The 461,373-nt window shown below is 35.7% G+C and carries 387 protein-coding genes, 1 tRNA gene, 1 other RNA gene and 4 pseudogenes (1 of these 393 only partly in view); 207 read left to right on the forward strand and 186 right to left on the reverse strand.

All coding sequences use genetic code 11. The features are described 5' to 3' along the window. The 8 genes from STA7437_RS05755 to STA7437_RS05790 form a co-directional block, all read left to right on the forward strand. Positions 1 to 1,048, forward strand: the 3' portion of a protein-coding gene (locus STA7437_RS05755; protein ID WP_015192430.1) for a CHAT domain-containing protein. The gene continues 1,634 nt to the left of window position 1, outside the view; the window shows 1,048 of its 2,682 coding nt (coding positions 1,635-2,682); the start codon falls outside the window, past its left edge; it ends in the stop codon at positions 1,046 to 1,048. Positions 1,049 to 1,325: 277 nt separating this feature from the next. Then, entirely contained in the window at positions 1,326 to 1,661 is a 336-nt protein-coding gene (locus STA7437_RS05760) for a cation:proton antiporter subunit C (protein WP_015192431.1), read from the forward strand. Beyond that, positions 1,658 to 3,094: a cation:proton antiporter gene (locus STA7437_RS05765; protein ID WP_015192432.1), complete on the forward strand. Its 1,437-nt coding sequence runs from the start codon at positions 1,658 to 1,660 to the stop codon at positions 3,092 to 3,094. The genes STA7437_RS05760 and STA7437_RS05765 overlap by 4 nt, the downstream gene beginning before the upstream one ends. Beyond that, on the forward strand, positions 3,091 to 3,492 hold the full coding sequence (locus STA7437_RS05770; RefSeq protein WP_015192433.1) for a Na+/H+ antiporter subunit E: 402 nt from the start codon (positions 3,091 to 3,093) through the stop codon (positions 3,490 to 3,492). The genes STA7437_RS05765 and STA7437_RS05770 overlap by 4 nt, the downstream gene beginning before the upstream one ends. Positions 3,493 to 3,641: 149 nt before the next feature. After that, positions 3,642 to 3,893 carry a hypothetical protein gene (locus STA7437_RS05775; protein WP_041619794.1) on the forward strand — a complete coding sequence of 84 codons (252 nt, stop codon included), beginning with the start codon at positions 3,642 to 3,644 and terminating at the stop codon, positions 3,891 to 3,893. After that, on the forward strand, positions 3,890 to 4,168 hold the full coding sequence (locus tag STA7437_RS05780) for a monovalent cation/H(+) antiporter subunit G (protein ID WP_015192435.1): 279 nt from the start codon (positions 3,890 to 3,892) through the stop codon (positions 4,166 to 4,168). Before STA7437_RS05775 ends, STA7437_RS05780 begins: the two co-directional genes overlap by 4 nt. After that, on the forward strand, positions 4,161 to 4,775 hold the full coding sequence (locus STA7437_RS05785; protein ID WP_015192436.1) for a DUF4040 domain-containing protein: 615 nt from the start codon (positions 4,161 to 4,163) through the stop codon (positions 4,773 to 4,775). Before STA7437_RS05780 ends, STA7437_RS05785 begins: the two co-directional genes overlap by 8 nt. Then, a complete protein-coding gene (locus STA7437_RS05790) occupies positions 4,775 to 5,437 on the forward strand; it encodes a Na(+)/H(+) antiporter subunit B (RefSeq protein ID WP_015192437.1) in 663 nt (220 codons plus the stop codon). Before STA7437_RS05785 ends, STA7437_RS05790 begins: the two co-directional genes overlap by 1 nt. Positions 5,438 to 5,463: 26 nt before the next feature. On the opposite strand, the gene STA7437_RS05795 is transcribed toward STA7437_RS05790, so the two are convergent. Further along, positions 5,464 to 6,672: a chloride channel protein gene (locus STA7437_RS05795; RefSeq protein WP_015192438.1), complete on the reverse strand. Its 1,209-nt coding sequence runs from the start codon at positions 6,670 to 6,672 to the stop codon at positions 5,464 to 5,466. A 105-nt stretch (positions 6,673 to 6,777) separates the two neighbouring features. Here STA7437_RS05795 and STA7437_RS27365 point away from each other — a divergent pair, with 105 nt between their 5' ends. Beyond that, positions 6,778 to 6,912 carry a helix-turn-helix domain-containing protein gene (locus tag STA7437_RS27365; protein WP_281169254.1) on the forward strand — a complete coding sequence of 45 codons (135 nt, stop codon included), beginning with the start codon at positions 6,778 to 6,780 and terminating at the stop codon, positions 6,910 to 6,912. 783 nt (positions 6,913 to 7,695) lie between these two features. Continuing rightward, positions 7,696 to 8,397, forward strand: a complete 702-nt coding sequence (locus STA7437_RS27370) for a calcium-binding protein (RefSeq protein ID WP_015192439.1) — start codon at positions 7,696 to 7,698, stop codon at positions 8,395 to 8,397. A gap of 81 nt (positions 8,398 to 8,478) precedes the next feature. Here STA7437_RS27370 and STA7437_RS05805 read toward each other — a convergent pair whose 3' ends face one another. Further along, a complete protein-coding gene (locus STA7437_RS05805; RefSeq protein ID WP_015192440.1) occupies positions 8,479 to 10,152 on the reverse strand; it encodes a histidine decarboxylase in 1,674 nt (557 codons plus the stop codon). Positions 10,153 to 10,449: 297 nt separating this feature from the next. On the opposite strand from STA7437_RS05805, the gene STA7437_RS05810 reads away from it, so the two are divergent. From STA7437_RS05810 to STA7437_RS05830, 5 genes are all read left to right on the forward strand, one after another. Then, entirely contained in the window at positions 10,450 to 11,403 is a 954-nt protein-coding gene (locus STA7437_RS05810; RefSeq protein ID WP_015192441.1) for a glycosyltransferase family 10 domain-containing protein, read from the forward strand. A gap of 18 nt (positions 11,404 to 11,421) precedes the next feature. Further along, positions 11,422 to 12,417 carry an Npun_R2821/Npun_R2822 family protein gene (locus STA7437_RS05815; RefSeq protein WP_015192442.1) on the forward strand — a complete coding sequence of 332 codons (996 nt, stop codon included), beginning with the start codon at positions 11,422 to 11,424 and terminating at the stop codon, positions 12,415 to 12,417. An 11-nt stretch (positions 12,418 to 12,428) separates the two neighbouring features. Beyond that, positions 12,429 to 13,349 (forward strand): Npun_R2821/Npun_R2822 family protein, encoded by a 921-nt coding sequence (locus STA7437_RS05820; RefSeq protein ID WP_015192443.1) that lies wholly within the window; start codon positions 12,429 to 12,431, stop codon positions 13,347 to 13,349. 26 nt (positions 13,350 to 13,375) lie between these two features. Next, positions 13,376 to 14,149, forward strand: coding sequence for a hypothetical protein (locus tag STA7437_RS05825; RefSeq protein WP_015192444.1), 774 nt, complete (start codon positions 13,376 to 13,378; stop codon positions 14,147 to 14,149). Positions 14,150 to 14,295: 146 nt separating this feature from the next. Continuing rightward, on the forward strand, positions 14,296 to 15,189 hold the full coding sequence (locus tag STA7437_RS05830) for a hypothetical protein (RefSeq protein ID WP_015192445.1): 894 nt from the start codon (positions 14,296 to 14,298) through the stop codon (positions 15,187 to 15,189). Positions 15,190 to 15,322: 133 nt separating this feature from the next. Here the strand turns inward: STA7437_RS05830 and STA7437_RS05835 are convergent, their stop codons facing one another. Genes STA7437_RS05835 through lipB form a run of 3 tightly spaced genes read right to left on the reverse strand, consistent with a single transcriptional unit; the run spans position 15,323 to position 17,951 of the window. Next, entirely contained in the window at positions 15,323 to 16,408 is a 1,086-nt protein-coding gene (locus STA7437_RS05835; RefSeq protein WP_015192446.1) for a saccharopine dehydrogenase family protein, read from the reverse strand. Between the two features lie 21 nt (positions 16,409 to 16,429). Then, a complete protein-coding gene (locus tag STA7437_RS05840; RefSeq protein WP_015192447.1) occupies positions 16,430 to 17,269 on the reverse strand; it encodes an HAD family hydrolase in 840 nt (279 codons plus the stop codon). A 7-nt stretch (positions 17,270 to 17,276) separates the two neighbouring features. After that, a complete protein-coding gene (lipB, locus tag STA7437_RS05845) occupies positions 17,277 to 17,951 on the reverse strand; it encodes a lipoyl(octanoyl) transferase LipB (protein ID WP_015192448.1) in 675 nt (224 codons plus the stop codon). Between the two features lie 435 nt (positions 17,952 to 18,386). Here lipB and hpf point away from each other — a divergent pair, with 435 nt between their 5' ends. Next, positions 18,387 to 18,986 (forward strand): ribosome hibernation-promoting factor, HPF/YfiA family, encoded by a 600-nt coding sequence (hpf, locus tag STA7437_RS05850; protein WP_015192449.1) that lies wholly within the window; start codon positions 18,387 to 18,389, stop codon positions 18,984 to 18,986. 74 nt (positions 18,987 to 19,060) lie between these two features. On the opposite strand, the gene STA7437_RS27375 is transcribed toward hpf, so the two are convergent. Then, positions 19,061 to 19,195, reverse strand: a complete 135-nt coding sequence (locus tag STA7437_RS27375) for a hypothetical protein (protein WP_281169255.1) — start codon at positions 19,193 to 19,195, stop codon at positions 19,061 to 19,063. Between the two features lie 92 nt (positions 19,196 to 19,287). Here STA7437_RS27375 and STA7437_RS05855 point away from each other — a divergent pair, with 92 nt between their 5' ends. The 3 genes from STA7437_RS05855 to rnc all read left to right on the forward strand — a co-directional run bounded on the left by STA7437_RS05855 (position 19,288) and on the right by rnc (position 20,761). Continuing rightward, on the forward strand, positions 19,288 to 19,581 hold the full coding sequence (locus tag STA7437_RS05855) for a hypothetical protein (protein WP_015192450.1): 294 nt from the start codon (positions 19,288 to 19,290) through the stop codon (positions 19,579 to 19,581). Positions 19,582 to 19,615: 34 nt separating this feature from the next. Further along, positions 19,616 to 20,030, forward strand: an RNA gene (gene rnpB / locus STA7437_RS25140) — RNase P RNA component class A. Positions 20,031 to 20,050: 20 nt separating this feature from the next. Next, a complete protein-coding gene (rnc, locus tag STA7437_RS05860) occupies positions 20,051 to 20,761 on the forward strand; it encodes a ribonuclease III (protein WP_041619209.1) in 711 nt (236 codons plus the stop codon). A 94-nt stretch (positions 20,762 to 20,855) separates the two neighbouring features. Here the strand turns inward: rnc and bchI are convergent, their stop codons facing one another. Together bchI and STA7437_RS05870 are read right to left on the reverse strand one after the other, a co-directional pair. Then, positions 20,856 to 21,929, reverse strand: coding sequence for a magnesium chelatase ATPase subunit I (bchI, locus tag STA7437_RS05865; RefSeq protein WP_015192452.1), 1,074 nt, complete (start codon positions 21,927 to 21,929; stop codon positions 20,856 to 20,858). A gap of 93 nt (positions 21,930 to 22,022) precedes the next feature. Next, positions 22,023 to 22,784: a DUF429 domain-containing protein gene (locus STA7437_RS05870; protein ID WP_015192453.1), complete on the reverse strand. Its 762-nt coding sequence runs from the start codon at positions 22,782 to 22,784 to the stop codon at positions 22,023 to 22,025. A 660-nt stretch (positions 22,785 to 23,444) separates the two neighbouring features. Between STA7437_RS05870 and STA7437_RS05875 the strand changes: the two genes are divergently transcribed. The 3 genes from STA7437_RS05875 (at position 23,445) to STA7437_RS05885 (ending at position 25,604) form a co-directional block, all read left to right on the forward strand. Next, entirely contained in the window at positions 23,445 to 24,026 is a 582-nt protein-coding gene (locus STA7437_RS05875; protein ID WP_015192454.1) for a DUF3611 family protein, read from the forward strand. 176 nt (positions 24,027 to 24,202) lie between these two features. Next, a complete protein-coding gene (locus tag STA7437_RS05880) occupies positions 24,203 to 24,553 on the forward strand; it encodes a DUF565 domain-containing protein (protein WP_015192455.1) in 351 nt (116 codons plus the stop codon). Positions 24,554 to 24,560: 7 nt separating this feature from the next. After that, positions 24,561 to 25,604 (forward strand): hypothetical protein, encoded by a 1,044-nt coding sequence (locus STA7437_RS05885; RefSeq protein WP_015192456.1) that lies wholly within the window; start codon positions 24,561 to 24,563, stop codon positions 25,602 to 25,604. Positions 25,605 to 25,719: 115 nt separating this feature from the next. Here the strand turns inward: STA7437_RS05885 and STA7437_RS05890 are convergent, their stop codons facing one another. Beyond that, positions 25,720 to 27,096 (reverse strand): NB-ARC domain-containing protein, encoded by a 1,377-nt coding sequence (locus STA7437_RS05890; RefSeq protein WP_015192457.1) that lies wholly within the window; start codon positions 27,094 to 27,096, stop codon positions 25,720 to 25,722. A gap of 465 nt (positions 27,097 to 27,561) precedes the next feature. Between STA7437_RS05890 and STA7437_RS24725 the strand changes: the two genes are divergently transcribed. The 7 genes from STA7437_RS24725 to STA7437_RS25820 all read left to right on the forward strand — a co-directional run bounded on the left by STA7437_RS24725 (position 27,562) and on the right by STA7437_RS25820 (position 38,050). Continuing rightward, complete coding sequence (locus STA7437_RS24725; RefSeq protein ID WP_015192458.1) at positions 27,562 to 27,798, forward strand: mersacidin/lichenicidin family type 2 lantibiotic; 237 nt, start codon at positions 27,562 to 27,564, stop codon at positions 27,796 to 27,798. A 311-nt stretch (positions 27,799 to 28,109) separates the two neighbouring features. After that, complete coding sequence (locus tag STA7437_RS24730; protein WP_015192459.1) at positions 28,110 to 28,385, forward strand: mersacidin/lichenicidin family type 2 lantibiotic; 276 nt, start codon at positions 28,110 to 28,112, stop codon at positions 28,383 to 28,385. A gap of 21 nt (positions 28,386 to 28,406) precedes the next feature. After that, complete coding sequence (locus STA7437_RS05905) at positions 28,407 to 31,730, forward strand: type 2 lanthipeptide synthetase LanM family protein (protein ID WP_015192460.1); 3,324 nt, start codon at positions 28,407 to 28,409, stop codon at positions 31,728 to 31,730. A gap of 129 nt (positions 31,731 to 31,859) precedes the next feature. Next, positions 31,860 to 32,135: a mersacidin/lichenicidin family type 2 lantibiotic gene (locus STA7437_RS05910; protein ID WP_015192461.1), complete on the forward strand. Its 276-nt coding sequence runs from the start codon at positions 31,860 to 31,862 to the stop codon at positions 32,133 to 32,135. Between the two features lie 177 nt (positions 32,136 to 32,312). Beyond that, the gene (locus STA7437_RS25815) at positions 32,313 to 32,549 is read left to right on the forward strand and encodes a mersacidin/lichenicidin family type 2 lantibiotic (protein WP_015192462.1); all 237 of its coding nucleotides are present in this window, start codon (positions 32,313 to 32,315) and stop codon (positions 32,547 to 32,549) included. A 550-nt stretch (positions 32,550 to 33,099) separates the two neighbouring features. Continuing rightward, positions 33,100 to 35,247 carry a peptidase domain-containing ABC transporter gene (locus STA7437_RS05920; protein WP_015192463.1) on the forward strand — a complete coding sequence of 716 codons (2,148 nt, stop codon included), beginning with the start codon at positions 33,100 to 33,102 and terminating at the stop codon, positions 35,245 to 35,247. Positions 35,248 to 35,266: 19 nt separating this feature from the next. Beyond that, positions 35,267 to 38,050: an HlyD family efflux transporter periplasmic adaptor subunit gene (locus STA7437_RS25820; RefSeq protein ID WP_015192464.1), complete on the forward strand. Its 2,784-nt coding sequence runs from the start codon at positions 35,267 to 35,269 to the stop codon at positions 38,048 to 38,050. A 446-nt stretch (positions 38,051 to 38,496) separates the two neighbouring features. On the opposite strand, the gene STA7437_RS05930 is transcribed toward STA7437_RS25820, so the two are convergent. The 3 genes from STA7437_RS05930 to STA7437_RS05940 form a co-directional block, all read right to left on the reverse strand. Further along, positions 38,497 to 38,850 (reverse strand): phenylpyruvate tautomerase MIF-related protein, encoded by a 354-nt coding sequence (locus STA7437_RS05930; protein ID WP_015192465.1) that lies wholly within the window; start codon positions 38,848 to 38,850, stop codon positions 38,497 to 38,499. Between the two features lie 290 nt (positions 38,851 to 39,140). Further along, positions 39,141 to 39,623 (reverse strand): flavin reductase family protein, encoded by a 483-nt coding sequence (locus STA7437_RS05935; protein ID WP_015192466.1) that lies wholly within the window; start codon positions 39,621 to 39,623, stop codon positions 39,141 to 39,143. Positions 39,624 to 39,705: 82 nt separating this feature from the next. Next, positions 39,706 to 40,095, reverse strand: a complete 390-nt coding sequence (locus STA7437_RS05940; RefSeq protein ID WP_015192467.1) for a TFIIB-type zinc ribbon-containing protein — start codon at positions 40,093 to 40,095, stop codon at positions 39,706 to 39,708. A gap of 38 nt (positions 40,096 to 40,133) precedes the next feature. Between STA7437_RS05940 and coaE the strand changes: the two genes are divergently transcribed. Then, positions 40,134 to 40,742, forward strand: coding sequence for a dephospho-CoA kinase (coaE, locus tag STA7437_RS05945; RefSeq protein ID WP_015192468.1), 609 nt, complete (start codon positions 40,134 to 40,136; stop codon positions 40,740 to 40,742). A gap of 209 nt (positions 40,743 to 40,951) precedes the next feature. Here coaE and STA7437_RS05950 read toward each other — a convergent pair whose 3' ends face one another. Further along, positions 40,952 to 41,509: a DUF2267 domain-containing protein gene (locus tag STA7437_RS05950; protein WP_015192469.1), complete on the reverse strand. Its 558-nt coding sequence runs from the start codon at positions 41,507 to 41,509 to the stop codon at positions 40,952 to 40,954. A 262-nt stretch (positions 41,510 to 41,771) separates the two neighbouring features. Continuing rightward, the gene (locus STA7437_RS05955; protein ID WP_015192470.1) at positions 41,772 to 42,614 is read right to left on the reverse strand and encodes a hypothetical protein; all 843 of its coding nucleotides are present in this window, start codon (positions 42,612 to 42,614) and stop codon (positions 41,772 to 41,774) included. Positions 42,615 to 42,941: 327 nt separating this feature from the next. Here STA7437_RS05955 and STA7437_RS05960 point away from each other — a divergent pair, with 327 nt between their 5' ends. Continuing rightward, positions 42,942 to 43,496: a DUF3172 domain-containing protein gene (locus STA7437_RS05960; protein ID WP_015192471.1), complete on the forward strand. Its 555-nt coding sequence runs from the start codon at positions 42,942 to 42,944 to the stop codon at positions 43,494 to 43,496. A 111-nt stretch (positions 43,497 to 43,607) separates the two neighbouring features. Here STA7437_RS05960 and STA7437_RS05965 read toward each other — a convergent pair whose 3' ends face one another. Next, positions 43,608 to 44,108 carry a pentapeptide repeat-containing protein gene (locus STA7437_RS05965; protein ID WP_015192472.1) on the reverse strand — a complete coding sequence of 167 codons (501 nt, stop codon included), beginning with the start codon at positions 44,106 to 44,108 and terminating at the stop codon, positions 43,608 to 43,610. 104 nt (positions 44,109 to 44,212) lie between these two features. Between STA7437_RS05965 and trpD the strand changes: the two genes are divergently transcribed. The 3 genes from trpD to STA7437_RS05980 all read left to right on the forward strand — a co-directional run bounded on the left by trpD (position 44,213) and on the right by STA7437_RS05980 (position 49,258). Continuing rightward, positions 44,213 to 45,268, forward strand: a complete 1,056-nt coding sequence (gene trpD, locus STA7437_RS05970) for an anthranilate phosphoribosyltransferase (protein WP_015192473.1) — start codon at positions 44,213 to 44,215, stop codon at positions 45,266 to 45,268. 210 nt (positions 45,269 to 45,478) lie between these two features. Continuing rightward, positions 45,479 to 47,512 carry an NAD(P)H-quinone oxidoreductase subunit 5 gene (locus STA7437_RS05975; RefSeq protein ID WP_015192474.1) on the forward strand — a complete coding sequence of 678 codons (2,034 nt, stop codon included), beginning with the start codon at positions 45,479 to 45,481 and terminating at the stop codon, positions 47,510 to 47,512. A 123-nt stretch (positions 47,513 to 47,635) separates the two neighbouring features. Further along, a complete protein-coding gene (locus STA7437_RS05980; RefSeq protein WP_015192475.1) occupies positions 47,636 to 49,258 on the forward strand; it encodes a cation:proton antiporter in 1,623 nt (540 codons plus the stop codon). Here the strand turns inward: STA7437_RS05980 and STA7437_RS05985 are convergent. Next, complete coding sequence (locus STA7437_RS05985) at positions 49,255 to 49,932, reverse strand: potassium channel family protein (protein ID WP_015192476.1); 678 nt, start codon at positions 49,930 to 49,932, stop codon at positions 49,255 to 49,257. The two genes, STA7437_RS05980 and STA7437_RS05985, sit on opposite strands and share 4 nt — an antisense overlap. A 153-nt stretch (positions 49,933 to 50,085) precedes the next feature. Here STA7437_RS05985 and STA7437_RS05990 point away from each other — a divergent pair, with 153 nt between their 5' ends. Then, entirely contained in the window at positions 50,086 to 50,817 is a 732-nt protein-coding gene (locus tag STA7437_RS05990) for an SPOR domain-containing protein (protein ID WP_015192477.1), read from the forward strand. Between the two features lie 203 nt (positions 50,818 to 51,020). On the opposite strand, the gene STA7437_RS05995 is transcribed toward STA7437_RS05990, so the two are convergent. Both STA7437_RS05995 and dxr read right to left on the reverse strand, forming a co-directional pair. Then, positions 51,021 to 51,239 carry a hypothetical protein gene (locus tag STA7437_RS05995; RefSeq protein ID WP_015192478.1) on the reverse strand — a complete coding sequence of 73 codons (219 nt, stop codon included), beginning with the start codon at positions 51,237 to 51,239 and terminating at the stop codon, positions 51,021 to 51,023. 20 nt (positions 51,240 to 51,259) lie between these two features. Continuing rightward, positions 51,260 to 52,456, reverse strand: a complete 1,197-nt coding sequence (gene dxr / locus STA7437_RS06000; protein WP_015192479.1) for a 1-deoxy-D-xylulose-5-phosphate reductoisomerase — start codon at positions 52,454 to 52,456, stop codon at positions 51,260 to 51,262. A 174-nt stretch (positions 52,457 to 52,630) separates the two neighbouring features. On the opposite strand from dxr, the gene STA7437_RS06005 reads away from it, so the two are divergent. Further along, positions 52,631 to 53,515 (forward strand): YihY/virulence factor BrkB family protein, encoded by an 885-nt coding sequence (locus tag STA7437_RS06005; protein WP_015192480.1) that lies wholly within the window; start codon positions 52,631 to 52,633, stop codon positions 53,513 to 53,515. A 158-nt stretch (positions 53,516 to 53,673) separates the two neighbouring features. On the opposite strand, the gene STA7437_RS06010 is transcribed toward STA7437_RS06005, so the two are convergent. From STA7437_RS06010 to mazG, 8 genes are all read right to left on the reverse strand, one after another. Continuing rightward, the gene (locus STA7437_RS06010; RefSeq protein ID WP_015192481.1) at positions 53,674 to 55,566 is read right to left on the reverse strand and encodes a chloride channel protein; all 1,893 of its coding nucleotides are present in this window, start codon (positions 55,564 to 55,566) and stop codon (positions 53,674 to 53,676) included. Positions 55,567 to 55,883: 317 nt separating this feature from the next. Continuing rightward, entirely contained in the window at positions 55,884 to 56,171 is a 288-nt protein-coding gene (locus STA7437_RS06015) for a hypothetical protein (RefSeq protein ID WP_015192482.1), read from the reverse strand. 731 nt (positions 56,172 to 56,902) lie between these two features. Then, complete coding sequence (locus STA7437_RS26490; RefSeq protein ID WP_015192483.1) at positions 56,903 to 57,064, reverse strand: hypothetical protein; 162 nt, start codon at positions 57,062 to 57,064, stop codon at positions 56,903 to 56,905. Positions 57,065 to 57,120: 56 nt separating this feature from the next. Beyond that, positions 57,121 to 57,276 (reverse strand): DUF4278 domain-containing protein, encoded by a 156-nt coding sequence (locus tag STA7437_RS25420; protein ID WP_015192484.1) that lies wholly within the window; start codon positions 57,274 to 57,276, stop codon positions 57,121 to 57,123. Positions 57,277 to 57,744: 468 nt separating this feature from the next. Further along, a complete protein-coding gene (locus STA7437_RS06020) occupies positions 57,745 to 58,395 on the reverse strand; it encodes an MAE_28990/MAE_18760 family HEPN-like nuclease (RefSeq protein ID WP_015192485.1) in 651 nt (216 codons plus the stop codon). Next, positions 58,395 to 59,501, reverse strand: a complete 1,107-nt coding sequence (locus STA7437_RS06025) for a GmrSD restriction endonuclease domain-containing protein (RefSeq protein WP_015192486.1) — start codon at positions 59,499 to 59,501, stop codon at positions 58,395 to 58,397. Before STA7437_RS06025 ends, STA7437_RS06020 begins: the two co-directional genes overlap by 1 nt. Before the next feature lie 231 nt (positions 59,502 to 59,732). After that, positions 59,733 to 60,155 carry a DUF29 family protein gene (locus STA7437_RS06030; RefSeq protein WP_015192487.1) on the reverse strand — a complete coding sequence of 141 codons (423 nt, stop codon included), beginning with the start codon at positions 60,153 to 60,155 and terminating at the stop codon, positions 59,733 to 59,735. A gap of 123 nt (positions 60,156 to 60,278) precedes the next feature. Then, the gene (gene mazG, locus STA7437_RS06035; RefSeq protein WP_015192488.1) at positions 60,279 to 61,112 is read right to left on the reverse strand and encodes a nucleoside triphosphate pyrophosphohydrolase; all 834 of its coding nucleotides are present in this window, start codon (positions 61,110 to 61,112) and stop codon (positions 60,279 to 60,281) included. Between the two features lie 319 nt (positions 61,113 to 61,431). Between mazG and STA7437_RS06040 the strand changes: the two genes are divergently transcribed. The 3 genes from STA7437_RS06040 to STA7437_RS06050 are packed head-to-tail and all read left to right on the forward strand — an operon-like array spanning position 61,432 to position 63,345. After that, positions 61,432 to 61,974, forward strand: a complete 543-nt coding sequence (locus STA7437_RS06040) for a hypothetical protein (RefSeq protein WP_150109042.1) — start codon at positions 61,432 to 61,434, stop codon at positions 61,972 to 61,974. Between the two features lie 34 nt (positions 61,975 to 62,008). After that, positions 62,009 to 62,641: a precorrin-8X methylmutase gene (locus tag STA7437_RS06045; RefSeq protein WP_015192490.1), complete on the forward strand. Its 633-nt coding sequence runs from the start codon at positions 62,009 to 62,011 to the stop codon at positions 62,639 to 62,641. Beyond that, positions 62,638 to 63,345, forward strand: a complete 708-nt coding sequence (locus tag STA7437_RS06050) for a precorrin-2 C(20)-methyltransferase (protein WP_015192491.1) — start codon at positions 62,638 to 62,640, stop codon at positions 63,343 to 63,345. Before STA7437_RS06045 ends, STA7437_RS06050 begins: the two co-directional genes overlap by 4 nt. Before the next feature lie 165 nt (positions 63,346 to 63,510). On the opposite strand, the gene STA7437_RS06055 is transcribed toward STA7437_RS06050, so the two are convergent. From STA7437_RS06055 to STA7437_RS06065, 3 genes are all read right to left on the reverse strand, one after another. Next, positions 63,511 to 64,920 (reverse strand): DUF4335 domain-containing protein, encoded by a 1,410-nt coding sequence (locus tag STA7437_RS06055; RefSeq protein ID WP_015192492.1) that lies wholly within the window; start codon positions 64,918 to 64,920, stop codon positions 63,511 to 63,513. Positions 64,921 to 65,037: 117 nt separating this feature from the next. Continuing rightward, the gene (locus STA7437_RS06060) at positions 65,038 to 65,625 is read right to left on the reverse strand and encodes a DUF3038 domain-containing protein (RefSeq protein WP_015192493.1); all 588 of its coding nucleotides are present in this window, start codon (positions 65,623 to 65,625) and stop codon (positions 65,038 to 65,040) included. A gap of 61 nt (positions 65,626 to 65,686) precedes the next feature. Further along, positions 65,687 to 66,463 carry an SAM hydrolase/SAM-dependent halogenase family protein gene (locus STA7437_RS06065; protein ID WP_015192494.1) on the reverse strand — a complete coding sequence of 259 codons (777 nt, stop codon included), beginning with the start codon at positions 66,461 to 66,463 and terminating at the stop codon, positions 65,687 to 65,689. A gap of 105 nt (positions 66,464 to 66,568) precedes the next feature. On the opposite strand from STA7437_RS06065, the gene pirA reads away from it, so the two are divergent. Continuing rightward, a complete protein-coding gene (gene pirA / locus STA7437_RS26495) occupies positions 66,569 to 66,730 on the forward strand; it encodes an arginine synthesis PII-interacting regulator PirA (protein ID WP_015192495.1) in 162 nt (53 codons plus the stop codon). Positions 66,731 to 66,822: 92 nt separating this feature from the next. On the opposite strand, the gene STA7437_RS06070 is transcribed toward pirA, so the two are convergent. After that, entirely contained in the window at positions 66,823 to 67,599 is a 777-nt protein-coding gene (locus STA7437_RS06070; RefSeq protein WP_015192496.1) for a DUF928 domain-containing protein, read from the reverse strand. Between the two features lie 999 nt (positions 67,600 to 68,598). Here STA7437_RS06070 and STA7437_RS06075 point away from each other — a divergent pair. The 3 genes from STA7437_RS06075 (at position 68,599) to STA7437_RS06085 (ending at position 73,119) form a co-directional block, all read left to right on the forward strand. Further along, on the forward strand, positions 68,599 to 69,549 hold the full coding sequence (locus STA7437_RS06075; RefSeq protein ID WP_015192497.1) for a glycosyltransferase family 2 protein: 951 nt from the start codon (positions 68,599 to 68,601) through the stop codon (positions 69,547 to 69,549). 186 nt (positions 69,550 to 69,735) lie between these two features. Continuing rightward, positions 69,736 to 71,259: a VanZ family protein gene (locus tag STA7437_RS06080; protein WP_041619213.1), complete on the forward strand. Its 1,524-nt coding sequence runs from the start codon at positions 69,736 to 69,738 to the stop codon at positions 71,257 to 71,259. Positions 71,260 to 71,838: 579 nt separating this feature from the next. Further along, positions 71,839 to 73,119, forward strand: coding sequence for a glycosyltransferase family 4 protein (locus tag STA7437_RS06085; protein WP_015192499.1), 1,281 nt, complete (start codon positions 71,839 to 71,841; stop codon positions 73,117 to 73,119). 293 nt (positions 73,120 to 73,412) lie between these two features. Here STA7437_RS06085 and STA7437_RS06090 read toward each other — a convergent pair whose 3' ends face one another. After that, on the reverse strand, positions 73,413 to 73,754 hold the full coding sequence (locus tag STA7437_RS06090; RefSeq protein WP_041619215.1) for a type II toxin-antitoxin system HicB family antitoxin: 342 nt from the start codon (positions 73,752 to 73,754) through the stop codon (positions 73,413 to 73,415). A gap of 318 nt (positions 73,755 to 74,072) precedes the next feature. Here STA7437_RS06090 and STA7437_RS06095 point away from each other — a divergent pair, with 318 nt between their 5' ends. Beyond that, positions 74,073 to 76,157 carry a hypothetical protein gene (locus STA7437_RS06095; RefSeq protein ID WP_015192501.1) on the forward strand — a complete coding sequence of 695 codons (2,085 nt, stop codon included), beginning with the start codon at positions 74,073 to 74,075 and terminating at the stop codon, positions 76,155 to 76,157. A gap of 231 nt (positions 76,158 to 76,388) precedes the next feature. Beyond that, the gene (locus tag STA7437_RS06100; RefSeq protein WP_015192502.1) at positions 76,389 to 77,510 is read left to right on the forward strand and encodes a 5-(carboxyamino)imidazole ribonucleotide synthase; all 1,122 of its coding nucleotides are present in this window, start codon (positions 76,389 to 76,391) and stop codon (positions 77,508 to 77,510) included. A gap of 67 nt (positions 77,511 to 77,577) precedes the next feature. Here the strand turns inward: STA7437_RS06100 and STA7437_RS06105 are convergent, their stop codons facing one another. Continuing rightward, the gene (locus STA7437_RS06105; protein WP_015192503.1) at positions 77,578 to 80,217 is read right to left on the reverse strand and encodes an EAL domain-containing protein; all 2,640 of its coding nucleotides are present in this window, start codon (positions 80,215 to 80,217) and stop codon (positions 77,578 to 77,580) included. 201 nt (positions 80,218 to 80,418) lie between these two features. On the opposite strand from STA7437_RS06105, the gene STA7437_RS06110 reads away from it, so the two are divergent. The 6 genes from STA7437_RS06110 to STA7437_RS06135 all read left to right on the forward strand — a co-directional run bounded on the left by STA7437_RS06110 (position 80,419) and on the right by STA7437_RS06135 (position 90,821). Beyond that, a complete protein-coding gene (locus STA7437_RS06110) occupies positions 80,419 to 82,767 on the forward strand; it encodes a tetratricopeptide repeat protein (RefSeq protein WP_015192504.1) in 2,349 nt (782 codons plus the stop codon). Between the two features lie 58 nt (positions 82,768 to 82,825). Continuing rightward, positions 82,826 to 84,430, forward strand: a complete 1,605-nt coding sequence (locus tag STA7437_RS06115) for a VanZ family protein (RefSeq protein ID WP_015192505.1) — start codon at positions 82,826 to 82,828, stop codon at positions 84,428 to 84,430. Positions 84,431 to 84,570: 140 nt separating this feature from the next. Then, positions 84,571 to 87,132 carry a DNA topoisomerase (ATP-hydrolyzing) subunit A gene (gene gyrA / locus STA7437_RS06120; protein WP_015192506.1) on the forward strand — a complete coding sequence of 854 codons (2,562 nt, stop codon included), beginning with the start codon at positions 84,571 to 84,573 and terminating at the stop codon, positions 87,130 to 87,132. Between the two features lie 49 nt (positions 87,133 to 87,181). Further along, positions 87,182 to 87,718, forward strand: a complete 537-nt coding sequence (locus tag STA7437_RS06125; protein ID WP_015192507.1) for a GrpB family protein — start codon at positions 87,182 to 87,184, stop codon at positions 87,716 to 87,718. Between the two features lie 607 nt (positions 87,719 to 88,325). Next, entirely contained in the window at positions 88,326 to 88,532 is a 207-nt protein-coding gene (locus STA7437_RS06130) for a hypothetical protein (protein WP_015192508.1), read from the forward strand. 102 nt (positions 88,533 to 88,634) lie between these two features. Further along, positions 88,635 to 90,821 carry a two-partner secretion domain-containing protein gene (locus STA7437_RS06135; RefSeq protein WP_015192509.1) on the forward strand — a complete coding sequence of 729 codons (2,187 nt, stop codon included), beginning with the start codon at positions 88,635 to 88,637 and terminating at the stop codon, positions 90,819 to 90,821. Here the strand turns inward: STA7437_RS06135 and bioF are convergent. Next, complete coding sequence (bioF, locus tag STA7437_RS06140; protein ID WP_015192510.1) at positions 90,809 to 91,972, reverse strand: 8-amino-7-oxononanoate synthase; 1,164 nt, start codon at positions 91,970 to 91,972, stop codon at positions 90,809 to 90,811. The two genes, STA7437_RS06135 and bioF, sit on opposite strands and share 13 nt — an antisense overlap. 136 nt (positions 91,973 to 92,108) lie before the next feature. Between bioF and STA7437_RS06145 the strand changes: the two genes are divergently transcribed. Further along, on the forward strand, positions 92,109 to 93,275 hold the full coding sequence (locus STA7437_RS06145) for a RuBisCO large subunit C-terminal-like domain-containing protein (RefSeq protein ID WP_015192511.1): 1,167 nt from the start codon (positions 92,109 to 92,111) through the stop codon (positions 93,273 to 93,275). An 89-nt stretch (positions 93,276 to 93,364) separates the two neighbouring features. On the opposite strand, the gene STA7437_RS06150 is transcribed toward STA7437_RS06145, so the two are convergent. Next, the gene (locus STA7437_RS06150) at positions 93,365 to 94,390 is read right to left on the reverse strand and encodes a hypothetical protein (protein ID WP_015192512.1); all 1,026 of its coding nucleotides are present in this window, start codon (positions 94,388 to 94,390) and stop codon (positions 93,365 to 93,367) included. A 26-nt stretch (positions 94,391 to 94,416) separates the two neighbouring features. Next, positions 94,417 to 94,905 (reverse strand): DUF29 family protein, encoded by a 489-nt coding sequence (locus STA7437_RS06155; RefSeq protein WP_015192513.1) that lies wholly within the window; start codon positions 94,903 to 94,905, stop codon positions 94,417 to 94,419. A gap of 314 nt (positions 94,906 to 95,219) precedes the next feature. Here STA7437_RS06155 and trmB point away from each other — a divergent pair, with 314 nt between their 5' ends. Together trmB and STA7437_RS06165 are read left to right on the forward strand one after the other, a co-directional pair. Continuing rightward, on the forward strand, positions 95,220 to 95,861 hold the full coding sequence (trmB, locus tag STA7437_RS06160; protein ID WP_015192514.1) for a tRNA (guanosine(46)-N7)-methyltransferase TrmB: 642 nt from the start codon (positions 95,220 to 95,222) through the stop codon (positions 95,859 to 95,861). Between the two features lie 114 nt (positions 95,862 to 95,975). Continuing rightward, entirely contained in the window at positions 95,976 to 96,839 is an 864-nt protein-coding gene (locus tag STA7437_RS06165) for a DUF6492 family protein (protein ID WP_015192515.1), read from the forward strand. A gap of 45 nt (positions 96,840 to 96,884) precedes the next feature. Here STA7437_RS06165 and STA7437_RS06170 read toward each other — a convergent pair whose 3' ends face one another. After that, complete coding sequence (locus tag STA7437_RS06170; RefSeq protein ID WP_015192516.1) at positions 96,885 to 97,379, reverse strand: GNAT family N-acetyltransferase; 495 nt, start codon at positions 97,377 to 97,379, stop codon at positions 96,885 to 96,887. Continuing rightward, positions 97,366 to 97,653: a type II toxin-antitoxin system TacA family antitoxin gene (locus STA7437_RS06175; RefSeq protein WP_015192517.1), complete on the reverse strand. Its 288-nt coding sequence runs from the start codon at positions 97,651 to 97,653 to the stop codon at positions 97,366 to 97,368. The genes STA7437_RS06170 and STA7437_RS06175 overlap by 14 nt, the downstream gene beginning before the upstream one ends. Before the next feature lie 208 nt (positions 97,654 to 97,861). Here STA7437_RS06175 and STA7437_RS06180 point away from each other — a divergent pair, with 208 nt between their 5' ends. Next, positions 97,862 to 100,582, forward strand: a complete 2,721-nt coding sequence (locus STA7437_RS06180; RefSeq protein ID WP_015192518.1) for a CBS domain-containing protein — start codon at positions 97,862 to 97,864, stop codon at positions 100,580 to 100,582. Between the two features lie 64 nt (positions 100,583 to 100,646). On the opposite strand, the gene STA7437_RS06185 is transcribed toward STA7437_RS06180, so the two are convergent. The 9 genes from STA7437_RS06185 to STA7437_RS06230 all read right to left on the reverse strand — a co-directional run bounded on the left by STA7437_RS06185 (position 100,647) and on the right by STA7437_RS06230 (position 117,459). Beyond that, positions 100,647 to 101,792 (reverse strand): citrate synthase, encoded by a 1,146-nt coding sequence (locus tag STA7437_RS06185; RefSeq protein ID WP_015192519.1) that lies wholly within the window; start codon positions 101,790 to 101,792, stop codon positions 100,647 to 100,649. A gap of 424 nt (positions 101,793 to 102,216) precedes the next feature. Further along, on the reverse strand, positions 102,217 to 103,512 hold the full coding sequence (locus STA7437_RS06190) for a dihydrolipoamide acetyltransferase family protein (RefSeq protein WP_015192520.1): 1,296 nt from the start codon (positions 103,510 to 103,512) through the stop codon (positions 102,217 to 102,219). A gap of 188 nt (positions 103,513 to 103,700) precedes the next feature. Beyond that, the gene (locus STA7437_RS06195) at positions 103,701 to 104,945 is read right to left on the reverse strand and encodes an FAD-dependent hydroxylase (RefSeq protein ID WP_015192521.1); all 1,245 of its coding nucleotides are present in this window, start codon (positions 104,943 to 104,945) and stop codon (positions 103,701 to 103,703) included. A 282-nt stretch (positions 104,946 to 105,227) separates the two neighbouring features. Continuing rightward, positions 105,228 to 105,602 carry a response regulator gene (locus STA7437_RS06200; RefSeq protein WP_015192522.1) on the reverse strand — a complete coding sequence of 125 codons (375 nt, stop codon included), beginning with the start codon at positions 105,600 to 105,602 and terminating at the stop codon, positions 105,228 to 105,230. A 2-nt stretch (positions 105,603 to 105,604) separates the two neighbouring features. After that, positions 105,605 to 108,685, reverse strand: coding sequence for a PAS domain S-box protein (locus tag STA7437_RS24735; protein WP_015192523.1), 3,081 nt, complete (start codon positions 108,683 to 108,685; stop codon positions 105,605 to 105,607). 125 nt (positions 108,686 to 108,810) lie between these two features. Then, positions 108,811 to 111,150, reverse strand: coding sequence for a response regulator (locus STA7437_RS06210; RefSeq protein ID WP_015192524.1), 2,340 nt, complete (start codon positions 111,148 to 111,150; stop codon positions 108,811 to 108,813). A 489-nt stretch (positions 111,151 to 111,639) separates the two neighbouring features. Further along, a complete protein-coding gene (gene dnaB / locus STA7437_RS06220; RefSeq protein WP_015192525.1) occupies positions 111,640 to 112,965 on the reverse strand; it encodes a replicative DNA helicase in 1,326 nt (441 codons plus the stop codon). A 579-nt stretch (positions 112,966 to 113,544) separates the two neighbouring features. Further along, the gene (locus STA7437_RS06225) at positions 113,545 to 115,365 is read right to left on the reverse strand and encodes a response regulator (protein ID WP_015192526.1); all 1,821 of its coding nucleotides are present in this window, start codon (positions 115,363 to 115,365) and stop codon (positions 113,545 to 113,547) included. A gap of 750 nt (positions 115,366 to 116,115) precedes the next feature. Next, positions 116,116 to 117,459: an NAD(P)/FAD-dependent oxidoreductase gene (locus tag STA7437_RS06230; RefSeq protein ID WP_015192527.1), complete on the reverse strand. Its 1,344-nt coding sequence runs from the start codon at positions 117,457 to 117,459 to the stop codon at positions 116,116 to 116,118. Between the two features lie 733 nt (positions 117,460 to 118,192). On the opposite strand from STA7437_RS06230, the gene STA7437_RS06235 reads away from it, so the two are divergent. From STA7437_RS06235 to STA7437_RS06250, 4 genes are all read left to right on the forward strand, one after another. Continuing rightward, complete coding sequence (locus STA7437_RS06235; RefSeq protein ID WP_015192528.1) at positions 118,193 to 118,993, forward strand: RMD1 family protein; 801 nt, start codon at positions 118,193 to 118,195, stop codon at positions 118,991 to 118,993. Positions 118,994 to 119,023: 30 nt separating this feature from the next. Continuing rightward, complete coding sequence (locus STA7437_RS06240; protein WP_041619220.1) at positions 119,024 to 119,869, forward strand: alpha/beta hydrolase; 846 nt, start codon at positions 119,024 to 119,026, stop codon at positions 119,867 to 119,869. A gap of 99 nt (positions 119,870 to 119,968) precedes the next feature. Further along, positions 119,969 to 120,736 carry an RNA methyltransferase gene (locus STA7437_RS06245; RefSeq protein WP_015192530.1) on the forward strand — a complete coding sequence of 256 codons (768 nt, stop codon included), beginning with the start codon at positions 119,969 to 119,971 and terminating at the stop codon, positions 120,734 to 120,736. A gap of 88 nt (positions 120,737 to 120,824) precedes the next feature. Further along, positions 120,825 to 122,087: a serine hydrolase gene (locus tag STA7437_RS06250; RefSeq protein ID WP_015192531.1), complete on the forward strand. Its 1,263-nt coding sequence runs from the start codon at positions 120,825 to 120,827 to the stop codon at positions 122,085 to 122,087. Positions 122,088 to 122,134: 47 nt separating this feature from the next. On the opposite strand, the gene STA7437_RS06255 is transcribed toward STA7437_RS06250, so the two are convergent. Together STA7437_RS06255 and STA7437_RS06260 are read right to left on the reverse strand one after the other, a co-directional pair. Next, positions 122,135 to 123,418, reverse strand: coding sequence for an RNA-guided endonuclease InsQ/TnpB family protein (locus STA7437_RS06255; RefSeq protein WP_015192532.1), 1,284 nt, complete (start codon positions 123,416 to 123,418; stop codon positions 122,135 to 122,137). 220 nt (positions 123,419 to 123,638) lie between these two features. Beyond that, positions 123,639 to 126,827, reverse strand: a complete 3,189-nt coding sequence (locus STA7437_RS06260; RefSeq protein WP_015192533.1) for a serine/threonine-protein kinase — start codon at positions 126,825 to 126,827, stop codon at positions 123,639 to 123,641. 266 nt (positions 126,828 to 127,093) lie between these two features. On the opposite strand from STA7437_RS06260, the gene STA7437_RS06265 reads away from it, so the two are divergent. Beyond that, positions 127,094 to 127,660, forward strand: a complete 567-nt coding sequence (locus tag STA7437_RS06265) for a fasciclin domain-containing protein (RefSeq protein ID WP_015192534.1) — start codon at positions 127,094 to 127,096, stop codon at positions 127,658 to 127,660. Here the strand turns inward: STA7437_RS06265 and STA7437_RS06270 are convergent. From STA7437_RS06270 to sufC, 8 genes are all read right to left on the reverse strand, one after another. Then, the gene (locus tag STA7437_RS06270) at positions 127,640 to 128,818 is read right to left on the reverse strand and encodes an FtsW/RodA/SpoVE family cell cycle protein (protein WP_015192535.1); all 1,179 of its coding nucleotides are present in this window, start codon (positions 128,816 to 128,818) and stop codon (positions 127,640 to 127,642) included. The genes STA7437_RS06265 and STA7437_RS06270 overlap by 21 nt on opposite strands. Positions 128,819 to 128,907: 89 nt before the next feature. Beyond that, on the reverse strand, positions 128,908 to 129,111 hold the full coding sequence (locus tag STA7437_RS06275; protein WP_015192536.1) for a phycobilisome linker polypeptide: 204 nt from the start codon (positions 129,109 to 129,111) through the stop codon (positions 128,908 to 128,910). 283 nt (positions 129,112 to 129,394) lie between these two features. Beyond that, complete coding sequence (apcB, locus tag STA7437_RS06280) at positions 129,395 to 129,880, reverse strand: allophycocyanin subunit beta (protein WP_015192537.1); 486 nt, start codon at positions 129,878 to 129,880, stop codon at positions 129,395 to 129,397. Positions 129,881 to 129,988: 108 nt separating this feature from the next. Next, entirely contained in the window at positions 129,989 to 130,474 is a 486-nt protein-coding gene (locus tag STA7437_RS06285) for a globin family protein (protein WP_015192538.1), read from the reverse strand. A 736-nt stretch (positions 130,475 to 131,210) separates the two neighbouring features. Continuing rightward, entirely contained in the window at positions 131,211 to 133,901 is a 2,691-nt protein-coding gene (locus STA7437_RS06290; protein WP_015192539.1) for a phycobilisome rod-core linker polypeptide, read from the reverse strand. 272 nt (positions 133,902 to 134,173) lie between these two features. Then, positions 134,174 to 135,436: a SufS family cysteine desulfurase gene (locus STA7437_RS06295; RefSeq protein WP_015192540.1), complete on the reverse strand. Its 1,263-nt coding sequence runs from the start codon at positions 135,434 to 135,436 to the stop codon at positions 134,174 to 134,176. Positions 135,437 to 135,541: 105 nt separating this feature from the next. Continuing rightward, positions 135,542 to 136,876 carry a Fe-S cluster assembly protein SufD gene (gene sufD / locus STA7437_RS06300; RefSeq protein ID WP_015192541.1) on the reverse strand — a complete coding sequence of 445 codons (1,335 nt, stop codon included), beginning with the start codon at positions 136,874 to 136,876 and terminating at the stop codon, positions 135,542 to 135,544. Further along, positions 136,876 to 137,652 carry a Fe-S cluster assembly ATPase SufC gene (gene sufC / locus STA7437_RS06305; protein WP_015192542.1) on the reverse strand — a complete coding sequence of 259 codons (777 nt, stop codon included), beginning with the start codon at positions 137,650 to 137,652 and terminating at the stop codon, positions 136,876 to 136,878. Before sufC ends, sufD begins: the two co-directional genes overlap by 1 nt. A 1,088-nt stretch (positions 137,653 to 138,740) precedes the next feature. On the opposite strand from sufC, the gene STA7437_RS06310 reads away from it, so the two are divergent. The 4 genes and pseudogenes from STA7437_RS06310 to STA7437_RS06325 all read left to right on the forward strand — a co-directional run bounded on the left by STA7437_RS06310 (position 138,741) and on the right by STA7437_RS06325 (position 142,100). Further along, entirely contained in the window at positions 138,741 to 139,250 is a 510-nt protein-coding gene (locus STA7437_RS06310; RefSeq protein WP_015192543.1) for a type IV pilin protein, read from the forward strand. A gap of 295 nt (positions 139,251 to 139,545) precedes the next feature. After that, entirely contained in the window at positions 139,546 to 140,049 is a 504-nt protein-coding gene (locus tag STA7437_RS06315) for a type IV pilin-like G/H family protein (RefSeq protein WP_015192544.1), read from the forward strand. A gap of 31 nt (positions 140,050 to 140,080) precedes the next feature. Continuing rightward, positions 140,081 to 140,881, forward strand: a complete 801-nt coding sequence (locus STA7437_RS06320; RefSeq protein WP_015192545.1) for a hypothetical protein — start codon at positions 140,081 to 140,083, stop codon at positions 140,879 to 140,881. A gap of 159 nt (positions 140,882 to 141,040) precedes the next feature. After that, positions 141,041 to 142,100, forward strand: a pseudogene (locus tag STA7437_RS06325) (IS701 family transposase). 24 nt (positions 142,101 to 142,124) lie between these two features. On the opposite strand, the gene STA7437_RS06330 reads toward STA7437_RS06325, so the two are convergent. The 3 genes from STA7437_RS06330 to STA7437_RS06340 all read right to left on the reverse strand — a co-directional run bounded on the left by STA7437_RS06330 (position 142,125) and on the right by STA7437_RS06340 (position 143,231). Next, complete coding sequence (locus STA7437_RS06330) at positions 142,125 to 142,376, reverse strand: hypothetical protein (RefSeq protein ID WP_015192546.1); 252 nt, start codon at positions 142,374 to 142,376, stop codon at positions 142,125 to 142,127. Positions 142,377 to 142,567: 191 nt separating this feature from the next. Further along, positions 142,568 to 142,999, reverse strand: a complete 432-nt coding sequence (locus tag STA7437_RS06335) for a PIN domain-containing protein (RefSeq protein WP_015192547.1) — start codon at positions 142,997 to 142,999, stop codon at positions 142,568 to 142,570. Beyond that, a complete protein-coding gene (locus STA7437_RS06340) occupies positions 142,986 to 143,231 on the reverse strand; it encodes a hypothetical protein (RefSeq protein ID WP_015192548.1) in 246 nt (81 codons plus the stop codon). Before STA7437_RS06340 ends, STA7437_RS06335 begins: the two co-directional genes overlap by 14 nt. 312 nt (positions 143,232 to 143,543) lie before the next feature. On the opposite strand from STA7437_RS06340, the gene STA7437_RS06345 reads away from it, so the two are divergent. Next, positions 143,544 to 144,378 (forward strand): IS5 family transposase gene (locus STA7437_RS06345; RefSeq protein WP_216087096.1). Its coding sequence is split into 2 segments (ribosomal slippage): positions 143,544 to 143,935 and positions 143,934 to 144,378, totalling 837 coding nucleotides; the frame shifts between segments, so codons are not numbered across the junction. 49 nt (positions 144,379 to 144,427) lie between these two features. Here STA7437_RS06345 and STA7437_RS06350 read toward each other — a convergent pair. Then, positions 144,428 to 145,309, reverse strand: a complete 882-nt coding sequence (locus tag STA7437_RS06350) for a 4-hydroxybenzoate solanesyltransferase (RefSeq protein ID WP_015192549.1) — start codon at positions 145,307 to 145,309, stop codon at positions 144,428 to 144,430. 56 nt (positions 145,310 to 145,365) lie between these two features. Between STA7437_RS06350 and rppA the strand changes: the two genes are divergently transcribed. The 4 genes from rppA (at position 145,366) to folK (ending at position 147,913) form a co-directional block, all read left to right on the forward strand. Then, positions 145,366 to 146,052, forward strand: coding sequence for a two-component system response regulator RppA (gene rppA / locus STA7437_RS06355; protein ID WP_015192550.1), 687 nt, complete (start codon positions 145,366 to 145,368; stop codon positions 146,050 to 146,052). A gap of 102 nt (positions 146,053 to 146,154) precedes the next feature. Next, complete coding sequence (locus STA7437_RS06360; protein ID WP_015192551.1) at positions 146,155 to 146,502, forward strand: hypothetical protein; 348 nt, start codon at positions 146,155 to 146,157, stop codon at positions 146,500 to 146,502. A 308-nt stretch (positions 146,503 to 146,810) separates the two neighbouring features. After that, complete coding sequence (locus STA7437_RS06365) at positions 146,811 to 147,398, forward strand: thioredoxin family protein (RefSeq protein ID WP_015192552.1); 588 nt, start codon at positions 146,811 to 146,813, stop codon at positions 147,396 to 147,398. Positions 147,399 to 147,427: 29 nt separating this feature from the next. Continuing rightward, positions 147,428 to 147,913, forward strand: coding sequence for a 2-amino-4-hydroxy-6-hydroxymethyldihydropteridine diphosphokinase (gene folK / locus STA7437_RS06370; RefSeq protein WP_015192553.1), 486 nt, complete (start codon positions 147,428 to 147,430; stop codon positions 147,911 to 147,913). On the opposite strand, the gene STA7437_RS06375 is transcribed toward folK, so the two are convergent. Continuing rightward, entirely contained in the window at positions 147,906 to 148,670 is a 765-nt protein-coding gene (locus STA7437_RS06375) for a WecB/TagA/CpsF family glycosyltransferase (RefSeq protein ID WP_015192554.1), read from the reverse strand. The genes folK and STA7437_RS06375 overlap by 8 nt on opposite strands. A gap of 711 nt (positions 148,671 to 149,381) precedes the next feature. Then, a complete protein-coding gene (locus STA7437_RS06380; RefSeq protein ID WP_015192555.1) occupies positions 149,382 to 150,671 on the reverse strand; it encodes a D-alanyl-D-alanine carboxypeptidase in 1,290 nt (429 codons plus the stop codon). Positions 150,672 to 150,828: 157 nt separating this feature from the next. Between STA7437_RS06380 and plsX the strand changes: the two genes are divergently transcribed. The 4 genes from plsX (at position 150,829) to STA7437_RS06400 (ending at position 154,733) form a co-directional block, all read left to right on the forward strand. After that, positions 150,829 to 151,887 carry a phosphate acyltransferase PlsX gene (gene plsX / locus STA7437_RS06385; RefSeq protein ID WP_015192556.1) on the forward strand — a complete coding sequence of 353 codons (1,059 nt, stop codon included), beginning with the start codon at positions 150,829 to 150,831 and terminating at the stop codon, positions 151,885 to 151,887. Positions 151,888 to 151,941: 54 nt separating this feature from the next. After that, a complete protein-coding gene (locus tag STA7437_RS06390) occupies positions 151,942 to 152,940 on the forward strand; it encodes a beta-ketoacyl-ACP synthase III (protein WP_015192557.1) in 999 nt (332 codons plus the stop codon). Positions 152,941 to 153,046: 106 nt separating this feature from the next. After that, positions 153,047 to 153,961: an ACP S-malonyltransferase gene (fabD, locus tag STA7437_RS06395; RefSeq protein WP_015192558.1), complete on the forward strand. Its 915-nt coding sequence runs from the start codon at positions 153,047 to 153,049 to the stop codon at positions 153,959 to 153,961. A gap of 193 nt (positions 153,962 to 154,154) precedes the next feature. Beyond that, positions 154,155 to 154,733, forward strand: coding sequence for a DUF1802 family protein (locus tag STA7437_RS06400; RefSeq protein WP_015192559.1), 579 nt, complete (start codon positions 154,155 to 154,157; stop codon positions 154,731 to 154,733). A 75-nt stretch (positions 154,734 to 154,808) separates the two neighbouring features. On the opposite strand, the gene STA7437_RS06405 is transcribed toward STA7437_RS06400, so the two are convergent. Next, positions 154,809 to 155,630 carry an EI24 domain-containing protein gene (locus STA7437_RS06405; RefSeq protein ID WP_015192560.1) on the reverse strand — a complete coding sequence of 274 codons (822 nt, stop codon included), beginning with the start codon at positions 155,628 to 155,630 and terminating at the stop codon, positions 154,809 to 154,811. A 1,051-nt stretch (positions 155,631 to 156,681) separates the two neighbouring features. On the opposite strand from STA7437_RS06405, the gene STA7437_RS06410 reads away from it, so the two are divergent. After that, entirely contained in the window at positions 156,682 to 157,467 is a 786-nt protein-coding gene (locus STA7437_RS06410) for an SDR family NAD(P)-dependent oxidoreductase (RefSeq protein WP_015192562.1), read from the forward strand. Between the two features lie 12 nt (positions 157,468 to 157,479). Here STA7437_RS06410 and STA7437_RS06415 read toward each other — a convergent pair whose 3' ends face one another. Beyond that, complete coding sequence (locus STA7437_RS06415) at positions 157,480 to 158,649, reverse strand: esterase-like activity of phytase family protein (RefSeq protein WP_015192563.1); 1,170 nt, start codon at positions 158,647 to 158,649, stop codon at positions 157,480 to 157,482. Positions 158,650 to 158,781: 132 nt separating this feature from the next. Between STA7437_RS06415 and STA7437_RS06420 the strand changes: the two genes are divergently transcribed. Further along, positions 158,782 to 160,035 carry a tetratricopeptide repeat protein gene (locus tag STA7437_RS06420; RefSeq protein WP_083856851.1) on the forward strand — a complete coding sequence of 418 codons (1,254 nt, stop codon included), beginning with the start codon at positions 158,782 to 158,784 and terminating at the stop codon, positions 160,033 to 160,035. 425 nt (positions 160,036 to 160,460) lie between these two features. Here the strand turns inward: STA7437_RS06420 and aspS are convergent, their stop codons facing one another. From aspS to hemC, 4 genes are all read right to left on the reverse strand, one after another. Then, positions 160,461 to 162,257 carry an aspartate--tRNA ligase gene (aspS, locus tag STA7437_RS06425; RefSeq protein ID WP_015192565.1) on the reverse strand — a complete coding sequence of 599 codons (1,797 nt, stop codon included), beginning with the start codon at positions 162,255 to 162,257 and terminating at the stop codon, positions 160,461 to 160,463. Between the two features lie 261 nt (positions 162,258 to 162,518). Continuing rightward, positions 162,519 to 163,055, reverse strand: a complete 537-nt coding sequence (locus STA7437_RS06430; RefSeq protein ID WP_015192566.1) for a Ycf51 family protein — start codon at positions 163,053 to 163,055, stop codon at positions 162,519 to 162,521. 174 nt (positions 163,056 to 163,229) lie between these two features. After that, positions 163,230 to 163,487 (reverse strand): hypothetical protein, encoded by a 258-nt coding sequence (locus STA7437_RS06435; RefSeq protein ID WP_015192567.1) that lies wholly within the window; start codon positions 163,485 to 163,487, stop codon positions 163,230 to 163,232. 69 nt (positions 163,488 to 163,556) lie between these two features. Next, the gene (hemC, locus tag STA7437_RS06440) at positions 163,557 to 164,522 is read right to left on the reverse strand and encodes a hydroxymethylbilane synthase (RefSeq protein WP_015192568.1); all 966 of its coding nucleotides are present in this window, start codon (positions 164,520 to 164,522) and stop codon (positions 163,557 to 163,559) included. A 199-nt stretch (positions 164,523 to 164,721) separates the two neighbouring features. On the opposite strand from hemC, the gene STA7437_RS06445 reads away from it, so the two are divergent. The 3 genes and pseudogenes from STA7437_RS06445 to recJ all read left to right on the forward strand — a co-directional run bounded on the left by STA7437_RS06445 (position 164,722) and on the right by recJ (position 167,916). Next, complete coding sequence (locus STA7437_RS06445) at positions 164,722 to 165,105, forward strand: hypothetical protein (protein ID WP_015192569.1); 384 nt, start codon at positions 164,722 to 164,724, stop codon at positions 165,103 to 165,105. Between the two features lie 8 nt (positions 165,106 to 165,113). Continuing rightward, positions 165,114 to 165,493, forward strand: a pseudogene (locus tag STA7437_RS06450) (hypothetical protein). Next, positions 165,481 to 167,916, forward strand: coding sequence for a single-stranded-DNA-specific exonuclease RecJ (gene recJ, locus STA7437_RS06455; protein WP_015192571.1), 2,436 nt, complete (start codon positions 165,481 to 165,483; stop codon positions 167,914 to 167,916). The pseudogene STA7437_RS06450 and the gene recJ overlap by 13 nt, the downstream one beginning before the upstream one ends. A gap of 76 nt (positions 167,917 to 167,992) precedes the next feature. Here recJ and STA7437_RS06460 read toward each other — a convergent pair whose 3' ends face one another. Both STA7437_RS06460 and STA7437_RS06465 read right to left on the reverse strand, forming a co-directional pair. Further along, positions 167,993 to 168,955, reverse strand: coding sequence for an arsenic resistance protein (locus STA7437_RS06460; RefSeq protein ID WP_015192572.1), 963 nt, complete (start codon positions 168,953 to 168,955; stop codon positions 167,993 to 167,995). Continuing rightward, positions 168,945 to 170,147: an RNA-guided endonuclease InsQ/TnpB family protein gene (locus STA7437_RS06465; RefSeq protein ID WP_015192573.1), complete on the reverse strand. Its 1,203-nt coding sequence runs from the start codon at positions 170,145 to 170,147 to the stop codon at positions 168,945 to 168,947. Before STA7437_RS06465 ends, STA7437_RS06460 begins: the two co-directional genes overlap by 11 nt. A 34-nt stretch (positions 170,148 to 170,181) precedes the next feature. Between STA7437_RS06465 and tnpA (STA7437_RS06470) the strand changes: the two genes are divergently transcribed. Then, a complete protein-coding gene (gene tnpA / locus STA7437_RS06470) occupies positions 170,182 to 170,583 on the forward strand; it encodes an IS200/IS605 family transposase (RefSeq protein ID WP_015192574.1) in 402 nt (133 codons plus the stop codon). Positions 170,584 to 170,815: 232 nt separating this feature from the next. Here the strand turns inward: tnpA (STA7437_RS06470) and STA7437_RS06475 are convergent, their stop codons facing one another. After that, complete coding sequence (locus tag STA7437_RS06475; protein WP_015192575.1) at positions 170,816 to 171,277, reverse strand: SRPBCC family protein; 462 nt, start codon at positions 171,275 to 171,277, stop codon at positions 170,816 to 170,818. Between the two features lie 396 nt (positions 171,278 to 171,673). Here STA7437_RS06475 and STA7437_RS06480 point away from each other — a divergent pair, with 396 nt between their 5' ends. From STA7437_RS06480 to STA7437_RS06500, 5 genes are all read left to right on the forward strand, one after another. Next, positions 171,674 to 173,302: a mechanosensitive ion channel gene (locus tag STA7437_RS06480; RefSeq protein WP_015192576.1), complete on the forward strand. Its 1,629-nt coding sequence runs from the start codon at positions 171,674 to 171,676 to the stop codon at positions 173,300 to 173,302. A gap of 307 nt (positions 173,303 to 173,609) precedes the next feature. Beyond that, positions 173,610 to 174,380: a hypothetical protein gene (locus STA7437_RS06485; RefSeq protein ID WP_015192577.1), complete on the forward strand. Its 771-nt coding sequence runs from the start codon at positions 173,610 to 173,612 to the stop codon at positions 174,378 to 174,380. Positions 174,381 to 174,457: 77 nt separating this feature from the next. Next, a complete protein-coding gene (locus tag STA7437_RS06490) occupies positions 174,458 to 174,904 on the forward strand; it encodes a universal stress protein (protein ID WP_015192578.1) in 447 nt (148 codons plus the stop codon). An 86-nt stretch (positions 174,905 to 174,990) separates the two neighbouring features. Beyond that, positions 174,991 to 176,244, forward strand: coding sequence for a bifunctional folylpolyglutamate synthase/dihydrofolate synthase (locus STA7437_RS06495; RefSeq protein WP_015192579.1), 1,254 nt, complete (start codon positions 174,991 to 174,993; stop codon positions 176,242 to 176,244). A gap of 100 nt (positions 176,245 to 176,344) precedes the next feature. Continuing rightward, positions 176,345 to 177,136, forward strand: coding sequence for a YdcF family protein (locus tag STA7437_RS06500; protein ID WP_015192580.1), 792 nt, complete (start codon positions 176,345 to 176,347; stop codon positions 177,134 to 177,136). A gap of 5 nt (positions 177,137 to 177,141) precedes the next feature. On the opposite strand, the gene STA7437_RS06505 is transcribed toward STA7437_RS06500, so the two are convergent. Next, positions 177,142 to 177,996: a cyanophycinase gene (locus tag STA7437_RS06505; protein WP_015192581.1), complete on the reverse strand. Its 855-nt coding sequence runs from the start codon at positions 177,994 to 177,996 to the stop codon at positions 177,142 to 177,144. Between the two features lie 420 nt (positions 177,997 to 178,416). Between STA7437_RS06505 and STA7437_RS06510 the strand changes: the two genes are divergently transcribed. Continuing rightward, positions 178,417 to 178,629 (forward strand): hypothetical protein, encoded by a 213-nt coding sequence (locus tag STA7437_RS06510; RefSeq protein WP_041619815.1) that lies wholly within the window; start codon positions 178,417 to 178,419, stop codon positions 178,627 to 178,629. A 39-nt stretch (positions 178,630 to 178,668) separates the two neighbouring features. Here STA7437_RS06510 and STA7437_RS06515 read toward each other — a convergent pair whose 3' ends face one another. After that, entirely contained in the window at positions 178,669 to 179,040 is a 372-nt protein-coding gene (locus STA7437_RS06515; protein ID WP_015192583.1) for a VOC family protein, read from the reverse strand. Positions 179,041 to 179,274: 234 nt separating this feature from the next. Here STA7437_RS06515 and STA7437_RS06520 point away from each other — a divergent pair, with 234 nt between their 5' ends. After that, entirely contained in the window at positions 179,275 to 180,456 is a 1,182-nt protein-coding gene (locus STA7437_RS06520; RefSeq protein ID WP_015192584.1) for a class I SAM-dependent methyltransferase, read from the forward strand. Between the two features lie 21 nt (positions 180,457 to 180,477). Here the strand turns inward: STA7437_RS06520 and STA7437_RS06525 are convergent, their stop codons facing one another. Continuing rightward, positions 180,478 to 182,238: a GAF domain-containing protein gene (locus STA7437_RS06525; RefSeq protein ID WP_015192585.1), complete on the reverse strand. Its 1,761-nt coding sequence runs from the start codon at positions 182,236 to 182,238 to the stop codon at positions 180,478 to 180,480. A gap of 322 nt (positions 182,239 to 182,560) precedes the next feature. Between STA7437_RS06525 and STA7437_RS06530 the strand changes: the two genes are divergently transcribed. Then, positions 182,561 to 183,196 carry a GNAT family N-acetyltransferase gene (locus STA7437_RS06530; protein WP_015192586.1) on the forward strand — a complete coding sequence of 212 codons (636 nt, stop codon included), beginning with the start codon at positions 182,561 to 182,563 and terminating at the stop codon, positions 183,194 to 183,196. A gap of 77 nt (positions 183,197 to 183,273) precedes the next feature. Continuing rightward, positions 183,274 to 183,699, forward strand: coding sequence for a hypothetical protein (locus STA7437_RS06535; protein WP_015192587.1), 426 nt, complete (start codon positions 183,274 to 183,276; stop codon positions 183,697 to 183,699). Between the two features lie 71 nt (positions 183,700 to 183,770). On the opposite strand, the gene STA7437_RS06540 is transcribed toward STA7437_RS06535, so the two are convergent. Genes STA7437_RS06540 through pstC form a run of 3 tightly spaced genes read right to left on the reverse strand, consistent with a single transcriptional unit; the run spans position 183,771 to position 186,099 of the window. Continuing rightward, entirely contained in the window at positions 183,771 to 184,262 is a 492-nt protein-coding gene (locus STA7437_RS06540; protein ID WP_015192588.1) for a TIGR00725 family protein, read from the reverse strand. A gap of 5 nt (positions 184,263 to 184,267) precedes the next feature. Further along, entirely contained in the window at positions 184,268 to 185,173 is a 906-nt protein-coding gene (pstA, locus tag STA7437_RS06545; RefSeq protein WP_015192589.1) for a phosphate ABC transporter permease PstA, read from the reverse strand. 29 nt (positions 185,174 to 185,202) lie between these two features. Next, complete coding sequence (pstC, locus tag STA7437_RS06550) at positions 185,203 to 186,099, reverse strand: phosphate ABC transporter permease subunit PstC (protein WP_015192590.1); 897 nt, start codon at positions 186,097 to 186,099, stop codon at positions 185,203 to 185,205. A gap of 485 nt (positions 186,100 to 186,584) precedes the next feature. On the opposite strand from pstC, the gene STA7437_RS06555 reads away from it, so the two are divergent. The 5 genes from STA7437_RS06555 (at position 186,585) to hpnH (ending at position 191,817) form a co-directional block, all read left to right on the forward strand. After that, on the forward strand, positions 186,585 to 187,607 hold the full coding sequence (locus STA7437_RS06555) for a permease (protein WP_015192591.1): 1,023 nt from the start codon (positions 186,585 to 186,587) through the stop codon (positions 187,605 to 187,607). Positions 187,608 to 187,617: 10 nt separating this feature from the next. Further along, positions 187,618 to 188,409: a TIGR03943 family putative permease subunit gene (locus tag STA7437_RS06560; protein WP_015192592.1), complete on the forward strand. Its 792-nt coding sequence runs from the start codon at positions 187,618 to 187,620 to the stop codon at positions 188,407 to 188,409. A 3-nt stretch (positions 188,410 to 188,412) separates the two neighbouring features. Next, complete coding sequence (locus STA7437_RS06565; protein WP_015192593.1) at positions 188,413 to 189,894, forward strand: Ig-like domain-containing protein; 1,482 nt, start codon at positions 188,413 to 188,415, stop codon at positions 189,892 to 189,894. Between the two features lie 302 nt (positions 189,895 to 190,196). Next, positions 190,197 to 190,712 (forward strand): GNAT family N-acetyltransferase, encoded by a 516-nt coding sequence (locus STA7437_RS06570; RefSeq protein ID WP_015192594.1) that lies wholly within the window; start codon positions 190,197 to 190,199, stop codon positions 190,710 to 190,712. 88 nt (positions 190,713 to 190,800) lie between these two features. Beyond that, positions 190,801 to 191,817 carry an adenosyl-hopene transferase HpnH gene (gene hpnH, locus STA7437_RS06575; RefSeq protein WP_015192595.1) on the forward strand — a complete coding sequence of 339 codons (1,017 nt, stop codon included), beginning with the start codon at positions 190,801 to 190,803 and terminating at the stop codon, positions 191,815 to 191,817. 254 nt (positions 191,818 to 192,071) lie between these two features. On the opposite strand, the gene STA7437_RS06580 is transcribed toward hpnH, so the two are convergent. Both STA7437_RS06580 and STA7437_RS06585 read right to left on the reverse strand, forming a co-directional pair. After that, complete coding sequence (locus STA7437_RS06580; RefSeq protein WP_015192596.1) at positions 192,072 to 194,420, reverse strand: amylo-alpha-1,6-glucosidase; 2,349 nt, start codon at positions 194,418 to 194,420, stop codon at positions 192,072 to 192,074. A 155-nt stretch (positions 194,421 to 194,575) separates the two neighbouring features. Beyond that, a complete protein-coding gene (locus STA7437_RS06585) occupies positions 194,576 to 195,667 on the reverse strand; it encodes a glycosyltransferase family 4 protein (protein WP_015192597.1) in 1,092 nt (363 codons plus the stop codon). Between the two features lie 318 nt (positions 195,668 to 195,985). Between STA7437_RS06585 and STA7437_RS06590 the strand changes: the two genes are divergently transcribed. After that, positions 195,986 to 197,713 carry an ABC transporter ATP-binding protein gene (locus tag STA7437_RS06590; RefSeq protein ID WP_015192598.1) on the forward strand — a complete coding sequence of 576 codons (1,728 nt, stop codon included), beginning with the start codon at positions 195,986 to 195,988 and terminating at the stop codon, positions 197,711 to 197,713. Here STA7437_RS06590 and STA7437_RS06595 read toward each other — a convergent pair whose 3' ends face one another. Beyond that, a complete protein-coding gene (locus STA7437_RS06595) occupies positions 197,714 to 198,409 on the reverse strand; it encodes a succinate dehydrogenase cytochrome b subunit (RefSeq protein ID WP_015192599.1) in 696 nt (231 codons plus the stop codon). 315 nt (positions 198,410 to 198,724) lie between these two features. On the opposite strand from STA7437_RS06595, the gene STA7437_RS24740 reads away from it, so the two are divergent. Further along, positions 198,725 to 199,432, forward strand: a complete 708-nt coding sequence (locus STA7437_RS24740) for a response regulator (protein WP_015192600.1) — start codon at positions 198,725 to 198,727, stop codon at positions 199,430 to 199,432. A gap of 177 nt (positions 199,433 to 199,609) precedes the next feature. After that, the gene (locus tag STA7437_RS06605; RefSeq protein ID WP_041619819.1) at positions 199,610 to 200,104 is read left to right on the forward strand and encodes a glutathione peroxidase; all 495 of its coding nucleotides are present in this window, start codon (positions 199,610 to 199,612) and stop codon (positions 200,102 to 200,104) included. A gap of 171 nt (positions 200,105 to 200,275) precedes the next feature. Here the strand turns inward: STA7437_RS06605 and psbD are convergent, their stop codons facing one another. Next, complete coding sequence (gene psbD, locus STA7437_RS06610) at positions 200,276 to 201,334, reverse strand: photosystem II D2 protein (photosystem q(a) protein) (RefSeq protein WP_015192422.1); 1,059 nt, start codon at positions 201,332 to 201,334, stop codon at positions 200,276 to 200,278. 322 nt (positions 201,335 to 201,656) lie between these two features. Between psbD and STA7437_RS06615 the strand changes: the two genes are divergently transcribed. The 4 genes from STA7437_RS06615 to argF all read left to right on the forward strand — a co-directional run bounded on the left by STA7437_RS06615 (position 201,657) and on the right by argF (position 204,347). Then, entirely contained in the window at positions 201,657 to 201,920 is a 264-nt protein-coding gene (locus STA7437_RS06615) for a hypothetical protein (protein ID WP_015192602.1), read from the forward strand. 5 nt (positions 201,921 to 201,925) lie between these two features. Next, the gene (locus STA7437_RS06620; protein WP_015192603.1) at positions 201,926 to 202,627 is read left to right on the forward strand and encodes an energy-coupling factor ABC transporter ATP-binding protein; all 702 of its coding nucleotides are present in this window, start codon (positions 201,926 to 201,928) and stop codon (positions 202,625 to 202,627) included. Between the two features lie 64 nt (positions 202,628 to 202,691). Beyond that, positions 202,692 to 203,240, forward strand: a complete 549-nt coding sequence (locus tag STA7437_RS06625) for an NYN domain-containing protein (protein ID WP_015192604.1) — start codon at positions 202,692 to 202,694, stop codon at positions 203,238 to 203,240. Positions 203,241 to 203,426: 186 nt separating this feature from the next. Continuing rightward, positions 203,427 to 204,347: an ornithine carbamoyltransferase gene (gene argF, locus STA7437_RS06630; RefSeq protein WP_015192605.1), complete on the forward strand. Its 921-nt coding sequence runs from the start codon at positions 203,427 to 203,429 to the stop codon at positions 204,345 to 204,347. Between the two features lie 162 nt (positions 204,348 to 204,509). Here the strand turns inward: argF and galE are convergent, their stop codons facing one another. Then, positions 204,510 to 205,499 (reverse strand): UDP-glucose 4-epimerase GalE, encoded by a 990-nt coding sequence (gene galE / locus STA7437_RS06635; protein WP_015192606.1) that lies wholly within the window; start codon positions 205,497 to 205,499, stop codon positions 204,510 to 204,512. A 245-nt stretch (positions 205,500 to 205,744) separates the two neighbouring features. On the opposite strand from galE, the gene STA7437_RS06640 reads away from it, so the two are divergent. After that, a complete protein-coding gene (locus STA7437_RS06640; protein WP_015192607.1) occupies positions 205,745 to 206,845 on the forward strand; it encodes a WD40 repeat domain-containing protein in 1,101 nt (366 codons plus the stop codon). A gap of 200 nt (positions 206,846 to 207,045) precedes the next feature. On the opposite strand, the gene STA7437_RS06645 is transcribed toward STA7437_RS06640, so the two are convergent. Next, a complete protein-coding gene (locus STA7437_RS06645; RefSeq protein ID WP_015192608.1) occupies positions 207,046 to 208,212 on the reverse strand; it encodes a DarT ssDNA thymidine ADP-ribosyltransferase family protein in 1,167 nt (388 codons plus the stop codon). A 193-nt stretch (positions 208,213 to 208,405) separates the two neighbouring features. Here STA7437_RS06645 and STA7437_RS06650 point away from each other — a divergent pair, with 193 nt between their 5' ends. The 4 genes from STA7437_RS06650 (at position 208,406) to STA7437_RS06665 (ending at position 212,540) form a co-directional block, all read left to right on the forward strand. After that, on the forward strand, positions 208,406 to 208,693 hold the full coding sequence (locus STA7437_RS06650) for a DUF3288 family protein (protein ID WP_015192609.1): 288 nt from the start codon (positions 208,406 to 208,408) through the stop codon (positions 208,691 to 208,693). Between the two features lie 144 nt (positions 208,694 to 208,837). Beyond that, positions 208,838 to 211,570 (forward strand): valine--tRNA ligase, encoded by a 2,733-nt coding sequence (locus STA7437_RS06655; RefSeq protein WP_015192610.1) that lies wholly within the window; start codon positions 208,838 to 208,840, stop codon positions 211,568 to 211,570. A 70-nt stretch (positions 211,571 to 211,640) separates the two neighbouring features. Further along, a complete protein-coding gene (locus STA7437_RS06660) occupies positions 211,641 to 212,093 on the forward strand; it encodes a hypothetical protein (protein WP_245562080.1) in 453 nt (150 codons plus the stop codon). Positions 212,094 to 212,324: 231 nt separating this feature from the next. After that, positions 212,325 to 212,540 (forward strand): hypothetical protein, encoded by a 216-nt coding sequence (locus STA7437_RS06665; protein ID WP_015192612.1) that lies wholly within the window; start codon positions 212,325 to 212,327, stop codon positions 212,538 to 212,540. A 151-nt stretch (positions 212,541 to 212,691) separates the two neighbouring features. Here the strand turns inward: STA7437_RS06665 and STA7437_RS06670 are convergent, their stop codons facing one another. Then, positions 212,692 to 213,528, reverse strand: a complete 837-nt coding sequence (locus STA7437_RS06670; RefSeq protein WP_015192613.1) for a DUF6940 family protein — start codon at positions 213,526 to 213,528, stop codon at positions 212,692 to 212,694. A gap of 57 nt (positions 213,529 to 213,585) precedes the next feature. Between STA7437_RS06670 and STA7437_RS24745 the strand changes: the two genes are divergently transcribed. Then, the gene (locus STA7437_RS24745) at positions 213,586 to 213,924 is read left to right on the forward strand and encodes a hypothetical protein (protein ID WP_015192614.1); all 339 of its coding nucleotides are present in this window, start codon (positions 213,586 to 213,588) and stop codon (positions 213,922 to 213,924) included. Between the two features lie 185 nt (positions 213,925 to 214,109). After that, positions 214,110 to 214,442: a hypothetical protein gene (locus STA7437_RS06680; protein ID WP_015192615.1), complete on the forward strand. Its 333-nt coding sequence runs from the start codon at positions 214,110 to 214,112 to the stop codon at positions 214,440 to 214,442. A 173-nt stretch (positions 214,443 to 214,615) separates the two neighbouring features. Here STA7437_RS06680 and STA7437_RS06685 read toward each other — a convergent pair whose 3' ends face one another. Beyond that, a complete protein-coding gene (locus tag STA7437_RS06685; RefSeq protein ID WP_015192616.1) occupies positions 214,616 to 215,059 on the reverse strand; it encodes an Hsp20/alpha crystallin family protein in 444 nt (147 codons plus the stop codon). Positions 215,060 to 215,389: 330 nt separating this feature from the next. On the opposite strand from STA7437_RS06685, the gene STA7437_RS06690 reads away from it, so the two are divergent. From STA7437_RS06690 to STA7437_RS06710, 5 genes are all read left to right on the forward strand, one after another. Then, a complete protein-coding gene (locus tag STA7437_RS06690; protein WP_015192617.1) occupies positions 215,390 to 215,626 on the forward strand; it encodes a hypothetical protein in 237 nt (78 codons plus the stop codon). A 102-nt stretch (positions 215,627 to 215,728) separates the two neighbouring features. Next, entirely contained in the window at positions 215,729 to 216,862 is a 1,134-nt protein-coding gene (locus STA7437_RS06695) for a quinone-dependent dihydroorotate dehydrogenase (protein WP_015192618.1), read from the forward strand. Positions 216,863 to 216,956: 94 nt separating this feature from the next. Then, positions 216,957 to 218,141, forward strand: a complete 1,185-nt coding sequence (locus STA7437_RS06700; RefSeq protein WP_015192619.1) for an anhydro-N-acetylmuramic acid kinase — start codon at positions 216,957 to 216,959, stop codon at positions 218,139 to 218,141. Positions 218,142 to 218,206: 65 nt separating this feature from the next. Then, complete coding sequence (locus STA7437_RS06705; protein WP_015192620.1) at positions 218,207 to 218,650, forward strand: hypothetical protein; 444 nt, start codon at positions 218,207 to 218,209, stop codon at positions 218,648 to 218,650. Positions 218,651 to 218,673: 23 nt separating this feature from the next. Next, positions 218,674 to 220,233 (forward strand): serine/threonine-protein kinase, encoded by a 1,560-nt coding sequence (locus STA7437_RS06710; RefSeq protein ID WP_015192621.1) that lies wholly within the window; start codon positions 218,674 to 218,676, stop codon positions 220,231 to 220,233. 96 nt (positions 220,234 to 220,329) lie between these two features. On the opposite strand, the gene STA7437_RS06715 is transcribed toward STA7437_RS06710, so the two are convergent. The 6 genes from STA7437_RS06715 to STA7437_RS06740 form a co-directional block, all read right to left on the reverse strand. Further along, on the reverse strand, positions 220,330 to 221,052 hold the full coding sequence (locus tag STA7437_RS06715) for a DevA family ABC transporter ATP-binding protein (RefSeq protein WP_015192622.1): 723 nt from the start codon (positions 221,050 to 221,052) through the stop codon (positions 220,330 to 220,332). 26 nt (positions 221,053 to 221,078) lie between these two features. Next, positions 221,079 to 221,480, reverse strand: a complete 402-nt coding sequence (locus STA7437_RS06720; protein ID WP_015192623.1) for a type II toxin-antitoxin system VapC family toxin — start codon at positions 221,478 to 221,480, stop codon at positions 221,079 to 221,081. A gap of 7 nt (positions 221,481 to 221,487) precedes the next feature. After that, on the reverse strand, positions 221,488 to 221,742 hold the full coding sequence (locus STA7437_RS06725; RefSeq protein WP_015192624.1) for a hypothetical protein: 255 nt from the start codon (positions 221,740 to 221,742) through the stop codon (positions 221,488 to 221,490). 98 nt (positions 221,743 to 221,840) lie between these two features. Beyond that, the gene (devC, locus tag STA7437_RS06730) at positions 221,841 to 222,992 is read right to left on the reverse strand and encodes an ABC transporter permease DevC (RefSeq protein WP_015192625.1); all 1,152 of its coding nucleotides are present in this window, start codon (positions 222,990 to 222,992) and stop codon (positions 221,841 to 221,843) included. Positions 222,993 to 223,065: 73 nt separating this feature from the next. Continuing rightward, positions 223,066 to 224,388: an ABC exporter membrane fusion protein gene (locus STA7437_RS06735; protein WP_015192626.1), complete on the reverse strand. Its 1,323-nt coding sequence runs from the start codon at positions 224,386 to 224,388 to the stop codon at positions 223,066 to 223,068. A 22-nt stretch (positions 224,389 to 224,410) separates the two neighbouring features. Then, complete coding sequence (locus tag STA7437_RS06740; RefSeq protein WP_015192627.1) at positions 224,411 to 224,983, reverse strand: TetR/AcrR family transcriptional regulator; 573 nt, start codon at positions 224,981 to 224,983, stop codon at positions 224,411 to 224,413. A gap of 211 nt (positions 224,984 to 225,194) precedes the next feature. On the opposite strand from STA7437_RS06740, the gene STA7437_RS06745 reads away from it, so the two are divergent. The 5 genes from STA7437_RS06745 (at position 225,195) to STA7437_RS06765 (ending at position 232,321) form a co-directional block, all read left to right on the forward strand. Continuing rightward, positions 225,195 to 225,800: a TetR/AcrR family transcriptional regulator gene (locus tag STA7437_RS06745; RefSeq protein WP_015192628.1), complete on the forward strand. Its 606-nt coding sequence runs from the start codon at positions 225,195 to 225,197 to the stop codon at positions 225,798 to 225,800. Between the two features lie 14 nt (positions 225,801 to 225,814). Further along, positions 225,815 to 226,270, forward strand: coding sequence for an SRPBCC family protein (locus STA7437_RS06750; RefSeq protein ID WP_015192629.1), 456 nt, complete (start codon positions 225,815 to 225,817; stop codon positions 226,268 to 226,270). 268 nt (positions 226,271 to 226,538) lie between these two features. Continuing rightward, positions 226,539 to 229,712 (forward strand): peptide cleavage/export ABC transporter, encoded by a 3,174-nt coding sequence (locus tag STA7437_RS06755; RefSeq protein ID WP_015192630.1) that lies wholly within the window; start codon positions 226,539 to 226,541, stop codon positions 229,710 to 229,712. Positions 229,713 to 230,294: 582 nt separating this feature from the next. After that, entirely contained in the window at positions 230,295 to 231,878 is a 1,584-nt protein-coding gene (locus STA7437_RS06760) for an HlyD family efflux transporter periplasmic adaptor subunit (RefSeq protein WP_015192631.1), read from the forward strand. Between the two features lie 107 nt (positions 231,879 to 231,985). Then, complete coding sequence (locus STA7437_RS06765) at positions 231,986 to 232,321, forward strand: HetP family heterocyst commitment protein (RefSeq protein WP_015192632.1); 336 nt, start codon at positions 231,986 to 231,988, stop codon at positions 232,319 to 232,321. A gap of 159 nt (positions 232,322 to 232,480) precedes the next feature. Here STA7437_RS06765 and STA7437_RS26500 read toward each other — a convergent pair whose 3' ends face one another. Continuing rightward, on the reverse strand, positions 232,481 to 232,618 hold the full coding sequence (locus tag STA7437_RS26500) for a hypothetical protein (RefSeq protein ID WP_171815441.1): 138 nt from the start codon (positions 232,616 to 232,618) through the stop codon (positions 232,481 to 232,483). A gap of 200 nt (positions 232,619 to 232,818) precedes the next feature. Here STA7437_RS26500 and STA7437_RS06770 point away from each other — a divergent pair, with 200 nt between their 5' ends. From STA7437_RS06770 to STA7437_RS06825, 11 genes are all read left to right on the forward strand, one after another. Next, positions 232,819 to 233,358, forward strand: coding sequence for a Dps family protein (locus STA7437_RS06770; RefSeq protein ID WP_015192633.1), 540 nt, complete (start codon positions 232,819 to 232,821; stop codon positions 233,356 to 233,358). A gap of 123 nt (positions 233,359 to 233,481) precedes the next feature. Further along, a complete protein-coding gene (locus tag STA7437_RS06775; RefSeq protein ID WP_015192634.1) occupies positions 233,482 to 234,249 on the forward strand; it encodes a ChaB family protein in 768 nt (255 codons plus the stop codon). Between the two features lie 46 nt (positions 234,250 to 234,295). Next, entirely contained in the window at positions 234,296 to 234,457 is a 162-nt protein-coding gene (rd, locus tag STA7437_RS06780; RefSeq protein ID WP_015192635.1) for a rubredoxin, read from the forward strand. A gap of 421 nt (positions 234,458 to 234,878) precedes the next feature. Beyond that, entirely contained in the window at positions 234,879 to 235,061 is a 183-nt protein-coding gene (locus STA7437_RS06785) for a CsbD family protein (RefSeq protein WP_015192636.1), read from the forward strand. A gap of 50 nt (positions 235,062 to 235,111) precedes the next feature. Beyond that, complete coding sequence (locus tag STA7437_RS06790; protein ID WP_015192637.1) at positions 235,112 to 235,294, forward strand: CsbD family protein; 183 nt, start codon at positions 235,112 to 235,114, stop codon at positions 235,292 to 235,294. Between the two features lie 73 nt (positions 235,295 to 235,367). Continuing rightward, positions 235,368 to 235,550, forward strand: coding sequence for a CsbD family protein (locus tag STA7437_RS06795; RefSeq protein WP_015192638.1), 183 nt, complete (start codon positions 235,368 to 235,370; stop codon positions 235,548 to 235,550). A 245-nt stretch (positions 235,551 to 235,795) separates the two neighbouring features. Then, positions 235,796 to 237,019, forward strand: a complete 1,224-nt coding sequence (gene chlP / locus STA7437_RS06800; RefSeq protein ID WP_015192639.1) for a geranylgeranyl reductase — start codon at positions 235,796 to 235,798, stop codon at positions 237,017 to 237,019. Positions 237,020 to 237,625: 606 nt separating this feature from the next. After that, the gene (locus STA7437_RS06805; RefSeq protein WP_015192640.1) at positions 237,626 to 238,654 is read left to right on the forward strand and encodes a chemotaxis protein CheB; all 1,029 of its coding nucleotides are present in this window, start codon (positions 237,626 to 237,628) and stop codon (positions 238,652 to 238,654) included. A 180-nt stretch (positions 238,655 to 238,834) separates the two neighbouring features. Continuing rightward, positions 238,835 to 241,186 (forward strand): ATP-dependent helicase, encoded by a 2,352-nt coding sequence (locus STA7437_RS06810; protein WP_015192641.1) that lies wholly within the window; start codon positions 238,835 to 238,837, stop codon positions 241,184 to 241,186. Positions 241,187 to 241,290: 104 nt separating this feature from the next. Beyond that, positions 241,291 to 241,581: a type II toxin-antitoxin system Phd/YefM family antitoxin gene (locus STA7437_RS06815; RefSeq protein WP_015192642.1), complete on the forward strand. Its 291-nt coding sequence runs from the start codon at positions 241,291 to 241,293 to the stop codon at positions 241,579 to 241,581. A 457-nt stretch (positions 241,582 to 242,038) separates the two neighbouring features. Then, positions 242,039 to 243,877 (forward strand): N-acetylmuramoyl-L-alanine amidase, encoded by a 1,839-nt coding sequence (locus tag STA7437_RS06825; protein ID WP_015192643.1) that lies wholly within the window; start codon positions 242,039 to 242,041, stop codon positions 243,875 to 243,877. On the opposite strand, the gene STA7437_RS24750 is transcribed toward STA7437_RS06825, so the two are convergent. The 8 genes from STA7437_RS24750 to STA7437_RS06865 form a co-directional block, all read right to left on the reverse strand. Then, entirely contained in the window at positions 243,817 to 245,808 is a 1,992-nt protein-coding gene (locus STA7437_RS24750) for a carbohydrate-binding protein (protein ID WP_015192644.1), read from the reverse strand. The two genes, STA7437_RS06825 and STA7437_RS24750, sit on opposite strands and share 61 nt — an antisense overlap. Positions 245,809 to 246,413: 605 nt before the next feature. Further along, entirely contained in the window at positions 246,414 to 247,349 is a 936-nt protein-coding gene (locus STA7437_RS06835; RefSeq protein WP_015192645.1) for an NAD-dependent epimerase/dehydratase family protein, read from the reverse strand. Between the two features lie 140 nt (positions 247,350 to 247,489). Further along, on the reverse strand, positions 247,490 to 248,023 hold the full coding sequence (locus STA7437_RS06840; RefSeq protein ID WP_015192646.1) for an NAD(P)H-quinone oxidoreductase subunit J: 534 nt from the start codon (positions 248,021 to 248,023) through the stop codon (positions 247,490 to 247,492). Beyond that, positions 248,016 to 248,750: a photosynthetic/respiratory NAD(P)H-quinone oxidoreductase subunit K gene (gene ndhK, locus STA7437_RS06845; RefSeq protein WP_015192647.1), complete on the reverse strand. Its 735-nt coding sequence runs from the start codon at positions 248,748 to 248,750 to the stop codon at positions 248,016 to 248,018. Before ndhK ends, STA7437_RS06840 begins: the two co-directional genes overlap by 8 nt. Continuing rightward, on the reverse strand, positions 248,741 to 249,103 hold the full coding sequence (ndhC, locus tag STA7437_RS06850) for a photosynthetic/respiratory NAD(P)H-quinone oxidoreductase subunit C (RefSeq protein WP_015192648.1): 363 nt from the start codon (positions 249,101 to 249,103) through the stop codon (positions 248,741 to 248,743). The genes ndhK and ndhC overlap by 10 nt, the downstream gene beginning before the upstream one ends. Positions 249,104 to 249,203: 100 nt before the next feature. Beyond that, positions 249,204 to 250,109, reverse strand: a complete 906-nt coding sequence (locus tag STA7437_RS24755; protein WP_015192649.1) for a hypothetical protein — start codon at positions 250,107 to 250,109, stop codon at positions 249,204 to 249,206. Between the two features lie 230 nt (positions 250,110 to 250,339). Beyond that, positions 250,340 to 251,386 (reverse strand): polysaccharide pyruvyl transferase CsaB, encoded by a 1,047-nt coding sequence (gene csaB, locus STA7437_RS06860; RefSeq protein ID WP_015192650.1) that lies wholly within the window; start codon positions 251,384 to 251,386, stop codon positions 250,340 to 250,342. Positions 251,387 to 251,486: 100 nt separating this feature from the next. After that, positions 251,487 to 252,587, reverse strand: coding sequence for a metallophosphoesterase family protein (locus tag STA7437_RS06865; RefSeq protein WP_015192651.1), 1,101 nt, complete (start codon positions 252,585 to 252,587; stop codon positions 251,487 to 251,489). A 431-nt stretch (positions 252,588 to 253,018) separates the two neighbouring features. Here STA7437_RS06865 and STA7437_RS24760 point away from each other — a divergent pair, with 431 nt between their 5' ends. Next, the gene (locus STA7437_RS24760; protein WP_015192652.1) at positions 253,019 to 254,866 is read left to right on the forward strand and encodes a pre-peptidase C-terminal domain-containing protein; all 1,848 of its coding nucleotides are present in this window, start codon (positions 253,019 to 253,021) and stop codon (positions 254,864 to 254,866) included. Positions 254,867 to 254,912: 46 nt separating this feature from the next. Here STA7437_RS24760 and STA7437_RS06875 read toward each other — a convergent pair whose 3' ends face one another. Both STA7437_RS06875 and STA7437_RS06880 read right to left on the reverse strand, forming a co-directional pair. Continuing rightward, entirely contained in the window at positions 254,913 to 255,299 is a 387-nt protein-coding gene (locus tag STA7437_RS06875; protein WP_015192653.1) for a YybH family protein, read from the reverse strand. 303 nt (positions 255,300 to 255,602) lie between these two features. Further along, positions 255,603 to 256,337: a succinate dehydrogenase/fumarate reductase iron-sulfur subunit gene (locus STA7437_RS06880; RefSeq protein ID WP_015192654.1), complete on the reverse strand. Its 735-nt coding sequence runs from the start codon at positions 256,335 to 256,337 to the stop codon at positions 255,603 to 255,605. A 116-nt stretch (positions 256,338 to 256,453) separates the two neighbouring features. Here STA7437_RS06880 and sipA point away from each other — a divergent pair, with 116 nt between their 5' ends. Then, positions 256,454 to 256,672, forward strand: a complete 219-nt coding sequence (gene sipA / locus STA7437_RS06885; protein WP_015192655.1) for a regulatory protein SipA — start codon at positions 256,454 to 256,456, stop codon at positions 256,670 to 256,672. 328 nt (positions 256,673 to 257,000) lie between these two features. Here sipA and STA7437_RS06890 read toward each other — a convergent pair whose 3' ends face one another. From STA7437_RS06890 to STA7437_RS06930, 9 genes are all read right to left on the reverse strand, one after another. Then, positions 257,001 to 258,446: a hypothetical protein gene (locus STA7437_RS06890; protein WP_245562081.1), complete on the reverse strand. Its 1,446-nt coding sequence runs from the start codon at positions 258,444 to 258,446 to the stop codon at positions 257,001 to 257,003. 192 nt (positions 258,447 to 258,638) lie between these two features. Further along, positions 258,639 to 260,156 (reverse strand): hypothetical protein, encoded by a 1,518-nt coding sequence (locus STA7437_RS06895; protein ID WP_015192657.1) that lies wholly within the window; start codon positions 260,154 to 260,156, stop codon positions 258,639 to 258,641. Next, positions 260,125 to 261,138, reverse strand: a complete 1,014-nt coding sequence (locus STA7437_RS06900) for a lysylphosphatidylglycerol synthase transmembrane domain-containing protein (RefSeq protein ID WP_015192658.1) — start codon at positions 261,136 to 261,138, stop codon at positions 260,125 to 260,127. The genes STA7437_RS06895 and STA7437_RS06900 overlap by 32 nt, the downstream gene beginning before the upstream one ends. 21 nt (positions 261,139 to 261,159) lie before the next feature. Then, a complete protein-coding gene (locus STA7437_RS06905) occupies positions 261,160 to 262,092 on the reverse strand; it encodes a sulfotransferase family protein (protein ID WP_015192659.1) in 933 nt (310 codons plus the stop codon). Positions 262,093 to 262,489: 397 nt separating this feature from the next. Further along, a complete protein-coding gene (locus STA7437_RS06910) occupies positions 262,490 to 263,110 on the reverse strand; it encodes a class I SAM-dependent methyltransferase (RefSeq protein WP_015192660.1) in 621 nt (206 codons plus the stop codon). Positions 263,111 to 263,177: 67 nt separating this feature from the next. Beyond that, a complete protein-coding gene (locus STA7437_RS06915; protein ID WP_015192661.1) occupies positions 263,178 to 264,137 on the reverse strand; it encodes a glycosyltransferase in 960 nt (319 codons plus the stop codon). Positions 264,138 to 264,182: 45 nt separating this feature from the next. Beyond that, positions 264,183 to 265,361 (reverse strand): glycosyltransferase family 2 protein, encoded by a 1,179-nt coding sequence (locus STA7437_RS06920; protein WP_015192662.1) that lies wholly within the window; start codon positions 265,359 to 265,361, stop codon positions 264,183 to 264,185. A gap of 463 nt (positions 265,362 to 265,824) precedes the next feature. Continuing rightward, on the reverse strand, positions 265,825 to 266,616 hold the full coding sequence (locus STA7437_RS06925; RefSeq protein WP_015192663.1) for a PD-(D/E)XK nuclease family protein: 792 nt from the start codon (positions 266,614 to 266,616) through the stop codon (positions 265,825 to 265,827). A gap of 11 nt (positions 266,617 to 266,627) precedes the next feature. Next, positions 266,628 to 267,218 carry a DUF2808 domain-containing protein gene (locus tag STA7437_RS06930; protein WP_015192664.1) on the reverse strand — a complete coding sequence of 197 codons (591 nt, stop codon included), beginning with the start codon at positions 267,216 to 267,218 and terminating at the stop codon, positions 266,628 to 266,630. Between the two features lie 308 nt (positions 267,219 to 267,526). Between STA7437_RS06930 and STA7437_RS06935 the strand changes: the two genes are divergently transcribed. Further along, a complete protein-coding gene (locus STA7437_RS06935; RefSeq protein ID WP_015192665.1) occupies positions 267,527 to 268,771 on the forward strand; it encodes a glycosyltransferase in 1,245 nt (414 codons plus the stop codon). On the opposite strand, the gene STA7437_RS06940 is transcribed toward STA7437_RS06935, so the two are convergent. Beyond that, positions 268,768 to 269,766 carry an ABC transporter ATP-binding protein gene (locus STA7437_RS06940; RefSeq protein WP_015192666.1) on the reverse strand — a complete coding sequence of 333 codons (999 nt, stop codon included), beginning with the start codon at positions 269,764 to 269,766 and terminating at the stop codon, positions 268,768 to 268,770. The two genes, STA7437_RS06935 and STA7437_RS06940, sit on opposite strands and share 4 nt — an antisense overlap. A gap of 76 nt (positions 269,767 to 269,842) precedes the next feature. Then, positions 269,843 to 270,529, reverse strand: a complete 687-nt coding sequence (locus tag STA7437_RS06945; RefSeq protein WP_015192667.1) for an SH3 domain-containing protein — start codon at positions 270,527 to 270,529, stop codon at positions 269,843 to 269,845. Between the two features lie 396 nt (positions 270,530 to 270,925). Here STA7437_RS06945 and STA7437_RS06950 point away from each other — a divergent pair, with 396 nt between their 5' ends. The 3 genes from STA7437_RS06950 (at position 270,926) to STA7437_RS06960 (ending at position 274,158) form a co-directional block, all read left to right on the forward strand. Further along, positions 270,926 to 271,366: an Hsp20/alpha crystallin family protein gene (locus tag STA7437_RS06950; protein WP_015192668.1), complete on the forward strand. Its 441-nt coding sequence runs from the start codon at positions 270,926 to 270,928 to the stop codon at positions 271,364 to 271,366. A 156-nt stretch (positions 271,367 to 271,522) separates the two neighbouring features. Beyond that, positions 271,523 to 272,821 carry an FAD-binding oxidoreductase gene (locus STA7437_RS06955; RefSeq protein ID WP_015192669.1) on the forward strand — a complete coding sequence of 433 codons (1,299 nt, stop codon included), beginning with the start codon at positions 271,523 to 271,525 and terminating at the stop codon, positions 272,819 to 272,821. 26 nt (positions 272,822 to 272,847) lie between these two features. Further along, positions 272,848 to 274,158 carry a (Fe-S)-binding protein gene (locus tag STA7437_RS06960; RefSeq protein WP_015192670.1) on the forward strand — a complete coding sequence of 437 codons (1,311 nt, stop codon included), beginning with the start codon at positions 272,848 to 272,850 and terminating at the stop codon, positions 274,156 to 274,158. 90 nt (positions 274,159 to 274,248) lie between these two features. Here the strand turns inward: STA7437_RS06960 and STA7437_RS24765 are convergent, their stop codons facing one another. From STA7437_RS24765 to STA7437_RS06975, 3 genes are all read right to left on the reverse strand, one after another. Then, entirely contained in the window at positions 274,249 to 275,394 is a 1,146-nt protein-coding gene (locus STA7437_RS24765; protein WP_015192671.1) for a calcium-binding protein, read from the reverse strand. A gap of 241 nt (positions 275,395 to 275,635) precedes the next feature. Next, entirely contained in the window at positions 275,636 to 276,640 is a 1,005-nt protein-coding gene (gene pheS, locus STA7437_RS06970) for a phenylalanine--tRNA ligase subunit alpha (RefSeq protein ID WP_015192672.1), read from the reverse strand. A gap of 142 nt (positions 276,641 to 276,782) precedes the next feature. Beyond that, entirely contained in the window at positions 276,783 to 277,208 is a 426-nt protein-coding gene (locus tag STA7437_RS06975; RefSeq protein ID WP_041619837.1) for a DUF4332 domain-containing protein, read from the reverse strand. Positions 277,209 to 277,462: 254 nt separating this feature from the next. Between STA7437_RS06975 and STA7437_RS06980 the strand changes: the two genes are divergently transcribed. Continuing rightward, on the forward strand, positions 277,463 to 278,851 hold the full coding sequence (locus STA7437_RS06980; protein ID WP_015192674.1) for an aminopeptidase P family protein: 1,389 nt from the start codon (positions 277,463 to 277,465) through the stop codon (positions 278,849 to 278,851). A 332-nt stretch (positions 278,852 to 279,183) separates the two neighbouring features. On the opposite strand, the gene sufR is transcribed toward STA7437_RS06980, so the two are convergent. Further along, a complete protein-coding gene (sufR, locus tag STA7437_RS06985; protein ID WP_015192675.1) occupies positions 279,184 to 279,822 on the reverse strand; it encodes an iron-sulfur cluster biosynthesis transcriptional regulator SufR in 639 nt (212 codons plus the stop codon). Between the two features lie 236 nt (positions 279,823 to 280,058). Between sufR and sufB the strand changes: the two genes are divergently transcribed. Further along, positions 280,059 to 281,498 (forward strand): Fe-S cluster assembly protein SufB, encoded by a 1,440-nt coding sequence (sufB, locus tag STA7437_RS06990; protein ID WP_015192676.1) that lies wholly within the window; start codon positions 280,059 to 280,061, stop codon positions 281,496 to 281,498. Positions 281,499 to 281,945: 447 nt separating this feature from the next. Here sufB and STA7437_RS06995 read toward each other — a convergent pair whose 3' ends face one another. The 5 genes from STA7437_RS06995 to STA7437_RS07015 all read right to left on the reverse strand — a co-directional run bounded on the left by STA7437_RS06995 (position 281,946) and on the right by STA7437_RS07015 (position 286,656). Next, positions 281,946 to 283,112 carry a serine/threonine-protein kinase gene (locus tag STA7437_RS06995; RefSeq protein ID WP_015192677.1) on the reverse strand — a complete coding sequence of 389 codons (1,167 nt, stop codon included), beginning with the start codon at positions 283,110 to 283,112 and terminating at the stop codon, positions 281,946 to 281,948. 115 nt (positions 283,113 to 283,227) lie between these two features. Next, positions 283,228 to 284,325 (reverse strand): PstS family phosphate ABC transporter substrate-binding protein, encoded by a 1,098-nt coding sequence (locus tag STA7437_RS07000; RefSeq protein ID WP_015192678.1) that lies wholly within the window; start codon positions 284,323 to 284,325, stop codon positions 283,228 to 283,230. Positions 284,326 to 284,875: 550 nt separating this feature from the next. Then, complete coding sequence (locus tag STA7437_RS07005) at positions 284,876 to 285,706, reverse strand: inositol monophosphatase family protein (RefSeq protein WP_015192679.1); 831 nt, start codon at positions 285,704 to 285,706, stop codon at positions 284,876 to 284,878. Next, positions 285,703 to 286,131 carry a thermonuclease family protein gene (locus tag STA7437_RS07010; RefSeq protein WP_216087098.1) on the reverse strand — a complete coding sequence of 143 codons (429 nt, stop codon included), beginning with the start codon at positions 286,129 to 286,131 and terminating at the stop codon, positions 285,703 to 285,705. Before STA7437_RS07010 ends, STA7437_RS07005 begins: the two co-directional genes overlap by 4 nt. 159 nt (positions 286,132 to 286,290) lie before the next feature. Continuing rightward, the gene (locus STA7437_RS07015) at positions 286,291 to 286,656 is read right to left on the reverse strand and encodes a 2Fe-2S iron-sulfur cluster-binding protein (RefSeq protein WP_015192681.1); all 366 of its coding nucleotides are present in this window, start codon (positions 286,654 to 286,656) and stop codon (positions 286,291 to 286,293) included. A 214-nt stretch (positions 286,657 to 286,870) separates the two neighbouring features. Between STA7437_RS07015 and STA7437_RS07020 the strand changes: the two genes are divergently transcribed. Then, a tRNA-Ser gene (locus tag STA7437_RS07020) sits at positions 286,871 to 286,957 on the forward strand. A gap of 409 nt (positions 286,958 to 287,366) precedes the next feature. On the opposite strand, the pseudogene tnpA (STA7437_RS07025) reads toward STA7437_RS07020, so the two are convergent. After that, a pseudogene (gene tnpA / locus STA7437_RS07025) lies at positions 287,367 to 287,770 on the reverse strand (IS200/IS605 family transposase). A 51-nt stretch (positions 287,771 to 287,821) separates the two neighbouring features. Here tnpA (STA7437_RS07025) and STA7437_RS07030 point away from each other — a divergent pair. Beyond that, the gene (locus STA7437_RS07030) at positions 287,822 to 289,006 is read left to right on the forward strand and encodes an RNA-guided endonuclease InsQ/TnpB family protein (protein ID WP_015192683.1); all 1,185 of its coding nucleotides are present in this window, start codon (positions 287,822 to 287,824) and stop codon (positions 289,004 to 289,006) included. A gap of 5 nt (positions 289,007 to 289,011) precedes the next feature. Here the strand turns inward: STA7437_RS07030 and STA7437_RS07035 are convergent, their stop codons facing one another. Next, positions 289,012 to 289,923 carry an alpha/beta fold hydrolase gene (locus STA7437_RS07035; protein ID WP_015192684.1) on the reverse strand — a complete coding sequence of 304 codons (912 nt, stop codon included), beginning with the start codon at positions 289,921 to 289,923 and terminating at the stop codon, positions 289,012 to 289,014. Between the two features lie 440 nt (positions 289,924 to 290,363). Here STA7437_RS07035 and STA7437_RS07040 point away from each other — a divergent pair, with 440 nt between their 5' ends. After that, positions 290,364 to 291,224: a phosphodiester glycosidase family protein gene (locus tag STA7437_RS07040; RefSeq protein ID WP_150109044.1), complete on the forward strand. Its 861-nt coding sequence runs from the start codon at positions 290,364 to 290,366 to the stop codon at positions 291,222 to 291,224. A 239-nt stretch (positions 291,225 to 291,463) separates the two neighbouring features. On the opposite strand, the gene STA7437_RS27655 is transcribed toward STA7437_RS07040, so the two are convergent. Then, entirely contained in the window at positions 291,464 to 292,264 is an 801-nt protein-coding gene (locus STA7437_RS27655) for a carbon dioxide-concentrating mechanism protein (protein WP_015192686.1), read from the reverse strand. Between the two features lie 180 nt (positions 292,265 to 292,444). On the opposite strand from STA7437_RS27655, the gene STA7437_RS07050 reads away from it, so the two are divergent. Together STA7437_RS07050 and STA7437_RS07055 are read left to right on the forward strand one after the other, a co-directional pair. After that, the gene (locus STA7437_RS07050; RefSeq protein WP_015192687.1) at positions 292,445 to 293,524 is read left to right on the forward strand and encodes a RuBisCO accumulation factor 1; all 1,080 of its coding nucleotides are present in this window, start codon (positions 292,445 to 292,447) and stop codon (positions 293,522 to 293,524) included. A gap of 72 nt (positions 293,525 to 293,596) precedes the next feature. Continuing rightward, a complete protein-coding gene (locus tag STA7437_RS07055; protein ID WP_015192688.1) occupies positions 293,597 to 294,544 on the forward strand; it encodes a phosphate ABC transporter substrate-binding protein in 948 nt (315 codons plus the stop codon). Here STA7437_RS07055 and STA7437_RS07060 read toward each other — a convergent pair. After that, positions 294,541 to 295,881: a hemolysin family protein gene (locus STA7437_RS07060; protein WP_015192689.1), complete on the reverse strand. Its 1,341-nt coding sequence runs from the start codon at positions 295,879 to 295,881 to the stop codon at positions 294,541 to 294,543. The two genes, STA7437_RS07055 and STA7437_RS07060, sit on opposite strands and share 4 nt — an antisense overlap. 352 nt (positions 295,882 to 296,233) lie before the next feature. Between STA7437_RS07060 and pgeF the strand changes: the two genes are divergently transcribed. Continuing rightward, on the forward strand, positions 296,234 to 297,067 hold the full coding sequence (gene pgeF, locus STA7437_RS07065) for a peptidoglycan editing factor PgeF (protein WP_015192690.1): 834 nt from the start codon (positions 296,234 to 296,236) through the stop codon (positions 297,065 to 297,067). Here pgeF and STA7437_RS24770 read toward each other — a convergent pair. Further along, the gene (locus tag STA7437_RS24770) at positions 297,044 to 298,927 is read right to left on the reverse strand and encodes an ATP-binding protein (protein ID WP_015192691.1); all 1,884 of its coding nucleotides are present in this window, start codon (positions 298,925 to 298,927) and stop codon (positions 297,044 to 297,046) included. The genes pgeF and STA7437_RS24770 overlap by 24 nt on opposite strands. Before the next feature lie 1,012 nt (positions 298,928 to 299,939). Here STA7437_RS24770 and STA7437_RS07075 point away from each other — a divergent pair. Further along, positions 299,940 to 300,866 carry an FTR1 family iron permease gene (locus STA7437_RS07075; protein WP_041619844.1) on the forward strand — a complete coding sequence of 309 codons (927 nt, stop codon included), beginning with the start codon at positions 299,940 to 299,942 and terminating at the stop codon, positions 300,864 to 300,866. A 64-nt stretch (positions 300,867 to 300,930) separates the two neighbouring features. Here the strand turns inward: STA7437_RS07075 and STA7437_RS07080 are convergent, their stop codons facing one another. Continuing rightward, on the reverse strand, positions 300,931 to 303,324 hold the full coding sequence (locus STA7437_RS07080) for an EAL domain-containing protein (protein WP_245562082.1): 2,394 nt from the start codon (positions 303,322 to 303,324) through the stop codon (positions 300,931 to 300,933). Positions 303,325 to 303,675: 351 nt separating this feature from the next. On the opposite strand from STA7437_RS07080, the gene STA7437_RS07085 reads away from it, so the two are divergent. The 10 genes from STA7437_RS07085 to STA7437_RS07130 all read left to right on the forward strand — a co-directional run bounded on the left by STA7437_RS07085 (position 303,676) and on the right by STA7437_RS07130 (position 317,383). Then, positions 303,676 to 304,452 (forward strand): DUF928 domain-containing protein, encoded by a 777-nt coding sequence (locus STA7437_RS07085; protein WP_015192694.1) that lies wholly within the window; start codon positions 303,676 to 303,678, stop codon positions 304,450 to 304,452. Positions 304,453 to 304,928: 476 nt separating this feature from the next. Then, positions 304,929 to 306,497, forward strand: coding sequence for a sugar transferase (locus tag STA7437_RS07090; protein WP_015192695.1), 1,569 nt, complete (start codon positions 304,929 to 304,931; stop codon positions 306,495 to 306,497). A 39-nt stretch (positions 306,498 to 306,536) separates the two neighbouring features. Further along, positions 306,537 to 308,756 (forward strand): GumC family protein, encoded by a 2,220-nt coding sequence (locus STA7437_RS07095; protein ID WP_015192696.1) that lies wholly within the window; start codon positions 306,537 to 306,539, stop codon positions 308,754 to 308,756. Between the two features lie 4 nt (positions 308,757 to 308,760). Further along, positions 308,761 to 310,116, forward strand: coding sequence for a flippase (locus tag STA7437_RS07100; protein ID WP_015192697.1), 1,356 nt, complete (start codon positions 308,761 to 308,763; stop codon positions 310,114 to 310,116). Positions 310,117 to 310,133: 17 nt separating this feature from the next. Continuing rightward, on the forward strand, positions 310,134 to 311,402 hold the full coding sequence (locus tag STA7437_RS07105; RefSeq protein ID WP_015192698.1) for a glycosyltransferase family 4 protein: 1,269 nt from the start codon (positions 310,134 to 310,136) through the stop codon (positions 311,400 to 311,402). 38 nt (positions 311,403 to 311,440) lie between these two features. After that, a complete protein-coding gene (locus STA7437_RS07110; protein ID WP_015192699.1) occupies positions 311,441 to 312,745 on the forward strand; it encodes an O-antigen ligase family protein in 1,305 nt (434 codons plus the stop codon). A gap of 241 nt (positions 312,746 to 312,986) precedes the next feature. Then, positions 312,987 to 314,045 carry an NAD-dependent epimerase/dehydratase family protein gene (locus STA7437_RS07115; RefSeq protein WP_015192700.1) on the forward strand — a complete coding sequence of 353 codons (1,059 nt, stop codon included), beginning with the start codon at positions 312,987 to 312,989 and terminating at the stop codon, positions 314,043 to 314,045. A 16-nt stretch (positions 314,046 to 314,061) separates the two neighbouring features. After that, a complete protein-coding gene (locus tag STA7437_RS07120) occupies positions 314,062 to 315,360 on the forward strand; it encodes a glycosyltransferase (RefSeq protein WP_015192701.1) in 1,299 nt (432 codons plus the stop codon). Between the two features lie 42 nt (positions 315,361 to 315,402). Next, the gene (locus STA7437_RS07125) at positions 315,403 to 316,605 is read left to right on the forward strand and encodes a glycosyltransferase (RefSeq protein ID WP_015192702.1); all 1,203 of its coding nucleotides are present in this window, start codon (positions 315,403 to 315,405) and stop codon (positions 316,603 to 316,605) included. After that, positions 316,586 to 317,383 carry a WecB/TagA/CpsF family glycosyltransferase gene (locus STA7437_RS07130; protein ID WP_015192703.1) on the forward strand — a complete coding sequence of 266 codons (798 nt, stop codon included), beginning with the start codon at positions 316,586 to 316,588 and terminating at the stop codon, positions 317,381 to 317,383. The genes STA7437_RS07125 and STA7437_RS07130 overlap by 20 nt, the downstream gene beginning before the upstream one ends. Before the next feature lie 71 nt (positions 317,384 to 317,454). Here the strand turns inward: STA7437_RS07130 and STA7437_RS07135 are convergent, their stop codons facing one another. The 4 genes from STA7437_RS07135 to hisD all read right to left on the reverse strand — a co-directional run bounded on the left by STA7437_RS07135 (position 317,455) and on the right by hisD (position 323,127). After that, positions 317,455 to 318,996 (reverse strand): haloacid dehalogenase-like hydrolase, encoded by a 1,542-nt coding sequence (locus STA7437_RS07135; protein ID WP_015192704.1) that lies wholly within the window; start codon positions 318,994 to 318,996, stop codon positions 317,455 to 317,457. A 444-nt stretch (positions 318,997 to 319,440) separates the two neighbouring features. After that, positions 319,441 to 320,259: an HAD-IIB family hydrolase gene (locus tag STA7437_RS07140; RefSeq protein WP_015192705.1), complete on the reverse strand. Its 819-nt coding sequence runs from the start codon at positions 320,257 to 320,259 to the stop codon at positions 319,441 to 319,443. A 226-nt stretch (positions 320,260 to 320,485) separates the two neighbouring features. Further along, positions 320,486 to 321,727, reverse strand: coding sequence for an RNA-guided endonuclease InsQ/TnpB family protein (locus STA7437_RS07145; RefSeq protein WP_015192706.1), 1,242 nt, complete (start codon positions 321,725 to 321,727; stop codon positions 320,486 to 320,488). A 107-nt stretch (positions 321,728 to 321,834) separates the two neighbouring features. After that, positions 321,835 to 323,127, reverse strand: coding sequence for a histidinol dehydrogenase (gene hisD, locus STA7437_RS07150; protein ID WP_015192707.1), 1,293 nt, complete (start codon positions 323,125 to 323,127; stop codon positions 321,835 to 321,837). A gap of 308 nt (positions 323,128 to 323,435) precedes the next feature. Between hisD and rpsT the strand changes: the two genes are divergently transcribed. The 6 genes and pseudogenes from rpsT (at position 323,436) to STA7437_RS24775 (ending at position 335,824) form a co-directional block, all read left to right on the forward strand. Continuing rightward, positions 323,436 to 323,732, forward strand: coding sequence for a 30S ribosomal protein S20 (gene rpsT, locus STA7437_RS07155; protein WP_015192708.1), 297 nt, complete (start codon positions 323,436 to 323,438; stop codon positions 323,730 to 323,732). 106 nt (positions 323,733 to 323,838) lie between these two features. Continuing rightward, complete coding sequence (locus STA7437_RS07160; RefSeq protein WP_015192709.1) at positions 323,839 to 324,627, forward strand: TatD family hydrolase; 789 nt, start codon at positions 323,839 to 323,841, stop codon at positions 324,625 to 324,627. 188 nt (positions 324,628 to 324,815) lie between these two features. After that, positions 324,816 to 328,130, forward strand: a complete 3,315-nt coding sequence (rpoB, locus tag STA7437_RS07165) for a DNA-directed RNA polymerase subunit beta (RefSeq protein WP_015192710.1) — start codon at positions 324,816 to 324,818, stop codon at positions 328,128 to 328,130. 121 nt (positions 328,131 to 328,251) lie between these two features. Further along, positions 328,252 to 334,176 (forward strand): annotated as a pseudogene (locus tag STA7437_RS07175) (DNA-directed RNA polymerase subunit beta'). A 239-nt stretch (positions 334,177 to 334,415) separates the two neighbouring features. Then, positions 334,416 to 334,742: a metal-sensing transcriptional repressor gene (locus STA7437_RS07180; RefSeq protein ID WP_015192713.1), complete on the forward strand. Its 327-nt coding sequence runs from the start codon at positions 334,416 to 334,418 to the stop codon at positions 334,740 to 334,742. Positions 334,743 to 334,774: 32 nt separating this feature from the next. After that, positions 334,775 to 335,824: a pre-peptidase C-terminal domain-containing protein gene (locus STA7437_RS24775; protein WP_015192714.1), complete on the forward strand. Its 1,050-nt coding sequence runs from the start codon at positions 334,775 to 334,777 to the stop codon at positions 335,822 to 335,824. Positions 335,825 to 336,340: 516 nt separating this feature from the next. On the opposite strand, the gene STA7437_RS07190 is transcribed toward STA7437_RS24775, so the two are convergent. The 6 genes from STA7437_RS07190 to rfbF all read right to left on the reverse strand — a co-directional run bounded on the left by STA7437_RS07190 (position 336,341) and on the right by rfbF (position 343,067). Continuing rightward, positions 336,341 to 337,297, reverse strand: coding sequence for an ABC transporter permease (locus STA7437_RS07190; protein ID WP_015192715.1), 957 nt, complete (start codon positions 337,295 to 337,297; stop codon positions 336,341 to 336,343). Positions 337,298 to 337,375: 78 nt separating this feature from the next. Beyond that, on the reverse strand, positions 337,376 to 338,560 hold the full coding sequence (lhgO, locus tag STA7437_RS07195) for an L-2-hydroxyglutarate oxidase (protein WP_015192716.1): 1,185 nt from the start codon (positions 338,558 to 338,560) through the stop codon (positions 337,376 to 337,378). A gap of 90 nt (positions 338,561 to 338,650) precedes the next feature. Continuing rightward, positions 338,651 to 339,868, reverse strand: coding sequence for a class I SAM-dependent methyltransferase (locus STA7437_RS07200; RefSeq protein ID WP_015192717.1), 1,218 nt, complete (start codon positions 339,866 to 339,868; stop codon positions 338,651 to 338,653). Positions 339,869 to 339,908: 40 nt separating this feature from the next. Next, positions 339,909 to 341,138, reverse strand: coding sequence for a class I SAM-dependent methyltransferase (locus tag STA7437_RS07205; protein ID WP_015192718.1), 1,230 nt, complete (start codon positions 341,136 to 341,138; stop codon positions 339,909 to 339,911). A 107-nt stretch (positions 341,139 to 341,245) separates the two neighbouring features. Then, on the reverse strand, positions 341,246 to 342,238 hold the full coding sequence (locus tag STA7437_RS07210) for an NAD-dependent epimerase/dehydratase family protein (RefSeq protein WP_015192719.1): 993 nt from the start codon (positions 342,236 to 342,238) through the stop codon (positions 341,246 to 341,248). Further along, positions 342,216 to 343,067, reverse strand: a complete 852-nt coding sequence (gene rfbF, locus STA7437_RS07215) for a glucose-1-phosphate cytidylyltransferase (RefSeq protein WP_015192720.1) — start codon at positions 343,065 to 343,067, stop codon at positions 342,216 to 342,218. The genes STA7437_RS07210 and rfbF overlap by 23 nt, the downstream gene beginning before the upstream one ends. Before the next feature lie 580 nt (positions 343,068 to 343,647). On the opposite strand from rfbF, the gene STA7437_RS07220 reads away from it, so the two are divergent. Then, on the forward strand, positions 343,648 to 345,084 hold the full coding sequence (locus STA7437_RS07220; protein WP_015192721.1) for a carotenoid oxygenase family protein: 1,437 nt from the start codon (positions 343,648 to 343,650) through the stop codon (positions 345,082 to 345,084). On the opposite strand, the gene STA7437_RS07225 is transcribed toward STA7437_RS07220, so the two are convergent. From STA7437_RS07225 to STA7437_RS07240, 4 genes are all read right to left on the reverse strand, one after another. Then, positions 345,047 to 350,272 carry a diguanylate cyclase domain-containing protein gene (locus STA7437_RS07225; protein ID WP_015192722.1) on the reverse strand — a complete coding sequence of 1,742 codons (5,226 nt, stop codon included), beginning with the start codon at positions 350,270 to 350,272 and terminating at the stop codon, positions 345,047 to 345,049. The two genes, STA7437_RS07220 and STA7437_RS07225, sit on opposite strands and share 38 nt — an antisense overlap. 86 nt (positions 350,273 to 350,358) lie before the next feature. Further along, positions 350,359 to 351,420 carry a glycosyltransferase family 4 protein gene (locus STA7437_RS07230; protein WP_015192723.1) on the reverse strand — a complete coding sequence of 354 codons (1,062 nt, stop codon included), beginning with the start codon at positions 351,418 to 351,420 and terminating at the stop codon, positions 350,359 to 350,361. Positions 351,421 to 351,426: 6 nt separating this feature from the next. Continuing rightward, the gene (locus tag STA7437_RS07235) at positions 351,427 to 352,677 is read right to left on the reverse strand and encodes a HEAT repeat domain-containing protein (RefSeq protein WP_015192724.1); all 1,251 of its coding nucleotides are present in this window, start codon (positions 352,675 to 352,677) and stop codon (positions 351,427 to 351,429) included. Between the two features lie 151 nt (positions 352,678 to 352,828). Beyond that, entirely contained in the window at positions 352,829 to 353,902 is a 1,074-nt protein-coding gene (locus tag STA7437_RS07240) for a DMT family transporter (RefSeq protein WP_015192725.1), read from the reverse strand. 236 nt (positions 353,903 to 354,138) lie between these two features. Between STA7437_RS07240 and sppA the strand changes: the two genes are divergently transcribed. The 4 genes from sppA (at position 354,139) to STA7437_RS07260 (ending at position 357,908) form a co-directional block, all read left to right on the forward strand. Further along, positions 354,139 to 354,966: a signal peptide peptidase SppA gene (sppA, locus tag STA7437_RS07245; RefSeq protein WP_015192726.1), complete on the forward strand. Its 828-nt coding sequence runs from the start codon at positions 354,139 to 354,141 to the stop codon at positions 354,964 to 354,966. A gap of 37 nt (positions 354,967 to 355,003) precedes the next feature. Beyond that, positions 355,004 to 355,420 carry a chorismate mutase gene (gene aroH / locus STA7437_RS07250; protein ID WP_015192727.1) on the forward strand — a complete coding sequence of 139 codons (417 nt, stop codon included), beginning with the start codon at positions 355,004 to 355,006 and terminating at the stop codon, positions 355,418 to 355,420. Between the two features lie 177 nt (positions 355,421 to 355,597). Then, positions 355,598 to 356,455 carry an SMP-30/gluconolactonase/LRE family protein gene (locus STA7437_RS07255; protein ID WP_015192728.1) on the forward strand — a complete coding sequence of 286 codons (858 nt, stop codon included), beginning with the start codon at positions 355,598 to 355,600 and terminating at the stop codon, positions 356,453 to 356,455. A 235-nt stretch (positions 356,456 to 356,690) separates the two neighbouring features. After that, positions 356,691 to 357,908 (forward strand): RNA-guided endonuclease InsQ/TnpB family protein, encoded by a 1,218-nt coding sequence (locus STA7437_RS07260; RefSeq protein ID WP_015192729.1) that lies wholly within the window; start codon positions 356,691 to 356,693, stop codon positions 357,906 to 357,908. Between the two features lie 19 nt (positions 357,909 to 357,927). Here the strand turns inward: STA7437_RS07260 and STA7437_RS07265 are convergent, their stop codons facing one another. The 3 genes from STA7437_RS07265 to STA7437_RS07275 all read right to left on the reverse strand — a co-directional run bounded on the left by STA7437_RS07265 (position 357,928) and on the right by STA7437_RS07275 (position 360,373). Then, a complete protein-coding gene (locus tag STA7437_RS07265) occupies positions 357,928 to 358,386 on the reverse strand; it encodes a DUF2358 domain-containing protein (protein WP_015192730.1) in 459 nt (152 codons plus the stop codon). 37 nt (positions 358,387 to 358,423) lie between these two features. Further along, entirely contained in the window at positions 358,424 to 358,963 is a 540-nt protein-coding gene (locus STA7437_RS07270) for a peroxiredoxin family protein (protein WP_015192731.1), read from the reverse strand. A 300-nt stretch (positions 358,964 to 359,263) separates the two neighbouring features. Continuing rightward, positions 359,264 to 360,373 carry an ABC transporter ATP-binding protein gene (locus STA7437_RS07275; RefSeq protein ID WP_015192732.1) on the reverse strand — a complete coding sequence of 370 codons (1,110 nt, stop codon included), beginning with the start codon at positions 360,371 to 360,373 and terminating at the stop codon, positions 359,264 to 359,266. A gap of 512 nt (positions 360,374 to 360,885) precedes the next feature. On the opposite strand from STA7437_RS07275, the gene STA7437_RS07280 reads away from it, so the two are divergent. Next, a complete protein-coding gene (locus STA7437_RS07280) occupies positions 360,886 to 361,425 on the forward strand; it encodes a hypothetical protein (RefSeq protein WP_015192733.1) in 540 nt (179 codons plus the stop codon). Between the two features lie 218 nt (positions 361,426 to 361,643). On the opposite strand, the gene STA7437_RS07285 is transcribed toward STA7437_RS07280, so the two are convergent. Together STA7437_RS07285 and STA7437_RS07290 are read right to left on the reverse strand one after the other, a co-directional pair. Further along, positions 361,644 to 362,234 (reverse strand): PAP/fibrillin family protein, encoded by a 591-nt coding sequence (locus STA7437_RS07285; protein ID WP_015192734.1) that lies wholly within the window; start codon positions 362,232 to 362,234, stop codon positions 361,644 to 361,646. 130 nt (positions 362,235 to 362,364) lie between these two features. Continuing rightward, entirely contained in the window at positions 362,365 to 363,138 is a 774-nt protein-coding gene (locus tag STA7437_RS07290; protein WP_015192735.1) for a hypothetical protein, read from the reverse strand. A gap of 125 nt (positions 363,139 to 363,263) precedes the next feature. Here STA7437_RS07290 and STA7437_RS07295 point away from each other — a divergent pair, with 125 nt between their 5' ends. From STA7437_RS07295 to STA7437_RS07320, 6 genes are all read left to right on the forward strand, one after another. After that, on the forward strand, positions 363,264 to 363,731 hold the full coding sequence (locus tag STA7437_RS07295) for a cytidine deaminase (RefSeq protein ID WP_245562083.1): 468 nt from the start codon (positions 363,264 to 363,266) through the stop codon (positions 363,729 to 363,731). 87 nt (positions 363,732 to 363,818) lie between these two features. Continuing rightward, a complete protein-coding gene (locus tag STA7437_RS07300; protein WP_015192737.1) occupies positions 363,819 to 364,637 on the forward strand; it encodes a carbon-nitrogen hydrolase family protein in 819 nt (272 codons plus the stop codon). Positions 364,638 to 364,864: 227 nt separating this feature from the next. Next, positions 364,865 to 365,068, forward strand: a complete 204-nt coding sequence (locus STA7437_RS07305) for a hypothetical protein (protein ID WP_015192738.1) — start codon at positions 364,865 to 364,867, stop codon at positions 365,066 to 365,068. Positions 365,069 to 365,188: 120 nt separating this feature from the next. After that, positions 365,189 to 366,007: a DUF3598 family protein gene (locus STA7437_RS07310; protein ID WP_015192739.1), complete on the forward strand. Its 819-nt coding sequence runs from the start codon at positions 365,189 to 365,191 to the stop codon at positions 366,005 to 366,007. A 254-nt stretch (positions 366,008 to 366,261) separates the two neighbouring features. Then, positions 366,262 to 367,617 (forward strand): IS701 family transposase, encoded by a 1,356-nt coding sequence (locus STA7437_RS07315; protein WP_015191746.1) that lies wholly within the window; start codon positions 366,262 to 366,264, stop codon positions 367,615 to 367,617. Between the two features lie 214 nt (positions 367,618 to 367,831). After that, positions 367,832 to 368,626, forward strand: coding sequence for an FkbM family methyltransferase (locus STA7437_RS07320; RefSeq protein ID WP_015192740.1), 795 nt, complete (start codon positions 367,832 to 367,834; stop codon positions 368,624 to 368,626). A gap of 69 nt (positions 368,627 to 368,695) precedes the next feature. On the opposite strand, the gene STA7437_RS07325 is transcribed toward STA7437_RS07320, so the two are convergent. After that, a complete protein-coding gene (locus STA7437_RS07325) occupies positions 368,696 to 368,986 on the reverse strand; it encodes a hypothetical protein (protein WP_015192741.1) in 291 nt (96 codons plus the stop codon). 755 nt (positions 368,987 to 369,741) lie between these two features. Then, positions 369,742 to 370,248 (reverse strand): hypothetical protein, encoded by a 507-nt coding sequence (locus STA7437_RS07330; protein ID WP_015192742.1) that lies wholly within the window; start codon positions 370,246 to 370,248, stop codon positions 369,742 to 369,744. A 798-nt stretch (positions 370,249 to 371,046) separates the two neighbouring features. On the opposite strand from STA7437_RS07330, the gene STA7437_RS07335 reads away from it, so the two are divergent. Further along, a complete protein-coding gene (locus STA7437_RS07335; protein WP_015192743.1) occupies positions 371,047 to 371,904 on the forward strand; it encodes a replication initiation factor domain-containing protein in 858 nt (285 codons plus the stop codon). A 776-nt stretch (positions 371,905 to 372,680) separates the two neighbouring features. Here STA7437_RS07335 and STA7437_RS07340 read toward each other — a convergent pair. The 3 genes from STA7437_RS07340 to STA7437_RS07350 all read right to left on the reverse strand — a co-directional run bounded on the left by STA7437_RS07340 (position 372,681) and on the right by STA7437_RS07350 (position 376,115). Continuing rightward, the gene (locus STA7437_RS07340; RefSeq protein ID WP_015192745.1) at positions 372,681 to 374,159 is read right to left on the reverse strand and encodes a site-specific integrase; all 1,479 of its coding nucleotides are present in this window, start codon (positions 374,157 to 374,159) and stop codon (positions 372,681 to 372,683) included. Positions 374,160 to 374,345: 186 nt separating this feature from the next. After that, the gene (locus tag STA7437_RS07345) at positions 374,346 to 375,398 is read right to left on the reverse strand and encodes an ABC transporter permease (protein WP_015192746.1); all 1,053 of its coding nucleotides are present in this window, start codon (positions 375,396 to 375,398) and stop codon (positions 374,346 to 374,348) included. A gap of 12 nt (positions 375,399 to 375,410) precedes the next feature. Next, positions 375,411 to 376,115, reverse strand: coding sequence for a DUF3120 domain-containing protein (locus STA7437_RS07350; protein WP_015192747.1), 705 nt, complete (start codon positions 376,113 to 376,115; stop codon positions 375,411 to 375,413). Between the two features lie 608 nt (positions 376,116 to 376,723). Here STA7437_RS07350 and STA7437_RS26505 point away from each other — a divergent pair. Both STA7437_RS26505 and aroQ read left to right on the forward strand, forming a co-directional pair. Continuing rightward, positions 376,724 to 376,867 carry a hypothetical protein gene (locus tag STA7437_RS26505; RefSeq protein WP_015192748.1) on the forward strand — a complete coding sequence of 48 codons (144 nt, stop codon included), beginning with the start codon at positions 376,724 to 376,726 and terminating at the stop codon, positions 376,865 to 376,867. 28 nt (positions 376,868 to 376,895) lie between these two features. Then, on the forward strand, positions 376,896 to 377,345 hold the full coding sequence (aroQ, locus tag STA7437_RS07355; protein ID WP_041619231.1) for a type II 3-dehydroquinate dehydratase: 450 nt from the start codon (positions 376,896 to 376,898) through the stop codon (positions 377,343 to 377,345). Positions 377,346 to 377,359: 14 nt separating this feature from the next. Here aroQ and STA7437_RS07360 read toward each other — a convergent pair whose 3' ends face one another. Continuing rightward, positions 377,360 to 378,676: a DUF2330 domain-containing protein gene (locus STA7437_RS07360; RefSeq protein ID WP_015192750.1), complete on the reverse strand. Its 1,317-nt coding sequence runs from the start codon at positions 378,674 to 378,676 to the stop codon at positions 377,360 to 377,362. 62 nt (positions 378,677 to 378,738) lie between these two features. After that, entirely contained in the window at positions 378,739 to 379,605 is an 867-nt protein-coding gene (locus STA7437_RS07365) for an RnfABCDGE type electron transport complex subunit D (RefSeq protein WP_015192751.1), read from the reverse strand. Positions 379,606 to 380,822: 1,217 nt separating this feature from the next. On the opposite strand from STA7437_RS07365, the gene STA7437_RS07370 reads away from it, so the two are divergent. Next, positions 380,823 to 381,224: an AbrB family transcriptional regulator gene (locus tag STA7437_RS07370; RefSeq protein WP_015192752.1), complete on the forward strand. Its 402-nt coding sequence runs from the start codon at positions 380,823 to 380,825 to the stop codon at positions 381,222 to 381,224. 178 nt (positions 381,225 to 381,402) lie between these two features. Here the strand turns inward: STA7437_RS07370 and STA7437_RS07375 are convergent, their stop codons facing one another. After that, positions 381,403 to 382,170: a phycocyanobilin:ferredoxin oxidoreductase gene (locus STA7437_RS07375; RefSeq protein WP_041619858.1), complete on the reverse strand. Its 768-nt coding sequence runs from the start codon at positions 382,168 to 382,170 to the stop codon at positions 381,403 to 381,405. Positions 382,171 to 382,304: 134 nt separating this feature from the next. On the opposite strand from STA7437_RS07375, the gene tatA reads away from it, so the two are divergent. The 4 genes from tatA to STA7437_RS07395 all read left to right on the forward strand — a co-directional run bounded on the left by tatA (position 382,305) and on the right by STA7437_RS07395 (position 385,992). After that, complete coding sequence (gene tatA / locus STA7437_RS07380; protein ID WP_015192754.1) at positions 382,305 to 382,478, forward strand: twin-arginine translocase TatA/TatE family subunit; 174 nt, start codon at positions 382,305 to 382,307, stop codon at positions 382,476 to 382,478. A gap of 206 nt (positions 382,479 to 382,684) precedes the next feature. Continuing rightward, positions 382,685 to 385,141: a bifunctional diguanylate cyclase/phosphodiesterase gene (locus tag STA7437_RS07385; protein WP_015192755.1), complete on the forward strand. Its 2,457-nt coding sequence runs from the start codon at positions 382,685 to 382,687 to the stop codon at positions 385,139 to 385,141. A gap of 180 nt (positions 385,142 to 385,321) precedes the next feature. Continuing rightward, complete coding sequence (locus STA7437_RS07390; RefSeq protein WP_015192756.1) at positions 385,322 to 385,600, forward strand: DUF2281 domain-containing protein; 279 nt, start codon at positions 385,322 to 385,324, stop codon at positions 385,598 to 385,600. Beyond that, positions 385,597 to 385,992: a type II toxin-antitoxin system VapC family toxin gene (locus STA7437_RS07395; protein WP_015192757.1), complete on the forward strand. Its 396-nt coding sequence runs from the start codon at positions 385,597 to 385,599 to the stop codon at positions 385,990 to 385,992. The genes STA7437_RS07390 and STA7437_RS07395 overlap by 4 nt, the downstream gene beginning before the upstream one ends. A gap of 131 nt (positions 385,993 to 386,123) precedes the next feature. Here the strand turns inward: STA7437_RS07395 and lepB are convergent, their stop codons facing one another. Further along, positions 386,124 to 386,726, reverse strand: coding sequence for a signal peptidase I (gene lepB / locus STA7437_RS07400; protein ID WP_015192758.1), 603 nt, complete (start codon positions 386,724 to 386,726; stop codon positions 386,124 to 386,126). 92 nt (positions 386,727 to 386,818) lie between these two features. Between lepB and STA7437_RS07405 the strand changes: the two genes are divergently transcribed. Genes STA7437_RS07405 through STA7437_RS07415 form a run of 3 tightly spaced genes read left to right on the forward strand, consistent with a single transcriptional unit; the run spans position 386,819 to position 388,903 of the window. Continuing rightward, positions 386,819 to 387,343, forward strand: a complete 525-nt coding sequence (locus STA7437_RS07405; RefSeq protein WP_015192759.1) for a hypothetical protein — start codon at positions 386,819 to 386,821, stop codon at positions 387,341 to 387,343. Between the two features lie 14 nt (positions 387,344 to 387,357). Continuing rightward, positions 387,358 to 388,185: a 4-hydroxy-tetrahydrodipicolinate reductase gene (dapB, locus tag STA7437_RS07410; protein WP_041619861.1), complete on the forward strand. Its 828-nt coding sequence runs from the start codon at positions 387,358 to 387,360 to the stop codon at positions 388,183 to 388,185. 22 nt (positions 388,186 to 388,207) lie between these two features. Next, on the forward strand, positions 388,208 to 388,903 hold the full coding sequence (locus STA7437_RS07415) for a hypothetical protein (RefSeq protein ID WP_015192761.1): 696 nt from the start codon (positions 388,208 to 388,210) through the stop codon (positions 388,901 to 388,903). Positions 388,904 to 388,925: 22 nt separating this feature from the next. On the opposite strand, the gene STA7437_RS07420 is transcribed toward STA7437_RS07415, so the two are convergent. The 3 genes from STA7437_RS07420 to STA7437_RS07430 form a co-directional block, all read right to left on the reverse strand. Next, positions 388,926 to 389,795, reverse strand: a complete 870-nt coding sequence (locus tag STA7437_RS07420; protein ID WP_322785861.1) for a sensor histidine kinase — start codon at positions 389,793 to 389,795, stop codon at positions 388,926 to 388,928. 218 nt (positions 389,796 to 390,013) lie between these two features. Next, positions 390,014 to 390,616, reverse strand: coding sequence for a precorrin-8X methylmutase (locus STA7437_RS07425; protein ID WP_015192763.1), 603 nt, complete (start codon positions 390,614 to 390,616; stop codon positions 390,014 to 390,016). A 91-nt stretch (positions 390,617 to 390,707) separates the two neighbouring features. Next, positions 390,708 to 391,697 (reverse strand): homoserine kinase, encoded by a 990-nt coding sequence (locus STA7437_RS07430; protein WP_015192764.1) that lies wholly within the window; start codon positions 391,695 to 391,697, stop codon positions 390,708 to 390,710. Positions 391,698 to 392,115: 418 nt separating this feature from the next. Here STA7437_RS07430 and STA7437_RS07435 point away from each other — a divergent pair, with 418 nt between their 5' ends. The 10 genes from STA7437_RS07435 (at position 392,116) to STA7437_RS07480 (ending at position 406,573) form a co-directional block, all read left to right on the forward strand. Further along, a complete protein-coding gene (locus STA7437_RS07435) occupies positions 392,116 to 393,654 on the forward strand; it encodes a ferredoxin--nitrite reductase (RefSeq protein ID WP_015192765.1) in 1,539 nt (512 codons plus the stop codon). A 394-nt stretch (positions 393,655 to 394,048) separates the two neighbouring features. After that, positions 394,049 to 395,380, forward strand: coding sequence for a CmpA/NrtA family ABC transporter substrate-binding protein (locus STA7437_RS07440; RefSeq protein WP_015192766.1), 1,332 nt, complete (start codon positions 394,049 to 394,051; stop codon positions 395,378 to 395,380). Between the two features lie 176 nt (positions 395,381 to 395,556). Next, the gene (gene ntrB, locus STA7437_RS07445; RefSeq protein WP_015192767.1) at positions 395,557 to 396,390 is read left to right on the forward strand and encodes a nitrate ABC transporter permease; all 834 of its coding nucleotides are present in this window, start codon (positions 395,557 to 395,559) and stop codon (positions 396,388 to 396,390) included. A 64-nt stretch (positions 396,391 to 396,454) separates the two neighbouring features. Next, on the forward strand, positions 396,455 to 398,461 hold the full coding sequence (locus STA7437_RS07450; protein WP_015192768.1) for an ABC transporter ATP-binding/substrate-binding protein: 2,007 nt from the start codon (positions 396,455 to 396,457) through the stop codon (positions 398,459 to 398,461). 74 nt (positions 398,462 to 398,535) lie between these two features. Beyond that, the gene (locus STA7437_RS07455) at positions 398,536 to 399,378 is read left to right on the forward strand and encodes an ABC transporter ATP-binding protein (RefSeq protein ID WP_041619233.1); all 843 of its coding nucleotides are present in this window, start codon (positions 398,536 to 398,538) and stop codon (positions 399,376 to 399,378) included. Between the two features lie 546 nt (positions 399,379 to 399,924). Then, a complete protein-coding gene (locus tag STA7437_RS07460) occupies positions 399,925 to 401,490 on the forward strand; it encodes an MFS transporter (protein ID WP_015192770.1) in 1,566 nt (521 codons plus the stop codon). A gap of 316 nt (positions 401,491 to 401,806) precedes the next feature. Next, complete coding sequence (locus STA7437_RS07465) at positions 401,807 to 404,077, forward strand: molybdopterin oxidoreductase family protein (protein WP_015192771.1); 2,271 nt, start codon at positions 401,807 to 401,809, stop codon at positions 404,075 to 404,077. 289 nt (positions 404,078 to 404,366) lie between these two features. Next, complete coding sequence (gene ffh / locus STA7437_RS07470; protein ID WP_015192772.1) at positions 404,367 to 405,824, forward strand: signal recognition particle protein; 1,458 nt, start codon at positions 404,367 to 404,369, stop codon at positions 405,822 to 405,824. A 97-nt stretch (positions 405,825 to 405,921) separates the two neighbouring features. Then, complete coding sequence (rpsP, locus tag STA7437_RS07475) at positions 405,922 to 406,170, forward strand: 30S ribosomal protein S16 (protein ID WP_015192773.1); 249 nt, start codon at positions 405,922 to 405,924, stop codon at positions 406,168 to 406,170. After that, positions 406,163 to 406,573 carry a KH domain-containing protein gene (locus tag STA7437_RS07480; protein WP_015192774.1) on the forward strand — a complete coding sequence of 137 codons (411 nt, stop codon included), beginning with the start codon at positions 406,163 to 406,165 and terminating at the stop codon, positions 406,571 to 406,573. The genes rpsP and STA7437_RS07480 overlap by 8 nt, the downstream gene beginning before the upstream one ends. Here the strand turns inward: STA7437_RS07480 and pdxA are convergent, their stop codons facing one another. Beyond that, the gene (pdxA, locus tag STA7437_RS07485; protein ID WP_015192775.1) at positions 406,574 to 407,620 is read right to left on the reverse strand and encodes a 4-hydroxythreonine-4-phosphate dehydrogenase PdxA; all 1,047 of its coding nucleotides are present in this window, start codon (positions 407,618 to 407,620) and stop codon (positions 406,574 to 406,576) included. A gap of 156 nt (positions 407,621 to 407,776) precedes the next feature. On the opposite strand from pdxA, the gene petM reads away from it, so the two are divergent. Together petM and STA7437_RS07495 are read left to right on the forward strand one after the other, a co-directional pair. Beyond that, positions 407,777 to 407,890 carry a cytochrome b6-f complex subunit PetM gene (gene petM, locus STA7437_RS07490; protein ID WP_015192776.1) on the forward strand — a complete coding sequence of 38 codons (114 nt, stop codon included), beginning with the start codon at positions 407,777 to 407,779 and terminating at the stop codon, positions 407,888 to 407,890. Positions 407,891 to 408,174: 284 nt separating this feature from the next. Continuing rightward, complete coding sequence (locus tag STA7437_RS07495) at positions 408,175 to 409,047, forward strand: alpha/beta fold hydrolase (RefSeq protein WP_015192777.1); 873 nt, start codon at positions 408,175 to 408,177, stop codon at positions 409,045 to 409,047. A gap of 51 nt (positions 409,048 to 409,098) precedes the next feature. Here STA7437_RS07495 and STA7437_RS26510 read toward each other — a convergent pair whose 3' ends face one another. Then, positions 409,099 to 409,257 (reverse strand): hypothetical protein, encoded by a 159-nt coding sequence (locus STA7437_RS26510; protein ID WP_015192778.1) that lies wholly within the window; start codon positions 409,255 to 409,257, stop codon positions 409,099 to 409,101. A 291-nt stretch (positions 409,258 to 409,548) separates the two neighbouring features. Then, entirely contained in the window at positions 409,549 to 409,863 is a 315-nt protein-coding gene (locus STA7437_RS07500; RefSeq protein WP_015192779.1) for a hypothetical protein, read from the reverse strand. Between the two features lie 192 nt (positions 409,864 to 410,055). Between STA7437_RS07500 and psb29 the strand changes: the two genes are divergently transcribed. Further along, on the forward strand, positions 410,056 to 410,772 hold the full coding sequence (psb29, locus tag STA7437_RS07505; protein ID WP_015192780.1) for a photosystem II biogenesis protein Psp29: 717 nt from the start codon (positions 410,056 to 410,058) through the stop codon (positions 410,770 to 410,772). Between the two features lie 56 nt (positions 410,773 to 410,828). Here psb29 and STA7437_RS07510 read toward each other — a convergent pair whose 3' ends face one another. From STA7437_RS07510 to STA7437_RS07550, 9 genes are all read right to left on the reverse strand, one after another. Continuing rightward, on the reverse strand, positions 410,829 to 413,039 hold the full coding sequence (locus STA7437_RS07510; RefSeq protein WP_015192781.1) for a cation:proton antiporter domain-containing protein: 2,211 nt from the start codon (positions 413,037 to 413,039) through the stop codon (positions 410,829 to 410,831). Positions 413,040 to 413,224: 185 nt separating this feature from the next. Further along, positions 413,225 to 414,100: a DUF6671 family protein gene (locus tag STA7437_RS07515; RefSeq protein ID WP_015192782.1), complete on the reverse strand. Its 876-nt coding sequence runs from the start codon at positions 414,098 to 414,100 to the stop codon at positions 413,225 to 413,227. Between the two features lie 130 nt (positions 414,101 to 414,230). Beyond that, the gene (locus tag STA7437_RS07520) at positions 414,231 to 415,625 is read right to left on the reverse strand and encodes a cation:proton antiporter (RefSeq protein WP_216087148.1); all 1,395 of its coding nucleotides are present in this window, start codon (positions 415,623 to 415,625) and stop codon (positions 414,231 to 414,233) included. A gap of 99 nt (positions 415,626 to 415,724) precedes the next feature. Then, complete coding sequence (bicA, locus tag STA7437_RS07525) at positions 415,725 to 417,434, reverse strand: bicarbonate transporter BicA (RefSeq protein WP_015192784.1); 1,710 nt, start codon at positions 417,432 to 417,434, stop codon at positions 415,725 to 415,727. A gap of 686 nt (positions 417,435 to 418,120) precedes the next feature. Then, positions 418,121 to 418,495, reverse strand: coding sequence for a tetratricopeptide repeat protein (locus tag STA7437_RS07530; RefSeq protein ID WP_015192785.1), 375 nt, complete (start codon positions 418,493 to 418,495; stop codon positions 418,121 to 418,123). Further along, complete coding sequence (locus STA7437_RS07535) at positions 418,492 to 418,989, reverse strand: hypothetical protein (protein WP_015192786.1); 498 nt, start codon at positions 418,987 to 418,989, stop codon at positions 418,492 to 418,494. The genes STA7437_RS07530 and STA7437_RS07535 overlap by 4 nt, the downstream gene beginning before the upstream one ends. A 132-nt stretch (positions 418,990 to 419,121) precedes the next feature. Then, positions 419,122 to 419,607 (reverse strand): allophycocyanin subunit alpha-B, encoded by a 486-nt coding sequence (locus STA7437_RS07540; RefSeq protein WP_015192787.1) that lies wholly within the window; start codon positions 419,605 to 419,607, stop codon positions 419,122 to 419,124. Between the two features lie 34 nt (positions 419,608 to 419,641). Next, positions 419,642 to 420,391 carry a lipoate--protein ligase family protein gene (locus tag STA7437_RS07545; RefSeq protein WP_015192788.1) on the reverse strand — a complete coding sequence of 250 codons (750 nt, stop codon included), beginning with the start codon at positions 420,389 to 420,391 and terminating at the stop codon, positions 419,642 to 419,644. Positions 420,392 to 420,410: 19 nt separating this feature from the next. Beyond that, positions 420,411 to 420,887: a YbjN domain-containing protein gene (locus tag STA7437_RS07550; RefSeq protein WP_015192789.1), complete on the reverse strand. Its 477-nt coding sequence runs from the start codon at positions 420,885 to 420,887 to the stop codon at positions 420,411 to 420,413. 320 nt (positions 420,888 to 421,207) lie between these two features. Here STA7437_RS07550 and STA7437_RS07555 point away from each other — a divergent pair, with 320 nt between their 5' ends. Continuing rightward, positions 421,208 to 422,158: a ferritin-like domain-containing protein gene (locus tag STA7437_RS07555; RefSeq protein ID WP_015192790.1), complete on the forward strand. Its 951-nt coding sequence runs from the start codon at positions 421,208 to 421,210 to the stop codon at positions 422,156 to 422,158. Between the two features lie 250 nt (positions 422,159 to 422,408). On the opposite strand, the gene STA7437_RS07560 is transcribed toward STA7437_RS07555, so the two are convergent. Then, a complete protein-coding gene (locus STA7437_RS07560) occupies positions 422,409 to 422,858 on the reverse strand; it encodes a DUF29 domain-containing protein (RefSeq protein WP_015192791.1) in 450 nt (149 codons plus the stop codon). 214 nt (positions 422,859 to 423,072) lie between these two features. Between STA7437_RS07560 and STA7437_RS07565 the strand changes: the two genes are divergently transcribed. The 4 genes from STA7437_RS07565 (at position 423,073) to STA7437_RS07580 (ending at position 427,752) form a co-directional block, all read left to right on the forward strand. Further along, the gene (locus tag STA7437_RS07565) at positions 423,073 to 424,293 is read left to right on the forward strand and encodes a glycosyltransferase family 4 protein (protein ID WP_015192792.1); all 1,221 of its coding nucleotides are present in this window, start codon (positions 423,073 to 423,075) and stop codon (positions 424,291 to 424,293) included. Positions 424,294 to 424,313: 20 nt separating this feature from the next. Next, a complete protein-coding gene (locus tag STA7437_RS07570) occupies positions 424,314 to 425,246 on the forward strand; it encodes a glycosyltransferase family 2 protein (RefSeq protein WP_015192793.1) in 933 nt (310 codons plus the stop codon). A gap of 121 nt (positions 425,247 to 425,367) precedes the next feature. Then, positions 425,368 to 426,315 (forward strand): GDP-mannose 4,6-dehydratase, encoded by a 948-nt coding sequence (locus tag STA7437_RS07575; RefSeq protein WP_015192794.1) that lies wholly within the window; start codon positions 425,368 to 425,370, stop codon positions 426,313 to 426,315. Positions 426,316 to 426,513: 198 nt separating this feature from the next. Further along, positions 426,514 to 427,752 carry a glycosyltransferase family 4 protein gene (locus STA7437_RS07580; protein ID WP_171815442.1) on the forward strand — a complete coding sequence of 413 codons (1,239 nt, stop codon included), beginning with the start codon at positions 426,514 to 426,516 and terminating at the stop codon, positions 427,750 to 427,752. Here STA7437_RS07580 and STA7437_RS07585 read toward each other — a convergent pair. The 4 genes from STA7437_RS07585 to STA7437_RS07600 all read right to left on the reverse strand — a co-directional run bounded on the left by STA7437_RS07585 (position 427,732) and on the right by STA7437_RS07600 (position 431,966). Next, on the reverse strand, positions 427,732 to 428,094 hold the full coding sequence (locus STA7437_RS07585) for a response regulator transcription factor (RefSeq protein WP_015192796.1): 363 nt from the start codon (positions 428,092 to 428,094) through the stop codon (positions 427,732 to 427,734). The two genes, STA7437_RS07580 and STA7437_RS07585, sit on opposite strands and share 21 nt — an antisense overlap. Positions 428,095 to 428,538: 444 nt before the next feature. Continuing rightward, on the reverse strand, positions 428,539 to 429,207 hold the full coding sequence (locus STA7437_RS07590) for a response regulator transcription factor (protein ID WP_015192797.1): 669 nt from the start codon (positions 429,205 to 429,207) through the stop codon (positions 428,539 to 428,541). Between the two features lie 39 nt (positions 429,208 to 429,246). Then, on the reverse strand, positions 429,247 to 430,773 hold the full coding sequence (locus STA7437_RS07595; protein ID WP_015192798.1) for a sensor histidine kinase: 1,527 nt from the start codon (positions 430,771 to 430,773) through the stop codon (positions 429,247 to 429,249). Positions 430,774 to 430,988: 215 nt separating this feature from the next. After that, entirely contained in the window at positions 430,989 to 431,966 is a 978-nt protein-coding gene (locus STA7437_RS07600; protein ID WP_015192799.1) for an NAD-dependent epimerase, read from the reverse strand. A 402-nt stretch (positions 431,967 to 432,368) separates the two neighbouring features. Here STA7437_RS07600 and STA7437_RS07605 point away from each other — a divergent pair, with 402 nt between their 5' ends. Next, a complete protein-coding gene (locus STA7437_RS07605) occupies positions 432,369 to 434,723 on the forward strand; it encodes a GNAT family N-acetyltransferase (protein ID WP_015192800.1) in 2,355 nt (784 codons plus the stop codon). Positions 434,724 to 434,740: 17 nt separating this feature from the next. Here the strand turns inward: STA7437_RS07605 and smc are convergent, their stop codons facing one another. The 3 genes from smc to STA7437_RS07620 form a co-directional block, all read right to left on the reverse strand. Further along, positions 434,741 to 438,466, reverse strand: a complete 3,726-nt coding sequence (gene smc, locus STA7437_RS07610) for a chromosome segregation protein SMC (RefSeq protein ID WP_015192801.1) — start codon at positions 438,464 to 438,466, stop codon at positions 434,741 to 434,743. A 302-nt stretch (positions 438,467 to 438,768) separates the two neighbouring features. Continuing rightward, positions 438,769 to 439,656 carry a 16S rRNA (cytosine(1402)-N(4))-methyltransferase RsmH gene (gene rsmH / locus STA7437_RS07615; protein ID WP_015192802.1) on the reverse strand — a complete coding sequence of 296 codons (888 nt, stop codon included), beginning with the start codon at positions 439,654 to 439,656 and terminating at the stop codon, positions 438,769 to 438,771. Between the two features lie 1,144 nt (positions 439,657 to 440,800). Beyond that, positions 440,801 to 442,612 carry an ArnT family glycosyltransferase gene (locus tag STA7437_RS07620; protein WP_015192803.1) on the reverse strand — a complete coding sequence of 604 codons (1,812 nt, stop codon included), beginning with the start codon at positions 442,610 to 442,612 and terminating at the stop codon, positions 440,801 to 440,803. Between the two features lie 684 nt (positions 442,613 to 443,296). Here STA7437_RS07620 and STA7437_RS07625 point away from each other — a divergent pair. After that, entirely contained in the window at positions 443,297 to 444,397 is a 1,101-nt protein-coding gene (locus STA7437_RS07625; protein WP_015192804.1) for an ATP-grasp domain-containing protein, read from the forward strand. A gap of 95 nt (positions 444,398 to 444,492) precedes the next feature. On the opposite strand, the gene STA7437_RS07630 is transcribed toward STA7437_RS07625, so the two are convergent. The 4 genes from STA7437_RS07630 to STA7437_RS07645 all read right to left on the reverse strand — a co-directional run bounded on the left by STA7437_RS07630 (position 444,493) and on the right by STA7437_RS07645 (position 450,201). After that, on the reverse strand, positions 444,493 to 446,202 hold the full coding sequence (locus STA7437_RS07630; protein WP_015192805.1) for a hypothetical protein: 1,710 nt from the start codon (positions 446,200 to 446,202) through the stop codon (positions 444,493 to 444,495). A 265-nt stretch (positions 446,203 to 446,467) separates the two neighbouring features. Further along, positions 446,468 to 446,902 (reverse strand): tellurite resistance TerB family protein, encoded by a 435-nt coding sequence (locus STA7437_RS07635; RefSeq protein WP_015192806.1) that lies wholly within the window; start codon positions 446,900 to 446,902, stop codon positions 446,468 to 446,470. A 1-nt stretch (position 446,903) separates the two neighbouring features. Then, on the reverse strand, positions 446,904 to 448,265 hold the full coding sequence (locus tag STA7437_RS07640; protein WP_015192807.1) for a 16S rRNA (cytosine(967)-C(5))-methyltransferase: 1,362 nt from the start codon (positions 448,263 to 448,265) through the stop codon (positions 446,904 to 446,906). A gap of 118 nt (positions 448,266 to 448,383) precedes the next feature. Continuing rightward, the gene (locus STA7437_RS07645; RefSeq protein ID WP_015192808.1) at positions 448,384 to 450,201 is read right to left on the reverse strand and encodes a DUF4114 domain-containing protein; all 1,818 of its coding nucleotides are present in this window, start codon (positions 450,199 to 450,201) and stop codon (positions 448,384 to 448,386) included. Positions 450,202 to 450,463: 262 nt separating this feature from the next. On the opposite strand from STA7437_RS07645, the gene STA7437_RS07650 reads away from it, so the two are divergent. The 3 genes from STA7437_RS07650 to STA7437_RS07660 are packed head-to-tail and all read left to right on the forward strand — an operon-like array spanning position 450,464 to position 454,256. Further along, a complete protein-coding gene (locus STA7437_RS07650; protein WP_015192809.1) occupies positions 450,464 to 451,927 on the forward strand; it encodes a sugar transferase in 1,464 nt (487 codons plus the stop codon). Positions 451,928 to 451,986: 59 nt separating this feature from the next. Next, the gene (locus STA7437_RS07655) at positions 451,987 to 452,865 is read left to right on the forward strand and encodes an energy-coupling factor transporter transmembrane component T family protein (protein WP_015192810.1); all 879 of its coding nucleotides are present in this window, start codon (positions 451,987 to 451,989) and stop codon (positions 452,863 to 452,865) included. Positions 452,866 to 452,870: 5 nt separating this feature from the next. Continuing rightward, positions 452,871 to 454,256 (forward strand): anthranilate synthase component I, encoded by a 1,386-nt coding sequence (locus STA7437_RS07660; RefSeq protein WP_015192811.1) that lies wholly within the window; start codon positions 452,871 to 452,873, stop codon positions 454,254 to 454,256. 47 nt (positions 454,257 to 454,303) lie between these two features. Here STA7437_RS07660 and petE read toward each other — a convergent pair whose 3' ends face one another. Then, positions 454,304 to 454,684, reverse strand: a complete 381-nt coding sequence (gene petE / locus STA7437_RS07665; RefSeq protein ID WP_015192812.1) for a plastocyanin — start codon at positions 454,682 to 454,684, stop codon at positions 454,304 to 454,306. Positions 454,685 to 454,922: 238 nt separating this feature from the next. Here petE and petJ point away from each other — a divergent pair, with 238 nt between their 5' ends. Together petJ and STA7437_RS07675 are read left to right on the forward strand one after the other, a co-directional pair. Continuing rightward, positions 454,923 to 455,255: a cytochrome c6 PetJ gene (petJ, locus tag STA7437_RS07670; protein WP_015192813.1), complete on the forward strand. Its 333-nt coding sequence runs from the start codon at positions 454,923 to 454,925 to the stop codon at positions 455,253 to 455,255. A 414-nt stretch (positions 455,256 to 455,669) separates the two neighbouring features. After that, entirely contained in the window at positions 455,670 to 457,661 is a 1,992-nt protein-coding gene (locus tag STA7437_RS07675) for a tetratricopeptide repeat protein (protein ID WP_171815443.1), read from the forward strand. 99 nt (positions 457,662 to 457,760) lie between these two features. Here the strand turns inward: STA7437_RS07675 and STA7437_RS07680 are convergent, their stop codons facing one another. Next, positions 457,761 to 458,351 carry a transposase gene (locus STA7437_RS07680; protein ID WP_015192815.1) on the reverse strand — a complete coding sequence of 197 codons (591 nt, stop codon included), beginning with the start codon at positions 458,349 to 458,351 and terminating at the stop codon, positions 457,761 to 457,763. Positions 458,352 to 458,418: 67 nt separating this feature from the next. Next, positions 458,419 to 461,034, reverse strand: a complete 2,616-nt coding sequence (gene clpB, locus STA7437_RS07685) for an ATP-dependent chaperone ClpB (protein ID WP_015192816.1) — start codon at positions 461,032 to 461,034, stop codon at positions 458,419 to 458,421. Positions 461,035 to 461,373: the final 339 nt, after the last annotated feature.

The following is a 461,373-nucleotide window of genomic DNA, read 5'->3' on the forward strand; positions in this document are numbered from 1 at the left end:
AGCTGAAATACAAGAAATTAAAACTAAATGGCTAAAAAAAATTGCAACTAAACCAATTAATTCCCAATTCAACTCAGTTTTAAGTCGATATCTGCTTCAACCTTTTGAACAAGCAATTAATCAAGCTCAACATTTAGTAATTGTTCCTAGTGTGGAATTACAGTGGTTTACTTTTGAAACTTTACTGTGGCAAATACAATTTTTAGTTGAGCAAAAATCTATTTCTTATTTATTAACCATCACCCAACTGATTAATCAAACTGCCGAAATTTTGCCAGGAGCATTAATTGTTACTGATTTAAACGATATTCCTAGCCTAACTTCTGGAATAGCTAAAATTATTGCTGATGTGTATCAGGTTGCTTTTTTATCTAGAAAAGAAATTGTTGCTGAAGAATTAAACACAGTTTTAACTTCCTCTTCAAAGCTGATTCATTTGTTTTTGAGTGAACCAATTTTACCTGTAACGAACTTACAAACCGAAGTAATAGTGATTACCTTACGCCAACAAACTTCTAGTCAAGCTTTAACTACTGTGATTAGACAATTGATTGAAACTAGAGTCAAAACCATAGTAATTAATCGTTATCTTCCAAACGAAGTAGCTTTAGGAATGCTATTAGTTTTTTTCCATCTTAATTGGCGTTCTGGTGCTACTATTTCTCAATCTTTATGGCAAGCTCAACAACAATTATGTCAAGTAACAGTTCAAGAAGCATTAGATTTCTGTCAGATGATTCAAAACCAAATTCCTTGGCAGCAAGAAAGCGATCGCTCTAATCGAGCAATGTTAGTCAAATCTATGGGAGATATTTTGACGATTGGTGGTGATTATCAGCGAGCAGTTGAAGCTTATCAAGTTGCGATCGCTATTTTTAATGATTGTGGTTACATTCAAGAAGCCAACTTATTACACAATCAATACATCTTACTTCAGTCCTTAGCTCAAACTCCCACTATTTATCAACCAGAAAGATTAATTTATAATTCTCCTCAATATTGGTCTAGTTATTTGATTGTTGGTGATTGGCAATTATCGATTCAGTAGGGAAACGCGCTACGCAACGCAATAATCAATGAATTTGAGAGCTTATAGACCAAAATCGCTTTAATCTAACCGATTATACTTACTTGTTGGTGAAATTGCTATTCAACTTTTTATATAGTATTCATATGCTAAAATCAATCGTTTTTGAGCAAAATCAAGATTTTTTTGACTGAAGTACAGAAGTTTATTGCATTGTTTACGCGATAACACTTATTCTTAAGGTATATGTGAAGCAATCAATCAAACTAATATCTTTTTTTACCCATAAGTAATTGCTGTGTTAGAAGCATTCATCTTCGCCACAATCTTGTGCGGATTTTTCGGCATCATTCTTAAAAAGAACCTGGTGATGAAGATTATCTCTATGGATGTTATGAGTACAGGGGTGATCGCCTATTATGTGCTGATTGCCTCACGAGATGGTTTATTTACACCAATTCTTTCCGATGTTGAAAATGTCGCTTATTCCGATCCAGTTCCTCAAGCGGTTATTTTAACGGCAATTGTAATCGGCTTCTCGATTCAAGCTCTCATGCTGGTAGGTGTAATGAAGTTAGCACGGGATAATCCCACTTTGGAAACTAACGAAATCGAGAAGAATAATATGCCATGACTACTATTACGATCGCTTGGATTACCTTACCGTTTTTGCTCGGATTTACTCTTTATCTGCTGCCTAGATTTTACCGTTATCAAGCAATCTTTGTAGCTGTAACTTCGGTTGGATATGGCTCGTATCTATGTTTAAAGAATTCTCCTTTCAACCTACAGCTATTAGATAATTTTGGCGTAACTTTAGTCGCGGATCAATTAAGTGGCTTTTTTATCCTCACCAATGCTTTAGTAACCGCAGCGGTAATCCTCTACTGTTGGGGTAGCGAAAAAACAGCTTTTTTTTATATGCAGACGATCATTCTGCATGGCAGTGTTAACGCCACCTTTATCTGTGCAGATTTGATGAGTTTATATGTGGCTTTAGAAGTAATCAGTATTGGTGCATTTCTTTTAATAGCCTATCCGAGAAGCGATCGCTCGATCTGGGTAGCACTACGCTATTTGTTTATTAGTAACACAGCCATGCTGTTTTATCTGGTCGGGGCAGTATTAGTATATCAGGCAAATCATTCCTTTAACTTTGCAGGTTTACGTGGTTCTCCGCCAGAAGCGATCGCACTAATTTTATTAGGATTATTAGTTAAAGGAGGTATTTTTGTTTCAGGATTATGGTTACCGCTAACTCATTCGGAATCAGAATCACCAGTTTCAGCCATGCTGTCAGGAGTGGTAGTTAAAGCAGGAGTATTTCCTCTGGTACGTTGTGCGCTGATGTTAGAAGAAATCGATCCAATTGTGCGGATGTTTGGTGTGGGGACAGCACTTTTAGGAGTCGGTTATGCCGTTTTTGAAAAAGATACTAAAAGGATGTTGGCGTTTCATACAGTTTCCCAGTTGGGTTTTATACTGGCTGCCCCAATTGTAGGTGGTTTTTATGCCCTAACTCACGGATTAGTTAAATCAGCACTATTTTTAATCGCGGGGGTTTTACCAAGTCGAAAGTTTAAAGAACTACACTATCAGCCGATTGATACCCCAATTTGGATCGCTTTAGTTATTGCTAGCTTTTCCATCTCTGGGTTTCCTTTATTATCTGGTTTTGGGGCAAAAATATTGACTAGCGAGAATTTATTACCCTGGCAAGTGGTCGGAATGAATATTGCAGCATTAGGAACGGCTATTTCCTTTGCTAAATTTATTTTTCTACCTCATCAAAAGATTGAGCAACCAGAAAAAGTACAACCTGGTTTTTGGTGGGCAATGATTATCTTACTCGGTGGACTAATTGGAGCTAATCTGGTGTATTACGAAGCGTATACGCTCAAAAATATTATCAAACCTTTAGTAATTATTGCTCTTGGTTGGTTAGCATATCTGGTAATTTTTAAACGCACAGCAGTTAAATTACCTCGTGCAATTGAGGAATTTGATCATCAGATTGGAGTGATGAGTTTGATGTTAATTCTACTTTTCTGGATGGTTTGGGCATGATTGGATATTTAAATTTAATCCTAAGACTGACAATCTGGTTTTTACTTACCTCCGATTTAAGTCTGGCAAATATTATCATCGGTGTCGCCATTGCCCTATTATTACCCCGTAGTTACACTTCACCATCTGCAATTAGAGATTGGTTGAGAGCATTATGGGAGATTATAGTCGCAATTCCCCAGGCATATTTTGAGGCACTGGAAATTATTTTCCGTCCTCATAACTATGAAGATATTACGCTCGAAAGAGTCAAACCTCAACGTACACCAGGACTGATCTTTTTAGATATTTTCTTGATTACCTTTACACCCAAAACTATTGTCTTGAAATACCACGAAGAAGGTTGGTATGAGGTGCATCGAGTTAGACGAAGGCAAAAAAGGGATAGTCAGCAGTGACCAATTATCAGTTACTAATTAGTAATTAGTAATTATGAGAGATTAATAATCAACCATTAACATAAGCGAAGCGCACTACCGTAGGTCTCAACTATCAGCAATCAGCAATCAACCATTAAAAATTAACAATCAACTATCAACAAATGACTATAAATTCCATTTTAATTGCCATGATTTTGGCTCTACTAATACCTATTTATGAAGCTTGGCAGGATGAGGATATTTGGCAGAAAATGCTCGCCTTTGCCAGTATTGCTACCAAAACTTCAATTATGATTCTCGTCATCTCTGTTCTGCGGGATGATTGGATGATTGGGGTGGTTGGAGTCATTATTCTCAGTGTAGGTAATGCAGGACTAATGTTACTGGCACAGTTAATCAAACGGATGAACGAAGTATGATCGATATCTTAGGTTATATCTGTATCGGGGTTGGAATTGCTTTTTGGTTTTGGGGAACTTTGCCCTTAATTGGTAATAGATCGGTATTATTTAAGCTCCATAGTCTTTCCGTTGCTGATACCTTGGGTTCAATGAGTATTGTCTTCGGTTTACTATTAAAAATTCCTAAAGAGTGGCCTTTGCTGATCCTGGCAATTATCACCTTGGCAATTTGGAATACAGTGCTGGGATATGTCTTGGCATACTGTTCTAGTAGTGGAGGTGACCATGATTGATAGCTATATATATGTCATCATCGCTCTATTGCCGTTAACCTCTTGTATGCTGGTATTTCAAGTTAATCCCTATTATGCTCTAGTGCTGAGGGGGATTTTAGGTGCAGTAGCAGCATTAGTATATGCGGTTTTAGGTGCTGCCGATGTAGCTTTGACCGAAGCCTTGGTAGGAACGATGTTAGCGGTTACTCTTTATGCGATCGCAGTACGTTCTTCTTTAGTCATGCGGATTGGTATCCTTAAAGAGGATATGACTCAAGTAGAGCAAGATAGCTCTTTTGCCCAACTAATCGCCCGTTTAAGAAAAATTGTTAATAAGCATCATCTGCGTTTAGAGTTAGTAACTTATCCAGATACAGAAGCCTTACAACAAGGTTTGAGCGAAAAAGAAATCCACGCCACTTGTATTCAATCTGAGTCAAAAGTACTCCACCTTGAAAAGACTGAGACTGCTTCGACTTCGTTAGTGGCAAACCATCTTGAAGAAAAACTCTATCAAACCACAATTAGAGTTCGTCGTCTTTATGAAATCTTGCAAAGCGAACTTTCAGCACCAGAAACAATTTTAACTTATGTCAGTGAAGCAAATGTGGAGGAGAAGCATTAATGAAATGGGTTTACATTGCAGCAGGAATAGCACTATATTTCAAAATGATCATTATGCCCAATCCAACAGCAGAGTGGTCTGATCTATCCATAGTTGAAACTGTAGTTCAAGATAGCGGAGTGCCAAATGCAGTTTCAGGAATTATTTTTAGAAATCGACTGTATGACACTATCTTTGAAGTGATTGTCTTTACAATAGCGATTTTGGGTGTACGTTTTTTATTAGCCAATGAAAAACCTACCGAGATAGTTTATCAATTTAGCGATCAACCTTCAATTATTTTAGCTCGTCTAGGTGCAACTATTTCTACCCTAGTAAGTATAGAACTGGCAATTCGAGGACATCTTAGTCCTGGTGGTGGTTTTGCAGCAGGAGTAGCAGGAGGAACTGCAATTGGTTTGATTGCGATTACTTCATCTTCAGAATGGATGCAGGGAATTTATCAACGGTGGCAAGCTGCTACCTGGGAAAAGATTTCAGTTTTAATTTTTATTATCTTGGCAATGATGACTTTGCTTGGAATGGAATTACCTTATGGAGAATTAGGTACACTCGTGAGCGGAGGTGTTATTCCTTTACTAAATATTTTAGTTGCGATCAAAGTTGCCTTGGGTTCGTGGGCAGCTATTTTACTGTTTATTCGTTATCGTGGATTGTTGTAATTTTAATTGAGCCTAAATTGATTTTTCTATTTTTGATGCTGTGAGTGAATAAAAGGTAGTCGAGGAGATAAAAAGAAACCTACTGTACTAGCAAAAAGAATCGGGGTAAAAGTAGTAAATCCTGCTAACTTGGCAAGTAACAAAGTTGTACTAATAGGAGTTTTAGTAACTGATGAATTTAGAGCAGCCATGACACAAATCATTGCTAGAGAAACTTTAAATTCAGGATAAATCAACCAAATTGCCTTGCCTAGACAAGCTCCGATAAAAAATAAAGGGATGATGATTCCTCCCCGCCAACCACCATTTACAGTTACGCTAATAGCCAGCATTTTAGCTAAAGCTAATCCTAACAAAAATACTAGGGAAAAATTCCCTTCAATGATTGTTTCAAGTTGATGTTCACCAAAGAAACGAGTCAGAGGAAATAAAAAAGCTAAAATACCGAGTCCGAGTCCAGCTAGTGTGGTTTTTACATAGATAGGTTGAGGTAAAGATTCAAACAAACGACTGCAACCACGAAACATAGCAATAAAAAGCCAGCCTGCGATCGCGCCTATGATACCACAAGCGATCGCTTCTGCAAAATCATAGATGCCCTCCACGTTGTATAAAGGGAAATGCCAAATAGGACTAATCCCAAGCTTGGTAATTGCTACAAAAATGGTATAGCCAGCACAACTAGCTACAATTGCTGGTAAAATCGCTTCGTAGTACTGAACAACATATTGATGATGCAAAATTTCTAAAGCAAAAAACGTTCCCCCTAATGGTGCGCCAAACAAAACTGTAAAACCCGAGGCCATTCCCGCTATACTAATAGTTCGTAACGCCTCTCCATGTAGTCGAAAGCGATCGGCTAACCAAGTTCCCATTGAACCTGTGATTTGCACCATTGGTGCTTCTGGGCCAGCACTACCTCCACTTGCAATACTAATCAGTGAAGACAAAATCATTGAAGGATTTTCTCGCATCGGTAATCGTCCACCATTGAGGTGAATATTGTCAATAATCAAGCCAATTTCCCCAGGATTTCCTAGGTAATGAATTACTAAACCAATTAGGAAACCAGCCAATGGCATGACTATTAATAAAGAAAGTCCATTAAATTGCTCAAATCCTGCCATGATGTGAGACAAAATAATCCAATAGGTAGCACCAAGCAAACCACACACTACACCCAGCATAATCCATAGCAATACTGCGCGTGTCAGTGTAATTGGGTTTTGTTTCATAACGAAGTTTTTAGCTAGGTCGGTGTCTGGATGAAAGCCGACAGGGTTTATAAAAATAATTTTAGCATGAGCCAATAGTCGTGCTAAAATTAGCTCATGCTAACCATGAACTACAAGTTCAGAATTTATCCCACAAACCACCAGCAAACACTCATGCTTACTTGGCTAGAGACTTGTCGGCGTTTGTATAATCAATGCCTTCGCGATTTGAAGGACTGGATGAATTCGCGCAAATGTTGATTAATTCAAAAACGAGTGAATCTACATTAATAGTTGGTTGATAAATTTTTTGTTAGTTGAGAAAATTGAGATTTTTTAAATCAAAAATTTAGATTAATAATTGAGTTCAAAAATAGTTTTATACTAAATCCAATTACTAAAGTACACTTATTGGTTAGCCGTATAAATTAGCCTAAAATTATTCTGCCTTCTGCCTTCTGTTTTTTACTTTGATCCTCCGCGATCGCTCCTGGGCGAGATCGCTCTTCTGACGCCGAAGCGCTATGGTTACAGACGTAACATATTGCGGTGAGACCCTGCGCCACGCCAGTCGCTCCACTTGGGGATACCCCAAGACCGCGCTGTCTCACCTGCGGGCGCAAAGGAACGCTCACCAAGACACGTCTCTACTTTTTACCTACTGTCTTGAGTAACTTTTTAAGTATTTTATCTAAACAAGATTTAGTTTTAACCAGTTTTTTATTTTTAGTTTTTAACCTATAACAATAAAGCTTATTATTTTTGAGGAGATAAATATTTATTGTTTTATTTAACCAAAAATGATTGACATTAATCTAGCATCTCTCATCTTAGTTAAAGACATTTAAATTGATTTAAAATTCTGAAAATCAACAAAAGCTACAAAATTAAATGTACTTGTAAAAAGCAAAACTTGCTAGATTTGTTTGTCTAGTTTAATTCGAGCAAAGATGGTTTTAGAGATTTTTTTAAATAAAAAGTTATCTTGATTTTATCAATTGTTTGTTAGCAACAATTTAAATCGCTATTTCTGGAGTAAATAAAATGGCTGAATTTATAGGTACAAGTGGTGACGATACTTTTCCTCTTAGTGCTGAAAATGATCTAATTGATGGTCTTGCGGGAGATGATTTTATCGATGGTTTTATTGGTAATGATACTATTTATGGTTTTGATGGAGAGGACACCCTTAATGGTAGTGAAGGGAATGATATTTTGATAGGTGAAGAAGACGATGACTTGTTGTATGGCTATAACGGTGCAGACAAGTTATTTGGAGATGATGGTGATGATACTCTTTATGGAGAAGCCGATAATGACACTCTCTATGGTTCAAGTGGGGATGATGTTTTAGTTGGTGGACTCGGTAATGATATTGCTTTTGGAGAGTCGGGGAACGATACTTTACTTGGTTTAGAAGGTTCTGACCAACTAGTGGGTGATGATGGTAATGATATTCTTGAAGGTGGAACAGGAAATGATACCCTTTATGGTTCAGATGGAAACGATACTTTTGTTTTTTCCACTATTTTGGGGACAGGAGTAGATACAATTCAGGACTTTGAGATCGATCGCGACAAAATTGAAGTCTTTGCTGAAGGATTTGAGATTGAAACAAATGAATATGACCGCTTTGTTTACAATCCTGGTACAGGAGATTTAACTTTTGATGAGGAAGTATTTGCCAAATTAGATCCTGGCTTAGACTTTGTTCCTGATTTAGATATTACTATCAATCCTGATTAATTAAGCTGTCACGCATTTAATTTACTGGTTGAGAAAAGGCAGAAGGAAAAAAAGTATGCAGGTGGAATAATGCACATCAGCTTAGGAAAGAAGAATTCGCTCTTTGAGTAAAGTTTTTAAAGCCTCAGGTGCGGTTGTCGCGATCGCAACCACGCCTTTTCCATGTCCTCGCCAGAGAAGTCGAATATTGCGGATCTTTACTGCTTCATTGCGACAATCTTTAAGAAGTTCTGCGAGCGAACCAGGACAGTCATCTAATTCTACCAGCAAGGCATCTTCACCTACAGACTGATATTCAAGTTGACTCAAAACTTGGGTTGCTTCTTCGTTACCAAAAGAACGAGCTTGTCCGTAACAGCGACCGATATCAAGATTCTGATTAAGGATTTGTAAGGCACGTTCTCGATTATCGACTCGCAATCTTACTACTTCCACATCTTCCGATTCTACTGCTACTGCTGTCAAATTTTCGATTGAAAGTCCTTCGGCAGCAAGGGCTGTTGATACTTCGCTCAGTAAGTTATGATTAGCTGTTCCAATTAAAGTGATGTCTTGATCTGGTGAAGAGGTAATAAGCTCACAAGCAGGGGTAACAGATAAGCTTGGTAAAGAAGTAATTGGTTCGGAAGCAATTATATCAGCTACTAAGTGATCGATTTGAGTTGAGGTGACATGGGGCATTGTGATTAGATGAGAGAGATTACCCTGACAAGCAAGTTGCCAATATCGAGTTACTTCTGGTGAGGGGCGGTCAAAAACGACGGTATTAGAATAAGGATAACGCCAAGCATTGCGATTAATTTTATTCAATTGTGCGATCGCATAATCAGCCATTTTCAGACAAGCAGGAATAATTCGTTTAAATCCTTCAATCCCAACTGTATGAAAGGCATACCACAGAAATAGTGGAGTTAAGGCATTACGTGAACCGCTTAGAGTTGTATCTAATGTTCCGATATATTCTACACTTTGGGCAATGCGTTCAACATTACTTTTTTTGGCTAAAACCACACCACAGGGTATAGGAGAACCTACCATTTTGTGTCCGCTAATCGCAATGCTGTCGATGCCTGCTTTGAAGTTCCACGCAGGAGGATGATCAATAAAAGGAAGAATCATGCCACCTAAAGCTGCATCAGCATGAATGTAATGGCGATGAATAGCCAAATCTTTGAAAATGCTTTTAATTCCTGCAATGTCGTCTACAGCACCTTTCATCGTCGTGCCAATCGTAGCGCAAACAATAGGCGGTAAATCGCGGTGAATGCGAAGGGTTTCGCGCAAATCCTCTAAATCCATACTTCCGTCGTCATGGCTACGGATCATAATGCTGCGAAGATTGAGACAACGGAGAATTTTATCGATCGAATAATGGGCATCCTGAGAATAATAAACCAATCCTTCGGGAAGTAGTTCTCGGGCTAAAAATAATCCGTAATGATTTCCTTCTGTACCTCCATTGGTAACATAACCCCAAGTCGATCCTTCAGTCGCTTCGGTAAGGGTTCGGAAAATCTCTAAAACTTCGCATTCAAAGTTATGGGTATTGAGATGATAATTGCTGGGAAGATAAGGATCGCCTACGTTATTCAGGGGATATTGAAGAAACCGAAATAAAGGCGAATAGTCAAACAATTCATTACAAGGATAACCGAGAAATCGCTCTGCTTCAATCTGAATTTCCCGATAGAATCGGTCTAGTTTTTGTCGATCCTCGCCTGAAAGTTGGTATTCCGAGAGCAATTGAAACTCCATATTTTTATTGAACCCTATTTGATTGGTTCTAAATGTTATTGTAGATTATTAATAACTTCTCAGAGAGAAATATTGGGCTTTTGAGGTTTTTTGCTCTGAAAAAAATAATTAATTTTATTAAAAATATAAAGATTGTAATAATAGCAAACTGTTTCTATCCTTTTAAATTCTCTTAAGAGCGAAAAAATTTCTGCAAACGCCTAATCTACAAGCATTTACCTTAATCTTATTCACCACAAAAAATTTGAACTCAAGTTTAAATAGAAAATAACTAACTTGACTTTAAGAGGAAATAGTGTGGATAAAAAAGTTATTGGAATGCTTAGTAGCTATAAAAATCTTGATCAAAGTGATTGGTTATGGAAACAGACTCCAAATCATTTCGGGGTTTGGAAAAATATTCAAATGCTAGCTACTGCCAGTAAACCTGACTTTTTATTGCTTTATCAATACAATTTTCCTCAACCGCAACCACCACTCCCTTGGTGGCAAAATTTATTCACACAAAATTCTCAATCTTTACCAACAATTCCTGCTGTCTTCAAGCAAGTCCCTTCAGCAAAAACTATTTATTTACTTCGAGAACCACCTTTAGAAGAAATTGTCGAACATAATCAGTCTAATTATCAAGCAGCTAAACAATATTGTGGTTATATTTCAGGGCCAGATCAATTTGCTCCTATTCCTGATTATATGCCTGCTATTTGGTATGTAAATAACTCATTTCAAGAATTAGCGACAGGAAATGTACCCGAAAAACAAAAAATTTGTAGTTGGATTACTTCAGGAATTTCTCGTACAGAAAATCATCGTCAACGTCTAGCTTTTTTAAAGCTACTTCAAGAAAACGGTGTAGATTTCGATTTATATGGTCGTAATTTACCAGCTTGGTTTCATAGCCTTGGTACAGTCCAAAATAAATGGAATGCTATGGCACCATATTATTACAATCTGGCGATCGAAAACTATGCAGATAACGATTTATATGTTAGTGAAAAACTTTGGGATTCTTTATTAAGTTGGTGTTTACCTATTTATTATGGTGGTTCGGCAGCAGATAAATTATTACCTCCTGGTAGTTTTTTAAGATTACCAAGTTTAGATGAAAAAGGTTTGAATTATATCAAAGAAATTACTTCTACTCTTGACGCTTGGTATGAGGCAAAGGATAAGATTGCGGAAGCAAGACAAATTATTTTACACAAGCTGAATTTATTGGAATGGTTAGCTGATTTTGTTGAGCAATTTTAAATAATTATTAATAATTTTATGGACGGAATTTGTACTCTTGCTAATGATAAAGTTTTAGACCAAGTTATTGCTTTACTTAATAGTATTGAAGTCATTGCAGGTAAAGATACACCTGTATGTATTTATCCTTATGATGAGCATACTGAAAAATTGTCTGCTGAAATTGCTGATCGACCAAATGTTCAGTTATATAGCGATCGCAATTCTATCGCTAAATGGGACAACTTTGCACAAGCTTGTTGGGATACTCATCCTACTGCTAAAGATACTTGGCGTAAGGTAGGTAGTGAAGGTTACCATCGTTTTGGTACTCATCGTCGTTATTGTGCTTTTGATGGGCCATTTGACCGTTTTCTCTACATGGATGCTGACACGTTGTTGATGAGTCCAGTTGAAGATATTTTTGCCCAATTAAAAGATCATGATTGTGTTGTTTATGATTTTCAGTATAAAGACCCTACTCATGTTTATGTAGTAGATTCACCTGTATTAGAAAAAGTTTTTCCTCAACCTAGAGTTGCTACAGAAATTTTTTGTTCTGGATTTTATGCTTCTAAAAAAGATTTATTTTCTGAATCACAAAGAAATTGGTTAATTACTAATCTGCAACAAGGAGAAGCAGAAATTCTTTATCCGATGGCACCAGACCAAACTTTAATCAATTATATGATGATGCGATCGGGGTTTTTTATTTATAATTTTTCACTTAATTTACCCAAACAAGAAATTACAGGTTGTTGTGTTACTTCTAATCATTTTGAAAACATTAATCAGATTTTATACGACCAAGAGAAACGTTTAATTTATCTTCATTATATTGGTTTGTCTTCTAAATTATTTACCAAAATTTGTGCTGGAGAAAATATCGATTTTCCTTACCGAGATTTATTTTTAAACTATCGTTATCTTCATCAACCAGAGCAAAAACCTGAGTTTACGACGAAACCAAAATCTTATAATCAGCCCCCTAGTTTAAGACAAAAAATAATTCGGAAATTAGGTTTAAAAATCTAAGGAGTAATGTCATGAATCGAGGTATTTATATCACAGCTAATGATAAAGTCACTGACCAAGCGATCGCTCTCTTAAATAGCATTAGATTGTACGATTCGGATACTCCAGTTGTTTTGATTCCTTATGATGAAAATTATACTCAAATTGCCGAAATTTTAGGTAAATCTCATGGAGTAACAGTTTATCAAGACCTACAATTAATCGAAGATTTATCTCAACAGCTTTATAATATTTTTGGACAAGGTTTCTTTGACAAACCGAATAAACTCAGAAAGCACGCTTGTTGGTTTGGCGAATTTGATGAATTTCTTTATATCGATACCGATATAGTTGTTTTTGAAAAAATTATTGATAATCTTAAATATTTATCTGATTATGATTTTTTGTGTTGTGATTATCAACATAAATCAGGAATTAAAAATGTTTTTTCCTCTAAAATAATCGAAGCTCAAGTTATTCAACCTAATGAGATACAAGATACTTTTAATAGTGGTTTTTGGGCTACTAAAAAAGGTCTAATTACTCAATCAGAAATTCAAAATATTTTTGCTGAATGTGCTGCCCATCCAGAATACTTCGATTTTTCTCAAAAAGTTTCCGATCAACCGATCTTTAATTACATGGTTTTAACCAGAATCAAAAAAAGATTTAATCTTGTTCGTCGTGAAGGAAAAGCACCAGGAAGTTGGGCAGGAAGTCCTCATTTTAAAATAAAAGATCATGTTCTTTTTGATCCTGCTACTAATCAATCTCTGCAATATTTACATTGGGCAGGAATCAAAATACAACCTGGTTGTCCTTACTGGGATATTTGGAACTATTATCGCTATTTAGGAGAAACTAATCCTCCAGCAGATTTTCCAGTTAACAATTATAATCCAACTCAATTTCAAAAATTTCTTCAAGGCATTAAAACAAAATTTAGTTTTTAATTATCAAATTCAAGCAACTTTAAACTATGAATATTGCAGAAAAAAGTTTTTGTTTTTGTACTTTAGCTTTGGGTGAAAAATATCGGTTGATGGTTAAAGAGTTAGCTAACGATCTGCAACAATATTCTTCAGGAACTAAATTAATTGTAGGTACAGATAAACCTAATGATTTTGACTCAGAACCAAATATTATTGCTTTTAAATTAAATCAGCAAGGAGTTCTTCATTGTTATAATGATAAACGTTTTGTCCTTGAAAAAGCACTATTAAATTTTAAAACGGCTATTTATATAGATGCAGACACTAAAATAGTCGAAACCATACCTAATGATCTTTTATTTCCCGCTGGTTTGATTGGTTGTCATAAAAATATGTTTGAGCATATTACTAGATATCGTCCACAAGATGTAGAAAAGCTCACCAAAATGTCTTTAAAACTCAATATTAAATTTGAAGAAGCTCAATGGATTGGTGAGTCTTTGTTTATTATCACAAAAGATGCAGGCAAAGAACAAGACTTTCTAAAAACATGGTCTAAACTTGCTACCTACTCCGAACTAAGAGGAATGTATAGTGGGGAAGGTAACATTATGGGATTAGCTGCTGCCAAAGTAGGATGGCAGATTAATAAAAGTGAGAGTTGGGATTTTCTTAAACAAATAAGTCAACATTTAGATGCGTCTCGTCAACGAAGTAAGCAAGCTTTTTGGAGTTATTTTAAATCAAAACTTGCTTATCATTATCGACTCAATAAAATCCGATTATTGGCTTTGAAAGATTTTAGTTTTTATTATTTGTAAATAACGTAAAATTTACTAAATTTTTTAAGTTTCTATTATAGTATTTTTCATGAAAATCTTAGTAATAAACCTGAACTGTTATTCTTTTGTAGAATTGATGCCAAAATATTTTTAAGCCAAACTGACGTTAATAATTAAGAAAATTTATGAACATTTTAAAACCCAAACCAAATAACTATTGTTTTTGTACTGCTGCCTTTGGAGAACAGTATAGAAATTTAGCTAAATTATTAGCAACAGATCTCAATAAATTTGCTCAATCTTTTCCTTTAGTGATTTTTACAGATCGACCTCAAGAATTTCAAAATTACTCTAATGTAATTGCTGTCAAGCATTGGTGTAGAGGAGTAAAAACCTATCATGAGAGAAGATTTGCTATTCAGTATGCATTATCTTATTCCGATACAGTAATTTATTTAGACGCAGATGTGCGTATTTGTGATTTTATACCAGATCAGCTTGAGTTTTTATCTGGTTTGACAGCGCGTAGTTGTAGTAGCATGGCAAAACATTTAAAAAAGTATGACAAAAAAGATTTAAATACGAAATTTCAGCGCAAAAAAGAGACAATAGAAAAAATGGCTAATCAAGTTAATGTTAATCTAGACTCTCCTGATTTAAAATTTATTAACGAGTTTCTTTTTGTCATTAAAGCTGATCAAGGAAAAGAATTAGATTTTTTACATTGGTGGGGTAAATTAGCTATTTATGCCGATACATTAGGTTTACACAATAACCCCACCTACGCTATGTCTTTAGCTGCTGTAAAAACTAACTTTTCTGTATTTCATAGTGAAATGATTGGACTAAATTTTTTTGATGATCGGATAGAAAAGGAAAGAATAAAAAGTGGAACGTCAAATCCTAATGCCAAAGCAGAATATTTTCGCGCTCAATATGAAATAGAGCAAAAGAAAAACAAGTTGCTAAAACGTTTAATGGGAAAAATTTATCAACCATTAAATGTATTTTATAATTTTATTCGTGTGCGGATTACTACTATTATCAACCCTTCTAAATTAATAGACTATCAATATTGAGATGCAATTTGTTGAGCTATAGCAATTTTATTTGAGTCATGTATTAAATAGGAAAGGCAGGAGGACGCGGCCAGAAATTATTTTCACAAATGATTTAGGCTCGCTATATTAGTAATTAACTATCAACAAAAATTCAATCAATCCATTGCTGATCGATTTCAATTCCACGACTATCCATAGCAGTTGTAAATAGATTAGTAGGTAAAGCTTGTTCTACAGGATAAATACCTGGTTGATTTAACTTTCCTTCTAATAATAATTGCGCCACACTACCAGTACCAAAACCTGCTGCGATCGCAGTATTATTATGAGTCATGGTTGAGCAATATTTTCTCAGTTTATTATCTTTTATTCCTGTAATTTCTGCTCGCATTGCTACCCCAATTCCACTCCAACGATCTGTTACCGAAGTCATTGAATAACTAACGCGAGAAAAAAATTCAATTCCTTTTTTACTTTCAATCCAAGCTGATGGAAAAATATTTGCTGTAATCCAAGTTAAATGATTATATAAATCAGGAATAGAACCAAATTTAGTAACAACAGTTTTGACAGGAAAAGAGTGAGGAAAGGTATAGGTTTCTGGAACATCAAACCAATAAACTCCAGTTTTACCATAAGGTTTAGGAAATTCAATGATTTCTCTTTCTGTATAAGGTAAAATTTTCTGCCATTTACCATCAATCCAGGCTTCAAATTTTTCTCTCAATCCTAAAAAAGTGGTTCGCATCACAGTAATACCAGCACCACCAGAACCAGCTACAACATAACTTAAATGAATTTTTTCTGGTTGATCAAATTGTTCAACTCCTTGACGCACCATATTATTAGAAATACCTGGAAAAATCCCCGTATTTAAAATAGCAGTTATTCCTGCTTTTACAGCTTCATCTTGATAAGAAATAACTTGTTCATAAAAAGAACGATGATCGCTAACATCAAGATAATTTTTTCCTGTTTCAATGCAAGTTTTTAAAACTCGACCATCTCGATAATGAAAAGGCCCAGCACAATGAATTACTAAATCTACAGGTTCGATTGCCTTTTTTAATTGTTCTAAATTATCTAGATCTAATTGTAAAAATTGCAAAGGAGGTTGTAATATTTTTGGTTGCCGAGAAGTAACAATTATTTCTGCATCAGTATGTTTAAGCAAATCTTGGGCAACACTACTACCAATTCTGCCACCACCAATTACTAAAACTTTTTTATTATTCATTACTATCAAAAAATCCTAATTCTACATTTTAAATTTTGTTTTTTGTTTTAAAATTAATTCTGCTAACTCGGTAAAACCTTCACCTTCCGATTTGCTAGTAATATAAGTTGGTTGATACTGAATCACATCACAATAATCTAAAATATTAGCCACACCTACAGATAAAGGAAACAAAGTTTGATTAAAGAGAGATTCGTCATTGGGACTATCACCAACAGTGATTATTTGTTGATGATTGATCTGAGGAAAATATTGTTTTAAAATTTGTTGTAATCCCAGAGCTTTATCTTGTAGTAAAGGCTTAATATGACACTGGACATTACTATAAGTAAAACTCCAACCGTTTGCTTGACAAATACTTGCCATCTCTTTTAATTCTACAAGAGTTAATTGGTTTAGATCAAAAGTCCAATCAGTTAAGCGAAAACAATTATCTGCTGATTCTTGAATAGAAGTAAATTTATTTTGCAAAACTTGAAAAATTTCAGCTAACTTTTGACGGTGAGAGAGGGTAAAATTTCCCCGCCATCTTTCATCACCGTGTTGACGATCAGCACCAAGATTATGTAAATTAATTAGTAACTCACTGTGTGAAGTTAAAGCATCATAAAATAAGCCACCATTTTCTGCGATTGCGCCTCGAATCGGTAAATAATGAGCAATTCCATTGACCCAACCTGCTGAACGTCCAGTTACAATAACAACATCAATGTTCGCTTGCGCTAATACTTCTATAGCTTTTAAAAAATTAGACGTAAATTTGCCTTGTGAAGTTAGCGTACCATCCATGTCGGTCGCTACCAACCGAACATCACACAGTTGATTGTTTTGAACTGCCTGATTAATAGGAAACAAAGACATATAAAAACTAATTAATGATCTTAACTTGAAAAACTTCAGCAAAAATTTCGATTAGATCTAGCTTAATTTGTTCTACAGTAAGAGAAGGAATAAACTGAGCCAAACTGCCTACAGGTTTATTGTCAATTCCACAAGGAACAATCTGATGGAAACCAGTCAAATCTGGACAAACATTCAGGGAGAAACCATGCATGGTAATCCAACGGCGGACTTTAATTCCAATGGCTGCAACTTTTGCCCCTTTCAACCAAACTCCAGTTAATCCAGGAATACGGTATCCTTTCAGTTGATATCGATTTAAGACCCGAATGACTACCTCTTCTAGTTGTCGAAGATACCAATGCAAATCTGCTTGATAAAAGCGCAAATTTAAGATTGGATAAGCTACTAATTGACCAGGACAATGATAAGTTACTTCTCCGCCTCTTTCAATTCTATATAATTCTTGATTAGTTTGTTTTGGGTCAAATTTTAAAAAATTCAGACTAGCACCTTTCCCCAAAGTATAGACAGGTGGATGTTCTAGTAAAATCAGCACATCTGACAAATGAGGATTATTAATTCTAGCTTCAACTAAAGAATGTTGATACTCCCATGCAACAGTATAAGGAACTAAGCCTTGATTATTAAGTAAACATGTTCTAGTGTTTTGAGTTGTATTTAAATTTAGTTGCTGTGTCAATTTAAAAAATATAAAAATATGTAAAGGAAATTTAAAAGAATTAAAAAAATTGATGTTTTAGAAAATACAAAATGCTAATCTATTGATATAAGATATCAGAAAGAAAGGTATTACTCAACATTGTTTTTCAAGGAGTTAAGAAGCTATTAACCAGTTGAATTTTGTTGGAAAAAAAGTTGATAAAACTAAGAAAATCCAAAAATTATCAAGGCTGATTGAGTTACAGGATCTATTTTTATAAGATTTCTTCGCTAGTCTGAAACTCACAATTTTCGAGGAAAAAATTAATAGTTTTTTACTTAAGCGATCAAGAAAAAAAATCACGCTTAAGGGGGATTTTTATCTTCTCAAAATTTTTGGAAGCAGACATCATCATCAAAAACTGCTCACCAGATCAACTATTTTAATTAAAAACTGTAGCATGGAGTGTCGAGTATGAAGCTTTTGATCCAAGGCAACAACATTACGGTTACCGATGCAATTAATGACTATGTTCACAACAAATTAGAAAAAGCAGTTAAACATTATCAAAACATAACTACCAAAGTCGACGTACATCTTTCTGTCGCCAAAAACGCTCGTGTTAATAATAAACATAAAGCAGAAGTAACTGTATATGCTAATGGAACAGTAATTCGCGCTCAAGAAGGCAGTGAAAATCTGTATGCCAGCATTGATATGGTATCTGATAAAATTGCTCGTCAATTACGCAAATATAAAGAAAAATTACTTGACCAAAAAACCCAAACTGCTACTAAAACTGGTGAGTTAGTTACAGAAGGAACTGTTGCCAACGATTTATTTAGCGATCGCTCTCCTGAACTACCAAATGAAGTAGTCAGAATGAAATATTTTTCCATGCCACCGATGACTATTGAAGAAGCTTTACAACAACTACAATTAGTCGATCACGATTTCTATATGTTTCTCAACAAAGATACTAACGAAATTAATGTTATCTACGTCCGCAATCATGGTGGTTATGGTGTAATTCAACCTCGTTTTAACCACGAACAAAACGGCAAAAGCGGTTAGTTATAGACGGAAGTAGAGTCAAACCAATCTAAATCTTTTGAGGGGTCTTCGCAATGTTTGACCTCTTTTTTCTTTTAGTTTTTCTGCGATCGCATTTTTGGGAATTCTCGCTCTTGGCGATCACATTTATTGCGCGGTTGCATATCGAGAAAAGTATCGAAATTTTCTTGTTGGGATAAGCCTGACGGTAATGGTTTTGCTTCCCGCATTTGTTGGCTATTGCTTAGTATAAACTAAAAAGAAAGTCTCTCCGATTTAACGGAAAAACTTCCAGATTCAAAACTTAATTAAAAGTATAACAATGAGTGAACAAGAAAGAGAACAAAATAGAAAAATTAATCAAAATTCAAGGAAAATCAACAACTTAGAAAGCCGATTAAAAACTTTAGAACTTGATGTTGAACCAAGAGGACGTATTAGTTTAGCATTTGAAGCTGTAGAAGACGATCTTGATGAAATTAAATCTAGTATCAGTAATTTAGATCGAAAAGTAGATCGTTTAGAGCAAACTTCAGAACATCGATTCAATCAATTAAATGCCAAACTAGAAATAATAATTGAATATTTGACAGGTGTAAATGATTTGCCTGAATAATAAATAATCAAAATAAACTAATATAGTTAGAGGTAGAGTAGGTGAGGTAGTTGCAGGCTTGTTTGATTGACAAGTTTGAGGAAAGTCCGGACTCCCGAAAGACCAAACTTGCTGGGTAACGCCCAGTACAGGCGACTGTGAGGATAGTGCCACAGAAACATACCGCCTTTTTTTCAGTCAACAGTAAAAAAAAACTGATAATTGGAAAAGGTAAGGGTGCAAAGGTGGGGTAAGAGCCCACCAGCAGTATCGAGAGGTACTGGCTCGGTAAACCCCGGTTGGGAGCAAGGTCGAAGGAACAATGGTTGGTCTTTTTCCAGTTCCGTTTTAGGTGAACCGCTAGAGATGTTTGGTAACAGCCATCCCAGATAGATAACTACCCCCAATAAGACGTAGTATACTATGTCTTTAACTGGGAACAAAATCCGGCTTATTTTCCTACTCTCCTAATTGCTTTGGTGAAGAAAGAATAGTGCAAGATCCTCGACGACAAAAAGAACTGCGTAAATTAATTGAAAAACTAGGTTTACCAGCTACTTCACCAGTTAACTGGTCATTATTAGATTTAGCTTTAACTCATCCCAGTATTTCTTCAGAAAAAAATTATCAACAATTAGAATTTGTTGGCGATGCAGTAGTTCGTTTAGCAGCAGCAGAAATTTTACTGGAAACCTATCCTGATGAACCTGTAGGCGAATTTGCTGCCATTCGTTCAATTTTAGTAAGCGATCGCATTTTAGCTGAGTTAGCAGATTATTATGGTATTGAACGCTATCTTTTGCTCGGCACAAATGCAACAGGAAACCCCATCGGTAGGCAGTCTTGGTTAGCAGATGCGTTTGAAGCAGTTTTAGGCGCGTTATATCTTAGTACCCAAACAATGGAATTAGTTCGTCCTTGGTTGGATGACATTCTTAAACTTAAAGCAGAAGAAATTCGTTGCGATCCTGCACGCCAAAATTATAAAGATGCTCTGCAAGAATGGAGTCAAAGTAAATACAAAACTTTACCTCAATATCAAGTTCAAGAAAATCAAGTTAGTCAATCTTCTCAAGACAGATTTATCGCCGAAGTTTGGTTAAATAATTCTTGTTTAGGCAAAGGTGAAGGACGCACCAAGAAATTAGCACAACAAGCTGCTGCTAAAGAGGCTTTTTTAGCAGTAATTAAACAAAATTAGTCTTTTAGCTTAACAATTAACTAACTAATTTAAATTTAATCGATAAGTAGTGCCAATTCATGAATTGTCACTACCACGTCTTTTTTAAATATAATTATTCCTCTACTTCTAGACCGAATACCCGAGCAACAGACTTTTGCACTTTATAACCAGAATCAATTGATTCTAAAGGATCTTTTCTAAGTCGATGGCGTAAACAGAGAACAATTACTCTACGAATATCATCAACGGTAACTTCGGTTCGACCTTCAAAAGCTGCGATCGCTTTAGCTGCACGATTAGTTACAATATCTCCTCGTAAACCATCGACATCAAGTTCTGAACAAATCTCAGAAATTTTCACCCGCAAATCGTAATCAATTTTCACTTCAGGTAATAGTTGTTGAGCTTGAACAATTTTATTTTGAAGTTCTTCTTGCTGTTGTTGGTATTTTTCACAAAATGCCACAGGATTACTATCGAATTCTGCTCTTTGTTCCACAATCTGGACTCTTAAACTTGGTTCTTTAACCGTGTGGATCTCTGCGTGCATTCCAAAACGATCTAATAATTGAGGACGTAACTCTCCTTCTTCTGGGTTACCCGAACCAACCATCACAAATCTAGCAGGGTGACGAATCGAAATACCTTCCCGTTCAACTGTATTCCAACCACCAGCAGCCGAATCAAGTAAAACATCTACTAAATGATCGTCAAGGAGATTAACTTCATCAACATAAAGAATGCCTCGATTGGCTTTAGCTAATAATCCTGGTTCAAAAGCTTTTACCCCTTCAGAAAGTGCTTTTTCAATATCAATCGTGCCACAAACTCGGTCTTCAGTTGCACCCAAGGGTAAATCCACCATTTGAACTTTCTTTTTAACAATCTCGATTGGAAGTTGTTTTTCTAACTTTTGTTTGACCTCATCACTCATTAAGTCAGGGTCTTTAGGGTCACTATTAAAAGGATCGCCAGCGACAACTTCGATTTCAGGTAATAAATCGGCTAAAGCTCTAATCGTGGTTGATTTTCCTGTTCCGCGATCGCCCATAATCATCACACCGCCAATTTTAGGATCGATCACATTGAGAATTAAAGCTAATTTCATTTCTTCCTGTCCAACAATGGCAGTGAAGGGAAATACGACGCGAGCAGTTTTGGGAGGAGCTTGAAGTATTGCACTCATATTAATTTTAAATGGAGATTGCTGTTAATTTTTTTTTTAGAAACGTATCTAATTGTGCCATGTTTTAGGTCAGTTACCAGCGAGCGGTATTTTTTAAACGGTTAAATTTTGATGTGGTGCAGGAACAATAATATAACCAGTATCAAGATTACCTAAAACCAAGTTACGTTCTTCTCCCCAGTACCACCAATGAGCAGCAATATAAGCACAAAGAAGGCTATCTAGCTGATCTTCGATCGCTTTGAATTGAGTACCCTTAATTGAGTCAGGAATAAATGGGAATAGGGGAGAATTTGTTTGATTTAAAATTAAGTGAAGTTGAGGAGTTAAAGTTGGTAAGACTGTAGTGATGTAGCGATGCAATTTAATTAGTTCTATTTGTTTTTCAGCTATTTTTCCTTTTTTATATTTCAAAATTTTAGTTAAACCAAATAAATTAATTGTTGCTGGATGAGGAAAAACTTCGATTTGATATCTACCTAATTGTTGAGGTGTAATTGTTGCTGCGTGCAGAAAACCTTTTTGTTCTAAACTTATCCCAAAGCCAACAGTTTTTTGAGCAAACGGACGATTTAAATTAGCGGGATAACAACCTGCATGATAACGACCAAAATATTTATGAGTTAATTTATCTGCTAATCTTGTTCCTGTTTGATTAGGAATAATTGTTGGTGCATCTACTGCTATTAAAGCTGGTTCTTGTGGTGCAACCCAATTATCAATCCAAGCTAATATTTTTTCTGTTTCTAATAAACAAGTTAAGTCTAATATCTGTAATTGATTATTTTGCCAATCTAAACAACATAAACCACTAGCACCAGACGACCAACCTAAATCAACACCAATAAATTTCATAAAAATAAAATTAATTTAGTTAATAGTTAATTGTGAATCGTTGATTGGTAACTGGTGCAGAAATAAACAATAACTTTGTATTTGATCGATTTGATAAATACTATATTTTTTGTCAACAGAGTATTAATACTTAGTCAATAAGCTCAAACTAATTTTTGTAAAGTTAAATTAATTATTGATTTGATGAAATTACTAAAATTTATGATATCACTTGGTTGAAGCTTGTTTAAGAAAAGTAAACTTTTAAAATAGAAAACAATAGCCAAGTTTACAAATCAAAAAGCTGTTTTTTAGCAAACACTAGTATCATACCATGAAAACAACGTAAATAGGTTAAAAAAATTAGCTTATTCTCAATAAAATTTTAACTATATTTTTAGATTTAACAATTTTTAACTAAAGATTTTGCAACTATTGCAATACCGAGAATTCAACAAATAGGATTTCAAAGAGAATGCTTTGCGGTTGCAACGTGGAAATTTTGATTCCTTTCTGTGGGGGCGATGCCTGAGTAGAGTCAGAAATTAGATTGCACTAAGTCAACTACCTACACCGAGATGTAGGCTTCCTACCCAGAAATAGCTTACGATCAAGATAATAACTATTAAGATAAAAACATTCTCATCTTATACTTGATGTCATTTGCGATCGCTAAATTGTATGAACAGAGATTCTGAACTTAGTGCCTATTCTTCTGCTCCATCTAACAAAATTCAAAAAGTTTCCAATAATTTAAAGCAATTGGGCAGAATTGGCTTTTGGTTACAAATAGTATTAGGAGTGGTTTCTACTGTACTACTCTTAGTTGCTGCTGCTAGTGTATTTGGGAATAAAGAAAAAACTCCTGGGATTGAATTAGGAATATTTTGTGCTTTTTGTGGTGTCATTCTTTTGGCTGTAGGTATTTTCTTCTCTTTTCGCTACATCCAAATTGCCAATAAAATGCAAAGTGCCGATCCAGCTAGAAGACCAAAGAAAGCTGATACTCTCACGATTATTCGCTACGGCTTAATTGTAAATTTAGTAGGGATGTTGCTTTCAATTTTAGGTGCAGAAGCTTTATCGGGAATTGTTTTGCTCAAGGTTATTACCGTTCCTCAATCAATTGGGATTAACGTAGATCCTAATCGTTTAGTTAATGCAGCCGATTTGTTGATTGTTCAAGCTAATACTAATACGATCGCTGCACATTTTACTGGAATTGTCACCTCTTTGATTCTCTTAAATCGCATTACCAAATAAAATTTTGCTAAACCTAAAACTGCTTAATTAATTTATTAATCAGGCAGGAGGCAGTCAAGATGAAAAAATTTCACCAGCAGGAATGAAAGTAGTTCTTATGTTCTGGCTCGATTATTTTCCAGTCACAAGAACCAAATCAACTGTGTTTTATTAAACTGAAAATAGCTCTAAATCTCATGCAACGTACTAGACTCAATAGCTTAGTAGATGTAGTCGGAGCAAGAATAGAACTTTTATTTAGTAATCCCTGGCGACGATTTGCATTGTCAATAATTAGTATTTTGTTTGGCTTTTTTATGGGTTCTGCGATCGCAACAACTGCTGGACAAGATGCTTCATGGGATGTAATTGGTGCTGCTCTGATATTATTTTTTACAGAATTACTGAGTAATTTCGTTTATCGTCGTCCTAGTCGTGACCGCACAGAAACTAATTTAAGAAGACCTTTATTGGTTGATGTGGTAAATCTATTCAAGATTGGTTTGACTTATAGTTTGTTTCTGGAAGCTTTCAAGCTTGGTTCTTAAATCTGCTATGAATCATCAATTACTGAGGCAAGCAAAATCACCCAACGAAGAAGTAATCGAACAATTACTGGAAGTTGAATTAGCTGACTCTACTAGGGCTAAAGCGTTTGGTATTACTCAAAAAAATGGCAAAAAGCAACTAGAAAAGCGATCGCAATTATTGATTGAAGTTTCTGACCAAGTATTAGAACTGTGTCGCAGTTTGGGTTTTCAATCTGATGATTATATTTTGAGTTTGTTATGGCAACTATGGCTACCTTTGGCAATGCAATTAGCTAGTTGTCAGCAAGAATTAGGACGTACTCTGATTCAAGGTATTTTAGGAGGACAAGGCACGGGAAAAACCACTTTAGCTGCGGTAATTCGCCTCATTTTACGCCATTTGGATCTTAAAAGCGTAGCCATTTCCATTGACGATCTTTACAAAACCTATGCCGACAGACAAAAATTACAACAACAAGACCCTCGTTTAATTTGGCGTGGTCCTCCTGGTACTCATGACGTAGAATTAGGCATTAAAATTTTAGATGAATTTCGTCAACCAAACCGCACTAAACCAATTTTAGTACCCCGTTTTGATAAATCTGCTTTTGGGGGACAAGGCGATCGCGCAGGGTTTGAATCTTTTAGTCCTGTAGATGTGGTTTTGTTCGAGGGTTGGTTTATTGGTACTCGTCCTGTAGAACAAACTGCATTTGAAAATCCACCTGATCCAATTATTACTTCAGAAGATCGCTTATTTGCTCAAGATATCAACGAAAAATTACAAGAATATCTTCCTTTGTGGGATAGATTAGATCGTTTAATTGTACTTTACCCTGTTGATTATCGTCTCAGTAAACAATGGCGCAAAGAAGCCGAACAAAAAATGATTGCCACAGGAAAATCAGGCATGAGTAATGAAGAAATAGATCGCTTTGTAGAATATTTCTGGCGATCGCTTCATCCAGAGTTATTTATTACTCCATTGATCCATAATGCTGATTGGGTAAATCTAGCAATTGAAATAAATAGCGATCATAGTTGTGGTCGAGTATATCAACCTAGTTAAAGTGGATAATTTTTACTTCTTTTTGGGTGAAGTATTAGCTGCTAAGGATAAGGGCTGAGTTATGAAGCAAGAATCCGCGTCGCGTCTTTTTAAAGCGCGGAGTGTCAACCAGAACTCACATTAGTTGTTGGCTTTCTCTATAAACATACTTCATTACCAAAGGTTGTAAAGTAAAGGCACTTTTGTTAGATAAAGAACTAACTTCAATAAGCGATCGCCTTTTTAAAGAAACTAATGCTTGAGTTAAATCTGATAAATAAACTGGCGGTTTAATATACTCTTGTAATTTTTTTAGAGTAACTGATTGGCGATGAGTTGCTAAACAGTACATAATCTGTTTTTCCAAGATTGATAAACGTTCAAACTGTTTACTCAATAGTTGTTTAAATAGGGTGGGAAGCATCACATCTATTTCTGTTTTCATGCCTAAAAAATCAGAGATATTACCACCAAAAATATCTTTAATAATTGCTGCTATTAACTTTAGTACCAGAGGATTACCAGAATAGCGAATTATTAAGTATTGCCATAATTGCGGTTCAGCAAGACCTTGCTCTCTAAATATTTCTTTTGCTGCTGTTCCTAAACTACCTATTGATAAAGATTTAATCGGATTTTGCTGTAACAAAAACAGATCTGCTGGTTCATCCTGACTCGTAATAACTAAACAACTTTGATGAGATTCTTCTGCTATTCTTTTCAAGAATTGACTATAATTAGTGTAATTTTCTTGATAAAAACCAGCCAATTTATTAGCTTCTAAAATAGCTTCTAAACCATCAAAAATTATTAAACATCTATAACAAGATAAATAACGTATCAATAGAGAAATTTGTTCATTGATTGTTAAAGATAAATGATTTTGATGATTGCCCGTAAAAAATTTTAGTAAATTATTTAGAAGTGAAGATAAAGAAGAATCATGGCGAATAGTTTTCCAAAAAACATAATCAAACTTAGGTTGAATTGTTTTGGCTAACTTAGCTGCTAAAGTAGTTTTACCTATTCCCGTCATACCTGATAATAGAATAAGACGGTGTCGTTGCTCAACAATCCATTCTTCTAGTTGTTGTAATTCCTCTTCTCTGCCATAAAATCTAGAAATATTTAACTCTTCTAATGAATCTTGTTGTGGTTGAGAAGTTTTATATCCTGCTTCTTCTAACCATTTGACTATATCTCTCCAATTTTTCAAGGTATTTAAATCTCGATTGGTTAAAGTTTCAATATATCGATACAATCCCTTAGTTAATTCCACACTGAGAGAACCAGATGTCCAATGAATTTCATTAGCTATTTGTTGAGGAGAATAGCCACACAATAAACCACGAAGAATTGTTTTTTCAACAGCAGTTAATTCTACTTTCTTAGCAGCACCAACTTGCTTTACTTTAGTTAGATTTTTATATAAGTTGTTTACATCCCAACTCTGGTTAGCTTCTGAAAATAAATCATTAACCAATTGGACATTCTTGTGATTTAATTTGTTCATAGTTCAAGCTAGTAATAATAGTCAAAACTTTTTATAAACTGGAATATTGTTGCTCGCTTTCAAATAAAATTGATAACTTATAAAAAATTACCAAGCGACACAAAAACTTTTACGCCAAACATTGTGGCTATTATGCAAAATATTAATTTTTTCTTTACTAATCTTTATATTTTGTAAATTTGTTTAGAAAAATCTTCTCAACCAACAATAAACTTTTCCAGAAAATCAACAAGAGATCGCTTTTTAAAATTTTAGAATAAACAACCTAATCAAAAACCTAATGAAGTGCTAATGAAGATTAGGTGAATTCTTACTGAGTTGCCCGTTATTGTTAATGCAGTTACCAAACAGAGGAACAATCAAGAGTTTAGCTAACTGCAATCGTTCTCTAGTTTGGCAACAAAAATCTGAAACCCAAAATTAGTTTCACATCCTCTTAATTACTTTAACTAAAGGAGAAAAACCATGTCAAATAGCGATATTATCCGTGCATGGAAAGACGAAGACTATTCTAGCAGCCTAAGTGAAGAGCAACGTTCCCAGTTACCTGACAACCCAATCGGTATTGTTGAGTTATCTGATGAAGATATGGAAATTGTTGCAGGTGGTGCTGTGAATATTAATTCATTTGGTGCCTGTAATCTCAATTCCCAAGCTGCTATTGTCTGTCTCAGTGCATCAGGATTTGGTGCAACTTGCTAATTGTTCAATCATGAATAACCACACTTAAAAAAATTAGGTGAGTTAATTACAGTCAATTTCAGTTAAGTAACGTCAGTTCGGGTTAAGAACATTTTGGCATCGATTCTACAAAAGAATTGCACTTTCAGCCAACCAGAACATTAAGATTCTAGCTTATCCCGAACTCAGGTTAGATAATCAACTACCAAGCGAAAAGACTGCTGTAACTCACCTGATCAATAAGTCTGGGTTTAGTAACAATTCAATTGGACTTAGTATTTATTAATTTTAGGTTTTTTAGGTCAATTTAAAAGTATTAAAAAAGATCGTCTATGGATATTATTCGTGCGTGGAAAGATGAAGATTATTACAGCAATCTCAATCAAGAAGAACTAAGACTATTACCTGAAAACCCAGCAGGAATTATTGAACTATCTGATGAACAGATGGAAGGCGTTAGCGGTGGTGGTTTGCAAGATAATAGCTTTGCTGCTTGTAATATAAACGTCAACTTCAACTTTAATATCAGTGTTGGTGAAAAAGCAACTTGCAACATTAATTCTAATAATGCTTCCGTTTGCATCAGTAACATTGGCGGTTCCTGTTAATTAAATAATTATTTTTATTAAATGAATCAACTAAATTTTCAAACTTCTGCTTGGTATCATGCCATGACGTTGAGTGAAAGAGTCACCTCTGTCAAAACAAATCGGAAGCACAAGTCAAACTTAGAAATTAACTCTGAATTGGCTCAACGACGGATGCAGCGTTGGCGTTCTCAAGCTCCATTTAATCAAGATGATTCTCTGTTTTTTCAACGTCTGGAACTAGATGGTATTAGTGAGGAAGAATTTTTTTTCCTTCTCGGTGAACCAATTGAATCTGTACAGAAGGGTTGTCCCGATCCTCCAGATTGGTTAAATCATATTGCTAAAATATTTTCTACTCTTACTGATGATGACCTTAAACCTTTACCTCCTTCAGAACAGATCAAAGGTAAAGAAATAAGTTTATTTTTGTATGCTCTTGAACCTTTGATTGATGAAGGTCGTAAGAAGCTAGAGCGAGTAGTTGAAAAAATAAGCCAAACACACGATGAGCTACCTTTTGAACCTAATACAGTTGTAGAGGTGCTTTATGCTAATTTACCAGGAAAATTGCTTAGTATCTGTAGTCGTACTCTAGTTTTAGAACTCCAAATAGCAGGATTGCAAAAGCTTTTAGTGGGAAATACTCCAGAGGAAAGATTTTACAGTTTTATTAAACAACTGTGTCAACCGAAGAAATTACTTACTCTTCTAGAAGAGTATCCCATTTTGGCTCGTCAATTGGTAACTAGTATCGAGCAGTGGGTGAGATTTAGTCAGGAATTTCTTGAGCATCTTAGTACTGATTGGGAGCAAATTAAAGCCACTTTCAGTCCCGAACAAGAGCCTGGTCAATTGATAGAAGTAAGAGCAGAAGAAGGAGACAGTCATCGAGAAGGTCGTTCTGTTGCGATCGCAAAATTTAGTTCTGGTTTTCAACTAGTTTATAAGCCAAGATCTTTAGGGATAGACGAACATTTTCAGCAACTCTTAACTTGGCTCAATCAACGAGGTAATCATCCACCATTTCGTATATTTAAAGTTCTCAATCGCCATTCCTATGGTTGGGTAGAATTTATTATGCCTGATAGTTGTACCTCGGCAACAGAAATTGATCGTTTTTATCAAAGACAGGGAGGTTATTTAGCTCTCCTCTATGTTTTAGAAGCAAACGATTTTCACAATGAAAACTTGATAGCTGCTGGTGAACATCCTGTTTTAGTAGATTTAGAATCTCTTTTCCGTCCTCGAACTAGCAACATCGATCTGAAACAATCGCATTTACTTGCCAACGAAGTTCTTTATAATGACTCTGTTTTACGCATCGGCTTATTACCACAACGTATTTGGTCAAATGGAGAGAATGATGGTCTTGATATTAGCGGTTTAGGTGGTCAAGAAGGGCAACTATTGCCCAATGAAGTTCCCTATTGGGAGGAAATAGGTACAGACCAAATGCGACTAAAGCGTAAACGAATGGAGCTTCCAGAGGCACATAATCGACCTAAATTAAATGGCAAAGAAGTCGATTTACTCGATTATGCTGAGGCTATAGTTGATGGATTTACTAAGATTTATAATTTACTGCTGCAACATCGAGATGAGTTACTTGCTACTGAAGGAATTTTAGCAAAATTTGCTGAGGATGAAGCGCGTTTTCTTCTACGTCCAACGCGACTTTACGCGATGTTATTGAAAGATGGAAACCATCCCAAAATGTTGCGTAATGCACTGGAAAGAGAACGTTTATTTGATCGCCTTTGGTTTGGAGTTGAGCATCAATCTCACTTAGTTAAAGTAATCTCTGCCGAACGTCAAGATTTATGGAATGGTGACGTTCCGATGTTTACTATACATCCTAGTTCCCGTGATTTATTTACTAGTTCTGGCGATCGCATTGTTGATTTTTGCACAGAATCAGGGATGGAGTTAGTTCAACGTCGCTTACAAAACTTGAACGAGAACGATCTTAAGCAGCAAATCCATTTTATTAAGTCTTCTCTAGCTTCCTTAGCCATGTCTTCCGAACAAGCTAAACTTCCTCATTATCCTTTGAGTGAACCGCAGAGTATAGCTAATCGGGAACAAGTGTTAAAAGCTGCTGTTGCGATCGCAGATCGACTAGAACAACTGGCACTGCATGGTCAAGATGATGCTATTTGGATTGGTTTAACAGCTACAGGCGATCGCTATTGGAGTCTTGTGCCTTTAGGATTGGATTTTTACAATGGTTTACCAGGAATTACTTTATTTTTAGCTTATCTAGGTGCGCTCACTCAAGAGCAACGTTATACTTCATTAGCACAAGCTGCATTGAACACAATTAGAAGCCAACTAGAACCCCATAAATCATTGCTCAAATCAATTGGTGCTTATGATGGTTGGGGAGGCATAATTTATACTCTGACACAGTTAGGAATATTGTGGGACAAACCAGACTTATTGAGCGAAGCAGAAGAATTAGTGAAGCTTCTACCACCTTTAATTGAGCAGGATCGGGGTTTAGATCTTATTGCTGGTGCGGCCGGATGCTTACTTAGTTTACTGGCACTGTATCGTTGTACTGCTTCTGAATCTACCCTAACTAATGCTATTGCTTGTGGCGATCATCTCCTTTTTAAAGCCGAAAAAATGCCTCAAGGTATTGGTTGGACAATACCAGCTTCCGAGTCAAAACCACTGACTGGTTTAGCGCATGGTGCTGCGGGAATAGCATTAGCCTTGCTGGAATTATGGGCAGTAACAGGGCAAAAACGGTTTAAAACAGCAGCAGTTGAAGCGATCGCTTACGAACGTAGTCTTTTTCTACCTGAAATGGGTAATTGGCCAGACCTACGCGATTTTAGCAAGACAGTCTTATCTCGTAATCAGAACCGAGGCAGTTGTATGATTGCATGGTGTCATGGGGCAGTAGGAATTGGATTAGCTAGACTACATTCTTTGACCTATCTTGATGATGCTGAAATACGTTCAGAGATTAATACTGCTCTTGAGACTACTCTTAAAGGTGGATTTGGCAGCAATCATTCTCTGTGTCATGGAGATTTAGGTAATTTGGAATTACTATTGCAAGCTAGTTTAGTTCTCGATGAACCGCAGTGGCAAACTCAGGTTGAGCGTTTTGCTAGCGTTGTTCTTAACAGTATCGATCAATATGGATGGCTTTGCGGTGTACCTTTGGGAGTTGAAACACCAGGATTGATGACAGGACTAGCAGGCATTGGCTATCAATTGCTTCGTTTAGCTGAACCAAAACTTATTCCTTCTGTATTGTTGTTTGAACCACCAAAGAATATCGTTGTTTCGCTTTCAGCAAGGCACTGCGTGAGCGCACTAAGTACCAGAGCAAAATTAAATATAAAATAAAGCTCTCATTGCTCTCCTGTTGTCCCCGAAGCACCTGAAGCTCCCTTTGCATTTTTCCGTTTTATCACTATGAATTAGCCTGATCTAAGCAATATTTTGAGTTGATTCTGTAGTGAAGGAGATAAAACTATGTCTAACCAAGATATTGTTCGCGCTTGGAAAGATGAAGATTATTGGCATAGTCTCAGTGAAGAAATGCGATCGCGTTTACCAGAAAATCCCGCAGGAATAATTGAACTATCTGATGAACAGATGGAACTTATTGTAGGTGGTTTAAAAATTTCTTCCCGTGGCAATTGTACTATTAATTCTAATCATTCTCAGGTGTGTATCACCAAACAAAATTTCAACTGTCTGATCACCAAAGTAATTAAAAATGGAGTTTGCATCAACCGTGTCTTTTGAATCAATTTTTTAGTTAACGAGACAAAACCATGTCCGACGAAAATATCATTCACACTTGGAAAGATGTTTTTCCAAATGGCTAAAAATTCATGCATATTTTTTTTAAAGTTTACGTATTTTAAATTAACAACCGTTGATGTTGGCTAAAAACGTAATCCAAATCAAAGGAGAAAAAGTATGTCTAACCAAGATATTATTCGCGCTTGGAAAGATGAAAACTATTGGAATAGTCTCAGTGAAGAACAACGCTCTCAATTACCAGAAAACCCTGCGGGAATTACTGAATTAATAGATATTGAGATGGAAACTATAGCTGGTGGTAAATATTACCTAATGCCTAAATTTCCTCGGGAATTTTTTGAACAACCATCTACCTATTTTCTAACGGGTTGTGATGTTTTTCCGAACGGCTGATCATTACAGCAGTTTTTAATTATATAGACCACAAGCGACAAGTAAAAAGTAAAAAGTAAAAAGTAATAACTGGTATGTGTTCTATTCAACTGAAAATCGCGGTAAAACTTGTTTTCTTGTGTTTACGTATTCAGAATAACCCAAAAATTTTAAGGGCGAAAGATTTACAGCGAGGCGCTTCAACCTAATAAATGCTAATGGAGATTAGGTGAATTCTTCTTAAATTGCTCGTTATGGTTATTGTAGTTACTTAGCAAAAGAATAATTAAAAGTACCAAATTTTCTTAAAGCAATTTTCATTTCGATTCTATAGATGTAGTATGATACGTCTTTACTAAATTATTTCAAATCTAAATTTATCTAAAACTATTAATCAGTTTTAAAGAAAAAATATTGAGACAGGTTAGTTAATAGTTAAACAGAAACTCAGATTTGATTCAAAAGTGGTCAGGCTTCGCCTGGCTCATACGCGATCGCTATAGTCAATTATTTTTTAGATTTTTTCAAGACCTTTTTTGTAGAAGTTAATTAACTCTAAATTTATCTGCCAATGAAATATCAGTCGGTTAGACAGCACAGTGAAGAAGACTGTGGTGCAGCTTGTCTAGCTTCTATTAGCAAATTTTACGGTAAAACCTTTACTATTAATAGTATTCGAGAAGCAGTAGGAACCGGACAACAAGGCACTACTTTATTGGGATTAAAACAAGGAGCAAACAGACTTGGTTTTAATGCTAGAGGAGTCAAAGCTGCCATCGAAGTTATCAATAAACAAGCTATGCCTCTGCCAGCGATTATTCACTGGAAAGGTTATCACTGGGTAGTTTTATACGGTAAAAAAGGCAAAAAATACGTTATTGCTGACCCTGCTACTGGGATTCGTTATCTAGATACCAAATCTTTAGTAGAAGCTTGGCTAGATGGGGTAATGCTGCTTTTAGAACCCGATCCTATCCGCTTTTTTACTCAAGAAGATGAAAAAGACAAAATAGGTGGTTTTGGACGTTTTTTCAAGCGAGTATTTCCTTATCGAGGGATAGTCGGTCAGGCTTTACTACTTAACTCCATCCTGGGTTTATTATCTCTTGCTTCTCCTTTTTTATTGCAAATCTTAACTGATGATGTTTTAGTTCGTGGGGATACTCAATTATTAACTAGAGTTGCTATTGCGGTAGTAGTAATGCATTTAGTTAGTAGTAGCCTTCAATTGATTCAATCTAACTTAATTGCTCACTTTTCTCAACGATTGCAATTAGGATTGATTTTGGAGTTTGGTAGACAAATTTTACGATTGCCTTTGCAATACTACGAATCGCGTCGTAGTGGCGAAATTGTTAGCCGTTTAGAAGATATTCAAGCGATTAATCAACTGGTTGCTCAAGTAGTGGTTAGTTTACCCAGTCAATTTTTTATTGCTGTGGTTTCCTTGAGTTTCATGGTGTTTTACAGTGCCAAACTTGCATTGGTAGGAATAGCGATCGCTTTGGTAATGACTGTTTCTACTATAGTTTTCTTACCCACTCTCCACCAAAAGACTCGTAGCCTTTTAGTACTATCAGCAGAAAATCAAGGTGTGTTGGTGGAAACGTTTAAAGGTGCGATTACACTCAAAACTACGGCTGCTGAACCTCAATTTTGGGAAGAATTACAAAACCGTTTTAGTCGTTTTGCCAATTTTACTTTCAGCACTATGCAGATTGGTATCATCAACGGCACTTTTTCTACCCTGGTTTCTAATATTGGTAGTATTGCTTTGCTTTGGTTTGGTAGTAGCTTAGTGATTGGTAAAGAGTTGACTATCGGTCAATTGTTGGCATTCAACAGCATGAACACCAATTTCACTACTTTTATTAGTACGGCGATTAGTTTTATCGATGAATTTACCCGAGTCAAAACTGCTACCCAACGTCTTACGGAAGTAATCGATGCTACACCAGAAATTGTCGAAGAACAACCAAAACCTTGGGTGAAAATTTCTGACAATATCAATATTATTTGTAATAATCTCAACTTTCATCATCCTGGCAGAGTCGATCTTTTAGAAGACTTTTCCCTTACCATTCCTGGCGGACAAGTGATCGCTTTGATTGGTAAATCTGGCTGTGGCAAAAGCACTTTAGCCAAAATGATTGCAGGATTATATTCTCCTCAGTCTGGTAATATTCGCTTCGGGATTTATAATCAACAAGATCTTGCTCTTGATTGTTTAAGACAACAAGTGGTTTTAGTTCCTCAAGATGCTCATTTCTGGAGTCGGTCGATTACAGAAAATTTTCGCTTAGGCAATCCCGAAATTCCTTTTGAGTGTATTGTCGCAGCTTGTCAGATTACTGGTGCTGATGAATTTATTAGTAAACTACCCGATAAATATCAAACTGTCTTAGGAGAATTTGGTTCTAATTTATCTGGAGGACAAAGACAAAGATTAGCGATCGCCAGAGCTATTGTCAACAATCCACCAGTTTTAATTTTAGATGAATCTACTGGTGCGCTCGATCCAGTTAGTGAAACTGAAGTTTTAGAAAATCTTTTATTTCATCGACAGGGTAAAACTACAATTATGATTAGCCACCGTCCTCCAGTAATTGGGCGAGCAGATTGGATTGTATTACTAGAGCAAGGACGTTTAAAAGTTCAAGGTTCTTTAGATAAATTACGCTATCAAGCTGGAGAACATTTGAAATTTTTGATGCTTTGATGGTAAGAGAGTAAAACAAATGTTTTCTGAAGCTGAAACTCACTGGGAACTCTTAAGACTGTACGCCGATATTAATCTTGCTAGACAAAATCAGAATAATCAACCGCCTCTTACTCCTCTGGAAAAAACTTGTCTGCGGGGATTGCTTTGCAATTACAGTCCTGAACAAATAGCTAGTCTTCTCAATGGAGAACCTTATGCATTAATCATTAACCTGACTTGGAAATTACATCGATGTATCCAAATCATGACTGGTAGAACACCAAAGGAAGTAGAAAGTTATAGAGATATTCCTGAATGGTTAGAAGCAGCAGGATACAAAATTTGTCAGTCACGCCAAGATTGGGAAAATGCACCAGATGCCTCCATTTTCTATGGACGCTCTCAAGAACAACAAATTCTCAAGCAATGGATTATTCAAGAGCAGTGTCGATTAGTAACTATTGTCGGCACAGTCGGTATTGGTAAGACTTTTTTAACGGCGAAGGTAGCCAAAGAGATCCAACAAGAGTTTGATTTTGTTATCTGGCGTAGTTTGCGTTGTTATCTTTCTTTTGAGCAACTTTTAGCTGAATTAATTCAATTGTTTTCTGCTGAAGAAGTAACTAATTTCCAACCAGATATCTATAGTAATATTTCCCAATTAATTAAATATTTACGAACTGCTCGTTGTTTAATCATTTTGGATGATTGGCAGTTAATCTTGGAAACACCAGAAGAATATCAGCATTATCAAATACTACTCAAAACAATCGCCGAAGTACCCCATCAAAGTTGCTTAGTAATTAATAGTTCTGAAAAACCTACTGACATAGCACTGTTATCAGGAGATTGGGTTCACTGTTTAAATTTACAAGGTTTGGGAAAACCAGCAAGGGAAATTTTAAAAGACAAAGGTTTATTGGATGAACATCTTTGGGACAAAATTATCACTCTTTATCGAGGTAATCCCAGAAAACTTAAATTGGTAGCAAGCACAATTAAAGATGTTTTTGCTGGTAGTGTGATTGAATTTTTCGACCAAGAAACTTACTTAGAGGTGATTGTCGATGATGTTTCTAAAAATCTTTTAGACCGGCAGTTTCAGCGTTTATCTGAACTTGAGCAACAGATTATGAAGATTCTGGCTCGTCACACTCAACCAATGACCCGCGAACAATTGCAACAAGAACTTCAACTAAAAGTATACACTTCAGAAATCACTAAAGCTTTAGAATCTCTGTTAAGGCGATCGCTTGTAGAAATAATCCGTAACAATGGTCAGCAACTTTTCACCCTCGAACCGATAGTGATGAAGTATGTAACTAGAGAGTGTTTAGCTACAGAACAAAAAACCAACTTAGTTAAAGTTATTCCTTCACTACAAACAAAACCCTTACCACAGTTAGACCCCCAATCTTCAGTAGTGATTGTTAATCCTCAACAGCAACAATCAAATTTAGTTTTAGCAAAACCAAATATTTTACCTGTAGTTCAAGAAAATGATTTTTTGCCACCAATTAGTCTTTGGACAAGACTTAGCGGACTATTTCTCGCTGGTACAGTAGGAATTGCGATCGCTCTTGCTGCTGTTACTCCCTACAAAGTTACTGTTCAAGCTCAGGCAAACATTCGTCCTGCTGGAGAATTACGTCTGGTAGAAGCCGAAACTGAAGGCTCAGTGGTAGATATTCGAGCCAAAGAAAATCAAACCGTCAAAAAAGGAGATATTATAGCTATTATCGATAATTCTTCCCTAGAAACCCGCAAAAGTCAGTTAACAAGTAATATTGTACAAGCCAACTTGCAACTCAAACAAATTCAAGCTCAAATCAACTCACAAAATCATCGCATCTCGGCAGAAACTGACCGCCTTAATCGCACAATCTCTTCAGCCGAAGCTCAATTGAGTCGTCGTCTTCGAGAATATCAAGACCGATTAATTACTACTAGTGCTGAAGTTACAGAATCTCAAGCTAATCTAAAATCCGTTCAAGCTGCCTTAAACGCTGCTATCTCCAAACGAAATCGCTATCAAATAGTAGCTCATGCAGGAGCTTTGTCTAAAAATCAATTAGAAGAAGCACAAGTAGCCGTAGAACAACAAGAACAAGCCGTTCAAGCTGCTAAAGCAAGACTACAAAGCGTACAAACAGCACTCAATCCAAGTAACGCCGAAGTTGCGATCGCTCAAGAGAATATTGCTCAAGAAAAAGCGATCGGTCAATCTAATCTAGCTAACCTACAACGAGAAAAAGAAGCTCTAATTCAACAACAAATTGAAATTCAACAACAGCGATCGCGTGACCAACACGAACTTAAACAAATAAACAAAAACCTCGATCAAACTGCTATTAAAGCGATCGCCGACGGTATTCTTTTTCAACTAAATTTACGCAATACAGGTCAGAGAGTAGTATCAGGTGAAGAAATTGCTCAAATTGCTCCTAGTAATACTCCTTTAGTCGTTAAAGCTTCTGTTAACGCCCAAAATATTAGTCAAGTAAAACCTGGTCAACTAGCACAGTTAAGAGTATCTGCTTGTCCCTATCCAGATTACGGAATTATTAAAGGCGTAGTAAGTAAACTTTCTCCAGATACCATAAATACGGCTGTTACTTCAGCTACTGCTCAAACTAAAATTCAGTCAGGCGAAACTGCTTTTTATCAAGTAACCATCGAACCAGAAAGTCTTGTTTTAGGTCATGGGAATAATCAGTGTTCGCTTCAATTGGGAATGGAAGGCAGAGTTGATATCATTGCCAACGAAGAAACTGTGTTGAAATTTTTACTTAGGAAAGCAAGATTGTTAACTGATTTATAAAGAGAGTCTAACGTTTTTCCTATTGGTAAGGTACACCATTATCAATGAGCAGTTAGTAATTAGTAATTAGTAATTAGTAATTATGAGGGATGAATAATCAACAATTAACAATTAACTATCAACAAAAATTAATATTTTAGGATTTACCTCATAGAAATGAGAACTGCTATCTTTTTCATTTAAGCAAAAAAAAGCCCAACATTTGTTGCTGGACTAAAATGGTGTAAGCAAAACTTTAAAGATTAAACTGTTACTAAATTTTGTATTTATATGTTGAATTTAAAATAATTTATTATCTTCTTATTTAATACTATCTTCTATTTTTTAAAATTTTACCTCGTTATAAGTACTAATTTTCATACTAGTCTTTTGTCTAGAAATAATAAAGCCGAAACTTAAATTATGAAGAAATGGTAAATCGGCTTTAGCGAGTAAAGCAAATTATCTTAACCGAAAGTAGAACTATTCCAACCCCAAAGATATCCTTGTGCGTCGGCAAATTCAATGTAAATACGATTAGCAGATACACCCAAAGTCTCTTGAATCTGCTGACAAAAATCTTTGCTCATTGCATTAGTTTGTGCCGAAGTCATTTTACCAATACTTTTTATTTCAACGTAGCAGACAGGATCAAAAGTACCAGCAAATGTCATTGGAATATCTGACTCAAAAGCCGTCATGACATAAGATTCTGGTTTACCTAAATGTTTAGCTAACTTAGTCGACAAATTTTTAAGTAAACTTTCAACAATAGTTCGATCTGGTGCAGATACAGATGATTTGACTTTGATTAAAGGCATAACTATTAATAAAATTCAGTTGGTTATTTCAAAATGATTGGTTAAATAAGATGGCATATTTTCAATCCGTAACCTAAACTTACCGCGATTTTCAGTTAAACAGAACATTTATCAGTGATTAGTTACCAGTGATTAATTACCAGTTATTAGTAACCTTCTACTTTCTACTTTTGTACAGACGTAACATATTACGTCTCTACCTTCTACTTTGATCCTTCGTTTCACGTTTCTGACGCCGAAGCGCTTTTTACTTATCGCCTGTGGTCTACCAAGCACGAAAACTGCTGTAACTAACCACCATACTGCCAACCAGTACTTTCTAGCAGAAGTTGTTTACCTTCGCGATGAATACCAGAACTAATTACTTCTGCAACATAAACGGTATGATCTCCTTGTTCGACTGTACCTACAACTTTGCATTCGATGTAACCAAGAGAATCTTTGATAATAGGACAGCCAGTTTCTGCACCTTGATAAAATTCTACATCTTCAAATTTATTACCAACCCTAGTTTTGGGTTTAAAAAAGTTGGCTGCTAAATCTTGTTGTCCTTCTTCTAGAAAACTAAGCGCAAATACTCCTGTGTTTTGAATCATTTGATGGGAGGTAGTGCCTTGCTTGACACAATTAACAACTAAAGGTGGGTTAAAAGATGATTGCATTACCCAACTGACAGTAAAACCATTCATTTCTTCCCCTTCTTTGACACCACAAATATAAAGACCGTGGGGAATTTTGCGTAACATAGTTTTTTTTGCTTGTTCATCTAACACGGCTTTTCCTCCTAAACTGAATTGGTTCTCGAATTAGTTTATCAAGGTTCGGAACTTTCTAGAGACATTCTTGGGTTAGAGATTAACGTTTAAAGAGTCGTTTAGCGACATTGAAAAAAGTCTTAGTTTGAAAATTTTGTTTAAATTGTTTAAATTCTCCTGCATCAAACCAGACACCACCACAGTTAAGACATTTTTCGTACCAGAGATTGTATCGGTCGATGTCTAACATTCGGATCATTGGTTTTTGACATCGAGGACAGTCAACTTCTTCTTCGGTAAGATTGAATTGATCGCTAATTTCTGTTTGACCAAGATCTACTGTATCTGAACCTTTGATCTGTTTAAGTGTTTCAGCTTCTTGAGAATCAAACCAAATTCCTCCACATTGTTGACAGCGATCAATTTCTATTCCTTGATATACTACTGCTTTTAATCTTCCATTACACTTGGGACATTGGAGCGAACTCATTGTATTTTTTATTATGATTATCTTGTTCTAGATTATCAATGAACAACCACACAAGAATTATTGGTTTAACGGGTGGAATTGGTACGGGAAAAACGACTGTATCCAATTATTTAGCTAGTCAATATCAACTACCTGTGTTGGATGCAGATATCTTTGCTAGAGAGGCTGTGCAAACAGGTTCGCCTATTCTGAGAGAAATTTTTGAGCGTTATGGCGATCGCGTTAAATTACCGAATAATCATCTCAATCGTCAAGCTTTAGGCGAAATTATTTTTAATAATACTGCAGAAAAAAGGTGGTTAGAAAGTAAAATTCATCCTTATGTTCGTTCTCGTTTTAGTGAGGAACTCGCCCAATTAGATATAAATACAATTGTTTTTGTGATTCCTTTATTATTTGAAGCAAACTTAACTCATTTAGTTACAGAAATTTGGGTAGTTAGTTGCGATCGCGCTCAACAAATTCAAAGATTACAACAACGTAATGGTTTAACAACTGCTCAAGCAATTAATCGAATTGATAGTCAAATTCCTTTAGCTGAAAAAATTGCCAAAGCTGATGTTGCTTTAGATAATAACTCTACTTTAGAAAAGCTTTTTATTCAAATTGATGAGGCATTAAAAAGAAAAGATACAGAACTCAACTAACTTTTTGCTTGATAAGTTTAATCAGATTAAGTCTGTTTAATTACTAGGAAAAAATTGACGACTCAAATCAATTTTATTCTATGAAATTCTTTTTACAGTGGGGGGTTGCCGTCGGGAAAGCTAAAAATCAAAGCGTATCCTTAGCTTAGATCAAAGATACGCTTAAATTTGAAGTTTAATTATTGATTTGCTTTACCTAATATTTTTAATTACGCTTCTTGCCAAAGTTCTCTTACTCCACCTTCAGGAAGCCAACTGGCAATCTCTTGAATTCGTTCTTCGGATAATTGCTCTTTGGTAGCAGAAAATACAGCTTTAACTGCTTGCTTTCTCTGCTCATCTTTGTTTTGAGAAGTTCTTTCCAATCCACCTTCATTAGCGACTCGGAAAAAGAAACGGTCAGAATCAATTTTAAAGATACCAGGCCCTTGCCAAGGTGGACGTACCCGACTTAAAAATCCTACAATCGGATTAGTATCTTTCCAAAGCTCGGTTACTTCCATTTGAAGTGCTTTTTCTTCGGTTGGCATAGCTTCTTCGTGTAGTTCATCTGCTACCCGATCCGAAGCTTCTGTGGTCATCAAATCACGCATAACCCGAAAAACAACTTCAGTAAAGTCTCTGGCATCATAAGGATCTGCAAATCCGCCTTCAACCATTACTTTTTCTAAAAATGAGCGATGCTCATCAGCAATAAGAACTCTAGAATCTTCAACTTCTGTAAGATCAATTTCTGGAAGATTTTTGTTTAAAATTTCATCTGGCATTATTATTTCTTCCTAATTTTTGTTTGACTGTCTCATTTATATTTTTGAAGCTTACATAATCCCAAATTGTTTAACATCTTTCATAAGTTAGAGATGCTATAAACGCAAATTTAATTTAAATAATTCCGCAATTAAAACCAATATTTTAAATATATTTGAGTTTTTTTTTGCTTTGATTGGTTATTTTATTTAAACTAAACTAAAGTCAAAACATTTTTTTGCTTAAACAATAGAGCGATCGCTTTATGACAAGTTCTTTGTTTTAGGCATCGACAACAATTAAGAAGTTGCTGTAATCACTCCATGCATTCATAAAATCCCAATAATCTACAGCATCCATTTTTCCCAGTGATGTGCCACTATCATTAAGAATAAAATCAATACTTTTGTCAGCGTATTGTACAATCCCAGTCACCCAGACAGCGTGTCCGGCATTAATTTGTTCGAGAGGTTTTCCAGTAACTGTGCTGTAGATGGGATTCCAAATTTCTTTTCCATCAACTCCAGCAATTATTTTATCTCCATTATTCAAAGCATCAACAATATCGTAAATATCACCTTGATACTTATACTTAGTTTTAATTCCTAGAACATTCAAAATATTATCGCTATCAGTTGGAGAAGTTCCTGTGTTTGGATCGAACCATCCTTTAGCTTGAGCGTATTTAGTAGCATTAGATTCAGCAATATATTTTCCAGTAATTGACTCATAGATACTAATTTGAGCCACAATTGCACACGTAGTTGAACCTTGTTGCTTTCTCCAATAGTAAGCATCTTCTTTGGGAGTTCCCCAAAGACTATATTGACTGCTATAACCCAAATTGTTATTAGTATTATATCCAGTAGTAGTATTGCTACCAGTAAGCTCATCGTTGAAAGTTGCGCTCAATTCTGAGCCTAAAAAATCTTGGTTAATATTAAAATTGCTTTCAATCAGTTCATTAGAGTTAATTTCTAGAGGTTCAAAATCAAATAAAAAATCTTCACTATCAGCATCAACTAACTCAACAAAATTAGAACCAGAAATAGCTTCCAACTCTTTAGCAATTGTGTATTGCTCGACATCTTTACTAACTTCAGTCAAATCAATAAAGTCTGTCATTTTTATTCCTCTTGCCTTTAAATGCTTTATTTAGACAAATTTCATCATAAAAAATAACTTGATATAATTTCAATCCTCAAACAAACAAAAATTTATGAAAAAAGCTATATTTTAATGATTAAACTCAAAAGCGATCGCTATAAGTAATTAAGTCTTTTTGATTGCAGCTATCTAAACTCTACCTTACTGCTTCGGTAGTGAAGAGCAGTTTCAAGTTGAATTATGGTATTTAAAAGCAAACAATCAACTCTCCCAGAAAAATAGTAAAATCCGTCAAAGCAATAATGAGTTTAGTAAACTAGAAAAAAATGCCAATTACAAATTCTTATGAAACGCAAAAATAGATACGATTACGACCGTTACGATCCTCCTACTTCCAAAGGTTATGCTTCAACTGCCGAAAAAAAACTATTTGACCCTACCAAAATCGCAATTATAGCTAGTGTTTTTATTTTGGGAATTGTAGTTGGCATTGCCTTAAATTTTGGCACAAATGCCGACCCTACACGCATTGAATCTCGTTCTCAAATCGATATGCAAGCTCCTAATGCAGAATTATGTCAGCAATTTGGAGCTAGTGCGATCGTTGCTAATATGAGAGTATTTTTAACATTAAATCCTTTTAATGTCTTTGTTACCCAACCAACAATGCAACCAGGATGTGTTTTAAGACAAAATAACTGGTCAATTTTAGAACAACAAAAACTGGTTAGTAACGACCAAGTAAGAGATTGTAAGAGAAGAATGAACACTTTCGCCTTTACAGGTGTTTTAGAAAGTTCTCCTAATATTGATTGCGTTTACCAAAATGATGCAGCAGGAAATCTATTTTTAAATAAACCTGGAACTTCTGGTGCTAGACCAGAATCAGATAGTTTTTAAAATGTAGACATTACTTGTTTTATTCTTATTATTAAATTATTTTTGGTGTTTTTTTAAAGTAGTTTTTTAACGCTGGAGTATGTTTCCAGCGTCACAACTAAATTATTAGTACTACTTACAACCAAGAGACTCACGGGTATCTACCCCAGTTTTAGGGTTAACTCCTGAAGCGTTAGCGCAAAGTTGCTTAACTTGCCATTTTTCTAGTACCGCGAAAGTAAAATCGGCGTTTTTGATTTTAGCCCCTTCAAAAGTAGAAAAAGACAAAATCGTTTCCTGAAAAATTGCATCAGTTAAATCTGCCCCATCAAAATTAGTTAAGTAAGCAAAACCGTAACTAAAATCAACTCCCTGTAGATTAGCATTAGCTAGATTAGAAGCATTAAACACCGCTCCTCTCAAATCTGCATTGCTAAAATTAGCTGATTCCAAATCAACTTTGGCAAAATCAATAGATTGTAAATTTTTACCAGAAAAATCTTTACTTCTAAAATCAACTTCACTAAAAGTCGATGGAGTAACCGCCGATGAACTAGCAGCTTGTACTGGTGAGGGAAACCACAGCAAAATTAACAAGAACAAAAGAGTACTTAGTCGGAGAAAATACTTCATAGATCAACTTTTGAGATAGGATATCTAACTGTCGAAGAATACCTAATAGATTTTAATTCTTCTTTAACCTCCAGAGGAAATAATCCAATTTTTACTCGAAACTGATGGTAGAACAATTTAACCAAAGCACTTTAGATTTACCTCGACTGCTACAACAGTTATTAGAAAAACAATCTCTCTCCCAAACACAAGCAGCCCAATTGATGGAGGGATGGCTGCAAGAAGAAATTCCTCCTGTAATTTCGGGAGCAATTTTGGCTGCAATCCAAGCTAAAGGAGTTTCGGCAGATGAATTAGCTGGAATGGCACAAGTGTTACAAAACCAATCTGTACAGCAACAAAAAATTCAACATGATTCTCCTGTGATTGATACTTGTGGAACAGGAGGGGATGGAGCTTCTACTTTTAATATTTCTACAGCAGTAGCTTTTATAGCAGCAGCAGCAGGAGTAAAAGTTGCTAAACATGGTAATCGTTCTGCTTCGAGTAAAGTAGGTTCGGCTGATGTTTTGGAATATTTGGGAGTCAACTTAACGGCATCTTCAGCCAAAGTAGCAGCAGCTTTAGATGAAGTAGGAATTACTTTTTTGTTTGCGCCTGGTTGGCATCCTGCGATGAAAAGTGTGGCACCTTTAAGAAAAACTCTTCAAATTAGAACTGTATTTAATCTTTTAGGTCCTTTAGTTAATCCTCTGCGTCCTACTGGTCAAGTTATTGGTGTGTATGACTCTTTATTTTTAAATAGTATGGCAGGAGCGTTAAATAAACTAGGAATACCTAAAGCAATTATTTTACATGGTAGAGAAAAGCTTGACGAAGCAGGATTAGGCGATAGTACAGATTTAGCTATGTTAACTGAAAACAAAGTCAGTTTAGCTAGCATCAATCCTCAAGAATTGGGTTTAACTTCTGCACCAGTGAATCAATTAAAGGGCGGTGAAGTTGAAGAAAATGCAACTATTTTACGTAATGTTCTTCAAGGTAGAGGTACACAAGCTCAACAAGATGCCTTAGCTTTAAATGCTGCTTTAGCTTTACAGGTAGGAGAGGTTGTTGGTTTTGGTAATCATGCTCAAGGTATTGAAATGGCAAAAGAAATCATATCTAGTGGTGCAGCTTGGCTGAAGTTAGAAGAGTTAGTTAAATTTTTAGCAAGTTAGTTTGTTTTTAAGTAAAAAGTAGATTAGTTGTGTTCTATGCAACTGAAAATTGCTGTAAGTAAAGTTTTTCACTTGGATACCAAGAATATTTTCAATGATTTCTTCAAAACAAAAGTAAGGCATAGAGGGGATTCTTTATAATTAAAACTGTTTCACTCTTTATTCGTAAAAAGTGAAGCAATGAAGTGATTTTTTATGTAGACATTAGTAATGGAAACGCTATATCAGTACGCTTGGCTGATTCCTGTCCTACCTTTATTAGGAGCAATGTTGGTAGGAATAGGTTTGATCTCCTTTAATAAGGCGACTAACAAACTGAGAAAAATTAATGGTGTTTTGATCGTCTCCATCCTCGGCGCAGCAATGGTGATGTCCTTTGCTATCCTCTGGAGTCAGATTCACGGACACGAAGCTTACACTCGTACAATTGAATGGGCAGCAGCAGGTGATTTTCATCTGACGATGGGTTATACCATTGACCACCTTAATGCGTTGATGTTGGTAATCGTCACTACTGTAGCCTTTTTGGTCATGATTTATACCGATGGCTACATGGCTCATGACCAAGGTTATGTACGTTTTTATGCTTATTTGAGTATTTTTAGTTCTTCGATGTTGGGATTAGTGATTAGTCCTAACTTAGTCCAGATTTACATTTTCTGGGAATTGGTAGGGATGTGTTCCTATCTTCTGATTGGTTTCTGGTTTGACCGCAAAGCTGCTGCTGATGCCTGTCAAAAGGCTTTTGTAACTAACCGCGTTGGTGACTTTGGCTTGTTGTTAGGAATGTTGGGTTTATATTGGGCAACAGGCAGTTTTGAGTTTGATGTGATGGGAGAACGCCTCTCAGAATTAGTGTCTTCTGGAGCGTTAGGGGGTGGATTAGCAGCTTTATTTGCTATTTTGGTCTTTATGGGACCTGTTGCCAAATCTGCCCAATTTCCCCTTCATGTTTGGTTACCAGATGCGATGGAGGGTCCTACCCCAATTTCTGCTTTAATTCATGCTGCAACAATGGTAGCTGCTGGGGTATATTTAATCGCTAAGATGTATCCCGTGTTTGAACACGTTCCTGCTGCAATGACTGTCATTGCTTGGACTGGTGCAGTTACTGCTTTTCTGGGAGCAACGATCGCTTTAACTCAAAATGATATTAAGAAGGGTTTAGCCTATTCCACCATGTCCCAACTCGGTTATATGGTCATGGCGATGGGAATTGGTTCTTATTCGGCGGGGTTATTCCACCTGATGACTCATGCTTATTTTAAAGCGATGTTGTTCCTTTGTTCTGGTTCAGTTATTCATGGTATGGAAGCAGTGGTGGGACATAATCCAGTTTTGGCGCAGGATATGCGTTTGATGGGTGGATTGCGTAAGTATATGCCAATCACCGCCATTACTTTTTTAATTGGTAATTTGGCGATTTCTGGGATTCCTCCCTTTGCTGGTTTTTGGTCAAAGGATGAAATTTTGGGACAAGCTTTTTCTGCTAACCCCTCCCTGTGGTTTATCGGTTGGGCAACAGCAGGTTTAACCGCCTTTTATATGTTCCGAATGTATTTTATGACCTTTGAAGGGGAATTCCGCGGTAATGATACGGGTATTCGTCAGCAACTTTTAACCGCAGCAGGTGTACAATTTGGCCCAGGGGCAATGGATGTAGAAGAAGCTGAACATCATGGACACAGTCATTCTCCTCATGAATCTCCATTAACTATGGCTTTGCCTTTAGTCGTGTTAGCAGTACCTTCGGTAGGCATTGGTTTACTTGGTCGTCCTTGGGAAAACTATTTTGAAGAGTTTATTCACGCGCCTGGAGAAACGGTTACCGAAATTGCAGCCGAAGCGAGTCATTTTGAGTGGAGCGAATTCTTAATTATGGCAGGACTTTCTGTGGCGATCGCTACAGTGGGGATTATTGTCGCTTTCTTGATGTATCGTGCTAAAAAAATCGATCCAGTTGCGATCGCGAAAAAATATCCCGCTCTTTACAAGCTTTCTCTCAACAAATGGTATTTCGATGAGATTTACGACAAAGTTTTTGTGATGGGTTCTCGTCGTTTAGCTAGACAAATTATGGAGGTAGACTATCGCGTAGTCGATGGTGCAGTCAACTTAACTGGTTTGGCAACCTTAGTCAGTGGTGAAGGATTGAAATATTTAGAAAATGGTCGCGCTCAATTCTATGCCTTGATTATCTTTGCTGCTGTGTTGGTTTTTGTGTTGGTGTTTAGTGTTGTTTAATCATCACACTGCAATTGAATAATTCAAAAACGCGGTCGCATTGAACTTATTTTAGTAGAGCGATCGCTTTATTTTTTTTATTAATCTTATTTGAAGAAAGTTTTCGTATCAATAGGAATCATTGTGACAAGCTATCTTATTGCTGAAAATTTAGCCGACTCTAATTTAGAATCTACACTTTCGACAAATCCTAATGCCTTTGCAGGATTAGTTAGTACTCTGATCATTTTGTTACTTGTCGCGACTGCTGTTGCCTTAATCACCCGATGGCTAAAAATTTCTTATGTCATAGGTTTAGTTTTAGCAGGGTTAGTAATCTCTAAACAGGCATTACCAGAATCAATTGGCTTAAACCCAGACGTAATTTTGAATTTGTTTTTGCCAATTTTGATTTTTGAGGCTGCTATTAATACTGAAATCAGTCGTTTACGAAGTACTATCAAGCCAATTACTTTACTCGCAGGACCTGGCGTGGTTTTATCTGCTGCTATTACAGCAGCGTTGCTCAAATATGGTCTTAACTTAGAATGGCTCACCGCTTGTGCTATAGGTGTAATTTTAACAATTACTGATACAGTATCTGTGATTGCAGCTTTTAGAACCGTACCTGTTCCTGGCAGACTTGCCACCATTGTTGAAGGAGAAAGTCTTTTAAATGATGGGGTCGCTTTGGTGTTACTGAGTCTGATCAGCACAATTCATACCCAGGGTTCTTTTAGTGTTGGGCAGGGAATTGAGCAACTTTTGATCGCCTTTGTTGGTGGAGGCATTTTAGGACTAGGACTGGGTTATCTTTGTCTTAGTTTATTCAAGTATTTGGATGACGCTTTAAGTACTATTTTGTTGACGGTTGCCGTATCTTTGGGGACATTTCAAATTGGTCAATTATTGGGAGTTTCTAGTGCGATCGCAGTATTGATTGCTGGGTTGGTGATTGGTAATCTTGGTTTTCGCCAAACTTCTGCCACTACCAAAGTTACTCTCTTAAACTTCTGGGAATACGCTGGATTTGGAGTGAATACTTTTATTTTTTTACTGGTAGGGATTGAAGTAGAGCCACTAATTCTTTTAAGAACCATTCCCGCAGCACTTTTAGCGATTGTAGCTTACCAAATCGGACGAATATGTGTAATTTATCCTTTACTTTATCTACTACATTTCTTTGATCGACCTTTACCGCTTCGTTGGCAACACGTCTTAATTGTAGGAAATGTTAAAGGTTCTTTATCAATGGCACTGGCTCTTAGCTTACCATTGACGTTACCTGGACGCACAGATGTAATTACTTTGGTCTTTAGTACAGTTTTAGTCTCATTCATCGGACAGGGATTAAGCTTATCTTGGTTTGTTAAACGATTAAAGTTATCTAAACATTCTGCCGTTAAACAGAGAATTGAAACTCTACAATTAAACTTGATTGCCTCCAAGGCAGCCCAACAGGAATTGAAAAATCTTTTGCAGTCTGGTAGTCTACCTAAATCCCTTTATGAAGAACTCTTTGCTAGTTATCAGGCAAGAATTGCTACATCAGAAAGGGAACTGCGAGATCTCTACAACCAGCGCATTAGCGAAAAGCAAAAGAAGACTCAAGAGCGGAACTATCTAGATGGACTGCGCCGTCGCCTTTATCTAGCAGAAAAGGGAGCTATTAATGATGCAGTACGTAAAGGACTTCTTTCTGATGACTTAGCTCAATCCCAAATTAAAGAATTAAATGAGAAACTTTTATCTCTTAAAGATGACTAAGAACATAGTCCCATAAAATCAATCAACTGCCTAACCAGATTAGGTTTAGTAACAGCAAGAATCGTTGAACCACTTTCTAAAACTGTGTTGCCATTAGGAATAATTAAATCTTCATGGGGATGAGCTTGATAGCCAATAATCAAAGTGCCAGCAGGAAAACGAGGATTTTGAGCGATTTCAGCGATACTACGACCTACAACATTACATTGCTTTGGAATTGTCAGTTTTAAAACTTCAACTTGTCCTTGTTCAAAGTGAATCATCGCATCCACTTCAGGATAATCAATCGCGTTAATAATTCTAGTAACAGCAAGTTGAGTAGTACTAATAATATGACTTGCCCCAGCTAGTAGATAAGGTTCAGCAAAATCGCGATCGCTCATACGTACTATGATTTGAGTTACACCGTAATGTTTGGATAGGGTTACTAATGCCAAGTTAAGGGCATCATCTTGAAGCGTAGCAATAACCGCATCAGCTTTACGAATTCCCGCCTCTAGTAAGACAGTTGTATTGACTGCACTGCCTTCAAAAGTCATCACACCAATTTTTTCACGGGCATACTGACAAGCAAGGGGATCGGTATCGATAACGGCGATGGTGTGTCCCATTTCGAGTAAGGTTTTGGCTAAATCTGCCCCCATCATCCCTACTCCGCCAATCAGAACGTACATTTTGACTCCTAATTTCTTAACTTAAGTTTCTTTAATATCTTGTCTGATCTTTCATGCCAAATTAAGAATTACAAACTAACAATTCTCAATTTCTAATAGTAAGGAGTAAATTCATACTGTCATCAAAACTTTTTTGTACTACATCTATTGCTCATGAATTCATCACAACCGAATCATCAAAATCACAATAAAGCTTCTGGTTTAGTTCATCAACCTTTTCCTGAACATGAAATTAATATTTTTAATCCTCCTAAAAATAATCCCAACGGCTGTTTAACTAAATCAAATTCTGAATCTGTTTGGCAAGCTTCAACTCAATTATCTTCTCCTTTGCCTAATAATTGGTTAGATCAAAAAGTTAATCCTTGGATAATTAGTTCGCTGCTAATTGTACTTTTGACTAATGTTGTGTCTGGTCTAGTTATTTATTTTTATCAATCAAATACTGAAACTAAATTAGTTCAAGATCAGCAGGTTAATTCTATTAATAGTCCTAATTTAGCAGCCGAAGAGTTTATCGATCTCAATCAAACAAGTTTAAGTAATATTGTTCTGCCTCAAGCTAAAAAAAATAATAATGTTAAGACTAAATCTAAACTTAAAGAAAAGATTATTTCTCCGTTAGCTATTCCTCCTACTAGTATTCCTAACCCACTGGGAATGACCTCTTCAATTGCTCCTAATTATTATTATATTTTGTCAGAATATACAGGTGAAGAATCCTTAGCTTTGGCACAACAAAAAGTTGCTAATGTTTCCTTAGTTAATTTTCCTCAAGGTGTTTTTATTTATTTAGGAGCTTTTGCTGCCAAAGAGCAAGCTAATCAATTTGTGACACAACTTAAACACGAAGGAATGGATGCTTATATTTATCCTTTTGAATAATGTTGTAGCGTTTCTTCTTATCGTGTGGTACATTAACACTCTGGTTTTTGTGGATTGTTAATAGTTGATTATTGATCCTTCATAATTAGTAATTAGTAACTGTTAATGGTAGATTTTATGATTTCGAGAATTGCTATAATTTAGTTTTTGAAATTAGGAGAAAATACCCCAACTAAAAAAAATAGATGGGGAAACAATTTTGTTTAATTTTTGTTTATTAATTGCCAAATGATTTCTGGTAGTTTTATAATTTCTTGCCAAATAGTTTGATATTGAATACCAAATACTAGCTGTAAAATCAGCAGAATTGCAGCAATAGTTATAGCTGTACTCAGACTTGCTTTTAAAACTTTAACTAGCCAAGTAAAAATTAGCCAAGTGATGACAACCGAAGCAATAACTACAATTAGTTCTACTGACATAAACAAAGTAAGAAAAAAATTTATGTTAAAGAAATTAAAGAACCGCTTTGGTTTAATTCCTTACTAGCAGTTATAACAGTTTCTCTTGCCCAATTATCTGCATTCAGAATATCTTCTAAAGTGGGAGTTTGAGTATTTTGATTGTAAGCGCGATCGCAAGTAGTTTCGATTAAACGGGGTATGTCTAAAAATTGAATTTGTTCGGCTAAAAATAAAGCTACTGCTTGTTCATTAGCTGCATTGAGTACCGCAGGCATTAAACCGCCAGCTTGCCCGGCTGCATAAGCTAGTTGCATACAAGGATATTTATCATGATCTGGTTCACGGAAAGTTAAATCACCAGCTTTGACTAAATCTAAGCGTTCCCAATCAGTATAAATCCTTTCAGGAAAAGACAAGGCATAAAGTAAAGGTAAACGCATATCGGGCCATCCTAACTGAGCTAGTACAGATGTATCTTGTAGCTCAATTAAAGAGTGAATGATACTTTGGGGATGAATCACAATTTCGATGCGATCGTAATCTAAGCCAAACAAAAAGTGCGCTTCAATTACTTCTAAACCTTTATTCATTAAGGTTGCTGAATCGATAGTAATTTTTTGACCCATCGACCAGTTAGGATGTTTGAGAGCATCTTTAACCGTAACAGTGCTTAATTTCTCGACAGGAAGATCGCGGAAAGCACCACCAGAAGCAGTTAAAATAATTTTTCTTAAACCGCCTTGGGGAACACCTTGTAAACATTGAAAAATGGCTGAATGTTCCGAGTCCGCAGGAAGAAGTTTAACGCCGTGTTTTTTGACTAAAGGTAAAACAACGGGACCTCCTGCAATTAAAGTTTCTTTGTTAGCGAGGGCAATATCTTTACCTGCTTCTATCGCAGCAATGGTAGGTAATAAACCAGCACAACCAACAATTCCTGTCACTACACTTTCTGCATCACCATAACGCGCTACTTCAACTACTCCTTCTGCTCCTGCTACAATTTGCGGAGGATTAGGTAAAGAAGCGGTCTCATTTTGTAATTCGGGAAGTTTTTCTGGACAAGAAGTAGCGACTATTTCTGGTTCAAATTGACGAATTTGTTGCACTAAAAGCTCAATATTTCGTCCTGCTGCTAAACCAACTACACGAAATTTATCTGGATGATGGGCAACAATATCTAAAGTTTGCGTACCAATAGAACCAGTAGAACCAAGAATTGTAATTGCTTTCACGATATTTGCTGAATTTTGATTGGGGATCGACTTTCCTCCACTATAAATTGTTCGTGTATTCTTAGTTAAGCCCTAAAAGTTGTTTTTCATAAGATAACAAATTATTTGAATAATCAATATACTTTTAAAAGAAGTTCCTTTCTAAATACGGGCAACCTCTGAGTTGTTGAGACAATGACGATTGGGAAAATACTTAAATTATTAAAAGAAACTTTTCAACAATGGCAAAAAGATAAAGTATCACTTTTAGCTGCTGCCTTAGCTTATTACACAGTTTTTTCCATTGCACCCTTATTAGTTCTGGCAGTTGCGATCGCTGGGTCGGTTTTTGGACAAGATGCTGCTAAAGCAGAGACAATTAGTCAATTAGAAAATTTAGTAGGTACGGAAGGAACAAGCGCGATTGTAGTAGCGTTAAATAATGCTAATCAACCAGAACTAGGTAATATAGCTTCATTAATTAGTGTGGGAATTTTGTTAGTTGGTGCTTCGGGAGTTTTTGGTCAACTACAAGATGCACTAAATACGGTTTGGAATGTACAACCCAAACCAGGAAGAGGGATTTGGTTATTTATCAGTAAGCGGTTACTTTCTTTCTTAATGGTAGTCGCGATCGGTTTTTTATTACTTGCTTCTTTAATTATTAGTGCAGTTTTATCTACTGTGAGAAAATTAAATATTGATTTTTTGCCTGGTTCAGAATTTTTATGGGAAAATATTGATTTTTTTGTCTCTTTTGGCTTACTAACTTTTATGTTTGCTTTAATGTTTAAATATGTTCCTGATGTCAAAATTACTTGGAAAGATGTCTCGGTAGGAGCAATTATTACTTCTTTATTATTTATTTTTGGTAAATTTTTATTGGGATGGTATTTTGAAAAAGGTGGTTTAGGTTCTACTTATGGCGCAGCAGGTTCTTTGATTATCTTTTTAGCTTGGGTTTATTATTCGGCTCAAATTATTTTGTTTGGAGCAGAGTTTACTCAAGTTTATGCTCATAAATATGGTTCTAAAATTTTGCCTAGTCGTCGTTCTCAAAGAGTAGAACTTAATAATTAATTTGCCGAGATACAAAGTTGTTGGTTTGAAGACAGGAGGCAGAAGGCAGAAGTAAAATGCATCTGAGTAAATTGAGAAACACTATACTTTTATTGGCTGAAAGTGCAATTCTTTTGGATAATAGTTGCCAAAATGTTCTTAACCCGAATTGATGTTACTTAGGTTTTTACCTCCTCGGAACTAATCAGATCGACTTTCGTGCTAGTCAGACTTTCTGTAAGGTAAGGTAAAAGTGCTGCTTGAGTTTCTACCAAATCGCTTGCTAAAAGAATTTGATTGCGATCAATAATGCCCAAAACTTCTCTAGGGCGATCGCGTGAGACTACAGGTAATAAATATAATCCTCTTGTTCCCATGCGTTCTAAAACTTCTTTCAAAGATTCATCGGCATAAGCGTAAAGAATTTCTAGCGTGCAAATATCGGCAATTTTTTGTTCAAACAAAGAAAAATCAGCAGATTGGTGTTGTAATTTAAAGATTGCTTTTTTAATATCTGCCAAAGTAACTACTCCAATTAACTTTTCTTGACAATCAAATACCAAAGCAGTGTGAGATTGAGTTTGAATCATTTTTTGTCCTGCTGCTAATGTAGTTGTTCCTTCCGCTAAAGCAAGATAGGAAGTTTTCATCACCTCAGCAACAGTGACTTGTTCTAATTTATCTACTTCATCTTGTTTATCTAAATTCATCCCCATTTGTTGAAAATTTAAACCTGCCACTGCACTTTGTGCTTCGATTTGTTCAACCATCCAAACAGCCACACCAACCGTTACCATCGCAGGTAAAATAATGAGATAGTTTCTAGTTAATTCAAACAACAAGATAATTGCAGTTAAAGGTGCTTTCACACTAGCAGCTAAAACAGCAGCCATTCCTACGATCGCATAAGCTTGAGGTGCAATAATTAATTGATCTGCTGGTAAAAAGTTACTCAGGAGATTACCATAAATCGAGCCTAGACAAGCCCCCAAAAACATCGCTGGGGCAAAAACTCCTCCGACTAAACCACTACCCAAACTAATTGCTGTGGTTAGTAATTTCACAACTAATAATAGACATAATAAAGAAAGGGAAAAACTTTCTCCTGTTAAAATTACTTCTAAAGTACCGTAACCAACACCCAAAATTTGCGGTAATTGCAAACCAATACTACCTACTACCAATCCTCCTAAAACTGGTTTAATAACTGTCGGTAACTTCTGTAACCACTTCTCTTGAAAACAAGCTTGAGTCAATCTAATTGCTTGGGTATAAGCGAGGGCAACCAAACTGGCAAGTATTCCCAACCCCAGATAAAATAACCATTCCCAATGACTATTAACCTGATAAGCTGGTAAATTAAAAGCTGGATGAACTCCTAAAAAAATCCGAGATGCGATCGCACTAAAAACCGCCGAGAGTAAAATTAAACCAACTGCTGGCGAAGTAAAAGATGTACCCAATACTACTTCTAGAGCAAAAAACACACCTGCGATCGGAGCATTAAAACCTGCTGCTAATCCTGCTGCTACACCAGCACCTAATAATAAACGATAACGTTCTTTGGATACTTGAAACAACTGCCCTAATAAAATACCAATATTTGAACCTATTTCTACCGAAGGACTTTCTGGCCCTAACGAAGCGCCTGTTCCCAAAGAAATTGCTGCTGCCAACATTTTCACAATTGGTCTGAGGGGAGAAATAACTTGTACTCTAGGATTAGTTAATAAAGCAGAAAATTCTTGTCCTAAAATCTCTGGATAACGCCAGCGCATCAAACCAACGATTAAACCACCTAAAATAGGAATTAAAACCAAAGTCCAACCGCCCCAAACTGAAATTGTACCTAATAAAAGATCGAAACTTAAACTTTCGCACAGGTTAATCAGTTGATGAAACACAACCATCGTCAAACCCGAACCACCACCAATTAACAAAGCTGCAATTAGTACTATTAATTCAGACGAAGGCTGTAAGCGATTGAGTAAACTAGTAAAACGATCTGAGAGGGAAAATTGTTTTGATTTGACAGGTAAAAGTACCTTCGACTCAGGAATAGTAGTTGTCATCAAAGGAACAAAAATAAGCGAACAAGCAGCTTAATTGAGTTGTTAATTATATTTGAGCAGGCTTGAGCTAAATTTAGACAAATACCGACTATTGTAAAATCAGGAAACAGCATAAATACGCCCGCCTTGTGGCTACTGAATCCTGACTACTTCTGTTCGATCTGTATGATGATTTAATTTTTGCTCACCTAACTAAATTATATAAAGATTCTGGGCAGTAGGGACAATTGCTTTTGCCTTCTTAGTAATATTTCATTCAAACAATAATTCTCAGTGTTGTAGTGGTGTGCAAATTTGTTTTGAACTAATTCAATTTTTTATTCAGCTTGTTGTTGAAAATACTTAACGAGATTGATGACTTCTTGTGCGATCATTTGTGCTATGTCACCTTCAAAAGAGCCGTTGCAGTTCATCAAAGCTTCGATCAAAAAAGTACCATCTTTGTTTTCAATTGTTTTTCTGCGTAATCTTTTGTTGGTTCGTCGATAATAGAGAACATCAACAGTTTCTGCGATTACATTTAAGTCATGATCGTCTGGTCTTAGTACTTGAAGCAAATTGATAACTTCCAAAATCTCTTGTTTTGTTGGGGTGACATAATTCATGTTTTAAATCCTTTAAATTACTGATTGTTTAATTGCCTGATAGTCAAACACGAGCAAGCCAAAGTCGGTCGACAGATATACTACCTCTCGTTTGTTTTGACCCAATTTATCATAAAAATTTTTTTTACCAAAGCGAATTTTTAATATTGTAGTTTTATCTAATGTTTTAACCTATAAAAAATTTAGATAACTTTTCTCAATTAATTTTACAAAATTGATATCTCATTAATTTAAAAAATACTAGTTCCTGAAAAAAAAAAGAAAATTATTCTTACTCATGCTCATTAGTTTGAAGTTAAAAACACAATGTTAATCTTATCTTTTATTTGTAAATAGATTTCTAAATTTTCAGACGATCTTGTGATTAATAATTTAATTTGTTAATTAGTTATGCGACAAGCAAACCTGTTTTAGTGAAAGTTGCAAGCTACTAGTTGTGACTGAGGCGGAAACATCAAAAAATAGTAATTAATATGAAATAGAAAAAATAATGGTACACATCACAAAGAGGCAGGAGGTAAATTTTTTTTTATTCCTCATTCTTCTATTTATAGCAAAAATTGAATTATTTTATATTAATAAATTTTTTTTGATTAATTTATTAATGGTTATTTTGATATAGCTATCACTTTAAATAATAGCTACAAGCAATAATAAAATAAATAAAATTAAATTGACAGTGGTTAAACGTTCTGTTTTATTCATTTTTTTAATTTTAATGATATAATCACTCAACTATAAAAGTTATTGTTTATTTGGATCATTGTTTTAGGAGCAAAAACAAATTCGCTATAATCAGCAACATTATCTATTCCGATTAAATTAAGAATAATTTCTGCTACTAACCAAAAAAATATTTTAATTAATAATTTTTGCCAATAAATTTGAATCATGATGCTTTTCCTCATGAAGATTAAGGACAAAAGCGATTCATTAGTTATTTGAATAACTAACTACTGTGAGAATTAGAAGGATTAATTAATAAACATTTACTGTAGCTAACACCACGATAAACAAAGTAATGAACCGAACTTTTATACTGCAAATTGTTACTTTTTTGTCCAGCTACAGACTGATAATTAATTCCGCGATAAGTAAGTTGCATGACGGTTATTTCCCTGAACTCTAACTACACTTTTAAGTTAAAAAGCGATCGGGAATAACTAGAGAGAAAGAAAGTTTTAAATAAAAACAGGCGATTGAAGCTGTTGCCTAGATCAGATAAAGCGATCGCGTGATTGTAGCTATTAAAGAGATAGTCAGATAAAAACAGTAATAAACAATAAAGAGTCACTGACTCAGGAAATCAATCAATTTCCTAATTTGGCTCACCATAAATTTTATAATTTGTTAACTCGCTTTTATAGCAACCAAACCATAGGTTAAGACAAGATATTGAATCGTAGGGGCGTTCTTGCCATTCGCAAGGGGAGGACGCAATGTCTACACCTGCGGGCAACATTATAGCCGTCCGTGCTGTGGCGTGAATTCAATTCACGCCGATGGCAACGCCCCGCCCTTACAAGATTTGTGTGTCCTAATCTTTACTTCGACGGCTATGAAGGAACTTTATTTAAGGTGTATTTCGCATATAGTCTTTATTAATAGCAGCATTTTCTATCTGATTACGAAAAATATCAAGCATAGCAATAACTTCTTTGTGTAACTCTATATACTCCTCTTTATCAAACAGTGAATATTCACCATGTGCAATTTCGTTTCTTGTTTTTAAAAGCTTAGTATCTATTAATACGGATTTTGTAGAGTAGGGTGAAAAATCAATTCCCAGAATATAAATTATTTCTTTAAAAATTTCAGAAGAAAGGTTTGATGCACTAGAAATGGCATCTTCAGGTAACTTACATCTTTGATTTAATTCATCCAAAAAAAAATTACAAACAGGTATATATAACGAAGGTTTATTTGTTTCTTTTGCCTCTTTTAACCTTTCTTTCATAGCTAGAGCCAAAAAGTTAGTAGCAAGCTCTTGATAACAAAGTTTTTGCATTCTTACATATTCCAAATAAGAATTAGCTGCTAATTTAACAAAACCTTCCCAATGAGCATAAAGAAGACATATTGCACTCCTAATTAAAGCTTTATGCTTTGAATCAGAAAATGATTTAGTTTCTACCAAAGATTTAACTTCTGAAAGCTCCTTTTTTCGCCAAGCAAGATCGTTAGATAGCCTATCGCTTAATTGTTCAGCAGTTCTAAGCTTCATTAGAGAGAAAATACCTTTCTACCAAGAGGAATAAGATAAGGTAAACGTCTTGCAGCATTTACTCCTGCCCCTGACCATTTTTGATAAGTTGAATCTGACCAAATACTTTTAATGCGATCAGATATTTGATCTGTTGGAGGTAGATTTTTATAATGATATCCAATTCCTAACGCTATTACTTCATAGGCTGATAATAAAAAGCCTCCAAGAAATCTATTTGTATCAGGTTTGTATCTCCTAAAGCTATCATCAACTAAAGTATTATTAAGTGTATCAAATGTTGTTGTAAATCCTTCTTTTATATGGGTATAATCTAATTCTTTATTAAGAGCTATTTTACGCATTTCATCTGTCAAGAAAACGCTAACATCTCCACCTAACTTTTTAATGCTTTCTTGATCTCGATCAAAGAGAAGAATAAAACGCAATACTAATTCCATATCATATTGTTCTTCATATAATCGATCACTTAAAGCAATACAATTTCTGAATGATTCATAATTTGCAAGCGCTCGCATTAATTCATATAAATCTTTATTCAACATTAAAAGAATGCAATTTCTTACTTCTTGAGGAGTAGCAATTGCTCCTCCTGTATTAAGTCGCTGAAATAATTCGTATTTGACCATTTCATCACTTTCTTTTTCAACAATGTTGACTGCAATTTTTGCTCGCTTAATCAATAAACGTTGCGCTTGGGTAAGAGAATTCTCTTTGTCATTCGGATCGTCCCACTTTTTGCCTTCTAAAGAAGGCAAGTAAGTAGTTTTTTGCAAAGCTACTGGAAATTGATCTTTTTCTCGATTTCCTATGTTTAAAAGACCCACGAATTCATATATCGTTGATAATCGTTGAACACCATCAACAACATCCCAAACTCCATCATCTCTTTGACTTACAAAAATTGGTGGAATTGGTATTCCTAGAAGAATTGACTCAATGAAAGTAGATTTTTGATGGTCAGACCAACGAAAAAACCTTTGAAAATCTGGATGAATATCAATTTCATTTTTTTCATAAAGGCTGATCCACTCACCAATAGACATTAAATAGCCATCTGTACGAATTTCTTGCCTCGTTTTGTCAATCTCTTCTTGCAGGGGCATGATTTAAAATTTTTTCAAATGTTATTGATCTAACTATGTTTTTCTGATAGTTATACTTACTTATTTTATCGCCAATCCTAATATATCTTTTGATTGCTCTAAACTAACCAATATTAACTCTGCTCGATTAGTTTTTTCTTACTACTGTAACTGGTGGCATGACTAATTTTTTGCCAAATCCAACATTTTAATGACACGACGCGATCGCTTTACTAACAAATCCGATAATACTCAGAAATTAATCAAATTCAAAGCAATTTCTTTTACCTTTTCCACGTCAATTATTTGTTTTAACTCATTTACATCATGCCTACCTTCAAACGCCTCTAATGCTGCCCTTTCCATCGCAGCTTCCAATGCTTCATCAATAGTTTCAATTAATTCATCTTCATTGGCATAATAACCACCAGATTTACGCCGTTTATTAGTACGTTTAATCTCTCTTACTGAATTATTAATGGAAACATCCCACGATCGCGTAGTACGCTTTTCAGCTTGTTGTTTGATTAAATGAACCAGAAGGATAACTGCATAGCTATAAATTTTGTTGAGTTTATCCTCTTTAGACATCTCCTCTAATTCACCAACAAGTTCTAAAGCTTTAATGTAGTCTTTTTCTTCGATGTATTTTCTTAAAGCGATTAGTTCTTCCATCGTTGAATTTTTTTTTTACTTAAATCTTGAGATATTGAAGCAATTTAAAGAAGAAATGTTATTAATAATAGCGATCGCGACCAATTGTTAGAATAGTGGGTAAATAACCCACCTGACAATTTTTTATTGTGCTAATTGAGCTTTAGCTCGTTGCCAAAGAGTTTCTAATTCAGTAATATCATAATCTTCTAAAGGCATTTCTGCGACTGACTCCATCATCGCCAATCTCTGAATAAAACGTTGATTAGTTCCTTGTAAAGCTGCGGAAGGATCTAATCCATACCAACGAGCAATATTAATTAAAGTAAATAATAAATCTCCTAATTCTGCTTGTTGATGTTCTTGATTGCCTAAATTAATCGCTTCTTCAAATTCAGCTAACTCTTCCTCAAATTTTTGCCAGACTCCTTCGACATTATCCCACTCAAAGCCAGCAGCAGCAGCCTTTTTGGATATTTTCATTCCTGCCATCAGAGGTGGTAAACTACGAGCATAACGACGCAACTTTCTACTAAGTAATTGTGCTTGTTCTGGAGTTTCTCCTTTTTCGGCTGCTTTGATTTGTTCCCAATTTTGATGAACTTCATCCACACTATTAACTTCTACTTCACCAAACACATGAGGATGACGACGGATTAACTTTTCAGTAATACCTTGAGCAACTTCTTGTAAAGTAAAAGTATGATCTTCTTGAGCAATTTGTGCTTGTAATACTACTTGCAGTAATAGATCTCCTAACTCTTCTGCGATCGCTTTTGGTTGACCCGAAGTAATGGCATCTACTGTTTCATAAGCTTCTTCAATTATATAAGGTGTCAAACTTTCGGGCGTTTGTGCTAAATCCCAAGGACAACCACCATCAGGCGATCGCAATTTAGCTACTACTTCAATCAATTCTTTTAAAGCAATTAATGTAGATGTTTGTACTGATACCATTGTTTCCTGTGATTCAACCATAGCAAAATTTGTTTAAAATCCTTAAATTTTTTTAACTAAAGGCGATTAATCTAACAAAATGCTTGTGATGATAGCCTTGAGAAATTTCAAGCAATTATTTTATAACCTTTTTAATCAAGATTTACCAATCAAATATCTCCGTATTATTACTGAGTTAGACTGTCAAAATAGTCATGATTAAATTAGACTGGTTAATTGCCAGAAAAAATAAATTACACCTCCTCCACCAGTTATGTTTTGTTCAGTATTTAAGCTTAATAAAAATAAGTTTATTGAACTTTGCTGTCTTGGTTTGATAGCTTTAATTGAAGTTAGATTTGTGAACTTACCTTTAAATTATGAACTAATCTATCTTATTTTTTTGTATTTTTTAGCAATTAAATTATTATTTGCTCAACCAGAAAATGATCAGACTCATCAAACAACTTATTTCTTAAATTATTCTTTTGCCATTGCTTATCAAAAACGTCTGCGAGATTGGGATACTCAACAACTAATTAAACGAGTTCATTATTATCTCCTTCCTCAAGAAAATATTCAAGAAATTTTATTATTTTATCAAAATAGCTTTGTTCGGGTGAGTTATGACACACCTTTATCTGTTGGAGTTTTAACTCATAATCGGATTATTGTACTTGATCTGAATTTTCCTGAACCAAACTATCCTCAAATTATTAATTATGATGAACTCTTATCAATAGAAATTAAAGAAGGAAAATATTTTGATACGCTCAAACTATTTGGTCGCTCAAAACATCTAACAATCCGACATATAATTAAAGGAAATACCATTAACTTTGTTCAAGCAACAGCAAAACCTTATCAAGTTCACTTGTTAATTGACGAGAAAACCAGAGAATAGAGCCTAAAAATACCCCTATATCAAATCAAATTAAATGACCCTTGAATATATCCGTAACGGCGACGAGATTTATCGTCAGTCTTTTGCTATCATTCGTGCGGAGGCAAATTTATCAAGTCTTTCCCCAGATCTAGCACAAGTTGCTGTTCGTCTTATTCATGCTTGTGGTATGACTGATATTGTCAATGATTTAGAAGCTTCACCCAACGCTGTAACGATTGCCAGAAAAGCTTTAGCAAAAGGTGCAACTATTTTGTGTGATTCTCAAATGGTAGCTCATGGAATTATTCACAATCGTTTACCAGCAGACAATCAGATAGTTTGTACTCTTAATGAACCTCAAGTACCAGAAATTGCTCGTCAAATTAATAATACGCGATCGGCAGCAGCTTTGGAATTATGGCAAGAATACTTAAAAAGTTCTTTAGTAGTGATTGGTAATGCTCCTACAGCACTATTTCATCTTCTAGAAATGTTAGACGCAGGCGCGCCTAAACCTGCTGTAATTTTAGGTTTTCCTGTTGGTTTTGTTGGTGCATCAGAATCAAAAGCAACTCTAGCAAAAAATAGTCGAGATGTGCCTTTTATTACTTTACACGGTCGTCGTGGTGGTAGCGCGATCGCAGCAGCAGCAGTTAATGCTTTAGCGACGGAGCAAGAGATATGATAAAGTCTGTAGGTCGTCTTTATGGTTTGGGTATTGGCCCAGGCGATCCAGAATTAATTACAGTCAAAGCTTTACGTTTATTGCAATCTGCTTCTGTTGTAGCTTATCCTATCGCCGATCAAAATAAACAGGGATTAGCGCGATCAATTGTGTTGGAATATATTAAACCAAAACAGATCGAAATTCCTCTGTATTTTCCTTTCAAACTCGAATGTTCTGCTCAACCATATTATGACAAAGCTGCGAAAACTTTAGCTGAATATCTTCAGTTGGGACAGGATGTTGTCGTACTGTGTGAGGGCGATCCTTTTTTCTACGGTACTTTTATGTATATCTATAATCGTTTAGCAGATAGATTTCCTACAGAAGTAGTACCTGGAGTGTCTTCTACGATCGCTAGTGCTGCGGTATTGGGAGTTCCTTTAACTTACCGCAATGATGTTTATGTAGTTATTCCTGCTATTTTGCCAGCAGAAATATTAAAAGCAAAATTAGCTGTTGCTGATGCTGCGGTAATCATTAAACTAGGTAGACATTTTGAAAAAGTGGTAGGTGTTTTGAAAGAATTGGGATTATACGAACGAGCAAAGTATGTAGAGAAAGCAACTATGCCTGAGCAAAGAATAGTAGCAATTGACAGGGTTAATCCTTCAGAAGTTCCCTATTTCTCTATAATTGTTATACCAAGTCAATGGCAACCTTAAGTATAAAATAATTAGAATTTAGTTGATGAATTACCTCGATCACTTATCAGTAGAGACGCAATATGTTATGTCTCTACAACAGTTTTCAATTAACCATTAACAAAAACCATGGTCTTGACTGTATCTAATTAATCCGAGAACCGCTATATAACGTCATTGCTATTTTTATTCTAAAAAAGTTTTCACTTCTCCATCAGGACTTAACAACAGACGAATAGTAGCATCTTCTTGTTTTGCTAGTGGTGAAACAAAAGTTTCTCCCATCAAAGGAATATTAGTCCGATCTAAATAAATTTGGGAAGTTTTTCCTAAAGGAATAATTCTTTTAATTGAACCATTAGGACTAAGAATTAAACGATATTCTAAGGTTTGTTTTAAACCTTCTGGGGTTTGCCATTGAGTTTTAAAATATTGTTCAATTTCTTTGACTTGAGGAATTTCTGGAATCGAAGTTTGATTAGTTTGTGCTGCAATTTGATTTTGCTTTTGTTCAGGAGAAAAAGATGGGATAGAAGAAATATCAGATGAGTCAATATTTTCTGATTGATTATTCGTTTGACTAGGTACAGAATCAGATTCTGATAAATTATCTTGTTTTGAATTATCAGGAGATTTTTGATTAGTTGATGATGGTTTTACTGCATTCGGTTGAATAGTTATTTGTTGTTCTAAACTTGGTGATTTTTCTACTGATTCTGGTTTAACTGCTACTGTTGGTGGTGCTGGTTGAGGAATAGTAAAAGTATTTGACTCTGGCAGTGGAAATTTGGCTGGATCTGGAATATTTGGTGGTGGTTTTGGTAAATCTACTGGTGGTGGTGGTGGTAATTTTTCAGCAGAAGATAAAGGTCCTGTTAGGTTAGGTTGAACAATAGGTTTGTTTTCAGTTTCAGGTAATTTTGGAGGCACAATGTCATTAATTTTGGGATTAATTGTCGGTGAAGATTTTTGTACAGAAACTGTATTTGCTTCTTTTTCGGAAAGATAAAAAACCTTTGTTCCTATAATAGTTAAGCCTGCTGCCAAAAGAGTTACGGCTGCTATACTGCCCCAAAGTAAAGGATTTTTTGAGGTCTTATTATTATTTAATGATTGAGGGAAAACAGAGATTTCAGTTTGATACTCTTCTAAAGCAGTAAAAATATCGAATAATTGACTAGAGCTTAATTTGATTTTTTGGTCTAGATGTTGTTGATTTAAATTACCTAGATTTAATTCATGATTGACTAAGTTTAAAGGTTGGAGTTGAGGTTGATTAGTATTGGTAATTGTTTGTGAAGACTGTTTAGTTAATAAAGCCTGGTCAGGAGAGTAATTTTCAACTAAAGATAATTGTAAAAAATTATGTACGTAATTATTGACTACTTCGTAAAGTTGTTCTAATTGATAGAGATCGCCTTGAATAGTAATTTGCTTTTCTGTTGGTAATCTTGGATCATCAAAACTGAGTTTAAATTGTAAGTTTTTTAAAAAATTGTGATTATTCCAACGATAAAAAAGTGAATTTTCTGCCCAAATTTCTAAGGTACAAGTAGGCGGAGTAAAACGGCGAATAATTTTGTGTGAAGAGAACATAAATATTTACCTAAACAAAATTAATTACTCTAAATAATAGTTGGATTGAAAAAATTATCTTTTACCTCACTTGATTCATTAATTTAATCAACAGTTATTTGGGGTTATTTTAAATAATTAAGAAGAACTTTCTAAGATTGCCAACCAAAGTAAACGATGACCATTATTTCCACTATAAAACAACAAATCAATTAAGAGTTTTAATGCGAGTTGATACAAAATTGTGGAAGTCATTGCTTGCTCTTGTGTCATTCTAGTTTGATAAGTATTAATGAATTTATCGAGATAATCTCCTAACAAAGCAGTGTGATGGGGTTCTTGATTTTGTTCTGTAACTTGTTCGAGTAAATTAACTGCTCGACGTAATAATTCTTGATTTTGTTTGGCTAAATAAGCAATAATTAAAACTAACGCTCGCGCTTCTTCGACATCGAGTTTTTTTCGTCCTCCTGAACTTTTTCGCAAAGGATTAGATTGACGTAATCGCCACAATTCTACTCGGTCGGCGATGGTTGATTCTAAATTAAGCTCTTTAGCTGCTTGTAACATTGCTTCAGAACTCAGATTAGCGATCGCTTCTAAAGATAATAAGATTAAGTCTAGATGAGCTTTAATATTATCTAGTTGATTGAGATCGGGACTTTTAAGCAGAGTCAATTCTTGCCAAGAAGATGCTGCCAAAGATGTTTTAGGAGTAAAACCCATAGTTTAGGCTATCAAAATGAATCGAGGACAGATCACTTCCTCTTGTATCCAATTTAACTTTTTACTTAAAAATTGTGATTGGATCGCCCCAATTTAATTGTAAGTTTTTCTGAGCATTTCCTCTATTAACGGCAATTTCCAGCCAATTGTGACTACCAACTAACGCAATAGCTTCACCCTGTTTTACCTGACTATAAGTCGTAGCGATCGCAATGATTGTATCTTTTACTTTTACTAACCAAGATGGGTTAACCATTTCTTCTGGAATATTAGTAATCAAATTCCCAAAGTGGTCTATATATTGAATACAACCAGTAATAGAAGTTTCCGTAATCTGTAATTGTTGAAGAGGTAAACTCACCAAACTAGCTGGTTCAATCGACTGTCCAATTTGACTCAAAGCAACACCACTAGCTAAATGCGCTCCCACCGGGGCAAAAATATCTCGTCCATGAAAAGTTTGACTAGGGTGACTACTCAACCAATAATCAGAATTAGTTAATTCTACTGCTGCTAAAATAGGATACTGACTTAAAATTCCACTAAATAAACCATTATCAGGACCAACCAACCAACCTCCTGCCAACTCAATGGCGACACCTCTGCGATCGCTTCCTACACCAGGATCAACCACTGCAACGTGAACTGTTCCCTCTGGAAAATAACTATACGCATTTAGTAAACAAAATCTTCCAGCAGCAAGATTCTGAGGGGGAATTTCATGAGTAAGATCGACTACCTGTAAGTCTGGATTGATCCGTGCAATCACTCCTTTCATTACTCCGACATACACATCTTGCCAGCCAAAATCGGTTAATAAAGTTAACACACTGGACATACAATAATTTGTTAAATTTTTAGTTACAAAATATACTAAACAAACAAAAAATGTTATTCTCTAATAGCATTGCATACAACAATTATTTATAAAAAAGAGTACACTATGAACAAAAACCGTCAGGAAATCTTAAAACAAGCTGCTTCGATTCATCGCGAAAGCCTTCGTAAAAGTTTAGAACATCGTTTAGAAATCGCTAGAGCTAATGGTGATGACAGACTTGTTAGACAACTTGAGGCAGAAGCTAGCTATTTACACATGAATTAAAATTTTAAATTAATGAATAAACTAAATGGTGGGGTTGAATTGATGTTCTCCCCACTATTGTGGTATTTGAGTAATAGTAATATTTAAAACTGCTAATTTTCTGATTCAGTGGATGAAGTAGATTTAACCAGTGGAACTTGAGCAACTTCTTCTAATCCAACCGATGTGAGCAATTCTTTCCAGGTTTGTGCTAAATTCTTGTCCTCTGGTTGTGCTACTACCGATTGAGCTAGAGTGGTGATCGTTTCGTGCCAAATACCTGCTTTACCATACAGAACAGCACTTTCTAAAGAATTAGCATCTTTTAAACTTTGACCTAGAATCGATTCTAGTTTTACTCTTTTTATTTTCCCTTGTACCATCGGATTATCTGATTGTAGTCGATTATTACACATAATGGCTAATGACCACTTGTAAGTTTTGCCTATTTCTAAAGGTGGTGATTTTTTAGGAAAAGTAAGGCTAATAATTCCAGATTTACCATTAAGTGAAATAACAGTTTGATAATAACTTTCACTATCTTCATCGTGCCAACTAAAAAAAACTTTTTGGGCAGAGGTTTTTGGTAAGTAAAATAACAAGGTAGGATGGGCAGCAATAGTTAATCCTTGATTAGTAATTGGCAATAAAGGTGTAAATGGAACAGCAACATTTTCTGTCTGTTCTAAGCATTGTCCATTGTTACGAGTTGCACCTTTGATAGTTGTTTGAGGTTTATTTTCTGCTGGAGGAGTAAAAATAACTTTTAGTCTGGTTGAAGTTTGAGCCTGAGTTTGGTTACACCAATAAGAAGTAGCAAAAATAGTTAAAGCAAAAAAAGTAAATAAAGATTTTATTTTAAATAAATAATTAAACTGATCAACTCTCATGTTTAGTAGTAAATTAAAATTTATATTTGCTTTAATTCTAAGCTTCAAACCAAAAATTAATCATAAATTGAATGTAATATTATGATAAAATTTTTCTTAATTTTGCTTTAAAAAATATTTCAAGTTATCCGTAAATATATTGAGTAAATTAAAAAGTTTTATTTAATACAATCATGTCTAATATTCACAAACAATTTCCTGCCAAAACAAAAAGAACTGAATCAAAAAGATGCTTAAAATCCTTGGAATAAAGCAAGGTTAATTGAGTTTTTCACAAACAAGGCAATTTGATTCCGCTCTTTAAGTAGCTCCGCTCCATTTAATTAAACATTAAATAATCTTGATTTGGAGACTTACAGATATAGCGTGCGAAACACACAGAGTTTCCTCCGGAAGTGTAATCGCGTAAGACGGGGTTTGGGGAAATTAGTTTAACGTTTAATTAGGTTGACCCCAAAAATAGGTTACAAGCCTCCTCTTATAAGGAGGAAAATCTCAATATAGCGATTGGATATGGCGAGGTTTACGTCGCCGTCCCTCGCTATCAAAAATATTTCTGATTGCAATTCTTGTGACTTTTAGGCATTAGTAACTAATAACTGCACAGACGTAATATGTTACGTCTCTACTGGTAACTGAGATGACTGAAATACTTTCTATTACACATAAAAGTTAAGTAAAATTAGCTTATTATTAAGTTTGTATGAACAAAAATAGATTTGATTGATAGAAATAAAAATTTTAGATAAAGAAGCTTGAAAACGCTGGACAAAAAAAATTAGTATATATATTATTTAAATCACGGTTTTTTATTAATTTAAAAATGTTTTAAATATAATTGATATTTTAATCAGTTGGGGTTTCAATAAAAAAGAATTTTATCAACCCTCAATAAAATATTGTTTCAATATAATTTTTATCTAAAATAACTATTACAAAATTGATTGGAATTAAAGATTAATTTCAAATTTTTATTAATCAAACAAACCAAAGTGAATTATGGTAAATCATCAACCCTCTGTCAGTATCGGTATACCTGTTTATAATGGCGAAAATTACTTAAGTAAAGCCTTAGATTCATTATTAAATCAAACTTTTACAGATTTTGAATTAATTATTTCTGATAATGCTTCAAGCGATCGCACTCAAGAAATTTGCTTAGAATATTCAGCTAAAGATGCTCGGATTCGTTACTATCGTAATGATTCTAATTTAGGTGCAGCAGACAACTACAATCGAGTTTTTGAATTATCATCAGGAAAGTATTTTAAATGGGCTGCCCATGATGATACTTGCGCCCCAGATTATTTAGAAAAGTGTGTTGAAATATTAGAAAAAAGTCCTGATGTAGTGTTAGCTTACCCTAAAGCTTATTTGATTAACGAACAAGACCAAATAACTGGAATTTATACAGAAAACATTCCTATTACAGCAAATAAACCTCATCAACGTTTATATCAATTATTAGAAACCTATGGTTGGTTTCACGGAACTCAAGCTTTTGGATTATTCAGACGCAGTGAATTAGCAAAAACTGTCCTAATCGGTAAATATCCCCAAGCAGATCGAGTTTTACTAGCAGAAGTTGCTCTTTTAGGTAAATTTGCTGAAATTCCTGAATATCTCTTTAATCGTCGTAATCATCCTAAGATTTCACAAAGAGCTAACCCCAATGATGAATCTCTTTCAGTTTGGTATGACCCCAAAAATAAAGGCAAAATTATTCTTCCTCAATGGAAACGCTATAGTGAATATTTTCATATCATTTCCAGAACTAAGTTAAGTTGGGATGAGAAAATACTTGCTTATCTGCAACTATCAAGACGGATGTGTTTATCACCAGGTTTTAGAAAAAGAGTAAATAGTATTAAAGAAGATTTAAGTAAAGCTACCAAGTTATTTGTAATGAATCTGTCTAGAACTAATTTAACTTCATCAAACTCACGTTAATTAAGTTTTGATCTTGAAAACAGAATGGGCTGAAATAATTTCAGCCTATTTAATATGTTGGCTAAAACTTTAAGAAAAAAAATAGTATCGAACTTAAGTAGAATTTGTCTCGGTTACTGTAACACCTTTGTAAACTACTCATTGCTTTTGTTAATAAGTAGACTGAGATATCTTTTGGGAAAACAGATGAAATATTTTAAAACTGTTGCAAGTAATTCAGTAGCTTGGTGGGCAAATTTATTTGCGATCGCGGGATTTTTGTCGGTAATTATTCCTACTTTATTTCCTTATGATTTTTTCTTTCAGGAAGTCGCCCAACAATTGAGTTTTGATTATCTGCGATCGCGGATGACAAGACCAGATGATTTTAATGATTTAATTGCCAATATTTTTTTATTTATTCCTTTCGGTTTTGGCATTACTTGTTTAACCAAAAAATTCAAACTAAAAGTCTTAACAGCTTTTTCTGTAGTTTTGATATCAAGTTTTACTCTTTCTGTTTTAGTTGAAATTTGCCAAATTTTCTTACCAAATCGTAACCCAACTTATGTAGATATCTTGATGAATAGTTTGGGTGGGTTGGTTGGTTTTTTTGTGTTTAAGTTTTTAGGGATTTTAATTATTAATTTTTTAACTTATATCTTTATTAAATTAAAAACTTGGAAATTGATTCCTAGTTTAATTATTATTATTTTTTTGATATATTTTTATTTAGCTTGTTTATTATCTTATCATTGGCAAGGAATGGTGAAACTTTGGGATTTAAGTAATTGGAATTCTAATTATCCTTTAGCTTTGGGCAATGAAATTACAGGAAAAAGACCTTGGAATGGGCAAATTTTTGAATTTTGTGTTTCCGATCAATCTCTTGACAAACAAGAAATAGCTGAAATTTTGCAGCAACCAACTTTTTGTAATTCAAAAATTGATTCTTTAATTGCTTCTTATATTTTAACTAGTCAAAGTAATTATCAAAATCTCAAAGAAAATACTTCCGATTTAGTTTGGCAGGAAAAAGTTGTTAATCAAAATCCTGAAAGATGGCTACAAACAAAAACCAATGCTGCATTCATTAACGAAAAATTACGTAATAGTTCCCAATTCATTATCATGACAACTCTGGCTAGTAGCGATCGCGATCAAACGGGACCAGCTAGAATTATTTCTCTTTCTCAAGACTCTTTTAATCGCAATTTAACTATTGGACAGTGGCATAATCATCTTAGTTTACGATTAAGAACTCCTTTAACTAAAAAAAATGGAACTAGACCAGAACTGATCATTCCAAATGTTTTTAAAGATACACAAACTCATCGTTTAATTATTGATTATAATCAGCAAGCTTTATCAGTATATATAGATGATTTATTTCATAAATATACTTTTAAATTTTCTCCTGAAGCTACACTCTTTTGGTATTTATCTCCTTCTTTTAGTTCGCTGATTCATTTAACTATTACTAATAGTCGATTTTATCAGCTGTTATACTACGGATTAATTTTTATTCCTTTGGGTATTTTAGCGAGATACATTTGCTTCAGTTACCAGCAAAAATGGTTTTTCTTGATTGTGATGATTGGGGGGTTGAATATTATTCCTGCTTTTTTATTTGAAGCAATGATGGCAATCGCTAATGAGGGAAATTTTAACAACGGAAATCTAGTACTTGGCAGTCTATTAAGTCTAGCTTGTCAAAAAGTAAAGCGTTAAATTAAATAAATCAATTGAGAGTAATAAAAGTTGGCTCTGACAGTGATGAATGTTTGAGCCTTAATTAGTTTGCTTTGCGATCGCAAACTTTAAGTTAACAAATAAAGATTTTAAGATTTTGCTAGTTTCTAATTACAACTAAGAGTTAGTAGTAAGCTTTAACTTTATCTTTTTTTTGCAAACATTTAAAGTGATTGTAAATATAGACGAAAACACTAGACGAAAACAAAACAATTATGCGATATTTCATTTAACGTAAGATTTTTTTTTACGCCTAATGAATAAACACAAGGCTATCAAAAATTTTTTTTAAGATTAGCCTTTAATTTATCGACACAAAAAAGTAACAAATAAATGCTTTTTATGATTTAAAAAGTGATTTTAATAGTTTAATCTTAATGCTTGATAAGCATGGTCTAGCTAAATTTTTAATCCATTTAATTCAACTCAACTAAATATACATCAACTTTTTCAAGATTTAAACTGACAATAAAAAAGTCTAAATTCTTGTGAATATCAGAATGAATATTTATAGTTGCGACAAATATTTAAATCAAAAATACTAAATAAAAAAAACTTGTGAAAATAGCCTTAGTAAATCAACCCTGGGATAGTGTTACTCCTCCAGTTCAGTCTGGTTCAATTCCAATCTGGAACTATCAAGTTGCTCGTCAATTAGCTCAATCTTGTCAAGTTGTGGTTTATGCTCGTCAAAATCGTAAGCAAAAAGCAGTGGAATGGAGTGAACAAGTAGAATATAGAAGAGTATCGGTCATTTTCGAGAAAGTTGTTAATCGATTAAGCCGATTAATTAATAAATTTTCTCCAAAATCACATTATTTTGCTTCAAGATTGTATGGTGTTATTTATGCTTTATCCTTGGCATTAGATCTCAGACAACAACAATGCGATGTAGTTCACATCCATAACTTTTCTCAGTTTGTTCCTTTAATTCGTGCATTTAATCCCAATATTAAAATTGTTTTACATATGCATTGTGAATGGTTGAGTCAACTCAACCGAACTAAAATGGCTAAAAGACTAGCTGATGTAGATCTAATTATTGGTTGTAGTCATTACATCACAGACAAAATTAAAGCTTGCTATCCTCAATTCGCAGAGCGTTGTCAAACAGTTTTTAATGGAGTAGATGTTGAGAAATTTCTTAAAAATAGCGATTCTGAGAGTCAATCTGACTGTCTCAAGCTGTTGTTTGTGGGACGTATTTCTCCAGAAAAAGGACTACATACTTTAATTGATGCTTTCAAAATTGTTTTGAAACAATATCCCCAAACTAAATTGCAGATTGTAGGGCCAAATAAACCCACACCAACAGAATTTATTGCAACTTTAAGCGATGAACCAACAGTAGCTAGTTTAGCTAAATTTACTCCCAAACAATATTACTCATATCTACAAAGTCAACTTTCATCTGAGGTTGCTAATCAAGTCTCTTTTGTGGGTGGGATTAAACATTCTCAATTAGTTGAACTTTATCAAGAAGCAGATTTTCTCATCAATCCTTCTTTAAGCGAATCTTTTGGCATGAGTTTAGTAGAGGCGATGGCAATGGGACTTCCTGTAATTGCTAGTCGAGTTGGTGGCATGACGGGAATTGTTGAAGAAGGAAAAACTGGTTTCTTATTTGAACCTGATAACCCTATCGCCTTAGCTGAAGCAATGATGCGATTGATTGAAGACAAACAATTAAGAACTGTCATGGGTGAAGCAGGTCGTCAGCGAGTGTTAAACTACTTTTCTTGGCATAAAGTAGCAGACAGTTTATTAATTCATTATTCTCGTTTGATAGAACCTCCTGCTCAACCTCTGGTTCAAAACTATGCTATGGAAAGTTTTTAATACTCTCATCTTTAATTGCTAGTGCAATTTAATGAACGAGGCTTATAGAACTCATTTGGGAGCTTTCTCAACAGAAGCTAGTCTAATCTGACAAAACAAAAGACCTGTTGTGAAATAAGCGAGAATAGAGACAGGCGATCAAATAACACAATCAGCTTGTAGATTATGGAATTTTTATCTAATGGCTGTATAAAGAAAAAAGTTTTTGTCAAGCTAGATGCTGTTTCTTGATCGCATGAGCGTTTTTATTTTGCAACAAGTCTAATCTCAATTTCTCTTTATCAATTAATAATTCAAACATAATTTTTAAGATATTCTTCAAGAGCTTCGTTGACTAATTTATTAAGATTAATTCCTTTTTGTTTAGCTACAATAACTGCACGTCGATGAAGATTGCTACCAGTTCGGATCTTGAAGCTTCCTTTAAAAGACTGTTCTGGTTCAATATTTTGGTTACGAACAAGCTCTAGATAATCGTCTACCGCTTCTTGAAAACTATTGCGTAAAGACTCGACATCATGACCTTCGTAACTAATAAGACTACGAATATATTCTACTCGACCATAAAAAATTTTATCTTCATCGTTGTAATCTACTGAGCCTAAATAGCCTTTATATTCCATTAAGTTTTTCATATCAATTATTTTAATTATAGAAAGATTACTCGAACAATATGCAACTAATTTTAGTCGCATATTAGCTTATTTTTGAGAAAAAACTTAAAACAAGGTTTGCTTGTGGTCATTGCTCTTGGGCTGTCATAAACCAGCCTTGCGGTTCGGATCTTTTCTGTTCTTTGATGGTTGAATAGGAATGATTCAGGGCTTCTGAAAACGTTAACCTCAGCTATAGCAGGTTAGCGTAGTTTATTCATAGAAACAATAGCCAAATCAGAAGAGTTGATGCCAAGATTAGGGGATGTTTCATCGCTCTTAGGTTGAGGACATCGAGCAATGAGGAAAACAGAACCCAAATTATTGACGGATCTTTATAACGAAAGTCTTTCCAAAGGCAAAGTAATAGGTAGTAACAACTCTGATGGAATTATTCGTCAGGGAATAGATGCAGAAAAGTTAATTACTATCGATCATGGTGCTTTGCGTTTTTCTCCGCTAGTTAAAGCTGGTTGGGGTAGAGAAGGAATTGCTTATGGTCCTTATATTCGTGCTAATGGACTAGCTTGTGCTTTTGTTGTCCTCAATGGTCATAATACTTCTCAATCAGGAGACTATGCCGAGAGTATCTTCCGCAGACTGAAACAATGGGCTGAAGGTTCTCATCACCAAAATCCAATCCAAAGATTTTGGGGTTGGTTGCGTAGTTATAAGCGAGAAAGTCTGAGAGAGCGCATCTATCGCTGGATTCTTAGTAGTAAAAAATATGTTGATATTCCTACTATTAATGAAAATTTAGCTGTAGGTTGGTTTTCCCAAGCAATTCCTAGTAATCCTCTAGCAGAAGGAAACGGATTTATTGTTCATGCTACTGGGACAGAAAATGGAGAATTATGGGCAAGAGTAGCGAATCAGCCATTAAGAGTCTTAAGAGGTTTACAAAATATTCCCATTTACTATGTAGTTATTTTAAGGGAACAAGGAGCAGCTTATTATGCTGCTTCATTACCTAATGCTCATGGTTTAGCTGCTTATCCTAATTTACGTCCTTTAGCGATCGATCCGTTTAATCAAGATCAAACAGTTTATGCTGCTGTTTATCAAAGTGTGTTGGGACAAATAGGCTTTAGCGTCGATACCAGAATTTATGGTGCTAAAGTTCAACAAATTTCAGAACTTAATAATTGGTATGGTACTGCTTGCGTTGCCGATTCTTTGAAGGGTAATGGTTTGCTTGATAATTCTCCTGCTGAAATAGGAGGGGTGTGGCAAGTCAAAACTGGTAGTTATGAACGTACAGCTAATGGTGTTAAGGCAAAGGGTTTTGATAATTGGGCAATTCTGAATTCAGAAAGCGAAATTGGCTTAATTCATGTCATGATCCTTACCTCAGACGATATTGCTGTTGAAGGCATTGTTTGGCGGATTCAGAATCAACAAAACTACTGGCGGTTGTTATTGAGCGATCGCAAATGTCAAGTTTGTTTGGTTGAGGAAGGAACGGAAATAGAAATAGCTACAAGTCTTGATTTGGGTTTAAAAACTAATAGTCTTAATTCGGTTCAAATTTTAGACGATGGCGAAACGATTGGTATTTATATCAACGGTCAATTATGGTTAAATCAATGGTTTACAGATACTAGGTTACAAAATGCTACAGGAGTTGGAATTTATACAGTTCAAAACGATGTAGAACAGTATTGGCAAGCTTTGGAAGCTCATCCTCGTCAAATACCTTTTCCTGCTGCACTCGATTTAGGTTCTCCCTGGCAAGCACAGGGACAAGAAATTGTTGTCACTGAGCAGTTTACAGGAACTGAAGAGGTAGATTTAGCTAAAACAACTACCACTACAGGAGAAAAGATTTGGCGTAAAGATATCGGACGGGGAATATTCTCACTTACTGGGAATAATGCTGCTAAAGTACAAGCTAATCCCCAAAATCCTAATCCTGGACGTACAGCTTATACTATTGCTTGGGATAATCTTGATTTTGCTGATCTTCAGGTAGATATTACTCCGCCAGGAACCCAACGAAAGCAAAGAGAAAAAGGTAGAGGTGGTTTAATTTTTTGGCAAGACCGAGATAATTACATTATTATTAATAACTGGTTAGATGACTGTTACGGTGGTGCAGCTATTTGTTCTTTTTTCTTTCTTAATGGCTTTGAAGATGTTTACGATGCTGTTTGGACTAATGTGGGTAGTCGCGTTTATTGGGGTGTAAAACATACATTTCGGGTTGTCTTTGATGGGATTAATTACACTGTTTTTGTTAACCAAGAACCAGTTTTATATCGAGCTTTAACCGATGTTTATCCTAAGAGCAAGCGTTTGAAAATTAACCGTGTGGGAATTGTTGCTAATTGGGATTGGGGTAATGATACTGGTAGTGTGTTTGAAAATTTTGTTGCCCGAAAGTAAGATCTATATGGCTTTTCTTAGATTGATAACTGTTATACACGATTTGTTTTTCTGAGTTAATAAATAACTTGAAGTACGTCAATTTTGCCTTAAGAAAATTCTCATGAGATTAATATGAAAGTAGAACACGCGATCGCAATTGCTGCTTTGAGTTCAATTCCAGGGAATGGTTGACAAATATCTAAGTTTCGTGATTGTTTATTAATCTTGGGGTTGATTTGGATTTAAACCATGAAATGTAAACGAGTTGGTGTTATTGGTGGCGGACAATTAGCTTGGATGATGGCAGAAGAAGCACAAGCTTTAGGAATTGAATTAATTGTACAAACTCCTAACCAAGATGATCCAGCAGTAAGTAGAGCGACAGAAGTGATTTTCGCTTCTATAGACGATGCTGAAGCTACTGCTAAATTAGCTACTCGTTGCGATGTGATTACTTTTGAAAATGAGTTTATTGACCTTGAAGCATTACAAGTTGTAGCACAACAGGGAGTTTCTTTTTGTCCTAGTTTAACTGCCTTATCTCCTTTATTAGATAAATACGAACAACGCTCTTATTTACAACAAATTGGTTTGCCTGTACCTCAGTTTAGTGCGATCAATGTGAATTCTTTCTATGGTTTTCCTGTGGTTTTAAAAGCGCGTCGTCATGGTTACGATGGACAGGGTACATTTATCCTCAAAGATAACCAAGCTTTAACAGAAATCTGTCAGCGTTTACCAACTTCAGAAATGCTGATGGAAGAATATATTCCTTTTAGCAAGGAATTAGCTGTCATGGCTGCTCGAAATGCATCAGGTGAAGTGGTAACCTATCCTGTAGTGGAAACTTATCAGCAAGATCAAGTTTGTCGTTGGGTAATTGCACCTGGAGATGTTTCTGAAGAAGTTCAACAACAAGTAAAAGCGATCGCAACTACTTTATTAACTAAGTTAGAAGTGGTGGGTATTTTTGGCATTGAATTATTTTTGACTACTGATGGTAAGGTGTTGGTGAATGAAGTCGCACCACGTACTCATAATTCAGGACATTATACTTTGGATGCTTGTGATACTTCTCAGTTTAAAATGCAATTACAAGCTGTTACGGGTTTACCTTTAGGCTCTCCTCAACTTAAATCTGCGGGTGCAGTGATGGTAAATTTACTTGGTTATGAATATTCGGAAAATGATTATTTAAATATTAGAAATGAATTAGCTGCCATTCCTAATAGTTATATTCACTGGTACGGCAAAAACCAATCTCGTCCAGGTAGAAAGTTAGGTCATGTTACTGTTTTACTTCAGAAGGAAGAATTATTTCAAGCCAAACAAATAGCCGAAAAGATTGAATCAATTTGGTACAAAAAGTAGTTACAGCATTAGCTGTACTTGATGTAATATGTTACATCTCTACAGTTATCTGAATATGAGTTAATAATTATTTTTTAACTACATCAAAATAGGTTAATAAAGGTTGAGGTTCGGCAATACCATAACCTTGAGCATAATCAACTCCGAGTAGTTTTAATTTTGCCATAGTTGCGTAATTATCTACAAACTCGGCAATTGTTTTAATCTTCATAGTATGGGAAACCTGATTAATTGCTTCGACAATCGTACAATTAATTGGATTGTCTAATAAATCTTTAATAAAAATTCCATCAATTTTTAAATAATCGACTGGTAAATTTTTTAAATAAGCAAAAGAAGACATTCCACTACCAAAATCATCAAGAGCAAAAGTACAACCTACTTGTTTAAGTCGAGTAATTAAATGCCTAGCTTTATCTAAATTTGCGATCGCAGCAGTTTCGGTAATTTCAAAACAAATTATTTTGGGAGGAATACGATGTAGATAAAATTGTTCTTCAATAAAATCACTTAAACTATCGTCATCTAAACTTTGACCAGAAAGATTAATAGTATATAAGTTTCTAATCTTACCTTTTTGTTGTTGTCGGTAATAAGCTCCTTGTGTGGCAAATAAATTGGAAATTGTCCAGCGATCAATTTTTTTCATTAAGTCATAACGTTCGGCAATAGGAATAAAACTCATTGGAGATAAAATTGTGCCGTTATCATCTTGCAATCTTAATAAGACTTCGTAGTGTTCCCCTGCATCGTTAAAGTCTTGTAGCGGTACAATTGTTTGATAATATAAACGAAATTTGTTGTGTTCTAAAGCTTGCTGAATTAAACTTAACCAACGCATTTCTTGAGATTGTTGCGCTAGTTCTATTTCTTTATTATGTACTAAATAAATTTGATTTCTTCCTTTAGTTTTAGCTGCATAACAAGCAGCATCAGCAGCTTTTAAAACCCCAATAGAGTTATCATACTGCGGGCTACAAGAAACCACACCAATACTAATACCTAAATGAAAAACTTTATCTTGCCAAACAAACCTAAATTTTTGAATACTAGTTAACAAATTATTGGCAATTTCTAAAACTTTTTCGATAGGATAAGGGCTAAGGATAACAGCAAATTCGTCTCCTCCTAATCTTGCCACAGTATCTTTAATTGGAACTTGAGCTTGTAGTAAAATGGCAATTTGTTTAAGTAGTTCATCTCCTGCAAAATGACCGCAACTATCATTAATAATTTTGAACCGATCTAAATCTAGATATAACAAAGTATAGTCATGAGCGGAATAATACTTGTTTTGACAAATTTGTTTAAGTCGGTGTTCAAATTCACGACGATTAATTAATCCTGTTAATTCATCATGAGTAGCTTGCCAAGAAAGTTTTTGAGCAATTTCTCTTTCTTTAGTAATATCGTGGAAGACAATTACTGTCCCGATAATTTGTTGATTTTGAGATTTAATTGGTGCTGCGGAAATTTTAATAATAAATTCTTGTTGTGATTTGCTAACTAAACAAGCAAAGTTAGGTATTTTCTCAAAAATATTTTTTTGATTATTTTTAGCCACAAGCTTTTTAGGAATTAAATCAGTTAAGAATTTTTTCGTGATTTCGTCTTTAATCTGAAAAACTTGTTCTAGTTGATAATTTTGAGCTTCTTGTTTACTCCATCCTGTTAAGGTTTCGGCAATGGGGTTAAGATAAACAATTTTACCTGTAGCATCAGTAGTAATAACAGCATCGCCAATAGATTGTAATGTAACTTGGGCTAATTCTTTTTCTTTATACCAAATTTGTTCAATTTTTTTCCGTTCAAGATTACTACTAACTAAACTATCTAAAATTTGATTTAAGGCTTGATACATTGCCTCCATTTCATTTTCTTCGTCTATTTTTAGTAAATCATTTTGAAACATTTCATGATTGATATTGTCAGCAATTTGATTGGCTTGTTCAACAACTTTAGTAATTGAAGTTTGTAATTGAGATGCGATCGCTTTAGCACTGGCAATCCCAATCGCTAAAATAATTAAATTTAAAATAATACTTAAAATTAAGGCAAAATAAATTTCGCGATGAGTAGCTTTTAAAGAACCATCAATATGTTGGTCAAGACGAGTATATATTTCTTTGGTTAAATCTTCTATTGATTTTTTAACTTTAATTGATTCAGCAATTATGACAGAAGCTTCTTCAATTTTTCCTTGATTCAGAATCGCGATCGCTTGATTAACAGAATTAATAAATGTTTGATTTTCTTGTTCTAGTTGTTTAAATAGTTTCTCTAATAACTGATAGTCTTCTTGATTTTTATTAAGACGAAAACTACCTTCTTTAATTTGTTCTTCTTGTGCAGCTTTAACTGCTTGCTCTTGAGCTTGCTTTAATTCTGTTTGTAAAAGTTGATTGGTTTGTTGTAAAATTTTGATTTTTTGCTCTATTTCTGGTTGAACTTCTTGATTTTTAAGCCTACTTAAGCGAAAAATTTGTTCAATTATATTTTGTTGTTTTTGTTGATATATTTCGAGATTGCGAGTTTTTTGATCTAGAGGATAATCTGAAGTAACTACTTCTTCTAGTTCTCGATATATTTTCTGTAATTCTGAAAATAGATTGAAGGTAACTCCACTAAGAAATAAAGATAGAAAGGTTGCTAATAAAGCAATTTTCCTGGCTAAAGTCCATTGAGAAATAAAATTTTTAGGTGACATTACTGAGATAGATTTACTAATGTTAAAAAATCTATTGATTGAGATTAGATATTTATTGATACAATTCCCCAAAAACAAATAAAAGTAACAATGCTTTTGAGGAAGTTTTGATTCTAATTATTGCTTAAAATCAAATTAGATGTTTTTTTTTTAATAAAAGTAACTTAAACTAGATGTAATTAAAGATTTGTAGATTAAGCAATGAATTTAGACACAGCATTGGCATCAGTAGATCAAATGATTTATGCCAAGACGGGAAAACACTTAAGCAATCTACAAACTATTATTCTCAAAAAAGTTTGGCAAGGAAAAAAATATTTAGCAATAGCAGATGAATATGGTTGTACCGAAGGTCATGTTAAAGATGTTGCTTCATGGCTATGGAAAATTTTATCAGAAGTATTACAAGAAAAAGTAACTAAAACTAATTTTAGGACAGTTATACAAAGAAAATTATCTTCAGTTGCGATCACAAAATCTTCGTTATTATCTTCTGGTTCGGCTTATTTTATTGGTAGAGATCATGAACTTGCCTACTTACAAACTTTAGTTGATCGTGGTAGTAAAGTAATTATGATTCAAGGAGAAGGAGGTGTGGGAAAGACAACTTTGGCTCAACATTTTTTATTGAGTCAAGGTTTTTCTTTGGTATTAGAAGTTTTAATGGCGAAAGAAACTCAAAATATCACTTCAGTAGAAAGTATTGTTGAAGAATGGTTACAACGAGATTTGCATGAAGAGGCAGGTAACGAATTTGGTGTTACTTTGGCTAGGTTGAAGCGATGTTTAGAACAACAAAAAATTGGGATTTTAATTGATAATTTAGAACCTGCTTTAGATCGAGAAGGTAAATTCATTGCTGCTCATCGTAACTATGTGGAATTATTGCGAGTATTAAGCGATCTAAAAATTAAATCAATTACTTTAGTTACCAGTCGCGATCGCATTTGTGAAGCCGATCTAAACTTAGAACATTATCGTTTACCAGGATTAAGTTTATCTGCTTGGCAAGAATTTTTTTTCTACCGTCAAATTCTAACTGATTCGATCATCTTAGCAAAATTACATCAAACCTATGGTGGTAACGCCAAAGCAATGGGAATTGTAGCTGGAGTCATTCAAGAAGATTATGCGGGAAATATAGATAATTATTGGCAAGAAAATGCTAATGATCCTTTAGTAGAAATCAATTTAAAAAACTTAGTTGCTCATCAATTTGATCGATTACAAAAGCTCGATGAGCAAGCTTATTTATTACTTTGTCGTTTAGGATGTTATCGTTATCAAGATATTCCACAAATTTCTCGCTCAGGATTGTTAATTTTATTGTGGGATGTAGAGGAAAAACACAAACGAAAAATCATTGAATCTCTACGGAATCGTTCTTTAGTAGAATTTTCTCAAGCTAAATATTGGTTACATCCTGTGATTAAAGCAGAAGCTATTCTTCGTTTACAACGGCAAAAAGAATGGCAACAAACTCATCTTACAATTGCCCAATTTTATACAGCAAGTGTGACCAAAATTAATAGTATTCAAGATGGTTTAACTGCTTTAGAAGCATATTATCACTATGTAGCTATTGAAGACTTTGACGCAGCAGGACAAGTAATTATTAATAGTTACAATAATCAATGGGGACAATACTTAACTTTAGGAAGTACTCTCTATCGCTTAGGATTAATTCAACCGCTACTTACTGCTATTACACAAATTATAGAAAAAATTTCAACTATTGAAAAACGTAGTGAATTAAATAATATTTTAGGTGATTTATATTGGATTTCTGGTCAAATTTACCAAGCGATCGCTTGTCAAAAAGTAACTATTTCTGCTGCTACTCAATGTTTAAAAAATCTTACTGAATTAGAAATAAATCAATATCGAATCTATTATCTAAAAATGTTACAAGTAGATTCATTACTTAGTCTAGGATTGTATCAAATCGATCTTTTAGAATTAGATCAAGCAGCTAATTTTTTTCAACAAGTTATTAACTTAGCTTATCAAACTAGACATCATTCTTGGGCAGAAAAAGCTTCAATTTGTTTAGACTTAGTTAATTCTGCTCGGCAACAAATGCAAGTTGATTATCAAACTAGTCAAAAATTTTATCAACTAATTATTATTAATAATGATCCAGACTATAATACTGGTCGCTTTGCATTTTTTATTCAAATTTTAGGTCAGACTCATTTAAATTTGGGAGAAACTACTAAAGCCCAACAACTATTTACGAGAGCGATCGCTTTTTCTCAATCAAGTAATTACACTCAAATTAAAGCCAAAGCTTTAAGTGGTTTAGCAGTGAGCTATCGACAAATAAATCAGTTTGAAACTGCCGAACAATATCATCAACAAGCTATTAATCTACTAGATAATCTTGGTGCTAAATGTGACCTAGCAGAAGCTTATTTTCAATGGGGTTTAACTTTACAAATTAGCGGAAAAAGTGAAGTTAGTAAAAATAATTTTGAACGAGCTAGTCAATTGTTTCAACAAATCAACGCACCGAAACAATTAGTAAAAATTAGAAATCAATTAGAATAAACAAGATCAAATCCATCTTAATTTGAATTTAAATACTGTAATGAGATTGTGTTGCAATATGAAAACTAAGCAAAAATATCTCTCCAATTTTTCCAATCCTTTAGTAAAATTTCTCATTCAATGGGCTAATGTCATTGCAGTTGTCGGTAGCACCTGTTTGATCCTATTAGCTACACTTTTTCCTTTTAATTTCACTCCCACCAATTTTTCTTGGCAAACCATTCATAGTAGTTTTGGAGCGCAAAGCGATCTTAACGACCTAGTAGGGAATGTATTGCTGTTTATCCCTTTTGGTGTTAGTTTGCTTAGTTTGCTGATTAAGCATAAAATTAAGTTATTCTGGGCTATCTGTTTAACTACTCTGACTAGTATCGGTTTATCCTTAAGTGTAGAAATTTTACAAATATTTTTGCCATCCAGAAGTAGTGATTATAGCGATCTAATTACTAATAGTACAGGTGGATTATTAGGAGCTATAGGTTATTGTCTTTGGAATTTAGCTAAATTTAACAGTTTACTATCTAGATTGCTTGAAACTCTTAAACCTCTGCTATCTAGGCAAAAATTAGCAGCAGCGTTGATTATTTGGGTACTTTTTACTGGTTTCGTCGCTTTAACCTTACAAAAAGCAACTTATTTCAGTAATTGGGCAACTGACTTTCCTTTAATACTAGGAAATGAAGCTACAGGCGATCGCCCTTGGCAAGGTACAATTTCTCAATTAGCGATCGCTCCTAGAGCTATGGATGAATCAGAAATTACTGAAGTGTTTGCTAAGCAAGGTTTTCTTCCTTCAGAATTATTGATTGCTAACTATGCGTTGACAGGAAAAGATAATTATCAAGATCAAACAAACCAATTACCTGATTTAATTTGGCAAGGTAATCAACCTCAAAATCAAATCACTACAGGAGTTAATGTAACTTCCGACTCTTGGTTATCCACTCCAACCCCAGCAACCAAACTTGCTCAAAAATTACGTCAAACTTCCCAATTTACAATTAGTACAATTGTAACAACAGCTAATCCCCAACAAGTAGGACCAGGAAGAATTATTACTTTCTCTAGCGATCCTTTTCATCGCAACTTCACTTTGGGACAACATTATAGTTACTTAATCTTTCGTTTACGTACTCCAATTACGGGAGAAAACGGAATGTATACAGGATTAAGTGTACGAGGTATTTTTAAAGATAATCAACCAATTCATTTAATTCTTACTTATAAACATTCATTTTTAAGACTATATGTTAATAGTCCAGAAAACTTGCATATTTTAGGATTAACTCCAGAAATAACCTTATTTCGTTATTTATTTCCCTTGGAAGGCGATAATCTTCATTTAACTAAATTTGGTTTATTGCTAAATAAATTATTGTATTATTTGTTATTTTTTGTACCTTTAGGAATTCTAACTGCTTTAATCATTACCCTGTTTCCAACTAGATTAAGTTGGACAATACTATTATTTATGGCAGGAATTGTTGTACCTGCACTTCTTTTAGAATTATTAATTCGAGCAGAATATGGTTTAAGAATAGACAATTTGAGCATCAGTATTGCGATCGCAACAATCACAATGTTGTTAGTTAGAAACAGATTAATTGTCTGGTTAGATTCGGACAATCGTTACAGTAAACAAGGAATACGGAGTAACTGGTAACTGCCAAAGATAGTCAAATTGTGCTAAAATTTTAAAGTAATTTGCTACTATATCACGATTTATTCGCTAAAAAAGCGCAATTATTCTCATTTTTTAGCTTTTAGAGTGAATTATTAGATATTTTCGGAGTTTTTAACCCTATGACCTCTTCCCAGGAACGGATTATTCCTACCGATCTGAGTAATGAAATGTCTCGGTCTTATTTAGAATACGCCATGAGCGTCATTGTAGGACGGGCGTTACCAGATGCTAGAGATGGTCTTAAACCCGTGCATCGTCGCATTCTCTTTGCCATGTATGAGTTGGGCTTAACTCCAGATCGTCCATTTCGTAAATGCGCCCGTGTTGTCGGGGAAGTTTTAGGTAAATATCATCCCCACGGTGACACCGCAGTATATGATGCTCTGGTAAGAATGGCGCAAGACTTTTCGATGCGCAACCCTCTAATCAATGGTCACGGTAACTTTGGTTCAATTGATAATGATCCTCCCGCAGCAATGCGTTACACCGAGTGTCGCTTACAATCTTTGGCAACTAACGCTTTATTGCGAGATATTGAAGCCGATACAGTAGATTTTGCTGATAATTTTGACGGTTCGCAACAAGAACCAGTTGTTTTACCAGCCAGATTACCTCAGTTACTTCTCAATGGTTCATCAGGGATCGCAGTAGGGATGGCAACTAATATCCCTCCTCACAATCTAGGCGAGTTAGTCGATGGTGTAATTGCCTTAATTCACAATCCAGAAATTAGCGATCTGGAGTTAATGAAATATATTCCTGGTCCTGATTTTCCGACAGGTGGACAGATTTTAGGCAGAGGAGGCATCAAAGATGCTTATTTGACTGGCAGAGGTTCAATTACTATGCGTGGAGTAGCAGAGATTGAAACCATTCATCCTAGGGGAAGACCAGAACGAGAAGCGATTATTGTTACCCAATTACCCTATCAAACTAATAAAGCTGCACTGATTGAGAAAATTGCTGAATTAGTTAACGATAAACGTTTAGAAGGAATTTCCGATATTAGAGATGAAAGCGATCGCACTGGAATGCGAATCGTGATTGAGTTAAAAAGAGATGCTTATCCCCGAGTAGTTCTTAATAATCTCTACAAACAAACCCCCATTCAAGCTAATTTCGGGGCAAATATGCTTGCTATAGTGGGTGGAGAACCTCAATTAATAACTATTAAACGATTCTTGGAAGTTTTCCTCGATTTTCGCGTCGAGACAATTACCAGAAGAACTCAATATCAACTCCGCAAAGCCGAAGAAAGAGATCATCTTTTACAAGGATTACTAGTTGCCTTAGAAAGTATCGATCAGGTTATTCAATTAATCCGTCATGCAGCCGATACTGCTACTGCTAAAGGTGAATTAATAGAGAGATTAAATTTATCCGAAACTCAAGCAGATGCCATTCTGCAAATGCAGCTACGAAGACTCACCGCTTTAGAAGCAGAAAAAATCCAAGCTGAACACGAAGATTTACTCAAACAAATCATCGATTTTCGCGATATCTTGGCAAAAAAAGAGCGGATTGAAGCAATTATTGAAGAAGAAGTTACTCAAATCAAAGAAATTCATGCTACTCCACGTCGAACCGAAATTATTCAAGGAGAAGGTGAACTTCTTGATACCGATTTAATTGCTAATGAACAAGCAATCATCATTTTAACTGAACAAGGATACATCAAACGTATGCCAGTCAGTACCTTTGAGGCACAAAATCGGGCAACTAGAGGTAAAGCAGCAGCCAAAATCAAAGAAGATGATGTAATCGAACATTTTCTAACTTGTTGCGACCATGATACCGTGTTATTTTTTAGCGATCGCGGTGTCGTCTATTCGATCAGTGCTTATCAAATTCCTGCTGCATCTCGTACAGCTAGAGGCGTTCCCATCGTCCAGATGTTACCCATCTCTCAGGAAGAGAAAATCACTTCTATTGTTTCCGTCAGCGAGTTTACTGATAACGAATACCTAATCATGCTCACTCAAAAAGGCAACATCAAAAAAACTGCTCTATCTGCGTTTAGTAATATTCGCGCTAACGGTTTAATTGCCATCTCTCTCGAAGAAGGAGACGAACTGAGATGGGTACGTTTAGCGAGAACAGAAGATAGTGTCATTATTGGTACGCGCAAGGGAATGGCAATTCACTTCAAAGCTGACAATCAGCAATTACGACCTTTAGGAAGGGCAACTAAAGGAGTTAAATCGATGAAATTAAAAAGTGAAGATGAATTGATCTCGATGGATATTTTGCCTTCTCAAATAGTTGCAACTATTGCAAGTAATGGTGAGGAAGAAGAAGAAGAAACAGACACAGAAGCAGAAGAAATCATCATCGAAGAAGCTAATCCTACCGGTCCTTGGTTACTCGCAATCACTAATAATGGTTATGGAAAACGAGTCCCTGTAACCAAATTCCGTTTACAAAATCGTGCTGGCATGGGAGTAAGAGCAATCAAATTTAAAAATGCCAATGATAAACTAGCTGCAATTCACGTAGTTAATCCTGAAGATGAATTGATGATCATCACCAACCGAGGAATTATTATTCGTCAGGCAGTCGATGCTATCTCTCTTCAATCCAGAAATGCTACGGGAGTAAGAGTACAAAAACTAGATGGCGATGATGCGATCGCTGCTGTAGCTTTAGTACCTCCTGCTGCTGAAGAAGAAGAACTAGTTTAACTTGATTAGCAGCTTCTGAATAATTGATCTTTTTTGCAAAATCAAAGCTATGGCAATCAAAGTTGAAGTTCTACCTCATAATCCTAAGTGGCGCGATGAATTTGCCAAGGAAGCAAATCAGATCAATTTGGCTTTAGGAGAAAATGTAGTAACAATTCATCACATTGGTAGTACAGCCCTTCCTAATATCTACGCCAAACCTATCATCGATTTACTAGTTGAAGTTGAAAATCTAACTCAAGTAGATCTATGTAATTGTGCAATGCAAGAATTAGGCTACGAAGTGATGGGTGAGTTTGGCATCCCCCGTCGTCGCTACTTTAGAAAGGATAACGAAGTTGGGATCAGGACTCATCACGTCCACGTCTTTGAAAGTGCTTCTTCAGAAGTAGAACGTCATCTAGCCTTTCGAGATTACATGATTGCTCATCAAGATTATGCTCAACAATACAGTCAACTCAAACGAGAGTTGGTTAAAAAGTTGCATTGGAGCGATATAGAAAGTTATATGGATGGAAAAGATAAATTCATCAAAGAGATGGAGAAAAAAGCCTTAGAATGGCAGAGAGTGGTGAAAAAAGCTTAAAAATTCTTTAACTTAACCAAACTTTTGGGGACGTATCATACTACGTTCTTTTTTTTTACAAATAATAATGAGTTAAAGATGAACTACTAATCATCTACACCACTAGACTTCGTAACCATAGTCTTTGACGCAACCGATATAGTGTACGGGAATACTGCACTGCGTAGAGCCGATAGTTTAAGTCGCTTCATGATTAAAAAAATATTAATTAGTATTATTTAACAATTACTTAGTTAAATTTTCTTGCGTATAAACATTTATATGTTAAAACAGATGTTGTTTAAATTATTTCTAGAATTTAGCAACAATTAAGGGCTATTTTTAGATTTTGTTCAGGCAATTTTCTCAGTATTTTTACGGTCAAGTTTTAAAAATCTTTTTTCAATTTCATAACCTAAATTAAAACTAATTAAGCTTTGGATATTAGTTGCTTAAAACTTGTCTTTTATTAAGATCACAATCAACAATCAAAGTGACAAATATCACTAGATGTAACTTTTTGATTACTTTATACTTTATTTATAGAAACAACAACTAATTTTAATAATCAATAGTTATTGGTTTACATTTTTTTAGCAAAATTAATTTAATTAATGAGAATAAAATTATGAAGAAATTATTGTACAGCCTAGTTACTTCTGTTGCTATTTTAGGATTAAATGTTTTTCCTTCTCAGGCTTTAGAATCTAACTTAGACCAAGATATTGCAAATCAAGTTGAATCTAGCCAAAATGAAATTCAATTAGCTACTACTAGTAATAATACGTATAAGTATTGTTTTTGGATTGCAATGGGAATCAAAGTTTGTTTTTAATTACCAATTAAGTAAATTAGAGTTCAATTCATTAACAAAAGTACAATCATAGGTTAGCATGGTCTTCAGCAATAACACTGAGATGATGCTAACCTTTTTAACGTGGATAAAATTTTTTTTACTTTAATTAGTTGTAGTTTTATTTCTTACGCTTTCTCTCTTTCTGTTCAAGCGCAAATTATTAGTGATGACACTTTAGATAGTCAAGTTAATTCTACTCAGACTCAACAGTTAATTATTACTGGAGGAAAGCAAGCAGGAACTAATTTATTTCATAGCTTTACTAAATTTTCAATACCTACTAATTTTACCGCTTACTTTGAGAATAATTTAGCCATCAAAAATATTTTTACTCGTGTGACGGGAGGAATAATATCTAATCTTGATGGTGTAATCAAAGCTAATGGTAATGCTAGTTTATTCTTGATTAATCCCACAGGAATTATATTAGGGCCTAATGCACAGTTAAATTTAGGTGGTTCTTTTATTGCTACTACAGCAGATGCAGTTGTGTTTCAGGATGGGATTGAATTTTCGGCTACTTCTCAACAAGTTAAACCCTTGCTAACAGTTCATATTCCCATCGGTTTACAATATGGTGCTACAGCAGGGGCAATTATTAGTCAAAGTTCTAATATTAATCAATCAACTTATTTAAATGTTACACCTGGTAATACGATCGCTTTATTAGGAGGAGATGTTTTTTTAGAAAATACTTTAATTAATAATCCTCAAGGAAGAATAGAACTTGGTAGTGTAGCAAAAAACCAATTAGTAACAATTAAGCCTGGTAGTCAGGGATGGATAATAGATTACAGTTTAGTACAAAAATTTGAGCAAATAAAATTAACTAAACAAACTCTTGTTCAATCTGCCGATGGTGGAGTAATTCAATTTCGAGGTAAAGATATTACTTTAGATAATGCTGCGGTTTTTAATCTGACTACTCAAGCAATTAATGGTGGTAGCACTAATTTAATTGCTAATAATATAGTTGAGCTATCTAATAGTTTTATTTCTACTTCTGTAGGAGGACAATTTGGCTTACAAATTCCTGGTAAAGGAGGAGATATTTTTATTAAAGCCAATCAAGTACAATTAAGTAATGGTTCTGGTATTTCTGCTGAGACTCTTAGTTTAGGTGAAGGAGGAAATATCAATATTGAAGCCAAAAATTTAATTGAAATAGTGGGCAAAAATGATTTTGTTACTTCTTTTATCTCAACTTCTACAGCAGAAAGAGGAACAGGAGGACAAATTACTCTGAATACAGCAAGGTTATTATTAAAAGATGGTGGACAAATTCAAGCAGCTAGTTTTGGACAAGGACAAGCTGGAACTATTACTGCTAATGCAACAGAATCAATAGAAATATCTGGTACGGAAGTAAATAGTCAGGGAAGATTATTTAGAAGTGGTTTTTTTGCTTCTGCTGGTTTGGAAGATGTCGCTTTTGAGTTACAACCTCTTGGGAAAAGTGGCAATTTAATTATCAAAACTCCAAATCTTAAGATTGAAAACGGAGGACAAATATCTGTTAGTAATTTTGGTCAAGAAAATGCAGGAAATATAGATATTAATGTTGATGATTTATCTTTAGCAACTCAAGGTGAAATTATTGCTGATACCGCTTCTGGAACTGGAGGTTTGATTGAATTAACAGCTAATAATATTATTTTGCAACCAGAAGGACAAATTACTACTACTGCTGCTAGAAATGGTGATGGTGGCAATATTCAAATTACTTCAAATAATCTAGCTTTATTTCCGCAAACTCAAATCAATGCTAATGCTCAAGAAGGAAGTGGTGGTAATATCCTAATTAATACCCAGGGTTTCTTCTATAGTCCTACTAGTTTGATTACAGCAAGTTCAAATTTTGGTACAGATGGAGTAATAGAGATCATTACCCCTGATGTCGATTCTGCGATTAACACCATTTCTAGTGAACAATCACCCTTGAAGGCTGAAGATTTAATTTATACTGGTTGTGGTTTGGGAGGAGATTTTGCTGAGGATCAGTTTCGTTATATTGGTCGAGGAGGATTACCGCCAAATCCGATCGAAGGAACAGTAGTGCAAGATTCTTTGGCGGATCTCGGCAGTGAGGCATCGCCAACAACTGATCAATTACCATCTGATCAGCAATCAAAAATTGATAAAACCTCATCATTTCAATCCATTGTTGAAGCAAATAATTGGATTGTTAATCAAAAAGGGAATATAGAACTTACTTCTGATGGTGATACATCTTTGCATTTATTATCATTCAGTTGTCAACTGAAATAATAGTTGCTGGTTAATTGAGTTATTAATTGCTGTAAATGTTCGGTTTGATGAGTTGCCATTACTGAGAAACGCAGACGACTGGTAGGAACGGTAGGAGGACGAATAGCAGGCGCAAAGATACCAGCTTCAGTTAATTGTTGGGCTAATTTGAGAGCTTGTTCTGGAGTGGTTAAACCCAAACAAATAATAGGTGATGCTGAAGGTAATAAGTTGAATTGAGATAGCTGCTGTTGAAGATAATGTATATTACGCCATAATTGTTTTCGTCGAGAAGGTTCGGTTTGAATAATTGCGATCGCACTTAAGGCTGCTGCGGTGTCTGCTGGTGATAAGGCGGTAGTATAGATCCAACTAGGAGCGCGATTACGAAGGAAATCAATTAAAGTGGCACTGCCTGCAACGTAACCACCTAAGCTACCTAATGCCTTACTAAGAGTTCCGATTTGAATAAGTTGTTTACCTGTACAATTGAAATGTTCGACACAACCAGCACCAGTTTTACCCATTACTCCTGTTGCGTGTGCTTCATCGACGAGTAACATACAATCAAATTGTTCTGCCAGAGAGATTAATTGGGGTAAGGGACACAAATCACCATCCATACTAAAAACACTGTCAGTAATAATAAGACAGCGACGATATAAAGAACGGTTTTGTTGGAGTTTTAAGATTAAATCTGGGATATCGCAGTGATTATATTCAATTATTTTTGCCCCACTTAATTTTGCACCGTTTTTTAAACTGGAATGGTTATATTTGTCTGTGAGAATTAGATCTTTTTGTCCGACTAAAGTAGTAATTGTACCTAAATTTGCCAAATAACCAGAACTAAAGACTAAAGCAGATTCAGTTTGTTTCAAAGATGCGATCGCATTTTCTAGTTCTTGATGTAATTCTCGATGTCCACTGAGTAAACGAGAACCTGTACTACCTGTACCATATTGCTGGGTGGCTTGAATGGCTGCTTCAATTAGTCGCTCATCTCCTGCTAATCCTAAATAATCGTTACTGGCAAAGTTAATTACTTTTTTTCCTTCTAAATTTACTACTGCATCGGGAAGACTATCGATTGTTTTAACGGAACGATACCAGTTAGCGCGATGAATAGTTGCTAAGGATTTTTCTAACCAATCATAGGGGTTGGAGGACATTCGGCGATAGACTTTTGGTGTGAGTAATTGGTTTTAATTTTATCCACAGATAGACACAGATAAGATTGACGATAGGCATCCGTTGTTTTACGGTGCTAAGAAATACTTATTTTGTAAATTTAATTTTTAACAAGATATGGCGATAGAAGTAGATTACCGTTTTCCACCTGGAATTGATGCTACCCGTCAAGCGAAAACCATTGCTGTTGGACAAACTGCGGGAACTTGGAATAATAATTTTGCTCATCGAGAAACTCAACTGCAAAAACATCTCGGACAAGTAATTAACGTTAATCAAGATGAGGCTGGTTATGGTATCGCTACCATTAGTTTTCCAGAAATAAATGTTGAAAATGACATTCCTAGCTTGTTAACCATGATTTTTGGCAAATACTCCTTAGCTGGTGCTGCCAAAATCATCGATTTGAGACTGCCTAAAAGTTATGGTAGATTACCAACACTAGGAATTAAGGGAATTAGAGCTAAATTAAGTGTAAGCGATCGCCCTTTAATTATGGCAATTTTTAAGCCTGCTTTGGGATTATCTGCCGAAGATCATGCAGAGATTTTAAAACAAGTAGCTTTTGCAGGTTTGGATATTATTAAGGATGACGAAATTTTAGGTGATTTACCCACTGCACCGACTTTAGAAAGATTAACTGCCTGTCGTCGAGTTTTAACAGAAGTTCAAGAGAAGACAGGTAAAATTGTTTTGTATGCTATCAATTTAACTGGAAGAGCGGATCGATTATTGCAAAAAGCTCGCTTATTAGTTCAATCAGGAGCAAATGCGCTTTTATTTAACGTTCTTACTTATGGTTTTTCTATTTTAGAAGCTTTAGCTGACGATCCAGCCGTTAATGTCCCCATTTTTGTTCATCCTGCTTTTGCTGGCGCACTTTGTGCAGGTACAGATACAGGTTTAAATTATTCCGTAGTTTTAGGAACTCTGATGGCGCATAGTGGTGCCGATGCAGTTTTGTATCCTGCTCACTATGGTAGTTTACCTTTTGATCCTCAAGAAGAAAGTAAAATTAGAGATATTTTGCGATCGCGTAACTGTTTTCCTGTTCCCTCGGCTGGAATTCATCCTGGTGTTGTCCCCAAAGCATTAACTGATTATGGTAATGATGTCATTCTCAATGCAGGTACAGGAATTATGGATCATCCCGATGGTGCAGCAGCAGGAGTTCAAGCTTTTTTTGAAGCTTTAGCTAGAATAAAAAACAATCAATCTTTTGACCTTAATAGTATCCCTTCAGGTGCATTGTATCAAGCGATCGCGAAATGGGGAACGATTTGAAGCAGTTACCAGTTACTAATTAGTAATTACTAATTACTAATTACTAATTACTAATTACTAATTACTAATTACTAATTAACAATCAACCATTAACTACTTAGAAAAGCTGCTGGTTGAATTAGTAAAGACAATTCTTCTTTTTGTTGTTCTAAAGCTTGCAATTCTTCTAGACGAGGTAAAACTTGTGCTTCAACTTTTTCTTGTCCTGGTAATTGTTCAGCAAGTTGAGAAGTTTCGTATTCTATTTCCCAAATATTAATCAATTGAGAATATCCATTAATTAAGTTTTGACTGATATTTAATTGTTGTTCTAAAGCAGATATTCCTCGGTTAATAGTAGTCAAGCGATCGCAATATAAATGGGCATCGGTTTGATTCATTTTTGCTTGTAAAAGTCTAAATCGATTTAATAAATTTTCTTCAGAAGTTTTATTTTGATTTAATTGCTTCAATCTGGATGTTAAAGTTTTAAGTTTGGCTAGAATATTTTGTTCAGAAGCTAATCTATTTAAATTGTTTGCAGCTAGTTGCTGATATTTTCGGCGATACCTAATTGAACTATAAAAACCAGTAGTTATAGCTAAAGGAATAGTTCCTAGCCAAATAAAATGATTGGCAACTACAGGATAAAATAAATCTATTAAAGCTAAAGTTGAGCATCCCAAAATTGTCAATGAGGAAATTTTAGCTCCTTGAAATAATTGCTGTTTTCGCGGAAACAATACTTGATAATCTAAATTATGTTCGAGGTTTTTTAACCAAATTAAATCTAAATTATTTTTGTTGTCTATAGTATGAAGTAAAACCAATGAATCACCTGCATTAGCAGTAAATTTTTCTTTCAAATCAAAATTAGTAAATTGAAACGTCTTTTGAAGTGTAGATTGATAATTTACTTTAAGTTGATATAATCTTTGTTGTTTAGGTTTATTCAAAAATTTAGTTTTGGTAAGAGTAATTACCTCAGAACTACAAGATTCTGCGATCGCGTAACTAACCGCATATTGATAATGACAACTACGACAAATCACCATTACCCGCTCTTCATTACAAATTGATAAATCAGGTAGATATAAAGGTTGACGACAGGCAGGGCATTTAATTTCTTCAGTCATATTTTTTATACTAATTATTTGAGTTTTTATACCAAACTTTCTAAATAATCAAGCGTCATCTCTGAAAGTTGCTCGGTTGAGTTCTTATAAGTTAAATTGAGTAAAGAATTAGCCCAATTAAAAAGTTGATTTTTATCAATTTCTTGTTTCAACTGTTTGTAGTCAAAAATTCCTTCTTTTACTTCAAGACAAGCTTCATTCAAAGCGGGATTTAACGCTTCTGCTAAATATTCTTGCCATTCTCCCGATTCAAGATAATAAGATTTTTTGTTATCTTTCAAATTAAGTTTTTTAATTTTAACTATTGAGTTAGCAATAGATGAACGCCATGATTTAGTTGTTCTTTTTTCTATTTGTATTTTAATTAAATGAACTAGCAAACGCACTAAACAAGATTCAATATTTCTCAAAATTGCTTGTTTGCTCATTCCTTCTAATTCATCGATAATGTCTAGAGCATCTTGGTAACGTCCATCCAAGATACTTTGCCTTAGATCAATTAATTCTTGTGTCATCTTTCTCAATCCTCGTCTTTGAAAACTATTTGAGGTGCGTTAAATTCAGGAATTGTTTGCCTGCTGCTAATCAAGCTCTTTATTTTTTATAATTATGAATTTTGGAAAACAAGTTTTGCTATCACTATAAGATTTAACAATCTACTAGGTAAACCTAGAGTTTTCACCCAAACATCTGGTATCTTAGCAAGTGGAGAAGTAAATAATAGTGTTGCTAAGAATTTGATTAAGCTTTTTAAGCAACAACTTTATTATCAACAAAAATTACTATAAATATTGAAATAAAATTTTTTTCGTCAATAGAGGAAGTAACATTGCCTAAAGTTCGTATTCGTCAACACGTTAATCCCCTTAGTCGTAAATTTCAACAACCAATCCAACTTCCAGATTGGAATACAATTTATCAAAATCCCAATCTTCCTCTACATCTAGATATTGGTTGTGCTAGAGGAAAGTTTTTGCTACAAATGGCACAACTTCAACCAGAAATCAACTTTTTAGGCATTGAAATTCGTGAATCTTTAGTCAAAGATGCTAATCAAATCAGAGACGAATTAGGTTTAACTAATCTTCATTATCTCTTTGGTAATATTAATACTTCTACTTCGTTAATACTTAATTCTTTCCCAGATAATACTGTTAAATATATTACCATTCAGTTTCCCGATCCTTGGTTTAAGAAAAAACATAATAAACGTCGAGTTGTCCAACCAGAATTAGTCAATATTTTAGTGGATTATTTAGTTGAAGGTGGCATAATCTTTTTACAATCAGATATTGAAGAAGTTGCCAGAGAAATGAAAGTCCGCTTTTCTGCCCATTCTGCTTTAGTTCAACAACATCAAACAACTTGGTTGGATTATAATCCTTTACCAATACCAACAGAACGAGAATTATATGTGCTTGCAGATAATTTACCTGTATACCGAGTTTTATATAAAAAATTGACGAATTAAGAAAAGTAAAGTATTTTTAATTAATAAATTAATTATTAAATTTAATTTAACTACTATTTTGGACTAGTTGTTTGAACAAGTCTTGAAGTTCTTTGATGGGAAAAAATAAAATGTATGAAAAATCAAACTTGTTGTATCATTACCCCTAGCTACGTTAAGGATTTTGATAGATGTCGTCTTTTATCTGAAACTATTACTCAATTTAATCAATCCCCAATCAATCATTATATCATTGTTGATCAAAAAGATGAAAGACTTTTTTCTCAACTAAAAAAAGCTAATACAGAAATTATTACAGTAGAATCAGTTTTACCTTGGTGGATTAAAAAAATTCCTTTTCTAAAAAACGGCTGGTTTAGTTTCAAAACTTTACCATTAAGAAACTGGTTTATTCAACAATTAGTTAAACTTTCTATTGCCAAAGATGTTGCTGAAGAAGTTTTAATTTTTGTAGATTCAGATGTTGCTTTTATTCGTCCTTTTGATACTAAAAATTTTATTGTAGATCATCAAGTTAGACTCTTTCGCGAACCTGATGCGATCGCTGCTGGTTCTGAATTATCTGCCTGGAGTGATGTGGCGTGTGATTTATTGCAGTTACCTCGCTTACCACGTCCAGTACCTAATTATTTAGGAAATGTGATTACTTGGAAAAAGGATAATGTCTTTAAATTACATAATTATATAGAAGAAATTTCTAATCAAGAATGGATTAAAACTATTGCTAAATCTTGGCATCTTTCTGAATATCTTTTGTATGGAACTTTTGTTGATCAAGTATTAAAAGAAAAATCAGGTCATTTTTATGATCCAGTCAAAAATTGCCATGAATACTGGACTCCTCAATCGATGTCTGATCAACAGTTACAGCAGTTTTTTTCCGAAGTTACTAACGATCATATTGCGGTGATGATTTCGGCTAAAGCAGGTATGCCAGTAAGTCGTTATGAGAAATATATTAAAGAACAAAAATTGTAAATAGCCCTCGCACAATTAATTACATCGTTAAAAAGCTATAAGAAATTAGATAATTTCTCGAATTGTAGCTAGAGGAAGAAACATTTTCAAAGGATTATCTTCAAGACTTACAAAATCATACCGATGGTAATATTCTTTAGCTGCTTCATCTTTAGCATCGACAAACAAGCCGATGACTCCTGCATTATCCGCAATAATTAACGCTCTTTTCATCGCTTCTACCATCAAAATCTCGCCAATTCCCTGGCGTTGGTAAGTTTTGGCTACAGCTAACCTGGCTAATTTTACTCCTGCGATGGTAGCAGAATATTTTTTGCTCCACTTATTCGGTAATTGTGTGGCATGAACTTCGCAAAGAGCTAAAGTAAAAAAGCCAATTATTGTCTGGGGTTGTTCTGAATCTATTAAAACGAAAGTACGAGAGATTCCTTTTGTATTGTGTTGTCTGGCTGTTTGCTGAAGATAACGATTGAGAGCTTCGCTACCGCAATCAAAATTATCGCGATTATGGGAAGTATCCAGCAATTTAATCAGTTTCATGGAAAAATGCTCTATGTTTGGCAGCAGCAGTTTTCAATCTTTCATTGGGAGTCGGAGGATTTTCTAAGAGCGAAAACACTTTCTCTGCATCTTGTTGAGATAACTTGATCGCTCTGTCTGCTTCTAGAATTTGTTGGGCTTCTTTAATGGCTGCTGCCACAATAAATTGATTTAAAGTTGCACCAGATAAAATAGCAGCCTGTTCTAAAGTTTCTTTGATTTGCTGAGGAATCCTCGCAGTTACGCGAGCATCATTTTTAGTACTACTAGACATAACAATTAAGTGTGAAATTACAATCTTATTGTAACCAAACTTGGTGACAAAATGTCACCACGAACAAGACTGCATGATTCAATTCTTCTGCCAGGTAGTTTTTTGCCTTAAAACAAAATTTTGTAATCTGATCAATTCAACAACTGCAAGATCACACTTGCTGTCAAATCAGTAGATGATGTAGATAGATGGTTATTGAGTATGAGCGATGGATTTAATTTTGTGTCATCAAACAGCCGATTTTGATGCTTTAGGTGCAGCAGTAGGCTTATCTCGGTTGAAAAAAGGAGCGAAAATAGTTTTAACTGGAGGCGCGCATCCTACAGTAAAAGATTTTTTAGCTTTACATCGGGATGAATTTCCTTTAATTGAATCTCGTAGCGTTAATACTCAAGCAATTCGTTCGATTTTCGTAGTAGATACCCAAAAACGCGATCGCTTGGGAAAAAGTTCAGAATGGTTAGATCTCAAGCATTTAAATTCTATCGAAATTTACGACCATCATCTCAATGCTGAATCGGATATTCCTGCGACAGTTAAACATCTTGATGCAGTGGGTTCGACAACTACCATCATCGCAGAATTATTACAATCAGAAGCAATTGAATTAACTCCTTTTGAAGCGACAGCAATGGCATTAGGAGTTCATGTTGATACTTGTTCTTTTACTTCTGAACAAACTACTGCCCGTGATGCCCAAGCATTAGCATGGTTGTTGTCAGTGGGAGCGAATATCAAAATTATTGCTGAATACGTTGAACCAGGTTTGTCTCCTCAATTACAAACACTATTAAAAGAAGCACTAGAAAAACTGCAAAGATCAATTATTCAAGGCTACACTATTGCTTCAGTCTTACTAAAAACCGATGAATTTATTCCTGGTTTATCTAGCCTTGCCTCACGTTTGATGGATCTTACTGAAAGCGACGCACTTTTACTCGGACATGAATATAATCGAAATCAAAATTCTACTACAGAAAAGTCAAGTCAAAGGTTAACTGTCATCGGGCGATCGCAAATTCCTCAGACTAATCTTAATCTACTGTTTGAATCTCATGGTGGTGGGGGACATCCTCAAGCAGCTTCTTTGACAACTAGTACTAATGAACCAAAAGTTTTTTTTCAACAGTTAGTTGAACAACTACAAACACAAATCCCCCAACCTCCTACAGCTAGAGATTTAATGTCTTCTCCAGTTAGAACTATTCGCCCTGATACTACCATCGAACAGGCACAAAGAATTTTATTTCGCTATGGGCATTCAGGTTTATCGGTAGTAGATGAAAATGACTGTTTGGTAGGAGTGATCTCCCGCAGAGATTTGGATATAGCTTTACATCATGGTTTTAGTCATGCCCCAGTTAAAGGCTACATGACAAGAAATTTAAAAACCATCACTCCTGAGACTTCCTTACCAGAAATAGAATCTTTGATGGTAACTTATGATGTGGGAAGATTACCTGTTTTAGATCGGGGGCAATTAATCGGAATTGTAACTCGTACTGATGTTTTAAGGCAGTTACATCAAGAGCGAGAAGAAAAACCTCAAGGAAATCAACAACCTCTTACTTCCTGTCTCTTACCTACAATTAAAGCTAGACTAGCCCCAGAAATTTGGCGATTATTAGAACAAGCTAGTAATGAAGCGCAAAGTAGAGGTTGGCATCTTTATCTAGTTGGTGGTGGTGTTAGAGATTTATTATTAACCGAAGCAAATCAACCTTTACTTCTACAAGATATCGATCTCGTGGTTGATGGTTTTCACCGTGCTACCGATGATGGTGCAGGATTAGAATTGGCTTCAAAGATACAACAGATGTATCCCCAAGCGCGTTTATCAGTACATGGTGAGTTTCAAACTGCTGCCTTACTGTGGCACAAAGATCCTACTTTAGGTAACCTTTGGATTGATATTGCCACAGCTAGAACCGAATTTTATCCTTATCCCGCAGCTAACCCTGAAGTAGAAGCTAGTTCGATTCGTCAGGACTTGTATCGTCGAGATTTTACGATTAATGCCCTGGCAGTTAGATTAACCTCACCTAAGAAAGGTGAATTTTCCAGGAAAGGAGACTTATTAGACTTTTTTGGTGGTTTGCTAGATCTGCGATCGCGTCAAATTCGCGTGCTTCATCCCAATAGTTTTATCGAAGATCCTACCCGTATTTATCGCGCGGTAAGATTTGCGGTACGTTTAGGTTTTACCATTGAATCACAAACAGAAGAATATATTCGTTATGCGATCGCAAGTGGTGTTTACGAAAGATTGAGATTAGAAAATCAGCAAGCACCAGCCTTAACTACTAGATTAAGAACAGAATTAAAATATATTTTACAAGCGGAATATTGGAAACCAGCTTTACAATTACTAGCAGACTTAGAAGCCTTACGCTGTCTGCATCAAGATTTAATTTTAACTAATCAATTGTGGTGGCAAATTCGTTGTGTTTCTCGTTGGTTAAAAATCATTGATCCAGAAAATAATTTTGACCACTGGTTAATCAGATTAGAAGTATTAATTGCTCACCTAAACCCATCGGAAAGAATCAAAGTAGCCACTAATTTACAATTACCTAAAGATAGTCTTCAAAGACTCAAAAAACTAGAACAAATAGAAACTGAAGTAATAGAAAAACTACCTCATTATCAGCGTAAAAGTGAAATATATTTATTACTGCGTCAATATAAATATGTAAGTTTAATCTTATTATCAGTACGAACTTCTAAATCAATTCGTCGTACTATTTGGCAATATTTGACTCGATTGGCAAAAGTTGAACCACTTTTAAACGGTAACGATCTTAAAAATCTGGGTTATCAACCAGGGCCAATTTACAAACAAATACTCGATAATTTATTAATAGCAACTTTGGATGGCAAAATTCATAGTTATACAGAAGCAGAAGCTTTTATTCAACAAAATTATTAAGAGTAAACAAATAAAAAAACCGAGCAATTATAGAACTACTCGGTATTGGATTGATGAACTGAAATTAACGTTCTTCAATAGGAATATATGGAGCATTGTGAACGCCAGTATAAACTTGAGTGGGACGGAAAATACGGTTAACAGCTAATTGTTCTTTCCAATGTGCCAACCAACCAGCCACACGAGCGATCGCAAAAATGGGAGTAAACAAATCATCAGGAATACCTAGTTTGCGATAAACTAAACCAGAGTAAAAATCTACATTAGGATAAATTCCTTTGTGACCAAAATTCTCTTCAACTACTCTTTCTAATTCTACGGCAATATCATAATAAGGGTCTTGACCAGTTTCCCCAAATAATTGTTTAACTAAATCTTGCAAAATCGTAGCACGAGGATCTTTTACTTTATACACTCTGTGTCCAAAACCCATTATTTTTTGCTTGTTGGCAATACATTTTTCCACATAAGGACGGACATTCTCGATTGAACCAATTTCTTCCAACATTAATAATACTTCTTCGTTAGCTCCTCCATGAAGAGGGCCGGCTAAAGTACCTACTGCTGATGCTATTACTGCATAAGGATCGGTAAGAGTAGACGCTGTTACCATTGCTGAAAAAGTCGAAGCATTAATCGTATGTTCGGCATGAAGAGTCAAACAGACATCAAATATTCTCGCTGCTAGAGGATCGGGTTTTCTCTCTGTCAACATATATAAAAAATTAGCAGCATAATCTAACTCGTCATTAGGTTGAATTGGATCGTTTCCTTTTCGCATTTGATGAAACGCTGCTACCATTGTCGGAATTTTTGCTAGCAAACGAACTACAGCTTTTCTAATATATTCAGGGTCATCCAATGCGCGACGAGAATAAAATAGTCCTAACGCTGCTGCCGAAGTTTGTAGTGCATCCATTGGGTGTCCAGTTTCAGGAAAACATTTCATCATGTCCCGAATACGGTATTTGATGCGTCGATGATAAAGAATATTTGTTTCAAATTGTTTTAGTTCTTCTTTAGTCGGTAGTCGGTCCCAAATTAACAGGTAAGCGGTTTCGAGGAAACTTCCTTTCTTTGTTAATTCTTCAATGTTAATACCGCGATATTCTAAAATCCCTTTTTGCCCATCAACATGACTAATGCTAGACTTGGCAGCAGGTATTCCTTCTAACCCTGGTTTATATTCACAAAAAAATGTAGTTGTCATAGATAGCTTTTCCTATAAATAAACAAGATGAAGATATATTCGTGATGAATAACAGATTCTGAAGCTACCTTATCTTTTAAATTTGTCTTAACCGAAAAAAATAGCTCCAGTGAGATAGTGTGGCTGTTCCTTAGCTTATCTGTTTCTCATTGATTTCTCAATTACTTTTTTAAATCGAATTTAACAAGCGTTTATGACTAGTTATTCTGACACTATAAATTTCATACTAGTTAGATTATTTGTAGTATATTATCAGATGGGCTTAAGACTATATGTAACAAGGTTCTCAATTTCTTTGGTCTGGTTGAGAGCTTGATCCAATTTATAAATTTGCTTAATTACTTATAAAAGATAATCTTCAGGTTGTAGGCAAAAAAGTAGGGACAATTGATCAATCATCCCTACCAGATTCAATTGAAATCAATTAAAGAGTTAAAGATTGTGGTTCTGTTTCAATTAACTTAGCTAGATCTTGTAAGAAAGAAGCAGCTTGTGCGCCATAAATAATACGATGATCGCTGGTCATATTAACTACCATTTGACGTTTAACACCGATTAATCCTTGTTCATTCGCTACGACTTGGGGACGAGCAGCACCAACTGCTAGGATTGAACCTTGTCCAGGAGGTAAGATGGCATCAAAACGATCTACGCCAAACATACCTAAATTAGATAGGGTAAAAGTACCAGTGCTATATTCATCTGGTTGTAGTTGTTTGAGTCTAGAACGGTCGACTAAATCTTTCCAACTGCGAGAGAGAGAATAAAGATCAAGCTTGTCGGCATTGCGTAAAACAGGTGTGATTAAACCTCCGCCTTCCATTGCTACTGCAACAGCAATATTGATTTCTGAATTATATTTAATTGCTCCTTCACTATAGCTAGCATTAACTATCGGGTGTTTTGCCAAAGTAACCGCTACTGCTTTAGCGAGTAAAGCTGTCATTGTTACTCCTTTAGACTTAATTTGTTTGTAGAGTTGATCTAAAGCATCAGTAGTGATGGTGTAGTTGACGTGGAAAGTAGGTACTTGCAAACTCATCATCATATTCTGTACCACAGCTTTTTGGAGAGTATTAAGTGGTACAGTTTCACCAGGAGTAACGCTAACGGGTGCTGGAGAAGGTGTAACGGGACGAGATACTGGGGGCGGTGCTACAGGTGCGGTTACTGGTTGAGATGCTACTGAAGTAGGAGTGGGAGTTTTACCTGCTGCTTGTTCGATATCGTGAGCAACAATTCTACCGTAGGGACCACTGCCTTGAATTGTTTTTAAATCAACACCAAATTCTTTAGCTAGTTTTCTAGCGCGTGGAGAAGCGACAATTCTGCCATTGCTTGTAGTTTGGGTGGTAGAGGTTGCATTGTCAGCAACAGCACCAGGAGTAGCTACAGGAGTAGGTTTTGATTGAGGAGCAGCAGGAGAGCTAGAACCTCCCTGGAGTGAAGCAGCTTTTTGTTTGGCTTCTTCGATTTCTGCTTCAGTTTCTGCTAAAAGAGCGATCGCATTTCCTACAGGTGCTTCTTTTCCTGCTTCAACTAAAATAACCGCTAAATAACCTTCATTAAAGGACTCTACATCCATGTCGGCTTTATCCGACTCTACCACTACCACAGTTTCACCCTTGGCTACTTTGTCTCCTGGAGCTTTTGTCCATTCAACAATTTTTCCTTCAGTCATGGTGGAGCTAAGAGCCGGCATAAATATATCGTGAATCATAGCAGTAGTCTTTTTCTCTTTTAATAAAAAAACAAAACAATTGGTGTGGCTGGAATCAGTTTTTAGTTATTTGCCTTTTGTAAGTCTGGCTAGTATTTTTAAATGATTGAATAACTAACAATCAACGACTAATGACCAATAACTATCTTGATTGCTTAATTAATTACAACAATCTTTGATATTAACATCTAGCGTTGCGCTAGTTGCGGAGTACGACCTTTTAAACCTGTCATTAATTTGAGAGCAAATATTTTTAGTGGTTGACAGTTATTCATTAACCATAAACCAAAACGACGAATTACTACTATGGGAAGGAAACTATTGGAGAAAGTACGGTCTAAAAAGTCAGTAAATCCTAATATAGTTAAATTTTCTCGTTTACGCCAATTTTCATAACGTTTTAAAACTTGAAGTTCCCCAATGTCTTCACTTTGTTGATGAGCTTGTTGTAAAATCTGAGCTAAAGCTGCTGCATCTCTAATACCCAAATTTAATCCTTGTCCTCCAACAGGATGACAACAATGAGCAGCATCTCCTACTAAAGCTATTCTCGATTGCACATAGCGATCGCATTGCATTAATTGTACAGGAAAAACAGCGCGATCGCTGATTAATTCAATTTCACCTAATAAACCGCCTGTATAGTAATTAAGTTTTTCAAGAAATTCTTGTTCGTTCAACTGCTGTATCGCTTTAGCTTCGGCATGGGGATGAGTCCAGACAATTTGACAGCGATTTCCTGGTAGAGGTAATATTCCCATCGGTCCAGTTGACCAAAATTTTTCAAAAGCAATATCGTTTTGTGGTGCAGTGTGTTTAATTGTAAAAGCTACACAAGACTGCCAATATTTCCAACCGCGAGTTTTAATTCCTGCTAAACTACGAATACGCGATCGCGAGCCATCTGCTCCTATGATTAATTTAGTTTTAATGGTTTTAGTTGTACCATTCAGGTTAATTTTTATTTCGCTAAAAGTATTTTGTGACTCAACTTCGATTACTTTGGCTGGACACAACCAAGTGATGTTCGGACACTGAGCAATCAATTCTTGTAAAGCAGTCAAAACAACTTTATGTTCAGCAACATAGCCTAAAAATTCTGTATCTAACTCTGTTCGATTAAATTTAACTATTTGCGGGTATTCACCGTCAGAAAGTCTGATATTACGAAATTTAGCTATTTTGGGTAAAATATTCTGCCAAACTCCAATTCCTTCGTAAATACGTCCAGAAAGAAGTGATAGAGCATAAGCCTGCCTTCTAGAAGCGACTACTTCTAATGGGTTGGCTTCAACAATCAAAATTTTCAACCCAGAGTCTTTTAAGGCAGAAGCTAAGGTTGCACCAACGATACCGCCACCAACAATAACTAGATCGCAATCAAGAGCATTAGATTTTGTGTCTCTACTACTAGTTTGCTGTTTTAATGCCATTTTTTAGTAAATTTTAAGAAAAAGATATATATATTTACTATTATTGTGACGCTATCGGCATCGAAATACAAGGCGTTATCAGTTATCAATTAAAGGCAGTGGGCAGAAGGTTAATTTATTTGAGGTAAGCTGATTGATTTTATCTACATTGTCTTGAAGTTTTTGGTTAAGAGCGATCGCGGTAGCTATTTTTTACGAAATAATTGTTTTTTTAAAGTTATAGACTTTAATCATAATGTAGTTAGTTGATATGGGAAGAATGCCGGTAATTTTTGCTAATATTTACCAATTAAGAATATTTTTAATTTGGTTGATTAAATTTTGTGGTTCAAAAGGTTTAACAATTACACCAGCAACTCCCAAATTTTGTAATTGTTTTTGCTCACTTATTTTAGCTTTAGCCGTTAGTAAGATAGTAGGAATATGCTGAATTTTTTGATTAATTTGGAGTTGTTTAAAAGTAGTAATGCCATCCATACACGGCATCATCACATCAAGTAAAATAGCATCTGGTTGTTGTTGTTCGGCTTGTTTTAATCCTTCTGCACCAGAAGATACAGGAATTACTTCCCACCCAGCGATCGCTTCTAAACATATTTGAATTACTTCTCGAATACCATCATCGTCATCAACAACTAAAATTCGTTTGTTAGACATAATTAATTATTTATCTCATCAGCTTTAACTAAAGGAATAGTGAAAAAGAAATTACTTCCTTTGCCGTAAATACTTTCTGCCCAAATTTTTCCGCCGTGCTGTTCGACAATATTACGACAGATTGCCAATCCTAGACCAGTTCCACCTTTGCGCCGAGAATCAGAAGCATCAACTTGATGAAAACGTTCAAAGATAGTTTCTAGTTTATCTGAAGGTATACCTCTACCTTGGTCTTGAACAACAAAAAGAATTTGGTCTGATTGTTGAACTACATCCAGCCAAACGCGAGAACCTCTTTCAGAAAATTTGATGGCGTTAGTTAAAAGATTAGTCAAAACTTGAACTATGCGATCGCAATCGCCATAAAATTCTAAGTTTTGGTTGGTAACTTCTAAAATAATTCCGGCTCGATTAGCTATTAATTGAACAAGTTCAATTGCTTTCAACATTATTTCTTGAACCTGAACTATTTTTTTGATTAAGTCAATTTTGCCAGATTCGAGTCGCTCTAATTCTAAAATATCGTTAACTAAGCGAACAAGACTTTCGGTACTTTCTGCTGCAATTTTAATAATCCGTTGTCCTTGTTCAGATTGAGGCTGTACAATTCCACTCACAAGTAAACCCAAAGCACCATGAATAGAAGTCAAAGGAGTACGTAATTCATGACTAACCACAGAAATAAATTCATCCTTCATTCGTTCCATAGCATGACGTGCTGTAATATCTTCACCAATGCACATCATTCCGATTGGTTTTCCTTGAAGATCGCACATTTGAGTACTATTCCAACTAATTCTTTTTTCTTCTCCTGATTTAGTTAGCAGAATTTTTTGATGATGATAATAGTAAGGAGAATTCGGTTGAATAATAGATTGAAAAATTTTTACAGCTTCCTGACGATTTTGAGGATGAACTAAATCGATAAAATGTTTACCAATTGCTTCGGTGACTGTGTATCCCATTAGCTCTAAAAAGAATGGATTAGCATAATCAAGGCGACCTTGCAGATCCATGCCAATTACTAACAAACGCACATTTTCCAATAAAGTACGCCAGCGTTTTTCCGATTCTTGTAGAGTAGCTTCAATTTGTTTGCGATCGCTAATATCTAAACAAGAACCAATAAAACCTGCAAAACTACCATCAGGTCTAAATCTGGGCGCACCATAATCAAGCATCCAGCGATATTCACCATCAGCCCGTTTGAGACGATATTCTAATTGAAAAGGTTGACGATTATTAAAGGCAGTTTGATAGGTATTGAAATACTGTGATTGATCGTCAGGATGCACTCCTTCTGACCAACCATGCGCTAATTCTTCTGCCATGGTTCGCCCTGTAAACTCTAACCAAGCTTGGTTAAAAAAGGTAGAGTGACTATCACTTCCTGAAACCCAAACCAACATGGGAAAGCTGTTCACCATCGACCGAAAACGAGCTTCACTTTCTTCTAAAGCAACTTGTGCTTGTTGTCTTTGGTAGAGTTCTTGTTGCAAACGCTGATTGGTTTGACTTAGTTCTTCGGTACGTTGTTTAACTCTGTCTTCTAATTCTTGTTTAGCTTGTTGCAGTTCTACTACTGCTTGCTGACGTTGCAATTCGATTTGATGAGCATTAATAAATTTACCAATACTTTGAGCCATCATTTCAATAATTTCTCGTTCGTGGCTGGTAAAAGGAAGATTTCTAATTTTAGTAGAGGAAAAATTAAGTGTTCCGTAGATTGCTTGTTCTACAAAAATTGGTGTTCCGATATAAGTTTCTAACTTAAAGTTTTGATAGACAGGATGAGAGCGTAGTTCTTCAATAGTACCAACACAATGATAAGCGATCGTTTTTTTTTGCTTCACTACTTCGGCACAATAGGTATTGCCTAACTCAAATTGTTGATTCGGACTTAAACTCGTTAAATCAGAGGTAACGGCGTAAATAGTGTAAATATCACCTTCAATATGACTAACAATTCCTGTAGAACAACCAAAAATTCGACATCCCGTTTGCACATAGTCGTGAAATAATTGGTCAAAAGTGGCGTAGTTAGTGGTATTTAAACGATGTAGTTGTTTGAGGTTAGAGCTAAAAGCTGCTAATTCTTCAGATTTTTGCTGCAATTGAACTTCAGCTTGATGACGACGAGTAATATCTTCAGCAATACAAAGTAAATATTCTGGTTGACCAAGATCATCAAAAATAGGTACTTTGGTAGTACGAAGAATTTTTTTCCCAAGCGTACCAATTGTAATAATTTGCTCGGGAATTTCAATTACGGTTCTGGTTTCAAAGGCTTGTTGGTCTTGTTGATTTAATAAGTTTGCTTCAGAAAAACAAAAATAATCGTAGACAGTTTTTCCCAATGCTTGCTCTGCCCTTAAGCCAAACATTCTTTCGCTAGCTTTATTCCAGAGTAAAAATTTACCAAAGTTAGATTGACTAGCATCTTTGACAAAAACTGCCACAGGAAGGTGATCGATCGTTGTTTGTAAAAAATGTCGAGCTTGTTGAACTTTTTGTTGAGCTAATTGTCGTTGTCTGAGTTCGTATTTAGTCAGAGCTAACAGTTCAGCTTGAGCGATCGCAATACCAATTTGAGTAGTTAATTGTTTGAGAAATTCAATTTCTACTTCTTGCCATTCTCGAGAATGTTGACATTGATGAGCAATCAACAAACCCCATAATTGAATAGTTTGATTAGAAGTTGTTTGTATAATTGGGACGACTAAATTAGCAGTAACGTTAAAGTTTTGTAATAGCTCTTGATAACATGGATCGATTGTGATTTGATTAATATCCGTTCTGGCTGTAACGTTACCTTGTTGATAGTATTCTACCCAAGTGTTTTCAAAACAAGGGTCTTTTATTCTACTGCCCAGAATTGACCATTGGGACTGAGCTACTGATTCTACAATTACAGCACCACTCCAATCAGGATAAAAGCGATAGATAATGACGCGATCGCATTCTAAGAAATCACGAACTTCTGCGACACTTTTGTGTAAAATTTCTTCTAAGTCGAGAGACTGTCTAATTCCTAAAGCAACACTAGCCAGGAGACGATTAATTTCTTGTTTTGGTATTTTCATCGGTTAGTCTCCTGCGATCATACCTTTAATATATATATGAGATATCTATACCATTCAAGGTAATGATAATTTATTAAGTTTTAAGAAATAGCTTGGTATTTTTTAATATTTATTAATACATTATGTTAGACGATTAAATTTTTGCCTTGAGCTTTTGCTTGATAAAGTCGTCGATCTGCGACTTGATAGAGAGTTTCTAAATGTTGTCCATCACGAGGATATTCTGCCAAACCACCGCTAAAACTAACTTGAAATTTGCGGTCGCGAGAATCAGTAAAATTATGTTGACAAAAGGTAGCAAGTAAGTGTTCCAATTTATGATTGCCCGATTCTTGGGAGACATCATATAAACCGAGAACGAATTCTTCGCCTCCCCAACGTGCTACAACATCTTCTTTTCTAAACAGTTGGTTGAGAAGTTTGCCCAAATAACGTAAAACAAGATCGCCAGCATCGTGTCCATAACAGTCATTGATATGTTTAAAATTGTCTAGATCGATCACAATAAAACACAAAGGTTTGTCTTGTCGTTTTGCTAGATTGAGTAATCGATTGATTTGCAGAATAAAAGCTTTGCGATTTAAAACTCCTGTTAAGGTATCTATTTCACTTTGTTGACGACGATATCTTTCTTTATCTAAACGATTAAAGATGCGAGTAATTAATTGTTGAGGATTAAGAGGTAAACAGAGATAATCATCAATACCAGCAGCAAAAGCTTGTTGAATCATCTGTTCATCTTGACTTTGAGAAATTGCCAAAATCGGTAACTGATGCCAATTAGGATCGTTGCGTACTACTTGACATAATTCAATTCCGCTAATTTCAGGTAATTCTAATTGAAGAATAACTAAATCTGGGAGCGATTGTTCGATAATTTGCCAAAACTGGCGAGAATCTGCTAGAAGAATGACTTGAAATCCCCAAGGTGCTAAAAGCTGACGAAGTTCGTCTAAAGTTTTTTGTTGTTCATCCACCACCAAAATTTTGGCAACAGAAGGATAAAACTGTTCTAACACTTGTGCGATCGCTTCTAAAACTTGATAGGAAGAGATTGGTTTTTGTAAAAATAATTTACCACCCAAACGAGCTACTTTGACTCTAGTAGTTAAACTTTCTTTAGCAGTAAAAACAATCGTTGGAATCGGTGGTTGTTTGGTGGTTAATTCTTCTAATAATTCAAAGCCTCCCTCTATAGCTTCAGGAAAAAATAAGTCTAATAAAACGATATCTGGAATATTTTGATTAACAATTTTTCTGGCTTGTTCTAAATTATTAGCGACTGTAGTTTCTAAACCCCAAGTGTTAGCTTCACTCATTAAAACTTGAGTGAGTGCTGAATCATCATCAATAATGAGAAGTTTATGTCGATAGGTAGTTGTCCGAGGACGAGGAGTTAAAAATAAAAGATTATCAGAGGTCTTAAAAGATTGATTTAATTCTCGATTTAATTTTTCAATTAATTGTTCTAAAAGATTAAAATCATCAACAGTTAACTGGGAATAATTTTTTAATTTTTGCTCGATTTGACCAGCATATTTTGAAGCTTTTTTCAACCCAAAAGTTCCTAAAGAACCAGCTAAAGTATGAGCAATTTGTATTGCTTCAGCTAGAGAGTTTTTTGCATTAAGTTCATTTTTTAAAAATTGAATTGCTTGTGTTAAAGTTTCCAGATGAGCAAGATATTTAGCACGATGTTGTAGCCAAATATTATTTAAATCAGGAAGTTTGGTAGCTGATTGTTTAGGCTTGACAATTTTTGATTTGGTTGGCTCGGTAAATGCGGTTGCTGATTGTTTTAAGCGATATCCCATTCCATAAATAGTTTCAATAAAGTCTGCTGAAGCACCTACTTGCTTTAGTTTTTGTCGTAAGCCTTTAATTTGTGTTCTTACAGCATTTTCTGAAGGAAATTCATCAAAAGACCAAATTTGATCTAATAAAGAACTTTGACTAAAAATTCGTTGAGGATGACGTAAAAATAATTCTAATAAAGCATATTCTTTAGCTGTTAATTTAAGCGGTTGATCGCAGTAGTTTACTTGGCAACTATTAGGGTCAAGATTAAGTCCTTGCCAGTGTAAAATTGGTAATAAAGTATCATTTCCTCGCCTCAATAAAGCTCGAATTCGAGCTAATAACTCGTCAAGTTCAAAAGGTTTTACTAAATAATCATCAGCACCAGCATCTAAACCTTTGACTTTTTTAGTTAGAGCATCTTGAGCAGTTAGAAGTAAAATTGGTGTGCGATCGCCTTGGGAACGGAGTTTCTGACATAGTTGAATTCCGTCTAGCTTTGGTAGAACTAAATCCAAAAGAATTAAGTCATATCCAAAGTTTTCAGCTAATTCTAACCCTTCTAACCCATCTGTAGCGCAATCGACTAAATAATGCTGTTGTTTGGTCAAAGTTTCTTGTACTAAATTAGCGAGACTTTCATCATCTTCAATCAGCAAAATTTTCATGGTTTTCTTGTTGCCACGAATATTATTTTCTTTAGGATACCTAACTTATTGCATTCAAATAGCAATTGAGTATCCTACTGTTTGTATCCTACCGCAAATGAAGCAAAAATTGAGATTTACTTAGTTATTCTACCCTTCAAAGCGAGTAGTAAAAACTCAATATTAATTCCAGTTGTCAGTGATTTTTTTTATGCTAACTTTACTAACTTAATTAAATTTTTCTCAACCAAGAAGCTTAGATTAATAGTTATATCATTACATTTAAAAATATTACAAAAAATAAAAAAAAGTTTTTTGAAATTATCCTGACAAAATAGATGTTTTACCAGTCCTACATCATTCATGAAAAAGTGATTAACTGAACTTTTACATCCTTGCTGCCCATCTCTTTGACGATTAGGTTTACAAATCAAATAAGATGGCTTCAATCTTTAACATACTATCAAAAGATTAAAAATGATAGTTTTTATTTTATTTTGAAACATCAATTTAATAATGATTTGGTCTGGCTAAACTCTCAAACTTGGTAAGTTCAGATTTGAATAACAATTTCACTGTACCAACAGGGCCATTCCTATGTTTAGTAATAATTGCTTCAGCAATACCTTGTTCGGGTGTATCGGGATTATAATATTCATCTCGATAAAGCATAATTACTAAATCCGCATCTTGCTCAATTGAACCACTTTCTCTCAAATCTGATAACATTGGACGTTTATTGGTTCTTTGTTCAACACCGCGACTAAGCTGAGATAAGGCAATAACTGGGACATTAATTTCACGTGCCAAACCTTTGAGAGAACGAGTAATTTTAGATAATTCTTGAACTCGGTTATCACTCCCGCCTTCCATCAACTGTAAATAATCTAATAAAACTAAACCCAAATCTTGTTTTAGTTGTCCTTGTAAACGACGAACTTGCGATCGCATTTGGAGAACTGATAAATTAGCTGTATCATCAATATAGATTGGTAACTCTGATAAATTACCAACCGCATTAACTAACGCTTCAATATCTTGTTGGCTAATTCTGCCAGATCTAAGACGATTACTAGCAATTTTTGCTTCACTAGCTAGCAGTCTTTGGGCTAATTGTTCCCGTGACATTTCTAAACTAAAAACAGCCACAGGCATTTTATATTCTTTAGCAATATTGGCTGCAATATTAAGAGAAAAACTAGTCTTTCCCATAGAAGGTCTACCAGCAATAATAATCAAATCGGAACGACCAAAGCCACTGGTAAAGGCATCCAAATCGTAAAAACCAGAAGGAATTCCAGGTAAAGCAATTTGCTGATGTAAATTTTCAATCGTATTAAAAGTTTGAATCAAACTATCAGAAATAGGAACTAAACCTTGTTGGGGTCGTTCTTGAGTTAAACGAAAAATTTTCTGTTCTGATTGATCGAGTACAGTTTCTAATTCTGTAGCTGTTTCATAACCCAAACCGACAATTTCATGACCAGCTTTAATTAATTCGCGACGAATATATTTATCCATCACCAAATTAGTAAAGCGATCAATATTAACCGCGGAAATGGTACGATTGAGTAACTGAGCGAGTTTAGTAATTCCTCCTATTTGTTCTAGAAGCTCGCGATCAGCTAAATAAGTACTAATGCCCATTAAATCTGTTGGTTTTCCTTGACTATGAAGTACTTGGGCAGCGTAATAAATAGTTTGATGAGCTTGGACAAAAAAAGCATCTTTCGGCAAAATATCTGCTATTCTTGCCATTGCTTCGGGATCGAGTAAAATACCACCGAGGATTTCTTCTTCTGCTTCAATATTGGCAGGAAAGTCTTTAATTTCCACTCTTGATTTATTTTTTACTAAATGCCTATCTAGGATAACTAAATTCGGAGTGATCTTTGTTCAGAAAATCTGTAAATAATTAATTAACTCGATTGGGTTAATGATTAATTTAACTATCCAAATTAGTGGTAAAAAAAACTATAATATTAGATACGGTAGTTCTTAGATTATTCCAAGACAAAGTTGTTTATTTTAAATATATGAAGCGCAAGGGTGCAGCAGCAAGATATATTTCACTAAACTAAGAAACCCTATATTATGTTTAATGTAGTTTAAAAATTAACGCGACCGCAACAGACTTGACCTGAAAAAACTAAAATGAAAACATTTATGCCAGTTGAGAAAGTGTCACCTCTTAGTAACTATCTAAACTCAAATAAATTTACTATATGAATTGTGTGAGGAGTAAGTGTAAAAGAGAAAGACTTTGGGGTCGAAACACGGCAAGACTCCCAAGGTCTTTTTCATTCTTAGAATTTTAAGCTATAGTCAAAATCATGATTAGAAGTTCACTTAACTAATTTGCTTTTTAAACAAAAGCTCGGTTTTTTGGTAGTAATTATTTTAAGTAACTTTCATTTAAGAACTTTTAAAACTTTTAACTCTTGCCAAACGATTCAGAATTCGATTAGCTAATTCTGCGGGAACAATCGGCTTATTTAAATAATCATCAGCACCAATCGCAAAAGCTTGATGTTGAGTTTTATCATCATGATGAACAGTTAGAAAGAGAATTGGTAAGCTTTGCCAATGAGGATCGCTACGTAATAACTGACATAATTCCATGCCATTAATTTCAGGCATTTCGATATCAAGAATCAACAAATCTGGATTAAATTTGACCAAAGCAGACCAAAAATGCCCAAGATCGTTAATAGTTAAAAGGTAAAATCCCCAAGCCTCTAGAGCAATTTTTAAAGCTGCTAACAATTGAGCATCATCATCAACAATCATCACTTTAGCACCAGAACCAGTTTTAGCCAAAAGCTGATTAACTGATGCGATCGCTTGCTGAGGAGTAACAGGAGACTGCAATAATAAACTTCCTCCTTGACGAATCACTGCTAATCTTTCGGTCAAATTATCTGCTGCTAAAATTGTCACAATTGGAATCAGGGGATATTGTTGATGTAATTGAGCCATAAACGTTAAGTATTCTGCTTCGGGATGAGCTATTTTGAGCAGAACAACGTTAGGTTGGTAAGTAAGTAGTAATTTTTTCCCTTCGGCTAAATTAGTCGCAACGACAACAGATATGCCCCAAGTTGTAGCTTCCTCAGCTAACTGTTGAACAAAAATGAGATCGTTATCAATGACTAAAAGAGAAATGCCTTGACTAGGAGTGATATTTTTCTGTGTATGAAAAGGTTGATGTTCAATTTCCTGAGTTAAATCGGCTAATAATTGACTCAACTGCTCGATTTTATCGCCATTGCTAGCTAATTCGTCTATCAATAACTGTTCTAAAACTTTAGCAATTTTAGAACCTTCGGGAAAACCAAAACTACCTAAAGAACCTGCTAATTTATGAGCAGAAGCTCTAGCTTGTTGTTGTAATTGGGTAGTTAAACTGTTAGTGATCAGAGCATCTTTAACTGCATTAATTGCAGCCAATCTTTCGAGCATATTTGGCTTAAATTGTTGCCAAGCTTTAGTTAGAGCCTCTAAATGTCGAGTTTTTTGAGCTTGATACTTTTGTTCTTCTGGTTTAACAGTTGAGTAAGTGGGTTCACTGCGGAGACGATAACCCATACCATAAACCGTCTCAATCATGTCTTTGGGAACATTAGCAGCTTTTAATTTGTGTCGTAACCCTTTGATATGAGTTCTAACAGCTTCTTCACCTGGAGGATCTTCAAAAGACCATAATCTTTCGATCACTGCACCAGCACTAAAAACTTGCTGAGGATTGCGTAAAAACAATTCTAAAAGATTATACTCTTTAGGAGTTAAGGTAATTAATTGATCTTGATATTTAACTTCACAAGTTCTAGGATCGAGGGTTAAATTTTCCCATTTTAAAACTGGAGCGAAATAATGACCTTCTCTTCTTAATAAAGCGCGAATTCTTGCCGTCAATTCATCAAAATCAAACGGCTTGACTACATAATCATCTGCACCAGCATCAAAACCTTTAACTTTATCTACACTATTATCTTTAGAAGTTAATAATAGAATTGGCATTTGATAACCTTGCGCACGCGATCGCCGACAGAGACTAATGCCATCTAACTTAGGCAGCATGACATCTAGGACTACCAAGTCATAAGTAAACAGTAAAATAAATTCCCAAGCAGACTCTCCATCAGTAGCGATATCGACGGCATAATGCTGTTCAATCAAACTGTTGGCTAGAGCGGTCATTAAAGGTTCGTCATCATCTACTAACAAAATTCTCATTACAGTTAGCTGGTCGAATTGTCATTTTTAAGCGATCTGGCTCAATATGGCTCTATTTATTTTCTTCTAGCTATTTACTTAAGATCAGATTGTTATAACTCACTGAAATTGGCAATATTTTGTCATAGTGTAACAACCCTAATCATGAATTGAGCTTCTTTTCTTGATTTACTTCAAGTATTCTTAATTTTTTGCTTCTGATAAACTGCGCGGGCAGTCCGCAAAGCTACAGTCGCAGCCCCTTCTTTATCTATGGTATACTTCTCCAAAGCCCAGAAGTAGGCGTGTCAGTGCGTCGAACTGGTATATATCAAAATACTAGAAGACGCTGAAAGAGAGGTTTGCCAAGGTTTTCCTTCAATAAGCCACAATATTGTCCTCACGGACTTCAATACGGCGAGGAAACCTCGAAACCTTGTACGCCCCGTCGCCGTCGAGTCCTCCTCTGCTGTCGGGCAGCCAGTGGAGTTTAAACAAAAATGCTCGCGGAATCGTTCTGGCGGAGGATAAGTCATGAGGCTGTACTAGCTAAGAGGTTGCGAGGCGAGAATCCCACGCGGTTCACCCCTAGGAGTGTCAATAGCATTGAATCATGGCAATTACAAAACTTAAGGACACCTCTACTAATTACTCTCAATAGCTTTTGAATGAAGCTTTTGAAGCTTGTTGGAGATGTCCGATTAGAAACATTAATAACTTAGAATTAGATTACGTATGATTGATCTAGGGGGTTTTTTCCCCCTTTCTTGATTAGACTTGTAGCAAAGCTTGGGTATCTCTTTCTGGTTCTAATTCGATTTTAGGAGAAATACCCGAAGACACAATCAAGCGATCGCATTTGTTACTGGTAAAATAACTCCACACCCACTGAATCGCGACAATAATTTTGTTATCAAATTCCAGCAGATAAAAGACGTGAATAAACATCCAAATTAGCCACGCTAGAATTCCAGAAAGCTTGATCAAACCAAAATCGATCACAGCAGCGTGTTTACCGATGACAGCTAAATTACCCCAATCCCAATAGCGAAACGAAGCTATTTTTTTGCCTTGTAGTTGACTTTGAATTAAATTGGCCACATAGTTACCCGCTTGCATCGCTGCGGGTGCTACTGCTGGTAAAAGATGATTTTGGTTAATGCGATAATGAGCCAAATCACCGATGGCAAAAATATTGTTATATTTACCCACTGTAAATTCTGGCGAGACAATTACTCTACCCATCCGATCTAAACTTGCACCAGTCGCTTCTGATAATCTAAGAGCGATCGCAGAAGCTTTCATGCCAGCAGTCCATAATACAGTACGTGTTCTAATCTGCTCAATTTGTTCCCCTTGGCGTACAGTAACAACTTGTTCATTAAGATCGATTACTTTGGTTTTGGTTTTAACAATCACACCTAAATCTTTGAGCTTGTTAAGAGCTTGCTCGGATAATTGAGCGGGATAAGTGGGTAAAATTCTTTCTGGACTTTGAATTAAAATAATTTTCGCTGTTGCTGGATCGATATTACGAAAATCTTCTTTTAAAGTACTACGAGTTAATTCTGCTAACGCTCCAGCCAATTCAACCCCAGCAGCACCACCACCAACTAAAACAAAAGTTAACCAATCTTGGCGTTTTTCAGGAATAGTTTCTTTTTCAGCAGACTCAAAGGCAAGAAAAATCCGTCGGCGAATTTCTAAAGCATCTTCAACGGTTTTTAATCCTGGAGCTTTTTTTACCCATTCGGGATTGCCAAAATATTGAGGACTAGCACCAGTGGCAATAATTAGAGAATCATAGTGAATCTCGCGATATTTTAATTTAACTATTTGACGCTCAGGCTCGATCTGAGTTACTTCTCCCATCAAGACTTCAGTATTTTTGTTATGCTTTAGTACGGCTCTAAGAGGAGAAGAAATATTGCTCGGAGCTAAACCACCAGTAGCAACTTGATATAGTAGCGGTTGAAAGACATGGAAGTTTTGTTTGTCAATTAAGGTAACTTTGACGGGTGCTTTGGCAAGACTCTTTGCTGCGTAAAGTCCACCAAATCCTCCGCCGACAATTACTACATGATGAAGAGATTGTTTTTTTTCTTCTTGAAACATGATAATTTTTATCTCCTTTAAACTAGATTTATAGTAGGTCTAGTTAAGTTTTTCCCCTCAAGGGTATTGTGCAAAATTAAAAGTGTAAGTATAGAAAAATACCAGTTTTACTATTGTCATGATTTTTTGACTCAATTTAATTGTTGAATTAATTATTGAACCTAAAAATGTATTTAGAAAGACACTTTTTAGCTATTTAGTAATTATCTATTTTTTTACATTTTAGTAAAATATTATTTAATTTTAAAAATCAATCAAGGATTAAATTATTTAGATATTGAAGTTTAATTGATATTTTGAGTATTATTGCTGAGGTTGTTTGGTCTTTTTTGGAATCTTTTCTTTGCTCAAATCAAGCTTGTTGTTATGTATCGTTTTTTAAGCTCGCTCAAATAGAACTTGATATTTTAATTACTTGATGATAGTTAATTAACAAGCGATCGCTTTAGTTTAGAAAAACGAGCATGAATTATTTTTTTTATTAATTATTCACATGAATCAAAATTAAACAATGATCATTTTAATTTTCAAAATAAATTGTAAATTGAATTATTAAGTAAAAAAAACTAAGATATTTTGATTATCATCAAACTTAAATTAAGCTGATCAATCAAAAACATAAAAACATTTTTAGCTAATTTTAAAACCTAATTAAATAATCTTGATTTAATGATTTAGAATAAAAATATATTAGTTCGTTACTTTAAAAAAATATTCATTTTATTGTTAATTTATGGAAAAAACATTGTTTTTAAATAAAGAGAATATCAAAGTTAGAGCTTTGTTCTTAGGTCAAAGGATCGATGTCAAAGCCTTAGAAAATGTCGAATGCTTAACAACTAATCCTCTAATTGTTTCGGCTGGTGAGTTGGGATGCGCCGTGTTATTTCGTTATGGAGTAGTAGTTTTATTTGGTCTTGAACCCATTGAAGAAGCAACGTTTCTTAATAACCTTAAACCTTTAGTTGTAGAACCTTTCGCAGAACCAGAAGGGGAAGACACAGCAATTTATTTAGATAATAATACTACTGGTAAAGTTTTAGAAGGGAATATTTTCTTGCCACAGTTTACCCTGAAAAGTTTGCAAATTGTTGCCGATATTTTAGCCAAAAGTGTGGTTTTAGCTCACTATGAACAGCAAACGACTAGTACTTTTGATCGAATAGAACCCTTTGCTGTCAGTCTACAAAATACTAGCTGGAGTCGCAAACAAGTCAAAGAATTACTTAAACTATTGGGTAGCACCTTATCAATTCAGCACAAAGTCATGGGTCGAGTTGAAGTAATCGATAAACCAGAATTACTATGGGATTATCCAGAATTAGAAAGACTTTATCTGCGTCTAGAAGATGAATATGAGATTCGCGAAAGAGATCAAGTGTTGGAACGTAAATTAGAATCAGTTTCTCGTACTGCTGAAACTGCGCTTGGTTTACTGCAACACAATACCAGCTTGAGAGTAGAGTGGTATATTGTGATTTTAATCGTCATGGAACTAGTTTTATCTCTATATGGAATGTTCGCTGGCGTTTGAGGGAATGGTGAGCCAAAAAAACTTTAGAAAATGCCCAAGCAAATTAAGCCAATGATGTTAATTTTGGGAGGACTAATACTCACTATTTACGTGATGATTTGTGGGGTTTTGCGCTGGAAGCAAACTAAATTAATTTTTTTTCCGTCTCCAGTGGTAGTAGCTACCCCAAAAGACTATCAACTTGCTTATGAAGAAGTTTGGCTTCCTGTTTCGACAGGCAAAATTCATGGTTGGTGGATACCTGCTAGTACTCTTGAAGCTCCAGTTATTTTATACTTGCATGGTAATGGTAGTAATAATGGTGATACCATCGGTCAAGCTACTCGTTTCCATCAATTAAATTTTTCTACTTTGCTAATTGATTATCGAGGCTATGGATATAGCAGTGGGCCGTTTCCTAATGAAACTTTAGTTTATGAAGATGCTGAAGCTGCTTGGCAATATTTAACTGTTGAGAGAAAAATTAACCCTAACAAGATTATCGTATACGGTCATTCTCTGGGAGGAGCGATCGCTCTGGAGTTGGCGACTAGACATCCCGAACTAGCTGGCCTCATTGTGAATGGAACTTTTACTTCAATGCGAGCGATCGCAGCTTACATGAAACAATACCGAATTTTACCTCTCGACTGGATTTTGACTCAAAAGTTTGATTCTATAACTAAAATTAAAACACTCAAAACTCCAATTTTGTTGATGCATGGAATAGAAGATCGAGTTGTTCCTGCTTGGATGAGTCAAGAATTATTTACTGCTACTGCTGCACCCAAGCAATTATGGTTAGTTCCCAAAGCGGGACACAACGATCTTGCTAAAGTGGCAGGAGAAGAATATCTTGAAAAGATTAAACAATTTGTTGAGCAAGTAACAAAATAAGGAAAAGTAGGGAATGGGAAGTACATAACAAGTAATAAGTAGCAAACAACCGATAACTAAAAAAACTACCTACTACCCACTACTTAAAATAACTGAATAATGTCTAAGCCAAAAATTATTTTAGTCGAACCAGCAGGAACGTTAAATGTAGGTTCGGTAGCGCGAGTGATGAAAAATATGGGATTAGATCAATTAGTTTTAGTTAATCCTCAATGCGATCCTCATGCTTCCGAAGCTCGACAAATGGCGGTTCATGGAATTGAAGTATTAGAACGAGCTACTATCGTACCCGACTTACCAACTGCACTAAAAGGATGTCAAAGAGCGATCGCAACTACCTCTCGTTCTCGTACTTTACCGATGAACTTAGAATCACCTCGTTTAGCTCTTCCTTGGTTATTAGAAGCTCAAATTAGTTCTGCTCTTATTTTTGGGCCAGAAGATCGAGGTTTGAGTAATAGTGAACTTAATTATGCCCAAAGATTTGTAGGAATTGCTGCTAACCCCGAATATCCTTCTCTCAACTTGGCTCAAGCTGTGGCTGTTTGTGTTTATGAGTTATATCAAACCTCTTTACAAAAAAATCTTGACACTAGTAATAGCTGTGCTAACTTACAGGGGGAGGAAGTGACAACTTTTTCCTCTGTTTCGGTTGATTCTGCTTCTTTAGATACTATAGAGGGATATTATCAACATCTTGAAACCGTACTTTTAGAGATTGGCTATCTCTATCCTCATACTGCAGCAGCCAGAATGGAAAAGTTTCGACGTTTATACTATCGAGCTAATCTAACTAATGAAGAAGTGGCAATGTTGCGAGGTATACTCAGCCAAATTCAATGGGCAATTAAATCTAATCGCTCTTAGACGTACACAAAACGTGTCGGAGATTAGCCTAATGCCTATGCGACCGCTCTTATTGACAATTTCTTAATCGTTGTTAGAGGAAGCAAGCGTGGACAAAAAACGCAGCCTGGTTTCTAGTAAATCAACTCCAAATCAAAGCAAAAAAAAGAATCTCAAGCCAAAAAAAGGCAATCAGCCTCCTGTTCGTCCCACTTCTGCTTCTAAAACTAAACCTCAACTCAATGGAACTCAAAATAGCTCCCAAAGAACTTCCTCTACACCACAAAAACGTTTAGAAAAAAAAATTAATCGTCCGCAAAGCTTTCTTGATCCTCAGAAGTTAACTTCGTCCTCAAATCTATTTGTCTCTGCTGTTCGTATCGCAGTAATTGTCATTGGTATTAGCACTATTTTAGGAACAGTTATTGCAGTTGCCAGTAATATTAACTCTCCCCTAGTTCAAGCAAATCAATCTACGACCGAAAAACTTCAAGCTGCTAGCGCAGAAAATCAAAAAGAATTAGAAAAATTACTTCCTAACGTGGTTTTGGGTAAAGAAATAACTAGCCTCAAAAGCAAACTACAAACTTTAGCTAGTCAATATCCCAAACTGCAACCAGCGATATTTTTAGTCGATCTTGACGATCATTCTTATGTAAGTATTCAAGGGTCTGGTGCTATTGCTGCTGCTAGTACGATCAAAATACCAATTTTAGTAGCTTTTTTCCAAGATGTAGACCAAGGCAAATTTCGTCTTGATCAAGAGTTAACTATGAATAAAGAGGACATCGGTAGTGGTTCTGGTAGTATGCAGTATGAAAAACCTGGAACACAATTTACTACCTTGGAAGTAGCAACCAAAATGATCACCATTAGTGATAATACTGCTACTAATATGTTGATCAAAATCATGGGCGGTGCTGAAAAACTCAATCAGCGTTTTTTAGAATGGGGTTTGACAGAAACTGTAATTCGCAATCCGTTACCCGATTTAGAAGGAACTAATTCTACTACTCCAGAAGATTTAGGCAATTTATTAATCAATCTCGAACGAGGCAAATTAGTGTCGCTGAAATCTCGCGATCGCATGTTCACAATCATGAGCAATTTGGTGAGAAATACTCTGCTACCTGTAGGTTTAGAAGCAGATGCCACCATTGCCCATAAAACAGGCGATATTCGTTCGGTTTTAGGAGATGTGGGCATTATTGATATGCCTAATGGTAAACGTTATGTAGCTTCGGTGTTAGTCAAACGCCCAGATAACGATCCACAAGCTAAAGAATTCATTCAAAAAATGTCTCAAGTTGCTTATCAACATTTGAAATGGCAACCCTCCAATCTTTTTAGTGAAGAAACATTTACTCATTGACATCCTCCCATCGGCAAGCTGACGCTGTGCCGAGGGATTCCTAAGACTCACGACTTAGGTTTCTGTTTCCTTCCGCTGTGCGCGGTTTTACTCAGTTGCCTACGCGAGTTGCTCATGGGGGAAACCACGGGGCGTACAAGGACTCGAACCAAGTTCGAGTCACAGCCCCTCCCCAAGACCGCACTCGCTCCTTTAGAGCTATGTCTATCAGGTCTTACACTCGATCCACAGACTGTCACTGCGAGTCCCGCAGCCAAAATATTACGACTGGCGTTGACGTCTCGGTCGTGAGTTGTCCTGCATTCTGGACAGTCCCATCCTCTAACATTCAACGGCAGTTTATCGATTACAAAACCGCAGTTTCCACACCTTTTACTGGACGGAAACCATCGGTCAATTTTTACCAGTTCTCGACCATACCACTGGCATTTGTATTCAAGTTGTCGAATCAATTCTCCCCATCCAGCATCGGAGATGCTACGAGCAAGAGAACGATTCTTGACCATGTTCCGCACAGCCAAATCCTCAACCGCAATCACTTGGTTTTCGCGTACCAGTTGAGTTGTCAGCTTGTGCAGAAAATCCTTTCTAGAATCAGCTATTTTAGCTTGAAGTTTCGCTACAGCTATTCTTGCTTTTTCTCTATTTTTAGAGTCTTTTTGTTTCCGAGAAAGTGCTTTTTGTGCTGCTCTAAGTCTTCGGTATTTGTTATTAAAGTGCTTGGGATTGGTTACTTTTTCCCCGTCGCTGGTAGTGACCAAGCTAGTCAAACCAGCATCCAGCCCAATGTTTTTAGTCGTTGGTGGAAGTGGTTTGACTGTTGGGTCTTCAACCAAAAAAGAAACATACCAGCGACCAGATGGAGTAAGTTTGACTGTTACAGTGGACGGGCTGCATTCTTCAGGAAAATATCTACTCCAAACAAGATTCAAAGGCTCTTTGCACTTAGCAAGCCACAGATTACCATTCTTCCACTTAAAAGCAGAACGGGTAAACTCAGCATTTCCGCCATTCCGTTTCTTTTTGAAATTGGGATATTTAGCTCGTTTTGCCCAGAAGTTTTCAAACGCTTTGCTCAAATGGCGAAGTGTTTGCTGAAGAGGTACGCAGCTAACCTCGTTCAAGAAACTAAGTTCTTCTTCTTTTTTCCAAGCAGTAAGCAGAGAAGAGGTTTGATTGTAGCCAATTCTTTCTTGTTGCTGATACCACCCTTCAGTTCTAGCTGCCAAAGCTTTGTTGTAAACCAATCGAACGCAACCCATCGTCCGACGCAAGAGTTCTTCTTGTTCGGATGTCGGGTAAAACCTATATTTGTAGGCGCGTTCGACCATCTACAGCATTTAATTCAACAACTCTCACATTTTAACATATTCAACCTGAAAACTATGGACGAACTAAAATATTTGCAACTTATCGGGGCATCGAACCCCTCAAGTTGCTCCGTTTCCTCAGTGCCTGTCGCCTGGGGTTTCCCCAGGCGTTTATACGGCACGTCCCACCGCCAAGCTCCTACCGTCGCTATGGCGGGGGTCTCCACGGAGGTCTAGATGATCAAGAAACTCGACAACCCAATCTAGTTAAACCTTGAATGGCAGGAGTAAATTCTGGATTAAGCTCTCTTGCCTTTCTATAAGCATCACAAGCCTCACTATATCTTTGCCATCCTTCTAGGGCAGATGCTTTATTGATCCAAACAAAAGGATCGTTGGGTTCAATTTCTTCAGCACGTTCAAACGCAGCTAATGCTTCATCGGTTTTGTTTTGAAAAGCTAAAGCAATTCCACGCCCTACCCAAGATTTATAATCATCAGGATTAATTTTTAAAGCTTTATCAAACGAATCAATTGCCTCTGCTTGATCTCCAGCTTGAGAGAGAGCCAAACCTCGATCGCGCCACGCATGATAAAAACTAGGATTAATTGTTACTGCTTGATCAAAAGATGCGATCGCTTCAGGAAGATTACCCATCCCATCTCGCAACAAAGAGCCACGATTTTGCCAAGTAATATAAGATTCTGGTTGAATTTCTAAGGCACGATCAAAAGCAGCTAATGCTTCTGAATATTTGCCCATCGCAAATAAAGCATTACCTTTTCCTAGCCAAGCCAAGTGAGATTCTGGCTGAATAGCAATTGCTTTTTCATAAGAATCAAGAGCTTTTTGCTGTTGTCGCAATTTACTAAAAACATTACCGCGATCAATCCAAGCTGTCACATTTTTGGAGTTTTCTTGTAAAACTTGGTCGTAAGCAACCACAGCTTCTTGATAAACTCGATCTGCTGATTGATTTTGACCTAAATATTGAAGTGCCAAGGCTTTATTTTGCCAAAATCTGGGGTCTAAAGGTTTAATTACCTGAGCTTTATTAAAATCACTCAATGCTTCTTGATATTTACCCAAGCCAATTAAAGCCAAACCGCGATCGCTTAAAGCTTGTGCATTATTTGACTCTATTTCTAGTGCTTTGTCTTGAGCAGCAATTGCTTCAAGATAATTTTCTAATTTATAAAGTGTTCTACCTTTACGATTCCAGGTTTCAGCTTTGTTTGGCTCTAAATCTAAAGCTTTTTCATAGGAGACTAAAGCAGCAGGAAATCTTTCTAAACGATAAAGAGCATCACCACGACTTTTCCAAGTACTAGCATTTTGAGTATCTAGTTGAATTGCTTCGTCATAAGCTGCTAATGCTTCTTGAAAACGTTCTAAATGATAAAGCGCGTCTCCTCTTCCTTGCCAAGCTTTGACATTGTTGGGTTGCAGATCGATAGCTTGCTGAAATTTGGTTAAGGCTGTTTCTGGCTCTTGAGTTAACAATCTTTGTCCTTGAGACCAATAATACAATGGTCTAAGAGTCGGCGAAAAAAATTCAATACTAGCTAGTAAAGAACCAATTCCAGCTAAAGCAATTAAAAAATAAACCAAGTTTGATTTGTTGCCCATTCCTTCGGGAACAACTGTTGGCAAATTGATATTATTAAAAAAGTCTGATTTACCCGTATTGCTAGCACTAATAGTTTCGCTCGGACTAAAGTTACCAGATACATGATAAATTCGATTAAGATCGCTTAAAACTTTTTCGGCTGATTGATAACGTTTACCTAAATCTAGGCTAGTCATCTTGGCGAGAATTTTCTGTAATTTGCGATTAATTTGTAATCCTTCTTGCCAAATAACTTCTCCTGTTTGTTTTTCGATCGAAAGATGTTGAGCTTCAACTCCTGTCAAAGCACAAATCATCGTAATTCCTAAAGCATAAAGATCGCTGCTTACTGTTGGTCTTCCAGCAATCTGCTCCGGAGGCATATAAGCTTTGGTGCCTACTGGTTCAATAGCACTAGTTTTGAGTTTAGTTAAATTGCCAATGTCTTTTAAAACTCCAAAATCAATCAGCATGACACGCTGATCTGAGTTACGAATTAATAAATTCGATGGTTTAATGTCGCGGTGAATTACTCGATGCTGATGAATAAAAGCCAATACTATTAAAGCATCGGCTAATAACTCTACCACTTGTTCTTCTGTTAGAGTCTTAGTCTGTTCTAGCTTTTTTTGTAAGTTTTCTCCAGGAATATAGGCTTGAACTAAATAAAATTCACCATTATCTTCAAAATGATCCCAGATCTGAGGAATTTGTTCGTGATAACTTAGTCTTTCTAAAACTGCTATTTCATTGGAAAATTGACGTTCGGCTGCTTGAATATTAGTAGGATCGCGGTCTGAAAATTTAATTTCCTTAATTACACATGGAGATTGATAGTGTCGCCAAAGATTATCAGCTAAATAAGTATAAATTCCTGCTTTCCCGCCAAGATAACTGGTAATTCGATAGCGTCCACCAACAACTTGCTCTACTTTTAGTAATGGTTGTAAATCGTACAGAACTTCAATTGCTGAGTTATATCTTTCTATACATTTGGGATCAACCATGCGATTAATAATTTCTCCTAAACGAGAACTAATCGAACAGTAATTCTGCCAGTTTAACTGGTTTGTCTCTTCTAAATTTTCTAATTCTATTGGAGATCGCCCTGTGAGCGCATAGATAGCTGTTTGACCTAAAGCATAAAGATCACTAGCTAAAGTAGGTTGACCCGCAATTTGTTCTGGTGGCATAAATCCTTGAGTGCCTACCATTTGCGTAAAAACAGCTTGTCCTTGAGAATTGAGCGCGATCGTACTAATTTCTTTAACTGCACCAAAATCAATCAGAACAAATCTTCCATCTTGTTTACGTCTGATTAAATTAGCAGGTTTAATGTCACGATGAATAACATTGGTTTTATGAACAAAATCTAAAACTCTCAAAACATCTTGTAGCAATCCAATAACTTGAGTTTCGTTAAAAAGATTACGTTCAATTTCTGCTTGTAGCTCTTCTCCTTCAATGTATTCTTGTACCAGATAAAATTCGTGGTCTTCCTCAAAATAACTAATCAACTGAGGAATTTGATCGTGACTTCCTAATCTTTGCAAAACTGATGCTTCATTAACAAAACGCTGTTTAGCGTTTTCCCAAACCCGAAGATTATTGGTTCGTGGTTGCAGTTGTTTAATCACACATTGTGGATGATTGGGTTGACTTAAATCGTTGGCGAGATAAGTTCGTCCAAATCCACCTCTACCTACTTGCCGCACAATTTGGTAACGTTGATCGAGGATTGTGCCAGGATGATGCATTTTAGCTCCAGAGACGGGAAACATATCTCCAGAATTAGATCTGTTAGGTTCTATATTGGACATGATCTATCCTAGCCAAAAAATTGTAGATAAAATGATTTTTTGAAGTTGCCTTCAATGATTTTGTTTATTTTAGCGAGGAGATTTTATCAATAGCTGGATCATTATTTTTTTTAATTTTCTTTATTTTTACTAAAGAATCTTAACAACAATCTTAATTTTAAGACTGCATATCCAGAGCGACATTATCATACATTATAGAATAAATATATCAGTTAATCGGCTGATTTTAGTTTACTTATCAAGTTTAATTAATTTGGTTAATAACTATGAAAACTAAATATTTACTTAAAAACTTAACAGGAGCAATTGCTTTAACTAGCGGGATTGCTCTAATTGGCATTCCTACGTTAGCACAATCGTTTTATTTTTTTCCTTCTAGTTATTTCTATCGTTCAGCTTTTCCCTATGAATCGGAAGATAATCCAAATGTAGCTGAATTATTAGCTGCCAATCCAGAGTTAAAAACTGTTTCTTCTTTATTAAAAGATGCCAACTTGGCAGAAAGTCTTGACGAAAAAGAAGTAACCTTTTTTGCTCCAACTGATGAAGCTTTTCAAGCTTTACCTGTTGCTACTCAAGAAAAATTATCTAATCCAGACAAATTGGCTCAATTACTCAAATATCATATTGTTGAAGGAAAAATTACCGACGAGAATATTAAAACTCAAAAAATAGCGACTTTATTAGGTAGTCCAGTCAAAATTGTAGGCGTTCCCCTACAAAATAAACAAGTTCAAATTAAACTCAACCAAGCGACAGCAAGTCAACCTCTTCCTGCTACCAATGGTGTTGTGATTCCGATTGATAGTGTGTTACTTCCTCCTAACTTCTAGGGATTTTCTTAACCTCATTGGTTCGGTTTGACAATTTTCTCTAGCTACTCTAATTAATAATGCTGCTAATAACAAACTAGCAATCATCGAGTTAGTACCATAGCTAAAAAAGGGTAAAGGTAAACCTGTGGTAGGCAAAGAACCAGTTGCTACGCCGATATTAATTAAAGATTGTCCTACCATCAAAATCATCACTCCAATTGCTACTAATCTGGAGATTGGATTGTTACATTTAAAAGCTACTCTTAAAGCCAAAGTTCCGTAACCAAGAATAAAAACTAAGAGTAAAACACTACCAATAAAACCAAATTCTTCAGCATAAACTGCAAAAATGAAATCTGTAGTACGAATTGGTAAATAGGACAATTTTTGTTGAGATAAGCCAAAACCAGAACCACCTAAACCACCAGACGCGATCGCAAGTAAACTTTGAATTAATTGATAACCTTTACCCTGATAATCTTGCCAAGGATCGAGAAAAAAGACAATTCGATCGCGTTGATAAGGATTAATATAAATACTCAAAGTAGCTAAACTTAAACCTCCAATTGAAGTCATTAACAACTGACTCCAAGGTAATTGAGCAGCAACCGCTATTAACCACAAACTCATACCACACAAAGCTGTCGTACTCAAATTTGGTTGTTTTAAAATCCCCAGCAAAATTACACTAAAAATAGCTAACCAACCAATTTTTACACCAGAATCTAGTTTTTTCCATTGAGCAAAAAGATAAGCTGCTTGTAACACTAAAAAGGGTTTAATTAATTCTGAAGGCTGTAAAGTAAAAGGACCAATAGCAATCCAACGACTAGCACCATAAGTAGTTTTTCCTAAGCCTGGAATCAAAGTCATAAAAATTGCCAACAAACATACTATTACCATCCAAGGAGAAAGCTTTAAAACCGCTTTTAAAGGGTTATTTACCACTGAAAAAAAACAAACAAAGCCAATCAACACCCCTAATAATTGGCGTTTTAATAAATAAAAACCATCGTTGTATTCAACTACGCCTTCAGGGAAAGAAGCAGATACCAAAGTAACTAAACCAACCAACAGCCAAACCAAAGTTAACCAATACAACAATCTTGCTTCTAACGCCCAATGTTTCGTTTGCAAATTAAAGCGAGAACTTAACAACTTGAGATATTGCTGCACTATTCTAACGAGTCATTATTTATTAACCCATTAAAAATAACAAAAAGAGGTCGTTACCGACCCCAATTAAAAACTTTTGTATCTATTTATCACAATAAGCCTGTATTAGTACCTTGCTTTCCAGTTGCCAATTCTACTTTGAGAATTTTGCCACCCATTTTCATGATTCGCTGTTGCTCACGAAACCAGTTATCATAAGGAACTAATTTAGTAAAGTAAGTATTTTGAAGTTCGCGCTGAGTCCGAATTCTAGTTTGACTAGGAACACAAGCAGTAACTTTAAACATCCGCATAAGTTGACTTCTCCTAATGCTGTTAAATATTCTTTTGTGATTAATATTCGATTTCTTTTGTATCACAGTAAGGCATTAATTTCGGTGATGATGCTCCTTACCGCAAAATCTTAAAAGACTAAAAACATACTAAGGTCGGGAGTCAAGAGTCAATACTAGATCGCTAAAACTCATCTTTTTTTTCGCGCTCGAAAGACTAAGCCTTGTAGGAACTAGCACTCACTCTGGACTTCCCGAACCTCTAAGTTTAAAACTATTTACCAACTTAAGGCCGTATCGGCAATTAGCTCAAGCCAGAGCAAATGTAGTCTAAGTAAACACCCATTTCTTTTCCTGCATCAGCACCTACCAAGCTAGCAGTAACTTCTTTGATTGCTTGGATTGCTTGAACAGTTGAAGAAACAGGAACACCTAAAGAATTATAGGTTTCTTTTAAGCCGTTGAGTACGCGCTCGTCTAAGATGGAAGGATCGCCAGCTAACATAGCGTAAGTAGCATAGCGGAGATAGTAGTCGAGGTCACGAATACAAGCAGCATAACGACGAGTGGTATACATATTACCACCAGGACGAGTTACGTCAGAATATAGCAAAGATTTTGCTACTGCTTCTTTAACGATGGTAGCTGCATTAGCACTAATTACGCTAGCTGCACGTACTCTTAATTGACCAGTTTTAAAATAGTTTTTGAGCTTGTCCATTGAAGCACCATCGAGGTACTTACCTTGAACGTCAGCAGAATTAATAACAGAAGTAATTGCGTCTTGCATAGCTTTGTTTCCTTATCTCACCTAAGTCTTAAATGCCTGAACAATGACAAGTTAGTCTATACTTTAGGGAAGCTTGATGCATTTAGAGAAGTAGCTAAAAGCACTACTCTACTGCATTGCTCCAATGACGTAGTCAAAGTAAGAAGCAGCTTCAGAAGCATCTTCTACAGACATCATAGAAGTAGCAACATCTTTCATTTCGCGAACGCTTTGAGCAACTGCACCAACGTCAGTTCCTAAAGACTTGTACATTTCGCGAACACCAACTAAACCAATTTCTTCGATGGGAGTTACATCGCCTGCTACTACACCATAGGTGACTAGACGGAGATAGTAATCCATATCGCGTAAGCAAGTAGCGGTCATTTCTTCTCCGTAAGCATTACCACCAGGAGAAACAATATCAGGACGTTTTTGGAATAAAGCGTCACCTGCTTGTTTAACAATCCGCTCGCGAGATTCAGTTAAAGTTTGTGCAATCCGCAGACGGCTTTCACCAGAAGTAACAAAAGCTTTGATTCTTTCTAACTCGCCAGGGCTCAAGTAACGAGCTTCGGCATCAGCATTCACGATTGACTTCGTGACAATACTCATGAACGGATTCCTCCCAAAAAAACAAAATTAGATTTTGAGTGACCTTATCTTGAAGATTAATCTTTCTCCAATCGATTTTTCAGCTATTGCTCCTAATTTGATGATTAAGTACCTGTTACTGTCGTAATCAAGACTCAACCAGTTAGAAGTGTGCTAATTAAATATCCTCTCACTTTTTTGTACTAAGGATACTGTTTGCATAGTCTGATTAACCAGATTAGAGTTGAGATTTTTCATTCTTGGTGTTTGTCGCCTAGTTTTTAATTTTCAGCTACAAAATAGTATTGCAGCTAGTTCGACCAATAAATCAAAGATGGTTACTGCCTTAACAAACTTTTACATAAGGTAAATATTTTGATATAAATGGCGAGCATTTGGTCTTGAATTTTGATGAAAATAACCCCAACTGGGGAAAACCATAGCTATCAAACACTCAAAAGAATTTTTTACAGCAACCTGACCCAATTATTTTGCGACATTTCGTTCACTTAAGCTATTTTTTCTTAATACATTGTAATATTAAGTTCAGAAAACTTAGAGCGCTCGCTTTGAGTCAGGATCATTTTCATTTGATAGGTAGTAACCTGCAATTGGACTTAACTCTTTTCTAAACAAGACTATAGTTGATGGTTTCCTACTTTAAATTACCAAAGGTTTGAGTAATTGACTAAGAACCACCAACTAAGAATGGTTGAATTGGTTTGCTAGCTAAAGAGCAACTAAACCTACCATTAGTTTAAATATTTAACTTGGCAGGCTCAAAACTAGGAACCACAATTTCCTTATCTTGTTTAGTGAGCTTATTATATAGCCTCTCTGTATTGGGGAAGTTGGCAGCAGGTAAAGTGGGGAAACGACGATAAGGAACGGTATCTTCGCCAAAGACTTGGATATACTCCATGCTATTGACCATTGCACCGATAAAGGCTCGAATTCCCTGGGTAGCCAAAATTTGATTGTATTTTTGGATCTCTCTTTGATTAAGAGGAGCTCTGCCCAAGAAATGTTTTGTTCCCAATTCAATTACTTTAGTGTTGGGATAGGGTGCATAAAACTCTTTTAAATAAAGCTCAGAACAACCCAAAGCTTCGATAAATTCCTTGACCGTAATTTCTTGATTACCTAATTTACTTTCTAAAGCAGTAAATTGAGTTTGAACGATATAAGGATTGAGGTCGCGTTCAAAAATCTGACGATAAGCAGCAGCGATCGCATTTTTCAAACCAACTTTATCACTAGTATTGGTAAGTTTGAATACTTTACTTTGGCCGCGTTTAACACTGACTCCTTGATTAATCCTTTGTTTAATTTCTGGGGCAGTACGAAGATCGGAAACTGTACCCAATTCAATAAAGCGGGGTGTTTCTTGTTTCTCAACTTTAGTACCAATGCCTTCTCCAAGATTACCAGGACGAGTTTTACGTAACTGATAACCGCCAGCAGTAAGATAACGTTCATAAGGAACAGTATCTTCACCAAAAGCTTCAGAATATTCCACACTATCGATAATGGCATCTACTAAGGCATAAAAACCTTTTTTAGCAGAAATATCGAAATATTTGTTCATTTCTTGACGACCATAGGTAGGACGACCAAGTAAGCGACGATGGATATATTCAATAGCTTTAACGACGTAGAGAGAAGACCAATAAAGCTTACGGAAAGTATCCGATTTAGCTAAAATTCGGACAAATTCTCTTACTGTGATCTCGCCATTCTCTAATTTAATTTCTGGGACAGTTAAACGTTGACCTTCATAAACGTCTCGTCCAAAAACTTGACGATAACAAGCTCGTATTAATGCTTGAGTAGAAGCTTCGGCATATTTAACGCCTATGCCATTACTAGCACCAGGTAACTCGTTGTTGAGACGAAAAACTTTTGCACCTAAAGTACCAGGAAATTCACCTCTAGCTTTGGGATTGCTATTTTGGTTTTGAGTAGCAGGACCACGATGAATTAATAAACGCTTTGTATCCTTGCTAAAAGGTGCAGGGCTAGAACTAGGGCTGCGAGTTTCTTTCGGGAAAATTGCCCCAAATTGAATTTCTAAGGGGTCGTTACCAGAACCATAAACGTGCTGATCCGGTAAAGGACGGTCGTATTTGGCAAAGGTAGTAATAAATTGAGGAACTTTACGGAAAGGTGCGCTGTAGTTAAATAAATCCTGTTGCATACCCCAGTTGCGACATTCCTGGGCTTCTTGTCCTAAACCGCGCAGATAGGGAACTGTTTCTTCTCCGAAATAGTCAGAATATTCTTGAGAATCTACTAAAGCATCTACTAAAGCAGCTAGTCCGCCTTGAGAAACGATGGAGAAGTAGTTTTGAACTTCTTCACGAGAAGAAGGGCCACGACCCAAAATATGACGAAAGGCTAATTCTAAGGCACGACTATTGATAAAAGGTTCAAAAAATTGTTGGCGATAAAGAGGTGATTTACAAACTCGACGAACAAACTCTTTCATAGAGATGTCGCCATTTTTTACCTGAGATTCTAAATAAGAAATAGATTGACTGTAGGCACGAGTAATATCTCGTTCAAAAATTTGACGATAGGCTGCTTTAATTACGGCTTGTTTTTCTGATTGTGATAGTCCAGGCTTCATCACAAATTTTTGTCGCCGTTCTGCTGCATTGTAGTAGCTTTGAGGCAGTTGCAAGCCTTGTAAATCAGAAGAAGGACGTTGACGTATTTTATTTGAAGGGCTAGGAGCTTTGAATTCTGCTAAAAGTACATCAAAGTACTGAGTAACAATTTCTTTAGCGTCTGTTTCCCTGTTAAAATAATCGATCGCTGCTGCACGCATTTCTTGTAAAGCGACAATAGTTGCATCAGCAGAGCAAGCGTTTTCAATTACTTCTCGCAAACCTCTTACATTAACGATCAAAATGCTGGGATCGCCTGCGACAATCGCATAGGTTACATAACGCAAAAACCATGATAAATCCCGCAAAGATTTTTGCATATTGGCAGGACCGTATCTGGTAACGTTAATGGGGCGAAAACCTGGTGGAATTGGTCCCGAAGTGCTAAAAAGTGAACGAAATGCCCCAAAAAAACCTGGGCTACTACTACCACGATTTTCAACGTAGGTCATTGCCTCAGCAGGTACTCTAGTATTGCCGCTAGGACTGGCAACTGCCATTTCTTCAATTTCCTGCGGTTTTTCTAGATAAGCCATTGGTGTTCCGCCCGTAAAAATACGATTGGCAGCACGAGAAACAATTAAATCTGCATTATTAGTTATAGTTTGAGCTATTTCTAGTCGTTTAGCACCAGACTCATAATAAGCTGTTAATTCATTTAGTTCGCCTCTTTCAGGAAAACGGTCTTGTTGTTCTGCTTGTAAAATCGTAGAGACCGCTACAGTTTGATAAAGTTGAGGACGGGCTAATGAACTGCCACCACTTGCCGTTACACTCATTGGATTTTAAGTATCTTTTTACTTATAGTTCAGCTTTTAGATTAAAACTTTTCGGGTTACCTTAGCGTGATTGTTAATTTTTGTGTCAAGTACGAAAACTTGTCAGGGAATTTGGAAATTGCTTAAAATTCAATTAGCTTGACAAGCTGAATTCCTCAAAAACACTCAGAATACTATGGTCGAGTCACGTATTGTTTGATTGAGTTATTGCTATTTTTGTCAAGTTAGCGCGATCGCTTTAACTATTTTTCATAAAGTTTTGTTAAATTAGTTTATGCCATCATGCCACTAAAGAAATCGATTGTATCTTTTAAAGCAATAATAAAGTCATCAATTTCGGCACGAGTGTTGTAAAAATATAAGCTTGCTCTGGCACTACCAGAAGCATCAAAAAGACGATGTAATGGTTGGGTACAATGGTGTCCAGAACGAATTGCTACTCCTTCATGATCGAGTAAGGTTGATAAATCACTGGCGTGAATTCCTTGTACATTAAATGCAGCTAAAGCAGCCCGATTTTTCCCATCAAGTTTTGAGGTTGCACCATAAATTCTTAGTTGGGGAATTTCCACTAATTTTTTAAATAAATAAGTAGTTAATTCTTCTTCGTAGGCATGAATTTTTTCCATACCAATTGCAGTTAAATAATCAACGGCTGCTCCAAGAGCGATCGCTTCTCCAATCGCTGGTGTTCCCGCTTCAAATTTATGAGGTAATTCTCCATAGGTTGAATGGTCAAAATAAACTTCAGAAATCATTTCACCGCCACCTAAAAAAGGAGGCATTGCTGTTAGTATTTCTTTTTTGCCATAGAGAAAACCAATTCCTGTTGGTCCACACATTTTATGTCCAGAAGCTACTAACCAGTCACAATTAATTTGTTGAACATCAATAGCCATGTGAGGGACACTTTGACAAGCATCAACTAATACTTTCGCCCCGAATTGATGGGCTAATTCAATAATGTTTTCAATAGGATTAATACAACCTAAAGTATTAGAAACGTGAACAACTGCGACAAGTTTAGTTTTGTTTGACAATAAAGATTTATATTGTTCTAAATCAAATTCTTCTATCTCAGTTAATTGTACGTATTTAATGACTGCACCCGTCTTCTGAGCAATAATTTGCCAAGGAACGATGTTACTATGATGTTCCATGACAGAAAGAATAATTTCATCACCGCGATTTAAATTACTTAAACCCCAACTATAGGCAACTAAATTAATTGCCTCCGAAGCATTACGAGTATAAATAATTTCTTCTCGATGAGCAGCATTAATAAATTTAGCAACTTTATTTCTTGCTCCTTCATAACCTTCAGTTGCTCTAATACTTAAACTATGTGCGCCACGATGAACATTAGCGTTATCTTTTTCATAGTAATTAAGCAAGGCATTTAAAACTGCTTGAGGTTTTTGAGAAGTAGCAGCATTATCAAAATAAATTAAAGGTTTTTCGTGGATTTCTTGAGCTAAGATTGGGAAATCTGAACGAACTAAATCGGCAATAGTTTTGGCTTGGGTAAAAGTCATAATCAATTATCGATATTTTTTTGTATAAAACAAACTGGTAAGCAAATCAATGCAGATAAACAACTTAAATTATTGTTAGCTGATTCTGCATCATTCTCACACTCATTAACTACTAGTTTTCTTAGCTACGATTGTTGCTATTTTAGTAGACAAAGATTTAAGTGAAATACGCTCAATAATTTCTGCGGTAAAACCATTAATTAATAACTGACGAGCATTATCTTCAGTTAAACCACGACTACGAAGATAGAAAATTTCTTCAGCTTCTAATTGACTAACAGTTGCACCATGAGAACATTTAACATTATCAGCAGTAATTCGTAACTCTGGTTTAGTATCAACACGAGCTTTGGGAGATAATAATAAGTTACGATTCAACTGAGCAGCATTAGTTAGTTGTGCTGCTTTGGGAACAAATACTTTACCATTAAAGATAGTATGAGCGCGATCGCTTACTAAACATTTATGTAACTGATTGGTAGTACCATGAGGTTTGCTTAAAGCAATAATACTATGAGTATCGGCGGTTTGTTCGCCGTTAGCTACAGTTAAACCATTGAGATAGGTTTCTGTTTGTTCTCCTTGTTGAGAAATTTCAGGGTTATGACGAGATATCTTACCACCGAAGTTAAATTCAGTTAAAGTGTAACGACTAGCACGTGCTTGGGAAACGGCTGTTTTTCCAATATGATAGGCAGTTTCTGACTCTGTTTGAAAACGAGTATGATTAATTTGAGCATTTTCTCCTAACCAAATTTCAGTCACAGCATTAGTTAGATAAGAAGATTGCCCAGTATACTCTTCAATTATATTTAAACTACAATTTTTTTCGGCAACAATCCAGCTTCTTGGTTGAGAAAAACTAATGGAATCTTCTGTAACAGAAATAAATAACAAATGAATTGGTTGTTCAACTACAGTATTTGGTGCAGCCCAAATAATTGCCACGTCAGTAATACTAGCAGTGTTTAAAGAAGTAAAAACCTCTTCTGCACCTGCTTGAGTTCCCAAATAGGGACGGAAATATTTACAATAAGCTTCTGGTAAATTAGTTAGATTCCCAACGTAAATACCTTTGGGTAAACCTGAAGTATTCGATAACTCAGGCGCATACAACCCGTTAACAAAAACAATGCGACTTTCAGTAGCTTCGGGAATCAAATCAATTGTATCGCTTTCAACAGTACCAGACTTAGCAGCAGTAAAATCTAAATCAAGTAGAGATGATAAATCTGTAAACCGCCATTCTTCATCTTTTTTACTAGGAAATTTCAACCTAGATACCCAAGATGCAGATTGTTCTCTTAAATTTTCTAGCCAAGTGGACGTTTCTGAATCTAGTTTCTCTTTGGGAACAGAAGAACGTTGTTGTAAGATTTTAAGTAAGAAAGGATCGCTCTTAATTTGTTCTCTAGAAGTTATCATCGATGATTGACTCATTATGCACCTACCTCCACCACAGCTTTGTCATCGAGGAAGTCATAACCACGAGATTCTAATTCTAAGGCTAATTCTTTACCGCCACTAGTTACAATTTGTCCATTTTGCATCACGTGAACAAAATCTGGTTCGATGTAATTGAGTAACCTTTGATAGTGAGTAATGACGAGGTAACCTTTTTCAGGAGTTTTGAGTTGATTGACACCTTCAGCTACAATTTTCAAAGCATCAATATCTAAACCAGAATCAATCTCATCTAAAATAGTCAAGGTAGGATTGAGTAAAGCCATTTGCAAAATTTCGTTACGCTTTTTCTCTCCACCAGAAAAACCTTCGTTGAGACTTCTTTCTAAAAAGCTCGATTTCATTTGAACAATTGCCAACTTTTCTTCGATTAAGTCTTCAAAATCAAAAGTATCGATTTCTTCCAAACCTTCATGTTTCCGTTTGGCATTATAAGCAACTCGCAGAAAATCTAAATTACTAACCCCAGGAATTTCTAAAGGATACTGAAAAGCCAAAAAAATACCATTTAAAGCTCTTTCATTAGGCTCTTGCTCTAAAATATTTTCACCTTTGTAAATAATTTCACCACCAGTTACTTGATAGTCGGGATGTCCAGCAATAATTTTAGATAGGGTGCTTTTTCCCGAACCATTACGCCCCATGATGGCATGAACTTCTCCCGCTTTAATTTCCAAATTGACACCTTTAAGGATCGGCGTGCCGTCTACACTAGCAGCAAGATTGTGAATTGATAAAATAGTTTCGCTCATTGTCAGGTTCGTTTTCTCTCAAGTAATTCTATAGTGTTCGATTGTGCTACCAAATAGCGATGACAAAGAAGCGCAAGTTCTAGATGATGATTAGATGGCGCGCTTTAAGTTTGTAGTTAAACAACACTTTTGTTGTTTAAATCCATTGTAGGATACATTAACAACAAAGATGTTGTCAAAGTCGGTTTTAATTTAGTTTGATTGGGTTATCCCTCTTATGTCACTCTCCGAATTCAAGTAGTAACAAATCGAGAAAATTATTCCGAAAGAAAAAATGGCCGAAATTGATTTATGGTACTAATTAAACGATGAAATCCTAAGAGCAAAGAAGAGTCCCTCTACCTCTACACAACTTTTAAATGGTGTATGCCAACAGGATTTAATATCAAATTGCATTGATCGGTTTTCATTCTCAAGAGATTTTTCCTGCCTCAGAATGAGACACTTACTTTCTGTCATTGCTAAACACCAAAGAATTTTTATTCTCTATTGTCCCACCACTCATTTGGGCCAGGTAATCGAGCTAATTGTTGGTAAACTAAAGTTGGCAACTCTTTGAGCGAATAACTGTAAGTTAAATCTATCAACTTTTAAGCAGTCATTATTAGTGAATCGCGAACTACTAATTCAGAAAGTCTCATTGGATTATAAATACCCGAAGCCACTTCTACACTAGCAGGAGCGAACCTCTCGCGTTTATCTGCATTTATTGCGGTAATATATTAAACGCGATCGCCCGATGATCCATTTTCACCCGTAGGGGCGAACGGCCGTTCGCCCCTACCATCGCCATATCAAACCGATTTACCCATTTTTCGCGATCGTAATCACCTATTCATCCCTACAATAATCACACCGAATTTATCGAATCGATCTATATTTCTTAACCGTAATTACCCGTTCGCATCTACAATATCCACGAAAACCCATTAAATAATAGAATTAATCGCTATTACAAAATCGATTAAAAAAATTTTTTCCGATGATGATATAAAAAATGATCGAAGTGGGTAATTTTTAAATAGGAAAGGAAAATAACAAAAATCACCCACAAAAACACAAATCACAAACATATAAGGAAGGATAACATGAATAACCTATTTGCTGCAAAATTATTACAAAATCTTCGTAACAAAAAAGGTAACAAAGGTTTCACATTAATTGAATTATTAGTAGTTGTAATTATCATCGGTGTACTTGCTGCTGTTGCGCTACCTAACTTGTTAGGACAAGTATCTAAAGGCAGACAAGCAGAAGCCAAAACCAACCTCGGTGCTTTAAACCGCGCCCAACAAACTAATCGTTTAGAAAAAGCTACTTTCGCTAACATTACTAATGCCAACTTTCCAGTAAAAGTTACCGGACAATATTATGATTTTACTGGTGGTCAAGATGATGGTGGCTTTAGTGGTGTTATGACAGGTATAGCTAAAACCCAATACGAAAATGACGTATTAGACTATGCTGCTGGTGTAGCTTACTTCGAGGGTACAATTAATGCTGCCATTTGCGAAGAAACAGCTATTAATGCTGCCGACCAAGATGTTACTGATAATGGTGACGGAACGGTGACATGTGTTGGCAATCCTGTCAACTAATGTTATGACAATTTAAGCTTTGCCCAGCATATTATGGTTTAAGCTGATTCTCTCAATTGTCAAAATCTAAATATACTGGGGAAGAAAACTTAACTTTTTGCTATAAGTTCTTCCCCATTTATATTTTTAATATTAATCAACCTAATTTTATAGCAATTCTCAATTTGGTAAAATACACCCATGCTGAAGTTAGGTAAGAGGAAAGACAAATTTTTTAACTAAGTTTAAATTTGTACTTCATCTATTTGAGAACCGCTATATTTCACAATAAAAATTAAATTTATTATTGAATATCATGACAAATATTTGGATTGAATTAATCCAATTGTTATTTAATTTTAAAAAACAACGAGGATTTACTTTAGTCGAATTATTAGTTGTAGTTTTACTGTTTAGTGCTTTGTCTATAATTGCACTACCTAATTATGTTAACCAAGTCGAAAAAGCAAGAGTAGCTGAAGCAAAAGTAAATCTGGGAGTTCTCAACCGATCACAACAAGCGTATTATTTCGAGAAAGCAACATTTGCTGATGACATGAGCGATTTAGGTACTAACTTATCAATAAGTAATGGCTTATATAACTACAGTATTGTCACTCCAATAACTAACACTGAAGTGCATCATTTAGCAGAGCCAATACTAAAGTATGCTGGCGATCTCAAAATTATGACCTCTGCGGTTTTTAGAGTGGAAAATGCCTTTCTTTATACAGTCTGCGAAAGTAATACGATTGGTGTAACCCCAGCTATAGTCAATGGTACACCAATTACCTGTACTAATGGTCAAATTATTCAATAATCAACAAATTAATTTTGGAGGAATCTTAATTATGATTAGCTTCAATTTCTTCAAAACAAAATTTAATCAAACTATTTTTTACTTAACTACAATTGTATTTTGTGGAGCTTCTATTATTTATTTACAAATGCCCATGGCTAGACAGCTAATGGGTAACAACACTAAAGCAAATTTTGAACAAGACGAAAAAATTGCCAAAATTCAGTTAGATTTACTCAAAAACATGCCATCTTTTGGCTTTAAAAATTTACTATCCGACTGGATAATGCTTCAATTTCTTCAATATTTCGGTGATGGTGAAGCAAGAAAAGTAGTTGGTTTTAGTTTAAGCCCAGATTATTTAGAAGCTATTGTGCAACACGACCCCAAATTTATTCAAGCATATTTAATGATTTCTCCTGCATCTTCTATGTTTGCTGGTCTTCCCAATCGAACCGTAGAAGCAATGGCAAAAGGATTAGAACAACTATCTCCTGATATTTCTGATGCTTATTATGTGTGGCTATATAAAGGTGTAGATGAAATTTTATTTATTGCTGATACTGAAGAAGCAAAAAAATCCTACACAATGGCATCAAAATGGGCAAAGATTGCTGGCAATGAAGCAATAGCAAAATCGGCTAGCGACACAGTACAGTTTTTAGAAACAAATCCTGATAGTACCGATGCCCAAATTGGTGCCTGGTTGATGGTTTTTGTTAACTCAAGAGATACTTATACCCGCCAGTTAGCCAAAAATAGTATTGAAAACCTCGGAGGCGAATTACAAATTAAGCCCGATGGTAGAGTAAGTGTAAGATTGCCGAGAGAAGAAAATGTCGCTAAAGGCTAAAAAGATTACGGTCATCATCGATAATCGATGTGGAACTCTACATGATACAAATCGATTTATTGAGATCGCCATATTGAAAGAATTTCTTCATGCAATCACCAGCAAAAATAGCAATAACTATATTAGTATCTGATGTTACGCAAAAGCTAGAATAAAAAAATGGATAAAAAGCTTTTGGAACTATACGGCGATTACGTTATTAGCTCTTTTGGACAAATCACAGCAACAGGATTGTCAAGAGCATTAGAAGGAAGTATCAGCCACGATCGAATAACCCGCTTTCTTTCGTTACAAAACTTAGAGTCTAAAGAGCTATGGAAACTAGTAAAACCAGTAGTGAGAAAGTATGAACAAGAAGATGGGGTGCTGATTGTGGATGACACTATCGAGAAAAAACCTCATACCCAAGAGAATGAGTTAGTGTGCTGGCATCATGACCATCAAGAAAACCATTCTGTCAAGGGAATTAACATCATCAACTATGTTTATAGTGTCGAAGACATAAGCCTACCAATTGGGTTTGATGTGGTCAAAAAGTCCATAAAATTTTGTGAGGTAAAAACAAAGAAGGAAAAACGAAAAGCAACAGCAACAAAAAATGAATTAACACGAAATCAATTAAAAATTTGCTCCCAGAATCAACTCAAATACAGGTATGTGCTAGCCCAGGGTTGGTTTTCCTCAAAGGAAAATATGGTTTTTATCCGTCAGGATTTAGACAAGCAATTTATCATGGCTTCTTCATAGCAATCGTACGGTAGCCTTGAGCGAAGAAGACAAACAACAGGGTAGTTTTACACGAATTGATGAACTCAAATGGTTAGAACAAGTGTCAGTCAGAGGATGGCTTAAAGGACTGGACTTTCCTGTTCTCATCCATCGTCAAGTCTTGACAAACCAAGATGGAAGTACTGGTATTTTGTATTTAGCTTGTAGTGATTTAAGCTGTAATGTCCCTCAGATAGAAGCAATCTACAAAAAACGGTGGAAAGTGGAAGTCTTTCATAAAACACTCAAGTTTAATACTGGTTTAGCTAAATCCCCAACTAAATGTATTCGTACTCAAGTAAATCATATCTTTATGTCTATCTATGCTGCATTCCAATTGGAGTGTTTAAAATTGAAACACAAGATGAATCATTTTGCTTTGCGTAGTAGTCTTTATGTCAAAGCTTTGCAACAAGCTATGTGTGAATTACATTTACTCAAGAGTGCGTAACCTCAGTTAGTATCTAATAAGTATTTACCACTCATTTAAGTCGATTTGCTCGCAATGTTCTTCAATTGCTTCACTCATCAACTGTAAATCTTCCAATACTATTTCACCTACAAAACGCAACAATTGTTGACCAGAAGTGCCAATAATTTGCTTTGTTTGTTTTTTTGATTTAGGTTCTAAAAAAGTGACAATTACCTGACTTTCTTCAATATTCTCTGGTGTTTCTGCTAGTTTGATCGCACCGTCTTTATAGACTCCTTTGATAGACTGGAGCATTTTTAGTTATTTTTCTTGCAATTAATTTTAGGATAATTATAGCTTGAGTTATGGTAATTAGATTTATGGAGTGAGGGGTTCACTCCCTTCGGTCGCAGTCGCATTTCAATTAGTTAGAGATGCTTCGTAGCCTCAGCATGAGATAGTGAACAATTAGCGATCTCGCCAAAGACGAGTCGACATCAAAACTGCTATAAACAAAAAGGGTTTTGGACTAATAATTGCTCGTATAGCTGTCCTGAGTTTAAATCTTCTGTCCAAATAATTTGGCAATTCATGGTAACTGCACTAACAACGATCATTGAATCCCAAAAAGAAATACCATAACGATTCTGTATTCTAATTGCATCTAGGATATCGTCAGTTTGAGGAGAATGTACTTGCCAGACTGATAAGTTTCTAATAATTTCACTTGCTTCTTGCCATGCCAGAGGTTGAGAAACTTTGCGGGTAACAGTAACATAAAATTCCTGCAAAACTTGAACGCTTAAACAACCTTGGCGAGTTTGCCATAATTTTTTGATTAGATTAGAAGCAAGAAGATGTTTTTTTCCAGCAGAGCGGTCATAGGCATAAACTAAAACATTTGTATCAACAAATTCAAGTTGTTTAATATCGCTCATGCAAACTCTCTCTGGTAGAATTCACTTTACCATTGGTGCCTAGATCGAGTCCTTCTTCTAATCTATGTAGTTCTTGTTTTTGCGATCGCACGTACAGATCTTCTTGACGAACCAGATCTATCAGCATTTGTGTTAACAATCCTGAGACTGATGTTTCTCGCTTTAAAGCAATCAGTTTAATTTCAGATAAGATGTCTTTTGGTATTGATAAAGTGATATTTCGAGTTTCCATTGTTGTTACGAATTATTCACTACAATAAGTGTATCACCTATTTACGTGAGCGAGCAGAAGAAGGAACCTGAACACAGGCAAATAACTCTTAATCCTGATTATATTTTTGCTCAGTAAATATTTGAGATCTGCTTCGCAGGCGCAACTAGCGAGAGGTTCGCTCTCTCTGTTCGCGGTCAGCTACGCTGGCGCAAGAAGCGATCGCACTTCACTCAATTAGAGATGCCTCGTAACGAGCCATGACATTACATTAGACCTCCTGCAAAAGTCTAAGAAAACTAGGTAAAATAGCAAAAATCTAGAATTGGATTAATGACTTATCAACAAGTTAAAAATCTGAAAGCGACGGACTTCAAACGATTATGTGGAGTCTCTCCAGAAGTTTTCAAGAAAATGGTAACAGTTGTAAAAGCAGAAAAAGTATGGCAAAAAAAGACAGGCAGACCTAGCAAATTAAGTACAGAAGACCAAATATTAATAACTCTGGAATATTGGCGAGAATATCGTACTTATTTTCATATTGCAATTAATTGGGGAATTAATGAAACAACTGTCTTAAGAATTATTAGAAAAATAGAAAATATATTAGCTAAATCGGAATTATTTAATTTGCCAGGAAAAAAAGTAGTTCGTGCTAGCAATGGCACAATTGAAACAGTAGTAGTAGATGTGTCAGAACATGAAATAGAAAGACCGAAAAAAACAACAATGCTATTACAGTGGTAAGCAAGGGTATCATACATTAAAGTCTCAAGTTTTGGTAGATATAAAAACAAAGCAAATAATCTGTACAGCCCATAGCAAAGGAAAAGTGCATGATTTCCAAATCTGGAAAACCAGTCAAATTGGCATAGATAAAAACATAGAATGTTTAGCAGATAAAGGATATCAAGGACTGAAAAAAATTCATGTTAAAAGTAGAACACCTTTGAAGAAAAAGAAAAATCAAAAATTAAATAAGCAAGAAAAACAGTTTAATCGTAAGTTAGCTAAACAAAGGATAATTGTAGAACATATTCATCGTTGCTTAAAAATATTTAAAATTTTATCAAGTAGATATCGAAATCGAAGAAAAAGATTTTGTTTGAGATTTAATTTAATTGCTGGAGTTTATAATTATGAGATTTTTTTGAAAAACAATTTGTGAATTGTTTAACACTTTCGCAGGAGGTCTATTGAATGGCTAGAAATTTTCTTTAAACTAAACAACCGAAAATCATTCCTACCAATAAAATAAACCCAAGCCAAACATTCTGACTGAAAATTTCTCCGTAAACGGGGCGTGGTAAATCTGCTTGACGTAATCTGAGATATTGCCAAATCCAGCCAACTACAGCAACAAGCCAACTAATCCAAAAAATTGGCTGTAAATTCATTTCTAAGCCCAAATAAGCAATTAAACCAGCCGTAAGAGCAAAAAATATTCCCACTGCTTCAGCAGCATATTTACCGAAAAAAATGGCACTGGAATTAATACCAACTTTTAAATCATCGGGTTTATCTGACATAGCGTAAACAGTGTCAAAACCTAACGTCCAAAAAATTGTTGCGCCCCAAAGTAACCAAGTAGAAGTTTCTAAATGAGCAGTTACCGCAGTCCAACTAATTAAAACTCCAAAACCCCAAGCGAGGGAAAGAACTAATTGAGGAATGGGAAAAACTCTTTTGGCTAAGGGATAACCAATAATTACAGGTACGGCAGCTAAACAGAATAAAAAACTGAGACGATTGAGATAAAAAGCTAAAATAGCTGCACAAACTAAAGCAACTAAAAAGATTGCAATTCCGACTTTTACTGAAAGGGCGCGAGATGCTAGAGGGCGATTTTTCGTTCTTTCTACTTGCGGATCGATATCACGATCCCAGAGATCGTTAATGGCACAACCAGCCCCACTAGTAGCCAAAGTCCCTAGAATAATTACTCCGACTAGGGGTAAAGGTGGAGTGCCTTTTGCTGCTAAGAAAACAGCCCATAAAGCAGGAATCATTAAAATAAGTCTACCCGCAGGTTTATCCCAACGGAGAAGACGAATAATAGTTAGCCAAGTTGGTTCAAGAGAAGATGTAGATTGATTCATAAAAAGTTTAAAAATATTAACATAGCTTAAATAATTTCATACCATAAAAAATTAGGATGAAAATTCTTTTAGTTGATGATGAAGCAGAATTAACAGATCCCCTCAGTCGCATCTTGTCTAAGGAAGGATATCAAGTGGATATTGCTGACAACGGAGTAACAGGAATTAATTTAGCTCTGCAAAATAACTATGATTTATTAATCCTTGATTGGATGCTACCTCAAAGATCGGGTTTAGAAATTTGCCAAGAATTGCGATCGCGTTCTTTGACTACTCCTGTCTTGTTTCTTACTGCCAAAGATACCATTGATGATCGGGTGATTGGTTTGGATGCAGGGGCAGATGATTATTTAGTCAAACCTTTTGAATTAAGAGAATTATTAGCCAGAGTTAGAGCTTTATTACGAAGAGTTACTCTTGGCGATCCTCAATTGAATGAGAAGCTGAAAGTAGCAGATTTAGAACTAGATAGCGAAAATCAATTAGCCTATCGTCAAGGAAGAGTGATTGACTTATCAGAAAAAGAGGTTAAGCTCTTAGCATATTTTATGAAACATCCAGGTCAACTACTCACTCATGAGGATATTTATAGTTATTTATGGACAGACGAAGAAAAACCTAGTAGTAATGTTTTAGCTGCTTTAATTCGTCTTTTAAGGCGTAAAATAGAAATACCAGGTGAAATTCCTTTAATTCATACTGTCTACGGTAAAGGTTATCGTTTTGGTGACAACGAATTTTAATCTTTCTATTAATTTTTGACCAAGACATTAACATTTTGTAATTCAAATACTAATATATAATCAAAGGTTTATTTAACTTAATAACAAAGGGGGGTGGGGTCTATGTTAAAAACTGTCAAACATGATAACCTCATGGTGGTGAATCTGACTGAAAATGTTTCAGTATCCACCAAAATCTTAAAGGAAAACCATGCTGCTCTTCGGTCTGGTTTTGTTGGTTGTCCTCCAAATCCTCGTTGGAATGCTACTAAATTTTGTGCTTGGAGAACAGGTCGTCAGTGGCGAACAGCTTTAGCTCAAGGCACAATGATGGTAAGAGCGGAGGATTGTATGCTAGTTCAAGCTTCAGAAAAAGAAAGTTGTTCTGATGACGAGTTGCCTGGTAGTAGTAGAACGATTAACTTTTTTCAAGTTTCACAACAGTTACCAAATCTTTTACAAATAGCTTGAATCTTCTGTTTAAGAATTTCTAGGTTAATTCCCCAAGTCTGGGGAAATTTTTTTGTCATCTTAGGTGCAGAGAAAATATAGCAAGATAGAGCCTAATAATTCTGTAGGATAAATTCATGAATTTATCTACAAGAAAAATCTCTTCTAAATCAAATAAAAGCAATAAATTTAACATTAACTGTTAATAAATATTTAAATTTTAAATTTGCCTTTAATTATTTTATTTAGGATGATTATAGACGAATCATAAAATTATAACCAAATTTTTATTTGATTTGTTGTTCAAAAATATATTAATAAATTTAACAATGGTCTTAACTCCATCGACAATGTTATCTCTGGAAACCAAAGCTCCCAACTTTTCTTTAAAAGATGTAGTTTCTGGTCAAACTATTTCTTTAGAAACTTTTGCTGGAAAAAAAGCTTTGTTAGTAATGTTTATTTGTCAACATTGCCCGTTTGTGAAACACGTACAGCAAGAATTAGCGCGAATTGGTCAAGATTATCTTGCTCGCTCTTTAGGAATTGTGGCAATTAGTGCTAATGATGTCGCTAATTATCCTGATGATTCTCCTGAAAATCTGGCAGTTATGGCGCAAAAATTAGGATTTAATTTTCCTGTTTGTTATGACGAAACTCAAGAGATAGCTAAAGCTTATACTGCTGCTTGCACGCCTGATTTCTTCTTATTTGATGGTGATTATAAACTAGTTTATCGTGGACAATTAGATGATAGTCGTCCTAGTAATAATTTACCTATAACTGGTCAAGATTTACGTTCAGCAATTGACACAATTTTAGCAGATCAAACAATTGATTTTGAGCAAAAACCTAGTATTGGCTGCAATATTAAATGGAAGCCAGGTAATGAACCAGAATATTTTGGAGCTAAGTAAAGTTTTAGATTTAAATATTTAATAAAAAAATGGCAAATGCTGTCATCGCTCTAGGAAGTAATCTAGGAGAATCTTTAAGAATATTACAAAATTCTTTGCAATCCCTCACTTTAATTCCAGGAATTGAGATCGAAGCTGTTTCTAGTTGGTATCAAACTAAACCAATTGGACCACCTCAACCAGATTATTTGAATGGCTGTGCTTTGTTATCTGTACAACAACATCCTGAAGAATTATTAGTTTTATTACAAGCAATTGAACTGCAATTTGGCAGAGTTAGAAATGAGAAATGGGGAGCAAGAACTTTAGACTTAGATCTACTTTTATATGATGAGCTAATTTTTAATACTCCCTCTCTTCAAATACCTCATCCAAGAATGACTCAAAGAGCCTTTGTGTTAGTTCCTTTAGCTGAAATTGTACCTGATTGGATTGAACCTAGATCGGGAAAAGCGATCGCAAATTTAGTAACACAAATAGATTGTTCAGGAGTGACCAAATATTGTATTAATTAGCTTTTAACCTCAATTTACCAAATTGCTGTTTAAATAATAACCAAATAAAAGTTGTATTAGTTATTAAAGTACGCCAAAATAAACGGCGAGGTTCTACAAAAAAGCGAAATAGCCATTCTAAACCAGCTTTCTGCATCCACACAGGAGCTCTTTCAACTAAACCAGCTATTAATTCAAAACTAACACCAATACCGAGAGAAACAGGCACTCCTAGTTCTAGATAATTAGCTGACATCCATTTCTCTTGTTTAGGCGCACCCAGTCCCACAAAAAGTAAATCTGGTTGAGCGACTTTGATCATTTGATTAATTTTAGCTAATTCTACTTGGTCTGTCTCAAAACCATAAGGAGGACAATAAAAACCAGCTACTTGTAGTTGAGGGTTTTGTCGAACAAAAATATTGATTGCTTGTTCTGCTGCATTGGGACGACCGCCCAAAAAGAATACTTTTAAACCTTGATTAGCTGCTTCTACACATAATCTTTGTAATAAATCTGTGCCGTTGACTCGACCTTTTAAAGGAGTATTTTGTAATTTAGCTACCCACAATAAAGGAACTCCATCAGGGACAGATAAAAAAGCATGACGATAAACATCACGAAATTCTTTGTCTTGTTGCAGTTTAACTAAATGATGAGCATTAGGGGTGACTACATATTGAGGAGTTTTTTGATTGAGTGCGTGCTGAATAATTAGATTAACAACTTCTTCAAAAGAGTAATTATCAATATCAATACCAAAAATTTTTATTTTCATATCCTGGTTAATTATTATCTCAAATTAATAACAACAAATTGCGACTAGATATTGATATTTTTTGATGTCTGAAAAGCTATAAACTATGATTAATTAAGTTTTATTTGACTATACAAATACTTAGGTGTTTTACAGATGAGATTTTGAACATAAAAATTGCAATTATGTTAATCAGTTAATTAATACATTTAATTTGTGATATTTAATTCAAAAAACACACAAGTATTAGATAAGATTTCCAGTCAGATTATCTTATCATTAATAACATCTTTTTCTTAAATTACAATTTAACTAAACTAATCAAATTGATATCATCAATTGTATATTTATTATCTTTTTGATAAAGATATTGTTAAGTAAGTAAATGAGGACGATTGTTTTAGTTAAGCAGAAGAATAAAACTTCAAAATTTATTTTGAAATATATAATACTTGTAAATTTATTTAAGTCAAGCAATTATAAAAAAAATAAATTCTATTCTAGAAATTGATTAAGTCCTAGTTAAACCTATTGACTAAAATATAAACTTTTGATACGTAAACTATTAATTTTACCGCTTAGATTAGTAATAATTTTAGGAAATTTTTACTAGAGAGGTTCTCAATTTAATAAAATTTTGATCCTTCGCTGTCGCTGGCTGACGCTTCGCGCTTTTTACTTAATCTTTGGTAACTGGTCACTGTTGATATTTGATTGATTATTAATAAACAATTAAAGTTCGGCTTGAAAATTTCGCTTGGGATCGCCAAGGTAAGAAGTAGCCGAATTATTAAAAGTAGTTTTTTGGAGTTGCCAATGTTGAGCTAACTGCTTTATCAATCGGTCTTGTTGCTGACGATAATAATCGGTTTGATTGCCACTATTAATAATGGCAAACCAAATTTGACCTTGAGTTTGAGTAGGAATTGTTCCTGCTAAAGCACTAACTCGATTCAAAGTACCAGTTTTGACTGATATTCCAACAGGAATTGAGCGATTTTGCATAGTTCCGACTCGATCTCTACCAGCAGTGGGTAATAAATCTGCTACTTCTAGAGGATGAGTAGATAGCAAACTATCAATTTTCATTAGCATTCGACAAACAGCGCGGGGAGAAAGACGATTTTCTTCTCCTAAACCAGAACCGTTAATTAACTGAATTTCAGATTGAGAAACTTCTATTGCTTGAGCTACAGTATAAGCAACTTGATTAGCACCGCCTAAAAGATCGGCAAGCATTTGCGCCATTTTGTTATTACTGTAGATATTCATTTGTTTGAGAATTTCTGACAGAGGCAAAGAACTACGAGTAAGTAATAACTGAGTTGACGAAGGTAGACTATTGCTGATTTGAACTTTGCCTAAAATGGCAATTTGGGGTTTGGGTGTATCTGGAGGAAGAGTAGAATATTGTTGCTTTGCTTCGTTAGACCATAAATTAGCATTAAAAGCCTGTTTAAGTAACTCTCCTGCTCTTTGAGCATCTGATTCGTAATTCATATAGAATTTATCAGTAACAATTAAGTTACCTTGTACTTGAGTAATACCTAATTGTTGAAGAGCATTACCCAATGCGATCGCTTCTTCCCAGACAAAAAAAGGATCGCCACTTCCTGTAACGATTAAATCTCCGGTTAAAATCCCATTGACTATTTTGCCATTAGTATAAATTGAGGTTTCAAACTGATAATCTGGACTCCATTCAAGCAAAGCAGCTAAAGTAGTGGCAATTTTGGTTAACGAAGCTGCGGGAATGGCGATTGTTCCTTGATGATTGACTAATTCTGTCCAATCCGATTGCAGCCAAATTCCTTGTTGATTAGAATCTATTCCCGCTTGACTTAAATTTTGCAAGTAATTTTGAACTATTTTTTCAGCGACTAGATCGGGCTGTACTGGTGGTAGAGTGAATATGGCTGCATTTTGCCAAGCTATTAGTTGTAGAGGTTCTAACTTAATTTGCGATCGCCCAAAAATCTCTAGAAATAAATTTATCAAACTAGAGCCAATAAAATCCAGCATTGAGCAACCTCCTCGATTAGAATGGCTATTAATGCCAACATTATTTATAACCCCACTTCAGGGGTAAACAACAGGTTAATTTATTTCAACCTGTAACTTAGTTACTAGGGAAATTCAAACTCTGTTAAAATTTGTAAAGCTTCGATAGATTTACTCAATGGGACTAAAGCGCGCAAGAATTGCAGTAGATGCGATGGGGGGAGACTTCGCCCCTGACGAAATAGTCGCTGGAGCGATCAGAGCTTCTGCGGAATTAGATGTAGACGTACTTTTAGTCGGCGATCCGGAGGCAATTCAAACCTCCATTGATAAGCACGGTGGTGTGGGTACAGCCCAACTGGAAATTATTCCTGCTGAAGGGGTGGTATCAATGGAAGAAGAACCGCTTACAGCGATTCGCCGTAAACCACAAGCATCGATCAATGTGGCGATGAATTTGGTTAAACAAGAGCAAGCTCAAGCCGTTGTTTCTGCGGGACACTCAGGAGCAGCAATGGCAGCAGCTTTATTACGTTTAGGTCGATTAAAAGGTATTGACCGCCCAGCGATTGGGGCTGTCTTCCCCACCATGATTCCTGGTAAATCAGTGATAGTTTTGGATGTGGGTGCAAATGTTGATAGTCGCCCGAAATATTTAGAGCAATTTGCTTTGATGGGGACGATTTATAGTAAGTATGTTCTAGGGATTGATCAACCAAAAGTAGGATTACTCAATATTGGTGAAGAATCCTCGAAAGGAAATGAGCTAGCCATTAAAACGCATCAACTTTTACAAGAAAATCAACAAATTCCTTTTGCTGGTAATGCGGAAGGAAGAGATGTGCTGAAAGGAGAGTTTGATGTAATTGTGTGTGATGGTTTTGTCGGCAATATCCTGCTGAAATTTGCCGAAGCAGTAGGAGAAGTGATGCTGCAAATCATGCGCGAAGAATTACCAAAAGGATGGCGTGGTAAGTTAGGTACTGCCTTACTCAAGCCTAATCTACTTAACATTAAACAAAGAATCGATCATGCTGAACACGGCGGTGCATTATTGTTTGGGGTAGCAGGAGTTTGTATTATCAGTCATGGTAGTTCCCAAGCACCATCAATTTTTAATGCCATTCGTTTAGCAAAAGAAGCGATTGATAACGAAGTTTTAGAAAGAATTAAAGCATATAACGAAAAAAGATTAGAACAACATCAGCACTCAACCGAAAAAGCTTCTGCTAGTTAAAAACGGCTCATAAATAATGATAATTTTATTCCCAATCGGTAAGGGAGAAAAACATTGAATAGAATAGGAACTGGTGTCGCTATCACTGGCTGTGGTTCGGCTGCACCAAAGGCAGTCTTTACTAACCATCATCTCAGTCAGATTGTAGAAACCTCTGATGAATGGATTAGTAGTAGAACAGGAATGAAAACCCGTCGCCTGGCATCAACTCAAGAATCTCTCAGTCAAATGTCAGCCGAAGCTGCCCAAAATGCGATCGCGATGGCAGGACTTTCTGCAACTGAGATTGATTTAATTATTCTAGCTACCTCTACTCCAGACGATTTATTTGGTAGTGCTAGTAAAATTCAAGGTTTACTCGGCGCAACTAGGGCAGTGGCATTCGACTTGACGGCTGCTTGTTCTGGTTTTGTGTTTGCTTTGATTACTGCTGCTCAGTATATTCGCACAGGAGTTTATCAAAATGTAGTGGTGATTGGTGCAGATGTTTTATCTCGTTGGGTAGATTGGTCAGACCGTACCACCTGTGTGTTGTTTGGGGATGGTGCGGGGGCAGTAGTTTGTCAAGGCATTGATACAGGCGATCGCTTGTTAGCCTTTGAAATGTATAGTGATGGTAGTCAAAACAATTCTCTCAATTTAGCTTATCAAGGACAGGCAAAATCTTTAGTTGAGGAACTTGAAGTCAGTTCGGGAACTTATCAACCTATCACCATGAATGGTCGCGAAGTCTACCGTTTTGCGGTGGCAAAAGTTCCAGAAGCGATTGAAAAAGCTATGTTTCGAGCAGGTATCACTTCAGATCAAATTGATTGGTTACTTTTGCATCAAGCTAACCAAAGGATTATGGACGCAGTAGCTAAACGACTTAAACTCCCTTCAGAAAAAGTTTTAAGTAACATCGAAAAATACGGCAATACTTCGGCTGCTTCAATTCCTCTGGCTTTAGACGAGGCAGTGAGAACGGGCAAAGTTCAAGCTGGAGATTTGATTGCTGCTTCTGGATTTGGTGCAGGATTGACTTGGGGGGCTGCTTTGTTTCATTGGGGGTAATTTCAGTTACCAGTTACCAGTTACCAGTCATCAATAGAAAATCGACAAGATCTTACAGGAGTGAGATAATTTTTTTCTGGTCATCAATAACAAAATAATAAAAAAAATGAATAAAACAGCGTGGGTATTTCCTGGACAAGGTTCTCAAGCCGTCGGGATGGGTGTGGATTTACAAGATCTTCCTCAAGCACAGAGCAAATTTGAAATAGCTGAAAAAATTTTAAATTATTGGTCGGTATTAGATGTTTGTCAAGGGGATGAAGAAACTCTGGCTCAAACTCTTTATACTCAACCTTGTCTTTATGTAGTTGAATCTATTCTCGCTGATTTATTGATTGAGCGAGTAGGTTTACCTCAATTAGTTGCAGGACACAGTTTGGGAGAATATGTTGCTCTTTATGCTGCCAGAGTTTTTGATTTTGAGTCGGGTTTGCAGTTGGTTAAAAAACGAGCCGAATTAATGGCAACTGCTGAGGGTGGTAAAATGGCAGCTTTGATGAAATTCGACCGCACCCAGTTAAATGATGCTATTGCTCAAAATCCTGATGTGGTTTTAGCTAATGATAATAGTGCAGAACAAGTAGTTATTTCTGGTACTCCAGAAGCAGTAGAGTCGATTTTGGCTCAGGTTAAGGCTAAACGAGCGGTTACTTTAAATGTTTCAGGTGCGTTTCATTCTCCTCTGATGGAAGAAGCTTCTCAACAGTTTAAAGCTGTTTTAGATTCAATTTCTTTTGCTGATGCCCAAGTTCCAGTTTTGTCTAATGTTGAACCGATTGCTACTACTAATGCAGAAGAATTAAAACAACGCCTCATCGCACAAATGACTGGTTCAGTACGCTGGCGAGAAATTATGTTACAACTACCAGAAAATCAAATTACCAAGGTGATAGAAGTGGGGCCAGGAAAAGTACTAACTGGTTTGATTAAAAGAACTTGTCGCGATATTGAATTACATAATGTTAGTAGTAAAGCAGATTTAGATCAACTACCTCAGCTAGAAATTAGTGGCATTAGTTAATCAATTAAAAAGAGCTAAGGATGAATTATTAAAGCAATTTTCTCTTTCTGATTTTTAATGCTTGATCCTTACTTCTTTTTGGGGAGAAGGCAGGATTTTTCTTTAATGGAAAAAAGAGATTGAATATGATTCTACAATCAAAAAGTTTTATATTGTAATTACCAGATGCTATAGCGATCGCTTTAACCAAATAATGTTATCTACTACTGAATCAACTCTTACCCATGCCCTTAAAGAATGGGCAGTAGCTGTACAAGCATTAGAAGCTGGTCAAACAATTATGTTGCTGCGTAAAGGGGGGATTAAAGAAGAAAATAAGAGTTTTTCTCTGCCTTATCGCCGAGTTTGGCTTTATCCTACTTATGAGCATCAAAAACCCCATTTATTAAAAACTCAATACGCTTCGCAAGTTACACCTGTGGAGTCTGGTTGGCATCCAACTGAGATTCGGATCGGGAGTTGTGCTGAAATTACTGACGTTTTTTCTGTGAGCAATCCAGAGATAGTGACACAATTAGAACCTTATCACATCTGGAATGAACAAATGATTAGCGATCGCTTGAAGTGGAAACCGCGTCAACCTTTATCAGTTTTGTTGTTGCGAGTTTATTGTTTGCCTGAATCGCAATTGATCTCTTATCACCAAGCTTATAGTGGTTGTAAATCTTGGATTGATTTAGTTAAACCCCTATCTTTAGAAAATTTAATTCCTGTGCTGGATCAAGATGTTTATAACCAGCAAGTTAAAGAAATTAGCGAGATAATTGCTTAAGTATCAAGACACAATTAAAATTTTGCTCCTCTGCTTTCCTTCGTTTTATAACGAATTACGTCCACCTACTTAATTTTAAGGTTGAGATGGTTTAATTGATTTAGTTAAAACGCGGTCGCAAATAAACAAAGTTCCTGAAGCTACACAAATAGGAATAGTAAATAAATTGACTAAAGGAATACTGATTAATCCTAAACAAACTAAACCAAAGCTGGCACTAGCGGGTATACTACGTCCCACAATTCCTAGTTTTTGACGAAATTTTAGTCTTCTTCTTTCTAATGGAGAATCAAAAAAATCGAGACAAACTATTAAAGTAGCAAGAGTAAATGAACCAATAGTAGATAATAATGTGCCTACGCCTGGAAAGAAATTTAAGATTAATAAAGGTATCCCTATTAAAGCAATTAGAACTAATTTTTTTAACTCAAATAATAAGGCTCTTCCTAAATCTTGAAAAATATTGACTTCAATAATTTCTAACTTACCAGTACGGAGTTTTTCTAATTTTTCTGAAAGTTGACCATACCAGGGCGCGCCTAAGAACACCCCGAATTGCATCAAAATAAAACCAGTAGCTACTAATAAAATTACAACTAATAAAAATTTAATTAGATAAATTATTCCTACTAATATATATTGAAGAAAGCTCAACCATTGAGGAAGATTGATAATAATTTGTTGCAACCAAGCTGATAAATCGACTCTAACTTGATCAACAACTTGCCAACCAAAGAATAATAATCCTGAATAAATAAAACCTGCCAGAACTAAATTTACAAGAATTGGAATCGCTAGATATTGCCACAGTTGAGGATTGTGGATAAAAGTTTTTAATGCTCTTAGAGGATAAGTTGCGCCTGTAACTAATCCAAAACCGCTCAAAATATGCTTCATTGTTGTCAATTAAATTTCTGCTTGGGAATTTTACCAAGTAACAGTATTAAACAATCAAGAAAAAGCCCCAATCAAATTTGGACTGGGGATTGGGAAATACGAGTGTGAGAAGTATTTATACTATAACGTTTCTCAATTAGTTTTTATACATTCTTGTCTTTTTATTTGTTTATGTGAATTAGTTAACAATCATTGCTCTAATTATTGATTTTCAGAAAAAATATTTAAGTATTAATACTTAATTTGGATTCAGATGTTGATAAGCCATTTAAAAATCAAACTCAGTTCGGGTTAGGATTCTGGCTTTTTGAATTATTCATTCAAACTAGTTTTCGCCTCAATCAGGATCCAAACATCGGTTTACAAATTAAAAAATTAATTTATTAGAAAGTCTTGAGATTGAATATTTTTGATCCCGTGTCATGACTATCGGTTTTTGGAAAGGCTAAAAAAAGTACACCAGAAGTTGATTGAAATGATTAAAAATGCAAATGAACCTCGCTTTTGGCGAGACCGCTTTTTTGGAATTGAATTTTGTTAAACTCAAATTTATAAATCAAGTAGCATATAATACCTTTTTGTTGCCTTTTTATCAAGGATTTACTGGCTTTTATTAAAAAAAATTTACATAACTTTACTAAAAAATGTTGCCGATTCGTTAAAGGAGTTGTTATCTTGTCCCTAGGTCATGTTACTTATCAAGATTTAGCTTGAGGAGACTGTAGTGATGACTTATCTGAATCAGCAATTATTTTTGAATCCTCGTCACATCGTAGATCGTTGAATGTACCCTTCGTCTAAGTTCAGTTGAGCAGGAAAGATGCTTTACGAAAAGGTCTAAACCAACCTAATTTAAACTTTTTAAGTAACTCGTTTCTACTATTTGTCCAATTTGATAACAATTTTTGATCGAATTGGTTGTGGGGTTGGTTTGTCAAAATTGCTTCTTAGTTAATTAATGCTGATAACTTAAGTAAAAATTTGCTTGTTAGCGAATTTGCCTAAAAAATTAATCATCGTCGTAATATATTCAAAAATTTGGAGGTTTATAATGAATTTAACTGGAAAAACCGCCTTGGTTACTGGTGCTTCTCGGGGAATTGGTAAAGCGATCGCTCTAGAATTAGCCGAACAACAGATTAAACGGTTAATTTTGGTAGCCAGAGATCGGCAAAAACTAGCTGAAGTAAGTGCAGAGATTGAAGCAAGAGATGTAGAAGTAGTAACTTTAGCTTTAGACTTGACTCAACCTGTAGCTACTAATATTGCGATCGCTCAAGCTTGGCGTAGTTATGGCCCCATCGATCTGTTGATTAACTGTGCAGGAGTGGCGCATCAAACACCTTTCTTGCAGTCTCAACATCCCAAAGTGGAAGAAGAGGTTTCTTTAAATTTGATTGGAATGTTTACTATTGTGCGTTTAATTGCTAGAAGGATGGCAGCTAGACGAGAAGGAACGATTGTCAATGTTTCTAGTTTAATGGGTAAAGTAGCTGCGCCCACTATGGCGACTTATTCAGCAACTAAATTTGCCATTGTTGGTTTTACGCAAGCATTGAGAACCGAATTAGCTCCTTACAATATTAGAGTCAGTGCTTTGCTTCCATCTTTAACTCAAACGGATATGGTTAGAGATTTAAAATTATTTAGATGGGTAATGCCGATGACTCCCGAAGAGGTAGCGCGATCGCTGATAACAGGATTAAAACGAGATGCTCCAGAAATTCTAGTCGGATGGCAAAGTCATTTAGCTGTCTGGTGTCAGAGAATTTTCCCGAGATTATTGGAACGGATTTTATTAATGGCAGCACCCTTATCTCCATCAAAAACTTTATAAAATGGTTAATAGTTAATGATTGATTGATAAGCGAAATAGTAGAAACTGAGTTACTTGTTCTGGATTAAAGTTATCATCGCTAACCAATAAGAGAGTTTGACTACCATCAGGTAAACGAGGACCAAAAGTCATTCCTTCTAAATTATCTAAATAAATCCCCAGTTGACTCAAATCAAAAACTAATTTCTTGCTAAGGGGTTTAACCGAAGTAATTTCTCCTTGAAAAGCAGCAATACTGGAAGTATCGGTAGCGTTACCATTAACAACTTGAAAGATTTTTGCACCCGCACCAGTAAAACCAAAAGTTCTTTCTAAACTAAGTAAATAACCTTCTTTGTCTAAAGCTAACAATTCTGTCAAACCATTAGAAATCGTTTCAACTGAAGCAGGATCGAGTAGATAAAGATGTTCTGCAACTATCACAGGATTACCGATTGGATTTATGACATAATGAAGCAAACGAATTCTTGCTTGTTGTTCTGGATCAGATAAACTATCCTGTTTCAAAGCTGACTCAGTAGCGGTAAAAAGACGAAAAGGATCTTGAGATGCTAAACCTGTCTGATTTACCGTTAAAGGTTCAAAGGCAAGATTGTCTTGAATTCCTTTTGCTTCTTCACCCGTAGGATCACTCAAGAAACGTTGAGGTAAACGAAGATCAAGAATTTTTTTACCTGTATTTAAATCGAATTCACCAATAAAAGGATTAATTTCGCGATTAAGATTGCCTTCACTGGCAATAAATACTGTACCCCTTGGTGATAATGCCATTCCTTCAGGATCGATACTACCAGCAGGATAAGGATTTCCTTGTTCGTCGCTTAAAAAAGTAACTTTTTCTATTTCTATTTTGTTAATCTTGGTTGCTTCTAAATTGTTTGATTGCAACTTAAGACTTAAAGTATAAAAACGAGCAGGAGCTAAATTGCTGCGATCATCAGATAGAGCGTATAAACGGTTATGTTGACGGTCATAGGTAACAGCAGATAAACCGCCTACCTGAGTATCTTGAAACTTCTGCTTTGGTAGTTGATATTCTCCCAGAAATTCAAGAGCAAGAGGAAGAAACATTCTCTCTTGTGCCGATACACGAGGAATAGTACTACAGGCGGTAACTAAGATTAGTAAAATAAAACTCGTAGCTAATTTAATTACTGGTCGATAAAATTTGCGATCGCTCACTATTACTTTTTTTTCTCGCTGAAACTCTTAATTTAATGTAGCAGTCTTATTCAGTTATCAGTTATCAGTTACCAGTTATCAGCAATAACATCTAAAAAGTTGGGTGGGGTGGGTTTTTGAGAGAGAATAATCATGAAATTTACGACTGCATTGAGAAAATTATCGATTTTTTGGCTTTTTTGCTCAATTATGTTATCGGCAGATTTGGGATATCAATCAATTCGATTATTAGTAATAGCAGCACCAACTACTAATCCTTTAACTACTCCTCAATCTGATCCTCTTGTACCTCAAGCTTCGATTAAACGTCCTTTAAGTCCTTTAGAAATTAAACGAATTCAAACAGAAATTACGCAATTAAATCAACAAGCTCAAGTTCAATTGGAAGAAGGCAAAGAAACAGAAGCTTTTCGTCTTTGGTATCGAGAATTAAAATTACAAAGAGCGATCGGTAAATTAGCAGAAATTGAAGCTTTAGGTAGAATTGGAAACATTGCTTGGTCAAATAATCTTGCTTCTGATTTACAGAATATTTCTGAGCGTTTGGTTATACTTCAACAAGAAATTCTTGAGACAAAAGAAAATAATTTACAACTATTAAATAGCTTAGGTAACGCTTATCAACAAGTAAGAAATCTTGACCTCGCGATCGCGGTTTATCAGCAATTATTAACTCAATACCCAAACGACACAAACAACCAACAAAATATCTTAGAAACTTTAGGTAAATTATATTTAGCTAAATTTGATTATCGGCAAGCAGCAGATAGTTATAATAAATTATTAAATCTATTAACATCTAATAAAATTGAACTATCTCAATCTGAAATAACAACTAAAAAGCAAAATTATTTAGAACAGTTAGCCAAAATTTATGATTTTTACGCTCAACCAAATCAAGCTATTTCTATCAAAGAACAATTAGCTGAATTTTACTTAAAAAATCAAACTCAACTAGAGCAATTAACTGAATTAAAAATTTCCTTGGCACAGGATTATCAAAGTTTAAATAAATTAAAATTAGCTAGTCAAAATTATCAAGAAGCTGCTAGTTTAGCTTTATCTCTACAACAGCTTGCTTTGGCTAGTGAAGCTCTACAAAAACTAGGACAACTATACCAAAATTCTAATCAATCTGAGCAAGCTTTAGCAACTTATCAACAATTAATTAAAATTGAGCAACAAACTTATAATTATTATGGATTAATTAATATTTATGACCGGCTTGGACAAATTCATTGGCAATCTCATAATTATCCGCAAGCTTTAACAGCTTTTCAAAAAGGATTGCAGTTGGCTAAATCTCTCAATTATCAAGTAGATTATTTTAATAATCAAATTAAACAAGTGCAACAGCGAATTAATCAGTCGAAACTGAGAAATTAATTATTTTTTATAACAATCTATTCTATAAATTTTTGTATATTTGTAAATTCCGAAGAAACTTAAAAAACAGATTTTTTGTATGTACTATAATCAGTAATTAATAAAAAAAAATTATTAGTTTTGTGCCAACCTAAGAATCTATTTTAAAAAAATCATATAGAATATTCGTTTTAAATGAAGAATTAAATTCTTTAAAATAAGTATTTGCTGTATACGAATTTAAAGTCATTGGTAATTTATTTAATTCTACTAGAGGTAACTCTTGAGCAATTTTTTGATACTTAATACCTTGAATTAATGATTTTCTTAATTGCTAGTTAGTTTCTGTTAAACCAAAGCGATCGCGCTTTGCCAGGAAACACAATCTAAAAATAAGAGTTTTTTGTTAAAAAATAATGGTGGGTAAAACCCACCACCTTGGAATTTTAAACTTCTTTTTGTTTGGGTTTGTAGGTAGAAGAAATATACAACTCTTGGAGTTGTTTTTTGTCTACAGTTGCTGGTGCATCGGTTAACAAACAACTAGCTTGTTGAGTTTTCGGAAAAGCAATGACATCGCGAATCGATTCTTCTCCTGCTAGTAACATTACCAAACGATCTAAACCATAAGCAATACCACCGTGAGGAGGTGTACCATATTCAAAAGCTTCCAGGAGAAAACCGAATTTGTTGTCAGCTTCTTCAGTGGATAAACCAATCGTGGCAAAAACTTTTTCTTGAATATCTTTTTGATAAATTCTTAGACTACCACCACCAACTTCAATGCCGTTGTAAACTAGATCGTAAGCTTGCGCCCTAGCTGTTTTTAAATTATCAATATCTTCAGGATAGGGTGCGGTAAAGGGATGATGAAGTGCTTCTAGTCTTTTTTCATCAGCATTCCATTCAAACATAGGGAATTGTGTGATCCAAACTAAATTGATTTTGTTTTCATCAATTAAGCCTAATTCTTTACCTACTAATAAACGTAAACGATCTAGAGATTTATTAACGGTAGCAGTATCACCAGCCCCAAATAGTAATAAATGTCCTGGTTTTGCTTTAGTTTTAGTTAGTAATTCTTCTTTTTGTGCTTCAGTGAGATTGTCTTTAATTGCGCCAATGGTATCGATCTGATTGTCTTCTCTTACGCGAATATAAGCAATTCCTTTTGCCCCAGCAGCAGCAGCTTCTTCAAACAAATCGCCTTTGGGTTTAATTCGGACATTAGAAATGGTATCGTTACCATTGGGGATGGGTAAAACCTTAACCATACCGCCACTAGCAACTGCTCCTGAAAAGACTTTAAAACCAGAATCTTGAACAATATCAGAAACATCAACTAATTCTAAGTCAAAACGAGTATCAGGGCGATCGCTTCCGTAACGATCCATCGCTTCAGCATAGGTGAGTCGGGGAAAGGGACGAGGTAAATCGATATTTTTAACTACTTTAAAGATGTGACAGATCAAGGCTTCATTGAGTTCGATAATCTCATCTTGAGACATAAAACTCATTTCCATATCCAACTGAGTAAATTCAGGTTGCCTGTCGGCACGGAGATCTTCATCACGGAAACAACGAGCAATTTGATAATAGCGATCGCATCCTGAAACCATTAATAATTGTTTAAATAGTTGAGGCGATTGAGGTAAGGCGTACCATTCTCCAGGGTTGACACGGGAGGGAACTAGATAATCTCTTGCACCTTCAGGAGTAGAACGAGTTAAGATTGGAGTTTCAATTTCCATGAAGTTTTGTTCGTCTTCAAGGAAATGACGAATAGCTTTGACTACCTGATGCCGTAATTGGAGATTAGCGGACATTCTTTCTTTTCTTAAATCCAAATAACGATATTTCAGGCGCAAATCTTCCCTGACGTTTTCTGCCTCGGTAGTAGAAACTTGAAAAGGTAACTGTTTTTTAACGCTATTGAGAACTTCAATTGCATCAGCGTAAATTTCAATTTCCCCTGTAGGTAATTTAGGATTAAGAGATTCTGGGGGACGTTGACTGACTTTGCCGACAACTTTGACTACATATTCGCTACGCAGAGAGTGGGCATTTTCAGCAGAATCAGGAGTACGTTGCGGATCGCTGACAATCTGTACTGTTCCCGTGCGATCGCGTAAATCGATAAAAATCACACCACCATGATCCCGACGACGATCCACCCACCCATAGAGAGTAACAGTTTGACCAATATGTTGTCCTCGTAAGTCTCCGCAATAATTAGTTCTCATAATTATTTAATTACAATATCAATACACAAGAGAGCGTTTTTTAGATTAGCATTCTCTAGCCATCATTAAGTAAGTCGACACAATCAAAGTTAAATGATTAAGGTTGTCATTGGTTATTTATCATTGGTCATTAGTAAAATTGTATGCTTCTTGATACTTAGGGTTTGCTGATTTAGATTGAATAACTGAGAACTGTTTATTGTTGATAGTTGATTGTTCGTCCACAGATAAATCTTGTTACTAATTACTTCCTGCTTACTATTAACTGCTAACTGATTTAGCTTGTGCTTCTTTTAATTGAGCTATATTTTGAGTAAAAATTTCTATTTGCATATTGTCATCTTCTCGCGACGAGAGCGATCGCTTGATTTGTCCTAAATAAAGAGGTACAGATATTCCTGGTTCAGGATGAAGTAAAGTTCTTAATTTAATCGTGAATTTATTTTCGCCATCTCTACCATTTCTACCGAATGAATAAAGATTATTAGCAGCTTGTCGCAAAGTAGGTTCGATTTGAGACTCTTCAATTTCAGGAGAAACAGCTACTACAGCTTGATTTGCTCCATTGTCATAAACCAAGGAATAACGAATTGCCCCTGGTATTTCTGTATGGACAAACAAACCTAAACTCAACGCAAAAATACTAGCAGTCACTACTGCCATGAAGCTAGTAGCTCCAAAAAGACGAAAACGGAAGCCCAAACCCAAAATAAACGCTAAAATAGTGATTAAAAGCAAAACAAGGGTGAGAATACCCGACCATTGAGTATAAGTAGATAAATCTGTTGGAATTTTCATGATTAATCGAGAGTTTGATAATTTTTGCTCAGTAAGAAAATAGACTTAAGTATTATCTAATCAAGAAATTACCTAAGTCTCTTAAAAGTTAGAAATGTGTCGGCGATCCGTTGGTACAGAATTAGCCTTGCTTGAGAAAAGTAGGGATTAGTGATAATTTTTAACTGAAACTAATTAATTATTTTCAATTTCATCACCTGCATTTTCAATATCTTCGCCGACATCTTCTGCGCCTTGTTCGATATCTTCACCAAGATCTTCAGCACCTTGTTCGACACCTTCACCGACATCTTCGGCACCTTCTTCAATTTGTTCTCCTGCTTCGGGTTCGCCAGTTGTACCTGGAGTTTCCGTTTCGCTACAAGCTACAGCAAAGAGAGATAGAGCAAGAATTAAGGGTAAACCTAGAATTTTAATCGTTTTTAAGCTCATATTGTCCTAGAATATTCAGTTTATTAGATAAATATTCTTATTGTAGTCTCTTAGTTTTGATTGTCTATTCTACTTACGTTCAATTTGAGCAAAAATTTCTGCCAATATTTCCCCCGCACCTTCTTCTCGTAAACGATTGGCTAAATCTATGCCAATTTGTTCGGCTAACGCTCGATCGCCACTGATGGTATCTTTAATTAATCTAAGACCATCTAAACTAGCAACCATTCCTGTTAAAGTTAAAGTGTCGCCTTCGATGCTAGTATTAACACCAATCGGAACTTGACAACCACCTTCCAAATTTCTCAAGAAAGAACGTTCTGCCCAAGCGCGATCGCGACTATCGAGATCTTCTAAAGCTTTTAAAACTTCTAAAACATCAGTATCACCTTCACGACATTCAATGCCTAAAGCACCTTGTCCGACAGCATGAAGAGAAATTTCAGGAGGAATGATTTGATGAATGCGATCGCTCATACCCAATCTTTGTAATCCAGCGACAGCTAAAATAATGGCATCGTATTCCTCTGCATCTAATTTGGCTAGACGAGTATTGACATTGCCTCTAACGTCTTTAAAAGTTAAATGAGGAAAATGATGACGTAATTGAGCGAGTCTACGTAGGGAAGATGTTCCAATCACCGCACCTTCGGGTAAGGTATCTAATTGTTTATCCTTGTTTTTTTCATTGACAACCAAAGCATCAGCAGGATCGACTCTTTTGGTGACGCATCCCAACATTAAACCTTCTGGTAAATTGGTTGGTAAATCTTTGAGAGAATGAACAGCAAAATCAATCTCTCTACTAAGCATTCCTACTTCCAATTCTTTAGTAAATAAACCTTTGTCACCAATTTTTGCCAAAGCTACATCAAGAATTTTATCTCCCTGAGTACTCATGGTTTCCACTTCAAAATCAATTTCAGGAAAATGTTTTTCTAATTCTGCTTTTACCCAATAAGTTTGCACTAAAGCTAATTGACTTTTTCTCGAACCAATGCGAATGGTACGCTCAAGGGTATCAACGGATGTCATAAAAGTTATTTTAAAACAAGCTAATGGGACTCGATCTAGAGTATCGTATGTTTTACCTCTTGTTGATTAATTTTTGTGCAACTCTTAGATAAATTGTGATGGGTGTAATCTCTATAGGGAAAGGATTAAAATCATAAGACTGTGTTGCTAAACTAAAGATTAAGAGTAAGTAGCTAAGTTTAGATAGGCGATTTTTAACATGGATGTTGTCATCGAGTCAACAAAAAGTTTTGAGAAGGATCTTGGTGAGCTAGGTAAAGAAGAAAAAGCTACAGCAATTAAAACAATTAATGATTGTGTTAGCCTCTTCCCAACTCAAAAAACTGCTGTTTATCATAAATTGCGTCGTCTGCCTTTACCATCAGACATTAATGGTTACGAGTCTTCTTTATTCACATTAAGGGTATCAGACAAATTAAGGATAATTTTGACAATTGACGAAGATCCAATTTTTGATCGAGTTATTTTTACTCTTTTCCGACTATTCAAACGCGCTGATCTTGGTAAAGCGTATAAAGGTGTAGCAGAATCTTTGTATCAAGAATTACTTCACCATAATCGAGAAACTGCCCAAATCTCGTAAGTTCGATTATGGCACAAACCCTTACTCTTTATGATCGATATGGCATTATTTACGAAGCAATGAGAATCTTGCCAAATAACGAATTAAAGATTAGCTTTCTGGAAGCCTTGGCAGAGCTTGAAGATAACGAGTGTCACCGAACAAGAAAATTTCCCAAAACGAGACTACACAAAATAAAAGGTATCAAGCAGGCAGTTTATCGTGCTGATATTGATAAAATTTCAGGCTGGCGCATTCACATTCAATATATTGACGGGCAAAAATTCATCTCAAGGATATTATCGAAGGGCAGAGACATGATGATGTCATTGAGGTGATTAAATCTAAAAAATCTCCTATGAGTGATTTTGAATTTTACGAGCTTGGCATGAGGCGATGGAGAATCTAGAAACTCAATGGCAAATCTTGTCTTTTTTAGAACTACCCCAATGGTTTAGTGAAGTAGTCAGACGCTATTGTCATAATTCTGATGGACGTTACGCAGCACAGTTATTGTGGCAAAGAGGAATACAAGACCCCTTACAATTGCCTGGTTATCTCGATCCCGATGCTTATCAACCTAGTAGTCCCTTTGAATTTGGGGTAGAAATGACAAATGCGATCGCTCGTCTGAAACAAGCTAGAGAAAATGGGGAAAAAGTTACAATTTGGGGCGATTTTGATGCAGATGGAGTTACTTCTACCAGTTTACTGTGGGAAGGTTTAGGAGAGTTTTTCCCCCAACATCTGTTGTTAGATTACTACATCCCCAATCGTCTGACGGAATCTCATGGTTTAAATCGAGGGGGAATCGAGCGTTTAGCTACTACAGGTACAAAATTGATTGTTACTTGTGACACGGGTAGCACTAATCTGGAAGAAATTGAGTACGCGCAGCAACTAGGCATCGATCTGATTGTCACCGATCATCACACTTTACCAGAACAACGTCCTTCCGTAACCGCAATTATTAATCCTCGTTACTTATCGAAAGATCATCCTCTTTATCATCTTTCTGGGGTAGCAGTTGCCTATAAATTGATTGAAGCACTGTACCAATCTTTACCTGATGTACCTCAACAACCGTTAGAGAATTTATTAGATTTGGTGGCAATTGGTTTAATTGCTGATTTAGTTCAGTTGCAAGGAGACTGTCGTTATCTTGCTCAACAAGGAATCAAACAATTACAAAAACAAGCTAGAAACCATACCGCAACTCGCCCTGGAATTAGTTGTCTATTAGAATCATGCAAACGTAATGGCGATCGCCCTACGGATATTTCTTTTGGTTTGGGCCCTAGAATTAATGCTGTTAGTCGCATTCACGGCGATGCTAGTTTCTGTGTGGAGTTATTAACCAGTCGCGATGTCACAAGATGTCAGCATTTAGCTTTTGAGGCAGAATTAGCCAATACCAGAAGAAAATCACTTCAAAATGACATTATTAAACAAGTAAAGTATAAATTAGCCAGAATTGATTTATCTACTACTTTTGTCATTGTTTTAGATGATGCTCAATGGCAAGGTGGTGTTTTGGGTTTAGTTGCTGGACAAATTGCCCAAGAATACGGTCGTCCAACGATTTTATTAAGTACAGGTGAAACTGAAGATAATTTAGCAATCGCTAGAGGTTCGGCACGTTCGGTTAATCAGATCGATTTATATCAATTAGTCAAATCCCAAGCAAGTTTATTAGATCGTTTTGGTGGTCATCCTTTTGCAGCAGGTTTGAGTTTACCTGTAGAAAATATTTCTTTGTTTCGAGAAGGAATTAATCAAAAGTTACGACAACAGCTTAATACTCAATTATTGATTCCAAAACTTGAAGTAGATTTAACTGTTACTGTATCTCAATTAGGTAAAAGTTTATTTGAAGAATTAAACTTACTTGAACCTTATGGAATGGGTAATCCAATTCCTAAATTATTGATTAAAAATTGTTGGTTTAAACACGTTAGAAACAAAAATATTCAAGACCAAAAAGGACAAAAAATTCAATATATTAAAACTAGTTTTGAGCTATGGGATAACACAGTAAAACAAGGTTTGGCTGGAGTTTGGTGGGGACATTATCAACACGAAATACCTCAAGAAGTTACTTGTGATGCTGTAGTTGAATTGTATTTTAATATTAATGCTTATCAACAAAAACAACGCTCTCAAGGTTATGAAATTCGTTTAGTAGCAGTCCGTCCCAGTCAAGAAAATATTTTGTTTAATTCATCAGGAGTCGAAGCAGATTTTTTGATAGATCAACGTAATCAATCAGAATTCAGAATCCAACACGGTGATTGGACAATCGGACGGGGCTTACAAGCTGCCGACGCAGGTTCGGCAGACAGCCCCTCAGAAAACCTCCGAGTCCCTCACCGTCACAATTCAGAATTTAAAATTGTAGAACAATGTCCTCAAAGTTGGCAGGAAATTTATCAACCTTATCGTCAAGCGATCGCGCATAATCAAAAATTAGTTTTAGCTTATTCTTTTCCCGAACATCTCGATCCTCAAACAACTTGGCAACAATTAGTTGGCATCGTTAAATATTTGATTCGGACTGGCAAAACTGCTACCAGAGAACAAATTCAAGCAAAATTATCTTTAAGCGATCGCTGTTGGCAATTGGCTTTAAAAGCTTTACAAGCTAGTGGAATTGACTATCAAGTTACTGAAGAAAATTATTCTTTTAATTGGATAACAGATAATTTTTACGCACAAACTGAAGCTGAAATCACCAATTTTATTTTGGCAGTAGAAGAAGAACAATTTCAAAGACAATATTTTGCTCAAGTTCCTTTGTCAGTGATTACTCATCAATTATCAATTATTGGTTAATAAATGTTAAGTTTCAGGTGTTAGAAAGTATTGGTAAAATAAACATTATCAATTGAGGCGATGAGGCTAAAACATATTACTGCAATTGTCTTTTTCGTCGAATTCGTAACAGCAATTGAGAAACTAAAACCATAATTGGTAATTCAATCAAGGGCCCAATGACCAAGGTAAGACTAATCAAAGGTCGATAGGGAAATGCTGTAGCAGCAATTGCCAGAGATAAAGGAGAGTTACGTGCTAAAGTTGTGCAGCTAAAACAGACAAATTCTGGATAGGAAAATTTTAAATATTGTCCAATTCGACGTGCCAAGATAAAATTGGTCACAAAAAACAGCACAACAGGAGGCAAGAGTTTAAGAAATAACTCTGGATGTTGGGTAAGGTTATTCCCTTCGGCAACAAAAATAGCGATGATCGCAAGGTTGAGACACAGGATTTGAAATATAGTAACTTTTGACAATCTTTGTTCAAACCAGTAACTTCCTTTCCGCCACAGAATTAATCGTCGAGAAATCGTTGCCATCAATAAAGGAATTAATAATACCCAAAATACACTCTCAAAAAGCCTGACAGGGTTTAACTCAACCAATGTTCCTGCTAACAATAGTAAATAAACTGGCAATAAAACAACTTGTAATACTAAATTGAGAGGGAGTAAAGCCGTTGCCAAAGCTACATCTCCACCTGCAACCCCAGTAAACACTAAATACCAGTCAGTACAGGGTGTCACCATTAACATAATCAACCCTACCCACAAATCAGGGGAATCTGGCAAAAAGATAGCACCTAAACCCCAAGCAAAAATCGGAGTCCAGAGAAAGTTAGTTACTAGACTGGCTAAGGCTACCTTAGAGTTCTTTAATCCTCGTTCAAAATGTTTCAATGGTAATGGTAAAAAAGTCCCATATAGCATCAAAGCTAACAAAGGCGCGATCGCGCTTGGAGCTAATTTACTCAACCAGACTACTTGCCCTAAGATTAGACCAACGAAAACTGAAACTAAAACTAAAAATGGCTGCGCTTTTTGACTACTCCCCATAGCTAGAAGCTAGGGAATTCCCTAACAGAATTGCTTCGCTTAGGTTACACTGAAGATGCGAATGGTAACGCACTCCAGAGGGAACAGCCATAATTCCAACTACTGGGACTTCCCCCAGGTACTTTGCACGTATATTGTTCGAGCCGACTTGGTCGCGGTGAAACTTTGCATGGCAGCTATTGCATAAGTAGTTACGTTTCTTGGGCTTGTTTCTAGTCCTACAGCATAAGCACTCTTGACTTGTGTATTCTTCCGTTATTAAAGTCGTCTTTATACCTGCTCTCGCGCACTTGTATTCCAGCTTGTGCCTGATAGAACCGAAACTCCATTGATGCAGTTTCTGGTTATTCTTTTTTCCATAGTCCAAATCGTCTTTTATATCTCGCATATCTCCTATTACTAGTGTTTGAATGCCCCTTAATTTCAGCATTGAAACAGCACGACTAGTTAGTTTATGCTCGATATCTTTAATCTGATTGTTGAATTTTGCTAGTTGTTTTTGTTTACTTCTAATCAGTCTTTTCCTGCGTTTGCTACCTCGCTTCTTTTTATCGATTAATTTAGCTAATTTACCTTTAACTTTGTTTTGATAGCGACGAACAGAGCGTAAATACCTCCCATTGAATATGTCGGTGTTAACTCCGTCCGCGATTACCATAGGGTGAATTTCCCCTAAGTCCGCAGCAGCAACCCCTTTAGCTTCGCCAGTATTGGGTATTGTGTCGGAATAACAAGCTCTAAGCTCATAGCACTGCGATGCTTTATTCCAACCCAACTCAACCGTCTTAGGTTTTTTCCAACGCCAATCTACTACCAGAGACTTATTACCCCTACCGTTGGATAAAAACAACTTGCCGTTTTTTAATTTAATAGCTGCCTTCTTCCAAGTAACCTTGAAGTACCAACGCCTTCTCTTTGGGGGTTTGCTATGAGGGTCGGTCTTTCTTCTAGTCCTCCATGACTTGAGCGAACCATAGAAAGATTGAGTTACTGCATCCGAACTATGAGCATGGAGAGAAGAAGATGTGTGCCATCTTTCCATGATGTAACCCGACAACCAGATATCTTTTTTACGTACCGTGCGCCAGAAGGAAACTAAAGTACGAGAATATAATTCACCAGCAGCACGAGCCAAAGAATCTAGTTGTGGAGTTTTTTCTAGTTTTAGTTTGCGAACAAAGTAATTAGGCATGGTATGATTATACAGCAAGCATCTGTATAATACAATGGTTGAGTACAAAACCAATAAAAATATAGTATTTTGCTGTAATTACCACGTAGTTTGGGTTACCAAATATCGCCGTCCAGTACTAACTGAGGAAATACAAATACGACTAAAAGAACTTTTAACTCAAATAGCAAAAGAAATTAAAGTTGAAATACTAGAGATGGAAGTATGCCAGATGAACCATGTCCACTTAGTAGTATCGTTAGACCCGCAGTTTGGGGTACATCGCGCAGTTAAACGGTTTAAAGGGGCAACGTCTAGATATCTCCGACAGGAGTTTCCGCAGCTAACGCAGCGATTGCCTACTTTATGGACAAACAGTTATTTTGTATGTACAACAGGAGGTGCGCCGCTAGAAAAGATAAAAGAGTACGTTAAAAACCAGAAGAGAAGCAGGTAGGCAATAAATTGCTTTTCGTTCTTATGAGGGGCTGTGTGGCGAACTTGGTTCGCCACCTTGAAAGCCCCGTCCCCATCAATGAATTTAGGGGCTTGCGAACTTCAGGTTTTATTGGTCAAACCATTTCATCATTGCGATTTTTCACCCTCACACCCTTGTATCAACTATAAAAAATAGGACTTTGAGCTAACGAAAAAATAATATTTTCCGCTCTCACCCGAATTCAGGTTATTTACTGATCGCTATCGCGATAAACTTGTTCTGCTACTCGTTTAAGTCGTCGTAGTTGAGCCTGCATATCTTTCTTTGTCCAATTTGCAGCAAATTGATTAAAACCCCAACTGACAATAGCATTAGGAATTTCAAACTCAAAACGATTAATTAATAAAGTTCCCTCTGGTAAAGGTTGACATTCCCAGCGATCGCGTCCTTGAAAAAAGCCGTCAAACTGCCAGACAATTAAACCAGGTTCTCTTTCCACGACTACACTTTTAAGAGAAGGTTGTAGCAAAGGAATTTTAATCGTAAATCTACTTAAACTACCAATAGTTGTATTCCATTTACCAATTGGCTCGCATCTTAACACAGGATTGAGCCAACGGTGCATCAAATCCAAATCAGTAAAGCAACTTTCTACTACTGTCGCACTAGCTTTAATCGCGATCGATTGTTCAAAAATTTGAGGTGAGGACATACTATTTTAAGCAAAAAGTACAAGTTAATTTAGCAAAATGTCAATTGTAAAGGTAGTTTTTTGAATTAATTTTAGTGATTTGCTTCAGCAAAAATTGCTAAAAATCGAACCATACAGCTTAATAAGAGCTTAATAGTTAAATCTTAACTAAGCAATTATGCTGAATTTATGATTAAATCTTAACTTTTTAGGTATTATTTGGTTAATTTGGCATAATTAACCCAGAAAATATCTTGACTTAAATTTAAAAATCGATCTTATATTCTCGTAGATAGTACGGAAAGAATGGGGCGCATTAAGTCAAGGAATAATTGACAAAGCTCGCTTGAGTCAACAAGCAAAAACTTTCAATTCCTTAAAAGTAGCCCCTCTCGATCTAAATTCACACGAAAGAAAATGACAAACATGATGATTTCGATCTTGCCTAACCTATCTTTATACATAGCACAGGCGTTAGATCAGCAAGTATATTCTGCCCTAGGAAGTGATCTCGGTTCTTCCTTGCTCAATTTGCTTAAAGCAATTGGGATCTTGATCCTGGGTTTGATTGTTGCCTCAGTTGTCAAAGGGATTATTAAAGGGTTACTCAATAAAACTAGTATTGATAACCGTATTGCTGCCTGGTTAACTGGACAAAGAGGTGGAGAAACGATACCGATAGAAGATTGGATTGCCAATTTAGCTTATTGGTTAATTATTCTCTTTGCTGTAGTAGGTTTTCTCAATGCACTGCAATTAGAAGCAGTTTCCCAACCGCTCAATTCTTTATTAAATCAGGTAACTAGCTTTTTACCGAAAATTCTTGGAGCAGCCTTTTTACTAGGTATTGCTTGGGTACTGGCTACTGTAGTCAAATTAGTAGTGACTAGAGGTTTAGGTGCGTTAAGGATTGATGAGCGATTAGGGCAGTCACCAAGAGATAGTTCCGATTTTGCTTTGAGCGATACGATTGGCAACGCTTTATATTGGTTTATCTTTCTTCTCTTTTTACCTTCTATTTTAAGTACTTTACAACTAGAAGGTACTCTGCGACCAGTTCAAAACCTGCTCGATCAAATTTTGGGAATTCTGCCTAATATTTTGGCAGCCATCCTCATCGGTGCAGTTGGTTGGTTTATCGCTCAGATTGTACGTCGTTTAGTTACTAACCTGTTATCCGCGACAGGAGTAGATCGAGTAGGAGAAAGATTTGGGCTTTCTAATCTTGGTGGAAGACAATCCCTATCTTGGATTATCGGAACAATTGTCTATGTTCTTATTTTAATCCCTACTGCGATCGCAGCTTTAGAAGCTCTCAATATTGCAGCTATTTCTCTACCAGCTATCAATATGCTTAATCAGGTGTTAAACCTAGTGCCTAAGCTATTTGCTGCTGGAGTTGTATTAGTCGGTTTCTATATTGTAGGCAAGTTTGTTTCTGACTTAGTCACTAACATTTTGACTAGCATAGGTTTTAACAACTTCTTTCAATGGTTGGGTATTTCCACTCCACCCCCTCGAACTACTACTCCTTTTTCCACTAGTCCAATGGTAGGAGGAACTGAACAACCAACGGTAATTCAAACCGAACCAACCGTTACTTCTAAAACTCCTTCTGAACTAGCCGGAATCATTGTCCTAGTGGCAATTATGTTAGTGGCAGCTTTGACTGCTGTTGATATTCTGCAAATTCAGGCTCTTCAATCGGTAATTGGGGTAATTCTGGTAATTGCTGGTCAAATATTCTTAGGATTAGTGGTTTTTGCCATTGGTTTGTACTTAGCTAATCTTGCTTATAATTTGATTATCAGTTCTGGAACTCGTCAAGCCAGAATTTTGGCACAAACTGCTCGTATTTCCATTATTACGCTGATTTCTGCTATGGCATTGCAGCAAATGGGTGTTGCACCTGATATTGTCAATCTTGCTTTTGGTTTGTTAGTAGGTGGCATCGCTGTAGCTATTGCCTTAGCTTTTGGTTTGGGTGGTCGAGAAGTTGCTGGAGAACAATTACGTTCTTGGCTTAATTCGTTTAAAAATAGATAAATATTTGTTTTTGTTTTCGAGCAAAGTTCTACTCATTAATTCGTCTTTGACAATTTATTTTTACTCCTAGGTATTTCCTAGGAATTTTTTTTTGTTTAAAATGCTATTATTGATAAAATTACTTAAGTATAATCAACCAAAAAAGTTTTAATAATTCAGCAAATTTCTTTAAACAGTTTTTACATTGATAAAGTTGTTGTGAAGTTCAAAATAAAAAAAAACATTCATTTTTATTTATCAATAAACTGGAATTTAAATCTAATCAAGGCTGAAAAAAATATTAATTACTAACTATTTTTATATACTTATGCTTTTAAATCAAATTAAATCAAATCAGTTTGTTCGTAATTTATTATTTTTATTAATTTGCTTGTCAGGTATAATTTCTTTGCAAATTAACCAAATTAAAACAAATCAAACTCAAACAACTAATTACTTACAAGAAGAACAAAATCGTCAAACATTACTAGCATTTCAAAAATTTTTTCCCTCTCTAGGCTTTGATAATTTAAAAGCAGATTCGATTTTTTTACATTTCGTTCAATATTTTGGTGATGATCCTGCTAGGGACGAAACCGGATACTCTTTAGTTCCAGATTATTTTGAAACTATTGTTCAATACGATCCACATTTTACGCAAGCATATTTAACTTTATCAACTGCTAATACAATGTATGCTGGAAAACCTCAACAAACTATTACTTTAATACAACAGGTATTAGATTCAATTTCTTCTACCACTTCTCCTGATAATTTTTCACTTTGGAACGCTAAAGGTTTAGACGAATTGTTATTTATTGGGGATAATGAAGCAGCTAAAAATTCTTATCAAATGGCAGCCAAGTTGGCTAATTTACAAAATAGTGCATCAGGAAAAAATCTTGCCGATCGCTATCTTCAAACAGCCAATTTTTTAGCGACTAATCCCGATACTACAGAAGCTCAAATTGTGGCTTGGAAAACAATTTTACCTAACCTAAGAGATCAGCAAACTAGACAAGAGGTAATTGCAAAAATTCAGGATTTAGAAACTAAAATTAAATCTCAGCAAACAACTGTTTTAGAAGATAGAAAATAAAAATTGGTAAGATGCGGAGATGGGTAGAAATTTTATTTAATTCTTAGTAAAAAAACATACTATTGTGAAATAGAAATATGGAAAATATTTTAATAGCGATCGACTTTTCTGACATTACGGCCAAAGTCATTGAAACGGGAGCAAAAATAGCAGCTAGTTGCGGTAGTAAACTCTGGTTAATTCACGTTGCTGAACCCGATCCCGATTTTGTAGGATTTGAGACAGGGCCCCAAAGTAAAAGAGATTGGCGAGCTAAAACTTTTCGTGAAGAACATCGTCTAATTCAAACTGAAGCTAATAAACTAAGCGATCGCGGTTTGGATGTTACTCCACTTTTGATTCAAGGTGTAACAGTAGAAACCATTATTCAAGAGGCAAACAAATTACAAGCAGATTTGATTGTACTTGGTTCTCATGGTCATAATGTTATCTATAAAACCTTTATGGGTAGTGTTAGTGAAGGCGTACTTACTCACGCTGCTTGCCCAGTATTACTTGTGCCATCGAAAATGCTTAATCTTTAATCAGACAGAGAAAATAATTGAAGTTAAAGGACTTCTAGTTGTGATAATGAGTTTATCTGGAAAAAATGGGTAAGCTTTCCTGAATTATGACAATTAACAATTCCATTGATTCTCTGCTTGAACCTTTTCAACACTTTGGAGTGAATCTAGGTTTAACCAGAATCAAAAAATTATTAGCTGATTTAGATAATCCTCAGCAACAAGTACCAATTATTCACGTAGCAGGTACAAATGGCAAAGGTTCGGTATGTGCTTACCTTTCTTCAATCTTGACAGCAGCAGGTTACCGAGTAGGACGCTATATTTCTCCTCATTTAGTAGATTGGACAGAAAGAATTTGCCTCAACGAACAACCAATTGCTTCTGAAGCTTTAATCTCTGTATTACAGGAAATTAAGGCAAAAATTGACCCTAATAGTGAAAGTCCGACTCAGTTTGAAGTAATTACGGCTGCTGCTTGGTTATATTTTGCTCAATCTCAAGTAGATCTTGCTGTTATGGAAGTAGGTTTAGGAGGAAGATTAGATGCGACTAATGTTTGCGATCGCCCTTTAGTTAGTGTTATTACTTCTATTAGTAAAGAACATTGGCAACGTTTAGGTCCTACTGTCGCCGATATTGCTGGTGAAAAAGCAGGTATTCTTAAACAAGATTGTCCTGCGGTAATCGGAATTTTACCACCAGAAGCTCAAACTGTAGTTCAACAAAGAATTAAAACTTTAAATTGTCCTGCGGTGTGGATTGAACCTGCTACAGAAACTAAACCAGGATGGGCAAAATATCAAGACATACAATATCCGTTACCTTTACTCGGACAAGTACAACTAATTAATTCAGCAATTGCGGTCGCAACTTGTCAAATTCTACAACAACAAGGCTGGCAAATCCCCCAAACCGCTATAGTCGAAGGAATGAAAAAGACTCGGTGGTTAGGAAGATTGCAATGGACTACTTGGCAAAATCGTTCTTTATTAATTGATGGCGCGCATAACCCTGCTGCTGCGATCGTTTTGAGACAATACGTGGATACTTTAAATCAACCTGTAATCTGGATCATGGGAATTCTGTCTACTAAAGATCATGAGGATATTTTACAGGCATTACTTAGACCCCAAGACGAACTTCATCTAGTACCCGTTCCCGACCATAGTACCGCCGAACCACAAGAATTAGCTACTTTAGCTCAGAAAATTTGCCCCCAATTAAAACAGTGTCAAACCTACTCTGATCTATTTATTGCCTTACAAACTGTTTGGGATAACACTTCCGACTCTAAACGTTTAGTAATTTTATGTGGTTCTTTATATTTACTAGGATATTTTTTACAATATTCTCGATAGCAGTCACTAATTACTAATTACTAATTATGAGGGAGGAATAATCAACCTCACCGAAGGTGCGGGTAGCAACCAACAATTAACCATCAACTATCAACAATTCATGTTTCTTTTCCTCTCCAAATTACTGCCACTGTTTATTTATCCATTAGGATTGACTTCTATCTTGTTGATAGTCGCTTTAGTATCTTGGTTTAAACGTTCTTCTTGGACTCCACTACCAATTTTCTTAGCTTTAGTGATCCTTCTCACTGCCAGTAACGCTAGAGTTGCCACTCACTTAGTCAAATCCCTAGAATGGCAATATCTTCCACCAGCACAATTACCTAGTGCTGAAGCCATTGTGGTTTTAGGAGGAGCAACTAAAAATCCCGCCTCACCTCGACCAATGCCAGACTTAAACGACCAAGGCGATCGCTTGATTTATGCAGCCAAACTCTATCAAGATGGGTTAGCACCTTTGATAATTCTTTCAGGTGGAAGAATTGATTGGACAGGTAATGGTAACTCAGAAGCAGCAGATATGGCAGAAATTTTGAAAATTGCAGGAATTCCACCAGAAGTAATGATTCTTGAGCCAAATTCTCTCAATACGTATCAAAACGCTAGTAATGTCAAAGAAATCTTACTGACTAAAGGTATTAAAAAAGTTCTTTTAGTCACCTCAGCAATGCATATGCCACGATCGCTCGCAATTTTCCAACGTCTTGGGATTGATGCGATCGCAGCACCGACTGATTTTTTAGTTAGTGAACAAGAAGTCAAAAAAGCCAACTATACTTTAGAAGCACAAATCCTCGATTTTCTACCAGATACTCGCTCTCTCGAACAAACTACTAAAGCAATTAAAGAATATCTTGGTATCTGGATCTATGGTTTACGAGGTTGGCTATAATTTTTTTAACACTTACACTCTCGCTTACGAAGATCAAAACGATAGCCGTGAGGAATCACGTGTAACTTCGCACCACAAATTGCGAGAGACTCATCGTGTAAAGTTTCGTCGACATTGGTATGAGTAATGTTAGCAACATCAATGATAGTAATAGCACCTTCGCCAATCACTTCAATCTCATCTTCCTTAACCGCGATCGCTGTATTTTCATCAATGCCAAATCCTAAAACGGCCGGTTGTTGAATTAAAGCTGAGATCAGTCTTCCTAATCTTCCTCGTTGAGCAAAGTGCTGATCGATAGCTACTCCTGGTAGGAAACCCATACCTGGTTCTAAAGTTACAGTCTCTAGGCGAGGATTCGTCTCAGCTTCTCCTTCTACAATCATGATATCTGGCATCATGGCTGCGCCTGCACTTGTTCCTGCAATTACTAATCCTTGAGCAAATCTTTCATGTAAAAGTTTGTCAATTTCTGTATCTTTAAGAACATCGGTAACCCGAGCTTGATCTCCACCAGTAAAAAATACTCCTGTGGCTTCTTTTAATATTTCAAGATACCGAGGATCGCTAGCATCTTCTCGTCTTTCTGTGTCGACAATATCTACTTTTTCTACACCTAATCTTTCAAAAATATCTCTGTAGTCGGAGCCTACTTCTCCTGGTAAACTTGTAGCCACCGTCATCACGGCTATTTTTGCTCCTCTTCCACTAGCGCGACGAACAAACTCTCGCAAAATAGTGCAATCGCCTTCTTTATCTTCTGCACCACCAATAATGATTAGTTGTCCTTGAGATTTTAATACAGGCGATTGTTGTTTAGATTCTTCGTCTGATTGTTCTCTACTTTTAGCTCCTACCATATACCCTTCCGATCTTTTTTATTTTATTAATTTAAATAAAACATAATTACTTAGAAGGTAATATATTTCTTTAGATGTATTTTTGACTAATGAATAAAATTTATTAACAAATAGTAGTTTAGATTAAATTCATATAAATTAATTAACATTCTTTGTCAATTGATCCCTTTATTTGAATTTATTTTTTTACTTCTACAATCTTCTTAAAAAATCATACCTAATATATAATTTTTATTAATAAAACTAGTATTATAACTAGCTCAATCTCTAGAGTATTTTAGATAGTTTAGGTAGAATAATCACTATACACGCGATCGCTCTTGATTGCAGTAAAAAATTAAACGAATTGCCTTTACAAAAGTTAAAGCTGCGTTATGGTTAATTAATATGTATTGAAATAATCCCATCGAGCAAGTGATGATAAATAGTAGAGATTTGGCAAAATATATTGAAGATAATGATGGTTTGTCCAAGCCTTGGTTGTTAGTACAGTTAAGATTAACCAAATTACAAGAACGTAAACATACTCTTGCACCAGAAGAATATCTCCGAGAAATACAGGATATTCACGAAGATATGATGAATTTAGGAGAATGGTGGAAGGGAATTGAAGATCAAGTGTTTTTTCCTTAATTAACTTGAGCTTAAACAGAGCTTCCTAGAAAATAGTTTTTAATTAGACTGATGCAAAATTAAACGATTTCCTGCTGGATCGTAAGCATATATTTCTCTGCCATGAGAAGCAGTAATAATTTCTCCTGGTGGAGGATAACCAATTTGATGCAAATACGCGATCGCTTTTTCTAAGTTTTCTACTTCTAAACAAATACTCATACCACTATAAGTAGAGTTATTAAACTCAGACTGGTGACTTATTTTTGGGTAAAAAATGCCTAAACGCAATCCTGGTAAATGAAATTCTCCATAAATCTCAGCAATATAAGGTTGAGGTTCTTGAGATAACAATTTTCGATAAAAATCGATTACTTTTTGATATTCTAATGCTGCTATGGTAACTAAAGCATCGTGGCAGAAAAAACTCATCTTGTTTATTGCTTAGTGGTTGAAATGGCTGAGTAGGAAAAATTCATGAATTTTCTCTACTATATTTCTTGTGGTCTAGCTAAATTAAATGGATTATTGATCGCGCTAGCTACTGCTACGCAGTCGCATTTTTTTCTGTTACTTTGGGAGATGTAAAAATGATGAAGCTTTAAGGCGATTGAGACAAACTAGTATGTTCCTATCGTTTTATTTCCCTTATCTTCCTGATTGCCAATGAACGATTCTCTGCTCAATAATTCTTTGTTTTCTTCTAATTCAGCAATTTTTTTGGAAATGTTGAACATTCCCATTTATTGCAATTTACTTTGGTCGGAACAAGATGCAGCTAAAAACTGCCCTAAAGGAGATCTTAAACTAACTTATGATTCCAAAACAGGATTAATTAGTAATGTTGCTTATGATCCAAGTAAATTAGATTATGACCAAGATTACGAAAATTCTTTACATTATTCGCCTCGTTTTCAACAATATGCTCAATCTTTAGCGCAAGAATTAGTCGAACGCCATCAACTTTATCAAAAAAATATTATTGAAATTGGTTGCGGTAAAGGAGATTTTTTGATTTCTTTAGCTCAATTGGGTGATAATCACTGTATTGGTTTCGATCCTACCTATGTCCCTAGAGCAGAACATCAATCTTTTTCTTCTCAAGTTCAATTTATTCAAGATTTTTATTCAGAACGTTATCAAAATTATCAAGCGGATTTAATTTGTTGTCGTCATACTCTTGAACACGTCATCGATCCTGCTCAAATACTTCAACCGTTAAGAAAAGCTATTGGCAACCGCACAGACACAATTGTCTTTTTTGAAGTTCCTAATGCACTCTATACTTTTCGTCATTTAGCTATTTGGGATTTGATTTACGAGCATTGTTGCTATTACGCACCTACTGCATTTGTTAATGCCTTTATCAATCATGGTTTTGATGTTAAAGACGTTCGGGAAGTTTTTGATGGTCAATTTATTTGTTTAGAAGCAGTACCAACCACAGAAGCTATTGGTAGTAATTACGCAGAAGTTGAACCTCTTACGGCTTTAGAAGCAGATTTAAACGATTTTACTGATAAATTTGCTCAAAAAATTTCATTTTGGACGAAAAAATTGCAAGAATTAACTGCCAAAAAACAAAAAGTAGTCGCTTGGGGTGCTGGTTCTAAAGGCGTTACTTTTCTTAATTTACTTCAAGACCACAATCGTATTGACTATATTGTTGATCTTAATCCTCGTAAACAAGGGAAATTTGTCGCTGGTAGTGGACAAAAAATTATTGCTCCCGAATTTTTAAGAGAATATCAACCCGATATAATTTTGGTGATGAATTCGATTTACGAAGCAGAAATTAGACAGTTAGTGAGTAATTTGGGTGTAGAACCAGAGTACCTCTGTGTTTAAAAAGAAACCTAATTTTCTTTTTTATTCAGGTGCTTGAGATGTTGGTAGTGCAACGGAAAAAGCAATTACTTTTTCTTCAATTCCTTTTAATTGCAGAGAACTAACCTGTTTGATTTCATGAACTTCTAAACAAACGGCAACAGTAGCGGAAACTAAGATTGTATCTGCTGCTGCTGCTTCTTGTAATCGAGAGGCAATATTCACTGCTGTACCAATGGCTGTGTAATCTTTTCTTTGTTTGCCACCAAACATTCCGACTACCGCTTTACCTTGATGAATACCACAGCGTAATTGTAGTTTGGGAATAGTATTTTTAATCAAAAGCTTTTTTAATTGCCACTGATTATTAAGTTCTTTAAGGTAGTGATGCATCTGTTTGGCTGTTGCGATCGCTTTTTGAGCTTGTTCGCGAGGTGTTAAACTTTCGGGCGCACCAAATAAAGCCATAATACCATCACCGAGAAACTTATCTACTGTACCTCCTTGTTCAAAAACTGCTTTAGCCATTGCTTCGAGATATTGATTGAGAAATTCGGCAAGACGACGACTACCTAATTGACTCGATAAAGGAGTAAAACCGACTAAATCAGCAAATAAAATAGTTACTCGATGAGGTTCGGGGTTTAAATCTAAAGCCAATTCTCCTACCGCAGCTTTATTTACAATAGACTCTGGTAAAAAACGTTTTAAAACTGATTCAGTTAAATAATTATTTAGTTCTTTGACTTTTTTTTCTCGTTCAATCAAAAGTTCAGCCTGTTGTTTAGTGGTTTCATACAGTCGTGCTTGTTGTACAGCGATCGCAGCTTGAGAAGCTACCGCTTCTGCTAGAACTAAATCAGATTTGTGCCACGAACGAGATTGACTCGATTGTCTTAAAGTAATACTGCCAATAATTTCCCCATCAACGATTAAAGGCACAATTAACAAAGCTTTATTACAGAAATGCCAAGGAAGATCGTATCTTGCCATCTCTGGGTGTTTTTGCAAGTCAGCTATGACTACTGGTTTTTGAGTGGCTAAAAGTTTTTGTAAAATGGGATTATCTGCGATCGCGACAGAAGATTTGGGTAAGTCTTGTTTAGCTAAAGGATTTGGTTCGTTAGGATTGTATAAACCAACACACTGAACATATTGATCGTCTTTTGTCCACAAAGACAGAGTGCAACCATCGACTTTTAAAGCTTGACCTAATTCAGTGGTAATAGCAGTAAAAATTGATTGTGGTTCTAGACTAGAACGAATTGCTGCTGTAATTCGATTAATTGTACCTTCTCGTCTTGCCAACGCCTGCATTGCTTCATAGGCAAAAACTTGATAAATCACCAATGCACCTTGACTTGCCATCATCAAGGCTATCTGTACTTCTTCCTCTTGCCAAATATGAACTTGTTGACAATGATGTAATGCCAATACTACTGTTAAATCTGGCTGATTAATCAGTGGTACAGACATAGTAGAATAAATTTTTGCTTTTAAATAAGCTTGCTGTTGTGGAGATAAATCTTCTACTTTTGATAAAGTTTGAGGAATATCTTCTACTAAAATCATCTCTTCGGTGATTTTAACGGTAAATTTTAAAGTTTCTAGCGCAAGATGCCCATTAGCTTTTTTAAATTGTGCTTGCTGATAAAAAAAGTATTGTTCTACAGATTCTTGGGGTTCACAAATTAACAAAATTGCCAGATCTACTTTGAGAACAATTCCAATAGTATTAACCAAGTTTTGCCCTATTTGTTTTAGGTGCAAACGTTGATCTTGAGCGGTTAAAGATTCCAGCATTAATTTCAGTAATAAGTGTGGAAGTAAATTCACAATGACAGTGGAAAATAAGGACTATGACACGGCGTAAATTTATGCCCTTGTAAGTCCCTACCAACTATCGTGGTGATTTTGTTGTGTTTTCGCTCATAAAATCAGAGAATTTAACTCCTTCAAGTCTGAATTTTTAGCCAAATTGGAGTTTTTTTCCTTCCGAACGAAATCACAGACAATATTTCTTATTGTTCCCACTCTCGACTAGAAACAATTACAATAGTTGGGAAACAAATTAAAACTGCTTTTTTGATAAATACCTGTTCAATTGAATCAACTTTTAAATCAAGTGAAAGCTACGTTTCCTTGTTGGCGTTTATTTTGCCATCCTCAGTCCTCTGCCGTTTCACTTTCTCCAGAAACTAGTAACCAAAAGAAACCTAATCTGCAACAATTAACTATTCGTAACGCCGAACCAAAGGATATATCCGATGTGACGGATGTTCTTACTTATGGTTTTTATCAGTTTCCTCAATTTTTTAGTTGGCTTTATTCTCCTCTCAAACTCAGCATTTATGAAGATTTACGCAATCGTTTTCGTACTTGTCCACCTAACTATTGTTGTTTAGTTGCTAGTTTAGTTGAACCTGCTGGGCAATCTATGATTGTTGGTACAGTAGAAATTAGTCTTCGCTATCCTTCTTTTTGGTCAAGCGATACTCAATATCCTTATATTTCTAATTTGGCTGTAGCTCGTTTGTATCGCCGTCGAGGAGTGGCTCAAAAATTATTAGCGAGTTGTGAGCAAATTGCCTTAGAGTGGGGATATCAAGAAACTCGTCTTCATGTATTAGAAGATAATCAACCAGCTAAACAACTATATTTTCAAAGAGGTTATCAAATTTATCAGCAAGAAAGTTCTTGGCGCAAATTATTATTTAAGAGTTCTCAAAGATTATTATTAAGTAAACAATTGTCTAATTGATTTTTTGATTCAAAATAATTGTCAACTCGTTAAAAATAAATAATTACTCCTCGTCTGCTTAATCATTAGTCAAACGAATGGCAAGCGAAATACTAGCTCAATTACAAGCACAAAAATTATTAATAGTTAATCCTCGGCGCAAAAATGGTCTAATTATTTATAAAAAATATTATGCTGAGTTTGCTGGACCTGGAGCAATTGTTGGTGGTCAATTTGACTGTGATGCGATCGCTGTACTTCCTGTTGGTAAAATATCTTTAATTGTTCCTCAAACACCTGAAGAACGAAGACAAGCTTATAAAATGCGACGACAGTGGGTAAAACTAACTAAACAAATTACTGATAATCCTATTCCTGCTGAAAGAGCGCAAGTAATTCTTAATCAATTTGAACATTGGTTTGATGCACAAACAGTAGAAAATTTACCCGATGAAGCTTTTGCCCTCCTGGTAGGAGTTTTGCCTCAAACTATTACCAAAGTACGTAATAATGGGTTGTTTTGAATTCAATTTTCATGGTTGTGGATTGTTAATTGTTAATTATTAATCCCTCATAATTAGTAATTAGTAACTGGTCACTGTTTTAGAATTGCTCTAATTTGTGCGATCGCATTTTGGGGATCATTAGCAATGACAAGATTTTCTGGCGACAAATTGCAGAAAAATTGTTGACTAACAGGATCGGCATTTAAGAGGATTACTTTTTTTGGTTGTTTTAAAGCTAAAGCGATTTCTGAAGCTGTCCCTGCTCCCATACCACAGGCGACAATAACAGTAGCAGAAAGAACATTAATATTATTACGAGCGTTACCCAAATCGGTAAGAATTGCTAAATCTACAAATTCAGACATTCTGGCAGTAGTGCGATCGGGTAAAATACCTACAGTTAAACCACCAGCAGATTTTGCACCTAAACTAGCTGCATTCATTACCCCGACATTTCTACCACCAGTCAACAACACCCAATTATTTTCAGCAATCAACTTGCCCAATTGTTCGGCATAATCTAAATCAATTGGAGTGGCAAGTTCTCCCGGCCCCATCACTCCAATGATAATTTTACTCATAAAAATTAATAAGTTCTTCTAGCAGTAGCAATTCGAGAGATGACACTGGTGAGTAAAACTAATAACACTAAAATAAAAGCAGCACCCCAAGCTAATTCTTGTTGATTTTTAAACGGTACGATCGCAAAATTATAAACTAAAACTGCTAAGGAAGCAGTAGGTTCTACCAACAGATTATTCCAATTCGGCCAATATTGAGTAAAGAGGGCAGTAAACAACAAAGGAGCAGTTTCTCCAGCAGCACGAGCGATGGCTAAGGTTATCCCTGTAATAATGGCAGGAATGGCAGCAGGTAAAACTACTTGCAAAACGGTTTGATAATCATTAGCACCAATTCCTACTGATGCTTGTCTCACTTCTTGAGGAACGAGTTTTAAGGCTTCATCAGTAGTGCGAATAATAATCGGTAGCATCAGAATAGCTAGAGCAAAACCTCCTGCCCACGCAGAATAGGATTTAGTAGTTAATACAATAGCACTATAAGCAAATACCCCAATAATAATCGAAGGAACACCACTGAGAACATTGGTAGCAAAACGAATCCATTCGGCTAATTTCCCTTGACTAAATTCTGAAAGATAAATTGCTGCCATAATTCCAATTGGTACACTAATGGCTGCCCCAATTCCTACCATAATGACTGTACCAAGGATGGCATTACCAAATCCGCCTCCTTCTACTAAGGGAGGGGGTGGTAATTCTGTAAAAACCATTGGACTGAGAGAGCTAATTCCTTTGGTTAATAAATAGCTTAAAATAATTAATAAAGGGATAATTGCCAGAACAGTAAATAAGGTTGCTATTCCTGTCATCACTAGACCAAATAAGGTACGAGGCGACCTAGGATTACGCTTTAGACTGGCAGGATCAAAAGGATAATCTGGTTGTGATTGAATTAATTCCTGATTCATTTTTGCTTAATTTAATTAATAAAATATTTTTAAATCTTTTGTAGTCTAGTTACTAATAATTGAGCCAAAATATTTACAATCAAAGTAATAGCAAATAATATTAAAGCTGCATACATTAAAGCAGCAACTTGTAAGCCACTAGCTTCAGCAAATTGATTGGCAAGCAGAGAAGAAATTGTATTAGAAGGAGCAAAAACGGAAGGATTAATGGTATTAGCATTACCAATTAACATCGTGACTGCCATTGTCTCTCCTAAAGCTCTTCCAAGGGCTAACATAATTCCACCAATAATTCCTGAGGAAGCAGCAGGAACAATGATCTTTAAAATTGCTTCCCAACGAGTTGCTCCTAAACCAACTGCTGCCTGTCTTAAGTCAATCGGAACATTAATAATTGCATCTCTAGCAATTGCAGCAATAGTAGGTAAAATCATTACCGATAAAATTAAAGCAGCAGGTAACATTCCTGGTCCTTTTAACGGCGTAATTTCTTTTAAAAAAGGAATTAAAACAAAAATACCCCACAAACCGTAAACTACACTAGGTACTGCTGCTAATAATTCCACTAAAAAAACGATAATTCTTTGAATTTTAGGAGATAAATAATCTTCGCTCAAAAAGATTGCAACTCCTAATCCAATCGGCACGGCAATTAATAAAGCAATAAAAGAACTGACAACTGTGCCATAAACTGCTGGTAAGACACCATACTGACTATTAACGGGATTCCAACTACTTGAAAATAAAAAGCCTAGTCCAAATTCAGAAATCGCAGGAACTGCTTGGATAGCAACTTGAATTGTAATCCAAATTAAAATGCCCCCAATGGATAAAGCAAATATTCTGGCTGCCCAGTAAAAACCTTTATCTAAGGTTCTTTCTATAGGAGAACGTGATTGAATCTTAGTACTTCGATTACCATTCATAATAAATTAAAAGTCAAAAGTTAAAAGCAGGGGCGATTCATAAATCGCCCGTACAGAAATCAAAAGTTTATCTTGGGGTTTATACCTACCATTAAAATCGCTACAATTTAGCTGTTAGTTTCGATTAATTGTATCTTATGTGACAGTTTTTAACTATCAGCTTCTTAGTTATATTTACAACTTAGTAGTTAAGCTTAGGTAAAGAAAACAAGGGGAACTCAACCAGTTATTTTTTAGTCTTGGTTACAAAATCGCGCTAGCTGCTGCTACGCAATCACATTTTTGTTGTCAAATTCATTTTTTAATCGTTCTTAGTATTATTTCAATCAATTAAAGCTTTAATGAAGAATTAAATAAGTTATTTTTCCTGGGAAAAACATAAGGTATATTAAGCTCAGTTTCTTTACCTTTTTGGGGTATTAATTAATTCTAGTTGCTAATTAATCCAACTTGTCGCTCAATAAAACAGTCGATTACTGCTAAACATGATTCAACTGCACAATGCCTTTACTCTCTTCCTCAGTTTATTAGTCGAGGCAATACCTTTTTTACTTTTGGGGGTTATATTATCAAGTTCTCTGTTATTTTTAACGGATGAACGCAAATTAATTAATAAATTACCAAAAAATCCTTTTCTGGGAGCTTTAGTGGGTAGTTGTGTTGGTTTTTTGTTTCCTGTGTGTGAGTGTGGAAATGTTCCTGTCGCACGAAGACTGTTAATTAAAGGTGTATCCCCTGGAGTAGCGGTGGCTTTTTTGTTGGCAGCCCCAACTATTAATCCTGTGGTAATTTGGTCGACTTGGGTGGCTTTTGGTGAACAACCTCAAATTGTAATTTTCAGAGTTTTGTTTTCTTTAGCGATCGCAACTTTGATTGGTTTTGTGTTTAGTTGGCAAGTTGATAGCAAGTCGATTTTACAACCAGCTTTAGTAAGAGTGTTATGGGCAAAAACTTCCGCACTTAAGTTGAGTCGAGAACCTCAATTAGAGAAAGTACCTGTACTGTTACAATCGGGTACTTTTTTATTGGGTCAGGGTGAAACTTTACCTTTAGATAATTCTTTGCTCGATACTTTACCAAGTTTTACTACTAGCACGACTACTTTATCAAAAAGCCAATTGTTTTTAAATAATGTGGTGCAAGAGTTACGAGAATTGGGAGGGATGTTGATCCTCGGAAGTGCGATCGCAGCTACCATTCAAGTGTTTGTTCCCCGTGAATTTATTCTGCATTTGGGACAAGATACAATTACTTCGATTCTGGCAATGATGTTGCTGGCAGCAGTAGTTTCAATTTGTTCGACGGTTGATTCCTTTTTTGCGCTTTCTTTTGCTGCTACTTTTACTAGTAGTTCGCTACTGGCTTTTTTAATTTTTGGTCCGATGATTGATATCAAGGGAATTGGTTTGATGTTGTCGATTTTTAAACCAAGAATTATTGCTTATATTTTTGCGATCGCAGCCCAACTAACTTTTATTTTTACTTTGATTTATAGTTATTTTTTCTAATTATTTTTAGATGTTCAATTCATTGATTTCTTTGCCAAAGAATAAATCACCCAAGTTTCTGCGTTGGTTAGATATTTTAGTTTTATTGGCTTGGGGTTTGCTACTACTCAAATATTCTGTTACTGGTCAATATAAATTATTAATCCATCCCAACTACTTTGGCTTAATTGTAGTTAGTAGCATCGTTTTATTGGCTTTAGGTTTATTAAAAACTTTTATATATTGGCAATCATCTTTAGATACTACTGATAATAACGAACATATTACGCTGTTACCTACTGGCTGGAGTGGAACTTTATTATTACTTGTTGCGATCGCAGGTTTAATAATTTCTCCTCGGGTGTTAAATAGCGACACGGCTTTGGCTAGGGGAGTTTCCGACACTTTACCTCTCACTCGTAGCCAACCCCAAACCTTTCGTACTTCAACCAAACCAGAAGAACGTACCATTATTGATTGGGTAAGAACTTTAAATGCTTATCCTGAACCCGATGCCTATGCTGGACAACCAGCTAATGTAACAGGGTTTGTGATTCATCTTCCCGAACTTCCTGATAATTATCTGCTTTTATCTCGTTTTATCGTAACTTGTTGTGCAGTAGATGCTTATCCAGTGGGAATTCCAATCAAACTTGAAGGCAACCGTACCGCTTATCCTCCCGATAGTTGGCTTACTGTAACAGGAACAATGGGAACTGAAAATTTAACTAGTGCCGAGAGTAAAACGACCAAAAGACAACTGGTACTAACCGCCAAAACGATTGAATCAATTCCTACACCAGCAGATCCTTACGATTATTAAGCTATGATGACGACAAAATTTCCCTTAATCGATAAAATAGCGGTCGCTTTCATTTTCGCCTTAAGTTTAGTCATCGGCGGATTGTTATGGAGTGAAGCAGCGTGTGAGAATGGTTGTTTGTTTCACACTGGTCCCAAAGTAAGTAATTTTACCTGGGAAAATAAAGCAATTGGTAGAGAAGAACGCGCTTTTTTGTTGACTTTTAACCGTCCGATGGATCGTGCTAGTGTAGAAGACAATCTCAGAATTCAACCGCCTTTATCTGGTAAATTTAGTTGGTCGGGGCTAAGACTAGCTTATACTTTAGACAATCCCGCACCCTATGGAGAAAATTATTTAATTTCTCTCAAAGGAGCGCAAGAAAGATTTCCTGGAAGCGAACAACTAGGGGAATTAATCCAACCTTTCAGAAGTGAATTTTACAGTCGCGATCGCGCTTTTGCCTATTTAGGTTCTCAAGGAGAAGAACGAGGAAGATTAGTTCTTTATAATTGGACACAAAAAACCAAAACTATCTTAACTCCTCCAGAATTAACGGTTTTTGAGTTTGAACCTTATCCTCAAGGAGATTTAATTTTATTCTCGGCTGCTAAAAGCGAGCTTGGTATGGATGCAGTTAATCATTTACAACTCTATACTGTTAACACCGAAGTTATTGCCAATCAAACACCCGAACTTCAATTAATTTTGGATCATCAAGGTTATCAAAACCAAAAATTTGACCTCTCTCAAGACGGAAAAATCATTGTGGTTCAACGCATTAACCGTAAAGATCCTACTGATTTTGGTTTATGGTTAATTGAAGAAAATCAAAAACCTCAACCAATCCAAAATTCTTCAGGCGGAGATTTTTTAATTGCACCTGATAGCCAAACTCTTGCAGTGGCACAAGGAGAAGGAATTGCTCTTTTGCCATTACAACCAGATGCTGAACCTTTAGATTTTCTACCTAAATTTGGTCGAGTCGTGAGTTTTGCACCCGATGGCACAGCAGCAGCAATGGTCAATTACAATACCGATAATCCTAAATTGAAATATACGCGGTCGCTTTTTTATGTCAACAATCAAGGCATCCAAAAAGAACTGCTCAATACCAAAGGCTCAATTTTGGATTGTCAGTTTAATCCCAATGTGACTCATCTCTATTGTTTATTAACCGAACTCAAGCAGGGGGAAGAATATCAGGAACAACCCTATTTAGCAGAAATCAATTTAAAAACTAATCAAATTAATCCTTTACTCGCTTTACCAGAATATCAAGATAGTCAAATTAGTATGGCACCCGATGGTTTAGGAGTTTTATTCGACCAAATTTTAACCACAGAATCTGGGCAGCAAGCGAATTTACCTGCTACTAGTTCAGGAGAAACTATTATTAATAGTCGTTTGTGGTTACTGCTTCCCGCTTCGGAACAAACTAAAGACTTTTCCCATCAGTTAGAGGAGTTGCCTTTAATCGGTTTTCATCCTCAATGGTTACCTTAAGGATATTTTTGTGACGAACTAGGCGACTTACTGATGATTAATGATAGAAAACAAGGGTAGTCCGCAAACCCATCACCTTTAGGCATGGGTTAGGACAACTCGGCAGATGATGACGCGTCATCATCACTTTTATTAAAAAATTGGATTAGGCTAAAAAATAAGTAAGAATTATAACTTAATTAGTTAGTTATGATTGCAGTTTAAGCAATAGCGATCGCATTCAAACTAATACAGTTGATAAACTTACCAGAATTTCTATTAAATAAGAACTAAACTAAAAATTTTAACTGTCTTAGTTCAAGATGATTTTGGAAACTAAACGCCTAATTTTACGAGAGATGAATCTCAATGACTTAGACAATCTATTTAAAGTCCTTTCTGACCCTGAAACTATGAAGTTTTATCCAAAACCATGCGATCTCTTTATGACTCAGGCATGGATCGAACGAAATATCCAAAGGTATACTCAACAAGGTATTGGATTATGGGGTCTTATTCTTAAGGAAAATAATCAACTGATTGGGGATTGTGGATTAGTTAGACAAAAAATCGATCATGTTGCAGAAATAGAAATTGGCTACCATGTTCGTCGTGATTTGTGGGGAAGAGGTTTAGCTACAGAAGCAGTGCAAGCTTGTCGTGATTATGGGTTTAAGCAGTTAGGTTGTAACAAGCTAATTTGCTTAATTCGTCCTGGCAACATAGCTTCTCGTCGGGTAGCAGAGAAAAGTGGAATGCGTCTGATTAAACAGATACAATGGCACAATCAACCAACCAGTGTTTATGAAATTGAACGCAGTAGTTTTTTAGCCCAATGAACCTAATCTTATTTAAAACTTTTTTTTCGGAACAATTTTCTTAATTCTCACTACAATACGAAAGAGATCTTTGGTGTGAGAGATAACAATGGCAATTCAACTACAACAAGCTTTAGCTGTCGGAACTTATTTAGTTACTCAACGTTTACGAGGCAGAAAAAAATTTCCTTTAGTTTTAATGCTAGAACCTTTATTTCGTTGTAATTTGGCTTGTTCTGGTTGTGGTAAAATTCAACATCCTCCAGAAATTCTCAAACAACACCTTTCCCCTGAAGAATGTTTTGCTGCTGTAGAAGAATGTGGTGCGCCAGTAGTTTCTATTCCAGGAGGAGAACCTTTATTACATCCTCAAATTGATGAAATTGTTCGAGGATTGGTAGCAAGGAAAAAGTTTGTTTATCTTTGCACTAATGGTTTGTTGTTAGAAAAAAGCTTAGAGAAATTTGAACCTTCCCCTTATCTTACTTTTAGTGTACATTTAGATGGTTTACAAGCACAACACGATCGCTGCGTAGATCGTTCTGGAGTTTTTGAGAAAGCCGTAACTGCTATTGTTGCTGCCAAGAATCAAGGATTCCGCGTTACTACTAATACTACTGTTTTTGAAGGAACTGACCCTGCTCAAATGCAGGAATTTTTTGATTTTCTCGCTAGTCTGGAAATTGATGGGATGATGATTTCTCCTGGTTATAGTTACGAATTAGCACCAGACCAAGATAGTTTTTTAAAAACAGAACAAACTAAAGCTTTATTCAAACAAATCCTAACTCCTTGGAAATTAGGTCAAAAAAACTGGAATTTTAACCATAATCCTCTCTTTTTAGAATTTTTAATGGGAGAACACAACTTTGAATGTACTCCTTGGGGAAGTCCTAGTTATAGTGTATTGGGTTGGCAAAAACCCTGTTATTTACTCAACGAAGGTCATTATTCTTCGTATCAAGAATTACTCAATCAAACTGATTGGAATAATTATGGCAAAGCTAGCGGTAATCCTCAATGTGCTGATTGTATGGTGCATTGTGGTTATGAACCAACAGCAGCGATCGCAGCTATGCAACCAGAAAATATGGGTAAAGCTTTGAGTAGTTTATTTGGTAGTTAAGAGTACAGACGTGTCGGCGACACGTCTGTACAAAAGTAAAAAGCGCGAAGCGTCGAAGGATCAAAGTATAGCAGTACAAAGAAAGATTAGGACATTATTGTAAATCGTAGGGGCGATTGGCCAATCGCCCTGACAAGATTTGCGTGTCCTAACCTAAATACGTAGTGTTATAGCAATTAACAATCAACTATCAACCATAAACAAAAACCCGTATCGAACGGGTGTACTCGCAGAGCGTGAGAACTGCTATAAGATTAAGCTTCAAAAACAACCCTGAGATTGCCTCGCTTTTTAGCAACGCGACAAGCAGTAGTACCTCCAGAACGATCAAATTCTAGATCGAGTATGGTTGAACCTACTTTAAGATTATGCAAAGAAAGGGAATTAAGAAATTCTGGTAAAACAGGCTCGATTACACGCAGACAGTTATTGGCAGCATCTGGGATCAGGTTAATTGATACTTGTAACAATTGAAACAACGCCCCTGTTGCCCAAGCTTGGGGAGAACAAGCGACAGGATAGCGTACAGGATTATTTTCTTCTGTGCGCTCGTAACCACAAAATAGTTCTGGCGGTCGTAAATAAGGTTGCTGAAGAGTCATATCGACTATACCTTGAGCAACTTCAAGAGCTTGATCGATGATTCCAAGCGATCGCAAACCTACGGCGATGATACTGTTATCATGAGGCCAAACTGAACCGACATGGTAGCCCATTGGATTGTAGGCAGGGGAGGCACTACTAAGAGTCCGAATCCCCCAACCGCTAAATAAATCTGGCGCACGCAGTCTTTCAGCTACGTTCATCGCTTTTTCTGATTGTAAAATACCCATAGCCAAACAATGACCAGGGTTAGAAGTTATACCATCTACAGGTTTTCCTTCTCCATCCAAAGCCAAAGCACAGTAATCGAGTTCAGGAAGCCAAAAGTCCCGATTGAATCGACTTTTAAGTTCTTGCGCCTCTCGATACCACCTCTCGGCTAGATCGATCCTCTTCATCAGTTTGGCAATTTCTCCCATACGGGTTTTTGCTCCGTAGACGTAACCTTGAACTTCACATAACGTAATTGAACCAGTTGCTAATTTTCCTTGACGATTAACAATGCAATCTCCAGAATCTTTCCAACCTTGATTAACTAAACCACCAGAAGAACGACGATGATAACTTAAATAACCTGTTTTTTTACAGTTGCGGTCAATCCAAGCCATAGCTGCCAAAGCAGATTCCCAGAGCTTTTCGAGAGTTTCGCGATCGCCTGTCCAAGCATAATATTCAGCGTAGAGAATTAGCCATAAAGGAGTGGCATCTACTGTTCCATAATAGGGTGTATGAGGAATTTCGCCACAGCGAGCCATTTCCCCTAAGCGGAGTTCGTGAAGAATCTTACCTGGTTCTTCTTCTCTCCATTCATCATCCGCTTTACCTTGATATTGCGCCAAAATAGTTAAGGTGTCTTTAGCTATTTGGGGGTCAAGGACTAAAGTTTGCCAAGCAGCAATGAGCGAATCACGTCCAAATAAAGTAGAAAACCAAGGAATTCCAGCCGATAAAGCTTTTTTATCCTCAAAAGTCTGACGTAGCAAATAGATATCTTGTTCTGCTCGTTCAATGAGACGATTGAAAGTATTGCTATCAGAACGGATCGTAGTAACTTGCTGTTGCCATTCCTGTAACTCCATCGATTCGGCAGCTTTGGCTTGCATCAAAGTCATTGGAGTTCCTACTATGGAGATAGAACGACTATTGGTAAACAGTTGAACGCGATAACTCAAAAGTATGGTTTGATGAGGATCGAGAGTTAGTTGCCAGACTGCCGTATGACCTTTGAAATAGTCAGGTTGACGGGAAGAAAATTGAATGCGTGTTTCCATTACCGCACCATCTAAACCTTGATATGCCAGCGTCAACTCTTCTGAATGATTGGATTTGAGCGAATCAGAAAGATTTCGCCCAAAAAAATCAGGATGGGATTCATAAATAGAAGGATTACGTGCCTGTCCTAATTCGGAGGTAGATGCAGCATCTTCTGCTGATAAAGAAGTATTGTCTTCATCACTAGCTAAATCCATCAAGCGCAGCAATTTACCGCGTTCTTGACGTTCCCAACCACGAACTTCAAACAAGTCAACAAAATCAGCATCAAAACTCAGACTTAATTCAAAGCTAACAGGGGTAGTCCGATAATTAGTTATGGCTAGTTCTTCAAATAATCCTCCATTAATGACAATTTCTCTTTGAATACCAATTGTTTCTGCGCCAATTTGCTGGTCTTCTAAGTAAGGATTAGCACAGAGAGCAGAAAGAGTAAAACCGCGACGAGCATTACTACTAAGCAGAATAGGTAATTTACCTTCTATTTGTAATTCCAGGCGACTTAAAAAACGAGTATCTCGACAAAATAACCCTAAACTGGTCGTTTTAGTTTCACCAGCTAAACAACCAGGAATATTGCCCAACGTATCTGTAACTAAAAAAATATCTTCATCTTTAAGAGTTAGAGTGGGGATTGTCGGTTCGTTTTTGACGCAAGGCCATTGAGGAATCGGTGCGGTTTCTGCATGAACAAATGTTTTGCCATCAAATTGGAGAGACTCTGTCATAGTACGTTAACAACTTATAACGAATTAAAACAAACAGATTTATTTAGTTTTGCTTAGGGGCTGTGTTGCCGAAGTCGAAGCAGGCTCCGTCTTTTTAAGGCAGAGTACCTTCAACTCTACAACAATCAGCCCTGTGATCTATTGGTTGAGTTAGCTTATGCACTCAAACGATTTAGATCTGCAACTAATTTAGGAACTTTATTATTATCAACCACTTGCTTACTAATTAGTTGTTGATATACAGCTTCGTAACCATCAACCATACACTCAACGCTAAAGTTTTTCACAACGCGATCGCGACAAGCACGACGAGATATTTCCCCAATACGCTCCACAGCAGCAACACATTCTGCTACGTTATGACACAAAAACCCTGTTTTACCATGCTCAATTACTTCTGGAGTCGAACCCATTGCGATCGCTATTAAGGGCGTTCCAACTGCCATTGACTCTGCCATTACTAAACCAAAAGGTTCTTTCCAAGTAATAGGAAACAAGGTTGCTACTGCTCCACCCATTAGTTCGCATTTTTGGGCATGATTAGCTTCGCCGAGATATTCAATTTGTTTATTATCAATCAAGGGTTTAATTTGTTGTTCAAAAAATTCTCGGTCAACCGGGTCTATTTTACCCGCCATTTTTAAATGCCAACCAGTTTTTTTAGCGATTTCAATGGCTAAATGGGGTCCTTTTTCTGGAGAAATACGCCCTAAAAAAGCCAAATAAGGAGGATTACTTGGCTCAGGGTAGAAGGGATAAATTTTAGTGTTAATACCGTTATAAACTGTAGCTACATAGTTCAATTCCAAATCTGTGCGTCTTTGTGAATTGGAAATACTGACAAAATTTTGATGTCTAGCCTTACGCCATCTTGGTTCTGTATCAGGGGTGATAATGCCATGAACTGTGTATAAAGTCGGTGTCTTGACTAAATCAGCGTAGGGAAACGTTTCTAAATCTACATGAGAGTGAATCAGATCAAATTCGTTAGCTCTCTCGTAGATCCGATTATGTTGTAGTATCTGATAGGCAGTATTTTCTTCATGACTTACTTCCATCAAACGAAGAGCTTGGGGACAAACTGATTCTAGTTTAGCTAAAGTTTGAGAATCTCCTGTGGCAAACAGCGTAACATCATGACCACGACGAACTAGCTCATCAGTGAGTAAACTAACTACTAATTCTGTACCGCCGTAAGCTGGTGGTGGAACTTTTTCCCACAAAGGTGCAATCTGAGCAATTCGCATTTTCAAACCTCCTGAAAGTTTTGTCAATGTTAGATAGAAGTGCTTACCAAAGTATTTACAGACTGCTAGAAAAAAAATTTCTGTTAGCTTAATATTAAGTAAATATTATCTTTAGTAAAACATTTTTAATTTATTTTGCAAATATTTGACAAAGCTCGATGTATATCTAGCGGAATATATTTTCTTGCAGAGATTAAATATTGGTCAAATCGCATTAGCTTTAGCTGTAGTGTTTGCTTGAGTTAGTTACGGATATTTTTGAATTGCCTAAAAAAATGCTAATCTAAATTTTTACTTGAAGATATTTATCTAATCAACTTGAAAAGTCATTCTAGTTATTGGCAACTTCTAAGCTATATTAAGGCTCAAAGCACTACTATTATTTATGCCTTAATTTGTACTTTAATTTTTACAATTTTTTGGCCTCTACTGGCTTGGTTAGCAGGAAGAATGGCTAATTATATTGGACAAGGAGATGTAATTAGTATTGCTCAACTAGCAGGAGTAGCAGCCGTTATTTTTTTGTTAAGAGGAATAGCTCAATATCAACAAGATACTTTGATGGCTCAATCTGCTTTAGCAATAACTTTAAAATTACGAATAATTATTTATGCTCATTTACAAAAACTGAGTTTGAATTATTTTGAAGTAGCTAAAACAGGAGATTTATCTTATCGTTTAACAGAAGATATTGATCGCATTGGCGAAGTAGTTAATAAATTTTTTCATCAGTTTATCCCCTGTATTTTACAGTTAATTGTAGTTTTGGGATATATGTTTTATCTTAATTGGCAATTAACTTTGGCTAGTTTATTAATTGCTCCGTTAATGGCAGTTTTAATTGGAGGCTTTGGTGAACAATTACTCAAGTTTTCTCGTCGTAGTCAAACTCGTATTTCTAATTTATCTTCTTTATTAACTGAAGTATTTAGTGGTATTCGTTTAGTCCAAGCGTTTGCTGCGGAAGAATATATTATTCAAAAATTTACCGAAGAAGCCGAACAAAATAAACAAGCTAGATATTTAGCGGAAAGAATTAAGGCAATTCAATTTGTGGTGGTCGGTTTTTTGGAGGCGATGAGTGTAGTATTTCTCTTTTTCTTAGGTGGTTGGCAAATCTCTCAAGGCAATTTAACGGGTAGCGAATTTGTTAGTTATGTTGCTGCAGTTGCTTTATTAATCGATCCCATTTCTATTACTACTAGTAATTATAATGAATTCAAACAAGGAGAAGCTTCGGTAGATAGAGTATTTGAATTATTAAAAATCAAACCCGATGTATTAGAAAAAGAGGGAGCAATATCATTATCATCTGTCAATGGAAAAGTAGAATATCGTCAAGTTAGTTTTAGTTACTCTTCAAATAAAACTGTACTGAAAAACATTGATTTAATTGTTAATCCAGGAGAAACAATTGCTTTAGTTGGTGCTTCTGGCGCAGGTAAATCCACCTTAGTTAATTTATTACCTCGCTTTTATAATACCGATGCAGGAAAAATCTTAATTGATGGTATTGATACTAAAGAGCTTAAGCTCAAAAGTTTACGACAACAAATCGGAATTGTACCTCAAGAAACTATATTATTCTCAGGAACAATTGCCGAAAATATTGCCTTTGGACAAACCTTTTTCGATCTTAAAGAAGTAAAAGCAGCAGCTAAGATTGCCAATGCCGATCGCTTTATTGAAGAATTATCTCAAGGTTACTATACTTATGTTGGTGAAAGAGGTGTAAATTTATCAGGAGGACAAAGACAAAGAATCGCGATCGCAAGAGCAATTTTTCTTAATCCTAGTATTCTAATTCTTGATGAAGCAACCTCAGCTTTAGATTCAGAATCGGAAACTTTAGTTCAAGAAGCGATGATGCGAATTATGCAAAATCGTACCGTCTTTGTGATTGCTCATCGACTAGGAACTGTTCGACGTGCTAATCGTATTTTAGTTTTAGAACAAGGTCAAATTATTGAATCGGGAACTCATGAAGAATTATTAGAGAAAAAAGGTCGCTACGCCAGATTTCATGCTCAACAATTTTATAATTAATTAAACTAAATGCCAATAAATTGCCAGTGGTAAAACTATAAAACCAATCACTATCAAAACAGCAATTACTAATGCCAAACTATAAAAAAATGCACTAAAACGACTATGCATTAAGCCAAGAGATTGTAAAGCACTCCAAATTCCGTGGCGCAGATGCAAACCTAACAAAATCATTACCCCAGTATAACCAAATGTATAAGTTGGCTGCTCAAATTTTTCCCTAACTAAACGAGATAAATCTCTCATTGGTACACCATTAATAACAGTAGGATAATAAGTACCAAATTTAAAGTTTAATAAATGAAAAATCAAAAATCCTCCTAACACTAATCCCGTCAGAATCATTGTACGAGAACTAAGAGATTGCTTGCTTGGTTGACCAATACTTTGATATTGATTATATCCTATTGGTCTAGCTTGATATTTATTAATTTGAATAGCAATTCCTAAAACTGTATGAACCACAAAAAATCCCAACAAAATCAACTCAATTATATTAAGTGAAATATTATACCTATTAATAAAATATGCTAGTTGATTGTAAACATCGGGACTGATAAAAAAGCTTAAATTACCGCTTAAATGAATTGCTACAAACAAAATTAAACCGATGCCTGTAACACTGGTAATAATTTTTTTACCAATAGGAGATTGATAAAAATTGAAAATTTGTAGTTTATTGCTATTACTAATCATCTCTTAAATAACGATTACACAACAATCTATATTTATATATAGCGTTTCTAAAATTAGTTAGGTAATTTTGATAATTATTATCAAAAATCAATCATAAGGTATGAACAATCAACCGCATCGAAGGTGCGCGTAGTGACCAGCCATCAACAAAGAACTAGTAATTTAGACTCTATTTTATTAAAATAAGAACCGCTATACAAGTTTACTTTCGCTCAGTATACCTCATGAAAAATTTATGCAAAACTTTTTTTTCTTTAAAGCAGTCATGGTACTGTCATAAATAATAAAATTGCATTCATAGTCTATACTTATCTAATGATTAAAGTTCTGATTGTCGACGATCAAAAAACAGTACAAGAAATTTTAAGAAGTTATATAGAAAAAGTCTCAGATTTGGAGATAGTTGGTTTTGCTGAAGACGGTCAAATGGCTCTCGAAAAGGTAGAATTGTTAAGACCTGATGTAGTATTAATGGATATAGATTTGCCTTCTATAGATGGATTAACAGTTACAAAAATTATTTGTGAGCGATTTGTTGATACAAAAGTGATCATTTTCAGCGTTCATGATGAAGACACTTATCTTAATACTGCTCTTCATGTAGGAGCAAAAGGTTATCTTTTAAAAAGTACTCCACCGCGAGAATTAGTTAATGCAATTTATTCTGCGTATAAAGGTTATTTTCAATTAGGACCAGGCTTACTGGAAAGATATCTTTATAAAGTCGACCAAGCTCAATCTAACACTACAGAAATTGAACAACTTAGACGCACAATTGAGCAACAATCGATGTTATTAGAAAGAATACATACAAGTAATGCTCAACAAGATCGTTATCAAAGTTCTGCTGGTAATTATAACGAACTTAATCAAAACTATCGCAAACTAGAAAAACAGTTTAATATGGTTCAATATCAGTTTCAAAAAATGCATAAACAGTTTGAGACACTGCAAAATTTTATTTTCATTTTCTCCGTTGCGATGGTGATAGCAATATTTATTGTGATTTTGGTTGTTATTTAATTATGTGAACTACACAAGTATTTTTCACTGCAAGGGAAGTAAATCATGATTAAAATTGTTCATTAAAAATAACAAATAAATTCTATAAGTGAAATTTTTTGATTCGAGAGAATTTAGAGAGAACATAGATAGTAAGATCTTTCAGTAATGTTTCTTATTGAAAGAGTGTTTAACCCAATGACAGCAAAGACGCCTGCATCAATTTATGATTTTTCCGCAATAGGCATTGATGGAAAACCAGTGTCATTAAATACCTATAAGGATAAAGTTTTACTGATTGTAAATACTGCCAGCCAGTGTGGCTTTACGCCTCAATATAAAGGACTACAGGAATTATATGATCGATATGCTAATCAAGGATTCGTGGTTTTAGGATTTCCCTGTAACCAATTTGGACAGCAAGAGTCAGGAAACTCAGACCAAATTAAGTCCTTTTGTGAAACTAACTTTGGGGTTTCTTTTCCACTTTTTCAGAAAATCGAGGTAAATGGTAGCAACGCCCATCCGCTTTATGAGTATTTAACTAAAGCCGTACCTGGTATTTTTGGTACTAAGGGGATTAAGTGGAACTTCACCAAATTTCTGGTTGATCGCAGTGGCAAAGTTGTTAAACGCTATCCTCCAACTGCAAAGCCGGAAGATTTGGCGAAAGATATTCAGACATTACTGTGATCGCTAAAAGATTTTAGGTTCAACTATCTTACCAAGGTATTAATCACTTGAATTGACTTTTCTAATTTTCAGGTGTGCTGCAATTTATGTACAAAAAAAACCCCTACCTATGGAAGGGGCAATTGCAAATCTTAGCTTAGAAGCCTTTTAAATTAGCTCCTTAAGAATTACTTAGAGAGCGTTACCACGTGGTAGAACCTCCTCTGGGAATTCAAAGTTTTCGTGGGGTTGGTCTTGAGTTGCCATCCAGGCTCTGAGACCTTCGTTGAGCAGAATATTCTTGGTGTAGAATGTCTCAAACTCTGGGTCTTCTGCTGCTCTCAATTCTTGAGAAACAAAGTCATATGCCCTTAAGTTGAGCGCAATGCCAATAATCCCAATGCTTGCCATCCATAATCCTGTTACGGGTACAAACAGCATGAAGAAGTGTAACCAACGTTTGTTGGAGAAGGCAATCCCAAAGATTTGTGACCAGAAACGATTGGCAGTTACCATACTGTAGGTTTCTTCTGCTTGGGTTGGTTCAAACGCTTTGAAGGTGTTTGCTCCATCTCCGTCTTCAAACAGGGTGTTTTCTACTGTTGCTCCGTGAATGGCGCACAATAATGCTCCTCCTAGTACTCCTGCTACTCCCATCATGTGGAACGGGTTGAGGGTAAAGTTGTGGAATCCTTGGACAAACAGAATGAATCTAAAGATTCCTGCTACTCCAAAACTGGGTGCAAAGAACCACGACGATTGTCCCAAGGGATACATTAAGAATACGCTGACAAATACTGCGATTGGTGCCGAAAACGCGATCGCGTTGTAAGGTCTAATTCCTACTAAGCGAGCGATTTCAAACTGACGCAGCATGAAGCCGATCAAACCAAATGCTCCGTGCAGAGCTACAAATGGCCACAAGCCTCCGATTTGACACCAACGAGTGAAGTCCCAGTTTGCTTCTGGTCCCCACAGGAACAGTAACGAGTGTCCCATGCTGTCTGCTGGGGTTGATACTGCTACGGTGAGGAAGTTACATCCTTCTAAATATGAGCTTGCTAAACCGTGGGTGTACCAAGATGTCACGAAGGTTGTTCCTGTTAACCAGCCTCCTAGGGCTAGGTATGCGCAGGGGAATAGTAATATTCCTGACCAACCTACGAAGACAAAGCGATCGCGCTTGAGCCAGTCATCGAGGACATCAAACCATCCTCTACTTGCTGGAGCGCGTCCTACTGCTATAGTCATGCAATAAATCTCCGAATAATTATGAGTACATTAATTTAATTGGACTCAGACTGTTTACTTGCTTCTACTTAATTTTGAGAAGGTTAAACTAAATCTGAGAAAAATTTACTTTTCTTTACTTAAAATATATTAAAAGAAATTTGTTGAATTTGCCAGGTTAATCTGTGACAAAAGTTAAAATTATATTTTTACTTAAGAATTAAGCTGTGTTGATCATGGGGAACGGCAAACTTGATTTACCCTGCCATCAGCCAACTCTCAGGTTGACAAAATTCAGCAAAAACTAAACACTAAACTATTGGGCTGTTTCAAAGATTGCATCATGTACACAATTGACTTGACTTTAAAAACAACACCTTTACCTCTTTCGATTCAACGTAAAGAAGCCGAAGACGCAGAAGCAGTATATCAAAAACTTTTAACCGCAATGCGTTCTACTACTGGGGAAATTATTGAACTTACTTGTGAAAAAGAAGAAGGTAAAAAACTAGCGGTCTTAAGCGATCAGATTAGTGCTGTCATCATCTCGCAAAGATCTGGTGCAGCAGCAGCAGGAAGAGTGCCTGGGTTTTTTGCTGCTACTTAATCACAATGACATCATCGAGTAACAATACTTTCAGTCACATACCAGCTATAGAAGTGGAAAACTTAAACTTTAGCTGGTCACCTACTGCTCCTGTGATCCAATCTTGTTCCTTACAAGTTCCTCAAAAAGAGTTTTGGATGTTATTGGGTACTAATGGCAGTGGTAAATCAACTCTGCTCCGTTTATTAGTAGGATTGCTCAATCCTGATTCAGGAACGATCAAAGTACGTCAACCTGTAGGTTTTGTGTTTCAAAATCCAGATCATCAGCTAGTCATGCCTACAGTAGCAGCAGATATAGCTTTTGGTTTAGTGGCAGAAAAACTTTCTACAGTACAAGTTCGGGAAAGAGTTAGAGAAGCTTTGGCAGCAGTCAATTTGCTTGAGCTAGAAAGAAGACCAATTTATGCTCTTAGTGGTGGACAAAAACAACGGATTGCGATCGCGGGAGCGATCGCTCGTCATTGTGAGGTCTTACTATTTGATGAACCAACTGCACTTTTAGACCCAGATACCCAATTAGAATTAGTTGTACAAGTACAGCGTTTAGTCAAAAGTCGTGGTTTAACTGCTTTGTGGGTAACTCATCGTTTGGATGAATTAGATTATTGTGATGGAGCATTCTTATTAGAAAATGGTCAAGTAGTTGATCAAGGAAATCCTCAAATCCTCAAACAAAAAATTATGCAGAGTGAAACCAATTGTTAAATTTAAGTAAAATTTTGCTTAGAATAGTAAATTAAAGTAATGAGCTATAACTTAATTAATTAATATGTCCCCCCCTTCCTACCAGGCAAAATTACTGGTTGATGGCTACAATATCATCGGTGCGTGGTCTCAATTAAAAGAAAGTCGCGATCTTTATGGGTTAGAAGCAGCCCGTAGAGAACTAATTGAAGCTTTAATTAATTATGCTGCGCTTCGGACATATCAAACTCAAATCGTGTTTGATGCTCATTATCAAAAAACACCAAGTTATAGCGAAGAATATACTTCTTTTTTATCTGTGTATTACACTGCCTTTGCAGAAACAGCAGATACATACATAGAAAGACTTTGTGCTGCGTTTCGCAGTAATAAATATCAAGATAAATATGCTCGAATTATTGTAGCAACAAGCGATCGCGCTCAACAACTAACAGTCACAGGATACGGTGCCGAATGGCTTTCTGCTCAAAAATTAGCAGGAGAAGTAGAAATAGCTACTACAAAAATGAGGCGAAAAAAAAGGTCTAATAAAAAATCATCAGGAAGACTGTTGTTTAATTCCCTAGATCCAGTTTCTCAACAGATTTTGCAACAATGGCGCCAGGGAAACTAAAATAAGTCAAACTTTTTCATTAAATTGGTAATTGCATAACAAACTTTTTTGAGTTTAACAGTATGATCAACTACAAAAATTGCCAGAAATGAGTTAATTTTTTCTGTTATGACTTTTTAAATTCGATTGAGTTGATTTACTCCCACTTTTAGGTTTAAAATTAATCCTTTCTATACCAGCCTAAAGATGGAACAATTACAAGGAAGAGATTTATTAGGAATAGCAGACTTAAGTTCAGAAGAAATTAAAAATTTATTAGAACTAGCCCAGCAATTAAAAAGTGGTAAGCTTGCACCAAAATGTCAGAAAATCCTAGGATTGTTATTTTACAAAGCTTCAACACGAACACGAGTTTCTTTTACCGTGGCGATGTATCAATTAGGCGGTCAAGTTATAGACCTTAATCCTAGTGTAACTCAGGTAGGAAGAGGAGAACCGATTGAAGATACAGCTAGAGTTTTAGACCGTTATTTAGATATTTTAGCAATTAGAACTTTTGCTCAAAAAGATTTAGAAATTTTTGCTCAATACGCACAAATACCAATTATTAATGCCCTAAGCGATTTAGAACATCCTTGTCAAATTTTGGCAGATTTATTAACAATTAAAGAGTGTTTTGGTTCTGTAGAAGGGATTACTCTTAGTTATGTTGGTGATGGTAATAATGTAGCCCATTCTCTTCTGATTGGAGGAGCTTTGATGGGAATGAATGTACATATTGCAACTCCAGCTAATCATCAACCAGATTCACAAATTTTGCAACAAGCTCAAGAATTAGCGCAGAATAGCTCAAAAATTGTCGTCACGCAAGACCCCATAGCAGCCGTAACAGAAGCACAAGTCATTTATACTGATGTCTGGGCAAGTATGGGACAAGAAAATTTAGCAGATCAAAGAATTCCTTTATTTCAACCCTATCAAGTCAATCAAGAGCTTTTGAGTCATGCTGATTCGGAAGCAATCGTTTTACATTGTTTACCTGCCCATCGAGGAGAAGAAATTACTGAAGAAGTGATTGAAGGCAAACAATCAAAAGTTTGGGATCAAGCGGAAAATAGAATGCACGCTCAAAAGGCTCTATTAGTCAGTTTGCTTGGTTTGAGTTAAATTTTATCTTTGAGTTAAAAAATAATTTAATATACAATTAAGCTGCCATCTATCTAGATATTGCGCAAGAATTGGTGTAAAAAAGTAATTCTACAAATAGTTGCTTTTAATGAAGTAATAATTTTATTTTGTGATTGTTCTTGAATAAATTAATTGGCGTTCTTAATTAAGATTTTCTGCTAATCTTTTTTCCCAAGCTAAAGCTGTACTAACAATTGTATCTAAAGAATTATATTTGGGTTGCCAACCTAAAAGATCGCGAATTTTATCAGCAGCAGCAACGACACAAGCAGGATCTCCAGGTCTTCTTGCTGTTTCAATTACGGTAAAATCTACACCAGAAATATTTTTAATGTTAGTTAAAACTTCTCGAACACTATATCCTTGACCATAACCACAATTAAGAATTTGACTTTCATTATTAGTTGCTAAATAAACTAAAGCATTGACATGAGCCATTGCTAAATCTTCCACATGAATATAATCGCGAATTCCAGTTCCATCAGGAGTAGAATAATCAGTACCAAAAATACTTACTGAATCACGACGACCTAAAGCTGCATCGCAACCAACTTTAATTAAATGAGCAGCTTTTTTGCCTGATTGACCAATCTTACCAGAATGATCTGCTCCTGCTACGTTGAAATAACGCAAAATTACATATTTAAAATTTGAAGCTCTACTATAATCTTGAATAATTCTTTCACTCATTAATTTGGAACATCCATAAGGATTTACAGGCATAGTCGGAGATGTTTCTTTGACCAAATATTCTTTAGTATCACCGTAGACAGCAGCAGTACTAGAAAATACAAATTTATTTACATCAAACTCTTGACAGCACTGTAATAAATTTAGAGTATTACGAGTATTATTAGCATAATAATCAAGCGGATTTACAATTGATTCAGGAACGGAAATACTAGCTGCAAAATGCAAAACTGCATCAAAATTATTGGTCTTAAATACTTGAGATAAACTTTGTGTATCGTTGAGATCTCCGACAACTAATTCTCCATAAAGTATGGCAGACGGTGAACCAGTAGATAAATTATCATAAACAACAAGATCATAACCAGATTCACCCAATTGTTTAACTGTATGAGAACCAATATATCCTGCACCACCAGTCACTAAAATTTTTTTATTCATTATTTGTAATTTGCTCAAATATAGGTAAATTAATCATATTTCTGTTTAAATATGCCTTACCAGCAAGATTGGCAGATTGAACAGTTAATCAATTTTAGCATGATTAAAAAGCGCGATCGCTTTTATTGATCACAAAAAGTCAAAAGATTAGAAATGAAATAATTCAATTGAAATAAATAGTGACTAAGACAAGTTACTACAGTTAAACTGAAGCAGATAACTTTCTCCCGATTGGAGCAACCAATATGCAATGGCTGGGTAGAAATCATTTAAGTTTTAAAATACAGTCGTTAATTACTGTAACTGCTATTTTATTAAGTTTAAGCAACTTTTTAGTACAAGCTAGAGAAGTTCCTTCTATTGAAGAAAAAATACCCGAAAATAAAGTAGAAACTATTCCTGATTCTAATATAATAACTAGTTCTCAATCTTGGCGCGAGGTTAAATTACTACATACTTTACCAGAGCATCAAACCTCAGTTGATTCTTTACTTTTTACTCCTGATAATCAAACACTAATTAGTGGTGGAGGAACAAACGATCCAGAAATGAGATTTTGGTCGGTTGCTACAGGAGAACAACTAACTCAAGTCCGCGCTCAACGTACCGCTATACTTGCAATGGCAATGAGTAGAGATGGTAAAATTTTGATTAGCGGTGGAGAAGATGCGGGAATCAATTTTTGGGATTGGGAAACAGGCAAATATCAAACAACTTTGCTATCTCATCAAAATAGTGTCACTTCTCTAGCGATCGCACCTGATAATCAAGTTTTAGTTAGTGGTGGCTTAGATGGGATTAAAGTTTGGAATTTAGCTTATTCTCCTCAACGTCCCATTTATACTTTAGCTGAGATTGGTAATCCTACTAATGTCCTCTCTATTAGTCCCAATGGTTATCTTTTGGCTAGTGGTAATGGAGATGGCATAGTTAAATTTTGGAATTTACGAACAGGAACTTTAGTCTCTGAATTTACTGCTCATCAACAAACTATTACTGGATTAGTTTTTAGTGAGGATGGTAACAGTTTAATTACCGCTAGTCACGACCGTACCATTAAAATTTGGGATTTGGCTTCAGGACAACTGTTAAAAACATTACAAGGACATACAGGCATGATTAGAGCGATCGCACTTCATCCTGATGAACAAATCTTAGCTAGTGGTGGCAACGATGGTATTTTTCTATGGAATTTGCAAAATGGAGAAGTAATTACTCAGCTTCAAGAGCATCACAATTGGATTCAGTCTCTAGCTTTTAGTCCCAATGGCAAATATCTAGCTAGTGGCGGTTTTGATGCGACGGTCAAAATCTGGACTGGAGTGGCAGGTATTAATGATCAGTAATTTGGTGCTAAAAACTATTTGCGGTCAATAATTATTGTAGAGGCGAACAACGGTTCGCCTTTTAAATTTAAATATATAGCAGTACCAAGAAAGATTAGGACATGATTGTAAATCGTAGGGACGATTGGCGCTCTTGCCCTGACAAGATTTGCGTGTCCTAACCTAAATACGTAGTGCCATAGTTATTTGAAAAATCTTATTTACATAAGTAAGTAATCACTAGTTAAATAGTTTGGATCGATTTGATGTTCACGTGGAAGATAAATAGCAACTGGTATTTCTATTCCATGTAAATAACGACACATTATTCTTCCTACATCAGCCCAATTTAAATTTCCTAAACCACAACCCAAAGCAGGCATTGCTAGTGATTGAATTCCAACCTCCCTATAATTATTTCTCACCCAATTCAAACCTGCTTCAATATCCTCTAGACGAGAATTATCTTGCCATTTTCGTTTAGTTGAAAACAACAAAAACCATTTGATTGCATTAGGAGTAGCAAGTGGAAAACTTAGATCTGCTAATTCTTGATCCAAAGAAGCTTCACGTTTATATAAATAAGGTTTTGTAGCAGTAAGCTGTTTATTTCTACACGCATCTTGATATACAACATATACGTCAGGAAATTGATATTTTGCCCTTGAAGCTAATCCCTTACCCATTATGCCTTGAATATTGACGCTAATTGTCAAAGTCTGCATATGGGAAAAGAACATATCTCCATCGATTAAAGAAAGATTACTTGAAATACGAGTTAGAGATCTAGGTAAGAAGAATATATGAGATTCAGGAACAACAGAAATTTTAGCTGAACCTATAATTTGTTCAACTCGCTCTTTAGCTTTATGATCGGCTACAAAAATTGAATGAATTAAGCTAGGACTAATTTGTTCAGGAATCAAACATTCAGCCATTATTTTTCTTTTTGAACCATCATCCTCTTTCCACCAATCACTTTGAATAATTTTCCATTGTTGATTAAGTATCTTTAATCCTTCTTTGAGAGAGAAAAAATTAGTAGGATCGTTAGCAGCATTACCGTCTGAAATCATACATCCTGAAATGTTTAATACCTCTGGTTTAACTCCAACAACGGCAATATCCCTTTTATCTTTTTCATTAACTACCCGATACATCATCGGATTACGTGGCTGGAAATATAAATTGGCGTATTCCCATAAACTATTTCTTTCAGGAGTAGATTTATCTTTACGTTTACTGACAATCGTGCTGTCATAAATTGGCGTATATGAAACTCCTAGTTCATCAACTTTTTTATGAGATAAAATTCCTTTTTGAAGTATTGATGGTAAATTCTCAATATGTGTAATGTAATAAAGACTTTTAAGTTCGGGTTTATTCATAAATAAATAATATTTATTTTAATTTCTATAATTAAGATAATCTTAAATTAGTATTTTTATACTAAGAATCACTTCTTCAAAATTCTAAGACAAACTTTGTTTCGATATCAATTCTCTTGAGCGAATTTTCCGATTTGCCAAATGACTGGTAGTTGTTGTATTTTTATTCGTCCTGATTCAATTGACTATTAATATGAGTAATCAAGACCAAATTCATCCTAGGGAAAAAAGCGATCGCGTTGTGATCGATAATTTATTAAATGCACAACCCAATGATTATCATTTAGTAGAATTAGCACGTTTAAGAATTCGCTATCATAACTTTCCTGGTGCGCGTGAGATACAGAAAGATTTAGATCGAGTTTTACAGCAATGGCAGTTAACTGAAGCCCAATTATATGCCAAAACTCGCGAAATCCATGAGAATGGTCAAGTCTATCGCCGTAAAATTAAAGATCAAGACCAACAAGATTGGACATAAATTCTGAAAATAGTCATGCAGACTAGCACATAAAACAGCATTGATCGATACAATAAGAAATTGCTTCGACTACTTCAAAATTCGTAACTCTTTAAGGGCATTAACTGATCTTAAATGTCCATACTGTTAACCCCAGGCTAGTTTATGACTGCAACTACACCAATTCTATCTGCTCAATACGACCCTACTGATACCGAAGCTAAATGGCAAAAATACTGGGAAGAACAAGAAGTTTTTAAAGCCGATCCCAATCATCCAGGTGAACCCTATTGTATTGTCATTCCGCCACCGAATGTTACAGGTAGTCTTCATATGGGACACGCTTTTGAACATTCTTTAATTGATACGCTGATCCGCTATCACAGAATGATTGGACGCAATACCCTCTGGTTACCTGGTACTGATCACGCCAGTATTGCAGTGAGTGCCATTTTAGATAATCAGCTAAAGGCAGAAGGAACAACTCGCTACGATATTGGCAGAGAAACTTATTTAGCTAAAGCTTGGCAGTGGAAAGAAGAGTCAGGCAGCACTATTCTCAATCAATTAAGAAGAATTGGGGTTTCGGTTGATTGGTCGCGGTCGCGATTTACAATGGATGAGGGTTTATCTCATGCCGTCAAAACTGCTTTTATTCAACTCCACGAAGAAGGATTAATTTATCGAGGTAATTATTTAGTTAATTGGTGTCCTGCTACTCAATCAGCAGTTTCGGATTTAGAAGTAGAGAATCAAGAAGTAGACGGACATCTCTGGCATTTTCGTTATCCTCTTAGTGATGGAAATGGTTATGTTGAAGTAGCGACTACTCGTCCTGAAACGATGTTGGGTGATACGGGGGTAGCAGTTAATCCTAACGATGAGCGCTATAAAAATTTAATCGGTAACACTTTAACTCTACCAATTATAGGAAGAGAGATTCCGATTTTTGCCGATGAGTTGGTCGATCCTGAGTTTGGTACTGGTTGTGTTAAAGTTACTCCTGCCCACGATCCGAACGATTTTGAAATGGGACAACGGCATAACTTGCCCTTCATCAACATCATGAATAAGGACGGTACTCTCAATGAAAATGCAGGAGAGTTTGAAGGACAGGATCGTTTTGTTGCCCGTAAAAATGTAGTTAAAAAGTTAGAAGAATTAGGAGTATTAGTTAAGGTAGAAGATTATAAACATAGTGTTCCTTATAGCGATCGCGGTAAAGTTCCAGTTGAACCACTTCTTTCTACCCAATGGTTTGTTAAAATTGAACCTCTAGCAACTAAAGCTTTAGCATTTTTAGACCAACAGGATTCTCCTCACTATGTACCCGATCGCTGGAAAAAAGTCTATCGTGATTGGTTAGTTAAACTAAAGGATTGGTGTATCTCACGTCAGTTGTGGTGGGGTCATCAAATTCCTGCTTGGTACGTAGTCTCAGAAACAGATGAAGAGATTACCGATACTACTCCCTACATTGTTGCCTATAACGAAGCAGAAGCCCGACAAAAAGCTATTGCCGAATACGGGGAAAATATTCAATTAGAACAAGATCATGATGTCCTCGATACCTGGTTCTCTTCTGGTTTATGGCCCTTTTCAACAATGGGTTGGCCTCAAGAAACTATTGATTTAAAAACCTATTATCCTACTACTACCCTAGTTACTGGTTTTGATATTATCTTCTTCTGGGTAGCTAGAATGACGATGATGGCAGGACATTTCACCAATCAAATGCCCTTTCGAGATGTTTATATCCACGGGTTGGTATTGGATGAAAAAGGACAAAAAATGTCCAAATCCAAAAACAATGGCATCGATCCGTTGTTAATGATTGATAAATATGGTGCGGATGCGCTGCGCTATACCTTAATTAAAAAAGTAGCAGGTGCAGGACAAAATATCAGCTTTGATTATGACCGCCAAACCGATGAATCCTCTTCTGTAGAAGCATCTCGTAACTTCGCTAACAAACTTTGGAATGCTGCTAGATTTGTAATGATGAATCTAGACGGTAAAACACCACAGCAACTAGGCGAACCAGATCTAGAGAATTTGGAATTATGCGATGCCTGGATTTTATCTCGTTATCATCAAGTAGTTAAACAAACCAGAAATTACATCGAAGCTTATGGTTTAGGCGAAGCAGCTAACGGACTATATGATTTTATTTGGGGTGATTTTTGCGATTGGTATATTGAACTGATTAAAACTCGACTTTGGCAAGATAATAGTTCTGAATCTCGTTGCATTGCCCAACAAACCTTAGCTTATATTTTAGAAGGTATTTTAAAACTACTGCATCCTTTTATGCCTCATATTACTGAAGAAATTTGGCAGACTCTCACCCAAGTAGAGGGGAAAGAAGTACTTGCTTTACAAAACTATCCTGAAATTCAAGCAAATCTAATTAATCCCGAACTAGAGCAAGATTTTGATTTAATCTTCGGTGTAATTCGCACTATTCGCAATTTACGAGCAGAAGCGGGTATTAAACCAGGAACTAAAATCACAGTAATCCTACAAACGGAAAATTCTCAAGAAATTCAGACAATTGAATCAGGGAAAACTTACATCCAAGATTTAGCCAAAGTTGAACAACTCAAACTTACTCAAAGCTTAACCGAAGATTACGGACAAGCAATTGCTGGCGTAATTGGCACCATCCAAACCTTAATTCCTTTAACAGGTATTGTTGATATTGCTGCACTTCGTAGTAAATTAGAGAAAAATTTAGCTAAAGTAGAAGCAGAAGTGAAATCTTTATCTGGTCGTTTGAGCAACCCAGGCTTTGTTAACAAAGCACCAGCCGAAGTAGTCCAAGGTGCAAAAGAAGCTCTGGCAGAAGCAGAAAAACAAGCAGAGATTTTACGAGAACGATTAAACCGTCTGAAGTAATTAGGTAGATGGTCATTTTTTTCAATCTGTCAACTTTAATTCTATTATTTCCCCATAACTCTAATGACCAGTGCTTAAAACAGCTATGTTACATTTAGCTCAAATTCAAAAAAATCCCACTTCAGGCGAGATGGAATTACAGTTTCTTGCCCATCAATATTCAGAGAAAATTTGGGAAGTTGATGAGCCTTATGTTGTGCCATTAACAGAGAAGTTATCTTTGGGTGAAGGAGTATTAGTTTTGGTCGAGTATGGGGAAGAAAAACAAATAATTAGCATCTCCACCGCAACAGATTGGGTTTTAAATCTAGTCAAACAATATCTCCATAAAAACTCAATTAATTCTCAATTTTTGGCAGCAGAACAAGAAAAAATCGAGCAGTGGCGACAAGAAATTACGGCTCAAAGTTTAGAGTTAAACCGTCGTTTTTTAGAAATTGAAACTCGTCGCGAACAATTACAAGAATTAGAGCAAACTCTTAAAGAAAATCGAGAAAGCCAATCTAGTAATTCTGGTACTTAATTAAGTTGCGGTCGCCTTCGGCGTAGGCTTCGCCGAGATCGCTTACTTTGACTCTTATAGCCTAACCGAATCTAGACAATTTCTAGGTCAGTTTCAGCAAAGGTTAAAACATTAACGTTAGATAAAGAAAAGTTTATTTTATTTTTAATTAAAATCTTTTTCTTTCTTTGGAAGGATTAATTTATTTGAAGCTTTTTTGACACTGTAAACAGAAGCATTTGAATAAAAATTATGACAGACCAAAATAATCGACCCGTAGACTTTTCTAAAGCTAAAACACCTTCTAGTTATATCGAGAGAGAAGCTCACAAAGAAGGAACAGCAGATGCAGCACAAAAGGAGCAGGAGTTTACCTACGAACAACAATCAGAAAATACAGTGGCTCACAAACAAAATATTACCGCGCATATTCCTGGTGGTAGCACCATTGTAGATGTAGACAAATAAATTGGTGCGAGTGCAATGGAAAGATGGGACGACAGTAATGGCAATCCCCAAACTAATGCTGCTTTAGTTACTCGTAAGCTGGTATCGTCGTAGTGGTAAATCAGAATCGCACCGTTTGACTGAAGAACGGCAGCAAATAGCTGAAGCTTTACTAATTAAGGTTTAATTTTTGCTTATATGGTTCAAAACAGTAATACTTGGGAATTGAATCCAATCTAACGTGAAGCCAGTAAACTCCTAACCCCGATGTACTGACCCAGATCGGCTGCTCGTTAAGTTTTTGTTTTAGCTCGCGTCCGACGGTTTGCCATAATAAATGCTGTTGAGATTCGGGTGCATTTCGGACAAAAGCAGCTATATGAGTACTCTGTGGTATATCAGTAATGGGACAAGGTACGACAAGTAAAGCATCGTTTCCTAGATTGGGAAAGGTTACAACTTCAGAGCTTGCCGATTCAAAATGTTGTCTGAAGTCACTAGGGTCTGGTTCTAGGTCAGCTAATTTGGGACTATCAATCAGGACAAATTCAAATACTTCTCGCTTTACACTAGATTTAGTAACTGGTGGTGTTTCCCAAAAATAAGCTGTCATGGGCGTGTCGGCTAACAGAGAGATGAAAAACTCTCTAAAGTTATTATCCCGTTGCCACAGTTCGATTACTTCAGAATAAGTTAGCTGTTTATCGTTACAAAAGATAGAAATTTTATGGATACGGTCAGAATCAATTAGTTCGCGCTGGGATTTCCACATATCATTATCTAAACTCAAGTTCTTCTTGGGGTAATATTTCCCCGTACTTTTCAATGATAATTCTGGCAGTTTCGGATCATCTTTCTGCTCTGAAGAATAAACCCCATGAAATAGTTTAGCGATATCATTTCCTTCAGCGATCGCTAGCTTTTTTAGAGTGGGATATTGAATTAAGAAAGCTTTAAGGCGGTGTGATTCTGCTACGGGAAAAGCTTTGTAGAGAGAATTGAAAGTCAATTAATTAGTAATTTAAAAATCACTCTTCAAGCAGGGCAGGGATTTATAATCTAAAAAATGATGGATTATCAAACTAAAATCATTAGAGCGATCGTGATAAAAAAAGTAACTTTACCTTTATTTCTGAGCTTATCTTTTTTATTTGGAGCTTGCCAACAAGATTCAACTCAAACCCCCAATAATGAAGGAGTAGAAAGTCAAATAGAAAAAGCTGGGGAAGATGCTGGCAAAGCGATAGAAGAAGCTGGAAAAGATGCAGGGAAGGCTATAGAAGATGCTAAAGGAGCCACGGAAGAAGGACTTAATGATGCTGGCAACACTATCAAAGAAACTATTAATAATGCTGGTGAAGCGATAGAGGAGGCTGGTAAATCTATTAAAGATGCAACCAATTAGGTGTTTGGTTAGCGGAAGAGAAATTTTGGTCGCTAAAAGATTTTTTTCTCGAAACTGTCACATTAAAGGGCTAAACTGAGAAACAGTAGCCAAAGAAAACTTACTGCGGTGTTAAGACTTTAGAGAGATTTATAAAAATTACGACATTGTTAACATTTATTTTGATCAGTATGTAGGCAGAATAGATGTCATCCCAATTAAACCACGAGCCAGAGATTAAGGCGAGGCAAACAACGTTATTTGATCGCACATTTAGAGACAGCGAAGGCAGGATTGTTCTGGCGCAGAAGCCCAATCTCCCGATCATAGTTGGATTAACAGCGACTTTACTTCAACCTCTATTTACAAATAGCAAACTCCAAACAGGATTGGATTTAGTAGCATTTGGTGCTTTGTTTACTTGGGCGTGGCTGGAACTTTTTGAAGGGGTTAACTACTTCCGTCGAACGCTCGGAGGCCTGGTGTTAGTGGGTTTACTCGCTTTCAAAATTTACAGCAGTGGGAACGTTAATTTCTAAATTGTATTCGCGCTAAAAGAAGTTACTTGGATTTCGAGAAAGTTTTAGTTGGAGGGAGCGTGACAGCTTCGCGTTCTCTTGGAGACCGCTCCATAACAGAAAAACCCAGCCACATAGTTGCAACTGGGTATCCGATTAATCTATATCGCTATTGATTCGTTACCCTTGAAAATTTATGCAGTAGCTTCACCTAGATTTACTTTCACTACTTTATTCTTTTCTTCTTCAGACTTGGGTAGAGTGAGGTTGAGGATACCGTCTTTGTAGTCTGCGGTAACGTTGGTGTTTTGAATCCGTGCGGGTAGGGGAATTACTCTAGAGAATTTACCGTAACGGAATTCAGAACGAGTTTTTTCTTTGATTTCAGATCTTCTTTCACCAGAAATTGCTACTCGATCAGCCATTACTTGAATGTCTAAATCTTTGGCTTCCATGCCAGGAACTTCTAGTTTGAGGTGAAAAGCTTCATCGGTTTCGCTTAGTTCGGCTGCGGGAACTTTAGCTAAATTACCAAATTCAGCCCAATTATCAGGAGTCAAAACATCATCAAATAATCTGTTTAATTGACGTTGTAGAGTGTTCATTTCTTGCCAGGGATTGTAACGTACTAAAGTCATGATTGTGTCTCCTTGAATTAATGGTTTGATAGTTGATTAACTTAGAGTTTCGATATGTTTGATTTGTTATCCCTATCTTAATAAGACCATCATTCACAAAGTAAGTGTGGCTTGTATCCCATAGACAGTAGTAGTTTCTGCACAGACATCTTCAAGCCATGAAATTTCGCTTCTCTACACTTCCCATATTTTATGAAGAATTAGGTTGACTTACTTAACCTAAGTATAGATTCTAATCTTTTTTTAATGACAATTCTTTAAGCATTAGTTAGATTTAAAGAGAAATTTTAATAAAAAATAAAAAACACTAATTATAAAATTAAAACTTAAATGAACGATTGTCCTTGTTGCTCCAATCGTTTATTGCGTCATTGGAAAAGTAACACCATAGCTTGGTATTGTCTTGATTGTCGTCAAGAAATGCCTAATTTTGCTCTTATTATTAAAAAACAACAGGTTAAATTCTTTTATAGCCGAGTACCTTTGAATTTAGTTACTTGTTATCAAAAAATCCCTCAAGAGATTTTAGAACAACTATCTTTCTATCAACAATTAAGCATCAAATAAATTAAATTTTGGTTTTTTAATTAAATAATCAAAAAAATTTTGAAATAAATATACTTAATTTTTATAACATTGACTAAGATAACAATGTAATTAATTAAAAGAATGCTGAATTTTGCTAAATCTTTTTATCCTTTACTATTATTTGCTGCTAAAAACGATCCAGAAACTTCTCACCGCCAACTTCTCGATCTGCTTAATCAACTACAAAAATCTGAGCGTAGTACTTGGGGAAAATTAACTTTACAACAATTAGAAAAATCGTTTTGTTGTCAAGATTCTCGATTAAAACAACAGCTTTGGGGACTAAATTTTAATAATCCCCTGGGTTTAGCTCCAGGATTCGACAAAGATGGGGTAGCAGCGGGAGTCTGGTCTAGCTTTGGCTTTGGTTTTGCTGAATTAGGAGCAGTTACTTTTCATGCTCAATCAGGCAATCCTCGTCCTCGTTTATTTCGTTTACCATTAGACTACGCTGCTTTAAATCGCATGGGAGCGAATAATTTGGGTGCAGCAGTTATGGCAGATACCCTAGAACAAACTTGGCAAGCCTCACCACGACAAATTCCCATTGGCATTAACTTATGTAAGTCTAAAATTACTCCTTTAGAAGCAGCAGCAGGAGACTATTTAGAAAGTTTTCTCATGCTCAATGAGTTGGCAGATTATTTTGTGGTTAATGTTAGTTCTCCTAATACTCCTGGTTTACGACAGTTACAAGCAAGTGAACAACTAGAACCGATTTTATCAACTTTACAGACAGCAAATGAATCACAAAAACCGATTTTAATTAAAATTGCACCCGATCTAGATTGGGAAGCGGTTACAAAAGTAATAGATTTAGTCAAAACTTATCGTTTGGCGGGAATTGTGGCGAGTAATACGACTATTCGTCGTGATGGTTTGAAAACAAGCATTGTTCCTGCAACGGGCAATCACATTAAAGATGAAGCAGGAGGAATTAGCGGTGCGCCAGTTAAACAAAGATCTACAGAAATAATTAGATTTATTTGGCAGCAAACCAACGGCTCAATTCCAATTATCGGCGTAGGTGGTATTTTTAATGCCGAAGATGCCTGGGAAAAGATTATTGCTGGTGCTAGTCTACTGCAAGTATACACTGGCTGGGTTTATGAAGGGCCTTGGTTAGTACCAAATGTTTTAAATGGATTGTTAACTAAATTAAACCGATATAATTTACCAGATATTTCAGCAGCAGTGGGATTAGAACATCGATAACAATTTGTTTTTGGGTTCTATTTAAAAATTTTCTTCCACATGACAGATGAAAAATCTGAGTCTAAGCTAGAGCGAAATCCTATTATCCTAGTTTATGAAAGTTATTGGTTTAATAAGCGGTACTTCTGTCGATGGGATTGATGCTGCTTTAGTAGAAGTTGAAGGAAAAGAAGAAGATTTACAGGTAAAACTGATAGCAGGTCATACCTATCCTTATCCACAAGAACTAAGGAAGCAAATTTTAGCAGTTTGTGGCGGAATATCTTTATCCGTAGAGCAATTAGCTCAATTAGATGATGCGATCGCTGGAGAATTTGCCCTTGCTGCACGCTCAATTCAAAATGAATATCCTCAAGCTGAGTTAATTGGTTCTCACGGTCAAACCGTATTTCATCGACCTCCAATGCCTGCAACTGCTCAAGAACCATTTCAACTTGGTTATAGTGTACAACTCGGAAGAGGTGCAGTAATTGCTAATTTGACTGGTCTTCCTACTATAAGTAATTTTCGTCAAGCAGATTTGGCTGCGGGAGGACAAGGCGCACCTTTAGTTTCTAAAATTGATGCTTGTTTACTATCTCACCCAACTAAATCTAGAGCAATTCAAAATATTGGTGGAATTGGTAACGTCACTTATTTACCAGCTAATCATGAGTTAAACTGGATTCAACAAGTCTGCGGTTGGGATACAGGTCCTGGTAATGCACTCTTGGATTTGGCAGTACAACGATTAACTAATGGTCGTCAAAACTATGATCACAATGGTAGTTGGGCTGCTCAAGGTACTCCCTGTACTAAGTTAGTTTCTCAGTGGTTAAAACAAGATTTTTTTACTCAACCACCACCGAAATCCACGGGAAGAGAACTATTTGGTGAACTTTATCTAGACCAGTGTTGGCAAGAAGCTCAAATTGAAAAACTTGAGCCAGCCGACTGGTTAGCGACTGTAACTGAATTGACTATTGCTTCTATCTCTGATAGTTATCGTCATTTCTTACCGCAACTACCTGATGAAGTAATCCTTTGTGGAGGTGGTAGTCGTAATTTTTATCTGAGACAAAGACTGCAAGCTGAGTTAACATCGACACAGATATTAACTACAGATGAGTTAGGCATCAATGGGGATTTTAAAGAAGCGATCGCTTTTGCTGTCTTGGCTTATTGGCGATTCTGCTACTCAGTTCCCGGTAATTTACCTCAAGTAACTGGAGCTACCCAGGAAGCTTTATTAGGTGAGGTTAGTTATCCGATTGCCAATCAAAATAATCGTTCTGATTAATATTTTTTAATTTATAGTACCACTCAATGAAAAAGTTTTAGTTATTACCTCGTCAAAAAAAAATTGTGACTCATCGTTTTTTATTAGAACCAGGAAATTGGAGTTTTGATGGCTATTGGTTAGAAAAAAATAAAATACCCTCCCCGGTACAAGGCATAACAGTGATCACCTGGAAACAGCAAAACTGGTTCACCATGGTTAGTAAATTAGTATTAGGAGATAATTATCAAGAAGAAATTGCCCTCAAATATAAAGGTCATCTCGATTCTGAAGGAAAATATTATACTTACGTTCTCCAGCATAGTCTTTGGGGCAGAGTAGAAGGAGAAGGCTGGATTGGTCCAACCTCTATAATTCAATGTTACTGGTTAATAGGAGCGACACAACGACACACTGGTTTTGATACTTTTTATCGTTTAAACGAGGATACTTATCATTTTTCTGGTGGAATTTTAGCTGGTCACCATCTCAAAAATACGATGGAAGTTACTCTCAAACGCCAAATTTAAATTTTAATTTTATTTGTATGAATATGAATAAAGATCCTAACTATGGTCGTATATTAGCCAATCGTTACCAACTCGCAGAATTGGTAGGAGAAGGCGCAATGGGAAGGGTGTACAAGGCTAAAGATACTATACTTGGGGGAGTAACTGTAGCAGTTAAGTTTTTATCTCAGGCATTATTAAATAATAATATGCGCGATCGCTTTGAGCGAGAAGCGACTATTTCGGCATTGTTAGGAGAAAAAAGTATTCATGTAGTTAGAGTTAAAGACTATGGCGTAGACGAACAGAATATTCCTTTCTACGTAATGGAATTTCTTTTAGGGGAAGATTTAGATAGTGTTCTACGCTATCAACCTCTTTCATTGTCCCGATTTTTGACTGTTACTCGTCATATTTGTTTAGCGTTAGAATCTGCTCATCAAGGCATTGTTTTTAATGGAGAATTATGTACCATTATTCATCGAGATATTAAACCTAGTAATATCGTTATTATTCAAGACCCTACTTTAGGGGAAATAGCCAAAATTTTAGATTTTGGTATTGCTAAATTAATTTTAGCTGATGCTTCTCAAACTCAATCTTTTATGGGAACTTTAGCTTATTGTTCTCCCGAACAAATGGAAGGCAAAGAGTTAGATCATCGCTCAGATATTTATAGTCTGGGCATAATGATGTATGAAATGTTAACTACGGATATGCCGATTTTGCCTCAAAATTCTTCTTTTGGAGGTTGGTATCAAGCGCATCATGATTTTCAGCCAGAACCTTTTGAACTTAGTTTAAAAATACCTCAAGAATTGCAAGATTTGGTTATACGTTGTATGGCTAAAGCTAGAGAAAATCGCCCTCAAAATGTTCGAGAAATTCTCAATGTAATTGATTCCCTTCAACAAAAAAATAATAGTAATAAAATTAACTTTAATTCTTTTCATTCTGCCAAGTTTAACTCAGATGAAACAATTAGTAATGTTCCGTTTGTAACTTTAAATTCTGAACAAGACCGCACTGTTGAAGCATTGCCTTCTTTAACAGAAATCTGTTTACAAATTTCTTGGCCCGATAATAAACCTTTACAAAAAATTGTTTTTTCTAATTTAATTAATACTCCTTTAGGAGATATTCCAAGTATTTTTGTCATGCTAGATTATCAAGATATCAATAAACGAATGTCTAGTATTCGCTACAATCAATTTTTATATTTAAATAATCCTCATCCCATGTTGTTATGGATTACTCTTTTGTTTCACAGAGAAATAGGACCTCGTTGGCTACCTTGTTACATAGATCTTAAATCTTCTAAAGGACAAAAATTAGTCCGTACTTTATCAGATATCGGTTCTTATCGCATTTTATTTTTTGCAATTGATCGAGGCAGTCAATGTCAAAATGCTTTAGCTTCTAAAGTTAATGCTTATAATTGTAATATGCTCAAACAATGGACTAATACTGCTCAATTATCTCCGAGTACTAGTAACCCGCAAAGCTCTAAAGAAATTTTACGAAGAGAGTTAGAAAAAATTAAACCTAAAATATTATTAAAAATGGAAACAAACTATACAAATTTTGCTAAAGATATGTCATAAATTGATTAATTGTTGATTGTTGATTGACAATTGAGAACTGATAAAAGTGTATTTTGTTGACAAAGAAAAAGATATATTTTACTAATATTATTAAGTTTAAGAATTAACAGTAATTCGACCGTCTTCTAATTCAATAATTCGATCAGCAACATCTAAAATACGATTGTCATGAGTAACGATTAAAATAGTACAACCTTGTTCTTTGGCTAATTTTTGCATTAAATCGACTACATCTCGACCTGATTTACTATCTAAAGCTGCTGTTGGTTCATCAGCTAAAACTAATTTAGGATGAGAAACTAAAGCGCGAGCGATCGCAACTCGCTGTTTTTGTCCACCAGATAAATCATGGGGATAATAATCAACGCGATCTCCTAATCCTACCGCTTCTAACATAGCAATAGATTTTGTCTTAATTTCTGATGCCGAAAAATGATTGTGTAACTCTACAGACATCTGGACATTTTGTCTGGCAGTTAGAGATTTTAAAAGATTATGTGCTTGGAAAATATAACCAATATTTCTTCTAATTTCGACTAATTGTTTTGGTTTAGCAGCAACTAATTCTTGTCCTAAAACTTGTAGACTTCCCGATTGAGGCGATCGCAATCCTCCCATTAAAGTTAATAAAGTAGTTTTTCCTGAACCTGATGGGCCTTTTAAAATTACTACTTCTCCTGAATAAAGAGTTAAATTAATTTCAAATAATATTTGTTTTTTTAATGTACCTTTACCAAAAAAGTGATCGAGATTTTTGATATCAATTACTGGATTATTAGTTGATAGTTCTTGGTTGATAGTTAATAGTTGATAGTTCATTTTTAAATAGACCTAAAATATTTACTTCACTTAACGCTCCAGTTATCTAGCTTTAACCCTACAATACGTTGATAATGACGAGTATTATTAGTAACTAAAATTAAGTTTTCTGTCAAAGCAACACTAGCAATAAGTAAATCAAAATCTGCTACAGGTGTTCCTACTTGACGAAGTTGTGTTTTTAATTGACCAAATTTTTTGATGGTATTATTACTCAAAGGTAAAACTATAAGAGATTGAATAAAAGTTTCAGCAGTTTTTAAGTTTTTAGCAATTTTATTAGAATTGTATGCACCAAAATAGAGTTCTGAGGCAGTAATTACACAAATAGCTATTTCTGTCCAATTCACCTGATTAAATTTATCTCTAACCGTAGTGTTACCTTTTAACCAATAGATACAAATGTCAGTATCAAGCAAATATTTCACGACAAAATTAGGTTGATGTTAAATTACTATTGCGACTATCATAAATTTCTTTAATAATTTCCTCATCGGTTCGTTCATCGTCCCAGATCCCAAAAGTTTCCTTTAAAGATTGAGATGCTTTATAAACAGATTGCGATTGATTTTGCTGGTTAATCATCATTTCTTGTTTAATAGTATCTTTGGCAATTTCTGTAATAATTTCTTCTAGTTGCGCTCTAGTCAAGTTAGCAATTGTCTGCTGTAAATCTGGTAGTTCTGTCATAGTACTACAATTGTTTTGTTTTATGATAATCAATGATTATTTTAGCTAAAAATTTCAGATTTAATTAATCAAAGTTTTTGATAACTAATAACACTTTACTAAAAGATATCTGCTGGATCTGCTGCACTTAATTTACGTACTGCGATCGTTCCTGATGCACAACACATAATAATAGTTAAAATCAAAACAGTAATCGTTCTTCCTGTCGTCATATATAAAGGTAAAGCAGTAGCATTAGCTGCTAAAAAATATAACCCTTTAGCAATAGCAAATCCTGGAAGAAATCCTAATAAAGCTAGAATGACTGCTTCTTGAAATATTAAAATAATGAAGTAAGAATCTTTGTAGCCCATTGCTTTGAGTGTGGCATATTCTGATAAGTGATCGGCAACATCTGTATAAAGAATTTGATAAACAATTACTGTACCAACAATAAAACCGATCGCTGTACCTAAAGTAAACACAAAACCGATCGCAGTGCTATTTTGCCAGTATTGAATTTCGTGTTGAATAAACTCTTCTTTGGAATAAACACTCACATCTTGAGGTAATTTTTGTCGTAATTGTGATAAAACTAAATCTGAATTTGCATCAGGTTTTACGTTAATTACCCCTATATCAATTAAACCTTCTTTCCGCTCAGGAAATAATTTCAAAAAATTAATATCACTGGTAATAATATTTCCATCCGCAGCAAAAGATGCTCCCAGAGAAAATAATCCATCAACTGTAACTTTACGAGCAGAAACTTCAGTAGTTACTGTTGGTTTTTGCTGCAATAATTGAGGAATGTTTCCAAATTCTGGGCGAGATTTATCATCAAATAAAACATAGTCTTCTAATTTAGTTTTATCGAGATTGGCTTGAGTTACTCCAGGTAAATCTAAAATATTATTAGCTGGATTAAAACCAATCACTAAAATATTACGAGTATTGCGATCAATGGGATTTTTCCAAGAACCAAAATTGAGATATAAAGGAACTACTGATTCAACTCCATCAATGGCTAAAGATTCATATAAACGTCGGTCGGAAAAAGTTTCTGTAAAACCCAAAGCATCGGATTTTGGACTCATTAAAAAAACATCGCCATCAATTGCTTTATGAAGAGTGACGCTACTATCGAATAAAGCATTTTGAAATCCTAGCTGCATAAACATTAACATATCAGCAAAACCAATACCAGCTAGGGCGACAAGTAAACGAATTTTTTCGTGACTTAATTGTAACCACGCCAAAGGTGTTTTCATAATTTTGTTGTTTGTTGTTTGTCCTTTGTTCTAATGACCAATGACTAATGTACGGGCGAACGGCTGTTCGCCCCTACTGACTAATATCAATTTTGACGATCGCTTTAGAATTGGTTAAACCCGCAACGCGATCGCTATAATTAGGATCGAGCAGAATTTTTACTTCTACTACTCGACTATCAACATCGGCAGCAGGATCGGTGTCGAAAACTGCTTGTTTTCCGATTCTTAAACCAATTTGCTCAACTTTTCCCGTAATTTCGCCTGGAAATGCTCCTGTTTCACTACGAACTGTTGCGGTTTGCCCTACTTTGACTTTACTAATATCGCTTTCATAAACTTCGGCAATAACCATCATGCGGTTGGTTTGCCCAAATTCTACTACCCCATCTTCTTGATTGACTAATTCTCCAGGGTAAGCATTAATTTTTAAAATTTGTCCATCTGTAGGTGCTTTAACATAAGTTTGAGCAAAGTCTGCTTTGGCTTGTTGCAGTTGTGCGCTCGCTTTATTTAATTGCGCTTGAGCTTGAATGACATCAACATCTCTTACTTCAGCTATGCTATCTAAAGTAGCTTCTGCTTCTGTTATTTGTTGTTGCAGAGTTTGTCTGTCTTGTTGAGCAATGGCTTGAGCTTGTTTGATTTGCTCTTGCAGAGTAGTTAAAGTTCTATTATAGGTAGCTTGAGCTTCGGTTAAACTTTTTTGAGCCGTATCTACTTTTAAACGACGGGAATCTAGTTCAGAATCAGAAATTACTCCGTCTTGTGCTAGTTTTTGGTATCTTTGAAAGTCGCTTTGGGCATTATTTAATTCTGCTTGTAAACGGTCAATGGTGGCTTGTTTTTCGGCTGTTTCGGTTCGCAGTTGTGCCTGAAGACGAGCCACTTCAGCATCGTTAGTAACTAGTTTACCTTGTAGTTCGGCTTTGACTCGGTTTACCTGTGCTGCTTGAGCAGTAATATCTCCTTGTTTTGCTCCCGCTTTAACTACAGCTAAATTTGCCTCTGCTACTTTTACTTCTTGTTCGGCTACGGCTACGGCTGCTTGAGAACGGTCATAATTATCCAGAATAGCAATTGTTTGTCCCTGTTTAACGCGATCGCCTTCTTGAACGAGTAATTGGGCTATTTTTGTTCCACCTAAATCGGGAGAGGGTGCTAGTTTAATCATTTCACCCTGGGGTTCAATTCTACCAATTGCCGTAACTGCTTGAATTTCTGGGACTTTTGTTTGGACTGACGCAGATTGAGCAGACTCTCGCTGTGCTGATTGATTAACAGTATAGATGGCTGTAGCCGAGACTAGGATTAAACCAGCCAAGGATAAAGGTAAGATCAACTGTTTAGTTGGCTTCAACGAGAGCATTTTGTCAAGATATTTTGATTCGCCCATAGTTGTAAAAAGAAGATGTGATTTAAGATTTCGTTAGCATTTGTGATTTATTTAGGGGAGACAATAATAAAAGAAGTAGAAATTGGCTAAATTCGCCCAAATTACCTTCAAAATTGCTGTCTCTTTCTTGGCGGTCAGCAAAACCCATTAAAGCAAGATAAGCAACTTCGGCTCTTTGTTTAGCTTCGGTTGTTTCAAAACCGTAATCAGTTAATAATTCGGCTAAATAGTTGACACGTTTACTTTCTAGATCGTGTACTCGTTTTTGTACTGCTGGAACTTTTTTTGCCCATAGAAAAATTGCTGGTTCAGGATCTGGTTGTTGACAAACTTCTTCGACTAAAGCAAATAGTTTGAATAAACGCTCTTGAGGAGTTGCTGCTAATTGAGACTGTTCTATGAACCACTTTGTTTGCTCTTCCCACCTCTGCAAAATAGCTTCGAGTAATTCGTCACGGTTTTTAAAATGCCAATAGAAACTACCTTTACTAACTTCTAGTTGACGAGCTAGCACCTCTACTTTGACTGCTTCAACTCCTTTAGCTGCCATCAGTAACCAACCTGCTTTAATCCAGTCTTCTTTCTGTAGAGCCACTTTTGCTTTCCATACTGTGACGTATGTTTTAAGTTTACATTTCTTAAACTAAGATTGTCAATACGGAAGCGTATGTTTTAAGTGACATTTTTAATCTTTAATTTGACTAGACTGTACAGTTTGATTGCTTAGTCATTATACTAGACTGTACAGTTTGATTTTGTCAATCAATAAAATAGAAGGTTGAGAAAAACACTAAAATTACAAATATATGAAAAAATTTGACCGCGACAAACAGATTTATCATCAACGCTTTACTGATAAAGCCAAACAAATTCTGCACGGTGCTTTACCAGAATTTCTTCAACACGGTTACACTCGCACCAGTATGGATAAAGTAGCGCGATCGGCAGGAGTTTCCAAACAAACGTTGTATAGTTATTACAGTGACAAAGATGGACTATTCACAGCGTTAGTTGAACAGATAGCTACGAACAAATTTCAGTTAGTTTGGTCACAACCACTTGCAGGAGAACCAAAACAAATCTTAAAACAAATAGCCCAAAGAATAATAACGGAAATAGAAGACGAAGAATATCTCAATTTTGTGAGATTGATAGTCGCAGAATCAAGTACTAGACCAGATTTATCTCAATTATTTTTGAATAATCTTTGTAAACCAGCAACAGAAATTCTTGCTCAGTATTTCCAAACTAATCAGGCTTTAAACTTTAGCGATCCAGAAGCCACCGCTAGAATATTTATCGGTTCTTTAATTTATTTCATGTTGACTCAAGAGGTACTTCACGGAAAAGCAATTATGCCTATGGAAAGCGATCGCTATGTGGATAATTTAATTGAATTAATTCTTAGATAATTCCAGGAAATTCAATGCTGCGTTTTCAATACTCTAGTTTAATTGATGCAGAGCCAGAAGTTGTCTGGCAATTTTACGAAAGAGCGGAGCTGTTCGATCTTTTAACTCCACCTTGGCAACCAGTTAAAGTTATTCGTCGCGAAGGAGGGTTGAGCATAGGTGCAATTACTGAGTTTCGTTTGTTACTAAGTATTTTCCCCATCCGTTGGATAGCCGAACATATTGAATGTAAACCCAATCAATTATTTGTTGACACTCAGGTAATCGGTCCAATGAAATCTTGGCTACATCGCCATCAATTTATTCAAGAAGAGAGTAAAACCCGACTCATCGATACCATCGAATATGAGTTACCAGGAGGATGGTTAGCAGAATTTTTGTTGGGTTGGTGGGTTAATGCTCGACTTCAAGAAATGTTTCGTTATCGCCATCAGGTAACTCAACGAGAATGCCCAGGGAAAAATGATTAGATCTTAAATTTGTGTATGTTTCCACAAATAATTCGCTTAAATCAGTATTATTAATCACAACGAAACTTCATGAATCTAAAATTTTAATTAAAATATGCTGAGAGCTAGTCAAAAATTTCGTATATAATACTAAGTGAATCTACTGATTTGTTTTTTTTGCCAATCAAGTTACATTCTCCTGCCAAAGAGTGTAACTGCCAAAATACATAATTACTAATTTTATTGATTTAGGGCTGCTTCTTATTAAAATTTTTTGAGAGTTCAATAAATGGACACACAAGGTTTTTTGGAGCAGTTTCCAGTCGAGAAGTTAACGGATAATACTTTAATCAAACAATGGTTATTTAAACAAGTTAAAGAGCTTTACACTAACTCCGCACTACCAAAACCAGACCGCAATATAGTTGCAAGTTTTATTCAGGATTGGGAATTAGGAGAGTTTGAGTTAGGGGATGATCTACTTAATTCTAATTTTTCTTCAAAAGAAAATCCTCAAGGAACTCAATATTTTTATTGGATTATTCAAGGTCAAGTCAGATTGCTGGTGTTTGACCGCGATCGCCAGAGACAAGTTTCTACCGCCAAACTTTCTGAAAGAGATTGTTTTGGTGGAGATTTATTATTTGGTAAACAGTATCTTGCTTCAGAAGAGTATATTTCCTATCAAGCTAAAGCTGCCACAACAAAAGTTAAGGTAGCCAAAATCAAACTAGAAAAACTTAGACGTTGGTTAGAGAAATTACCTCCTTTACGCAATCAATGGGGAGTAGCAACCCAACAACATCACCGCTTATTTTTTTTCAAAACCAAAACTAATCTTAGTTTTCTTCCCAGTTATCGACTAGAACCATTAATACCTTTTATTAAAGAATTAATTATTCCTGCAGAAAAATCAATTGCAGACATAACCAAAAGTCAATCGGGTAGATTTTGGTTGCGTCGAGGAGAAATTGAGGGAGAATCTGGTCAAGTTGGTTTTTCTTGGGGTTATCCTGAAGAAACTCCGGCCCATCTTTATAGCAAAACAGAATTATTAGTATATTACTTACCTCAAGAGCATTGGCAAACGGCGTTAACTAATATTCCTGAATTAGGCAACATCTTTGGCATTCCTTCTTTACTTGCAAAAAGTCCGACTAAAAATATTCAATCATCAGAAACAGTATTACAACTTAATACTCAAATTCAAACCAACGTACCAGTTCCTACTCCTCAACAACCAACCTTAACTAGTCAACCAAAAGAGTCTCCAGTCGTTGATTTTCCTTCGACAAAAAAATTACGACGCGGTTGGCAATTAGGCTACCCGTTTATGCAACAACAAAGTGCTGCTGATTGCGGACCTACTTGTTTGTCGATGATTAGTCAATATTGGGGGAAAAATTTTAGTCTCAATTGGTTAAGAGAATTAGCTCAAGTCGGACGTAGTGGCACTTCCTTAAAACATTTAGCTCAAGCAGCAGAAAGCCTAGGTTATGAAGCTCGTCCTGTGCGAGCTAGTTTAAGTAGTTTAGTAGACTGCCAAAATCCTTGGATAGCTCATTGGGAGGGCGATCATTATGTGGTAGTTTATCAAATTAAAGGCGATCGCTTGTTAGTTGCCAATCCAGCTATAGGATTAAAGTGGCTACCTCGACAAGATTTTCTCAACAGTTGGACAGGATACGCTTTATTAGTCGATCCGACTGAATCTTTATTTGCCATTCCCAATCAAAAAAGATCTTTAGGGCAGTTTTTTCGGCTACTGATACCCTATCGCTCTTTAGCAATACAAATTATTTTTGCTTCTTTATTAATTCAAGTATTTGGCTTAATTACTCCTTTATTTACTCAAATTATTCTTGACCAAGTAGTAGTTAACAAAAGTTTAACCACACTTAATGTTTTTGCTGTAGGATTATTTCTCTTTGGAGTTTGGGCAATTGGTTTGACAGCAATTCGGCAATATCTCCTCAGTTATTTATCAAATCGGCTCGATTTGACGATGATTGGCGGTTTTATTCGTCATACTTTAATGTTACCCCTATCATTCTTTGAGTTGCGCCATGTAGGAGATATTATTACCAGAGTTCAAGAAAACCAAAAAATTCAGAGATTTTTATTAAGTCAAGTAATTTTGGCTTGGTTAGATTTTTTGATGGGGTTTGTTTATCTGGCGTTGATGTTTTATTACAATTGGCGATTAACTCTGTTGATTATCGGGTTAATTCCTTTAATTGTCATTTTGACTTTGGCAGCTACTCCTTTACTACGTCAGGTTTCTCGCGAAATTTTTAATCAGGCAGCAGAACAAAATTCGGCTTTAGTTGAAACAATTACAGGAATTGATACAGTTAAAGCGACAGCTGCGGAAAAAGAGTTACGTTGGCGTTGGGAAGAGAGATTAACTAATTTTCTAAACGCTCGCTTTCGTGGTCAAAAATTGGGGATTAATTTACAAGCTGCTAATGGTTTGATTCAATCGATTGGTAGCACTGCGTTGTTATGGTACGGTGCAACTTTAGTTATTCAGGATCAGTTAACTATTGGTCAGTTTGTAGCCTTTAATATGTTGCTAGGTAGCGTACTTGAACCAGTTATGTCTCTAGCTAATTTATGGGATGAACTGCAAGAAGTACTAATTTCAGTAGAACGACTCAATGATGTTTTTGCAGAAGAACCCGAAGAAAGTCCCAATCATCCTTTGATGACTCTGCCGAGAATTAAGGGTGAGGTTAGGTTAGAAAATGTTACTTTCCGCTATAACCAAGACGAAGATAAAAATACGCTGCAAAATCTCAACTTGAATGTTAGTCCTGGGCAAACTATTGCTATTGTAGGTCGCAGTGGTTCTGGTAAAACTACTTTGGTTAAATTATTAGAAGGTCTTTATAAACCTAATAGCGGTACGATTTGGATTGATGGACACGAACTTAAACATATTTCTCCTACCTCATTGCGGTCGCAAATTGGCGTAGTTCCTCAAGAGTGTTTTCTTTTTTCTGGCACGATTTTAGAGAATATTACGTTGTATCGTTCTGGATTTTCTTTAGAACAGGTAATTGAAGCAGCCAAACTTGCAGAAGCTCATAGTTTTATTCAAGCAATGCCTTTAGGCTACAAAACTAAAGTTGGAGAACGAGGTGCAAATTTATCGGGTGGACAAAGACAACGAATTGCGATCGCTCGGGCTTTGTTAGGTGACCCCCGAATTTTAATTTTAGATGAAGCTACCAGTTCTTTAGATACTGAATCAGAGCGTCGTTTTCAACAAAACTTAACCAGAATGTCTCGCGATCGCACTACTTTTATTATTGCCCATCGTCTTTCAACTGTACGTAATGCAGATTGTATTTTAGTTTTGGATCGAGGTGTTTTGGTTCAACAAGGTACTCACGAAGCTTTAATGCAAGATCGAGAAGGCATTTATTATTATTTAGCTCAACAACAGCTATCTCTTTGACAATTAGTCAGAGCAAGGATTTTGGCAAATTTTCACCTGCACAAAATTGTTTGATACTGTTGAGTTGAAATCAAGGTTAATTAATTCTTGATTGATGTATTAAAAATTACATTGATAAAACTAATTGACTATCTCTAGATAATTGAAAAAAACAATCGGGTCAAAAAACTGCCAATTTGGCATTGACTAACGTACGGTTAATCTTGTAATACTTTAGAAGGGAAGCAATATTTAAAAAACTAAATAAAAATACTCTAAAGAATTTGCTAAGCTTAACTTGAATTCAATCTTAAAGATAGCAAAGCATTATAACAATAAGCGAAAAAGTTGACTTGAAGTAATCTTTTTTACCCAATTTTAGTATCAGCAATTCTCTGTAAAGATATTTAAATAAAAACATAATCTTGCATAAATCAAGGCAAAAAAAACATAGTAACTATTGGCAGCCCTAAACAAAAAAAATTAGTATTTTGGCAAAACGATTTCAGGCACAAATTAAGCTCAAATAAATAAACTCCTGATTATCTTTCTTCAAAAATAGAAAGTAATTGGCTGTTTACTCTAACGCTTGAGATAAAACCAATGATTAAATCAAACTCATACTCGCCTGAATCTCAGGAAAATCAATTGTTAGAAGTTGACAAACCAAGGGACGAAGTAAGTCTATATTCAAATAATACGTCTACTTCGATTACGCCTGTTGTTTCTGATCAAGAAACTAGGCTCAATTCTTGGTCACCATCATTTCATACGTTTCTAGAACAACCGCCAGCCACTTTTCCTGTTCGAGTATTAATAGGAGGAATAATCTTTAGTTCGGCTTTTGTGTTGTGGGCTTGGTTAGGTCAAGTAGAAGATGTAGGTCAGGCTAAAGGTAAACTTGTACCAGAAGGCAAAACTTACAAAGTTCAACCTATAGAAGTTGGTCAAGCAGTTCAAGTCTTAGTTGAAGAAGGACAACCGGTTAAAGCAGGAGATATTTTAGTTAAACTAGATGCTAAGGTAGCTCAACAGGAAGTTAATCGACTCAAAGCAACTTTACAATTATCACAACAAGAATTATTACAAAAACAAGCTTTAAAAAACAGAATTTTATCAGAAGCTAAAACCAATGAAGCGATCGCATCTGCTAATCTTTTGGCACAACAACAAGCGATCGCTATTTCTCAAGAAAAAACTTTAACAACTCGTCAACTTTTAGAACAACAGCAAGCAGAAGCCTTAGCCTATCAAGATAGACAAGCTAAAATGCAGCCACTCTCAGGAATGGCACAGCAACGACTCGATCAACTCTATGCCGAAATGAAAGCTCATCAACAACGGATGAAGCGTTTAACACCTTTGGCAGACAGAGGAGCGGTTTCTCAAGAATATATTTTTCAAGCTGAACAAGCTTTGAGAGACACCCAGCAAAGAATTACTCAGAGTCAGTTGCAAGAAATGACCAATGCTAGCGAGCAAGTTTTTCAAGCCAATCAATCACTAAGAGATTTAGAAGCTAAAATTACCCAAAATAAAGGAGAATTAGCCACTAATCTTGAAGAGATCAAACAATTACAAGCTGAACTAACTCAAAAACGAGCCGAACGAGAACAAATCCGTTTAGAAACTCAACAAAAAGTACAACAGTTAGATTTAGAAATTATCCAACTAGAGAGTAAAATTGCAGAAACGAAAAACTTACTAGCAACGGCTCGGACTAAACTAGCTCAATTTAATTTAAAAGCTCCCGTAGACGGAACTGTTTTAACTCTTAACTTGCAAAATACTGGCGAAGTAGTCCAACCAGGAGACACCGTAATCGAAATTGCTCCAGAAGGAGCTAATTTAATGTTATCAGCCACTCTTCCTAATCAAGAAGCAGGTTTTGTAACTAAAGGAATGCCAGTCAAAATTAAACTTGATGCTTATCCTTATCAAGACTATGGCGTAATTAATGGCACAGTTGAATCTGTTTCTGCCGATGCCAAATCCGATGAGAAGTTAGGAGAAATTTATCAACTAGATATTGCTCTTGACAAAAACTATATCAAAGACCGAGGCAAACAAATAGAATTTAAAGCGGGTCAAACTGCTACGGCAGATATTATTATTCGTCATCGTCGCATTGCTGATATCCTAATCGATCCGATTCGACAGCTACAAAAAGATGGCGTGAAGTTATAACCATCCTTCTATTTACCTAGTTTTTGTTATTGGCTAAAAATCGAATTCAATTGCCAATAAGCGATCGCTCATGAATATGTTCACCAACTTAACGGAGTTGTTAAACAATGAATTCTTATAGCTCTAAACCTCAAAGTAAACTTGACAGAACTATGACTAATGAACAGTTTGAACAAATTGTTGATGCTATTTTAGCAGGCAAGTATTCTTGGGCTTGTGTTCTCATCCTGCGTTTTGCTGGTTATAATCCTTTACACTACATTCCTTATCGCACCTATAACCGTTTAATTAAAGAGCATAATCATCAGACCAGAGGCAACAAAACAACTTTATCTCCTGCTCAATCAAATACTACAAAAATCAAAGACCTTAATTATCAAGAATTAGTTCAACCTCAAGAACTTCAATTAAAAGGAGGAAAAGGTTGGTTTTTTCCCTGGTAAAATAGCCTAATTAAGTTATCAGTAGAGACGTAACATGTTACGTCTCTCTAAATGTTACGTCTCTCTAAGTATCAGGACTCAAAAGTAAATCGAAACTTGCAAAGCAATACAGAAAAAGGTTTCATCTGAAGTCCTGTTGAATAGTTATATCATGTCGGTTTAAATGTACTTATTAAAGAAATTAACGATTCTAGTTTTGTAAGCTTGGTTGTTTATAGCTGCCGTACTGACAACAGTAGCGATCGCATCAAGGTTATAACTATAGCGTTTCTCAAATTCATGAAGTACATCTAACATCTGCCTCCTGCCTTCTGGAGGGGCTGTGACGCGACGCAGGTTCGCGTCTTTAAAAGCCCCGTCCTTCTACTTTCTGCCTCTTTTTCTTTATCTTTATATCTATCTCAAGGAAGAGTGATAACCATTCGACTGATAGAAGCGCAGACTCACGTGATTTTGATTTACTGAAAATGCAGTGACAAAAATAAACTTTTAGCATAATGCCTAAACTAAATATTGGACTTAGCGAAGACGAACGTCATGGTGTCATCGACCTATTAAACCGTGATCTAGCAGATCTATATTTACTGTTGATTAAAACCAAAAAGTATCATTGGGATGTAATTGGTCCTCAGTTTCGTACTCTCCATCAGTTATGGGAAGAACATTACGAAGCCTTAACTACCAACATTGACGCAACAGCAGAAAGAGTTCGTGCTTTGGGAGGATATCCTTTAGGAACAGCAGCAGGTTTTCTTCAACATAGTTCTATCAAAGAACACGCCAACGATTTACCTTCCGCAACAGAAATGGTTGATCGTCTGGTACAAGACCACGAACAAATTATTCGTAACCTTAGAGAACATATTGACCAGTGTTCAGAAAAATATCATGACGAAGGAACAGCAGACTTCCTCACTGGCATGATGGAAGAACACGAAGAAATGGCTTGGATGCTACGTTCTTTCCTAGAAGGTGAAGATCTACAACCCAGTGGCGATCGCCCTGGTTCAGAAACTCAACCTACTGTTAAAGCATAGTGCTTCTTTAAAGACTAAAACAGTCACAAATTAATTATTCGCCCTTTATTAAGGGCGATACTCTTTCTGTTCTTATCAAGAAAACACCAAAGACTAGGCTTAATCACAAGGAAAAATTTTATTATGGCGGAAACCTATCAAGCAGAACGCACAATTAGCGCAGTTTTAAAAGAAGAAAGTCAGGTAGACAACGTAGTTAGACGCTTATTAGATCGTGGTGTACCTCAAGACCACATCTCTGTTATGGGACAAAATTTTCAATCCCAGACTCGTATTGCTGGTTTTGTGACCAAAAAAGATGTAATTTTTGGCGGTTTACGTTCTGGCGCAATCTTTGGCTCTCTGTTTGGTTCTCTTCTTAGTTTGCTTACTGGCGTGGGTGTATTATTTATTCCCTTTATTGGTTCAGTAGTGGCAGCAGGTCCAATTAGTGCGGTACTCTTAGGTGCAGCTACGGGTGCTTTAGCTGGTAGTGCAGGTGCTGGTTTAGCTTCAGCTTTAGCTACTCTCGGTATGCCAGAAGACAAAGCAACTGTATATGAAACTCGTCTCAAAGCAGGAGAATTTCTTGTCATGGCAGAAGTTCCTGCTGACCGTTCTGGCGAATATCAATTATTGATTGAAAGTGCAGGCGGTGAAGAAATTAACGTTAGCGAAACTACTTTACCCCGTGCTTGTTCAGGTCGTTGTGACAGTCCTGAAAGCTTATCACCAGAAGTTCGTACTCACCTATCTTCAGAAGCTCAACAAGATTTTATCACTCGTTATAACCAAGTTTTTGATGAAACCAACAATCCCATGCAAGCAGAACAATCAGCTTGGGAAAGCATTAAAGAAAAATATGATGAAGATGACAACGGAGTCTGGTCTAAAACAAAAGTAAATGCCTAAGTTTTTCAAGATTTTCGGCAACAAAAGTTATTAAGGTAATATTTCAATGCAAAAATACCAGTGTACGGCTTGTCAATATATTTACGACCCCGAACAAGGTGACCCTGATTCTGGGATTGAACCTGGTACTGCTTTTGAAGATATTCCAGATGATTGGTATTGTCCCCAATGTGGCGTAGATAAATCTATGTTTGAACCTATTGATTAAGTAGCAAATTTATTATTGCCAAAGGTGAGTAAAAGATAATAAAAGCGGAGATCTGCAAATTAAAGGCTCTGCTTTTTTTTTGTTTATCTATCTTTAGATAGATTAATTAAGTAGTGACTATGATTAAAAAGTTAGATTTACCATTTTATTTTTTTATTATTTAATAATTAAGACTTTAGATTATTTAAGGTCTAATTGCCAGAAAAAACAATCTTTTTTGGATTAAAACCTAAATAATATAAGTTGTTTTATGGTTTTTATGTTTTTTTTTAATATTTAAAATACTATCTATTAATTCCCTATTACTTAATAATTTTTACTTAAAATAAAGAGCAAAATAGTTTCAATCTTAAGATAGAAGCAAAATTAGCAATTGTTTATTAATCTAGAAAATGAAATAACAGTAAATAAGGAATCAGTTATGAGTATTGAAGATAGAGCAAAAGCTACTGCTAAAAACATTGAAGGTAAAGCTCAAGAGATTATTGGTAACGTGACAGGTGATCCTAAAGACCAAGCTGAAGGTAAAGCTAAACAAGGTGAAGCCCAAGCTCGTCATTCTGTAGAAGATGCTAAAGATCAAGTTAAAAAAGCAATTGACTAATAACTTTGTTAATTATTTATCTAACAAAAATTAAACCAAAAGGTGAAATTATGAGTATTGAAGATAGAGCAAAAGCTACTGCTAAAAACATTGAAGGTAAAGCTCAAGAGATTATTGGTAACGTGACAGGTGATCCCAAAGACCAAGCTGAAGGTAAAGCCAAACAAGGTGAAGCTCAAGTTCGTCATTCTGTAGAAGATGCTAAAGATGACCTCAAAAAAGCTGTCGACTAATATCTAAATCAAAATCACTTTATAAAAATTCAGGCATTATTTTTATTAAAAAACGAGGAGTTTTACAAGATCTATGAGTACAGAAAATCGAGTAGAAGCTACCCTAAAAAATATTGAAGGTAAAGCTCAAGAAATGCTCGGCGAAATTACTGGAAATCCTCAAGATAAATCTGAGGGTAAAGCTAAACAGGCTGAAGCTCAGGTTCGTCACATGGTTGAAAATGCCAAAGATGACCTCAAAAAAGCAATTGGTTAATTAAACTTATAATTTAGTTCGGGGCTGATCGGAAAACTTCTGATTCAGCCTCGATTTATTTTGAGACTAAAGTTTTGTAACAAAAGTTGTTAAGCTCTATTGCAAATTTGACGTTTCTCAAGGGATCTAAGGCGAAGAACACCGCAGTCCGTGATAGTATGCGATCTCGTATGGACATTTTGAGGAGAGCAATCAAGCCACTCAACTCTTGTCCTTAGCTAGAGATGAGATAGAGGAGAAAAGCCTTGACATTAAGGGTTGCAGTTGTTGGTTCGGGTCCGGCTGGTTCTTCTGCCGCCGAAATTTTAGCAAAAGCAGGTATTGAAACTTATTTATTTGAAAGAAAATTAGATAACGCTAAACCTTGCGGTGGTGCAATTCCTCTCTGTATGGTTAGCGAATTTGACCTACCTCCAGAAATTATCGATCGCCGTGTGCGAAAGATGAAAATGATTTCGCCATCTAATATTGAAGTTAATATTGGTCAAACACTCAAAGATGACGAATACATTGGTATGTGTCGTCGGGAAGTTCTCGATGGCTTTATGCGCGATCGCGCTGCGAAATTAGGTGCAAATTTAATCAACGGTACTGTTTATCAATTAGATATACCAAACAACGATAAAGATCCTTATACAATTCACTATGCCGACCATTCTAATGGTGATGCTAAAGGAGTGATGAAAACTCTCAAGGCAGATCTTGTAATTGGTGCTGATGGAGCGAATTCTCGCATTGCTAAAGCCATTGATGCAGGAGATTACAATTACGCGATCGCTTTCCAAGAACGAATTCGGCTGCCAGAAGATAAAATGGCATATTACGAAGATTTGGCAGAAATGTACGTCGGTGATGATGTGTCGCCCGATTTCTACGCTTGGGTGTTCCCTAAATACGACCACGTAGCGGTAGGTACGGGAACTATGAAGGTTAACAAAGCCATTATTAAAGATCTTCAAGCAGGAATTCGCACTCGTGCAGCACGCAAACTTGAAGGTGGAGAAATTATTAAAGTAGAAGCACACCCCATCCCCGAACATCCTCGTCCTCGTCGTGTGGTTGGTCGTGTAGCTTTAGTAGGAGACGCTGCGGGTACAGTAACTAAGTCTTCTGGTGAAGGTATTTATTTCGCTGCCAAGTCCGCCAGAATGTGTGCAGAAGTTATTGTTGAAGCTTCTAATCAAGGACAGCGTATTCCCACCGAAGCTGATCTCAAAGTTTATCTCAAACGTTGGGATAAGAAGTACGGTATGACTTATTTGGTGTTAGATATTCTTCAAAGAGTTTTCTACCGCACTGACGCTACTCGCGAAGCCTTTGTAGAAATGTGTGCGGATGTCGATGTCCAGAAGTTAACTTTTGATAGTTATCTCTACAAAACCGTAGTTCCTGCTAATCCACTCAAACAAATGAAGATTACCGCAAAAACTCTTGGTAGTTTGTTAAGAGGTAATGCCTTAGCTCCTTAGTTAGTTATATTATTCAGGCTTATTGATCGAAGCACCAAATTTTTCAATTTGATGCTTTTTTTTGTTGATACTTATATAACCAAAAGATTAAAAATTATTGCTAACTATTTTATAAGCGATCGCTTATTTTGCTGTTGATAATACCATTTATCAAAAGTAACAAGAGACTTAGTTAAAAATCAAAATCAAAATTAAAAAGCTAGAAGGCAAAACTAGCAATACATTTGACAATAAATTTTAATAAGAAATGATTGGGCTATATATCTAGCTAGTTTCGAGAATTGGTATAATCCTCTTTTGTCACTCTCCGAGATAGATCCTTACAGGGAAGGGATTACAGCCATTTTCTAATTTGAGTTTTTCTTATTAGAAAAAAATCGAGCAATCCTTTTCTATATAAAGACTCCAGAATTTAGAAAGGATAAAAGTTTTCGGAGTCTGACAGAAGAGGGATAATATTAGACTCTGCTTCAATTCAAAAAAACTGAATAAAATTAATAAAGGAAAAAAATTCATCAGTTGCAATCAAGTTTGTCTCTATAGTCAAGGTGGCATTGTGAAATTAATTGTAGAGCAAGCGAACTAAATAATTAGGAAAAACCACCATTGAACAATCATCATATTATTACCATTGGTACATCGGCTGGGGGGATACGAGCCTTAAAAACTCTGGTAAGTCAGTTACCAAAAGATTTTCCAGCTTCAATACATATTGTGCAGCATCTTCCCAGCGAATCTCGTAGCAATTTGCCTCAAATTTTAAACAAAGCTGGTCAACTTCCCGTTGCCTTTGCGAAAGATGGAGAACTGATTGAGTCTGGTCGTATTTATTTAGCACCTCCTGATTTTCACATGACGTTAGAAAAAAACTATATCAGAGTGATCCGTGGTCCTCGCGAGAATCGAGTGCGACCTGCTGTTGATCCACTTTTTCGCTCGGCTGCCGTAACTTATAAATCCTATGTAACGGGTGTGATTCTGACGGGAATGTTAGATGATGGTACTGCTGGACTACAAGCGATTAAAACTTGTGGCGGAATGGCAATTGTCCAAGACCCAGATGAAGCAGAATTTAATAGTATGCCCAAAAGTGCGATCGCTAATGTCGAAGTAGATTGGGTTGTTCCTTTAAGCGGTATAGCTAATATTTTGATTGAACGAGTTCGCCAAACTCCACCTATGATCACAGAAATTCCTGAAAATTTGCGGATAGAAGCCTCAATTACGAAAAATGGCATCACCGAACCAGAAATTATGGATCGAATTGGTCAACCTGTTTTCTCAAGTTGTCCTAGTTGCGGAGGTCGTTTATGGCAAATTGGTCACAATTCGCCTCTGCGTTATCGGTGTCATACTGGTCATGCTTTTACAAGCAGTACTTTACTTACAGAACAGAATGAAGCAACTGAAAAGGCACTTTGGATCGCACTGCGAACTTTAGAAGAACGAGGTCGTCTCTTAGAAAATATGAGCAAGCAATATGCTCAAAAAGGTTCTAACAACCTAGCAAATATCCATCAAGCACGTTCTCAAGAAGCATTTGAACACGCTATGCTTATCCGTAATTTAATTTACAATCTCAAAGATATTTCAGTATTTTCTACCGAAGAGAAACCTAAACAAGAAACTTCGTGATGCTATTATTAATCGTTCCAAACATGAGGTTTTGTAATCTCTTTTTACAGCGATTTGATTTTTAGAAAGATTTGCCTTCAACAAAATAAAAGGACAATAACCATAATTAATGTACTAAAAAAGTACTATTGCCTAAAAAATTGTTAATATCATAACCAGTTGCCTTCCTTGGAATTGATAATGTCATTGGATTCGGATCGTCTTGCTTCTACTGTTGCTAATTTACCCTCAACTGATTTAGAACACTCTGCTTGGCTAAAATTAAAATTACAGCAACTACGAAACAGTTTACGCCCAGGACAAGAAAATCTAGCTAATTGGAATGGTGGGTTAATGGCTGTTTCTGCCGTACCTGGTGCAGGAAAGTCTCATAGTTTAGCCGTAGCAGCAGCGATCGCAATAGCTAAACATCAACTACATAGTCGTAAGCAATTAGTTATTGTAACTTATACTCGTTCAGCAGCAGCTAGTATCAAAACGAAGATCCGTAATCTTTTAAAAGAGTTGTATCTACCGCCTGGTGGTTTTATAGTTCAGACTCTTCACGGTTTAGCTTTAAATATTGCTAATTCTCAACGAGAGTTATCAGGACTAAACTTGGATCGAGTTACCATTGTTGTACCTACGGTTGGTCATCGAGTAATTAAGGGTGCAGTAGATAAATGGATTGCCGAAAATCCTCGTCGTTACGCAATGCTGATCGAAGGAATTCAGTTTGATGGCGAAGAAACGGAAAGATTACGCCGACAATCTGTATTAAGAACTGAAATTTTGCCTAATTTAGCTTATACAGTTGTAAGAGAAGCCAAAAGTTCTGGTTTATTACCAGAAGACTTACAAAAATTTAGCCAACTTACTACAGATGAATACGGTATTTTAGAGATTGCAGCAGGATTGTATCAACAATACCAACAACTAATGCGATCGCGTAATTTAATTGATTACGATGACATGATTCTGGCTGCTTTACGGGTATTGAAGTATGAACCAATGCGTCAATTGTGGCAAAATCAAGTTTTTGCGGTGTTTGAAGATGAAGCGCAAGATTCTAGCCCTCTGCAAGCTCAATTAATCTCAATTTTGGCTGAAAATGATCTTGATCCCGATTTACCTGCTAATTTAGTACGAGTGGGCGATCCTAACCAAGCAATTAATTCTACTTTTACTCCCGCAGATCCGATTTATTTCAATTGGTTTTGTCGTCATTGTGAACAACAAGGCAACTTTGCCACTATGAATCAGGCGGGAAGAAGTAGTGAGATTATTATTAAAGCAGCTAATTTCGCGTTGCAGTGGATGAATCGGCAGGAGAACAAGCAAAATAATTTAGATTTGCCTTTTCGTTTACAAAATATCGCTACTGTATCTCAAAATGATCCTCAACCAGAAGCTAATCCCGAACCTGAAGGAAAAGGGTTAGAAATTTATCAACCCGATGATATTTATCATACTGTTACCTTGATTGGGGAACGAGTCAAAAAATTACTAGAAGGAAATCAAGAAAGAAACGCTGCTATTTTAGTTAGGGAAAATCGTCAAGGACGTTTCCTCGCCGAACAACTCGCTTATTTACAAAGAGAACACCAAATTAGAGTTTATGAAGTAGGGGAAGTAGATAGACATTGCCAAATTCCCGAAGAAATTCTCAAACTTTTACAATTTATTTATCGTCCCCATTCACCAGATAACCTCAAAGCAGCTTTAGAAGTAATCGAACAAAGAGGTTTAATTGCTACTCAAGACTTAAACGCCTTAGCAACCTTTCCCGAACAATTTCTCTATCCGACTCCTCTGCAACCCCAAGCTAAACCTCACATCGAACAAGTCCGTCGTTACTGCTGCAATATCTTACGCGCCCGTATTGAATTACCTCATTATCAATTAATTCCTTTTTTAGGGATGACTTTAAAATATACTGGTTCAGAATTAGCTACAGTACAAAAATTATCCGAACGAGTCAATCAACAAATTACTGGACATAGTTCCCTGCCGAATACTATTCGCGCTTTGGAAGAAATAGTTAGTTCCGAAAAATTTGAAGCAGTTGAAGAAGATCACGACGACCAATATACTCGTTCAGGACAACTTACTATTATTACTATGCACAAAGCCAAAGGTTTAGATTGGGATTATGTCTTTATTCCTTTTTTACACGAAGATATTTTGCCTGGTCAACCTTGGATTCCAACTTCAGGTAGATTTCTCGGTAACTATACCTTAGCAGAAGTTGCTCGCGCTCAAATAAGAGCGATCGTTCACAACCAATATCAAGGAGAAATTGAATCACTTTTGATTCCTCAACCCCTAGAAGCTTGGCGAGAAGCAGGAAAATTGAAACAAGCTGAAGAATTTCGTTTGTTGTACGTCGCCATGACTAGGGCAAAACGTTTACTATGGATGTCCGCAGCAGCAATTGGCCCTTTTCGTTGGAATACTTTTCGCGGAGATAAACCAACCAATTTACAAACTAAAAAACCCTGTCCTATTTTACCTACTTTAGCGCGTCAGTTTCCTGAATCAGTTATGAAGTAAAGAAATTGGGTCAAATGCGATCACTCTTTGATTTCTTCAACTCTTCTAAAATTGCCAAATAAATAAAATTAAATTGTCATTAAATTTAGTGCTTATTTGATTTTATGCTCGATATTAGTAGGGATATTCAATCTCTTTCCAACTTCAAACGCAATACCTATAGTGCGATCGCGCAAATGAAACAAACGGGAGAGCCTATAATTTTAACAGTGAATGGCAAAGCTGAAGTGGTAGTGCAGGATGCTAAATCTTATCAGCAGCTTTTAGAAAAAATTGAGAAACTAGAAGCAGTCGCAGGTATTAAACAAGGATTAGCAGAGATCAAATCAGGAAAAACTCGTCCTGTAGCTGAATTTATGCAAGAAATGCAGCAAAAACATGGCATTTCAAGTTAGAACAACAAAAGCAGCAGAATACAAATCGAAACTGCTTATGTTTGCTTGAAAAAACGCAATCGTACCTATGCAGATGAATGGTTTAAAGGATTGATGGATGCGATTGCTTCTTGACAAGAAAAACCTCAACGTTGTTCTTTAGCTACAGAAACTAAGGTGTTTTCTGAAGAAGTGCGACAACTGCTTGATGGTAAATCGCGAAATAGATATAGAGTTTTATTTACAATTCGTGAAGATATTGTATATATTCTTTTTGTTTGTCATACTTTTCAAGCTTTACTTACTGAAGATGAAAATTAGTTACTGATTTGCGATCGCCTGAGTTTTGGAAAGCAGTTCACAAGAGCGATCGCATTAAGTTGATAACAATAATCATTATAATCAATTTTGAGCAGTTTACCTTAGAATATGGTGGAGTTTTGGAATGTCTTGATTGCTAACTGCTGGAGTTGTTTGGATGAAAAAATTACTTGGATTAGCTGTAACTATTGCGCTCATAGGAAGTACTATTATCTTTTCTCTAGCTGCACAAGCACAACCATCTCTTTATCTTGCTTATCCGCCACCAAATCATGAAACTATTGCTGACAAGATTTTTTTAATTGGTACTGCATCGAGTCAAGAAGAAGTGTTGATTAATGGGAAATCAATTGCTAGAAGTAAAGCGGGACATTTTGCTCCTAGTTTTCCTCTCAAAATTGGCGATAATGTGTTTGAGATTCGCCATCAGAATGAAAAATTAAACATAAAAGTAAAAAGAATTTCTACTGAACCAGAATTTGAGAGTAAAGTTGCTTTTGCTAAAAATTCTTTAACTCCTGCCACAAATATCACTAGATTACCAAACGAATTAATTTGTTTTAGTGCGATTTCGCCTCCTAATGCCGAAGTTAAGGTCAAGATTGAAGATCAAACCATTCCTTTATCTCTGCAAACTGACTTAGTTGAGTTACCAGCTAATTCGGCTATTTTTACTAACAATCAACCAACTACTAAAGCTACCACTAAAACTAATCAATACCAAGGATGTACTAGCTTTACAGAAATAGGTAATTTGGGACAACCTGAATTTGAATTGAGTTTATTAGGAGAAACAATTACCCAAACAGCACCAGGTGAAATTGAAATTATTTCTCCTACAGAGTTACAAGTAGTTGAAATAACAGCAGAAACAGGTGTAACTAGAACCGGCCCCTCAACAAATTATTCGCGTCTGACTCCCTTGCCTAAAGGAGTTAAAGCTAGTGTCACTGGTACAGAAGGAGAATGGTTGCGTTTAGATTATGGTGCTTGGATTAAAGCAGAAGAAACCAAACCGATTGCTACGAATGTCCCTTCTACTTCGCTGATTCGCAGTATTGCTTCTCGACAGTTACCAGGTATTACTGAAATAGTTTTTCCTTTACAAATAGCTGTACCTTTTAGTGTCAAACAAGGAGAAAGAACTTTTACTTTAACTCTTTACAATACTACTGCTCAGACCGATACTATTCGCCTTGATGAAGATCCTGTAATCAAACGTTTGGATTGGCAACAAGTAACACCCACCCAAATTGACTATACATTTCATCTCAACAACGAACAACAATGGGGTTATGAAGTTCGTTATCAAGGAACAAGTTTGGTTTTATCTCTGCGTCATCCGCCTCAACTAAGTCTGCAAAGAAATGTTCCTCTCATAGGAGTTAAAATCTTACTCGATCCTGGACATGGAGGTAAAGAATCGGGTGCTAAAGGACCAACTGGTTATCCTGAAAAAGATATTAATTTATTGATTTCTACCTCCCTTGCTAAACAACTAGAAAGATTAGGGGCAACAGTTGATTTAACGAGAACAAAAGATATCGATTTAGCATTAGAAGATCGAGTTAAAATGATTGATCGCAGTAAACCAGCGATCGCTTTATCGATTCATTACAATGCTTTACCAGATGATGGGGATGCCATGAATACGAAAGGAATTAGTACCTTTTGGTATCATTCTCAAGCTCATAGTTTGGCAGTATTTTTACAAAATTATTTAGTCAATCAATTAAACCGTCCTTCTCATGGAGTTTATTGGAATAATCTAGCATTGACTCGTCCTCATACTGCACCAGCGGTTTTATTAGAATTAGGCTTTATGATTAATCCTGATGAATTTGAATGGATTACTAATCCTACCGAACAAACCAAATTAGTAAATGCGATCGCGTCTGGAATTACTGAGTGGTTTACCTCGGTTGAGAATTGCTGTTATAGATTAGATTGTAAGAGCAATTCCGAGTCTAAGAGCCATTCTGTTTTTGGAGCATGAGAGCTTAAGTTTGCAGGGCTATCGTAGACTAAATATTTACCTACAGAAGTAAGACCATCAAATTTTCGATTGGAACTGATTACATCACCATATCCAGCATCTGACCATACCCAATAAAAGCTGCTGAGATCTCTTGTCTGAGTTCCTTCCCATACTTGCTTATAGGTATTAGAATTATTACCGTAGCCGTTCTCCAGCCCTAAACCGAAGTTAGACGCTCCGACGAAAACAGGTACAGGAAAGTTTTTAAGCTTATCAAGATTAGCGGACATTCCTCCTCTGTTCTCAATCTCTGAATATGCTTGTGTTACGAAAACCACATTTTTCAAAGGATCGGCATCAAAAATTGCCTGACCTTGATTGAGAATCATTTCAAATCTCTGTCCATAAAAACCAGCAGTGATTTCAATTGGGGCTTCATATCCAAGTTCTCTAATTTCCTGGATTGCTTTAATAGAGTCTTCCCTCCACTTGTTCTCATCTTCATGAACTACTTCACCCTGAGCGTGAAGTGTCACGTAACACTCGTACTTCTTGATGATCTCCATAACCTTTGTATCTCTGAAATCAACGTGTCCTATTGAGACCCAAAGATTATTTTCGATTGCCTTTTCAATTGCACGCTCAAACTCTTCGGGTCGTCCTCCTATCAAGCGAATGGCGTTCGCTCCTGTTTTAGCGATCTCTGCAACATTATCCCCATTGCCATCAATTAGCGAACCATTTTCATAAGGATCATTCCACTCCCCCGATCCTTGATACTGACCATATCGAACGACACTTTCAATTCCTCTCATGATTACCTTTTCTCCATTTGCATCGTAGAGAAATCTTCCATCTACTTGGAGATGACATTCATCTTGAGAGTGATCGTGATTGTGATTGTGATTGCGATCAACATTGGCAGAGTTATCAACGGACTCAAATTCAAGCCAGTTGATGTTAAACAGTCCCCCATCTTTGACTTCTAGTCTTAAAAGTTGCTCTTGACCAGCAGGAATTTGAATTCCTTCGATTTTTAAAGTCTGCCAGTTTTGCCAGCCACCAGTTCCCGTAACATCAACAGTCCCCAGTAGTTCATTACCCAGTTTGACCTGAAGTGAACCAGGGTCTTCTATTGCTGAAGCTACCCTAACTTTGATGTCGTATGTACCTTCAGTTACGTTGGTAGTGTATTCTAGCCATTCTCCATTTTCGAGCCAGCCAACATTGTAGCCACCACCTTCATCCTTAGTCTGTTCGATGTCTACACCTTCGTCATAGCGATACTGATTACCTTGATTTAATGGATCGAGGTCATAATAGGAGCTAAATGACTCTGCTTCAATGCGTGCGCCATTGTTAATCATTTGTGACATCTCGTTGAAAGATGACTGTTTGCCAGAGTTACCAACGGACTCAAATTCAAGCCAGTTGATGTTAAACAGTCCCCCATCTTTAACTTCTAGTCGCAACGATTGCTCTTGACTACCAGCTAGCTGAACATCTTCAATCGTTAAAGTCTGCCAGTTTTGCCAGCCACCAGTTCCCGTGATATCAACAGTTCCCAGTAGCTCATCGCCCAGTTTGACCTGAAGTGAACCAGGGTCTTCTATTGCTGAAGCTACCCTGACTTTGATGTCGTATGTACCTTCAGTTACGTTGGTAGTGTATTCTAGCCATTCTCCATTTTCGAGCCAGCCAACATTGTAGCCACCACCTTCATCCGTAGTCTGTTCGATGTCTACACCTTCGTCATAGCGATATTGATTACCTTGATTTAATGGATCGAGGTCATAATAGGAGCTAAATGACTCTGCTTCAATGCGTGCGCCATTGGTGATCATTTGTGACATCTCGTTGAAAGATGACTGTTGCAATAAAGGCTCTACATTAGTGTCAATCCCCGTAACTGTGTTTGTCCCAAAATCGATTCCAGATTGAATATCCATAATCAAAAATAAAAATATCAAATAAACAAATAATTTGAATTGTGAAAATTTGTTGTTGCTTCTGTAAAAAAAGTATAAAGTTATTGCTAAGTTGCATTTAGTGATATGTATCACTTTTATGTTTGATTCAGATCTAGATCGGGTTAAAAACCTATCAAAAAGGAAGAAAAAATTTACTTGAAAAATTTCTAATTAGGTAATTTTATTAAACTCTAAATTATCGAACTATTCTTGATCGAATATTTCGGTAATTCTGACGAGATCGATTTTAAAGTCTAAGTTTTTACAATTACGAAAATCTAATTATAGTTATTCGCTTTTTCAATGACAATTTTCACGATTAGATAGGGAATAGGGGAGAGGGAATAGTCAATAGGAATTTTGTAAATTACTAGGCGATTAACTATAAGTATGTTTATTGTGGGCAGTTCAAAAAAAAATGACTCTATCTCAAATTACTTTGCATTTTAATGCCAGTGAAGAGATGGTCAAATTTGGCAGTAATGTCAATAAATTTTTTTTGGTTTAATTAACCATCACATTTTTTGACTACAAATAACATCAAGTTCTCCTACTTAATTCAGTGTGAAAATTGCTCTGAAAAATTAGCTAGCTGATAAAATTTCTTCATCAACTGAAAAATCGATTTTAGATCGCTCTCTTCCTGAAGCTAAATAATCGTTTTGGAAAGAATCTTTTAACCCTGAAACCAAATCGTATTTTGGTTGCCAATTTAACTCAGTTTTGGCTTTATTAATCTCGGCAAAGAAGTGCTGTGTTCGCATAGGAAAAGCTTTGCGCTTACCAAAATTAAATTTACTTGGGTCATAATGAACTAATTGAATCTCATCAGCCGACTTTCCAGCAGCTTCAGCACAAGCATAAGCCAAACCATTAAACGTTACATAGCGATCGCCTGAGATATTATAGATTTGCCCAACCGCTTGTTGATTACCTAAGACGGCTGCCATTGCGGTAGCTAAATCTTCTACATGACCGAATTGAGTTAAATATAATCCATTACCAGGAATTAAAATCGAGCGATTTCTGACAATGCGGTCAAAAAACCAAGCTTCCAAATCATTATAATTTTGGGGGCCATAAATATAAGTAGGACGAATTGAAGTCCAAGGAATACCAGACTGGGCTAAATAAGCTTCAGTTTCGTGTTTGCCTTTGTGACGACTGTTGGGATCGACTGGATCGCCTTCTCGATGAGGCATTTGTTCGGATTTTAAATAAACTCCTGCCGAACTTACATAAACAAAATGTTGAACTCGATCCTTAAATATTTCTACCAAAGGTTGAGTATCACTTAATTCGCGACCATTATTATCAAAAACTGCATCAAAACTTGTTTGTCCTAATTTTTCTTTTAATAATGCTGTATCCTTGCGATCGCCTTGGATTTGTTGTACTCCTTCAATTGGTGCTGGTTTATTACCACGATTGAATAAAACTACTTCATGACCTTGTTGAACTAAAATTTTAGTCAAATAAACCCCAATAAAACGAGTTCCACCCATAATTAAAATTCGCATGATTCCCTCCTGATCTGCAATCTCCGATAACTTTAATATCCTATAACGTTGATTTGATCTAACTCAAATATCGTTTTAAACACAAAAAAAATCCCTAGCTGAAAACTAGGGGAATACCAAAAAAAATTTTACTCAATGCCTTAATAAGCATCTTGTAATTCGTAAAAATCAGGCGAGATATAATCTTTACGCAAAGGCCAACCGATCCAATCTTCTGGCATCAAAAGGCGTTTGAGATTAGGATGTCCTTCATAGACAATCCCATACATATCGTAACTTTCTCGCTCTTGCCAATCAGCAGCCTTCCAAATCCAATAAACCGAAGGAACTTTAGGATTATTCCTTGGTAAAAAGACTTTGAGACGGACTTCTTCAGGGCGATCGGCATCATCACTAACTTTGATTAGATGATAGAAACTGACCAATTCTTTGCCTGGTCCCAAATCATAAGCACCTTGACACTGAAGATAATTAAAACCATAGGCATATAAAGCAGTAGCGATAGGAATTAAAAATTCCGCCTCAACTTTAATCAGTTCAACCTTACTAGTATCTACAGGTAACGCTTCGTTATCAAAACCATTTTCTGTTAGCCAAGTTGACACCTTACCCGCAGGCACCAACTCAGATGTTTCTTCGGGATTAGTATTTTCTGTCTTTGGTTCTTCAGCCACGTTCTACCTCCTCTTCAGTCGCTTGGAGTGCTGGAGATACAGGCATTCCTATTGCTTCAGTTAATTCCTTCGGTGGAGCTTGTCGCGTTGCCGACTGGAGATATTGACCAGTTAAAATTGGTGCAACTGCTTTCATATTATGAGTAGTGCTGTAATAACGATGAGTTTGTTCTAAAACAGCAGAACGTTCTTGAAGGGATTGATTAGCTATTTTTTTGCGTAACTTGATAATCGCATCGAAGATTGCTTCGGGACGAGGAGGACAACCGGGAATATACACATCTACAGGAATTAGTTTGTCTACCCCTCTAACTGTAGTTGGAGAATCAACACTAAACATTCCTCCTGTAATAGTACAAGCACCCATCGCAATCACATACTTAGGCTCAGGCATTTCTTCGTACAAACGTACCAAAGCAGGTGCCATCTTCATCGTAATTGTTCCTGCCGTGATAATTAAATCTGCTTGACGAGGACTAGAACGAGGCACTAAACCATAACGGTCAAAGTCAAACCTCGAACCAATCAAAGCAGCAAACTCAATAAAACAGCAAGCAGTACCGTATAACATAGGCCATAGACTAGAAAGTTTTGCCCAGTTGTAAAGGTCATCTACGGTAGTTAAGATTACGTTTTCAGAAAGGTCTTGAGTTATCTGACCAGATTTAATCGGATTAAGAATTTTTTCTTGTTGTTCTTGTGCAAAAGTTTTAGAAGTCATGACCATTCAAGAGCTCCTTTTCTCCATGCGTATACTAGAGCCACCACCAGAATGGCGATAAAAATCAGTGCTTCGACGAATGCTAATAATCCTAAACGATTAAATGCTACTGCCCAGGGATACAAGAATACTGTTTCTACGTCGAAAACAACAAACACTAGGGCAAACATATAATAGCGGATATTAAATTGAATCCAAGCACCACCAATTGGCTCCATTCCAGATTCGTATGTAGTTAACCGCTCAGGACCACCGCTTTTTGGTCTGAGTAATTTGGAAGCGGTTAAAGCCAAAGCGGGAACTAAACTACAAATGAGCAAGAAGCCCAGAAAATATTCATAGCCATTGAGTACAAACAATTTTAAGCTATACTCCTCTACGGAAAGGACTAGATAATATATTAAGTTTATTGTAGTATTATTTACCCATTCCCTTCGGTTTCAATGGCAGAGGATTGAGCTAAGATTGACGAGGAAATTTAGGTAATTCTACTGCTGCTAAGGACTTTGGTTTCTTTTCAGTATTAACGGTATTGATTACAGGTGAAGGCCAATTGTTTTCTTTTTCTGGAGCATTGGGGTTTTTGAAAGGAGTAACGTTGGCTGGTTCACTCGATTTTAAGACAGTCAAAGGATGCTCATTGGCTTCACGACGAGATCGTTCTGACCAAGCTTGAATTGGTTGATTATTGGCTTTAATTGAATTGGTGCTGACTGATTCGGCAGGACTAGAATTAGCGTATTCAATGTAGCGGTCTAAAGCGGTTTTATACTGTAAGGTATATCGTTGTTGTCGATGAAGTCGAGCGTCTAATTCTTGAGCTAGTTGTTCTTTGGCTAGTAGTTCGTGAGCTTTGTTATTGTAGTTTTCTTGAAGTAAAACACATTCTCGTTCTAGTTGAGCTATTTGTTGTTGAGAAGCTTGTAGCTGTTTAGAAAGATTTTCGTTGAGTAATTTTTGGTTTTGTTCTTCTTGTTGAAGAATTTCAATTTGAGCAATTAGGTTGGCTATTTGTTCTTGATTTTGATTGAGTTCTTTGGCTTGTTGAGCAATTAAAGTATCAGTATTTTGCGATCGCTGGTTTTGTTGTTGAACTATATTCGTTACTTCTGCTAATTCTTGCTCTAATTTAAACACTTTTTTAAGCAGTTTACGATTGTGTTCTCTCAGTTTATGTGCTAATTTATGCCAATCAATTTCGTTTGCTTGTGACTGAGTAGAATCGGATTCATTCTGATCTCTAGAAAGCTCTGGTTCTGATTGATTTTGATTAGTAATTGATTCAGGGTTTGAGATCTTAGTAAGTTCGTGAGAATATCCTTCAGCATTTAAGAAAGAAGAATTATAGTTATGAGCTTCAGTCATGGTAACTAATCAGATAGTAAATATATTTATGACAGCAGAGCGAACAAAATTGAAATAACCAAAAAATCAATTTATTTTTATGGCTTAAAGAAGTAATAAATTAAGCTATTTTAAGCAAGGTAAGATAGAACACCAATTTTTTTTTGTAATACTCAACTTTAAGTTTGCTTTCGATTAGATATAGCTTATACACTAGTTTGGAAATTGACTAGATTTATTCACAATATTTTTCACCCAAGCATTTGATTTAATAATTCTTGGTGCATTAAAGCTCGATCAATCAAAGAACGAATCTGAGCCGAATCAAGGGCATTTCCATTAGCATAATAATCAATCCAAGTTGTGCTAATTTGATTAGCATTTTCTGGTAGTTGTGCTAGTTCCCATCCTGGTAAGTTTAGTTCTGACATTAATTGACTAACTTTGGGGTCGTAACTGAGCGCAAAACAACGACATTCTTCGGCTGCTGCCATAATTAAACTGTGAAGACGCATCCCAATTACCATTTCTACGCCTTTGAATAATCCTTTTAATTCTTTGGGATTTTCTAAAGTAATAATCTGATGTTCTCCTGGTAATTGAGAGGCTATTTTAGTTGCGATCGCACTATCTTGCGTCGGTTGAAAAGGAACTAGTAAAATACAAGTTTGAGTACTTTTTTGAAAGTCAATTAAAGCTTTAGTTAAAAGTTCTAAACGGGCTGGTGTTAGTTGTGGATGAGGACGTAGGGTAACTGCAACTCTAGGGGCTGGTAAATCCCATAAACCTTTGACAGGACTAGCTTCTAATGCCCACACTGGATCTGGGGCGATTAAGGGAGAAAGTTCCCAATCAGCTAAAAGTTTGGCAGAAGCAGAATCACGAACACTAATTGCTTGACAACCTAATAAGGTTTGTTTGGTCAACCAACGAGTAAAATTGCGTTTAAGAGGACCTATCCCCTGCGCCCAAGCAATGGTTTTTAAGCCTTGTTTTTGTGCCAATGCCATTAATCCGCCGTAGTAAATCGGGCTACTGATGCTGGTCATATCTTGCATCAAACTTCCTCCTCCCCAAATAAACCAATCAGATTGTTTGAGGGCTTTTAAAACGGCAAAAGCGGAAGTGCGATCGCAACTGGTAACTCCGTAACGTTGTTGAGTTTGTTTAGGATTGCCCGAAAGAACAATGGGTTTGACTTGTTTGGGCAGCATTTGCAGCAGAGACATTAATAAAGCTTCGTCACCGCCATTATCTTTGCCATAGTACCCACAAATTACTGCCTTAATTTCACTCATTTGGATTTGTTGATTTTACTAATAACCCAGTATAGTCTCAACATCTTTTGAAGTACTCAAGCCTTAAGAGTTACTTTGAATTAATTTAGTAAAATCGAAGCTAAATAGAAATGATTAGATTAGCTTGATTATCAATTAACCTGGGTTGCTGATCAGAACTAATTGCACTATATTGCTGAAAATAATTTCTGAGAATTGGTGGAAAATTAGGAAAATCAAAACAAGTATCTCCTTGAGCAATATCTGCCCAAAAATAACGCAACTGCTCTACATATTCTTTCGCTTCTAAAAGAGATAAATTTAAAGGTGGTGAAGTTAATAATTTGATCATAAACGGATGAGAGCGATCGCCAAGCCATTCTCTAGAAATCTGAGGTAAATTGTCCCAACCAGCAACAGACTTAATTCGATGAGATTCAATTTGTAAATGTAAGGAATCACGTTTCTGAATTTGAACCACACGATAGGGATGGGGATAACTAACTAACGAACCAGTACAAATTTCGTAGCTATCTTTAAATGAAGCCACATCTTGAATGTGCAAATGACCAGTAAAAAGCAGTTTTACGCTATATTTACTTAATATTTTCAATAAGTCTGGTGCATTAGACAACATATACCGTTTTCCTAGAGAATGCTGGGATTGTCCTGGTAAATGTTCGATCACGTTGTGATGAATCATTACTAGTATCAGTCGCTCGGAAACTTGTTGTAAAGTATTTTGAAGCCAACTTAACTGTTTTTGGTCTAAATAACCAATTTGTTGACCTTCTGCATCAAATTGATTGGAATTCAGGGCAATTAGTTGGACTCCTGGTAAAATTTCCTTGGTGTAATAAAGTTCTGAACAATTTTGATAACCACAAGCTTGATAATAACTAGGAAAATCGTTAAATCCAATCGAATTATTTGTTGCCAATAAAGTAGGAACATCGTGGTTACCTGGAATAACATACACAGGAAAAGGTAACTGCTTTAATCTGCTTGATAACCATTGATGATTTTCTGGTTCTCCATCTTGGGTCAAATCTCCTGGTAATAAAAGAAAATCGATTTCCAGAGTCGCTAAATGTTCTAATGCTTGTTCTAGGGCAGGAATACTAACTTCTACTAAATGAAATCTGTGGGCATGATTGTTAATTGTTTCTGGAACAGCAATATGTAAATCACTAATAATACCAAAGCGAAAATCAAGATTCATTAGTTTAGACCAAGATCGATAATTAAGCAATTTGATCAGACTTTAACTAATCTGGCTCAAGTTTGTGTGGAAGTAATTCATGAATTGCTCTTACATTTTTTTCAATTGGGTATCAGTTCAGTTATTAAATATTTAGATTTTGTTAAATTTTTTGATAGAGATTAAATTATTTTCAAAAAAATAGCTTGGCAATTGAAGATTTTTTTTGTTAATTTATTGTCTAACTTAAATAACTTAAAAGGTATAAAAAATAAAAGCTATCTACGCAATTACCCCTAAAGTTTCTAGAGTAATATTTTGGAGATAACTCAAACAAAAATCAAATAAAAAATAACAATTGAATTACTAGTATAACAATTTTCAAACTGAATAAATCACTCAAGAAAAAATTGTCTTGAACTAATCTTATATCCAATCAAATAGTAAGCAATATGACTTTAACCATTGATTTGTATGGCGATACTTTTGGCTATAGTTCTCAACAACTCGATCTAAAAAGTGTTAACGGAGCGGTCAACAAAAACAATCTAATTTTAACTTTTAATTTTTTTAATTCTGTATCTCCAGCTTCTTATTATCAAGAAAACTCTGTCACTGGCACAATTTATTTAGATTTAGATCAAAATGTCAATACAGGTACACCATTATATCCCAATGTAATTTTGCCTGATCAAGAACAAAAAATTTCTTTAGGGTATGAAGTTTCTCTCGATCTTTACAGCGAATCCTATCAACCTGGTTTAGTTAATCTAATCAATGAAAATTATTCAACTATTGGAAAAGTTCCGATTGTTTATGAAGAAAATTCCTTCCAAATTGAAATACCTTTAGCACTCTTAAAAGATGATGGTGCATTAGACTATAGCGCAATAGTTGGTGGTAATTATGAATTAAGTGATTCGATTCCTAATCAAGGTGCAGGAGAAGTTTTATTAACAGAAACTGAAGAAACCGAACCGAATGATGCAATTATAAATGCCATTGATACTGGACTAAACTCAGACCAGGTTGGTCATTTCTTTATTGTCGGAGAAATTGGTAATAATCCCAATGTTGAACCTTCCGAAGATGTAGACTTTTATCAAGTTAAGTTAGAAAAAGGTGATTATCTAACTGTTGATATTGATGCTAGAGTCTTTGGTTCAAACTTAAATTCAAAACTAGAGTTATTTAACTCTCAAGGTGATTTAGTAGCCGTTAATAATGGTTATGGCTGGGATGCTTTCCTCAACTTTACAGCTAATACTACCGATACCTACTATATCAGTGTTAGTGGAGTTCAATCTGACTATCCTTTACCTTTAGACGACAGCAAGGATAAAAGTATTATTTTTCCTCCTAATAGTAGTACGGGTAGTTATAATCTCGACCTTACTTTATTCTCTCCTACTGTTATTACAGGCACAGCAGCAGACAATCTGTTGAATGGGACAGAATATTATGACATTATCTCTGGTTTAGAAGGCAATGATGACATTTTTGGTTTTGATGGTGAAGACCGCATTTATGGTGGTGAGGGTAATGATTTTATCAGAGGGGGAAATGGCAGAGATCTAATCGAAGGTGAAAGCGGTGATGATGTAATTTTTGGTGATGCTCACGACGATACAATTAATGGTGGTGATGGCCTTGATGTTATCTTTGGTGGCGAAGGTAATGACAAAATTAAAGGCGGTAACGACAAAGACCGTCTTTTTGGTGGCAAAGGAGACGATTCGATTTGGGGACAAGCTGGTCATGACTTTCTCAACGGAGGAGATGGTTTAGATCGGATTATTGGCGGTTTGGGCAATGATGTGATTTATGGTAAAAGCGGTGAAGATACGCTTTATGGACAAGATGGTCACGATTTAATCAAAGGTGGTTCAGGTTCGGATTATATTTTTGCTGGTTCTGGTAATGACACATTAAGCGGTGTTGATTTATTAGGATTAGGCAGTTATGAAGTTGATTATTTAGAAGGTGGTTCAGGAAAAGATACTTTTATCCTGGGAACTGTTAATCATATTTTTTATGATGATGGCAATTCGGCTTCTACTGGAGAATCAGACTATGCTACCATTACTGACTTCAACTCTAGTGAAGATAAGATTCAACTCCACGGTTCAGCAGATTTATATTATTTAGACTTCTTCTCCTATGGTTATTATGGTGCTGCAAATACGAATGTAGCCATTATGCGTGATGGCGGAGTTAACCAAAGAGATGAACAGATTGCTATTTTAGAAAATGTTTCAGCAGATTTGACTCTAAGGGATTCTGCTTTCGTTTTTGTGTAAAAGGTTGAGGTTTGGGAATTCCAAACCTTATTTTTTTTTGACATTATTATTTGAGATTCCACATTTGTCTCTTGATCAACCATTCTCCTGAGTCTTCTTTGTGGAGAAGCCACGTCTTCGTAGCTTTGAATGAATTTGTCTTTCCATCAGCATGGTTAACAGTAGTTACATCTGCGTGCGCGATACCATAGATCCATTGGTCATTAATCCACAAAGCGTCAATCGGTCTAGATTGAACACTCCATTTCGCGACATCATAGTCTTTTTGTTCGCTTTGGGAAATCTCGTTCGGCCCATATTCAGGTTCTGACCTCGGTGGAATCCGAATTGCGTCTGTGGCAAATAGTTTTCCATAGGCTACCGAATCATTGGCACTGACGGCTGCTTGGTATTTTTCACACATTACCTTGAGAACTTCGTTTGCATCGCTCATAGTTTGTGCCTCCTTGGTTAGTTTGCTTGTTCCTGTCGTATAGCAGACAAGCAAGATTGATATAACCGAAGCTGACTTTTTAAACTAGTTTTTTTGGCAAAATTTGCACTTTGCCTAACTATTTTATTAGAAGAAAACTGTTTGAATATTAGTTAATCTAGCTATCTTCAATCATAATTTGCATTAAGTCTTGCGAAATTAATTTAATTATATTTCTTAAAAATTTGTGCTAACGCTAGTGTGTTTACTTACCAATATTGTGCGTTAGCTCTTGTTTTACAGATTTTCTTTGTCTGTAAATAACTAAAACATTGCCTTAAGATATTCTCTTCGCATCATAGCGATCGCGTCAATCGAAATTCCTTTGGGACAAACGGCTTCGCATTCACCGTGGTTGGAACAGTCACCAAATCCTTCTTTTGCCATCTGTTCGCTCATCTTCTTCACTCTTAACTTACGTTCGGGTTCTCCTTGCGGTAATAAAGCTAGATGAGAGATTTTAGCTGCGGTGAATAAAGAGGCGGAAGCATTAGGACAAGCAGCAACACAAGCACCACAACCAATACAAGTAGCATAATCAAAGGCGCGATCGCTTTTTGCTTTGGCAACAGGAATGGTATTAGCATCGGGTGCTGCACCTGTATGAATGGAAATATAACCACCAGCACCGATAATACGGTCTAAAGCGGAACGATCTACTACTAAATCTTTAATCACAGGAAAAGCTTTAGCACGCCAAGGTTCAACCACAATAGTATCTTCCTCTTTGAAGGTTCGCATATATAACTGACATACCGCAGTTTGTTTTTCAGTACCATGAGCAATACCATTGATCATTAAACCGCAAGAACCACAAATTCCTTCCCGACAGTCATTATCAAATTCAATTGGTGGTTGATTAGTTTTAATAAGTTGTTCGTTGAGTACATCAAGCGTTTCTAGAAAAGACATATCAGGATTGACCTGTACTGTATAGTTAATAAATTGACCTGATTGAGATGGATTTGCTTGTCGCCAAATTTTAAGATTAATTTTCATAATTATTTAGTCTTGAAACATCACTCCCTTTACAGTTAGGATATCTAAGCGCGCTGCTATTTGGCATCCACAAAAGAACTAGGATCACAGAACTTGGAATACACTTTAACTAAATAATGACTAATCATAATTTTACCGTTGGCGATCGCGTTAAACTAATCACTTTACCTCCCTATTTAAAAACAGCCGAACCAATGCCGACGTTACGTTCTGCTAATCTTTTAAATTTAGGAGATGAAGGAACAATTATCGACCGCCGTCCAGGAGGATATTGGGGAGTTCGTTTTGCTCAGGGTGCTTTTTTATTAGAAAGCCAGTATCTAAGTAAATTGTAATGGTTTATATAGCGATCGGATTTGATTGGTGAACATAAGTTATTGTCAGAAGGCAGAAGTTATGTTAATGGTTTTTTCATGAATGATTTATAATTGCTATAGCAGTTCTCAGATTAATGAGATACAGTTCATTTTCCTGGTTGAGCGTTGATAGTTGAGACTTACGGTAGTGCGCTTCGCTTATGTTAATGGTTGATTATTCATCCCTCATAATTAGTAATTAGTAATTAGTAATTAATAATTAGTAACTGTTAATGGTGTACCTCACCAAGAGCGAGAAAGGCTATATAGTTCATCTTTTATAGTTGGCTATCTACAATTAACTTTTCTAATAAATTTTAATTACTCTAAGCTCTCCACATTCTTCTGGTGTTCTAATCACCGATTTAATTGAATAATCATAATTTAACTCGGGATGAAAATAAGAAGAATACATATAAGTTTTGCGATATTCCCAACTTTTATTAACCAAACAAACAGTTTCTCCTGGTTGAATTAAACGAAGAGCAGCAGGCGCGACATAGGTTTGAAGATGCTTATCAAGGGTATAAAAATTAGGTTTAATATATTGAAAATTGGTTTTAGTAACGACAATAGCTAAAAATATTAAACAAACTAAAGTTAAATTCTGAACTTTGATCGCTTTAGGTATCTGGGATAATCTTTCCAGACGAGTAACCAAAAATAAATTTAACGAGACTAAAATAATCATCCAATACAGATAATAACGCAGTTCATGGGATTGGGGTGCATTGGCTGTTACTACTGAAATAATGATTAAAGTTGCTACTGCGCCTAGGGTTTCACGACTGCGTTTTTGTAAAACTAAATATCCTAGTAGCAATAAATTAAACACCACATAAGCACCGAAAAAACCACCAAGACGACTTTTATTAGGATCGGCACTCCATTGAGCAATTTCCCATTTGGCACTGTTAATTTCAAAAATAGAACGCAGCCATTTTAAAGCTTGTGGCATATCTTTGATCGCATCCCCTGCATAGGTGTAGAAATCAACTTTATGATTAAGGACATGACCAAATATTTCCATTCTAATTGGGTAAAAGGGATTGCCATAAAAAAGAACATTTTTAAGTGGGGTAGCAAAAATTAAGAGACTGCTGCAAAAAATTAGTGGAATTAGCACTAATAAGCGAGAAAAATCGGCATTTCCTTTCTTAATTGCTTGCCATCGTAGCCAGACAATTCTAATTAAAGCAAAGCAGAGAACAAAAACGACTAAAGGAACTAATTGTAGTTTGATGTTAGCAGCAGCAGCAGCAGATAACAAAATAATTGAGATATTGCGCCAGTTATCCGCTTCTTTGTCTGATTTGATATAAAGTAAATAGGTAGTTAAAGTCAGAATTGTAAAGCATACTGCTCCTGGTAAATCGACATAGCAAGAAGTGGCATGAATCTGTACTAAGGGAATAGCCAGAAATGCGATCGCAGAAGCATAAAGAGGAACTTGAAAATAGCTTTTGAGATAAACACAAACTAAAATTAAACTGAAGAAGTCAAACAGGTTTGCTGCTTGGATATGGTTGGTGAGATACCAAAACATTCCTTGAAAAAAGGATGCTAATAAGGGAAAACCGTCGTAGCGAACTTCTAGTTTTTCATAGAAAAAATGAGCTTCTTCGGGAATGATACCCCATAATCTAGCTGCAAAGGGAATATGATAAAACCAGGTGTCCCAAGATTTATCTACATCAATAATTGCCTTACAAAACAGCGAAATTATAATAATTAAAGCAATTATTTGTAACAAAAGTGTTAATTGATTTTGTTTAGAAAAGATTTTTTTATAATTGGTTATCATTAGTTAAATAATTGGGAATTAAATCGAATTTAAAAATTAATTTTAGTATTTTTTGGGGTAATATTTTTTTGAGTTGTCATGATTGACATAACAACCAGGCAAATAATTGATATTTATATTTTTCTGAAGTTAATAATTGATTTAAGTTTGAGGAACTATTTTTCTGTCTCCACAATTGTTAGGATTGACAGCAGCTTTAATTGAATAATCATAATTTAATTCGGGATGAAAATAAGTAGAATATAAAAAAGTATGTTGAATTGCTGCAAAAGGAACTTGCGACGGATCGATTAGTCCTGGTTTGCCAATCAGACAAATGCGATCGTTTGGTTGAATTTGATTAAGAAGTTCTGGTTTTACTCCTATCTGAATTTGTTGTTTTAAATTAAAGAATTGTGGTTTGGCATAAAAGTTCCCTACTTTAATTAATACTATGGTTAAAAATGCAGTATAAATTAAGCCTAAATATTTAGTTTTTAGCCACTTAATTTGAGCAGATTTTTTTTCATAAAGAGAAATTAAATATAAATTAATCGATACTAAAGAAATCATCCAAAACATGAAGTAACGCAATTCATGGGATTGAGGAAAATTTGCAGGGATAAAAGACATTACTACCACAAAAATTATTGCGATAGTAGTTTCGCGAATGAGACTTTTTTCTGAAGTGGTTTGATTTAACTTTTCGTGCAAAAATAAAAATAGCAGTAGAATTAAGTTAAAAACTACATAAGCTCCAAAAAAACCTCCTCCTCGATCCATATATCTGTTATCTCCTCCATTCCATTGATCTGCTGACCACCAAGGTGGTGTATTAATTTCTAAGACGGAATTTAGCCATTTTTGTGGACGAGAACCTTCTTGATAGGTAGCTGGAGTTAATTGATGATTGAGAACAATACCTGCAACTTGAACTTTAATTGGATAAAAAGGATTACCATAAAAAGCAATATTTTTAATTGGTGTAGCGAAAATCAATAGAGAAGCAATTAAACTAATCGGAATTGCTTTAATTAACCATTGCTGAAAGTTTGGTGTTAGTTTGAAGTGTAGCCAGACAATTCTTAAGCTTGTAAAAAAAAGAATAAAAAAAGTTAGGATTTGTAGTTGTGGTTTGGTATTTACCGCAGCAGCAGCAGCAAGAAAAATGATGAGTAAATCTTTTTTAGTTGGTAATTGTTGTCTTTGGTAAAGCAAGTAAGTCATCATCAAGACGATCGAAGCAGCAACGTTTCCTGGCAAGTCGACAAAACAACTGGTAATATGAGTGATAACGGCTGGAATTGCTAGTAATGCGATCGCTCCTAAGTAAAGCGGAACTCGACAATAAGCTTTGAGAAAATAAAGATACAGAGTTAAACTACCAAAGCAAACTAAGTTAGCACTTTGTACTCGTTTGGTAAGCCACCACAAAAATCCCTGAAAAAAATTTGCTAGTAAGGGAAAGCCTTCAAAACGATATTCAAGATTATCCTCTGCCAGATACATTTCTGGTGGTACTATTCCCCAAATTCTGGCTGCAAATGGAAGCTGATACCACCAAGTATCATAGTTGGTATCGATATCAATAATGGCTTTGAGAAAGATCGAACTAAAAATAATTAGTGCTACTAACTGTAGCAACGTTTCAACGCCAAGAGTTTTTTTGACTAAGTTCATTTTTTTTGAAATAGAATCGGTCTAAGCCAAAACTAAACCAACAACCCAAAGCAATAATAATAACTGCAAATACACCCAAAATTCTCTGCACAACAGCAAAATTACTGGCGACTAAAGCAGGAACTCCTAATAATTCTAATCCTCCAATCCAACTCCATTCCATAAAACCTAAATTGGCAGGAGTAATACTAATAATCATTGCAGTTTGCACTAAATTAATTGTAAACGCGATCGCCCAAAAACTAATCGCAAATTTTCCTGCTAGTACCACGAAGAAACTACGTAACATCCAATTGAAGTGTCTAATGACTGAAATCCAAAATACTTTGAGAGTAAATCTAGTTGATAAGATTGGAATTTCTTCGGTTGATAAATCTAGCTCTATTTCAGGTTTTTTCGCAGCTTTATGTTTGAGGCGTTTATACCATTTAAATAATAAAATTGCTAAAGGTTTATGCCAATTTAAAATGATGATATGAGTTCCCAGTAAAATACCTAGGGACAAAAAGATTGCTAGAGATAAAGATACTTTGTTTAAGAACAGTAGTAAGGTTGGTGGTAAGAGTAAAATTGGAATTAATAAATTAAAAAACTGGTCATAAAGCAGAGAAAAAAAGCCTTGGGATAAAGTTCCAACTTTATGTAGTTTAATTGCCAAACCTTGCACAACAGTTAAACCAATTTGATAAGGCACAAACTGAGCAATCAGGTTAGCAAAAACAATATAATACAAATAAAATTTTTGTGGAGTATGATGATTTGTCGTTAATTTTTGAGCAATAATTTGCCATTTGTAGGAAGTAAACCATAAATGAACAAAAGTTGTAATGACGACTAAAGCAACATAAACAGGATTGAGATTTTGTAAGTTATTGACAATCTGATCTATTTCAAGTGGGGTTAGTTTTATGAGTAACCAAACTAGAAAGATACCAAGACTAGAAGATAAAATTGCATAAACTAAATTTTTAGTAGAGATCATTTTTTAAATAGTTTAATTAAATTAAATTTCATCATAGCCCCATTGTTTAACTAAATCTACGCCCAGTAATTCAGAAATTCTAATTACTTCAGGTTGAAATTTTTTCATGAGTTGAATTTTAATTTCTTTAGGCATAAAAGATTTGGGAGCTTCACTCCAAAAAAATCTTTCGACAATTTTGTCTCGGACAAATTCATTAAACTCTTGAGAGAATATATTTTTAGTAATATTTTTAATTATTTGATTATTAGCTAAATTATTTAAAGCTTTAAATTTTACTTCTTTATTAACATTAATTGCTTCGTATTGAGGTGAAAAATTAGGATTGACTTGCAAAAATTTTAAAATTTCTTGATAGGTTTGTTCGTTGTTGTTTTTAAAATCTTCAAATAGGATAACTTTGATTTGAGATGAATTAAAAATATCGTAGTAACGTTTAACTTGTTCGTAATATTTAATCCGCTCTGAATAATACAAATAGGAAGGAGAAGTTACTCGTGGACTAAGCATTTTGCCAGACTTTCTAACTGATTCTAATGTCAAAGCCTTGATAAAATTTTCTTCATTTTCTTCTGTAAATTTAACATAATGACTGTGTAAAGAATAAAGAAAAGTAGCTGGTTCTCTTAAAATAATAATTATCTTTGCTTCAGGATTAAATTCATAAATTTTTTGGGCTGCAACTTGGGAATATAAATATTGGGTTGAAGACTCACCAGCAATTTTTTCGTTTTTTATTTTAGTAAATAGTTTTAAATAATCTTTTTCTTCTCTAAAATCAAAAAATAACTGAGTCTGATGATAGCGATCGCTTTCTTGATGAAAATCATCACAAAAAAAATGTGGCTCTTTGATACTAGCCATATAAATTTCTGGATGTTGCCCTAGAAACTGATGTAAAGCTGTTGTTCCAGATTTTGGTTGTCCGACAATAAAAAGATTAGGCTTTTTCATTTAATTTTCTTTTTTTAATAATATAAAATCCTAAAATGAACGCTACAAATTAATACTTTTATTTCCTTAACTTTTTATCTGTAGCAAATTTTAAAGTATTTCATCTAAGCATGATTTAATATGGTCAAGTTTACTTGTCAATTAATTCTTACTAAATAGCAAATTACTGTGCTTTTCAGGTGAATAGACTAAAAGATTAATTTAACTAAACCAAACTGTTCTGGTATTCCCTATTCTGTCAAAGCATTAACATAGTCTACCCAATTAAAAACTGATGTAAGTATAATTTTGTTTTTACAATTAAATATTTCTAGCCCATTTTTTTTCAATTTTTATTTTTTTTTAATAATACTCTAAAATAAAAGCTTATCAACTTAATTATTTTTTAATCTTACAACTATATAGCTCTTGAACTTACTGAAACAAATTCATTGTAGAGAAACAAGTGACCTAAAATTCTGGGAAAAGGAAAGGAATATTCTTTGATAACTTTAAAACCAAGTTGACTAGTAAGATTTTGCAGTTTTGGAAAATTCATAAACTCAACATGGGTTGGATCGCTTTTATATCCAGCCTCTTGAGGAGTCATAATAATCAGTTTTCCTTCAGGCTTCAAATGAGTTAGATATTTTCGGCATAACTCTACAGCCTGATTTTGATTCATATGCTCAACCACATGAGATACTAACAATGAATCAAATCTTTGAGGCGTATTAAAAGTTGAATTGTGAAACTCTTCTGGTGTAAACACAGTAAGTCCACGATTTCTGGCAACTTTGATTGAGTTTAAATTATGGTCGATTCCGACCCCTTTTCCTTTCAGATTAATTAAATTTCTTCCTATGCCACAGCCAAGATCCAGCGTGAGACCTGGGTTTAATCGTTGAAGATTCCAACGATAAGGTGCTTGTACATCAATAAAACGTTTCCAACCAATCTGTTGTTTCGCTATTAAAAGCTCAGTGTAATCTCGCGCTTGAGTATTAGATACTTCGAGATTATTATCTTTGCGCTTCAATTTAACCTCCTAATCACCTATTGTTGTCAGTAAAAATTGCTTAGTGATTTTTTCAGTTTAATTAACTTCAACTAGATGTTGTTTGTAAACGAGCTTTTAATCGAGCGAAGACTCTTTCGAGAATACGAGAATCACGGAAATAACGATACCATCCTCTTGGTGTTAGAGAAACAAACTCTCCTCCCAGTTTGCATAAATTTGTCTTTTCACCATGCACCATCGCAGCTAAAGCTGTATTTACTTCGGTAGAAAACAAAGCTACTCTTCTAATTTTGAGTTTGTTATTAATATTAGTTTCCCATTTTGTCAAATGTTGTTCAAATACCGATCGCATTTGCTGGTGAAATTCACTTAAACTAGAACTTCGGCGAACTGTTTGCGAATTAGGATGAACCCGAAAAGCAGCCAGAGGTTGAGGATAATAAATTGTTTCACCGCTAGCAGCTATTTTTAACCAAAAATCCCAATCAGCCGTGTACCAAAGTTCCTCATTTAAACCACCTACATCAAGAGCTACTTTCCTGCTAAATACAGGTGCAGGAATAGCAATAAAATTCTGAACTAATAACCTCTCCATCATCAGTTCAGCTTTAATTACTGTAGGATAAGAAGGTAAGGGACATCGCCAAGTTCCTAAAGGCTTACCTTGAGTATCGATAAATAGAGAAGAGTGCAAATATAAATTAGCTTGAGGATAAGACGCGATCACTTCTTTGATATTTTTCAAACGATCTTGAAACCAAAGATCATCTTGATGCAAGAAACAAACATATTCACCTTGAGCCAAAGATAGTCCGTAATTAGTATTAGTAACCCAATTTCCAATCCGATTGCGTTTGATAATCTGGAGAGGTAGTTGATCTTGATAAGAATCCAAAATCTCCAGAGTTGTATCAGTAGAGCCATCATCTACCACAATACATTCAATCCCAGATTCCTGTTGCATCACAATTGAATCGAGTGCAGCAGCTAAATAATCTGCGCCGTTATAAGTAGGGATGATAACTGATAACCAAGGTTGATTCATGAAAAAACTAAGCTAATATTTTCAGAGCAAAAAGTTGATTTGGTTTTAACTATGCTTTAAGCCCAAAATACTCAAAAAGAAACTAGAAAACACAACTTGGACTCCCAAAGCTAAACAAGTAATTGCAGGAATCACAATTTTCATGACTTGAGTAGGATCTAATGAACCAAATAAATTCTGTTCCCAAATCCCAAAAGCATAGATCGAAGCAGTCACTCCCGCTACCAGTAGTATGCCACCACAAATCAATCCAGATTCAAGGTTGATATGACGCATCAATCTCTTCAAACGGCGATCCTCTGGTAGTAAACCTTCCCGAATTGCAAAAACTTTAGAAAATAAGGCAAAAGTAACGATCTGAAAACCAATAATAGTTGCTACCGCAGAATAAAGTAAGGTGTGAACCTTCTCAGTCGGTAATAGCCATAAATTAGCTAATACACCCATCACCATCAGAAAAATTCCTGGATACAAAAACAACCAACGGGGACTGTACATTAATAAAAAGCGTAAATGTCTCCAACCATCGCGCCAGCTACGTAAATGAGGCGGACGACTACGCCCATCAGGAGATAAAGTTGTTGGTACTTCTGTCATTTGCATTTTGTGTAAGGTAGCCTTAACCACCATTTCACTAGCAAATTCCATTCCTGTAGTGCGTAAATCTAATTTATCAATCGCATCTTTTCTAAAACCCCTCAAACCGCAGTGAAAATCATTACAAGGGCTAGCAAATAAAATCTTACCGATCCAGGTTAATACTGGGTTACCTAAGTATTTATGATGTAAAGGCATTGCTCCTGGTGCAATTCCACCTTTGAAACGATTACCCATTACTAAATCATAACCTTCTCGAAGCTTGCTGATAAAAGGCATTAAATTAGTAAAATCATAACTATCATCCGCATCACCCATGATGATGTATTCTCCGAGAGAATTTAGGATTCCGCCTCTTAGCGCACTGCCATAACCTTTTTCGTATATATGGACAACCCGCGCTCCTAAATTTCTAGCAATTTCTTGAGAACCATCAGTGCTACCATTGTCAGCTATAATAATTTCTCCAGAAATATTATTTGCTTTTAACGACCATTGAGCTTTTTTGATACAAGTAGCAATTGTTTCTGCTTCATTTAAACAAGGCATGACAATTGAAACTTCAATTTGATTGTTAAGAGTAGTGCTTGTAGAATTAATTTGTGTTTGTGGTATATTTGTTAGCATTTTTTGATTTACTCTCGAAAAGTTCAGTTAATTTAGTAGTTATTAATTCACTACTTTTTTATAAAAAAAATCCTGCCGATTCGATCTTTTAACTGCTTGCTTTAGCGATTTTTAATGATCGCTGAATTACAGCTAGTTCTAGAGTTTTTAAATTTTATTTTTTTAACGATAATAGAAATGAGTAAAAAATTGGTGAATATACTAAAGAAATAAATTAGTAAAAATCTCGGTAATAAAATTCAACGTCTTGAGCAAGAGTTGCTTGGCTTGAAAAGTGCTAATTTTTAAGTTTGAGGGGTAAAAAAAAATCAAAAGTTCAGCTATCTGAATACCTCAAAGAACTGTTAGCGCAAATTATTTCTATTTATACTGTAATAATAAAATATTTTGTTTCAATATTCTTATTTTTTTAAATACTAATGCCTACTATTTTTTGAACAATAGTTATTTTCGTGATCTTGCCTTAAAGTGGGATTTCTTCAATTCCTGCGATCGCTGAAATTAAAGTTTCTGTTCGCTGCTGTTTACTAGAGATTTCTTCCGCCAAAAAGTAGTCAGAATAGGGGCAGCTTTCTTGACAGTTAAAGTTATGAGGAAAAAAAATCTTTTGCTCCCAATAACCAACCAACCAATCATCTAAATTCCTGAGAAGGTTCATTAAATCTTGCTGAGTTTTTTGATGCTGTTTTTGATTATAATTAAATGTTAAACTTTGAGGTTGATTGGGCAATTTGACAAACCAATAAGTCATCGAAATTTGTTCTGGTAAGTATAGCGAAGTCTCGGCTAATAAATAAAGGTAAAGACGAGTTTGCCAATTTTGAGCTAATTTAGTCTTATTTTGGGGTTTTAGATAGGTTTTCCAATCAAAAATTCTTGCTTGTTGTTCGTCTGCAATTAAAAGGTCATAAATTACTGTCAACAAATAACCATTTAAACTTAAAGTACGAGTATGTTCTGCCTCCCGCCATTGATTAGAGTTTTGCAGTAAAATTTCGGGTGCAGCTTCAACCAAAGCTTGATAAGCTTGATTTAGCTCTTCGTTTTCTGTTAATAAAGATGCGATCGGTAATTCTAACTCTCTTTGCTGCATCAGTAAGTGAAAACATTTACCCCAAGTTTGAGTTTCTTGTTGTTCTGGATTAGGAAGAGAAGTAAGTCGGTCTAAATACACTTGCTGAAATCTAGGCGGACAAGTTGCCAATAAATTAAGCTGTCCTTGAGATAGACGCATTTTAAAATAGTTAGTTCCCATTGTTATCAAATTTAAAGGTCAAATAAACTGTCATTACCTCGATAAAAGTGTAATCTTCCTGGACCTAAATATAAACCACGAGGGTTGTTACCTGCGGGAAAAACTGTAACTCCAAATAAATATTCTCCTTCGTAATCAGGATTTCTTTTTGGTTTTAATCCTACTGTAAAATTTTTTCCTGGAGAAATAGGATTAGAAAGGACTATTGTAATTACTTTGGTTTTTTCATCTTGACTAACATTTTTAATAGCTAATTGTTCTTCTTTATGACGATGATTACCTAAATATGCAACAGTTTTTTTTAGATCAAAATTAATTTCATCCATACCTCGTCGTTGATTGATGACAATAGTTTGCAAAGAAGCTTCTGCATCTGCTGGTATGACAAGATCAAAATAATAAGTTGCACTCCACATCCTGACACCACTATGAGTAGCGAACGCATCTAATAAACGTGGAGACTTGCGAAAGAAAGAAGGCGTTTGAGATTGAGAAATTGTTGTTTGTGCTGAAATAGGTCTAGCAATGACCGATAATTCTAAAGTTACGATTGAAATGAGCGTAACTGCAATTTTTAGCAAGGCAGAGTTAATCTTTGGCATTTTTACAAAAACCCATTCCAAAAATGCTTTTATAATTATTTTCTCTAATTATCTAAGTTAAAATCCAAACAAAGTTTTTAGCTTTAAGGCAGGAGGCAGGTGTTGGGTGTATCTTATGAATCCGAGAGATTTTATAATATCTTGAGATAATTAGCAAAAAAAAATCATAGCAAAATTTTCTCATAAGTGTGAGTTACTCTAAAGTAAATTTTAAGTTAGTTAAATTCTCAAATATAATTGAGCGAGTCTAATTTTATTTAACTGTACTTAACTTACAATTAATCTTGCTCAAAAAAAAATTATTGCTTATGAAAATTGCAATTATTAGTTCGGGATTTTTACCTGTTGTTGATGGGGTATCTATTGCAGTTTTTAACAGATTAATTAAACTGAGTAAATGGGGACATCAAGTGTTATTATTTTGTCCTGATTATAGTCCTCTACTAGAAATTTATCCTGATTGGCAAAATTATACTGGCAATATTTTACCTGGAGTAAAAGTTATTAGTCTGCCTAGTGTTCCTGCGATCGCTTTAAATTTTGAGCGCGATCCAACTGCAAAATCTTATCAAATAGTTTTAGATCAATTACAACAGTTTCAACCAGATATTATTCATGTTGATGAACCAGAAAGATTAGCTACCAGATTTTTGCGTCTTCCTGGAGTAGCTTTTGCTAAACAAGCTGGTATTTCCTGTGTAAGTTTTTTCCATACTAATTATATTGATTATGCAGAAGATTATTTTCCTTTACCTAGATTATTAATGCGGTTATTTCAATCATTACTTAAATTAATGTTTGCTCGGATTTATAATTCCTATGATTTAACTCTAGTGGCGACTGAAATTACGAAAAAAAAAGTTCGGCAAATGGGAATCAATAATGTGCTTCAAGATAGATTATTGGGAATAAATTTAAATGAATTTAATTCAGTTACTCGGCAAAATAATTTTTGGCAAAAGCAATATAATATTTCTGAGATAGATCATAAAATTAAACTAATTTGTATCGGTCGTCTTACTCCAGATAAAGGTTGGAATTTTACCCTCAATGTTTTTGAACAATTAGCTAAAGAAATTGAGCTAAATAATTTAGCTATTATTATTATTGGCGAGGGAGATTTAAAAGAAAAAATTGCTGAAAAGTTTAGTCAGTTAACTTCTAATTTTTATTTATTAGGAAGAGTATCTCCCACTGATATACCAGCATTATTAGTCAATAGCGATATTTATATGACTGCTTCCGAAAAAGAAACTACGGGTTTGACAATTTTAGAAGCTTCTGCTGCGGGAATACCAATTATTGCTCCTTCTGCTGGTGGTGTTATAGATAATATTATTGATGGAAAAACAGGTTTTATATTTGAACCTCAAAATATTGATGATTTTCTTAGCAAACTCAAGTTATTAATTGCGGAACAACATTTAAGACAGGCAATGGGTAATGAAGGAAAAAATTTTGTTGCCAAATTTGATTGGGATAAAGCGGTAAATAATTTATTAAAAATTTGGCAAAAGCAAATCGAAGAAAAAGAGCATAAATTTCTGAGCTAACTATCAAGATTTTCTAAAATTGTTCCTGTCTGAAATAAACGACCAATTACTTCTTCAATCGGTGGATCGTTAACATTTAAATCAATAACTTCAAATTGAGCAAGAAGCTTTGCAATAGTAGTAGTTAAATTTTCTCTTTGCACAATAAATCGAACTTCTTGTCCTTCAATTGCTTCTATTTCTCCAAATTGCTTTAATTTCTCTGGTGATACAGCTTGAGCGAGTTCAACTTTTACTTCTCGATAAGGAGCAAAACGTTGTAATAACCCATCTAGACTACCATCATAAATCAATTGTCCCTGATGAATTAATAAAACGCGATCGCATAAAGCAGTAATATCTGCCATGTAGTGACTAGTTAAAAGAATGGTAGCCTGATAACGTTGATTATATTCTCGCAAAAATTCTCTTACTGCTACTTGAGCATTGACATCTAAACCTAGAGTTGGTTCATCGAGAAATAAAACTTTAGGATGATGCAATAACGCTGCGAGTAACTCTGCTTTCATCCTTTCCCCTAGGGATAATTTGCGTACTGGTTGAGTTAACTTATTTTCTAAAGCAAGCATTGAAGCTAACTCACTCAATCTTTCCGTAAAAATGCGATCGCTAATATTATAAACAGCAGCGTTAATTCTTAATGAATCTAAAGCAGGTAAATCCCACAGGAGTTGTTGTTTTTGTCCCATTACTAGGCTAGTTTGCCGTAAAAACTCTGGTTGACGACGAAAAGGAATATAACCTGCAACTCTGACATTACCACTAGAAGGATGAATTAACCCTGTTAACATTTTGAGAGTAGTAGTTTTTCCTGCGCCATTTGCACCTAGAAAACCTACGATTTCGCCTGGTTCAAGATAAAAACTGACATCTTGTACTGCTTTAATTTCTCGATAGGTACGGTGAAAAAAATGATTAAAAGTACCTTTAATTCCAGGTTGTTTAATTGCGACTGGATAAATTTTACTAAGACGTTCGACCGTAATAATTGGCATAAATCATAAAATGCTGGAATTAGTTAACAATCTCTCAAATTATTAATCTAAACTAAATTCCAGCAAGTTTTTCAGATCACTGACAAGTATCTAAACTAGATTTTTCTTCATTACCATAAAGAATAAATCCTTGGTAAGGATTAGAAATTTCTACCCACAAACTACCATTTAAACCTTGTTTAATTTGGGGATTACCTTGGGGATCAAGATTAGCTAAAGTAACTTGAGAGCGTGCTGGAATAGTTCCAATCTGACTAGCTTGTTCGTTAGGTTTATTCCTGACATTTAAACTAGCAGGTGATTCTACAAAAAGACAATGTTGAGTAACAGAATTTTCAGTTAAAACTTGATTTCCATTTCGTTCTATGGTTAAAGTTCCTTTGTTTTCTGGCGTTGCTTCTGGCTCAGTTTCATTAATTGCGACATAATAAGAAACGTTACCATTATCGGCTCGATACATTTTTCCTTCTTTCAGTAATTGTGCAGGAATAAAAATTGAACCGACATTTGTACTTTTAGCTTCTCCTAAATAAAAATAACTTTTTCCTTTTCGACAAATATTGACATAAAAACTCGGTGTTTCAAAAGCATAAACTTCTTGATATTTTTTACCAATATGGTCGCAGCTACGCCAATCTTGTGTCACTAGAAAAGTATACTCAGAGTCAGAGGTGTCTGCAATCACTGGATAAGCAATCAAAGTAGAAATGCTGAGGAGTGTGATAACAGCAGCGTTTAGTTGAGGGAATAATTGATTGGTCATCTCGCTGACTTACAATTTTTTAGTCAAAGTTTCACCTACTTTAAATCAAGGTGTTGCAAGATTCTTTGGTCGAAAGTACTTCGCTTATGATAGGCGGAGTCTGCTTCGACTTCATCAATCATGTGACTTAAAAACCAGAAAATAGTTCCTTTATTGTCAAATAGATTAGATAATTAAAACATCCAACCTATGGTAGAAACTACTCTTCTTTTTTGATACTACCTAGATTTAAACAATTGACTTCAAGGAAGGTAAAATCAATAGGGTGATTTACCTATTTTTCTGGTAGTTAAAACCGTATCTCCAACTTCATAATTTTGATTATGATCGTAAGTAGAGGGAAATAACAAAGTTAACTAAAAGTTAAGCAAGAAAATTCCTAAAGGAGGTTTTAGTATGTCGATTATTCGTTGGCAACCTTTTCGAGAAATTGATTCTATCCAAAAAGAAATGAATCGTTTATTCGATCAACTGACACCTCATTTTGATGGAGAAAAAATTGGTTTAGGATTTGTACCTCCAGTTGAACTAACCGAAAAAGAGGATACTATTCATCTTAAATTAGAAGTTCCAGGCATGGAAGCAAAAGATCTAGATGTTGAAGTAACTGCTGATTCGGTTACTATTACTGGCGAACGCAAATCTGAAACAAAAATTGAAGGAAAAGGAATGACTCGTTCTGAGTTTTATTATGGACAATTTCGTCGAGTAGTTCCTTTACCAGTTCGCATCGATAATCAAAATGTCAAAGCAGAGTACAAAGATGGCATTTTGAATCTTAATTTACCAAAATTGGAAGAAGAAAAACACAAAGTTGTTAAAGTTAATCTTGGTTAATTAAGAAAAAGAATATATTCGTTTAATTGGTGCGTTATCGTTTTGGTAGCGCACTTTATTTGTATCGAAGTGAACCTTTAGTAACTTAAAATTGAAAATGCCAATAAACGCTAAGATTTTCAATATGATTTCTTTGTAAGTTTAAATTCAACTCAGATGACTAATGCGATCGCACAATTGCCATCTCTACTCAATTCTCCAGTTGAATTAGTAGCTTTAAGCAAGGCTAATTCTGATTGGCAAGCTAAATTTCAACAAGCAGGTATTGCGATAACAGATTCAACCTATCTTGCTTTTCCTTCAACAGTAGAAACTTTATCTGAAATAGTTAAACAAGCACAACGGCAACAATGGCGCATTCTCATCTGTGGTAACGGCAGTAAATTAGATTGGGGTGGGTTAGTTACAGAGATTGATTTGGTAATTAGTACGCAAAAATGTAACCCCGTTATCGATCATGCGGTTGGTGATTTGACTGTTACTGTAGCAGCAGGAGTTAAATTAACAGAGTTACAAGATAAATTAGCTTTAACTGGGCAATTTTTACCAATCGATCCAGCTTTTCCTCAACAAGCTACGATTGGCGGTATTGTTGCTACCGCAGATACAGGTAGTTGGCGACAACGTTACGGTGGTGTTAGGGATTTGGTTTTGGGATTATCTATTATTCGTGCTGATGGTAAGATTGCTAAAGCAGGAGGAAGAGTAGTTAAGAATGTAGCTGGTTACGACTTAATGAAGCTATTTACTGGTTCTTATGGAACTTTAGGAATTATTTCTCAAGTAACTTTGCGGACTTTTCCTTTACCTGAAGCATCCCAAACGATGGTGTTGAGAGGAGAAGTGGATCGTCTTACTCAAGCTGCACAAACTTTACGTAGTTCTAGTCTAACTCCTACTAAAGCGGATTTAATTTCTAGTTCTGCGATGAATCGCTTAGGAATTGCCAAGGAAATGGGATTAATTGTTAGATTTCAAACGATTAATGCTAGTATTGCTCAACAATCAAGTCAATTAGCAGAAATAGCACAACAATTACATTTACAAGTTAGCTACTATCAAGATCGAGATGAGTCTGACTTATGGCAAAGATTATTAGAAATCATCCGAATTCCTTCCTCTCAGGAGGCAATTATTTGCAAAATAGGAATAGTACCCAATCAAGCAGTGAAGTTATTAAACAATTTAAATGATGGGTTGGCAATGATTCACCTTGGTAGTGGTTTAGGACATTGGCAGTTAGAAGAGGAAGATCTGGTTATATTAGCAAAAATGCGACCGCTATGTGAACAAAATCGAGGTTTTCTAACTATTTTGACTGCACCACAATCAACCAAACAACAATTAGAGGTTTGGGGATATACAGGTAATTCAATCAAGATGATGCAAACAATTAAACATAAATTCGATCCCAATCAAATTTTAAATCCTGGTCGATTTGTCGGCGGAATTTAACAACTAAATTAATTAATAATTACCTAATGACTAATAATTTCGATCAAAAAAATCCCCCCAAACAAGAATTAATTGATACCTGTGTTCATTGTGGTTTTTGTCTTTCTACTTGTCCTAGTTATCGCGTTATTGGCAAAGAAATGGATTCTCCCAGAGGTAGAATTTATTTAATGAATGCGATCGCTCAAGGAGAAGCTGCGATCGATGATGCTACTTCTGAACATTTTGATTCGTGTTTAGGTTGTTTAGCTTGTGTAACTACTTGCCCTTCAGGAGTACAATACGATCAATTAATTGCTGCTACTCGTCCTCAAGTAGAAAGAAATCAACCTCGTAAATTATCAGATAGATTAATTAGAACTTTAATTTTTAATCTTTTTCCCTATCCTAATCGTTTAAGACCTTTTCTACCTTCTTTATGGTTTTATCAAAAATTAGGCTTACAAAAATTTGTTCGTCAAACCAAAATCCTTAATAAAATATCACCAAGATTAGCTGCGATGGAAGCAATTTTACCCACAATTACTGTTGATTCATTGCAAGATAATGTCCCAGAAATTATTCCCTCTCAAGGTAAACAACGCTATCGAGTTGGAATGATTTTAGGCTGTGTCCAAAGATTATTTTTTAATTCAGTCAATCAGGCTACTATTAGAGTTTTATCAGCCAATAGTTGCGAAATAATTATTCCTAAAACTCAAGGTTGTTGTGCTGCTTTACCTGCTCACCAAGGACAAGAAAATCAAGCCAAACAATTAGCTAGACAAATGATTGATAGTTTTGCTGATACTAAAGTAGATGCAATTATTATCAATGCTGCTGGTTGTGGACATACTTTAAAAGAATACGGTCATATTTTAGCAGACGACCCAGAATACAAAGATAAAGCTCAAGAATTTGCTAGCAAAGTAAAAGACGTACAAGAATTTTTAGCAACCGTTGGATTGACTGCCAAATTATCACCTTTAACTCAAGAAAAATTAAACATAGTTTATCAAGATGCTTGTCATTTATTACACGGACAAAAAATTAGTTTACAACCCCGTCAATTATTAAAACAAATTCCAGGAGTTGCTTTAAAAGAACCAATTGATGCTGCTTTATGTTGCGGAAGTGCAGGTGTTTATAATATGTTGCAGCCAGAAGTAGCTGATGAATTAGGACAACAAAAAGTTACCAATTTAGTTAATACTGGTGCAAATTTAATTGCTTCTGCTAACCCTGGATGTTCACTACAAATTATCAAGCATTTAAAAGTTCAAGGAAAAGAAATTAAATTAATGCATCCCATAGAATTATTAGATTACTCAATTCAAGGAATTGAATTAACAATCTAGTAGGAATAATTCATGAATTGGAGGGGTGCCTCAAATTCACTTCGAGGCTTTATACGCCCCGTTCCCTACTTATAATATTGATGATACGCTTTAGATATAAACAAAATAATCTGCTGTCAAATTTAATCCTGTCTTACCTTGTACGATAGTGATCAACTCATCAGTAGAATTTAAAATGTTATTGCCATTTGTATCTAAATAAATAGCAGTACCAGCTTTTCCTGAAACAGGCGATGCACCTAATATATAAAGATCAGCAGAACCGTTCAATTGAATTTGATCTTGACTAGAATTAAAATCGGTAATTAAAGCGTAGTTAGTTAGTCCCGCTTTTGAACTACTTTGATCGTTATAAAAAACTTCATCCTCGTTACTAAGAACAAAAGTATCAGCCCCGATTCCTCCCGTGAGAGTGTCAATCGAAGTTATTTGATTGGTTTGATCTACACCAGTTAAAGTATCATTACCATTGCCACCAATCAAGGTATCGCTATAAATACCACCTAATAAAACATCATCATACTTAGAACCAGTAAGGTTGAAAACTTCAATATTAGTAAAAGTAACACCGTTAGAACCACTGTAAATTACTCCCGAACCTTCAGAAGGAACTGAATTTGAAGAGTAATATATGCGTCCTCCAGAAGTAGCATAATTAAATACTAATTGATCCGTACCGCCACCACCATCGACTGTATCTTCTCCCAGTCCTGTTTTAATAATGTCATTGCCTGAACCAAGAATCAAATCGAGATTTTCAAAATTACTGGCAACGGTTTGATCGATTAAGTTAATTTTAGTTCCTGTATTATCAACAGTTGATCCTTTGGTAAATTGAGACAAATCGCGACGCAGAGTATCAACACCTGTCCCACCATCAAGAACATCAGCACCACTACCCCCGTCAATTAAATCATTGCCACTATTGCCACTAAGGGTGTCGTTATAATTACCACCTAATAAAACATCATCATACTTAGAACCAGTAAGGTTGAAAACTTCAATATTAGTAAAAGTAACACCGTTAGAACCACTGTAAATTACTCCCGAACCTTCAGAAGGAACTGAATTTGAAGAGTAATATATGCGTCCTCCAGAAGTAGCATAATTAAATACTAATTGATCCGTACCGCCACCACCATCAACTGTATCTTCTCCCAGTCCTGGATTAATAATATCGTTACCACTTGTACCATTTAAGGCATTATCTCCAGAAGTTCCATTAATAGTTGCCATGTTCTTTTCGTAAGATTCAAAGGTACAAAATTAATTCTATGACGGTTCAAAAGTTTATCTACCTTGAAACTAATATTTTTTAAAATTAGTAATAATTATTTGATTAGGATTGTTTTTGATCAAAATTGGATTTGTATCTGCTTTAAATTAATGTAAATATTACAATAAAATATTTTTTCTGATCACAAAAAAGGCACGTTATTTACGCACCTAAAATCAACATTTATTAGATTATTTATCTTTAAAACTGCTGTAAAAATCTTAAATCGCTGGCATAAAGACGGCGAATGTCATCAATTTGGTGTAGTACCATCGCAAATCTTTCTACACCTAAACCAGCAGCAAAACCCGTATAAATTTCTGGGTCATAACCTACCGCTTTCAAGACATTAGGATCGACCATGCCACAACCCATTACTTCCAACCACTTACCTTTCCACTGCACATCTACTTCAGCAGAAGGTTCGGTAAAAGGGAAGTAACTAGCACGAAATTGTACAGTAATATCATCACCAAAAATACGTCTTAAAAATTCTTTGATCGTACCTTTCAAATCAGTAAACTGTAATCCTTTGTCTACTGCTAAAATTTCAATTTGATGGAAAGTTGCCGAGTGAGTTGCATCTACTGTATCACGACGGTAACAGCGACCAGGGGCGACGATCCGAATAGGAGGTTCGCGGTTTTCCATATGGCGAATTTGGACGGAAGAAGTATGAGTACGTAACAGATGACCACCTGGAAGATAAAAAGTATCTTGCATATCTCTAGCTGGATGATCTGCTGGCGTATTAAGGGCTTCAAAATTATAATAATCGGTTTCGATGTGAGGACCGCTCGCTACTGTGTATCCCAAACCAACAAAAACATCGAGAATGCGATCAACCATACCATTAAGAGGATGAATATGACCAAGAGGACGACTAACTCCCGGCATAGTGACATCAAGAGTTTCTGCTTGTAATTGGGCTTCGATTTCAGCTTGTTGTAAAGTTTGTCTGCGACTGTCTAGCTGATTTTGAATTTTTTCTTTAACTTCGTTGGCTAATGTCCCAACAATAGGTCGTTCTTCAGGACTTAATTTGCCCATTCCTCTCAAAATTTGGGATAAGTCACCTTTCTTCCCCAAATATTTGACTCGGAGTTGTTCTAATTCTTCTAGATTAGTTAAAGCACCTATTAAATCTAATGCTTGTTGTTGTAATTCTTTTAATTGAGTCTCTAACTGATTGGGGGATGTACTCATGCTCGATCGCTTTTCTTTTCAGGATAACCAGCTAATTCATTAAACAATATTCTTAGGGTTTTAATCAAAGTTCTTCTCAGAAATACATTTGAAGATTAAGGAAAAGATATTTGATCGATAACCATTGATAAAATGATTTACTTCAAAATCGCGCTTTAGTAACCATAGAAATTGATTTAGCTTCTTCAATCCATTGTTTTACTTGTTCTAAGGAAGGAGATAATTCTTTGGATTGCATCGTAGCTATGTGTAATTTTACAATTTGACGGTGGAGACGAGGAAAAGATGTCTGACTTAGTTGTAAGACGGAAGCTATTCCAGAATGTAATAATAATCCACAGTATTGACAACCAACACTAGGAAGACGAGCTAAATCTGCTAAAGCAACCCATTTACTAATATATCTATTACTTAGTTTGAGTTGAGTAGCTAAAGTTTGTTGAGTTTGGGGGTTACTTGCGACCGCGAGTAATTGTTTGGTAGTGTTAATACCAAAAGCTTTGAGTAAATTTTGTTCTTCTGGTTTGATTCCAGGTAATTTATCGATAGACCAGTAGCAAAGTTGCATTGAATTAAAAGAAAAGATTTGATTAGAGCAAAACTGCAACATAAAAAAATCAACAATCTTGCTGATTTAAGTATTAAGTAATAGGTAATTACTAAAGCAAGCCTCAATGAGTTGAGAGAAAAATTAAATTTAGAATAATTGTTCCAAGTTTAAATTTTATTGCCATCAACTATTAACAAAAAATATTTACTCTGGATTCTTACAATTTAATTAAATAAAACTACTATTTTTTCTTTAGTTAGCGAATTTAGACAATGAACCTAGACACAACCAGAGAAATTGACAACTCTTTATCTACTACTTTACAACAGAGAAGACAAAAATTGGCTGAGTTAGTTGATACTCCAGTTATTTTATGGTCTGGGGAAAGTATCGGACGAAATTTTCCAGCCAATCGCTTTCCTTTCCGAGCTAGTAGTCATTTTCTTTATTTTGCGGGTTTACCTTTAGAAAAAGCTGCCATTAGATTAGAACAAGGCAAATTAAATTTATATCTTGATGATGCTCCACCTGAAGCTACTTTATGGCATGGTAAAACACCAACCAGAGAAGAAATTGCTGCCATGATTGGCGCAGATCGAGCTTATCCTTTAGTAGAGTTAGTTAATCACACTGCTAATGCTGCCACAATAGCCGTACAAAATTACCACACCTATCAACAGCAGTGTCAATTATTGAATCGAACTCTTACCCCTGCTAATGCACCAACAGGAATAGATTTAGATTTAACCAAAGCAATCATCACCTTAAGATTGTCTCACGATCGCTTTGCTTTAACGGAATTAACCAAAGCTGCCCAAGTTTCAATCAAGGCACACCAATCAGGTATGAAGGGGACTTCTCAAGCAACCACTGAAGCAGAAGTCAGAGGTGCAATGGAAGGAGTAATTATTGCTCATAATATGAGTTGTGCCTATGGCAGTATTGTGACGGTACACGGGGAAGTTTTACACAACGAACAGTATCTTCACTCCTTACAAACAGGCGATTTATTATTAGCCGATGTTGGTGCCGAAACTCCTTTGGGTTGGGCTGCCGATATTACTCGTACTTGGGCTGTTTCAGGTAAGTTTTCCGAGACTCAACGGGATCTTTATCAAGTAGTTTTAGCTGCCCACGATGCTTGCATTGAAAAAATTCGCCCAGGAGTAGAATATCGAGACATTCATTTATTAGCTGCTCAGATTATTGCGGAAGGATTAGTAAATCTGGGCATTTTAAAAGGTAATCCTGATGATTTAGTAGCAATGGATGCTCATGCTTTATTTTTCCCCCATGGAATTGGTCATTTGTTGGGTTTAGATGTTCATGACATGGAAGATTTAGGAGATTTAGCAGGTTACGATACAGAAAGAGTTAGAAGCGATCGCTTTGGGTTGGGTTACTTGAGATTAGATCGTCCTCTTCGTCCAGGAATGTTAGTCACAATTGAACCAGGTTTTTATCAAGTTCCTGCCATTTTGAATCATCCTGATTTTCGTCATAAATATCAGAAGGTAGTCAATTGGAAACGTCTAGAGCAATTTGCTGATGTAAGAGGGATCAGAATTGAGGATGATGTTTTGGTAACCGAATCTGGCTCAGAAGTCTTAACGGCTGCTTTACCTACTAAAGTAGAAGAAATTGAAGCTTTAACTAGCTAAACCAACATAATCTTAATAATATGAAGTCCTGTTGACTAGTTACATCTTAGTGAGAAAACGGCAGAAGGCACGAGGCAGAAGAATTTCGTACAATAAAATTAATTTGAGTCGTCAATTTTTTTTCTAAGTACCTAGGCAAAATTAATTGTGTACTTCAGTAATCAAGAGCTTAGAGAGCTTTAAGAGAATGGGAGAAAAAGAAAATATACAAATAGATTTGCTTAATTACTTAGTAATTAAACAGACTTGATAGATTATCAAATTTTCAAGCATTTTGAACTTTTCTGTTCTACTTGTGATGCTGCCTCTTTGCAATATGACCAAAAAAATCATTACTTAGCTCTAATTAAATACCCACAACGATGCTCACCGTTATTAATCCAGTGAGTACGTTCTACAGTACAATCGGGCAAGACTGCAGCAAACATTTCTAATTCGTGACCACAAATACTCGGATAAGACTCTGCCACTTCTGAAATAGCACAATGATGTTCAGCCAAAATAAATTGCTGCTTATCTCCTTGAATCGAGTGTAACTCTGCCATATAACCTTCTTGTTGACGCAATTCAACTAGAGCAGCTACTCTTTGACGTAAAGAACCATTACCAATGCGATCGCGATATTCAGCAGCTTTTCTTTGCCATTGCTTTTCCAAAACCTTAGTAACCTGTTCTTTGCCTACAGTTTCCGCTAAAGTATCTAAAAAAGAAACAGCAAACTCTCCGTAACGATGAGGAAAAAGCGATCGCCCTTGTTGACTTAGTTGATAAAGATGTTGTGGTCTTCCCATCCCCGTTTGCACTGATTCGTATTTGATTAAACCCTCAACCTCCAATTCATTGAGGTGACGGCGAGTTGCTTGCGGACTAATCTTCAAAGCCTGGGCTAGCTGTTGTGCTGAGGCTTGACCTTGTTTGAGTAAATGTTGCAGAATACTCTGCTTAGTAGACGGTATCCCTGTGGTCGTCATCGTCTTATCTCTAGATGGTGTTGTTAAAGAAAAAAATTAAACCGAAAAATTCAAAAATTTTGGCGACTTTGACAACATCTTTGTTGTTAATGTAACCTACAATAGACTTAAACAACAAATTTATTGTTTAAATATAGTTGGGGTTAGTAGCAATTGGGAATACAGACTATTGAATTCAACTCATCCGCTAATCCTCGCCAAAAAAACTTAACATCAATCTGCACGAGAACATTGCTATGAGTTCCACAGTCAAAAACTTAGTCAATCAACCTTATAAATACGGCTTTATCACTGAGATCGAGGCTGATACAATTCCTCGCGGACTGAATGAAGATATTATCCGCTTGATTTCAGCCAAGAAAAACGAGCCAGAATTTATGTTGCAGTTTCGCCTCAAAGCATATCACCAGTGGCTAAAAATGACTGAACCAACTTGGGCTCATGTAGGTTATCCTCCCATTGATTATCAAAACATTATTTACTATTCTGCACCTAAACAAAAGAAAGCAAAACTCAATAGTCTCGATGAAGTCGATCCAGCTTTACTCGAAACCTTTGAAAAACTTGGTCTTCCTCTCTCAGAACAAAAAAGATTGAGCAATGTTGCAGTTGACGCGATTTTTGATAGTGTTTCCATCGCTACTACCTTTAAAGAGAAGTTAGCAGAAGAAGGAGTAATTTTCTGCTCAATTTCTGAAGCCCTACAAGAACATCCAGATCTGGTACAAAAATATTTAGGAAGTGTTGTTCCTGTAGCAGACAATTATTTTGCTGCCCTGAATTCGGCTGTTTTTAGTGATGGTTCGTTTGTGTTTATTCCCAAGGGTGTTAAATGCCCAATGGAATTATCTACCTATTTTCGCATTAACAACGGTGAAACGGGACAATTTGAAAGAACTTTAATTGTTGCCGAAGAAGGTGCTTCGGTTAGTTATTTAGAAGGTTGTACCGCGCCAATGTACGACAGTAACCAACTTCATGCTGCGGTAGTAGAATTAGTAGCTTTAGATGATGCCGAGATTAAATATTCTACAGTTCAAAACTGGTTTGCTGGCGACGAAAACGGCAAAGGAGGTATTTACAACTTTGTAACCAAACGCGGTTTGTGTAAGGGAGTGAATTCCAAAATTTCTTGGACTCAAGTAGAAACAGGTTCAGCCATCACTTGGAAATATCCTAGTTGTGTTTTAGTAGGGGATAATTCAGTAGGAGAATTTTATTCCATTGCTCTTACTAATCACAAGCAACAAGCAGATACAGGAACAAAAATGATTCATATCGGCAAAAATACCCGCAGTACAATTATTTCTAAAGGTATTTCGGCTGGAGAATCAAAAGGTAGTTATCGCGGTTTAGTTAAAATTGGACCAAAAGCAGACGGTGCGAGAAATTATTCTCAATGTGACTCGATGTTAATTGGGGATAACGCTGAAGCTAATACTTTCCCTTATATCCAAGTAGACAACAATAGTGCCAGAGTCGAACACGAAGCTTCTACAGCAAAAATTGGCGAAGAACAACTATTTTACTTTGCTCAACGTGGTATCTCTGAAGAAGACGCAGTTTCCATGTTAGTTAGTGGTTTTTGTAAAGATGTTTTAAATGAGTTACCAATGGAATTTGCAGCAGAAGCAGATAAGTTATTGAGTCTGAAGTTAGAAGGTACAGTAGGTTAAGGATACAATCAATTTTTAAGGGCGAAGTTTATTCGTCCCTACAGTTATCGGTAGAGACGTAACATGTTACGTCTGTACACCAGTTACCAGTGATGACTCGTTATATCAAGTTCGGTTGAATAATTATATTAAAGTTGAGGTCAGATATAGCAGTTCTCATACTGGTGAGGTACAAAGTATTTGGATTTAAGGCAGGAGGCAGGTGTTAAGTGTACCTCGTGGATTCGAGAAACGCCATAACAAGTAATTACTAATTAGTAATTAGCAAATGCAACCAGGCTTTTTTATTTCAACCAATTATTCGTACTTGATATTATTGTCGCCCTTTCTCCTTTTGCTCCTCTGCCTCCTAACTTCTACTTCCTACCAATTAACCATTAACAATTAACAAAAAATCGAACGAGTGTACCTTATAGAGCGTGAGAACTGCTATATAATTATTTTTTTCTACTTTAAAAAACTAATTGTATCTCGCTTGTTTGAACTAGAATCTTGATTTAGTGATGCAGGAGAAGAAGGATTAGGAACATTATCAGTATTATTTAATAACCAAATAAAATAGTAAATGCCAAGAGCTATTGGCCAAGTAGTCGCAATGCTAACAATAATTCCGATTAGAAAAATTTTGTTTGAATAATTGTTATTGTGTAAAGATTTAACTAAACTAGTTGAATTAGTCAGAGATTTTGAATTTACTGGTTGTTCTGCAATTAAATTAGAAGTATTTTCTAATAATAAAAATTTTAATTCAGATTTTTGCTTCTGTTGATAATGCTCAAGTGCTTTTAAAACTTCCGATGCAGACTGATAGCGTTTATGATAATCTTGACATACCATTTTGTTAATAATGGCAATTAACTCTGAACTAACAGACACTAAATGCTCCCAACTTAGTTCATGAGTTTTGGGATCGAAACTTAAATTTAGAGTATCTGTACCCGTAAGTGTTTCAATAGCAATTATTCCCAGTGCATAGATATCGCTGCCAAAACAAGAATGAGCTTGTGCTTGCTCACTAGGCATATAACCAGGAGTACCAACTATAATTTTGTGATCTTTAGAATTATTAATTTCTTCGAGATCATTATTAATCAGTTTAGCTACACCAAAATCTATTAAGACTAATTTATGATCATCCCAACGTCGGATTAAATTACTAGGCTTAATGTCCCGATGAATAATACCATGAGAATGAATAAATTCTAAAATTGGCAAAACTTCTTGTAGTAGTTGAATAACCTGATTTTCTTCCCAGCAATCTCCTGTTGCTAATTCTGAATAAAGAGTATGTCCTTGAATAAACTCTTGTACTAAATAAAATTGATTTTTTTCGCTAAAAGTAGCTAAAAGTCGAGGAATGTATCGGGAATTACCTAAACTACTAGTAATTTTAGCCTCCCTTTCAAACATTAATTTTGCTACTTTGATCAGGTGCAAATTTTTAGTAGTAGGTTTGAAACGTTTGACAAAACAAATGGGATGCTCGCTGTGTTGAACATCTTCAGCTAGATAAGTTTCTCCAAAGCTACCAGAAGTGCAAATTTTAACAACTAAATAACGTTCATTAAGTAGCTTGCCTACTAGTGTTTCATTCCTGATCCGATTTTTTGTCATTATGAGCGAAAAAATTTTTGTTTTTCAGTTATGTACTTATGGCAAATAATTAGGACAACAATTAAAAGTCACAATTACCAGAGAGTAAAAGTGTGTTTTTTTGACAATTTTGCTGTTATTGACTAGCTTCTGTTGAATTTTCTTCAGCAACTTCTTTTGATCGATTCAAACTAGCAAATCCAGCTTGTGCGATCGCATTTTGAACGGTTTGAGTTTGTAAAAGCTTTGCATAAGCTTCTCCTGCCTGCTGCGCCAAACTTCCATCTTCTTTGACAATTACATACATTTTTCTGGTTATCGGATAAGTATTATCTTCAAAGACTTCTGTATTAACTTGATTTCGTAAACCAGGACACTGTTGTGGTGAAATTAACGGCTCATTATAGGGAGTTATTAAGAGATCGCTACTGTAACCTAAAGCTAAAGGTTTAACAGTACACTGAGGAATGAGTGTCTTTGCCGAAGCAAAATAAATTCCACCTGGAGTTTTACTAACCTTGCGAATTGCTTCAGTAGTAGAGTTGACGTATTGTACCTCTTGCCCCAATGAGGTTTTTTCTGACTCATTAGATGAGGCAAAAATTACCGATTCTGCATCTTTTTCAGGAACTGCAAAGGGAACAATGGCAAGATCATTTCCTCCTATTTCACTCCAATTGTTGATTTTTCCCGTAAAAATTTGCTTTAGTTGTTTAACAGTTAATCCTTCGGTGATTTTTAAAGCTGGATTAACTACCACTGCTACTCCATCTATGGCAACTGGGTATTCCTGAAGAGAAAAGCCTTGTTGTTGAGCAAGAGTTTGTTCTTGTTTAGTTACAGGGCGTGTCGACTGAACAAAGTCTAACTCTCCGTTGAGTAACATCTCAATGCCCGAACTTGAACTAGGATTAGCATTAACAGGATTTACATAGCGCAATTGCAATTCAGGATAGGTAGCTTGAATTTGAGAATCGATTGTCTGTCGAATTGGAGCCCATGCTGGACTACCACCGTAATTAAATGAACCGATTGGAATGTTGGTAACTGCTTGAGATTTGAGAATAGAAGAAGTATTCTCTGAACTTGTATTTCTAGAAGCGACAAGATTTTGTTGTTGTCCCAAACGCGACCAAAACCACCAGAAAAATCCACCAACTACTACTAGTGTTAATACTTTACCAATAATTAAACCTTTTAAAAGCAGAGTTGCGTCTTTGCTTAGTTTATTCATGATTTATTTTGTGGCACGATAAAATATTTTAAAATAAATAGCCTTGTTTCAATCTTAATTTCGATAGATATTCAGTTTTGACCATTGAAGAGATTGGCATGAATAAGTTCTATCACCTCAAAATTGCCACCAAATTTTTGTGACAAATTAGCTCAAATGTATTCTCAAAATATATTAATTTAAGCTCATTTTTAAGGTTTAATATTAAGCTTTTATTTTGAATGTTTTAAGCTTGAAAAGCAATTTAAATCTAGTTTGTATTGGTTATTATAGCTTTACCAGCAAAAGAATACTTGACACGAAGCATCAACTAGCGAATCATACTAAATCCGATTACCAAAACATACTTTTAATCAAAGGTTTTAATTAGGCTCAAATACTTCTGCCTCCGTCCTTCTGCCTCGATGCGCTTGCGTCCTTTGAGAAACGGCTGTATGCACGAGGTTTCCTCGAAAGCTTGTACGCCCCGTGAAACCTCAAAGGCGGTCGCATCGCTGCCTTTTGACAACAACTTATGTTCACACTCTTTTAGAAGATTGCTGTGATTGTTTTAATTCGCTTGCCAACTAGCTAAAGAGGGAGTTTCTAAAAGAGCTTGGCTCAAACTTTGATGAATGTGACCATTAGTCGCTAAAATTCGCCCAGAATTAAGCTGAATTTCACTACCATCATAAGCCGTTACTTTTCCGCCAGCCTCTTCAACAATTACAATTCCAGCAGTAATGTCCCAAGGACTAAGCCCTCTTTCCCAATAACCATCTAATCTACCACAAGCAACATCAGTTAAATCTAAAGAAGCCGAACCACTACGACGCACGCCTTGAGTGAGATGAGTCAGATAACAAAACTCAGCATAATTATTATCCGTTGTTTCTCTGCGATCGTAAGCAAACCCCGTTACTAGCAGACTTTTACTTAATTCTTGAGTTTGAGAAACCTGAATTGGACGACGATTGCAACTCGCACCCAAGCCTTTAGCAGCGCGAAATAATTCATTACGAAAAGGATTATATACCGCTCCTACTTGAGGAACACCATCAATCATTAACCCAACCGAAACGGCAGACACAGGATAACCATGAGCATAATTAGTTGTACCATCTAAAGGATCGATCGCCCAAAGATATTCACTTTCGATTGCACCTAGTTTTCCCGATTCTTCTGCCAAAATACTATGTTCAGGAACATGACGATTTAAAACTTGAATAATTGCTTTTTCTGCTTGTTTATCAGCTTCGGTAACCAAATCTCCAGGTTTACCTTTTTCTTCAATCTCCTCTAACTTATTCCAATTATTTTGTAAAACGACTCCAGCAGTCATAACTGCTTCGGTAGCGATATCTAAAAAGATTTGTAATTGTTGAATGGAATTTTGGCTCATGATTTAGTTTGTTGAGAACGAAATTGCTCAGGAGATTCTCGCATCGGTTGTTGAGGATTCCAAATCCCATAACCCATTAAACGAGCATATTCTTGTGCATACCAAAGACGCTGACTGTATTGATTGGGATAATTAGTATCAGCTAAAACATATCCTTCTTTAACTAATTGCTCGCTAATTAAAGTTTTATCATGCCAAATATGAGCTAAATAACGATTAAAAGGATCTTTTTTTTCAAGCTTTAATTGAATTGATGAAGCAGAAACATTTGGGCTGATTAATTGCTTGAGTCTCTGTTGGGCTGCTTTTCCCCAAGGAGATTGCTGCAAATCTGGGGCATTAATACCAATGATTCTGACTGTTTCTTTTGACTTAAAATGGTCTGCTTGAGTTAACCATACTTCAATGGTTTGTCCGCTTACCACCCGTTTTACTTTAGCCTTAATAGTTGAAGGTAAATCAGAATTTTGACAGCTACATAACCAGAAACAGCAACAACAAATTAGACAGATTTTCGCCAAAAAATTCATTAAATCTACGCTTATTTCCTCTTTGTGGCTCAAAAGCATTCGAGTCAAATTTATTTAATCTTCATCCAAAGGTAAACCCACTCGAACTTTTCCTTTACCAAAATAACGCCCAAACTGAAGTTCGTACACTTCATCCTCATCTTGGGTTTCTACGACTAGATCTGAACGAGGATAGCTCACACACAATAAAGCATAACCTTGTTTTTTTAATTTGGGTGATAATCCCATTGCTTCAGGTTGTTCGATTTCTCCAGAGCTAATTCTGACAGCACAACTGGTACAAGCACCATTACGACAAGAAAAAGGTAGTTCTACACCCTGTTTTTCCGCCGTCTGTAAAATATATTCGTCTTCAGGAACTTCTACAGTATAGATTTTTCCTTGTTGACGATAGTGGACAGTAATTTTATGAGATTTCATTAGTTAATTTTAAGTTTGATTGTAATTGTTGAAATTTAGCTGGAAGTTAAAAATTTCTGAAGTTAAAGAAACTAACTAAGTTATTCTACAATTCTTCGTCTGCTTCAACTTTGTCTCTCTTTAACTCTGCCATGTGTAGTCTATCAACAAAAAAGAATTTATTAATAGTTTGAAAAACTTACGTTGCCATGTATAATGGTAAATCGCGACACCTGGAGAGGTGGCCGAGTGGTCGAAGGCGCAGCACTGGAAATGCTGTAACGGGGTGACTCGTTCGAGGGTTCGAATCCCTCCCTCTCCGTTTCAAACTTTTCTCTGATAGTCGGGCTTTTCAACATCGAACGAAATTTTTCCGTTACGATATCCGCTCAATTACCGACACTTTATCTCTCCCAAAAACAAAAAAAAGAGTCTTCATCCACTCTTCAAAGTCATGTCTAACTTGTAAAATCTTTGGGGGACTCTGAGGTTTCCTTGCCCTTGTCCAACCAACGAGATAGTAAAAATGACCATGATTTAGAACATAGACTGGTCATTATGTCAAATAGAATAGACGGGATATCAAGGTAGAAGTGAATCTGCAAGTTAGAAGAGCGATCGCATTAAGCTATAAGGATTCAGAAATAAGATTACGAGCAACACTTTTTTCTCCATCCACTTCAAGTTTACAGCTTACTTATCGAAAATTTTGGGTTTAAAACCCCGTGCTTCTAGCAGGGCTTTTCTTGCTTTTGAATGTATTTCTTTAAGACTCCAAGAGGTGCGCCGCCTATACGGTTGAAGTGAAGTAGCTTAGACTCCACAGAGCGTCCTTTCCGTAAGGCTTTTTAAACCCTGCTTGACCATAGCGACGACTAGAGACTCCTTTTAAAGCATTAACCATCTGCGATACAGACAACTTTGGAGGAAACTCAATGAGCGCATGGATATGGTCAGATTCTCCATTAAATTCCAGAATTTTGAAATTCATCTTTCGCGCAACTTCCGCAAAAGATTTCTCAATTACGCTCAGGCTTTCAGCCGTTAGAATCGACCTACGGTATTTAATTACACAGACCAAGTGAATCTTAAGGTCAGATACGCTGTGTCTTTCCTGGCGAAGTTGAGTTGTCATTTTTAACAGACCAATGTATAATCGAATCACAGACCAATCTTATTATAAGCGATGAAAGCTCGATATCAATACAGATTTTACCCAACCATCCAACAACAGGTGAGTTTAGCTCAACTGTTTGGCTGTGTTCGAGTTGTCTGGAATGATGCCTTAGCTTTCTGCAAGGAGTCGGAAAAGCTGCCAGGGTATAACAAGCTTGCTGCCAGGTTGACTCAAACCAAAAGACTCGAAACAAGAGAATGGTTAAGGGAGGTTTCTTCTGTCCCATTGCAGCAATCCTTAAGACAATTAGACACTGCCTACAAGAACTTTTTCGAGTCCAGAAATGGAAAGAGAAAAGGCAGCAAAGTAGGCTCACCTAAATTTAAGAAGAAAGTGAGTCGCCAGTCAGCAACCTTTGCCAATACGGCTTTTAAGGTTTCTGATGGTGAAGTCTATTTAGCTAAGATTGGTAATTTAAAGCCAGTTTGGTCTAGAGAACTTCCCTCACATCCAAGTTCTGTAACTGTGATTAAAGATTGTGCTGGACGCTATTTTCTAAGCTTTGTAGTTGAGGTTGTACCTAATCAAGTTGAGGCTAAAAATCAAAGTATTGGAATTGATTTGGGTATCAAAACGTTTGCTGTGATGAGCAATGGCTTTAAGGCAACAAGCCCCGACTACTCGAAACAGAATCGTAAAGTTCGCAAACTACAGAAGAAGTTAGCACGCCAACAAAAGGACTCTAAACGGAGAAATAAGACTCGTCTTCAAATTGCCAAACTGCATAATCGGATTGCCGAGACTCGGAAAGATTTTCTACATAAACTATCGACTAAAACAGTTAACGACAACCAAGTGATTGTTTTGGAAGATTTAAATGTGTCAGGAATGGTTAAGAATCGTCGATTAGCCAGAGCGATTAGTTTGCAAGGCTGGCGAGAGTTTAGAAATTTGTGTGAAGCTAAGTCGGAAAAGTCTGGTCGGACATTTCAAACGATTGATAGATGGCAACCGACTAGCCAAGTTTGCTGTGACTGTGGGTTCAGGTGGGGGAAGATCGATCTTTCAGTACGTTTTGTAGTCTGTTTGAGTTGCGGTATAGAGCAAGACAGAGACGAAAATGCAGCAAAAAATATAGAAATGGTCGGGATAGGGCATTGCCACGACCTTAAACGGACGCAGAGAGACTGTAGGACCAGTTCGCTGGCAGGACTCGATGAAGTGTCAAGAATCACTGTGGCTTCAGCCCAGTGAGTATGTCAAATAAGTATAGATAACTGACGAACAAAATCCTTCACTACAGCAACGAATTCCTTGGTAGATTCATAAGGTAAAACATTTCGTCCTGGGATAATTTTGCCTTGACCTGATGGTAAATTATTTAAGTACAAATCTAATCTTTGTTGTGGAGTTTCTGCCAAACCTTCACGACTGATACTAGAAGCTTCGTTTCCGAAGACAACTAAAGTAGGTTGAGAAATGCTTTGAATTTTTTTAGTATAATCTTTGCGCCAAAAACTAGCTAAAAAAGAAAAGACTGCATAGCGACTATCCAAATTTTTAGCCCCTGCTTGCAAAAAATCTAACCAATTAGGATCGACTGCTTCTGCTTCGGCAAACAATTGACGAGTAGAAAAAGACTGCAAAAATTTACGACGACGGGCATAACGATAAAAAAGATTACCAACAGGAGAATCAAACAAAAGATTCCAAAGTATTTTTTGTTGCAGAGGTTTACCAGCTTCCGTCATAATTTTCCACGCCGGAGGACCTGATAAAACTAAACCTTTAATATAATTAGGTTGCATAGGATCGTTGACTAACTCCAACGCTACAGGAAATAATGCTCCTTGCACGACTAAAACTACAGGTTGCTTAACAACTGTTTCTAGAAAATACTTGAGTTGGGCTGCCCAATCTTCAGGAAAATAGGCTAAATGAGGCATTTCACTTTTACCACAGCCTAACAAATCAGGATTGTAAATTGAATAAGATTGTTCTTGTTGTTGCCAAGCTGAAATAAAACGTTGCCAAAAAACTCCCGATAAACCCACTCCAATGGGATGAATTAGTAATAAAGCTAAATTCTCTGATTGTTGGTGTTGAGAAGGGTAAAATTGATAGGCGCAATCAAAGTTTTTCCAAGAGTAATTATTTGAAGAAGATGACATCGACTTTGCTAAATAATTTAATTAAGTTTTGTTTTAATCTAATATTTTTGAGTGAATCAAATTAAGTTGATATTGAGCTATATAACAATTCTATTTAATTTGTGAACATAAGTTATCTTCAAAAGGCAGCGATGCGACCGCCTTTGAGGTTTCACGGGGCGTACAAGTTTTTGAGGAAACCTCGTGCATATAGCCCCTTCTCAAAGGACACAAGCGCATCGAGGCAGAAGTTACTTAATCGTTTTTTTATGAATATTAATGATTCTAATCTTTAAAATGCCACTCAGTTAACAAAAACTACTAATCAAAGAATCAATTGCCAATATATAAGATTAAAATGCTCAACTAAATTAACAACTACTTTTTACTGATAACTGTTGACTGTTGACTAATAATTGTTTTAATAGAGCTAATTATCGGTGAAAAGGAGAAGCGAAGTAGTGAACAAGAAATTCTTTTGTTTGATGGTAATTAGTTTCGGATTTTTATTAGCTTCTGGTGTTTATTCCCAATCTATCAGCAATTCTCCTTCACAAATCCGCTATGATACTACTGAACAAGGCAATAGTATCGTTCATACGATCATTATTCCTCATGATAGTAACTTTAAAGTTTATCCAGAAGTTGCGCCCGAACTTCAATCAATTGAAACCTTTGCTACTCAACATAAAGCGATCGCAGTAATTAATGCTGGTTATTTCGATCCGAAAAATCAAAAAACTACTTCTTATATTACTCGCCAAGGCAAGTTAGTCGCCGATCCTCGTACCAATGAAAGATTAATTAAAAATCCTGACTTGCAACCTTATCTTGACAAAATTTTAAATCGCACAGAATTTCGTCGCTACATTTGTTCTCATCGATTTCGCTACGATATTACTTTTCATCAAGATGATATTCCTAACGGTTGTGTTTTAATTGATGCTATTGGTGGAGGACCCCAAATTTTACCTCAAAATACGGCTTTTGAAGAAGGTTTTACCGATTATCAAGCAGAAGAAAAAATTCGTGATGCGATCGGTACTACTCAACTCAATGCCAGAAGTGCGATCGCTCTTACAAACAATGGAGATCTTATTCTAGCATTGGTAGCACAAAAACCTGAATCTCCTACCAACTCTGGAATGTCTTTAGAACAATTAGCTGATTTTTTAACTACCCTCGGTGTAGAAAAAGCAATGAATTTGGATGGCGGAAGTTCAGCTTCTCTCTATTATGATGGGAAAACTGTTTACGGAAGATTAGATTCAGAAGGAAACCAAATTCAACGACCAATCAAATCTGTTATTCTCGTACGTTAATTACTAAATTGCAAATCAACACAATTAAGACTAATTCTCGCAAACTAGCTAAATGTACCATGAATCAATTTCGGCCATTTTTTCTTTTGGGATAATTTTCTCGATTTGTTACTACTTGAATTAAGAGAGTGACATAAGAAGGATAGTATGAGAGATGCTTTCTTAACTCACCATGACGCAGAGACTGAATTAGTTAGATGCTTCGTTGCCTCACCATGACACAAAGACTGAGCAACTAATTAAAGCTCTTCGATTTCAACAATTCTTTTCAGAGGCATGGGTTTGGTATCCGCTTGAGGTAATTCCAAAACTTCTTTTTCCTTAACTGTATTGGGTAATAGTACTGGTAAAGGTTCAGGTTCATCAATCCAGTAACTAGATACAGGTAGAATATGTTCTAAGTCTTCTAGTAATCGAGGAATAATCATTACAGCGTGTAGTTCCCCAATTCTTTCAGCTGCTTCCATGCCTGCATCGATCGCGACAGCAACATTGGCTACTGTACCACGAATGATTGCGGTACATAAACCATCACCGATCTTTTCGTAAGAAGCTAGCTGTACATCTGCCGATTTCAACATGGCATCCGCAGCACCTACCATCGCAGGAAAACCTCTAGTTTCAATTAAACCAATCGAACGATTGCTGAGACGACTATAACCACGTCTTTTTTGTACTAATTCGACTAAATGAGAACCAATAGGAAAAACCGCTTCTAAATTGGGCATAGGACGAGCAATTACCAACTTAGAGACTAATTGACCAAATTTTTCGGCAGTTTTCGCTCCTTCTTCTACCGCTAAACGTACATCAGAAATATTTCCCCTCACAACAGCAGTACAATGTCCACTGCCAGTTTTTTCATAACCCACCATCGTCACTTCTGCGGATTTCAGCATCATGTCTGCTGTACCAACAATGGCGGGAAAACTTTTAGTAGAGACTAAACCAAGCGCGCTATCTTGAAAGGGGTGTTGTTGCTGTTGTTGATATCGTCTTTGGGTAGTAACTCTCTGCCTCCGTAAATCTAGGTCAGTCATTCAGTTTCTCTTTCCTCTATAACAATGCCATTAATTCTAGGTAGTATTTCCCTTATACATAGTTTAGTCAGAAAAATAAATAAATGCTGAAAATTATCTGCTGAATTTAATTTTATAAAACTAATAATAGATATGAGAAACTGATATCTGAATAATTTCTGCTTGCTAGGTTGTAAAACTATGACTAATTTACCTCAAAACAGCCCAGTCCAACTGTCTGAAGCACAAGCCCAGGAGTTAATGCGATCGCTTTTGCATAAAGAAGGTAATTGGGTTGATTGGGGCAAAACTTCTCAGCAGTTACAAAAAGCAGGGTATAGTCCCCAAAAAATCTTTGAAGAAACTGGATTTCAAGGCAGTCAGCAGAATTTAGTGATTGTGGCTGCTCAAGTCTATGAAAGTGTTGCTCAAGCCCAAACAGATGAGGCTATTTTAAAATACTATCAAGGGCCTAAAAGTGATGTTTTATACGAATTTCGTGTTCTTAATCAATCACAACGTGTAGCAGCAGCCCAATTAGCTTATGAAAAGAATTTAGATGTTGATGGAGCGCATGAAGTTGCTCGTGCAGTTAAAGAAGTTTCTAGTTTAGCTCAACTCCCAAAAGATTTTACTAATCATCCTGGTGATGCAGTTGCTTATTTATGTTGGAAACGAGCGCGACAAAAGAAAGATTTACAAGAAAGATCTCGTTTAATCGCTCAAGGTTTAAAATTTGCTCATTCTCAGCAAGCTAGAGCAGCAATAGAACAGCTTTTAAATGATTTTACTGTTGTTCCTAGTAAAACCGCTCCTCTTTTGCCTGTTTATCGTCTGGAATCAGATAGTGAGTTACCTTGTATCATTCCCTTAGCAGGTTCGTATCCTATAACTCATCAAGAGCTTGAAGCCGTTAAACCGATTGAAATTCAAGAGCCTTTTCGTAGTATTCAAATTTCTCAATCTGGTACGTTTGTTCCCGTACCTGGTTGGCAAGCATTACTCAAAGCTAAAGATCCTGTGGGTTATTTGTCCAAAAGCGATCGCTTACCGAAAGCTTTGTCAGGAAAAGTAGAAGAAGTATTAATTATCGTAGATCGAGCCGAGCAAGAATGGAATAACCAAAGTTATTTTGTCGTAGAAATAGACGAAAAATTAGAAATTCAATGGTTTGAAAATAAACCCGATCTACTGATTGTCGGACAGTTGGTGTTAATTCTGCGTCCAAAAAACATTTTTGATGAAAATAATTTAACTGAACCTTGGCAAATGGATGATTAAACTTTAGTTAATTGTTAAGATCTACTTGCTTAATTCTGAATTACCAATTTTGGATGCTGAATTACTGTAATTATGTTTCAGAAAAACGATAATATTTCTGTGATTTTAGCTCTATTGCTACTCGCAGGAATTCTTAGCACAAGTTTTTGGTGGTTGACTAATAAATATAGTTTTAATTTCAAGAATTCAAATTCTACTATAAATAATAACAATATTCAAAAAAAACCAAACATTAACAATCAAAATACAACTCCTGTTTCTGCTCCTCAAACAACTTTTGGCTCATCTATTAATGTTCCTCAAGGAACAACAATTAAGATTAACGGTTCTACTAGTATGGTGCAAATTAATCAAGCGTTGAAAAATCGTTTTGAACAACAATTTGCAGGAATAAAAGTAATAACTAATGCTCAAGGAACAAATCAAGGAATAAAATTACTTCAGTCGAGACAGATAGATCTAGCAGCTATGTCTCGTTTCTTAACTGTTGAAGAACAAAATCAAGGTTTAGCAACAGTGCCTATTGCTCAAGACGAGATTGCTATTGTCGTAGGAAATAATAATTCTTTTCGCCGTAGTTTAACTAAAAATCAAGTAAGGGAAATCTTTCAGGGCAAAATTACTAACTGGTCGGCATTAGGAGGAGCAAATCATCCGATTAAAGTAATTAATCGACCCGAGATTAGTGGTACTCGTCAAATCTTTCAAGAAGTTGTTCTAGAAGGTGAAAATTTTGGGCGATCGCACAACTTCATTACAATGGAAAGGGATGCAACCACACCAATTTTGAGAGCTTTAGCTAGCGATGGCATTAGTTATGCAACTTATAGACAAGTAGTTAATCAAAGAACTATTAGAACGGTGGCAATAGATGGTTTAACTCCCGAAGCTATTAACTATCCTTATCAAAGAACTTTTTCTTATGCATATCTTTATCCTCCTTCTTCTCAAGTAAGAGCGTTTTTGGAGTATGTTCTTTCGCCACAAGGACAAGAAACTATCATCAACACTAAAAATTAATTATTTAAGTTATCTATATTTTCTGGTGATTGTTCTGGTGTTGGTAATAAAGTTACTAAAACCTTATCCACTCTCATGCCATCCATATCGACAATTTCAAATCGTACCCCTTGCCATTCAAAATACTCTCCAGACTTAGGGATATGTTTAAGCACAGTCGTCATAAATCCCCCCAAGGTATGATAGTCGCCAGTTTCTTCTTCAGCTAACCATTGTTTATCCAACAAATCTTTGACTTCATCGATTGAAAGTAAACCATCTAATAACCAAGAACCATCCTCGCGCTGAATAATCATTGGTTCTTCAAGATCTTCGGAAGAGGAAATGCCACCAACTATAGCTTCCATTAAATCCGTTAGGGTGACCAATCCTTCAATATCTCCATATTCATCAGTAATGATCGCCATATGAATGCCAGTTGATTTAAACTCTTCCAAAACTCTTAAAGCAGGCGTATTTTCTGGAATAAATAAAGGAGACTCCAGCATTGTACCGAGATCGATTGCTTTTCCTTGTATACAAGCAGCCAAAAATTTACTACCACGAACAATTCCCAAACATTTATCTAAACTTTCTTCTCCGACAGGAAAACGTGAATAGTTATTTTCAATGATGCGACGTTGAGTATCTTCTAAAGGTGCATTCAAATTAAGCCAAGCAATTTCAAATCGAGGAGTCATGAAAGCTTTTATAGGGCGATCGCTGAGACGAAAGACTCGTTCAACTATTTCTTGTTCTGATTCTTCAAAAGTACCAGACTGAGTAGCTTGTTCGATTAATACTTTAATTTCTTCTTCTGTTACAGCAGATTCTGCTTCTGGTTGAATTCCGAGTAACCTCAATAATGCATTAGTAGAAATTCCGAGTAAATAAACTAATGGTGCAGTAATAGTCGATAGTAAACGCATCGGTTTGGCTACCGAACAAGCAACTTTTTCAGGATTGTTTAAAGCTAATCGTTTTGGAACTAATTCTCCAATTAATAAAGAAAAATAAGTAATCAGAGTTACAACGACAGCCACACTAATTTCTTCACTATAAGGCTTTAAAAAAGGAATAAAATCAAAAAAAAGCTTCACTCTTTGAGCTAACGTTGCTTGACCAAGCGCACCGCTAAGGATTCCTATTAAAGTAATTCCAATTTGTACTGTAGACAAAAAATCATTGGGAGAATTTGCTAATTTAAGTGCAGCTTTAGCGTTAGCATTACCTCGATTTGCCATTTGCTCTAAACGAACTTTGCGAGAAGACACCACAGCAATTTCCGAACCGGAAAATAAACCGTTGGCAACGATTAGTAAAATAATGAAGAGAATTTCAAGAGCAAAGGCAGACATTCTCTATTCCTATCATATCGCTATCGATACATAGCTTGTATATTTTCTTAGCGTACATCATGCTTAAATAATTTAACTGCCATTTTTAATCAGAATATTTTTTAAATCGATCACAATCCGTTTAAAAACAAGATAACGCTTAAACCATTAATAGAAAGAGAAATCAGTAAAGAGCTTGCGCTACAGAGTAAATAAACAAATTAATGATAGCTAATTTAGCCAAAAAAGACAGTGTTGTCAAAGTAGTATTTAAAGACCCAAATTAGATTATTTAACCTGAGAAAAAAATTTGATTAGAGACGGAAGCGTAAATTTGGGATTAGGATAGATCAGCGAATAAGACGAGGTATTAGTGGTGGTATCTTTTTCAATTATTTCTCAGACTCAAACTCTTAATTCTGATTGGCAATGGCGTGATTGGGAAGGATTACCTTATTTAACTTGTGGTTTATTGCAACAATGGCAACATGGGTTTTTTACTCAACAATTTTATCCTCGTATTCCAGAAAATTTAGTCAGTATCTTAAATTCCGAAGCAACTGTGCATCGAGTTAAACAAATTCATGGCAACCAAATACTGACACCGACAGAAATTTTAGCAGCCAAAAACAAAGCTAATTTACAAGAATCTTTACCTGGTGCAGATGGTGTGTTAAGCGATCGCACTACTCAAGCGGTTTGGGTAGCTAGTGCCGATTGTAATCCTGTTTTGATTGGTGATGTAGTGACAGGCAAAGTAGCTGCAATTCATGCTGGTTGGCGTGGTACAGCACAAAGAATTGTAGTTGAAGCGATCGCTCGTTTGGTAACTCATGGTAGTTCGTTAGAAAATCTGCGGATTGCGATGGGACCAGCTATTTCAGGTGAAGTTTATCAAGTCACAGAATACGTAGCTGCTGAAGTAGGTACAAGTATTATTGCTTCAGAAGAAGCCAAAACAACCGAAGAGATGTTAATTGCTTTGCAAAACTTACCCGATTCCCCCATTTTAGATGATTCTGAGCCTGGTCGAGTTCGTTTAGATGTAAGAAGAGTTAATGCTATTCAACTAGAACAATTGGGAATAGACCCCGAACAAATTGCGATCGCGCCTTATTGCACCTATCAGCAACCAGATTATTTCTTTTCTTATCGTCGTACTAATAACAAACAGGTTCAATGGTCAGGTATTGTTAGTTATGGGTGATTTTTCTGCGATCGCAGGAAGCCAAAAAGTTACAGTTGAACCTCGATCTACTTGACTTTCAACTGTGATATTTCCACCCATCATTTCACAAAAACTTTTACAAATTGCTAGTCCTAATCCGGTACCTCCATATTTTTTGGTTGTACTATCATCCGCTTGACTAAAAGGTTGAAATACTTTTTTCATTTGTTCGGCACTCATGCCAATTCCTGTATCACTGATTTTAAAAATTATCCAATCAGAAATTTGAAAGGATTGATCTTCAAGGTTGCTATTAAGCTCAGATTCAAAACCGCTTGCTTTAAAATTAACTACAGAAGGTAAACTCATTCTAGTTTTTCGACAGACCGATAAAGTAATTGTGCCTTGATGGGTAAACTTAGCTGCGTTACTCAGTATATTTAATAAAATCTGTTTAACTCGTTTGCGATCGCTGAACATCATTCCTAAACGATCATCAAATATCATCGTGATCACGTTATTGTTATTGTTGACAACCGGCAATATTAAAGCGTGAACTTCCGTCAGTAAAGCAGCTAAATCGAAACTTTCTGAATAGATTGATCCTTTACCTGCTTCAATTTTAGAAAGATCTAAGATATTTTCAATCAAAGTCAATAAATGCATTCCAGATTTTTGAATTTGATGTAGATCGGGAATAAAATCTGTATAGCCACATTCTTCTGCATCTATTTTCAGTAATTCACTTAAACCCAAAATACCATTGAGGGGAGTTCTCAATTCGTGGCTCATATTAGCCAAAAATCTACTTTTAGCAATACTAGCAGCTTCAGCAGCTTCTTTAGCTTGTTGTAATTCTTCTTGCGCCAATTTATTAGCAGTAATGTCGCGAATGATGGCTAAAGCTTCATGTTCTAAACTGAGAACAATTCTAACTTCAAAATATTGTGGTTGAGCTTGCTCGAATAATTCATATTCAAAGATTTGTATTTCCGAAGTTTGTAAAGCTTGTTGCAAAGCTTGCCAAAACTTTTGTGCGATCGCACTTGGAAAAATTTCTGAGATGGTTTTGCCAATTGAATTGTTTTTCAGGAGGAATGAGTTACTATTCTGATTTTCTCTAACATCTATTACTGTGCCATCTTCTTTAAGAAGCCACATTAGATCAGGAATAGCATTTAGTAAAGCTCGATTTTTCCCCTCACTTCGTTGTAGATATTCGGTTTGTTGTTCTAAATCTTGAATTGATTCTCGTAGTTGAGCAGTCATACTATTAAAAGAATCTGCCAATACCGCTAGTTCATCTTGACTATTAATATTAATCTGCTGTCTTAAATCTCCCTCAGCCATTTTATGAGTAACCAAACTCATGTGCTTAAGAGGTTTTGTGAGCAAACGACTGAGCAAAATAGTAACTAAAAAACCTAAACTAGAAGCAACTAAAGCGATCGCAATGCCTTGATTACGGATCATCGACATTTTTTGACCGAGAGGCATTGTAGATAAATCTACACTTACCGCACCCAAAGTTTGACCTTCAAATGTTATTGTTTTTCCTGCTAATAATCGATCTGATTGCCAAACTAAAACAATATTTTTACTATTTAGAAGTTGTCGACCAAACAGATTGTTTGTTTTTTTATTCAAAGTATCAGCAATTAGTTTGCCTTGATCATTGTAAATTTGACCACTAATAATTAAATTATGATTACCCAATTCCCGAAGCATTTTTTTAAGCAAATCTATTTTTTGAGGAGATGAATTTTCTGTTGTAACTACATTTAAGGTATTGAGTAATAATTCTGCTTGTAATTCTAATTCTTTTTGAAGATTTTTTTGCTGATAATCAATTAATAATGTGGTAACCCCTACTGCAGTAATGACAATTGTAGTAGTCATAGCAATAGTAAATTTGGCTGCCAGGGGTAATTTTTTCCAGCCAAAATCCCCCCAGATAGAGTTATGTGGTTTGATGCGATTAGTATAAGTTTTTAATTTGAGCCAAACTTGATTCGACTCGAAAAGACGAATTTCTTTCGATTGTTTGCTTAAATGATTGTCAGACAGTTTGACCTTCAGGATTATCCTCCATATTGATTCATAAGGTTGATTAATTGTTGTGAATTTTTTAGGAAACCGAAAGATAAACTCAATAAATCTTTGTAGCTATTCAAGCTCTACTCTGACTGTTGGTCAAAATTATGATTGTTGTATGATGTTTTGAAAGATTTTTCTGATAATTAAACAATATTTTTTTACTAATTATGAGGGATGAATAATTAACCATTAACATAAGCGAAGCGCACTACCGTAGGTCTCAAGTATCAACGCTCAACCAGGAAAATGAACTGTATCTCATTAATTTGAGAACACCGCTATATACTAATTTTTTTGAGAACATTTCTTAAAATTAGGCAATAATAATTAATATCTTTGAACAATTAATTCTCAATCACTAAATTTAATGTAAAAAATAATCTGATCAATTCAATTTTTTGGCTTTAATGAGTATTTTAATTCTTTTTAGCTTATCAAATCGTAAAAAAAGCTTACCTCGGTAAAATTACTGATTTTTAAGTATAATTTAGCTTTGATTAAAATTAGATAAAATCTCACAAAAAGCTTTTTAGTTAATGTTTATTAATGTATTATATTCAAACTATAGGTAAACTTGTGTTGCCTCGTAAAGTTAAGATAAAAATTATTATAAATAAAAATAAATACTTAATATTTAATCGCAGTCGGTCAATTTTGAACATATTTTTCAATAAATTGACTAAACTCTAACTTAAATTAAATTTCTATCGCTTAATGGTATATATTCAAGAATTATTTTTGTAAATTAATTAGCGAGAGGTTCGCTTCGCTGAAACAACGAGCGATCGCTTGAAAATTAACAAAAACTGTCATGATAGATTTAACTACAGCTTTACCTACTTTTGTTGTTACTCTTAGAGAAGGCTTTGAAGCTGCTTTAGTAGTAGGAATTGTAATGGCTTGTTTACAAAAAGCTCAACAACCACAACTATATCGTTGGGTTTATTTAGGCATCGGTGGTGGGATTACTGCCAGTGTTGCAGTTGGATTTTTTTTAGCGAAGACAATTCAACAGATGGAGTCAGTCGGAGGCATTTATGCACCAGTCATCAAAGAAAGTTTAGCAGGAATATTTGGTTTAGTTGCGATCGCGATGCTTAGTTGGATGCTACTCTGGATGACTCAACAGGCAAAATCTCTCAAAGGTGAAGTAGAAGGAGTAATTAATCAAGCATTAAACCATCAAAGTGCGGGAAAAGCGATTTTTTTACTGATTTTTATTGCAGTTTTACGAGAAGGGTTTGAAACAGTTTTATTTATTGTTGCCAAATTTCAACAGCAGTGGACTTTACCTGCTTTAGGAGCGATCGCAGGTTTAACTGTAGCAACTATCATGGGAATTTTGCTTTTTGCTTTAGGAGTCAAGATTAATATTCGTTTATTTTTTCAAATAATGGGAGTTTTCTTATTATTAATTGTTGGTGGATTAGTTTTAGGAGTTCTCAAACATCTTGACGCTACTGTTGCTTTATTATCTCAGCTTTCTACTCATAACTGGTGTTTTGCTGATCATGAATCTTGTATTTTAGGTGCAAAAATTTGGGACGGGACTGAATTTTTACCCGATCAAAAATTTCCTGGCATTATTTTAAAATCTTTATTTGGTTATCGCCAAACTCTTTATTTAGGACAAGTTATTGCTTATATTTTATTTTTAGTAACTGTTGGTGGAGCTTATTGGCAAAGTTTAACCAACAAACCAATATTTAATTCTAAAAAAACAACCAAACTACAAAATTAATCTATTTTATTCAAAAATTTATCTTTCAACTATCCAATTAATTTTGCTCACCTACTTATCTCCATTACTGAAGAGTTTTAGTAATTAAAAGTGTTGCCTGTTCCCTATCAACTGGTTTAGAAAAAAAGTATCCTTGTCCATATTCACAATTTTTAGCTTGAAGACTTTTCATTTCTGTTTCTGTTTCAATTCCTTCAGCTACCACATCCATTTCTAGCTGGTGAGCGAGAGTAATAATAGTAGTAACAATTGCTTGATTTTTAACACTTTTACTCATATTGCTAACAAAAGAACGATCTACCTTAAGCGTGTCCATCGGAAATCGATGTAAATAGCTAAAAGAAGAAAAACCTGTCCCAAAATCATCCATACTCAAACGCACACCAAGAGCTTTTAATCGATTCAGCAAAATAATTGCCTCTTCCACATCATCCATTACCATGCTTTCAGTAATTTCGAGTTTTAAACTTTGAGCATTGAGATTAGTTATTTGTAAAATCTCTTCAATCTGTTCAACTAAATTAGGTTGAGAAAATTGTCGCCCAGAAAGATTCACACTGATTGTTAAAGATTGACAGTGAGAAAATTGTGCTTGCCATATTTGCATTTGCAGACAAGCTTGTTGAAGAATCCATTTTCCTAACGGAATAATTAATCCTGTTTCTTCAGCTATAGGAATAAAACTAGCTGGTGAAACAAAACCTCGTTGAGGAGAATGCCAACGCACCAAAGATTCAAATCCGACAATTGTGCCACTGTTTAAAGAAACAATTGGTTGATAATATAATTCAAATTCTTGATTAGCAATTGCTGTACGCAGATCTGCTTCTAACTCTAAATAAGCTAACGCTTGTTCTTGCATTTTGGTAGCAAAAACTTCATGACGAGTTTTGCCCGATACTTTAGCTTGATACATTGCTGTATGAGCCGATCGCAATAAATCTTCTGGTTGAAATTGAGCCTCAATTTTTTCGCTAGCAATACCAATACTAACTGTAGTATAAGTATCTTGATTATTTAATTGAAAAGGTAGAGTTAGTTGTTTTTCTAATTGCTTGGCAAAGTCGATAGCTTGTTCAACATCAGTAACATGATCGATCGCGATCGCAAATTCATCTCCTCCTACCCGTGCCAAAAGATTTTGAGGATTTAAACGCGCCTGAAGACGTTGGGCAGTAGTAATCAATAATTGATCGCCTGCTTGATATCCTAAACCGTCATTGATTAATTTAAAGCGATCAAGATCGAGACAAAAAACTACCATCAATCCGCCTGATTGATTCAATTTTCGTTGATGTAGTTGTTTTAATTGTTTGGTAAACAAATTGCGGTTAGGCAAACCAGTTAGGGAATCATATAACATCGAATAAACTACTCTATAGGCTAAAACTGCACCACTGGTAATAACAAAAGCCAAGGCTGATGGAACAAAAGGAATCCAACCAGCTTGAGTAAAGGCAACTAGACAAATTCCCCACAAACTCCCTAGACTAGCAATCATCGCTATCCCTAAATGCCAAACCGAACGCGATCGCCAAACTAAAACCCCTCCTGCAATTGACCACATCCAAATCCAAACACTTTCAACCCATTGAGGTAAAAACCAAAATTGAGATTCTTGATTCGATAAAAGTCGTAAAATCTGACTAACCATTTGAGCATGGGCAATTACCCCAGGCATAATACCTTTACTTCCTCGATAAGGAGTATAGATGAAGTCTTTAATACTAGGGGCAGTTGTGCCAATTAAAACTACTTTATCTTTAACTAAATTTGGGTCAAACTTACCATTGAGTACTTCTGTCAAAGTAATTGTTTGAGCAATCTTGGGAGAAGGATAATTCAGTAAAATTTGCCATCCAACTGCTTCTGTGGCAGCCATCTGATATCCTCCAGAATCAGCTTCTAGAGTATTTAAAACAGTCTCATCAATTTTTAGAGAATCGGAGTTTAATTCTATCTCAGAGCGATCGCTTAAATATTTGAGACTTAGTTGTAAAGAAAAGGAAGGAATTTCTTCTGTTCCTAAACGCACATACATTAAATTTCGTCGAAAAATGCTGTCTGCATCTAAAAGCAAGTCATTAAAACCAATTCTTCGTTTGGGAATAAAAGAAGGTGCTGTAACAGTATTATTAGTGTTGCCTAATTCTTGAATAACAATTACATTTTCTGCTTGAAGTTGCTCTTGTAATGCTTGACGCCCAGGAAAATAAGGAATATCTCGATATAGATCTAAACCGATTACTCTGGGTTGATGCTGCTGTAGTTTTGCTAGTAGTTGGGCAATTGTTTGATCTGAAATAGGCCATCTTTGTTGTTGATAAATGTCCGATTCAGTAATTTCTACTACTAAAATTCTTGGGTCAAGATAATCTTTTTGTTGAAAACGAACTAAATAATCATAAGCAATTAATTCCAAAATTTGTAAGCCACTTAACTGTCTAATTCCTATCAATATTCCCGTTATTAATAAACTAGAAAATAAAACATAATAAATATAAATAAAAGCTATGTTTTTAAACTGCTTCTTTTTTCCCGAAAGAAAAGTTGACTTTATGAAAAAATTGTTAAAATTTCTGTTTATTTTTTTTAACACTTTATTTTTCTTTAACTTTATTCATCAACGATTTTACAGATATTCAGAAAATTTACTTAAGAATTTTTAAGTAAATATTTTTTTTGACTCAAAAACTAAAATAACAAAAACTTTATTTTTATGGACTTTCTTAATAATTGAAGATTAGAATTGTGAACAAAGCTTATGAATAAAATTAAGTTTAGCTAAAATTTTTCTAAAATAAAACGTATGTTGTCTCGTCAATTAACTTTCCTTACTAAACTTACTAGCTTGACACTAGTTGGTAGTTTTATTTTTTTTAATTCTCCGCATTTACTCAAAGCAGAAATTATTAATTCTTCTATTAAGACTAAACGTCAAGAAAAAAACTCCAGTAGAAATGGTTTACCCGTCAATCGTATAGCTGGTGGAAGCCGAAGTAGTTGTCTTGCTAATAATCATCGTTTAGTTGCTTTAGTTCCAGAAGAAAACGTCAATCTTACTGCATCCAACTCTCCTAAACTTTTCTTTTATATTCCAGCAACTAAAAATCCTTATCAAATTGAGTTTGTTTTGCGCAATCAAAATGATGAACTAGTTTATGAGACATCTATAGATACTAATCAACAATCGGGTATTGTTAGCATAAGTGTACCTAATTCCGTCAATTTCAAGGGATTAGAAGTCAATCAAAATTACCATTGGTATTTATCAATGATTTGCGATCCTATGCGACGTTCTCACGATTTAGTGGTTGAGGGTTGGATTCGTCGCATTGAGCTAGAAACTGCTTTCAAAAAACAGTTGCAAAACTCTAATCAGATCAAACAAGCAGAACTATATCATCAAAAAGGTATTTGGCATGACGCTTTGGCAGCTTTAGCCGAAGAACCAGACGCTTCGCAATGGTCAGAATTACTAGATTCCATAGGATTGGAAGATTTAGCTCAACAACCTCTGATTCAAAACGCTCATTATGCGCCTTGGCTGCACCGCGATCGCATTTCAACTTATACTCAACAATAATAAAAAAAGCTACAAATAAATTAACTTTAAATATTTTGAAAGATCATACTTCCCACGTCACATTTTCTGATTAAGACGTGGGTTTCGTTTAAATAAATTTTGAGTTTTTGTAACACCTTTGTCGCCCATTTCAAGCTCTTGAATTAGGTGTTAAAAATATTTTTGGCTAAACAGATTAAATTCAGTCTTGAATAACTAAAATTATTAAAAACAGTTCTTTTGTACGAATTTTTTGCAATCAAACAGCAAATTAAAACAAAATTCTAGCCTGATGGGTTTGATTTGATCTTCATCACTAAAACCTCAAATTCAATTTACACAATTTACACTTATTTAAAGCAAATATATAGTTACGGCATATCAGAAATATTACTGAGTTAAATTCTCTGATTTTTCACAAAGTTTCATTATTTTTACTTAGAGTAACATATACTAAATACAAACTAGCTCATTTATGATTTTTGCAGGCTAAACCTATGAGCCTAAAACGTTTGACGTTAAATAAACATACACATCAATTACCTGATGACAAGTATTATTCAATACCAAGCTCCTTGAAAATACTTAGAACAATTTTAAATCCTAATCATCAAATTTTAAATAATTCATGTTTACAAAATTATTCACGAGCAGAGCTAGACTTAAGAAAACCTCAATCACTTAAGCTTGGAACTTGGCAGATTATCCATCTTTGTAGAGTGTTAGTCGTAATTCTACTCGATAGTGTGATGATCTTTTCAGCAGTTATACTTGCAAATCAAATAGTTAATCCAATTGACAATTATTTATCACTTGGGCTGGAAGGGCAAAACTTTAACTTTTTAATTAATACGATTGTAATTAATTTGATTATTTTGTATGCTTCCAAGCTTTATGGAATTGATCGCCAAAGTCGTAGCTATACTAATTTATTTAAATCGATAACACTCGCTTATATTGTATTATTATTAGAAGTTTATTTGGTTCATTTATCAATATCGCCTTATTTTGTAAGTTTAAGCTGGTTATTAACAGCAGTTTTAGTTGTCGGTGAAAGATTTATACTCAACTCGACTATAGATAATATTAGAAAAAAAATTCCAGAATTAAGAAGAAACGTATTATTAATAGGCAATAAACAAGACATTATTCAGGCAAAAAAAATTCTTGAAACTCATCAAACATTCAAAATAGTCAATGTAATTGAGTTATTTAGTCCTAATCATTTAATCGAATCTAGTCAACTAATTAAAGCGATCGCACTTCATGAAGTCGATGAAGTATTAATTTGTTCCTGGGAATATTTAGCCAATCCAATTGCTTTGTTATGGGAACTAAACTGTGCAGGAATTAGCTGGAGAATTATGTCTGTATGGCTTAATTTACCTCTACAATGGACGGATATTAGTTTAATCGAAGATATTCCTACTTTCAGATTTAATTCAGCAGCCATTATTGGTGTAGATTTTTGGTGCAAACGTGCATTCGATATTGTAGTTTCTATCTTACTTTTGTTCATTTTAAGCGGACCAATGCTAATCAGTGCGATTTTGATCAAACTTGATTCTCCAGGTTCGGTATTTTATAAGCAGACTAGAGTAGGTTTAAAAGGTAAATGTTTTCAAGTCTGGAAATTTCGCACCATGGTAGAAAATGCCAGCGAACTACAAAAACAGTTAGAAGCTAAAAATGAAGTTAAGGGAGGTGTCTTATTCAAAATCAAAGATGACCCCAGAATTACCAAGGTAGGAAGATTTTTGCGTCGCTACAGTCTCGATGAATTACCGCAACTATTCAATGTGTTGCAAGGAGATATGAGTTTAGTAGGCCCCCGTCCTCTTCCAGTTAGAGATGTTGAAAAATTTTCTCAGCACCACTTTTTTCGACACGAGGTTTTACCTGGAATCACAGGACTTTGGCAAGTTAGCGGTCGTTCTGATATTGAAAATTCTGAAGAAGTATTTAAGTTAGATTTTGCTTATATTAAAAACTGGTCTCTTACTCTCGATTTAAAAATATTGTTGCAAACTTTCCAAGTAGTAGTAACTAGTAAAGGTGCATATTAAGAGCATTTTGCGAAAATTATCATTAAAAATTTTAATATTATGGAATCTAATTTATATACTGACGAATATCTTAATTTTCAAAAATATTGGCTGGTTGTAAAACGCCGTATTGTTCCAGCCTCAGTCACTTGTCTTGGTGTAATAACTTTGTCTTTGGTTACAGCTTTATCCTTAGAACAGATTTACGAAGCAGAAGGGCAAGTAATGATTAAAACAAACAAATCTGCTAAGTTAACTGGTTTAGAAAACGATATTGGTAAAATTGAAGTTCTCACTAATGAAAGCGATCCTTTGACTACAGAAGTAGAAGTTGTTAGTTCAAGACCAATTATTGACCGTGTAATTAAAGAATTAGATCTCAGAAATAAACAAGATGAATTGTATCGCTATAAAGATCTGATTAATAATCTTGAAATTAAAGCGTTAACAGGCAGCAACGTAATTAAAATTGCCTATGAAGATTCAGATCCTGAAAGAGCAGCTTTAGTAGTTAATAAAATTATTGAGCTTTATCAAGAAAAAGACACTGAAAATAATCGCTCCGAGGCTATTGCTGCTCGTGAGTTTATTAGTCAAGAATTACCTGAAGTAGAAGCTAAAGTTGCTCAAGCAGAAGCTGATTTACGTAATTTTAAAAATGAAAATCAAATTGCCAATCTCTCTGAAGAAACCACAACTTTAATTGAAACCAGCAAGTTAGTTGATACCCAAATCGATCAGGTAGCTGCCCAATTGCAAGATGTTAATGCCAGATACGCTAGCTTAAGCAGTCAATTAGGCATGGGTGTCTCAGAAGCTGCTGCGATTAGTTCCCTCAATCAATCAGTAGCAGTTCAAAAAGCTTTGACTCAATTACAAGATGTCAAAGTTCAACTAGCAACCAAACGAAATTTATTTGGTGAAAATGCACCGCAGATTATCTCTTTAAAAGAACAAGAAGCGGAACTAACAGCTTTACTAGAACAACAAATTCAGCAAACTCTTGGCAGCCAATCAGCTAGTAGCGTTGCTCAACTAAATATTTTAGGACTAGGCAAGCTTAAACAAGAGCAGATTAGTGAATTTGCAAATTTGGGGTTACAAAAGACAGGTTTAGAACAAAAATTAGCTAATTTAAAACAAACCAAAACAAATTATCAACAAAGGCTTGCTGTTTTACCCAACTTAGAAAAACGACAAAAAGAACTAGAAAGAAAAACCAAAGCTGCGCAAGCAACCTATCAAACTCTACTCGGAAAATTACAAGAAACCCAAGTAGCAGAAAAACAAAATATCGGGACTGTTAGAGTTTTAGCTAATGCGATTCCTCCCGATGAACCAAGTGGTCCTAGCAAAAAACTGATTGTCGCTGCTGGCGGTTTGTTAGGAGGATTATTGGGAATAGCGGTAGCTTTTTTATTGGATTTGAAAGACAACTCTTTGAAAAATAGCAAAGAAATTGAAGAAATATTTGGTTATCCTTTGCAAGGTGTAATTCCAGATTTAGAAAAAGAAGGTTCACCTCATCTATTGGTAGGAGACGTGGTTGATACACTACCTCAACTACCAGCTAGTCAAAATGCTCATAGTAATAATCGTCATGTTTTCTTACCAATCAGAGAAGCTTATCAAATTTTACAGGCTAATCTAAAACTGCTTAGTCTTTCTCAAGAAAGAAAAGTAATTGCTGTTACTAGCTGTGTTCCTCAAGAAGGTAAATCTCACGTTTCTGCTAATCTTGCGATCGCTCAAAATCAAGTCGGAAAAAGAATTTTACTGATTGATGCGGATATGCGTCGTCCTACTCAACACAAGATTTGGAGTATTCCTAATTATCTAGGTTTAAGTAATGTTCTTAAAGGGGAAGTAGAGTGGCAAGAAGCAATTAAAACCATCAAACCAGGCTTAGATATTTTAACAGCAGGAGAGCCTCCCGATAATGCTGTACCCTTAATTGATTCTGAACGAATGAAACATTTAATTGGAACTACTGCTTTAAACTACGACCACGTTATCTTTGATACTCCACCAATTACAGGTATGGCAGATACCAGAATTTTAGGCAGAATGGTTGACGGACTTTTAATGGTAGTGCGTCCTGGAGTCGCTAATTATGGCAGTGTTTCAGTAGCCAAAAAGTTGATCGAAACAACTGGTCAGTCAATTATCGGTGTAGTAGCCAATGGAGTCAATTTACGCAATGAAGCTTACGGTTACGACTATTATTACTATCCCAATTATGAATATGACGATTCTTATTCATTAAACCAGGGAAAATAATTAAATGCTAGGTAAACTTAAAGCCCTTGAAGATAAACTCAGCCCAGGATTGCGTAAAATCGTCCTGAATATTGGCTGGCTGTTTACTGAGCGAATTTTGTACATGGTAGTTTCCCTGATAGTGGGAATCTATGTAGTTAGATATTTAGGTCCTGAAGATTTTGGCAAACTTAGTTATAGTTACAGCTTTTTTTATCTGTTTTTTGCTGTTGCTAAATTAGGTTTAAACGATATTGTTGTCAGGGATATAGTTCAACAAGAGAAATTTACCCCAAAAATTTTAGGCACAGCTTTTGTTCTGAAATCATTTAGTAGCGTCATTAGTATTTTTTTGATCGCTAGTTCGATTTGGATGGTCAATAATGATGTTCAAATTAGGTGGATGACGATTATCATCGCTTTGGGTTTGGTCTTTGATGGATTTGAAGTAATTGAGTTTTGGTTTCAATCCCAAGTGCTATCTGGTCCGATCGCTACAGTTAAAAGTGTACAAATTTTTCTGGCTGCAGCAACAAGAATTTTATTGGTTTGGTTAAAAGTCCCTCTGGTTAGCTTTGCGTGGGTGTTTTTTGTTGAATTTCTGATCAAAGGAATCGGCTCAATTTGGGTTTACCTTAAATATCATCAATCTTTTCAGAAATGGAAGTTTCGTTGGTCGACTGCGGTGGAATTGCTGCAAGATTCGATTCCTATGCTGCTGTCGGCAGTGATGATTTCTATCTACATGAAAATCGACCAAGTAATGTTGCAGAATTTGGTAGGCAGTAAGGAAGTAGGAATTTATGCAGCAGCCGTAAGGTTCTCAGAAATTTGGTATTTTGTCCCGATGGCAATTTGCGCGTCGGTTTTTCCTTCGGTACTGAAAGCAAAAGCTAGAAGTAAACGAGAATACGACCTCAAAACTCAACAACTCTATGATGTCATGGCCTGGATTTCGATCGCTATTTCTCTATTAATGACAGTAGCCTCCCAACCATTGGTAAATATTTTGTTAGGTAAAGAGTACGCCGAAGCAGGAATTATTTTAGCTTTACATATTTGGTCGGGACCGTTTGTCTTTTTGAGTGTAGCTCGTGGTCGTTGGTTGATTGCCGAAAAGTTGACCAGATTTGAATTTATGGCAACGTCACTGGGAGTAGTTGCCAATATTTTATTGAATTTTTATTTGATTCCTTTATATGGAGGTAAAGGCGCAGCTATAGCAACTTTAATTTCTTATGCTTTTGCTTGTTATTTAGCCGGAGCATTGTTTCCACCCTTATTTAAGAATACTTGGATGTTAACTAAAGCTTTATTTATTCCTGTTCGGATTAAACAAAATTTGCTTTATTTCAAAAGAATTAGGCAAGTTTTTTCTTAACGAGGAACTGTTAATTGATGAAAGTTCTACTCATTAATCATTCCGATCTCGCTGGTGGTGCTGCTCGCGCAGCCTATCGCTTGCATCAGGGATTAAAGCAACTAAGCGTTGATTCTCAAATGTTAGTACAACAAAAATTGAGTGATGACCGCGCTGTATTTGCTCCCACTAACAGACTAGAAACAAGTATTGGTAACTCTAGAATTGCTGTTGATGCTTTGCCATTAAAGTTTTATCCCCAACGTCATGATGTTACTTATTCTTTACAGTGGCTTCCAGACAGAACTCTAGCTAAAATCAACCAACTTACTCCTGAAGTGATTAATTTACATTGGATTGGAGAAGCTTTGCTGCAAATTGAAACAATCGCCAAATTAGCTCGCCCAATAGTTTGGACGCTGCATGATATGTGGGCATTTACAGGAGGCTGTCACTATAACCAAAATTGCGATCGCTATAAACTGTCTTGTGGTAGTTGTCCTCAATTAGGTAGTAACAGTAACTGGGATTTGTCTCGTTGGGTTTGGCAACGTAAAGCTAAAGCTTGGCAGCAGCTTGATGTAACCATTATCGCTTTGAGTTCTTGGTTACGAGATTGTGCAGCTTCTAGTAGCTTGTTTCAAAATTGTCGCATTGAACTAATTCCCAATGGTATCGATCTAGAAGTTTATCGACCAATTGACCAAAAATTCGCGAGAAAATTATTACGTTTACCTGAAGATAAGCAGTTAATTTTGTTTGGTTCTCTTGGTGCTACCAGTGATACCAGAAAAGGATTTCATCTACTACAACCAGCACTGCATCAATTAGAGCAATTGGGTTGGCAAGACATAGAATTGGTGATTTTTGGAGCTTCTCGACCTCAAAATCCGCCGAAATTCGGCTTTAAAACTCATTACCTCGGCATCCTTAAAGATGACTTGTCCCTAGCTTTAGCTTATAGCGCAGCAGATGTTTTTGTTTTACCGTCAACCCAAGACAACCTACCCAATACCGTTTTAGAAGCGATCGCTTGTGGTACTCCTGCGGTAGGTTTTAACATCGGTGGTATGCCAGATTTGATTGAACATCAACAAAACGGTTATTTAGCTAAACCAAATCAGATTGAAGATTTAGCTCAAGGTCTAATTTGGATTTTAGAAAATGAATCAAGGAGGCAAAAATTAAGCGGTCGCGCTCGTCAAAAAGCAGAGCAAGAATTTTCTTTACAATTGCAAGCCCAGCGTTATGTAAATTTGTTTCAAGAATTAGTTTTAACTCACCAAAAAAGATTTCAATATAATTAATTTAACTTAAAGTTTTACTCAATTAAGTAATTAAAATCTTGAATCCTCAATATATAAAATTACACCAATTTATTCACACTAAAATTGAACCAGTAATTGCTGTATTACTGATATTATACTATTTTGGTCTTAATTTACCTCCCATAATAGGTACTGCTGCTAAATATCTTTGTTATCTTTTAGTGGCTGGCTTAGTAATCATTAATTTTTTAACAAAAGGTCAAAAATTTGCCTATGTTGCCACGAGAGATTTATTTCCTTGGTTATTATTAGGATTGAGTTTTGCATCAATTCTTTGGTCTGCTGCTCCTGAATACACCTCTGATGAAGTTGAACCACTTTTAAGAGCTTCTTTGCTCGGAGCATATTTAGCTACACGCTATACAATTAAAGACCATATGTGGCTGTTACTATCGGCTTTGGGTATAGCAGCATTTTTTAGTATTATGTTTGCTGTGATTATGCCAAATTATGCCATTGATTTTGTTTCTAACAACGAAGTTTCTTGGCAGGGCATCTTTAATCACAAGCAGTATCTTGGTCGACAAATGGCGATTGGAGTAATCACTTGTCTGCATTTATTTTTAGATAAATCTAAACATCGTTTTTTGCTTCTGGGATTATTATTTTCTTTTTTAATTTTAGTAATACTTTCTAGTAGTAAATCCGCTTTGATTTTATTGTTTTTTTCTTTATTATTATTTCCAATTTTTACTTTACTTAAGCAAGGATATCGTCTCAAAGTAGCCATTTCAATTTTTGCTTTTTTAATAATTACCAGTATTGCTATATTAATTACTATTAATCTAGAAACTATTGTAGTTGATATTTTAGGCAAAGATTTAACTTTTAATGGACGTACAACTATTTGGAGTTTAGCTTTAGAAAAAGGTTGGGAAAGACCTTGGTTGGGTTATGGTTATTCTGGTTTTTGGACTTCTGACGCTGCTAGTTATATTTTAAATAATACTTGGGCAGTAGTAGCAAAAAGTGAAGGAGAAAGATTTCATGCTCATAATGGTTTAATTGATGTCTTTTTACAGTTAGGTTTAGTAGGACTTACTTTATGTCTGTTGAGTTTTCTAAGATTATCTTGGCGAGCTATCAACTTAATTCAAGCTACTCATCAAAGAGAGTTTTTATGGATACTACAATTCTTGTTTATTTCTTTTTTGGCAAACTTTAGTGAAATTAGAACTTTTATAGACGGAGGTGCAATGTGGGTCTTGTATATATCTTTTTCTTTTTTACTTGGTATTTGGTGGAAAAGAATTAAATCACCACATCGTAATTACAAAAAACAATCTTACGTTGAGAATAAAAAGCTTATGCAAAAAATGTAGATTTTAATAAATAAATATGGTAAGTTAATTAAAACAAAAAATACTAAATATTTTTTTATTTATTGTTTGATTGTATTGGGACTGGTACAAGTTAATTTAGGATAAAAAAAATTAATTGATATTGATTTTATTTGATTAAATCAAACATCTAATTAGAAAAATATTATTTATTATATAATAATATAATTTTTAAAATATTATCGATTTTTTAAACTGATCAACAAAAATATTGAGGAAAAAAATGAAAGTTTTAGTAACTGGTTCTAGCGGTTTAATTGGTTCTGAAGCAGTAGAATATTATGACTCCAAAGGACATCAAGTAGTAGGTATTGATAACAATATGCGAGCTACGTTTTTTGGAGAAAAAGGTGACACAACTTGGAATTTAAACCGTTTACAAAAGGCTACTCAAAATTTCAAACATTATAGTGTTGACATTCGCGATCGCGAAAATCTCTTCAATTTATTTGAAAATAATCCCTTTGATCTAATTATTCACTGTGCTGCTCAACCTTCTCACGACAAAGCTTGTCAAATTCCTTTACTCGATTTTGAAGTTAACGCACTAGGAACAATTAACTTACTTGAGGCAACCAGACAGTTTTGTCCCGAAGCAGTATTCATTCACATGAGTACCAACAAAGTATACGGTGATGCACCCAACGAGTTAGATTTAGTTGAGCAAGAAAAACGCTACGACTATGCCAATCCTGAAGACTTTAATGGTATTACCGAAGCTTGTCGTATTGATCGTTGCTTACATTCTCTCTTTGGTGCTTCTAAAACTGCTGCCGATGTCGTTGCACAAGAATACGGTCGCTATTTTGGCATGAAGGTAGGAATCTTTCGTGGTGGTTGTTTAACCGGCCCATCCCACTCTGGAGTTGAACTGCACGGTTTTCTTTCTTATTTAGTCAAAGTAGCAGTTACAGGTGGTACTTATAAAGTTTTTGGTTACAAAGGTAAACAAGTACGCGACAACATCCACAGTTATGACGTAATTCAAGCCTTTGAAGCTTTTCGTCACAATCCTCGACCAGGAGAAGTTTATAACTTAGGTGGTGGACGCAACAACAGTATTTCGATTTTGGAATCCTTTGATCTGATTGAAGAGTTAACTGGCAAAAAAGTTAATTGGGTTTATGTCGATCAAAATCGCATTGGCGATCATATTTGCTATATCTCCGACTTAAGCAAACTCAAAACACATTTTCCTGAATGGGATATTACCAAGAGTATTACAGACATTTTCCAAGAAATTATTATCTCTGAACAAAAAAAACTTAAAGTAACTGCTTAATTAAAAAAAATCAACCATGTTAGGTATAGACCAAAACCGACAGCAGACTAAGGTAGAAGAAACTGCTAATAGATTACTGCTTTTTGAATTAAATCCAGGCGGACATCATCCTGGTTATCTACAGCATTTAATTAAATATTGGTGCGCTCAACAATTTCCTGGACATTTGGATGTATTGATTTCGCGCGAATTTGCTGACAAACATCCTCAGATTGTCTCCTTGGGAAATAATCACTCCAGAGTGACCTTTGTTCAGATTACCCCTGAAGAACAAAACCAACTATTTAATAGTGAGCAATTAGAGCATTCGTTTTCTGGTCGAATCAAACGAGCTTTTCAAGAGTATCAAATACTGTCGCGTTACACTAAAGTTTTAGGGACAACTCACTGTTTTTTGATGTACCTTGATACCATACTGTTACGTTTAGCCATCAGCAGTAAATTACCCTGTCGTTTCTCTTGTATTTATTTTCGACCGATCTTTCACTATGCCAATTTTCCCAGCTACAGCAGTGAAGACAGGGAATGGTTATGGCGTTGGCGAGACCGAGTTTGTTTACCAAGACTGTTAAACTCTTCCTATCTTGATACTCTCTTTTGTCTCGATTCGGTGGTAATAGAAGAACTGAATCGAATGAGTAAATCACCTAAAGCCATTCATTTACCAGATCCAGTCCAAATTTATAACCATCCAGCAAGTGAAATCGAACAACTCAAAAACAGTTTAGCAATAGAACCTGGTCGAAAAGTATTTCTGTTGTTTGGTGCTTTATCAGAGCGAAAAGGACTGTTTAAATTATTAGAAGCGATTACAACTCTCACACCTGAACTAAGTCAGCAACTTTGTTTATTGTTAGTTGGCCCGATTACGCCAAGAGATCAAGCATCATTAGAAGCTCATCTAACTAAACTACCCAATTTTGTGCAAATCATTCGTATAGATCGATTTATTCCTGATGAAGAGATTCAACCCTATTTCCAAATTTCTGATGTAATTTTAGCTCCCTATCAGCGTCACATTGGCATGAGTGCGATTTTAGTTCGAGCAGCAACTGCACAAAAACCAGTGTTAGCTTCTCATTTTGGCTTAATGGGGGAGATAACTAGGCGTTATCAATTAGGATTAGCGGTAGACTCTACTATTCCTGCTCAAATTGCTGAAGGATTATGCCGTTTTTTACAAACAAGTCCAGAAGCTTTATGCAACCGTAGCCAAATGAATCAATTTGCTCAAATTAATCAAGCCGAACTATTTGCTGAAAAAATCTTTAATTGCTTGACAAAATCGAAGTCGACTAGAGGCGGAGTTCGCTGATTAAATGTTTTGACGAAAAAAAGCATCGATTACTAATAACTAATGAATGTTCTTTTTTTAACAACTAATCTTCCTAGTCAAAAACTACATGGTAGTGAGGTTGCTTCACAAACTATTATTGATGCTCTCAATCAAACTGGCTGTCATGTCACAGTAGTAGGATACACTCGCAAAGAGGATAATATCACTCAATTTAGTCCTCAAGAAATTTTAGTGCGAGAACAATATGTAGAAACCAAAAAAGCCAAGTTCTACCCTTTCTTGTGGTTTGGTCAAAGTCTGATTCAAAAATTACCTTATTCTTCAGCTAAATATTATTCCAGTGACTATATCAAGGTAGTAAAATATCTCTTAGCTCAAAAAAACTATTCCATTGTAATTATTGACCATTCCCAGTTAGATTGGTTGACTAAATTTCTACCACCTCAAACCAAACTGATCTTTATTGCTCACAATATCGAACAAGAGATCTATCGTCAGCATTGCCAAAATAGTAACAATCCTCTAGCTAAATTAGTTTATCAACGAGAAGCTGATCTAATCAGAGACATAGAAGCAAGCCTCACTCATAAAGTACAAGAAATTTGGACATTGACCGAACATGATGCTCAATACTTCGCACAGTTTAATCCCTCAGCCAAAATTAGACCTTTACCCCTTCTTTCTAGCTTGGATAATTTAAACAATCAATCAATCAATAAACAATTTGATGTTGGTTTGATTGGTAGTTGGACTTGGAAAGCTAATCAAGACAGTTTAAAGTGGTTTTTAAGCGAAGTTTATCCTCTTGTCCCTAGTTCGCTCTCAATTCACATTGCTGGGAGAGATGCTGATTGGGTTAAAGAACAATATCCCCAAATTACATATCAAGGATTTGTTGAGAATGCTCAAAAGTTTATCGCACAGGCGAAAGTCTTAGCTATTCCTACCCTTAGTGGTGGAGGTATCGAAATTAAAACCCTTGATGCGATCGCATCTGGCTCTCAAATTGTTGCCTCACCAACCGCTATTCGTGGTATTGGTGAACCGCCACCAACCGTACAAGTAGCGCAAAATCCACAACAATTTGCTGAGTTGTTGATTAAAGCAGTTGATATTCAATCTGAAGCTAATTCCTTTGAGTTAGTTCATCAATGGTATTATCTACGCCGAGAAAAATTTTTAGCAGAAATTGCCGAAGCAATCCAACAAATTTCAACCAACCAAGAACATATTATTAAAACTCATGGATCTCACAAAAACTAATAAAACCCATGAATTTGAAGAAATTCATCTATTTGGTACGAAATTTCATAAATTAACTGTTTGTCAATTAATCGAATACATTGTTAAGGCTGCTAAACTGAACCAAAAAACAATTATCGGCAATGTTAATATCCGAGGGATGAATTTTGCCTGGGAAAAATCTTGGTATAAAAACTTTTACAATCAAGCAGATTTAGTTTTTTGTGATGGATTTGGTGTTCTATTAGGAGCAAAATTACATGGTAATTGTGTTGATAAAAAACACCGCATGACTTGTCCTGATTATATTGAAAACTTAGCTAAGGCTTGTGAAAGCAACCAAGTTTCTCTATTTTTGTTAGCTGGTAAACCAGGAGTCACCGATCAAGCGATCGCAAAATTAACTAAAGTTGCACCACAGTTACGAATAGCAGGACATCATGGTTATTTTGCCAAATCTGGTTGGGAAAATGAAGCAATAATTGAGCAAATTAATCAATTTAAACCTGATGTTTTATATATCGGTTTTGGTATGCCACTCCAAGAAAGTTGGATTTTAGAAAATATTGATAAAATCAATGCTAAAGTTTTTCTTCCTTTAGGTGCTTGTCTTGATTTTTATACCGAAACTGTTTATCGTGGACCACAATGGATGACCGATGCTGGCTTAGAATGGTTAAGTCGATTATTAACCGAACCAAGACGTTTATGGAAAAGATACATCATCGGCAATTCACTGTTTGCTTATCGAGTGTTTTTGGAATACTTAAGTCAACGCATTAATCGTAGCTCTAATTAAGCTATTCAATCTAATTTTCTTGTTCATAGTGAATTTTTGATTACTATTAACCATGAAAAATTCTGAAGTAGCTAGCTTTCAGTAACTTGATTAGTACCATCACTATAAATCGGTTTGATTTGACGAATTTCTTGCCACATCCGATAACCTGCTTGTAAAAAACACCATAATAAGATAGCTAAAGATTGTTGATTGAGTAACAGAGAAATATCTCCGCTACCAACAGTTAAAGCAGAAAGTATAAATACAAATATCAAAAAACAAAAAAGCCTTTTAGGTAACTGTGACCAATTTTCCATTTTGCCTCCTCCGTAGCGATAAAGAGCATAAGGCATATAACGTGTTAGTACTTGAGTTACTAACAAAATCGTACCAACCAAATTAATAGGAGTTATCAAAAGATAACCAAAATATCGATAAATTTGTAACGGCAAGTATAACCAAATTCGTGTACGTTTATTGACATAATTATAAATCCAAAAATAACCCCTTACTACCGCTAAAAAACTGATCCATTTAATTAAAGGTAATGCTAATATTTTCCCATTTTCCAAACTCAAATTGGCAGTTACAAAGTTGTTTTGACTAGCTACTAAGAAAATTATTCCAAACACAGCAAAACAAAAAGACCACAACCAAGGCTGCCACACATTGCTTATTTGTTGATAATTGTAGTAACTTTCAGATAACACTGGTTTTTCTTCATATTTTTCCGCTACTAAATCGTTTTCCCAATAACCAACTTCGTAAATACACCAGAAAGAAATTAACAACAATAACATACTTAAAGCATGGATTAATCGTTGGGAACTAAGCCAACTATAGCTTAACCAAATAATCCACAAATCTTCACCAAGAATTGCTTTAAATAAATACTTTTGTCCAGGTCTTTTTACTTTTTCTAAATAAAAGAAAGGTAAATAAAGATCATTCATTGGCACAGTATATTTAGCTTGTGACCAAATTACATAATAAGGTTGCGCTACTTTGGCAAGTAAAGGAATATCATCAGAAGAATCTGTTACTACTAATGAACTTTCTACTGCTTCAACTCCTAAGGCATCTATTACCATTTGTAGTTTACCTTTGTGTCTATCTATTGCACCTCGCCAAAAACGACAAGTAACTATTTGACTGTAATTAATTGGAATATGTTTTAGAATCGGTATCACAATTAAATTAAAGCCTAAAGTAGCAACTACGACATCAGCCTGATTATTTTGATTTAAAGCAGAAATTATTTCGTTATTACTAAAATCTTTAGCTAATTGTTTAGCTTTTTTTTGCCACAATAATAATGTCCAGGGCAAAAGTAAAGTAGTTCCTATAATCAAAAACCAATCTCGCGAGTCTTTGCCTCTTATCGATGATGGTAACCAATTCCACGGTTGAAAATAGTTGAATATTCTAAGTAATAAAGCTCCAATTAATCGAGGTTGTAAACTGTTGAGATATTCTGCTGTAGAATTGCGAAGTAAAAGAGTTTCATCAAAATCAATAATGATTGGTGTATCTTTTGAAGCTGTTTTGATTGCTTCTATTGTTGTTGTAGGAGAATTTGGTTTATAGCACCCTACTTGATTGTTAACAACAATGTTAAGCGGTTCTCCCATAATTTTTTAGTTAATTAAAAATAATAATAGTATTTTTTCGTCAGATAAAGTTTTAATTTTTACATATAAACTCAAACTTAAATTTATTGATATCTATATTGAATTAATAGTGAGCGATCAAAATAAATGACAACCATACAACCTACAAAAAAAAGTATGATTTAAAAACACAACAGACTAAAATAAATTCTGCTTTTTGATTTATATATTAAAATTTTTATTTTTTTAGTTTAGAAAAATAGAGTTAAGCAAGCTTAAAATAAAATTTAATTAAAATGGCACTATTTTTCTTTGTTAAGATATAGCTCTAACCAGTTATATTAAGTTTTGAGCATCACTGCCAAGATGCAGTAAACGCAGACACCGCATTTACCTAAATAAATATGAATATTAAATATCCACAATCCACAATATCATCAAAAGTATAAAAAGCAGATTAGATTACTATAAGTATTGCTCATAAATAGCTGCTACTGCTTCTGCCCATCCTTGAGAACCAGGTGCAGGAGCGACTTGCCATCCTTTTGAAACTAAACCAGGATGAACACCTTGCACAGAAGCAATAACGATAGGAATATCTACCGCTTCTAACATTTCTAAATCATTTGGACTATTACCCAAACCTACTGTAATAACTTCTTCTTCTGCCAATAATTGGTGATTACTCATTAACCATCGAACTGCTTTTCCTTTACCTGCCTGAGCATCAATTAAATGAGAAAAGCGATCGCCAAGTAAAACTCTAAATCCATATTTAGCTGCTGTATCTTCAACAATTTTGGCATCAATCTGTTTTGGTGAAATAAAAGGTTCAGTAAATTCCCTTTGTTTAGCCAATTTTGCTTCTTCTGGTGGTAGTCCAGTGAGCGATTGAATTGTTTGTTCCGACAGATCGCCAAATCCTTGCAAATTATACTCTAGATCAGCAGATATCTTTTTTAATCCCTCTCTAGCTTTGGTATAGCTACATCCTAAACTATGTAAATGGTATTGATTGATTTGGTCTGCCTGAGCCACTTTCCACCAATTATTACTGCTTTGAGGAATAAAAATACCGCTACCATTTTCAACTATAAACGGATCACTCAAATCTATTTCCTGACGTAATCCCTCTACTTCGGAGCGAGTTTTACTAGTAACTGGGATGACAGGAATTTGTTGTTTCTTTAGCTGGTTGAGAATCGCAATGGCTGGTTGATAGTCATAGTCTTCCTGGTTGAGTAGTGTGCCATCTAAATCTGTAAAAATGATTAGCCTTACCATGATTAAGTGCCTATGCAAAATTAATTACATCGTTAAAAAAGGGAACAGGCAACAGGAAACAAAATTGATAAGTGTGTAAATAGTTATTTTTATCTACTTACAGCCAACCCATCAGGAGTAACAACTTGAAGAAAAAACTATTTTCGAGCAATTAGCCAAATTAAACTTAAGATAATTCATTTGGTTGACATCCTCACCGCACTTCTAGGGCGGTGATTCCTAAGACTCACGACTTAGGTTTCTGTTTCCTTCCGCTGTGCGCGGTTTTTCGCAACTGCCTACGCGAGTTGCTCATGGGGGAAACCCCCAAGACCGCACTCGCTCCTTTAACACTATGGTTATCGGGTCTTATGTCCGCTCCACAGACAATCACTGCGAGTCCCGCAGCGAGTATATTTTTTCCAGCGTTGATGTCTCTATCAATGCCTGTTGTCTTACAGCTAGGGCAATCCCAACTGCGAATATTCAAAGGCAACTTATCCATTACAAAACCGCAATGGTGACATCGTTTAGAGCTAGGAAAAAAGCGGTCAATCTTGACCAATTTTCGCCCGTACCACTCACATTTATATTCAAGTTGACGAAACATTTGACAGATGGCAGCATCGCTAAGAGAACGAGCCAGCTTGCGATTCTTAACCATGTTGCTCACCGCCAAGTCTTCAATAGCAATCAAGCTATACAAGCGAACCAAGCGAGTAGTCAATTTGTGCAGAAAATCGGTACGAGCATCTTTAATTTTGGCGTGTATTCTGGCTACTTTAAGTCGCGCGCGCTCTCGGTTACTAGAGCCTTTGGTTTTCCGACTCAGTTCCTTTTGTGCGCACGCAAGCTTCTGATACAGCCGATTAAAATGCTTGGGATTAGCTATCTTGTCACCATCACTGGTACTAAGCAGACTAGAAACACCAACATCCAATCCAATCTTTTGCTCAGTTGGTGGAAGTACTTCTACGGTATAATCATCAACCAACAAAGAAACGAACCATCTACCAGAAGGTTCGAGTTTAACAGTAACAGTCGATGGTTCGCATCCTTGTGGAAGATACCTCGACCAAACGATATTCAATGGTTCGCTGCACTTAGCCAGCCAAACTTTACCATCTCGGTACTTAAAAGCCGACTTGGTAAATTCTGCCGAACCACCATTACGTTTTTTCTTAAAACGAGGATATTTAGCTCTTTTGCCCCAAAAGTTAGAAAAGGCTTTTTGCAAATGCCTCAAGCATTGCTGCAAAGGTACGCAGCTAACCTCATTGAGAAAATCAAGTTCTTCGGTTTTCTTCCAACTGGTCAACAAACTAGAAGTTTGTTTGTAATCAATTCTTGTTTGTTTTTCATACCAAGCGATTGTTCTTGCAGCCAAAGCTTTGTTGTAGACCAAACGCACACAACCCATTGTCCGTCGCAAGAGATTTTCTTGCGATAGTGTTGGGTAAAAGCGAAACTTGTAGGCACGTTCAGTCATGCCTCACATTTTAACACGTTTAATGTAAAGCCGTCCTAGAAGGACGGGGTTTCTACCCAGGAATTTTGATGAACCAATACGTAACAAGGGTTCACCCCACTCAAGCCTTAATCTGTTCTTAATCTGACTGAATCAGCATGAGAAGGTAATCCTTCTGCCTGAGCCAAAATTTGAATTGTACTCGACATTTTCTTCAACGCCACAGGGGAATACTGAATTAAACTCGAATGCTTCATAAAAGTCTCTACTCCCAAAGCTGAAGCATAGCGAGCAGCCCCTGACGTTGGTAAAGTATGGTTGGGACCAGCTAAATAATCTCCTACTGCTTCTGGGGTGGAATTTCCTAAGAAAATTGCTCCTGCATGACGAATATGCTCTAATAAATCCCAAGGTTCACTCACTTCTAATTCCAAATGTTCTGGGGCAAAAAGATTGGATAGTTCGGCTGCCGTTTCTAACGAATCTACTACTACGATTAACCCATAGTGAGCGATCGCTTTTTCGGTCAGAATTTTACGAGGATGATTTTCTAATTGCCGACTAACTTCTTGCTGTACCTTGTATGCCAAAGTAGCATCCGTAGTTAACAAAATCGCTGCTGCCATTGGATCGTGTTCTGCTTGTGCCAACAAATCGGCTGCTACATAGACAGGATTAGCTTGATGATCGGCGATAATTAATACTTCAGAAGGACCAGCTAAAGAATCAATCCCAACTTTTCCATAGACCATTTTCTTGGCAAGCGTTACATAAATATTGCCAGGGCCTGTAATGACATCTACTTTAGGAATCGTTTCTGTTCCATAAGCCAACGCTGCGATCGCTTGTGCGCCACCAATTCGATAAATTTCTTCGATCCCAACTTCTTGTGCTGCCACTAATACCGCAGGATTAATTTTTAAGTCTTCTCCTGGAGGCGTAACCATAACAATTTTGGGTACTTTTGCCACTTTAGCCGGAATAGCATTCATTAAAACTGTGCTAGGATAAGCTGCTCTCCCACCTGGTACGTATAACCCTGCTCGATCAACGGGAGTATAGCGTTTACCCAAGACAACTTCGTCATCTTCAAACTGTACCCAAGATTTTGGTATTCGTTGACGATGAAAAGCTTCAATTTTTTGACACGCTAATTGAATAGCATGAAGTAAATCCTGGGAAATTTGTTGATAAGCAGCATCTAATTCTGAGCCACTTACCTTTAATTTTTCTAAAGGTAACACCTGTTGGTCAAATTTCTCTGTGTAAGCCAGCAGGGCAGTATCACCTTGAGTTTTGACATTAGTGATGATTTCTCTAACCAGCTCTTCTTTCGGTCGCATATCGTCATCAAATGTGCGACCGCCGATCCGCTTTAATTCTGTTTGTGCCTCAGTTTGTTGAGTGATTATTCGCAGCATGTAGTCCCCATATCCGCTCTTTGCTACTACCCAATGAGTTTTACTTGGCGATTGCCGTCAATGTCACTAGGTAATGACTAGACTAACCGCTAATACATAATTTTTATCTTACTTATAGCTTAACCTGGATTTAAGACTGGTCGTGCTACCCAGAACACATTAATTCCAGAGATACTCTATAATTAAGATCGAGCTAAAAAGGTAAATTCTATTACTTGTATCTTGACTGTAGCAAATTTTAACTGTTATAATCTTACTTCTGATTCTATAAATATTTACAACCAAAACAACTATTTCTAAAAGAAACTGTGGCTAATTCTAGATCCGCACTCAAGCGCATTAAAATAGCTGAACGCAACCGACTCCGTAATAAAGCATACAAATCAGCAATCAAAACCCTGATGAAAAACTACTTTAATGCAGTGGAGCTTTACTCGGCAACCCCAAGTCAAGACAACTTGGATCAAATTCAACGATCAATGTCGGCAGCTTATAGCAAAATAGATAAAGCAGTCAAAACAAAAGTATTGCATACTAATAATGGAGCTAGGAAAAAAGCCCGTTTAGCTAAAGCTCTCAAGCAGCTTACAGCACAGGCTTCCTAAAAAAATACGGGAAGCATTTCGCTCGAAGAGCAAATCGCTCTGCAATTAAACACCAGCTCTTAAGTTTAAATTGCTCAGTAATTATGGCAGGCAGCATCATCAGCAAATGCAGTTAATTGATACCCATGTTCACATCAATTTTGATGTCTTTCAGGGGAATTTAAGCTCTTTGCGACAGCGTTGGCAACAAGCAGGGGTAGTACATTTAGTTCATTCTTGTGTAGAGCCAGAAGAATTTCAGGGAATACAATCCTTAGCGGATCAGTTCCCTGAATTGTCTTTTGCAGTCGGATTACATCCATTAGATGCCGACAAATGGACAGACTCTACTGCCGATCAGATTAAAGCTTTAGCTAACTCAGACCAGAGAGTAGTCGCAATAGGCGAAACTGGGTTAGATTTTTATAAGGCAGATAATTATGAGCAGCAAAAACAAGCTCTGCGATCGCAATTGGCAATAGCTAAAGAACTCAATAAACCAGTTATCCTTCACTGTCGCGATGCAGCCCGAATTTTGCAGCAAGTCTGTCAAGATTTGGGACTCAATCAAATTCCCAAAGGAGTAATGCACTGTTGGGGAGGAAATAAACAAGAAACTCAGTGGTTTTTAGATTTAGGTTTTTATATAAGTTTTAGTGGGATTTTAACTTTTAAAAATGCACAACAAATTCAAGAGTCAGCTAAATTAGTACCTAGCGATCGCTTGTTAATCGAAACTGATTGTCCCTTTTTGGCTCCTGTACCAAAACGAGGAAAAACCAATGAACCAGCCTATGTTAGTTATGTAGCAGAGTTTTTAGCGTCTTTGCGCAACGTTTCAGTAGAAACTATAGCTCAACAAACTACTGAAAATGCCTGTAAACTTTTTGGCATTGAGCTAACTCAATCCAACTAATGATTTCTGTACTAACTAAAACCAAGTTTGTTTAATCAAAAATGGTCGTTCTTCTTTCCAAATTAAACCTTTGTTAACAAGCCTTTCCCATTCATAAACTATTAATGAGGCAAAAACCAAATTTATAATTTATATATTATTTCCTCTCGCCAAAGATCTCAAGAAATACGCCATCAATTAAAACCCTCATGACTAATTTATCCTACAATTTGCTACCAGACCTGATCGAAATTCAACGTTCTAGTTTTCGTTGGTTTTTAGAAGAAGGACTCATAGAAGAATTAAATAGTTTTTCTCCGATTACTGACTATACAGGAAAATTTGAATTACATTTTTTGGGAGAAAACTACAAACTCAAAGAACCTAAATATACGGTAGATGAAGCTAAAAGTAGAGATAGTACTTACAACGTGCAGATGTATGTACCGACTCGCTTAATTAACAAAGAAACCGGAGTCATCAATGAAATGGAAGTGTTTATCGGCGATCTTCCTTTGATGACTGACCGAGGTACTTTTATTATTAATGGCGCAGAACGAGTTATCGTCAATCAAATCGTTCGTTCTCCAGGAGTTTATTACAAAGCAGAAACAGATAAAAATGGTCGACGTACCTACTCTGCTTCCTTAATTCCTAACCGAGGAGCTTGGTTAAAATTTGAAACCGATAAAAATGGTTTAGTTTGGGTCAGAATTGATAAAACCCGCAAACTCTCAGCCCAAGTATTACTTAAAGCAATTGGGTTAACAGACAACGAAATTTTTGATGGATTAAGACATCCTGATTTTTATCAAAAGACTCTTGACAAAGAAGGTAATCCCAGTGAAGAGGAAGCTTTACTAGAGTTATATCGCAAATTACGTCCTGGTGAACCACCAACAGTAAGTGGTGGACAGCAGTTATTAGAATCAAGATTTTTTGACCCTAAAAGATACGATCTGGGTAGAGTTGGTCGTTACAAATTAAACAAAAAACTGCGTCTCAATGTTGCTGATACGGTTAGGGTGCTTACTCCAACAGATATTTTGGCAGCGATCGATTATTTGGTTAACTTAGAGTTTGATGTTGGTAGCATCGATGACATTGACCACTTGGGTAATCGTCGAGTACGTTCGGTAGGAGAGTTATTACAGAACCAAGTTCGGGTGGGTTTAAACCGTTTAGAAAGAATTATTCGGGAACGAATGACCGTAAGTGAGGCAGAAACCTTAACTCCCGCAGCTTTAGTTAACCCTAAACCCTTAGTCGCTGCTATTAAAGAGTTTTTCGGTTCATCTCAGTTATCTCAATTTATGGATCAAACCAATCCTTTAGCTGAGTTGACTCATAAACGTCGTCTTTCTGCTTTAGGACCAGGAGGATTAACCAGAGAAAGAGCAGGATTTGCCGTCAGAGATATCCATCCCTCTCACTATGGTCGAATTTGCCCTGTAGAAACTCCTGAAGGACCAAATGCTGGTTTAATTGGTTCTTTAGCTACCTATGCCAGAGTCAACGAGTTTGGTTTTATTGCCACTCCTTACTATCGAGTCGAAAATGGCAGAGTGGATCGCGACCGCGATCCGATCTATTTAACCGCCGACGAAGAAGATGATCTTAGAGTAGCAGCAGGTGACGTTCCTACAGACGAACAAGGATATATTTTAGGAGAAAGTTCTCCAATTCGCTATCGTCAAGAGTTTTCTACTTGTAAACCTGACGAAGTGGATTATGTAGCGGTTTCACCAATGCAAATTGTCTCCGTGGCAACCAGTTTAATTCCCTTTTTAGAACACGATGACGCTAACCGCGCCTTAATGGGTTCAAATATGCAGCGTCAAGCTGTACCATTACTGCGGCCAGAAAGACCCTTAGTAGGAACTGGTTTAGAAGCCCAAGCAGCCAGAGACTCAGGGATGGTGGTTGTATCTCGGACTCACGGGATCGTAACCTATCTAGATGCTAAGGTGATTCGCGTGCGAGTAATGGAAGGAGACAATGAGCCTCACTCCCCTGCACCAGGAAGAGAAATTGAATACAAATTACAAAAGTATCAACGTTCTAATCAGGATACCTGTCTCAATCAACGTCCCTTGGTCTACATCGGAGAAGAAGTTGTTCCAGGTCAAGTCTTAGCTGATGGTTCTGCCACCGAAGGAGGAGAACTCGCTTTAGGTCAAAACATTCTAGTTTCTTATATGCCTTGGGAAGGATATAACTATGAAGACGCGATTTTAATCAGCGAAAGATTAGTCTACGATGATGTTTACACTAGTATTCACGTAGAAAAATTTGAAATTGAAGCACGACAAACCAAACTAGGACCAGAAGAAATCACTAGGGAAATTCCTAACGTCGGGGAAGATGCTCTCAGAAACCTAGATGAACGAGGCATTATTCATATTGGTGCTTGGGTAGAAGCAGGAGATATTTTAGTAGGAAAAGTCACTCCCAAAGGAGAATCTGACCAACCTCCCGAAGAAAAGTTACTGCGTGCCATTTTTGGAGAAAAAGCTAGAGATGTCCGCGATAATTCTCTGAGAGTTCCGAATGGAGAAAAAGGCAGAGTAGTCGATGTGCGAGTCTTTACCAGAGAGCAAGGAGACGAACTTCCCCCTGGAGCAAACATGGTAGTAAGAGTCTATGTAGCTCAAAAACGGAAAATCCAAGTCGGAGACAAAATGGCAGGTCGTCATGGTAATAAAGGAATTATTTCGCGTATTTTGCCCATCGAAGATATGCCTTATTTGCCAGATGGTACTCCAGTAGACATTGTTCTCAATCCTTTGGGTGTTCCTTCACGGATGAATGTAGGACAAGTGTTTGAGTGTTTACTCGGTTGGGCTGGTGAACATTTAGGCATGAGATTTAAAATTACTCCTTTTGATGAAATGTACGGTAAGGAAGCATCAAGGGAAACCGTTCACGGCAAGATCAAAGAGGCGACTTATAAACCAGGTCGCAATTGGGTCTTTGATGACGAGAATCCTGGCAAAATCCAAGTGTTTGATGGACGGACTGGAGAACCTTTTGACCGACCAGTAACCGTAGGTAAAGCCTATATGTTGAAGCTGGTTCATCTAGTCGATGATAAGATTCACGCTCGTTCGACAGGACCTTATTCTCTCGTAACTCAACAACCTCTGGGTGGAAAGGCTCAACAAGGTGGTCAGCGTTTTGGTGAAATGGAGGTATGGGCATTAGAAGCCTATGGAGCAGCTTATACCTTACAAGAATTACTCACCGTCAAATCAGACGATATGCAAGGTCGAAACGAAGCCTTAAACGCAATTGTCAAAGGTAAGCCGATTCCTCGTCCTGGTACACCAGAATCCTTTAAAGTACTAATGCGAGAATTACAATCCTTGGGATTAGACATAGCTGTACATAAAATAGATACTTCAGAAGATGGCAGTAGTCGTGATGTGGAAGTAGATTTGATGGCTGATACTTCTCGACGTACTCCTAATCGACCTACCTATGAATCTTTAAATCGGGAGGATTTGCAAGAAGAGGAAGTCTAGCTACAACAAATTCAGGCATTGGTTATCAGTTTGTATGTAAGACTGATAGCCAGTTACCCTGGTTCGACACAATCTTGATTGAACAATAATCACCAATCGCTAATTCTTGACATCGCTGGAAATGAGAAATCAACTAGAACAAAGATTTGATTACGTAAAAATTGGCATTGCTTCTCCAGACAGAATTCGTCAATGGGGAGAAAGAACTTTACCAAACGGTCAACTAGTTGGAGAAGTTACTAAGCCAGAAACTATTAATTACCGTACTCTCAAACCAGAGATGGACGGTTTGTTTTGTGAGCGAATTTTTGGTCCAGCTAAGGATTGGGAATGTCATTGCGGAAAATATAAGCGGGTACGCCATCGTGGCATAGTTTGTGAGCGATGTGGTGTAGAAGTAACTGAGTCTAGAGTGCGTCGTCATCGCATGGGCTACATTAAACTCGCTGCTCCTGTAACTCATGTTTGGTATCTCAAGGGAATACCTAGTTATCTCAGCATTCTGTTAGATATGCCTCTGCGAGATGTAGAGCAAATTGTTTACTTTAATGCTTATGTAGTTTTAGATCCAGGTAATGCTCAGAATTTATCACCCAAACAGTTATTGACTGAAGATCAATGGATTGAAATTGAAGAACAACTTTACAGCGAAGACTCGGAATTAGTCGGTATAGAAGTTGGGATTGGTGCTGAAGCAGTTCAAAGACTTTTAGAAGAAGTTGAATTAGAGTCGGAAGCAGAAAAACTTCGACAAGAAATAGAAGAAGCTAAAGGACAAAAACGAGCCAAATTAATTAAACGACTCAGAGTAATTGATAATTTTATTGCCACAGGAGCTCGTCCTGAATGGATGGTTTTATCGGTAATTCCGGTTATTCCTCCAGATTTACGTCCGATGGTGCAATTAGATGGTGGTCGTTTTGCTACTTCCGATTTAAATGATCTTTATCGACGAGTGATTAATCGCAATAATCGTTTAGCTCGTTTGCAAGAAATTTTGGCACCAGAAATCATCGTACGTAATGAAAAGCGGATGCTGCAAGAAGCAGTCGATGCGTTGATTGATAATGGTCGTCGTGGTAGAACCGTTGTTGGAGCTAATAATCGCCCCCTAAAATCACTTTCCGATATTATCGAAGGTAAACAAGGTCGTTTTCGTCAAAACTTATTAGGAAAACGGGTAGACTACTCTGGACGTTCGGTAATTGTTGTCGGTCCCAAATTAAAGATTTATCAGTGCGGTTTGCCGAGGGAAATGGCAATTGAATTGTTTCAGCCTTTTGTGATCCACCGTTTGATTCATAGCGGTATGGTAAACAATATTAAAGCTGCTAAGAAACTGATTCAAAGAGGCGATCCTGGTGTTTATGAAGTACTGAAAGAAGTTATTACTGGACACCCTGTTTTATTGAACCGAGCTCCTACTTTACACCGTCTAGGGATTCAAGCTTTTGAACCTATTTTAGTAGAAGGAAGAGCAATTCAGTTACATCCCCTTGTCTGTCCTGCCTTTAATGCTGACTTTGATGGTGACCAAATGGCAGTACACGTACCTCTTTCTTTAGAAGCTCAGTCAGAAGCAAGATTGCTGATGTTAGCTTGTCATAATATTTTGTCTCCTGCAACAGGTAGACCAATCGTTGCTCCTTCTCAAGATATGGTACTGGGTTGTTATTACTTAACTGCAGAAAATCCTAGAGCTACTCAAGGAAAAGACCGTCGATTTGCTAGCTTAGATGATGCGATTAAAGCCTATGAACAAGGACAAGTGGATCTTCATGCTTATGTTTGGGTTCGTTATGAAGGAGATGTGGAGACCAGTCAACCCGATGATACTGTGATCGAAATGGAAACTTTGGCTGATGGTAGTACGATCAAATATTATCAACAACGGCTAGTCAGAGAAACTGCCGAGGGAGAATATTTAGCTCAGTATGTCCATACAACTATTGGCAGGATTATTTATAACAAAGTTATTCAAGAGACTCTCCAAACAGTGTCTTAATCAATAATTATCAGTTCCCAATCTAATCTCGTTGGCGATGTATTGGGGACTGAGCCAAAAAAAAATTTAATTGATAATCAGGTAGTTAAGATGAAGTTCTACAATCGCATCGTTGATAAAGGTCGTCTGAAAAAGTTAATTGCTTGGGCTTATACTAATTATGGTTCAGCACGCTGCGCTAATATGGCAGACCAGTTAAAAGAAATGGGATTTCGTTATGCCACTAAAGCAGGTGTATCAATTAGTGTCGATGACCTTAAAGTTCCTCCCGTAAAACAGGAATTGCTAGAGGCTGCTGAAACGGAAATTCGACAAACCGAACAAAGATATGCCCGAGGTGAGATTACCGAAGTAGAAAGATTTCAAAAAGTAATTGATACTTGGAATAGCACTTCTGAAAATCTTAAAGATGAAGTAGTACGTAATTTTAAAGCTAGCGATCCTCTTAATTCTGTCTATATGATGGCTTTTAGCGGTGCGCGAGGTAATTTATCTCAGGTACGTCAGCTAGTAGGGATGCGAGGTTTGATGGCTGATCCTCAAGGGGAAATTATTGATTTACCAATCAAAACTAACTTCCGTGAGGGTTTAACGGTTACTGAATATATTATTTCTTCTTATGGTGCGAGAAAAGGTTTAGTAGATACAGCTTTAAGAACAGCAGATTCTGGTTATTTAACTCGTCGATTAGTGGACGTAGCTCAAGATGTAATTGTCAGAGAGATAGATTGTGGTACTCAACGAGCAGTTACGCTGCGAGCCATGACTGATGGCGATCGCGTTTTAATTCCCCTGAGCGATCGCTTGATGGGTCGAGTCTTAGCTAGAGATGCCATGGACTCTAAAACTGGAGAAGTGATTGCACAGCGAAATCAGAACATTGATGAGGATTTATCTCTAGAAATTGGTCGTCGGGCTGAAGAGGTAATGGTGCGTTCTCCTTTAACTTGTGAGGCAGCACGTTCTGTGTGTCAACATTGCTATGGTTGGAGTTTGGCTCACGGCAAAATGGTTGACATGGGTGAAGCAGTAGGTATTATTGCTGCTCAATCAATTGGAGAACCAGGAACCCAGTTAACCATGCGAACCTTCCACACAGGAGGTGTCTTTACAGGAGAAGTTGCCCGACAAATAAGAGCAGAAGTGGTTGGTAAAGTCAAGTATAGTAAAGGTTTAATTACCCGTAGAGTTAGAACTCGTCATGGTGACGAAAGAGAGCAAGTAGAGGTAGCAGGAGATATATTACTAGTACCAAGCAAAGGACAATCTTTCAATTATCCTGTAACACCAGGTTCTTATGTTCATGTATTCGATGGAGACCAGGTAGAAAAAGGGCAACTTTTAGCAGAAATCAACTCAGCAAAAGTCCAAAAATCGACTGAAAAAGCAGCTAAAGACGTATCGTCTCATTTAGCAGGAGAAGTTCTGTTTGCCGATTTAATTCCGGAAGAAAAAACTGACCGTCAAGGCAATACTACCCGTATTGCTCAAAGAGCGGGATTATTGTGGATTTTGTCGGGAGAAGTTTACAATCTACTTCCTGGCGCAGAACCAGTTGTTAAAAATGGAGATCAAGTCCAACCAGGGGACATTCTAGCTCAAACAAGATTAATGTCTGCCAGTGGGGGGGTAATTCGGATGACTCCTGGCAGTCGTGAAATAGAAGTAATTACGGCTTCTGTTTTATTAGACCAAGCCAAAGTTAAAGTAGAGAGCGACGGCGGTCGAGAACAATATATTATTTATACGGCTGACGATCAAAGATTTTTGTTGAAAACTACTCCAGGAACAAAAGTTCAAAATCATCAAGTAGTAGCCGAATTAATTGATGACCGCTATAAAACTTCAACTGGTGGCATTATTAAATATGCAGGAGTAGAAATTTCTAAAGGTAGCCGTAAACAAGGTTATGAAATTAGCCAAGGTGGAACTATTTTATGGATTTCGGAAGAAAGTCACGAAGTCAATAAAGATATTTCTTTGTTACTAGTAGAAGATGGTCAGTATGTTGAAGCAGGAACCGAAGTAGTTAAAGATGTTTTTTGTCAATCCTCTGGGGTAGCAGAAGTAATTCAAAAAAATGATATTCTGCGTGAAATTATCATCAAACCAGGAGAATTACACTTATTAGATGATATTGACCCTAGTCTGGACGGACAACTAATTCAACCAGGTACTGAAGTAATTCCTGGAGTTACAGTTGAAGAACTGAAATACGGAGAAATTGTTGAAACTACTGAAGGTGTTGCGCTACTACTAAGACCAGTAGTTGAATACCAAGTATCTGATGAACCTGCTGCACCTTCTCAAGCTTCGATTAACCATGAAGATGGTCGTCAAATTGAGTTACGCTCTGTACAACGACTTTTCTTTAAAGATGGAGAAAGAGTTCAATCGGTAGAAGGAGTTTCTTTACTAAGTACTCAGTTAGTTCTGGAAATTGATAATGCTGACGAAATTGAAACTGCTACAAATTTAAGCGCGGATATTGAATTAAAACCTGACCAAGACGATCCTGACTCGCAACGCTTGCAGTTGGTTATTTTAGAGTCTTTGGTCATCCGCCGAGATACTGACGCAGACCCTTATAGCGGGAATATTCAAACCAGAGTTTTAGTAGAAGACGGTCAAGAAATTCCTAAAGGAGCAACGATCGCTCGAACAGAAATTCGTTGCAAAGAAGCTGGAGAAGTCCGAGGTATTCGTAAGGGAGGAGAAGCACTTCGTAGAATTTTAGTGGTACGGAATAGCGATCGCGTTTCTTATGAATTAGCTGCCAAGAAAAGTGAATGCCAATGTCGAGAAGGTGATTTACTAGTAGCTGGTACCGAGTTAGTTTCTGGAACTAAACTAGTTGAATCGGGACAAGTAGTAGAAATAACTGAAACAGAAGGCAACAAAACTACAGTTGTTCTACGTTTGGCTCGTCCTTATCGGGTATCTGCTGGTGCGATTTTACATATCGACAACGGGGATTTAGTACAAAGAGGTGATAACTTAGTACTATTAATCTTTGAACGAGCTAAAACTGGAGATATTATTCAGGGTTTACCCAGAATTGAAGAGCTATTAGAAGCTCGCAAACCCAAAGAAGCCTGTGTTTTGAGTCGTCGACCAGGAGTTTGTCAAGTAGTTTACGAACAAGATGAAACCGTTGACGTAAAAATTATCGAAGAAGATGGTGTTGTTAGCGATTATCCGGTCGGCCCTGGTCAAAATGCGATGGTATCCGACGGACAAAAAGTTGGACCTGGCGAACCTTTGACTGATGGACCAGCCAATCCTCACGAAATCCTAGAGGTTTTCTTTAATTATTATTTGGAAGAAAAAGGTTGCTACGAAGCATCTTTAATTGGCTTACAACAAGCTCAAAAATTCTTAGTTACCCAAGTACAGTCTGTTTATCAAAGTCAAGGAATTGATATTTCTGACAAACATATTGAAGTAATTGTCCGCCAGATGACTTCTAAAGTTCGAGTCGATGACGGTGGTGATACTACAATGCTTCCTGGAGAGTTAGTAGAATTACGACAAATCGAACAAGTCAACGAAGCTATGTCTATTACTGGTGGCGCACCTGCTCAGTATACTCCTGTACTTTTAGGTATTACCAAGGCTTCTTTGAATACTGACAGCTTTATCTCCGCAGCTTCTTTCCAAGAAACTACTCGTGTATTAACCGAAGCAGCCATTGAAGGTAAATCTGATTGGCTCAGAGGTTTAAAAGAAAACGTCATTATTGGTCGTTTGATTCCTGCTGGAACAGGTTTTAACACCCACGAAGAGGGAGTAGGTAGCCGTGGCGATTTAGATTCACGCAGTGGTTCAATGTATAGTTACGGTAGCGAAGGCTATGACAGTTATCGGATTGGCGAAGATAACTTTATTCAAGAGCCTTTACCTCGTCGCTATCAAGATTTTGATGATGACGAAAATGTTATTCTTGATGATCAAACTGCCAGAGCAATTATCTCAGAAGAAGATGATGAACCACTGGGAGGCAGTTATTATGATGAGTTTGAGGGTTTTGAAGAAGAGTAATTAAGAAAAAACCTACTTAAAGCTAAATAGTTTAAGGTTAAGTGATAGGATAATTGCTTTTGCGCTTTTTCCTATCACTTTTTATTGACAAACCAAGTTTTACTGATGGCTTTTGTTTAAATTTACAAGTATATATAAATAACTAGATAAAAACACACTCATGGGTTCAAGAGAGTAAAAATTAGTAAAAATAGATTTGAGCGAAACTAAAACTTAAAAATTAGCGTCACAAAATTAAAGTGGGTCATCAACATCAACATAAAAACAAATCTTCAGAGACTGAGGCCACTCCTCATGTCCACAGTGAAGAGTCTCTTAGACTGATCATTAATCGTCTATCCCGTATTGAAGGGCATATTAGGGGGATTAAAACTATGGTCAAAGAAAGTCGTCCTTGTCCAGAAGTTTTAATCCAGATTGCTGCTGTTAGAGGGGCGATTGACCGCGTAGCCAGAATTATCTTGGACGAACATTTGGGAGAATGTATTACTCGTGCAGCTAAAGAAGGCAATATTGAAAGCGAAATTGAAGAATTAAAAGCTGCTTTAGATCGTTTCTTACCATAGATTAAACCAAAGCCTTGCGAGGTAAGTATGAGATGAAATATTTTAAGGATAATGCTTTAAAAATTTTACTGTTGACTATCTTAATTCAGGGCTTGTCGATAGAAGTTTTTAACTCCACTGTTCAAGCCCAAAGTTTGCCAAAAAAATATTTATCATTAGTTGAATTGATAGCTCAAAATTCATTAGCTCGTTCGGGTTTAGAACAAGCGATCGCTGAAGAGATTAACCGCGCTAGAACCGATCCTCAAGAATATGCTGATTGGTTGGAAGATTTGAAGCAGTATTATGATGGTGTTTGGTTAAAATTACCAGGAGAAAAACCAATTAGAACCAATAACGGTTTACAAGCTTTAGAAGATGCGGTTGAGTTTCTTAACGAACTTGATCCTCTACCTCCTTTAACTTTATCAACAGAATTAACTGCCGTTGCTGAAAAAAAACTGCAAGAAGTCGAAGCAAGTAATCAATTTGCAGTAGGAAATGTTAGTTATGGTAGAACTACTGCGGAAGGAATTGTGATGCAGATCGTAATTGGGGACGGATTTATCAATGGTAGTGATTCTCACTATCTTTTTAACCCTGATTGGCAAAACACTGGTATTGCTTGTCAAGCTGATAGTAGATACGATAATGTCTGTTTAATTAGCTACGGAGAAAATGCTTCGGAAACTGATTTAGCAAATAATAGTGCAACAGCAAATTCTGAGCAACTAGAATCGGAAACTTCAACAATCTCTACCAATTCTGATGATAATTCTTTGTTATTAGAAAAAATTGAACAAGGTAGTTTAGAAAAAGGAGATACGGTTATTCCTAATGATGGCAGTTTATATGATTCTTATCCTTTAGAAGGACAAGCAGGAGATTCTTTTATTATTAGTGTAGAAAGTGAAGAATTTGATACTTTCTTGGCAATTATGGATGCTGAAGGCAATATTTTAGAGCAAAATGATGATGTTAGCGATCGCAATAGTAATTCTCGTCTTAAAGTTACTTTGCCTGAAGCAGGAGTTTATAACATCATTGTCAATGCTTATGATAAGGGTGGACAAGGTAAATATGTTTTAACCGTCCGTCGTTAAACAGTTATCAGTAGAGACGTGTCTTGATGAGCGTTCCTTTGCGCCTGCAAGTGAGCCAGCGCGGTCTTGGGGTATCCCCAAGTGGAGCGACTGGCGTGGCGCAGGCTCTCACCGCAACCTGTTATATCAAGTTCGGTTGAATAATTATATTAAAGTTGAGGTCAGATATAGCAGTTCTCATACTGGTGAGGTAAATGTATCTATAAACTAAATCTTAAGAAGAACTTTATTGATTGGGATTGATAGGTTACGGCCGATTTTGATTGACAAAATAAGTTCGCTCAAGAAATTACCGCTTAACCCATTTTACAAGAGCGTTTAATATTTTATTAATAGATACTCTCTTAGTAATTAGTAATTAGTAATTAGTAATTACTAAATGCAACCAGGCTTTTTTATTTCAACCAATTATTCGTACTTGATATTACGTCTGTACAGTTACCTTCTGCCTTTTACCTCTTGTCTATCTCCACCATGTAATTTATTTTGCACGAGTACTTATTTCAAATTAAAGAATTAATATCTAACTCTTGGATCGAGAATCCCATATAAAATATCTGCAATTAAATTAAATAAAACTATTAAAATACCATAAATAAAAGTAATTGCCATCACTACAGGAGTATCGCTTCGATAAATTGATTCAATTAATAATGCGCCAATGCCAGGAATACGAAAAACTTGTTCTGTAACCAAAGCTCCTGTAAAAATAGCAGGAATATCTAAAGCAATTAAAGTTATTACAGGAATCATTGCATTAGGTAAAATATGATTTTTTAATACAGCAAAAGAAGATAAACCTTTCGCAATCGCAGTGCGGACATATTCTTGATTTAATTGTTCTAAAATTGAGGAACGAATAAACCTCATTAAAATGGCTGATTGATATAAAACTAACACAGTTATAGGCATAATTGATTGTTGAATTACTGCAATAAAACTTGACCAATCAGTTATTTTCAAAGTGCTATTATAAATAAAAGGAAACCACTTTAATTGAACACTAAAAATAATAATAAATAATATACCTGTAAAAAAAGGTGGTAAAGAAAAACCTAAAAAAGCAAAAGTCGTAATAATTTGATCGGTAAAAGAATAACGTTTTAAAGCAGAAATAATTCCTAAAGGAAACGCAATTATTAACCCAACCACATAAGCTGAACCAACTATCCAAAGAGTTGTTGGTAATCTTTGTAAAATTAAATTTAATACTGGACTGCGACTAGTAAAAGAATAACCTAAATCTCCTCTAATAAACGCCCACAACCATTTAAAATAACGAACCTGAATTGGTTGATCTAAACCAAGAGATTTACGAATATTTTCCCGAACTTCTGCTGTAATCGCTGGATTAGAAGCAAATTCCCCTAATGGATCTCCCGGTGCTAAGGCTAAAACCGTAAAAATTACTAAACTAATCGCCAGTAAAGTAGGAATGGAAATTAGCAAGCGTTTAATTAAATATTGCTGCATTAATGGGGTCAGAGATCAGGAGTTTAACAATCAACAAAAACTAATATCTTAGACTGTATCTCATTAATCAGATAAATACTATCTTACAATCTGAAGAGCGATCGCTTTACCAATTTCTAACGATGAAGTTGCAGCAGGAGAAGGTGCGTTACAAACGTGCATAGCATTAGGACGATTGATAATGAGAAAGTCATCTACTAGCTTACCGTTATTCTGTAGTGCTTGCGCTCTTACTCCTGCATGAGTAGGAATTACATCTTCTGCTTGAACTTCGGGAATCAACTGCTGTAAACTACGTACAAATAAAGCTTTACTCCATGAACGCATCATTTCTTCTAACCCAGGAGTAGCGTGTTGAACAGCTAGTTTCCAAAAACCAGGATAGGTCATAGTATCAAAGAAATCCCTGAAGTCAAAATCAGTTTTATGATAACCTTCCCGTTTAAAACTTAACACCGCATTAGGCCCAGCATGAACGCTACCATCGATCATGCGGGTAAAGTGAACTCCTAAAAAGGGAAAATTGGGATTAGGAACAGGATAAATGAGATTTTTAACTAAATAACGCTTTTCTGGGGTTAATTCGTAATATTCTCCACGAAAGGGAACGATTTTAGCCGATGGTTTAGCCTGGGCAAGTTCAGCCATGCGATCGCTAAATAAGCCAGCACAATTAATTAAAAAACGGGTGCTATATTCGCCTTGATTAGTTATTAAGCAATATCCTTCTGAAATTTCCTTAATCTCGACTACTTTCTGCTTAAAATACAACGCTGCTTCTTGTTGTTGGGCTATTTCAGCATATTTCTGACAAACTTGACGATAATTAACGATTCCTGTCGATCTAACTAAAATTCCAGCCAAACAACTGATATGAGGCTCAATTTCTTGAACTTGTTCCTTAGTTAATTTCGCTACCTCAATACCGTTTTCAACACCCCGTTGATAAAGATTGTTTAATAAAGGCAATTCTGCCTCAGTTGTAGCAACAATAACCTTACCGCAAACTTCGTAATCTATACCATGTTCTTGGCAAAATGCGACCATCGAGAGGTTGCCTTCTCGGCAAAACTTGGCTTTAAAACTGCCTGGTTTATAATAAATTCCAGAATGAATAACTCCGCTATTATTACCAGTTTGGTGGGCAGCCCAAGAATTTTCCTTTTCTAATAAAGCTATTTTGGCATCAGGAAATTGTTTTCCTAAAGCCATTGCCGTAGATAAACCAACAATACCACCGCCGATAATCGCAAAATCGTACATACAATTTAAAACGCAGAATTCAATTGATACCAAACAATTTAGAGGGGCAATTGGTGAATTGCCCCTACCGTACCCATTTATGTAAAAAAATTAAAGAGCAACGATTTCAGGATTAACACCCATTTTCTGAAGCATTTGCCCAATTTCATCGCAATAAATTGCATTCATTACAATCACCGTATCAGGCTGATACTCCTTCAAAAACTCAGGCGACATAATTTCCTTCCCAACTCCAGGAATAAATTTTCCGTGACGATGAGGATTGATATCAACCACATATTCAATCTTATCAATCGTATCGAGGGTAGTTAAAAAAGCCACACATTTAGAACCAGAACCCCAAACAACTACTTTTTTCTGTTCGGCTTGCATCTTTTCTAAATATTGCTTCCAATGCTCTAACTTCTGCTGAATATTCTCTGTAAAATATTTAACATCCGCTACGACATCTGCAACCGTTTCTTCTAAAGGATGAATTTTACTCGAAGGAGTATCTACGGGAATAGCTTCAATCAATAAATATTGTTCGCCATATTCAAGATACAAATCAGTTACTTCAAACCCACAACTGCGGAATAAACGAGCTAAAGTTCCAGGAGAGAAATAAGAACAATGCTCGTAATAAATATCTTCAAAAGCTAATTGTTGTAAAACTCTGGTATTATCAGGAATTTCCAAGAAAAACGCCACATTTTTTCGTTCTCCAATCGAATTTCTTACCGTCTGAATAAATTCTGCCGTCGGTTGAATGTGTTCCAAAGTATGACGGCAGCAAATAAAATCGCCCACGTATTTGGCATGACTTTCAGAATAATACTCTTGTATAAAAGTTACTCTTTCTGCTGCTTCACTTTGAACCCTACCAGGAACTACACTAGGATCGATGCCAATTCCCCGATTATTACCCAACTCACAAAGTAGTAGTAAAAAATCACCTTTACTACAACCAATTTCAACCAAATCTTTGTTGTGTAAATCGTATTTATCTATTAATTTTTTAGCTAGATCAACTGCAAACTTGTTAAAAGTAGGCGAAAAACTCTGTTGATCTTCATAATTAGGCGCATAAGCCGACCATTTGGGGTCAAACTCTACATTAGTAATAAAACCACACTTGTCACAAAAGCCTAGAACAACATCACCACAAGGAAAATCTAAAGCTTCTTCTTTACTTGACATCATCAAGCAACTATGAACTGGCACATTACGTACCTCATAAAAAATCTCTAATCCTTTATTTCCACAGTTAGGACAGATATGATCTGAAGCAGATGTCGATATTTTTGATTGAACTTGGTTAGAAAGCATCTTAATTTTTTCTTGTAAATTATTAATGAGTCAGCAGTAATTAAACAATTTTTGGTTCGGGAATCGGTACAATAAACTTACCTCCTGCAGCGCGATAAGCTTCTTGTTGCTGCATAATTTCTTGAGCAAAATTCCAAGCTAAAATCAATACATAATCGGGCTGGTCTTCTAATAATTTAGTTGGAGGAAAAATGGGAAAGTGATTAATTCCCATGTAACGACCATGCTTAAATTTATTTAAGTCAACTACATAATCTAAGATAGTTTTATTAATTCCTAAATAACTCAGCATTGTAGTTGCCTTAGCAGCAGCACCATAACCAACAATTCTTTTACCTTGTTGTTTTAAATCCCAGAGTAAATCTAATAATGATGATTTAAAATTAACAACTCGACTAGCAAACTGTTGATAATAATCCAACTGGTCTACTTTTTGATTTTTTTCTAGTTCTAATAAAGACTTTACTGAATCTTTAACTGCTTCAACTGGTTCAACAAATAATCTTAAAGAACCACCATGAATTGAAGTTCTTTGAATATCATTGAGATAAAGATTGTGTCTTCTAAATAATTTGTCTAATGCTGTCACTGAAAAATAGCAAAGATGCTGATGATAAATAGTATCAAACTCGCAATGCTCGACTAAATCAACCACATAAGGAGCTTCAATAACTGCTACTCCAGTATCTTTCAGTAAAATTTTGATTCCAGCCACAAAACCATTTAAATCTGGTACGTGTGCTAAAACATTATTAGCTAAAAATAAATCAGCTTGTTTGCCTTCTGTTTTTAATTGTTGTGCCAAATCTTTAGTAAAAAAAGTACAAAGAGTTGGTATGCCTGCTTGTTGAGCAGTAGTAGCAGGACCTGATGCAGGATCGATACCCAAAACAGGAACTCCTTCTGCAACAAAATTCTTTAGCATATAGCCATCATTACTAGCTGCTTCTATTACTAAGCTATTGCTGTTCAATTTTCTAGCGGTAATTAAATTTTTGGCACTATCTCCAAAATGCTTTAAAAGAGAAGGAGAAACTGAAGAAAAATAAGGATAATCTCGGCAAAATAAAATTTCTGGTGGAACTATTTCAGTAATTTGTACTAAGCCACAATCAGGACAAAAAGCTAAATCTAAAGGTGAAGTATATTCTGGTAAATTTAGCTGTTCTGTAGTTAACAAATTATCAGCTAGAGGAGTATAACCAAAAGAGATAATTGTTTTTAATTCAGAGTTGCCACAAGAAAGGCAAGTTGCTTTTTTTTCTAACATTATTTCAGCAGAATTTTGATAATTATTAATGCAGTTACAATAATGACATGGGCAACCTTAGAGATTGCCCTGAAAGATAATAATTACGGCTCGATTATTGAAATAAACTATATTTGCATAGCCAGAGTTGATTTTTTCCAACGCAAATTTTCATCCAATAAATCGTGACCCATTAAATATTTAATGTGAGCAATACGCTGGTATTTAGGACCTTCAAATTCTTCTAAGGTCAATCCTACTTTTTGATAAGTTTCATACAGTTCGATTGCTCCTTTACGAGCATTCCATTGTGGTTGAAAATCAGGCAGAGTTTGAGCAATTTTACTGCAATCGACTCGATAACAACGCTTGTCAGGTCCACCATCTGGTGCATATTCAATCTGACAATTAGGAACAATCTCTTTAACAATATTAGCTAAATCGCGAATTTGATAGTTGTCTTCGTTGCGTCCTACATTGAAAGCTTGATTATGAATTAAGTCTCTGGGAGCTTCTAGTACAGCTATAAATGCTCGCGAAATATCCTCAATATGTACGATTGGTCGCCAAGGAGTACCATCGCTTTTAATATAAACTTGTCCTGTGGTTAATGCCCAAGCAACTAAGTTGTTGAGAACTAAGTCAAAACGCAACCGAGGAGAAACTCCATAGGCAGTAGCATTGCGTAGGAAAGTAGGACTGAAATTATCATCCGCCAATTGACTAACATCTTGCTCTACTTTAACTTTAGAAACTCCATAGGGAGTTACAGGATTAAAAGCAGATTCTTCGGTTAGCCAATCTGTACCACCTGCACCATAGTTACTACAGGAGGAAGAAAAAATAAAGCGTGAAACACCAGCTTGTTTAGCTAATTGAGCTAATTTTACGGAGGCTAGATAATTGATTTCATGGGTAAGGTTAGGATTGAGATTTCCCAACGGATCATTAGAAAGTCCTGCTAAATGAAGTACTGTTTCAATCCCTGTCAAATCTTCTAACTCAACGTCACGAATATCTTTTTTAATCTCTGGAATTTCAACGATTCCTGTCCCAAAAGTACTACGTTCGTACAAATTGCTATCTAAACCAATAACCTCATATCCTTGGTTTAACAACATCGGGATTAGAATCGTTCCGATGTATCCTTTGTGACCCGTTACCATTACTTTCATTACTTTCCTCCCACGTTTTCCAAGGTGCTTGACCACTTGACCACAAACTTTCTAAGCGACGCTTATCTCTTAAGGTATCCATACATTGCCAGAAAGAATCATGCTTGTAAGCCATTAACTGACCTTCTCTAGCTAATCTTTCTAGAGGCTCTTTTTCCCATTGAGTGTCATCACCGTCGATATAATCAAATACTTCTGGTTCTAACACAAAAAAGGCACCATTGATCCAACCTTCGGCGGTTTGTGGTTTTTCTGAAAATTCAACAATTTGGTCTCCGTCCAATTCCAAGTGACCAAAGCGGGCAGGAGGACGAACTGCTGTTAGAGTTGCGAGTTTACCGTGAGCGCGATGGAAGGCTAATAATTCTTGTAAATTGATGTCAGATACTCCGTCTCCCCAAGTCAGCATGAATGTTTCGTTGCCTACATAGGGAGCTAATCTTTTAATTCTCCCTCCAGTATTGGTCATCAGTCCGGTATCGATTAGTTCGACTGTCCAATCGAGGGAATAGTTACTATGAGTTGTGACCTGACCGTTGCCTAATTTAACCGTCAGATTACTATTAAGGGCGCAGTAATCTACCATGTATTTTTTGATGACTGCGCCTTTGTATCCTAAAGCAATAATAAAATCTTTAAATCCATGATGATAGTAGTGCATCATGATATGCCATAAAATTGGTTGTCCACCAATTTCTACCATTGGTTTTGGTTTGTTTTCGGTTTCTTCGGAAAGTCTTGTTCCTAATCCACCTGCCAGAAGGGCTACTTTCATAAGTTTTCCTTGCGAAGATTTCCTTGTAGGAATTTACTGAGATAAGATATAAAGTGTTCTTAGTTGACTAGCAACTCGGTGTAGGAAAAAGCGCAAAACTTTGGAATACAACTCCAAAGACTGTCTTTATTGCCATAACGTTTTATATAGCGCAAGCCATAAAATAAATTTAGCTTACACCTAATTTGCAGATTTATGAGTCAACACAATCTTAAAGGTTTTATCCATTAATGATTGCACTCAAAAAGTGAATTAATAAATTAATTGTTGTTGTTTTTCTTTCATCGTTACTCAGTTTAACTCACTCGTTATAGAAACGCTATAGGTTAATTTTAAAAAATTTTGAATAATCTTAATTTAAATTTTTGATAAAGTAAATTAAATGACAAGAAAATTTCATAAATCTGTTAGATTATTAACATATTTTTTATAAATAAATTATGGGGTTAATATCAAGAGATTTTAATTTTAACAACGTTCACATTTGAATTATTTATTGTAGCTCTAGTTAAATTAATTTTTTTGAAAAAATAAAAATTTTACTTGAGTTTTTTAATGATTAAAAAGCTGATTAATTGCAATGGCTCTCGACATGACATCTAACTATAAATCTTGGTCTAAAGCCTTTTCTCAACCTGCTCAAGAATTTGCTCTGACTAATTTACCAATTCTTAGTGGTAATATTCCTGTGGGATTAAGAGGAACGCTTTATCGTAACGGTCCTGGACGTTTACAACGTAATCAACAGAGAGTAGGACATTGGTTTGATGGTGATGGAGCGATTTTAGCTGTTAATTTTACAGCAACAGGCGCAACAGGGGTTTATCGCTACGTTCAAACACAAGGATATCAAGAAGAAGAGGCAGCGAATACTTTTGTTTTTCCTAATTATGGGATGACTGCTAGGGGTGGATTTTGGAATAATTGGTTAAAACCTGTGAAAAATGCAGCTAATACTTCGGTTTTGGCTTTACCAGACCGACTTTTGGCTTTGTGGGAGGGCGGTTTACCTTACAATGTAGATTTGCAAACTTTAGCTACCAGAGGAATAGATAATTTAGCAAGCTTATCAAAAAACCAGGCTTTTTCGGCACATCCTAAAGTTGATAGGCAAACAGGAGAAATTTTTAATTTTGGAGTTTCTGTTGGTTCAAAAACAACTTTGAATCTTTATAGTTGTAGTGCTGAGGGGAAAGTAAAACAACAAAATTGTGTGGAATTAAAAGGTTTACCATTAATTCATGATTTTGTTTTGGCTGGAGAATATTTAGTCTTTTTTATTCCTCCCGTAAGAGTGAAGATTTTACCTGTTTTACTTGGTTTAAAATCTTTCAGTGAGGCGATGGTATGGCAACCAAAGTTAGGCACAGAAATTTTAATTTTTGATCGTCATAACCTTGATTTAGTTGCTAGGTTGGAAGGGGAAGCTTGGTATCAATGGCATTTTACCAATGGATTTGTTGATGACAATGGTTTAATAATAATTGAGTTGGTTCGTTATTCAGATTTTCAAACTAATCAATATTTAAAGGAAGTAGCTACTGGTAAAACTAATACAGCAGCGAAAGGAACGTTATGGGAAATAAAGATTGATCTTAAAACTAAACAAATTGTCGCTTCAACTCAATTATTAGATCGAGGTTGTGAATTTCCTGTTGTACCTCAACATTTAGTTGGAAAATCGTGGGATAAAACGTATTTATCTATTTATCAAGAGGGGACAGACTTAAGTCAAGAATTGTTAAATGCGATCGCGTGTTATGATCGAAAAACGGGTAGGTTATCGATAGCTGATTTAGGAACTAATTGCTATCCTTCTGAACCAATTTACGTTCCTCAACCAGATAATTTAAACCAAGGGTGGTTAATTACAGTAGTTTATGACGACAATGATCATCGTAGTGAAGTAAGAATTTACGAGAGCGATCGCTTGGAAAGTGAACCTGTTTGTCGTCTTGGTTTACCTAGTGTAGTTCCTCCTAGTTTTCACGGTACTTGGAAATCTGGGACTTTTTAAGATCATGAGGGTAATTAGCATAAATTTGTGAGGAAGATAATTGATCTTCTTTAGCTAGTTGAAAAACAACATAAGTTCCTTTCCCTTTAGCTTTAGCTTGATACATTGCTGTATCTGCATCTTGAAGAATATGTTCTGGTTGCCGATAATCAGGAGTACCAAAAGTTATCCCAATACTTATGCCAATTGTAATTTGATGAGAGTTTAATTGAATTGGTTCTATAAAGTGGGCTTGAATTCTTTGAGCTATTGCGATCGCTTCTTGAGGGTTTTCTAGTTCTTCTAAAAGAATAGCAAATTCATCACCACCAAAACGAGCTACAGTATCGCTAGCACGCACACAATGTTTTAAAATTTTACCTACTATTTTGAGTAATTGATCGCCGACTAGATGTCCTAAACTATCATTAACTGTTTTAAACCCATCTAAGTCAAGAAATAAAACAGCATACAAATAATTTGGATATCTGGCTGATAAATTAATTGCTCGTTGTAGTAATTCAAGTAGCCATTGTCGATTGGGTAAACCTGTTAATGGATCGTGAAAAGCATCATGTTTGAGTTGATTTTGAATTTTGAGTAATTTGGTTTGAGTTTGTTTGAGTTCTTGTAAATACAATTCTAGTTGATAGGTTTTTTCTTGTTCTTGAGCAACTAAAACTTCTAAACTTTGATACAGATTGGCATTTTCTATAGAGATAGCAGCCTGAGAACAAAGAATATTTAAAACTGTTTGATTTTCTTGAGTAAAAGCATGAGTAGTTAAATTATTTTCTAAATAAAGAATAGCAATAAGTCGATGATGATTTAAAATTGGCAAGCATAAAATTGATTTTGGTAGATAATTATTAAAATAAGGATCGTTGATTAATAAGTTTTCTGATTGACTATCATTAATTACTAAAGGTGTTAACGTATTTTGAACATAGTTAGTTATTCGGTGGGGAAATTGTTGAGTTGCTGAATTTGAATTAGCAGATAAGGTCTGAATCTCGATCTGATCATCAATAGCTTTGGCAGCGACAATTAATTGTGGAGCAGATGATTGTAATTTTAAGAAAAGATAACCTATTTGTGTTCCTGTATTTTCAAGAATTACTTTGAGCAAAGTTGATAATAAACGGTCTAATTTAATTTCTTTAGAGATAGCTTGATAAGCCTTAATAATGGTACTTAAATCAAGCTGTTTTAAACTTTGATGATATTGTTCTGGCACGGGTAAACTTGGTGTGTAATTAATAATAGGAGTAAGTAATTGAGGATAATTGTGAGTTAAATCTTCTAGCTTCGCTTTGGCACCCCAACGTGCATAACTGTAATAAGCATCAGTAAAATAAAGTTGAGCAATATTTTCTTTTCCCCAAGCTAAATAAAATTTAGCAGCTAATTCTTGAGCTAATGCTTGTTCGTTTAAATATTTTTGTTCTTGAGCTAGTTTTATTGCTCGATCATAATGTTCTATTGCTTGAGAATTATTACCAAAAATACGATTTTTTTCAGCTAAAACTAAATGTAATTTATGTAAAATATTTTCTGAAGAATAAGTAGACCATTTTCGCAATTTTTTGATGTTATGGTTGACTCGATTAATAATTTTTCTTTTTTCTAATTGAGCAACTTGATGATATTGAGCTAGTCGAGCTAAAGAATCATAAAAATAAAAAATAGGAACAGAAGGAGTCGCGATCGCGCTATCTAAATATTTTTCTGTCATCTTTGCATAATCAAAAGCTTCAACATAATTACCAAACAAATAAAACATCATTAATTTATGAAAATACAAATCAAATAATGCTGAACGATGTTGTTGTTCTAGTAATAAAGGTAAACTTTTTTGTTCGTTATATGCTTTGCCGATTAATAAACAAGGATGATTATTATATCCTAGCAAGTTTAAAATTACTTGATGATAAACTTGATGCAAACGCAAGACAGTTTCTTGTCCTAAATTTTTAATTGTATCTCCATAAATTGTCATTTTTTGTTCAAGTTCTGTTAATTCTTTTCCTAAAAAATAAGAATGATAACAGTGCATATAAACTGAATAAGCAGCAAATTCTAGATCTCCAGTTTCTAAACCTACTTGATATCCTGTCAGTAGCGGTTCTAATCCAGATTGAAGATGCTCTTTCCAGTGGCGAATAAAGTTATTAAAAAGCATCATTGTTCGTGCTTTTTGTTCTTTAGCATTTAATTTTTCGACTAAATCTAATGCTAGTTTGCCAAAGCGATAACCAGAATCAATATCATTTAAAACTCCACATAAAATAATACCGAAACCTGCATAACCAAAAGTAGAAATAGTTGCATTACCGTATTTAATAGATAAATTGACACCACTCAAAGTTATTAACGGAATGAGTTCAACTGCTGCACTATAAGCAGAAGAACCTACAATCATCATAATTCGTCCGGATGCCACAATTTTAGCGTTACTGAGGATGGGCAAATTAATTAAATCTTCAATTTTCTTACCAGCTAAATTAAATTTAGTTTTAATTAACGATGATAAAATTTGCAATTTATTAGGTTTGACAGGAAAATTTAAACCCAACCAATTTAAAACTTTTAACGCAGTTTGAACTGCTTCTGCTGGTTTACCTTGAGCAATTAAAGCTTGAATTTTTACTTCATAAACTTTAACTCGATCTAATAAGTTGTCTGTTTGTTTAAGGATAATATTAAACAAATCTTCCATTCGGTTAAATTTGCCACAAAGATAAGCAGATTCTGAAGTAGCAATAAATAAATTTAAAGTAAAATCATAAGATGTCTGCCAACAATCCGGACTTAAAAGTTTTATTCCTGTTGCAAAATAATTAAAAGCTGCTGGATAGGCGGGAGCTTGTTTAGCTATTTTACCAGCTCGATAATTTAGTTGTGCTAATTGTTCTTTTTCTAGTGGTTGATGAATTAATTCTTTACCTAAATTTAAATGATTAACAATAGTAAAAAGTTGTTCTTCTTGTGCTGCTAGTGGAGTACTCTTTAGTAATAAATTACCAATTTTTAAATGAGTCAAAGCTCGTTCGTTTTCAGGAATTAATAAATAAGCTGCTTGTTGAACTCGGTCGTGTAAAAATTGATAGGGAACTGCTAAATCAAACTGTATATCTTTATTAAAATTAAATGTATTATTTTGTGACTCTGGTTCAAGATAAAATTGATAAATTTCACTAACAGGTATAATTAATTCTGCTTGTAACGCTTCCCATAAATCTTGAGTAAGCTCTAAGCAAGAATGCTCACAAATAGTAGCGAGAGTAGCTAAATCAAATTTGCTTCCTAAACAAGCTGCTAGTTTCAAAGTTTTTTGAGTAGCAATTGATAGCTTTTTTAATCTATCAACCATAAATTCTACAACGTCATTACTAACAGCCAGGATTTTTATTTTAGCTAAATCACATTGCCAATAATACTCATTCAAATTAAAAGTTATTAAACCTGTCTGATAAAAAGATTGAAGTAATTGAATTGAAAAAAAGGGATTACCTTGAGTCTTTTGATAAATTAGTTCAGTTAAAGATAAAGCTGATTTTTTTTGACAAGATAAAGTATCAGCGACTAAAGAATTTAAAGCAGCTAAACTTAAAGGGGATAATTTAATTTCATTAACTTGAGTTAGATGGCATTTTTTAATTGCTTCTATCGATAACATTAAAGGATGAGCTAAATCAACTTCGTTATCCCGATAAGCACCAATAATTAATAACCCAGAATTAGTTGGCTTATTTACTAAGAATTCAATTAATTTTAAAGATGATAAATCCGCCCATTGCAAATCATCAATAAAAAGAACTAAAGGATAATTAGAAGTAGTAAAAACTTGAATAAATTTATAAAAAATAAGATTAAAACGTTTTTCTGCTGCATTCGGTTCTAATTCTACAACAGGTGGCTGTTTACCAATTATTTGTTCTAACTCAGGGATAATATTTAAGATAAGCTGTCCATTTTTACCCAAAGCTTCAGTAAGCTTGATTCGCCATTGCTGTAAATGAGTAAAATTTTCTGTTAATAATTGATTAACTAAATTACTAAAAGCTTGAACTATACCAAGAAAAGGAATACTGCGCTGAAATTGCTCAAATTTACCTTGAAGAAAATAACCGTTTCGATTTACAATTTGTTGACGAATTTCATGAATTAAAACAGTTTTACCTACTCCTGAATAACCCGACACTAAAATTATTTCCGCTTCGCCTTGAGTTATCCTTTCAAAAGCAGATAATAAAGTTTCTATTTCTGCTTCTCTACCGTAAACTTTTTCAGGGATAATAAAGCGATCGCATATATCTCTTGTTCCTAAAATAAAATTAGTAATCTTTTGGTTTGCTTGCCATTGTTGTTGACATAATTCCAAGTCGTAACGTAAACCAAATCCAGTTTGATATCGTTCTTCGGGATTTTTTGCTAATAATTTTAAAACTAAATCATTGAGCAATAATGGAACATTAGAATTAATTTGCTGTAGTGGCGGTGGAATTCTCGCCAGATGAAAGTGAATTAACTCAATTAAATCTTTACTGTGAAAAGGTAATTGTCCAGTCAATAACTGATAAAAAATAATTCCTACTGAATAAAAATCTGTGCGATAATCAAGACCTCGGTTCATTTTTCCTGTTTGTTCAGGAGAAATATAGGCTAAATTATCAGTATTTGTTGGAAAATATTGTTTAAATTGATGTTCTTTTGGTAATAAAGAAGCATTGCCAAAATCAATCAGTTTAACTTGTTGATTATGGGGATTAATTAGGATATGTTTAGGAATGATATTTTGATGAATAATGCGATCGCAATATAGTTGTTCAAGGATTTTTGCGATGCCAATAGCGATAACGAAAAAATCATCTAGGTTTTGGTTAGCTAAATTAGAACAATTCTTACTTTTTAAATAATCTAACAGAGGGATTCCCCCAAAATCCTCCATCACCAATGCAAAACTACGACCGTGATGTTCTAGGTTGTAAGTTTTGATCAAGCTATCTGAGTCTAAATTTTTCGTAATAATATATTGATTTCGTAACCTAATTAAATCGTTAATTTGAGGGTATTGATTTTTTAAAAGTTTGATTACTACTGGTTTTTGTTTGTCTAGATCTTGTCCTCGATAAACAATTGTTGTTAATCCTTCATAAATTTTGTCAAAAATTTGATAGCCTTTTAGGAAAGGGTTTAAACTGGTCATAATCGTCTGTCAAGACTACAACTTTAAGCTTATCTAAAACTCTTCCCAACTCAATCAAAATTAATACCAAGCTGATTTAAATTACATTAAGATTTCAAAATCTTTGTAAACCAATGTCTAAAGCGATCGCCTAAAGCAGTTAAAGAATATTCTGACTCTGCTTGTTGACGACAATTAAAACGATTAATTTGCGCTAAAGAATTAATTGCCTTAACCAAACCTGAAACGCTATCTGGTTCAACCAAAAAACCAGTCATACCATCTTGAATAATTTCTGTAGGACCTCCTCTAGCATAAGCAATTACAGGTACACCACAAGCTAAAGCTTCAATTGCCACATTACCAAAAGCTTCTACCCAACGGGGAGTCATTAGTAAAGCGCGACTTTTGCTCATTGCTTGCTGCAAATGTTGAGTAGATAAAAAACCACCATATTCAATCGGTGCATCCTGAAAATCTTGACAAATTCTATTCCAGTAATCTTGATCTTGTATTTTGCCGAAAATTTTCAGAGGAATTCCTGTAATTTTAGCTGCTGCTACAGCATCTTCTAAAGCTTTTTCTGGAGCAATTCTACCCAACCATACCAGACTATTTTCTGGTTGAGGACAAAATTGATATAAAGATAAATCAATACCGCTACCTAAAATTTCACATTGATCGGCAAAAGAAAAAGTATTCGCTTGCGACTTAGTATAAACACCAATCGTACCAGGATATTGTTGAGCTATTTGTGCCATAATGCGATCCAAAGCATCAGTCAAAGAACCCATACTGATAAAATGAGCGATAGGGCAATCAAACCAAGGCGTAAGATAAAAAGGTAACCAATCAAAAGCAAAATTAACAATCAAATCGTAATTACTTTGCACCTGACGCGCATAACCCCATATATTTGCCAAGACAGAATTATCTGGTAAGATAATCGGGACATCTCGACTTTGAGTTTGAACCGCAACTTGTAGATTACCTGGTATCTCAGTAACAGAAATTCCTTGCAACTTTGAACCAACAGGAGCAACTACTTCAATTCGATTGCCTCGTTGTTGTAATTCCTGGGCAACATTTTGGACAGTTAATTCTACACCTCCCCCTTGTCCAGTACCCAATGCCCCGACAGGGGTTGATAAAAATAATAACCTCAACATAAATCACTACATTCGATTGGTCGAATCTTTATTATCCTGCATTGCCGTCATTTCCCAAGGAACTTGAGGCATTTGATTCAACTGTTGCAATGCCCACTTAGCTGTTTCTTGAACTTGAGCATCAGAATCTTCCACCGCTTGAGATAAACGTTTAGTAACTTGAGACATCAGATCGTAGACTCTAGTTAAATCTCGAATCGCATTTTGTCTAACTTGAGAATTTTCATCTTCCAGAGATAACATCAAAGCTTGATTCATTGGTTTGAGAGTACGACTAGCAATTTGAGTCATCGCCTCCAAAATAAGACTTCTCTCTTGAGAATCAACATTAATCATTAACTCTACTAAAGGTTTCATAGCTCGAGAATCAGCCCTTTGAGCTAGTTCCCAGATTGTTTTACGGCGGATAGAGCGATCGCTTGTGTTTAAATCTTCAATTAATTCAGGAACAATATCTAATTTAGAAATACTACTACTGGGAGAAACCAACATCGCCGATGATGATTCAACTTGATTTAAATTGCCATTAGTAGAAGCTATGATCGGACTGGATTCAACCTTAGGATTAACTTGAGATTGAGCAGCAGGAATTTCAACAACTGTATTTTGAGGAGGTGTATTAGAAGTTAAATTCTCTTCAGTTGACTCTTGTGGAGGTGTAGTACCCTTTTTTAATAATAAAAATAATACTCCCGCACCAACCAGCGCCGTAATAATTAATCCTGCAATCATTAATAATAAATTACGACCATTAGTTGATGGTTTTTGAGTTGATTGAGCATTAGCAGCTAAATACTGCTTCATATTACCAATTGCTGTCAGCGCATAAACCGAATCTGGTTTAATTTGTTGTGCCTTTTCAAAATTAACCAAAGCAACTTGATAGTTTTGATTTCGGTCTGCTGTATAACCAGCTTGCATATAACGATCAAAAGCATAACTAGTAATATTAATAATAGCTCTCTCAGCGAAAGAATCTTGAGGACGGATAACTAAAGCTTTCTGAAAATGAACCAAAGCAGCTAAATAATCTCGATTTTTATCCGCTTCGTAACCTGCTGCCATGTATTCTTCGTACTGTAAATTTTGTGCTGTTACAGAAGCTTTTTTGTTATGAAGATCCGATTCTACTTGAGCTAACTTCAAAGAATAAGAATTTTCTTCAAAGACAGCAGCTAGACAGTAACCATTACCAGAAACTAAACCAAAGCAAGTAACACTAAGCGCAAACCAAAAAGAAAAGCGATTGTTTAGCATATCAGGTTTTTATCTCATCCTCATTTCTTGCTTACCTGTCTGTTTTAGCCAATTTGATCGCAATAGGCTAGTTTATTTTTCTGAATTAATTAGATCTTTAATGATACGCTTTGCTGAGGATGAAAAGTTTTGGTTTAAAGTATAGTTTTAATTATTCTTCTAAAATGATTTCTGGTTTAGATTGATTAAGATTGAGAGCTAATGGTGGTTGAACCAATTGAGAATCTATTTCAGTAGCTGAATCATTTTCAGTATTAATACAGTGATCAGATTTAAACAACCATTGCGCTAATTTTTCTCGTTGATTAATTAAATAAATACTAATTAAAGTTAAACAAACTCCTACAGTTTGTAGCGGACTAAGAACTTCTGAAAGTAAAAGATTACCAAACAATAAGGCAAACACTGGAGTCAAAAAAGTTAAAGCACTAAGACTAGTTAAATTTCCTAAAGATGCTAAATAAAAAAACAAACCATAAGCGATCGCACTACCAAAAATTGTTGCATAACCCAAACAAAGCCAGTTTTGCCAATCCAGATGAATCCATTGTTCTGATTCGTACCACCAAGAAAAACCAAATAAAGGAATTCCTGCTAAAATCATGTGCCAACCTGTAGCGACTACTGGATCGACATGACGACTGACAAAGGGGATTAGCACCGTTCCGACTGCCATTGATAAAGAAGCTAATAGCATCAGCCATTCGCCATTATCAAATAAAGTTTGCCAACTCCAATCAACAGCAACTAATTCGCCGTGAAATAAACTGTAAATCCAGTCATCAGGGATACCAATTGCACTAATGCCCAAGATGCCAATAGATAATCCTAACCAACCCCAAACATTAATAACCTCCCCAAACAGAAATTTGGATAACAAAGCTACTGCTAAAGGTTGAGAATCAATCATCACCGAACCCAAACCCGCCGATGTCCTGACTAACCCTTCCGCTAAAAAGCCCTGAAACATTACTCCATCTACTAAAGCAAATAGCGCAATCCACCACCATCCTCGGGCAGAAACTGTTAAACGACGATGAGTAATTGCTGCTGTTGCCAGAACTAATAACCCAGCAGGAAACAATCTCACTCCTGCCATAAATAACGGAGTTGTCTGCGGAATTACTCCTTTCATCGCTACCATTGCTGTCCCCCAGAGGAAAAAAGGAGCAATTAGGATTACAGTAGTCCAAGGAAAGGTAGTTTTTTTAAAGCTGAGTTCCATTGAGTTAATTAGGAGGGCTGATTAATTTACTTAATTTTAATCAAATTTATACTTTTGTTAAGCTAAATTAAACAGCAAAAATTAAATTTTGTTGCTTAATCCTAAATCAAGCTTGAAGAAAAGCCAATGGTTGCTGAACTGCATAACCCAATTGGTAGACTTTTCAGCAATGCCATTAGGCAAACTAAAATTAAAACTGTACCCTAGGTAACAATCCCCTTAAAAGTTGACAGTTCATGGTCTGGCCATTCAAAAAGAAAACAAAAAAACAAGTAGCTAAAATCGAAATTACAGGAGCGATCGCTGGAGACACTCGCAAACGAGTCCTCAAAGCTTTCAAAACTGTTGAAGAAAAAAAATTTCCTGCCCTACTGTTACGAATTGATTCCCCTGGCGGAACGGTAGGCGATTCTCAAGAAATTTATTCTGCACTACAACGCTTGCAAGAAGATAAAAATGTCAAGGTAGTTGCTAGTTTTGGTAATATCTCTGCCTCTGGTGGTGTTTATATTGGGGTTGGTGCAAAACACATTGTTGCTAACCCAGGCACAATTACTGGTAGTATTGGCGTAATTTTACGAGGTAACAATTTAGAACGACTTCTCGATAAGATTGGTGTTTCCTTTAAAGTAGTCAAATCAGGTCCTTATAAAGATATCCTCGCCTTTGACCGCCAATTAACCCCTGCCGAAGAACAAATCTTACAAGAATTAATTGATATCAGTTATCAACAATTTGTTAAGACAGTAGCAGAAGGACGAAATTTAGAAGTAGAAAAAGTAAAGACTTTTGCCGATGGAAGAGTATTCACAGGAGAACAGGCGTTAGCATTGGGTATGGTTGACCGCTTGGGGACAGAAGAAGATGCCCTGCGTTGGGCTGCCGAACTAGCAGGACTCGATCCGGATAAAACCGAATGCTACACCATCGAAGAACCAAAACCTTTAATCAATCGTTTTTTACCAGGTAGAGGTCAAACTAAATCTAGTATAGGAACTGCCATAGATTGGGTAGAATTTGAACTGGTTACTTCTGGTCAACCATTATGGTTATATCGACCATAAAACCAAGAACTCAATCAGATTAGCGGAGGAAAAAACTGTGGAATGGAAAGTGCAAGGCATTCGTGGGGCAACCACTGTTACAGAAAATAGTCTTGATGCGATCGCAGAAGCTGTAACAGAACTTTTAAATGAAATTGAAGCACATAATCAATTTAATCCTCAAGATGTCGTCTGCGTCTTTTTTACTGCCACTCGCGATTTAGATGCGATTTTCCCCGCAGCAGTAGCCAGAAATCGACCGGGATGGGACAATATCCCCCTTTTAGATTTGCAACAAATGCACGTCGCTGGCAGTTTGCCTTTCTGTATTCGAGTTTTAATTCAAGTAAATACTCCTCATCCGCAATCAGCAATGGTTCACTGCTATTTGAGAAATGCTCGAAATCTCCGCCCCGACTTAAGTATTTCTCAAATTAATAAATCCATTTCTTCTTCTATAGAATCTTATCGGTAACTAATCTTAAGATCAGAGTATTAATAATTCATGAATTATTTTGTATAACAGGTTAACAGACTTGATGTGAGGAAAATATTTAAGCTCAAGCAAACAATTAGGATTGGGATTTTTTTAAGCACAGTTTTATCTTTAACAATTGTGTTTCCAGTTAGAACATCGACGGAAACAGAAAAAATGAACCAAAGTTTAGTTCAAATCATTCCTAACCATAGTCAAGTAGAACAGATAGCTACAGGATTTCAATTCACAGAAGGTCCTTTATGGCATCCTGAGGGCTATCTTTTATTTAGTGATATTCCTGCTAACACAATCTATCAATGGCAACCCAATAGCAAAGCTAAAATCTTTCGTCGTCCTTCTGGTAAAGCTAATGGTAATACTTTTGATCTTAAAGGAAGATTAATTTCTGCTGAACATGAAAACCGCCGTGTCTCCAGAACAGAAACAGACGGAAAAATAGTTACTTTAGTAGATAACTATCAAGGCAAAAAGTTAAATAGTCCTAACGATCTAATAGTTAAATCCGACGGCAGTATTTACTTTACCGACCCACCCTATGGAATTCAACCAATACAAGAAGAATTAGGATTTTATGGAGTTTATCGCCTCTCTCCAGAGGGACAATTAACTTTACTGGTAGATGATTTTACTCGTCCTAATGGAATTGCTTTATCCCCCGATCAAACTAAATTGTATGTTAACGATTCAGAAGTAGGACATATTCGTGTTTTTGATTTACAATCAGACGGAAGTTTAACTAACGGCCGAGTTTTTGCTCAATTAAAAGACCCAAATCAAGAAGGCGTACCTGATGGTATGAAGGTTGATACCCAAGGTAATGTTTATAGTACAGGACCAGGCGGAGTGTGGATATTTTCTTCTGAAGGAGAATTATTAGAGGTGATTTCAGTACCAGAAGTAACCACCAATTTAGCCTGGGGCGGTCAAAATAATCAAACTCTTTATATTACTGCTAATACCAGTGTTTACCGAATTCGTTTACAAATACCAGGATTATTAAAGACAAAATAAAGCTGAATTTTATTCACTGTGATTACGAAAAATATACTTTTCTGCCTTTTTACTTTTGTAGAGAATATGTTACTTTGATCCTTCGCACTCACTCAGGACAATTCGCGCTTTTTACAAGATAAACGGGATGTTTGAAAGCCAACGAGCTTTAGCCGTTGGATGAAAAACGACTCGGCTCTTTTAAGAGCCTTGAAATTATGCTCTTATTGTTTACGTAGTTGGTCGATTACGTAAGATGTTTGTTCTAGAATACAAGCTTAGAGGTAAAGAATCTCAATATCGAGCTATAGACGAAGCCATTCGTACAGTTCAATTCGTGCGGAATAAGTGTCTTCGTTATTGGGAAGACAACAAGGGCATAGGGCAAAAGGATATTTATCGGTACACAACAGTACTCAGGAATGAATTTGATTTTGTCAAAGACCTTAACTCTACTGCTTGTCAACAAGCTTGCGAACGTACTTGGACTTCTATTCTTAAGTTTTATACTAACTGCAAGAACAATATTTCTGGCAAGAAAGGCTATCCCAAATATTCAAAACGTACTCGTTCAGTTGAATTTAAAAAGTCAGGGTGGAAACTAAATCGAGATGCCAAAAGAATTGCTTTCACTGATGGTAAAAACATTGGTGAATTTAAGCTTGTTGGTAGTCGAGATTTGCTTTATTTCCAAGATTGGCAAATTCAAAGAGTACGAATAGTTAGAAGAGCAGATGGCTATTTCGTTCAGTTAATGCTTAGGCTCGACCCTAGGGATATTACGCCACAGCTAGAACCCACTAAAAAATGTGTAGCAATAGATGTTGGCTTGAAATATTTCTATTGTGATAGTAACAATGAGACAGTTCAATGTCCTAAATACTATAGAAAAGCCGAAAAACGATTAAACAAACTGAACAAAAGAAAGAGCAGAAAGTTTAAAAAGAACCAAAAACAGTCCAATAACTATATTAAAGCTAGGAAAAAATACGCCAAGGCTCATTTAAAAATAAGTAGACAGCGAGAAGAGTTTGCGCGCATGAAAGCACTCCGTTTAATACAGTCAAACGACTTAATTGCCTATGAAGATTTAAAGGTTAAAAATCTTGTGCGGAATAAAAAACTAGCGTCTAGTATCAATGATGCTGCATGGTCACAACTAAGAAAGTGGATTGAGTACTTTGGATTGAAGTATGGCAGGTTAACTATTGCCGTACCTCCGCAGTACACCACATCTGACTGTCCTGGGTGCGGTAAAAGAGTTAAAAAATCTCTTTCAACTCGTACTCATGTATGTGATTGCGGTATACCCGTACTAGACCGTGATTATGCAGCTTCGTTGAACATATTAAAGAAAGCTACGATAGGGCATATCGGAAGTTGGTCTAATGAGATATTAGACCTAAACGCTTGGGGAGATTCGACCTCTATGTTGGTTGGTAGTAATACCTGCCAAGGTAAGTTGAGTCAGTGAACCAAGAATCCCACGAATTTTATTCGTGCGGAGTGTCAATTTCCTCACTTTCACCTCTACGGAAAAACTGCTTCAGAATTTCCCCTGGTTTACGATCCCAAGTGTCAATATGTTCGTAGATCAATCCTTCCTCGGTTAGCTTATAAGTGGAATAACCATTGAAGAAGATACTAGCTTGCCAAGGTACACGCAAAGTACCACGCACAGTCCAATTGGCTAAAATTGTATCTACAGCAGTTTGTTTAATATCGTGTAAATCAAAGTAGAGTGAAGTGAAAAAGAGCTTGCCGTGAAATCTTAATGTCCAAAAGATAATTCGATAGTTGAGCTTGCCTTTAAAAGTATTAACTGGGTCTTGAAAATAGATATCTTGAGTATAAATATCGTAGGATAAATCAGTCTCAAATAGAGTTGGTAGTTCGGTTTGAAGAGTCTTAATTACATTCTCTATTTGTTTAGTATAGGCTAGCTCGTTCAACTTCCCCTCCTGGTTCAATATTTTTATCACTATTCTCTTATTTTGCTAGCTTATCTAGTTCTGCTAGGATAGTGTCTAACTCGGCGTTGCTATCTACAAAAGAAAACAGATGTCGAAAAGTGATACGACCTTCGCTATTAATCACAAATTGAGCAGGTAAAGGTGCGCCAAGAGCTTGTCCTACTCCATAACGACGAAATGTATGGCAATCTGGATCGAACAAGAAAGGATAAGGTAAGCTGAGTTGTTCAACAACCTGCTGACTTTGTACTAAGTCTGTACTAGAAATCATTAGTAATTCTGCTCCTTTGTCCCTAATCTTTTGATAGCCTGTTTTTAAATCTTGGATGTGGGGATAGCAAAAAGGGCAAAATAGTTTTTCTGTGAAAATACGAGTAAATGCTAATACTACAGGTTGTTTACTTTGATAATCTGAAAGCTTAACATTATCCTCACTTCCGATCCTTGGCAAACTAAAATCTGGCGCAGTTGAACCAACTGCTGGTACTTGCAAAGGAGGTAAAGGAATAAAATTAGCAGCGAAACGGCGGTTGAATAGTCCTGTATTTTCAGTCACTATCAAAAAAGTTAATTACTTCCTACTGTTCATCTTACTTATAGCAGTTCTTACTTCTATAAGATACATCCGTTCAATCCAGGTTTTTGTTGAGACCTACGGTAGTGCGCTTCGCTTATGTTGATGATTCATCCCTCATAATTAGTAATTGGTCACTGATAATGATGTACCTTACCAATATTAGAAACGCCTTATTTTTAGAACTATTAAGGCGGTCGTCTTCGGCGCCAGCAAAGCTGTCCGCATTTTGTCTTGCTGAAGGCGAAACCGCACTTAAAAAAATCTTAGTTACCCAATCTGTTAATAAGCAAAGCTAGCGAATAAGGTTTTTCCGCTACTGACATCAAAAATAAATAAACGTTTCAAATCCAATTGTACAGTAACGCGATCGCCTTGTTTTCCTTGCCAATCAGCAGCAACTAAAAAATCAAGGTTGATATTCGTGTCAAGTAATTTACTTTTAACTAAAATTTCTCTGCCCAAAGGTTCAACTATGTTAATTTCTACCGTTATAGTATAGTAACCCTTCTGATTTAATTCTGATGTTGCTAGTTGAATATCTTCTGGGCGAATACCTAGATCGAAATTTTGCCCTTGAATTGGATGTAATCGCTGTTCAATCTCTGAGTTGATTGGTAAAAACTGATTATTAATGACAAAACTGCCGTTGAGATAAGTTACAGGTAAAATATTCATCGGTGGATTACCTAAAAATGTTGCTACCATACGATTAGCTGGTTGAGCATAAATGGTTTGAGGATTACCAATTTGCTGTATGTTGCCGTCTTTTAACACTACAATACGGTCTGCTAAAGTCATTGCTTCAGTTTGGTCGTGGGTAACATAAATAGTTGTGATTCCTACTTGATGATGAAGTTGTTTTAATTCCGTTCTAGTATCATCTCGCAATTGAGCATCTAAATTAGATAAAGGTTCATCAAGTAAAAATACTTGTGGAACTCTAGCGATCGCTCTGCCCAAAGCTACTCGTTGTTGTTGTCCACCGGAAAGTTGTTTGGGTTTACGTTTTAGAAGATGTTCGATATTAAGCGATCGCGCTACGGTTTGGACTTTCTGATTAATTTCTGCTTTTGCTTCGCGACGCATCCGCAAACCAAAAGCTAAATTTTCTGCTACCGTCAGATGGGGATATAAAGCATAGTTTTGAAAAACCATTGCCACATCTCGTTGACGAGCAGGAATGTGGTTAACTAAAGTATTGCCAATATAAATCTCACCTTCTGTTATTGATTCTAACCCAGCAATTGCTCTTAAAATTGTTGATTTTCCACATCCTGAAGGTCCAACTAAGACCCAAAATTCTCCATTAGGAATTTCTAAAGTAATATTTTCTATCGCTGTGACATTGCCAAATTTACGAGCGATATTTTGTAGTTTAACTTTTGCCATAGATAGCTATCTTGCAGATGATCTCAAGTTTTAAAACTATTCCACATAATTTCATCTTTGAGAAAAATATCTCAAATTAGAACCACAATTTTGTTTTGGAATATCAATTTTATTTTAATTATGCGATCGCCAAAGAAATAGATTTTATTTGATTCACTCTATGGCGGATTGAGTTGGGTTGCTAAAACAGAATCGAGCCACTGTTGCCAATTATATCTCTATTTACAGAATTTATCCTGGTTGTTGTTACTACTGAGGCGTCAATTTTCGAGTCATTACTTCTGTAAATCGAATGATTCTCTTCTTTTAGTTAAATTTACTTTTGCCTATCTTTTGAGAGATGAACAAAAATAAGATTTGCGTTCCAATAAATTAAAGATTAGTTAAATTGATCAAGTTGAAAATTCAATAATTAATTTCGCTAACTCAGCCCAATTTAAAATAAATAATTGCTCTTTAAATCAAAAAATAATTAAAACGTATTTAATGCTCAAAATCAGGAGTAAAAAGCAATGACTAAATCTCAATCTTCACAATCAGTGAAATATACATGGGGAAAATTTGATAATCAAACCGCAGCAAGAACGACAAAAACTAAAATTGAACAAGCGGGAATTGCCCCAGAACAAGTTACTTTAGAAACTGAAAATTTTCAGCTTCCTTTGCAATTGCAAAATACTCAGATAGCTAAAAGTGTCAAAGGTGGTGCGATCGCAGGAACAGTTTTAGGTGCTGTAATTGGTTTATATATTAGTTTAGTTGTGACTGATTTTCCTAGACTTGGTTTTGCTGTTTTTAATGATTTTAATTCGGTCTACTTTTTTGCTCCTTTGCTTGGTAGTGGAGTTGGAGCATTAACAATTGGTTTAATTGCTGCTTTAAGTGGTGGCAATGTACCCAAACCCGATGTAGATCTTACAACAAGTAATCAATCAGTTGTATATTTGGTAGCAGTAAAAGGAACAGCAGCCGAAATAAACCAAGCTCAAGAAATTATTCGCCAACAAGGAGGGACAGTTGAAGAAGAAGACAGAAATTCTACTGCAAAATAATAAAAGTATCAGAAAATTGATTAATTGTTAACGGTATTGATTTAAAATTTTCTTGGCTATTAACCCTTAGGCTAATGTGCATTGTCCCAACTGGATATTTTACTTTTCCTTCCACCTCCTGCCTTTTCTCAACCAGTAAATTCAATCCGTGACAGCTTAACTATCAACAATTAACAAAAATTATCGAACAGTGAATTTTCCCCATCAATCAACTTAAATTAATATTTTTCTTTAGCGAGGACAAATACATTTCCTTCATTTCCTCTGCCAATTCGCATATCTTCATCCAAATAAGTAATATCAAGCCAACCGTTTTGCTCGCGATTTTCAATCCCAAAATCTAGGGCAGGAAACTTTTTACCTGATTCTAATTGCTGAATAAATTGACTAGGAGAATTGTAGGCAAAGAAACGCTGTAAACCGATAACTGAACGTTCAAAAATAACATTCACACGGCGTTCGGAAACAGGTTCAAACCTAGCTGCGACACTAACAATACCTTCTAAAAATGGCAAGCCAATAATTTCAGCAATATTGTAAACTTTGGCTTCAGCAGTGCGGATACATTGATAAATTTGTCCTAATTTGAATAAAGGGAAACGGTCTAAACCCAGTATTCCTTTACTGGTTGTATATAATAAACGCCAGTTCCCTTCCAATAAATCTTTAGCTTCCACAGGTTTAGGGGTTGGGTTACAGTCTTCTAACTGCTGAATGGCTGAGAGAACTCTGACATTATCAATTTCAGTTGCTAACAAACCACGATTTTTTCCTGCGATCGCTTCTAGTAATTGTGCTTTTTTGCTCATGACTCCTAATTTTAGCTTTAGCAATCTCTCATTTCTTGATTACTTTAAACATTGTATAAATTCTTCAGAGTCTCTTCGCCAAAACCTGGGAGAAAATTTTAATTAATTTTCAATTAGAGGTAAAAATTACTTAGTTTTTTTTAGATAAATAATTAGATACCCAACTAACCGAACCCGAACCTCCAAAGGCATTTTTTGAGACAGGATTCATTGCTTGTATTTTTTGCTCATCAGAAGATTCACTAGGAGATTTTTCTCCAATTGCCTTCGTTATTTCGATGCCATTTTCTTCTAAAACTACTCTAGGAGTAGAAAGATTATCTAATAAGATGCGTTTGACTAAAATTTTCCCATTAGATAAATATTGACCAACATTAACATAACGACTGTTGGCTTCTTCGGGTGCTTGGACGATTAGTTTGGTAGTACCACCTAGTTCAACTAAACCGCTCACAATTACATTTTGGGCTAAACTTTCTACTGGTTGATTTTCTAAAGAATCAATTGTGGGAGTTGATTCAATATTGCTAGGATTAGGTTTAAGAGTTTTTGAGTCTGGTAATAAAGTTTTACTGCCTTCAGTTTCTTTAAGCTTTATTTCTGGTTTGATTGCAATTAGGGCAAAAGGATCTTGTCTACCTCTAATACTGCCACTAACACGTACATCAGGATTGGTAGCAGGAATTAAACCATTAATGCCAACTTTATCAGAATCGTCTGAATTAGCTGATTCGGTTGCGGTTGATTCATTATTATTAGCTGTTTCTGATTGGGAATTATTAGCTGAAGAATTAGATGGGTTATTTGATGCGTTATCTTCTCCACTTTTTGAACCAAACAAAGAACAACTTTCTAGAGAAACAGCTAAAATTCCTAATAATACAAATAGGGAAATTTTATTCATTTTCACTCCTCAAAAACTTGAGTAACTTTTGGTGATTAGTCGTGGGTTGTTTTTTTCAATGACTAATAATCAATTTTTTATTTTGGTCGACTCTAAGATAACAGTTGAATTGAACAATCATCCAGATGTGTTTTTTTCCTTCAATGCCAACTCCTGATTTTAATAATTCTCTGATGAATAATTCTTCAAGCTTTCAACTTACTGTTACCCAAAAAACACAATTAATTGCTTTAGCTAAAGATACAATGCTTAAAGCTTATGCACCTTATTCTCAATTTCGCGTTGGAGCAGCTATATTAACCGAGCAAGGTAATATTTTTACTGGTTGTAATGTTGAAAATGTTTCCTACGGATTAACTATTTGCGCGGAAAGAAATGCGATCGCAGGTGCGGTTGCTAGTGAAGGAGGCAATGAATTTAAACTTAAGGCGATCGCAATTGTTAATGATCGAGGGATTCCTTGTTCTCCTTGTGGTGCTTGTCGTCAGGTTATTTTAGAGTTTGGTAAAGATGCGGTAGTAATTTTTCAGGGAGAAAATTCTTACCAAAGTACAACAGCTACTCAACTTTTACCGACAGGATTTTCTTTTTGAAACGATCATTACGGTTTCTAAATCTATCTGAAAGCTATATCCTATATAGATTGAGTTAAATTAACAGCAAGTCAATTTTAGTCTCCAATGAAACCATATCTCGCTGCTGCTATTCAAATGACTAGTAAACCCGATCTAGAAAAAAATCTAATCGAGGCTGAAGAACTAATTGAACTAGCTGTGCGTAAAGGCGCAGAATTAGTAGGATTACCAGAAAATTTTGCTTTTTTAGGTCAAGAAGCTGATAAACTAGCTCAAGCAACTGTCATAGCTCAAAGAACTGAGAAATTCCTCAAAACTATGGCACAAAGGTTTCAAATTACCATTTTAGGTGGTGGGTTTCCTGTTCCAGTAGTAGAAGATGCTTCTAAAGCTTATAATACTGCTCTGTTAGTTAACCCTAGTGGACAAGAACAAGTCCGCTATCAAAAAATCCATCTGTTTGATGTTGATGTACCTGATGGTAATACCTATCGTGAGTCTAGTACGGTAATGGCAGGTGTTAATTTGCCTTCTATTTATCATTCTGAAGATTTGGGAAACATTGGTATATCTATTTGTTATGATGTCCGTTTTCCTGAACTATATCGCCATTTATCGAATAAAGGGGCAGATATTTTATTTATTCCCGCAGCTTTTACTGCTTTTACTGGCAAAGATCACTGGCAGGTATTGTTACAAGCTAGAGCGATCGAAAATACTTGTTATGTGATTGCACCTGCTCAAACTGGTAACCATTATGAGCGACGTTATACTCATGGTCATGCTATGATTATCGATCCATGGGGTGTTATTTTAGCTGATGCAGGTCATCAACCAGGAGTAGCGATCGCAGAAATAAATCCTGAAAGATTACAACAGGTACGCCAGCAAATGCCTTCTTTACAACATCGAGTATTTGTTTAATCAAAAGTTGAGGATGTAGGTAGTAGAAAATGATAATGAGTTGTCAATAGTTTCAATTTTGGGAGCTAAATACTTAACTATAAATGTTATTTTTATTACCTACTAACTCAATTATTATTTATATTTTTTTTGTTTTTTATTACTTTTGATGTCTTACTTTCGTGAGATGTTGTGATGGCATGAAACAATCAATAATAAATAGAAGTTAAGAATTAGAGTATAAGCCCATGCTAACTCAACCAATAGTTTCTTTAAGACAAAAAATAGAACAACTTGCCGATAAAGCATTCCATCAGCATCTGATCTCAGGCTATGGGGATGGAGAAAATATTAATGAGTATCAACTTGTTATTCATGGCAAACCTAGACACTATTCTTTAGAATATACCTATTCATTTCTAAAATATCTTTTAGAAGAGCAAAATAATTAATTGGTTTTGTGTTTGGTTAATCTTGATTAGTAAGCAATTGTTATGAGCAAAATTATCAACCACAATTGTTCGCAAAACATCGATAATAAACTAATGGTAATTTTACGCTGATTTCAATATATGCTTTCTCAATGGGATTGTTTGTTAAAAAATCTAGGGGAATGGCAAGGTTCATTTACTCGTCTGTCACCGCAGGGAGAAGAAACAGAAGACACGCCGACAATAGTTACTTTGGAAGGAAAAAATAATAATAAAACGGTTCATCAAGTTGTCCGTTATCTTCCTGCTAACGAACCGCCCCGCGATCTAGTTTTAGAATATAGTAGTCTTAATACTACTATTTTGTTTTTTGAAAATGGGGCTTTTTCCCAAGGGTCAATGCAGTGGGCCCCCTATAGTAATTTTGGTGGTGAATTTGGTCTAATTGAAAGCGATCGCCGTTTGCGAATGGTTCAGCTTTATAATACATCTAGTCAATTGGACCGCGTGGTTTTAATTAGAGAAAAACTACCTAACAGCAATACTCCCGAAAGACCACCCTTAACAATCGAACAGTTGTTAGGACAATGGCAAGGAGAAGCGGTGACAATGTATCGCGATCTCAGAAATCCTGATACTTTTACTACTCATTTAAAAATAGAACAACAGGATAGTAGTCACATTAGCCAACAATTATCTTTTAATAATCAAACAGTTACTTCTCAAGCAAGAATTGAAAATTCTCGACTTCTATTTGAATCAGGTAGTTTACCTATTCAAATTTTGATGTTATCTGATGGTGCATCTTGTAACTGTCCGTTGGAAATTAAATCAGGTCATAATTTTGTTTTAGAGATGGGATGGTTATTAGAACCGAATCTACGCCAAAGAATTATTCGCAGCTATAACGACAAAGGCAATTGGGTTAATTGTACTTTAGTTACAGAAAAAAAAATTTGATAGTTCAAAAGAATTAAAAGCAACAATTAACAGGTTGTTTGAAAAGTATAGAATGTCATTCTGAGGTGAAGTAGCATTTTAGGATTTTGATAGTAAATTAAGATTTTTAAATCTACTTTGTTTCTTTAAAAATGATATTTTATGCCTTTGTTCAACTTTTCAGATGTCTTCTAAGCTCGACTTTATCCATTGTGAGAGAAAAGTGAGGTCGAACAACGATACAGTATTTTTGAGTGTATCGTTAGGCTCGAAGCATGAGTTTTAATTTACCCGTTGAAATTATTAGTATTCTTTTACCTTTTGCTGGTCTGTTTTCTAAAAAGGTTTGGAACTACGTTCAAATCATGTTAATTGGTGCGATTTTAGCCACAGGAAAAAGAACTGTAACTTCAATATTAGAAGTGATGGGATTGTCTGCTGAGTCTAACTTCCAGAATTATCATCGGGTATTAAATCGTGCAGTTTGGTCAAACCTTCAAGCAAGCAAAATACTACTAACAACCTTAGTCATGACATTTATTCCTTGTGGCATAGTTGTCTGTGGAATAGACGATACGATAGAACGTCGAAAAGGCAAGAAAATAAAAGCTAAAGGTATTTATCGCGACCCAGTCAGGTCAAGTCATAGTCACTTTGTTAAGGTTAGTGGTTTACGTTGGTTGTCAATGATGTTGCTTGTGGAAATCCCTTGGGCAAAAAAGGTTTGGGGATTACCGTTTTTTACAACACTAGCTCCGTCTGAGCGTTATCATCAGCAATTACAACATCGACACAAAAAACTAACTGATTGGGCAAGACAGATGATTTTTCAAGTTAGACGATGGCTTTGGAATCGAGAACTGGTAGTAGTGGCAGATAGTAGTTTTACCTGTCTAGAATTACTTTCCTCAGTGAGCCAAACTACTTCTACTTCAATGATTACCCGTTTACGCTTGGATGCTGCTCTTTATGAACCTGCTCCATCAAGACCTACAGGTACTATGGGTCGTCCTCGTCTTAAAGGAACAAGATTGCCTAACTTGGAACAAATTCTCATTGATGCTGATACACAATGGTCAAAAATTACACTATCTAATTGGTATGGAGAAGCAAATCGCCCAGTTGAAATGTCAACTGGGGTAGCTGTCTGGTATCATACTGGACTACCTGTTGTGCCAATTCGCTGGGTTTTAGTCCGCGACCCTTTAGATAAATTTAGACCACAAGCTCTGTTGTGTACCAATCAAAGATATCAATCTCAACAGATTCTTGAATGGTTTTCGCGTCGTTGGCAAATAGAAGTAACTTTTGAAGAAGCTAGAAGACACTTGGGTATGGAAACTCAACGTCAGTGGTCAGATTTAGCAATTGCACGCACCACCCCTCTTATTTTAGGACTTTTTTCTCTAGTTACTCTTTTGGCTCATCGTTTACAAGCCAATTTTACTTGGACTACTAGACAAAAAAGTTGGTATGTTAAATCTCTACCTACTTTTTCTGATGCCTTAGCTTTAGTACGCCGATTTCTGTGGGCTAGCACTTTTTCGATATCATCTAAACCTACTGACATCATAAAAGTCCCTCGTTCTTTATTCAATCGTTTGAGAGATCTGGCTATTTATGCTGCTTGATTGGATAAAGTCGAGCTAAGTATTTGAGCAAATCAATTAGTATAGAGCGCGTTATAATAAGGCTATTGCGCATTTTATTTTATTTACGCATTTTAATCGCTCAAATGCTTGCAGTAAAGCTTTTATACAAAAAGATTGAAGCATCAACAGCTTAATCAATAGGCTGCATTGAGTTTAATTGTACATTGAAATCATTAAAATAAACTAATCAATCATGAAATCATTTGTACAGGGACTATTCAATCGATTAGGATTGAAAGTAATCAAGTATACTCCCTCACCTTATGAACATTTAGAAAAACAGCCTAGATACCAGAAAAACAAAGTAAAATTACTTGGGCATGATTTTAAGATTGCCGATTCATTTTCTTTTTTTCATAGTTATCGAGAAATATTCATCGATCAAATATACAAATTTGACTCTCAATCAGAAGCACCAGTAATAGTTGATTGTGGCGCAAATTGTGGAACAAGCGTTTTATATTTCAAAGCAATCTATCCCAAAGCCAATATTATTGCAATAGAAGCTGACCCTAATATCTTTAATATTTTAGAGTCGAATGTTAGCTCCGCTAACTGTGAAGATGTTACTTTATTGAATAAAGCTGTTTCCAAGGAAACTGGAACAATTGATTTTTTTAGTGAAGGTGCTGATGGAGGTAGAATACATCCTCTAGAAGACTCTCAAGCAAAGTTTGAAGTGGAATGTATCAAACTTGATAAGTTGCTCGAAAAGCCTGTGGATTTTCTTAAAATTGATATAGAAGGTGCTGAAACAGAAGTTATTTGTGATGCCAATAAACTGGATAATGTTGCACAACTTTTTATTGAATATCATTCTTTTAAAGATACAGAACAAACACTAGGAAAGATTTTAGAGAAGTTATCTGATTCTGGTTTTAGATATTACATCCATACACAATTTTGCCCTCAAAACCCTTTATTAGAAGAAAGTTTACAGCTTGGTATGGATTTGCAGTTAAATATTTACGCTAATAAAATAGCTTAAATTCATTAGTTATCGAAAATTTAGCTTGAAATTCCGTCCTAAAAGGACGGATTTATTTTTCTTATTCGATTAATCTTCTGAACGCATAAATTGAATAGTTGGTATTAAGGGATCTTCAACTAAAGCTATTCCTTGATAACCCCATCTTTGAAGTAGTCCTTTTAATTGATTGGCAGATGCAGATTCTACCATCAAGCGATCGCGTAAATTTTGACCATGAGTATTAAGATAACTCAGAGCATCATAATCTTCTTTGAATAACAATATATAAGTAGCTTCTGGTCGATCTTCATCTTCCTGTAAGCGAGCTACTAAATATTTACCCTTTTTTTTCGATATAACAACAAAGCCAGATTGCATAAGCTTTTACCTATTTAATATTCTAATTGTTTCTCGCTAGTTTCTCATTTTTCCTTTTAAACAACGATTTTATAGGCGTTTTAAGCAGTCATTCTGGTACTACAGGCAACAAAGGGAATAAAGTCACTTGTATTATACCGCTAAAGAGGCTAAACACTATATCTAACAAGGTTCTCATTCATTTCTCACATAAAGTTTGGTTGTTTGAATAGAGCAGTAAGTAAAACTTATAGTGGTAAATTTTACCATAACTAGCTCATACAGCATAAAACTGTTCCTTCATAAGGGATAGATACATGAACATCATTTTTCTTTAAACTTATCAATCTGGTTTTTCAGACATCCTACTTACCTTATTTGACATAATGACCAGTCTATGTTCTAGATTATGGTCATTTTTACTATATAAAGTTAGCTATAAGAAGTTGTATCGATTCTGTAAAGCTTGCTGTATTGAACCTAGAATGCGATTCTAGGTGGGTTAAATCCTTCAGGTATATGATACCGATACCTCCATCGGATTTGACAAAATTGCCTGATGGTTGTATAATCACCCAGCTTTACAGATTAGACATGAATTTAAAGAGTTAGTGAAGAGATAAATTTACTAGCTTTTTTGGCTTACTCGTGAGGACATACCCTAAAATATTGCAATATTTTTATATACGCTTACTCTTGCCCTCTTAAGAACTTTCGTTTAGCAACAGAAATAGCTAAATCATGAGCTTCTGTTAGGTCGTCTACAAATAACTCAATCACTTGCTTCTCACAAAATGCGATCGCGACGCGAGGAGCGAACCCCTCGCTTTTAGTCCACTAGCTTCGGGGATACGATTACGAGCGATACTTTTGTCCCCATCAATCAAGTCCCATTGTTCGTTCATTTGTTTAGCCGTCATACCGAACAAACCCTTATAGACATAGTTAGTCCAGTTAGCGTACTCGTGCCATTTGTAACAACCCTGTTGGGTCAAGAAGTTGGTGTATTGATTCCTGACAGGAATACCTCCTAATCTTGAGTTGAGCCAAGTGGAAAGGTTAATGCTATCCGCTTGAGTGTATTGCCCTTTTAATGCTGCGTAAGCTTCAGCATATAGTCCCTTGGCTGCGAACCACTTCAGGAAGTCTATTACTTTTCTTCTGGCTGGTTTTCTGAGTTGTCCTGGATCGAGACTTACATCACCAGCTAAATCTACCCAATCTGATGCTTCGATAACTATGTACTGATTATTGTCATTTCCTAAAATTCCGACCGCTCTCAAACACTGATTCTTTCATTAACCAACTAGACAACACTTGTTGAGGTAGTTCTTCTCAGACCTCTAGTTGCTAGAGCATACTTGTTCGGCTTGCTTCTGAAAAATAAAACCATCCCTCTTGCCCACAAGAAAGAACAGATTACGTGACTGAAGTGAGTGTCAAGAGCTTGATACGCAGTATTTATGAAGTAACTCTGGACGGGAACAAGGGAACTAATATAATCTCGTTCCCTAGGGCAAGAGGGATGGTTAATACTACTTGTCCTAAGAATGCCTTAGTTCTTACCATTAGTAGCTTTTATGTCGCTTCATGTAAAACCTTGAATTACCACAAGTAAGGATTGTTAGTCAAATACGAATTTGTTATAAAAAAGTAGGTTTTAGATAAGTAGAACCCAGACAAAAAAATAAGCCCTCACAAGAAGGCTATTGCTCTAACAAACCTATGATAAAAGATAATTCTCAAGAAAACAATCTTGTTACAAATTCCCTCTCGGAAGGATTAGCTTGTAACACCCAGTAACACCCAGTAACACCCAGTTAAACCTCCCAAAACATCCTACCCTTACTACTACTAAACTTACTCAAGCTACTACCAGTAATAGGTTACAGCTATCACCTACAGTTAATAGTCCCATAGGGGTACTTTACTCTCACTCTGACTACCTAGCTATTAGTGCTACCAACCTACCTGAAGAACCTTTTCAAGACCTACTTAAGCGACTAGATAGTAAATATATCACTACAGAAAAACCTGAACATTGGTCACGTGGTACTAGAGCTAGGAACTATGAGTATAAAATGTCATCTCCTAAAGGAATAGCAGGAGGATTCAATAAAATAGCCTCTAAAGACTTCGAGAATAGCTCTAATACTTATGATGTTGCCATCGACATTAAAGGGTCTTATTTGGCAAATTTAACGCCAATAGAGCAATATAATTTAGTTTCTTATCTAGCGAGAGTAGAAGGATGTAAAATTGGTCGTTTTGACTTAGCGATTGATGATTATAGTTATCAAAAAATACCTCTTGAAGAAATGAAAAAAGCTTACAAGGAAGGTAATAATTTTGGATTCAAACATCATTGGGATACAGGTCTTAATGAGAATGGAGAAATAAAAGGTTCTAGAACTGAATATTTTGGAGGAAGAACAAGTGACAAAAAGGTTAGGGTATATTCTCACGAAAATAAATGTATGAGATTTGAAGCTCAGCTAAGAGGAAAACAGGCAGAATCAGCAATTCAAAACCTAACTAGTTTGACAAGAACTACAGAAAGTGATGAGGAGTGGAATCTAATAATCCAAAAAACTCTTGGTGGTATAGCAGTAGGAATAATAGATTTTAGGGACAAAAATAAGCTAAAAAATTTAGGTAAGGCTAGTAGAGATAAGACTAAAAGATTACCTTTTTGGCAACAATTTATTGATGAAGTAGGAAGTGTGATTAAGTTAAAACCAACAACAAATAAAGTCAAAAATGAAGCTCTAGAATCAAAAACAAAATGGTTTAACAAGTATGCTATAAAAACCCTTGCTCAGTTAGCTTTAGTTTACGGGGATGAATATGTTTTAGAGTCAATAAAACAGGGTAAAGCCTCACTTACTCCTAAAGACCACAAAGAGATTGAATACTGGAAAAGCGAGATAAACAGTTAGTTATTGCTCTGAAGCTATGCCTACGGTAATTCTTAGGCATAGTCAAAACTTATTACCATAACTGCACAACAAGCATTATTTAACTGACGGATACTTTAAGTTTCCTATATCATTTAGCATCAACTGAAAACATTCATACTCTTTTCTCTAACCTCTAGAGGTCGTGGTTAAACTCGCAGCTTTTCTTTCTAGGAAAGGCTAGACCTTGTGGAAAAGATTATGTCTCTATGTAATCGTTGTAATCAAGCTACCAAGCTAAAATCAACAATACTTTTTGCCCCAAGGTCTATAAACCTTCCTTTAGAACGGAGATGTATGCTCATCCTACGGAAGGTCTAGAGTTTCCGATTAAGCTATTAAGGGAAATAACTATAGTGTTCCTAAGAGAACCCCTAAAGATTGAATCAACGCTTTATGACGCGATTATTTTCCGAAGGTCAATGACTTTGTACGCAGACGTTAAGAAAAAAAATGCCTGTTAGGGTAGTATACAAATATCAAGCTCAGATTGAAGAAGCTTTTGGACACCTTTCGTTTCACCAAGAAAGTGTCGTAAACTCAGTTGGAGCAAGAAATAAAGCTAAATATGCCTTACTCTCATGAGTTTTATCTAGAGTCTGGGTGAGGGCATAGGGTAAGATATTGCAATATTTAGAGTTATACTTTTACCCTTACTCTTATTTTTTTTTACTTATTACTTTTTAGTACTTTTTGCTTAGTATTTACTCTTAAAAAAAATAGCCCTTTGAGAGCTATCTTTGTTACTTGTTTATTTGTTATCTACTTGATAGTTTTTCTAGTAATAACCTGATTTGTTTTTTCAATTCTTGATTTTCTAATGTAAGCTCTTCTACTCTTAACCTAAGCTTTTCTACTTCTGATAATTCAGGTTTTTGCTGTATTTGTTGTTGGTATCTTTGAGCGGATTCAATTAAGCTACTAGTTTTAATCCCTTTGTTGTAGGTCTTCTCTTGCATCTCCAAACTATGTCCCATGTAGTCTTTCATGTCTAATGGGTTCATGTTATCTCTACGACCTCTCATAGCGTAACTGTGCCTCAAGTCGTAGGGAACGAAATCTATTTTTCGGGGAATTCTTTTGCGTTTTTCTCCTCTACAGTATGCCGTAAAGTAAGCAAGAAAAAAGTCTTTTTGCTTGCCGTTTTCAAAGGTAGGTAATTCAGGGACTTTTTCTAGCTCAAATAATTCTATCCATTCATAAGGATGAGGCATAGGCTGTGTTCTTTCTCCTGTTTTTCCATAAGTATAGATAGCCTTACCTTTGTTACTTGGGTCATTAAAAGCTGGCAAAATGATATTTTCGTTAGGAACTTTAAAAGGTTGAGTGAGATTTTTAATATTTAATACTTCATGGTTGCGTAGTCCATAAACAGCCATCATTCCATACATCCAAGCGTATAAATCTTGACGTTTGGCTTTTTTACCGTTTCGTGCCTGATAATATTTAATACTTTTCCAGCCTTGAACTATTTCTTCATCAGATAACTCTCTACCAACTCTTGATTCAACCTTTGCTTTACTCTTAAATTTATTAACATCAATATTAAGTGAATGATAAGTAGTAAAAGCTTTTATGTCTGATAGGCGAGTCTCATAACTCCTACTACCTGGTTTATAGCCTCCCAATATATTTTTAATCATCTCTTCAGTTAGAGGCTTATCTTGAGGCAATCGATTAAAGATAGGATTAAACCGACTTTTATATCCTCTCTCGCTTTTATGCGCTGCCTCCTCGGAACTGTAATCATGAGTAGCCCGAAAATGAGCTTCAAACTCTTCAATTAGTTCTTTACAGGTTTTAGTTTTAGCTAGCTGCTGCTTGAGATGCTCTGGCAATTCTCCTTTAATCCAACAGGCGTAATTATCCCAAGTAAAAGTACCAGATTCTAGCTCTTTAGCTACCTGTAAGGCTACCTCTAAAGCACTGTTAACCGCTTCTGGACTATCTGCACATTTAGACACGCCCAGGTATTGAGCTACTGAATATTTGCTTCTCATCGCCTCTCCCATAGAACCGTCATATTGCTTTTTAGTCGTGAATTGTAAGTATAGATTCCCTTTAGTTTCAGTAATGCTGACTGGTCTTGATTTAAGCGTCTCTTTAGCTGCTTTGAGTTTTTGCTCAAACTTAGTCCTTAACTCTTTCTCTCTCTTTTCTTGGTCTTTTTTAGCCCATAAGTAAGAGCCATCACGCCCTTGAGGTTCGTATTTAGGTACGTCTAAAGTGTTTCTCACTTGTTTCTCAAAATCTTTAATCGTAGTATGTTTGTAAAATTAAAATCAATGAATTAAAAGGCTTTTCAGCATTATACTACTAGTAACTAAATATTTACCCTCGACTTTTGAACGAATTACATAATTGATGTTATTGGTCATTGGTTAATGAAAGCAATACTTAGGCGACTGGGAATGGACAAATTTTTATTTCAAATCTTCTAACTTAATCCTTGGATCGACTGCTTTTAATAATAAATCAGCCAGTAAATTACCAATAATCAACATTGCTGCACCCATCATTAAGCTTGCCATAACTAAATATAGATCTTGAGCTTGGACTGCTTGTAAAATTAAACGACCTAAACCAGGCCAATTAAAGAAAAATTCGGCAATAAATGCACCACTAAGCAAACTAGCAAATTCAAATCCTAACAAAGTAATTAAAGGATTGATCGCATTACGTAAGGCGTGAACATAAAGTACTTTATTTTCTGGTAATCCTTTGGCGCGAGCAGTTTGAATATAATCTTGTCTAAGCACATCGAGTAATTGTCCTCTAGTTAGACGTTGTAATCCTGCAAAACTGGTGATACTCAGTGCCAATGTCGGTAAAATCATGTGCCAACCAATATCAAGTATTTTACCAATAGGAGATAAATCAGCATGATTAATGCTAGTCATTCCTCCGACGGGAAACAACGGAGAAGTATTTTGTGCTATGCTTAACAAAGCCAAAGCAGTTATGAAGCTAGGAAAGCCTTGACCTAAATAACTTAGAACTCGTAAGATTTTATCAATCAAAGTATTTTGTTTAACTGCACTGACAACTCCCAAGGGAATCGCGATCGCCCAAGTGATCAGAATAGATGCGATCGCTAGCAACAAAGTTGCAGGTATTCTTTCAATTAATAATGAAGAAACTGGTCGAAAATAAACAAAACTTGTACCAAAATCAAAACGAGTAACCACTCTAACTAACCAACGCCAATATTGAACAATTGGAGGTTGATCTAAGCCAAATTGTTGCTTCAACTCTGCTAGTCTTTCAGGTGAGATTTGAGGATTTCCTTTTAGAGTATCAAGATAATCTCCAGGAGCTAGTTGAATAATTACAAAACTGAGTGCAGAGGCTAAAAAAAGCGTCAGTAATGCTTGTAGTAATCTTTTAAGAATATAAAGCGTAGTTTCATTGGTTAAGAAATTTCTGAAACTAATCGCTCTCAAATTATCAACAGCAGAATCCCTACTAGAAGTCATATAAAAACCTGATTAGGCGAAATAAGCAGCAATCCAAAAGAGACTGTCAACTAAGATTGTACTCAATACTGCTCCAGCAAATGCCCACCAATGAAGCTGGCTTTTTTGTAAAGACCACAAGCTAAAACCTAATAAAATATTGACGAGTACTATTGCCCAACTAATTCCCCAAGGAGTTTGCATCTGAGCTAAGGCTTGATGTAAGATTGGCGAGGCTAAACTGGGTTCTACTGTCATTATTTTCCGCCAATAGGGAATTAAATCTGTTAAATAAAAATATGAATCTGTAATCGCAGTGCCTAATAATGAACCAAGATAAAATAAATTGCCAATTAATCCCCATCTGCGCCACAAACACCAAATAGCAAAAGGTACGCCAATCGATTCAATCGGGAGATGTATTAATGGTTCGTATCTTAACCAACCCCAATAAATTGAACCTGCTAACCAACTCCAACTAAATCCTAACAATAAGTCTCCCCAATACCGAGTTTTTTGACGCTGATAAAGAAATCCTCCCAAAAGAATCCAAACTACAGTTAGCCAAAGACTAAACCAAGGAAAAAGTCTAACTAAAGGTGCTTGAAAAAATACTGGCACAGATACTAAAAAAGAAGCAGCAAAAAAAACTAACCAAGCTTGACGTTCTTGGTTTTGCGATAACGATAAGCTCAATTCAGCTTTTTTTAGGGAATAATTAGAAGTAGAAGAAGTCACAGGCGAAATTAAGTATAGTAAATATAATTTGGCAGACAGATTTTAATTTTCTTAATTTATCTTTACCTTGCTTTAAAGTATCACAATTTTTGAGTTGACATCTTGAGAGTTTAGGATTTTTAGTTTTATTTAATGTCTTTAGTTAAATTGAATGAGATATAATTAATAGCTCAAATAAGGTTATTATCCAATCAGATGCTCAAGGAGAGATCAATTACTCAAAAAAACAAAGGGTTCGCTTGCTAAAGCGAGCGGTCAGCTTTGCTAGCATATACGTGGTCGAAGTTGCTAAGAGCAAAATTAACTCAAAAAATTCTCGATTTTGGCAAAAAAATAGTAAATAAATTCAAAAATCATTAATTATACTCCTAAAATTTTTTTTACTCAGGAGATATTTTGCTAAATAGAAGAGAAATTATCTCAGATTGCAAACCTATGTTAGTCTAAATATTAAGTAAAATAATGAAAATAATTGTCCAAATTTTTTTTGAGCAATTATAGTCAAAATAAACCAAAACCACGAATAAACCCTCGGGTAGAGGTAAAAAAAGCAAAATAGCTTAAAGATGTAGATATAAAAAAAGTATTTTGTAGGAGTCGTCAGTTTGATGGACTATTTAGAAAACTTGCTTGAGAAATTAAAAGAATGGGCGCAAAAGCTAATCGAAATCCTCTTAGGACCAGAGGCTGAACCAGAAGCGGAACCTATTCCAGTACCAGTAAACGAGCCTCATCGCGGTCGTTATCGTTAATTAATTATTAAATTGGTTAGCAAAAATATTGTCTCAGAAAAAAATCTTGGTCTTAAATGGCCCTAATTTAAATTTATTGGGACTGCGAGAACCTCAAATTTATGGTTCTGTTACTCTTGAGCAAATAGATCGTGATCTAGTAGAAGAAGGAAATAGGCTGCAAGTACAAGTTAGTTGCTTGCAGTCCAACCACGAAGGCGTTTTAGTAGATGCCATTCATCAAGCTAGAGAACAGTCTCAAGGTATTTTGATTAATGCAGGAGCATATACTCACACCAGTGTAGCTATTCGAGATGCATTAGCAGGAGTGAAACTGCCTACTGTAGAAGTTCATCTGAGTAACATCTATCAAAGAGAAGCTTTTCGTCATCATTCTTACATAGCACCGATCGCGATTGGACAAATTAGTGGTTTTGGTGTAGAAAGTTATCGTCTGGGATTGCAAGCCTTAGTTCATCATCTGCGAAATCAAAAATAAAAATTTTATCTGTTTCAATTCCACAGGTTACGCCACCAATGAACAGGATTAGGATCAGTGTTCACAAATTTAATCTGAGCTAAAATTTCTTGAAGATTCCAACCTGTTAACCTGGCTAAGTTTTCTGCTTCTGTTTGCTGTCTATTTCTGACACTTCTTTGATATTCCTTACCTGCCTCACAAGTGATTTTGCCTGTAAAAGGATGATTAATTACATAACGACCTTGAAATAACTCCTGATTAGCAGTAGTGTGAAACTGAAGATCTTCAGGAAAGCGATCGCGACTGTAGCGTAGATGAAGACGAGTAATAAACACATTATTAGTTAAATTAGGATTGAGCCAAAAAACACCAGCTTGTTTTAATTCTTCTGGATTAAGAGGTTCAGCCGAACAAGGATCGCAACTATTCATATTCCAAGCGTATTCTAAAAAAGCAACTTGTTTGTTTTCTCGTTGATAAGATTGTTGCAACATCGCTTGATAAAAATCCTGAAATTCTGCTTGGACAAACTCAGGAACATTAACATCCGAAGGAATTTTGACGGTACGGTAATTAGTTAATTCAATTTGTCCTTGAGGAGAAAGCAAATAAACAATTAAATCCTGTTCAGATTGACCATTAATCATACCCAAGCGAATTGGTAACATAAACTTAGGAGATTCATAAGCGATCGCAATGGGTCTTAGTTTTTCAAATCCCTGGCGGTTGTATTCTTTCAGATTTACTTTAGCTACCAAAAATTTCATCTGCTGACGAATGTATGGTTGCAACAATTTCTTTGCCCCTCGGGGGATTTTGTAGCCATTCTCAATTAACCAAGTTTCTAAACCATCTGATTGTTTGGCACTCAGAATAACAAAATCGTATTCTCCTACCGTAAATTGTTCTTCTACTGTGACTCCTAAAGCATTGTTGCGTTGAGATGCGCTTGTGGAAGGGGCTGCTTGTGGCATCGACCGAAGTGCATCGCTTTCATACATAAGAACTTGGCAAGGATCGGGGTCAAAATATTCTACTAATCGAGGTGCGCTAAAAGCATCCAATCTATTCAGAATTTTCGCTTCGCCAATATGAACTTGTTCTTGTTTTAAAACTACGGGTACGGGTACAACCAAAGCAAAATTTTGGGCTTCTCCTTGATAATCATTTGCCATGGTGAGAACAGTTTTGTTGCCATCTCTAGCAATAATCACCTGAGAAGCACGATTATATAAACTAGTGTCTGCTTTGGCGACATAAAAACCACAAAAAGCCCATGCTGGTTTAATTCCAGCTAAAAATATTACCCCAACTAAAAGTCCAGTTAAAATAATTCGGATTGCTTTCACAACCAGATCTCCTTTACTATAAATTTTTTGCAAATAGAATTTTGGAGAACATAAACAAACAGTCACATCGATAATTCTGGTTTAGATTTCCAGACAAATCTTGGTGCTGACCAAATTTGATCCAATACAATGGTCAAAGGTGCTAGCCAAAATAATGCCCAAAAAATACCAGTTGAGAGATAAAACCAATCTTTCAAAATCACACTAACAATGGCAATTGTTACAGACCAAAGTATCCGACTGTTTTGAGCATCGGGTATTGAACGCGGGTCAGTTAACATAAATAAAGCAAAGAGTAATAAGCTACCACTGCTTAATTGATGCCACCAAACATCCCAACTCCAACCAAGCCACCAATTACGCATTGCTTCTAAACTGGTGTAGGTTAACAAAAAAGTGACAGAAGTATCCCAACGTCCAACTCGCTTCAGAACTAACCCTCCTGCACCAGCAAAGAATAACAAATACCACCAATCTGTTCCCCATTGTCCTGGTGAAACCCAGGCATCATCAGTCAAAGTTAAGGCAGCAATAATGCCAAAGTTAGCAGGATTATAAAAATGCTTATTGCCACGACGAAATAAAAATTTACTTGCGATCGCACTCAATCCGGCTAGCATCATCGTAGAATAATGATTCGTCCGTAATAATAAGCAAAGTCCTAACGCTGTAATCAAAGCACTTTTAAGAGAAGAAATAACTACAGAACTAGAAATGATTGCATAGTAACGATGGATTGTAACTGGGTAATTATCTTGAATCTGAGAATATTCTTGCCATGAGGAGAAACACCATTGAGTAATTAAACAACTAGCGATCGCAACAAAGATAATATTAAAATTTAAAGTCCAATCTCTGGTATTTAGACCTAAAAATAAAAATGAACCCAGAAAAATCAGTTGATAATCTCGCGCATCTTCTAAAAACATGACAATTGACCATCAATAAATCAGTGTGATTGAGCTAATCTATTTTTTGTTCTTGAATCAAAAACCAAGAACTTCATCGATATCGATCTTTATCACTAATTGCTTCAGTATCTGTGCAAAAAGAATTAAACTCAAATCTCGTTACACTTCTAGTAACAAAAAAAACTGAAATTAAGCGCAACAAGTTACGTCTAGAGTCTAATCTTACAATTAATTAATGATTTTTTAAGCTTTGTGATGGGCAGTTTTAACCATCTAGCGAGATTGTGCTTTTGTTTCGTTAGATTTAATTTCTAGAAACTGAAGTAACTGTTTCAATTATTACCTTTAAAAAAATCACTGGCTCTATAATAAACTGAGATGATCATAGATTTCTTTCTCTGAGGCGATCGCGAATTTTAGGAGCAAACTCCTCGCAAAATATCAGCCTACTCTTATGCTTGTTAAGAGTATTAGATTTTCTTGCTTTCAATCAAGAGATATTTTGTTTACTTACCCACGTAACTTGCTAAAGTTGTCAGACTTCTCGGTTAATAACTCAACTTTTATTATCAGGTTAAAGATAGATAATAGGTAATAGCTAAAGATCTAGTCTCCAATGACTTGCTCATGAGGATTTTCGATTATTATATCTCAAGTAATCCAATTTTATAGAAATATTACTACTCTGTGAAGTATTGACTTAATTTTACTATTTTTTTACCTAAATTTGACTTAACAATTTTTAGACCAACAGTCGGATCGTTGTGTTGAGTTAACCATTTTGTTCAAACTAAGACTGAATTTAAGCCAAATCAGAATCTAAATTAATCAGATTTTATTGGCTAATATTCTGCTGAACGAACTTAGCCTAAAATTCTACCTCATTTTTATGGTTAAGCTTGTTTGAGGCACGATTCATCTCAAGGTAATTAAAGATTGTGATTCTAATTGAGGATTGATTATTAAAATTTTATCTTACCCTCGCTTATTCCCTTAAAACCAATCTTTAGAGAAAATAGTCTCTCCAAAAAACCGACTAAGGAGATCATCTTGAGTTGCTGTATTTAAATATATTATTAATATTTTCTTCCGAGCATTTTGATCAAAAAAATCATAACTATAAAAAAAAAAGTGACAATATAGATATTTAACGGTATATTTTTTTTATAATGTCAATTATATCTGATATATTTAATTGGCAATCTCAAAAAGATCAAAGGAAGATTTAGAAAAAAATGAGTGAAATTGCAACCGCTCCTTTAACAGGAAAAGCATTACTTCAAAAAGTAAAAGAGCTTTCCCACTTACCAAGAAGAGAAACAGCAAAGCGCTGCGGATATTACACTACCACTAAAGACAATCAAACGAGAGTAAATTTAACAGATTTTTATGATGCAGTTCTTGCTGCTAAAGGAGTTCCCCTCGATCCAGAAGGAGCAAAAGATGGTCGTGGTCGTGAACCTACTTATAAAGTAAGCGTCCATAAAAATGGTCAAATTGTCATTGGTTCTACTTACACTCAAGCAATGGGTTTAAAAGAAGGTGATAAATTTGAAATTAAGTTAGGTTACAAACACATTCATCTCAAACAAGTAGATGATGATGGTGATGATGATGAGACTTTCTCAGAAAATTGATTTGCTCTAATCGAATTTGTTGGCAATGAATCGCCTTTGCTTTCAAAGGTGATTTATGCTTGCTAAAACTATTTGGAGATTAACTTGATGTAACTCTTGAGCAATAAATTATTTGAAGAGGTAAGTTTTATTTAATTTTAACAATTTTTACCATCAAAATAAATTCAAGAAAATTTTTTTAGTTTGGTAGAACTTCTCCAGTAGCTATAGTTTCGGGAACATCAAATAAGACGGATTTCATATAATATTCTGCCCAGTCGGGTCCAAAAGCTTTTTCTAAGACACGACGAGTTTTGTCGTTTTGTTGTTGTTTAGTGCAGTAATAGTTTTGTCCAGCTAAATATAATTTTTGTTGTGGAAGAGAAACTGGTTGGGCTTGAACAGCTTGTTGGCAGTGAATCTTTAAAAAACTTGAAGCTTGCTTCAAAAAATTTTGTTCTTCTGCATCATTTTGAGGACGAACAAATAAACAAAACTCAGAAAAAATATCTGCCCAAGAGGGAAGTTCGCGAGGTTGAGCAAATTTGTGATCGGGTAAAGCAGAAAGTTCTAATTTATAGTTTTCTGAGAGAGTTTTTTCAGGACTAGTAGGAGAAATATCTGCGATCGCAGCACTAACTCCTGCTTTGCCTGCAACGATATCGCACCCAAACATTGGTAAAGGATATTGGGTACGAGGAAACATGACACAGTGAAGAATATCCAAGTTATTGCCGACTTTGGCTAATTCTAGATGCAGCTTACGAAATTGGGGAGTTTGATAACAGCGATTTTCTATTCTTAATCTTTCCCCTTCCAGTTTTCCTTCAACATAACCCAATCCTTCTGGAAGAGAATAGGGAGATAAATCTAAATATCGTTGCCAGTAATCTAAAATCAGATTGGCTAGCTGACAAATCAAGGGGTGTTGTTCTTGACGCAGTGAAGGCTGTGTGGTTTCTAACATTTCAGTCATAAAAACGCTGTAGGCAACTTAATAACATCAGCAGCAAATCTTCATAACCTTAAAGATATACTGAAACTGTTCTCTTATATATATATAACTATTAATCGTCATTACTGAAACAGAGGAGATCAAAAATGTTTGGTTTAGGTTGGCCTGAAGTAGCAATCATTGGGATTGTAGCTTTACTCGTGTTTGGACCAAAAAAAATTCCTGAAATTGGCAGTGCGTTAGGCAAAACGCTACGAGGTTTTAAGGAAGAAATAAATAATCCCCAACTAGAAGAAGAAGACTCAGAGATAGATAGATAAAGAAATTACTTAAATAATTTTCCTGAAGCCTGTTACTAAAGAATAAAGTTATTCTAAAAGAAATTTACTGCAATTTTTGAATAATACCTCTCTCAATCGCCTTCAGAGCCTTAAACAATTTGATTTAGTTTCACTTCATGAGAAATTAATCATTTTCTCACTCTGATAAAAAAAAGACATTTCCATTCTTTGGTAACTTGCTTTTCATGAAGTATTCATTTGATCACTTAAAGCAGCTTATCCCCACGAGCATTATTGAACCAGAATTTTTCACTTTTATTACCCAAGCTCCTATAGCGATCGCTCTATTTGACCGACAGATGCGCTATTTAGCAGCTAGTTCTTGCTGGTTAAAAGAATATCATCTCGAAGATAAGAATCCGATTGGTTATCTTCAAGAACAGATATTACCTAGTCTGTCTCAGCTTTGGCATCAAGGTTATCAAAGTTGTTTGGTTGGCATGAATTTTCAATCAGCAGCAGAAAGATTAATTCACGATGATGGTTCTGAAGATTGGATTAAGTGTTTCTTTCAGCCTTGGTATAATTCACAACATCAAATTGCAGGTGCGGTCGTTTTTACTGAAGTAATTACTGAAAAAAAGTTTCTTCAAGCTCAATTAAAAGCTAGTGAAACCAAAAATCAAGCTATTTTGAAGGTCATCACTGATATTGTCTTAATAATAGATTACAAAAAACAACAGATCAAAATTATTCCTACTAATCAAGCTTCTTTTTCTCAAAAGAGAGTTAATTTGATTAATCAGACTATTAGTAAGTTTTATAGTAAGACAACTTCTAAAAAGTTTTGGCAGCTAGTTAATCAAGCTTTAACGACCAGAAAAAATGTCAGCTTTGAATATAGTGTGTCAGAAGAGGAAACTCAACAATGCTTTACTGCTAATATTTCTCCTCTCTCTAAAGATACTGTGATTTGGGTAGCACGGGACATCTCCTCTCTGAAGCAAATAGAACAAGCTTTATCACTAGAACAAGAATTAGCCAGAGTTACGTTACAATCGATCGCTGATGCAGTGATTACTACCGATGCAAATGGTAAGGTCAACAATCTTAATCCAATGGCAGAACAACTAACTGGTTGGACAGAAGAAGAAGCTTATGGACTAAATATTACAGAAGTATTTCAGTTAGTAGATGAAAAAACTAAAAAACCACTGACTAAAACCTTAGAGCTAGTTTTAAAACAAGAACAAACAGTCTGTTTATCAACTGATACAGTTTTAATTACTCGTGATGGTTCTGAATACGCGATCGAAGATTCGGCAGCACCTATTTATAATTATCAAGGTGATGTAATTGGGATGGTGATTATTTTTCATGACGTGACTGGTTCTCGTCAATTAACTCGTCAATTATCTTGGCAAGCTCGCCACGATCCACTTACAGGATTATACAATCGGCTTGAATTTGAACGACAAGCTCAACAAACAATTATTGCTGCACAACAAGAAGATTCCCATCATATTCTTTGTTATCTCGACCTCGACCAATTTAAACTTGTTAATGATACCTGTGGTCATGCTGCTGGAGATGAATTATTAAGGCAAGTGACCAATTTAATGCAACGAAGAGTTAGAACTACAGATGTTTTGGCTCGTTTGGGAGGAGATGAATTTGCCTTACTTCTTTATCATTGCTCTCTAACAGAAGGAGAAAAAATTGCTAATACTTTAAGGGAATTAATTAAGAATTTTCGTTTTACATGGCAAAAAAACAGTTTTACGATTGGAGTTAGTATTGGTTTAGTCACCATTGATCGAAATAGTACTAATTTAAATCAAGTTTTAAGTGCTGCTGATGCTACTTGCTACGCAGCAAAGCAAAAAGGACGTAATTGTATTCAAGTTTATGCTCCTGAAGAATGTAATTTATCTCAACAACAAGGCGATTTACCCTGGATTAATCGTTTAAACCAAGCTTTAGCAGAAAATCGTTTTTGTCTTTATTGGCAAAACATTGCTCCAGTGAGCGATCGCTCTCAACGAAAACATTATGAAATTTTATTGCGTTTGATTGATGAAACAGGCGCGATTATTCTTCCTGGTGCTTTTATTCCTGCTGCGGAAAGATACAATCTCATGCCTACAATTGATCGTTGGGTAATTAATACGTTTTTCAAACTTTACGAACAATGTTGTCAAAAAGAGTCGAACAGTGACAACATTTATACAATCAATCTTTCGGCAACCACTATTAATCAAGGAGAGTTGTGCCAGTTTCTCAAAGAACAATTTTCTTTGTATACAATTTCTCCTAATAATATTTGCTTTGAAATAACTGAAACAACTGCGATCGCTAATTTAACTCAAGCTACTCAATTAATCCAAGAATTAAAGCAATTAGGTTGTTATTTTGCTTTGGATGATTTTGGTAGCGGAATAAGTTCTTTGACATATTTAAAGAATTTGCCCGTCGACTATCTCAAAATTGACGGCTCTTTTATTAAAAATATTACCAACGATCCGATTGACCGCGCTACAGTAGAAGCTTTTAATCGAATTAGTCACGTTATGAAGATCAAAACTATTGCCGAGTTTGTTGAGAATGAGGATATTTTAGCTTCTTTAAAAGAGTTAGAAATAGATTACGCTCAAGGCTACGGAATTGCTAAACCTATTCCTCTCTCTTTTGCTTGTACTTAGACTTTATTGATTGAAAATACTGTTGATAATATTAACAATTAATTTAAGATTTCAAGTCTGTTTAAAAGCCAGAGGTTCACTGCTATCCTGTAGTAGCTAAGCGCCACGAGCTAGCCGAGATAGTACTTTCTGTCTTAAAACTATTTAAAATTAGAATTGAAGACTTTCATAATTAAAGTCATGACCAATATCCGAGAAGAATTAAATCGCAAATTAAATAACTTATCTCCCGAACAACTTAATTCGGTTTGTGAATTTGTAGAATTTTTAGAGTACAAACAACAGCCTGTTAAAACAGAAAAACCTATTACCAACGAAGATATAGACAAAATTGTTGAATCCTATCGTCAACAAAACAAACCGCTACCAATCGGTTTAGCTAAAGGTGAATTTCTTGTTCCCGATGACTTTAACGATCCGCTACCCGATGAAATTCTAGATTTATTTGAACCGAAATGAGAATATTGTTAGATACCCATATCTTTCTGTGGCTGATTGAAGATAACAAGCGTTTATCAGATCGATATCGCCAAGCAATTCAAAATCCTAATAATGAAAAATTTTTAAGTGTTGTCTCAATCTGGGAATGTGTAATTAAATATCAAATTGGCAAATTAAATTTTCCTAGTTCTCCAGAAATTTATCTACCAATGCAAAGAAGAGAACACCTAATTAAAACAATTAATGTTGATGAGAATAGTATTGCTCAACTAATTAATCTTCCTTTAGTACATGGCGATCCCTTTGATCGCCTAATTATTGCTCAAGCTTTACAATATGATTTGGTTATAATGACTCAGGATAAAGCAATACTAGCTTATCCAGAAATTAGGATTTTGCCTAATAATTAATTATTTTAGATGTTCAATTAAGTTTATATCCTTTCCTACGCAAAAATAATACTAACTAAAGCGATCGCATCAGAAAATATCACTAAAGCTATAATTAACTTAAAACTTATAATTAGAAATTTGACAGAAAATTACTGAATTAAACCAATTCGACTAAAAGGAAAAAACCTCATCACTGCATGACCAATTACATTTTCTCGTGGTAAAAAACCCCAAATATGAGAGTCATTACTATTATTCCGGTTATCTCCCATCACAAATAAATAACCATCGGGAACTACAACGGGGGCAAGATTGTATTTGGGTGGTTCAGCAATATAAGTTTCTTTTAAAGGTTGATTATCAACATAGACAATGCCATTTTCTACAGCTACAGTTTGACCGGCAGTAGCAATTACTCTTTTAATAAAAGCTTGATTAGCTTGATATCCTTGCATTTGCAGTTGTGGCGGTGGTGTAAAAACAATGATATCTCCTTGTAATGGGGAATGGGAATAATAAGAAACTTTTTCTACCACCAAGCGATCGCCTGTTGCTAAAGTAGGAATCATCGAATCTGAAGGAATATAGCGGGGTTCTGCAATAAATATACGAATTAAAAAAGCTAAAACCAAAGCAATGATAACCGTAACAGCATTTTCTTTGATTTTTTGCCATAAATTAGTTTGATTAACTATCTTTTCAGGTAATTGATTAGATTCGGTTTCGACTAGTTTTTTGTCGGGAGATTTCATGAGAATTAAGAATAAAGAATGATGAATTCTGAATTATTGTGCCATAAAGTGAATTTATTGGTTAAATCCAGTATTTTTTTGAGGAGAACAATATGCGTATACATCGTCGTTATGTTTTGTTGAGTTTAATGAGTGTTGGTTTGACATTTTGGTTGACAAGCTGCGGGACAAAAACCATCGATCAATATCAAGCAACGGCTAAAACGACTTTAACGTGGCGAGTTAATTATACTCCTGACCCGATGGAAGATAAACGAGGCAGATGGGAAGAATTTGCTTCTACTTCTTTAGATAATGTTAATGGTCAGAAACCAGCAGAAGCTTTTGGCAATGCTGATGATCGGGGTTTGTGGTGGCCCAGAATTCCGTCCAAACCTAGTTTAGACCAAATTGAAGAACGACAACAACGAGCTTACGAAAAACCAGGAAGACCAGAACTTCTACGCACGGTAAAATATTACATTACCTATCAGCAAGATGGACAGCAATTTACTCTTCCAACCAATTATGCAGTTTATCGACAAGTAGTTAAAGCTTATCCTCAACAAATTCCTTTACGATTAACAATGGGAATTAATAACGGTTCGGTAGAAAAAGCTGAACCAATTAACAATTAAACATGATTGGAGCTATGACAAATCAATCTCTTATTCCAGTGGTAGTGAACGGTGCTGCGGGTAAAATGGGTCGAGAAGTAATTAAAGCAATTGCCCAAGCAGAAGATTTGATGTTAGTGGGAGCAGTGGATAAAAATCCTGCTTATTTGGGTCAAGATGTAGGAGAAGTGATTGGTTGCGGTGCGCTAGAAGTTCCAATCCTCAATGATTTACAAAGTGTGTTGGTTCTAGCTACTCAAGAAAAGATTCAAGGGGTAATGGTAGATTTTACTCACCCTGATTCTGTTTATGATAATACTCGTAGTGCGATCGCGTATGGGGTGCGTCCTGTAGTGGGTACGACTGGTTTAAGTGAAGCACAAATTAAAGATTTAGCTGAATTTGCCGATAAAGCTAGCACAGGAGCTTTAATTATTCCTAATTTTTCAATTGGCATGGTTTTACTTCAGCAAGCTGCGCTTCAAGCTGCTCAATATTTTGATCATGTTGAGATTATTGAACTACATCACAATCAAAAGGCAGACGCTCCTAGTGGTACGGCGATTAAAACTGCTCAGATGTTAGCAGAATTGGGTAAAACTTTTAATCCTCAAGTAGTAACAGAAACAGAACACATCCCAGGAGCCAGAGGCAGTAAATTAGAAGAAGATATTCGCATCCATAGTGTTCGTTTACCTGGATTAATTGCTCACCAGGAAGTGATTTTCGGCGCACCAGGACAAATTTATACTCTCCGTCATGATACCAGCGATCGCTCTTGTTATATGCCTGGAGTGTTATTATCGATTCGGAAGGTAACTCAATTAACTTCTTTAGTTTATGGTTTAGAAAAAATCCTTTAGAATTCTCAATCTTGAATTCATTATGCTAGTTTCCTTAACTCGCGAAAAATTTGAGCAGATTATTCCATTGATTGCGACTGGCGCACAATATGCTTATTATTGGGGCAAGTGGCAAGACTTGTTAAATCGACTGCTCATTTCTGTAGTAGCTGTGGTAGTGATTCTGATTCTAGACGTAGTTTTGGGACAAGGAGCGCAAGCACTCATTTTATTATTAGGAGTAATAGCGGGTTTATATTGGCTTTGGAGTCCTATCTATTGGGCAAGTCTGCGGAATAATCAATACCGCCGTTTTCCCTATAGTGGTTTTTGGCGGGGTCGAATTTTAGAAATTTTCTTGACTGAAGACTTAATTGGTGAAGAAGAAACCGTCAATCAACGAGGGGATCTAGTTATTAATGAAATTCGGGAAAGACGAATTAATTTAGTCATTGGAGATGAAACTGGTTTTGAAATAGAACTGCAAGCTCCCCTACAAAGATTATACAAAGCGATCGCGCCTGGTCAAATAGCCGAATTATTAGTTCTTTCTCGTCAACCCAATCTTGCCAAAATAGATAAATTTACTGATGCTTACATTCCTAGTTTGAATCTTTGGATTGGCGAATATCCTTATTTACAAAGAGATGTTTTTGCTGAAGTTAGCCGTCAGTTGGGCAGCGATCGCTCAAGAGCTAATCTTAATAAAAACCGAGTTAGAAAACCGCCTATGAAATAATGTTAGTGTTATGGGCGATTAATTAAACCCTAAATAAAATAATAAATTCTGTTCCATTGTAATTATTAACTTGAATTGTTCCTTGTAACTGTCTGACGAAACTTTTAACTAATTTTAATCCTAAAGAATTTGTTTTTTCTAAAGTAAAATCTTCTGGAAGACCGATACCATTATCTTTAACGATTAAGGTGAAATTATGCTTTTCGTCTTCTATAAATTTAATTTGCAGATAGCCGATTTTGTCTTTTATAAATGCATATTTTAGAGAATTGGAAACAAGTTCGTTAATAATTAATCCACAATTTAGTGCAATTTCAAGTTCGATGAATGTAGATTGAACGTCTATTTTCAGAGTAGATGAAGTACCATCAATTTTATAGGATTCATACAAAGTAGCTACTAAACTTTGAAAATATTTAGCTGCATCAATCCGAGCTAAATCTTTGGCTTGATATAGCTGTTCGTGCAGTAGTGCCATCGAACTGACACGATTTTGACATTCTTTCAAAATTTGAATAACCTTTGGTTCTTGGATATGTCTACATTGATGTCGAAAAAGACTATCAATTACCTGCAAATTGTTCTTGACTCGATGGTGAACTTCTTTGAGTAGTATTTCTTTTTCTGTTAAAGATGCTGCAATTGTTTCTTCTGCTTGTTTGCGTTTGCTAATATTTTGAATTTGAGCGATAAAATATAAAGGTTGACCTAGCTTGTCTCGAACCAAAGAAACACTTAATAAAATCCACACGATCTGTCCGTCTTTGTGGAAATAGCGTTTTTCCATTTGGTAAGTGCGAATCTCATTGTTGAGTATTTGACGAACGTAATTCAAATCTGCATCTAGATCGTCAGGATCAGAGTTAATATCCAGACCAAGTTTGCTTTTGATTGATTAACAATCTTTTACTCTCCAAACTCCTCAACTTTAGTAAAAGACAACCAAAAGTTTTTATTAATAACAATTTAAAAAAGTATAGGTTGGGTATTTTTAAAAGATAACAGATCGCAAGGGGTATTATCAAGCGTATTTTTGCTGAAAAGTTGTCAGTAATTTAACGCAGTTACCCTCAAGTCAGATCTCGCAGAAAAAATCGCCGTCGTTAAAAATTAGTAGGCTTGCCAAGTTAAAGCTACTAAACTATTAATGATACTAGCTGCGACGATTGCTCCTCCTTTGCGACTATTTAGATAAATATGGGGAATCGCACAATTTTCCAGCCATTGCTTCTGTACTGGGTTGAGAAATAAAGGAGGAGTAGCGATCGCTAAAGCTGGTTCAATCGTTTTACTGTCAATTAATTGTACTAAATTAGTTAAGGCACTCTCGTCTTGACCAATTATATAGATTCCATTGGGATGCTGTTTTGCTAAAATTTCTAATCCCCAAGCTGCTTTAGTTTGTTTGATGGGAGGACGAGTAACAGCAGTTGTACAACAATAAACAGGATTACAAAAAGTTTGTTGTAGTAAAGGTACAAGACTGACTTGAATCATCGGTACATCAACAATAATAGGAGTTCTGGCAGCTAAAGCTGCTGCACCGTGAAACAGAGCATCCGCAGAACAACGAAGCAAATGAAGATAATCAAAATCGGCAGTACTGTAAATTATTTGACGAACAATTTCATATTGCGCAGGTGATAATTGATGAGTAGAGATTTCTTGATCGATGATTGCCAGACTTTGAGCATCTGTAATATGCAAATTCATTGCCTTTTCCAATTCAGATAAAACTAGATGCTAATCTAGCTCGAAAATAATTTAATCGAAACTTGACTGAAGTATTTATTTACTTTTGCTCTCAAAATAATTGCCAATCTTTAGAAGTCAATCTTTTTAGCAATTGAAGACGTTTATTGATATAACTATCATCTAATCTACACCAACTATGAATTGGTGCTGCTTGAATGCCAATTGCCCACACCCAAATTTGGGCAGTTTGAGTAAAAGCTTGTAACGAATTTAATTCATACTCTGATAAAGTTTGAACACTTTGATAACCCGATAAAAAAGCATCTCGAACTTGTCTACTAATTCCCGCACTGAGAGATACTTGCAAAAATTTAGCCAAATCAAAAGTTCGCCAACCATAACCACACTGATCAAAGTCAAACAGTGTCACCTGATTATTTTCCGTGAAGTGAACATTACCACTATGAGGATCGCCCCAACAAACTACCCACAGAGGAAATTCTCTAGGAAAATCTTGTAATTGAGTTTGGATTTTTGCGATCGCATTTTCTAAATAAATCAAATCTTCTGTTCTATGTTTCAGTAGAGGCGCAATAATTTTGAAAGAATTAGTTAATAAGTATTCCAGAGTCAAAGGTTGACGATTAATAGCAGGTTGAAAATCACTGGCAGTTTGATGGATTTTGGCTAAAGTTTCCCCTAAAATTTGACTTTGGGTCACATTGAGATCTCCTAAAGGAATTGTACCAGGTGCATAAGGAAATAAAGCAGCATAGCGATCGCCTTCTAAAGCCCGAATAGTGACAAATAACTTTCCCTCTTTAGTTTTCAAAGGATAAGCCACAGGAAGATAATTTTGATGTAAAAAATCGAGTAATTCTAATTCAAATTGAATATCTGCACCAGAACGCCAATGATGATGAGATACTCGCAGAATATATTGTGCTGCGATCGTTTGGATCAAATAAACATCACTCAAACCTCGATGCCACAATAAACATTGACTTACTGTTTCAAGTTCATATTGACAAATAACTTGACTTACTAATGCTTGGGGAGCAAGGGTAGAGTAAATGACTGGAAAAACATCTGGAGTCATAAAAAATAATTAGACTCTTCCTGTTAGTAAATAAATTACTAGTCTTAAAATTTTATTTGCGTATTTATAGATACCGTTTTTACAGTTACCAGTAGAGACGTTCCATGGAACGTCTGTACAACAGTTATCTAAGTTTTAATGCAAAAAAAGCAAAATCAAATTTCGTAAACTACATAGCTACTAGCAATTAGTTACAAAAAATACAAAATTACCCTATCTCTTTGCCATTAAATAAACACATTAATGTTTTTAGCGAGCAGAAAACACATCAAAGTAGCTGTTATTTGTAGATTTAAAATTAGCAAAAATTAAGTTGTTCATCAGTTCTAATCAACTTAAATCAAAGAAATTAACAAATTTGCATAGTAATCAAATCTCATAAATTTGCTCAAAATACAATTATTTGAGGAGAATAAAAGTGGTAGCAACTGCAAAACCAACCAAAATGAACAAATTTGAGGCTTTTAAATCTGAAAAAGATGGATTAGCTGTCAAAGACGAACTAGAAAAATTTGCCCAACTTGGTTGGGAAGCAATGGATGAGACAGATTTACAACATCGTCTTAAATGGGTAGGAGTATTTTATCGTCCTGTCACACCTGGAAAATTTATGTTGCGGATGCGAATCCCCAACGGAATTATTACTAGTGAACAAATGAACGTACTAGCAGAAGTCATCGAACGTTATGGTGAAGACGGGAACGCAGACATCACGACTAGACAAAATCTGCAACTAAGAGGAATTCGTTTAGAAGACGTACCTGATATTTTCCTTCGTTTTCAAGCAGTAGGTTTAACCTCGGTGCAATCAGGAATGGATAATGTGCGTAACATTACTGGTTCCCCAATGGCAGGAATTGACGCTGATGAATTGATCGATACTCGTGAACTAGTTCAACAAGTTCAAGATATGATTACCAATCAAGGTCAAGGTAATTATGATTTTACAAATCTACCACGCAAATTTAATATTGCGATCGAAGGTGGTAGAGATAATTCGGTTCATGCCGAAATTAATGATATTGCTTTTGTTCCAGCTTATAAAGAAGGTCAATTAGGTTTTAATGTCCTAGTTGGTGGATTTTTCTCGGCTAAACGTTGTGAAGCAGCCATTCCTCTTAATGTTTGGGTTGCACCAAATCAAGATGTTGTCGAACTATGTCGAGCTATTCTAACAGTTTATCGAGATCATGGTTTACGCTCTAATCGTCAAAAAGCAAGATTAATGTGGCTGATTGATGAATGGGGCATTGATAAGTTTCGTGCTATGGTAGAAGCTCAATTAGGGCATACGCTAGATACGGCTGCTCCAGAAGATGCTCTTGATTGGGAAAAAAGAGATCATCTTGGCGTATTTTCACAAAAACAACCAGGTTTGAATTATGTGGGAATGCACGTACCAATCGGTAGATTCTACGCCCAAGATATGTTTGACTTGGCAAGAATAGCAGAAGTATACGGTAACGGAGAAATTCGTTTAACTGTAGAACAAAATGTCATTATTCCTAATATTCCGAATGAAAATCTGGAAGCCTTTTTAGCCGAACCTATTTTAGAAAAATTTACTCTTGAACCAAAACCGCTCGAAAGAACCCTAGTTTCTTGTACTGGCGCGCAATTTTGTAATTTTGCTTTAGTAGAGACTAAAAATCGAGCTTTGGCTTTAGCAAGAGAATTAGATGCAGAATTGGAATTACCAAATAAAGTCCGCATTCACTGGACTGGTTGTCCTAATTCCTGCGGTCAACCCCAAGTAGCAGATATTGGTTTAATGGGGACTAAAGTACGCAAAGATGGTAAAACCGTTGAAGGAGTCGATCTCTACATGGGCGGTAAAGTTGGCAAAGATGCTGAACTCGGTACTTGTGTTCAAAAAGGAATTGCTTGTGACGATCTCAAATCAGTATTGCGAGATATTTTAATTGACAAGTTTGGTGCTAAATCTCGCTCATTTTAAACCTCATTGATTATTAGTTTACATTGTCTGGGATTTCCCAGACTTTGGACTATTCGGAAAGTTTTTGAGTTTTATGCAAAATAAAAATTTTTTTGATGTTAAAAATGCATTTTTGGTAATAATTTGTAACAATCAATACTAAAAATTTAATTTAAGAATGTGATTCTAGTAGCTCAGATTAACTAAAAAAAGGAAGGAAATAAAATCATAATTTGAAAAAGCTACACCGACACAAATGGAAAAACTTCTATAAAATTTGTACTCAACATACCAAGACAAATTGGGAAATAACAACACATAACTTTCATTATTTTTCCTTAGATACATCTAAATAAAAAATTCAGTTCTTAATTTCAATTGTCAATTAATTCATAATAATTCCTCTGTAATTTCTATGTCCAAACTCTCTCGTCGTAGATTTATTTTTACTGCTGGAGCAACTGCTGCTGGTACTTTTTTAGTTCATGGTTGTACTTCTTCTAGTAATAATTCTGGTGGTAATTCAGCCGAATCTACACCTAGTGCAACACCAGTAGCAAATCTCAGTCCTGAAGAAACTCCAGAAGTTACCAGTGCTAAATTAGGGTTTATTGCTTTAACTGACTCTGCACCCCTAATTATTGCTTTAGAAAAAGGGCTTTTTGCTAAATACGGAATGACAGAGGTAGAAGTTCTCAAACAAGCTTCTTGGCCAGTTACTAGGGATAACATTGAACTCGGTTCACAAGGAGGCGGAATTGACGGGGCGCATATTCTAAGTCCTATGCCTTATTTGATGACTTTGGGCAAGATTACTAAACAGCCTGTACCCATGTACATCTTGGCAAGATTAAATACTAATGGTCAGGCAATTTCTGTCAGTGAAGACTATTTAGATTTAAAAGTAGGCTTAGACAGTTCCAAAATGAAACAGGTTTTTGCTCAAGCTAAAGCCAGTAATAAAGAACTTAATGCAGCAATTACTTTTCCTGGCGGGACTCACGATTTGTGGATGCGTTATTGGTTAGCTGCTGGTGGAATCAATCCTGAAAAAGATATTTCTGTAGTACCAGTTCCCCCTCCTCAAATGGTTGCCAATATGAAGATTGGGGCAATGGAAACTTTTTGTGTAGGTGAACCTTGGAATGCTCAATTAGTTAATCAAGAACAAGGTTATACTGCATTGGTTACTGGAGAATTATGGAAAAATCACCCAGAAAAAGCTTTTGCTATGCGTGCTGATTGGGTAGACAAAAATCCAAAAGCTGCCAAAGCCTTACTCAAAGCAGTTTTAGAAGCACAACAATGGTGTGATAAACCAGAAAATGTTCAGGAGATGTGCGAAATCGTTTCTCAAGATAAATGGTTTAAAGTACCAGCCGAAGATATTATTGAAAGATCTCAGGGCAAAATTACTTATGGTGATGGACGGACAGTAGACAATCCCGATATCGCTATGAAATTCTGGAAAGATAACGCTTCTTATCCTTACAAGAGTCATGATTTGTGGTTTTTAACCGAAAATATTCGTTGGGGGTATCTGCCTGCCAATACAGATACTAAAGCTTTGGTAGATAAGGTAAATCGTTCTGATATATGGAAAGAAGCAGCTAAAGCAATTAAAGTACCCGATGCACAAATCCCTACGAGTGATTCTCGTGGTGTCGAAACTTTCTTTGATGGAGTTAAATTCGATCCCGAAAATCCTAAAGCCTATTTAGACAGTTTGAAAATTAAAAAAGTTTAAGTCTGATCTAGCTGAGGTGGGTAATTGCTCACCTATTAGATTGATACACCTAATTTGATGCAATAGAAAAAGTCCACTGATGAACACAGATAGTTATCGGTAAAAACAAATGTTATTGCACTATTTGAGTTGTGTCAATCCACGACAAGTAAATACACTTTCTTTTTCTCTCAATCATGACAGCTAATCTAAACAATACCGTTGGGAAACCTAATTTTTTTGTATCTCTGATTAAAAATCCACCTAGGAAATTACTCGCTCCTCTTTGTGCAATTCTGTTTATTTTGACTCTTTGGCAGGTTTTGTGTAGTAGTCCCGATGCTAATTTACCGAGTCCTTTAAAAACTTTTCAGGATACAGCTAATCTAATTTTTAATCCTTTTTTTGATAACGGAGGTACAGACAAAGGTTTATTTTGGCAAATCATAGCTAGCTTACAAAGAGTAGCAATTGGTTATACTTTGGCTGCTGTAGTAGGAATTGGATTAGGAATTTTAATCGGTTCTAATGCTTTTATGTATGATGCATTGGATCCTATTTTTCAAGTATTAAGAACTGTACCGCCTTTAGCTTGGTTACCGATCGCTTTAGCTGCGTTTCAAGAAGCTAATCCTTCGGCAATTTTTGTGATTTTTATTACGGCAATTTGGCCAATTATTATTAATACTACGGTAGGGGTACAGCAAATACCTCAAGATTATAAAAACGTAGCTAAAGTTTTACGTTTGTCTGGAACTAAGTATTTTTGGGAAATTATGTTCCCTGCTGCCGTTCCTTACATTTTTACAGGTTTAAGAATTGGGATTGGTCTTTCTTGGTTAGCGATCGTAGCAGCAGAAATGTTGGTTGGTGGTGTAGGAATTGGTTTCTTTATTTGGGACTCTTACAACAGTTCTCAATTAAGTGAAATTATTGTGGCTTTGATTTATGTGGGTTTAGTTGGTTTACTGCTTGATCGCTTGATTGCTTGGATTGCTTCAGTCGTAGTTCCTTCTGAGCAACAACAGTAAATAAAAGTAAAAAAACAGATTACCTATTACTTTTTAATAATCAATCACTTCTAACTGATAAATAATGACTGCATTTCTTGAAGTAGATCACGTTGATAAAGTCTTTCCTCTCGCGGATGGGGGAAGATATATCGCCCTCAAAAATATTCATCTGGAAATTAAACAAGGGGAATTTGTTTGTTTACTAGGACATTCTGGCTGTGGTAAGTCTACTTTGCTCAATATTGTCGCAGGGTTAGATAAACCCACTCAGGGTGGAATTATTTTGGAAAATAAACAAGTTAAACAACCAGGTCCCGATCGCATGGTAGTCTTTCAAAACTATTCTTTACTTCCTTGGAAGACTGTCCGACAAAATATTTCTTTAGCTGTTAATCAAGTATACTCTCATAAATCAGACCGCGATCGCCGTGCGATAGTCGAAGAACATATCGATATGGTTAACCTGCGTCATGCAGCCGATAAACATCCTTCGGAACTGTCTGGAGGCATGAAACAAAGAGTTGCGATCGCTCGTGCTTTGGCAATTCGTCCGAAGTTACTGTTGTTGGATGAACCTTTTGGGGCTTTAGATGCCTTAACTAGAGGTAGTTTGCAAGAACAGTTGATGAAAATCTGTCAGGAACATCAAGTTACTTGTCTGATGGTAACTCATGATGCGGATGAAGCTTTATTACTCGCCGACCGCATTGTCATGTTAACTAATGGCCCTGAATCTCATATCGGACAGATTCTCAACATTAATATTCCTCGTCCCAGAAATCGCCTAGAAGTAGTTAATCATCCTAATTACTACCCTCTACGCAGTGAAATTGTTTACTTCCTTAATCAACAGAAAAAAGCCAAAAAACGCCAAACTAAAGCTCCTGCGGTGATATCCAGTCATGGCATAGAAAAAGCTAACCTAGAGCTTGGTTTTATCCCTCTAACAGACTGCGCTCCCCTCATCGTAGCTCAAGAAAAAGGCTTCTTTGCCAAACATGGTTTAACGGGAGTCAATCTAGTCAAAGAATCTAGTTGGAGTGCGATCGCGTCTGGAGTAACTAGCGGTAAATTAGATGCTGCCCAAATGGTTGCAGGTATGCCTCTGGCCTTAACAATTGGGATGAATAATAATACACCAGTACCGACAGTGACTGCTTTAACCTTATCCCATAACGGCAATGCAATTACTCTGAGCAAAGAGTTTTATGAAAGAGGAGTACGTACCTTAGCCGATTTCAAAAAAGCGATCGCTATAGATTCTGACCGAGTTTACACCTTGGGGATGGTAGATGACGCATCGATGCACAATTTGATGCTACGTTACTGGTTAGCTGCTGATGGAATCGATCCAGATCGTGATGTGAACTTAGTTGTGATTCCTCCTGCCGAGATGGTAGCTAACCTTAAAGCAGGCAAGATCGATGGTTACTGTGCAGGAGAACCGTGGAATTCTCAAGCGGTTCAAGAAAATATTGGTTTTGTCATTGCTACAGATTTGGATATTTGGCCGAATTATTTAGAAAAAGTGTTAGGAGTTCGGGAAGATTGGGCAAATCAATATCCAGAAACTCATTTAGCTTTAATTAAAGCCTTGATGGAAGCTTGTCAATATTGTGATGATCGTCGTCATCGTGAAGAAATTGTTCAATTAATTTCTCAACCCCAGTATGTAGGTTCTGCACCAGAATATATTCGTCCTGGTTTTCTTGACGCATATAACCGAGGCACAGGTGAACCGTCTCAATTGTTGCCTAAATACAATGAATTTTACCTGAATAAAACCAACTATCCTAGTCGTGTAGAAGGACTGTGGATTTTAGTCCAGATGGCACGTTGGGGAATACTACCTTTCCCTCGTAACTGGATTGAAATTGTAGATAGAGTAAGAAGAACTGATGTTTATTCTGAAGCAGCTAGACAATTAAACTTGCCTGGTTTAGCACCAGAAAGAACTTCTTTCCAATTATTTGATGGTAGTGTATTTAATCCTGATAATCCCCTTGAATATCTCCAAGGACTAAAAATTAAACGAGAAATTCGAGTTGAAGAGGTTCAAATCGATCTCATCCCCACAGAAGTAGCTTAAGAAGTAGGTGTCATTGATGACGTACATCTACAACAGACACATAATTATTTATTCTAATTACTCAAATGAATTTAATGCCGACTTTAAACAATAGTGTTGAAAATCAACTCTCATCTTCTACTTCAGCAAATTTCTTAGAATTTGATGGTGTTGCCAAAATTTATCCCACTGCTAAAGGAAGTTACACAGTTTTAGAAGATGTCAACTTCAGTGTCAAAGAAGGAGAATTTATCTGCGTCATCGGTCACTCTGGTTGCGGTAAATCGACTCTTCTAAGTATGGTATCGGGATTAAATAAACCGAGTATCGGAGAGATTCGTTTAAGAAATCAACCCATTACTAAGCCAGGCCCTGAAAGAATGGTAATTTTTCAAAACTATTCCCTTTTACCCTGGAAAACTGCTTATGAAAATGTTTATTTAGCCGTCGAACAAGTTTATAAACATAAATCTCGCCAAGAAAAAAAAGAAATCACTTTAGAACACTTAGAATTAGTAGGTTTAAGCGAAGCAGCTAATAAAAAACCAGGTCAACTTTCTGGAGGCATGAAACAAAGAGTCGCGATCGCTCGTGCTTTGGCAACTCGTCCTGAAGTTTTAATTATGGACGAACCTTTTGGAGCATTAGATCCCATTACCAGGGAAGAAATGCAAGAAGAATTGCTCAAAATCTGGCAAGATCATCGCTGTACAGTACTCATGATTACTCATGATATCGATGAAGCCTTATTTTTATCAGATCGTTTGGTAATGATGACTAACGGCCCTGCTGCCAAGATTGGAGAAATTATCGAAATTCCTTTTGCTCGTCCTCGCGATCGCATGAAGTTAATGGAAAATACTCAATATTTTGAACTGCGTAATTATGCTCTAGATTTTCTCTATCGTCGTTTTGCCCATGATGATGCTTTGGAATAATCCAGGCTAAGTGGTGCAGAAAACGAAAAGGAGACAATAGTGGCTCTGCCAAATTTTAAGAATTACTATAGAAATAAAGTAGGCAATAGTTATTATTATTTTTTGAATTTACCAAAGAATTTTTAACTCAATCTTGACTGATTGTGAATGGCACTGAGTTCAACTTATAGTGTCATTTTTTCTTTTTGAACTGTATCAACTGCCTGCAAAATTATTATGCAATTTAGTAATTTAACTTATGCTAATAAGACATCAAAATTCCCTAAGTAAGATTTTTTTGTAACTAAATATACGAAAAACTTCATTTAATCGTGTGAATCTAGTATCGCACGCTCAGATAAATAGTTGATTTAAGATACACCAAAAAGCTTGTAGTTTTTAAAGATTTTTTTTACTTGAATAAGAAAAAATTCTCATGGTTCAAGATTCATCATCAACTATTAGTAATCAGAAAAATAATTTCTGACTAATTTAAAGCTTAAACAGTATTATTGTTGACCCAAAAATAGTTTCAAATCTAGTTCGTTAACCTGAAGGAAGGTAAAAATGCTTGGAGAAATGTGGCAATTCAGGGGTAGATATAAAATCTTACACATGACCTGGTTTGCGTTCTTTCTATCGTTTGTAGTTTGGTTTAATTTAGCACCTTTAGCAACCTCGGTACAAGCAGATTTAGGTTTAACAGATGCTCAAATCAAAACTTTGGCTATTTGTAATGTTGCTCTAACAGTACCAGCCAGAATTTTAATCGGAATGTTGCTAGATAAAGTCGGTCCAAGAAAAACTTATTCTCTTTTATTAATCTATGCAGCTATTCCTTGTTTAATCTTTGCTGCCTCACAAACTTTTACTCAGTTGGTAGTTTCTCGTTTACTACTAAGTATCGTTGGTGCAGGTTTTGTGATTGGCATCCGTATGGTAGCAGAATGGTTTCCACCCAAAGAAATAGGTTTAGCCGAAGGTGTGTACGGTGGTTGGGGTAATTTTGGTTCTGCTGCTGCTGCTTTTACTTTACCAACAATCGGTGCTTGGATTGCTTTAGGTGCAACTAACCCAACTACAGGAGAAGCTTTACTCAACTGGCGTGGTTGTATCGCTGGAACAGGTATTATTGCTGCTCTCTATGGCATACTCTACTTCTTTAACGTTCAAGATACTCCTCCAGGAAAAGTATATCGTAGACCACGAAGTGCTAGAGGGTTAGAAGTTACTACTAAGAGAGACTTTTGGTTTTTGATGCTGATGAACATTCCCTTAACTGGAATTTTGATGTTGCTCGCTTGGCGTTTGATGAAAGTCCAGTTATATGGCACAGAAACTATGTATCTTGTCTGGATTGGTTTACTGGGTTTATACCTGTTTCAAGCTTATAATTGCTGGAGTGTTAACAAAGATCTCTTAAGTGGTAAAAAACGTTATCCTGCTGATGACCGCTACAATTTCTCTCAAGTTGCTATCCTCGAACTTACCTATTTAGTTAACTTTGGTTCTGAATTAGCTGTGGTTTCAATGTTGCCTGCGTTTTTTGAAGGTACTTTTGTTCTCTCAAAAGCTCAAGCAGGAATGATTGCTGCTAGTTATGCGTTTATGAACTTAGCTGCACGTCCTGGTGGTGGTTTGATTTCCGATAAACTAGGTAGTCGTAAACTAACAATGGCTGTCCTTACTGCTGGAATGGGTATCGGTTATCTGATGCTTGGTTCAGTTGGCAATAGTTGGTGGTTACCTTTTGCCGTAATTTTAACGATGGCTTGCTCTTTCTTTGTTCAAGCAGGAGAAGGTTCTACATTTGCGATTGTTCCTTTGATTAAACGCCGAGTTACTGGTCAAATTGCAGGAAATGTAGGTGCTTATGGCAACGTTGGTGCGGTGGCTTATTTAACTATTTATAGTTTGCTGCCTACTTGGTTAGGAGGCGGAACAGAACCTTCACCAGCAATTTTGGCACAATCTAATACTTATTTCTTTCAAATTATGGGAGTAGCTGCTTTAATTGTTGCGGGTTTATGTTTTTTAATACTTAAAGAACCTAAAGGCTCTTTTGCTGAACATCATGAAGGGGAAGAAGAAGTTGTAGAAACTCCAACCATGCACACAGAAATTAAATTTTAACAGAAGAAAGCCTGGGGAAGAAATTTTTATTAGTAGCGTGGGCATTGCCTACTCTACTAATTTTTGAAGATTGTTTGAATTACTTGATATTTACTCAAAAATGTTTGTTGATAACAAAAACAAAGAAAAATAATGTTTATATTTAAAATTTATAAAATCAGAAATCTTATTGATTTAAAAAGAAAATAACATTTATTACTTTTTTTTATAAAAAAAATTGCTTGTAATTGAGCTTGAAATTATCGTAAAAAAATTTGATTAAGTTACATAAATTCCCAAGAGCCAACTTGCCATTAATGAATTGGAGAGAAGCAAAGTGACCGAACCAACCAAAACATTATGTCCATACTGCGGTGTAGGTTGTGGCTTAGAAGTCTTACCTCCAGCACAACCAGGTAAAGCCACTAATCGAGATCAGCAAGGTAATCCGATTTGGCAAGTTAGAGGCGATCGCTCTCACCCCTCTAGTCAAGGTAAAATATGTGTTAAAGGTGGTACAATCGCAGAATCTCTCGATAAAAACCGTCTCAAGTATCCAATGATCAGAGAGTCTTTGGATCAGCCTTTTCGTCGCGCTAGTTGGGATGAAGCTTTAGAAAAAATTGTTAATCGGATTCAAGAACTTAGAACTACTCAAGGTTCAGACTCTATCTGTATGTATGGTTCTGGACAATTTCAAACCGAAGACTATTATATTGCTCAAAAACTGCTCAAGGGTTGTTTAGGTACTAATAATTTTGACGCCAACTCCCGTCTGTGTATGTCTTCGGCAGTAGCAGGATATACCCAAAGTTTTGGTTCGGATGGTCCTCCCTGCTGTTACGATGATTTAGAGTTAACCGATTGTGCTTTTTTAATTGGAACCAATACGGCTGAGTGTCATCCAATTGTGTTTAATCGCTTGCGAGTTCATCATAAAAAGAACCGTAAAGTAAAAATGATCGTTGTCGATCCTCGTCGTACTCCTACTGCTGAAGCTGCCGATCTACATTTAGCGATTAAACCAGGTACAGATATCGATTTACTCAATGGTATCGCTCATCTGTTGCTGCGTTGGGGTTATCTCGATACTTTATTTATTGACGAATGTACTCAAGGTTTTTCTCAATATACCGAGGTAATTCAACATTATCCCCCTGAAGTCGTCGCTCGAAAATGTGGAATTCGCATCGATCTACTTGAACAAGCTGCTCGTTATTGGGGAGAGTCGGAAAGAGTACTTTCTTTGTGGTCGATGGGAGTCAACCAATCTTCCGAAGGCACGGCAAAAGTTAGAACCATTATTAATCTGCATTTAATGACGGGAAATATCGGTAAACCAGGTGCTGGTCCTTTTTCCCTGACTGGACAACCAAACGCAATGGGTGGAAGAGAAGCAGGAGGACTTGCCCATATTCTACCTGGTTATCGTGTAGTTAAAAATCCTCAACATCGAGCAGAAGTAGAACAATTATGGGGTTTAACACCAGGAAGTATTTCTCCTAATCCAGGTAAAGATGCTTGGAGTATGATTACAGGGTTAGAAACAGGAACAGTAGGTTTATTGTGGATCGCTGCAACCAATCCTGCTGTTAGTATGCCCGATCTAGAACGAACCAAACAAGCTTTAATGCGATCGCCTTTGACAGTTTATCAAGACGCTTACTATCCCACCGAAACTTCTGCTTATGCTCATATTTTGTTACCTGCTGCTCAATGGAGCGAAAAAACAGGAACAATGACAAATTCAGAACGAGTAGTTACGCTTTGCCCGCAATTTCGTGAGCCTCCAGGAGAAGCTAAAGCAGATTGGGAAATCTTCGCTGAAGTTGGTCGTCGTTTGGGATTTACTCAAGAGTTTAATTTTACTAATTCTGAAGCAGTTTACGCCGAATTTGTGCAATTAACACGCGACCGCCCTTGTGATGTCACAGGCTTGAGTTATCAACGTTTACAACAACAAGGCCCAATTCAATGGCCCTGTCCCCTGGAGGAAGAGGGGGAGATAGGGAGAAAGGGTGAAGCAGAAGAAACTGGCATTTTTTCCGCTTTGTTTAAAGAAAAGAAACAGGAAAAAGTAGCAAAACGTCTCTATACCGACGGAATCTTTAACACTCCTGACGGTAGGGCAAAATTTGCAGCTTTCCACTCCAAAGGATTGGCAGAACCTCCTAACAATGAATATCCTTTCGTATTAACTGTCGGTCGAGTTTACGAACACTGGCACACCATGACTCGGACGGGAAGAATTGAAAAGATTATGAAAAAACAACCTCAACCATTCTTAGAAATTCATCCCCGTGATGCTGAACAATTAGCAATTGAAGAAGGGATGTTGATAGAAATTCATTCTCGTCGCGGTAAAGGAATTTTTCCTGCTAGAATTACTAAAGCGATCGCGCCAGGAACAGTTTTTGTACCCATGCACTGGGGAGCATTGTGGGCAGAAAATGCTGAGGCTAACGTCCTTACTCATCCAGAAGCTTGCCCCATTTCCCTTGAACCAGAATTAAAAGCCTGTGCAGTAAAGTTAATCCCTGTTAAACCAGAATTGCAACAAGAGCGGTCGCTTTTTCAACAAAAAGCCAAAGAATCTGTATCAGTATAAATTTCAGTTACCTTGTCGCCGACACGTCTGTACAAAAGCGCGAAGCTTCAGAAACGTGAAATGAAGGATCAAAGTAGCAATTAACTATTAGCTATCAACCATCAACTCAATAGATCGAGAAACGCTATAATTAATGCCAATCTTAAAATTTCTTACCTAGAATTTTTAGACAAAATAGAGAAGTTTGATAAAGCGAATGGCTGCTAGAAAAACACAGAATGTAGTCTAAAATGCTTTCTATGGGGGAAAGCAAGTAAGTAATAAGCAAGCTATTAATACGGGATAATTTATGTTTGATGCTCTAGCAGAACGTTTAGAAGATGCGTGGAAGAAACTGCGCGGTCAAGATAAAATCAGCAAATCTAATATCCAAGATGCTCTTAAAGAGGTACGTCGTGCTTTATTAGAAGCTGATGTTAACCTTCAAGTAGTTAAAAATTTTATTGCAGAAGTTGAAAAGGAAGCTAATGGTGCGGAAGTCATCTCTGGAGTAAACCCAGGACAACAATTTATCAAAATTGTCTATGACGAGTTAGTCAAAGTGATGGGGGAAAGTAATGTTCCTCTAGCACAAGCCGACAAAGCTCCTACTATAATTCTAATGGCAGGTTTACAAGGTACAGGGAAAACTACCGCCACTGCTAAATTAGCTCTTTATTTGCAAAAACAACAACAAACTTGTTTAATGGTCGCTACAGACGTATATCGTCCTGCTGCGATCAATCAGTTGTTAACTTTAGGCAAACAAATTAATGTTCCTGTGTTTGAAATGGGAACCGATGCCAATCCTGTAGAAATTGCTCGCCAAGGAATTGAGAAAGCCAAAGAATTAGGTGTAGATACGGTGTTGATTGATACTGCGGGACGATTGCAAATCGATCAAGACATGATGGCAGAATTAGCTCAGATCAAAGAAACCGTTCAGCCTCATGATACTTTATTAGTAGTAGATGCCATGACTGGGCAAGAAGCAGCCAATCTTACCCGTACTTTCCATGAACAAATTGGCATTACAGGGGCAATTCTGACCAAATTAGATGGTGATAGTCGTGGTGGTGCAGCTTTATCGGTAAGACAAGTATCGGGACAACCGATTAAGTTTGTCGGTGTCGGGGAAAAAGTAGAAGCATTAGAACCTTTTTATCCAGATAGACTAGCTTCCCGTATTCTCAATATGGGAGATATTCTGACTTTAGTAGAAAAAGCTCAGGAAGAGATTGATTTGGCTGATATGGAAAATATGCAGTCGAAGATTCTCGAAGCTAAATTTGATTTTAATGACTTCCTCAAACAAATGCGCTTACTGAAGAATATGGGTTCTTTGGGTGGGGTGCTGAAGTTGATTCCTGGGATGAATAAAATTAGTGGTGCGGATTTACAAAAAGGAGAAACCCAACTCAAACGCACCGAAGCAATGATCAACTCGATGACCAAAGAAGAAAAAAGTAATCCTGAATTACTGGCACAGTCTCCTAGTCGTCGTCGTCGTGTGGCTAAAGGTTCTGGTTTTGAAGAAACTGATGTCTCCAAACTAATTAAAGATTTTACCCGAATGCGATCGCTGATGCAACAAATGGGTAAAGGAATGCCTGCTATGCCTGGTATGGGTGGTATGCCTGGTATGGGCGGAATGCCTGGTATGGGCGGAATGCCTGGTATGGGTGGTATGCCTGGATTTCGAGGCTATCAAGGCGGTTCTAAGAAGAAGAAAAAAACCAAGAAAAAGAAAGGTTTTGGTTCTTTATAAGATTGTAAATTCTTGATGATGATTTTCTGAAGTTAAATTAGGAATTTGGAATTTTGGATAAATCGCTTACAATCATAGAGGAGAATTTTGAGGTAATATGGTCAAACTGCGTTTAAAACGATTCGGCAAAAAAAGAGAAGTTAGTTATCGAATTGTAGCTATTAGTAGTAGAACTCGTAGAGATGGTCGTCCTCTCGAAGAGTTAGGTTTCTACAACCCTAGAACAGATGAAACTAGATTAAACGTTCCTGCAATTGTGAAACGTCTCCAAGATGGAGCGCAACCTACAGATACAGTACGGAACATTCTCGAAAAAGCCAAAATTTTTGAACAAGTTCATGCCTAACAAGACAACTTTGTCTGAAAAAAAGAACAATGCCAGTCCAGATTATATTGGGCTGGTTCAGTTTCTGATTCAACCTTTTTTAGACGATCCAAAATCTTTGTCAGTTGATTGCGAAGAAATTAGCAGCAAACAAAAAGTTTGGTTAAGGGTAGCCTTTGATCTCAACGACAAGGGTAAAGTCTTTGGCAGGGGTGGTCGCAACATTCAAGCAGTTAGAACGATTTTAAATACGGCTGCTACTGCTGTAGGTCAATCAATTTATTTGGATGTCTACAGCGACCAAGACGACAAACCTAACTTCAATCCCTTAAATCGTGGACAAAATCGCGATCGCAGACCAAACAATTTTAAAGGCAAAAAGCCGATGGGAAAAACCCGTTTTCGGCGTTCTCAGAGTGGTTAGCTAGCATTTGTTTCTAATTGTAGCTAGCTCTACTCCTAATTGAATGGCTGCCTTCATGCTGTTGGGATTAGCTATACCTTTACCTGCAAGATCAAAAGCAGTACCGTGATCGGGAGAAGTACGAATAAAAGGTAAACCAATAGTAGTATTGATCGCCCGATCAAAAGCCATTAACTTTACAGGAATTAGACCCTGATCGTGATACAAAGCAAGATAAGCATCAGCAGCTTGCGATTGAATTTGGTAATCATAGTTGCCATACCAAGCTTGACCAGGTTGAACCCACATTGTATCCGGGGGAATTAGTCCAATTAATTGAGTTTGGGGACGTTTTCCGCGTTCCTCCTCTAACCAAAATTGTAACCATTGTTTTTCTTCAACTCCAAGTTGTCCTGCTTCTCCGCTATGAGGATTTAACCCTGCGATCGCAATAGTTGGGTTTTCTATACCAAAATCTTGATGCAGACATTCAATTAATAAATCTAGTTTTAAGGACATCAATTGCGGATTTAAAGTAGATGGTACTTCAGCTAAGGGAATATGAGTAGTAGCCAACAAGGTTCGCAATGTCCAACTAGTATGGGGAGATTTGGCGACAAATAGCATCCCAAATTTATCTACTCCTGCACGAGTTGCTAAAACTTCTGTTTGCCCTGGATAATTGTATCCTGCTGCTTTCCAGAGAGATTTCGCAATAGGTGCGGTAACTATAGCTTGAAATTTACCTTGTAAAGTTAAAGTAATTGCTTCTTGTAAGTAATTAAAACTGTCTGCACCTGTATCCACATTACCTTGACCAAAAGTAAGGGATGTTGGACTAGGTAAATCAATAATATCTAGGTTTTCTGGATTGGCTAAATCTTGTGGCTTGAGATTACTATTTTGTTGTAGATGTTTATAGGTAGTTTGTAAATAATCGCGATTACCAATAATAGTAATGTAGCAATTTTCAGTAATAGATGAATCTGCTAAAGCTTTGAGGATAATTTCTCCGCCAATTCCCGCAGGATCGCCGAGCGTGATTGCTAAGTGAGGAAGTTGAGACATAATTTAGAGAGCGATTAATTAAAAATCAAGACTACTTAATGATTTACAATACCAATATTGAGTTTAAGCTGGTTGACTATTAAGGCACTCGCGTGTTTAGTAGTTAAGTTTAAAGTTAATTTTAGTCATTTTAATAAACAATACGGAGAGACTATCATGAGTGCAGAGAGTATGTTGTTTAACGGAGCGATTTTGTGTATCGTTCTAATTTTAGTAGGATTAGCTTGGGGCTTTTTACTACTAAAAATCCAAGGTGGCGAAGCAGAATAAGAGATCATTCAATCATAAAAACTTAAAATTGGATCGGTAGCAATTGCACCGATCTATTATTATTTAAAATTTAAGGATGAACTCTAAAGCAAAAGCGCTCTGCTAGTTTTCGACGTACTAGGCTACGCCACCCTTCGGGAAGCGTGTCCGCCTGAAAACTTCAACAGATACAGTAATTGTTTGTTATTTTTAAAAAATTAGAATTAAAACAATAAATAGCGATCGCTTCAGTTTAAAACACTATTACCTACCACCCAATCATCTGAAGCAGGAGGTTTGGGCTAATGTTTAATTACTTTCAAACCAAAACGATTGAAACTAGCGGGGCAAAAATTAACTTAGTTATTGGTGGACAAGGAGAACCTCTTTTGTTACTGCATGGTTATCCGCAAACTCATTTGATGTGGCATAAAATCGCTCACTTATTAGCTGAGGATTTTACTGTGATTGCTACTGATTTACGAGGTTATGGTGCTAGTTCTAAACCACCAGGAGAACCAGATCATAGCAACTATGCTAAACGAGTCATGGCACAAGATCAAGTTGAGGTGATGTTTCAATTAGGTTATGAAACATTTGCTTTAGTTGGTCACGACCGCGGTGCAAGAGTAGCTCATCGTCTTACTTTAGATTATCCTACCAAAGTTAAAAAATTAGCTCTTTTAGATATTTTACCCACCTACGAACTTTATGCCAATAGCGATCGCGAATTTGCTACGGCTTACTATCATTGGTTTTTTTTAATTCAACCCTATCCTTTTCCTGAAACTTTAATTAGTAATAATGCAGAATATTTTTTACGTCATTGTTTGAGTCAATGGAGTAAAGTAGACGATGCTTTTACCCAAGCAACCATAGCAGAATATCTTCTTTATTTTGACGATTGGGCAACTATTCATAGTACCTGTGAAGATTATCGTGCTGCTGCTAGTATCGATTCAATTCATGACCAATTAAATAGAGAGCAAAAAATCACTTGTCCTCTTTTAGTTTTATGGGGAAAACAAGGCATAATTGGGAAAAAATATGATATTTTAGCAAGCTGGACAGCTAAAGCAATTAATGTTCAAGGAAAGGGGCTTAATTGTGGTCATTTTTTACCTGAAGAAGCCCCCAACGAAACTTATTCAGCTTTAAGAAATTTTTTAGTTGTTTAATTAAAAATTAATATTATTTAGCTCAGTTTTTAGTTAAAAAGCTGCTTAAATTTACTTAATATAATTAGCACTTATCTGAAAAACTGATTGCTGCAAAACCACAGGAGATAATTGATTTTTTTGATGAATAGAATCGGCTGCTTGACTAGTTAAGAAAAGCAAGAGCAATCCAAAAAGAAGATCTAACCACAATTCTGATAATCTTTGCATAGTTTTATTTTATTTATTTTTTATTAATTAATATTATGACTCCGAAGTTACAGGTAAGTCTTGTTACTGAAAAAAAAATTACTTATTCTTTATAAAAGACATTTTAAGGTAAAGAATTTGTCAAGTTATCATTTGTTAGATTTTTTTTATTTAATTCTCTTTGCTCGCTTAATTTCACTGTTTGATTAAAAAAACGACACTTGATCATCAAAAAAACATCAAAATTACTTACTCCAAGCTCTAGACAAATCGCAACTCAATTAATTCTTTGTCCCAAATGACACGCCGTAACTATTTAGTAGTCAATTGTTGCCAAGGCTCATAGCGTTGAGCATAATAATCGAGAATTTTAATCAAACGCTCTTGGCAAGATGGTTCAATCGCTTGAGGGGATTCAATCCACAAAGCTTTAATTTGACTTTGATGATAATTAAATTTGTCTTGGCTTTCATTAGCTTGAGAAGTAACTGGATAGGAAATTAAACCCACTTCAACTCCTTCAACCTGTCTCAGATGAGCCACGACTTCGCGATAAACTGCTAAAGGTAAATTGGGATTAGCAAAATAATATTTAGTTTGTGGTTTGATGGTTAATTGCACGCTCACTATTAATGTTAGAGATAAAGTAATTGTATTTTCTCATTTTCTCCAGCTTCTGGTTTAGCTTTGGTATTAGAAAAAGCAAATTAGTTTGTTTACTCTTCGCGACTGTAGCAGTTTAAGATAAATTTATGAAAGCTAAACATATCTTCTCTGAGGATCGTTTAAAACAATAGTAAAAAATTAGAAACTTTAAGCATGAACGAAATTGCGGTGGGTAACAAAACAACAGATAATATCCGAACTGTCTCTGATGCAAAAAGAGATTTTTATCAACATCATACTCGTCCGATTAATTCAGTTTATCGACGGGTAGTAGAAGAATTATTAGTAGAAATGCATTTATTATCTGTCAATGTAGATTTTAAAAGCGATCCTATTTATTATTTAGGTGTGGTCACCTCTTTTGAACGTTTAATGCAAGGTTATCGACCAGAACAAGATAAAGAGTCAATTTTTAATGCTCTTTGTCGAGCCGTTGGAGAAGATCCAGAAAGAAATAGAGCGCAAGCAGGAAGTTTACTTAATCTTGCTAAAAATAAATCTCCTCAAGAATTAGTTGCTTGGCTTAGTGAACCCACACCATTAGAAAATTATCATGATATCATAGAACCAATTAAAGCGATCGCGTCTAATCCTCATTTTAAATATAGTCGTTTATTTGCGATCGGTCTTTACACTCTTTTAGAAGAATCTGATCCTGAAATTCTGAAAGATGTCAGTAAACGTAACGAGATTCTGGAAAGTATAGCTACTCAACTTCATCTTCCAGGAGAAAAAATGAACAAAGACTTGGAACTATATCGCAGTAATTTAGAAAAAATGGAACAACTACTCAGTGTGATCGAAGATGTTCTACAAGCCGGTCGTAAACAAAAAAATCAACCCAAACCAGAACCAGAAACTGCTGAATAGTTATTGTTTAAATCTACACTGATATAAAGTAGGGGAGTAATCCCCTTTTTAAAATTTTAACTAGAATAAGGTTCACCAAATAAAACTAAAGAACAGTTGAGATTGTTCATCACACTTTCACTCACATCACTTACTGCTAATCCAGCTACAGTACGACGACGTACAGAGCGTAGTATAATCAGGTCATAACTCTGAGCGCGTTCAATAATTGCTTTGGCAACATCATTATTACGAGTAGTTTTAATCATCACCTCGATATTTGGTTGCAGATATTCAACCATGCTTTTGAGTTGAGTTTTAAAAGATTTTAATTCTTCCTTGGAAGTTTTACGGTCACTAACATGAAACAAAGTAATCGCGGATTGATTTGCTTCTGCAAAAATTTGAGCAAAACGAATAACTCGTAAAGTTTCAGAGGTAATATTTTTAACAGGAACTAAAATTTGTTGGATATTAGTTGGTTGAGTTAACAACCGCATTACAGCCACAGGACAATGGGAACACCAAAAGACACTATCAATCACATTACCAAACAAACGTGAAAGATTTGGTCCTAATAGTCTTGAGCGCAAACGATTGGTTTGACTCCAACCCATGATAATTAAACTGGCGTTATGTTCTCTAGCAGTGCGGGTAATACCCTGAACAATATCATCATCAATCCTAATCACTGGTTTTCCTGGAATTTTAAAGTCTTCAGTAACAGTTAAAGCATTTTTTAATAATTGGCGACTGTGTTGAATAGCTTTGGTTAAATCAGGATCGTCCATATTAACCTGTGCTTTAGCGATCGAAACAGGAATAACTATTCCTGATTCATGGCGAGCAATTAAAGCACCCATTTCAATCAAATATCTCTCTGTTTGAGGATTAGCAACTGGTACAACCACTCGAAATAGAGGAGAAGGAGAGGTGTCATTAAGATTAAGAGTTTGTTCTGCTTGAGATGTTTGAGAAGCTAAAAATTGATTTGTCTGAGGACTCAATTGAGCAGCAACATCGGGAGATAAAAACCCTGAATCAACCACAGGATTAGAATTATCCAGGTCTAAATTGAGAACAAAATCTTGATTAGCTAAATTATTATTGGCAACGGTTAGTTTACGAGCAAATTTATCCGTTAAAATTGGACCCAAAATAGACGTAACCAGCATTAAAACAATTACTGTATTAAAAACTGATTGACTAATTACTCCAGCATTTAAACCGACTAAAGCAGCAGCTAAAGTAGCAGCTACCTGGGGTAAAGATAAAGACCACATGGTAATTGTTTCATCCCAACTGTAGTGATACAGTAACTTCACTACAAATGCAGCCAAAAATTTACTTAGAATGAGTCCACCAACAATGGCAAGGGTTAAGGGAAGCTCTGAACTAAGAGTTTTGATAAAGCCACTAATATCAAGTAATAAACCCATTCCCACAAAAAAACAAGGAATAAATAAGGTACTACCGACAAATTCAACTTTTTCTTTAACCTGACTTTTTCCAACTACATCATTTACTGCTAATCCTGCTAAAAATGCACCGACAATATTTTCTACATCAATAATTTGCGCTCCAACCGCAGCTAAAAATACTGCTAAGAGAATAAATAAAAATTGATTACTTTCTTGATTTCCTGTGCGACGAAAATACTCTTTACCCGCCCAATCAAAACCAAATAAAACTATTGCACTATAAATTCCTAGGGTAACTAACTGAATTACTAAACTTAGGGGAGTAAATTCTCCTGCATTAATTGAGATACAGATAGCTAAAACTAATAAGGCAGAAATATCAGTAAAAATTGTCGCCCCAATTGTAACTGTAACTGCCTGATTATTGACTATTCCTAAACGATTGACAATCGGATAAGCCAACAGAGTATGGGAAGCTAGCAAAGAACCGATGAGAACTGAAGCATTTAAATTCATCCCAAATAACAGTCCGATTAGCGTACCACAAGTTAAAGGGATTATAAAAGTAGCAAATCCAAATCCTAGCGAACGATTTTTAGTTTTACGAAAATCAGCTAAATCTATTTCTAAGCCTGCGACGAACATCAAATAAATTTTGCCGATATCTGATAGCAACTTAATTGTTTCGCTTTTAGGATCTAGTAATCCCAATCCATCAGAACCAAGAATAACCCCAGCAAACAACAATCCTACTAATCCGGGAAGTCGCAATTTTTCAAAGATTGGTGGTAGAGTCAGAATGACTAACAGTAGCAGGGTAAAAGAAACTATCGGACTAGTAATAAATTGGGCAAAGTTTTGTTCCATAGTGGCTCATAGGAAATAACCATCCTCAATATATGGGATAATTACTCTAAATCTTCCTTTCTAAAGAAGGATTTAGTTTCTACGAAAACTAATATAATTGAACTAATAGTTGAGCCTAGTTACTAGTTATGCGATCGCAATTGGAGGAAATAAACTGATAACTAGATCAAGATTAAGTAGCAAAACTAAGGATTACAGTATAAACAATAACCAGGCTCTGCAAATTTTTTACCCTGGGGATATATTCTAGTTTCTTGAAATTGGCATTTTTGACATTGATGTATTTCAGCCAAAATTAAGTTAGTCGGAAAATGACACCAAGCACAAGGTAAACCTTGCTTTTGTTCAATCTGATCAAATCCAGGACAACCACATTGAGGGCATAATTGAGCAATTTTTTGAATTAAATTAAGGGTCGCTTGTTTAATTACTTGCATTCGAGTAGGATTGCACATAGCTCGTAAATCTGTTTCTAGATAGACTGTGTCTTGAGCATTTTTTTGTAAGAGGAAATCAACTATTTCGATTAATGTTTTTGGTTGATTGATTCCTTTGAAAATTTCTTCCTGTCTGTTAGTATCGGGGTCAGACATTACTACTAAACTATGCTCAGGAAAACCAATCTGTTGAGCAAATTCTAAAGCTTCTGCACTATTTTTTACGTAGCGATGATTATAATTAGTTTCTGTAGATAATTGTTCTCCTACTATTTCCAGATTATTAACTCGGTCTAATAATAAAACTAATTCGCGATCGCAAGCAAGAAAAGGCAAATGAGGATGGGGAAAAAATGCTCCTTCACTAGCTAAAGCTAAAGTTTCTCCTGTTAATTCTAAAACCACTTCTGCTTTACGACGGGCTGCTGCCAATTGATTACCCACTCTAGGAATATCTCTAGTAAATGTTCCAAAGCGATCGCTATTAAAGTTTTCTGGTACAATGACTTTGACTCCAAATTCTTGAGCAAAAAGAGGAGCAATTACTTGTTCTTTTTGATGCATAGTTGCTAAAACAGCAGTACGATTCATCAACCAAGAATGATCTTTAGTTTGGTGATTCATGCAAGCATCCTTTGATTACCAATAATAAAAACTAAAGCGAGTAACTATCAGTAATCAAGTTAGATAGTACTCGCTATTTCAAGATAATTAAAACGCTCTCAGCATTCACAAAAAGAGGCAAGATTGACAATTAAGACTCTGCTAAATCTGCTTGTTCGATAGCTTCTTCATCTCCTTTAAAAGCCCAACGTAATAAAGGTGGAGCTAAAAAGGTAGTTAAAATTACCATAATAATAATGGCAGCTTCCAAAGGTTTACTCAGCACGCCACTAGCTGAACCAATTCCAGCAAAAACTAATCCTACTTCACCCCGAGGAATCATTCCTATCCCAATGGCTAAACGATTAATTTGCGGTTGATTAAAGACTGCCCAACCAGTGATCACTTTACCAATAATTGCCACTACAATTAAAAAAGCAGCAATAACTAACCCTTCACGATTTTCAGCAATTGCAGGATTGAGGACTCCTAAATCTGCTTTCGCACCGACGGTAACAAAGAAAATTGGCACTAAAATATCAGCAATAGGAATTACCTGTTGATCCAATTCTTTGCGTTTATCAGTTTCATCTAGAACTAAACCCGCAGCAAAAGCACCTAAAATAGCTTCCAAATGAATGGCATTAGCGATAAATGCCATTGAAAAAGCAAAAACAAGCGCAGGAATAACTAAATTACCTCTAGTTTGTAGTTTATCCGCGATCGCAATAAAACTTTTATTAAAAAACTTACCTAAAAAGATAGCACCAAGAAGAAAGACTGTAGCACTAACAATTAAATAAACTACATTGAGAAAATCTATTTCCCCTGTTTTTGCCAAACTAGCAACTACCGCTAAAACGATAATACCAAGAACGTCATCAATTACCGCAGCACCAACAATAATTTGACCTTCTTTAGATTTAAGATGACCTAATTCCGAAAGTACTTTGGAAGTAATACCAATACTGGTAGCAGTTAAAGCAGCACCTGCAAAAATAGCGGGAATGGCAGGCATCCCAAAAATTAACATTAAACCAATCGTACCAGCAGCAAAAGGAACAGCAACTCCTACCACAGCAACAATAGCTGCTTGATAACCAACTTTTTGTAATTCTCTTAAATCTGACTCTAAACCAATTTCAAATAAAAGAATAATTACCCCAAGTTCGGCTAAAACTGAAATAACTTCACTTTGGGCAGCAAAAACACTCTCTGCACTTTCAGGATTTAAACCACCAATCCCTTGTAAAATGGTCATTAAGACAGAATCACTAGCTGCTGCACCTGTTTCAGGAAAGACAATTAAATGAAAAGCAGAAACCCCGACAATTACACCACCGACTAATTCTCCTAGTACCGGAGGTAAATCAAAATACCGAGAAATTTCTCCTCCTAGTTTACTAGCTAGATAAATTACCACCAAACTGAGTAAAACTGAGGTTAAAACCATCGTCGCATCAGCAGATTCGGTTGCAGTTGCCAGAATTGGAGTTGGTAAAATATTGGTTAAAGCAGCAAATTCATTAACTATTAAATTAATCATCATAAATTTATTTTGGTTAATGGCAAACAAAAGTAGAGTGGGCAAAATTAGTTTTTGAGTATGCTATTGGTTTGCCCACCTTATTTAAAAGGCATAAATTTAGATCGCAGGATCGAGATTAGTAGGATAATCGCCAGTAGCATTAAAACCAGCTTCAACTACATTGCCACCAGTTAAAGTAACAGCTTGTTGTAGTGCTTCAAGACGATTAGGAATAAAGTTTTGGGCAGGAACAAATCTTTGAATACCTAAACGTTCTAAGCGAGTCATTACTTTTTGAGTTGCACCGACCACAAAAACATGAAGTCCTTTATCCGCAGCATCTTGAATGGCATTCTCAATCGCTAAAGCAGCAGTTACACCCACCATTGGCACATCACTTAAATCCATAATCAAAGCATCCGCATCAGGCATAGCTGAGTGTTCACGAGCAATAGCTTTTGCAACGCCAAAGATCATTGGCCCGCTGAGATAAAAGAGGAGAACACGACCATTAGCACGGTCTAGTAATCGTTTTTCTTCAGGAGTCAGATTAATATCATCATCAGCATCACTAATAGTCTTAACTTCTTGAGAGCGAAGCTCAGAAAGACGATCAATGGTTAAAATATTAGCAATAAAGACCCCAACACCAACTGCAACAATCAAATCAACAAAAACAGTTAGAAATAACACACCGTACATAATCAAAGTACCTTTAACTGATACTTTGTGAGAACGTTTGAGGAAACTCCAGTCGAGAATATCTAACCCCACTTTGAGAGCAATACCTGCTAATACTGCCATGGGAATTGGTTCGGTTAGGTTAGCAGCACCCAAAACAACTACTAATAAAATTAAGGCACGAGTAATACCAGATAAAGCGGAAGTAGCACCAGTCTGAATATTAACTACTGTACCCATCGTTGCACCAGCACCAGGTAATCCTCCACAGATACCAGAAACTAAGTTACCAATACCTTGCCCAATTAATTCTTTATTCGATTTATGTTCAGTACGAGTTAAACTATCAGCAATTACTGCGGTGAGTAAGGTATCAATACATCCCAACATTCCTAACACAATTGCATCAACAAAAATAAGTGTTAGTTGAGCAGGAGTAAAAACGGGCATCTGGAATTGTGGTAATCCCATTGGGATTTCGCCAATTCTTCTAATCTCTGCATTACCAAAGAAAACAAGGGAAACTACTGTCCCAATAATCAAAGCTACTAATTGAGGTGGAGCATAGCGTTTGAATTTCGATGGCATTAAGAAAATAATTGCCAGGGTTAAAATTCCTAAAATAGCTTCTATGGGATTAATATTGGAAAGCAGTTCGGGTATTGCTTGAACTGTACCTAATACCCCACCTTTTGGACTAGGTTGTCCGACAAAAGGAGCAATCTGAAGAATAACTAGAATCACTCCAATCCCAGACATAAAGCCAGAGATAACACTATAGGGCATCAGAGTGATGTATTTACCCAGTCTAAAGAAACCAAACAGAATTTGAAAAATCCCTGCTAACATAACAACGGTGAATGCCATCGCCATGCCATTTTCAGGATCAGAAGCTGTTAGCTTGGCAATTACCGCAGTCATGACTACAGTCATTGGTCCGGTCGGCTCAGAAATTAATGTCGGTGTACCGCCAAATAAAGCAGCAAAAAAGCCAACACAGACTGCACCCCATAAACCTGCTACTGGGCCAGCCCCAGAGGCAACCCCGAAGGCGAGAGCTAGGGGTAAGGAGACAACTGCGGTAGTTAAACCACCAAATAGATCTCCTCGTAAATTTCTAAAATTAATTTTGTTGGTTATGTTCATTGTCTCTAATTGATTTTGCTTTGGAAAATCTGAAAGATGAAATAAAAAGCTGGGATTGCAGTTTGCAGAGACGAAATACTTTGAAGACTGCCAGACGCGATCGCGCTAAAAATGAGCGAAATAATTAAAAGATAATTAAAGATTAAAACTTTTTGTGTATCAGTAACTATGCAATTTGCTCTAAAAAACTTGTCATTTTCATAGAAGAAGACAAATAGCTGAGAAACAGCCAAATGAAATTTTAAGCTCTAGAGTAAAGTAAACAAGTCACTGATATAGAAAGCGAGCAAATTAAGGCAGCAATCAGTTTCTTTGATTAAGATTTTTTTGCATAAAAACCCCTATTAACTTGATTTAGTTAATCCAAATTCAAATTTATGATTCAATTTTTTTTCTCTACTTACCGTTTTTAGTGGCAACGGCAAAAACAAAGAAAATCTAAAATTGATATTTTTCTATTTTTTTTCAAAACTCATAGTAATTAGTCTATATTAAAATCGCCAAAAAACAAATTTTAATAATTAACTTTTGTTAATTATCGATAAAATTTTTACTTATCAAATTTTGGGACGTGGTGAATTACGAATAAAGAGGACAAGATATGAACCGTAGAGATAATTTATGAATTATCCCTATAGAAAAATCTGATGTTATGACCAAATAACGTGGTGCTATATCACTACAAACTAAGGTTTTGATTGCGGATTTTGAGACGATTGTTGTTTAACAGCTTCGAGTAGTGCTTTAAGTTCTGGTTCTTGAGGATACAATTGAACTAGTTTTTCTAAAGGTTCAATAGCTCCTGGTAAATCTTGGAGAGCTAGACGAGCTTGGACTAATCCCTGTAACGCTGTTGGATTATTTGGTTCTCTAGCTAAAACTTTTTCGTAACCACGAATTTGTGCCTGTAATTGTTCTTCATTGGAAGGAGTTGTTGCTGTAGAGGCAGGAGGTTGGGAATCGTTACTAAAAATACTACCAACTAACATAAATGCAGTTGAGCCAATAAAAGCTAAACCAAACAGTAAAACTAAAACTCTTTGTAGCGTTTTTCGATTCATTGAACAGTCTTTAAACCCCAGGTATAAAAAGCAAGTACACCACTACCAAATCCTAACAAACATAAAATAACCAGAATCATAGTGGCTCGCGATCTACTATAACCTGCTGTTTGTAAATCCAGTTTAACTAATATTCCCGCAGCTAATAAGATAAAAAATTCGGCAAAAACTTCTAGCCATTGAACAATTAAGGCAAAAGCTAAAGCTCCGATAAATATTGAGAGAAAAGCTCTTGCTTCCGATTGCAGCCAACTATTGAGACTTACAGTCATCAAAGCAATTGGAGCAGTAAAAGCTATAGAAATTAATAAAATCCAAAAGATTCCTAACCCGTAAAGAAGAGAAGCGATTAGATCTTTTTCTAATACCCAATAAAATAAATTACCATGTTCAATTAAAACTACTGCCCAACGAGCATAAAGCCAACCGTAAGTAGCATAAGTAACAAGTAAAAGCGTTGTAGATAACCAAGAAACTTTTTTGAGCCTAAGCATTCATCATTAAAAGCTGGTAATTGGTAATTGATAATTGATAATTAAGGTGTAAGTTGCCCTGATTACCTATTACCCCTTACCTCTTACCGATAAGATTGTTTTTAAAACAAATCGCTGTAAAGTTCCCGAAAACTAGGACATAGCTTGGATAATGTAATCAAAGTATGGAGCAGCTTCTTTGGCATCTTCGTTAGTGAGAAGAGCTAAAGCAGCATCTTTCAAACAGCGAATTGCATCAACCATTCCAGGGACAGGAACGTTTAGGGAGTTATACATTTCTCTGACACCAATTAAACCAGTGTTTTCAATTGGTTCTTTATCTCCTGAAAGTACTCCATAGGTAACTAACCTTAAATACCAGCCAAAATCACGAATACACTGATTGTATTGCTTTTGACCGTAGGAATTACCGCCTGGAGATCTGTATTCAGGATGAATTCTGAATAACTCTTTACTGGCTTTATCAACAATTTTCTTTTCGCTTTCTGCTAAAGTTTCAGCAATGCGTACTCGTTGTTCACCAGTTGTTAAAAATTTTTTAATTCCTTCTAGTTCTCCGCTACTGGGATAGCGGAGTTCATCGTCGGCTTTGAGTATAACTTGACTAACTACGCTCATGATATTGCGATCAATTTAATTAACTTCAATAATCTTAGTATGTTAGCGACGGGCAATTCGTAAAAATATCTTGCCATTCGGCAGCAGATAAAGGTTGCTCGATCAAATTAATTTTAAAACACTGGCTAGCTGCTTTGGTCAAGACTTCTGAAATCTTAGCAGTAGAAAAATTAACTGAGTTGGGTAGTAAGTTTTTGATTGGTTGAGGGGCTGGTTGAGCAAAGACTTGAGTGTATAATTCTGGTTCGGTCGCGATCGCCATTGAACCATGTTGTAAAATAGCTTTACCTTGGCGTAGTTGCGCGCTACCAATTACTTTAGCTCCTGTTGCAGTAATTAAGTCTGCACTCGTTGCTGTGGCAAAACAATTATCTTGATCACGATAAGAACTAGTATCTTTACCATAAGATAAATGCAGTCCAAGCGATCGCCATCCTGTCATTAAAAACTGACAAATTTGTTGATAAACTTCTAATCTTTTCCCTCGCTCAAAAGAAGCAATAACTGCATAAGTCAGATCTCCTTGATGTAATACTGCCCTGCCTCCAGTCGGACGACGAACTATTTGCAAAGGTTTTCCTTGCCAAGTTAGCTCGTGCCAAAACGAAGGATAATCTTTTTGATGATAGCCTACAGAAATGGTTGCTTCAGACCATGTATAAAATCGTAAAGTAGGCGGATGTTGTTTTTGTTTGTGTTGTTGAAGTAACCAAAGATCTATTGCCATTTGAACTTCCCCAGAGGCTGACATTAAAGGAAGTAAACGCCAAACTTGTTCATTCATCAAGGAGGATCACTGCTAACTAATTCATGCCAAATTCTGCTTGTAAAGCTTCATCATTATCATCTGCAATTGTGGCAACCAAAGTAATAACTCGCGAAATTTCACTGGGGTAAAGATCTGTCAAAGTTCTTTGGGCGGATACGACTACTCGATTTTCCACAATACTAAAACAAGTTTCAAAAGTTCCTGCCCAATTCATTTCTAGCAATTTACGCATCAACTTTGTTTCATCTTTAGCAGGTAATTGCAGTACACTTGCCCAAACTGTTAGCAAGTCGTCTTCTGTTTCTCCTGTCAACTGAACAAATACTTCAACACTACCGTACTGAAATTTCCATAAAATGCCTTCGTCGCTATGATTCACCATAGCAGTATCTTCTTGATCTAAGCTGGAAATAACGGTTTCGATTACTTCTTGATGGCTAGATTGATTTTCCATGAATTCATCAATCAATTGATTGTTACCTAGGTCTAGATTTGCAACTTGATTACTCATAGCAATTTAATTTGATTAGTTAGATTTTGACATCACTTTGTTGATCGATTAATCTTCCTTCTGGTGGAAAATTATTTAGGGATGAAGAAACTTGTTTTTACCACGTAAATCTAGCATTTAGTTCCACAAGATCATGATTTTTTCGCCATTAATTTTAACTTTAGTTTGTCAAGAGAATAATTTGTAGCCTAAAGTTTAACCGCAAATTGGTTTTAAGAATTTCTTCTGGTTTTTAAGCTTAATTTTCTTAATAAAAATTTTTGTAGTTACTATACTAATTATGTACTTATGTTTATTTCCCATTACTTGCTTACAAGCCCATGAAAGTTAATTATCCAAAAAAACTCCAGAATTCTCTAAGTGCGCGGGATATTCTCAAACAAGTGATCAGCGATCGCGAAATTCACATGATCACTCTTAATCGCTATCGATTCAATGAACAGCATAGCTGTAAAGATTTGACTGATGTAATTGAAAAACTTAATGGTAAACCCAAAGAATTAGTGAGGGATTTATCTCATCATGTTGCCGATGAAGCTCGTCATGCGGTTTGGCTTACAGACTTATTGGTAGAATTAGGTGCAGATATTGGTACTCCCCCAGGAGTGTCTTATATTGGGGAGTTTGAAAGATTATTAGACCAAGATAGTTTTCAAACCGAAGAGCAACGAGAAGATGCCATTATTGCTGCTTTAACGGCGATTAACGTTACGGAAAAACGTGGTTGTGAATATTTCTCTGCTCATATCAACGCTTTAAAAGAAGCACCTCAACAGCGTGATTCTTCAAAGCGAGGAAACCTCGCCGAATCTAACGCTCAAACCGAAGAAAATATTAAAATTCGGGAAACTCTTGAGAAAATCTTTCCTGAAGAAGCCGGTCATGTTCGTTGGGGTAATCGCTGGTTAGCTCAAATTGCCAAACAAAGTCCCAAACATCGTCAGAAGGTAGAACAAGCCAAACAAAAATATGCAGCCATAGAACAAGCAGCCTATGAATCAGGAATGGATATTATGGCTGGTGCAGAGTTACGTCGTTTGAACCATCTGTTAGAAATTACTAAGACAATGCCCTTGTGGGAACGTCCTCAGTATCTGATCGAAAGGTTACCTGAAACTCTACTCGCCCCAGAATTACAATTTACTCGGATTGAAGCTGCTAAAAGAGCATGGCAAAGAGATCCTCAAGCTTTTATGGAAAAATTTGTTCCTATGTTCTTAAATGGCTTCAATAGTTTACAAAAACAACAGAAACAAGCAACCAAAGCATAAATAATCAACTTTTTGCTTCATTATGCTTGAATAAAGTCAGCGCCTGCGCTGACTGCATCTGGGCAGTCAAGACTTGCTCGGAGATATAGTTGTTTTAAATAAGAATGAAACATTTTTTCGGCTGAAAGCCTTTCATAGCAAGAAGAGATTGTCTCACTCTAAATTGAAATGACTATACTTTTGTGCTGAGCCAGTTTCTCCGTAATTTTACTAGTCTTATTCGATTTTGTTTATTTTCATTTACATTTGTTTAAGGCAAAAAGTTTTCATCAAGAATATCTGAAATACTCCACGGACAAGCAATAGGTAAATCGTGTAGGTCTGATTTTAAAGCAGCTTGTTTTCTTGCTTGCTGATAAACTTTATCTAAGCGGGAATAAGCGTGATTGTAGAGAGTTTTAGATTCGAGTAGGTTGGCTAATTCTGCACGGAAATTAATAATTTCTATTTCCCAACCTTTTCCTGAATAAACTTTTTCAGAAGTCCAGTAAGCATATAATAGTAAATGTTTTAAAAGTTGACGTAAATAGCTTTCTGTTTTTCTTCTTTGCTCATTGCCCAATGCTACTATTTCCTCTAAAAGATTTTCCCAATCGATTTGTTGAGTTTTTTTTTGTTTAATCTGTTCTGCAAGAAGATCGAGCCAAGCAACATAATCTTGTTTATATAAATTTAACTTAGTATCTATAGGTACGTTCATACTCTTTAGCTATCGATGTTTCAATTTCTGAAAAGGTTTTAGTAGGTTATAATTTGGCATAAGTAGCCTACTTATATTAAACATCAAAGACAATTTTCTTTAATTACTTCTATTTTTGAAAATCTCTACATTGCTTAACTTATAACTTGTTCGACAGGTAAATCGGTTACTATTTTCTTGTATTTTATGGTAGTAGTTATGATTGGTCAAAATCATGAACATTCTCATGCTTTCTTCAACCTTTCCTTATCCACCCACTAAGGGAAGGAAGCAGTTACGAACATTTCATTTGTTAAAACAGCTTAGTAAGAATAACTCAGTCACTCTTGTAAGTCAACCAGCAGAAGACGTTGCTGAAGAAGAGATTGAATATTTAGAAGAACAAGTAGAACAATTAGTAACTTTTTCTCCCCCAACCGCTTCAGATAATTTGGGAATTCTTGACAAAGCTAAAAGATTAGGAACATTTATTCAACAGGGAATTGCACCTCAAATTCTCGATAAATATTCTCCTATCATTCAAGAATGGCTCGATCATGCCTTTGCAAATGGACAATTTGATGTAATTTCTTGTCAAGATAGCAATGATGAAATTTATATTCGTCCTCAATGGCGAGAACAAAAAGGAATAGTTTTAGATCTTCATATTTCCGAATCTGGTAAATATAAACAACAGTTAGACCCCAAAACTCCAGAAAAAGATCAATTTAATTTGGGATGGCTCAGACGCTACGAACAGAATTATTTAGAAAAATTTAGTGCTATTGTTACTCTTACTTCTATAGATCGTCGTCTGCTTAAAGAATTAAATCCAGAAAGCCAAATCTTTGTTATTCCCAATGGAGTCAATTTAACTCATTTTTCTCGTCGTATTACTAATCAAGGTGGACAAAGACTTGTTTTCTTCGGTAAGATGGATAATGCTGCCAATATCGATGCAGCTTGTTTTCTCGCTTCAGAAATTTTTCCTGCCATTCGCCAACGCTATCCCGAAGCTACTTTAGAATTGGTTGGGGCAAATCCTTCCCGAGAAGTCTTGGCATTAGATTCACTAGCAGGAGTTAGGGTTACAGGAGAAGTAACTTCTGTATTGGAATATTTACATTGGGCTACAGTTTGTGTAATTCCTATTCGTAAAAGAATTGGTTTGACAAATCGTACTTTAGAAGCAATGGCAGCAGGAGTTCCTGTTGTTGGAAGCGATCGCGCTTTGGCTGGATTAGAAGTTGATGGTTCAAATGTACTACTTAGGGCAATGCGGGCAAATACAGTGGAAGAGTACGTTTATGCCATAGGTAGACTGTTTTCCGAACCAAAGTTACGAGAAAAACTATCAGAAAACGGGCGGTTTTTAGTAGAGAGCGAATACACTTGGGAAAAGGTAGGTCAAAAATACGAACAAGTATTATTTGAGGCTTGCCAGCAATCAACCTAAGTGTTATTAAATTAATTTTTATGTCACAAATAGCTGCCATTATTTGTACTCATAATCGAGACCGATATTTGGGGGCTGCTATTGATAGCTTGCTACAACAAAATTATCCAGATTATGAAGTAATTGTCGTTGATAATGCTAGTAGCGATCGCACTGCGGAAGTGGTTCACTCTCGTTTGCCTCATCCTCGTCTTAAATATATTTATGAACCAGTATTGGGGTTATCTGTCGCCCGTAATCGAGGTGCAAAAGAGACTCAAGCGGAAATTTTGGCTTATCTGGATGATGATGCGGAAGCTTCTCCCCAGTGGTTGAGAGAAATCGTGACTGCTTATAACAATAATGACCAACTAGCGATCGCAGGAGGTAAAGTAACTCTGATTTGGCCCGAGGGAATTATACCGCCTAACTGGATTTCAGAGGAATTGGCAGGAGGTTTAGGGGCTTATGATTTAGGAAATGAAATAATTTATCTTGATAATCCCAATCTTACTCCCCGTGGTTTGAATTATTCTCTTCGTCGCAGCTTTTTAGAACAAATTGGTGGGTTCGATCCGAACTTGGGTAGGGTAGGAAAGAACTTGCTGTCTAACGAAGAATTGTTTATGACAGAGTTAGCAATTGCCAAAGGATGGCAAGTGGCATATCTTCCCAATGCGATCGCAGCCCATAACGTCTCTCCTGAAAGACTTAAACCTGGTTGGTTTCTCAGTCGCAGTTGGTGGCAGGGCATTAGTGAATGTTATCGGGAAGAAATAGCTGGTAGAACCGGACTAACACAGTTTAATCGCGGAGGAGAAAGATTGATCAGAGGATTGTACAAAACTATCAAATATTTTAGTAATCCTGCCCTTCGTTTCGATAACTTTACCTACGCTTACGGTCAAATCGGCTATTTAAAAGCAGTGGTGCAAAATATGTTGCATCTTTCTAGTTGGTCAGAAAAAAGCTAATCAACTGATTGACATCTAATTTTTTGATTAAGAAAAGGTAGGAGGCAGAAGGCAGAAGACAGAAGAAAATGCGAATTACAAAATTTAAACTCACAACAGCCTACTTAATATAGATAATTTTATGAAAAAAGCCTTAATTTGTGGAATATCAGGGCAAGATGGGGCTTATTTAGCCAAATTATTGCTAGAAAAAGGCTACGAAGTCTACGGTACTTCTAGAGACGCTCAGATTTCTTCTTTTCGCAATTTACTGCGGTTAGGAATTCGCGATCGCATTAAGTTTGAATCTCTTGTTCCTACTGATTTTCGCAGTGTGTTACAAGTAATTTCTAAAGTTAAACCCGATGAAATTTATAATCTGGCAGGACAAACTTCAGTCGGACTTTCTTTTGAACAACCAGTTGAAACTCTAGAAAGTATTGCCACAGGTACACTCAATTTTTTAGAAGCAATTCGCTTTACCCACGCACCGATCAAATTTTATAATGCTGGTTCGAGTGAATGTTTTGGAGATATTGGTGGATTTCCTGCGGATGAAAATACGCCCTTTCGTCCTAGAAGTCCCTATGCAGTAGCCAAAGCGACTGCTTTTTGGCAAGTAGCTAACTATCGCGAAGCTTACGATATATTTGCTTGTTCTGGCATTTTATTTAACCACGAATCCCCTTTAAGACCCCAACGATTTGTCACGCAAAAAATTATTGCTGCTGCTTGTAATATTGCCAAAGGCAATCAGGAAAAACTTCAATTGGGTAATATGTCAGTCAAACGAGATTGGGGTTGGGCCCCCGAATATATCGAAGCGATGTATTTAATGTTGCAACAATCACAACCCGATGATTATGTCATTGCCACAGGAATAAGTTCTTCTTTAGAAGAATTTGTAGCCGAAGCTTTTAATTGTGTTGGTTTAAATTGGCGCGATCATGTGATTACAGATACTAGTTTATTACGTCCTACCGATTTAGCGATCAGTCAGGGCAATCCTGTAAAAGCTAAAGAAAAATTAGGTTGGCAAGCAAAATATAAAATGTCCGATGTCGTCAGGATGATGGTAGAAGCTTTTTAACAGTGATCAGTTACCAGTTACCAGTTACCAGTTAATAAGGAATAGGAAATAGGGAACAAAAAAATGATGAATTAGGAACGATGAATGCAGAAATTATTTAATTCATAATTCATCCCTCATCATTCATAATTAGTTTTTTGCCTTTTGCCTTCTGCCTTTTGCCCTCTGCCTTTACCAATGACCAGTAATTAATTAATCATGAAAATATTAATGTTATCTGCGACCTTTCCTTATCCCCCAACTAAAGGAGGTACGCATAATCGAACTTTTAACCTATTACAACCGATCGCCCTACGTCATCAAGTTACTCTACTGACTCAACGGGCGGAAGATGTTACTGAGGAAGATATTGCAGGTTTAAGGCAGTGGGTAGATGAATTGATTATATTTCCTCGACCCCAAGCTGTTAAAGCAGGAATATTAGCTAAAATTCAACGTTTTGGACAATTTATCCTTAAAGGAACTCCACCCAATGTATTATTTCTTTATTCCCACGAAATGCAAACATGGATCGATGATGCCGTTGCAGCAGGAAAATTTGAGGCTATTACCTGTGAACATAGCGTTAATGAAATTTATATTAGACCGCAATGGCAACAGAAATTAACCACGATCATTGATATTCATAGTTCAATTTATCGTACCTGTAAAAATCAACTCGAAACCAATACCTCAGAAAATCCCAAACGCGATCGCTTGTTTTTACCTTTGTTACGTCGTTATGAACAGCAATCTATTCGTAAGTTTTCCCATGTGGTGGTAACAACAGATGAAGACGAACAACAAATGCGTCGGTTTGTACCCAATGCCCAAGTTACGGTTATTCCTAACGGAGTAGATTTAGATACTTTTCCCTATCGAGAGAAAGATCTAGGCGGATACAATTTAGTTTTTGTCGGTGGTTTGGATTATTTTGTCAATATTGATGCTGCTTGTTTCTTTGCTACCGAAGTTTTTCCCCAACTTCAACAACAATTTCCTGATGCTACTTTAACTCTAGTTGGTTCTAAACCCGCCCCAGAAGTTCAGGCTTTAACCGAACAAAATCCTGCCATTACTGTTACAGGAAGAGTCCCTTCCATTGCTCAATACCTCCACCAAGCAACTGTCGCTGTAGCCCCTCTGCGTACTGGTTTTGGCATGAAAATTAAAACACTAGAATACATGGCAGCAGGTACACCTGTAGTGGGAAGCGATCGCGGTTTGGAAGGAATTGAAGTAGATAGCGATCGCGTTCCCCTCAGAGCTTTACGAGCTAATACTATTGAGCAATATCTTCAAGCGATCGCAACTCTATTGACTAACCCTTGTTTAAGAGCCGAACTTGCTAGTAACGCTCGAACTATGATTGAACAAGAATATACTTATTTGAGTCTAGCTAATCGTTACGAAAAAATTATTACGGGTTCTTATAATTTAATTACTGACCAGAAATGATTGAACTCTAGTTAATAAATCTTTAAACTTAAACGGTTTAGTTAGGTAGTCGTTAGCTCCTTTTAATAAAACAGCATGACGAGTTCCTTCATCATTAAGAGCCGTTACCACAATAATTGGAAATTTTTGTCCTTGGGAGCGAAGTTCTTCCAGTACTTTCCAACCATCTTTTAGCGGTAGTCTTAGATCTAAAAGCAATAACTCAAAGTTACCTGTTTTTGCCATCTCTAGGGCTTGTTGACCATCTTCTGCTACAGCAGTAACAAAACCATATTTCTGCAATCCTTTTTCTAGAAAAGCAGCTAAACGCACCTCATCTTCAGCAATTAAAATGCGGTTCATGAAAAATGTTTTATCAATAGATAATTGTAATTGTTTCACGAATAAGTATAAAAGAATTTCAATTGATCAATAATGAGGAATTAGGATATTTCACATACAATTGGCTTATTTTTGATTTATTTTACTAAAACCAAATCTTTTAAGTACCTAGGCAGAATTATTTGTGAGTAAGAGGTAGAAGATAGTAGATATGAGGTAGTTCAACTTACTACTTACTACCCTCTACCTTCTGCTTTACCTCTCGTCATTTAAAAACTGCTATATATCAATAATTATCAATAAGACAAATTAAATAATCTTAAAAATTTGATGAGAATTTTTTCATCTCATATCAAGTTGTGGTCATCATTTAAAATAAATTTTCTCCGCGTCAACCTATCCCTGTTTATCCTTGTCAATCATCAGATTCAACTATTTAAGCGAACCTAATCTCAGTCAGAGACGCTAAATTTTGAGACGATATCCCATACCTCTGACAGTTTCAATTGATTGAGAACCTAATTTTTTACGCAAATAACCAACATAAACATCAACAATATTAGAACCTGGATCGTAATCGTAACCCCAGACCAAATCTAATAGTTGTTGTCTACTCATTACTTGTCCTGGATGACGAAAAAATACTTCTGCCATAGTAAATTCACGCGCAGACAGTTCGATCTCACAATTGTTTATTTGCATTTTTCGAGTACGCAGATCCAAACTGACATTACCAACTTTAAGGATCATTTCTTCTCTAACATTAGTAGGATTGTAAGTTCTTAGTCTTACTTCAATGCGTGCTAATAATTCTTCAAAACTAAAGGGTTTGGTTATGTAATCATCTGCCCCTGCGCGTAAACCAATTACTTTATCGCTAATATCATCACGAGCAGTTAAAATAATCACGGGAATGGTTAATCCTTGCCCACGTAATTCTTCAAGAACCGATAATCCATCTTTACCAGGCAAACCTAAATCGAGGATAGCTAAATCGAATTTGGTAGAAATTGCCATTGCGATCGCATTTGTGCCATCTTCTACCCAATTAGTAGTAAAACCACGAGCGCGTAGACCTTTTTCAATAAAGGTAGCAATTCTAGCTTCATCTTCAACAATTAAAATTCGATTCATTAGAACAAGTTAGTAATTATAAATATATTTTTAATTAAATTAGACTGCTCGATCTAAAACTAAGTTGCGCCCTGATTCTATAGGTAAGACAATAATAAATGTTGAACCAATTCCTAAATTACTCTCAAGACGGATATATCCACCATGAGCTTCTGCGATCGCTTTAACGATTGATAAACCTAATCCTGCACCTTCAGAACGACGACGAGCATTTGTCGCTCTAGCAAATCTTTCAAAAATACGTTTTTGGTCGTTTTTGGCAATACCTTCGCCAGTATCCCTTACCCAAAACTCAACTCTGTCTTTATTCAAAGTAGAACCTATCGCAATGAGATTTTCTGCAACTGTGTGCTGAGTAGCATTTTGAGCTAAATTCATCATTGCTTGAGTCAAACGTTGACGGTCTACTACTATTTTACCCTTGGCAATGTTATCTAAACTCCACTGACGATCTGCTAAAGTTCTAGCTTTGGTAAAAAGTTCTTCGGTAAGTAAACCCACATCTACCGTCTCCAATTGTAAAAAATCTGGACGTTCTGCTTTAGCTAATAAAACTAAATCATCTACCAAACGATTCATACGATCAAGTTCATCCAAAACCAAATGCACAGTATCCGCTTTTTCTTGAGGATCATCACCCATCAACTCCAAATGTCCGCGAATAATTGTGATTGGTGTTCGCAGTTCATGACTAGCATCATTAATAAAGTTGCGTTGAGTAGCAAATGCAGATTCTAAGCGATCCATCATGTCATTAAACGTTTTACCTAGTTCGGCAATTTCTCCTTCTCCGCGGACTGGAATTCGTTGACTAAGATCTGATTCGTTGATTAATTTAGCTGTTTTATTTAGTAAGTTGAGTGGTGCTAGAATCCTTCCTGCTGCGAACCAAGCCAGGAATAAAGCAAAAATAAGAATTAAAATTTTAACTTCGATAATGACATCTAAAGCTTCTATTGCTTCTTTTCTTTCTCCTGCTGTAGCATGAGCAACTACAAAGACGCCTAGAGTTACTTCGCTGGTTTTGATCGGTAAAGCTTGGTAGAGAATACTACCAATATTGGGATCGGAAACTTTTATTTCTCCTTCTGATTCTTCGCTCAGATTTTGCCAATATCCCATTAATTGTGAATCTGGCTGAATCGGTTTTGGTAAACCTCTAGGGCTAGACTCATAAAATTCACCATCGACTATAGTAATTAAAAAGTTATCGTCTTCTGTTACTCTCTTTTCTAAGTATTCAGCAAAAATATCGGAAATTTTGCTGGTTGGAGGGTAATTTGGTTTGAGTCTTAGATTAGGTGCAGTGGTCGATTCGAGCAACTCTTCCAGCAATACTTCTTGAAAATCTTCAACTTCGTCGCTCAAGTAATCTCTAACCCGTGCATCAACCCTTGCAAATAAACGCTGTTTAATCGTGGGAACGGCGATCGCAACAAAAAAAACCATTAAGAAGACATACCAAAACATAATCACAGTACGTGCTTCTTTTAAAACTCGTAGTTTTCTTATTTTTGTAGCGTTTAATTTCAGACTATGCCATAAGTTCAAAACACCATTTTTCACATTTAGGGTTTATTTTTAAATTTACTCACATAAACTAAAATTTACTAGCGTATAGTTAAAAACAAGTAAAAAACAAACTTAAGCTTTGACAGAGCTAATGTCGATAGTTAATTGTTGAGACCTACGGTAGTGCGCTTCGCTTATGTTAATGGTTGATTGTTCATCCCTCATAATTAGTAATTAGTAATTAGTAATTAGTAACTGTAAAAGCTAATTTAAAAATTGCCATAGTATTCTCGATACCAGTCGATAAAATGTTCCATGCCTTGAGTGATTGAGGTAGTGGGTTTAAAGTTGACATCTTTGATTAATTCATCTACATCTGCATAGGTAGAAAAAACATCGCCTGGTTGCATTGGTAAGAAATTTTTCTTAGCTGATTTACCCATAATTTGTTCAATTGTTTCAATAAATTCGCTCAATTCTACAGGGCTATGGTTGCCAAGATTATAAATTTTATAAGGAGGTTGAGTTTCTGAAGCTTGTGGGATTTTAGCTATTACTCTTACCATCGCTTCAATCACATCATCAATATAAGTAAAGTCACGCTTCATTTTGCCAAAATTATAAACATCAATAGAACGGTTTTCGGCGATCGCTTTAACAAATTTAAAATATGCCATATCTGGTCTACCCCAAGCACCGTATACTGTAAAAAAGCGCAAGCCTGTAATGGGAATTTGATAAAGATGACTGTAAGCATGAGCCATTAATTCGTTAGCTTTTTTGGTAGCAGCATAAAGAGAAATCGGGCGGTCAACATTATCGCTGACAGAAAAGGGTACTTTAGTATTAGCACCATAGACAGAACTTGAAGAAGCAAAGACTAAATGTTGAATTTGACTTTGACGACAACCTTCTAAAATATTGGTAAAGCCAACTAGGTTGCTATCGACATAAGTATGGGGATTTTCAAGAGAATATCGTACTCCTGCTTGGGCTGCTAAATGAACCACACACTCAAAATGATGTTGTTGAAACAGTTGAGCTATTAAAGAGCGACCGCTAATATCTAAATACTGAAAAGTAAATCCTGGTTGTGATAATAGTTGATTTAATCTTGCTTGTTTGAGCGCAACATCATAGTAATCGTTAAGATTATCAATTCCATAGACTTGTTTGCCCTCTGCTAAAAATCTTTGAGCTAAATGATAACCAATAAAGCCAGCTACACCAGTGATTAAGACTGTCATAATTAATTTATTTGTGGTCTAAATAGAATAGCGATCGGTAAAATTTAATGCTTGAAGTATAAGATGACTAATAAAACAAGGATAATGAAGAATGGTAATTGTTCCCGATTGTAAATTTCCAGGGACAAAATTAACCAATTCCGAGTTAGCTTCAAATTAGAGCGGTCTTTAATACTCTGTTTATTTTTAATACTGATTAATGATTCCAATGCCATTTTGGCAACACTAATTGCTTCTTTCTTGTCTAAAATTCAATATAAACCGATGGTTATAGTAGCTGCTTAAACCAAATAGATCAAATGCTAAACAACAAGGAATTTAGTCTTAAAATCCTTGTCGATCAATTAGCTAAGTTGTGTAATTTTCCGAGTGCTGGTCTAAGCTAGTTTGACTATTAAACACATGAACATCGACATAATTGATAATCTTGAAACGTTTCAGGCTCTCAAAAGCAATTGGGAATATGTTTATCAAGCAGATTCTGAAGCTCAGTTTTTTATTTCTTGGATTTGGATTGCTGGCAAACTCAAAAAATACGAAGAAAATAAATTGCCTTGGTTTATTTTGGCAGTCAAATTAAATTATGATGCTTCAGAATATGTTGCCTTTTTTCCTTTAGAAATTGAAATTAAACAATCTAATCCAGGTGATTTTTATAATCAACTTGCCACCGTAGGAGTAACAGATGCAGATTACTCAGGATTTATTTGCTTACCACAATACGAAGAAGAGATAGTTACTGCCTTGGCGCAATATCTTCAACAGCAAGAAACTTGGTCAGTTTTTGAATTAGAACACATTCTTACTACAAACAAGAAATTAAATCTATTTTTAAAAAAATTCGTTCAACCAGATTTTGAAATCCAACAACTTAACTCTGAGTATTTTACTAATTCTTTAGATGAAATTAATAATCAGATTATTCCTTATGTTGTTTTGCCAGATAGCTGGGATGATTATCTACAAAATTGTTTAAGTTCAAATACCAGACAAAAAATTAGACGTTTTTTTCGGAAAATCGAAAGCTCTGATGAGTTTCGCCTTACTGAAGTTGATGCAGACAATTTAGAACATCATATTGAAATACTGATTAAACTTTGGCGAGCTAATTGGGAAGGTAGAAAAGGCGCAGAAAGTTGTGATGCAATAGTGCATTCGATGAATTTAGAGTTACATCATTGCTTTGAGAATAATTGTTTATCTTTACTTATTTTATGGAAAAAAGAACAGCCTCTAGGAGCAATAGCCAACTTGATTGATAGAAGTAAAAAATCTATTTTGTTTTTTGTTGGTAGTCGAGATGAAACTTTTAAGGAACTACCACCTGGTTTTGTTCTTCATGCTTATGGTATTCAATCCGCCATTAATAATGGATTCAAAATCTACGATTTTTTAATGGGAAATGAGGCGTATAAATATTCTTTTGGAGCTAAAGAACGTTATATTCAAACTATTCTGGTTCAACGTCAAAACTGGATACAACAAAACAAAAAACTTGATCAACGAACTCTGCCAATTGCACTTGAGATTACTAAAAATTATCATCGAGCTAACCATCTGGTTGAGGCTGAAAAAGGATACCGTCAAATTTTAGCAGTACAAGCGAACCATCCAGAGGCACTATATGGTTTAGGTGTGCTTAGGCAACGTCAGGGACAATATCAAGCTGCTCAAGATTTGTTTAATCATTTAATTCAAGTTGAACCGAACCAGATCAAAGCTTGGTTTAGTTTGGGTAATATCTATCAATTTCAAAACCAGTTGAGCGACGCAGAACAAGCATATCAGCAAGCGTTAAATCTACAACCAGAGTCATCAGCTATTTCTTCAGCAATTTATCATAATCTTGGTTATACTTTTCAATTACAGAATAAATGGCAAAATGCGATCGCTTGTTATCAAAAAGCCCGAGAACTTCAACCTGATTCTGTAGAAGCTGAGGTGATTTGGGCTAATGCACTTGATACTCAAGGTCAATTATCTCCCGAACAACAAGCTGATTATGCTCTCAAAAATAGTGATTTGGGTAATAAACGACTTCAGGCAAGTGATTTTAGTGTGGCGATTGAATACTATCGTCAAGGGATCTCACTTAATCCAAAGTTGGCAGAGGCTCATTATCATTTAGGAGTAGCATTAGAAAAACAAAGTCAGAATAACTATCCAGAAGCGATTTCTTGTTATCAAAAGGCAATTGAACTTCAACCAAACTATCTCGAAGCAGAGGTTAGTTTAGCTAATTTACTTGATACTCAAGGCAAATTATCTCCTGAGCAACAAGCGGATTTGGCAATCAAAAATAATGAATTAGGAAATAAATGTTTACAGGAAGGTTATTGTAGTGTGGCGATTGAATACTATCGTCAAGCGATCGCACTAAGTTCAGATTGGGCAGAAGCTCATTATCATTTGGGAATAGCATTAGAAAAACAAAGTCAGAATAACTATCCAGAAGCGATCGCTTGTTATCAAAAGGCAATTGAACTTCAACCAAACTATTTAAAAGCAGAGCTAAGTTTAGTAAATTTACTTTATGCCCAAGGAAAGTTATCAGATCAACAAAAAGTAGATTATGCAGCCAAAAACAACAATCTAGCTCATCAGTATCGACAAGCAGGCAATTTAAAACTGGCGATCAAATATTATGAGCAAGCACTGGCATTAAATCCACAATTAGTAGATGCTCGTCATCAGTTAAGACTAGCGTTACAAGAACAGAGCGATCATCAAATCAAGATTAGTTGTGCCAAGCAATAGAAAGAAGTCTGGGATAACTACAGTTTGATTCCCAATACTTGAGTATGTGCGCCTCTTGCTTGAGTAACGCCGATAGTTCTTTCTGAAGCTTCAATCATGGGACGACGTAAACTAACTACTAAAAACTGAGCTTGTTGAGCTTGCTTTTTAACCATTTTTGATAGTCTGGCGACATTAGCACCATCTAAAAACATATCGACTTCATCAAAAGCATAGAAGGGAGAGGGGCGATATCTTTGTAGAGAAAAGATAAAACTAAGAGCGGTGAGAGATTTTTCTCCTCCAGACATAGAACTTAATCTTTGAACTGGTTTTCCTTTGGGATGGGCAACTAGATTTAAACCACCATTAAAAGGATCTTCTTCATCATCTAATTGTAAGTGTCCGTCTCCTTCAGAAAGTTCGGCAAAAATAGTTTGGAAGTTTTGATTAACTGCATCAAAGGCTTCTTTGAAAGCTCGCAAACGAAGGGTGGTAAATTTTTCAACTCGTAATAATAATTCGGTTCTTTCTGCTGCAATGGTACTTAATTTTTCTGAGAGTTCTTGTAACCTGGCTTCGGTTTTTTCATATTCTTCTAACGCCAGCATATTTACTGGTTCCATTGCTTCTAATTTTTTTTCTCCTTTACGAATTTGTTTTTGTAATTGTTCTAGTTGTTCGGAGATGTTATCAAAGGTAATTTGTTCTCCTGCTTCTGTTTCTTCATCGGTATTGATTAGTTGAGGTATATCAGGAATGGGATCGGGAAGTTCTTGTTGATGTTCAGCTAGTTGTTGTTGAAGATGTTGTAGTGTCTCTTTTCTTTCTTGTTGGGTGGTTTGTAATTTTTCTAGTTTCCAGCAAGTTTGTTGTTGTTGATTTTGTAATTTTCTAACCAATGTTTCAATGCGATCGCGTTCTTGTTTGGTTGTGCCTAATTGTTCATTTAGTTGTTGTAGTTGTTGTTCTGATTCAGTTATTTTTTGTTCGATTTCGATCAGTTGATGATTGATGGCTGATTGTTCATCTTTAATAGTTAGTTGTTCCTGTTTTAATTGAACTAGATGTTGTTGAGCTTCTTCATTTTTTTCGCTCAGACGTTGATATTGGCTTGCTGCATCTTTGAGTTGATTTTCTGCTTCTCGAAGAATTTTTTCTTGATGAGCAAATTCGTTTTCTTTAGTTTTAATTACTGCTTGAATCTGTTGCCATTCACTTTGGTTGTGAGATAATTCTAATTCATCTAGACGTTGTTGATATTCTTGTAATTTGATTTCTTGTTCGGGAAGATTGGTTGCTAAAATTTGTAAGCGGACTTGAATATTTTCTTGCTCTTGTTGATAATTTTGAAGGTTATTAGTTAATTGTGTTTGTTGTTTTTCTAAACGATTAATTTCTTGTTTAAGTTGTTCTAAACGAAGTTGTTTCTCTCTACCATTTTGTCTCGCTTCAGTTAATTCTTTGCCCAAATTCTTGATTTGAATTGATAAATCTGCTATTATTCTGTCATTGTCTGATAAGATGGACGCTATTTCTGTCAATCGCTGCTTCAAGGCTTCTACTTCTTCCGACTCTTTAGTAGAAACAGCCCCAAAATGCAAGCTAGAACGAGAAGATTGACTTCCACCTGTCATTGCACCACTACTTTCTAAGATTTCCCCTTCTAATGTAACAATTCGGTATTTTCCTAGATGATGACGGGCATGATTAAGACTGTCAAAAACAACGGTGTTATTAAAAACATAAGCAAAGATTTTCTGATAACGAGACTCACAACTAATTAAATTAACTGCCAGATCGATAAAACCCTGATTATAACGAAGCGTAGTGGTATCAAGATGACGAGGCGCTTGAATTTTATTGAGCGGTAAAAAAGTTGCCCTACCTGCTCGTTGTGCTTTTAGTAATTCAATTGCTTGGGAAGCAATTCGCTCATCTTCTACTACTAAACAGCCTAATCTTCCTCCCGCAGCAGTTTCTAAAGCAAGTTGATAATTCGCTGCTACTTGTCCTAATTGAGCAACTAAACCATGTACTCCAGGTAAATTAGCATTAATAATTACTTGAGTAGCATAAGTTCCTTGGGCTTCTTGTTGTGCTTGTTTGGTAGCTTCTAGTTTATCTAATTCTCTTTGTTTATCTCGTTGTTCTTTCAGCAGACGTTTTTGAGTATCTTGTTGAATTGTGCATTCATGTTCGGTAATAGTTAATTGTTGAGCAAGATGTTTGATTTGTTCTTCTGCTGTTTTGACTTGATCAGATAAATCATTGAAATTGTTTTGTTTATTAACCAGTTCCTCTTGAGTGGTTTGCAGAAGTTGAGTTTGTTCGGTAATTTTATTTTCTAGTTGAGATTGTCTTTCTATAATAGTTGCTTGTTCAGTACGTTGAGGATTAAGACTATCTTGAATGGCTGAAATTTGACGAGTAAGATTAGCTTGTTCTTGTACCCAAGCTTCTGATGCTGCTGCAACTTGATCTGCTGTTTCTCTAGTTTGAACTAGTATTTTTTTAGCTTGTTGAGATTTAGAAGATAACTGAGGAATAGTTTCTGTTTCTAATTTATTTTTGACTAAAGTAAGTTGTGCTAAATCCTGCTGATAGTTGTGCAGTGCTTGTTCATTTTTTGCTTGAGCTAATTGCTTTTGTTGAATTAAATTTTGTAATTCTGTTTGTCGCTGTTGTAGTTGATGACGTTTAGCTTTTTGAGTAGCTAAAGTAGACGCGATCGATAGTTGTTCTTCTTCACCCAATGCTTTGACACGAGTATTTAATTGATCTAATTGGGTAGCAGTTTCTGCAATTTTTAACTCTAATTGATTTAATTCTTCAGTTAATTGATTTGACTCTGTTTCACCTTGATTTATCTCTGCTAAAAGTTGTTGTTGTTGTTGGGTTAAGGATTGCCAAATCAATACTATTTCCCATAGCTTTTGTTGCTGAATTTTTTCCTTTAATTTCCGATACCTTTCTGCTTTAATTCGGTCTGCTGCTAAACGATCGCGACTACTAATTAGTTCTTGTTCAATAATATGACAATGTTCTTCTCTTTCGCGAACTTTTTCTAAGGTACGTCTACTTTGTTCAATTTTGCGATCAAATGCTGCTACTCCAGCTAATTCATCAATAATTTCCCTTCTTTCTTTGCCATTCATGGAAATGATGCGCGTAACATCTCCTTGTAAGACAACATTGTAGCCTTCAGGATAAATTCGCAAACGACTCAACTGTTCATGTAATTCTGTAGCGGTACAAACTTCTCCATTCATATAAAAAGTTGAGGAATAATTACCACCCTTCCCAACTTTAAGACGACGAGTAACTGTCCATTCATTGGAGGTTGATTTATCAATTACACCAACATTATTTTTTTGAGGTTCAAGGAAATTGTTTTCTTGATCGCTATGATGATTAATTTCTTCTAATGCCATTGAATTATTTGAAGACTCCACTGAAGAGATTACTTTTTGTTCAGCTAAATCTTCTAAATCCGAAATATCAAAAGTAACTGAAACAATTGCTTCCGATGTGCGACCATTACCATTATTATTATGTTTATGATTGACTAGATCTGGCAAGCGATCGGCACGCATTCCTTTAGAACTAGCTAAACCTAAGCAAAACAACAGTGCATCAAGAATATTGGATTTTCCCGAACCATTTGGACCTGATATAACTGTAAAACCAGGTAAAATCGGAATTTTTGCCGTACCACCAAAAGATTTGAAGTGAGATAGTTCAATGCGCTTGATGTGAACCATGTAAATTGTTTACTTAGCTAGTTAAACAGTATAAATGTATTGGATGAAAAGGTAGACTATCACAAACACTATCTTGTTTGACATATTTCTGGGCAATTGGTGGTAAAAAACCAGTTTTTTTTAACAGTTAGTAATATTTGTTGATGGTTGATGGTTATTATTGGCGTCAGAAACGTGAAACGAAGGATCAAAGGGCGGAATGCCCCGCTTGCAAGCCCCGATGGATTCCCCACACTTGAATTTAATTCAAGTGTACCGAGCGGTAAAAAACTGATAACTGATAACTGGTAACTGATAACAGCCTATGAACTAGAAATAATTCTTCTGGCTAATCTTAATTTAGCAGAACGAGAACGAGGATTTTGTTGTTGTTCATTGCTTTGGGGAATAATTGGTTTTTTGGTAATAACTTCTAATAACTCATTGTTGCGAAATTGATGTTTAACAATTCGGTCTTCTAAACTATGAAAGGTAATAATAGCAATTATGCCTGTTGGTTTGAGCCAATGGGGTGCTATTGATAAAAAAGTTTCTAAAGATTGTAGTTCTTGATTAACAACTATTCTTAAAGCTTGGAATACTCTTGTTGCAGGATTAATTCTACCATAGCGATATTTGGGAGGAACAGAAGACGCGATCGCGTTGGCTAATTCGATAGTATTATTAAAGGGACGCTGTTGAACTATTCTTTTTGCTATTCGACGCGAGAGTCTTTCTTCTCCATATTGATAGAAAATATTAGCTAATTTTACTTCATCCCAATGATTGATAATTTCGGCAGCAGTTAAAGCTTGATTTTGATCCATCCGCATATCTAAGGGGGCAGTTTGACGAAAACTAAAGCCTCGTTCCGCTACATCTAGTTGGGGGGAACTTACGCCTAAATCTGCTACAATGCCATCAAATAAGATTTTCTTTGGTTGATAATGAGCAAAGTTTCCTTGCCAAAATTGCAGTTGTTGAGGATAGTATTGAGAAAGTCTTACTTGAGTAGCTGCGATCGCATTTTGATCTCGATCTATAGCTGTTACTTTAACATTTTCCGCAGCAGATAAGATTAATTCACTATGTCCTCCTCCTCCTACAGTTGCATCTAAATAATGTCCTTCTGGAATGATATTTAATCCTGCAATCAATTCTCTACTCAAGACGGAGATGTGAATAAAAGAAATATTTTCTACTTGTGACACTAAAAAAAATTGCTCCTAGTTTAAATCAAATTTTGATTGATGCGATGGGTGTTGTTGGAAATTGACGCAATTTTGATTTTTAGTAGCGGGTATTTCTAGGCACGCCTTTTCCATTATTTAGATAATATCATGTCAAGTTGTCAAGGTCAATCGTTTTTTTGATTAACAATTATTGTAGACAGGTAAACTTATAGCTGTTTATTACTAATTATGAGACTGATAAGTGATCGTTAAAATTGAATCAAGTAATAATCTTAGTTTAAATAAATCTTTGTCCACTCCACCAAAAACTGATTGAAGGGATGCGATCAAGAGTTATTTAAAATTGATACAGTTCTAATTTTGTTAAACGGGTATTTCTAGGCACGCCTTTTCCATTATTTAGATAATATCATGTCAAGTTGTCAAGGTCAATCGTTTTTTTTTGATTAACAATTATTGTAGACAGGTAAACTTATAGCTGTTTTTACTAATTATGAGACTGATAAGTGATCATTGATACTAAATCTTGTTAGCATACATCATTTAAAAATTGTGTAAAGGCAGAGGGTAAGAGGCAGAAAAATTTAAAGTATTTCAAAAAGGCAACTTAAAAGTGGGGTTTGAGAATATGATCATCCAAGCGAAAAATTCCTAGACGCGTCGCAATTTTAAAATTGAATCAAGTAATAGTTGGTTTAAAGAACTTGTAGTGGGCAAATCATTATTACTTAAAAGCTTTTGTCTAGCTTTAATTTTTGCCTATCCTATCGAAAACTGATTGAAGGGATGCGATCAAGAGTTATTTAAAATTGATACAGTTCTAATTTTGTTAGGCGGGTATTTCTAGGCGCACTTTTTCCATTATCTAGATAGTATCATGTCAAGTTGTCAAGGTCAATCTTTTTTTTATCTCAATATTTCTTTAGCAGCTAAGATTATCTCTGTTTATACTTTCATAAAGTAGAGATAATTATCGATTTAAATCCAAATAAATTGCTAATTTAAGTTGCAAATCTGTTTCTAATTCACCAATTAGATGAATAAATCTTTTCTTATCAAAAGTATCAGGATCAATAGTTATTATTTCACTATCTTGCTCAAGATAATTTTAGTAAAAAAACTCTAGCTGCTTCTCTACTTGTTTGAGTAACAGAAATTGTATTTATTGTTTTTTAATTCCCTGGTACTTGCTCAAATTGCTTTGACACCAATCTTTTCTAGCTGGCAAGTTCCCGTATAATTTACGAGAGGCTATTTCTAATAAAGGTTGTCCTGAATCTTGAGGTAAATTCAAATCGGGAGGATCGTTAGGATCGTTCTGTTGACGTAAAAAATCAGTCACAAACACCACATTGCGATCGCTATTCCAATAAAATTGTAATTGTGCTTTATTAATTAAATAAGATGGTAATTCCCCAGGAAACTTTGGTGGTAGACGATTATTTCCTGCATCAGATAATACCATTACAATTCGATAAGAGTTACCGTGCTTTCCTGTTACCCAACCAAGTTGATTGAAAGTTTTAAAATCAGATTGATTTTGATTGAGATAAAAACTCATCGCACCAGCAGCACCAATTTCTCTTGAACCTTCAAAAACCCATAAAGTATTGAGATTAAGGCAAGGAGATGCAGTTTGAATTAAAGATTTAGAAGAACGAAGATATTGATAAATAACAAACCCTTTTGTCACTGCAATATAAGTAATAGTCCAAGCGATAAATAAAGAGAGTAAGGATAATAAATACCGATTTCTGAGCATTGCTATTCCTGCTACTAAAAATCCTACTCCAAGGGTGATTAAAACAGTAAAAATTAGCTGATTAATTTCTGTTTTATTGTTAATGCTTAGCAAAAAAATCGATAGCTGAGGTAAAAAATAGATCGTACTTAAACAAACAACTCCGATTAAAATTGAAATAAAACCATATATTTTAAATGAATGATAACTGAAATAACCAGCACATAAAATAATATAAGGCGCAATAGCAGGAATACTATAATAAATCAGACGAGAAGAAAGAGGTAGAAATACTAGAATTGGTAGTGTAAAAGCGATCGCAAGTAAAATAATAGCTGATTGATGTTTGGTTTGATATTGTTGCCAAGCAAACTTAATGACAGAAGGAAAAAATAAAATCCAAGGTAAACACCAGACAGCAGTAATTCCTAAATAACCTAAAGCACTAATTTTTGAAACTTCATAGTCAGGTGGAAAACGACGATCAAAAATGCGATTAAGATGTTCGTTAAAAATAAAATAATGCAGAAAACCGGGATTAGCTTTTTCTACTGCAATAAACCAAGGTAAAGTTATGGCTATAATTAATAAGATTCCCTGCCCAAGTTTTATTTTTTGAACAATTTTATTGTTTCGTTTAATTATAATTAATCCAAGTAAACCAGCTAAAGGAAAAGCAATACCAATTAAACCTTTAGTTAATAAACATAAACTTAGACAACCATAAAAAGCTAAGAAAAAAATATAAGATTTAGGTTGAGATAATAATTTCCATAAAAAATAATTACTAGCAAGTAATAACGTTCCTAACAAAACATCAATTAATAACTGATGGGTAAAAATAAACCATCCAGTAGTTACAGTTAACATGATTACTGCAATACGACTAGCTACAATTCCCCATAATTCTCTACTCCATAACCAAGCTATAATAATTCCGAGCCATCCCGATAAAGCGATCGGTAATCTAACAGCAAATTCTGTAGTACCAAAAATTTTAATTGAAATAGCAATTAACCAATATAAAAGTGGTGGTTTATTTAAATAAGGTGCGCCATTAAGATAAGGAGTGAGCCAATCTTTTCGTAAAATCATTTCTTGGGCAACCATTGCAAAATGACCTTCATGAGGTTCATATAAACCATAGTTGCCAATACCAAAAGTAATTATTGCTAAAGTTGAAATTAATATTAAAATATCTAATTTTAGGGATTTTTTATGAATCAATGTCATCTTCAACTTAACTTTTTAATGTATGTATGTTTTTGAAGTTAAAATAATTATATTGAACGACTAAATTGTTGGTAGTAATTGATCTAAACATTTGTTGATTATATAGCAGTACAAAGAAAGATTAGGACATTATTGTAAATCGTAGGCGCGATTGGCCAATCGCCCTGACAAGATTTGCGTGTCCTAACCTAAATACGTAGTGCCATAGTATTAATATTATCTTTTTAAAAGCATAAAAATATTGTGAAAAAATACCCAAAAATCTTTTTGTTAAAATAAGTTATGTGATTGTTAATTATAATTGTTCGAGATTAAATTTGTTGCGAATAAATATGCAGATCGGAGCGTTTAAGAGCAAGTTATTTTAATTATATTTAATCGCTTAGTAACTTACAAAATTAATGTTTTCTATTCCCTTTCCCCTCTTCCCTGTATAATCGTGCCAATGGTAATTTAAAAAGCGAATAACTATCATTAGACAAAAAGCAAACGGCTATTGGCGTCTACAACTCTCAATCTTTGTTGCAATTTAAATAAAATTAATCGAAGCAGACTTGATATAAGGTATTGTCTCAAAAAATTACCAATAGATAAAACTACTTTCAACCGCATCAGTTGATACAGTTTTAGTCCCCATTCTAAGACAGTCTGAATTAAGAAGCTAAAGAGTGGTAGGACTAGCTTATGAATAAAAAAATTTATAATCACGACATCATGATTTGCACCCATGAAGCGGTGAGAGGAAACTATTTGTTTTCTGGTAGAGTTTTGGGGACAACTGAACCAGAAGATTTGATTCAATTACATCCCGATCTTAAATCACAGTGGCAATTTATTACTGCTCATTACGATCGCATTGGTTTAAGTCATAGTAAAAATGTTATTTGGGATGTATCTCACACGTTGATGAGTGATTATCCAGATTACGATATTTCTGTGTTTATTTTTGGTGATGTAGTTGACAATCACAGTAACGATCACAAATGGTTTCATCAAATCGATCCAAAATGGTTTGAAGTAGTTGAATATGTTAACTCAAAAAACAATTTTATAAAATTAGCAGAAAAATTGGGGGTAAAAGTTCCTCAAACTAAGTGTTTTGACACTAAAACAAAGATTGCTAACTGGGATGATTTAATTTATCCTTGCTATCTCAAACCAGCAGTATCTGTAGATGGTGTTGGTATCTATCGTTGTCAAGATCAACAACAACTTAAGGAAGCTTTAAAAGAGTTTGATGATAAAGTACCATTACAAATTCAACAAGAAATAAACTCCTTTAACTTTCTTAATCTACAATATCGAATAAACAAGCAAGGATTAGAACGTTTTGCTGCCACCGAACAAGTATTGGATGGTTATGCACATCAGGGTAATCGTTATCCTACCAAACATCAGCCTTGGTCAATTGTCCAACCAATGGCAGAATGGATGTATCAACAGGGAATGAAAGAAATATTTGCCTTTGATGTAGCGGTAGTAGAAACAGAAACCGAACCAAGTTATTATGCGATCGAATGTAATCCTCGTTTTAATGGTGCATCCTATCCTACTGGAATTGCTCAAAAACTTCAAATACCTAGTTGGACTTGTGAAAATTTTGAAACTAAATATCGTTCTTTAGCAGAAATTGATCTCAAAGATATTGAATTGGATCTGAGTAAACAAACAGGAGTAATTATGGTTAATTGGGGTACGATTTTAATGGGAAAAATAGGTATTTTATTAGCTGGAACAGTCGCTCAACAAAAAGACTTAAGGACAATTATTAAACAAAGACTTTAGGATAACGTTTCTTATTTTTGTGAGGTATATTAACACTCTGTTTTTTGTTGATAATTGATGTTAATTGTTCATCCCTCATAATTAGTAACTGGTAACTAGTAATGGTATACCTCATCATTTATAGAATTGCTATATTTTTCATTAGAACGAATAAAATTTGCAATACAACTAGCAGATAAAACTTTAAACTCTGAGTTAGGAAAAATATTACACTCATTTCCTAACCTAGCTAAAACTAATTCTTGTTTTTGTTTGACAATGGAAATAGCATTGTTAAGTTCAGGCTGAAATTGTTTTAACCAAAAATTGTTGTTTAAATATTCTACTTGAAACGCATTTTGGTCTATTAACCACAAATCAATCTGATATTGATTAATAAAATTTTGGATTTCGGTTAAATTTTGACTGTATTGAGCATGAATTAAATCTTTAACTCGCTGGCGAATTGATTGATAATAATCAAGATGATAAGGAATAGCATATTCTTGACTAACTAATACTCTTTTTTTAGCAAAAGTAGGAATAAAATCTCCTTCTGAACTTAAGGTAGCAATTAAATAGTCTTTAGGTTGCTGTTGTAAAAATTGATATAATTCTAAAGCTTTTCCTTCAACATAACCCAAGCGATAAGGATAAGCTTGTACTGCATAAGTAGGATATAAAAGTAAACTAATTAATCCTACAGAAATTAGGTTTTTAGTTAGTGGTTGGTATTGAGTAAATTTACGTTCAAACCAGTGACGAAAACTATTTAATAAAATTGCAACAGTAATGCCATCAATCAAAGCAATTAAAATTCTTAGAGTATGCTGGCTATAACGACTTGGGAGATGTAATTTAAATAAAAATAAATGAGCTAAACCAAACATGATCGAAGCAGCTAAGAAAACTTGCCATAAAATTCTGATATTACTATTTATCTTCGTGACTAAAGGAAAGCGATTCGGCAACAATTTCAACCAAGGCAAAATTAAACCAAAAGAACACAACAAAACATATTGCCATTCTCTGGGAAAAAATCCACTTCTTTGTGCTGACAACCAAAAAGTCACAGGATTATCTAAGAAAAAAGTATTTCTTCCTTCAGCATAAAATTCTGGTAATAGTTTAGCTTCATTGACAGTAATTACATTACCAAATTGGGAAGTTTTTAAACTGTAGATTAATAAGATAACTCCCGCAGTTAATAAACCAGATAGACAAAACAACCGATTATTTTTTTCAGTAATCAATTTAATAATTAAAACTACTGCGGAAAGTAACACAGTTTGAGGATAAAATAATCCTTGCAAAATTATTATCAGTAAACAAAGTAATAAAGATTGTTTTAATAGATAGTAAACAAAAGCTAAAAACAAAGGATAAAAAAAAGCTCTTGGTGTACCAGAAGATAAATCATCAAGCATCCAGAGATTTTGATTTAATAATAAAGTGGCAATAAAACCAGCCAAAGGAACAGGAAAAATTTCTAAACAAACCAGAAAACAATAGATACTGGTAACAACACCAATTAATAAAGGCGAAATTTTATTCAACCAAAATATATTTATACCTAACTTATTAATAAATTTATATAAATTAGTAAATCCCCAAGGTGCAACCGATTGAAAATAATCAGCAATTAAATCTCCTGAAAATAATTCTGGAGCGTTAAATTGTTGCATCCAAAAAATATGTTGCCTAGCATCATCTTGAATTGTATAAGGAGATTGAAAAGCTAGTTTTAATCCAGCCAAGCTAAATAATATTGCTGTAGCAATGCTTAAAGCGAGCCAAAAATTATATTTGGATTTAAAAAAAAACATTTATGACTTCGATCTTCCAATTGATTACTTAAATAATAAATAACAGGTTGGCGATCAATAAAGTGAAAGGTTAGCTTTCAAAAGTTCTTATCGCAGTAGATTTTTCTGAAAAATAATATCGCGATCGCTCTAAGTCAAATTATAATTTGTTTGATATCTTTATTAGCTCTTAGTGCGATCGCGATTAACTAATTTCTTATTAATAAGATTGTTTGAGTCGATGGCAATTGTATATTAAACTAATTTATTTTGTTAATAATTATCCTTAAGCTTGTTCATGAACTGCTTGTTGATACAATTTCTGAATCTTTTTGAGAACTTTATCAAATGCTGATTTACGAGGTTGGTTAGTTGGATCTAGAAGTTGTAATTTTTCAATTAGTTTGACTTCACGAACGTCTACATCTCCATCGCTATAAATTAAACCGCTAATTTTTTCAAATAATTCTTGATAGTCAGCTTGAGTAGGATTTTTTCCCAAATAATCTTCTAACCATTGGTAGCATTCTTCTGATTTAATTGGTTTAAGTTCTGCTAATAAAGTTTTTATTTCAGGATCTTCAGCCAGTTGAAAATCACTAGCGATGCGATGAAAATATTTTCTTTCCTCTGGTTGAATTACACCATCAATCCAAGCAGCACCAATTAAAATTTTGAGTAATTGTTTCATTTTTCCGATTTTTTTCCAATATATTTGCATCTTAAAACTCTCGTTGTAACTTAACCATAAAAAATCCATCCATATTATGTTTGTGGGGAAAAACCTTAATCCAACCAGGGAATGTAGCAAAATGATTAGCTGGAGAGTCAAAAACTGAAGACTCAATTTGCCACTCAGGATGAGACTGAAGAAAAGATTCGATCACTACTTCATTTTCCAACCGATTAAGGGTACAAGTCGCATACACTATGATACCTCCCGGTTTAACCCAAGTTGCTGCCTGATTTAATAGTTGCTGTTGTAACTGAGAAAGTTCCCCAATTTTGGTCAGAGTTTGTCGCCAACGAATATCAGGGCGTTTGTGAAGCGTACCTAAACCAGAGCATGGTGCATCTAACAAAACGCGATCAACTAAAAATTTAGAGTTACATTGTACTGTACGATTACGACTATCTCCAGGACATATTTTAATTGATTTTAGTTGTAGTCGTTGAGCATTTTCTTGAACTTTGTTGAGTCGTTTCTCAGAAAGATCACAAGCATAAATGACACCTTGATCTTTGATTAATTCAGCGATATGAGTCGTTTTTCCGCCTGGTGCAGCACAAGCATCTACAATAGTTTCTCCTGGTTGGGGATCGAGTAGATGAGTTACTAATTGCGCACTACTATCTTGTACCATCCACCAACCTGCTTCATAACCAGGTAATTGATTGATTTTTCCTGCGCTGTTAGTTAATCTTAAAGTCTGAGATAGATGAGGTACACGTACTGTAGTTATGCCTTGGTCTAGAAAAGCTTTTTCTACGGTTTCTAGAGAAGTTTTGAGTAAATTAATTCTGAGATCAATCTGGGCAGGTTGATTGAACCAGCCACATAATTGTTCTACTTCTGATGCTGGTAGTTGTTGTAAAAAAGTTTCAACAATCCAGTCAGGAAAACTATATTTAATACCAATTTTAGTAACTGGATTATTTGGTAATTCTAAAGGATCGCAATTGGTTGCTTGGCGAAGATATTCTCTTAATAAACCATTGACTACACCAGCGAGTTTTTTTAAACCATTTTGTTTAGCTAATTCCACACTGGTATTAACTGCTGCCGAAACAGGAATGTGATCGAGATATCGCAGTTGATACAAACCCATTTGCAAAATAATCCTTAAATTAGGAGGCTGTTGCTGAGCTTTTTTTTTGCCAAGTAAGTTAATTAAACTATCAAGAGTTCTTTGACGACGCACAATGCCATAAACTAATTCACAAGTTAAACTTTTTTCTACTGAACTTAGTTCTGGCGATGAACGCAAAACTCGATCTAAAGCAATATCTGTATAAGCTTTTTTTTGATAAATTTCTTGTAGAGCTAGAAAAGCTAGTTGACGAGAATTAGAAGCAGTTGCCATCAGAGTGTAAGGATGAACCAAAAAAATTTGGATACTTGATAAATTACCAAGAGCGAATTTTAACTCGCCAATATATCTTATCTCTCTACAGAAACTAAATACATTAGAGAAAATTTGATTAGACAGTAAATGATAATTGAATAACTAGATCGTTAAAATCTTGATCTCCGCCATGAGCTAAATCTTCAAAACCCCAAGTGTTATCGCTCAACAATCTAACGTGGTCTACTTTGTCCCAATTTGCTTCTAAATAGGCAAAATAAACTGATTTTTGCTCGTCAGAACTTGAATCAAAAGAAGCCAAAGTTTGCTCTAGAGTATTATTAGCAATGAGAAAAGGAGCATATAAATGTCCCCCTTGTAGAACATTTTTAATATTCTTTTCTTGATGAGTAAAACTGATTCCTAGCTGTTGACTATTGCGTAAAGCTGCTTGAGTGTAACCAACTTCACCAGGATTCAATGCTTCTCCTGTGATAGGGTCAATTACTTTACCTTGTTCATTTTCTACCTGATAAAAGCCTACTGTATTTTTATAAGCTGCTTCACTCTCAATCACAGGAACATCTACCTGTACTTGCTGTCCAACCAAATTACGCAAATCAGCTAACTCACCTTCTGGTTGTCCTTGTACTTGAGTACCAATGGGTAGAGTTTGTTTAGTTAACCCAAGAGTTAGGGCTAAGTCGCTCTTACTATCTTCAAAATTAATTTGAAATTGATTATTTTCTATAGTAGTAATTGGTAGTTTATTTAAATGTACTTTACTATAAGCATCAGGATTTGCTAACACTTCATCAGTAGTTCCATTTTCGATTAAATAAAAGCTTAAAAATTTTCCTTGAATATTATCAATAATACGACTGGGATTAAGAATAAAATTATCAGGAAGAACAGAAAAAATAGTCTTGCTTCGATTCAAAGCAGCTTGTACATAACCATCTTGACTCGGTAAAACACCATTAATACGACCTTCTGAATCATCAACAACAAAGATACCAAGCTCATGAATATTGGTTGTTTCAACATCTTTGCTACTGAGTTGAAATTGTAGTTTAGCTCTATTGATGTCTCCACCTAGTTGAAGGATATAAGGATTTTGCTGGGTAAGACTTAAAGTCGGAGTATACTGATAAGCCGTTACTGTACTTTGACTTAGACTAGGAACTATCACTAAATCTTGGTCAGGAATTAACCCAATATCAGCCGTGCCTTCCAATCCAGAAATTAAACTGTAAGATGTTTTGTCGGTAGGATTAACAACAAATAATTCACCAGCAATGTAATCGGAAACAATAAAATTTCCTTCTAAATCTTGCTCAAGTCCATCTAAATTGCCCAGAGGAGACTGAGTGATTACTTGTTTTTCTTCAGAAGTTAGATCGAGTTTGAAAATATTCCCTGGTACATCAGTAGCAAAAGTTGCGGTATCTGTAATATTGCCCCATCCTGCCACAAAAAGATGATTATCTTTGATCAAAAGACCATTAGGTGATTCTAAGTGCTTTCCTTCGGCAAAAATTGTTACCTGACCATCTTTAACTTGATAAATACGGTTGGTAATAGTGTCAGAAACAAAAACTCTACCATCCTCGGCAATGGCTACGTCATTAAGGTAAATTGACTCAGGAATAGAAATTTTTTCGATGATTTGAGCAGAGCGAAGATCGATTACTACTAATTCATCAATATCTGCTACCCAAAGCTTGCCTTGAAAAGCACGCATACCGTGAGGAGCATTTAGGCCTTCAACCCATTTATCTTTTAGGATTTTACCTGATGGGGAGATTTTACTGAGCCAACCTTGACCATCTTTGGTTACCTCATTACCGACAACATTGGCAACAAAAATCTCGTTAGTTTCGGGATGGTAATAAACGCTTTCTGGATTAATAATTGATTCGTTGGCAATCGTCCAAAAGTTACTATTAATCATTAGTTATACTGGTTAATTTTCATTCGAGCCTAGGTTACCCAAATCAACCAGCATTTTTTACTATCAAATGATTAAAATTTTAATTAAGTTAAACTTTAGTACTTGGTTCAGGACAATCATAGCAGTTCTCACGCTCTAGGAGATAGAGTCAATATTCTGGTTTTTGTTGATTGTTAATTGTTGATTGCTACTTTGTAACTGATAAGTGAAATGACATTCTGGGCAAACTAAAGATAAATCAGAACATCTTATCGTAATATTTATGGATTGTTCTCCCAATCATAGTTGTGATGATCAAGAAAAAATTAAACCAAAATATTTATTATTAGATTTACGCGCACCTCGTCGACTACAACTATCTAATTTGACAAATCCGCAAGTACAGAGATTGATTTGGATTTTGCTGGGAGATATACTAGCTTTAGCTGGCGCGTGGCGAATTGCTCATTATTTTAATCATTTTTATTCTCCTATCCCGACCGATTTGATTTGGTGGAATTGGTGGGGTGTTCCGAGTGTATTTTGGATTTTTACTGGTTTAACTATTGTCTTGTTTAGTTATGGTGGCTTATATAACAATTACAGTCAGAACTATGTTCGCATCGGGCAATTAATTAGTAGTGTTTATTTATTATCTTTAGTTTTAATTTATTTTTATGATCCTAAATTAGACCCACCGCGATCGCTTTTTTTTACGGCTTGGTTTTGTAGTATTGTTTTAGTAATTGGTTGGCGGATGTCGATTTCGTTACTTGTTAGACAATTTTTAGTTAATAAACGGCAAATTTCTGTATTTATTATTGCTCCTGCATTAAAGTTACCTAAATTAGCTCAAATTATTGAAAAACGTTCTGCTTATCAAGTAGTTGGTGCTGCTTTAGCTAGTTGCGCTCATACTCAAACTACCTTACAAACAATTATTAATTCTGGTGCAACGGAAGTATTGGCAGAAGATTTACCGCAAACTAAATTGGCTTCTACTCTTTACTGGAAATTAAGACATTATGGCATTGCTTTGCGTCTAATTCCTTCTAGTGTTGAAGTCTTACACCGTCGTGGTATTTCAGAAATTTGTGCAGGTATTCCCACTTTGAGAGTGGAAGCCCCTTTACTAGTCGGTTGGGACTATCGTTTGAAACGATGGTTAGATATCTTTTGTGCTGCGATCGCTTTAATCATACTAGCACCTCTTTTGATTAGTATTGCGGTCACGATTAAACTTTCTTCTCCTGGTGATGTTTTTTTCCGTCAAGAAAGAATTGGTTTACATGGGAAAGTCTTTCAAATGTGGAAGTTTCGGACGATGGTAACTAATGCGGAGATGATGCAAACTATTTTGGAAGCCCAAAATCAAACCAAAGACGGAATTATGTTTAAAATCAAACAAGACCCACGCATAATTTCTATTGGTCATTTTCTTCGACGTACTAGTTTCGATGAATTACCCCAATTATTTAATGTCTTACTCGGTCAAATGAGTTTAGTTGGACCCCGCCCTTTACCACTGAGAGATGTAGCTAGAATGAAGTCTTGGCATCAAATTCGGCATCAGGTGTTACCTGGAATTACTGGTTTATGGCAAATTTCTGGACGCTCAGATTTGAATGATTTTGATGAGGCTGCGCGTTTAGACCTTTACTATATCGATAATTGGTCTTTAAATTTAGATTTAGATATTTTGCTCGAAACAGTCAGAATTGTGTTATTTGGTAAAGGAGCATATTAGATGGAGATAGGGAGATGATTTAAAATTTAACGATCTAAGAGGATGATTAATAACTAAGAATGGATTTATTGCGATCGCTACCTATTGGTTTATACCTCGAACAACCTGTAACTTGGCTGCACCGACTCGATCCGCGAGTTAAATTAGCTTGGTTGATGACATTTTTGGCTGCACCTTTACTAGCTAACCCCTATTGGCGGTTGGCTTTATCAGGTTTACTCGTCTTAGTAACTTTAACTGCTGCCATTCCCCTCAGAGTTTGGCGACAACAGATGGGTTGGTTACTAACTTTATGTATTTTAGTATTTATTATTACTGCGATCGCGCCTGATGGTTTGGCGGTCAATTATCAATCTCGATTACCCGATACTGGTTTAGAACTTCCCCAACCAGGTTCTTATCAATACGTAATTTTTGAACAGGGTAGATTTACCATTACTCGTCGTTCTTTGGATGTGGCGGTTAGAATTAGTACCTTAATTTTTACCCTAATTTATAGTACCAATCTCTACTTACTGACTACCGCTCCTGAAGAAATAACCGCAGGAATCGAAGAATTAATGGAGCCTTTGCGACGTTTTAAACTACCAATCACCGAAATTGCCCTAACCTTAACTCTTTCCTTGCGTTTTATTCCCTTAGTTTTAGAAGAAGTTCAAAATTTGGTTCGTTCTGTACGGACTAGAGCCATTAACTGGAATAAATTAGGTTTACGACGAAGTCTCAAAGTTTGGTTGATGGTAGTCGAAAAATTACTCGCAAACCTGCTGCTGAGAGCAGAACAAATTGCCACAGCAATGGATGTCAGAGGTTTTACCAGTCCCGATCAACATCGGGTGCAATGGCATCAATTGCGCTTACGTTGGCGAGATTGGTTAGCTTTAGGTAGTTTGATTCCTTTTTGGTTAGCTCGTTTCTTAATTGGGGGAGCAACTTAGGGAAAATGAAACAATTATCTCCTTGGTACTGGCGATCGCTACCTTTAAATAATCGCACTGGTTCACAAGTTTTTGCTCAATTATTTCTTCAATCAAACACAATCGCTACTCTGTTAGAAAGTCCTTTTCCCACACCAATAGATCAACCCCAACTATCTCGTTATTCAATCTGTGCAGGTTCACCTCGGGTAGTTAATGGCAAAGCTCAAATTTGGACTCCGACAGTAGGAAATATTTTACCTTTTTTGCATTTTTTACTAGAACAATCTTTAACTAATAATTCAGAAGTTCAGCATTTACCCTTTACGGGAGGTTGGTTGGGTTGGTTGGGTTACGATTTGGCTTGGGAAATTGAAAAATTACCTAATTTAAATCAAGATCCTTTACCTTTTCCTGTTGCTTATTGGTACGAACCAGATTGCTTTGCCGTCTTAGATCATCAAGAACAACTTCTTTGGTTAGCAGCAACTCAACCCCAACAATTAGATAGCTTACAACAGCAATTAGAAACTTCTTGTTGTACAGACGTAGCAGGGCGAGTCTCTACCACTTCCCCTCAAATTTCCTACCTAACCAATCAATTTGACTACGAAGATTCCGTTAGACAAGCGAAAAAATATATTCAAGCGGGAGACATCTTTCAAACCAATCTCTCCTTACGCTTTCAAACTGAAACTACCAAAGATAGTTGGTCGATTTATCGTACCCTACAAAAAATTAATCCATCTCCCTTTGCCAGTTACTGGCGATCGCCTTGGGGTACAATTATTAGTTGTTCACCAGAAAGACTGATTCAACTACAAGGAAATTCTGCCCAAACTAGACCAATTGCAGGAACAAGAGCGCGTGGTACAACTCCCCAACAAGACCAAAAATTAGCACAGGAATTACTTGCCAACGTCAAAGAAAGAGCCGAACATATTATGTTAGTTGACTTAGAACGTAACGACTTGGGCAAAGTCTGTCAATGGGGTTCGGTTGAAGTAGATGAATTATTAGTAATCGAACGTTATAGTCATGTTATGCATCTGGTTAGTAATGTCCGAGGTAAACTAAAACCAGATTGCCATCCCGTAGATCTGATCAAAGGAATGTTTCCTGGAGGAACGATTACAGGATGTCCGAAAGTCCGTTGTATGGAAATTATTGAAGAATTAGAACCAGTGCGTCGCAATTTATTTTATGGTTCTTGTGGTTATTTGGATCAAAGAGGCAATTTAGATTTAAATATTTTAATTCGTACCTTATTGTATCAACCTCTCAATCCCAATCAAGCTCTAGTTTATGGACAAGTAGGAGCAGGAATTGTTGCCGACAGCGGTCCTGAAAAAGAATGGTACGAGTCTTTAAATAAAGCTGAAGCTCAATTAGCAGCCTTAAAATTAACCTAGTAGAAGCAATTCATGAATTGCCCCTACTTTCTAGAGTTAAAGGCAACTTATTCCACAACAATCTTACCAACCATACCTGCACCACGATGAGGTTCGCAGTAGTAAGAATATTCACCTGGTTGATCAAAAGTAGTTGTAAAAGATTCGCCAGGAGAAAAGGCAAGACTTTTATGAGATGCTTTAGTAGCTATATCATCAGATACTTTACTGCTATCAAAGACTACATTGTGAGGAGCCATTTTGTTGTTAACCCACTTAACAGTGTCCCCTGACTTAATAGTTAAAGAACTGGGAACAAACTGTAACATACCGTTATCTGAACCCATTTTAACTTCATAGGTTTCAGCAGCAGCAGGATTTGCAGTTAAGAAAAAGCTAGTAACCACTAGCAAAACAGTCGAAAGTAATAAGCCTAGCTTCTTGGTCATTTTTAACACTCAAATATAATTTTTTTCCCTAGATTAATCTAGTATTGTTAGGAGCGAATATAAACAAACTGACTGGTTTTGAGTGATTGAACAGTTTTTTGCCTATTTATCCTCCTCAAATCATACTACTACAGAAGTTTGACAATTTGTAAAACTTTGACAGCTTGTCTTTTGACTAAAGTGCTGTAATCGCTCAGGATGTATATTCGATTGAATTTACAATTTGAGAGGAGAAATTATGTTAAAGAGATTACTGTCAATAAGCATCAGCTTGTTGATAACCTTGTTTGCGCTAGCTAATCCTGCTTTAGCTGGAGATGCTGGCAACGGTGCCAAAATTTTTAATGCCAACTGCGCTGCTTGTCATTCGGGAGGCAACAACTTAGTTAACGCTACAAAAACTTTGAAAAAAGACGCTTTAGAAAAATATGGGATGTATTCTGCTGAAGCAGTTATTGCTCAGGTAACTAATGGAAAAAATGCTATGCCATCTTTTAAAGGGCGTTTAAATGACCAACAAATTGAGGATGTTGCTGCTTATGTAATTTCTCAAGCAGATAAAGGTTGGTAAGTTAAATTGTACTAAATATTTGGTATAGTTTCCCTAGAAAATTTTTTAGTAAATTGATTTTAATCTCGGTTTTAGTCTTTAAAATCGAGATTTATTGTTTCATATTTGAATACTACTTTCTTAATAATTTGAAATTTTTGTATATATAATTTTAATTTAAAAATAATAACAATACACAACTATTCTAAGCTCTTAAGTAAGTGTTTATTCGGAAGACATCAAATTGTATCACTAATTATGATGGTGAGCATTAAGTAATATTTGAATTATTCAATCAAACCACAACAGATTATGAAAAATATAAGTATTAATCTGACAAAAAAAACATGTAAACACTCCGCTCCCCCCCCCGCAAAAATAGGTTTTTTAGTTACTGAAATATGCACAACAATAACTATTTCTACAGCTTTAACTTTGCAGCCTATAACTGGATTTGCCTTATCAAATTCCTTTAATTCTTCAACAGAATTTTACTCTAATTCAGCAAATTTTCAGCAGTGTATTAAAGATAGTACTGAGCATTCTTTAGAAGTAAAAAAAATCTTATGTCGTGCTAATGAATTTGTTGAATTAGGAAATAAACAAGAGGCAATAAAATACTATTCTCAGGCATTGCGTTTAGATCCAACTAATCCTTTAATTTACTATCAAAGAGCAGTTGTTCGGAGTAATATTGGTGACAAAGAAGGTGCTTTTGACGACTATAGCCAAATTATTAAACTTACTCCAAATTATCAAGTAATTGCTCCTGAATATAGTAGAAATTTTTTAACCCAAGCTTATAACGAAAGAGGAAAAATTTTATTAGAATCGAGAAGTAAGCAAAAGGCAGTAGATGATTTTACTGAAGCAATTAAGCTTAATCCCGATTATGGTGAACCTTATCGAGGAAGAGCATTTGCTTTATCTGCATTAGCAGATTTGAAGAAATCTCGGTCTAGCTCTTTTATTTTAAATAATAGAAGAAAAGAAGAAAATCAAGAGCAAGTACAAAGATTATCTCAATGGATGCGCTACAAATTACAAGCCGAAGCAGATTATACTAGTTATCTTCGTTTTGAGCCTACTGATTCTGAAAGCTACAATAAGCGTGGTTTAATTCGATATCAAATAGGACAAGTAGGTGATGATATTCGTCATTTGATTAGTAATGATATTCGTTTTCTACTCAAGAATGATATTCGCTACCAAGGAGAATACAAAAAGTTAGCTTTAGCAGATTATAATCAAGCAATTAGGCTAAATCCTGATTTTGTCCAAGCCTATTATAATCGGGCAATTGTTTACGATGATTTAGGTTATGCAGCCACAGCATTAGATGATTACCAACGAGTACTCCAAATCGATCCAAATGCATTTCTCGATCCAAATACATTTATTACATATAAAGAACAGGGTATTCATCATGAGCAATTAATGAATGAGAATGCAGCAATAGATGATTATGAAGAAGTTTTCAATCTTCAAGTAAATACATTTATTACGAATAATCATCCTAGAGCTAGAGCATACCATGAACGAGGAATTATTTTAGCCAGACTAGGAGATAAATTAATCCATTCGGCAGAGAGAGAAGTAACTCCAGAAGAATCTATCATAGCCAGTTACTACTGTGATGCTTCTATTAAGCAACCTGTTCAAGAAACTCAAGCTTATTCGGAAGCCAAACAATATTACGATGATGCAATCAAAGACTTTAAAGAAGCTATTCGTTACAATCCAAATCTTGACAGTTTAGAATATGCGAGAGCCTTTCGCGTCCGAGGTTATATCTCTTCCCGTCTAGGAAAACCTCAACAAGCTATTCAAGACTTTAATCAGTCTCTTTATGTAGACAACAAATATGCTCCTGCTTATTTTGCTCGTGGTTGTGTTCGTGCTGAAAGTGGAGATTATCAAAAAGCAATTGAAGATTATAATTTAGCAATTCGTTACGGGAAAGGTAAAGATCGAGAACGGACTCTAGCAATTCGCCAAGATCGCAATTCCGATTTTGACAAAGCGGAAAGTTACTATCATCGCGGACAAGCTTATGCCAAACTAAAGCAATATCAGAAGGCAGTTCAAGATTATACTGAAGCAGTGGAAAAATATCATTTACCCCAAGTAAAAGCAGCAAAATATCATTATGCGAGGGGAGATGCTTTTTATGCTTTGAAAGACTATCAACAAGCCAAACAAGATTATACTAAATACTTGAGTTACAATGCTGATGCTCCAGGTTATCGTGAAGGAAATCAAATAGCTGAAGCATATCGTAAAAGGGCTGATGTTCGTTTTGAGTTAGGAGAAACACAAGGCGCAATTGAAGATTTCAACTATTATGCTGAAGTTACTGGAGATCCACAAACGGCAGAAGTTTACTTCAAACTGCGTAATGCTTCTTTGAATGTGAGCGATCGCTAAAGCTCGGTAAATTGTATTAATAATATTCAAGTAGGGATAATTCATGAATTATCCCTACAGATGGTTTATTTGTATATTTAATTATTTATTATTTTTGCTCTAAATTTTTCTTCCTACATCTTTCCAAAATTGGATTTCTTGACGATCTATTTTTCCTTGAGGGTTTTCTAGGTCTTGATGCCAATTTAGAGGATTATTAATAATATATGTACGAATTATATTTAAGGCTGTTTCATCTCGAATAATATGCTCATAATAATTAGATTGCCATAAGGAAACTCGAACTGCTTGACGAATTTGATTGATTTGTTTAGCAGAATTCATTTTGAAATAACCGATCGCTTTGGGTAATAACATTCTCCGTCGTTCTTTGATAGATAATTCTGCCGATGATTTTTGTAGAGATAATTCATGAATTGTCTCTAGGGAGTTGATGATAATAATGCCATGTATATGATTGGGCATTACTACAAATTCATCTAATTCAATCTGTTCATATCTAGTTGATAAAGAAGACCAAATATTAGTAATAATTTGTCCAAATTCATTCAAAATTACTTGACTATCGTGTACTTTACCAAGTAAACATTCTCTATTTTTAATACAAATAGTAATAAAATAAGCACCATTGGCAGAATAATCATATTTAGGCAATCTTAATGATTTGCGGTTTTTATAAATATTGTTCATTTTCAGACATAAAAACAGTAGGGATAATTCATGAATTATCCCTACTTAGATTACCCCTTGTTGGAAATTAAGCTAACATCTCAACTGGCACACGTTTCAAGCTTAAACGTTCATCTTCAACATCCACAAAGATGGTGTCTCCGCCTTTAAATTCGCCTCGTAAAATCGATTTAGCGATCGCAGTTTCTAAGTATCTTTGAATTGCCCGTTTTAATGGTCTAGCACCGTATACTGGATCGTAACCGAGTTCGGCTAAGAAATCTAAGGCTGCTTCGGACATCTTCAAGGATAGTTTTTGTTCATCTAAACGATCTTCGAGACGTTTGATTTGAATCTTGACGATGTTACGTAATTGCGCTTTTTGTAAGCCGTGGAAGATAATAATCTCATCGATACGGTTGAGGAATTCAGGACGGAAGTTATTCCGCATTGCATCCATCACGCGCGATCGCATTTCTTCATAACGGTTATCATCGCCAGCTACATCGAGGATGTATTGAGAACCAATATTACTGGTCATAATGATGATAGTATTCTTGAAATCTACCGTACGACCCTGAGAATCAGTAAGCCTGCCATCATCGAGGATTTGTAGCATAATGTTGAAGACATCGTTGTGTGCCTTTTCAATCTCATCAAAGAGAATGACGGAATAGGGACGACGGCGAATTGCTTCGGTTAATTGTCCACCTTCTTCATAACCCACATATCCAGGAGGTGCGCCGATGAGACGGGAAACGGTGTGTTTCTCCATATATTCGGACATATCGATCCGTACCAAAGCTTCTTCACTATCAAAGAGAGTAACAGCTAAAGCTTTAGCTAGTTCCGTTTTACCTACTCCAGTGGGACCAAGGAAAATAAAGCTAGCAGTAGGACGTTCGGGATCGGCTAAACCAGCGCGAGAACGTTGAATAGCATCCGCTACCGCAATGACAGCTTCATCCTGTCCAATTACTCGTTGATGTAATTCGTCTTCGAGATGGAGAAGTTTTTCTTTTTCAGATTCGACTAACTTACTAATTGGGATACCAGTCCATTTAGAAATAATTTCAGCAATATCCGCTTCCGTTACTTCTTCTCTGAGCATATTGCGACCAGTAGTTTGTCTTTCTGCAAGCTTACTTTCAATTTCTCTAATTTGTCTTTGTAAGTCAGTTAGTTTCCCATAGCGTAATTCCGCAGCGCGATTGAGGTCGTAATCCCGTTCCGCTTGTTGAATTTCGAGGTTAACTCGGTCAATTTCTTCCTTAAGCGTGCGAATTTGGTCGATAACTTCTTTTTCTGACTGCCATTGCGCGTTTAATTCTGATTGCTCTTCTTTAAGATTGGCTAGTTCTTTTTCCAATTTTTCCAATCTTTCTCGTGAAAGGATGTCATCTTCTTTTTGTAAAGATAACCGTTCCATTTCTAATTGGAGAATTTTACGGTCTATTTCATCTAATTCCTCTGGTTTAGAGGTAATTTCCATCTTTAACTTCGCAGCAGCCTCGTCTACTAAGTCAATCGCCTTATCTGGTAAAAAGCGATCGCTGATGTAACGATTAGAAAGAGTAGCAGCAGCAACTAAGGAAGTGTCGGAAATTTTGACCCCGTGGTGAACTTCATAGCGTTCTTTCAATCCTCTTAGAATCGAAATAGTATCAATTACATTGGGTTCGTCTACTAGTACAGATTGGAAACGTCTTTCTAAGGCAGCATCCTTTTCAATATACTTGCGATACTCATCCAAAGTAGTCGCACCAATACAGCGCAATTCACCCCTAGCTAACATCGGTTTGAGTAAATTACCTGCATCCATCGCCCCTTGAGTCGCACCTGCACCTACTACGGTATGAATCTCATCAATAAACATGATAATATTACCTTCCGACTCTGTAACTTCCTTAAGCACAGCTTTGAGTCTTTCTTCAAATTCACCGCGATATTTTGCCCCTGCAATCAATGCACCCATATCCAAAGCGATTAATTTGCGATCGCGTAATGACTCAGGTACATCACGGTTGACAATTCTCTGTGCCAATCCCTCTACAATAGCAGTCTTACCTACCCCAGGTTCACCAATTAACACGGGGTTATTTTTAGTACGACGGGAAAGGATTTGAATGGTACGACGAATTTCTTCATCCCTACCAATGACAGGATCGAGTTTACCTTGTCTTGCTAGTTGGGTTAATTCTCTACCATACTTTTCTAGAGATTGATACTTGCCTTCAGGATTTTGATCGGTAACTTTTTGACTACCTCTCACATCTTGAATAATTTCCCTCAGTTTATTTTCGCTCAGTCCAAACTCTTGAAATAACTTTCTACCCAAGCGATCGTCTTTGGCATAAGCTAAGAGTAGATGTTCGATGGAAATATATTCATCGCCGAATTCCTTACGATGATTTTCCGCCCGATCTAAAAGAGTATCTAAACTACGTCCCAGATAAACCGACTCTCCTAGATTAGATACCTTCGGTTGGCGATTGATAAACTCATCGGTTTTATCCCGCACTCGTTGAACACTAATATTAGCCTTGTTGAAGATACTATTGGCTAATCCTTCCTCTTCGATTAGTGCTTTGAGTAAATGTTCGCTTTCAATTTGTTGATGTTTATTTTCTTTAGCAATGTCGGGAGTCCGAACAATTGCTTGCCAGGCTTTTTCAGTAAATTTTTGTGGGTTGGTTGGTTGCATATTTTCGATCTCAGTTAGGAAATAAAATATTAGTTTTGATAGTTGCTGTTGATTAGTTCTACTGGAGAATCAAACAAATCCCTGAAGATACTGAGGATTGTTCCAGTTTAGATTATTTGATGAATAGCTAATCAGTTATTTAGTTAATTTTTATGGTCTTTAATGATATTGTAGTGATTTTGGTGCAAAGTAACGGGTAGGAAACCACCACAGCAACATTCTGGTTTTCCCGATTTAGATTTTGAACCCAAATTCTATCAACTCATGAACTATTTCTGATGCCAATTCAATTTTGGTTTTATATATATCTTCTGGTTTTAGCAGCAATATCGATCTATG

The sequence above is a fragment of the Stanieria cyanosphaera PCC 7437 genome (assembly GCF_000317575.1).
GTDB classification, from domain to species: Bacteria; Cyanobacteriota; Cyanobacteriia; order Cyanobacteriales; family Xenococcaceae; genus Stanieria; species Stanieria cyanosphaera.

Bases quoted from the DNA above. Each gene is read 5' to 3' on its own strand.
- STA7437_RS07335 (WP_015192743.1), top strand. From the start codon at position 371,047: ATGTCATCTCCTAAAGGAATAGCAGGAGGATTCAATAAAATAGCCTCT.
- STA7437_RS05770 (WP_015192433.1), top strand. From the start codon at position 3,091: ATGATTGGATATTTAAATTTAATCCTAAGACTGACAATCTGGTTTTTA.
- STA7437_RS05830 (WP_015192445.1), top strand. From the start codon at position 14,296: ATGAACATTTTAAAACCCAAACCAAATAACTATTGTTTTTGTACTGCT.
- STA7437_RS26500 (WP_171815441.1), bottom strand. From the start codon at position 232,618: ATGTTAGATGTACTTCATGAATTTGAGAAACGCTATAGTTATAACCTT.
- STA7437_RS07205 (WP_015192718.1), bottom strand. From the start codon at position 341,138: ATGTTAGAAAAAAAAGCAACTTGCCTTTCTTGTGGCAACTCTGAATTA.
- STA7437_RS07395 (WP_015192757.1), top strand. From the start codon at position 385,597: ATGAGAATATTGTTAGATACCCATATCTTTCTGTGGCTGATTGAAGAT.
- STA7437_RS07115 (WP_015192700.1), top strand. From the start codon at position 312,987: ATGAAAGTTTTAGTAACTGGTTCTAGCGGTTTAATTGGTTCTGAAGCA.
- STA7437_RS06115 (WP_015192505.1), top strand. From the start codon at position 82,826: ATGAAAACTAAGCAAAAATATCTCTCCAATTTTTCCAATCCTTTAGTA.
- sufR (WP_015192675.1), bottom strand. From the start codon at position 279,822: ATGACGACCACAGGGATACCGTCTACTAAGCAGAGTATTCTGCAACAT.
- lhgO (WP_015192716.1), bottom strand. From the start codon at position 338,560: ATGTACGATTTTGCGATTATCGGCGGTGGTATTGTTGGTTTATCTACG.
- lepB (WP_015192758.1), bottom strand. From the start codon at position 386,726: ATGAAATCTCCCGACAAAAAACTAGTCGAAACCGAATCTAATCAATTA.
- STA7437_RS06340 (WP_015192548.1), bottom strand. From the start codon at position 143,231: ATGGAAACTCGAAATATCACTTTATCAATACCAAAAGACATCTTATCT.
- STA7437_RS07650 (WP_015192809.1), top strand. From the start codon at position 450,464: ATGGATTGTTCTCCCAATCATAGTTGTGATGATCAAGAAAAAATTAAA.
- STA7437_RS27370 (WP_015192439.1), top strand. From the start codon at position 7,696: ATGGCTGAATTTATAGGTACAAGTGGTGACGATACTTTTCCTCTTAGT.
- STA7437_RS06975 (WP_041619837.1), bottom strand. From the start codon at position 277,208: ATGCAACTTTGCTACTGGTCTATCGATAAATTACCTGGAATCAAACCA.
- STA7437_RS25815 (WP_015192462.1), top strand. From the start codon at position 32,313: ATGTCTAACCAAGATATTATTCGCGCTTGGAAAGATGAAAACTATTGG.
- STA7437_RS05975 (WP_015192474.1), top strand. From the start codon at position 45,479: ATGGAAACGCTATATCAGTACGCTTGGCTGATTCCTGTCCTACCTTTA.
- STA7437_RS06290 (WP_015192539.1), bottom strand. From the start codon at position 133,901: ATGAGTGTAACGGCAAGTGGTGGCAGTTCATTAGCCCGTCCTCAACTT.
- STA7437_RS06825 (WP_015192643.1), top strand. From the start codon at position 242,039: ATGAAAAAATTACTTGGATTAGCTGTAACTATTGCGCTCATAGGAAGT.
- STA7437_RS05905 (WP_015192460.1), top strand. From the start codon at position 28,407: ATGAATCAACTAAATTTTCAAACTTCTGCTTGGTATCATGCCATGACG.
- STA7437_RS05880 (WP_015192455.1), top strand. From the start codon at position 24,203: ATGCAACGTACTAGACTCAATAGCTTAGTAGATGTAGTCGGAGCAAGA.
- STA7437_RS05920 (WP_015192463.1), top strand. From the start codon at position 33,100: ATGAAATATCAGTCGGTTAGACAGCACAGTGAAGAAGACTGTGGTGCA.
- rfbF (WP_015192720.1), bottom strand. From the start codon at position 343,067: ATGAAAGTAGCCCTTCTGGCAGGTGGATTAGGAACAAGACTTTCCGAA.
- STA7437_RS07090 (WP_015192695.1), top strand. From the start codon at position 304,929: ATGAGCCTAAAACGTTTGACGTTAAATAAACATACACATCAATTACCT.
- STA7437_RS06765 (WP_015192632.1), top strand. From the start codon at position 231,986: ATGAATTCTTATAGCTCTAAACCTCAAAGTAAACTTGACAGAACTATG.
- STA7437_RS07145 (WP_015192706.1), bottom strand. From the start codon at position 321,727: ATGACTGAACGTGCCTACAAGTTTCGCTTTTACCCAACACTATCGCAA.
- STA7437_RS05855 (WP_015192450.1), top strand. From the start codon at position 19,288: ATGAGTGAACAAGAAAGAGAACAAAATAGAAAAATTAATCAAAATTCA.
- STA7437_RS07565 (WP_015192792.1), top strand. From the start codon at position 423,073: ATGAACATTCTCATGCTTTCTTCAACCTTTCCTTATCCACCCACTAAG.
- STA7437_RS24755 (WP_015192649.1), bottom strand. From the start codon at position 250,109: ATGACTGAAGCTCATAACTATAATTCTTCTTTCTTAAATGCTGAAGGA.
- STA7437_RS06560 (WP_015192592.1), top strand. From the start codon at position 187,618: ATGTTCAATTCATTGATTTCTTTGCCAAAGAATAAATCACCCAAGTTT.
- STA7437_RS07200 (WP_015192717.1), bottom strand. From the start codon at position 339,868: ATGCTTTCTAACCAAGTTCAATCAAAAATATCGACATCTGCTTCAGAT.
- STA7437_RS07290 (WP_015192735.1), bottom strand. From the start codon at position 363,138: ATGAATAAAATTTCCCTATTTGTATTATTAGGAATTTTAGCTGTTTCT.
- STA7437_RS07520 (WP_216087148.1), bottom strand. From the start codon at position 415,625: ATGATTAATTTAATAGTTAATGAATTTGCTGCTTTAACCAATATTTTA.
- hpnH (WP_015192595.1), top strand. From the start codon at position 190,801: ATGGCAATTCAACTACAACAAGCTTTAGCTGTCGGAACTTATTTAGTT.
- STA7437_RS06690 (WP_015192617.1), top strand. From the start codon at position 215,390: ATGAACGATTGTCCTTGTTGCTCCAATCGTTTATTGCGTCATTGGAAA.
- STA7437_RS06460 (WP_015192572.1), bottom strand. From the start codon at position 168,955: ATGGGGAGTAGTCAAAAAGCGCAGCCATTTTTAGTTTTAGTTTCAGTT.
- STA7437_RS07585 (WP_015192796.1), bottom strand. From the start codon at position 428,094: ATGAACCGCATTTTAATTGCTGAAGATGAGGTGCGTTTAGCTGCTTTT.
- STA7437_RS06065 (WP_015192494.1), bottom strand. From the start codon at position 66,463: ATGTCCAGTGTGTTAACTTTATTAACCGATTTTGGCTGGCAAGATGTG.
- pdxA (WP_015192775.1), bottom strand. From the start codon at position 407,620: ATGTCTCAACTTCCTCACTTAGCAATCACGCTCGGCGATCCTGCGGGA.
- STA7437_RS06505 (WP_015192581.1), bottom strand. From the start codon at position 177,996: ATGGTAGGAGCTAAAAGTAGAGAACAATCAGACGAAGAATCTAAACAA.
- STA7437_RS24770 (WP_015192691.1), bottom strand. From the start codon at position 298,927: ATGACTACTACAATTGTCATTACTGCAGTAGGGGTTACCACATTATTA.
- hisD (WP_015192707.1), bottom strand. From the start codon at position 323,127: ATGCTGCGAATAATCACTCAACAAACTGAGGCACAAACAGAATTAAAG.
- plsX (WP_015192556.1), top strand. From the start codon at position 150,829: ATGGGACTAAAGCGCGCAAGAATTGCAGTAGATGCGATGGGGGGAGAC.
- STA7437_RS07365 (WP_015192751.1), bottom strand. From the start codon at position 379,605: ATGTTTTTAGAAGATGCGCGAGATTATCAACTGATTTTTCTGGGTTCA.
- rpoB (WP_015192710.1), top strand. From the start codon at position 324,816: ATGACTAATTTATCCTACAATTTGCTACCAGACCTGATCGAAATTCAA.
- STA7437_RS06015 (WP_015192482.1), bottom strand. From the start codon at position 56,171: ATGAATTATGTCACCCCAACAAAACAAGAGATTTTGGAAGTTATCAAT.
- STA7437_RS06485 (WP_015192577.1), top strand. From the start codon at position 173,610: ATGCTTTTAAATCAAATTAAATCAAATCAGTTTGTTCGTAATTTATTA.
- STA7437_RS07295 (WP_245562083.1), top strand. From the start codon at position 363,264: ATGTGTTTTTTTCCTTCAATGCCAACTCCTGATTTTAATAATTCTCTG.
- STA7437_RS07655 (WP_015192810.1), top strand. From the start codon at position 451,987: ATGGATTTATTGCGATCGCTACCTATTGGTTTATACCTCGAACAACCT.
- STA7437_RS06625 (WP_015192604.1), top strand. From the start codon at position 202,692: ATGTCCCCCCCTTCCTACCAGGCAAAATTACTGGTTGATGGCTACAAT.
- coaE (WP_015192468.1), top strand. From the start codon at position 40,134: ATGAACAACCACACAAGAATTATTGGTTTAACGGGTGGAATTGGTACG.
- STA7437_RS07310 (WP_015192739.1), top strand. From the start codon at position 365,189: ATGCTTTCTCAATGGGATTGTTTGTTAAAAAATCTAGGGGAATGGCAA.
- STA7437_RS06055 (WP_015192492.1), bottom strand. From the start codon at position 64,920: ATGTTCTCTTCACACAAAATTATTCGCCGTTTTACTCCGCCTACTTGT.
- STA7437_RS06480 (WP_015192576.1), top strand. From the start codon at position 171,674: ATGACAAACATGATGATTTCGATCTTGCCTAACCTATCTTTATACATA.
- STA7437_RS05950 (WP_015192469.1), bottom strand. From the start codon at position 41,509: ATGCCAGATGAAATTTTAAACAAAAATCTTCCAGAAATTGATCTTACA.
- STA7437_RS05835 (WP_015192446.1), bottom strand. From the start codon at position 16,408: ATGAATAATAAAAAAGTTTTAGTAATTGGTGGTGGCAGAATTGGTAGT.
- ndhK (WP_015192647.1), bottom strand. From the start codon at position 248,750: ATGGTCATGACTTCTAAAACTTTTGCACAAGAACAACAAGAAAAAATT.
- STA7437_RS06310 (WP_015192543.1), top strand. From the start codon at position 138,741: ATGAATAACCTATTTGCTGCAAAATTATTACAAAATCTTCGTAACAAA.
- STA7437_RS05885 (WP_015192456.1), top strand. From the start codon at position 24,561: ATGAATCATCAATTACTGAGGCAAGCAAAATCACCCAACGAAGAAGTA.
- STA7437_RS06570 (WP_015192594.1), top strand. From the start codon at position 190,197: ATGATTTTGGAAACTAAACGCCTAATTTTACGAGAGATGAATCTCAAT.
- STA7437_RS07405 (WP_015192759.1), top strand. From the start codon at position 386,819: ATGCGTATACATCGTCGTTATGTTTTGTTGAGTTTAATGAGTGTTGGT.
- STA7437_RS06235 (WP_015192528.1), top strand. From the start codon at position 118,193: ATGGAAAAAACATTGTTTTTAAATAAAGAGAATATCAAAGTTAGAGCT.
- STA7437_RS06915 (WP_015192661.1), bottom strand. From the start codon at position 264,137: ATGAATCAACCTTGGTTATCAGTTATCATCCCTACTTATAACGGCGCA.
- STA7437_RS05990 (WP_015192477.1), top strand. From the start codon at position 50,086: ATGAATTCATCACAACCGAATCATCAAAATCACAATAAAGCTTCTGGT.
- STA7437_RS05840 (WP_015192447.1), bottom strand. From the start codon at position 17,269: ATGTCTTTGTTTCCTATTAATCAGGCAGTTCAAAACAATCAACTGTGT.
- STA7437_RS26505 (WP_015192748.1), top strand. From the start codon at position 376,724: ATGGACTATTTAGAAAACTTGCTTGAGAAATTAAAAGAATGGGCGCAA.
- STA7437_RS06790 (WP_015192637.1), top strand. From the start codon at position 235,112: ATGAGTATTGAAGATAGAGCAAAAGCTACTGCTAAAAACATTGAAGGT.
- STA7437_RS06540 (WP_015192588.1), bottom strand. From the start codon at position 184,262: ATGAGTAAAATTATCATTGGAGTGATGGGGCCGGGAGAACTTGCCACT.
- STA7437_RS05960 (WP_015192471.1), top strand. From the start codon at position 42,942: ATGAAACGCAAAAATAGATACGATTACGACCGTTACGATCCTCCTACT.
- STA7437_RS07510 (WP_015192781.1), bottom strand. From the start codon at position 413,039: ATGGAACAAAACTTTGCCCAATTTATTACTAGTCCGATAGTTTCTTTT.
- STA7437_RS07280 (WP_015192733.1), top strand. From the start codon at position 360,886: ATGACTAAATCTCAATCTTCACAATCAGTGAAATATACATGGGGAAAA.
- pstA (WP_015192589.1), bottom strand. From the start codon at position 185,173: ATGAATCAGGAATTAATTCAATCACAACCAGATTATCCTTTTGATCCT.
- dapB (WP_041619861.1), top strand. From the start codon at position 387,358: ATGACAAATCAATCTCTTATTCCAGTGGTAGTGAACGGTGCTGCGGGT.
- STA7437_RS06905 (WP_015192659.1), bottom strand. From the start codon at position 262,092: ATGAAAAAGCCTAATCTTTTTATTGTCGGACAACCAAAATCTGGAACA.
- STA7437_RS07640 (WP_015192807.1), bottom strand. From the start codon at position 448,265: ATGGCAACTGCTTCTAATTCTCGTCAACTAGCTTTTCTAGCTCTACAA.
- STA7437_RS06930 (WP_015192664.1), bottom strand. From the start codon at position 267,218: ATGCCAAAGATTAACTCTGCCTTGCTAAAAATTGCAGTTACGCTCATT.
- STA7437_RS06050 (WP_015192491.1), top strand. From the start codon at position 62,638: ATGATAAAGTCTGTAGGTCGTCTTTATGGTTTGGGTATTGGCCCAGGC.
- STA7437_RS07000 (WP_015192678.1), bottom strand. From the start codon at position 284,325: ATGAATAAACTAAGCAAAGACGCAACTCTGCTTTTAAAAGGTTTAATT.
- STA7437_RS06285 (WP_015192538.1), bottom strand. From the start codon at position 130,474: ATGAGTATTGTCACGAAGTCAATCGTGAATGCTGATGCCGAAGCTCGT.
- STA7437_RS07560 (WP_015192791.1), bottom strand. From the start codon at position 422,858: ATGAACGTACCTATAGATACTAAGTTAAATTTATATAAACAAGATTAT.
- STA7437_RS06865 (WP_015192651.1), bottom strand. From the start codon at position 252,587: ATGAATCTTGATTTTCGCTTTGGTATTATTAGTGATTTACATATTGCT.
- STA7437_RS06835 (WP_015192645.1), bottom strand. From the start codon at position 247,349: ATGCGAATTTTAATTATGGGTGGAACTCGTTTTATTGGGGTTTATTTG.
- STA7437_RS07305 (WP_015192738.1), top strand. From the start codon at position 364,865: ATGCTAACTCAACCAATAGTTTCTTTAAGACAAAAAATAGAACAACTT.
- STA7437_RS07160 (WP_015192709.1), top strand. From the start codon at position 323,839: ATGCAGTTAATTGATACCCATGTTCACATCAATTTTGATGTCTTTCAG.
- STA7437_RS07540 (WP_015192787.1), bottom strand. From the start codon at position 419,607: ATGAGCGTAGTTAGTCAAGTTATACTCAAAGCCGACGATGAACTCCGC.
- STA7437_RS07235 (WP_015192724.1), bottom strand. From the start codon at position 352,677: ATGCTAAACAATCGCTTTTCTTTTTGGTTTGCGCTTAGTGTTACTTGC.
- STA7437_RS06360 (WP_015192551.1), top strand. From the start codon at position 146,155: ATGTTAAAAACTGTCAAACATGATAACCTCATGGTGGTGAATCTGACT.
- STA7437_RS06095 (WP_015192501.1), top strand. From the start codon at position 74,073: ATGAGGAAAACAGAACCCAAATTATTGACGGATCTTTATAACGAAAGT.
- STA7437_RS05955 (WP_015192470.1), bottom strand. From the start codon at position 42,614: ATGACAGACTTTATTGATTTGACTGAAGTTAGTAAAGATGTCGAGCAA.
- STA7437_RS06405 (WP_015192560.1), bottom strand. From the start codon at position 155,630: ATGAAGCATATTTTGAGCGGTTTTGGATTAGTTACAGGCGCAACTTAT.
- STA7437_RS06435 (WP_015192567.1), bottom strand. From the start codon at position 163,487: ATGAGCTTAAAAACGATTAAAATTCTAGGTTTACCCTTAATTCTTGCT.
- sufB (WP_015192676.1), top strand. From the start codon at position 280,059: ATGAGTTCCACAGTCAAAAACTTAGTCAATCAACCTTATAAATACGGC.
- STA7437_RS06770 (WP_015192633.1), top strand. From the start codon at position 232,819: ATGCCTAAACTAAATATTGGACTTAGCGAAGACGAACGTCATGGTGTC.
- STA7437_RS06190 (WP_015192520.1), bottom strand. From the start codon at position 103,512: ATGATTCACGATATATTTATGCCGGCTCTTAGCTCCACCATGACTGAA.
- STA7437_RS06645 (WP_015192608.1), bottom strand. From the start codon at position 208,212: ATGAATAAACCCGAACTTAAAAGTCTTTATTACATTACACATATTGAG.
- STA7437_RS07680 (WP_015192815.1), bottom strand. From the start codon at position 458,351: ATGAACAATATTTATAAAAACCGCAAATCATTAAGATTGCCTAAATAT.
- STA7437_RS06755 (WP_015192630.1), top strand. From the start codon at position 226,539: ATGGACACACAAGGTTTTTTGGAGCAGTTTCCAGTCGAGAAGTTAACG.
- fabD (WP_015192558.1), top strand. From the start codon at position 153,047: ATGAATAAAACAGCGTGGGTATTTCCTGGACAAGGTTCTCAAGCCGTC.
- STA7437_RS05815 (WP_015192442.1), top strand. From the start codon at position 11,422: ATGGACGGAATTTGTACTCTTGCTAATGATAAAGTTTTAGACCAAGTT.
- STA7437_RS06900 (WP_015192658.1), bottom strand. From the start codon at position 261,138: ATGATCTCTACTAAAAATTTAGTTTATGCAATTTTATCTTCTAGTCTT.
- STA7437_RS06685 (WP_015192616.1), bottom strand. From the start codon at position 215,059: ATGACTTTAGTACGTTACAATCCCTGGCAAGAAATGAACACTCTACAA.
- STA7437_RS06155 (WP_015192513.1), bottom strand. From the start codon at position 94,905: ATGACACAAGAATTAATTGATCTAAGGCAAAGTATCTTGGATGGACGT.
- STA7437_RS24775 (WP_015192714.1), top strand. From the start codon at position 334,775: ATGAAATATTTTAAGGATAATGCTTTAAAAATTTTACTGTTGACTATC.
- STA7437_RS06010 (WP_015192481.1), bottom strand. From the start codon at position 55,566: ATGACAACTACTATTCCTGAGTCGAAGGTACTTTTACCTGTCAAATCA.
- STA7437_RS07450 (WP_015192768.1), top strand. From the start codon at position 396,455: ATGACTGCATTTCTTGAAGTAGATCACGTTGATAAAGTCTTTCCTCTC.
- STA7437_RS06750 (WP_015192629.1), top strand. From the start codon at position 225,815: ATGCTGCGTTTTCAATACTCTAGTTTAATTGATGCAGAGCCAGAAGTT.
- STA7437_RS07570 (WP_015192793.1), top strand. From the start codon at position 424,314: ATGTCACAAATAGCTGCCATTATTTGTACTCATAATCGAGACCGATAT.
- STA7437_RS06935 (WP_015192665.1), top strand. From the start codon at position 267,527: ATGAAAATTGCAATTATTAGTTCGGGATTTTTACCTGTTGTTGATGGG.
- STA7437_RS24745 (WP_015192614.1), top strand. From the start codon at position 213,586: ATGATGGATTATCAAACTAAAATCATTAGAGCGATCGTGATAAAAAAA.
- STA7437_RS24740 (WP_015192600.1), top strand. From the start codon at position 198,725: ATGATTAAAGTTCTGATTGTCGACGATCAAAAAACAGTACAAGAAATT.
- STA7437_RS06240 (WP_041619220.1), top strand. From the start codon at position 119,024: ATGCCCAAGCAAATTAAGCCAATGATGTTAATTTTGGGAGGACTAATA.
- STA7437_RS06650 (WP_015192609.1), top strand. From the start codon at position 208,406: ATGAGTAATCAAGACCAAATTCATCCTAGGGAAAAAAGCGATCGCGTT.
- STA7437_RS06025 (WP_015192486.1), bottom strand. From the start codon at position 59,501: ATGCCCCTGCAAGAAGAGATTGACAAAACGAGGCAAGAAATTCGTACA.
- STA7437_RS05795 (WP_015192438.1), bottom strand. From the start codon at position 6,672: ATGAAACAAAACCCAATTACACTGACACGCGCAGTATTGCTATGGATT.
- STA7437_RS06145 (WP_015192511.1), top strand. From the start codon at position 92,109: ATGGCGATAGAAGTAGATTACCGTTTTCCACCTGGAATTGATGCTACC.
- STA7437_RS07620 (WP_015192803.1), bottom strand. From the start codon at position 442,612: ATGACATTGATTCATAAAAAATCCCTAAAATTAGATATTTTAATATTA.
- STA7437_RS05890 (WP_015192457.1), bottom strand. From the start codon at position 27,096: ATGAACAAATTAAATCACAAGAATGTCCAATTGGTTAATGATTTATTT.
- ntrB (WP_015192767.1), top strand. From the start codon at position 395,557: ATGACAGCTAATCTAAACAATACCGTTGGGAAACCTAATTTTTTTGTA.
- folK (WP_015192553.1), top strand. From the start codon at position 147,428: ATGGCAAATGCTGTCATCGCTCTAGGAAGTAATCTAGGAGAATCTTTA.
- STA7437_RS07320 (WP_015192740.1), top strand. From the start codon at position 367,832: ATGAAATCATTTGTACAGGGACTATTCAATCGATTAGGATTGAAAGTA.
- tatA (WP_015192754.1), top strand. From the start codon at position 382,305: ATGTTTGGTTTAGGTTGGCCTGAAGTAGCAATCATTGGGATTGTAGCT.
- STA7437_RS07440 (WP_015192766.1), top strand. From the start codon at position 394,049: ATGTCCAAACTCTCTCGTCGTAGATTTATTTTTACTGCTGGAGCAACT.
- tnpA (WP_015192574.1), top strand. From the start codon at position 170,182: ATGGTTGAGTACAAAACCAATAAAAATATAGTATTTTGCTGTAATTAC.
- STA7437_RS06665 (WP_015192612.1), top strand. From the start codon at position 212,325: ATGACAGACCAAAATAATCGACCCGTAGACTTTTCTAAAGCTAAAACA.
- STA7437_RS06075 (WP_015192497.1), top strand. From the start codon at position 68,599: ATGGTAAATCATCAACCCTCTGTCAGTATCGGTATACCTGTTTATAAT.
- STA7437_RS06060 (WP_015192493.1), bottom strand. From the start codon at position 65,625: ATGGGTTTTACTCCTAAAACATCTTTGGCAGCATCTTCTTGGCAAGAA.
- devC (WP_015192625.1), bottom strand. From the start codon at position 222,992: ATGAAAACACCTTTGGCGTGGTTACAATTAAGTCACGAAAAAATTCGT.
- STA7437_RS06555 (WP_015192591.1), top strand. From the start codon at position 186,585: ATGATTCAACTGCACAATGCCTTTACTCTCTTCCTCAGTTTATTAGTC.
- STA7437_RS06375 (WP_015192554.1), bottom strand. From the start codon at position 148,670: ATGAAAATAAAAATTTTTGGTATTGATATTGATAATTACTCTTTTGAA.
- STA7437_RS06265 (WP_015192534.1), top strand. From the start codon at position 127,094: ATGAAAACTAAATATTTACTTAAAAACTTAACAGGAGCAATTGCTTTA.
- galE (WP_015192606.1), bottom strand. From the start codon at position 205,499: ATGAATAAAAAAATTTTAGTGACTGGTGGTGCAGGATATATTGGTTCT.
- STA7437_RS07645 (WP_015192808.1), bottom strand. From the start codon at position 450,201: ATGATTAATAGTAACTTTTGGACGATTGCCAACGAATCAATTATTAAT.
- sufC (WP_015192542.1), bottom strand. From the start codon at position 137,652: ATGAGCGAAACTATTTTATCAATTCACAATCTTGCTGCTAGTGTAGAC.
- STA7437_RS05820 (WP_015192443.1), top strand. From the start codon at position 12,429: ATGAATCGAGGTATTTATATCACAGCTAATGATAAAGTCACTGACCAA.
- STA7437_RS06020 (WP_015192485.1), bottom strand. From the start codon at position 58,395: ATGAAGCTTAGAACTGCTGAACAATTAAGCGATAGGCTATCTAACGAT.
- STA7437_RS07015 (WP_015192681.1), bottom strand. From the start codon at position 286,656: ATGAAATCTCATAAAATTACTGTCCACTATCGTCAACAAGGAAAAATC.
- rd (WP_015192635.1), top strand. From the start codon at position 234,296: ATGCAAAAATACCAGTGTACGGCTTGTCAATATATTTACGACCCCGAA.
- STA7437_RS27375 (WP_281169255.1), bottom strand. From the start codon at position 19,195: ATGCGGGAAGCAAAACCATTACCGTCAGGCTTATCCCAACAAGAAAAT.
- STA7437_RS07085 (WP_015192694.1), top strand. From the start codon at position 303,676: ATGTTGTCTCGTCAATTAACTTTCCTTACTAAACTTACTAGCTTGACA.
- STA7437_RS07550 (WP_015192789.1), bottom strand. From the start codon at position 420,887: ATGAGTAATCAAGTTGCAAATCTAGACCTAGGTAACAATCAATTGATT.
- rpsP (WP_015192773.1), top strand. From the start codon at position 405,922: ATGGTCAAACTGCGTTTAAAACGATTCGGCAAAAAAAGAGAAGTTAGT.
- bchI (WP_015192452.1), bottom strand. From the start codon at position 21,929: ATGAGTGCAATACTTCAAGCTCCTCCCAAAACTGCTCGCGTCGTATTT.
- STA7437_RS24725 (WP_015192458.1), top strand. From the start codon at position 27,562: ATGTCAAATAGCGATATTATCCGTGCATGGAAAGACGAAGACTATTCT.
- STA7437_RS05870 (WP_015192453.1), bottom strand. From the start codon at position 22,784: ATGAAATTTATTGGTGTTGATTTAGGTTGGTCGTCTGGTGCTAGTGGT.
- STA7437_RS06170 (WP_015192516.1), bottom strand. From the start codon at position 97,379: ATGAAACTGATTAAATTGCTGGATACTTCCCATAATCGCGATAATTTT.
- STA7437_RS07225 (WP_015192722.1), bottom strand. From the start codon at position 350,272: ATGACCAGTTTAAACCCTTTCCTAAAAGGCTATCAAATTTTTGACAAA.
- STA7437_RS07105 (WP_015192698.1), top strand. From the start codon at position 310,134: ATGAAAGTTCTACTCATTAATCATTCCGATCTCGCTGGTGGTGCTGCT.
- pheS (WP_015192672.1), bottom strand. From the start codon at position 276,640: ATGAGTACATCCCCCAATCAGTTAGAGACTCAATTAAAAGAATTACAA.
- psbD (WP_015192422.1), bottom strand. From the start codon at position 201,334: ATGACTATAGCAGTAGGACGCGCTCCAGCAAGTAGAGGATGGTTTGAT.
- STA7437_RS06445 (WP_015192569.1), top strand. From the start codon at position 164,722: ATGGATGTTGTCATCGAGTCAACAAAAAGTTTTGAGAAGGATCTTGGT.
- sipA (WP_015192655.1), top strand. From the start codon at position 256,454: ATGACTAATCATAATTTTACCGTTGGCGATCGCGTTAAACTAATCACT.
- STA7437_RS07240 (WP_015192725.1), bottom strand. From the start codon at position 353,902: ATGGAACTCAGCTTTAAAAAAACTACCTTTCCTTGGACTACTGTAATC.
- STA7437_RS07130 (WP_015192703.1), top strand. From the start codon at position 316,586: ATGGATCTCACAAAAACTAATAAAACCCATGAATTTGAAGAAATTCAT.
- STA7437_RS06100 (WP_015192502.1), top strand. From the start codon at position 76,389: ATGAAATGTAAACGAGTTGGTGTTATTGGTGGCGGACAATTAGCTTGG.
- STA7437_RS06605 (WP_041619819.1), top strand. From the start codon at position 199,610: ATGACAGCAAAGACGCCTGCATCAATTTATGATTTTTCCGCAATAGGC.
- bioF (WP_015192510.1), bottom strand. From the start codon at position 91,972: ATGTCCTCCAACCCCTATGATTGGTTAGAAAAATCCTTAGCAACTATT.
- STA7437_RS07385 (WP_015192755.1), top strand. From the start codon at position 382,685: ATGAAGTATTCATTTGATCACTTAAAGCAGCTTATCCCCACGAGCATT.
- STA7437_RS06640 (WP_015192607.1), top strand. From the start codon at position 205,745: ATGCAATGGCTGGGTAGAAATCATTTAAGTTTTAAAATACAGTCGTTA.
- STA7437_RS07125 (WP_015192702.1), top strand. From the start codon at position 315,403: ATGAATGTTCTTTTTTTAACAACTAATCTTCCTAGTCAAAAACTACAT.
- STA7437_RS07370 (WP_015192752.1), top strand. From the start codon at position 380,823: ATGAGTGAAATTGCAACCGCTCCTTTAACAGGAAAAGCATTACTTCAA.
- STA7437_RS07415 (WP_015192761.1), top strand. From the start codon at position 388,208: ATGCTAGTTTCCTTAACTCGCGAAAAATTTGAGCAGATTATTCCATTG.
- STA7437_RS06230 (WP_015192527.1), bottom strand. From the start codon at position 117,459: ATGTTTCAAGAAGAAAAAAAACAATCTCTTCATCATGTAGTAATTGTC.
- STA7437_RS06400 (WP_015192559.1), top strand. From the start codon at position 154,155: ATGTTATCTACTACTGAATCAACTCTTACCCATGCCCTTAAAGAATGG.
- petE (WP_015192812.1), bottom strand. From the start codon at position 454,684: ATGACCAAGAAGCTAGGCTTATTACTTTCGACTGTTTTGCTAGTGGTT.
- STA7437_RS07375 (WP_041619858.1), bottom strand. From the start codon at position 382,170: ATGTTAGAAACCACACAGCCTTCACTGCGTCAAGAACAACACCCCTTG.
- STA7437_RS06995 (WP_015192677.1), bottom strand. From the start codon at position 283,112: ATGACAAAAAATCGGATCAGGAATGAAACACTAGTAGGCAAGCTACTT.
- clpB (WP_015192816.1), bottom strand. From the start codon at position 461,034: ATGCAACCAACCAACCCACAAAAATTTACTGAAAAAGCCTGGCAAGCA.
- STA7437_RS26490 (WP_015192483.1), bottom strand. From the start codon at position 57,064: ATGATTCAAATTTATTGGCAAAAATTATTAATTAAAATATTTTTTTGG.
- STA7437_RS07625 (WP_015192804.1), top strand. From the start codon at position 443,297: ATGAATAAAAAAATTTATAATCACGACATCATGATTTGCACCCATGAA.
- STA7437_RS06710 (WP_015192621.1), top strand. From the start codon at position 218,674: ATGAATAAAGATCCTAACTATGGTCGTATATTAGCCAATCGTTACCAA.
- STA7437_RS07580 (WP_171815442.1), top strand. From the start codon at position 426,514: ATGAAAATATTAATGTTATCTGCGACCTTTCCTTATCCCCCAACTAAA.
- STA7437_RS07545 (WP_015192788.1), bottom strand. From the start codon at position 420,391: ATGAATGAACAAGTTTGGCGTTTACTTCCTTTAATGTCAGCCTCTGGG.
- STA7437_RS07315 (WP_015191746.1), top strand. From the start codon at position 366,262: ATGAGTTTTAATTTACCCGTTGAAATTATTAGTATTCTTTTACCTTTT.
- STA7437_RS07425 (WP_015192763.1), bottom strand. From the start codon at position 390,616: ATGAATTTGCATATTACAGATGCTCAAAGTCTGGCAATCATCGATCAA.
- pirA (WP_015192495.1), top strand. From the start codon at position 66,569: ATGAACAAAAACCGTCAGGAAATCTTAAAACAAGCTGCTTCGATTCAT.
- STA7437_RS06490 (WP_015192578.1), top strand. From the start codon at position 174,458: ATGGAAAATATTTTAATAGCGATCGACTTTTCTGACATTACGGCCAAA.
- STA7437_RS06785 (WP_015192636.1), top strand. From the start codon at position 234,879: ATGAGTATTGAAGATAGAGCAAAAGCTACTGCTAAAAACATTGAAGGT.
- STA7437_RS07255 (WP_015192728.1), top strand. From the start codon at position 355,598: ATGAACCAAAGTTTAGTTCAAATCATTCCTAACCATAGTCAAGTAGAA.
- STA7437_RS07600 (WP_015192799.1), bottom strand. From the start codon at position 431,966: ATGACAGTCTTAATCACTGGTGTAGCTGGCTTTATTGGTTATCATTTA.
- STA7437_RS07535 (WP_015192786.1), bottom strand. From the start codon at position 418,989: ATGCTTAGGCTCAAAAAAGTTTCTTGGTTATCTACAACGCTTTTACTT.
- STA7437_RS05785 (WP_015192436.1), top strand. From the start codon at position 4,161: ATGATTGATAGCTATATATATGTCATCATCGCTCTATTGCCGTTAACC.
- STA7437_RS06045 (WP_015192490.1), top strand. From the start codon at position 62,009: ATGACCCTTGAATATATCCGTAACGGCGACGAGATTTATCGTCAGTCT.
- STA7437_RS06515 (WP_015192583.1), bottom strand. From the start codon at position 179,040: ATGAGTTTTTTCTGCCACGATGCTTTAGTTACCATAGCAGCATTAGAA.
- STA7437_RS06125 (WP_015192507.1), top strand. From the start codon at position 87,182: ATGGCAATCAAAGTTGAAGTTCTACCTCATAATCCTAAGTGGCGCGAT.
- STA7437_RS06080 (WP_041619213.1), top strand. From the start codon at position 69,736: ATGAAATATTTTAAAACTGTTGCAAGTAATTCAGTAGCTTGGTGGGCA.
- STA7437_RS27365 (WP_281169254.1), top strand. From the start codon at position 6,778: ATGAACTACAAGTTCAGAATTTATCCCACAAACCACCAGCAAACACTC.
- STA7437_RS06925 (WP_015192663.1), bottom strand. From the start codon at position 266,616: ATGGGAACTAACTATTTTAAAATGCGTCTATCTCAAGGACAGCTTAAT.
- sufD (WP_015192541.1), bottom strand. From the start codon at position 136,876: ATGAGTCAATCATCGATGATAACTTCTAGAGAACAAATTAAGAGCGAT.
- STA7437_RS06005 (WP_015192480.1), top strand. From the start codon at position 52,631: ATGACGATTGGGAAAATACTTAAATTATTAAAAGAAACTTTTCAACAA.
- STA7437_RS06895 (WP_015192657.1), bottom strand. From the start codon at position 260,156: ATGAACTTAGTCAAAAAAACTCTTGGCGTTGAAACGTTGCTACAGTTA.
- STA7437_RS06475 (WP_015192575.1), bottom strand. From the start codon at position 171,277: ATGTCCTCACCTCAAATTTTTGAACAATCGATCGCGATTAAAGCTAGT.
- STA7437_RS05910 (WP_015192461.1), top strand. From the start codon at position 31,860: ATGTCTAACCAAGATATTGTTCGCGCTTGGAAAGATGAAGATTATTGG.
- STA7437_RS07660 (WP_015192811.1), top strand. From the start codon at position 452,871: ATGAAACAATTATCTCCTTGGTACTGGCGATCGCTACCTTTAAATAAT.
- STA7437_RS06420 (WP_083856851.1), top strand. From the start codon at position 158,782: ATGAAATTTACGACTGCATTGAGAAAATTATCGATTTTTTGGCTTTTT.
- STA7437_RS24760 (WP_015192652.1), top strand. From the start codon at position 253,019: ATGACTTTAACCATTGATTTGTATGGCGATACTTTTGGCTATAGTTCT.
- hpf (WP_015192449.1), top strand. From the start codon at position 18,387: ATGAAGCTTTTGATCCAAGGCAACAACATTACGGTTACCGATGCAATT.
- STA7437_RS06655 (WP_015192610.1), top strand. From the start codon at position 208,838: ATGACTGCAACTACACCAATTCTATCTGCTCAATACGACCCTACTGAT.
- STA7437_RS06535 (WP_015192587.1), top strand. From the start codon at position 183,274: ATGGCAAGCGAAATACTAGCTCAATTACAAGCACAAAAATTATTAATA.
- STA7437_RS06875 (WP_015192653.1), bottom strand. From the start codon at position 255,299: ATGAGCGATGCAAACGAAGTTCTCAAGGTAATGTGTGAAAAATACCAA.
- aspS (WP_015192565.1), bottom strand. From the start codon at position 162,257: ATGAGAACTAATTATTGCGGAGACTTACGAGGACAACATATTGGTCAA.
- STA7437_RS07135 (WP_015192704.1), bottom strand. From the start codon at position 318,996: ATGGGAGAACCGCTTAACATTGTTGTTAACAATCAAGTAGGGTGCTAT.
- STA7437_RS06380 (WP_015192555.1), bottom strand. From the start codon at position 150,671: ATGCTGGATTTTATTGGCTCTAGTTTGATAAATTTATTTCTAGAGATT.
- STA7437_RS06295 (WP_015192540.1), bottom strand. From the start codon at position 135,436: ATGACTTTTACCCAAGCCAAAACTATTGCCGATTTAGTTCGTTCAGAT.
- mazG (WP_015192488.1), bottom strand. From the start codon at position 61,112: ATGGTTGAATCACAGGAAACAATGGTATCAGTACAAACATCTACATTA.
- STA7437_RS07230 (WP_015192723.1), bottom strand. From the start codon at position 351,420: ATGTTGAGGTTATTATTTTTATCAACCCCTGTCGGGGCATTGGGTACT.
- STA7437_RS07285 (WP_015192734.1), bottom strand. From the start codon at position 362,234: ATGAGCAAAAAAGCACAATTACTAGAAGCGATCGCAGGAAAAAATCGT.
- STA7437_RS06200 (WP_015192522.1), bottom strand. From the start codon at position 105,602: ATGTCTAACAAACGAATTTTAGTTGTTGATGACGATGATGGTATTCGA.
- STA7437_RS05940 (WP_015192467.1), bottom strand. From the start codon at position 40,095: ATGAGTTCGCTCCAATGTCCCAAGTGTAATGGAAGATTAAAAGCAGTA.
- STA7437_RS06880 (WP_015192654.1), bottom strand. From the start codon at position 256,337: ATGAAAATTAATCTTAAAATTTGGCGACAAGCAAATCCATCTCAATCA.
- STA7437_RS06175 (WP_015192517.1), bottom strand. From the start codon at position 97,653: ATGTCTAGTAGTACTAAAAATGATGCTCGCGTAACTGCGAGGATTCCT.
- STA7437_RS06410 (WP_015192562.1), top strand. From the start codon at position 156,682: ATGAATTTAACTGGAAAAACCGCCTTGGTTACTGGTGCTTCTCGGGGA.
- STA7437_RS06225 (WP_015192526.1), bottom strand. From the start codon at position 115,365: ATGAGAATTTTGTTAGTAGATGATGACGAACCTTTAATGACCGCTCTA.
- STA7437_RS06520 (WP_015192584.1), top strand. From the start codon at position 179,275: ATGAACGATTCTCTGCTCAATAATTCTTTGTTTTCTTCTAATTCAGCA.
- STA7437_RS06700 (WP_015192619.1), top strand. From the start codon at position 216,957: ATGAAAGTTATTGGTTTAATAAGCGGTACTTCTGTCGATGGGATTGAT.
- STA7437_RS24750 (WP_015192644.1), bottom strand. From the start codon at position 245,808: ATGGATATTCAATCTGGAATCGATTTTGGGACAAACACAGTTACGGGG.
- STA7437_RS07390 (WP_015192756.1), top strand. From the start codon at position 385,322: ATGACCAATATCCGAGAAGAATTAAATCGCAAATTAAATAACTTATCT.
- argF (WP_015192605.1), top strand. From the start codon at position 203,427: ATGGAACAATTACAAGGAAGAGATTTATTAGGAATAGCAGACTTAAGT.
- STA7437_RS05825 (WP_015192444.1), top strand. From the start codon at position 13,376: ATGAATATTGCAGAAAAAAGTTTTTGTTTTTGTACTTTAGCTTTGGGT.
- STA7437_RS06500 (WP_015192580.1), top strand. From the start codon at position 176,345: ATGTTTCTTTTCCTCTCCAAATTACTGCCACTGTTTATTTATCCATTA.
- STA7437_RS07275 (WP_015192732.1), bottom strand. From the start codon at position 360,373: ATGGCAAAAGTTAAACTACAAAATATCGCTCGTAAATTTGGCAATGTC.
- STA7437_RS07050 (WP_015192687.1), top strand. From the start codon at position 292,445: ATGACTAATTTACCTCAAAACAGCCCAGTCCAACTGTCTGAAGCACAA.
- gyrA (WP_015192506.1), top strand. From the start codon at position 84,571: ATGACCTCTTCCCAGGAACGGATTATTCCTACCGATCTGAGTAATGAA.
- STA7437_RS06260 (WP_015192533.1), bottom strand. From the start codon at position 126,827: ATGTCCAATATAGAACCTAACAGATCTAATTCTGGAGATATGTTTCCC.
- STA7437_RS06725 (WP_015192624.1), bottom strand. From the start codon at position 221,742: ATGACAGAACTACCAGATTTACAGCAGACAATTGCTAACTTGACTAGA.
- STA7437_RS05780 (WP_015192435.1), top strand. From the start codon at position 3,890: ATGATCGATATCTTAGGTTATATCTGTATCGGGGTTGGAATTGCTTTT.
- STA7437_RS05930 (WP_015192465.1), bottom strand. From the start codon at position 38,850: ATGCCTTTAATCAAAGTCAAATCATCTGTATCTGCACCAGATCGAACT.
- STA7437_RS06940 (WP_015192666.1), bottom strand. From the start codon at position 269,766: ATGCCAATTATTACGGTCGAACGTCTTAGTAAAATTTATCCAGTCGCA.
- STA7437_RS06735 (WP_015192626.1), bottom strand. From the start codon at position 224,388: ATGGGCGAATCAAAATATCTTGACAAAATGCTCTCGTTGAAGCCAACT.
- smc (WP_015192801.1), bottom strand. From the start codon at position 438,466: ATGGTTCACATCAAGCGCATTGAACTATCTCACTTCAAATCTTTTGGT.
- STA7437_RS07325 (WP_015192741.1), bottom strand. From the start codon at position 368,986: ATGCAATCTGGCTTTGTTGTTATATCGAAAAAAAAGGGTAAATATTTA.
- STA7437_RS07055 (WP_015192688.1), top strand. From the start codon at position 293,597: ATGTTTCAGAAAAACGATAATATTTCTGTGATTTTAGCTCTATTGCTA.
- STA7437_RS07300 (WP_015192737.1), top strand. From the start codon at position 363,819: ATGAAACCATATCTCGCTGCTGCTATTCAAATGACTAGTAAACCCGAT.
- STA7437_RS06745 (WP_015192628.1), top strand. From the start codon at position 225,195: ATGAAAAAATTTGACCGCGACAAACAGATTTATCATCAACGCTTTACT.
- STA7437_RS07590 (WP_015192797.1), bottom strand. From the start codon at position 429,207: ATGAATCGAATTTTAATTGTTGAAGATGAAGCTAGAATTGCTACCTTT.
- recJ (WP_015192571.1), top strand. From the start codon at position 165,481: ATGGAGAATCTAGAAACTCAATGGCAAATCTTGTCTTTTTTAGAACTA.
- STA7437_RS07530 (WP_015192785.1), bottom strand. From the start codon at position 418,495: ATGAATCGAAAAACGCTACAAAGAGTTTTAGTTTTACTGTTTGGTTTA.
- apcB (WP_015192537.1), bottom strand. From the start codon at position 129,880: ATGCAAGACGCAATTACTTCTGTTATTAATTCTGCTGACGTTCAAGGT.
- STA7437_RS06180 (WP_015192518.1), top strand. From the start codon at position 97,862: ATGGATTTAATTTTGTGTCATCAAACAGCCGATTTTGATGCTTTAGGT.
- STA7437_RS06210 (WP_015192524.1), bottom strand. From the start codon at position 111,150: ATGAAAATTTTGCTGATTGAAGATGATGAAAGTCTCGCTAATTTAGTA.
- STA7437_RS06150 (WP_015192512.1), bottom strand. From the start codon at position 94,390: ATGACTGAAGAAATTAAATGCCCTGCCTGTCGTCAACCTTTATATCTA.
- STA7437_RS07630 (WP_015192805.1), bottom strand. From the start codon at position 446,202: ATGTTTTTTTTTAAATCCAAATATAATTTTTGGCTCGCTTTAAGCATT.
- STA7437_RS06980 (WP_015192674.1), top strand. From the start codon at position 277,463: ATGAACCTAGACACAACCAGAGAAATTGACAACTCTTTATCTACTACT.
- STA7437_RS07455 (WP_041619233.1), top strand. From the start codon at position 398,536: ATGCCGACTTTAAACAATAGTGTTGAAAATCAACTCTCATCTTCTACT.
- STA7437_RS07100 (WP_015192697.1), top strand. From the start codon at position 308,761: ATGCTAGGTAAACTTAAAGCCCTTGAAGATAAACTCAGCCCAGGATTG.
- STA7437_RS06715 (WP_015192622.1), bottom strand. From the start codon at position 221,052: ATGAACTATCAACTATTAACTATCAACCAAGAACTATCAACTAATAAT.
- STA7437_RS06185 (WP_015192519.1), bottom strand. From the start codon at position 101,792: ATGACAACTACATTTTTTTGTGAATATAAACCAGGGTTAGAAGGAATA.
- STA7437_RS07635 (WP_015192806.1), bottom strand. From the start codon at position 446,902: ATGCAAATATATTGGAAAAAAATCGGAAAAATGAAACAATTACTCAAA.
- STA7437_RS07210 (WP_015192719.1), bottom strand. From the start codon at position 342,238: ATGTTGTTAAACCAAGGATATGAGGTTATTGGTTTAGATAGCAATTTG.
- STA7437_RS07005 (WP_015192679.1), bottom strand. From the start codon at position 285,706: ATGAGCCAAAATTCCATTCAACAATTACAAATCTTTTTAGATATCGCT.
- STA7437_RS06525 (WP_015192585.1), bottom strand. From the start codon at position 182,238: ATGCTGGAATCTTTAACCGCTCAAGATCAACGTTTGCACCTAAAACAA.
- STA7437_RS27655 (WP_015192686.1), bottom strand. From the start codon at position 292,264: ATGACTGACCTAGATTTACGGAGGCAGAGAGTTACTACCCAAAGACGA.
- csaB (WP_015192650.1), bottom strand. From the start codon at position 251,386: ATGAGTGAAATTAAGGCAGTAATTTGTGGGTACTATGGCAAAGATAAT.
- STA7437_RS05765 (WP_015192432.1), top strand. From the start codon at position 1,658: ATGACTACTATTACGATCGCTTGGATTACCTTACCGTTTTTGCTCGGA.
- STA7437_RS07060 (WP_015192689.1), bottom strand. From the start codon at position 295,881: ATGTCTGCCTTTGCTCTTGAAATTCTCTTCATTATTTTACTAATCGTT.
- STA7437_RS05790 (WP_015192437.1), top strand. From the start codon at position 4,775: ATGAAATGGGTTTACATTGCAGCAGGAATAGCACTATATTTCAAAATG.
- STA7437_RS06255 (WP_015192532.1), bottom strand. From the start codon at position 123,418: ATGGTCGAACGCGCCTACAAATATAGGTTTTACCCGACATCCGAACAA.
- STA7437_RS06195 (WP_015192521.1), bottom strand. From the start codon at position 104,945: ATGGCATTAAAACAGCAAACTAGTAGTAGAGACACAAAATCTAATGCT.
- STA7437_RS07430 (WP_015192764.1), bottom strand. From the start codon at position 391,697: ATGACTCCAGATGTTTTTCCAGTCATTTACTCTACCCTTGCTCCCCAA.
- STA7437_RS06760 (WP_015192631.1), top strand. From the start codon at position 230,295: ATGATTAAATCAAACTCATACTCGCCTGAATCTCAGGAAAATCAATTG.
- STA7437_RS06165 (WP_015192515.1), top strand. From the start codon at position 95,976: ATGAAAAATCAAACTTGTTGTATCATTACCCCTAGCTACGTTAAGGAT.
- STA7437_RS06350 (WP_015192549.1), bottom strand. From the start codon at position 145,309: ATGAATCAATCTACATCTTCTCTTGAACCAACTTGGCTAACTATTATT.
- bicA (WP_015192784.1), bottom strand. From the start codon at position 417,434: ATGAACATAACCAACAAAATTAATTTTAGAAATTTACGAGGAGATCTA.
- STA7437_RS06595 (WP_015192599.1), bottom strand. From the start codon at position 198,409: ATGATTAGTAATAGCAATAAACTACAAATTTTCAATTTTTATCAATCT.
- STA7437_RS07220 (WP_015192721.1), top strand. From the start codon at position 343,648: ATGGCTCTCGACATGACATCTAACTATAAATCTTGGTCTAAAGCCTTT.
- STA7437_RS06955 (WP_015192669.1), top strand. From the start codon at position 271,523: ATGACTAATGCGATCGCACAATTGCCATCTCTACTCAATTCTCCAGTT.
- STA7437_RS06795 (WP_015192638.1), top strand. From the start codon at position 235,368: ATGAGTACAGAAAATCGAGTAGAAGCTACCCTAAAAAATATTGAAGGT.
- STA7437_RS06585 (WP_015192597.1), bottom strand. From the start codon at position 195,667: ATGCGAATTGCTCAGATTGCACCTTTGTGGGAAAAAGTTCCACCACCA.
- STA7437_RS07140 (WP_015192705.1), bottom strand. From the start codon at position 320,259: ATGGTAAGGCTAATCATTTTTACAGATTTAGATGGCACACTACTCAAC.
- petJ (WP_015192813.1), top strand. From the start codon at position 454,923: ATGTTAAAGAGATTACTGTCAATAAGCATCAGCTTGTTGATAACCTTG.
- STA7437_RS05995 (WP_015192478.1), bottom strand. From the start codon at position 51,239: ATGTCAGTAGAACTAATTGTAGTTATTGCTTCGGTTGTCATCACTTGG.
- STA7437_RS06580 (WP_015192596.1), bottom strand. From the start codon at position 194,420: ATGACAGAGTCTCTCCAATTTGATGGCAAAACATTTGTTCATGCAGAA.
- STA7437_RS06615 (WP_015192602.1), top strand. From the start codon at position 201,657: ATGTACACAATTGACTTGACTTTAAAAACAACACCTTTACCTCTTTCG.
- STA7437_RS06680 (WP_015192615.1), top strand. From the start codon at position 214,110: ATGTCATCCCAATTAAACCACGAGCCAGAGATTAAGGCGAGGCAAACA.
- STA7437_RS06275 (WP_015192536.1), bottom strand. From the start codon at position 129,111: ATGCGGATGTTTAAAGTTACTGCTTGTGTTCCTAGTCAAACTAGAATT.
- STA7437_RS06620 (WP_015192603.1), top strand. From the start codon at position 201,926: ATGACATCATCGAGTAACAATACTTTCAGTCACATACCAGCTATAGAA.
- STA7437_RS06945 (WP_015192667.1), bottom strand. From the start codon at position 270,529: ATGACCAATCAATTATTCCCTCAACTAAACGCTGCTGTTATCACACTC.
- STA7437_RS07460 (WP_015192770.1), top strand. From the start codon at position 399,925: ATGCTTGGAGAAATGTGGCAATTCAGGGGTAGATATAAAATCTTACAC.
- sppA (WP_015192726.1), top strand. From the start codon at position 354,139: ATGGTCTGGCCATTCAAAAAGAAAACAAAAAAACAAGTAGCTAAAATC.
- STA7437_RS06920 (WP_015192662.1), bottom strand. From the start codon at position 265,361: ATGCTAACAAATATACCACAAACACAAATTAATTCTACAAGCACTACT.
- STA7437_RS06130 (WP_015192508.1), top strand. From the start codon at position 88,326: ATGAAGAAATTATTGTACAGCCTAGTTACTTCTGTTGCTATTTTAGGA.
- STA7437_RS05985 (WP_015192476.1), bottom strand. From the start codon at position 49,932: ATGTACGTTCTGATTGGCGGAGTAGGGATGATGGGGGCAGATTTAGCC.
- STA7437_RS05875 (WP_015192454.1), top strand. From the start codon at position 23,445: ATGAACAGAGATTCTGAACTTAGTGCCTATTCTTCTGCTCCATCTAAC.
- STA7437_RS06110 (WP_015192504.1), top strand. From the start codon at position 80,419: ATGAATTTAGACACAGCATTGGCATCAGTAGATCAAATGATTTATGCC.
- STA7437_RS06430 (WP_015192566.1), bottom strand. From the start codon at position 163,055: ATGAAAATTCCAACAGATTTATCTACTTATACTCAATGGTCGGGTATT.
- STA7437_RS24730 (WP_015192459.1), top strand. From the start codon at position 28,110: ATGGATATTATTCGTGCGTGGAAAGATGAAGATTATTACAGCAATCTC.
- STA7437_RS06330 (WP_015192546.1), bottom strand. From the start codon at position 142,376: ATGCTCCAGTCTATCAAAGGAGTCTATAAAGACGGTGCGATCAAACTA.
- STA7437_RS25420 (WP_015192484.1), bottom strand. From the start codon at position 57,276: ATGCAACTTACTTATCGCGGAATTAATTATCAGTCTGTAGCTGGACAA.
- pstC (WP_015192590.1), bottom strand. From the start codon at position 186,099: ATGAATGGTAATCGAAGTACTAAGATTCAATCACGTTCTCCTATAGAA.
- ffh (WP_015192772.1), top strand. From the start codon at position 404,367: ATGTTTGATGCTCTAGCAGAACGTTTAGAAGATGCGTGGAAGAAACTG.
- STA7437_RS26510 (WP_015192778.1), bottom strand. From the start codon at position 409,257: ATGCAAAGATTATCAGAATTGTGGTTAGATCTTCTTTTTGGATTGCTC.
- STA7437_RS05965 (WP_015192472.1), bottom strand. From the start codon at position 44,108: ATGAAGTATTTTCTCCGACTAAGTACTCTTTTGTTCTTGTTAATTTTG.
- STA7437_RS24765 (WP_015192671.1), bottom strand. From the start codon at position 275,394: ATGGCAACTATTAATGGAACTTCTGGAGATAATGCCTTAAATGGTACA.
- STA7437_RS06695 (WP_015192618.1), top strand. From the start codon at position 215,729: ATGCTGAATTTTGCTAAATCTTTTTATCCTTTACTATTATTTGCTGCT.
- STA7437_RS07605 (WP_015192800.1), top strand. From the start codon at position 432,369: ATGAACATCGACATAATTGATAATCTTGAAACGTTTCAGGCTCTCAAA.
- STA7437_RS06815 (WP_015192642.1), top strand. From the start codon at position 241,291: ATGCTCGATATTAGTAGGGATATTCAATCTCTTTCCAACTTCAAACGC.
- STA7437_RS06245 (WP_015192530.1), top strand. From the start codon at position 119,969: ATGTCTAAGCCAAAAATTATTTTAGTCGAACCAGCAGGAACGTTAAAT.
- STA7437_RS06960 (WP_015192670.1), top strand. From the start codon at position 272,848: ATGACTAATAATTTCGATCAAAAAAATCCCCCCAAACAAGAATTAATT.
- STA7437_RS24735 (WP_015192523.1), bottom strand. From the start codon at position 108,685: ATGAAAATACCAAAACAAGAAATTAATCGTCTCCTGGCTAGTGTTGCT.
- STA7437_RS07120 (WP_015192701.1), top strand. From the start codon at position 314,062: ATGTTAGGTATAGACCAAAACCGACAGCAGACTAAGGTAGAAGAAACT.
- STA7437_RS07190 (WP_015192715.1), bottom strand. From the start codon at position 337,297: ATGCAGCAATATTTAATTAAACGCTTGCTAATTTCCATTCCTACTTTA.
- STA7437_RS07260 (WP_015192729.1), top strand. From the start codon at position 356,691: ATGTTTGTTCTAGAATACAAGCTTAGAGGTAAAGAATCTCAATATCGA.
- STA7437_RS06320 (WP_015192545.1), top strand. From the start codon at position 140,081: ATGATTAGCTTCAATTTCTTCAAAACAAAATTTAATCAAACTATTTTT.
- STA7437_RS06365 (WP_015192552.1), top strand. From the start codon at position 146,811: ATGGTCTTAACTCCATCGACAATGTTATCTCTGGAAACCAAAGCTCCC.
- STA7437_RS25820 (WP_015192464.1), top strand. From the start codon at position 35,267: ATGTTTTCTGAAGCTGAAACTCACTGGGAACTCTTAAGACTGTACGCC.
- STA7437_RS06090 (WP_041619215.1), bottom strand. From the start codon at position 73,754: ATGAAAAACTTAATGGAATATAAAGGCTATTTAGGCTCAGTAGATTAC.
- STA7437_RS06105 (WP_015192503.1), bottom strand. From the start codon at position 80,217: ATGTCACCTAAAAATTTTATTTCTCAATGGACTTTAGCCAGGAAAATT.
- STA7437_RS07030 (WP_015192683.1), top strand. From the start codon at position 287,822: ATGAAAGCTCGATATCAATACAGATTTTACCCAACCATCCAACAACAG.
- STA7437_RS06950 (WP_015192668.1), top strand. From the start codon at position 270,926: ATGTCGATTATTCGTTGGCAACCTTTTCGAGAAATTGATTCTATCCAA.
- trpD (WP_015192473.1), top strand. From the start codon at position 44,213: ATGGTAGAACAATTTAACCAAAGCACTTTAGATTTACCTCGACTGCTA.
- STA7437_RS07480 (WP_015192774.1), top strand. From the start codon at position 406,163: ATGCCTAACAAGACAACTTTGTCTGAAAAAAAGAACAATGCCAGTCCA.
- STA7437_RS06775 (WP_015192634.1), top strand. From the start codon at position 233,482: ATGGCGGAAACCTATCAAGCAGAACGCACAATTAGCGCAGTTTTAAAA.
- rppA (WP_015192550.1), top strand. From the start codon at position 145,366: ATGAAAATTCTTTTAGTTGATGATGAAGCAGAATTAACAGATCCCCTC.
- petM (WP_015192776.1), top strand. From the start codon at position 407,777: ATGAGTGCAGAGAGTATGTTGTTTAACGGAGCGATTTTGTGTATCGTT.
- STA7437_RS06335 (WP_015192547.1), bottom strand. From the start codon at position 142,999: ATGAGCGATATTAAACAACTTGAATTTGTTGATACAAATGTTTTAGTT.
- STA7437_RS07515 (WP_015192782.1), bottom strand. From the start codon at position 414,100: ATGAATCACCAAACTAAAGATCATTCTTGGTTGATGAATCGTACTGCT.
- STA7437_RS07555 (WP_015192790.1), top strand. From the start codon at position 421,208: ATGAAAGTTAATTATCCAAAAAAACTCCAGAATTCTCTAAGTGCGCGG.
- STA7437_RS07575 (WP_015192794.1), top strand. From the start codon at position 425,368: ATGAAAAAAGCCTTAATTTGTGGAATATCAGGGCAAGATGGGGCTTAT.
- STA7437_RS06030 (WP_015192487.1), bottom strand. From the start codon at position 60,155: ATGGAAGAACTAATCGCTTTAAGAAAATACATCGAAGAAAAAGACTAC.
- STA7437_RS07035 (WP_015192684.1), bottom strand. From the start codon at position 289,923: ATGTCATCTTCTTCAAATAATTACTCTTGGAAAAACTTTGATTGCGCC.
- psb29 (WP_015192780.1), top strand. From the start codon at position 410,056: ATGAACGAAATTGCGGTGGGTAACAAAACAACAGATAATATCCGAACT.
- STA7437_RS06465 (WP_015192573.1), bottom strand. From the start codon at position 170,147: ATGCCTAATTACTTTGTTCGCAAACTAAAACTAGAAAAAACTCCACAA.
- STA7437_RS07095 (WP_015192696.1), top strand. From the start codon at position 306,537: ATGGAATCTAATTTATATACTGACGAATATCTTAATTTTCAAAAATAT.
- STA7437_RS06565 (WP_015192593.1), top strand. From the start codon at position 188,413: ATGATGACGACAAAATTTCCCTTAATCGATAAAATAGCGGTCGCTTTC.
- STA7437_RS06495 (WP_015192579.1), top strand. From the start codon at position 174,991: ATGACAATTAACAATTCCATTGATTCTCTGCTTGAACCTTTTCAACAC.
- STA7437_RS07495 (WP_015192777.1), top strand. From the start codon at position 408,175: ATGTTTAATTACTTTCAAACCAAAACGATTGAAACTAGCGGGGCAAAA.
- STA7437_RS06315 (WP_015192544.1), top strand. From the start codon at position 139,546: ATGACAAATATTTGGATTGAATTAATCCAATTGTTATTTAATTTTAAA.
- STA7437_RS07345 (WP_015192746.1), bottom strand. From the start codon at position 375,398: ATGACTTCTAGTAGGGATTCTGCTGTTGATAATTTGAGAGCGATTAGT.
- STA7437_RS05805 (WP_015192440.1), bottom strand. From the start codon at position 10,152: ATGGAGTTTCAATTGCTCTCGGAATACCAACTTTCAGGCGAGGATCGA.
- hemC (WP_015192568.1), bottom strand. From the start codon at position 164,522: ATGACATCCGTTGATACCCTTGAGCGTACCATTCGCATTGGTTCGAGA.
- STA7437_RS06810 (WP_015192641.1), top strand. From the start codon at position 238,835: ATGTCATTGGATTCGGATCGTCTTGCTTCTACTGTTGCTAATTTACCC.
- STA7437_RS06070 (WP_015192496.1), bottom strand. From the start codon at position 67,599: ATGAGAGTTGATCAGTTTAATTATTTATTTAAAATAAAATCTTTATTT.